At 71.3% G+C, this 447,563-nt stretch carries 402 protein-coding genes, 7 tRNA genes, 5 pseudogenes and 1 riboswitch; of the genes and pseudogenes, 217 read left to right on the top strand and 197 right to left on the bottom strand.

Annotated features, from left to right (window positions below; genetic code table 11):
• The 3 genes and pseudogenes from AB0N90_RS15480 to AB0N90_RS15470 all read right to left on the bottom strand — a co-directional run.
• A pseudogene (locus AB0N90_RS15480) lies at positions 1-582 on the bottom strand (hypothetical protein); the annotation flags it as partial.
• Positions 551-937 carry a hypothetical protein gene (locus AB0N90_RS15475; protein ID WP_365196582.1) on the bottom strand — a complete coding sequence of 129 codons (387 nt, stop codon included), beginning with the start codon at positions 935-937 and terminating at the stop codon, positions 551-553. The gene AB0N90_RS15475 and the pseudogene AB0N90_RS15480, both read right to left, overlap by 32 nt.
• A gap of 139 nt (positions 938-1,076) precedes the next feature.
• Positions 1,077-1,622 (bottom strand): response regulator transcription factor, encoded by a 546-nt coding sequence (locus tag AB0N90_RS15470; protein WP_365196580.1) that lies wholly within the window; start codon positions 1,620-1,622, stop codon positions 1,077-1,079.
• Between the two features lie 299 nt (positions 1,623-1,921).
• Between AB0N90_RS15470 and AB0N90_RS15465 the strand changes: the two genes are divergently transcribed.
• Complete coding sequence (locus AB0N90_RS15465; RefSeq protein WP_365196578.1) at positions 1,922-2,443, top strand: hypothetical protein; 522 nt, start codon at positions 1,922-1,924, stop codon at positions 2,441-2,443.
• 1,043 nt (positions 2,444-3,486) lie between these two features.
• Here the strand turns inward: AB0N90_RS15465 and AB0N90_RS15460 are convergent.
• Entirely contained in the window at positions 3,487-3,903 is a 417-nt protein-coding gene (locus tag AB0N90_RS15460) for an ATP-binding protein (protein ID WP_365196575.1), read from the bottom strand.
• A gap of 275 nt (positions 3,904-4,178) precedes the next feature.
• Between AB0N90_RS15460 and AB0N90_RS15455 the strand changes: the two genes are divergently transcribed.
• Complete coding sequence (locus tag AB0N90_RS15455) at positions 4,179-5,276, top strand: hypothetical protein (RefSeq protein ID WP_365196747.1); 1,098 nt, start codon at positions 4,179-4,181, stop codon at positions 5,274-5,276.
• Between the two features lie 13 nt (positions 5,277-5,289).
• A complete protein-coding gene (locus tag AB0N90_RS15450) occupies positions 5,290-5,958 on the top strand; it encodes a YdcF family protein (protein WP_365196573.1) in 669 nt (222 codons plus the stop codon).
• Between the two features lie 95 nt (positions 5,959-6,053).
• Here AB0N90_RS15450 and AB0N90_RS15445 read toward each other — a convergent pair.
• Positions 6,054-6,126, bottom strand: a tRNA-Arg gene (locus AB0N90_RS15445).
• A gap of 182 nt (positions 6,127-6,308) precedes the next feature.
• Positions 6,309-6,399 (bottom strand) — tRNA-Ser (locus tag AB0N90_RS15440).
• Between the two features lie 186 nt (positions 6,400-6,585).
• Between AB0N90_RS15440 and AB0N90_RS15435 the strand changes: the two genes are divergently transcribed.
• Positions 6,586-7,050: an SSI family serine proteinase inhibitor gene (locus AB0N90_RS15435; protein WP_365196570.1), complete on the top strand. Its 465-nt coding sequence runs from the start codon at positions 6,586-6,588 to the stop codon at positions 7,048-7,050.
• Positions 7,051-7,229: 179 nt separating this feature from the next.
• The gene (locus tag AB0N90_RS15430; protein WP_365196568.1) at positions 7,230-11,687 is read left to right on the top strand and encodes a PAS domain-containing protein; all 4,458 of its coding nucleotides are present in this window, start codon (positions 7,230-7,232) and stop codon (positions 11,685-11,687) included.
• A gap of 67 nt (positions 11,688-11,754) precedes the next feature.
• Here the strand turns inward: AB0N90_RS15430 and AB0N90_RS15425 are convergent, their stop codons facing one another.
• The 5 genes from AB0N90_RS15425 to AB0N90_RS15405 all read right to left on the bottom strand — a co-directional run bounded on the left by AB0N90_RS15425 (position 11,755) and on the right by AB0N90_RS15405 (position 17,773).
• Entirely contained in the window at positions 11,755-13,410 is a 1,656-nt protein-coding gene (locus tag AB0N90_RS15425) for a long-chain fatty acid--CoA ligase (protein ID WP_365196566.1), read from the bottom strand.
• 1,218 nt (positions 13,411-14,628) lie between these two features.
• The gene (locus tag AB0N90_RS15420; RefSeq protein ID WP_361671839.1) at positions 14,629-15,165 is read right to left on the bottom strand and encodes a SigE family RNA polymerase sigma factor; all 537 of its coding nucleotides are present in this window, start codon (positions 15,163-15,165) and stop codon (positions 14,629-14,631) included.
• Positions 15,166-15,312: 147 nt separating this feature from the next.
• Positions 15,313-16,479: a lipid-transfer protein gene (locus AB0N90_RS15415; RefSeq protein WP_365196564.1), complete on the bottom strand. Its 1,167-nt coding sequence runs from the start codon at positions 16,477-16,479 to the stop codon at positions 15,313-15,315.
• Positions 16,476-16,874, bottom strand: coding sequence for an acyl dehydratase (locus tag AB0N90_RS15410; protein ID WP_361671844.1), 399 nt, complete (start codon positions 16,872-16,874; stop codon positions 16,476-16,478). Before AB0N90_RS15410 ends, AB0N90_RS15415 begins: the two co-directional genes overlap by 4 nt.
• Entirely contained in the window at positions 16,871-17,773 is a 903-nt protein-coding gene (locus AB0N90_RS15405; RefSeq protein WP_365196562.1) for a bifunctional MaoC family dehydratase N-terminal/OB-fold nucleic acid binding domain-containing protein, read from the bottom strand. Before AB0N90_RS15405 ends, AB0N90_RS15410 begins: the two co-directional genes overlap by 4 nt.
• A gap of 431 nt (positions 17,774-18,204) precedes the next feature.
• Between AB0N90_RS15405 and AB0N90_RS15400 the strand changes: the two genes are divergently transcribed.
• Positions 18,205-19,065, top strand: a complete 861-nt coding sequence (locus AB0N90_RS15400) for a bifunctional DNA primase/polymerase (RefSeq protein WP_365196560.1) — start codon at positions 18,205-18,207, stop codon at positions 19,063-19,065.
• Positions 19,066-19,136: 71 nt separating this feature from the next.
• Here AB0N90_RS15400 and AB0N90_RS15395 read toward each other — a convergent pair whose 3' ends face one another.
• The 3 genes from AB0N90_RS15395 to AB0N90_RS15385 all read right to left on the bottom strand — a co-directional run bounded on the left by AB0N90_RS15395 (position 19,137) and on the right by AB0N90_RS15385 (position 21,828).
• A complete protein-coding gene (locus AB0N90_RS15395; RefSeq protein ID WP_365196557.1) occupies positions 19,137-19,913 on the bottom strand; it encodes a sensor domain-containing protein in 777 nt (258 codons plus the stop codon).
• 157 nt (positions 19,914-20,070) lie between these two features.
• A tRNA-Ser gene (locus AB0N90_RS15390) sits at positions 20,071-20,157 on the bottom strand.
• A gap of 96 nt (positions 20,158-20,253) precedes the next feature.
• Entirely contained in the window at positions 20,254-21,828 is a 1,575-nt protein-coding gene (locus tag AB0N90_RS15385) for a trypsin-like peptidase domain-containing protein (protein ID WP_365196555.1), read from the bottom strand.
• A 323-nt stretch (positions 21,829-22,151) separates the two neighbouring features.
• Here AB0N90_RS15385 and AB0N90_RS15380 point away from each other — a divergent pair, with 323 nt between their 5' ends.
• The 3 genes from AB0N90_RS15380 (at position 22,152) to AB0N90_RS15370 (ending at position 24,952) form a co-directional block, all read left to right on the top strand.
• Positions 22,152-22,982, top strand: coding sequence for a glycerophosphodiester phosphodiesterase (locus tag AB0N90_RS15380; RefSeq protein ID WP_361671856.1), 831 nt, complete (start codon positions 22,152-22,154; stop codon positions 22,980-22,982).
• 86 nt (positions 22,983-23,068) lie between these two features.
• Positions 23,069-23,725, top strand: coding sequence for an ATP-binding protein (locus AB0N90_RS15375; RefSeq protein WP_361671859.1), 657 nt, complete (start codon positions 23,069-23,071; stop codon positions 23,723-23,725).
• 252 nt (positions 23,726-23,977) lie between these two features.
• Positions 23,978-24,952, top strand: a complete 975-nt coding sequence (locus AB0N90_RS15370) for a DUF5926 family protein (protein ID WP_161254199.1) — start codon at positions 23,978-23,980, stop codon at positions 24,950-24,952.
• A 253-nt stretch (positions 24,953-25,205) separates the two neighbouring features.
• Here the strand turns inward: AB0N90_RS15370 and AB0N90_RS15365 are convergent, their stop codons facing one another.
• On the bottom strand, positions 25,206-25,736 hold the full coding sequence (locus AB0N90_RS15365; protein ID WP_365196551.1) for a hypothetical protein: 531 nt from the start codon (positions 25,734-25,736) through the stop codon (positions 25,206-25,208).
• Between the two features lie 391 nt (positions 25,737-26,127).
• Positions 26,128-26,796, bottom strand: coding sequence for a bifunctional DNA primase/polymerase (locus tag AB0N90_RS15360; protein WP_365196548.1), 669 nt, complete (start codon positions 26,794-26,796; stop codon positions 26,128-26,130).
• A 609-nt stretch (positions 26,797-27,405) separates the two neighbouring features.
• Between AB0N90_RS15360 and AB0N90_RS15355 the strand changes: the two genes are divergently transcribed.
• Positions 27,406-28,821 carry a PP2C family protein-serine/threonine phosphatase gene (locus tag AB0N90_RS15355; RefSeq protein ID WP_365196546.1) on the top strand — a complete coding sequence of 472 codons (1,416 nt, stop codon included), beginning with the start codon at positions 27,406-27,408 and terminating at the stop codon, positions 28,819-28,821.
• A 191-nt stretch (positions 28,822-29,012) separates the two neighbouring features.
• Positions 29,013-30,473 (top strand): aminopeptidase P family protein, encoded by a 1,461-nt coding sequence (locus AB0N90_RS15350; RefSeq protein ID WP_361671872.1) that lies wholly within the window; start codon positions 29,013-29,015, stop codon positions 30,471-30,473.
• Positions 30,474-30,531: 58 nt separating this feature from the next.
• On the opposite strand, the gene AB0N90_RS15345 is transcribed toward AB0N90_RS15350, so the two are convergent.
• Both AB0N90_RS15345 and AB0N90_RS15340 read right to left on the bottom strand, forming a co-directional pair.
• Positions 30,532-31,095, bottom strand: coding sequence for a GNAT family protein (locus AB0N90_RS15345; RefSeq protein ID WP_365196543.1), 564 nt, complete (start codon positions 31,093-31,095; stop codon positions 30,532-30,534).
• A gap of 7 nt (positions 31,096-31,102) precedes the next feature.
• On the bottom strand, positions 31,103-31,594 hold the full coding sequence (locus AB0N90_RS15340; RefSeq protein WP_361671877.1) for a DUF3515 family protein: 492 nt from the start codon (positions 31,592-31,594) through the stop codon (positions 31,103-31,105).
• A 112-nt stretch (positions 31,595-31,706) separates the two neighbouring features.
• On the opposite strand from AB0N90_RS15340, the gene AB0N90_RS15335 reads away from it, so the two are divergent.
• Positions 31,707-32,249: a TlpA disulfide reductase family protein gene (locus AB0N90_RS15335; protein ID WP_365196541.1), complete on the top strand. Its 543-nt coding sequence runs from the start codon at positions 31,707-31,709 to the stop codon at positions 32,247-32,249.
• An 18-nt stretch (positions 32,250-32,267) separates the two neighbouring features.
• On the opposite strand, the gene AB0N90_RS15330 is transcribed toward AB0N90_RS15335, so the two are convergent.
• Complete coding sequence (locus AB0N90_RS15330) at positions 32,268-32,705, bottom strand: ATP-binding protein (RefSeq protein WP_037650556.1); 438 nt, start codon at positions 32,703-32,705, stop codon at positions 32,268-32,270.
• 224 nt (positions 32,706-32,929) lie between these two features.
• Here AB0N90_RS15330 and AB0N90_RS15325 point away from each other — a divergent pair, with 224 nt between their 5' ends.
• The 9 genes from AB0N90_RS15325 (at position 32,930) to AB0N90_RS15285 (ending at position 42,869) form a co-directional block, all read left to right on the top strand.
• Positions 32,930-33,787: a hypothetical protein gene (locus tag AB0N90_RS15325; RefSeq protein WP_365196538.1), complete on the top strand. Its 858-nt coding sequence runs from the start codon at positions 32,930-32,932 to the stop codon at positions 33,785-33,787.
• Positions 33,788-33,915: 128 nt separating this feature from the next.
• Positions 33,916-34,704 carry a YcnI family protein gene (locus AB0N90_RS15320; RefSeq protein ID WP_365196535.1) on the top strand — a complete coding sequence of 263 codons (789 nt, stop codon included), beginning with the start codon at positions 33,916-33,918 and terminating at the stop codon, positions 34,702-34,704.
• Between the two features lie 96 nt (positions 34,705-34,800).
• Positions 34,801-35,457: an SCO family protein gene (locus AB0N90_RS15315; protein WP_361671889.1), complete on the top strand. Its 657-nt coding sequence runs from the start codon at positions 34,801-34,803 to the stop codon at positions 35,455-35,457.
• A complete protein-coding gene (locus tag AB0N90_RS15310; protein WP_365196533.1) occupies positions 35,454-35,918 on the top strand; it encodes a copper chaperone PCu(A)C in 465 nt (154 codons plus the stop codon). The genes AB0N90_RS15315 and AB0N90_RS15310 overlap by 4 nt, the downstream gene beginning before the upstream one ends.
• Before the next feature lie 14 nt (positions 35,919-35,932).
• Positions 35,933-37,927: a copper resistance protein CopC gene (locus AB0N90_RS15305; RefSeq protein WP_365196530.1), complete on the top strand. Its 1,995-nt coding sequence runs from the start codon at positions 35,933-35,935 to the stop codon at positions 37,925-37,927.
• A gap of 8 nt (positions 37,928-37,935) precedes the next feature.
• A complete protein-coding gene (efeB, locus tag AB0N90_RS15300) occupies positions 37,936-39,225 on the top strand; it encodes an iron uptake transporter deferrochelatase/peroxidase subunit (RefSeq protein ID WP_365196527.1) in 1,290 nt (429 codons plus the stop codon).
• 131 nt (positions 39,226-39,356) lie between these two features.
• A complete protein-coding gene (gene pheA / locus AB0N90_RS15295) occupies positions 39,357-40,289 on the top strand; it encodes a prephenate dehydratase (RefSeq protein WP_037650541.1) in 933 nt (310 codons plus the stop codon).
• 508 nt (positions 40,290-40,797) lie between these two features.
• Positions 40,798-42,075 (top strand): serine--tRNA ligase, encoded by a 1,278-nt coding sequence (serS, locus tag AB0N90_RS15290; RefSeq protein WP_361671897.1) that lies wholly within the window; start codon positions 40,798-40,800, stop codon positions 42,073-42,075.
• A complete protein-coding gene (locus AB0N90_RS15285; protein ID WP_365196523.1) occupies positions 42,072-42,869 on the top strand; it encodes an HAD family hydrolase in 798 nt (265 codons plus the stop codon). Before serS ends, AB0N90_RS15285 begins: the two co-directional genes overlap by 4 nt.
• Before the next feature lie 38 nt (positions 42,870-42,907).
• Here the strand turns inward: AB0N90_RS15285 and AB0N90_RS15280 are convergent, their stop codons facing one another.
• The 5 genes from AB0N90_RS15280 to AB0N90_RS15260 form a co-directional block, all read right to left on the bottom strand.
• The gene (locus tag AB0N90_RS15280; protein ID WP_365196520.1) at positions 42,908-43,147 is read right to left on the bottom strand and encodes a hypothetical protein; all 240 of its coding nucleotides are present in this window, start codon (positions 43,145-43,147) and stop codon (positions 42,908-42,910) included.
• A 103-nt stretch (positions 43,148-43,250) separates the two neighbouring features.
• Complete coding sequence (locus tag AB0N90_RS15275; protein ID WP_365196518.1) at positions 43,251-43,970, bottom strand: ABC transporter permease; 720 nt, start codon at positions 43,968-43,970, stop codon at positions 43,251-43,253.
• Between the two features lie 10 nt (positions 43,971-43,980).
• Positions 43,981-44,892, bottom strand: a complete 912-nt coding sequence (locus AB0N90_RS15270) for an ABC transporter ATP-binding protein (RefSeq protein WP_361671905.1) — start codon at positions 44,890-44,892, stop codon at positions 43,981-43,983.
• Positions 44,889-45,797, bottom strand: a complete 909-nt coding sequence (locus AB0N90_RS15265) for an ABC transporter permease (RefSeq protein WP_365196514.1) — start codon at positions 45,795-45,797, stop codon at positions 44,889-44,891. The genes AB0N90_RS15270 and AB0N90_RS15265 overlap by 4 nt, the downstream gene beginning before the upstream one ends.
• Positions 45,787-46,779, bottom strand: a complete 993-nt coding sequence (locus tag AB0N90_RS15260) for an ABC transporter ATP-binding protein (protein ID WP_365196745.1) — start codon at positions 46,777-46,779, stop codon at positions 45,787-45,789. The genes AB0N90_RS15265 and AB0N90_RS15260 overlap by 11 nt, the downstream gene beginning before the upstream one ends.
• A 245-nt stretch (positions 46,780-47,024) precedes the next feature.
• Here AB0N90_RS15260 and AB0N90_RS15255 point away from each other — a divergent pair, with 245 nt between their 5' ends.
• From AB0N90_RS15255 to AB0N90_RS15235, 5 genes are all read left to right on the top strand, one after another.
• A complete protein-coding gene (locus AB0N90_RS15255; protein WP_365196512.1) occupies positions 47,025-47,867 on the top strand; it encodes a M24 family metallopeptidase in 843 nt (280 codons plus the stop codon).
• A complete protein-coding gene (locus AB0N90_RS15250; RefSeq protein ID WP_365196509.1) occupies positions 47,864-49,621 on the top strand; it encodes an SDR family oxidoreductase in 1,758 nt (585 codons plus the stop codon). Before AB0N90_RS15255 ends, AB0N90_RS15250 begins: the two co-directional genes overlap by 4 nt.
• A gap of 188 nt (positions 49,622-49,809) precedes the next feature.
• Positions 49,810-50,358, top strand: a complete 549-nt coding sequence (locus AB0N90_RS15245) for an RNA 2'-phosphotransferase (protein ID WP_365196743.1) — start codon at positions 49,810-49,812, stop codon at positions 50,356-50,358.
• A gap of 42 nt (positions 50,359-50,400) precedes the next feature.
• The gene (locus AB0N90_RS15240; protein WP_365196507.1) at positions 50,401-51,303 is read left to right on the top strand and encodes an LLM class flavin-dependent oxidoreductase; all 903 of its coding nucleotides are present in this window, start codon (positions 50,401-50,403) and stop codon (positions 51,301-51,303) included.
• 131 nt (positions 51,304-51,434) lie between these two features.
• The gene (locus AB0N90_RS15235) at positions 51,435-52,304 is read left to right on the top strand and encodes an HAD-IIB family hydrolase (protein ID WP_361671917.1); all 870 of its coding nucleotides are present in this window, start codon (positions 51,435-51,437) and stop codon (positions 52,302-52,304) included.
• Between the two features lie 80 nt (positions 52,305-52,384).
• Here AB0N90_RS15235 and cydD read toward each other — a convergent pair whose 3' ends face one another.
• The 4 genes from cydD to hisC all read right to left on the bottom strand — a co-directional run bounded on the left by cydD (position 52,385) and on the right by hisC (position 59,938).
• Positions 52,385-55,942: a thiol reductant ABC exporter subunit CydD gene (gene cydD / locus AB0N90_RS15230; RefSeq protein WP_365196504.1), complete on the bottom strand. Its 3,558-nt coding sequence runs from the start codon at positions 55,940-55,942 to the stop codon at positions 52,385-52,387.
• A gap of 22 nt (positions 55,943-55,964) precedes the next feature.
• On the bottom strand, positions 55,965-56,969 hold the full coding sequence (cydB, locus tag AB0N90_RS15225; protein WP_365196501.1) for a cytochrome d ubiquinol oxidase subunit II: 1,005 nt from the start codon (positions 56,967-56,969) through the stop codon (positions 55,965-55,967).
• Positions 56,970-56,984: 15 nt separating this feature from the next.
• The gene (locus AB0N90_RS15220) at positions 56,985-58,493 is read right to left on the bottom strand and encodes a cytochrome ubiquinol oxidase subunit I (RefSeq protein ID WP_365196499.1); all 1,509 of its coding nucleotides are present in this window, start codon (positions 58,491-58,493) and stop codon (positions 56,985-56,987) included.
• Between the two features lie 365 nt (positions 58,494-58,858).
• Positions 58,859-59,938 carry a histidinol-phosphate transaminase gene (hisC, locus tag AB0N90_RS15215; protein WP_365196497.1) on the bottom strand — a complete coding sequence of 360 codons (1,080 nt, stop codon included), beginning with the start codon at positions 59,936-59,938 and terminating at the stop codon, positions 58,859-58,861.
• Between the two features lie 430 nt (positions 59,939-60,368).
• Between hisC and AB0N90_RS15210 the strand changes: the two genes are divergently transcribed.
• The 3 genes from AB0N90_RS15210 to AB0N90_RS15200 all read left to right on the top strand — a co-directional run bounded on the left by AB0N90_RS15210 (position 60,369) and on the right by AB0N90_RS15200 (position 63,760).
• Positions 60,369-61,481, top strand: a complete 1,113-nt coding sequence (locus AB0N90_RS15210; protein ID WP_078967094.1) for a LacI family DNA-binding transcriptional regulator — start codon at positions 60,369-60,371, stop codon at positions 61,479-61,481.
• A 309-nt stretch (positions 61,482-61,790) separates the two neighbouring features.
• A complete protein-coding gene (locus AB0N90_RS15205) occupies positions 61,791-62,870 on the top strand; it encodes a metallophosphoesterase (protein WP_365196495.1) in 1,080 nt (359 codons plus the stop codon).
• A gap of 182 nt (positions 62,871-63,052) precedes the next feature.
• Positions 63,053-63,760, top strand: coding sequence for a hypothetical protein (locus tag AB0N90_RS15200; RefSeq protein ID WP_365196492.1), 708 nt, complete (start codon positions 63,053-63,055; stop codon positions 63,758-63,760).
• Between the two features lie 82 nt (positions 63,761-63,842).
• Here the strand turns inward: AB0N90_RS15200 and thiC are convergent, their stop codons facing one another.
• Complete coding sequence (thiC, locus tag AB0N90_RS15195; protein WP_361671932.1) at positions 63,843-65,627, bottom strand: phosphomethylpyrimidine synthase ThiC; 1,785 nt, start codon at positions 65,625-65,627, stop codon at positions 63,843-63,845.
• Positions 65,620-65,797, bottom strand: a riboswitch (TPP riboswitch). Its footprint overlaps the gene before it by 8 nt.
• 72 nt (positions 65,798-65,869) lie before the next feature.
• Between thiC and AB0N90_RS15190 the strand changes: the two genes are divergently transcribed.
• Positions 65,870-67,366 carry a YibE/F family protein gene (locus AB0N90_RS15190; RefSeq protein ID WP_365196488.1) on the top strand — a complete coding sequence of 499 codons (1,497 nt, stop codon included), beginning with the start codon at positions 65,870-65,872 and terminating at the stop codon, positions 67,364-67,366.
• Positions 67,367-67,569: 203 nt separating this feature from the next.
• Here the strand turns inward: AB0N90_RS15190 and AB0N90_RS15185 are convergent, their stop codons facing one another.
• The 4 genes from AB0N90_RS15185 to AB0N90_RS15170 all read right to left on the bottom strand — a co-directional run bounded on the left by AB0N90_RS15185 (position 67,570) and on the right by AB0N90_RS15170 (position 69,849).
• A complete protein-coding gene (locus AB0N90_RS15185) occupies positions 67,570-68,007 on the bottom strand; it encodes an SsgA family sporulation/cell division regulator (protein ID WP_037650496.1) in 438 nt (145 codons plus the stop codon).
• 98 nt (positions 68,008-68,105) lie between these two features.
• Positions 68,106-68,966: an IclR family transcriptional regulator C-terminal domain-containing protein gene (locus tag AB0N90_RS15180; RefSeq protein WP_365196485.1), complete on the bottom strand. Its 861-nt coding sequence runs from the start codon at positions 68,964-68,966 to the stop codon at positions 68,106-68,108.
• A gap of 200 nt (positions 68,967-69,166) precedes the next feature.
• Entirely contained in the window at positions 69,167-69,379 is a 213-nt protein-coding gene (locus AB0N90_RS15175) for a DUF5326 family protein (protein ID WP_037650493.1), read from the bottom strand.
• A 152-nt stretch (positions 69,380-69,531) separates the two neighbouring features.
• On the bottom strand, positions 69,532-69,849 hold the full coding sequence (locus tag AB0N90_RS15170) for a cupin domain-containing protein (RefSeq protein ID WP_365196482.1): 318 nt from the start codon (positions 69,847-69,849) through the stop codon (positions 69,532-69,534).
• Positions 69,850-69,908: 59 nt separating this feature from the next.
• Between AB0N90_RS15170 and AB0N90_RS15165 the strand changes: the two genes are divergently transcribed.
• From AB0N90_RS15165 to AB0N90_RS15140, 6 genes are all read left to right on the top strand, one after another.
• Entirely contained in the window at positions 69,909-70,286 is a 378-nt protein-coding gene (locus AB0N90_RS15165) for a phage holin family protein (RefSeq protein ID WP_145488755.1), read from the top strand.
• Positions 70,287-70,292: 6 nt separating this feature from the next.
• Complete coding sequence (locus AB0N90_RS15160; RefSeq protein ID WP_365196479.1) at positions 70,293-70,814, top strand: low molecular weight protein-tyrosine-phosphatase; 522 nt, start codon at positions 70,293-70,295, stop codon at positions 70,812-70,814.
• Positions 70,811-71,959, top strand: a complete 1,149-nt coding sequence (locus tag AB0N90_RS15155; RefSeq protein WP_365196477.1) for a cystathionine gamma-lyase — start codon at positions 70,811-70,813, stop codon at positions 71,957-71,959. The genes AB0N90_RS15160 and AB0N90_RS15155 overlap by 4 nt, the downstream gene beginning before the upstream one ends.
• 240 nt (positions 71,960-72,199) lie before the next feature.
• Positions 72,200-73,105 carry a LysR family transcriptional regulator gene (locus AB0N90_RS15150; RefSeq protein WP_365196474.1) on the top strand — a complete coding sequence of 302 codons (906 nt, stop codon included), beginning with the start codon at positions 72,200-72,202 and terminating at the stop codon, positions 73,103-73,105.
• A gap of 80 nt (positions 73,106-73,185) precedes the next feature.
• Complete coding sequence (locus tag AB0N90_RS15145) at positions 73,186-73,668, top strand: NUDIX hydrolase (protein ID WP_037650478.1); 483 nt, start codon at positions 73,186-73,188, stop codon at positions 73,666-73,668.
• An 88-nt stretch (positions 73,669-73,756) separates the two neighbouring features.
• Positions 73,757-74,623, top strand: coding sequence for a GNAT family N-acetyltransferase (locus tag AB0N90_RS15140; protein ID WP_365196472.1), 867 nt, complete (start codon positions 73,757-73,759; stop codon positions 74,621-74,623).
• 124 nt (positions 74,624-74,747) lie between these two features.
• Here AB0N90_RS15140 and AB0N90_RS15135 read toward each other — a convergent pair whose 3' ends face one another.
• Positions 74,748-75,167 (bottom strand): heme-binding protein, encoded by a 420-nt coding sequence (locus tag AB0N90_RS15135; RefSeq protein ID WP_365196469.1) that lies wholly within the window; start codon positions 75,165-75,167, stop codon positions 74,748-74,750.
• Positions 75,168-75,288: 121 nt separating this feature from the next.
• On the bottom strand, positions 75,289-76,500 hold the full coding sequence (locus AB0N90_RS15130) for an MFS transporter (RefSeq protein ID WP_365196468.1): 1,212 nt from the start codon (positions 76,498-76,500) through the stop codon (positions 75,289-75,291).
• Between the two features lie 144 nt (positions 76,501-76,644).
• Between AB0N90_RS15130 and AB0N90_RS15125 the strand changes: the two genes are divergently transcribed.
• On the top strand, positions 76,645-77,103 hold the full coding sequence (locus tag AB0N90_RS15125; protein ID WP_365196467.1) for a MarR family transcriptional regulator: 459 nt from the start codon (positions 76,645-76,647) through the stop codon (positions 77,101-77,103).
• Positions 77,104-77,112: 9 nt separating this feature from the next.
• Positions 77,113-77,565 carry a GNAT family N-acetyltransferase gene (locus AB0N90_RS15120; RefSeq protein WP_365196465.1) on the top strand — a complete coding sequence of 151 codons (453 nt, stop codon included), beginning with the start codon at positions 77,113-77,115 and terminating at the stop codon, positions 77,563-77,565.
• 96 nt (positions 77,566-77,661) lie between these two features.
• Here the strand turns inward: AB0N90_RS15120 and AB0N90_RS15115 are convergent, their stop codons facing one another.
• The 3 genes from AB0N90_RS15115 to AB0N90_RS15105 all read right to left on the bottom strand — a co-directional run bounded on the left by AB0N90_RS15115 (position 77,662) and on the right by AB0N90_RS15105 (position 80,395).
• Positions 77,662-79,047, bottom strand: a complete 1,386-nt coding sequence (locus AB0N90_RS15115) for a serine hydrolase domain-containing protein (protein ID WP_361671965.1) — start codon at positions 79,045-79,047, stop codon at positions 77,662-77,664.
• A gap of 103 nt (positions 79,048-79,150) precedes the next feature.
• Positions 79,151-79,684: an AAA family ATPase gene (locus AB0N90_RS15110; protein WP_365196462.1), complete on the bottom strand. Its 534-nt coding sequence runs from the start codon at positions 79,682-79,684 to the stop codon at positions 79,151-79,153.
• A 30-nt stretch (positions 79,685-79,714) separates the two neighbouring features.
• Entirely contained in the window at positions 79,715-80,395 is a 681-nt protein-coding gene (locus AB0N90_RS15105; protein WP_361671969.1) for a TetR/AcrR family transcriptional regulator, read from the bottom strand.
• 79 nt (positions 80,396-80,474) lie between these two features.
• On the opposite strand from AB0N90_RS15105, the gene AB0N90_RS15100 reads away from it, so the two are divergent.
• Positions 80,475-81,590, top strand: a complete 1,116-nt coding sequence (locus AB0N90_RS15100) for an FAD-dependent monooxygenase (protein ID WP_365196459.1) — start codon at positions 80,475-80,477, stop codon at positions 81,588-81,590.
• A gap of 25 nt (positions 81,591-81,615) precedes the next feature.
• On the opposite strand, the gene dnaB is transcribed toward AB0N90_RS15100, so the two are convergent.
• Positions 81,616-83,094, bottom strand: coding sequence for a replicative DNA helicase (dnaB, locus tag AB0N90_RS15095; protein ID WP_365196457.1), 1,479 nt, complete (start codon positions 83,092-83,094; stop codon positions 81,616-81,618).
• A 482-nt stretch (positions 83,095-83,576) separates the two neighbouring features.
• Between dnaB and AB0N90_RS15090 the strand changes: the two genes are divergently transcribed.
• On the top strand, positions 83,577-84,914 hold the full coding sequence (locus tag AB0N90_RS15090; protein ID WP_365196455.1) for an MATE family efflux transporter: 1,338 nt from the start codon (positions 83,577-83,579) through the stop codon (positions 84,912-84,914).
• 124 nt (positions 84,915-85,038) lie between these two features.
• Here AB0N90_RS15090 and rplI read toward each other — a convergent pair whose 3' ends face one another.
• The 4 genes from rplI to rpsF all read right to left on the bottom strand — a co-directional run bounded on the left by rplI (position 85,039) and on the right by rpsF (position 86,742).
• Positions 85,039-85,485 (bottom strand): 50S ribosomal protein L9, encoded by a 447-nt coding sequence (gene rplI, locus AB0N90_RS15085; protein ID WP_037650447.1) that lies wholly within the window; start codon positions 85,483-85,485, stop codon positions 85,039-85,041.
• Positions 85,486-85,503: 18 nt separating this feature from the next.
• Positions 85,504-85,740 carry a 30S ribosomal protein S18 gene (gene rpsR / locus AB0N90_RS15080; RefSeq protein WP_003949403.1) on the bottom strand — a complete coding sequence of 79 codons (237 nt, stop codon included), beginning with the start codon at positions 85,738-85,740 and terminating at the stop codon, positions 85,504-85,506.
• A gap of 41 nt (positions 85,741-85,781) precedes the next feature.
• Positions 85,782-86,378 carry a single-stranded DNA-binding protein gene (locus AB0N90_RS15075; RefSeq protein ID WP_085565606.1) on the bottom strand — a complete coding sequence of 199 codons (597 nt, stop codon included), beginning with the start codon at positions 86,376-86,378 and terminating at the stop codon, positions 85,782-85,784.
• A gap of 73 nt (positions 86,379-86,451) precedes the next feature.
• A complete protein-coding gene (rpsF, locus tag AB0N90_RS15070; protein ID WP_037650441.1) occupies positions 86,452-86,742 on the bottom strand; it encodes a 30S ribosomal protein S6 in 291 nt (96 codons plus the stop codon).
• Between the two features lie 282 nt (positions 86,743-87,024).
• Here rpsF and AB0N90_RS15065 point away from each other — a divergent pair, with 282 nt between their 5' ends.
• The 3 genes from AB0N90_RS15065 (at position 87,025) to AB0N90_RS15055 (ending at position 89,750) form a co-directional block, all read left to right on the top strand.
• Complete coding sequence (locus AB0N90_RS15065) at positions 87,025-87,336, top strand: hypothetical protein (protein WP_037650437.1); 312 nt, start codon at positions 87,025-87,027, stop codon at positions 87,334-87,336.
• A gap of 177 nt (positions 87,337-87,513) precedes the next feature.
• A complete protein-coding gene (locus AB0N90_RS15060) occupies positions 87,514-88,635 on the top strand; it encodes a peptidoglycan bridge formation glycyltransferase FemA/FemB family protein (protein ID WP_037650435.1) in 1,122 nt (373 codons plus the stop codon).
• An 83-nt stretch (positions 88,636-88,718) separates the two neighbouring features.
• A complete protein-coding gene (locus AB0N90_RS15055) occupies positions 88,719-89,750 on the top strand; it encodes an alanine racemase (RefSeq protein ID WP_037650433.1) in 1,032 nt (343 codons plus the stop codon).
• Positions 89,751-89,875: 125 nt separating this feature from the next.
• Here the strand turns inward: AB0N90_RS15055 and AB0N90_RS15050 are convergent, their stop codons facing one another.
• Entirely contained in the window at positions 89,876-91,420 is a 1,545-nt protein-coding gene (locus AB0N90_RS15050; protein ID WP_365196450.1) for a glycosyltransferase 87 family protein, read from the bottom strand.
• A gap of 129 nt (positions 91,421-91,549) precedes the next feature.
• Positions 91,550-94,255 (bottom strand): transglycosylase domain-containing protein, encoded by a 2,706-nt coding sequence (locus AB0N90_RS15045; RefSeq protein WP_365196448.1) that lies wholly within the window; start codon positions 94,253-94,255, stop codon positions 91,550-91,552.
• A 395-nt stretch (positions 94,256-94,650) separates the two neighbouring features.
• Here AB0N90_RS15045 and AB0N90_RS15040 point away from each other — a divergent pair, with 395 nt between their 5' ends.
• The 3 genes from AB0N90_RS15040 (at position 94,651) to AB0N90_RS15030 (ending at position 97,877) form a co-directional block, all read left to right on the top strand.
• Positions 94,651-95,334, top strand: coding sequence for a PadR family transcriptional regulator (locus AB0N90_RS15040; RefSeq protein ID WP_327230775.1), 684 nt, complete (start codon positions 94,651-94,653; stop codon positions 95,332-95,334).
• Between the two features lie 43 nt (positions 95,335-95,377).
• On the top strand, positions 95,378-96,460 hold the full coding sequence (locus tag AB0N90_RS15035) for an inositol-3-phosphate synthase (protein ID WP_361672021.1): 1,083 nt from the start codon (positions 95,378-95,380) through the stop codon (positions 96,458-96,460).
• A gap of 112 nt (positions 96,461-96,572) precedes the next feature.
• Positions 96,573-97,877 carry an MFS transporter gene (locus AB0N90_RS15030; RefSeq protein WP_365196445.1) on the top strand — a complete coding sequence of 435 codons (1,305 nt, stop codon included), beginning with the start codon at positions 96,573-96,575 and terminating at the stop codon, positions 97,875-97,877.
• A 66-nt stretch (positions 97,878-97,943) separates the two neighbouring features.
• Here the strand turns inward: AB0N90_RS15030 and AB0N90_RS15025 are convergent, their stop codons facing one another.
• A complete protein-coding gene (locus tag AB0N90_RS15025; RefSeq protein ID WP_361672025.1) occupies positions 97,944-99,410 on the bottom strand; it encodes a CCA tRNA nucleotidyltransferase in 1,467 nt (488 codons plus the stop codon).
• A gap of 276 nt (positions 99,411-99,686) precedes the next feature.
• On the opposite strand from AB0N90_RS15025, the gene AB0N90_RS15020 reads away from it, so the two are divergent.
• From AB0N90_RS15020 to trxA, 7 genes are all read left to right on the top strand, one after another.
• A complete protein-coding gene (locus AB0N90_RS15020) occupies positions 99,687-102,059 on the top strand; it encodes a DUF6049 family protein (RefSeq protein ID WP_365196443.1) in 2,373 nt (790 codons plus the stop codon).
• A 46-nt stretch (positions 102,060-102,105) separates the two neighbouring features.
• Positions 102,106-104,490, top strand: coding sequence for a murein biosynthesis integral membrane protein MurJ (gene murJ, locus AB0N90_RS15015; protein ID WP_365196440.1), 2,385 nt, complete (start codon positions 102,106-102,108; stop codon positions 104,488-104,490).
• 118 nt (positions 104,491-104,608) lie between these two features.
• Complete coding sequence (locus AB0N90_RS15010; protein WP_361672034.1) at positions 104,609-106,324, top strand: protein kinase family protein; 1,716 nt, start codon at positions 104,609-104,611, stop codon at positions 106,322-106,324.
• Positions 106,325-106,350: 26 nt separating this feature from the next.
• Positions 106,351-107,073 (top strand): RNA polymerase sigma factor SigM, encoded by a 723-nt coding sequence (sigM, locus tag AB0N90_RS15005; protein WP_361672037.1) that lies wholly within the window; start codon positions 106,351-106,353, stop codon positions 107,071-107,073.
• Positions 107,070-107,990 carry a hypothetical protein gene (locus AB0N90_RS15000; RefSeq protein WP_365196439.1) on the top strand — a complete coding sequence of 307 codons (921 nt, stop codon included), beginning with the start codon at positions 107,070-107,072 and terminating at the stop codon, positions 107,988-107,990. The genes sigM and AB0N90_RS15000 overlap by 4 nt, the downstream gene beginning before the upstream one ends.
• A 147-nt stretch (positions 107,991-108,137) precedes the next feature.
• Positions 108,138-109,109, top strand: a complete 972-nt coding sequence (gene trxB, locus AB0N90_RS14995; protein ID WP_365196436.1) for a thioredoxin-disulfide reductase — start codon at positions 108,138-108,140, stop codon at positions 109,107-109,109.
• A 56-nt stretch (positions 109,110-109,165) separates the two neighbouring features.
• Positions 109,166-109,495, top strand: coding sequence for a thioredoxin (trxA, locus tag AB0N90_RS14990; RefSeq protein WP_037650402.1), 330 nt, complete (start codon positions 109,166-109,168; stop codon positions 109,493-109,495).
• Positions 109,496-109,556: 61 nt separating this feature from the next.
• Here trxA and AB0N90_RS14985 read toward each other — a convergent pair whose 3' ends face one another.
• The 9 genes from AB0N90_RS14985 to rpmH all read right to left on the bottom strand — a co-directional run bounded on the left by AB0N90_RS14985 (position 109,557) and on the right by rpmH (position 116,451).
• On the bottom strand, positions 109,557-110,174 hold the full coding sequence (locus AB0N90_RS14985) for a GNAT family N-acetyltransferase (RefSeq protein ID WP_361672044.1): 618 nt from the start codon (positions 110,172-110,174) through the stop codon (positions 109,557-109,559).
• Positions 110,175-110,371: 197 nt separating this feature from the next.
• Positions 110,372-111,472 (bottom strand): ParB/RepB/Spo0J family partition protein, encoded by a 1,101-nt coding sequence (locus AB0N90_RS14980; RefSeq protein WP_365196433.1) that lies wholly within the window; start codon positions 111,470-111,472, stop codon positions 110,372-110,374.
• Positions 111,469-112,542 (bottom strand): ParA family protein, encoded by a 1,074-nt coding sequence (locus tag AB0N90_RS14975; protein WP_085568637.1) that lies wholly within the window; start codon positions 112,540-112,542, stop codon positions 111,469-111,471. Before AB0N90_RS14975 ends, AB0N90_RS14980 begins: the two co-directional genes overlap by 4 nt.
• A gap of 312 nt (positions 112,543-112,854) precedes the next feature.
• The gene (rsmG, locus tag AB0N90_RS14970; protein WP_361672050.1) at positions 112,855-113,571 is read right to left on the bottom strand and encodes a 16S rRNA (guanine(527)-N(7))-methyltransferase RsmG; all 717 of its coding nucleotides are present in this window, start codon (positions 113,569-113,571) and stop codon (positions 112,855-112,857) included.
• Positions 113,572-113,689: 118 nt separating this feature from the next.
• Positions 113,690-114,202, bottom strand: a complete 513-nt coding sequence (locus AB0N90_RS14965) for a R3H domain-containing nucleic acid-binding protein (RefSeq protein ID WP_085565620.1) — start codon at positions 114,200-114,202, stop codon at positions 113,690-113,692.
• A 15-nt stretch (positions 114,203-114,217) separates the two neighbouring features.
• Complete coding sequence (gene yidC, locus AB0N90_RS14960; RefSeq protein ID WP_361672053.1) at positions 114,218-115,546, bottom strand: membrane protein insertase YidC; 1,329 nt, start codon at positions 115,544-115,546, stop codon at positions 114,218-114,220.
• Between the two features lie 3 nt (positions 115,547-115,549).
• Positions 115,550-115,924: a membrane protein insertion efficiency factor YidD gene (yidD, locus tag AB0N90_RS14955; RefSeq protein WP_037650386.1), complete on the bottom strand. Its 375-nt coding sequence runs from the start codon at positions 115,922-115,924 to the stop codon at positions 115,550-115,552.
• A complete protein-coding gene (rnpA, locus tag AB0N90_RS14950) occupies positions 115,921-116,292 on the bottom strand; it encodes a ribonuclease P protein component (protein WP_078967093.1) in 372 nt (123 codons plus the stop codon). Before rnpA ends, yidD begins: the two co-directional genes overlap by 4 nt.
• 21 nt (positions 116,293-116,313) lie before the next feature.
• A complete protein-coding gene (rpmH, locus tag AB0N90_RS14945; RefSeq protein ID WP_003975051.1) occupies positions 116,314-116,451 on the bottom strand; it encodes a 50S ribosomal protein L34 in 138 nt (45 codons plus the stop codon).
• Between the two features lie 362 nt (positions 116,452-116,813).
• Here rpmH and dnaA point away from each other — a divergent pair, with 362 nt between their 5' ends.
• The 10 genes from dnaA (at position 116,814) to AB0N90_RS14895 (ending at position 130,740) form a co-directional block, all read left to right on the top strand.
• Positions 116,814-118,808: a chromosomal replication initiator protein DnaA gene (gene dnaA, locus AB0N90_RS14940; protein WP_365196427.1), complete on the top strand. Its 1,995-nt coding sequence runs from the start codon at positions 116,814-116,816 to the stop codon at positions 118,806-118,808.
• Between the two features lie 1,035 nt (positions 118,809-119,843).
• Entirely contained in the window at positions 119,844-120,974 is a 1,131-nt protein-coding gene (gene dnaN / locus AB0N90_RS14935; protein ID WP_365196424.1) for a DNA polymerase III subunit beta, read from the top strand.
• Between the two features lie 183 nt (positions 120,975-121,157).
• On the top strand, positions 121,158-122,033 hold the full coding sequence (gnd, locus tag AB0N90_RS14930; protein WP_037650380.1) for a phosphogluconate dehydrogenase (NAD(+)-dependent, decarboxylating): 876 nt from the start codon (positions 121,158-121,160) through the stop codon (positions 122,031-122,033).
• 86 nt (positions 122,034-122,119) lie between these two features.
• Positions 122,120-123,241, top strand: coding sequence for a DNA replication/repair protein RecF (gene recF, locus AB0N90_RS14925; protein ID WP_361672066.1), 1,122 nt, complete (start codon positions 122,120-122,122; stop codon positions 123,239-123,241).
• Positions 123,238-123,774, top strand: coding sequence for a DciA family protein (locus AB0N90_RS14920; RefSeq protein ID WP_361672068.1), 537 nt, complete (start codon positions 123,238-123,240; stop codon positions 123,772-123,774). Before recF ends, AB0N90_RS14920 begins: the two co-directional genes overlap by 4 nt.
• A 422-nt stretch (positions 123,775-124,196) precedes the next feature.
• Positions 124,197-126,245, top strand: coding sequence for a DNA topoisomerase (ATP-hydrolyzing) subunit B (gene gyrB, locus AB0N90_RS14915; protein WP_037650806.1), 2,049 nt, complete (start codon positions 124,197-124,199; stop codon positions 126,243-126,245).
• 42 nt (positions 126,246-126,287) lie between these two features.
• Positions 126,288-128,882 (top strand): DNA gyrase subunit A, encoded by a 2,595-nt coding sequence (gene gyrA, locus AB0N90_RS14910; protein WP_365196420.1) that lies wholly within the window; start codon positions 126,288-126,290, stop codon positions 128,880-128,882.
• 18 nt (positions 128,883-128,900) lie between these two features.
• On the top strand, positions 128,901-129,626 hold the full coding sequence (locus tag AB0N90_RS14905) for a DUF3566 domain-containing protein (RefSeq protein WP_086806652.1): 726 nt from the start codon (positions 128,901-128,903) through the stop codon (positions 129,624-129,626).
• 99 nt (positions 129,627-129,725) lie between these two features.
• A tRNA-Ile gene (locus AB0N90_RS14900) sits at positions 129,726-129,802 on the top strand.
• A gap of 95 nt (positions 129,803-129,897) precedes the next feature.
• Positions 129,898-130,740 carry an acyl-CoA thioester hydrolase/BAAT C-terminal domain-containing protein gene (locus AB0N90_RS14895; protein WP_365196417.1) on the top strand — a complete coding sequence of 281 codons (843 nt, stop codon included), beginning with the start codon at positions 129,898-129,900 and terminating at the stop codon, positions 130,738-130,740.
• A 4-nt stretch (positions 130,741-130,744) separates the two neighbouring features.
• On the opposite strand, the gene AB0N90_RS14890 is transcribed toward AB0N90_RS14895, so the two are convergent.
• The 3 genes from AB0N90_RS14890 to AB0N90_RS14880 form a co-directional block, all read right to left on the bottom strand.
• Complete coding sequence (locus tag AB0N90_RS14890) at positions 130,745-131,557, bottom strand: hypothetical protein (RefSeq protein ID WP_365196415.1); 813 nt, start codon at positions 131,555-131,557, stop codon at positions 130,745-130,747.
• The gene (locus AB0N90_RS14885; protein WP_365196412.1) at positions 131,554-132,093 is read right to left on the bottom strand and encodes a SigE family RNA polymerase sigma factor; all 540 of its coding nucleotides are present in this window, start codon (positions 132,091-132,093) and stop codon (positions 131,554-131,556) included. The genes AB0N90_RS14890 and AB0N90_RS14885 overlap by 4 nt, the downstream gene beginning before the upstream one ends.
• 180 nt (positions 132,094-132,273) lie before the next feature.
• Positions 132,274-136,356, bottom strand: a complete 4,083-nt coding sequence (locus tag AB0N90_RS14880; RefSeq protein ID WP_365196409.1) for a WD40 repeat domain-containing protein — start codon at positions 136,354-136,356, stop codon at positions 132,274-132,276.
• A 553-nt stretch (positions 136,357-136,909) separates the two neighbouring features.
• Between AB0N90_RS14880 and AB0N90_RS14875 the strand changes: the two genes are divergently transcribed.
• Positions 136,910-137,419: a hypothetical protein gene (locus AB0N90_RS14875; RefSeq protein ID WP_365196406.1), complete on the top strand. Its 510-nt coding sequence runs from the start codon at positions 136,910-136,912 to the stop codon at positions 137,417-137,419.
• A 64-nt stretch (positions 137,420-137,483) separates the two neighbouring features.
• Complete coding sequence (locus tag AB0N90_RS14870; RefSeq protein WP_128790875.1) at positions 137,484-137,672, top strand: ferredoxin; 189 nt, start codon at positions 137,484-137,486, stop codon at positions 137,670-137,672.
• Between the two features lie 25 nt (positions 137,673-137,697).
• On the opposite strand, the gene AB0N90_RS14865 is transcribed toward AB0N90_RS14870, so the two are convergent.
• Together AB0N90_RS14865 and AB0N90_RS14860 are read right to left on the bottom strand one after the other, a co-directional pair.
• Positions 137,698-138,474, bottom strand: a complete 777-nt coding sequence (locus AB0N90_RS14865; protein WP_365196403.1) for a glycosyltransferase — start codon at positions 138,472-138,474, stop codon at positions 137,698-137,700.
• A gap of 187 nt (positions 138,475-138,661) precedes the next feature.
• Entirely contained in the window at positions 138,662-139,057 is a 396-nt protein-coding gene (locus tag AB0N90_RS14860) for a DUF6344 domain-containing protein (protein WP_361672091.1), read from the bottom strand.
• Positions 139,058-139,406: 349 nt separating this feature from the next.
• Here AB0N90_RS14860 and AB0N90_RS14855 point away from each other — a divergent pair, with 349 nt between their 5' ends.
• Positions 139,407-139,535, top strand: a complete 129-nt coding sequence (locus AB0N90_RS14855) for a DLW-39 family protein (protein WP_003999697.1) — start codon at positions 139,407-139,409, stop codon at positions 139,533-139,535.
• A 209-nt stretch (positions 139,536-139,744) separates the two neighbouring features.
• Positions 139,745-141,106, top strand: coding sequence for a hypothetical protein (locus tag AB0N90_RS14850; protein WP_365196400.1), 1,362 nt, complete (start codon positions 139,745-139,747; stop codon positions 141,104-141,106).
• On the opposite strand, the gene AB0N90_RS14845 is transcribed toward AB0N90_RS14850, so the two are convergent.
• Together AB0N90_RS14845 and AB0N90_RS14840 are read right to left on the bottom strand one after the other, a co-directional pair.
• Positions 141,070-142,413, bottom strand: coding sequence for a serine/threonine-protein kinase (locus AB0N90_RS14845; RefSeq protein WP_365196397.1), 1,344 nt, complete (start codon positions 142,411-142,413; stop codon positions 141,070-141,072). The genes AB0N90_RS14850 and AB0N90_RS14845 overlap by 37 nt on opposite strands.
• A 66-nt stretch (positions 142,414-142,479) precedes the next feature.
• Positions 142,480-143,028 (bottom strand): DNA-binding protein, encoded by a 549-nt coding sequence (locus AB0N90_RS14840; RefSeq protein ID WP_085565637.1) that lies wholly within the window; start codon positions 143,026-143,028, stop codon positions 142,480-142,482.
• Positions 143,029-143,209: 181 nt separating this feature from the next.
• Here AB0N90_RS14840 and AB0N90_RS14835 point away from each other — a divergent pair.
• Positions 143,210-143,282 (top strand) — tRNA-Ala (locus AB0N90_RS14835).
• Positions 143,283-143,731: 449 nt separating this feature from the next.
• On the opposite strand, the gene AB0N90_RS14830 is transcribed toward AB0N90_RS14835, so the two are convergent.
• Positions 143,732-144,223 carry a hypothetical protein gene (locus AB0N90_RS14830; RefSeq protein WP_365196394.1) on the bottom strand — a complete coding sequence of 164 codons (492 nt, stop codon included), beginning with the start codon at positions 144,221-144,223 and terminating at the stop codon, positions 143,732-143,734.
• Positions 144,224-144,739: 516 nt separating this feature from the next.
• Positions 144,740-145,549 (bottom strand): hypothetical protein, encoded by an 810-nt coding sequence (locus tag AB0N90_RS14825; protein WP_365196391.1) that lies wholly within the window; start codon positions 145,547-145,549, stop codon positions 144,740-144,742.
• A gap of 987 nt (positions 145,550-146,536) precedes the next feature.
• Between AB0N90_RS14825 and AB0N90_RS14820 the strand changes: the two genes are divergently transcribed.
• The 4 genes from AB0N90_RS14820 (at position 146,537) to AB0N90_RS14805 (ending at position 150,811) form a co-directional block, all read left to right on the top strand.
• Positions 146,537-147,481, top strand: a complete 945-nt coding sequence (locus AB0N90_RS14820; protein ID WP_365196388.1) for a LysR family transcriptional regulator — start codon at positions 146,537-146,539, stop codon at positions 147,479-147,481.
• Between the two features lie 201 nt (positions 147,482-147,682).
• The gene (locus tag AB0N90_RS14815) at positions 147,683-148,105 is read left to right on the top strand and encodes a MauE/DoxX family redox-associated membrane protein (RefSeq protein WP_365196740.1); all 423 of its coding nucleotides are present in this window, start codon (positions 147,683-147,685) and stop codon (positions 148,103-148,105) included.
• Between the two features lie 264 nt (positions 148,106-148,369).
• On the top strand, positions 148,370-149,002 hold the full coding sequence (locus AB0N90_RS14810) for a thioredoxin domain-containing protein (protein ID WP_365196385.1): 633 nt from the start codon (positions 148,370-148,372) through the stop codon (positions 149,000-149,002).
• A gap of 207 nt (positions 149,003-149,209) precedes the next feature.
• Positions 149,210-150,811 (top strand): FMN-binding glutamate synthase family protein, encoded by a 1,602-nt coding sequence (locus AB0N90_RS14805; RefSeq protein ID WP_365196383.1) that lies wholly within the window; start codon positions 149,210-149,212, stop codon positions 150,809-150,811.
• 29 nt (positions 150,812-150,840) lie between these two features.
• Here the strand turns inward: AB0N90_RS14805 and AB0N90_RS14800 are convergent.
• Positions 150,841-151,114, bottom strand: a pseudogene (locus AB0N90_RS14800) (transposase); the annotation flags it as partial.
• Between the two features lie 374 nt (positions 151,115-151,488).
• On the opposite strand from AB0N90_RS14800, the gene AB0N90_RS14795 reads away from it, so the two are divergent.
• Entirely contained in the window at positions 151,489-151,920 is a 432-nt protein-coding gene (locus AB0N90_RS14795) for a hypothetical protein (RefSeq protein ID WP_361672098.1), read from the top strand.
• A gap of 137 nt (positions 151,921-152,057) precedes the next feature.
• Positions 152,058-152,414, top strand: a complete 357-nt coding sequence (locus AB0N90_RS14790) for a beta/gamma crystallin domain-containing protein (protein WP_128790879.1) — start codon at positions 152,058-152,060, stop codon at positions 152,412-152,414.
• Positions 152,415-152,484: 70 nt separating this feature from the next.
• On the opposite strand, the gene AB0N90_RS14785 is transcribed toward AB0N90_RS14790, so the two are convergent.
• Entirely contained in the window at positions 152,485-153,132 is a 648-nt protein-coding gene (locus tag AB0N90_RS14785) for a DUF5324 family protein (RefSeq protein ID WP_085565640.1), read from the bottom strand.
• Positions 153,133-153,334: 202 nt separating this feature from the next.
• On the opposite strand from AB0N90_RS14785, the gene AB0N90_RS14780 reads away from it, so the two are divergent.
• Together AB0N90_RS14780 and AB0N90_RS14775 are read left to right on the top strand one after the other, a co-directional pair.
• The gene (locus AB0N90_RS14780) at positions 153,335-153,865 is read left to right on the top strand and encodes a peptidylprolyl isomerase (protein ID WP_365196378.1); all 531 of its coding nucleotides are present in this window, start codon (positions 153,335-153,337) and stop codon (positions 153,863-153,865) included.
• Positions 153,866-153,960: 95 nt separating this feature from the next.
• Positions 153,961-154,881, top strand: coding sequence for a rhomboid family intramembrane serine protease (locus AB0N90_RS14775; RefSeq protein ID WP_365196375.1), 921 nt, complete (start codon positions 153,961-153,963; stop codon positions 154,879-154,881).
• A 233-nt stretch (positions 154,882-155,114) separates the two neighbouring features.
• On the opposite strand, the gene crgA is transcribed toward AB0N90_RS14775, so the two are convergent.
• Positions 155,115-155,369 carry a cell division protein CrgA gene (gene crgA / locus AB0N90_RS14770; RefSeq protein ID WP_037650339.1) on the bottom strand — a complete coding sequence of 85 codons (255 nt, stop codon included), beginning with the start codon at positions 155,367-155,369 and terminating at the stop codon, positions 155,115-155,117.
• 151 nt (positions 155,370-155,520) lie between these two features.
• Here crgA and AB0N90_RS14765 point away from each other — a divergent pair, with 151 nt between their 5' ends.
• The 6 genes from AB0N90_RS14765 to AB0N90_RS14740 all read left to right on the top strand — a co-directional run bounded on the left by AB0N90_RS14765 (position 155,521) and on the right by AB0N90_RS14740 (position 159,716).
• Complete coding sequence (locus AB0N90_RS14765; RefSeq protein WP_365196372.1) at positions 155,521-156,309, top strand: DUF881 domain-containing protein; 789 nt, start codon at positions 155,521-155,523, stop codon at positions 156,307-156,309.
• A 21-nt stretch (positions 156,310-156,330) separates the two neighbouring features.
• Positions 156,331-157,029, top strand: coding sequence for a class E sortase (locus tag AB0N90_RS14760; RefSeq protein WP_361672110.1), 699 nt, complete (start codon positions 156,331-156,333; stop codon positions 157,027-157,029).
• 61 nt (positions 157,030-157,090) lie between these two features.
• Positions 157,091-157,252 carry a hypothetical protein gene (locus tag AB0N90_RS14755; RefSeq protein WP_037650331.1) on the top strand — a complete coding sequence of 54 codons (162 nt, stop codon included), beginning with the start codon at positions 157,091-157,093 and terminating at the stop codon, positions 157,250-157,252.
• On the top strand, positions 157,249-157,887 hold the full coding sequence (locus AB0N90_RS14750) for an aminodeoxychorismate/anthranilate synthase component II (RefSeq protein ID WP_086809121.1): 639 nt from the start codon (positions 157,249-157,251) through the stop codon (positions 157,885-157,887). The genes AB0N90_RS14755 and AB0N90_RS14750 overlap by 4 nt, the downstream gene beginning before the upstream one ends.
• Positions 157,884-158,948, top strand: coding sequence for a class E sortase (locus AB0N90_RS14745; RefSeq protein WP_365196368.1), 1,065 nt, complete (start codon positions 157,884-157,886; stop codon positions 158,946-158,948). The genes AB0N90_RS14750 and AB0N90_RS14745 overlap by 4 nt, the downstream gene beginning before the upstream one ends.
• Before the next feature lie 15 nt (positions 158,949-158,963).
• Entirely contained in the window at positions 158,964-159,716 is a 753-nt protein-coding gene (locus AB0N90_RS14740; protein ID WP_361672113.1) for a class E sortase, read from the top strand.
• Between the two features lie 80 nt (positions 159,717-159,796).
• Here AB0N90_RS14740 and pknB read toward each other — a convergent pair whose 3' ends face one another.
• The 6 genes from pknB to AB0N90_RS14710 all read right to left on the bottom strand — a co-directional run bounded on the left by pknB (position 159,797) and on the right by AB0N90_RS14710 (position 168,043).
• Complete coding sequence (gene pknB / locus AB0N90_RS14735) at positions 159,797-161,791, bottom strand: Stk1 family PASTA domain-containing Ser/Thr kinase (protein WP_365196365.1); 1,995 nt, start codon at positions 161,789-161,791, stop codon at positions 159,797-159,799.
• Positions 161,792-161,960: 169 nt separating this feature from the next.
• Positions 161,961-163,436 (bottom strand): penicillin-binding transpeptidase domain-containing protein, encoded by a 1,476-nt coding sequence (locus AB0N90_RS14730; protein WP_361672117.1) that lies wholly within the window; start codon positions 163,434-163,436, stop codon positions 161,961-161,963.
• On the bottom strand, positions 163,433-164,872 hold the full coding sequence (locus AB0N90_RS14725) for an FtsW/RodA/SpoVE family cell cycle protein (protein ID WP_361672120.1): 1,440 nt from the start codon (positions 164,870-164,872) through the stop codon (positions 163,433-163,435). The genes AB0N90_RS14730 and AB0N90_RS14725 overlap by 4 nt, the downstream gene beginning before the upstream one ends.
• 27 nt (positions 164,873-164,899) lie before the next feature.
• On the bottom strand, positions 164,900-166,462 hold the full coding sequence (locus AB0N90_RS14720; protein ID WP_361672122.1) for a Stp1/IreP family PP2C-type Ser/Thr phosphatase: 1,563 nt from the start codon (positions 166,460-166,462) through the stop codon (positions 164,900-164,902).
• A 140-nt stretch (positions 166,463-166,602) separates the two neighbouring features.
• Positions 166,603-167,142: an FHA domain-containing protein gene (locus AB0N90_RS14715; RefSeq protein ID WP_361672125.1), complete on the bottom strand. Its 540-nt coding sequence runs from the start codon at positions 167,140-167,142 to the stop codon at positions 166,603-166,605.
• A 10-nt stretch (positions 167,143-167,152) separates the two neighbouring features.
• Positions 167,153-168,043 (bottom strand): DUF3662 and FHA domain-containing protein, encoded by an 891-nt coding sequence (locus tag AB0N90_RS14710; RefSeq protein ID WP_365196359.1) that lies wholly within the window; start codon positions 168,041-168,043, stop codon positions 167,153-167,155.
• A 768-nt stretch (positions 168,044-168,811) separates the two neighbouring features.
• On the opposite strand from AB0N90_RS14710, the gene AB0N90_RS14705 reads away from it, so the two are divergent.
• A tRNA-Leu gene (locus tag AB0N90_RS14705) sits at positions 168,812-168,895 on the top strand.
• Between the two features lie 312 nt (positions 168,896-169,207).
• Positions 169,208-169,549 carry a helix-turn-helix transcriptional regulator gene (locus AB0N90_RS14700; protein WP_361672129.1) on the top strand — a complete coding sequence of 114 codons (342 nt, stop codon included), beginning with the start codon at positions 169,208-169,210 and terminating at the stop codon, positions 169,547-169,549.
• Here the strand turns inward: AB0N90_RS14700 and AB0N90_RS14695 are convergent.
• Positions 169,546-170,364 (bottom strand): hypothetical protein, encoded by an 819-nt coding sequence (locus tag AB0N90_RS14695; RefSeq protein ID WP_365196356.1) that lies wholly within the window; start codon positions 170,362-170,364, stop codon positions 169,546-169,548. The two genes, AB0N90_RS14700 and AB0N90_RS14695, sit on opposite strands and share 4 nt — an antisense overlap.
• Positions 170,365-170,786: 422 nt before the next feature.
• Positions 170,787-170,957, bottom strand: coding sequence for a hypothetical protein (locus AB0N90_RS14690; RefSeq protein WP_365196353.1), 171 nt, complete (start codon positions 170,955-170,957; stop codon positions 170,787-170,789).
• 273 nt (positions 170,958-171,230) lie between these two features.
• Here AB0N90_RS14690 and AB0N90_RS14685 point away from each other — a divergent pair, with 273 nt between their 5' ends.
• Positions 171,231-171,479 carry a helix-turn-helix transcriptional regulator gene (locus tag AB0N90_RS14685; protein WP_361672137.1) on the top strand — a complete coding sequence of 83 codons (249 nt, stop codon included), beginning with the start codon at positions 171,231-171,233 and terminating at the stop codon, positions 171,477-171,479.
• 14 nt (positions 171,480-171,493) lie between these two features.
• Here the strand turns inward: AB0N90_RS14685 and AB0N90_RS14680 are convergent, their stop codons facing one another.
• Positions 171,494-172,006, bottom strand: a complete 513-nt coding sequence (locus AB0N90_RS14680) for a hypothetical protein (RefSeq protein WP_365196350.1) — start codon at positions 172,004-172,006, stop codon at positions 171,494-171,496.
• A 111-nt stretch (positions 172,007-172,117) separates the two neighbouring features.
• Positions 172,118-173,110, bottom strand: a complete 993-nt coding sequence (locus AB0N90_RS14675) for a LuxR C-terminal-related transcriptional regulator (RefSeq protein WP_365196347.1) — start codon at positions 173,108-173,110, stop codon at positions 172,118-172,120.
• A gap of 507 nt (positions 173,111-173,617) precedes the next feature.
• On the opposite strand from AB0N90_RS14675, the gene AB0N90_RS14670 reads away from it, so the two are divergent.
• The 5 genes from AB0N90_RS14670 (at position 173,618) to AB0N90_RS14650 (ending at position 179,044) form a co-directional block, all read left to right on the top strand.
• Positions 173,618-175,138, top strand: a complete 1,521-nt coding sequence (locus AB0N90_RS14670) for an MFS transporter (protein ID WP_365196344.1) — start codon at positions 173,618-173,620, stop codon at positions 175,136-175,138.
• Positions 175,139-175,356: 218 nt separating this feature from the next.
• Positions 175,357-175,896 carry a MarR family winged helix-turn-helix transcriptional regulator gene (locus AB0N90_RS14665; protein ID WP_365196342.1) on the top strand — a complete coding sequence of 180 codons (540 nt, stop codon included), beginning with the start codon at positions 175,357-175,359 and terminating at the stop codon, positions 175,894-175,896.
• 249 nt (positions 175,897-176,145) lie between these two features.
• Positions 176,146-177,582, top strand: coding sequence for a DUF2252 domain-containing protein (locus tag AB0N90_RS14660; RefSeq protein WP_365196737.1), 1,437 nt, complete (start codon positions 176,146-176,148; stop codon positions 177,580-177,582).
• Positions 177,583-177,852: 270 nt separating this feature from the next.
• Entirely contained in the window at positions 177,853-178,665 is an 813-nt protein-coding gene (locus AB0N90_RS14655) for a hypothetical protein (protein WP_361672153.1), read from the top strand.
• Between the two features lie 49 nt (positions 178,666-178,714).
• A complete protein-coding gene (locus AB0N90_RS14650) occupies positions 178,715-179,044 on the top strand; it encodes a rhodanese-like domain-containing protein (RefSeq protein ID WP_365196735.1) in 330 nt (109 codons plus the stop codon).
• Between the two features lie 30 nt (positions 179,045-179,074).
• Here AB0N90_RS14650 and AB0N90_RS14645 read toward each other — a convergent pair whose 3' ends face one another.
• The 6 genes from AB0N90_RS14645 to paaA all read right to left on the bottom strand — a co-directional run bounded on the left by AB0N90_RS14645 (position 179,075) and on the right by paaA (position 183,976).
• A complete protein-coding gene (locus AB0N90_RS14645; RefSeq protein WP_365196733.1) occupies positions 179,075-180,217 on the bottom strand; it encodes an acyl-CoA dehydrogenase family protein in 1,143 nt (380 codons plus the stop codon).
• Between the two features lie 112 nt (positions 180,218-180,329).
• Positions 180,330-181,394, bottom strand: a complete 1,065-nt coding sequence (locus tag AB0N90_RS14640; protein ID WP_365196339.1) for a 2Fe-2S iron-sulfur cluster-binding protein — start codon at positions 181,392-181,394, stop codon at positions 180,330-180,332.
• Positions 181,394-181,939, bottom strand: coding sequence for a 1,2-phenylacetyl-CoA epoxidase subunit PaaD (gene paaD / locus AB0N90_RS14635; RefSeq protein WP_365196336.1), 546 nt, complete (start codon positions 181,937-181,939; stop codon positions 181,394-181,396). The genes AB0N90_RS14640 and paaD overlap by 1 nt, the downstream gene beginning before the upstream one ends.
• Positions 181,933-182,664 (bottom strand): 1,2-phenylacetyl-CoA epoxidase subunit PaaC, encoded by a 732-nt coding sequence (gene paaC / locus AB0N90_RS14630; RefSeq protein ID WP_365196333.1) that lies wholly within the window; start codon positions 182,662-182,664, stop codon positions 181,933-181,935. Before paaC ends, paaD begins: the two co-directional genes overlap by 7 nt.
• Entirely contained in the window at positions 182,661-182,948 is a 288-nt protein-coding gene (paaB, locus tag AB0N90_RS14625; protein WP_085565664.1) for a 1,2-phenylacetyl-CoA epoxidase subunit PaaB, read from the bottom strand. The genes paaC and paaB overlap by 4 nt, the downstream gene beginning before the upstream one ends.
• Complete coding sequence (gene paaA / locus AB0N90_RS14620) at positions 182,945-183,976, bottom strand: 1,2-phenylacetyl-CoA epoxidase subunit PaaA (protein ID WP_365196329.1); 1,032 nt, start codon at positions 183,974-183,976, stop codon at positions 182,945-182,947. Before paaA ends, paaB begins: the two co-directional genes overlap by 4 nt.
• An 809-nt stretch (positions 183,977-184,785) precedes the next feature.
• On the opposite strand from paaA, the gene AB0N90_RS14615 reads away from it, so the two are divergent.
• From AB0N90_RS14615 to AB0N90_RS14605, 3 genes are read left to right on the top strand one after another with little or no spacing between them, the layout of a single operon-like run.
• Positions 184,786-185,625, top strand: a complete 840-nt coding sequence (locus AB0N90_RS14615; protein ID WP_365196326.1) for a DUF5819 family protein — start codon at positions 184,786-184,788, stop codon at positions 185,623-185,625.
• Positions 185,622-186,845, top strand: coding sequence for an HTTM domain-containing protein (locus AB0N90_RS14610; protein WP_365196323.1), 1,224 nt, complete (start codon positions 185,622-185,624; stop codon positions 186,843-186,845). Before AB0N90_RS14615 ends, AB0N90_RS14610 begins: the two co-directional genes overlap by 4 nt.
• Positions 186,842-187,594: a TrmH family RNA methyltransferase gene (locus AB0N90_RS14605; protein WP_365196320.1), complete on the top strand. Its 753-nt coding sequence runs from the start codon at positions 186,842-186,844 to the stop codon at positions 187,592-187,594. Before AB0N90_RS14610 ends, AB0N90_RS14605 begins: the two co-directional genes overlap by 4 nt.
• Before the next feature lie 77 nt (positions 187,595-187,671).
• On the opposite strand, the gene paaN is transcribed toward AB0N90_RS14605, so the two are convergent.
• The gene (paaN, locus tag AB0N90_RS14600; RefSeq protein WP_365196317.1) at positions 187,672-189,363 is read right to left on the bottom strand and encodes a phenylacetic acid degradation protein PaaN; all 1,692 of its coding nucleotides are present in this window, start codon (positions 189,361-189,363) and stop codon (positions 187,672-187,674) included.
• A gap of 159 nt (positions 189,364-189,522) precedes the next feature.
• Here paaN and AB0N90_RS14595 point away from each other — a divergent pair, with 159 nt between their 5' ends.
• Both AB0N90_RS14595 and AB0N90_RS14590 read left to right on the top strand, forming a co-directional pair.
• On the top strand, positions 189,523-191,037 hold the full coding sequence (locus tag AB0N90_RS14595; protein WP_365196314.1) for a 3-hydroxyacyl-CoA dehydrogenase: 1,515 nt from the start codon (positions 189,523-189,525) through the stop codon (positions 191,035-191,037).
• The gene (locus AB0N90_RS14590) at positions 191,034-191,624 is read left to right on the top strand and encodes a TetR/AcrR family transcriptional regulator (protein ID WP_365196311.1); all 591 of its coding nucleotides are present in this window, start codon (positions 191,034-191,036) and stop codon (positions 191,622-191,624) included. Before AB0N90_RS14595 ends, AB0N90_RS14590 begins: the two co-directional genes overlap by 4 nt.
• A 94-nt stretch (positions 191,625-191,718) precedes the next feature.
• Here the strand turns inward: AB0N90_RS14590 and AB0N90_RS14585 are convergent, their stop codons facing one another.
• Positions 191,719-192,201: an Lrp/AsnC family transcriptional regulator gene (locus tag AB0N90_RS14585; RefSeq protein ID WP_085565670.1), complete on the bottom strand. Its 483-nt coding sequence runs from the start codon at positions 192,199-192,201 to the stop codon at positions 191,719-191,721.
• Positions 192,202-192,391: 190 nt separating this feature from the next.
• On the opposite strand from AB0N90_RS14585, the gene pdhA (AB0N90_RS14580) reads away from it, so the two are divergent.
• From pdhA (AB0N90_RS14580) to AB0N90_RS14550, 7 genes are all read left to right on the top strand, one after another.
• Entirely contained in the window at positions 192,392-193,546 is a 1,155-nt protein-coding gene (pdhA, locus tag AB0N90_RS14580; protein ID WP_365196308.1) for a pyruvate dehydrogenase (acetyl-transferring) E1 component subunit alpha, read from the top strand.
• Positions 193,543-194,547 carry an alpha-ketoacid dehydrogenase subunit beta gene (locus tag AB0N90_RS14575; protein WP_046418318.1) on the top strand — a complete coding sequence of 335 codons (1,005 nt, stop codon included), beginning with the start codon at positions 193,543-193,545 and terminating at the stop codon, positions 194,545-194,547. The genes pdhA (AB0N90_RS14580) and AB0N90_RS14575 overlap by 4 nt, the downstream gene beginning before the upstream one ends.
• Complete coding sequence (locus AB0N90_RS14570) at positions 194,547-195,962, top strand: dihydrolipoamide acetyltransferase family protein (RefSeq protein ID WP_365196305.1); 1,416 nt, start codon at positions 194,547-194,549, stop codon at positions 195,960-195,962. The genes AB0N90_RS14575 and AB0N90_RS14570 overlap by 1 nt, the downstream gene beginning before the upstream one ends.
• A 127-nt stretch (positions 195,963-196,089) precedes the next feature.
• Complete coding sequence (locus AB0N90_RS14565) at positions 196,090-196,959, top strand: NTP transferase domain-containing protein (protein ID WP_365196730.1); 870 nt, start codon at positions 196,090-196,092, stop codon at positions 196,957-196,959.
• Positions 196,956-198,359, top strand: a complete 1,404-nt coding sequence (locus AB0N90_RS14560; RefSeq protein ID WP_365196304.1) for a molybdopterin molybdotransferase MoeA — start codon at positions 196,956-196,958, stop codon at positions 198,357-198,359. Before AB0N90_RS14565 ends, AB0N90_RS14560 begins: the two co-directional genes overlap by 4 nt.
• A gap of 119 nt (positions 198,360-198,478) precedes the next feature.
• Positions 198,479-199,501 carry a potassium channel family protein gene (locus tag AB0N90_RS14555; RefSeq protein WP_365196727.1) on the top strand — a complete coding sequence of 341 codons (1,023 nt, stop codon included), beginning with the start codon at positions 198,479-198,481 and terminating at the stop codon, positions 199,499-199,501.
• A gap of 57 nt (positions 199,502-199,558) precedes the next feature.
• Positions 199,559-200,539 carry an NAD(P)H-quinone oxidoreductase gene (locus tag AB0N90_RS14550; protein WP_361672184.1) on the top strand — a complete coding sequence of 327 codons (981 nt, stop codon included), beginning with the start codon at positions 199,559-199,561 and terminating at the stop codon, positions 200,537-200,539.
• An 89-nt stretch (positions 200,540-200,628) separates the two neighbouring features.
• On the opposite strand, the gene AB0N90_RS14545 is transcribed toward AB0N90_RS14550, so the two are convergent.
• Complete coding sequence (locus AB0N90_RS14545) at positions 200,629-201,324, bottom strand: hypothetical protein (RefSeq protein WP_365196301.1); 696 nt, start codon at positions 201,322-201,324, stop codon at positions 200,629-200,631.
• Positions 201,325-201,505: 181 nt separating this feature from the next.
• Between AB0N90_RS14545 and AB0N90_RS14540 the strand changes: the two genes are divergently transcribed.
• The gene (locus AB0N90_RS14540) at positions 201,506-202,048 is read left to right on the top strand and encodes a bacterial proteasome activator family protein (protein ID WP_361672189.1); all 543 of its coding nucleotides are present in this window, start codon (positions 201,506-201,508) and stop codon (positions 202,046-202,048) included.
• A 119-nt stretch (positions 202,049-202,167) separates the two neighbouring features.
• Here AB0N90_RS14540 and AB0N90_RS14535 read toward each other — a convergent pair whose 3' ends face one another.
• A complete protein-coding gene (locus AB0N90_RS14535) occupies positions 202,168-203,805 on the bottom strand; it encodes a protein kinase (RefSeq protein ID WP_365196298.1) in 1,638 nt (545 codons plus the stop codon).
• 344 nt (positions 203,806-204,149) lie between these two features.
• Between AB0N90_RS14535 and AB0N90_RS14530 the strand changes: the two genes are divergently transcribed.
• Complete coding sequence (locus AB0N90_RS14530) at positions 204,150-205,784, top strand: protein kinase (RefSeq protein ID WP_365196295.1); 1,635 nt, start codon at positions 204,150-204,152, stop codon at positions 205,782-205,784.
• A 142-nt stretch (positions 205,785-205,926) separates the two neighbouring features.
• Here AB0N90_RS14530 and AB0N90_RS14525 read toward each other — a convergent pair whose 3' ends face one another.
• Positions 205,927-206,946 carry a phosphotransferase gene (locus AB0N90_RS14525; RefSeq protein ID WP_361672196.1) on the bottom strand — a complete coding sequence of 340 codons (1,020 nt, stop codon included), beginning with the start codon at positions 206,944-206,946 and terminating at the stop codon, positions 205,927-205,929.
• Positions 206,947-207,466: 520 nt separating this feature from the next.
• Here AB0N90_RS14525 and pdhA (AB0N90_RS14520) point away from each other — a divergent pair.
• Genes pdhA (AB0N90_RS14520) through AB0N90_RS14510 form a run of 3 tightly spaced genes read left to right on the top strand, consistent with a single transcriptional unit; the run spans position 207,467 to position 211,138 of the window.
• A complete protein-coding gene (gene pdhA / locus AB0N90_RS14520) occupies positions 207,467-208,720 on the top strand; it encodes a pyruvate dehydrogenase (acetyl-transferring) E1 component subunit alpha (protein WP_365196292.1) in 1,254 nt (417 codons plus the stop codon).
• A gap of 1 nt (position 208,721) precedes the next feature.
• Complete coding sequence (locus AB0N90_RS14515; RefSeq protein WP_085565680.1) at positions 208,722-209,699, top strand: alpha-ketoacid dehydrogenase subunit beta; 978 nt, start codon at positions 208,722-208,724, stop codon at positions 209,697-209,699.
• An 11-nt stretch (positions 209,700-209,710) separates the two neighbouring features.
• Complete coding sequence (locus AB0N90_RS14510; RefSeq protein WP_365196288.1) at positions 209,711-211,138, top strand: dihydrolipoamide acetyltransferase family protein; 1,428 nt, start codon at positions 209,711-209,713, stop codon at positions 211,136-211,138.
• 79 nt (positions 211,139-211,217) lie between these two features.
• Here AB0N90_RS14510 and AB0N90_RS14505 read toward each other — a convergent pair whose 3' ends face one another.
• On the bottom strand, positions 211,218-212,072 hold the full coding sequence (locus tag AB0N90_RS14505) for a calcium-binding protein (RefSeq protein WP_361672204.1): 855 nt from the start codon (positions 212,070-212,072) through the stop codon (positions 211,218-211,220).
• 373 nt (positions 212,073-212,445) lie between these two features.
• Between AB0N90_RS14505 and AB0N90_RS14500 the strand changes: the two genes are divergently transcribed.
• Positions 212,446-213,213: a hypothetical protein gene (locus AB0N90_RS14500; protein ID WP_365196286.1), complete on the top strand. Its 768-nt coding sequence runs from the start codon at positions 212,446-212,448 to the stop codon at positions 213,211-213,213.
• A 25-nt stretch (positions 213,214-213,238) separates the two neighbouring features.
• Here AB0N90_RS14500 and AB0N90_RS14495 read toward each other — a convergent pair whose 3' ends face one another.
• The 3 genes from AB0N90_RS14495 to AB0N90_RS14485 form a co-directional block, all read right to left on the bottom strand.
• Positions 213,239-214,237 carry a DUF1648 domain-containing protein gene (locus AB0N90_RS14495; RefSeq protein WP_365196283.1) on the bottom strand — a complete coding sequence of 333 codons (999 nt, stop codon included), beginning with the start codon at positions 214,235-214,237 and terminating at the stop codon, positions 213,239-213,241.
• Entirely contained in the window at positions 214,234-214,584 is a 351-nt protein-coding gene (locus AB0N90_RS14490; RefSeq protein ID WP_365196282.1) for a GntR family transcriptional regulator, read from the bottom strand. The genes AB0N90_RS14495 and AB0N90_RS14490 overlap by 4 nt, the downstream gene beginning before the upstream one ends.
• A gap of 157 nt (positions 214,585-214,741) precedes the next feature.
• Positions 214,742-215,644 carry a D-alanyl-D-alanine carboxypeptidase gene (locus AB0N90_RS14485; RefSeq protein ID WP_361672214.1) on the bottom strand — a complete coding sequence of 301 codons (903 nt, stop codon included), beginning with the start codon at positions 215,642-215,644 and terminating at the stop codon, positions 214,742-214,744.
• A gap of 188 nt (positions 215,645-215,832) precedes the next feature.
• Here AB0N90_RS14485 and AB0N90_RS14480 point away from each other — a divergent pair, with 188 nt between their 5' ends.
• Positions 215,833-216,504, top strand: coding sequence for a GntR family transcriptional regulator (locus AB0N90_RS14480; RefSeq protein WP_361672217.1), 672 nt, complete (start codon positions 215,833-215,835; stop codon positions 216,502-216,504).
• On the top strand, positions 216,501-217,796 hold the full coding sequence (locus AB0N90_RS14475; protein WP_361672220.1) for an MFS transporter: 1,296 nt from the start codon (positions 216,501-216,503) through the stop codon (positions 217,794-217,796). The genes AB0N90_RS14480 and AB0N90_RS14475 overlap by 4 nt, the downstream gene beginning before the upstream one ends.
• Positions 217,797-217,817: 21 nt before the next feature.
• On the opposite strand, the gene AB0N90_RS14470 is transcribed toward AB0N90_RS14475, so the two are convergent.
• Positions 217,818-218,570, bottom strand: coding sequence for a class I SAM-dependent methyltransferase (locus AB0N90_RS14470; RefSeq protein ID WP_365196278.1), 753 nt, complete (start codon positions 218,568-218,570; stop codon positions 217,818-217,820).
• 136 nt (positions 218,571-218,706) lie between these two features.
• Positions 218,707-219,531 carry a maleylpyruvate isomerase family mycothiol-dependent enzyme gene (locus tag AB0N90_RS14465; RefSeq protein ID WP_085565689.1) on the bottom strand — a complete coding sequence of 275 codons (825 nt, stop codon included), beginning with the start codon at positions 219,529-219,531 and terminating at the stop codon, positions 218,707-218,709.
• Between the two features lie 182 nt (positions 219,532-219,713).
• Here AB0N90_RS14465 and AB0N90_RS14460 point away from each other — a divergent pair, with 182 nt between their 5' ends.
• The gene (locus AB0N90_RS14460; protein WP_365196276.1) at positions 219,714-220,532 is read left to right on the top strand and encodes a carbon-nitrogen family hydrolase; all 819 of its coding nucleotides are present in this window, start codon (positions 219,714-219,716) and stop codon (positions 220,530-220,532) included.
• A gap of 169 nt (positions 220,533-220,701) precedes the next feature.
• Here the strand turns inward: AB0N90_RS14460 and AB0N90_RS14455 are convergent, their stop codons facing one another.
• Positions 220,702-221,196 (bottom strand): LURP-one-related family protein, encoded by a 495-nt coding sequence (locus AB0N90_RS14455; protein WP_037650219.1) that lies wholly within the window; start codon positions 221,194-221,196, stop codon positions 220,702-220,704.
• Positions 221,197-221,349: 153 nt separating this feature from the next.
• Here AB0N90_RS14455 and AB0N90_RS14450 point away from each other — a divergent pair, with 153 nt between their 5' ends.
• Positions 221,350-223,194: an NHL domain-containing thioredoxin family protein gene (locus AB0N90_RS14450; protein ID WP_365196273.1), complete on the top strand. Its 1,845-nt coding sequence runs from the start codon at positions 221,350-221,352 to the stop codon at positions 223,192-223,194.
• Here AB0N90_RS14450 and AB0N90_RS14445 read toward each other — a convergent pair.
• The 3 genes from AB0N90_RS14445 to AB0N90_RS14435 all read right to left on the bottom strand — a co-directional run bounded on the left by AB0N90_RS14445 (position 223,182) and on the right by AB0N90_RS14435 (position 226,889).
• Positions 223,182-223,442 (bottom strand): DUF6458 family protein, encoded by a 261-nt coding sequence (locus tag AB0N90_RS14445; RefSeq protein ID WP_128790923.1) that lies wholly within the window; start codon positions 223,440-223,442, stop codon positions 223,182-223,184. The genes AB0N90_RS14450 and AB0N90_RS14445 overlap by 13 nt on opposite strands.
• Before the next feature lie 147 nt (positions 223,443-223,589).
• The gene (locus tag AB0N90_RS14440) at positions 223,590-224,939 is read right to left on the bottom strand and encodes a M18 family aminopeptidase (RefSeq protein WP_085565693.1); all 1,350 of its coding nucleotides are present in this window, start codon (positions 224,937-224,939) and stop codon (positions 223,590-223,592) included.
• 123 nt (positions 224,940-225,062) lie between these two features.
• A complete protein-coding gene (locus tag AB0N90_RS14435) occupies positions 225,063-226,889 on the bottom strand; it encodes an acyl-CoA dehydrogenase (RefSeq protein WP_361672233.1) in 1,827 nt (608 codons plus the stop codon).
• A 195-nt stretch (positions 226,890-227,084) separates the two neighbouring features.
• On the opposite strand from AB0N90_RS14435, the gene AB0N90_RS14430 reads away from it, so the two are divergent.
• The 3 genes from AB0N90_RS14430 (at position 227,085) to AB0N90_RS14420 (ending at position 229,960) form a co-directional block, all read left to right on the top strand.
• Entirely contained in the window at positions 227,085-227,567 is a 483-nt protein-coding gene (locus AB0N90_RS14430) for an SseB family protein (protein ID WP_037650207.1), read from the top strand.
• A gap of 165 nt (positions 227,568-227,732) precedes the next feature.
• Positions 227,733-228,710 carry a pirin family protein gene (locus AB0N90_RS14425; protein WP_361672238.1) on the top strand — a complete coding sequence of 326 codons (978 nt, stop codon included), beginning with the start codon at positions 227,733-227,735 and terminating at the stop codon, positions 228,708-228,710.
• 161 nt (positions 228,711-228,871) lie between these two features.
• Entirely contained in the window at positions 228,872-229,960 is a 1,089-nt protein-coding gene (locus AB0N90_RS14420) for an AI-2E family transporter (RefSeq protein ID WP_365196268.1), read from the top strand.
• Here AB0N90_RS14420 and AB0N90_RS14415 read toward each other — a convergent pair.
• Positions 229,888-232,053 (bottom strand): SpoIIE family protein phosphatase, encoded by a 2,166-nt coding sequence (locus AB0N90_RS14415; protein ID WP_365196266.1) that lies wholly within the window; start codon positions 232,051-232,053, stop codon positions 229,888-229,890. The two genes, AB0N90_RS14420 and AB0N90_RS14415, sit on opposite strands and share 73 nt — an antisense overlap.
• Positions 232,054-232,218: 165 nt before the next feature.
• On the opposite strand from AB0N90_RS14415, the gene aspS reads away from it, so the two are divergent.
• Positions 232,219-233,982, top strand: a complete 1,764-nt coding sequence (gene aspS / locus AB0N90_RS14410; RefSeq protein WP_365196264.1) for an aspartate--tRNA ligase — start codon at positions 232,219-232,221, stop codon at positions 233,980-233,982.
• Positions 233,983-234,107: 125 nt separating this feature from the next.
• Here the strand turns inward: aspS and AB0N90_RS14405 are convergent.
• The 4 genes and pseudogenes from AB0N90_RS14405 to AB0N90_RS14390 form a co-directional block, all read right to left on the bottom strand.
• Positions 234,108-234,776: pseudogene (locus tag AB0N90_RS14405) on the bottom strand (nucleotidyl transferase AbiEii/AbiGii toxin family protein); the annotation flags it as partial.
• A gap of 100 nt (positions 234,777-234,876) precedes the next feature.
• Positions 234,877-236,493, bottom strand: coding sequence for a methionine--tRNA ligase (gene metG / locus AB0N90_RS14400; RefSeq protein ID WP_365196261.1), 1,617 nt, complete (start codon positions 236,491-236,493; stop codon positions 234,877-234,879).
• Positions 236,494-236,591: 98 nt separating this feature from the next.
• Entirely contained in the window at positions 236,592-239,120 is a 2,529-nt protein-coding gene (locus tag AB0N90_RS14395; RefSeq protein WP_365196259.1) for a VWA domain-containing protein, read from the bottom strand.
• A gap of 254 nt (positions 239,121-239,374) precedes the next feature.
• Positions 239,375-240,163: an alpha/beta hydrolase gene (locus AB0N90_RS14390; protein WP_365196256.1), complete on the bottom strand. Its 789-nt coding sequence runs from the start codon at positions 240,161-240,163 to the stop codon at positions 239,375-239,377.
• 99 nt (positions 240,164-240,262) lie between these two features.
• Here AB0N90_RS14390 and AB0N90_RS14385 point away from each other — a divergent pair, with 99 nt between their 5' ends.
• Positions 240,263-241,630, top strand: coding sequence for a PLP-dependent aminotransferase family protein (locus AB0N90_RS14385; RefSeq protein WP_365196253.1), 1,368 nt, complete (start codon positions 240,263-240,265; stop codon positions 241,628-241,630).
• On the opposite strand, the gene AB0N90_RS14380 is transcribed toward AB0N90_RS14385, so the two are convergent.
• Positions 241,518-242,453, bottom strand: coding sequence for a hypothetical protein (locus AB0N90_RS14380; protein ID WP_361672260.1), 936 nt, complete (start codon positions 242,451-242,453; stop codon positions 241,518-241,520). The genes AB0N90_RS14385 and AB0N90_RS14380 overlap by 113 nt on opposite strands.
• 94 nt (positions 242,454-242,547) lie before the next feature.
• Positions 242,548-243,030: a hypothetical protein gene (locus AB0N90_RS14375; protein WP_365196252.1), complete on the bottom strand. Its 483-nt coding sequence runs from the start codon at positions 243,028-243,030 to the stop codon at positions 242,548-242,550.
• Between the two features lie 143 nt (positions 243,031-243,173).
• On the opposite strand from AB0N90_RS14375, the gene AB0N90_RS14370 reads away from it, so the two are divergent.
• Together AB0N90_RS14370 and AB0N90_RS14365 are read left to right on the top strand one after the other, a co-directional pair.
• Entirely contained in the window at positions 243,174-244,370 is a 1,197-nt protein-coding gene (locus AB0N90_RS14370) for a SpoIIE family protein phosphatase (RefSeq protein WP_365196249.1), read from the top strand.
• Between the two features lie 152 nt (positions 244,371-244,522).
• Positions 244,523-245,773, top strand: a complete 1,251-nt coding sequence (locus AB0N90_RS14365) for a hypothetical protein (RefSeq protein ID WP_365196247.1) — start codon at positions 244,523-244,525, stop codon at positions 245,771-245,773.
• An 18-nt stretch (positions 245,774-245,791) separates the two neighbouring features.
• Here AB0N90_RS14365 and AB0N90_RS14360 read toward each other — a convergent pair whose 3' ends face one another.
• Together AB0N90_RS14360 and AB0N90_RS14355 are read right to left on the bottom strand one after the other, a co-directional pair.
• Entirely contained in the window at positions 245,792-247,750 is a 1,959-nt protein-coding gene (locus tag AB0N90_RS14360; RefSeq protein ID WP_365196245.1) for an Ig-like domain repeat protein, read from the bottom strand.
• A gap of 121 nt (positions 247,751-247,871) precedes the next feature.
• A complete protein-coding gene (locus tag AB0N90_RS14355; protein WP_365196242.1) occupies positions 247,872-249,134 on the bottom strand; it encodes an amidohydrolase in 1,263 nt (420 codons plus the stop codon).
• Positions 249,135-249,501: 367 nt separating this feature from the next.
• On the opposite strand from AB0N90_RS14355, the gene AB0N90_RS14350 reads away from it, so the two are divergent.
• Positions 249,502-250,845 carry a helix-turn-helix domain-containing protein gene (locus AB0N90_RS14350; RefSeq protein ID WP_361672276.1) on the top strand — a complete coding sequence of 448 codons (1,344 nt, stop codon included), beginning with the start codon at positions 249,502-249,504 and terminating at the stop codon, positions 250,843-250,845.
• A gap of 53 nt (positions 250,846-250,898) precedes the next feature.
• Here the strand turns inward: AB0N90_RS14350 and AB0N90_RS14345 are convergent, their stop codons facing one another.
• Positions 250,899-251,684 carry a hypothetical protein gene (locus tag AB0N90_RS14345; RefSeq protein WP_365196241.1) on the bottom strand — a complete coding sequence of 262 codons (786 nt, stop codon included), beginning with the start codon at positions 251,682-251,684 and terminating at the stop codon, positions 250,899-250,901.
• Between the two features lie 195 nt (positions 251,685-251,879).
• On the opposite strand from AB0N90_RS14345, the gene AB0N90_RS14340 reads away from it, so the two are divergent.
• From AB0N90_RS14340 to AB0N90_RS14320, 5 genes are all read left to right on the top strand, one after another.
• Positions 251,880-252,848 carry a nucleoside hydrolase gene (locus AB0N90_RS14340; protein ID WP_365196238.1) on the top strand — a complete coding sequence of 323 codons (969 nt, stop codon included), beginning with the start codon at positions 251,880-251,882 and terminating at the stop codon, positions 252,846-252,848.
• A gap of 94 nt (positions 252,849-252,942) precedes the next feature.
• A complete protein-coding gene (locus AB0N90_RS14335) occupies positions 252,943-254,589 on the top strand; it encodes a glycoside hydrolase family 13 protein (RefSeq protein ID WP_365196236.1) in 1,647 nt (548 codons plus the stop codon).
• 133 nt (positions 254,590-254,722) lie between these two features.
• Positions 254,723-255,424 carry a DUF6445 family protein gene (locus AB0N90_RS14330; RefSeq protein WP_361672287.1) on the top strand — a complete coding sequence of 234 codons (702 nt, stop codon included), beginning with the start codon at positions 254,723-254,725 and terminating at the stop codon, positions 255,422-255,424.
• Positions 255,425-255,470: 46 nt separating this feature from the next.
• Positions 255,471-256,139 (top strand): SDR family NAD(P)-dependent oxidoreductase, encoded by a 669-nt coding sequence (locus tag AB0N90_RS14325; RefSeq protein WP_365196233.1) that lies wholly within the window; start codon positions 255,471-255,473, stop codon positions 256,137-256,139.
• Positions 256,140-256,268: 129 nt separating this feature from the next.
• Positions 256,269-257,213, top strand: coding sequence for an MIP family channel protein (locus AB0N90_RS14320; protein ID WP_361672292.1), 945 nt, complete (start codon positions 256,269-256,271; stop codon positions 257,211-257,213).
• A gap of 28 nt (positions 257,214-257,241) precedes the next feature.
• Here AB0N90_RS14320 and AB0N90_RS14315 read toward each other — a convergent pair whose 3' ends face one another.
• The 3 genes from AB0N90_RS14315 to AB0N90_RS14305 are packed head-to-tail and all read right to left on the bottom strand — an operon-like array spanning position 257,242 to position 259,204.
• The gene (locus tag AB0N90_RS14315) at positions 257,242-257,652 is read right to left on the bottom strand and encodes a VOC family protein (protein ID WP_365196230.1); all 411 of its coding nucleotides are present in this window, start codon (positions 257,650-257,652) and stop codon (positions 257,242-257,244) included.
• Positions 257,653-257,700: 48 nt separating this feature from the next.
• Positions 257,701-258,090, bottom strand: a complete 390-nt coding sequence (locus AB0N90_RS14310) for an AraC family transcriptional regulator (RefSeq protein WP_365196227.1) — start codon at positions 258,088-258,090, stop codon at positions 257,701-257,703.
• Positions 258,091-258,136: 46 nt separating this feature from the next.
• Positions 258,137-259,204 (bottom strand): helix-turn-helix domain-containing protein, encoded by a 1,068-nt coding sequence (locus AB0N90_RS14305; RefSeq protein ID WP_365196225.1) that lies wholly within the window; start codon positions 259,202-259,204, stop codon positions 258,137-258,139.
• Between the two features lie 236 nt (positions 259,205-259,440).
• Between AB0N90_RS14305 and AB0N90_RS14300 the strand changes: the two genes are divergently transcribed.
• Together AB0N90_RS14300 and AB0N90_RS14295 are read left to right on the top strand one after the other, a co-directional pair.
• Positions 259,441-261,627, top strand: coding sequence for a flotillin family protein (locus AB0N90_RS14300; protein WP_365196223.1), 2,187 nt, complete (start codon positions 259,441-259,443; stop codon positions 261,625-261,627).
• Between the two features lie 162 nt (positions 261,628-261,789).
• The gene (locus AB0N90_RS14295; RefSeq protein WP_365196221.1) at positions 261,790-266,634 is read left to right on the top strand and encodes a DNA repair ATPase; all 4,845 of its coding nucleotides are present in this window, start codon (positions 261,790-261,792) and stop codon (positions 266,632-266,634) included.
• 116 nt (positions 266,635-266,750) lie between these two features.
• On the opposite strand, the gene AB0N90_RS14290 is transcribed toward AB0N90_RS14295, so the two are convergent.
• Together AB0N90_RS14290 and AB0N90_RS14285 are read right to left on the bottom strand one after the other, a co-directional pair.
• Complete coding sequence (locus AB0N90_RS14290; protein WP_365196218.1) at positions 266,751-267,620, bottom strand: GNAT family N-acetyltransferase; 870 nt, start codon at positions 267,618-267,620, stop codon at positions 266,751-266,753.
• Between the two features lie 82 nt (positions 267,621-267,702).
• Positions 267,703-268,347, bottom strand: coding sequence for a hypothetical protein (locus AB0N90_RS14285; RefSeq protein WP_365196216.1), 645 nt, complete (start codon positions 268,345-268,347; stop codon positions 267,703-267,705).
• Between the two features lie 229 nt (positions 268,348-268,576).
• Between AB0N90_RS14285 and AB0N90_RS14280 the strand changes: the two genes are divergently transcribed.
• Together AB0N90_RS14280 and AB0N90_RS14275 are read left to right on the top strand one after the other, a co-directional pair.
• A complete protein-coding gene (locus AB0N90_RS14280; RefSeq protein WP_365196214.1) occupies positions 268,577-269,590 on the top strand; it encodes a transcriptional regulator in 1,014 nt (337 codons plus the stop codon).
• A 12-nt stretch (positions 269,591-269,602) separates the two neighbouring features.
• Complete coding sequence (locus AB0N90_RS14275) at positions 269,603-270,184, top strand: HD domain-containing protein (protein WP_365196211.1); 582 nt, start codon at positions 269,603-269,605, stop codon at positions 270,182-270,184.
• Here AB0N90_RS14275 and AB0N90_RS14270 read toward each other — a convergent pair whose 3' ends face one another.
• Both AB0N90_RS14270 and AB0N90_RS14265 read right to left on the bottom strand, forming a co-directional pair.
• Complete coding sequence (locus AB0N90_RS14270; RefSeq protein WP_365196208.1) at positions 270,185-270,367, bottom strand: DUF397 domain-containing protein; 183 nt, start codon at positions 270,365-270,367, stop codon at positions 270,185-270,187.
• Between the two features lie 8 nt (positions 270,368-270,375).
• Positions 270,376-271,212: a helix-turn-helix transcriptional regulator gene (locus tag AB0N90_RS14265; RefSeq protein ID WP_365196206.1), complete on the bottom strand. Its 837-nt coding sequence runs from the start codon at positions 271,210-271,212 to the stop codon at positions 270,376-270,378.
• A 196-nt stretch (positions 271,213-271,408) separates the two neighbouring features.
• Between AB0N90_RS14265 and AB0N90_RS14260 the strand changes: the two genes are divergently transcribed.
• A complete protein-coding gene (locus AB0N90_RS14260) occupies positions 271,409-271,855 on the top strand; it encodes an ATP-binding protein (RefSeq protein WP_365196203.1) in 447 nt (148 codons plus the stop codon).
• Here AB0N90_RS14260 and AB0N90_RS14255 read toward each other — a convergent pair.
• The gene (locus tag AB0N90_RS14255) at positions 271,843-273,036 is read right to left on the bottom strand and encodes a permease (RefSeq protein ID WP_365196200.1); all 1,194 of its coding nucleotides are present in this window, start codon (positions 273,034-273,036) and stop codon (positions 271,843-271,845) included. The two genes, AB0N90_RS14260 and AB0N90_RS14255, sit on opposite strands and share 13 nt — an antisense overlap.
• Positions 273,037-273,147: 111 nt before the next feature.
• On the opposite strand from AB0N90_RS14255, the gene AB0N90_RS14250 reads away from it, so the two are divergent.
• Complete coding sequence (locus tag AB0N90_RS14250) at positions 273,148-273,579, top strand: GNAT family N-acetyltransferase (protein WP_256640749.1); 432 nt, start codon at positions 273,148-273,150, stop codon at positions 273,577-273,579.
• Positions 273,580-273,614: 35 nt separating this feature from the next.
• Here AB0N90_RS14250 and AB0N90_RS14245 read toward each other — a convergent pair whose 3' ends face one another.
• Together AB0N90_RS14245 and AB0N90_RS14240 are read right to left on the bottom strand one after the other, a co-directional pair.
• Complete coding sequence (locus AB0N90_RS14245; protein ID WP_365196196.1) at positions 273,615-274,622, bottom strand: aminoglycoside phosphotransferase family protein; 1,008 nt, start codon at positions 274,620-274,622, stop codon at positions 273,615-273,617.
• A gap of 63 nt (positions 274,623-274,685) precedes the next feature.
• Positions 274,686-275,315 (bottom strand): phosphatase PAP2 family protein, encoded by a 630-nt coding sequence (locus tag AB0N90_RS14240; protein WP_365196193.1) that lies wholly within the window; start codon positions 275,313-275,315, stop codon positions 274,686-274,688.
• Positions 275,316-275,612: 297 nt separating this feature from the next.
• Between AB0N90_RS14240 and AB0N90_RS14235 the strand changes: the two genes are divergently transcribed.
• From AB0N90_RS14235 to AB0N90_RS14205, 7 genes are all read left to right on the top strand, one after another.
• On the top strand, positions 275,613-277,166 hold the full coding sequence (locus tag AB0N90_RS14235) for a hypothetical protein (RefSeq protein WP_365196190.1): 1,554 nt from the start codon (positions 275,613-275,615) through the stop codon (positions 277,164-277,166).
• Between the two features lie 187 nt (positions 277,167-277,353).
• Entirely contained in the window at positions 277,354-278,133 is a 780-nt protein-coding gene (locus AB0N90_RS14230; RefSeq protein ID WP_365196188.1) for a GntR family transcriptional regulator, read from the top strand.
• Positions 278,134-278,139: 6 nt separating this feature from the next.
• Positions 278,140-279,402, top strand: coding sequence for an MFS transporter (locus tag AB0N90_RS14225; protein ID WP_365196185.1), 1,263 nt, complete (start codon positions 278,140-278,142; stop codon positions 279,400-279,402).
• 159 nt (positions 279,403-279,561) lie between these two features.
• Positions 279,562-280,599 carry a sphingomyelin phosphodiesterase gene (locus tag AB0N90_RS14220; protein ID WP_365196182.1) on the top strand — a complete coding sequence of 346 codons (1,038 nt, stop codon included), beginning with the start codon at positions 279,562-279,564 and terminating at the stop codon, positions 280,597-280,599.
• Positions 280,600-280,898: 299 nt separating this feature from the next.
• Positions 280,899-282,971 (top strand): cell wall-binding repeat-containing protein, encoded by a 2,073-nt coding sequence (locus AB0N90_RS14215; RefSeq protein WP_365196179.1) that lies wholly within the window; start codon positions 280,899-280,901, stop codon positions 282,969-282,971.
• A gap of 224 nt (positions 282,972-283,195) precedes the next feature.
• Positions 283,196-284,140 carry an RNA polymerase sigma factor SigJ gene (gene sigJ, locus AB0N90_RS14210; protein WP_365196176.1) on the top strand — a complete coding sequence of 315 codons (945 nt, stop codon included), beginning with the start codon at positions 283,196-283,198 and terminating at the stop codon, positions 284,138-284,140.
• Between the two features lie 119 nt (positions 284,141-284,259).
• Positions 284,260-285,459 carry an FAD-dependent oxidoreductase gene (locus tag AB0N90_RS14205; RefSeq protein ID WP_365196173.1) on the top strand — a complete coding sequence of 400 codons (1,200 nt, stop codon included), beginning with the start codon at positions 284,260-284,262 and terminating at the stop codon, positions 285,457-285,459.
• Positions 285,460-285,505: 46 nt separating this feature from the next.
• Here AB0N90_RS14205 and AB0N90_RS14200 read toward each other — a convergent pair whose 3' ends face one another.
• A complete protein-coding gene (locus AB0N90_RS14200) occupies positions 285,506-286,102 on the bottom strand; it encodes a TetR family transcriptional regulator (RefSeq protein WP_365196170.1) in 597 nt (198 codons plus the stop codon).
• Positions 286,103-286,233: 131 nt separating this feature from the next.
• Here AB0N90_RS14200 and AB0N90_RS14195 point away from each other — a divergent pair, with 131 nt between their 5' ends.
• The 3 genes from AB0N90_RS14195 to AB0N90_RS14185 all read left to right on the top strand — a co-directional run bounded on the left by AB0N90_RS14195 (position 286,234) and on the right by AB0N90_RS14185 (position 288,095).
• A complete protein-coding gene (locus AB0N90_RS14195) occupies positions 286,234-287,031 on the top strand; it encodes an SDR family oxidoreductase (protein ID WP_365196167.1) in 798 nt (265 codons plus the stop codon).
• 185 nt (positions 287,032-287,216) lie between these two features.
• Positions 287,217-287,945, top strand: coding sequence for a hypothetical protein (locus tag AB0N90_RS14190; RefSeq protein WP_365196164.1), 729 nt, complete (start codon positions 287,217-287,219; stop codon positions 287,943-287,945).
• Between the two features lie 24 nt (positions 287,946-287,969).
• Positions 287,970-288,095: a hypothetical protein gene (locus AB0N90_RS14185; protein WP_365196161.1), complete on the top strand. Its 126-nt coding sequence runs from the start codon at positions 287,970-287,972 to the stop codon at positions 288,093-288,095.
• A gap of 290 nt (positions 288,096-288,385) precedes the next feature.
• Here the strand turns inward: AB0N90_RS14185 and AB0N90_RS14180 are convergent, their stop codons facing one another.
• Positions 288,386-291,430: a tetratricopeptide repeat protein gene (locus tag AB0N90_RS14180; RefSeq protein ID WP_365196159.1), complete on the bottom strand. Its 3,045-nt coding sequence runs from the start codon at positions 291,428-291,430 to the stop codon at positions 288,386-288,388.
• Between the two features lie 317 nt (positions 291,431-291,747).
• On the opposite strand from AB0N90_RS14180, the gene AB0N90_RS14175 reads away from it, so the two are divergent.
• Positions 291,748-292,185 (top strand): PPOX class F420-dependent oxidoreductase, encoded by a 438-nt coding sequence (locus tag AB0N90_RS14175; RefSeq protein ID WP_365196157.1) that lies wholly within the window; start codon positions 291,748-291,750, stop codon positions 292,183-292,185.
• Positions 292,186-292,354: 169 nt separating this feature from the next.
• Here the strand turns inward: AB0N90_RS14175 and AB0N90_RS14170 are convergent, their stop codons facing one another.
• Positions 292,355-292,798 (bottom strand): VOC family protein, encoded by a 444-nt coding sequence (locus AB0N90_RS14170; protein WP_361672368.1) that lies wholly within the window; start codon positions 292,796-292,798, stop codon positions 292,355-292,357.
• A 94-nt stretch (positions 292,799-292,892) separates the two neighbouring features.
• Between AB0N90_RS14170 and AB0N90_RS14165 the strand changes: the two genes are divergently transcribed.
• Entirely contained in the window at positions 292,893-293,885 is a 993-nt protein-coding gene (locus AB0N90_RS14165; RefSeq protein WP_365196154.1) for a YafY family protein, read from the top strand.
• A gap of 144 nt (positions 293,886-294,029) precedes the next feature.
• Entirely contained in the window at positions 294,030-295,271 is a 1,242-nt protein-coding gene (locus AB0N90_RS14160) for a hypothetical protein (protein ID WP_365196152.1), read from the top strand.
• A 6-nt stretch (positions 295,272-295,277) separates the two neighbouring features.
• Here AB0N90_RS14160 and AB0N90_RS14155 read toward each other — a convergent pair whose 3' ends face one another.
• The 5 genes from AB0N90_RS14155 to AB0N90_RS14135 form a co-directional block, all read right to left on the bottom strand.
• Complete coding sequence (locus AB0N90_RS14155) at positions 295,278-299,225, bottom strand: CHAT domain-containing protein (RefSeq protein ID WP_365196150.1); 3,948 nt, start codon at positions 299,223-299,225, stop codon at positions 295,278-295,280.
• Positions 299,226-299,231: 6 nt separating this feature from the next.
• The gene (locus tag AB0N90_RS14150; RefSeq protein ID WP_365196147.1) at positions 299,232-299,696 is read right to left on the bottom strand and encodes a hypothetical protein; all 465 of its coding nucleotides are present in this window, start codon (positions 299,694-299,696) and stop codon (positions 299,232-299,234) included.
• Between the two features lie 134 nt (positions 299,697-299,830).
• On the bottom strand, positions 299,831-301,462 hold the full coding sequence (locus tag AB0N90_RS14145; RefSeq protein ID WP_365196145.1) for a DEAD/DEAH box helicase: 1,632 nt from the start codon (positions 301,460-301,462) through the stop codon (positions 299,831-299,833).
• 239 nt (positions 301,463-301,701) lie between these two features.
• Positions 301,702-301,905, bottom strand: coding sequence for a cold-shock protein (locus AB0N90_RS14140; RefSeq protein WP_003969786.1), 204 nt, complete (start codon positions 301,903-301,905; stop codon positions 301,702-301,704).
• 232 nt (positions 301,906-302,137) lie between these two features.
• The gene (locus tag AB0N90_RS14135; protein ID WP_361672382.1) at positions 302,138-302,476 is read right to left on the bottom strand and encodes a MerR family transcriptional regulator; all 339 of its coding nucleotides are present in this window, start codon (positions 302,474-302,476) and stop codon (positions 302,138-302,140) included.
• A 548-nt stretch (positions 302,477-303,024) separates the two neighbouring features.
• Between AB0N90_RS14135 and AB0N90_RS14130 the strand changes: the two genes are divergently transcribed.
• The 10 genes from AB0N90_RS14130 to AB0N90_RS14085 all read left to right on the top strand — a co-directional run bounded on the left by AB0N90_RS14130 (position 303,025) and on the right by AB0N90_RS14085 (position 313,915).
• A complete protein-coding gene (locus AB0N90_RS14130) occupies positions 303,025-303,231 on the top strand; it encodes an SDR family oxidoreductase (protein WP_365196143.1) in 207 nt (68 codons plus the stop codon).
• Positions 303,232-303,416: 185 nt separating this feature from the next.
• The gene (locus AB0N90_RS14125; protein ID WP_365196140.1) at positions 303,417-304,850 is read left to right on the top strand and encodes an MFS transporter; all 1,434 of its coding nucleotides are present in this window, start codon (positions 303,417-303,419) and stop codon (positions 304,848-304,850) included.
• 178 nt (positions 304,851-305,028) lie between these two features.
• Positions 305,029-305,691 carry a ScbR family autoregulator-binding transcription factor gene (locus AB0N90_RS14120; protein WP_365196138.1) on the top strand — a complete coding sequence of 221 codons (663 nt, stop codon included), beginning with the start codon at positions 305,029-305,031 and terminating at the stop codon, positions 305,689-305,691.
• 129 nt (positions 305,692-305,820) lie between these two features.
• On the top strand, positions 305,821-306,609 hold the full coding sequence (locus tag AB0N90_RS14115) for a DNA-formamidopyrimidine glycosylase family protein (RefSeq protein ID WP_365196136.1): 789 nt from the start codon (positions 305,821-305,823) through the stop codon (positions 306,607-306,609).
• A gap of 321 nt (positions 306,610-306,930) precedes the next feature.
• Positions 306,931-308,310 carry a hypothetical protein gene (locus AB0N90_RS14110; protein WP_365196134.1) on the top strand — a complete coding sequence of 460 codons (1,380 nt, stop codon included), beginning with the start codon at positions 306,931-306,933 and terminating at the stop codon, positions 308,308-308,310.
• A 208-nt stretch (positions 308,311-308,518) separates the two neighbouring features.
• The gene (locus AB0N90_RS14105; RefSeq protein WP_365196132.1) at positions 308,519-309,865 is read left to right on the top strand and encodes a MoxR family ATPase; all 1,347 of its coding nucleotides are present in this window, start codon (positions 308,519-308,521) and stop codon (positions 309,863-309,865) included.
• Positions 309,862-311,259 carry a VWA-like domain-containing protein gene (locus AB0N90_RS14100; RefSeq protein WP_365196130.1) on the top strand — a complete coding sequence of 466 codons (1,398 nt, stop codon included), beginning with the start codon at positions 309,862-309,864 and terminating at the stop codon, positions 311,257-311,259. Before AB0N90_RS14105 ends, AB0N90_RS14100 begins: the two co-directional genes overlap by 4 nt.
• A 225-nt stretch (positions 311,260-311,484) precedes the next feature.
• Entirely contained in the window at positions 311,485-311,838 is a 354-nt protein-coding gene (locus AB0N90_RS14095) for a hypothetical protein (protein WP_365196128.1), read from the top strand.
• Entirely contained in the window at positions 311,835-313,181 is a 1,347-nt protein-coding gene (locus tag AB0N90_RS14090; protein WP_365196125.1) for a hypothetical protein, read from the top strand. Before AB0N90_RS14095 ends, AB0N90_RS14090 begins: the two co-directional genes overlap by 4 nt.
• Positions 313,182-313,201: 20 nt before the next feature.
• The gene (locus AB0N90_RS14085) at positions 313,202-313,915 is read left to right on the top strand and encodes a hypothetical protein (protein ID WP_365196124.1); all 714 of its coding nucleotides are present in this window, start codon (positions 313,202-313,204) and stop codon (positions 313,913-313,915) included.
• Between the two features lie 216 nt (positions 313,916-314,131).
• Here the strand turns inward: AB0N90_RS14085 and AB0N90_RS14080 are convergent, their stop codons facing one another.
• Both AB0N90_RS14080 and AB0N90_RS14075 read right to left on the bottom strand, forming a co-directional pair.
• Positions 314,132-314,782, bottom strand: a complete 651-nt coding sequence (locus tag AB0N90_RS14080) for a hypothetical protein (protein WP_365196122.1) — start codon at positions 314,780-314,782, stop codon at positions 314,132-314,134.
• Positions 314,779-315,327, bottom strand: coding sequence for a hypothetical protein (locus tag AB0N90_RS14075; protein WP_365196119.1), 549 nt, complete (start codon positions 315,325-315,327; stop codon positions 314,779-314,781). The genes AB0N90_RS14080 and AB0N90_RS14075 overlap by 4 nt, the downstream gene beginning before the upstream one ends.
• A gap of 656 nt (positions 315,328-315,983) precedes the next feature.
• Here AB0N90_RS14075 and AB0N90_RS14070 point away from each other — a divergent pair.
• Positions 315,984-316,505, top strand: coding sequence for a hypothetical protein (locus tag AB0N90_RS14070; protein WP_365196118.1), 522 nt, complete (start codon positions 315,984-315,986; stop codon positions 316,503-316,505).
• Between the two features lie 219 nt (positions 316,506-316,724).
• Positions 316,725-318,980: a hypothetical protein gene (locus tag AB0N90_RS14065; protein WP_365196116.1), complete on the top strand. Its 2,256-nt coding sequence runs from the start codon at positions 316,725-316,727 to the stop codon at positions 318,978-318,980.
• A gap of 92 nt (positions 318,981-319,072) precedes the next feature.
• Here AB0N90_RS14065 and AB0N90_RS14060 read toward each other — a convergent pair whose 3' ends face one another.
• The 5 genes from AB0N90_RS14060 to AB0N90_RS14040 all read right to left on the bottom strand — a co-directional run bounded on the left by AB0N90_RS14060 (position 319,073) and on the right by AB0N90_RS14040 (position 323,271).
• Positions 319,073-320,287, bottom strand: coding sequence for a glycosyltransferase (locus AB0N90_RS14060; protein WP_365196113.1), 1,215 nt, complete (start codon positions 320,285-320,287; stop codon positions 319,073-319,075).
• On the bottom strand, positions 320,284-321,087 hold the full coding sequence (locus tag AB0N90_RS14055) for a MerR family transcriptional regulator (protein ID WP_365196111.1): 804 nt from the start codon (positions 321,085-321,087) through the stop codon (positions 320,284-320,286). The genes AB0N90_RS14060 and AB0N90_RS14055 overlap by 4 nt, the downstream gene beginning before the upstream one ends.
• 114 nt (positions 321,088-321,201) lie before the next feature.
• Positions 321,202-321,921, bottom strand: coding sequence for a hypothetical protein (locus AB0N90_RS14050; RefSeq protein ID WP_365196109.1), 720 nt, complete (start codon positions 321,919-321,921; stop codon positions 321,202-321,204).
• Positions 321,914-322,420 carry a SigE family RNA polymerase sigma factor gene (locus AB0N90_RS14045; protein ID WP_232986048.1) on the bottom strand — a complete coding sequence of 169 codons (507 nt, stop codon included), beginning with the start codon at positions 322,418-322,420 and terminating at the stop codon, positions 321,914-321,916. Before AB0N90_RS14045 ends, AB0N90_RS14050 begins: the two co-directional genes overlap by 8 nt.
• 62 nt (positions 322,421-322,482) lie before the next feature.
• The gene (locus AB0N90_RS14040; protein ID WP_361672425.1) at positions 322,483-323,271 is read right to left on the bottom strand and encodes a L,D-transpeptidase; all 789 of its coding nucleotides are present in this window, start codon (positions 323,269-323,271) and stop codon (positions 322,483-322,485) included.
• A gap of 603 nt (positions 323,272-323,874) precedes the next feature.
• Between AB0N90_RS14040 and AB0N90_RS14035 the strand changes: the two genes are divergently transcribed.
• From AB0N90_RS14035 to AB0N90_RS14025, 3 genes are all read left to right on the top strand, one after another.
• Positions 323,875-324,156 carry a hypothetical protein gene (locus AB0N90_RS14035; protein ID WP_086806886.1) on the top strand — a complete coding sequence of 94 codons (282 nt, stop codon included), beginning with the start codon at positions 323,875-323,877 and terminating at the stop codon, positions 324,154-324,156.
• Positions 324,153-324,551 carry a PIN domain-containing protein gene (locus AB0N90_RS14030; protein WP_365196106.1) on the top strand — a complete coding sequence of 133 codons (399 nt, stop codon included), beginning with the start codon at positions 324,153-324,155 and terminating at the stop codon, positions 324,549-324,551. The genes AB0N90_RS14035 and AB0N90_RS14030 overlap by 4 nt, the downstream gene beginning before the upstream one ends.
• Positions 324,552-325,230: 679 nt before the next feature.
• Positions 325,231-326,256: a bile acid:sodium symporter family protein gene (locus tag AB0N90_RS14025; protein WP_365196103.1), complete on the top strand. Its 1,026-nt coding sequence runs from the start codon at positions 325,231-325,233 to the stop codon at positions 326,254-326,256.
• A gap of 25 nt (positions 326,257-326,281) precedes the next feature.
• Here AB0N90_RS14025 and AB0N90_RS14020 read toward each other — a convergent pair whose 3' ends face one another.
• Genes AB0N90_RS14020 through AB0N90_RS14005 form a run of 4 tightly spaced genes read right to left on the bottom strand, consistent with a single transcriptional unit; the run spans position 326,282 to position 331,374 of the window.
• On the bottom strand, positions 326,282-328,084 hold the full coding sequence (locus tag AB0N90_RS14020; RefSeq protein ID WP_365196100.1) for an ABC transporter ATP-binding protein: 1,803 nt from the start codon (positions 328,082-328,084) through the stop codon (positions 326,282-326,284).
• Positions 328,081-328,896: an ABC transporter permease gene (locus AB0N90_RS14015; protein ID WP_365196098.1), complete on the bottom strand. Its 816-nt coding sequence runs from the start codon at positions 328,894-328,896 to the stop codon at positions 328,081-328,083. The genes AB0N90_RS14020 and AB0N90_RS14015 overlap by 4 nt, the downstream gene beginning before the upstream one ends.
• Complete coding sequence (locus AB0N90_RS14010; protein WP_365196096.1) at positions 328,896-329,837, bottom strand: ABC transporter permease; 942 nt, start codon at positions 329,835-329,837, stop codon at positions 328,896-328,898. Before AB0N90_RS14010 ends, AB0N90_RS14015 begins: the two co-directional genes overlap by 1 nt.
• Before the next feature lie 37 nt (positions 329,838-329,874).
• The gene (locus tag AB0N90_RS14005) at positions 329,875-331,374 is read right to left on the bottom strand and encodes an ABC transporter substrate-binding protein (protein ID WP_365196093.1); all 1,500 of its coding nucleotides are present in this window, start codon (positions 331,372-331,374) and stop codon (positions 329,875-329,877) included.
• Positions 331,375-331,737: 363 nt separating this feature from the next.
• Between AB0N90_RS14005 and AB0N90_RS14000 the strand changes: the two genes are divergently transcribed.
• Positions 331,738-332,754 (top strand): TauD/TfdA family dioxygenase, encoded by a 1,017-nt coding sequence (locus AB0N90_RS14000; protein WP_365196091.1) that lies wholly within the window; start codon positions 331,738-331,740, stop codon positions 332,752-332,754.
• 327 nt (positions 332,755-333,081) lie between these two features.
• Here the strand turns inward: AB0N90_RS14000 and AB0N90_RS13995 are convergent.
• Positions 333,082-333,155: transfer RNA gene (locus AB0N90_RS13995), tRNA-Gly, on the bottom strand.
• Positions 333,156-333,702: 547 nt separating this feature from the next.
• On the opposite strand from AB0N90_RS13995, the gene dcd reads away from it, so the two are divergent.
• The 3 genes and pseudogenes from dcd to AB0N90_RS13980 all read left to right on the top strand — a co-directional run bounded on the left by dcd (position 333,703) and on the right by AB0N90_RS13980 (position 335,227).
• Positions 333,703-334,278 (top strand): dCTP deaminase, encoded by a 576-nt coding sequence (gene dcd / locus AB0N90_RS13990; protein ID WP_085565772.1) that lies wholly within the window; start codon positions 333,703-333,705, stop codon positions 334,276-334,278.
• Positions 334,279-334,291: 13 nt separating this feature from the next.
• Positions 334,292-334,516, top strand: a pseudogene (locus AB0N90_RS13985) (phosphoribosyltransferase family protein); the annotation flags it as partial.
• Between the two features lie 213 nt (positions 334,517-334,729).
• On the top strand, positions 334,730-335,227 hold the full coding sequence (locus tag AB0N90_RS13980; protein WP_365196088.1) for a phosphoribosyltransferase: 498 nt from the start codon (positions 334,730-334,732) through the stop codon (positions 335,225-335,227).
• 65 nt (positions 335,228-335,292) lie between these two features.
• Here AB0N90_RS13980 and AB0N90_RS13975 read toward each other — a convergent pair whose 3' ends face one another.
• The 6 genes from AB0N90_RS13975 to AB0N90_RS13950 form a co-directional block, all read right to left on the bottom strand.
• Positions 335,293-335,736 carry a hypothetical protein gene (locus AB0N90_RS13975; protein ID WP_365196086.1) on the bottom strand — a complete coding sequence of 148 codons (444 nt, stop codon included), beginning with the start codon at positions 335,734-335,736 and terminating at the stop codon, positions 335,293-335,295.
• A 9-nt stretch (positions 335,737-335,745) separates the two neighbouring features.
• A complete protein-coding gene (locus AB0N90_RS13970) occupies positions 335,746-336,549 on the bottom strand; it encodes an aminoglycoside phosphotransferase (RefSeq protein WP_365196726.1) in 804 nt (267 codons plus the stop codon).
• Positions 336,550-336,637: 88 nt separating this feature from the next.
• On the bottom strand, positions 336,638-336,805 hold the full coding sequence (locus AB0N90_RS13965; RefSeq protein WP_365196084.1) for a hypothetical protein: 168 nt from the start codon (positions 336,803-336,805) through the stop codon (positions 336,638-336,640).
• 13 nt (positions 336,806-336,818) lie between these two features.
• Entirely contained in the window at positions 336,819-337,946 is a 1,128-nt protein-coding gene (locus AB0N90_RS13960; RefSeq protein ID WP_365196081.1) for a radical SAM protein, read from the bottom strand.
• 826 nt (positions 337,947-338,772) lie between these two features.
• Positions 338,773-338,976: a DUF397 domain-containing protein gene (locus tag AB0N90_RS13955; RefSeq protein WP_365196079.1), complete on the bottom strand. Its 204-nt coding sequence runs from the start codon at positions 338,974-338,976 to the stop codon at positions 338,773-338,775.
• A gap of 11 nt (positions 338,977-338,987) precedes the next feature.
• Positions 338,988-339,842 carry a helix-turn-helix transcriptional regulator gene (locus AB0N90_RS13950; RefSeq protein WP_365196076.1) on the bottom strand — a complete coding sequence of 285 codons (855 nt, stop codon included), beginning with the start codon at positions 339,840-339,842 and terminating at the stop codon, positions 338,988-338,990.
• Positions 339,843-340,027: 185 nt separating this feature from the next.
• Between AB0N90_RS13950 and AB0N90_RS13945 the strand changes: the two genes are divergently transcribed.
• Entirely contained in the window at positions 340,028-340,534 is a 507-nt protein-coding gene (locus AB0N90_RS13945) for an ATP-binding protein (protein ID WP_365196074.1), read from the top strand.
• Positions 340,531-340,728 carry a hypothetical protein gene (locus AB0N90_RS13940; protein ID WP_365196072.1) on the top strand — a complete coding sequence of 66 codons (198 nt, stop codon included), beginning with the start codon at positions 340,531-340,533 and terminating at the stop codon, positions 340,726-340,728. The genes AB0N90_RS13945 and AB0N90_RS13940 overlap by 4 nt, the downstream gene beginning before the upstream one ends.
• A 462-nt stretch (positions 340,729-341,190) precedes the next feature.
• Here the strand turns inward: AB0N90_RS13940 and AB0N90_RS13935 are convergent, their stop codons facing one another.
• From AB0N90_RS13935 to AB0N90_RS13880, 12 genes are all read right to left on the bottom strand, one after another.
• Entirely contained in the window at positions 341,191-341,529 is a 339-nt protein-coding gene (locus tag AB0N90_RS13935) for a hypothetical protein (RefSeq protein ID WP_365196069.1), read from the bottom strand.
• The gene (locus AB0N90_RS13930) at positions 341,526-341,789 is read right to left on the bottom strand and encodes a hypothetical protein (RefSeq protein WP_365196067.1); all 264 of its coding nucleotides are present in this window, start codon (positions 341,787-341,789) and stop codon (positions 341,526-341,528) included. The genes AB0N90_RS13935 and AB0N90_RS13930 overlap by 4 nt, the downstream gene beginning before the upstream one ends.
• Positions 341,790-341,856: 67 nt before the next feature.
• Entirely contained in the window at positions 341,857-342,738 is an 882-nt protein-coding gene (locus tag AB0N90_RS13925; RefSeq protein WP_365196065.1) for a peptidoglycan-binding protein, read from the bottom strand.
• Positions 342,739-342,803: 65 nt separating this feature from the next.
• The gene (locus AB0N90_RS13920) at positions 342,804-344,387 is read right to left on the bottom strand and encodes a phage tail protein (RefSeq protein WP_365196063.1); all 1,584 of its coding nucleotides are present in this window, start codon (positions 344,385-344,387) and stop codon (positions 342,804-342,806) included.
• Positions 344,388-344,402: 15 nt separating this feature from the next.
• Positions 344,403-345,395, bottom strand: coding sequence for a hypothetical protein (locus AB0N90_RS13915; RefSeq protein ID WP_365196061.1), 993 nt, complete (start codon positions 345,393-345,395; stop codon positions 344,403-344,405).
• Entirely contained in the window at positions 345,395-346,492 is a 1,098-nt protein-coding gene (locus AB0N90_RS13910) for a hypothetical protein (RefSeq protein WP_365196723.1), read from the bottom strand. The genes AB0N90_RS13915 and AB0N90_RS13910 overlap by 1 nt, the downstream gene beginning before the upstream one ends.
• A gap of 15 nt (positions 346,493-346,507) precedes the next feature.
• Positions 346,508-347,512, bottom strand: coding sequence for a hypothetical protein (locus tag AB0N90_RS13905; RefSeq protein WP_365196059.1), 1,005 nt, complete (start codon positions 347,510-347,512; stop codon positions 346,508-346,510).
• Positions 347,513-347,526: 14 nt separating this feature from the next.
• Positions 347,527-348,447: a hypothetical protein gene (locus AB0N90_RS13900; protein WP_365196057.1), complete on the bottom strand. Its 921-nt coding sequence runs from the start codon at positions 348,445-348,447 to the stop codon at positions 347,527-347,529.
• A 4-nt stretch (positions 348,448-348,451) separates the two neighbouring features.
• Complete coding sequence (locus AB0N90_RS13895; protein ID WP_365196054.1) at positions 348,452-350,872, bottom strand: phage tail tape measure protein; 2,421 nt, start codon at positions 350,870-350,872, stop codon at positions 348,452-348,454.
• A 251-nt stretch (positions 350,873-351,123) separates the two neighbouring features.
• Positions 351,124-351,585, bottom strand: a complete 462-nt coding sequence (locus AB0N90_RS13890; protein WP_365196052.1) for a hypothetical protein — start codon at positions 351,583-351,585, stop codon at positions 351,124-351,126.
• A complete protein-coding gene (locus tag AB0N90_RS13885; RefSeq protein WP_365196049.1) occupies positions 351,582-352,103 on the bottom strand; it encodes a hypothetical protein in 522 nt (173 codons plus the stop codon). Before AB0N90_RS13885 ends, AB0N90_RS13890 begins: the two co-directional genes overlap by 4 nt.
• Positions 352,104-352,114: 11 nt before the next feature.
• A complete protein-coding gene (locus AB0N90_RS13880) occupies positions 352,115-352,540 on the bottom strand; it encodes a minor capsid protein (RefSeq protein WP_365196047.1) in 426 nt (141 codons plus the stop codon).
• Positions 352,541-352,578: 38 nt separating this feature from the next.
• Here AB0N90_RS13880 and AB0N90_RS13875 point away from each other — a divergent pair, with 38 nt between their 5' ends.
• Positions 352,579-353,151, top strand: a complete 573-nt coding sequence (locus tag AB0N90_RS13875) for an HNH endonuclease signature motif containing protein (RefSeq protein WP_365196046.1) — start codon at positions 352,579-352,581, stop codon at positions 353,149-353,151.
• On the opposite strand, the gene AB0N90_RS13870 is transcribed toward AB0N90_RS13875, so the two are convergent.
• The 5 genes from AB0N90_RS13870 to AB0N90_RS13850 all read right to left on the bottom strand — a co-directional run bounded on the left by AB0N90_RS13870 (position 353,148) and on the right by AB0N90_RS13850 (position 355,957).
• A complete protein-coding gene (locus tag AB0N90_RS13870; protein WP_365196044.1) occupies positions 353,148-353,504 on the bottom strand; it encodes a hypothetical protein in 357 nt (118 codons plus the stop codon). The two genes, AB0N90_RS13875 and AB0N90_RS13870, sit on opposite strands and share 4 nt — an antisense overlap.
• On the bottom strand, positions 353,501-353,824 hold the full coding sequence (locus tag AB0N90_RS13865; RefSeq protein ID WP_365196041.1) for a hypothetical protein: 324 nt from the start codon (positions 353,822-353,824) through the stop codon (positions 353,501-353,503). Before AB0N90_RS13865 ends, AB0N90_RS13870 begins: the two co-directional genes overlap by 4 nt.
• Positions 353,818-354,216, bottom strand: coding sequence for a hypothetical protein (locus AB0N90_RS13860; RefSeq protein ID WP_365196039.1), 399 nt, complete (start codon positions 354,214-354,216; stop codon positions 353,818-353,820). The genes AB0N90_RS13865 and AB0N90_RS13860 overlap by 7 nt, the downstream gene beginning before the upstream one ends.
• A 142-nt stretch (positions 354,217-354,358) precedes the next feature.
• On the bottom strand, positions 354,359-355,219 hold the full coding sequence (locus tag AB0N90_RS13855; RefSeq protein ID WP_365196036.1) for a N4-gp56 family major capsid protein: 861 nt from the start codon (positions 355,217-355,219) through the stop codon (positions 354,359-354,361).
• Between the two features lie 12 nt (positions 355,220-355,231).
• Entirely contained in the window at positions 355,232-355,957 is a 726-nt protein-coding gene (locus tag AB0N90_RS13850) for a hypothetical protein (protein WP_365196034.1), read from the bottom strand.
• Positions 355,958-356,115: 158 nt separating this feature from the next.
• Between AB0N90_RS13850 and AB0N90_RS13845 the strand changes: the two genes are divergently transcribed.
• Entirely contained in the window at positions 356,116-356,877 is a 762-nt protein-coding gene (locus AB0N90_RS13845) for an endonuclease domain-containing protein (RefSeq protein ID WP_365196032.1), read from the top strand.
• Positions 356,878-356,889: 12 nt separating this feature from the next.
• Here the strand turns inward: AB0N90_RS13845 and AB0N90_RS13840 are convergent, their stop codons facing one another.
• A complete protein-coding gene (locus AB0N90_RS13840) occupies positions 356,890-357,021 on the bottom strand; it encodes an Rmf/CrpP fold protein (RefSeq protein ID WP_365196029.1) in 132 nt (43 codons plus the stop codon).
• 30 nt (positions 357,022-357,051) lie between these two features.
• Complete coding sequence (locus AB0N90_RS13835) at positions 357,052-359,295, bottom strand: phage minor capsid protein (protein WP_365196026.1); 2,244 nt, start codon at positions 359,293-359,295, stop codon at positions 357,052-357,054.
• A 63-nt stretch (positions 359,296-359,358) separates the two neighbouring features.
• On the opposite strand from AB0N90_RS13835, the gene AB0N90_RS13830 reads away from it, so the two are divergent.
• Entirely contained in the window at positions 359,359-360,372 is a 1,014-nt protein-coding gene (locus AB0N90_RS13830; RefSeq protein WP_365196024.1) for a hypothetical protein, read from the top strand.
• A gap of 535 nt (positions 360,373-360,907) precedes the next feature.
• On the opposite strand, the gene AB0N90_RS13825 is transcribed toward AB0N90_RS13830, so the two are convergent.
• The 4 genes from AB0N90_RS13825 to AB0N90_RS13810 form a co-directional block, all read right to left on the bottom strand.
• Positions 360,908-362,320: a phage portal protein gene (locus tag AB0N90_RS13825; RefSeq protein WP_365196022.1), complete on the bottom strand. Its 1,413-nt coding sequence runs from the start codon at positions 362,318-362,320 to the stop codon at positions 360,908-360,910.
• Positions 362,321-362,369: 49 nt separating this feature from the next.
• Positions 362,370-362,810 carry an HNH endonuclease signature motif containing protein gene (locus AB0N90_RS13820; protein WP_365196019.1) on the bottom strand — a complete coding sequence of 147 codons (441 nt, stop codon included), beginning with the start codon at positions 362,808-362,810 and terminating at the stop codon, positions 362,370-362,372.
• Positions 362,811-362,881: 71 nt separating this feature from the next.
• Positions 362,882-364,114, bottom strand: a complete 1,233-nt coding sequence (locus AB0N90_RS13815; protein WP_365196017.1) for a PBSX family phage terminase large subunit — start codon at positions 364,112-364,114, stop codon at positions 362,882-362,884.
• On the bottom strand, positions 364,114-364,560 hold the full coding sequence (locus AB0N90_RS13810; RefSeq protein WP_365196015.1) for a hypothetical protein: 447 nt from the start codon (positions 364,558-364,560) through the stop codon (positions 364,114-364,116). The genes AB0N90_RS13815 and AB0N90_RS13810 overlap by 1 nt, the downstream gene beginning before the upstream one ends.
• A 67-nt stretch (positions 364,561-364,627) precedes the next feature.
• On the opposite strand from AB0N90_RS13810, the gene AB0N90_RS13805 reads away from it, so the two are divergent.
• Positions 364,628-365,212 (top strand): hypothetical protein, encoded by a 585-nt coding sequence (locus AB0N90_RS13805; RefSeq protein ID WP_365196013.1) that lies wholly within the window; start codon positions 364,628-364,630, stop codon positions 365,210-365,212.
• A 135-nt stretch (positions 365,213-365,347) separates the two neighbouring features.
• Here the strand turns inward: AB0N90_RS13805 and AB0N90_RS13800 are convergent, their stop codons facing one another.
• The 11 genes from AB0N90_RS13800 to AB0N90_RS13750 form a co-directional block, all read right to left on the bottom strand.
• A complete protein-coding gene (locus tag AB0N90_RS13800) occupies positions 365,348-365,989 on the bottom strand; it encodes a DUF5710 domain-containing protein (protein WP_365196010.1) in 642 nt (213 codons plus the stop codon).
• Between the two features lie 408 nt (positions 365,990-366,397).
• A complete protein-coding gene (locus AB0N90_RS13795) occupies positions 366,398-367,183 on the bottom strand; it encodes a hypothetical protein (RefSeq protein WP_365196008.1) in 786 nt (261 codons plus the stop codon).
• Positions 367,180-367,524 (bottom strand): hypothetical protein, encoded by a 345-nt coding sequence (locus AB0N90_RS13790; protein WP_365196006.1) that lies wholly within the window; start codon positions 367,522-367,524, stop codon positions 367,180-367,182. Before AB0N90_RS13790 ends, AB0N90_RS13795 begins: the two co-directional genes overlap by 4 nt.
• Entirely contained in the window at positions 367,521-367,703 is a 183-nt protein-coding gene (locus AB0N90_RS13785; RefSeq protein ID WP_365196003.1) for a hypothetical protein, read from the bottom strand. Before AB0N90_RS13785 ends, AB0N90_RS13790 begins: the two co-directional genes overlap by 4 nt.
• Complete coding sequence (locus AB0N90_RS13780) at positions 367,700-367,945, bottom strand: hypothetical protein (protein ID WP_365195997.1); 246 nt, start codon at positions 367,943-367,945, stop codon at positions 367,700-367,702. Before AB0N90_RS13780 ends, AB0N90_RS13785 begins: the two co-directional genes overlap by 4 nt.
• Positions 367,942-368,763: a hypothetical protein gene (locus tag AB0N90_RS13775; protein ID WP_365195995.1), complete on the bottom strand. Its 822-nt coding sequence runs from the start codon at positions 368,761-368,763 to the stop codon at positions 367,942-367,944. The genes AB0N90_RS13780 and AB0N90_RS13775 overlap by 4 nt, the downstream gene beginning before the upstream one ends.
• A complete protein-coding gene (locus tag AB0N90_RS13770) occupies positions 368,760-369,560 on the bottom strand; it encodes a hypothetical protein (RefSeq protein ID WP_365195992.1) in 801 nt (266 codons plus the stop codon). The genes AB0N90_RS13775 and AB0N90_RS13770 overlap by 4 nt, the downstream gene beginning before the upstream one ends.
• Before the next feature lie 183 nt (positions 369,561-369,743).
• Positions 369,744-370,652: a recombinase RecT gene (locus AB0N90_RS13765; protein ID WP_365195989.1), complete on the bottom strand. Its 909-nt coding sequence runs from the start codon at positions 370,650-370,652 to the stop codon at positions 369,744-369,746.
• On the bottom strand, positions 370,649-371,659 hold the full coding sequence (locus tag AB0N90_RS13760) for a lambda-exonuclease family protein (protein ID WP_365195986.1): 1,011 nt from the start codon (positions 371,657-371,659) through the stop codon (positions 370,649-370,651). The genes AB0N90_RS13765 and AB0N90_RS13760 overlap by 4 nt, the downstream gene beginning before the upstream one ends.
• Positions 371,660-371,700: 41 nt before the next feature.
• Entirely contained in the window at positions 371,701-371,976 is a 276-nt protein-coding gene (locus AB0N90_RS13755) for a hypothetical protein (protein WP_365195984.1), read from the bottom strand.
• Positions 371,977-371,990: 14 nt separating this feature from the next.
• Positions 371,991-372,131, bottom strand: coding sequence for a hypothetical protein (locus tag AB0N90_RS13750; RefSeq protein WP_365195981.1), 141 nt, complete (start codon positions 372,129-372,131; stop codon positions 371,991-371,993).
• 207 nt (positions 372,132-372,338) lie between these two features.
• On the opposite strand from AB0N90_RS13750, the gene AB0N90_RS13745 reads away from it, so the two are divergent.
• Positions 372,339-372,782: a hypothetical protein gene (locus tag AB0N90_RS13745; RefSeq protein WP_365195979.1), complete on the top strand. Its 444-nt coding sequence runs from the start codon at positions 372,339-372,341 to the stop codon at positions 372,780-372,782.
• A gap of 388 nt (positions 372,783-373,170) precedes the next feature.
• On the opposite strand, the gene AB0N90_RS13740 is transcribed toward AB0N90_RS13745, so the two are convergent.
• Positions 373,171-374,916 carry a recombinase family protein gene (locus AB0N90_RS13740; RefSeq protein ID WP_365195978.1) on the bottom strand — a complete coding sequence of 582 codons (1,746 nt, stop codon included), beginning with the start codon at positions 374,914-374,916 and terminating at the stop codon, positions 373,171-373,173.
• 63 nt (positions 374,917-374,979) lie between these two features.
• On the opposite strand from AB0N90_RS13740, the pseudogene AB0N90_RS13735 reads away from it, so the two are divergent.
• Positions 374,980-375,276 (top strand): annotated as a pseudogene (locus tag AB0N90_RS13735) (phosphoribosyltransferase family protein); the annotation flags it as partial.
• Between the two features lie 81 nt (positions 375,277-375,357).
• Here the strand turns inward: AB0N90_RS13735 and AB0N90_RS13730 are convergent.
• The gene (locus AB0N90_RS13730; RefSeq protein ID WP_365195975.1) at positions 375,358-376,464 is read right to left on the bottom strand and encodes a YIP1 family protein; all 1,107 of its coding nucleotides are present in this window, start codon (positions 376,462-376,464) and stop codon (positions 375,358-375,360) included.
• 276 nt (positions 376,465-376,740) lie between these two features.
• On the opposite strand from AB0N90_RS13730, the gene AB0N90_RS13725 reads away from it, so the two are divergent.
• On the top strand, positions 376,741-377,067 hold the full coding sequence (locus tag AB0N90_RS13725; RefSeq protein WP_085565774.1) for an antibiotic biosynthesis monooxygenase: 327 nt from the start codon (positions 376,741-376,743) through the stop codon (positions 377,065-377,067).
• 584 nt (positions 377,068-377,651) lie between these two features.
• Here AB0N90_RS13725 and AB0N90_RS13720 read toward each other — a convergent pair.
• On the bottom strand, positions 377,652-379,934 hold the full coding sequence (locus AB0N90_RS13720; RefSeq protein WP_361672488.1) for a (Fe-S)-binding protein: 2,283 nt from the start codon (positions 379,932-379,934) through the stop codon (positions 377,652-377,654).
• Positions 379,935-380,154: 220 nt separating this feature from the next.
• Here AB0N90_RS13720 and AB0N90_RS13715 point away from each other — a divergent pair, with 220 nt between their 5' ends.
• From AB0N90_RS13715 to AB0N90_RS13685, 7 genes are all read left to right on the top strand, one after another.
• On the top strand, positions 380,155-381,186 hold the full coding sequence (locus AB0N90_RS13715) for an MraY family glycosyltransferase (protein WP_365195971.1): 1,032 nt from the start codon (positions 380,155-380,157) through the stop codon (positions 381,184-381,186).
• Positions 381,187-381,280: 94 nt separating this feature from the next.
• The gene (gene dnaK, locus AB0N90_RS13710; RefSeq protein ID WP_136100406.1) at positions 381,281-383,125 is read left to right on the top strand and encodes a molecular chaperone DnaK; all 1,845 of its coding nucleotides are present in this window, start codon (positions 381,281-381,283) and stop codon (positions 383,123-383,125) included.
• Positions 383,122-383,796: a nucleotide exchange factor GrpE gene (gene grpE, locus AB0N90_RS13705; protein WP_085565778.1), complete on the top strand. Its 675-nt coding sequence runs from the start codon at positions 383,122-383,124 to the stop codon at positions 383,794-383,796. Before dnaK ends, grpE begins: the two co-directional genes overlap by 4 nt.
• Before the next feature lie 36 nt (positions 383,797-383,832).
• Positions 383,833-385,008 carry a molecular chaperone DnaJ gene (gene dnaJ / locus AB0N90_RS13700; RefSeq protein WP_085565779.1) on the top strand — a complete coding sequence of 392 codons (1,176 nt, stop codon included), beginning with the start codon at positions 383,833-383,835 and terminating at the stop codon, positions 385,006-385,008.
• A gap of 5 nt (positions 385,009-385,013) precedes the next feature.
• Complete coding sequence (locus AB0N90_RS13695; RefSeq protein WP_128790994.1) at positions 385,014-385,469, top strand: helix-turn-helix domain-containing protein; 456 nt, start codon at positions 385,014-385,016, stop codon at positions 385,467-385,469.
• Positions 385,470-385,807: 338 nt separating this feature from the next.
• On the top strand, positions 385,808-386,914 hold the full coding sequence (locus AB0N90_RS13690; RefSeq protein ID WP_361672495.1) for a substrate-binding domain-containing protein: 1,107 nt from the start codon (positions 385,808-385,810) through the stop codon (positions 386,912-386,914).
• A 235-nt stretch (positions 386,915-387,149) separates the two neighbouring features.
• Entirely contained in the window at positions 387,150-388,166 is a 1,017-nt protein-coding gene (locus tag AB0N90_RS13685; RefSeq protein WP_361672498.1) for a LuxR C-terminal-related transcriptional regulator, read from the top strand.
• A gap of 53 nt (positions 388,167-388,219) precedes the next feature.
• Here the strand turns inward: AB0N90_RS13685 and AB0N90_RS13680 are convergent, their stop codons facing one another.
• Positions 388,220-389,224, bottom strand: coding sequence for a helix-turn-helix transcriptional regulator (locus tag AB0N90_RS13680; RefSeq protein WP_361672500.1), 1,005 nt, complete (start codon positions 389,222-389,224; stop codon positions 388,220-388,222).
• A gap of 87 nt (positions 389,225-389,311) precedes the next feature.
• On the opposite strand from AB0N90_RS13680, the gene AB0N90_RS13675 reads away from it, so the two are divergent.
• Both AB0N90_RS13675 and AB0N90_RS13670 read left to right on the top strand, forming a co-directional pair.
• The gene (locus AB0N90_RS13675) at positions 389,312-389,590 is read left to right on the top strand and encodes a hypothetical protein (RefSeq protein WP_361672502.1); all 279 of its coding nucleotides are present in this window, start codon (positions 389,312-389,314) and stop codon (positions 389,588-389,590) included.
• Position 389,591: 1 nt separating this feature from the next.
• Complete coding sequence (locus tag AB0N90_RS13670) at positions 389,592-389,927, top strand: hypothetical protein (RefSeq protein ID WP_085565785.1); 336 nt, start codon at positions 389,592-389,594, stop codon at positions 389,925-389,927.
• A gap of 181 nt (positions 389,928-390,108) precedes the next feature.
• On the opposite strand, the gene AB0N90_RS13665 is transcribed toward AB0N90_RS13670, so the two are convergent.
• Positions 390,109-390,522, bottom strand: a complete 414-nt coding sequence (locus AB0N90_RS13665) for a TIGR03618 family F420-dependent PPOX class oxidoreductase (protein ID WP_085565786.1) — start codon at positions 390,520-390,522, stop codon at positions 390,109-390,111.
• Between the two features lie 125 nt (positions 390,523-390,647).
• On the opposite strand from AB0N90_RS13665, the gene clpB reads away from it, so the two are divergent.
• Positions 390,648-393,245: an ATP-dependent chaperone ClpB gene (gene clpB, locus AB0N90_RS13660; RefSeq protein WP_365195964.1), complete on the top strand. Its 2,598-nt coding sequence runs from the start codon at positions 390,648-390,650 to the stop codon at positions 393,243-393,245.
• Between the two features lie 24 nt (positions 393,246-393,269).
• Here clpB and AB0N90_RS13655 read toward each other — a convergent pair whose 3' ends face one another.
• Positions 393,270-393,740 carry a hypothetical protein gene (locus tag AB0N90_RS13655; RefSeq protein ID WP_365195961.1) on the bottom strand — a complete coding sequence of 157 codons (471 nt, stop codon included), beginning with the start codon at positions 393,738-393,740 and terminating at the stop codon, positions 393,270-393,272.
• Between the two features lie 139 nt (positions 393,741-393,879).
• Between AB0N90_RS13655 and AB0N90_RS13650 the strand changes: the two genes are divergently transcribed.
• Complete coding sequence (locus AB0N90_RS13650) at positions 393,880-394,422, top strand: YbjN domain-containing protein (protein WP_365195959.1); 543 nt, start codon at positions 393,880-393,882, stop codon at positions 394,420-394,422.
• Between the two features lie 13 nt (positions 394,423-394,435).
• On the opposite strand, the gene AB0N90_RS13645 is transcribed toward AB0N90_RS13650, so the two are convergent.
• Positions 394,436-395,620, bottom strand: a complete 1,185-nt coding sequence (locus tag AB0N90_RS13645; protein ID WP_365195957.1) for a hypothetical protein — start codon at positions 395,618-395,620, stop codon at positions 394,436-394,438.
• Between the two features lie 70 nt (positions 395,621-395,690).
• Positions 395,691-396,875: a pyridoxal phosphate-dependent aminotransferase gene (locus AB0N90_RS13640; protein WP_365195954.1), complete on the bottom strand. Its 1,185-nt coding sequence runs from the start codon at positions 396,873-396,875 to the stop codon at positions 395,691-395,693.
• A gap of 140 nt (positions 396,876-397,015) precedes the next feature.
• Here AB0N90_RS13640 and AB0N90_RS13635 point away from each other — a divergent pair, with 140 nt between their 5' ends.
• The 20 genes from AB0N90_RS13635 (at position 397,016) to AB0N90_RS13540 (ending at position 417,413) form a co-directional block, all read left to right on the top strand.
• Positions 397,016-397,375, top strand: a complete 360-nt coding sequence (locus AB0N90_RS13635) for a hypothetical protein (RefSeq protein WP_365195953.1) — start codon at positions 397,016-397,018, stop codon at positions 397,373-397,375.
• Between the two features lie 256 nt (positions 397,376-397,631).
• A complete protein-coding gene (locus AB0N90_RS13630; RefSeq protein WP_365195950.1) occupies positions 397,632-398,174 on the top strand; it encodes a DUF2617 family protein in 543 nt (180 codons plus the stop codon).
• A 100-nt stretch (positions 398,175-398,274) separates the two neighbouring features.
• Entirely contained in the window at positions 398,275-399,912 is a 1,638-nt protein-coding gene (locus AB0N90_RS13625) for a polyamine aminopropyltransferase (RefSeq protein ID WP_365195948.1), read from the top strand.
• A gap of 58 nt (positions 399,913-399,970) precedes the next feature.
• Positions 399,971-400,777 carry an SRPBCC family protein gene (locus tag AB0N90_RS13620; RefSeq protein WP_365195945.1) on the top strand — a complete coding sequence of 269 codons (807 nt, stop codon included), beginning with the start codon at positions 399,971-399,973 and terminating at the stop codon, positions 400,775-400,777.
• Positions 400,778-400,898: 121 nt separating this feature from the next.
• Entirely contained in the window at positions 400,899-401,687 is a 789-nt protein-coding gene (locus AB0N90_RS13615) for an aldose 1-epimerase (RefSeq protein ID WP_365195943.1), read from the top strand.
• Positions 401,688-401,696: 9 nt separating this feature from the next.
• Positions 401,697-402,245 (top strand): orotate phosphoribosyltransferase, encoded by a 549-nt coding sequence (gene pyrE, locus AB0N90_RS13610; protein WP_037658405.1) that lies wholly within the window; start codon positions 401,697-401,699, stop codon positions 402,243-402,245.
• A 139-nt stretch (positions 402,246-402,384) separates the two neighbouring features.
• Positions 402,385-403,407, top strand: a complete 1,023-nt coding sequence (gene fbaA / locus AB0N90_RS13605; RefSeq protein ID WP_365195940.1) for a class II fructose-bisphosphate aldolase — start codon at positions 402,385-402,387, stop codon at positions 403,405-403,407.
• A gap of 96 nt (positions 403,408-403,503) precedes the next feature.
• Positions 403,504-404,964, top strand: a complete 1,461-nt coding sequence (locus tag AB0N90_RS13600) for an MFS transporter (RefSeq protein ID WP_365195938.1) — start codon at positions 403,504-403,506, stop codon at positions 404,962-404,964.
• A gap of 52 nt (positions 404,965-405,016) precedes the next feature.
• Positions 405,017-405,430, top strand: coding sequence for a DUF3151 domain-containing protein (locus AB0N90_RS13595; RefSeq protein WP_046417556.1), 414 nt, complete (start codon positions 405,017-405,019; stop codon positions 405,428-405,430).
• Between the two features lie 149 nt (positions 405,431-405,579).
• Positions 405,580-406,425, top strand: a complete 846-nt coding sequence (locus tag AB0N90_RS13590) for a tryptophan 2,3-dioxygenase family protein (protein ID WP_365195935.1) — start codon at positions 405,580-405,582, stop codon at positions 406,423-406,425.
• Complete coding sequence (kynU, locus tag AB0N90_RS13585; RefSeq protein ID WP_365195932.1) at positions 406,418-407,599, top strand: kynureninase; 1,182 nt, start codon at positions 406,418-406,420, stop codon at positions 407,597-407,599. Before AB0N90_RS13590 ends, kynU begins: the two co-directional genes overlap by 8 nt.
• A gap of 283 nt (positions 407,600-407,882) precedes the next feature.
• On the top strand, positions 407,883-408,758 hold the full coding sequence (locus tag AB0N90_RS13580) for an alpha/beta hydrolase (protein WP_365195930.1): 876 nt from the start codon (positions 407,883-407,885) through the stop codon (positions 408,756-408,758).
• 182 nt (positions 408,759-408,940) lie between these two features.
• Positions 408,941-409,897, top strand: coding sequence for an alpha/beta hydrolase (locus AB0N90_RS13575; protein WP_365195927.1), 957 nt, complete (start codon positions 408,941-408,943; stop codon positions 409,895-409,897).
• Between the two features lie 19 nt (positions 409,898-409,916).
• Positions 409,917-411,209, top strand: coding sequence for an acyltransferase (locus tag AB0N90_RS13570; protein WP_365196720.1), 1,293 nt, complete (start codon positions 409,917-409,919; stop codon positions 411,207-411,209).
• Between the two features lie 43 nt (positions 411,210-411,252).
• Positions 411,253-412,674 carry a sensor histidine kinase gene (locus AB0N90_RS13565; RefSeq protein WP_365196717.1) on the top strand — a complete coding sequence of 474 codons (1,422 nt, stop codon included), beginning with the start codon at positions 411,253-411,255 and terminating at the stop codon, positions 412,672-412,674.
• Entirely contained in the window at positions 412,671-413,351 is a 681-nt protein-coding gene (locus AB0N90_RS13560) for a response regulator transcription factor (RefSeq protein WP_365195924.1), read from the top strand. Before AB0N90_RS13565 ends, AB0N90_RS13560 begins: the two co-directional genes overlap by 4 nt.
• 7 nt (positions 413,352-413,358) lie before the next feature.
• The gene (locus tag AB0N90_RS13555; RefSeq protein WP_365195921.1) at positions 413,359-414,804 is read left to right on the top strand and encodes a histidine kinase; all 1,446 of its coding nucleotides are present in this window, start codon (positions 413,359-413,361) and stop codon (positions 414,802-414,804) included.
• Complete coding sequence (locus AB0N90_RS13550; protein ID WP_361672548.1) at positions 414,801-415,466, top strand: response regulator transcription factor; 666 nt, start codon at positions 414,801-414,803, stop codon at positions 415,464-415,466. The genes AB0N90_RS13555 and AB0N90_RS13550 overlap by 4 nt, the downstream gene beginning before the upstream one ends.
• 45 nt (positions 415,467-415,511) lie before the next feature.
• A complete protein-coding gene (locus AB0N90_RS13545) occupies positions 415,512-416,732 on the top strand; it encodes a cytochrome P450 (RefSeq protein ID WP_365195918.1) in 1,221 nt (406 codons plus the stop codon).
• Positions 416,733-416,819: 87 nt separating this feature from the next.
• Entirely contained in the window at positions 416,820-417,413 is a 594-nt protein-coding gene (locus AB0N90_RS13540) for a Uma2 family endonuclease (protein ID WP_365195916.1), read from the top strand.
• Between the two features lie 8 nt (positions 417,414-417,421).
• Here the strand turns inward: AB0N90_RS13540 and AB0N90_RS13535 are convergent, their stop codons facing one another.
• Positions 417,422-419,026, bottom strand: coding sequence for an ABC transporter permease (locus AB0N90_RS13535; protein ID WP_365195913.1), 1,605 nt, complete (start codon positions 419,024-419,026; stop codon positions 417,422-417,424).
• Positions 419,023-419,937, bottom strand: coding sequence for an ABC transporter ATP-binding protein (locus AB0N90_RS13530; RefSeq protein ID WP_365195910.1), 915 nt, complete (start codon positions 419,935-419,937; stop codon positions 419,023-419,025). The genes AB0N90_RS13535 and AB0N90_RS13530 overlap by 4 nt, the downstream gene beginning before the upstream one ends.
• Before the next feature lie 74 nt (positions 419,938-420,011).
• On the opposite strand from AB0N90_RS13530, the gene AB0N90_RS13525 reads away from it, so the two are divergent.
• Entirely contained in the window at positions 420,012-420,515 is a 504-nt protein-coding gene (locus AB0N90_RS13525) for a MarR family transcriptional regulator (RefSeq protein WP_361672558.1), read from the top strand.
• A 7-nt stretch (positions 420,516-420,522) separates the two neighbouring features.
• On the opposite strand, the gene AB0N90_RS13520 is transcribed toward AB0N90_RS13525, so the two are convergent.
• Together AB0N90_RS13520 and AB0N90_RS13515 are read right to left on the bottom strand one after the other, a co-directional pair.
• Positions 420,523-422,034, bottom strand: a complete 1,512-nt coding sequence (locus AB0N90_RS13520) for an APC family permease (protein ID WP_365195907.1) — start codon at positions 422,032-422,034, stop codon at positions 420,523-420,525.
• A gap of 128 nt (positions 422,035-422,162) precedes the next feature.
• A complete protein-coding gene (locus AB0N90_RS13515; RefSeq protein ID WP_365195905.1) occupies positions 422,163-422,987 on the bottom strand; it encodes a diacylglycerol kinase in 825 nt (274 codons plus the stop codon).
• Positions 422,988-423,199: 212 nt separating this feature from the next.
• Here AB0N90_RS13515 and AB0N90_RS13510 point away from each other — a divergent pair, with 212 nt between their 5' ends.
• Together AB0N90_RS13510 and AB0N90_RS13505 are read left to right on the top strand one after the other, a co-directional pair.
• Positions 423,200-424,483 carry an adenylosuccinate synthase gene (locus AB0N90_RS13510; protein WP_037658437.1) on the top strand — a complete coding sequence of 428 codons (1,284 nt, stop codon included), beginning with the start codon at positions 423,200-423,202 and terminating at the stop codon, positions 424,481-424,483.
• A 266-nt stretch (positions 424,484-424,749) separates the two neighbouring features.
• Positions 424,750-426,579 carry a 5'-nucleotidase C-terminal domain-containing protein gene (locus tag AB0N90_RS13505; RefSeq protein ID WP_365195902.1) on the top strand — a complete coding sequence of 610 codons (1,830 nt, stop codon included), beginning with the start codon at positions 424,750-424,752 and terminating at the stop codon, positions 426,577-426,579.
• A 91-nt stretch (positions 426,580-426,670) separates the two neighbouring features.
• Here the strand turns inward: AB0N90_RS13505 and AB0N90_RS13500 are convergent, their stop codons facing one another.
• From AB0N90_RS13500 to AB0N90_RS13490, 3 genes are all read right to left on the bottom strand, one after another.
• Positions 426,671-427,321, bottom strand: a complete 651-nt coding sequence (locus AB0N90_RS13500) for a hypothetical protein (RefSeq protein WP_361672569.1) — start codon at positions 427,319-427,321, stop codon at positions 426,671-426,673.
• A gap of 75 nt (positions 427,322-427,396) precedes the next feature.
• Positions 427,397-428,092, bottom strand: coding sequence for a GntR family transcriptional regulator (locus AB0N90_RS13495; RefSeq protein ID WP_365195900.1), 696 nt, complete (start codon positions 428,090-428,092; stop codon positions 427,397-427,399).
• Positions 428,093-428,208: 116 nt separating this feature from the next.
• Complete coding sequence (locus AB0N90_RS13490; RefSeq protein WP_365195897.1) at positions 428,209-429,564, bottom strand: aspartate aminotransferase family protein; 1,356 nt, start codon at positions 429,562-429,564, stop codon at positions 428,209-428,211.
• 211 nt (positions 429,565-429,775) lie between these two features.
• Between AB0N90_RS13490 and AB0N90_RS13485 the strand changes: the two genes are divergently transcribed.
• Entirely contained in the window at positions 429,776-431,662 is a 1,887-nt protein-coding gene (locus tag AB0N90_RS13485) for a serine/threonine-protein kinase (RefSeq protein WP_365195895.1), read from the top strand.
• Positions 431,663-431,737: 75 nt separating this feature from the next.
• Here the strand turns inward: AB0N90_RS13485 and AB0N90_RS13480 are convergent, their stop codons facing one another.
• Positions 431,738-432,484 (bottom strand): SLATT domain-containing protein, encoded by a 747-nt coding sequence (locus AB0N90_RS13480; RefSeq protein WP_125208293.1) that lies wholly within the window; start codon positions 432,482-432,484, stop codon positions 431,738-431,740.
• Between the two features lie 236 nt (positions 432,485-432,720).
• Here AB0N90_RS13480 and AB0N90_RS13475 point away from each other — a divergent pair, with 236 nt between their 5' ends.
• From AB0N90_RS13475 to AB0N90_RS13445, 7 genes are all read left to right on the top strand, one after another.
• Positions 432,721-433,065, top strand: a complete 345-nt coding sequence (locus AB0N90_RS13475) for a YbaB/EbfC family nucleoid-associated protein (RefSeq protein WP_128791031.1) — start codon at positions 432,721-432,723, stop codon at positions 433,063-433,065.
• A 51-nt stretch (positions 433,066-433,116) separates the two neighbouring features.
• Positions 433,117-433,716, top strand: a complete 600-nt coding sequence (gene recR / locus AB0N90_RS13470; RefSeq protein WP_361672581.1) for a recombination mediator RecR — start codon at positions 433,117-433,119, stop codon at positions 433,714-433,716.
• Positions 433,709-434,371: a DUF5063 domain-containing protein gene (locus AB0N90_RS13465; protein WP_365195890.1), complete on the top strand. Its 663-nt coding sequence runs from the start codon at positions 433,709-433,711 to the stop codon at positions 434,369-434,371. The genes recR and AB0N90_RS13465 overlap by 8 nt, the downstream gene beginning before the upstream one ends.
• Positions 434,372-434,575: 204 nt before the next feature.
• The gene (locus AB0N90_RS13460; protein WP_085565818.1) at positions 434,576-435,847 is read left to right on the top strand and encodes an aspartate kinase; all 1,272 of its coding nucleotides are present in this window, start codon (positions 434,576-434,578) and stop codon (positions 435,845-435,847) included.
• Positions 435,844-436,899, top strand: coding sequence for an aspartate-semialdehyde dehydrogenase (locus AB0N90_RS13455; RefSeq protein ID WP_365195888.1), 1,056 nt, complete (start codon positions 435,844-435,846; stop codon positions 436,897-436,899). Before AB0N90_RS13460 ends, AB0N90_RS13455 begins: the two co-directional genes overlap by 4 nt.
• Before the next feature lie 403 nt (positions 436,900-437,302).
• The gene (locus tag AB0N90_RS13450; RefSeq protein WP_037658456.1) at positions 437,303-437,890 is read left to right on the top strand and encodes a SigE family RNA polymerase sigma factor; all 588 of its coding nucleotides are present in this window, start codon (positions 437,303-437,305) and stop codon (positions 437,888-437,890) included.
• Between the two features lie 58 nt (positions 437,891-437,948).
• Positions 437,949-439,088 carry a hypothetical protein gene (locus tag AB0N90_RS13445; protein ID WP_365195885.1) on the top strand — a complete coding sequence of 380 codons (1,140 nt, stop codon included), beginning with the start codon at positions 437,949-437,951 and terminating at the stop codon, positions 439,086-439,088.
• 77 nt (positions 439,089-439,165) lie between these two features.
• On the opposite strand, the gene AB0N90_RS13440 is transcribed toward AB0N90_RS13445, so the two are convergent.
• The gene (locus AB0N90_RS13440; protein ID WP_365195883.1) at positions 439,166-439,957 is read right to left on the bottom strand and encodes an SURF1 family protein; all 792 of its coding nucleotides are present in this window, start codon (positions 439,955-439,957) and stop codon (positions 439,166-439,168) included.
• Positions 439,958-440,165: 208 nt separating this feature from the next.
• Here AB0N90_RS13440 and AB0N90_RS13435 point away from each other — a divergent pair, with 208 nt between their 5' ends.
• The gene (locus AB0N90_RS13435) at positions 440,166-441,938 is read left to right on the top strand and encodes a prolyl oligopeptidase family serine peptidase (protein WP_365196714.1); all 1,773 of its coding nucleotides are present in this window, start codon (positions 440,166-440,168) and stop codon (positions 441,936-441,938) included.
• 115 nt (positions 441,939-442,053) lie between these two features.
• Here the strand turns inward: AB0N90_RS13435 and AB0N90_RS13430 are convergent, their stop codons facing one another.
• Positions 442,054-443,829, bottom strand: coding sequence for an NAD-binding protein (locus AB0N90_RS13430; RefSeq protein ID WP_365196712.1), 1,776 nt, complete (start codon positions 443,827-443,829; stop codon positions 442,054-442,056).
• A 166-nt stretch (positions 443,830-443,995) separates the two neighbouring features.
• Complete coding sequence (locus tag AB0N90_RS13425; protein ID WP_365195880.1) at positions 443,996-446,071, bottom strand: NAD(+) synthase; 2,076 nt, start codon at positions 446,069-446,071, stop codon at positions 443,996-443,998.
• 103 nt (positions 446,072-446,174) lie between these two features.
• Between AB0N90_RS13425 and AB0N90_RS13420 the strand changes: the two genes are divergently transcribed.
• Both AB0N90_RS13420 and AB0N90_RS13415 read left to right on the top strand, forming a co-directional pair.
• Positions 446,175-446,462 (top strand): metal-sensitive transcriptional regulator, encoded by a 288-nt coding sequence (locus AB0N90_RS13420; RefSeq protein WP_037658465.1) that lies wholly within the window; start codon positions 446,175-446,177, stop codon positions 446,460-446,462.
• Positions 446,463-446,607: 145 nt separating this feature from the next.
• Entirely contained in the window at positions 446,608-447,267 is a 660-nt protein-coding gene (locus AB0N90_RS13415; RefSeq protein WP_365195877.1) for a vitamin K epoxide reductase family protein, read from the top strand.
• The last annotated feature ends 296 nt before the right edge of the window (positions 447,268-447,563 follow it).

Here is a 447,563-nt window from a genome sequence, read left to right as displayed (position 1 = left end):
GCCACCGCCCGGGGTGTTCGGAGTGTTGGGGGTATTGGGCGTGTTGGGCGTGTTCGGGTTGTGGCCACCGCCGCCCGGGGTGTTCGGGGTATTGGGCGTGTTCGGAGTGTTCGGGGTGTTCCCGCCACCGCCCGGGGTGTTCGGAGTGTTGGGGGTATTGGGCGTGTTGGGCGTGTTCGGGTTGTGGCCACCGCCGCCCGGGGTGTTCGGGGTATTGGGTGTGTTCGGAGTGTTCGGGGTGTTCCCGCCGCCACCCGGGGTGTTCGGAGTGTTGGGCGTGTTCGGTGTGTTCGGGGTGTTGTGCCGGTGGTGGGGGCGCGGTGGGGGCGGCTTGCTGACGGAGTGCACCACCGCGTCGTGGTGTGTCGCGGGCGCGGCCTCGGCGCCGGCGACGCCGACGGTTCCGGCGAGGAGCGCGGCGGCACAGGAAGCCCCTGCTATGCGGGCGACTCGATTTCGAGCGGTAAACATGGGAACCTCGCTATCAGTCGTTGAGGGGTCGAGATCTGCGGCGTTCGAAAGGCCGAGGATGAGATACCAGAGCGCGCCTTCAGTTTTCGACGGAATTCGCAGTCCGGTCACCACCCACATCGCTCGGATGAATAGCATCGAGACTGTCCACGACGATCACAGGCGGCGGGTCCGCCGGCACGGGCACCTGAATGAGAATGGGAACGAAGACGACGTCACCGTGCCTGAACTCGGCTTTTTTCGAGAACCGGTAGCAGACGACCGCACCGGGGTCTCTGCGCGTCTCATAACACCGGAGCGCCGACTTCGCATTCGCGTTCGCCTGTGCACCCTTCGACAGTGCGCTTGCCTCACTCGCATAGGGACCCAATACGCCTGCCGCCAAGAGTGAGAACACGGCTGTTGCGAGCCAGACGCCGCGCAACATCGCCTTCCGCATCCTCACCATCCTGGAAATCGCCAGCACAGGATCCACCTATCAGCGCACAGAGATACACCGGCATCCAGCGCACGACATGTTCCAAGACTCAGCGACCGGGGTTCGGCTGAACAAGAGGCAGAACTACCGACACCGTGGGCGGAAACGCCCACAGCCGCAGGGCGCGTCAGCCGGGAGGTTCGCCCGCTCCGTCGCGCAGCAGGGCCAGGCGTACCAGGTCGGCCCGGCGGTGGCAGCCGGTCTTGCCGCGCAGCCGGTCGAGGTGCGTGTGAACGGTGTGCTCACTAATATTCAACTTGGCGGCGATTTCCCGGTCGGTGGCACCACTCGCGATGAGTTGCAGGATCTGCCGCTCCCGATGCGTAATGCGAGTGTGCTGCTCGCGTAGGGACTGATCCCTCAATCTCGTGGAGAAATAAATATCCCCGGAGGCGACGGCACGGACCGCCGCCAGCAATTCGACTTCCCCGCTGCGCCGGCTCAAATACCCGCTGGCACCCGCTTCGATGAAGAAGAAAAGCTCGGTCTGCGTCTCGGAGGCCGACAGAATGATCGCGGCTTGGCCCTGCTGACGCAGTCGGGCGATAAGACGGGCCATTTCCTCGACAGGCGCCTGAAGGTTCACCAGGACGACGTCCGCGGCCCCCGTCTCGGTGTCCTCGCTCCCCTTGCCGGAGGCGACCCTCCGCATGTCCGGCGCGGTGTCGATCACCTGCTCAAGGCCTCGCCGTAGCAAGGGACAGTCGGAGACGACTGCTACGGCTACACGCACCGGATGTGGGCTCATCGAGGTTCCTGGTCGGCTGGGTGCCACGATCGCATCACTCTCAGAATCCCCGCTCCCCGCCTCCTCGGCATGCCGAGGAGGCCCATCGGGGTCGAGCGCCTCAGCTTTCCCTCAAATAAACAGCGTTCACCTGCCGGGCCGGACCGATCGGGGCGAGCGTTCTGGCACACGCCGTCTCTCAGGGGGAGAGAGGACGAAAGGACGATCCGGGGGCCGAACACTCGATGGCGATCACCAGACGATCCGTCCGCCTGGCCCTTTCCGCGTGTGCCGCCGCGCTGGCGACGACCAGTTGCGGCAGCCCCGGCCATCACGTCACAGCTCCGCCACCTCCGGCCCACCCCGCCCGGGTCACCGCGCCCCAGGTCCCTACCCCGTCGACCGACACGGCTCCCACCCCGTCCGTCCACCAGCTCCCGCTGACCGGCTCGGACGGCATCGAGGTCCTGGCCAGCGGCACCGCGGTCAAGGGCGACGCCACCTACCCGATCCCGGGCGGGATCAAGACGGGCAGAACCCTGGCGATCGCGATCAACTGCGAGGGCCCGGGCCGGCTCGCCGTCCAGGTACGGTCCGGCGGTGTCTCCTTCCCCTTGCGATGCGAGAAGGACAAGGTCCTGCCCTCGATGAACGAGATCCAGATGCCCCGGACCCACTCCACCGGCTCCCTGCGCTTCACCGCGGACCCGGGCGTGACATGGTCCTTCGCGCTCGGCTGGAACCCGAATCCACCCGAGCGGCGGTGACCGCTGCCGCCGTACATCTCCAAAAACGCCAGAGGCCCCGGATCTCTCCGGGGCCTCTGGTCTGATGTGCACTCGGCAGGATTCGAACCTGCAACCTTCTGATCCGTAGCTCTATGTGGATCGGTCGGTGACGGTCAAACCGGTCTGGTTACGGGCTTGAGGGGGTGCTGATGGGCAACGATTGGTTGCTGTGGTTGCTGTACTTCGCTGCTGTACTGCGTCGGCGCCGAGCAACCTTGGGCGTACGCCTGCACACCCACCCATGCAGTGATCGTCGCGGCGCGTCCCATGAGGAACGAGCCAGCTCCCACCATGGGCGCAGTGGCAGTCGTGGTTCCCCTCGCAGTTCTTTGAGTAGGCTCTTCCTGGACAGGGGTGAGTGGATCCATCTCATCCTTTCCGGGGCAGCTCGAACGAGTTGCGCTGGTCGGCCCCATCCGTCACGTCTCCCCAGACCCGGATGGGGCCTTCTTCAGGCCACGAAAGCTAGCAGGGCGCGCGCAGGCTTCCGCTCCTTTCGAGAAGCCCTCTGGCCTGGTGCCGACCACACTCAAGATGTGTACACCGTGTCCGCCTGTAGACCCGTCTACAGGCCCCTGATCTGCACGTATGCCTGGTTACGACCACCGCAGAAAATTGCACTCATCGCAACTGCCTTGCGATCCACGCAGATCGGTGCACATAAGCGTTGAAACCGACATCCAAGGTTGGCTGAATATGATCGGCCGCTGGCTCACCCACACCCACCCACCCCCAGCCCCCATCCCGGTACCGGCCGAATCCCCGCCGGAGGCATTGTTCTGACCGTAGGCGGCGCGCGGAGCGCAGCCGGGGCTTGATGAGGTAGAGAGATCTGTAACAACGGCCTCAGGTCTGCTCGTCGTCCCCCAGCTCATCGCCGTCAGGGGCGGCAGTCAGGGCCGAGCTGCCTGGGTCGGGAGTAGAAGTTGTGCTGAGCCGCAGGCACCCGTCCGTGCCGAACATGTCGATCAGTTGGGATAGGTGGGCTCGAGCCAGGCTGCGCGTGGGGGTTTCTCCGTCGGTCACCCGCGTGACTCCAGATCTGCCCACACGACCTTCCCCCACCGCCGCTCGTCCGCGCCCCAGTTCGCCGCCAACGCCACGACGAGGGCCAGGCCGCGGCCGCCCTCCTCGTCATTCTTCGGCGCGCAGGGCACAGGCAGCGCGTGGGAGAAGTCCGCGACGGCCACCCGTACCGTGCGCGGCGCGATGCGTTCCACCATCACGCGGATGGACCGCCGCCGGGCGTGCCGAACGACGTTGGTCACCAGCTCGGTGACGATCAGGACAGCGTCGTCGGTCAGCTCGTCCAGTCCCCAGGCGGAGAGGGCTACGCGTACCAGGCGGCGCGCGGTCGCGGCGCTTTCGGGGTCCCGTGGCAGCGTCTCGCTGTAGCCGGGGTGCCCGGTCGGACGGACCCGCGTTGTAGGTTGCGGCATGTCGGTCTGCTTTCTCAGATCGGCCGGGCCCTGGGGCAGTTCGCGCGGTCGCCAGAGCGTTGTGCGCTTCGGAGACCCGTATCACCGGTCTGCTGATCAGGCGGTGTTCAGTGAGAGGGCCGTGCGGGAACCACTCAATGGGTCGCCACGTGGTGACGGACACGAGCATGGGCGGCACCGAACTTCCGGCCAATCACCCGTCGTTCTACTTTTGTTCCACTTTCGTCCCGCGGCCCGCGCGCGTCTGCTTCGATGACGGTGGAAGGGAGCGGCGCGTGGCCACCGTGCACCAGTGGACCGGCCTGGAGACCAGGGCCCTGCGTCTTGCCTTGCGGTTGAGCGTGCGGGCCTTCGCCGAGCACCTCGGAGTTGCCGTCGCCACGGTCTCGAAGTGGGAGAGCAAACGCGCGGCAACCGAGCCACGACCCGACACGCAGGCCATCCTCGACACCGCCCTCGCCCGCGCGGACGCCTCCGCCCAGCTGCGCTTCGAGACGATCTTGTCCGGGGTGGCAGGCACCGCGCCGAATGTCTGCCGTGTCGTCGGCACCGGCCCTCGTGCTTGGGAGTACGAATCGTGGGCCGAGGATCTGGACCGCGTGGTGATCGCGCTCTCCCAGCAGAACTTCGCCTTCGCCGACAGCCTCCTCAGCCGCTGGCTGGCCCGGTACGACGCCCGGGAACTGGACGAGAAGGGCCTGTATCTTTTCGCCCGCTCGACCGCGCTGCTCGGTGATCTCAAACGCGACCAAGGCTGCGTACTCGGCCCCCTTTCCGCCCAGCACTCGTATGCGGCGGCACACGCGGTCTTCACTCAGCTCGGCATCCCGCGTCGGGTTGCCCAGCTCGACCTCTCCCTCGCGGTGGTCGCGGAGATGTCCGGCAAGTTGGAGATCGCAGCCCGCCAGTACGAAACCCTCGCCGCCGACGACCGGCTCTCCCCCCGGGACCGTGCCAGGGCCCGCCTGTGGGTCGGTACCGCGCTGAGCAAGAACGGCCGGCATGGCTACGCGACCCGCGTCATGCAGGCCGCGACCCGCGACTTCGAGGACCTGACCGAACCCGATGACTGGTCGGTGGCCCAACAGAAACTCGCCCTGGCCCGCCGTGGTGCCGGCGACCTCACCCAAGCCCTGCACTTCATCGGCATCGCCCGCAGCAGTGGAACCACCGACTCACCGATGCAACGCGTACGGCTGGACACCGCCTACGGCCACATCCTGCTCTCCGACCCGGCGACCCGGGATGATGGACTCCTCGTCCTCGATCAAGCCATTCGCACGGCCGCCCGGTACGGACTCGTGCATCAACTGCGCAGCATCGAGGGCATCAAGGCCACGAGAGAGAGCCGGATTGGCCCCCGGCGACGGTGACAGGGAGAGACGCGTGGGCGACAACCAGCAGGCCATCACCGAGGACCAGTGGCACCGGGCCGCGCTGATCTGGGAGTACCACCAGATGCGCCACGCGCCGCGGCCCGTCGACGTGGCGATCGGCCTGGGCAGTCACGACCTCGGCGTCGCCACCCGCTCCGCCGAGCTGTACCGCGCCGGGCTGTTCCCGACCCTGGTCTTCACCGGCGGCAACAGCCCCACCACCGCCAAGGTCTTCCCACGCGGCGAAGCCGTCCACTACCGCGAACACGCCATCGACCTCGGCGTCCCCTCCGAGGCGATCCTCCTCGAACCGTTCGCCGGCAACACCGGGCAGAACATCACCCTCTCCCGTGAGGTCCTCGCCGCCGCCGGCATCACCCCGGCCACTGTGCTGCTGGTCTCCAAGCCCTACATGGAACGGCGCTCCTACGCGACCGCCCGCAAGCTGTGGCCCGACGTCGAGATCCTCTGCGCGTCGGAGCCGTTGGAGCTCGACGACTACGTGAAGTCCATCGGAGACGAGAAGCTCGTCCTGGACATGCTCGTCGGTGATCTCCAGCGGGTGATCGAGTACCCGAAGCGCGGCTTCGCCATCGAACAGGAGGTCCCGGCTGACGTGCGGGGAGCGTACGAAACCCTCATCCGCGACGGCTTCACCAGCCGACTGATCGCTTCCTGACCTGCCGGAAGCCGGGCGCGCTGCGCGCATCGGCCCTGCCTCGTGCGAGATAAAAGCCAGAGGCCCCGGATCTCTCCGGGGCCTCTGGGCTGATGTGCACTCGGCAGGATTCGAACCTGCAACCTTCTGATCCGTAGTCAGATGCTCTATCCGTTAAGCTACGAGTGCTTGTTCTTTTGTTCTTGTCTCCGTTTCCGTTCCTTTCGGCCCGTTCCGGCGACAGGAAGAACATTACATGACTGCCGCCGTCATGTGAAATCCGTTCCGCACACCCCTTCTGACCTGCGGAAACGTCCAGGAAGAGGGGAACGACGAAGCCCCGGTCCAGTGGACCGGGGCTTCGGTTGGGGCGGAGGCGGAGGGATTTGAACCCTCGATGGGCTTTAAAACCCAAACCGCATTAGCAGTGCGGCGCCATAGACCGGACTAGGCGACGCCTCCAGCACAACCGCTCACGCGAGCGCGCGAGTGGTGCGTGCAGATGATGACACAGCCGCAGGGCCCGTCACCAATCGACCCCTACGGTACTAGGCAGTCCGGCCACAGAGCAAAGGGCTTCTTCGACGGGGTGGCGTTTTCCGGGGGAACGTGGAGCAACGTCCGTCGAGGTCGGGCGTTGAGAGGGGCATGGGTTCTCTTCTGCCGGGTCTCGCAGGGCGCGTCCGTCGCGGCGGCCTCGCCGTCCTCGCCACCGCCGCCGCCGTCACCGCCTCCGCCGTCGTACCGCTGATCGCTGTGCCCGCCGCCGCCCTCGGTCAGGGGCGCGGCGGGGATCACCTCACCGTCGTCGTACGGCATGCCGGGGCCGGGCGGGACGGGACGTACGAGCTGTTCTGTCATCCCGACGGCGGGCATCACCCGGATGTGCGGGGTGCCTGTCAGAAGCTTGACGAGCAGACGCAGTGGGGGCGGGACCTCTTCGCGCCGGTGCCGCCCGGCACCATCTGCTCCATGATCTCCGGCGGGCCGGCCACCGCGCGGGTCACCGGCACCTGGGCGGGACGGCCCGTCGACGCGTCGTACGACCGGAACAACGGGTGCGAGATCGACCGGTGGAACCGGATGGTGCCGCTGCTGCCGAAGATCGGATAGGACCGGTCCAAAGGTCCGGTCGTCACCGCATCGGCGTCACTTCCTCGTGGGACCTCCCTCTCATCCGGCACCCCCCGGACAACACGTGCGCATAGACTCCCTCGCGTGACACGTCGCGGGCCGGTTGGCAAGATGGCCCGAGCGGTCGGCAAGGTGCGGTAACAGGGAGGAAGCGTCTCGTGAGCAGCAGGCCATCCCGAGGCGCTGCTCGCCTCGCAGCCATACTCGACGCTCTGCCGGACGCGTTGGTCCTGGTCAACGCCAACGGAACCGTCGTCAACGCCAACACCATCGCGCTGGAAGCCTTCGAGGCGCCCGGCACCGCGCTCGTCGGGCGCGGGCTGCTCGATCTGCTGCCCGAGTTCGACTCGCGGCTCATCCCGGGCTCCATGCGGCGCCCGGGCCAGCGGGACCCGCAGGGCAGGACCAAGCCGGCCCGGATGGTCGCCCGGCGCACCGACGGGCACGAGTTCCCGGTCGAGGTCACCAGCGCGAACCTGGAGAACGGGCAGCAGGCGTACGACGGTTACGGCTACACGGGCGACGAGCTGCTGATGATCGTCGTCCGGGATCTGTCCGGGACGGTCGACACCGAGGCGGAGCTGGCCCGCTCGCAGCGGCAGACCGAGATGATCCTGCGGGCCGCGTCCGAGGGCGTCGTCGGCACCGACACCGACGGGCGGATCGTGCTCGTCAACCCGGCGGCCGCGCAGATCCTCGGCTACCGGGCGGGCGAGCTGGGCGGCAAGGAGCTGCACAACCTCGTCCTGCACTCGCGGGCCGACGGCTCCCCCTTCCCGTACGCCGAGTCGCCGCTCGCCGACACCCTGCGCTCCGGGCGCAAGCACCGGGTGCGCGGGCAGGTGCTGTGGTCCAAGGGCGACCACCAGGTGCCGGTCGATCTGACCACCGCGCCGGTGCGCGACGGGGACCAGTTGGTCGGCGCCGTGATGACCTTCACCGACCGGCGGCCCTTCGACTCCCTGGTGGACGAGAAGACCACGCTGGAGCAGGCGCACGCCGAGCAGCTGGAGAAGCTCTCCGAGGAACACGCCGCCGACCTCACCGCGCTGCGCCAGGAACATGCCACCGAGGTGGCGGAGCTGCGCGAGAAGTACGACACCGAGCTGGCCGAGCTGCGTGAGCAGCACGCGGAGGAGCTGGCGGCGGGCGAGGAGCGGTACGCCGCGCTCGGCGAGCGGGAGAAGGACCGGTACGAGGCGCTGGCCGGGCGGCACGAGCAGCTGCTCACCCTGGTCGCCCGGTCGCTGCGCGGCCCCCTGGACGAACTGCGGCGCGAACTGGCCGCCCTGGCCGCCGACGACGCCGGACAGCTGTGGCCCGAGGCCAACCAGGTGCTGCACCACCTCTCCGCCGGGTACTCGCGGATCACCACCCTCATCGACAACGTCCTCGCCTATCAGCGGATCGACACGGGCACCGAGGACATCACCCGTACGAAGGTGATGCTGGACGCCGTCGTCGCCGCCGGTGTCGACGGCGCGGTGGAGCTGATCGGCCCCGGCCGGGTGCAGTTCGCCGTGCACGCGCCGCCCATCGAGGCCGAGGTCGACCCGCAGCGGCTCGCCACCGCGCTCGCACACCTGGTGGCGGACGTCGCGGGCGTCGACGCCACCGGCAACGCGCCCGTCTCCACGGGCGGTTACCTCGACAACACCGTGGTCGTCGCGGCAGCGCAGCGCGGTTCGGTCGCCCGGATCGAGGTGCGCGGGCCGTACGCCGGCGGGGACCCGGTGCACGAGCCGATCGTGCGCGGGATCGTGCGCGCCCACGGCGGTGTGCTCCAGACGCACGAGGTGCCGGGCATGAGCGGCAACGCGTACGTCCTGGAGGTGCCGCTCGGGGGCGGCGCGGGCGCGGTCGTGGCACCGTCCGCGCAGCCGGAGCTCGCCGGGACGGCGCAGGAGCCGGCGCAGGAGACCTTCGACGGTGGTCGGCGGCGCGCACGGCGGGGCTCCACGGACGCCTTCCTCGACGCCGATCTGGCCGGTTCGGGCACGCCATCCGGTGAGGCGCCCACCGGACGCCGTCGCAGGCGCGCGGCCGGGGCCCCCGACGAGACGACCGAGGTTCCGGCCGAGGCCACGCAGGGCGCGTCCGGCGGTACCGGGCGGCGCCGCGGGCGGCCCGCCGAGCTCGATCCCGCGCGCGCCGACGCCGGTGCCGGTGCCGGTGCCGGTGCCGACGGGGTGAGCGAAGGAGCCGTGGTGACCGCGGCCGAGCATGCCGCGGGGGCCGCCGCCTCCGGTACGGGACTCGGGGCCGCCGTGCCGCCGGGTGGCGTGCCCGTGCCGGCCGGACATCCCGCCCGCACCGGCGCCGAGCCCGCACCGCAGGCCGCGCTGCCCGCCGCCCTGCCGCCCGCCGGGGGCGAGAGCGCGCCGGGAGCCGAAGGTGGGCCGAGTGCCGAGAGTGCCGCCGACGAGGGGCAGCCCACCGGACGACGGCGCCGTGCGCTGGCCGCCGCGGCCGAGCGGGCCGCCGCGCAGGAGACGGGGGCGCGTACGGTCTTCGCGCTGCCGCCCGCCGCCGCGGACCGCGCTCCGCAGGAGGAGCCGGAGGTTCGGGCACCGCAGACCGGGACCGTGCCGGTTCAGGCCCCGTCGGCCACCGCGCCCGTGCCCGGTGCGGAGGGGCGGCACGACGCGGTACCGCTGAGCCAGGCCGAGGACCACACTCCGCCGCAGCCGCATCCCACGACCGCGCCGACCGGCCGACGCCGCCGCGCGGTGGCACCTCCCGCACAGACCTCGCAGGCCCCGCAGGTCCCGCAGGCCCCGCAGACGGTGCCGACGGTGCAGGCCGCTCCGGCAGCTCAGACCGCCGACTCCGGTACGACGCCGGGGGCTCCGGCGCGACCCGCTCCGGCACAGGCCCCGGCTCAGGCCACGGACGGGCAGGGCATCGCCCTTCCCGCGCAGGCCCCCCGTGCGGTGGCCCCGGGACAGGCCATCCCCGGAACGGCCCTTCCGGCGCAGGCGCAGGCCCAGGGCGCGAACGGCCGGGGCATCGCCCTCCAGGCCGGACCCTCGGTCGCCGTGCCCGCGTCGGCTCCGATCACCCCGGGCGCACCGGCCACTCCGGCCGCCCCGGCTGCTCCGGCTGCTCCGGCTGCTCCGGCTGCTCCGGCTGCTCCGGCTGCTCCGGCTGCCACCGTGACGCCCGCGGCGCCCGCCGCTCCCGTCGCCCCGGCCGCGCCCCAGGCCGCCCCGGCCGCCGGTGCCCCCGCCGCGGGGCCCCTCCCGCTGCCCGCCGAGGCCCCCGCCGCGCGGCAGCCCGCGCCGGCCACCCCGGCCCACGGCACCCCCGTACCGCCGTCGCCGCAGGCACCGCAGCCGCCCCGGGCGGCGCAGGGCGCCCCGGCCGCCGGGGCCGCCGTACCTCCGGGGGCCGCGAGCCCGGCCGCCGGGGCGCCCGTACCGCCGTCGACCCCCGCGGCCGGCACTCCCCTTCCCGCCGCTCAGCCGCCGCGGGCCGCCCAGCCGTTGCCGCTGCCCGCCGAGGCCGCCGGGAGCGTGCCCGCGTACGACCCCGACTCCACCCAGGGCCGGGCCATCAGCGTGCGCACGCTCGGGCAGGGTGTGCCGTTCGCGCGGCAGGTCACGCAGGCCACGCCGCCGCCGCACGCGCCGGGCGGTTCCGGACGGCGCCGCAAGCTCGGGACGCCGCCCGATCCGGCCGCGCGCCAGGAGGCGTCCGGCGAGGCGGTGCCCGCGCAGGGTTCGTCGCTGCCCGGGTCGGCGCGGATCGCGCCCGGGACCGAGGGCGGCGGACGGTCGTACGCCATCGGCGCGCCGGACGCGAACGCGGCCGAGGGGCCGGAGCCGCTGGACGGTCCCGGCGGTGCCGTCGAGGTGTCGGACACCCCCCGGCCGCAGCCGATGGACGACGAGCTGCCCCCGGAGCCGCTGGACAACCCGCGCCGGCTGCTGGTGTGGCCCGCGCCGGACGTGACCACGCAGCAGGCCTTGAGCGAGCGCGGCTACCGGCCGGTGATCGTGCACTCCCGCGAGGAGGTCGACGCGCAGATCGCGGCCTTCCCCGCCGCGCTGTTCGTGGACCCGCTGACCGGCCCGATCACCCGTACCGCCCTCCAGTCGCTGCGCCAGGCCGCCGTCGCCGCCGAGGTGCCGGTCCTGGTCACGGCCGGGATCGGGCAGGCCACGCGGGAGGCGGCGTACGGCGCCGACCCCGCCGTCCTGCTGAAGGCGCTCGCCCCGCGCGACAGCGAGCAGCATCCGCCGCGGGTGCTGCTGATCGAGGAGCACGAGGAGATCGCGCTGGCCCTGACCGCGACGCTGGAGCGGCGCGGGATGCAGGTGGCGCGGGCCGCGAGCGACAGCGACGCGGTGGCGCTGGCGGGCCGGTTCCGGCCGAACCTCGTGGTGATGGACCTGATGCAGGTGCACCGGCGGCGGGCCGGGATCGTGGACTGGCTGCGCGCGAACGGCCAGCTCAACCGCACCCCGCTGGTCGTCTACACGGCCGCCGTCGAGTCCGCCGAGCTGCCCCGGCTGGCCTCGGGCGAGACGGTGCTGTTCCTCGCGGAGCGGTCCACCAGCACCGAGGTGCAGTCGCGGATCGTGGATCTGCTGTCCCGGATCGGCACCAACTAGCCGACGGCGAACGTCATGTGGGGAGGGGCCGGGCTGCTGCCCGGCCCCTCCCCACATGACGCGTGGCTCACAGCCGGGTGACGTCCAGGTCCCCGTCCGCGTAGTTCCTGCGCAGCAGCTTCTTGTCGAACTTGCCCACGCTCGTCTTCGGCACCGCCGCCACGATCGTCCAGCGCTCGGGCAGCTGCCAGCGGGCGATGTGGGCCTCCTCGGCGAGGAAGGCGCGCAGGGTCTCGAAGTCGGCGGTCGCGCCCTCCCGCAGCACGACCGTGGCCAGCGGGCGCTCGCCCCACTTGTCGTCGGGGACGGCGACCACCGCGGCCTCGACGACGTCCGGGTGGGACATCAGCGCGTTCTCCAGCTCCACGGAGGAGATCCACTCGCCGCCGGACTTGATGACGTCCTTGGCGCGGTCGGTGAGGGTGAGGAAACCGTCGGGGGAGATGACCCCGACGTCGCCGGTCTTCAGCCAGCCGTCGGCGCTGAACTTGTCGGCGGGGCGCAGGGGTTCGGCGTCGGGGCCGTTGTAGTAGGCGCCCGCGATCCAGGGGCCGCGCACCTCCAGCTCACCGGCCGACTCGCCGTCCCAGGGCAGGCGTTCGCCGTCGGGGCCGGTCAGGCGGGCCTCGACCCCGGCCGAGAAGCGGCCCTGGGTGAGGCGGTAGCCGAACTCGTCCTCCGTGCCGAGCGAACTGGCCGGCGGACGGGACACGGTGCCGAGCGGGGAGGTCTCCGTCATACCCCAGGCGTGCACGACCGGCATGCCCAGTTCGTCGAAGGCCCGCATCAGACCGGGCGGACAGGCCGCGCCGCCGATGGTGACATGGGTGAGGGTGGAGACGTCACGGGGGCGGGCGAGCAGTTCGCCGAGCAGGCCCTGCCAGATGGTGGGCACGGCGGCGGCGTGGGTCGGCCGCTCCCGCTCGATCATCTCGGCGAGCGGCGCGGGCTGGAGGAAGCGGTCCGGCATCAGCATGTTGACGCCGGTCAGGAAGGTGGCGTGCGGCAGCCCCCAGGCGTTGACGTGGAACTGGGGGACGACGACGAGCGTGGTGTCCTTGTCGGTCAGGCCCATCGACTGGGTCATCTGCACCTGCATGGAGTGCAGATAGACCGAACGGTGGCTGTAGACCACGCCCTTGGGGTCGCCGGTGGTGCCGGAGGTGTAGCACATGGCGGCGGCCTGGCGTTCGTCCAGCTCGGGCCAGTCGTAGTGGGTCGGCCGGTCCGCGATCAGGTCCTCGTACTCGTGCACCCGCGCGGTGGCGCCGGCCAGCGGGGCGCGGTCGCCGGGGCCGGTGACCACGATGTGCTCGACGGTCTTCAGCCGGGGCAGCAGCGGGGCGATCATCGGGATCAGGGAGCCGTTGACGATGATCACATGGTCGGCGGCGTGGTTGATGATCCACGCCAGCTGCTCGCCGGGCAGCCGCAGGTTGAGGGTGTGCAGCACCGCGCCCATGGAGGGGACCGCGAAGTACGCCTCGACGTGTTCGGCGTTGTTCCACATCAAGGTGGCCACCCGCTGGTCGCCGGTGACGCCGAGGGCGTCGCGCAGGGCGTGCGCCAGCTGGGCCGAGCGGGCACCGATCTCGGCGTAGGAGCGCCGCTGCGGCTCGAACTCGCCGGTCCAGGTGATCACCCGCGAGGCGCCGTGGACCGTCGACCCGTGGGTCAGGATCCTGGAGATCAGCAGCGGTACGTCCTGCATGGTGCTCAGCACGGAGTCCTCCCGGCGACGGTGCCTACGCGGTAGTAGGGGGTGCGCCGATTCTGCGCACATACCGAGTGGTATGTCACTAGGTGGAATGTCACTGCGTGCGGAACGGGACGGAAACGGGTCGGAATCGAGATCCGGCGCCCTTCCGCGCCGGTGAGCGGGCATCGCGGGAGCCCGGCACCCCCGTGCAGGGCAGCCGCGCCCCCGCCGACGGGCCACGGGGGGGCGGGTGCCCCGGGCTTGGTGAGTCGCGGGCCTGGGCTCGGTGCGTCGCGCGCCTGGGCCCGGTGAGTCGATGCCCCGGGCACGGTGAGCCGCTGCCCCCGGGCACGGTGAGCTGGTGCCCCCGGGCACGATGGGCCAGCCAGTACCCCGACCTGGTGAGCCGATGCCTCCGGGCGGCGGTGAGCGGGTGCCCCGGGTCCATTGGCCAGTGGCCCCGAGCCCGGTGAGCCAGTGCCCTTGGACCCGATGAGCCAGTGCCCCCGACCCGGTGAGCCGATACCTCCAAGCCCGGTGAACGGACGCCCCGGGCCGGTGGCCAGTGGCCCCCGAACCCGGTGAGCCAGTGCCCTTGGACCCGATGAGCCAGTGCCCCCAAGCCCGGTGAACGGGGCCCCGGGCCCGGTGAGTAGGTGCTCCGGGCCCGGTGAGTAGGTGCTCCGGGCCCGGTGAGTAAGTGCTCCGGGCTCGGTGAGTAAGTGCCCCGGACCCTGTGGGTCGGCGCCCGGCGCCCTGGTCCCGATGATCTGGTGTCCCCCGGCTAGCCGAGCCAACGCCCTCGGACTCGCCGAGCCCTCCCCTCGGAAACCTCTGAGCCGACCCCCGCAGGCTCCCATGAGCCACCGTCCCCAGACCCGCCGCCCTGGCACCCCCCGCCCCCGTGACCCCGCATCCCGAGCCCGTGACCCGGCATCCCCGACCCGTGACCCGGCATCCCCGGACCCTGTGAGTCGGCGCCCGGCGCCCTGACCCCGGTGATCTGGTGTCCCCCGGCCCGCCGAGCCGACACCCTCGGACTCGCCGAGCCCTCCCCCTCGGGAACCTCTGAGCCGACCCCCGCAGGCTCCCATGAGCCACCGTCCCCCGGACCCGCCGCCCTGGCACCCCCCGAGCCCGTGACCCGGCATCCCCGGACCCGTTGAACCGTGCCCCAGCCCCCTGGGCCGCCGCCCAAGCTCCCTGGGCCGCCGCCCCGGCCCCCCTCCGGCCGCCTCGGGGCTATCGGGCCAGTCCCAGTTCCGGGTCCTCCCGCAGTTTGCCGAGGGCCCGGGACACCGCCGACTTCACCGTGCCCACCGAGACCCCCAGCACCTCCGCGGTCTGGGCCTCGCTGAGATCCTCGTAGTACCGCAGGACGACCATCGCCCGCTGCCGCGTGGGCAGCTTCATGACGGCCCGCCACATCGCGTCGTGCAGCGCCTGCCGCTCGGCGGGGTCGTCGTCGGGCAGCGGGTCCGGCTCGGGCAGTTCGTCGCAGGCGAACTCGTCCACCCGGCGCTTGCGCCACTGCGAGGTCCGCGTGTTCAGCAGCGCGCGGCGCACATAGCCGTCGAGCGCCCGCTGGTTCTCGATCCGCTCCCAGGCGGTGTAGGTCTTGGCCAGCGCGGTCTGCAGCAGGTCCTCGGCGTCGCAGGGGTTCGCGGTCAGCGAGCGCGCGGCGCGCAGCAGGACGGGCCGGCGGGCCCGTACGTACGACGTGAACGACGGGTACGTGGGGGCCGCTGCCGAGGCGCTGGTGCAGACGGGTGTGGTCATGGCTCCACGCTATGAGCGGCCCGCGCGTCCCGGGATCGGCCGCAGGTGCCGAAGCGGGGTCCCCCTCAGGTTGTAGGGGTGGGGACGGCGCCACCTCCTGAAGGTGGAGCGAGGGTACGCCCGACCCCGGGTCCCACCCCGAGGAGTTCAGCCGTCCGCCGCCAGGACCAGGCCCGATGTCGGCACCCCGGTACCCGCGGTCACCAGGGTCCGGGCGGCCCCGGGGACCTGGTTCACCGCGGTGCCGCGCAGCTGGCGGACCGCCTCCGCGATGCCGTTCATGCCGTGCAGATACGCCTCCCCGAGCTGGCCCCCGTGGGTGTTGAGGGGCAGCCGCCGCCCGGCCGTGAAGTCCGCCGCCTCGCCCCGGGCGCAGAAGCCGAACTCCTCCAGCTGCATCAGCACGAACGGGGTGAAGTGGTCGTACAGGATCCCGACGTCGATGTCGGCCGGGGCGAGGCCCGAGGTGCGCCACAGCTGGCGGGCCACCGCGCCCATCTCCGGCAGCCCGGTCAGCTCGTCCCGGTAGAAGCTCGTCATCTGCTCCTGGGCCCGGCCCGCGCCCTGGGCGGCGGCCGCGATCACGGCGGGCGGCCGGGGCAGGTCGCGGGCCCGTTCCAGGGAGGTGACGACGAGTGCCTGGCCGCCGTCGGTCTCCTGGCAGCAGTCCAGCAGCCGCAGCGGCTCCACGATCCAGCGGGAGGCGGCGTGTTCGGCGAGGGTGATCGGGCGGCCGTGGAAGTAGGCGGCCGGGTTGGTCGCGGCGTGGGCGCGGCCGGTCACGGCGACATGGCCGAACGCGTCGGGGGTCAGCCCGTAGGTGTGCAGATAGCGCTGGGCCGCCATCGCCGCCCAGGAGGCCGGGGTGAGCAGCCCGAACGGCAGCACCCAGCCGAGCGCCGCGCCCTCCGCCGAGGGCTCGCGGTGCTGGACGCCGGCGCCGAATCTGCGCCCCGAGCGCTCGTTGAAGGCGCGGTAGCAGACCACCACCTCGGCGACCCCGGCCGCCACGGCCAGCGCCGCCTGCTGCACGGTCGCGCAGGCCGCGCCGCCGCCGTAGTGGACCCGGGAGAAGAAGGACAGCTCGCCCATCCCGCAGGCCTGGGCGACCGTGATCTCCGGGCTGGTGTCCATGGTGAAGGTGACCAGGCCGTCCACGTCGGCGGGGGTGAGCCCGGCGTCGTCGAGGGCGGCGCGCACCGCCTCCACCGCGAGCCGCAGTTCGCTGCGCCCGGAGTCCTTGGAGAACTCGGTGGCGCCGATCCCGACGACGGCCGCGCGCCCGCCGAGGGCGTCCTTCGCGCGCAGGCTCATGGGCGGGCCGCCGCGGGGACGGTGACGGTCACCGTGCCGGTCACATGGGTGCCGAGGCCGTTGGCGCCGACGACGCGCACGGTGGCGGTGTCGCCGTCGACCCGCTCGATCCGGCCGGTCAACACCATCGTGTCGCCGGGATGGTTGGGGGCGCCGAGCCGGATGGCGACCTTGCGGAGGATCGCGGTGGGGCCGAAATGGTCGGTGATGTACCGGCCCACCAGGCCGTTCGTGGTCAGGATGTTCATGAAGACGTCCGGGGAGCCCTTGGCCCGCGCCAGTTCCGGGTCGTGGTGCACGTCCTGGTAGTCCCGGGAGGCGATCGCGCCCGCCACGATCAGTGTGCGGGTCAACGGGATCTCCAGCGGCGGCAGTTCGCTGCCGACCGGCCTCACGCCGCCACCCCCCGGAACACCGGCAAGGTCAACTCGTCGTCGTACGCCGTGAATTCGAGCCGCACCGGCATCCCGATGCGCACCTTGTCGTACGGCACCCCGATCACATTGCTCACCATCCTCACTCCTTCCGCGAGTTGGACCAGGGCGACCGCGTAGGGCGGGTCGAAGGCGGGGAAGGGCGGGTGGTGCATCACGACGTACGAGTGCACGGTGCCCTCGCCGCTCGCCTCGACCGTGTCCCAGCCGGGGCCGCCGCAGGCGTTGCAGCCGGGCAGCCAGGGGTGGCGCAGGGTGCCGCAGCCGGTGCAGCGCTGGATGAGCAGCCGGTGCTCGGCGACGCCCCGCCAGAAGCCGGCGTTGTCGCGGTTGACGACGGGACGGGGGCGCTTGGCCTGGGGCGCCGGCGTGCGGGCGGGGGCGTACTTGAGGATGCGGAAGCGATGGGTGCCCGCGAGGACGCCGTCCGCGCGGATGTCGGTGCGGGTGGTGACGAAGTGGCCGGTGCCCAGCCTGGTCGTCTTGCGGCCCGACACCGATTCGATCACCGTGTCGAAGGTGATCGTGTCGCCCGGCCGCAGCGGTCGCAGGTACTCCTGCTCGCAGTCGGTGGCGACGACCGCGGTGCAGCCCAGGTCGTCCAGGAGGCGCAGCAGTTCGTCGTAGGGTCCTGAGCGGTCGCCGTGACCGGAGAGACCGGCCATCGTCCAGGCCTGGAGCATGGTGGGCGGGGCGATGGCGCCGGGACCGCGGTAGGCCGGACTGGTGTCGCCCATGGCCTCGCACCAGTGCCGGATCATCGGCAGGTTGACGGGGTCCCGGCCGGTCCCGGTGGCGGCGGCGGGGAGCCCCTCGTACGCCGCGAGCCGCGCCTGTGCGTCGTCCGCCCGTGTCTCCATGTCCGGCCTCCCGCCGTGGTGTTCGGCCTCCCGCCGCATTTCTGACTGTCCGTCAGCTGCGACGGCACTGTCAAGGAGACCGACCCGGCGGGCGTACGGCGGACCCGGGCCGGACACGCGTCGGCGCGGCGGTGCCGAAGCACCGCCGCGCCGCTGTCCCGCATCCCCGGAGCGCGCCCCCTCGGGCCGTCAGCCGGGGCTCACCGCGGCCGGCCGAAGCCGATGCCGGTGGCCGCGGGCGGTGCACATCCTCGCCATGCTGATCCTCTCGAAACCGGTCGCCGTCCCGACCGCCGCTGCTGCTGTCGCACAGCCAGACCTGCCCGGCGATCTCCGCCGCATCCCTCCGAAATCATCACTTCGCACGCAAGCGTGACCACCGGCCGATAAACCTCTTTCTTTTTTCGAACACACGTCCGAACATGGGGGTCATGGCCACCACCGACCGGCAGGCCACGACGCTGGCCCTCGCCCATGCCCTGTCCGCCGCCGAACGCGGCCTGGCCGTCCTCCCGCTGTCCCGGACCAAGCTCCCGGCCCTGCGCTCCCCCCACCGCGACGACCCCGGCCCCGCCTGCCACGGCGGGTGCGGCCGCTTCGGCCACGGGGTGTACGACGCCTCGACGGACCCGGCGCGCATCCGCGAGATGTTCGCCGCCGCGCCCTGGGCCACCGGCTACGGCATCGCCTGCGGGCTGCCCCCGTACCACCTGATCGGCGTCGACCTGGACACCAAGTCAGGCACGGACGCCCCGGCCGCCCTGCGCGAACTGGGCCTGCGCCATCTGTTCACCGTTCCGGACACGGTCGTCGTCCTCACCCCGAGCGGCGGCCGGCATCTGTGGCTGACCGGGCCCCCGGACGTCGTCGTGCCGAACTCGGCGAGCCGGCTCGCCCCCGGCATCGACATCCGCGGCGCCGGTGGCTACCTGGTGGGGCCCGGCTCCCGCACCGCCCACGGCGTCTACGGCACCCTGCCGGGCACCGCCCGGCTGCCCCCGGCCGCGTGCCCGCCGGGCCTGCTGCGCCTGCTCCTGCCACCCCCGCGCACCCCGCACCGCGCCCTCGCGGAACACGGCCACGGCCACGGCCTCGTCCACTTCGTGCTCACCGCGCACGAGGGCCAGCGCAACACCCGCCTCTTCTGGGCCGCTTGCCGCGCCTACGAGAACGGTCTCGGCCCCGCCCTGGCCGCCTCCCTCACCGAAGCCGCCCGGCACACCGGCCTGACCGAACAGGAGGCCCGCGCGACGATCGCCTCGGCGGCCAGGATGACGGGCCACCGGCCGTAGGACACATCAGGCACGTCGGGCACGTCGGGCACGTCGCCTCGGAGGCTGCGGGTGCGGCTTCCGCGGCGATGTCAGGAGGCTGCGGACGCGACCTGGGGGTCCACCTTCTTCAGCTTGCCCACCGACACCTTCGCCACCGTCTGGAGGTCTCCGTAGTCGTAGCCATCGCTGGACACCATGACGTTCAGCGAGACGGTGCCCACGCGCACCAGCCCCATGACCATGCAGAACCCTCGCTTGCCGATGATCACACCGGCGCGGGTGACGGTGGAGTCGTCCCCCATGACCGGCAGGGACAGGGGCGCCAGGTTCATGCGCGTCGACCCGCCGTTGTCGTAGGTGAGATGCGCGCACCCCTTCGCGGACTTACGGGCGTCGTCGATCACCCGCTGCGCCCCGGCGGCCGAGGTGTGGCTGACCAGGGAGACCAGGATGCTCACCGGGCCATTGGACCCCTGGACGGTGAAACCCCTCACCACCGCGGCCGAGGAACCGTACGTGCCGGCGTAGGCGCTCATGGCGTTCAGGAATTGCGTGCAGACCGGCCCTCCGGAGGTCGCCGTGATCCTCTGCGTCTCGGCTCCGGAGCCGTCCTCCGACGTGTCGGCCCGCAGACCGGGAACGTCCGCCGCGGTGATCACGGCGGCCTTGAGCCGACCCTCGGTCAGGGGCTTCGCATGCGCGGCCGACGCGGACGGCGAGGCGGACACGGAAGGCTCGGACGTCCGGGCCGTACCGGCACTGCTGCCGCTGCTGCTGCCGCCGCATGCCGAGAGCGCTCCTACGGACAGCACGAAGGCCGCCACGCACACCACTCGCCCGGCCCGACCGGCTCTGAGAAGATCCACCGTTCCCACCCCTACGTCCACCTGCTCTGTCAGCGCGGGCAGTGTAATGGGCATGATCAACATGCGACCGAGCCGCCCCGGCACACGGAAACCGGGCCGCTCCGGTACGCGCAAGGGGTGTCCCTTCCGGGACACCCCTTGTGACGCATGGCCTGTGCGGAGGCGGTGGGATTTGAACCCACGGTGACATCGCTGCCACGACGGTTTTCAAGACCGTTCCCTTAGGCCGCTCGGGCACGCCTCCCCGCGCCGCCCACCTGGGGCGGAGCGGGGTACAGCGTACCGGCCCGGGGGCGGTCGCGGGGGCGTTGGGGACAACGGCCCCGATGGGAGGGGGAGGTCAGCTGTCGCCGGCGCGGGCGCCGAGGGTCAGCTGGACCGTGTGCTCCTGGCCGCCGCGCTTGTAGGTGATCGTCACCTTGTCGCCGGGCTTGTGGGTCCAGATCTCGCCGATCAGGGTGGGACCGCTGTCGATCACCGAGTCGTCGAGCTTGGTGATCACATCGCCGGGCTTCAGGCCCGCCTGGGCCGCCGGACCGTTCGCCTCGACCGCGGCGGCGCCGTCCGAGCCCTGGTCGGTGATCTTCGCGCCGTCCGTGGAGTCCTCCAGCGAGACGGACGCGCCGATCTTGGCGTACACCGGCTTGCCGGTCTTGATCAGCTGCTGGGCGACGTACTTGGCCTGGTTGATCGGGATGGCGAAGCCGAGGCCGATCGAACCGGACTGCCCGCCGGAGCCGAAGCCGCCGCTGCTGCCCGAGGACTGGATCGCCGAGTTGATGCCGATCACCGCGCCGGAGGCGTCCAGCAGCGGGCCGCCGGAGTTGCCCGGGTTGATGGACGCGTCGGTCTGGAGCGCGCTCATGTACGACGCCTTGCTCGTGGAGCTGCCGTCGCTGGAGGCCACCGGGCGGTTCTTGGCACTGATGATGCCGGTCGTGACCGTGTTCGACAGGCCGAAGGGGGCGCCGATGGCGATCGTCTCGTCGCCGACGGCCACCTTGTCGGAGTCGCCGAGCGGCAGCGGGTTGAGGTCGGAGGGCGGGTTCTTGAGCTTGACGACCGCCACGTCATAGCCCTGCGCGTGGCCGACGACCTCGGCGTCGTACTTCCGGCCGTCGGGGAACGTCGCGGTCAGCTTGCCGCCGTCGAGGGCGTCCGCCACCACGTGGTTGTTGGTGATGATGTGGCCCTGCTTGTCGAAGACGAAGCCGGTGCCGGTGCCGCCGTCGCCGTTGGAGCCCTCGGCCTCGATGGTGACGGTGCTGGGCAGCGCCTTGGCGGCCACGTTGGCGATGGTGCCGGGGGCGCGCTTGACCTGCGCCGCGCCGTTGTCGGACGCGGAGACGGTGGTGGAGCTGCCGTTGTCGTTGTTCCTGGCCAGGGTGTAGCCGAGACCGCCGCCCAGACCGCCCGCGACCAGCGCGGCCACCAGGACCGCGGCGAGCAGGCCGCCGCGTCCCTTCGGCTTGGGGGCGGGCTGCTGGTACGACGCCCCCCAGGCGGCACCGCCACCCGCGCCGCCCGCGCCGTCGGCGTAGGTCGGCGCGCCGGGCGGCGGCGGGGGCGGCCAGGCGCCCTCGGGGCCGGCGACGGAAGGCTGCGGGGCGGTCCCGGGGACCGGCGGCAGCGGAGCGGTCGGCTCGGCGCCGGTGGCCGGAGCCGCGGGGTGGCCCTGGCCCGCGTGGGGTGCCTGGGGGACTTGGGGTGCTTGGTGTGGCTGCGGCGCCTGGTGCGTCTGGGGGGCCGGGGCGGGCTGCCCCGGCTGCTGGTCGGCTTGGTGCCCCGGGCCCGCCGGCCCGTCGGTCCCCTCCGGCGTGGCGGGTGCCTGCGGGGACGCGTCGGGAGAGGCCACCGGCACGGGAGGTGCGGACGGGGCCGGGGGTACCGCGTTGCCCTCGTTCTCGGTGCTCACAGCTCTACTCCTCGATCCACGGCTGTTTGTCCTCGGTCGCGCTCGATCACGTTCGTGCACGCTCGGCGGCGCGTGCGCGCTGGTCGTGACCTGTCACGATGCGGCTGCGCATGGTCCTGCGTTCACTGTTCCAGTTTGTATGCAGTCAGCTTTTCCCACGGGCCGTCAGAGCACCATAAGCCGTGGCTGTGGGTCCAGGGCCAGCCCTTACAAAGGGCATCTATGGAAAAAGCTACATAAACCAGTACAACGTGTGCCACCGTTCGCCGCCCGGACGCCCGAGCGCCGTCCCGCGTACCCCGCGGGGGTGGCACCATGACGCGGTGACCACCCACGCACCACAGCTCTCCGTCCAGGTCGTCGCCCACCGGGGTGCCTCCGAAGACGCACCGGAACACACCCTGGCCGCCTACCGCAAGGCGATCGAGGACGGCGCCGACGCCCTCGAATGCGATGTGCGGCTGACCGCCGACGGCCATCTGGTCTGCGTCCACGACCGACGGGTGAACCGCACCTCCAACGGCCGCGGCGCCGTCTCCGCCCTGGAGCTCGCCGATCTCGCCGCCCTGGACTTCGGCTCCTGGAAGACCGGCGAGCCGTATCGCGGCCGGGTCGAGGAGCCCGACTGGGAGCACCGCCCCGAGGACCGCGAGGAGACCTCCGTCCTCACCCTGGAACGGCTGCTCGAACTGGTCGCGGACTCCGGGCGGCGCATCGAGCTGGCCATCGAGACCAAGCACCCCACCCGCTGGGCGGGCCAGGTCGAGGAGAAGCTACTGGGCGTGCTGGGCCGGTTCGGCCTGGCCGCGCCCGCCACGGCCGCCGAGTCGCCGGTACGGATCATGAGCTTCTCGGCACGTTCGCTGCACCGGGTGCACGCGGCCGCGCCGACCCTGCCGACGGTCTACCTGGTGCAGTGGCTCTCGCCCCGGCTGCGCGACGGACGGCTGCCCGCGGGCGTGGGCATCGCGGGTCCCTCGGTACGGATCGTGCGCAACCACCCCGGATACGTGGAGCGGCTGAAGCGGGCCGGGCACCAGGTGCACGTGTGGACCGTGAACGAGCCCGAGGACGTCGACCTCTGCCTCGAACTCGGCATCGACGCCATCATCACCAACCGCCCGCGCGCGGTACTGGACCAGCTCGGCCGCTGACCTTCCCTATTGACACCCCGCCGCAGGCCGCCGGTGTCGTCACAGGGAGTGCTCCGGCGCGTTCGCCGCGTGTGCGCGCGTATCGAATGCGTCACCGGAAGGGGATTGGCCGGTTTCCGGCACAGATCACTGGGGCATCCACACGGTGGCGTGGGGCGAAGGAGGTCTCGGGGGTGGCGTTGGTGGTGGCACAGGAGGTGCCCACGTCGTCGTGCATGGCCGTACCCCATGGCCCTGCGGGCGTGGGGGACGCGAGGCGCCGGATGCGCGCGCAGTTGCGCGGCGGAGGCGTGGCGGAATCGGTGGTCGACGATGCCGTACTGATCCTTTCCGAACTGCTGAGCAATGCGTGCAAGCACGGCCGGCCCCTGGGCGCACCCCGGGCCGGGAGCGGGGACGGGTACGACGACGGTGACGTGCGGGCCGCATGGCGGGTGGACACGGGCGGCCGGCTCATCGTGGAGGTCACGGACGGCGGGGGCCCGACCCGCCCGGCGCCGGCCACCCCCTCGGTGACCGCGCACGGCGGCCGGGGGCTCGCCATCATCACCGCGCTCGCCGACGACTGGGGCGTGCGGGACGACGTCCGCGGCGAGGTGACGGTCTGGGTGGTGGTCCATGGGGACGTGCACGACCCGGATGCCCGCTGCCGCCGCGACCATGTCACCGCCGCGCTCACCGCGTCGGCACCGCCGGATCTGTCCGGCCTCGATCTCGCGGAGGCGTTCGAGGACCTGGCTTGAGACCGAGACCCGGGCGGGCACCGCGGGAAGAGGGCCGCCAAGCGGAAAGGGGGCCGCTAGAGGGGGTTGGTGAAGGAGGGCCGGCCAGCGGGGGGCACGTGCACGGGGGCGGGTCGCCGGTGGGCGGGGGCGGGCCGCCCGTGTCCGGGAGCCGCCCGCCGCACGGTCGTTGTCCACAGGTTCCCGTCGGCGATGGCGCGAACGGCTAGGCTCCCGCCGTACGAGAAGCGCCGTAACCGGGAGACATCCACGATGGCCAAGAAGCGACCCCAGACGAAGGCCAAGCGCCCGCAGCCGACGGGTGGGGCAGATGGTGCCATTCCGGTGGTCGGCGGCCGCGAGCCCTGCCCCTGCGGCAGCGGCCGGCGCTACAAGGCGTGCCATGGCCGGGACGCCGCGCACGCGGTGACCGAGCTGGTCCACCGCCCCTTCGAGGGGCTGCCCGGCGAGTGCGACTGGGTCGCGCTGCGCGAACTGGTCCCGGCCGCCACGGTCGAGCTGACCCTGAAGGACGGCCTGCCCGAGGGCGTCCCCTCCGTCACGCTCGCCACCGTGCTCCCGATGGCCTGGCCCGCGCTGCGCCGCGACGACGGCTCGGTCCTGATCGGCCTGCAGAACGACACGTCGTCCGGCGACATCAGCCGCGACCTCGCCGACACCCTCCAGCGCGCGCTGGAGGCGGAGCCCGGCACCCCCGTGCAGGGCAGGCGCGCCCCCGCCGACGGGCCCCGGCTCCAGGAACTGCTGGCCGCCGAGAGCCCGTTCGAGCCGGTCGTGCACAGCGGCTTCGAGTTCTGGGTGCCGGACGCGGAGAACGCCACCCCGGAGGTCACCGCCTCCCTGGAGCGGGCCAACGCGGCGGCGATCCCGACGGTCCGGCTGTCCGGCGTGGACGCGGCGTACTGGTGCGAGACCCCGGAGAAGAACCACCTGCGCTGGGTGATGCCGCATCCCGAGGAGCGGCTTCTGGACGCTCTCGCGCGACTGCACGCACAGGGCCGCTCCAGCCTCGGCGAGGGCACCCGGCTGGTGGGCTCCTTCCGTGCTCACGGGCTCACCGTGCCGGTCTGGGACCTGCCGAGCGAGGTCCGCGCGGAGGACGTGGAGAAGCCGGCCGCCGAGTTCGCCGAGCGGCTGGCCGCCGCCCTCGCCGTCGAGGAGCCGCTCACCGCGGAGGAGCGCCGGGCCCGCGGCGGACTGACCAACCGGCAGGTCACGCTCAGCTGACGGCACCCGCGTCGGTGTCATGACTGAATGGTCGGTCAGTCATGACACCGGGTTTCCGGCGGGTGACTCCGGTCACAACTCCCGGCTCCGACAGGGAAATCGGTGGGAAATCGATGGCCGAATGCCTGAGTCGGAATTTGCGAACGGCCGATCTCTTGTTACCGTTCCAGTAGCCCGGTTGCTGGTGCATCCCCCGTCGCCAGCAACCGGGTCTTTCCATGCCCGCGTCCGGTGCCCGACGCGTCGCGCGCTCTCAACCGCCGTCCGCATCCTCGGAGTTGCTCCCCGAGCGCAGCAGCAGCGCCCCCACGGGCCCGCGCTCCGCGAACTCCGCGACGGCTGTGTAGGCGTCCGCCCCGCCCCGGCTGCGCTCGCGGAGGGTCTCACAGGTGGCGGGCTCGTCGTCGGCTCCCGTGTCGCAGCGCGTACGGGTGGTACGGCCGCCGGGGCCCATGAGGCTCAGCCCGGCGTCCAGCGACTTGCCGGTGGCGTTGCGGTAGTAGGTCCGCGCCCAGGTGTCCGCGCCCTGGATCAGCACACAGGTCTGCGCCTCGATGCCCCCGGGGGAGCTGAGTTGGGGTCCGCAGCGCACGGCGGTGGCGAGGCCCAGGTCCAGCAGCGCGGGCGAGCGGCCGGGCGCGGCCGAGGGGTCCTTGCCCTCCGCGTGCCGCAGCGCGCCCGGCACCAGCACATCGCCCACGTCCCGGACCTGCCCGGCGGACGCCACGGTCAGCGGCAGCACGACGGCGGCCGTCACCACGCAGGCCAGCCCGACGAGATGCACCCGGCGCGGATCGGCCTTCCCGTACCGCGCCCGCCGGAACCCGCCCTTCGGCCGCGGCCCGGCTCCGTCGCCGGGTACGCCCCGGGATCCGGAGGAACCACCGGTGCCGGGCGACGAGTTGCCCCCGCCACCGACCGACGCCCGGGGGCCGGCCCCCTCGTCGGCCGACGCCTGGGGGTCGGCCCAGCCGTCCGCCGACGCACGGGAACCGTCCCCGCCCTCCGCCGACCGCACCCGATCCGACCCGCCGTCGTACCCCGGCCCCGTGCCGGTCGGGCGCCGGCGTCCCCCGTCGCGTGGCCGGCGCGTCCCATGGCCCCCAAGAATTCGCAGCATGGGCGGAACATAACGAGCACGGCACGCCCGTCCGCACCGTGCGCGCCGGACACCCCTACAACTCGGGCGCGCTCACACCCGTACGAGTGAGGGCGTCGACCACGGCGTCCACCACCGCCTCGACGTCCGGCACCCAGGGCGCGGCCGAACCCGGCAGCGGCGCCCGCTCCCAGCGCACCGTGCCGGTGCCGGTCTCGGACGGGGGCAGCGCGATATAGCCGCCCTCGCCGTGGAAGCGCAGCGAGCCGGGGACGAAGTCCTTGGCGTAGAGCAGCTCGCCCAACTGCTCCATCGAGTACGGCTCGACGAGCAGCGCCCAGCGGGTGGGCGAGGCGACGACCGGGCCGAGGCGCATGCCCCGGCGGTCGAGCAGGGCGAGGGCACGGGACGCGGCGAGCGCAGGCAGGCTCACCGCGCAGGGCGCCGTCCCGCCGGTCGCGAGGATGACGGGCGCGCTCGGCCGGTTGGTCCACCACCAGCGCACCATGCGCGCGTCGGTGGTGGCCGCGAGCAGCCCGGGGTCGAAGGGGTGGGCGCCGGGCACCGTGCACTCCGGGTCGGGGCAGCCGCAGCGGCCTCTGTCCTGCGGATCCGGGGCCACACCCGGGAGTACGGGCCACTGCCACTCCGTCGCGAAGGTCAGGGCCGCGCTGATCGGGTCAGGCGTCCCGTCGTTCCGTCGCTTGGACAGGAGCCTGCGTCGCCTTCCGAGGATCTCGCGCATGAGCGCTCGTTCCTTTCCGTTGCACCGCTGGCAACACCGTGGTCCACATCACAACATGAGTCGATCACTGCACTGTGCGTACCTGGTGGCGCATCACATCCCCGCACACGGCAGGGGATCCCCAGGGGTTCGAGCGTCGGCCGCGGCCGCGTCCACGGCACTCAAGGCAGGGCACGGTAGCGGCGTGGGGGTGGCGAAGCATGGCGTTTGCCGTCGCGCGTGGTTCTCTCCGCCTCCGCCACGGGAGGATGGGGCTCGGCCGTCGGTGGCTATGACGCCCGGGTCCGTCGCCAGGTTCCGGGTGGCCCCCAACCACCCCTGGCCTTCTCCGAGTACGTACCCATCACGACCGCTGTGACGCTCCGTGGAGCGAGCCCAGTCGACCGCAGTGGACCGTTCCCCCAGGCAGTTTTGAGCCAACTTGACGGTAAGGCAAGGGGTTCCGGGAAATCACCCACCAGCCCCGTGGACACCAGGAATCCCCGCAGGACAATGCTGGACATCCCCTCACGAGTGCGTGTACATGTGGAGACACTGCTAGCGGCGCAGAATCACCTGGGGGTTTGCGATGCTTTTGAGCACTGTGCACCAGTCTGAAGGCCGCGCGCCATGAGCGCCCCGCACCCACCGAAAGTGGCCGGAATCGATCCCACTGTTCCCACGCCCGCCCACACTGTCGCGCCCGCCCCTCCCGCCCCGGAGGCCCCCGCGGGCACACGCGCGGACACCATCCCCGCCGTCCCCGTCCCGCACCCCCCGGTCGCCGCCCCCGGCACCCTCCTCCAGGACCGCCTCGCCGGCTGGGTCTCCGACCTCACCACGCTGCACGAACTCACCGAACGGCTCACCCGCACCAGCGCGTTGGAGCCCGCCCTGGACGAACTGCTGCACGCAGGAGCCGCCCTCGTCGGCGCCCGCCGCGGCCTCGTCGTCCTGGAGCCCGGCGACGGACTCGGCCCCCGCACCAGCCGCGGCCTCGGCCTCGGCCGCGCCGACCTCGGCCATCTGGAGACCGTGCCGCGCGGCGCGCTGCCGTACGACACCGCGGGCACCGCCGAGATCGTCCGCCCCGATCTGTTCGCCGAGGACGACCTCGACCCCCGGCACCGCGAGGTCGCCGCCCGCCTCGGCTACGCCGCCAGCTACGCCCTGCCGCTCGCCACCGACGGTGCCGGCCGCCTCGGCGCCGCCGTCTGGTTCTACGACGAGCCCGCCGAACCCCATGACCGGCAGCGCCATCTCGCGGGCCTGTACATCCGGCACGCCACCGAACACCTCGCCAGGCTGCGGGAGGTGGAGAACACCCGGGCGTGCGTCGCGACCATCGCCGAGGAACTGCTGCCCTCCCGGCTGCCCCGGGTGCCCGGCGTCCAGCTCGCCGCCCGGCACCGCACCGGGCCGCGCGGCGGCGGCGACTGGTACGACGCGCTGCCGCTGCCCGACGCGGCGCTCGGTCTGTCGGTCGGCTCGGTCACCGGTTCGGGACCGAGCGCCGTGGCCGCCGCCGGCCGGCTGCGCGCCTCGCTGCGGGCGTACGCCGTGATGGAGGGCGAGGACCCGGTCGCCGTCCTGTCCGATCTGGAGCTGCTGCTGCGGCTGACCGAGCCCGCCCGCTCGGCCACCGCCCTGTTCGCCTACTGCGAGCCCGTGCTGCGCCGGGTCACCCTGGCGGGTGCCGGGCACAGCCCGCCGCTGGTGATCGGCGAGCGGCGCACCGAGTTCGCCGAGACCTCCGTCTCCGCGCCGCTCGGCATGCTCTCGTGCTGGGAGGCGCCCAGCGTGGAGATCCAGGCCGAAGCGGGAGAGACGGTTCTGCTCTACACCGACGGGCTGCTGCACCGTACCGGCGACCCCATGGACCGGGCCTTCGCCCGCCTGCACACGGCCGCCGCGAGCGTGCCGCGGGCGCTGCGGCAGGACCCCGGGGCCGTCGCCGACCATGTGCTGCGCACGGTGCTGCCGGACGGCCCGGACGCCGCCGACAGCACGGCGGACGTGGTGCTGCTCGCGGCCCGCTTCGACTGAGCCGGGGCCCCCGGTCGGCGACGCCGCTCAGTGACCACGCGGTGACCAGGCATAACGGGGCATCCGCCCCCGATCCCGTCCCGGTACGACCGTACGATGATGGAGGTCCCCGGCTCGGACACAGTGACCCACCGTGGCGAGCCGCACGGACCGCCCCGGGGGAGATCACACGCCGTACCGAGGAGGAACACGTGGCCGACGAACTCATTCCGGCGACCCCGGAAACCGAGTCCGAGGAGCCCATCAAGCAGCGGAAGAACGGCCTGTACCCGGGCGTCTCCGACGAGCTGGCCGAGAACATGCAGTCCGGCTGGGCCGACACCGAGCTGCGTGACCTGAAGCCGATCGAGCAGGCCGCCGAGACCGCGCGCCGCCGCGCCGCGCTCTCCGCGCGCTTCCCGGGCGAGCGCCTGGTGATCCCGGCGGGCAACCTGAAGACCCGCTCGAACGACACGGAGTACGCCTTCCGCTCCTCCGTCGAGTACGCGTACCTCACCGGCAACCAGACGGAGGACGGCGTCCTCGTGCTGGAGCCCGCGGGCGAGGGCCACCGGGCGACCATCTACCTGCTGCCCCGCTCCGACCGCGAGAACGGCGAGTTCTGGCTCGACGGCCAGGGCGAGCTGTGGGTCGGCCGCCGCCACTCCCTCACCGAGTCCGAGGCGCTGTACGGCATCCCCGCCGCCGATGTCCGCGAGCTGGCCGGGAAGCTGGCCGAGGCCACCGGCCCGGTGCGCGTCGTGCGCGGCTACGACGCCGGCATCGAGGCGGCCCTGACCGACAAGGTCACCGCCGAGCGCGACGAGGAGCTGCGCGTCTTCCTCTCCGAGCAGCGCCTGGTCAAGGACGCGTTCGAGATCGGCGAGCTGCAGAAGGCCGTCGACTCCACGGTGCGCGGCTTCGAGGACGTGGTGAAGGTCCTCGACAAGGCCGAGGCCACCAGCGAGCGCTACATCGAGGGCACCTTCTTCCTGCGCGCCCGCGTCGAGGGCAACGACATCGGCTACGGCTCGATCTGCGCCGCGGGCCCGCACGCCTGCACCCTGCACTGGGTCCGCAACGACGGCCCGGTCCGCTCCGGCGACCTGCTGCTGCTCGACGCCGGCGTGGAGACGCACACCCTCTACACCGCCGACGTCACGCGCACGCTGCCGATCAACGGCACGTACAGCGAGCTCCAGAAGAAGGTGTACGACGCGGTGTACGAGGCCCAGGAGGCCGGCATCGCGGCGGTCAAGCCGGGCGCCAAGTTCCGCGACTTCCATGACGCGGCCCAGCGGGTGCTGGCCGCGAAGCTGGTCGAGTGGGGCCTGGTCGAGGGCCCGGTCGAGCGCGTCCTGGAGCTGGGCCTGCAGCGCCGCTGGACCCTGCACGGCACCGGTCACATGCTCGGCATGGACGTCCACGACTGCGCGGTCGCGCGCACCGAGACGTACGTGGACGGCGTCCTGGAGCCGGGCATGGTCCTCACGGTCGAGCCGGGCCTGTACTTCCAGGCCGACGACCTCACCGTGCCCGAGGAGTACCGGGGCGTCGGCGTCCGGATCGAGGACGACATCCTGGTGACGGAGGACGGCAACCGGAACCTCTCGGCCGCCCTGCCGCGGCGCGCCGACGAGGTCGAGGCGTGGATGGCCGCGCTGAAGGGCTGACCCTCACCGAAGGACGGCCGGGCACCCTGGGGTGCCCGGCCGTCGTCGTCCAAGGGCTCTACCGCGCGGGGTCCTCGTCGTGCAGGATCCGCTGGAACAGCCGGCTGTCCCGCCAACGGCCGTTGACGTGCAGGTACTTGGGCGCCGTCCCGATCAGCTCGAAGCCGCACTTCTCCAGCACCCGCTGCGACCCGGCGTTCTCCACCCGCGTGGACGCCTCGATCCGGTGCAGGCCGACCACGTCCCGCGCGAGCCCGCACACCCGCGCCACGGCCGCGCTCGCCAGCCCCCGGCCCTGCCGGTCCGCGGCGACCCAGTAGCCGAGGTGCGCGCTGCAGAACGGCCCCCGGGCGATCCCCGTCAGGGTGATGGCCCCGACGATCCGCCCGTCCGCCTCCTCGAACACCCAGGGCACCGCGGCACCTTCGTCGCGCTGCCGCAGCAGCCCCTCGATCCGCTCCCGCTGCCCCTCCGGCGTGAAGAAGGAATCCGGCCGCACCGGCCCCCACGGCCCGAGGTGCCCCCGATTCACCTCATACGCCTCCGCCAACGCCTCCGCGTCCCCCGCCCCGAGCGGCCGCAACGCCACCCCGGCCGCCATCTCCCCGCTGTCGATATGCATGCCCCCACTATGCGGGGCCGGTATCCAGGCACCGGCCGGTCTTTCGGATTCCCGCCACCAGAGGCGACAGCTCCAGGATCGCCTCGTCCGTCCGCACTCCCTGGGCACGGATGGCGACTTGCGTCGCCGGTGTACGACCGAACGTCACGATGACCTTGCGATCCGGGGTGGACTGCCGCTCGTCGAGCACCCAGTCGATCCCGTTCGCCTCGAAACACGGGTCCGTTGTCGCCGTCGGGCTCTCGACACCGCAGCGCAGGATCACATCCTGATCGCCCCACACCACCACGCCGTCGAGGCCGACAGACCGGCGGTCCTTGCCCGCCAGCCGTCCGGGCGCCCTCCCGGTGAGTTCCCGGCAGTGCGCGTCCCCCGCATGCGCGGCAGCCGTCAGGCCCCGTGCCGGATCGTCCAGCAGACGTGCCGTCACCCCGCCCCCCACGGTCAGGACCACGATGCCGGCGACGGCACCGAGAGCAAGGCGGCGTGAGAGCTTCATGGATGGACGTCGACCCCCTGTGCGCACGGCGATACGAGGGCCACCGTAGGGCACCGCCCTCCCGCCCCGTACTCCCCCTGACAGTCCGCGGCAGGGTGACATCCTCATCGACATGAACATCGCAAAAGCCGCCGGGCTGGTCCTGGCCCTGCTGATGGCATCAGGGTGTGCGGGCCCCCGACTGGACGACGGCCAAGCGCCCTCCGCGCAGGAGACGTTCGCCCCGGCCGACCGCGAGAAGATGCCCGATCTGGCGGGGACCGCGATCGACGGCCGCCCGATCGCCGTGCACGACTACCGGGGCAACGTGCTCGTGGTGAACGCGTGGGCGTCCTGGTGCGGCCCCTGCCGGGCCGAAGCCCCTGACCTCTCCGCCGTGGACACCGCCCTGCACACCCGCGGTGTGTGCGTCATGGGCGTCGACACCGATGCCTCGGGAACAGCCGGTGCGGCCTTCGCCCGCGAGCACCACGTCACCTACCGCAGCCTCCACGACCCGAAGACCGCCCAGCTTCTGCGCATCCCCAAGGGCCTGGTCAGCCCGCAGGGCTACCCCTACACCTTCGTCGTGGACCGGCAGGGCCGGATCGCGGCGGCCCGGATGGGCCGGATCAGCCGCGCGGAACTGACCGCTCTGGTCGAACCGCTGCTCTGATCGCCGGATACGACCGGGCTACACCGCCAGCAGCGGAGCGTCGTCGCGCCATTTGAGGATCTTGTCGAAGCTGACCACCGTGCCGTGCCGGCCGGGCTTGGGGCCGATGTGGACGTGGTCGGCGAGTTCGCGGATCAGGCAGAGGCCGCGGCCGTGCTCGGCGTCCGGGCGGGCGGGGCGCAGTTCGCGGGTGTGCTGGAAGCCGGGGCCGGAGTCGGCCACTTCGATACGGCACTTCTCCCCGTCGAGGTACGCGGTCACCCGGTACACCGCCGAGGTGCTGTCGTCGCCGCCGTGCTCGACGGCGTTCGCGCATGCCTCGCTGAGGGCGACGGAGAGGTCGTAGGAGATCTCCGGGTCCACCCCGGCCGTCTCCATGGTGCCGATCAGGAGCCGCCGCGCGAGCGGCACACTCGCGGCCTCGCGGCGCAGATGGAGTGACCACCAGATGCTCATGCAACAGCCTCCAGGCCGCGGCTCGACATACCGATACCTATTGCCGCCCATAGGTGGCCGTAAGCACACCGTTGACGTGACTCCGCCCATACAGCCGATGCGTCCCGGGAGGAATCGGTGTATGCGGGACGTACCCCTTCGGTCGGCCGGGGGAGGTGCCGGGGGAGGTATTGCCCGGACCTGGCGTAGGACGGCGCGGGGCGCGGTGGGATGATGAGCCCGCCATGTCTGCCCCTCACGCGCGCACGGCGCGTCCCGGAGCCGGGCTCCGGATGCTGCGGGCCGCGGTCTTCGCCGCGGTCTGCGTCGTGCTGGCCGCGGCCGGGCACACCCTGGCCTCCTGCGCGAGCGTGCCGCTGTGGACGCTCGGCGTGGGCTTCCTCGGCTCCCTGCTGCTGGTGATCCCGCTCGCCGGGCGGGCCCGCTCGCTGCCGGGCATCGCCGCGCTCCTCACCCTCGGCCAGACCGCGCTGCACACGCTGTTCGGCCTGGGCCAGCACGGGGCGGGCATGGCCATGGGCGGGATGCCGATGGGGCAGAGCGCTCCGGGCGGAACCGCGCTCGGCGACACCGCCCTGGTCGAACAGGCCGCCCGGCTGCTGTGCGGGGCGAACGCCGCCGCGCTCACCCCCGGCCACGCCTTCCACATCCTGCTCGCCGCCCGCCTCATCGACCGCTCGGGCCGCCCCGTGGCCGGGGCCCCGCTGCCCGTGCCGCACGCGGCCGACGCCACCGGCGCCTCCGCGGCGCTGCTGCCCTCGCTGCCGATGCTGCTCGGCCACCTCCTCGCGGCGGTCGCCCTCGGCTGGCTGCTGCGCCGCGGCGACCTGGCCGTGCTGCGGCTGCTCGAACTGTCGGCGCACTCCGCCCACGAAGTCGCCGAGACCGCGCTCGTACGGTCCCTGCGCGCGGCGCTCGCCCTGGTGGGCGCCCTGTGCGCCGGACTGCTGTCCGCGGCCGAGCCCACCCCGCGCGCCCGTCGCGGCGACCGGGGCGAACCGCCCGCCCCCGCCACCCTCGCACTCCAGCACTCGGTGATCCGGCGCGGCCCGCCCGCCGCCGGACTGCGACTCGCCGCCTGACGCGACGCGCCCCGCCCCCCGCCCCGGGACAGCTCCGGGTTCCGAGGAGACGGCCGCCGTCGCGCGGCCCGCGCGCGCCCGCGCGCCTTCCTTCTTCACCGGAACTCTCACCACGGAGTGCTCCTGCCATGCAGGTTTCCCAGCTCGTCCCCAGCCTCACCGCCGGCCGTCCCGCCACCCGCCGTACGACCACCCGCCGTACGGCCGCCCGTGTCGCCGCCGGTGCCGCCGTCGCCGGCACCGCCGTACTCGCCCTGTCCGCCCCCGCCTTCGCGCATGTGACCGTGCAGCCCGAGGGCGCCGCGGCCAAGGGCAGCTACGCGGTCGTCGACTTCAAGGTCCCCAACGAGCGTGACAACGCCTCGACCACCAAGGTCGAGGTGAACCTCCCCACCGACCACCCGCTGGCCTCCGTCATGGCCCAGCCCATCCCGGGCTGGAGCGTGCAGCTCACCAAGACCAAGCTCGCCAAGCCGCTGACCGTGCACGGCGACAAGATCGACCAGGCCGTCACCAAGGTCACCTGGACCGCCGACGGCAAGGGCATCGAGCCCGGCTACTTCCAGAAGTTCCCGCTCTCCGTCGGCGCCCTGCCCGACAACACCGACCAGCTGGTGTTCAAGGCGCTGCAGACGTACTCCGACAAGGAGGTCGTGCGCTGGATCGAGGTGCCGCAGGCGGGCCAGGACGAGCCGCAGAACCCCGCCCCGGTGCTCCAGCTGACCGCGGCGGCCGACGAGCACGGCGCGGCGGCCGCCCAGGACGCGTCCGACGACAAGAAGGAGAACACGGCCGCCGCCTCGGACTCCGGCAGCAGCAGTGACACCACCGCCCGGGTGCTCGGCGTCGCCGGGATCGTCGTCGGTGCCGCGGGCGTGGCCTACGGCGTCCTCGCCGGCCGCCGCCGCACCGCCTAGCCCCATCGTTCCGCAGCGCGCGCCGGGGCCGTGCCAGGCTTGGCCCCCGTACGACCCCGGCGCGCGCCGGAGTTCTCACATCTGGGACATTTCTCTATGCGCAAGAAGACGTTCGCCGCGGCCGCGCTGCTCGCCGCCGCCACCCTGACCCTCTCCGCCTGCGGCGGCCAGAAAGCCGACTCGTCGGTGGTCTCCGCCGTCTCGCAGGAGTCCGGCGGCAGCGGTCCCGTCACCGTCCTCGACCAGCCCTGGGACAAGCCCGGCCTGGTCCTCACCGACACCCACGGCAAGAAGTACGACCTCCGCAAGGAGACCCAGGGCCACCCGACCCTGCTCTACTTCGGCTACACGCACTGCCCCGACATCTGCCCGACGACGATGAGCAACATCGCCGTCGCGGCCCAGAAGTCGCTGACCCCGGCCCAGCGCGCCGATCTGCGGGTCGTGTTCGTCACCACCGACCCCGGCCGCGACACCCCGGCCGCGCTCGGCAGCTGGCTCAAGGGCATCGACCCCCGGTTCATCGGTCTGACCGGCGACTTCAAGACCATCCAGGCCGCCGCCCGCTCCGTCGGCATCTCCGTCGAGCCCACGACGAAGAACAAGTCCGGCCAGCTCGTCTCCATGCACGGCACCCAGGTGGTCGCCTTCTCGCCGAAGAACGACGGTGGATACGCCTTCTTCGACGACCAGGCCACGGTCGACGACTACATCAAGGACCTGCCCAAGATCGCCCAGGGGGCCAAGCCGTGAACCGCCGACCCCTCGTCCCGGCCACGGCTCTCGCGGGCGCCCTCGCTCTCGCGGGCTGCTCGGGCTCGGGCTCCTCGGACACCTCCAAGGCCGAACTGTCGGTGAGCGGCACCTACATGCCGCAGCCCGTCTCCGCCGACATGGCCGCCGGCTTCCTGACGATCACCAACAAGGGCGGCACGAAGGACGAGCTGACCCAGGTGAGCAGCACCGCGGCCGGCCAGGTCACCATGCACAGCACCACGGGCGGCGAGATGCGGGAGCAGTCCTCCTTCGCCATACCCGCCCACGGCCGGCTCGTCTTCAGAAGCGGTGGCAACCACCTGATGTTCGAGCAGCTCCGGCAGCGGCCGAAGCAGGGCCAGACGGTCACCCTGAAGCTCACCTTCGCCAAGAGCGGGCCCGTCACCGTCGAGATGCCGGTGAAGTCCGCCACGTACCACCCGACGACCGGCAACTGAGGGAAGGGACCACCGTGACCCGGACCATCACCCCCCGCCCGCGGACCCTGGTGCTGCTGCTCCTCGCCGCCCTGGGCGCCCTGCTCGCGGGCGCCGCACCGGCCTCCGCGCACGCGGCGCTGACCGGCAGCGACCCCGCGCAGGGGGTGGTGGTCCAGCAGCCGCCCGCCCGGGTCTCGCTCACCTTCTCCGAGAAGGTCGCGATGAACGGCGACTCGCTGCGCGTCCTCGACCCCAAGGGCGAGCCCGTCCAGACCGGCGCCCCCGACAACGTGCGCGGGACGACGTACGCCGTGCGGCTCAAGGGCGGCCTGGGCAAGGGCACGTACACGGTGACCTACGAGGTCGTCTCCGCCGACAGCCACCCGGTGGCCGGTGCCTACACGTTCTCCATCGGGGCGCCCTCGCGGACCGTGGTCTCCGGCAGCGGTCCGACCGTGGGCGGCGGGGTCGTCGGCGGCCTCTACCAGGTCGGGCGGTACGTGTCGTACGGCGGTTACATCGTGCTCGTGGGCGGCGCGGCCTTCGTGCTGCTGTGCTGGCGGCGCGGCGCGGGCGTACGGGCGCTGCAACGGCTGGTCGTCGGCGGCTGGCTGGCGCTGACCGCGGCCACCCTGTGGCTGCTGCTCCTGCGCGGCTCGTACACCACCACCGGGAAGGTCGCCGACGTCTTCGACCTCGGACTGCTCGGCCAGGTGCTGGAGACCAAGCCGGGGGCCGCGCTGGTCTCCCGGCTGCTGCTGCTCGCCGCCGCCGCGCTGTTCATCGCCGTCCTCTTCGGCACGTACCAGCGGCGCGAGGAGGGCGCGGAGAAACGGGACCTGACCTTCGGGCTCGGGATCGGGGGCCTGGTCGTCGCGGCCGGGCTCGCGACCAGCTGGGCGATGTCCGAGCACGCCTCGGTGGGGCTCCAGCCGGGCATCGCCATGCCGGTGGACGTCGTCCATCTGCTCGCCGTCGCCGCCTGGCTGGGCGGGCTCACCGCGCTGCTGGTCGCCCTGTACCGGGCGCCCGCCGGGACACCGGTCGAGGCCGCCGCCGTACGCCGCTTCTCCCGGCTGGCCTTCGGCTCCGTGGTGGCCCTCGTCGCCACCGGGATCTACCAGTCCTGGCGCCAGCTCGGCTCCTGGTCCGCCTTCACCGACACCCGGTACGGGCAGCTGCTGCTGGCCAAGATCGCCCTGGTGGCGGTCATGGTGGGCCTCGCGTCCGTGTCACGGCGCTGGACGGGACGGCTCGCGGACCAGGGCGCGGAGGAGGAACGGGCCGCCGACGGAGCGGGGACCGAGAAGGAGTCGGTCACCGCGGCGAGGGCAGCCGCCGGGCAGGACGCGGGTACGGCGGACACAGCGTCCGCGGACATCGCCGGGCGGGACTCCGCCACGGCGGACGCGGACGCGTCCGAACCGGCCCCCGCCGCCGAGGACTCCGGCGACTCCCGCCGCGCCGCCCAGCTCGCCCGGCAGCGCGCCGCGGTGGACGCGGCCCGGCGCAAGCGGCTGCGGGACGGCGACGCGGGCCGCTTCGGGCTGCGCCGCTCGGTGCTCGCCGAGGCCGCCGTCGCGGTCGTGCTGCTCGCCGTCACCACCGCGCTGACACAGACCGAGCCCGGCCGCACCGAGCAGGAGGCCAAGGCCGCCACCGGCGCCGTCACGGCACCCGCGAACGGGGACCTGTCCCTGAGCCTGCCCTTCGACACGGGCGGCGCGAACGGCAAGGGCGTGGTCGCCCTCGACATCGATCCCGCCCACGCGGGCGCCAACTCGCTGCACCTCTTCGTCCGCAAGCCCGGCGGACAGCTCTTCGACGTCCCCGAGGTGAAGATCGCCCTCACCCTGGAGGCGAAGAAGATCGGCCCGCTCTCCGTGGCTCCCGAGCACATCACCACCGGCCACTGGTCGGCGGACGGGGTGCAGATCCCGATGGCCGGCGACTGGAAGGTCGAGGTCACCGTCCGCACCTCCGACATCGACGAAGTGACCGTCTCCAAGAACGCGCAGATCGGCTGACCCAGACCATGACCGACCAGTCCACCCAGCAGGCCCGCACCCCCAAGTCCCCGACGGCCGAGGCCACGGCCTCCGGGGCCGGTTCCGGGGGTGTCTCCCGGCGGGCCCTGCTCGGTACCGCGGGCGCCACCGGGCTGGTGCTCGGCGCGGCGGGCGGGGCCGTCGGCTATGCCGCCGCGCCCGCCCCGGCCACCCCGCTCACCTCGGTGGGATCCGACCGCGCGTTGTTTCACGTGAAACACCAGCCCGGCATCACCGAGGGTCTCCAGGCATGCGGTCATCTCATCGCCTTCGATCTGGCGGCGGGTGCGGGCCGCAAGGAGGCGGCGGCCCTGCTGCGCCGCTGGTCGGCGACGGCCGAGCGGCTGATGGCGGGCGAGCCGGCCCCGCACGACGACACCGATGTGTCCCGGGACGCGGGTCCCTCCTCGCTGACGGTCACCTTCGGCTTCGGAAACAGCTTCTTCACCCGCACCGGTCTGGAGAAGCAGCGGCCCGGCGCCCTCGATCCGCTGCCCGACTTCTCCTCCGACCGGCTGGACAAGGCGCGCAGCGACGGCGATCTATGGGTGCAGATCGGCGCGAACGACGCCCTGGTCGCCTTCCACGCCCTGCGCGCGATCCAGAAGGACGCCGGGGCGGCCGCGCGGGTGCGCTGGCAGATGAACGGCTTCAACCGCACCCCGGGCGCCACCGCCCGCCCGCTGACGGCCCGCAACCTCATGGGCCAGATCGACGGCACGGGCAATCCGAAGCCGACGGACGCCGCCTTCGACAAGCAGATCTTCGTGCCCGCCTCGGGCGAGCCCGCGTGGATGGCGAACGGCTCCTACGCCGTCGTACGGCGGATCCGCATGCTCCTGGACGACTGGGAGAAGCTGCCCGTCGCCGCCCAGGAGCAGGTCATAGGGCGCCGCAAGGCGGACGGGGCACCGCTGACCGGAGGGCACGAGACGTCCCCGATGGAGCTGGAGAAGACCGACGCCAAGGGCGACTACGTGATCGCGCTCGATGCGCACGCGCGGATCACCCGGCCGGACAAGAACGGCGGGGCGGCGATGCTGCGGCGCCCGTTCTCGTACCACGACGGCATCGACGCGGACGGGGTGCCGGACGCCGGGCTGCTGTTCGTGTGCTGGCAGGCGGACCCGCTGCTCGGCTTCGTGCCGGTGCAGCGCAAGCTCGACCGGGGCGACGCCCTGTCGCGGTTCATCCGGCACGAGTCGAGCGCGCTCTTCGCGGTGCCGGGCGGCGCGGCGAAGGGCGAGTACGTGGGACAGCGCCTGCTGGAGGACTGAGCAAGACCCCCGCCGATCCCCTTAGCCGATATTCCATCGGCTCTGCGGATTTCCCTTTCCAAACCACCCGGTCGAGTGGTCATCTTGAGACGCCTGAGCTACGACGGCCCGCGGCCATTAGGGTGAGGACCATGCCAGCGAGCTATGCGTATCTCGGTCCCGAGGGCACCTTCACCGAGGTGGCCCTGCGGACGCTGCCGGAGGCGGCCACCCGGGAGCTGACCCCGTACGTGTCGGTGCAGTCCGCGCTGGACGCGGTGCGGGCCGGCGAGGCCGAAGCCGCGTTCGTGCCGATCGAGAACTCCGTCGAGGGCGGCATCACCGCCACCCTGGACGGCCTGGTCGCGGGCGAGCCGCTGACGATCTACCGCGAGGTGCTGCTCTCCATCACCTTCGCGCTGCTGGTCCGGCCGGGCACCCGGCTCGCCGACATCAAGACGGTCTCCGCCCATCCCGCGGCCCAGCCGCAGGTGCGCAACTGGCTGAAGGCCAACCTCCCGGACGCCGTCTGGGAGTCGGCCGCCTCGAACGCGGACGCGGCCCGGCTGGTGCAGGAGGGCCGCTACGACGCCGCCTTCGCGGGCGAGTTCGCCGCCGCCCGGTACGGCCTGGAGGCCCTGGAGACCGGGATCCACGACGCGGAGAACGCGCAGACCCGGTTCGTGCTGGTCGGCCGCCCGGCCCGGCCCGCCGCGAAGACCGGCGCCGACAAGACCTCGGTGGTGCTCTGGCAGCGCACCGACCACCCCGGCGGACTGCGCGATCTGCTCGGCGAGTTCGCCTCGCGCGGGATCAACCTGATGCTGCTCCAGTCCCGCCCGACCGGCGAGGGCATCGGCAACTACTGCTTCTGCGTGGACGCCGAGGGCCATATCTCCGACCGGCGGATGGCGGCGGCGCTGATGGGCCTGAAGCGGCTCTGCCTCGAAGTGCGCTTCCTCGGCTCGTACCCGCGCGCCGACATCACGCCGGACGAGGCACGCGCCGTACGGCCGGGAACCTCGGACGAGGAGTTCATGCGGGCCGCTGACTGGGTGGCGCGCTGCCAGGACGGCCGCTTCTAGTTATCCACAGGAGTTATCCACAGGTGCGCTTCTCGACCTGGGGACAAGTCGACAGCGAAGCGCGACCCAGTCGACAAATCGCCCCACAGCGCACAGTCGGGGCGACCTTCACCTGACTCACCCTTCGTCCACCCGTTTCCTTTGGTTCATCTTTTGGGGCGACCGTTTTCCACCCGAAAGTGGGTGTCGATCCACTTTGGCCGGGGAATTCTGCACGTCGGTCAAGGGATCCGGAGTGATCAATTCCCGCATCCACAGAACTTCCCCACACCCTGTGGATAACTCTTCGGTGGGTGTGGATTTCTGTGGACAACCGGGCCGCCAAGTCCCGCTCTCCACAAGGAAATCGAGTCAACCCGGCGCCCGGGGCCTGCCCCGTCCCAGGGAGTGAGACACTTTCCCTTGACAACGCGCGGCAATTAGCGCATAACGCACCGTAAGCCGCAAATCCAAGCGCGCCGTAATAGTGATTCGTGAGCGGCATCCCCGCACCGGTAGCCTTGGGCCTGTGATTGACCTTCGCCTGCTCCGTGAGGACCCCGACCGTGTGCGCGCGTCCCAGCGTGCTCGTGGAGAGGATGTCGCGCTCGTCGACTCCCTCCTGTCCGCCGACGAGCGGCGCAGGTCTTCCGGCGTCCGCTTCGACGAACTGCGTGCCGAGCAGAAGCAGCTCGGCAAGCTGATCCCCAAGGCCACCGCCGACGAGAAGGCCGAACTGCTCAAGCGCGCCGAGCAGCTCAAGGCCGACGTCAAGGCCGCCGACGTCGAGCGCGACGCGGCCGACGCCGAGACCCATGAGCTGCTGGGCCGGCTCGGCAACCTCGTCCACCCCGACGTCCCCGTCGGCGGCGAGGAGGACTTCGTCACCCTGGAGACGCACGGCACCATCCGCGACTTCGGTGCCGAGGGCTTTGAACCCAAGGACCACCTGGAACTCGGGCAGCTGCTCGGCGCGATCGACGTCGAGCGCGGCGCCAAGGTCTCCGGCTCCCGCTTCTACTTCCTCACCGGTGTCGGCGCCCTGCTGGAGCTGGCCCTGGTGAACGCGGCGATGGCCCAGGCCACCGCGGCCGGCTTCACCCCGATGCTGACCCCGGCGCTGGTCCGCCCGCAGTCGATGGCCGGCACCGGCTTCCTCGGCCAGGCCGCGCAGGACGTCTACCACCTCGACAAGGACGACCTCTACCTGGTCGGCACCTCCGAGGTGGCGCTCGCGGCGTACCACATGGACGAGATCCTCGACGCCGACAAGCTGCCGCTGCGGTACGCGGGCTTCTCGCCCTGCTTCCGCCGCGAGGCCGGTTCGCACGGCAAGGACACCCGGGGCATCTTCCGCGTGCACCAGTTCGACAAGGTCGAGATGTTCTCGTACGTCGACCCCGAGGACTCCCAGGCCGAGCACCAGCGCCTGCTGGCGTGGGAGAAGCAGTGGCTGTCCTCGCTGGAGCTGCCGTTCCGCGTGATCGACGTCGCCTCCGGTGACCTCGGCTCCTCGGCCGCCCGCAAGTTCGACTGCGAGGCGTGGATCCCGACGCAGGGCAAGTACCGCGAGCTGACCTCGACCTCGGACTGCACCGAGTTCCAGTCCCGCCGGCTGTCCATCCGGGTCCGCGACGGCAAGCAGGTCAAGCCGCTGGCCACGCTCAACGGCACGCTGTGCGCCGTACCGCGCACCATCGTGGCGATCCTGGAGAACCACCAGCTGGCCGACGGCTCCGTCCGGGTCCCCGAAGTGCTGCGCCCCTACCTGGGCGGCCGGGAGGTCCTGGAGCCGGTGGCCAGGTGAGCTTCCCCTACGGGCTGGTCGCGACCGACCTGGACGGAACGCTGCTGCGCTCCGACGGGTCGGTCTCGCAGCGCACCCGCGACGCGCTCACCGCGGCCGCCGCGGCGGGCGCCGCGCACATCGTCGTCACCGGCCGGGCCGTCCCCTGGACCCGCCATGTCCTGGACGACCTCGGCTACGACGGCCTCGCGGTCTGCGGCCAGGGCGGCCAGGTGTACGACGCCGGGGCGCACCGCCTGCTGACGTCCGTCACCCTGGACCGTCAGCTGGCGGGGGTGGCGCTGGCCAAGATCGAGGCGGAGGTCGGTCCGCTGCATCTCGCCGCGAGCCGTGACGGGCTGGACGGCGAGGTGCTCGTGGGGCCCGGCTACGCCGTCGCGGGGCCGCTCCCCGCGGTCCCCCTCACCGACGCGTCCGATCTCTGGGCCGCGCCGCTGAACAAGATCTACATACAGCATCCGACGCTGGGCGACGACGAGCTGGCGGAGGCCGCCCGGCGGGCGGCCGGTGGCTTCGTCTCGGTCGCGATGGCCGGCGCGGGCATCGTGGAACTCCTGCCGCTCGGTCTCTCCAAGGCGACGGGGCTCTCTCTGGCCGCGCGCCGCCTCGGTCTGCGGGCCGCGGACTCGATCGCCTTCGGCGACATGCCGAACGACATCCCGATGTTCGGCTGGGCCTCCCGGGGCGTGGCCATGGCCAACGCCCACGAGGAGCTGAAGGCGGTGGCCGACGAGGTGACGTCCTCGAACGAGGAGGACGGGATCGCGGCGGTGCTGGAAGGCCTGCTGGCGTAACGCCGTTCACCGTGCCTGCCGTGGGGTCGGCCGCGGGCTCACCGCCGCCGGCGCCACCCCCGCCGTCGTACCTTGCTGAAGAACCACCCCGCCGGCGGCTCGTCGGAGCGCCAGGGCTGGGGTTCGGGGGCCTGCGTACGCCAGCGGGCGGCCAGCATCCGGGCCCGGGCGGACGGCTCGGAGGCATCGGCGGCCCGCACGAAGTCCTCGTCCAGGACCAGCCCCTCGAAGGCGTCCCCCGCGGGCTCCCCGCCACCCCCCGATATCTCCTCCGCCATCCCCGGCCTCCTCGCCTTACGTCACGTTTTGCCCAGTGTGCCCGGCCGGGGATGAAGTCTCCGTCAAAGATCCCCGGTCGGTGACCGGGGACCCCGGAGCCTCTTACTCCTCCCCCGCCAGCTTCAGCGAGCGCAGCTTCTGCCCCGCGTACCAGGTGGCCAGCACGGTCACCACGACCAGCAGCACCACCGCCGTCGTCAGCCCGACGTCGGAGGTGACCAGGTCGCCCCCGGCCACCTTGTGCGCGACCGCGAGCGCCCACTGCTGCACGCTCAGCGTGCGCGCGCCCGGCACCAGGGAGCCGAACAGCGCCTCCCAGACCAGCGCGTACACCAGGCCGAAGACGACCGCGTGCCGGGAGACCGTGCCGAGCAGCAGGAACAGCGCGGAGTAGGCGATGGAGGCCACCAGCGCGGCCACCGTGTAGGCGACGGCGATCTGCTGGCCGTTGCCGTTGAGGATCAGACCCGCGATCAGCGTGGGCACCGCGGAGAACACCATGGTCACCGCGATGGCCACGATCAGCTTGGTGAAGATGATCGTCGGCCGCTTCAGGGGTTTGGCGAGCAGATAGACGACAGAGCCCTCATCGATCTCCGGACCGATCGCGCCCGTGCCCGCGATGACGCCGATGATCGGCACCATGGTGGCGATCGCGAACCCGCCGAGCACATCGGCGGCCGTCTGGTCGTCCGCCCCGCTGAGGGCGCGTACGGCCACGGCGATCACGATGAGCAGCAGCGGCAGCGCGCCGAGGATGAGGGCCCGGCGACGGCCGAGCAGGGCCCGGTAGGTGAGCCGGGCGACTGTGGGGTCGTACATCTTCGGCCTCCTACGCCGCGACCAGGTACGAGAAGACGGACTCCAGCGACTCGTCCGACGGCGAGACCGTGAGCAGTCGGATGCCGTGGTCCCTGGCGACCTTCGGCAGCAGAGTGGTGAAGCGGCCGAAGTCGACGGCCTGGACGCGCAGCGCGCCCTCGGTGTGGTCGACCTCGATGCCGGCGGTGGACGGGTCGGCGATCAGTGCCGCCGCGAGGGCCCGGTCGTCGCTGGAGCGCACCAGATAGCGGTGCGGACGGTCGGTCATCAGGCGGCGGATCCTGCGGTAGTCGCCGCTGGCCGCATGCCGCCCGGCGACGACGACCTCGATGTGCCGGGCGAGCTGCTCGACCTCCTCCAGGATGTGCGAGGAGAACAGCACGGTGCGGCCCTCGTCGCCCATCCTCCGCAGCAGGTCCATCAGCTGCATGCGCTGGCGCGGGTCCATGCCGTTGAACGGCTCGTCCAGCAGGAGCAGCGAGGGGTCGTGCACCAGGGCGCTGGCCATCTTCACGCGCTGGCGCATGCCCTTGGAGTACGTGGCGATCCTGCGGTCCTGGGCGTACTCCATCTCGACGGTGGCCAGGGCCCGCTGGGCGGCCTTGTCGCCGAGGCCGTGCAGCTCCGCGTTGGCCACGACGAACTCGCGCCCGGTGAGGAAGTCGTACATCGCCTCCCGCTCGGGGACGATGCCGATGTGCCGGTAGATCCCCTCGTTGCGCCACACCGGCTGTCCGTCGAGGGTGACCGTGCCGGTGGAGGGGGCGAGGAAGCCGCCCATCATGTTGATCAGGGTGGACTTCCCGGCGCCGTTGGGGCCGAGCAGGCCGGTCACGCCGGGTCCGATGGTCATGGTGATGTCGTTGACGGCGACCACGTTGCCGAACCAGCGGGAGACATGGTCGATGCTGAGGGTCGTCACAGTCCCACCTTCTTGTAGCGGCGCACCAGGAGGCCGTAGCTGCCGGCGATCAGTGCGAGGGTGACGAGGACGTAGACGATGCCCTCTCCGGTCGAGGGAGCGACCCCGCCGGGGTTCTGGGCGGTGGCGCCGAGGAAGGCGGACTGCACGCCGTCGATCAGGGTGACCGGCGAGAACAGGCCGATCCACGCGATGGCGGCGGAGTGCCCCTGGACCTCCGCGATGCCCTGGAGGGTGGAGACCGCCCCGTAGGTGATGACCAGTACGGCGATCACGGCGGCGATGCCGAAGCCGCGGCGCGGGGTGACGGCGGCGATGACCAGGCCGATGCCGGCGAAGAGCAGGGAGAGCAGGGCCACGGAGACCAGTCCCTCGGCGAATTCCTTCGTCTGGTGGGCGAAGCCCAGCTTGGACAGCAGCGCCCCCACGTACATCACCAGCAGGGGGGCGGCGGTGAGGATGAAGATCGCCGAGGCGAGCGCGGCGAACTTGGCGCGCACGTAGTCGGCGGTCTCGATCGGCCGCGAGAAGTACAGCGGGACCGTCTTGAAGCGCAGATCGCGGGAGACGGCCTGGGGCGCCTGGGAGGCGACATACAGGCTGATGACGGCCTGGAGCATGATCGCGTACCGGGTGTAGGCGACCGGCAGTTCGTGCGCCTTGGTGGCGACGGCGACGGCGACCATGATGGCGGCGGGCACGCACATGACCGCGAACAGCAGCATGGGCAGCACCTTGGACTTCACCGAGCGGCCGAGGCCGTAGGCGCCGCGCAGGGACTGCGAGTACAGGGAGCGGCGGGCGTAGGCGCGGCCGAGGCGCGGGCCGTCGTAGCCGCGGTAGCCGATGTCGTGGATCCGGGTCGTCTCGCCCGGGGGCGAGGTCAGGGGCTGCTCAACCGCCATGGCCGACGGCCTCCTTCCGCTGCTCGTCGCCGCTGTGGGCGCTGCCTTCGGCGGTGTCGGTGGTGAAAACCTCGGAGATGTGGTGCCGGCGCTGCTCCATGCGGACCAGGCCGAGGCCGAGGTCGGCGACCACGTCGCGCACCAGGTCGTACGTCTCCTCGCCCGCGGCGGTCAGCAGCAGGATGTGGCCGGCGCCGGGCAGGCCCGTGCCCTCGTGGTGGGTCTCCACCCCGCGCCCGCGCAGCGCGTCGCGGACCGCGGCGGTGCCGTCGGGGTGGGTGTCGCTGTCGGTGACCTCGATCGCGAGGGTGGTCGTGGTCTGCGTGAAGTCGGTGGTGGAGCTGGAGCGCAGCAGCTTGCCGCCGTCGATGACGACCACGTGGTCGCAGGTCCGCTCCAGCTCGCCCAGCAGGTGCGAGGTGACCAGGACGGAGATGCCGAAGTCGGAGTGGACGCGGCGGATCAGGCCGAGCATCTCGTCGCGGCCGACCGGGTCGAGGCCGTTGGTCGGCTCGTCCAGGAAGACCAGCTTGGGGTCGTGCACCAGGGCCTGCGCGAGCTTCACGCGCTGCTTCATGCCGGTGGAGTAGCCGCCGATGGGGCGATAGCGCTCCTCGTACAGGCCGACATGGCGCAGGGTGTCCGCGGTGCGCCCGCGCGCGGCCGTGGGCGGCAGCCCCGACATGCGCGCCATGTGCACGACGAACTCGGTCGCCGAGACGTCCGGCGGCAGGCAGTCGTGCTCCGGCATGTAGCCGACCTGTTCGCGGATGGCGGCGCCCTCGGTGGCGATGTCCAGGCCCAGCACCCGGGCACTGCCCTCGGTGGCGGGGGACAGCCCCAGCAGGATTTTGATCAGGGTGGACTTGCCGGCGCCGTTGGCTCCGACGAGTCCGGTCACCCCGGGCCCGATGTCCACGGACAGCCGGTCGAGCGCGGTCACCCGGGGGAACCGCTTGCTCAGGCTTTCGGTCGCGATCACAGTCACCCACCGAACGGTAGTGATCCCGGCCACGCCGGTCGTCAGACCACAGAGCCGTCTTCGGGTCCGCCCCAGGTATTACGGGACCCTAGGGGCCGCCCCTCCCTAAGGGCCACCCGGACTTGTCCCGGGCCCGCACTCCCGCCTATTGACGCCGCCTCTAACAACTGCGAGATTCACCTCTGTCAAGTTACGGACGCGTACCGCAGCCGACGCGAATCGGCCGGATCACGGGACGAGGCGGCATGACGACGGCAGTGAGCAGTGAACTCCCCACGGAGCTGCGGGGATTCAAAAAGGTGCAGCGCCTCGCCTATGAGTGCGCGGAGGCGGTCGCGGCGCGCCTGGAGCCGGGTGTGACCGAGCGTGAGGCCGCGCGGATGCAGCGGGAGTGGCTGCGCGAGCGCGGGGTGCGGGACTGGTTCCATCTGCCCTTCGCCTGGTTCGGGGACCGTACGGCGTTCGTGAACTTCCGGATCCCGCTCCAGTTCTTCCCGACCGATCGCGAGCTCGGGCCCGGAATGCCGTTCATCCTGGACATGGCCCCGGTGTTCGAGGGATACACGGCGGACATCGGCTACTCGGGGTCCCTCGGGGTGAACCCCGTACAGGACCGGCTGATGGCCGACCTGGAGGCGCATCGGGAGCTGATCCTGCGCGAGGTGCGCGAGCGGCGTCCGCTGCGCGAGATCTACGAGGACGTGGAGCGGCTGATGGTCCGCCAGGGCTACGCGAACCGGCATCGGGCCTACCCCTTCGGCGTGATCGCGCACAAGGTGGACCGGGTGCGGGAGCGCCGCTTCGCGCCCCATGTCTTCGGTTTCGGCACCCAGTCCCTGAAGGGTCTCGCCTCGGACGCGCTGCACGGCCACCGCGAGGGCTGGTCGCCGCTGTGGTCGCCGTACCGCTTCTCGGACCATCCGCCGAAGCCGGGCCTGTGGGCGGTCGAACCGCATCTGGGCTTCCGGGGCACCGGGGCGAAGTTCGAGGAGCTCCTCGTGGTCACCGACTCGAAGGACCCCGAGCAGAGCGCGTTCTGGCTGGACGACGATCTGCCGCATGTGCGGCGCTGGGCGGAGGCGAAGTGACGACCCTGAAGGGTGCGCGCGAGCGCACGGTACGGACCGGCGGAATCGAACTGTGCGTGGCCGAACTGGGCGACGCACAGCAGCCGACGGTGGTCCTGGTGCACGGCTATCCGGACAGCAAGGAGGTGTGGTCCGAGATAGCCCCGCGCCTCGCGGAGCGCTTCCATGTGGTCCTGTACGACGTCCGGGGCCACGGCCGCTCCACGGCGCCGCGGCCGTTGCGCGGCGGCTTCACGCTGGCCAAGCTCACGGACGACTTCCTGGCCGTGGTGGACGCGGTGAGCCCGGACCGCCCGGTGCATCTCGTCGGCCATGACTGGGGCTCGGTGCAGTCCTGGGAGTTCGTCACGGTCGGCCGCACGGAGGGCCGGATCGCCTCCTTCACCACCGTCTCCGGGCCGTCCCTCGACCACTTCGGGCACTGGATCAACGACCGTCTGAAGCGTCCGACGCCCCGCCGGGTGGCCCAGCTCCTGGGCCAGGGCGCCAAGTCCTGGTACGTGGGCATGCTGCACACCCCGGCCCTGCCGGAGCTGGCCTGGCGCGGCCCGCTCGGCAAGCACTGGCCGAAGCTCCTGGAGCGGGCCGAGGGCATCCCGGCCGGCGACTACCCGACCTCCTCCCTGCCCCAGGACGCGGCCCACGGCGCCTGGCTGTACCGGGACAATGTGCGGCCGCGGCTGACCCACCCCCGCCCGGACGCGTTCGCGCACGCCCCGGTGCAGCTGATCACGCCCCAGGGCGACGCGTTCCTCTCCGAGCGGCTCTACGACGACCTGGACCGCTGGGTGCCCCAGCTGACCCGGCGCACGCTCCCGGCCAAGCACTGGGCGCCGCGCACCCGGCCGGACCAGCTGACCGCCTGGATCGAGGAGTTCGTCGTATCGGTGGAGGGCGGCCGCCCCGAGCCGAAGGCGACCGGGCCCCACGCGGCGCGGTTCGGCGGGCAGCTGGTGCTGATCACCGGCGCGGGCAGCGGGATCGGCCGGGCGACGGCGTTCGCGTTCGCGGAGGCGGGCGCGCGGCTGGTGGCCGTCGACCGGGACGCGGAGGCGGCGGCCCGCACCGCGGAACTGGCCCGGCTGATCGGCGCGCCCGAGGCATGGGCCGAGACGGCGGACGTCTCGGACGAACAGGCCATGGAGAAGCTGGCCGAGCGGGTCCACCGCGCGTACGGCGTGCTGGACGTGCTGGTCAACAACGCGGGCATCGGCCTGTCCGGGTCCTTCTTCGCCACGACCACCGAGGACTGGCGCAAAGTCCTCGACGTCAACCTCTGGGGCGTGATCCACGGCTGCCGGCTCTTCGGGGCGCGGATGGCCGAGCGAGGGCAGGGCGGTCATATCGTCAACATCGCGTCCGCCGCCGCGTTCCAGCCCTCCCGGGTGCTGCCCGCCTACAGCACCTCCAAGGCGGCGGTCCTCATGCTCTCCGAGTGCCTGCGCGCGGAGCTGGCGTCCCAGGCGATCGGCGTCACGGCGATCTGCCCCGGCATCGTCAACACCAACATCACGTCCACGGCGCGCTTCGCCGGGGCCGACGAGACCGAGGAGCGGCGCCTGCAGAAGAACTCCGCGCGCCTGTACGGACTGCGCAACTACCCGCCGGAGAAGGTGGCTTCGGCGATCCTGGACGCGGTGGTCCACAACCGTCCGGTGGTGCCGGTGACACCGGAGGCGCGGGGCGCGCACTTCCTGTCCCGGGTGCTGCCGGGGGCGCTGCGCCGACTGGCGCGGGTGGAGCCGAAGGTGTGATCCGGGTGGGGTGTTGGGGACGACTGACCTCAACACCCCTACTCGCGCAGTCCAGTTGTCCACAACTTCGTCAATTCCCCTGTGGATAACCGGGGTTGTCTGTGGATCAAACGTCCCCGCGAAAACAAGCTGCGTGATCCGCGTCTCTCGCCCACCCTGGTTCCATGGACGAAGAACCCATGGACCCCATGGACGAAAGACGCACGGTCAAGGTCTCGAAGTACCTCTCCCGGCACCTCCGCCACCAGCCGGCCCGCATCGGCCTCACCCTCGACCCCGCCGGCTGGGCGGACATCGACACCCTGATCAGCGCGGCTGCCGAGCACGGCTTCCGCTTCACCCGCGAGGAGCTCGACCGGGTCGTCGCCACCAACGACAAACGGCGCTTCACGATCGACGGCGCCCGGATCCGCGCCAACCAGGGCCACACCGTCGCCGTGGACCTGGGCCTGCCACCGGCCACCCCGCCGCCGTACCTCTACCACGGCACCCACCCCCGTGCCCTTAAGTCCATCCGGGCCACCGGTCTGGAGCCCATGGACAGACATGCCGTGCACCTCTCCGCCGACCGCGACACCGCCACCCGGGTCGGCGCCCGCCGGGGCCGCCCGGTCGTCCTCGTGGTCGACGCCGGCGCCATGCACCGTGACGGCCATGTCTTCCATGTCAGCGCCAACGGCGTCTGGCTGACCGCCGCCGTGCCCCCGCGCCATCTGCGCTTCCCGGGGCCCCGCTGACCTCGCCCGCACCGCCCCGGCCCACCGCTTACCCTCGAACGCATGAGTCTGCGTCTGAGCACCGTGATCCTGCCGTACCGCCGCTGGCACGAGGGCGGCCGCGCCGCCTGGGTGCGCGCCGAGCAGCTGGGTTTCCACACGGCGTACACCTACGACCACCTGTCCTGGCGCAGCTTCCGTGACGGCCCCTGGTTCGGTGCCGTCCCCACCCTGACCGCCGCCGCGGCCGCCACCGAGCGGCTCCGCCTCGGCACCCTGGTCACCTCCCCGAACTTCCGCCACCCGGTCACCCTCGCCAAGGAACTGATCTCCCTGGACGACGTCTCCGGCGGCCGGATCACCCTGGGCATCGGCGCCGGCGGCACCGGCTTCGACGCCACCGCCCTCGGCCAGGAGCCGTGGACCCCGCGCGAGCGCGCCGACCGCTTCGCCGAGTTCGTGCCGCTGCTCGACCGGCTGCTCAGCGAGGACGCGGTGACGTACGAGGGCCGCTACTACTCGGCGGACGAGGCGCGCAACATCCCGGGCTGCGTCCAGCGCCCCCGGCTGCCGTTCGCCGTCGCCGCCACCGGCCCGCGCGGGCTGCGGCTCGCCGCGCGCCACGGCCAGGCATGGGTGACCACGGGCGACCCGAAGCTGTACGAGACGGGCACCCCGGAGCAGTCGGTGGAGGCGCTGCGCGGGCAGCTGGCCCGGCTGTCCGACGCCTGCGCGGAGGCCGGCCGTGACGTCGCCGGCATGGACAAGATCCTGCTCACCGGCTTCACCCCGGACCGCGGCCGGCCGCTCACCTCGCTGGACGCGTTCGTGGACTTCGCCGGGCGCCACCGGGACCTCGGCTTCACCGAGATCGTCCTGCACTGGCCCATCCCGGACTCCGACTTCGCCGCGGACGAGAAGATCTTCGAGCGGATCGCCATGGAGGGCCTCGCCCAGCTGGGCTGACATGACCCGCGGCACGCTCAGGTGTGTCCCGGGACACCTTGTGAGGCGGGCGGGGCGCCCGGAGCGTCATCTGTGTCTCATCTGTGCACACTTCCGCACGCCCGTGCGGGCATATGCGCGAGAATGACCGGATGACCTCAGCGACCAGGCAACCCGGGACCCCTGCCGCCGCGATCCGCCCGCGGCTGATCGCCACCGACCTCGACGGCACCCTGCTGCACGACGACAAGTCGGTCTCCCCGCGGACCGTCGCCGCCCTGGCCGCCGCCGAGCAGGCGGGCATCGAGGTCTTCTTCGTCACCGGCCGCCCGGCCCGCTGGATGGACGTCGTCAGCGACCATGTCCACGGCCACGGCCTGGCCATCTGCGGCAATGGCGCCGCCGTGGTCGACCTGCATGGCGGCCCCGGCGCCCACCGGTTCACCAAGGTGCGCGAACTGGCCCGCGGCAACGCCCTGGAAGCCGTCCGGCTGCTGCGCCGGGCCGCGCCCGGCACGGTGTTCGCGGTCGAGCAGACCTACGGCTTCCACCAGGAGCCCGCCTATCCCCGGCTGCACATGGAGGTGCCGGGCCACCGGCTGCCCGCCGAGGAGCTGCTCGCGCCGGACGGCCCGACCGCCGCGCAGCCCGTGCTCAAGATCCTCGCCCACCACGCCACCCTCGACCCGGACGCCTTCCTCACCCTGGCCCGGCTGGCCGTCGGCGAGCGCGCCACGGTCACCCGCTCCAGCCCCAGCGCCCTGCTGGAACTCAGCGGCCCGGGCGTCTCCAAGGCCAGCACGCTCGCCCTGTGCTGTGCCGAGCGCGGCATCTCCCACGAGGAGGTCGTCGCCTTCGGGGACATGCCCAACGACATCGAGATGCTGACCTGGGCCGGACAGTCCTACGCCATGGGCAACGCCCACCCCGACGCCGTCGCCGCCGCCTCCGGCCGCACCGCCGCCAATACGGAGGACGGCGTGGCGATCGTGATCGAGCGCCTGCTCGACCAGCACGGCTAGACCGGGCCGGACGAGGGCCCCTGGGTCACCGTCCGCCGACACCTCGTCCGCGGGCGGCGCCCCGGGCTCTCACCGCGGTCTCACCGTGCTCCCACCAGCGACTCGGCCTCCGCCTCGCGGCGCACCATCTCACGCAGCGGACCGTCCACCGCGGCGAGTTCCGCGTAGGGGCCCCGCTGTACGACGCGGCCCGCGTCGAGCACCAGGATCTCGTCCACCTCGTCGAGACCGGCGAGCCGGTGGGTGATCAGCAGGGTCGTACGGCCCTCGGTGGCGGCCAGCAGATCGGCGGTGAGCGCGTCGGCCGTCGGCAGGTCCAGGTGCTCGGCCGGCTCGTCCAGGACCAGCACGGGGAAGTCGGCGAGCAGCGCGCGGGCCAGCGCGAGGCGCTGCCGCTGGCCGCCGGACAGCCGTGCCCCGTGCTCGCCGACCAGGGTGTCCAGGCCGTCGGGCAGCCCGTCCACCCAGTCGAGCAGCCGGGCCCGTGCCAGCGCCCCGCGCAGCTCGGCCTCGGTGGCGCCCTTCCTGGCCAGCAGCAGGTTCTCGCGCACCGAGCTGTCGAAGAGATGCGCGTCCTGGGCGCACAGGCCGACCAGCCGCCGCACCTCGTCGCCGGACAGCTCGGGGGCGTTCACCCCGGCGAGGGTGTAGGAGCCGGAGCGCGGGTCGAGGAAGCGCAGCAGCACCTGGGCAAGGGTCGTCTTGCCGGAGCCGGAGGCCCCCACCACGGCGATCCGGCGGCCCTGCTCCAGCGTCAGGTCGAGCCCGGCCAGCGCCTCCCCGTGCTGCCCCTCGTGCCGTGCGGCCAGCCCCTTGAGGACCAGCGGGAAGGGCGTCACGGGCGCCGGACGGGGCCGCTCGGGCTCGCGCACCGGCTCCGGCGCGTCCAGCACCTCCCGCACCCGCTCCGCGCTGCGCCGCACCCGCTGCCGGTGGCGGACGGCGAGCGGCATCCCGAGTACGGCCTCGAACGCGGCCAGCGGGGTGAGGACGACGACGGCCAGCGCGACGCCGCCGAGCCGTCCGGCCGCCACCGCCTGGACACCGATCAGCGCCATGGCCGTGACGGTCAGGCCGGAGACCAGTGCGGTGAGCCCGTCGCCGAGGGCGGTGACGGCGGCGGCGCGGGAGGCGATCCGGGTCAGGGTGCCGTCCGCCCGCTTGGCCGCGCCGGTACGGGCGGGCAGCGCGCCGGCCACGGTCAGCTCGGCGGTGCCGGTGAGCAGATCGGTGACGCGGGTCGCCAGTTCGCCGCGGGCGGGGGCCAGTCGGCGCTCGGTGTGCCGGGCCGCGGCCGCGGTCACCAGGGGCACCCCGGCCCCGGCCGCGAGCAGGCCCACCGCGAGGACGGCGCCCGCCTCGGGGAGCAGCCAGGCCGTGAAGCCGACGGTCGCGCCGGAGACGAGCAGGGCGACGGAGGCGGGCAGCAGCCAGCGCAGCCAGTAGTCCTGGAGCTCGTCGACGTCCGCGACCAGGCGGGTCAGCAGATCGCCGCGGCGGGCGTCGCGCAGCCCGGCGGGGGCCAGGCGTTCGAGCCGCCGGTAGACCGCGACCCGGGTGTCGGCCAGCATCCGCAGCACGGCGTCGTGCGAGACCAGCCGCTCGGCATAGCGGAACACGGCCCGCCCGATCCCGAACGCCCGCGTCGCCGTCACGGCCACCATCAGATAGAGCACCGGCGGCTGCTGCGACGCCCGTGAGATCAGCCATCCCGAGGTCGCCATCAACCCCACGGCGCTCCCGAGCGCGAGGCTCCCCAGCACCAACGCCAGCGCCAACCGCCCGCGCCGGGCCCCGGCCAGCCCACGGACCCAGCGGAGGGTGCTGCGGGGGTGGTCCGTTGTCCCGGGCAACCCGGATACCGGCAACGTCTCGAAGGACGCGGCGTCGAATCCTTCGGTCTCACCTTCCAGTGCCGGGTTTTGGGTGGCGGGTGGGCAAGGGCGGGGGTCCAGGGGGCGGAGCCCCTGGGTACGCCCGGTGTCCCCAGCCGCACCCGCCGACGCGGCGCCGGGCTCCAGTCGTACGACCCTGTCGGCCACCTCCAGCAGCGCGGGCCGATGCACGACCACCAGCACCGTGCGGCCCACCGCGAGCCGCCGCACCGCCGAGACGACCTCCGCCTCGGTCACCCCGTCCAACGCCGCCGTCGGCTCGTCCAGCACCAGTACCGGCCGGTCCGACAGGAACGCCCGCGCCAACGCCAACCGCTGCCGCTGTCCCGCCGAGAGCCCCGCCCCGTCCTCCCCGAGCACCGTGCCGGCCCCCTCCGGCAACGCGGCCACGAACTCCCACGCCCCCGCGTCCCGCAACGCCCGCCGCACCGCCTCGTCGTCCGCCGAGGGCCGCGCCAGCCGTACGTTCTCCGCGATCGTCCCGGCATATAGATGCGGCCGCTGCGGCACCCAGGCGATCCGCGACCGCCACTGCGCCGGATCCAGTTCGGCGAGGTCGACCCCGCCGACCCGCACCCGCCCCGCGGCGGGCCGTACGAACCCCAGCAGCACGTTCAGCAGCGTGGACTTGCCCACCCCGCTCGGCCCGACCAGTGCCACGGTCTCCCCGGGCTCGACGGTGAACGACACCTCGCTCACCGCGTCCACGGACCGCCCGGGATACCGCACGGTGACCGACTCGAAGGCCACCGCACCCGACGGCACCGCGGCGGTCCCAGGCACTGGCACCGGCGTCTCCAGCACCTCGAAGATCTCCTCCGCGGCGGCCAGTCCCTCCGCCGCCGCGTGGTACTGCGCCCCCACCTGGCGCAGCGGCAGATACGCCTCCGGCGCCAGCACCAGGATCACCAGCCCGATGTACAGATCCATGTCGCCGTGGACCAGCCGCATGCCGATCGTCACGGCCACCAGCGCCACCGACAGCGTGGCGAGCAGCTCCAGCGCGAAGGAGGAGATGAAGGCGATCCGCAGGGTCCGCATGGTCGCCTGGCGGTACTCACCGGTGATCCGCCGGATGGACTCGGCCTGTGCCTTGGCCCGGCCGAACACCTTCAGCGTGGGCAGTCCCTCGACCACGTCCAGGAAGTGACCGGACAGCCGGGACAGCAGCCGCCACTGCCGGTCCGTGCGCGCCTGTGTGGCCCAGCCGATCAGCATCATGAACAGCGGAATGAGCGGCAGGGTGCCGACGATGATCGCCGCCGACACCCAGTCCTCGGTGACGATCCGCGCCAGCACCGCCACCGGCACCACCACCGCGAGCCCCAACTGCGGCAGATAGCGCGAGAAGTAGTCGTCGAGGGCGTCGACCCCGCGCGTGGCCAGGTTGACCAGCGAGCCGGTGCGCTGCCCGCCGAGCCACTCGGGTCCGAGCTCCGCCGCCCGCTCCAGCAGCCGCCCCCGCAGCTCGGACTTCACCGCCGCGCTCGCCCGGTGGGCGGCACCTTCGGTGAGCCAGGCGACCAGGGCCCGCCCCACGGACACCGCCACCAGGAGCAGCAGGGGAGTGGTCAGTTCGGCGAGGGAACGCCCGTGCTGGAAGGCACCGACGACCACCTCGGCGAGGAGCATCGCCTGGCCGATGACCAGCCCGGCGCCGACGGCACCCAGGGCGACGACCGCCACCAGGAAGAAGCGGGTGGCGCGGGCGTACCGCAGCAGACGAGGATCGACTGGTTTCACGTGAAACACACCCTCGGCGGACTCAGTGTGCGGCTTCGGCGATGTGCTGCGTGCCGATCCGCTTGCGGAACACCCAGTAGGTCCAACCCTGGTAGAGCACCACCAGCGGGGTGGCGATCACCGCGAGCCAGGTCATGATCTTCAAGGTGTACGGGCTGGACGAGGCATTGCTGACCGTCAGGCTCCACGCGCCGTTGAGGGTGGACGGCATGACATTCGGGAAGAGCGACAGGAAGAGCATCGCCACGGCCGCCACGATGGTGAGGCCGGACAGGCTGAACGCCCAGCCCTCGCGCCCGAGTTGGTTGGCCAGCAGCGCGCCCACCAGGGCGAGGACCGCCACGACCAGGGCGATCAGGCTCTTGCCGTCGCCGCTGTCGGTCTGCGTCCACAGCAGGAAGCCCACCGCCAGCACGGCGGCGACGAGACCGGCCCACAGGGCCAGCTTCCGCGCCCGCCCCCGGATGTCGCCGACGGTCTTGAGCGCCGTGAACACCGCCCCGTGGAAGGTGAACAGCGTGAGCGTCACCAGTCCGCCGAGCAGGGCGTAGGGGTTGAGCAGGTCCCAGAAGGTGCCGACGTACTCGAAGTGCTGGTCGATCTTGACGCCCCGCACGATGTTCCCGAAGGCCACGCCCCACAGGAACGCCGGGAGCAGGGAGGTCCAGAAGATCGCCGTCTCCCAGTTGCGCTGCCAGTTCTCCTCGGGCCGCTTCGCCCGGTACTCGAAGGCCACGCCCCGCACGATCAGGCAGACCAGGATGGCCAGCAGGGGCAGATAGAAGCCGGAGAAGAGGGTGGCGTACCAGTCGGGGAAGGCGGCGAAGGTCGCGCCGCCCGCCGTGAGCAGCCACACCTCGTTGCCGTCCCAGACGGGGCCGATGGTGTTGATGAGCACCCGCCGCTCGGCCCGATCCCGGGCCAGCAGCTTGGTGAGGATCCCGACCCCGAAGTCGAAGCCCTCCAGGAAGAAGTAGCCGGTCCACAGGACGGCGATCAGCACGAACCAGACGTCGTGAAGTTCCATGACTGTTCCCTCGGCCTAGTACGAGAAGGCCATCGGCCGGTCGGCGTCACTGGTGTCGCCGCCGATCTTCGTGGGCGGGTTGAGGTCGTCCTCGGTCAGCTCGGGCGGACCGGCCTTGATGTACTTCGCGAGCAGCTTGACCTCGATCACCGCGAGGACCGCGTACAGCGAGGTGAAGACGATCATCGAGGTGAGGACCTCGCCCTGGGAGACTCCGGGGGAGACCGCGTCCCGGGTCTGGAGCACGCCGTAGACGACCCACGGCTGACGGCCCATCTCGGTGAAGATCCAGCCCCAGGAGTTGGCGATCAGCGGGAAGGCCATGGTCCAGGTCGCGATGCGCCAGTACCAGGGCGTCAGCCCGGGGCCGAGCGCCTTCTTGCGGAAGAGCACCAGATGCGGCACCTCGTCCTCGCCGACCCACAGATGCTCCGGCAGCATGAACTTCTTGCGGGTCAGCCAGAGCCCGGCCAGACCGATGGCGAAGGACGCCATGCCGAAGCCGATCATCCAGCGGAAGCCCCAGAAGGCGACGGGGATGTTGGGCCGGTAGTCGCCGGGCCCGAACCGCTGCTGCTCGGCCTTGTTGACATCGTTGATCCCGGGGACCTCCGACGTGAAGTTGTCGTCGGCGAGGAAGGAGAGCAGGCCGGGTATCTCGATCGCGACCGTGTTGTGGCCCTTCTCCACATCGCCGTAGGCGAAGATCGAGAACGGCGCCGGCTTCTGGCCGTCCCACAGCGCCTCGGCGGCGGCCATCTTCATCGGCTGCTGCTTGAACATGACCTTGCCGAGGGTGTCGCCGCTGACCGCGGTGAGCATGCCGGCGATGACCACGGTGATCAGACCGAGCCGCAGCGAGGTCTTCATCTCGCGGATGTGCTTCTTGCGGGCCAGGTGGTAGGCGGAGATGCCGACCATGAAGGCGCCACCGGTCAGGAACGCGGCGGCCAGCGTGTGGAAGGCCTGGCTCAGCGCGGTGTTCTGGGTGAGCACCGCCAGGAAGTCGGTGAGCTCGGCGCGCCCCCTGGCCTTGTCGATCTTGTAGCCGACCGGGTGCTGCATCCAGGAGTTGGCCGCGAGGATGAAGTACGCCGACAGGATCGTGCCGATCGAGACCATCCAGATGCAGGCCAGGTGGATCTTCTTCGGCAGCTTGTCCCAGCCGAAGATCCACAGCCCGATGAACGTGGACTCGAAGAAGAACGCGATCAGCGCCTCGAAGGCGAGCGGGGCGCCGAAGATGTCACCGACGAAGCGCGAGTAGGCGGACCAGTTCATGCCGAACTGGAACTCCTGCACGATGCCGGTGACCACACCCATCGCGATGTTGATCAGGAAGAGCTTCCCCCAGAACTTCGTCGCTCTGAGGTACTTCTCCTTCTCCGTGCGCACCCAGGCCGTCTGCAACCCGGCCGTGAGGGCGGCCAGGGAGATCGTCAGCGGGACGAACAGGAAGTGGTAGACGGTCGTGATGCCGAACTGCCAGCGCGCCAGTGTCTCCGGCGCCAATGCCAGGTCCACGTCGTCACTCTCCTTACTACGCCGTGGTACTGCGGCGATTCGCCCCGACTGTCACCTACATACGGGGCAAACGGGACGCGCTTGTGAACGCGTTCACATTCACAAGCCATTATGGCGCACCAGTTTTAGGCCAGGAAGTCCGGGGCCGTTCCCTTGCCTCGGAGTCAAGATTTCCGAAGTCCCCGACACGTCCCTTCGAAGGGGCCGTTACTCGGGCATGGATCTTCGGACCGCGGGTAACCCCCGCCGTGAGCAGCGAAGATGTCGCCGATGTCCCTGTTTCACGTGAAACGGGCGCCCGGCAGAGCCGGGCGCCCGTGGTGTCCTCCGGCGTGAGCCGGATTACAGCTGCGTCGTGAGCAGGATTACAGGTCCTTGTGGAAGGCCTCCGAGACCTTCAGGAAGATGTCGTTCGCCTCGGCCTCGCCGATCGTGACCCGGGCACCCTCGCCCGCGAACGGCCGGACCACGACACCGTGCTCCTCACAGGCCTGCGCGAACTCCGTCGTACGCTCCCCGAGCCTCATCCACACGAAGTTGGCCTGCGTCTCCGGCACCGTCCAGCCCTGCGCGCGCAGCGCGTCGACCACGCGGTTGCGCTCGCAGACCAGCGAGCCGACCCGGCCCAGCAGCTCGTCCTCGGCCCGCAAGGAGGCGATCGCCGCCTCCTGCGCCAGCTGGCTCACGCCGAACGGCACCGCTGTCTTGCGCAGCGCGGCGGCCACCGGCTCATGGGCGATCGCGAAACCGACCCGCAGCCCGGCGAGGCCGTACGCCTTGGAGAAGGTCCGCAGAACGCAGACATTGGGCCGCTCCCGGTACAGCTCGACGCCGTCGGGCACCTCGGGGTCGCGGATGAACTCCCGGTACGCCTCGTCCAGCACCACCAGGACGTCCTTCGGCACCCGGTCCAGGAAGCGCTCCAGCTCGGCCCGCCGTACCACCGTGCCGGTCGGGTTGTTCGGGTTGCAGACGAAGATCAGCCGCGTCCGGTCGGTGATCGCCTCCGCCATCGCGTCCAGGTCGTGCACATCGCCGGACGTGAGCGGCACCTGCACCGACCGGGCCCCGTTGATCTGCGTGATGATCGGGTACGCCTCGAAGGAGCGCCAGGCGTAGATCACCTCGTCGCCGGGACCGCTGGTCGCCTGGATCAGCTGCTGGGCCACGCCCACCGAGCCTGTGCCGGTGGCCACGTGGGAGGCAGGCACCCCGAAGCGCTCCGCCAGCTCCTCCGTCAGGGCGGCACACGCCATGTCGGGGTAGCGGTTGAAGGAGGCGGCGGCCGCGGTCACGCGCTCCAGCACGCCGGGCAGCGGCGGGTACGGGTTCTCGTTCGAGGACAGCTTGTAGGCGACCGGTCCGTCGGACGCGGCCGGCTTGCCCGGCTTGTAGGTGGGGATACCCTCCAGCTCGGCGCGCAGCTTGGGGCTCGTCTCGCTCACCGCAGTCCTCCTCGCGACCACCGGCGGACCGTCGACGCCGCCGGCTTCCAATACTGCTCACCATATGAGGATTCGGCTGCCCTGAGTACTGGCCGTGGGCAAAGCTCCTGGACTCACGCCCACAACAGGGGCATCACCGGGCATCGCCCTATGAAGGCGGATCTTTCGGGGGGCGCGCCGTACATATATCTATGCGCCGGTGGCTTGCGCCGTAGCGCGCATCACCCGTGCAGGTGAGTTGAGACCTCTTCGAAACATCGGACCATTGGCAGGCTCATGCGCGCCGTCACGCTATGTCTTGCCAAGAAAGCGCCCAACTGCCTTAGATTCGCAGGCAGTTAACACAGCATCACCATGCAGAAACGTGACTGTCAACGAGTGCATATGCGTCCGCACTACCCCACCGCATGAGCCCTACTATCGGCTCGCCATGACAGCAGCAGGGAAGCACCAGGTGAGCCGCGCGGAAACCTCACGTCGAGGCAGTCGGCCGGGCCGGGCGGGCATCAGGGACGTGGCCGCCGCCGCCGGCGTCTCCATCACGACCGTCTCCGACGCCCTCAACGGCAAGGGCCGGCTCCCGGACGCCACCCGTCGCCATGTCCGCGAGGTCGCCGACCGGCTGGGGTACCGCCCCTCGGCCGCCGCCCGCACCCTCCGTACCGGCAAGTCGGGTCTGATCGGCCTGACCGTGACCACGTACGGGGATGAACCTTTCACCTTCACGGAGTTCGCGTACTTCGCCGAGATGGCGCGGGCCGCCACCTCGGCGGCGCTGGCCCGGGGCTACGCCCTGGTCATCCTGCCCGCGACCTCCCGCCACGACGTGTGGTCCAACGTCGCCCTCGACGGCACCGTCGTCATCGACCCCTCCGACCAGGACCCGGTGGTCAGCGAACTCGTCCGCCAGGGCCTGCCCGTCGTCTCCGACGGCCGCCCGGCGGGCGCGCTCCCGGTCACCGCCTGGGTGGACAACGACCACGAGGCCGCCGTCCTCGGCATCCTCGACCATCTCGCCGCCGCCGGAGCCCGCCGTATCGGGCTGCTCACCGGCACCTCGACCGACACGTACACCCATCTGTCGACCACGGCCTATCTGCACTGGTGCGAGCGGGTCGGCCAGGACCCGGTCTACGAGTCCTATCCGGCGCACGACCCGTGCGCGGGCGCCGTCGCCGCCGACCGGCTGCTCGCCCGGCCCGACCGGCCCGACGCGGTCTACGGGCTGTTCGACCCCAACGGCACCGATCTCCTCGCCGCCGCCCGCCGCTACGGGCTGCGCGTCCCGGACGATCTGCTGCTGGTGTGCTGCAGCGAGTCCACCGTGTACGCCAGCACCGAGCCGCCCGTCACCACGCTCTCGCTCAAGCCGCGGCGCATCGGCACGGCCGTCGTCCAGCTGCTCATCGACGCGATCGAGGGCGTGGAGTCGGAGCAACCGGTCGAGCAGGTCATACCGACCGAACTGATCGTGCGCACGTCCTCCCAGCGGCGGCCCCCGCGCACGACGGTCAGCCCGCCGCGGTCCCCCGACGACACGTAGGACGGGCCTGCGGGGCGGTGGTGCGGAAGCCGTTCGGGGACGGCGCGGACGGTGTTCGGCGGCGGCCCCGGATGCCGTCGGACCGCGCCGCCGCGCCGACCGTACCGGGCCGGCGGTCCTCCGACCGCCGGCGAACACCTGCCCAAACGGGGCGAAAGCCGCGGCGAAGCGGAGTCTTGTTCCGATTCACCACCCCTGGGTCATCACATGGCGCGACGCGCATTCCTATGATGGGCCCACGACACCGCGGACCGCTGCGACCAGGCAGTCCGAAGCGGTGCAGATGCGGCGCGATGGTGGAGGGGTCTGATGACTCAGGGGGCCGGTCAGGGACCCGAGGTGGAGCGGACGGCGACGCTGCGCGACTTCCGGGTGCCCGCGTACGTCCACGAGTCCGGTCCGTACGTCCCCCACACCCAGCAGGGCGAGAGCGCGCCACCCGCCGAGGAGTCGTACCCCGAGGCGTACACGCCCACCCAGCGCGATCTGCCGGTCATCAACCGCGGCGACACGCTCCAGATGCCCGTCGACCCGGCGCCCGCCGCCCCGGCCGCGCAGCCCGCGGCGGGACCCGGCCCGCTCTTCGTCGTCGGCGATGTGCACGGCTATCTCGACGAACTGATGGCCGCCCTGCGCGAGCAGGGGCTGATCGACGACGCGGGCCAGTGGTGCGCCGGCACCACCCGGCTGTGGTTCCTCGGCGACTTCACCGACCGCGGACCGGACGGCATCGGCGTCATCGACCTGGTGATGCGGCTGTCCGCCGAGGCGGCCGCGGCCGGCGGCTACTGCAAGGCCCTCATGGGCAACCACGAGCTGCTGCTGCTCGGCGCCAAGCGGTTCGGCGACACGCCCGTCAACTCCGGTGCGGGCACCGCCACGTTCCAGGCGGCCTGGCTGCTCAACGGCGGTCAGAAGACCGACATGGACCGCCTCCAGGACCACCATCTCCAGTGGATGGCCCGCCTCGACGCGCTCGAAGAGGTCGACGGCTATCTGCTGGTGCATTCCGACACCACCGCCTATCTCGACTACGGCGACTCCATCGAGGCCGTCAACGACACCGTCCGCGAGCGCCTCACCCGCAATGACGCGGACGAGTGCTGGGACCTGTTCCGCAAGCTCACCAAGCGCTTCTCCTTCCGCGACGAGGGCGGCGCCGACGCCGTGCGCTCCCTGCTGGACACCTACGGCGGCACCCGGATCGTGCACGGCCACAGCCCCATCCCCTATCTGCTGGGCGAAGTGGGCTCCGAGGACGGCGAGGAGAGCAACGATCCGGTGGTCGAGGGTCCGCATGTCTATGCCGAGGGGCTCGCCATCGCCATGGACGGCGGAGTGACCATGGCCGGAAAGCTGCTGGTGAGGCAACTTCCGCTGGAGCACTGACCGTTCCCCGGGCGGCCCCCGCCGTACCGGAGTACGCGCAGGCCGGGACGCAATTTCCGGCAATCCCCTGTCACCACGCGCCGTCACGGCTCTACCATCGGCTTATCCGTAGCAGGCTCCCCTCCGTTTCTGCCCGACGGCTCGCCGCTGCGCGAGCCCCAAGCCCTACGGAGCATCGGGGGATGCACATGAACAGCCTTCCGCAGCACCTGCGGAGCGAGGACCGCCGGGAGTTCGAGCGGCTCCTCGACGAGGTTCTGCGCTCCGCGCCACACCGACCGGAACTGGCCGCCGTGGGACAGCGGCTCAACCCCGCGCAACTGCGCACCATGGCCATCGCCGCGTCCGCGCTCATCTCGGCGGCCGCGGCCGCCGAGTACCAGCGCTATGTGCGGATCCGCGACGAACTGCGCCACCCGGAACAGGCTCCGGGAGCGGCCGACGCCGCCCCCGCCGAGCCGGATCCGGCCGCGACGGATCTCGCCGCCGCGCACGGCGCGGGCGCGGTCGCGGTCGTCGCCGTCCTGGCGCCGCTGCTGTCCGCGACCGCGGCGGTGATATTCCTGCTCATCGGCTACATCCTGAGAACCCTGGACCCCGGACAGTCCTTCGCCGGCACCATGCTCACCGCCGGCTGGGTGTTCGGGGCCCTGACCGTGGCCGCGCTTCTCGTCGCCGCCGCCGGACTCCTCCTGACCGCCCTGCGCAACGGGTCCTCCCCCGAATCCCGGGCCCGCGACGCCGCCACCGAGGAGGTCGCCAGAGCCAGAACCGCCTGGGAGACCGCCCTCCTGGAACGCGGCATCCTCCCCTTCCTCCAGGAGGCCCTCGCCGACCACCCCGACCACACCGGCTCGGAACACGCCGACCCGGAACACCAGCCGGACTGACCCCACCGGGCGGGGGCCTTCGGCCCGACAAGGCGCCGCTCCGAAGCCGGTGACCCGGCCGGAGCGGCGCTCGGCGTCCGCGTCAGTCCGCGATCGGCAGGTACACCCGGTTCCCGGCCTCGGCGAACTCCTTGGACTTCTGGGCCATGCCCTCCTCGACCTCGGTCCGGTTGCCGCCGTGTTCGCGGCGGATGTCCTGCGAGATCTTCATGCTGCAGAACTTCGGGCCGCACATGGAGCAGAAGTGCGCCGTCTTGGCGGGCTCGGCCGGAAGGGTCTCGTCATGGAAGTCGCGGGCCGTGTCCGGGTCGAGGGCCAGATTGAACTGGTCCTCCCAGCGGAACTCGAAGCGCGCGTCCGAGAGGGCGTCGTCCCAGTCCTGCGCGCCCGGGTGCCCCTTGGCGAGGTCGGCCGCATGGGCGGCGATCTTGTAGGTGATGACACCGGTCTTGACATCGTCCCGGTTGGGCAGGCCCAGGTGTTCCTTCGGCGTGACGTAGCAGAGCATCGCCGTGCCCCACCAGGCGATCATCGCGGCGCCGATACCGGAGGTGATGTGGTCGTACGCCGGTGCGATGTCGGTGGTCAGCGGGCCGAGCGTATAGAACGGGGCCTCGTCGCAGATCTCCTGCTGGAGGTCGATGTTCTCCTTGATTTTGTGCATCGGGACATGCCCGGGGCCCTCGATCATCGTCTGTACGTTCAACCGCCGGGCGATCCGGCCGAGTTCCCCGAGCGTGCGCAGCTCCGCGAACTGGGCCTCGTCATTGGCGTCCGCGATGGACCCGGGCCGCAGTCCGTCGCCCAGCGAGTACGTGACGTCGTAGGCGGCGAGGATCTCGCACAGCTCCTCGAAGTTCTCGTACAGGAACGAGTCCTTGTGGTGCGCCAGGCACCACGCGGCCATGATGGAGCCGCCCCGCGAGACGATGCCGGTCTTGCGATTGGCCGTGAGCGGTACGAACGGCAGCCGTACGCCCGCGTGGACGGTCATGTAGTCCACGCCCTGCTCGGCCTGCTCGATGACGGTGTCCTTGTAGATCTCCCAGGTCAGCTCCTCCGCCCTGCCGTCGACCTTCTCCAGCGCCTGGTACAGCGGCACCGTGCCGATCGGGACGGGGGAGTTGCGCAGCACCCACTCGCGGGTGGTGTGGATGTTGCGGCCGGTGGAGAGGTCCATGACCGTGTCGGCGCCCCAGCGGGTCGCCCAGGTCATCTTCTCGACCTCCTCCTCGATGGACGACGTCACCGCGGAGTTGCCGATGTTGGCGTTCACCTTCACCAGGAACCGCTTGCCGATGATCATCGGCTCGATCTCCGGGTGGTTGACGTTGACCGGCAGCACCGCCCGGCCCGCCGCGATCTCCTCGCGGACCACCTCGGGGGAGACGTTCTCCCGGAGGGCCACGAACTCCATCTCGGGCGTGATCTCGCCCCGGCGCGCATACGCGAGCTGCGTCACCGCCTGCCCGCCCCGGCCCCGGCGCGGCTGGCGCGGACGGCCCGGGAAGACCGCGTCCAGGTTGCGCAGCCCGCCGCGCGGCGAGGTGTGCTTGATGCCGTCGTCCTCGGGACGGACGGGACGGCCCGCATACTCCTCGGTGTCACCGCGGGCGATGATCCAGTTCTCCCGCAGCGGCGCCAGCCCCCGGCGAACGTCCGTGTCGACGAGCTGATCGGTGTACGGGCCCGATGTGTCGTACAGCGTGACCGACTGCCCGTTGGTGAGGTGCACCTGACGGACCGGCACGCGCAGATCGGGGCGCGAGCCCTCGACGTACGCCTTGTGCCAGCCGATGGACTTCCCGGCCTCCGAGGACATGTCGTCCTGGACGGAGGCAGGCGTGCGTGCGTCCTTGTTGGTCATGAGACCTACTCCCTACGCCGGCATTACCCGGTAACAGGTTCGGCGGTCGACGCAGCGGCTTCCGTCGTCCGAGGTCTCCCGGGGAACATCGCATGTTCCACGTGAAACATCGCTTCTACGGAGGTCAGCGCCCTCTCAGCCCGGTGCTCCGAGCTCCCGCGTGTGCAAAGGTGTCTCCACGCTAGCGTCATCCGTGACGCGATGAACAGTGGGCCCTCCCCGGTTCTTGCGATGATCTGGCGATGACCCGGATGGACCAGCACCCGTACCAGCCGCCCGGCCCGCGCCGGCCCGACGGCTCGGCATCCCCGAGCCAGGCCCACCGTCACGACCACGGCCAAGCCCAGGCCCCGGCCCAGAGCCCTGCCCCGGCCCCGGATCACGGCCACGGGCGCGGGCACAGCGACGACACAAGCCACGGACACGGCTCGGGGCACGGGCATGGACACGGGCACAGCCACAGCCATGGCCCCGCCGCGCCCGTCTCCCGGCATCTGCGCAAGGTGATCGCGGCGATCCTCGTCCCGTTCGCCGCGGCGGTCGTGGTCGGTCTGGTGGTGCTCTGGCCCGGTGGCGCTCCCGCGCACAAGCACAGCGGTGTCGGCTTCGACCGGCAGACCCAACAGGCCACCGTGACCCGGGTGGCCGAGGTGAGCTGCGCCTCGGTGAACGCCGGCGGCGGGGCGCCGAGCGGTGATGCCTCCGGCGGAGCCTCGACGGGTCAGCAGTCCGGCGGCACCTGCAAGAAGGCGACCGTCCGGGTCGACACCGGCAAGGACAAGGGCCGTACGTTCACCGAGATCGTGCAGCCCGACCAGCCCCGGCAGCTGCACCAGGGCGAGCAGGTCATCGCCGCCTACGAGCCGACCGCTCCGAAGGACCTCCAGTACTCGGTCGCCGATGTGAACCGCAAGTTCCCGATGGCGCTGCTCGCGGGCATCTTCGCGCTCGCCGTCGTGGTGGTGGGCCGGCTGCGCGGGGTCATGGCCCTGGTGGCGCTGGCGGTGAGCTTCCTGGTGCTGAACCAGTTCATCCTGCCCGCGGTCCTCCAGGGCTCCAATCCCCTGCTGGTGGCGGTGATCGGGTCGAGCGCCATCATGCTGATCGCCCTGTACATGTGCCACGGCCTGTCGGCCCGTACGTCCGTCGCGGTGCTCGGCACGCTGATCTCGCTGTCCCTGATCGGTCTGCTCGGCTCCGTGTTCATCGGCTGGGCAGCCCTCACCGGCAACACCGACGACAGCACCGGTCTGATCCACGGGCTGTATCCGAAGATCGACATGAGCGGTCTGCTGCTGGCCGGCGTCATCATCGGCTCGCTCGGCGTCCTGGACGATGTGACGGTCACCCAGACCTCCGCCGTGTGGGAGCTGCACGAGGCCAACCCCACGATGGGCCCGCGCGGTCTGTACCGGGCGGCCATCCGGATCGGCCGCGACCACATCGCGTCCGTCGTCAACACCCTGGTGCTCGCCTACGCCGGTGCCGCGCTGCCGCTGCTGCTGCTGTTCTCCATCGCGCAGAGCAGCGTGGGGGCGGTGGCCAACAGCGAGCTGGTGGCCGAGGAGATCGTGCGCACCCTGGTGGGTTCCATCGGGCTGGTCGCCTCGGTGCCGGTCACCACCGCGCTCGCCGCCCTGGTGGTGGCGGCCGACCGGAGCGCCCCGGGCGCGGAGACTTCCACCGGCACCCAGCCCCTGCCGGCCCGTGGTGGCCGGGGGCGGCGCCGGAAGCGCTGACGCGGGGTGGGGCGGGCCGTCCGGCAGGGGACCGGACACCGCCCGCCGCCCTGCCCGCCACCGCGCGCGGCAGCCCGCGTGGAGACCTGCGTGGAAGCCTGCGTGGAAGCCCGTACGAGGCCCTGTGCGGGGCCTCCTGAAGAAGCGTTACTGCACGGTCCCATGGCACCGGGCGGAGCGTCCCTGCCCCGTCCCTCGGCGTCTCAGCCCGCGCTCTGCTCCTCGGCGAGAATCCGGTCCAGCGCCTCGTCCAGATGTGCGTCGAAGTCGGCGAGCGCTCCCTCCTGGCCGAGCGGCACCAGCTTGTCCGTGCGATCGAGGAAGGCCACGAGCGGCGCCGCCGACGAGCGGAACAGTGCCTGGTCGCCGCCGACCTGAAGTCTGATCAGCACCTCGCCCAGCACATCGGCCTCGACGGGGGAGATCCGCACATCCCCTTCCCCGCACGGCCGTCCGACGCCGTCGATCAGCAGTTCCCGACCGAATACCCAGGTCACCGGGGCATCGCCGGGCAGATGGAAGGTGAGCCGCACGGCGTAGGGATCGCCGGTCTCGTAGCGCAACTCCACCGGAATGCGGAAGGAGAGCTCCTCCGAGACGAGAAAGCTCATCATGACCTCTGCCTGTACGGACTCGCGCATCGCCTACCCCGTCATATGACATCGACTGGCCGGGTTTGATCCCTCTGACCGTGGTAAATCTTGCTGAAAGTACACAGTGGATCACAAGGAGTAAGTTTTCAGATACTGATAGAGAGGGTCAGAGAACCCAGATGCCGTCCGATCTCCGTCTGGAGCCGCTGCGCCGCGGGCAGCAGCCGGTCGGCCTGATGGGCCGGGAGGGAGATGGCCATGGTGGCCGCGGTGGCGCCGACCGTGATGGGGACCGCCGCGCAGACCGTGCCGAGCGCGTACTCCTGGCGCTCCGTCACCGGCTCCATGCGCCGCACCCGGGCCAGCCGCCTCAGCAGGGCGTCGCTGTCCCGCACGGTGTAGGGCGTGAGGGCCTGCACCGGGTAGCGGGCGAGGTACTCGCGCCGGGCGCCCTCGTCCAGCTGGGAGAGCAGGCACTGCCCGATGGCGTGCGCGTGCCCGGTCTCGCGGAAGTCGGCCCATTCCTCGGCCGCGGGGGACTCACGGGAGTCGGCGACGCAGAGAACCTCGATCTCGCCGTCCCGGTACATCGCGTAGTACATCGGGGCGCCGATGGAATCGCGCCAGTGCGCGAGCATGTCCGCCACCCTGCCGCGACGTTTCTCCCGCGCTCCGCTGCTGCTCAGCCGCTCGGCGGCGTCGCCGAGGAAGAAGAGCCCCTTGTCCCGGCGCAGATAGCCCTCGTGCACCAGGGTGCGCAGCAGGTGGTAGGCGGTGGGCAGGGCCAGGCCGGTCGCGCGGGCGAGCTGCTTGGCGGGGGCGCCGTACGGATGGGCCGCGACGGTCTCCAGCAGCCGCATGGCGCGCTGCACGGAGCCGATGAGCGTCGTGGGGGCCGGCTGCGGCGGGACGGCCATCCCGGACGGCCGCCGGGCCGGTGGGGTGCGGGTGCGTGGCTGGGCGGGGAGTGCGGGGGTTTTCGCCGGTGCGGTGTCGACCGTGGCCAAGGGTTACTCCGGAAGCGCGAGGGGGCAGCCCGTGCGTAGGTGGGGAGCACGGATGGGTTTCTGCGCCACCCACGGGGCCGCACCCCGTGGGGAGTTCCGGACTCTAACCGGCCGCCACCGCGTGCGGCCGGGCTCCCGGGGAAACTTCCCTCCCCCGAGGGAACCGGCACCCCCTTACCGGTCACCGGTTCCCGTGTGACTCACCAGTCGCCGTGCGAGGAGGAGTTGGACATGAACTTGCGCACGATGTAGATCAGCCCGCCGACCAGGGCGACGAAGATCAGCGCCTTGAACAGCAGCCCGATCACGAAACCGACGACGCTCGCTATCAGGCCGCCGAACACGACCAGGGCGATGACCGGCACCGCGACCCACTTCACCCACCACGGCAGTCCCGCGAAGATCCCTCGCATGGCCCTCGTCCTTCTCGTCTCGTGCGTACGTGTACGTCGCGTACGGTCCCGATGTCCTGCACCCGATGCTAGAGCCGAGGGAGGGTCCAGCGGGGGCCTCGCAGCCCTTGTCCTCCCCTGAGCCGTCCCCTAGGGAACCCGGAGACCGACCCTCACGCCTCGGGTGGAGAGAAGACGACCAGCACCCTCAGATCCTCGCTGATGTGGTGGAACTTGTGGGCGACACCGGCGGGCACGTACACCACGCTGCCCCGCGCCACCTCGGTCGTCTCCAGCCCGACGGTGATCGACGCCCGGCCGCTGACGACGAAGTACACCTCGTCCTGCCGGTGCGGCTGCTGCGGGTCGTGCGCGCCCGAGTCGAGGGCGTAGAGGCCGACCGACATGTTCCGCTCCCGCAGGAACTGAAGGTAGGCACCCTCGTTGGCGGCACGCTCCGCCTCCAGATCATCCAGCCGGAATGCCTTCATCCGCTTCGTCGCCCTCGCCTCACTGCTCGCTTCCGACCGGGTCTGCCACGATCGGACCCATGAAGAACTTCGTAGTCAAGACGATCGTGAACGCGGGCGCCCTTGCGGTGGCCGTCTGGCTTCTCGACAAGATCACCCTGACCGGTGCCGGCACGGCCAAGAAGGCCGGCACGCTGATCGTCGTAGCGCTGATCTTCGGCCTGGTGAACTCCCTGGTCAAGCCGATCCTGAAGGTGCTCACCTTCCCGCTGTTCATCCTGACCCTGGGTCTGATCACCCTGATCGTCAACGCGCTGATGCTGCTGCTGACGTCCTGGGTGTGCGGCAAGCTCCAGTTGAGCTTCCATGTGGAGGGGTTCTGGACGGCCGTGCTCGGCGGTCTGATCATCTCGGTCGTCTCCTGGGCCCTGCACATGATCCTGCCGGACGAGGACTGAACCCCCATGACCTACCGCGTCTGCTTCGTGTGCACCGGCAACATCTGCCGTTCCCCGATGGCCGAGTACGTCTTTCGCGCACGGGTGGCGGAGGCCGGGCTGGCGGACCGGGTGGAGATCGACAGCGCGGGCACCGGCGGCTGGCACGAGGGCGAGGCCGCCGACCCGCGCACCGTCACCGTCCTCCGCGACGGCGGCTACGACTGCGACCACATCGCACGCCGGTTCCAGCCGTCCTGGTTCGCCCGCCGCGACCTCGTGATCGCCCTCGACGCCGGTCATCTGCGGGACCTGCGCCGCCTGGCGCCCACCGAGGACGACGTGCACAAGGTCCGCCTGCTGCGCGCGTACGCCCGCCGCTCGCCCGGCGTCCTCGCGCCGGACGATCCCCTGGGCGGCGATCTCGACGTGCCGGACCCGTACTACGGCGGCCCGGACGGTTTCGCGGAATGCCTTGAGATGGTGGAGGAGGCGAGCACCGGACTGCTCGCCGCCGTACGGGAACACCTGGAAGGACGGGCCGCATGAGCGACGCAACCGTGGACGAGGGGCCCGTGGGCGACGGCACGCGTGCGGTCCGGGCCGGGCTGCCCGAGCCGGTCAAGCACGAGCCGACGCTGCCGGGCCCCGTCTTCGCCGCGCACTTCCATCTGCCGGGCGAGGTGACAGGGCCGTACTCCTACGGCCGTGACGACAACCCGACCTGGACGCTGCTGGAGAACGCCATCGGCGAGCTGGAGGCTCCCGGGCGGCCGGACGTCGAGACGCTGGTGTTCGCCTCCGGCATGGCCGCGATCTCCGCCGTGCTGTTCTCCCAGCTGCGCGCCGGGGACGCGGTGGTGCTGCCGTCCGACGGCTACCAGGCGCTGCCGCTGGTCCGCGCCCAGCTGGAGGCGTACGGCGTCGAGGTGCGCACCGCCCCCACCGGCGGGGACGCCCAGCTGGAGGCCCTGGAGGGCGCCCGGCTGCTGTGGATCGAGTCCCCGTCGAACCCGGGGCTCGATGTGTGCGACATCCGGCGTCTTGCGGTCGCGGCACACGCCCAGGGCACCCTGGTGGCCGTCGACAACACCCTCGCCACCCCGCTCGGCCAGCGCCCGCTGGCCCTGGGCGCCGATTTCGCCGTGGCCAGCGGCACCAAGCAGCTCACCGGGCACGGCGACGTCCTGCTCGGGTACGTGGCCGGCCGCGCCGCCGAGGCGATGGCGGCCGTACGCCGCTGGCGCAAGATCGTCGGGGCGATCCCGGGGCCGATGGAGGCATGGCTCGCGCATCGTTCCATCGCCACGATCCAGCTGCGCGTCGACCGGCAGAACGCCACCGCGCTCACCGTCGCCGAGGCCCTGCGGCAGCGGCCGGAGGTCACCGGTCTGCGCTATCCGGGGCTGCCGGACGACCCCGCGCACAAGATCGCTTCGCGGCAGATGCGCCGCTACGGCTGCGTCGTGTCGTTCACGCTGCCCACGCGTGTGCGTGCCGAACGCTTTCTCGCCGCCCTGCGGCTGGTGGAGGACGCCACGAGCTTCGGCGGGGTGCGCTCCACGGCCGAGCGCCGCGGCCGCTGGGGCGGGGACGCCGTCCCGGAGGGCTTCGTCCGGATGTCCGTCGGCGCCGAGGATCCCGAGGACCTGGTGGCGGACATCCTGCGCGCCCTGGACGAGTCGGCGCAGTGACCCCGGCGCTTCGAGCGGGCCGGATCGCGAAGGCGCCGTCCCGCCCCATCGCGTACGACGGTCCGAGCCTCCCCCCTCGTGGCTCGGACCGTCTCCGGTTCCGCTTGCGAAGAACCGTGCAACCAAGGCTAGTTGACTCTCTGTCAGTGTCCAATCACGCTAGCGACAGGGGCCTATCGACATATTTATAGTTGACGCCTGCCGGGGCCGGACAAGGGCGAGGGCAGGGGAGGGCATGCCATGGACCTGGCCTTGCTGCGCACCTTCGTCACCGTGCACCGAGCCGGCTCCTTCACCCGTGCCGCGGCCCTGCTCGGCCTCTCCCAGCCCGCCGTCACCTCGCAGATCCGCACCCTGGAACGCCAGCTGGGAAAGCCCCTCTTCCTGCGCCAGGCGCGCGGGGTCACCCCGACCACCATCGGCGACGAGCTCGCCCACAAGGCCGCGCCCCATCTCGACGCGCTGGTGGAGATAGCCGAGTGCCGCCCGGACGACGAGTCCTCGCCGACGACCCTGCACCTGGCCGGACCCCCGGAGTTCACCGCCGAACGCGCCCTGCCCGCCCTCGCGGAACTGACCGGGAAGAGCCGCCGGGGCTTCGCGCTGCGCGCCTCCTTCGGGCCCCCGGAGGAGGTCCTGGAGGGACTCGCGGCCGGTCACCACGATCTGGCGATCAGCACCGTCAGGCCACGCGGCGCCCTGTTCAGCGCGACGGCGCTCTGCGACGAGGTGCATGTGCTGATCGCCGCTCCCCGCTGGGCGGAGCACCTCGACCCGGACGCGCTACGGCTGAAGGGGGCGCCCGCCCTCCAGCACCTGCCCGTGATCGATGTCCATGAGTCGCTGCCCTTCGTCTCCCGCTACTGGGCCTCCGTCTTCGACGCCCGCCCCACCGCCCCCGGCACGATCGTCGCCCCGGATCTGCGGGCCGTCCTCGCCTGTGCGAGCGCGGGCGCGGGTCTGGCCGTACTGCCCCGCTATCTCTGCGCACCGGCCCTCGACCGGGGCGCGGTCGTGGCCCTGCACGACCCGGTGGTGCCGCCGCTGCGCACCTATTTCCTGGTGGTCCGCACGGGCACGCTCGCCCTGCCGACCGTGGCCCGCGCCCATGAGACGCTACTGCGGGCGGCCACGAGCTGGGGCTGACGGCCCGAGGCCACTCAGCGCGGTCAGCCGGTTCCGCTTTGCGATGTTTCACGTGGAACCAGCCGGGCCACATTTCTCCCATGACCGTCCGACCCGTGGTCAAGCGCACCGCCCGTGCCGTTCTGCTGGACGGCGACGACCTGATCCTGATCAAGCGCACCAAGCCCGGCGTCGATCCCTACTGGGTGACCCCCGGAGGCGGGGTCGATCCCGAGGACTCGACCGTCGTCGATGCCCTGCACCGGGAGGTGTACGAGGAACTGGGCGCCAAGATCAGCGATGTGGTGCCGTGTTTCGTGGACACCGTGGAACACATCGGTGAGGACGGCGGCGCGACCGGCGTGAAGGTGCAGCACTTCTTCGTCTGCCGACTGGCGTCCATGGACCCGTCCCTGCGCCATGGCCCGGAGGTGGAGGAGCCCGCCGGGGAGTACGAGATCGTCCGCGTCCCGTTCACCCGCGTCGGCATCGCGTCCGTCCATCTCGTCCCGCTGTCGCTGCGGCACTATCTGGACGGCAACATCGAGGGCGTACGCGCCATGCACGCCCCCGACCTGGGATAGCGGGCGTGTCCTGTCGGGTGGCCGACGAAGCGATGTTTCACGTGAAACGGGTGGACGCCGGGGGTCCCCTTCGGACAGCCTGACGTGCGTGCCAACTCCTTCCCTCGACGCACTGCCCATCCGTCGTCTGACGCTGCGCGATCTCACCGCCTGCGCCGATCTGTCCGAGGACCGGGGGTGGCCACGCGAGGAACACAAGTGGGGCTTCCTCCTCACCGCCGGGCGCGGCTTCGGCATCGACGACCCTCAGGGTGGTCTCGTCGCCGCATGCGTCATCACCGAGTACGGCTCCTGGGGGCAACCGGAACTCGGTGCCATCGGCATGGTGCTGGTCGCCGAACGCCACGCCCGCCGGGGTGTCGGCCGCCGCTTGATGCGGCATGTGGTGTCCGCCATGGACGGCACCCCGCTGACCCTGTACGCCACGGAGAACGGCCGCCCCCTGTACGAGGAGCTGGGCTTCAAGGTGACGGGCCGGGCGGAGATGCTCAGGGGTCGCTTCGCCCCCGGCGGCCCGGACCTCGGGGTCACGACGCGGGCCGCCACCGCGGAGGACCTTCCCCGGATCCTGCGCGTGGACGAGGAGGTGTTCGGCGCCGACCGGACACCGCTCCTCGCACGGCTCCCGGCCTTCGCGGACCAGCTGCGGGTGGCCGAGGAGGACGGCCGGGTCATCGGCTACGCGGCCGCGTGGCCCAACATGGACACCCATGTCGTCGGCCCGCTGATCGCCCGGGACACGGAGACCGCCCAGGCCTTGATCGCCTCACTGGCGGCCGGCACGGACCGCCCGCTGCGCACCGATATCGACGTCCGTCACGAGGAGCTGCTGGCCTGGGCCAAGGCCCGGGGGCTGGCCTCGGTGGCACACAACTCGGTGATGACGTACGGCATCACCGAGCTTCCGGGCGACTGGACGCGCCGGTTCGCCCCGCTGACGGTGGCCGCCGGCTGAGACGTCGTACGACGCGGTGTGCCGTCGTACGACCGTGTCCTCCGTACGACCGCGCCGCTGTACGACGCCCGCAGGCCCCGGCGCTCGAAGCGGCGGGGCCTGCGGGCGTAGCGGGCCGGGGTGATCAGGCGAGGGCCTGGACGGCAGCGGTGGCGAAGCGGTGGTCCTGCTCCGGGGCGCCGCCGCCGACGCCGACCGCGCCGATCAGCCGGCCGTCGCGGTGGACGGGGATGCCGCCCGCGATGAACAGCAGCGGCCGGTCGAGGGCCGTGGGCAGCGTGTGGAAGAGGCCGCCCGGCTGGACGGCGTCGACCAGGTCGGCGGTGGGGGCGTTCAGCTGGAGCGCGGTGTAGGCCTTGCGGGTGCTGGTCTCGCCGGAGATCAGCACCGCCCGGTCGTCCCGGCGGAAGGCGAGCAGATGGCCGCCGGCGTCGAGCACGGTGACGCTGACGGTGACTCCCGCCTCCTCGGCCGCCCGGCGGGCCGTGGCGACGAGCAGCTCGGCGTCCTCGGTGGTGAGCGGGGCGACGGCGGTGGTGCTCATGGAAGGTTCTCCTCGGGTGTTGCGGTGGGGGCATCGCTGTGTCGGGACTTGCCGGGTGGGGGCCGTACCGCGGTTCGGTGCGGGTGACCGTGGGCCGCGGACGGCCGCGGACCGCGGTGGCTCAGTGGTGGACGGCGGTGGGCCGGTCGGCGGGCGCGGCGGAAGCGGCCGCGGTGGCACCGTGCGGGGCCTCGCGGCGCTCCAGGGCGGCCGAGAGGACGGCGAGGACCAGGGCGGCCGCGGCGAGCGCGGCACCGACCCAGTTGGGGGCCGTGTAGCCGAGGCCGGCCGAGATCACCAGGCCGCCGAGCCAGGCGGAGAGGGCGTTGCCCAGGTTGAAGGCGCCGATGTTCACGGCCGAGGCGAGCGTCGGCGCGCCATGGGCGTGGTCGAGGACGCGCTTCTGCAGCGGCGGGACGGTGGCGAAGCCGAGGGCGCCGATCAGGGCGATGGTCACGGCCGCCGCGATCTTGTTGTGGGCGGTCAGCGTGAACAGGGCGAGGACGACGGCCAGGGCGCCGAGCGAGATGTAGAGCATCGGCATCAGGGCGCGGTCGGCGAACCTGCCGCCGACGAGGTTGCCGCCGACCATGCCGAGGCCGAACAGGACCAGCAGCCAGGTGACCGAGCCGTCGGCGAAACCGGCGACGTGGGTCATCATCGGCGCGATGTAGGTGACGGCCGCGAAGACGCCGCCGAAGCCGAGGACGGTCATCGCCATGGCCAGCAGGACCTGGGCGTTCTTGAAGGCGGCCAGCTCATGGCGCAGGTGCACGCCCTCGGCCCGTGGCAGCTCGGGCACCAGCTTGGCGATACCGGCGAGACCGATGACGCCGAGCCCGGCGACGACCGCGAAGGTGACGCGCCAGCCGACGTGCTGGCCGATCAGCGTGCCCAGCGGGACGCCGATGACATTGGCGACCGTCAGACCGGTGAACATCATGGCGATGGCGCCGGCCTTCTTCTGGGGCGCGACCAGTTCGGCCGCGACGACCGAACCTATGCCGAAGAAGGCGCCGTGGGCGAGCGAGGCGATCACTCGTCCGATCACCATGATCGCGAAGGCGGGGGCGAGGGCGGACAGCAGGTTCCCGGCGATGAAGAGACCCATCAGCAGCATCAGCATCCGCTTGCGCGGGATCCTGGTGCCGAGCACGGTCATCAGCGGGGCGCCGATGACCACGCCGAGTGCGTAGCCGGTCACGAGCAGGCCGGCCGTGGGGATGGAGACGCCGAAGTCGCCCGCGACCTCGGGCAGCAAGCCCATGATCACGAACTCGGTGGTGCCGATTCCGAAGGCCCCGATCGCGAGGGCCAGAAGCGCGAGAGGCATGTGGGGGTACACCTTCCCAGAAGATTGCATGAGCGCTTTGCGTGTTTCGACAATACTTGCAGGCGCGGTTTAAATGCAAGAGCTGGCTATTGCGGGCAGTGGTCTACCCTGGGGGCAACCACTCCGAGACGGAGGAGAACGCCCATGACAGCGACGGACCCCGCGCTCACCGCCCTCGCCCAGGGCTGGTGCGCCCTCTCTGCGCTGCACGGCCGGATCGAGGCGCACATCGAACGCGCCCTCCAGGCCGAGCACGACCTCAGCGTGCGCGAGTACTCGCTGCTCGACGTGCTGAGCCGACAGCACGACGACGAGGGCGGGCATCTGCAGATGAAGCAGGTCGCCGAGGCCGTCGTACTCAGTCAGAGCGCCACCACGCGCCTGGTGACCCGCCTGGAGGACCGCGGTCTGCTGGAGCGCTATCTGTGCCCCACCGACCGGCGCGGTATCTACACCAACGTCACCGAGGCGGGCCTGCGGCTTCTCGAGGAGGCGCGCCCGACCAATGACGGCGCCCTGCGCGAGGCCCTGGACGAGGCTTCCAGAAACCCCGAACTGGCACCGCTGGTACGCGTGGTGGAGTCGCTGAACGCCCCCGCATAGGGTGCGGGCATGGGAGATCTTGAGATACGGGCCGCGGCCGAGGACGACCTTCCGGCGATCGTCGCGATGCTCGCCGACGATCCACTGGGCGCGCAGCGGGAGTCTCCCGATGACCTGACCCCGTACCGGGCGGCGCTGAAGCGGCTGGCAGCGGACCCGAACCAGCACCTCGTCGTCGCCGTACGCGACGGCCGGGTGATCGGCACCCTTCAGCTCACGATCATCCCCGGGCTGTCCCACCGGGGCGCGACCCGTGCGCTGATCGAGGCCGTTCGCATCCACGCGGACGAGCGGGGCAGCGGACTGGGCACCGAGCTGATCCAGTGGGCCGTCGACACGGCCCGGCGGCTCGACTGCGTGATGGTGCAGCTGACGTCCGACAAGAAGCGTCCCGACGCCCACCGGTTCTACGAGCGGCTCGGGTTCACCGCGTCGCACGAGGGCTTCAAACTGCGCCTCTGACCGTCTTCGCTCCGACGGCGGGGAGCAGAGTACGACAAAGGGGTTGCATCGCCTGTTTCACGTGAAACAAGCGATGCAACCCCTCTTGCCCTCCGCCTACTTGATGCCGCGCCAGCCCTGCGGGTCCACGCCGCCCGGCACCGGGGCCTCGGGGTCGTACGGCTGCCGGGTGAACACGAACGAGCCGAGGTCGAGGTGGCTCAGGGACCCGTCCGGCCGCCGTACGGGCCGCAGCAGCTCCCCGGCGTAGTAGTCCTCCAGACCCGTCCAGGTGCCGTCGCCGTTCGACCGGAAGCGGGACCCGCGACCGCCGCCGGTCAGCGGGTCGAGCGAGATATGGCCGTCGGCCGTCACCCGCAGGCCGAAGGCGCCGGTCCCCCAGTACCACTGCCCGGCCAGCTCCAGCACCGCCGGATCGACCTCACGGAGCGGGCGCCAGGGCTCGGGGATGCGGGGCTCCGCCTCAGCGACGATCCGTACGAGGTCGTCGCCCAGCGCGCCCAGGGACGGTCCGCTGGTGCAGTTGGTGAGCACCACCGAGGCCACGTCGTCCTCCAGGCTGATGGTGAGGTTCGCCAGGAAGCCGGGCAGCGAGCCGGAGTGGCCGAACATCAGGTGTCCGCCGCGGGCATGGAGCTGCATGCCGAGGCCGTAGGTGACCCCGTCCACCACATCGGGGGCCTCGGCCGGCGCCGCCGGAGTCCGCATCTCGCGCACCGACTCCGCGCCGAGCACCCGCTCGTCACCGTGGGCCAGGAACACCGCGAACTTCGCCAGGTCCCCCGTGGTCGACCACAGCTGACCGGCGGAGGCCATCCGGCCGAGGTCCTCCATCGGCTCCGGCAGCAGGGCGTCGGCCCAGGGATGCACCGCCCAGCCGCCCGCGTGCGGGGCTTCCGGCTGGGGGGTGGTGCGGTGCAGGCCGAGCGGTTCGAGGATCTCCCGGCGCAGCACCTCCGCCCAGGGGGCGCCGCGTAGTTCCTCCACCAGCGCGCCGAGCAGCGTATAGCCGGTGTTGGAGTAGTGGTGCAGGCGGCCCGCGGGGTGCAGCAGGGGCTGTTCGCCGAGCACATCGGCGAGTTCGGGCCGCAGGGAGCCGGGCGTCCGCTCCCACCAGGGTCCGGGCGACTCGGCCGCCACCCCGGAGGTGTGCGCGAGCAGTTCGGCGATCGTGGCCTCCCCCACACCGGTGCCCGGCAGATGCTTGTCCAGCGGATCGCCGAGGTCGAGCACGCCCTCGTCGCGCAGCCGCATCACCAGCACGGCCGTGAAGGTCTTGGTGATCGAGCCGATCCGGTACTGCACGTTCTCGTCCGGCGCGTGCCCGTCCACCGAGCTCCGCGCTCCGTGCCACACGGCCTGCCCGCCGCGCACCACGGCGGCGACCAACGACGGCGCCCGCCCCTCGCTCTGCGCGACGGCGATCCTGTGCAGCAGCGCGCGCTGGGTCCCCGGGAGCAGCGCATCCTGTGAAGTCGTCATTCCCCCAGTCCACCTGCTGGAACGCCGTGCGTCGAATCCATTTCCAGTAGGAAATCCCACGAGAAGTGGGGTGTTGGCCGCAATGAGGGCCAAGCGCTCCACTTCAGGGTCGTGTCGCTTGCCCGTCGAACGCCTCGCGGACCCGGCCCGCGATGTCGGCCGGATCGTTGGGGCGGGTCGTGTCCATCGTGATGACGGTGCCGTAGCCGACCGGCCGGTCGTACTGGGCGAGGACCTCGGGCCGGAGTTCATGGACGACGTGGACCGCGTGGGCCCCGGCCGCGCGCTCGGCGTAGCGGCGAGCGGCCTCGGCCGGTGGGCACCGGCAATGGACCTCGACCACGGTCGCGGCCAAGGACTCCAGATGAGGGCGGGTGTCGGGGTGGCGCGGCAGGAAGTTGGCCTCCAGGACGGCCTCCGGACAGCGCGCGGCCAGGGCCCAGAGCAACCGCATGGCCGCGGCGCCCAGTCGGCGGGAGGACGCCAGATCCACCGGCGCGTCCAGCGCGTCGTGCAGGGTCTCCTTGATGTGGTCCTTGGACAGCAACGGGAAACGGAGCTCTGCCGACAGCGGCAGCGCCAGGGTGGTCTTGCCGGCTCCGGGCGCCCCGGTGACGAGCACGATGCGACGGGTCACCCCACCGATGATGCAGGGGCAGCCGCCGCGTCACCGCGAAACGCGGGCCTCGATGCCGTCGAGCAGGAAATCGAGGCCCAATCGGAAGGTGGCGTCGGCGTCCAGATGGGCGGCGTCACGCACCACCGTGGCCAGCGCGGGGAATCGGCCGGTGGCGAAGGTCCGCTCCAGATAGGGCCCGAGTGCGGCCTGCCAGCGCCTCTCGTCCATCCCACTGGCCCGCTCGGCTCGCCGCTCGGCGATCTCCCGGCGCACCGCGCCGATCACATACGCGTTGACCGCAGCGACCATCGGCATGGCGTCGTCCAGAGCGATGCCGTCGAGCCGGGCCACCACGGTCTCGCCGTTGGCCAGCGCGTGCGGGCCGAGCTGCGGTCGGCCACCGAGCAGATCGGCGAGCCATTCGTGCTCATGGGCGGCCTGCCGGGTGGATTCGGCGAGAGAGCGCAGCACCTGCCGCCAGCCGTCGCCGACGGGCCGGATCTCGGCATAGGCCGCGTCGACCATCAGGTCGAGCAGCTCCTCCTTGCTCGCGATGTAGCTGTACAGCCGCATCGGCCCGACGCCCAGCGCGGTGGCGACCTTGCGCAGCGACACCGCCTCCAGGCCGTCCGCGTCGGCCAGCCGGATCGCCGTTCGCACGATGGCCTCGCGGTTCAACGGGGCCGGCACCGGTCGCTCCGGCGGCTCCGGCCTCTCCCACACCAACATGCCGCAAACGATACATCGTATGGAGCGATACAGTGTATCGACACGTGCGGCGTATCGAAGAGAGGCAAGAGGGACAGCCATGACCATCGCCATCGTCGGAGCCGGCCTCGGCGGCCTGGCTCTCGCCCGTGTGCTGCACGTCAACGGCCTGGATTCCGTCGTGTACGAACGTGAGTCGTCGCGCGGTGCGCGCGGCCAGGGCGGCATGCTCGACATCCACTCCGGCCGGCGGGCGCTGCGCGAGGCCGGTCTCCTCGACGGGTTCCACGCGATCGCCCGTGGCGAGGGCCAGGACATGCGTCTCCTCGAACCGGACGGCACCCTCCTGCTCCAGGAGGACACCCCCGACGACGCCCCGCTCGACCGGCCCGAGGTCGACCGCGCCGACCTGCGCGACCTGCTGCTGGACTCCCTCCCCGAGGACACGGTGCGCTGGGGCCACGAGTTCACCTCCGCGGGCAACGGCCGGCTGGACTTCGCCGACGGCGGCGGCGCGTCGTACGACCTGCTGGTCGGCGCGGACGGCGCGCACTCCCGGGTCCGCGCGCTGCTCACCGACGCCCGCCCGGCACACATCGGCCAGAACGTCGTCGAGGTCGGCATCCCCGATATCGACCGCACCCACCCCGGCCTCGCGGCGATGGTCGGGCGCGGCAACTACTGGGTGCTCGGCGACGGGATGTCCCTGGCGGCGCAGCGCAACGGCGACGGCCGTGTGCGCATCGGCCTCAGCTTCTACAACACCGGCGAGGACTGGTTCGCCACCAGCGGGATCCCGTTCGACGACCCGGCCACCGCCCGGGCACGGCTGATCGACCTGCTCTCCGGCTGGGACCCGCGGTTCACCGCGCTGATAGCGGCCTGCGACGACACGATCGAGCCGCGCTCGATCACCGCCCTCCCGGTCGGCCTGACCTGGCCTTCGACACCGGGCGTCACCCTGCTCGGCGATGCCGCGCATCTGATGCCGCCGGTGGGCCAGGGCGCCAACATGGCGTTGCTCGACGGCGCCCTGCTCGGTCTCGCGCTGGCCGCGCACCCGGACGACTTCCCCGCCGCCGTCGCGGAATACGAACACGAGATGTTCGAACGCACCGGCGCCGCCGCCCGGATGTCCGCGAAGATGAAAGACATGCTGATGTCCCCGGGCGCGGCCCGGAAGATGCTCGCGTTCTTCCAGCCCGACGGCGCCTGAAACCCGGCGGGTTCCCTCGCGTCGATCAGGTCTGCGCCATGTCCACGAAGCGCGAGTAGTGGCCCTGGAAGGCGACCGTGATGGTGGCCGTGGGGCCGTTACGGTGCTTGGCGACGATCAGGTCGGCCTCGCCGGCGCGGGGGGACTCCTTCTCGTAGGCGTCCTCGCGGTGCAGCAGGATGACCATGTCGGCGTCCTGCTCGATCGAGCCGGACTCACGCAGGTCGGAGACCATCGGCTTCTTGTCGGTGCGCTGTTCGGGGCCACGGTTCAGCTGGGACAGCGCGATGACCGGGATCTCCAGCTCCTTGGCGAGGAGCTTGAGGTTACGGGACATGTCCGAGACCTCCTGCTGGCGGCTCTCGGCGCGCTTGGAACCGCCGGACTGCATCAGCTGGAGATAGTCGATGACGACGAGCTTCAGGTCGTTGCGCTGCTTGAGGCGGCGGCACTTGGCCCGGATCTCCATCATCGACAGGTTCGGGGAGTCGTCGATGTAGAGCGGGGCGGCCGAGACGTCCGGCATCCGGCGGGCGAGCCGGGTCCAGTCCTCGTCGGTCATCGTGCCGGAGCGCATGTGGTGCAGGGCGACGCGGGCCTCGGCGGACAGCAGACGCATCGCGATCTCATTGCGGCCCATTTCGAGCGAGAAGATGACGCTCGGCAGGTTGTTCTTGATCGACGCGGCCCGCGCGAAGTCCAGTGCCAGCGTCGACTTACCCATGGCGGGACGGGCCGCGATGACGATCATCTGACCGGGGTGCAGTCCGTTGGTGAGCGAGTCGAAGTCCGTGAACCCGGTGGGCACACCGGTCATCTCGCCGCTGCGGGAGCCGATCGCCTCGATCTCGTCGAGCGCGCCCTCCATGATGTCGCCCAGCGGCAGGTAGTCCTCGCTGGTGCGCTGCTCGGTGACGGCGTAGATCTCGGCCTGGGCGCTGTTGACGATCTCGTCCACGTCGCCGTCGGCCGCGTATCCCATCTGCGTGATCCGGGTGCCGGCCTCGACCAGGCGGCGCAGTACGGCGCGCTCATGGACGATCTCCGCGTAGTACTCGGCGTTGGCCGCCGTCGGCACGGTCTGGACCAGGCTGTGGAGGTACGCCGCGCCGCCGACCTTGTTGATCTCGCCGCGCTTGGTGAGTTCCGCGGCGATGGTGATCGGGTCGGCCGGCTCACCCTTGGCGTAGATGTCCAGGATCGCCTGGTAGATCGTCTCGTGCGCGGGCTTGTAGAAGTCGTGGCCCTTGAGGATCTCCACGACGTCGGCGATGGCGTCCTTGGACAGCAGCATGCCGCCGAGCACCGACTGCTCGGCGTCGAGGTCCTGCGGGGGCACCCGCTCGAAGGAGGAACCGCCGCCTTCCCAGCCGGCGTTGTCCCGGCCCCGGTCGTGCTGCTCGTCACGGCCCCGGCCGCCCTCGGGTCGCCGACGGGAGGCCGGCAGACGATCACTGGGCCCGCTGTCGGCCCACGGATCGTCCAAGGGCTCGGAAACGCTCACCGAGCCACCTCCTCCCGTCACACGGCGGACCTCGCCGTGTCCTCTTTTGTACGGCACGACACTGACAAATCGAGAGGCCCAACTCCGCTCAGGGCGCGTCGGTTTTGTGCCGTTTCCCGAGCCTCGGAGGCATCGCCTGCCGGGGCCCGGAGAAGGAGCGGGCGCCGGACAACGGTAGGCCCGTCGGCACCGTCAGCCAATCTGGTTATCCACAGGCCATGTGGACGACGGCCCCGATGCTGTGGAGAACTCGCCGAAACCTGTGCACGACCCGGTGGACAGCCCTGTGAACAAGCCCTCGATCCTCTGCGGGCCACGCCTCTGACCTGCGGCTTCGACATCCACCGGCTGTGCAGAAGAAAAACTTTCCCGGTCGGACCAAGATCAGTTCGAACGGTGCGCGAGCGGACGGCATTCAGGAGCATAAGTAAGGGTCACAATGCAATTGCATCTCTTACCTGTGGACGATTACATTAGCGCCCATGACCCAGGCTCCCGAGATCCCCGAGGCCACCCGTCGGCGGCACGACCGAGAGATCGTCGCGCTGGCCGTCCCGGCCTTCGGCGCGCTCGTCGCCGAGCCTCTCTTCGTCATGGCGGACAGTGCCATTGTCGGCCACCTCGGCACCGCCCAGCTCGCCGGTCTCGGCGTCGCCTCCGCCCTCCTGACCACCGCCGTGAGCGTGTTCGTCTTTCTCGCGTACGCCACCACGGCCGCCGTGGCCCGCCGGGTGGGCGCGGGCGATCGCCCGGGCGCCATCCGCCAGGGCATGGACGGCATCTGGCTGGCGCTGCTGCTCGGGGTCGTGGTCATCGCCGTCGTCCTCCCCCTGGCACCCGGCATCGTGGACCTCTTCGGCGCCTCCACCACGGCGGCGCCGTACGCCACGACCTATCTGCGCATCTCCTCCTTGGGCATCCCGGCCATGCTCATGGTGCTCGCCGCCACCGGAGTGCTCCGCGGTCTCCAGGACACCAGGACACCGCTCTATGTCGCCGTCGGCGGATTCATCGCCAACGCCGTTCTCAATGTCGGCCTGGTCTACGGCGCCGGGCTGGGCATCGCCGGCTCGGCCTGGGGCACGGTCATCGCGCAGTGCGCCATGGCGACCGTCTATCTGACCGTGGTCGTACGCGGCGCCCGTCGGCACGGTGCGTCCCTGCGCCCGGACGCGGCCGGGATCCGGGCCTCGGCCCAGGCCGGTGTCCCGTTGCTGGTCCGCACCCTGTCGCTGCGCGCGATCCTCATGATCGCAACCGCCGTCGCGGCCCGCCTCGGTGACGCCGACATCGCCGCCCACCAGATCATTCTGTCCCTGTGGAGCCTGCTGGCCTTCGCGCTCGACGCCATCGCGATCGCGGGGCAGGCCATCATCGGCCGCTACCTCGGAGCGGCCGACACCGAGGGCGCTCGCGCGGCCTGCCGGCGGATGGTCCAGTGGGGCATCGCCACCGGTGTCGTACTCGGACTGCTGGTCGTCGCGGCCCGGCCGCTCTTCCTGCCGCTGTTCACCAGCGACCCGGTGGTCAAGGACGCCGCACTGCCCGCGCTGCTGATGGTGGCCCTGTCACAGCCCGTCTGCGGGATCGTCTTTGTCCTGGACGGCGTGCTGATGGGTGCGGGCGACGGGCCGTATCTGGCCTGGGCGATGCTGGTGACCCTGGCGGTGTTCGTCCCGGCGGCCCTGCTCGTCCCGGCATTCGGCGGCGGTCTGACCGCGCTCTGGGCCGCGATGACGCTGATGATGACCGTCCGTATGGCCACCCTCTGGTGGCGCAGCCGCTCGGGCCGCTGGCTGGTGACGGGGGCGACCCGCTGACCGTTTCACGTGAAACATCCGCCGAGGCGCCCCCGGGACGCGCCGGCGACAGCCGCAACGGAAGAGGGGCCGTACCCGCGATGGGTACGGCCCCTCTTCTCAGCTGCTCAGACCGAGCGCTGGGTCACGCAGAGACGACCTCGATGGCGACCTTGGCGGCCACCTCGGGGTGCAGACGCACGGACGTCTCGTGGGAGCCCAGGGTCTTGATCGGGGCGCCCAGCTCGATGCGGCGCTTGTCGACCTCGGGGCCACCGGAAGCCTTGATCGCGGACGCGACGTCGGCCGGGGTGACGGAACCGAAGAGACGACCGGCGTCGCCGGAGCGAACGGCCAGACGGACCTTCACGCCCTCGAGCTGGGCCTTGACCTGGTTGGCCTGCTCGATGGTCTGGATCTCGTGGATCTTGCGCGCACGACGGATCTGCGCGACGTCCTTCTCGCCACCCTTGGTCCAGCGGATAGCGAACTTCCGCGGGATCAGGTAGTTGCGAGCGTAGCCGTCCTTGACGTCGACAACATCGCCGGCGGCACCGAGGCCGGAGACCTCGTGGGTGAGGATGATCTTCATGAGTCGGTCACCCTTCCCTTATCGCGCGGTGGACGTGTAGGGCAGCAGCGCCATCTCACGGCTGTTCTTCACGGCCGTGGCGACGTCACGCTGGTGCTGCGTGCAGTTGCCGGTCACGCGGCGGGCACGGATCTTGCCGCGGTCGGAAATGAACTTCCGCAGCATGTTCGTGTCCTTGTAGTCCACGTACGTGACCTTGTCCTTGCAGAAAGCGCAGACCTTCTTCTTAGGCTTGCGCACAGGCGGCTTCGCCATGGTGTTTCTCCTGTGTGATCAAGAAGTGTGGGATACGAGCCCTAGAAAGGAGGCTCGTCCGAGTAGCCGCCGCCCTGGTTGCCACCGGAGCCACCGCCCCAGCCGCCGCCACCCTGGTTGCCACCGGCGGGAGCGCCGGTCGCCCACGGGTCGTCGGCCGGAGCGCCGCCACCCTGCTGGCCGCCACCGGAGCCACCGCCCCAGCCGCCGCCGGCCTGGCCGCCGCCCTGCTGACCGCCGCCGTAACCGCCCTGGCCACCGCGACCGCCACCACCGGAGGTCTTGGTGACCTTGGCCGTGGCGTTGCGCAGGCTGGGGCCGACCTCGTCGACGTCCAGTTCGTAGACCGTGCGCTTGACGCCCTCACGGTCCTCGTAGGACCGCTGCTTCAGCCGGCCCTGCACGAGCACGCGCATGCCTCGCTGGAGCGACTCGGCGACGTTCTCCGCCGCCTGACGCCAGACCGAGCAGGTCAGGAACAGGCTCTCGCCGTCCTTCCACTCGTTGGTCTGACGGTCGAAGGTGCGGGGGGTGGACGCGATACGGAACTTCGCGACCGCCGCACCGGACGGGGTGAAGCGCAGCTCGGGGTCGTCGACAAGATTGCCGATGACCGTGATGACGGTCTCGCCTGCCATGGGGGAACCTCTCGGCGGGTTTGCTGCTGGCTGCTTGCTGCTACTCGAATCCCGGGATCAACTGAGCCGAGGCTCAGTGCATCTCGGGACGGAGGACCTTGGTCCGGAGGACCGACTCGTTCAGGTTCATCTGGCGGTCGAGCTCCTTGACGACCGCAGGCTCGGCCTGCAGGTCGATGACCGAGTAGATGCCCTCGGGCTTCTTCTTGATCTCGTAGGCGAGACGACGACGGCCCCAGGTGTCGACCTTCTCCACCTTGCCGCCGCCATCACGGACGACGGACATGAAGTTCTCGATCAGCGGGGAGACAGCACGCTCCTCGAGATCGGGGTCGAGGATGACCATCACCTCGTAGTGACGCATGTGGAACCCACCTCCTTTGGACTCAGCGGCCACGGTCGTTCCGTGGCAGGAGGGTCTAATGCGTTCGCAACGGTATCGGCCGGCACTGACAATCAGGGGTTTCCACTGACGATCAGGGCTCCGCGAGGATTCCCCGCCGCAGATCCGGGCAGACACCGGTGCAGACGGTACAGACTACCCGCACACCCGCTTCCGGTTGAAATCCGGCCGTGAGGGCCGACAATCTGTACACGTCGGGTGTGTACGGCGCTACGATGCGCCGCCTTCCGCAGGAGGTGCCCCATGGCACAGGCTTTGCAGCCCAACACCGCCGGATCCCTCTTCGCCAGCGACGGCAAGACCCATCCGCTCCCGGACATCCTGATGGCCGTGACGCTGGTCCTGGGCCTGCTGTCCTTCATCACCGCGTTCTTCCCCGGCCTGCACCTGCTCACGTCCTGGGCCGGTCTGGTCGGCATCGTCACCGGCGCGTACGGGCAGTGGGTCTCGGTGACCACGCGCGAGCGCTTCGGGCTGATCCTCGGCCTCGGCGCCTCCGGGGTCGGCCTGCTGATCGGCATGTCGAACGGCGGGCTGTTCGGCGGCCTGTTCTGAGGCGGTCCCTCCCGAGGCGGCCCCCGCGAAGACGATCTCCGCGGGGGCGGTCTCGCGCGGGCGGGCCCTTCTGAGCCGTCCGCCCCATCGGGGTGCTCAGCGGGCGCAGTAGGCTTCGGCGCGAGAGCCGGAGCCCCTGAACCCATGGGGACACACCAGCCCGAGGAGCGCCCCGACATGAGCCTGACCCTGAGGACCATCAGCCGAGAGCAGCATCTGGCATTCATCCAGAGCCTGCCGTCGGCGAGCCACATGCAGGTCCCGGCCTGGGCCGACGTGAAGGCGGAGTGGCGCTCGGAGAGCCTCGGCTGGTTCGACGAGCGCAGCGGTCAGCTGGTCGGCGTGGGCCTGGTCCTCTACCGCCAGCTGCCCAAGATCAAGCGCTACCTCGCCTATCTGCCCGAGGGCCCGGTCATCAACTGGTACGCGCCGAACCTGGACGACTGGATCCAGCCGATGCTCGCGCACCTGAAGCAGCAGGGCGCCTTCTCCGTGAAGATGGGCCCGCCGGTGATCATCCGGCGCTGGAACGCCGAGACGATCAAGAAGGGCATCCAGGACCAGGACGTCAAGCGCCTGCGCGACCTGGAGGCCGACTACATCGAGCCGCGCGCCTTCGAGGTCGCCGACAAGCTGCGCCGCATGGGCTGGCAGCAGGGCGAGGACGGCGGCGCGGGCTTCGGCGACGTCCAGCCGCGCTACGTCTACCAGGTGCCGCTGGCGAACCGCTCCCTGGAAGAGGTCCACAAGAACTTCAACCAGCTGTGGCGCCGCAACATCAAGAAGGCCGAGAAGGCCGGCGTCGAGGTCGTCCAGGGCGGCTACCAGGACCTCGCCGAGTGGCAGCGGCTGTACGAGATCACGGCCGTGCGCGACCACTTCCGGCCGCGCCCGCTGTCGTACTTCCAGCGCATGTGGACGGCCCTCAACACCGAGGACCCCAACCGCATGCGGCTGTACTTCGCCCGGCACAACGGCGTGAACCTGTCCGCGGCCACCATGCTGATCGTCGGCGGCCACGTCTGGTACTCCTACGGCGCCTCCGACAACATCGGCCGCGAGGTCCGGCCCTCGAACGCGATGCAGTGGCGCATGCTGCGCGACGCCTACGCGCTCGGGGCGACCGTCTACGACCTGCGCGGCATCTCCGACTCGCTGGACGAGTCGGACCACCTGTTCGGCCTGATCCAGTTCAAGGTCGGCACCGGCGGACAGGCCGCCGAGTACCTCGGCGAATGGGACTTCCCGCTGAACAAGCTGCTCCACAAGGCGCTCGACATCTACATGTCGCGCCGCTGAGCAGCCGGCGTTTGATTCCATAGGGTTCACAGCACTCTCACCCCCGATACACCTCAGCCACGAGAAAGGGTCCGGGTCCGGCCATGGCGCTCACGCTCTACGTCGACACCGCGCGCTGGCGGGCGCACCACAAGCACGTGCAGGAGCAGTTCCCGGGCCTGGTCCCGGTCTGCAAGGGCAACGGCTACGGCTTTGGGCACGAACGGCTTTCGGAGGAGGCCACCCGGCTCGGCTCGGACCTGCTCGCCGTCGGCACCACCTACGAGGCCGCACGCATCAAGGACTACTTCGGCGGCGACCTGCTGGTGCTGACGCCCTACCGGCGCGGCGAGGAGCCGGTGCCGCTGCCCGACCGGGTGGTCCGCTCGGTCTCCTCGATCGACGGTGTGTACGGCCTGGTGGGCGCGCGTGTCGTCATCGAGGTGATGTCCTCGATGAAGCGGCACGGCATCAGCGAGCAGGATCTGCCGCAGCTGCACCAGGCCATAGAGAACGTCCGCCTGGAGGGCTTCGCCATCCATCTGCCGCTGGACCGCACCGACGGCTCGGACGCCGTCGAGGAGGTCATCGGCTGGATGGACCGGCTGCGCGCGGCCCGGCTGCCGCTGCACACGATGTTCGTCAGCCACCTCAAGGCCGACGAACTCGTCCGGCTCCAGCAGCAGTTCCCGCAGACCCGGTTCCGCGCCCGCATCGGCACCCGGCTGTGGCTGGGGGACCACGAGGCGACCCAGTACCGCGGTGCCGTCCTGGACGTCACCCGGGTGACCAAGGGCGACCGGTTCGGCTACCGGCAGCAGAAGGCGGCCTCCGACGGCTTCCTGGTGGTCGTGGCGGGCGGTACGTCGCACGGAGTGGGCCTGGAGGCGCCGAAGGCCCTGCACGGCGTCATGCCGCGCGCCAAGGGCGTCGCCCGTGCCGGTCTCGCCACGGTCAACCGGAACCTCTCCCCGTTCGTCTGGGACGGCAAGCAGCGCTGGTTCGCCGAACCGCCGCACATGCAGGTGTCGATCCTGTTCGTGCCCTCGGACGCCGCGGAGCCCAAGGTCGGCGACGAGCTGGTGGCCCATCTGCGGCACACCACCACGCAGTTCGACCGCATCGTGGACTGCTGAGACCGGCCGAGCCCGCCGGTACCGGACAACGGGAAGGCCGTACACGGAACTCCGTGTACGGCCTTCTTCGTGTCCTCGTCCCGCACTCGGGCCGAAGCGGCGGGCCGTTCAGCCGAGCCGTTCGCTCACAGCGAACGGCTCTGGGGAGGCGCCGCTTCCGGCCTGCCCCACTCCACCTGCGGCGCCTCGTACGGGGCCGCGTGCCGGGGCGGACGGGCCACCGCGGCGAACGCGAAGACGTCCTCCGCCCCGTCGAGCACCCCGCCCGAGGGATCGTCGTCCCCGGACCGGCGCACCACGTCCCGCTCCGGCATCAGGATGTCGCGTACGACGACGGCGCACAGGTACAGCGTGCCCAGCAGGTGCAGGGCGATCGCCCACTGGTAGCCGTGCGTCGGCAGGCCCTTGTGGGCGTCTCCGCTGGTCGTGTAGGCGAGGTACATCCAGATGCCGAGGAAGTACGCCACCTCGCACGCCTGCCAGATCAGAAAGTCCCGCCACTTGGGCCGGGCGAGGGCCGCCAGCGGCACCAGCCAGAGGACGTACTGCGGCGAGTAGACCTTGTTGGTGAGGATGAAGACCGCCACGATCAGGAAGGCCAGCTGGGCGAAGCGCGGCCGGCGCGGGGCGGTGAACGTGAGCACGGCGATGCCGAGGGAGCACAGCACCACCAGCACCATGGCGGCGGTGTTCACGAAGTCGGTGCTGGGCGGGTGGTTCGAGTTCTGGGACCAGATCAGCCAGAACGAGCCGAAGTCGACGCCCCGGTCATGACTGAACGAGTAGAACTTCGACCAGCCCGGGAAGGCGAACAGCATCACCGGCAGGTTCACCACCAGCCAGGCGGCCGCCGTTCCCACCGCCGCCTGCCCGAACTCCCGCCATCTGCCCGCGCGCCAGCACAGCACGAGCAGGGGGCCGAGCAGGAGCACGGGGTAGAGCTTGGCGGCCGTGGCGAGTCCCAGGAGGATGCCGAAGGCGACCGGGCGGCTGCGGGCCCACATCAGCATCGCGGCGGCCGTCAGCGCCACCGCCAGCAGGTCCCAGTTGATGGTGGCGGTCAGCGCCGCCGCGGGCGCCAGAGCGACCAGCAGGCCGTCCCAGGGGCGCCGGCGGTGGGTACGGGCCACACAGACGGCGAGTACGGCCGTACAGACCATCAGCATCGCGGCGTTCACGAACCAGTACCACTGCTCCTGGTGCTGGATGCCGCCGCTGTGCGGGGTCAGCCAGGAGGCCACCTGCATGAACACTCCGGTCAGCACCGGGTACTCGAGATAGCCCATGCCGCCGGACAGGTCGTCCGGGAGCTTGTCGAAGTAGGGCACGAGGTGATCGGCGAATCCGCGGCCCTGGTAGAGGTGCGGAATATCCGAATAGCAGGCCTTCGTGTACTGGGAGCTGGCGCCGAAGAACCAGGCGCTGTGGTAGCACGGCACCTTCTGGACCAGGCCCAGGGCGAACATGCCGATCGCCACGAGCGCCACGATCCGCACGGGCGTCCACCAGGAGGTTCCGAGCAGGGCGTACCGCCCGATGGGGCCGCCGACCAGCTCACTGCCGGCCGCCGCGACCTCGTCCTCCCTGGTCGGCCGCACCGGCTCCGGCGGGGCGGACCGCTCCGGCTCGGGCTCGTACACGCCCGGGGGTGTCATCTCTGCACTGGGCATGGGCCACATCCTGCCGTACCTCCCCATGAAAACGCGGAGGGCCGCCGCACCTGGTGGGTGCGGCGGCCCATGTTTCACGTGAAACAGGCACGGCGGGCGATATGACCGCCAACCGGTCGGACCGAGGGGCTAGCCCGTCGGTCCCCAGATGGTTCCTCCGTTGCCATTGCCGTTGCCATTGCCCCGAGTGCCGCCGTCGGCGTTGGGATCGGTGGCCGTGGTCGAGGGCGTCGGCCCCCCGTCCATGCCGCCGGTGCCGTTCCCGCCGGCACCGTTGCCGTTGTCACCGCCGTTGCCGTTGCCTCCGTCGGTGCAGCCGAAGAAGCCGCAGGTCTGGCTGTTCGTCGGGCTCGGGGAGACGCTGTTGCTCGGCGACGGGCTGGTGGACGGGCTCGTGGACGGGCTCGGCGAGGTCGACAGGGAAGGCGTCGGGCTCGGCTCGGGGTTCAGCGCGACGCCGATGGGCTCGGGCGCCGGGAAGGTCAGCGCCGGCTGACCCTGAAGTGCCTGGGTCATGTAGTCGTGGAAGATCTCCGACGGGAACGAGGCGCCGTGGATCTGCTTCTGGCCACCCGTTCCGTACATCTCCAGGAACGTGCGGTTCTTGTTATTCGCGTTGTCGTCCAGGCGGAACATGCTGATCGCGGTGGACAGCTGCGGGGTGTAGCCGACGAACCAGGCCGACTTGTTGCCGTCGGTGGTACCGGTCTTGCCGGCCACCTCACGTCCGGGCAGCCGGGCGTTGGTACCCGTGCCCTTGTCGACCACGGTCCGCAGGACGTCGGTGACGTTGTTCGCCACGTTCGCCGAGTAGGCCTCCTTCGACTTCACCTCGTGCGTGTAGACGACCCCGTCCTTGCTCTCGACCTTGTCGACCGAGTACGGGTCGGTCTGCTGACCGCTGTTGGCGAAGGTGCCGTAGGCCCCGGCCATACGGATGGCGCTCGGGTCGGAGGTGCCGATCGAGAAGGACGGGTAGTTGGAGCTGGCCAGGCTGCCCTTCAGCAGACCCGCGTCCAGCGCGGACTGCTCGACCTTGTCCAGGCCCACGTCCATGCCGAGCTGCACATAGGCGGAGTTCACCGAGAACTGCATCGCCTCACGGAGGTCGATCTTGTAGTCCGGCGCGTCACCGACGGACTCATCGCCGTCGTTGGTCTGGAGCCACTCCTTGCCGTCCTTGTCCGTCCAGACGGTGTGGTCGTAGTTCTCGATCTTGAGCTTGTTCTTGCCGCTGTACAGGCTCTTGGGAGAGGCGATCGTGCGCTCGTCCGAGCCCTGGTCCGCCGGACCGTGCGGGTCGCGCACGCCCCACTTCATCGAGGCCGCCAGCACGAAGGGCTTGAACGTCGAGCCCACCTGGGCGCCGGTCGAGTCGGCGTTGTCGGTGAAGTGCTTGGTCGCGTCCTCACCGCCGTAGATGGCCCGGATGGCGCCCGTCTTCGGCTCGACCGAGGCCCCGCCGAACTGGACATACTTGTCGTACTTCGGACGCACATCGGGCTTGATGTTCGCCTTCTGGACCTTCTTGACGGCGGCTTCCAGCGCGTTGACCTTCTTCTTGTCGAAGGTCGTGTGGATCCGGTAGCCGCCCTTCTGCAGATCGTCCGCGGTGACATGGGTCTTGTCACTGTTGTTGATCAGATAGGACTTGGCGAGGTCGACCAGGTAACCGACCTGGCCGCTGAGCCGGCTGTTCGACCGCGGGTTCTGCGAGTGGGGGAGCGTCGTGTACTTGGCACGCTCAGCGGCGCTCAGATGGCCGTACTTGACCATCTTGTCGAGGGTGTCCTGCATCTGCCCCAGAGCGCGCTTCTTGTTCGCCTCGGCCGTGGCGTTGGGGTCGAGGGAAGTGGCGCCGGCCGGGTCGTAGTAGGTGGCGCCCTTCAGCATCGCCGCGAGGAAGGCGCACTGGCCGGGGTTGAGGTCCTTGGCGTCGATGTTGAAGTACGCGCGCGAGGCCGCCTGGATGCCGTAGGCGCCGCGGCCGAAGTACGCCGAGTTCAGGTAACCGGCCATGATCTTCGGCTTGGGCACCTCGGTGCCCACCTTGATCGCGACGAAGATCTCCTTGAACTTGCGGGAGAGGGTCTGCGACTGGTCGTCGAGCATGGCGTTCTTGACGTACTGCTGGGTGATCGTCGAACCACCCTGGGTCTGGCCGCCCCGGGCCATGTTGAAGACCGCTCGTGCGATACCCGACGGGTCCACGCCGCTGTCGGTCTCGAAGGTCTTGTTCTCCTGGGAGATGACGGCGTACCGCATCTCCTTGGGGATGTCCTCGTAGTTGATGATCTGCCGGTTGGTCTCGCCACCGGTCGCGACCATCACCGATCCGTCGGACCAGTAATAGACGTTGTTCTGCGCCTGCGCGGTCTTGGCCACATCTGGGACGCCCACCATCGCGTACCCGATGCCGGCGACGGCCACGAGGCAGCCGACGAAGCCGATGAACATGCCCGACACGAGCCTCCAGGAAGGCACCCACCGGTGCCACCCGTACTTGTCCGCGCGGGGATAGTCGATGATCCGCTTCTTGCCGGGCGGGGCCGTACGCCCCCGGCCGCGGCCGGGTCCGGACGGGCCGCCGGGACCACTGCGGCGGCCACCTGCGGGCTCGGCCCTGCGGCGTCCGCTGCTGCTTCTCTGCGCCGCGCGCCGGGCCTCGGCGCGGCCGCCGAGCGACCGCCCCTCGTCTCCCGGAGAGTCGGCAGGCGATCCGCTGGCGCCTCGCGGTGCCGCGCGGCGACCGGGGGACGAACCGGGCTGGCCGCGTCGGGCCGCGGCACGTCCGCCTCCCTGCGGCTGCGGCGGTTTGCGACGGTGCTCGCTCATCGAACGATTACTCCTCGGGCAGGCGCACCCTTGCGCGCCTGGACTGGCGGCTGGTTTCCGGTCCCCCCGACGTACGGATGTGGTCGGTCGCGCATTCACCCGTACTGCACCGGGGACGACGACGCTCCCCAGGCGTCGCATGGTTCCCGGTGGTCTGCATGCCGCACAGACTACGCACCGCCAAAACCTGCCGAGCCCCGAAGTTCACCCCAAACCAGGCAAGTTGCCTCCTACGAATCGGTTATGTGATCCCGTTCACCACCGCCCCTCTTGTCGCATGCGTGACGCCGTTCTATCGTCGTGATGTATCGAGTCGATACATCAGCGCGAGATAAAGTCGCTGAGAAGGCACTGGGAGACCTGCGGTGGGAGCCGCGGGCCGGGAGGAGGCGACGATGAGCCGGCGCTCCGGCATCCTTGAGTTCGCCGTGCTCGGCCTGCTGCGCGAGTCCCCTATGCACGGTTACGAGCTGCGTAAACGACTCAACACGTCCCTGGGTGTGTTCCGCGCTTTCAGCTACGGGACCCTGTATCCCTGCCTCAAGACGCTGGTCGCGAGCGGCTGGTTGACCGAGGAGCCGGGCAACACCCACGAGGACGCCCTCGCCGCTCCCCTCACCGGACGCCGCGCCAAGATCGTCTACCGGTTGACGGCGGAAGGTAAGGAGCACTTCGAGGAACTGCTCTCGCAGACCGGTCCCGACGCGTACGAGGACGAGCACTTCGCCGCACGGTTCGCCTTCTTCGGGCAGACCTCGCGCGATGTGCGCATGCGCGTGCTGGAGGGCCGGCGCAGCCGGCTGGAGGAGCGCCTGGAGAAGATGCGCGCCTCTCTGACCCGGACGCGAGAGCGCCTGGACGACTACACACTCGAGCTCCAGCGCCACGGGATGGAATCCGTGGAGCGCGAAGTGCGCTGGCTGAACGAGCTCATCGAGAGCGAGCGAGCCGGACGGGACCTGAGAAGTCCCTCGTCCGGGGGGCCCGCTCAACAGGACACCACCACTGGATCGACGGGCGGCCTGCCCCGTCCCGGGAGCACCTCCCGGACGGATCCGCCCGGCGACACCGCCACGTGAGTCCCAGTCAGGGCCTCACTCGTACACACAGGGAGCAACCGGAATGGGTTCGGTTCGCGTAGCCGTCGTCGGCGTGGGCAACTGCGCCGCGTCGCTGGTGCAGGGAGTCGAGTACTACAAGGACGCCGACGCGGCGGCCAAGGTCCCCGGCCTGATGCACGTGCAGTTCGGTGAGTACCACGTGCGCGACATCGAGTTCGTGGCCGCGTTCGACGTGGACGCCAAGAAGGTCGGCCTCGACCTCGTGGACGCGATCGGCGCCTCCGAGAACAACACCATCAAGATCTGCGACGTCCCGAGCAGCGGCGTCACCGTGCAGCGTGGCCACACCCTCGACGGCCTGGGCAAGTACTACCGCCTGACCATCGAGGAGTCGGAGGCCGAGCCGGTCGACGTCGTCCAGATCCTGAAGGACAAGCAGGTCGACGTTCTGGTCTGCTACCTGCCGGTCGGCTCCGAGGACGCGGCGAAGTTCTACGCCCAGTGCGCCATCGACGCCAAGGTCGCCTTCGTCAACGCCCTTCCGGTCTTCATCGCCGGTACCAAGGAGTGGGCGGACAAGTTCACCGAGGCCGGCGTGCCGATCGTCGGTGACGACATCAAGTCCCAGGTCGGCGCCACCATCACGCACCGCGTCATGGCGAAGCTGTTCGAGGACCGCGGTGTCATCCTGGACCGCACGATGCAGCTGAACGTCGGCGGCAACATGGACTTCAAGAACATGCTCGAGCGCGAGCGCCTGGAGTCCAAGAAGATCTCCAAGACGCAGGCCGTCACCTCCCAGATCCCCGACCGGGACCTCGGCGAGAAGAACGTCCACATCGGCCCGTCCGACTACGTGGCCTGGCTGGACGACCGCAAGTGGGCCTACGTCCGCCTTGAGGGCCGCGCCTTCGGTGATGTCCCGCTGAACCTGGAGTACAAGCTCGAGGTCTGGGACTCCCCGAACTCCGCCGGTGTCATCATCGACGCCCTGCGCGCCGCGAAGATCGCCAAGGACCGCGGCATCGGTGGCCCGATCCTCTCCGCGTCCTCGTACTTCATGAAGTCCCCGCCGGTGCAGTACTTCGACGACGAGGCCCGCGAGAACGTCGAGAAGTTCATCCGCGGCGACGTCGAGCGCTAGAGCTCGGCACCGCCCCACGGGGAGCCGCTCGTACAAAAATCGCTCCTGCCAGGGCTGTGAAGGTCCCCGGGTCCTGACCCGGGGACCTTCCGCATATGTGAGGCTGTGCCCCATGCCCGTCGTCCGTGACCTGCGCGTCCTGTTGCGCCTGCGGTACTTCCGGCGCCTGCTGTACGTTCGTCTGCTGTCCCAGGGCGCCGACGGCGTCTACCAGGTCGCGCTCGCCGCCTATGTCGTCTTCTCCCCGGAGAAGCAGACCTCGGCCGCCGCGATCGCCTCCGCGATGGCGGTGCTGCTGCTCCCCTATTCACTGGTCGGCCCCTTCGCGGGCGTCCTGCTGGACCGCTGGCGGCGCCGTCAGGTGTTCGTCTACGGCAATCTGCTGCGCGCCCTGCTGGCCGTCGGCACCGCCGTGCTGATGGCCGGCGACGTCCCGGCCTGGCTCTTCTACGTCTCCGCGCTGTGTGTCACGGCCGTCAACCGCTTCATCCTCGCCGGGCTCTCCGCGGCCCTGCCCCGGGTGGTCGACACCGAGCGCCTGGTGATCGCCAACTCCCTGTCGCCGACGGCCGGCACGCTCGCCGCGACCGCCGGGGGCGGACTCGCTTTCGGGGTACGGCTGCTGTCCTCGGGCTCCGATGCCGCGGTGGTGCTGCTGGGCGCCCTGCTCTATCTGTGCGCCGGCCTGGTCTCCCTGAGCATGGCGCCCGCCCTCCTCGGTCCCGACCGGCAGCAGCTGCAACCGCATCTGCTGACCGCGCTCGCCGACACGGCCCGTGATCTGCTCGCCGCCATCCGGCATCTGGCCGCGCCCCGGCGCAGGGAGGCGGCCTGGGCGCTGGCCTCGATGACGCTGATGCGCTTCTGCTACGGCGCGCTGCTCGTCCTGCTGCTCATGCTGTGCCGCTACACCCTCGCGTCCGGCCCGGAGCAGGGGCTGCGGCTGCTCGGTCTGGCGCTGGGTCTGTCCGGTGCCGGGTTCTTCGCGGCGGCCGCGGTGACTCCCTGGGCGGCGGGACGACTGGGTCCCCTGCGCTGGATCGTGGTGTGCTCGGCGGCGGCCGCGGTGCTGGAACCCGCGCTCGGTCTGCCGTTCGCCACCGGCCCCCTGCTCATCGCCGCCTTCGTGCTGGGGCTGATCACCCAGGGCGCCAAGATCGCGACCGACACCATCGTCCAGTCCTGTGTGGACGACGGCTTCCGCGGCCGGATCTTCTCCGTCTACGACGTGCTCTTCAATGTGGCCTTCGTCGGCGCGGCCGGGGTGGCGGCCCTGATGCTCCCGCCGGACGGCAGATCACCGCTGCTGGTCGCCCTGGTCGCCGTGATCTACGCATTCGTCGCCGCACTGCTGGCGTACTTCGAACGGCTGCTGCGAGGCACGAGTAGACGGAAAGAGGGTCGATGTTTCACGTGAAACATCGACCCTCGATGCGGCCGGCCCGGCGCATGTTTCACGTGAAACAACGGCCGGGCCGAACCCTCACTCCTGTCCGGCCCACCACTCCTTGAGCGCGGCCACCGCGGCCTCGTGCTCCATCGGGCCGTTCTCCAGCCGCAGCTCCAGCAGGTGCTTGTACGCCTTGCCGATCACCGGGCCGGGAGTGACGCCCAGGATCTCCATGATCTGGTTGCCGTCGAGGTCCGGGCGGATCGAGTCCAGCTCCTCCTGCTCCTGAAGCTGGCCGATGCGCTCCTCCAGACCGTCATAGGCCCGGGACAGCGCGGCCGCCTTCCGCTTGTTGCGGGTGGTGCAGTCGGAGCGGGTCAGCTTGTGCAGGCGGTCCAGCAGCGGTCCCGCGTCACGGACGTAGCGGCGGACCGCCGAGTCCGTCCATTCCCCGGTGCCATAGCCGTGGAAGCGCAGATGAAGTTCGACCAGTCGTGAGACGTCCTTCACCAGCTCGTTGGAGTACTTCAGCGCGGTCATGCGCTTCTTGGTCATCTTGGCGCCGACCACCTCATGGTGGTGGAAGGAGACCCGGCCGTCCTTCTCGAAGCGGCGCGTGCGCGGCTTGCCGATGTCATGCAGCAGCGCGGACAGCCGCAGCGCGAGGTCGGGGCCGTTCTCCTCCAGCGCGATCGCCTGCTCCAGCACGATCAGCGTGTGCTCGTAGACGTCCTTGTGCCGGTGGTGCTCGTCGCTCTCCAGGCGCAGCGCCGGCAGCTCGGGCAGCACATGGGCGGCCAGCCCGGTGTCGACGAGCAGGGTCAGGCCCTTGCGCGGGTGGTCGGAGAGGATCAGCTTGTTCAGCTCGTCCCGCACCCGCTCCGCCGAGACGATCTCGATGCGCCCGGCCATGTCCGTCATGGCGGCGACGACCTCGGGAGCGACCTCGAAGTCCAGCTGGGCGGCGAACCGGGCGGCCCGCATCATCCGCAGCGGATCGTCCGAGAAGGACTCCTCCGGCGTGCCCGGCGTCCGCAGCACACGGGCCGCGAGGTCCACCAGGCCGCCGTACGGATCGATGAACTCCTTCTCCGGCAGGGCTACGGCCATCGCGTTGACCGTGAAGTCCCGGCGGACCAGGTCCTGCTCGATGGAGTCGCCGTAGGAGACCTCGGGCTTGCGCGAGGTGCGGTCGTACGCCTCCGACCGATAGGTCGTGATCTCGATCTGGAAGGTCATGTCGGTGTCCCCGACCCGGGCGCCCTTGTGCGCGCCGACGGTGCCGAAGGCGATCCCCACCTCCCAGACCGCGTCGGCCCAGGGCCGGACGATCTTCAGCACGTCCTCGGGACGGGCATCGGTGGTGAAGTCCAGATCATTGCCGAGCCGGCCGAGCAGTGCGTCGCGCACCGACCCGCCGACCAGCGCGAGGGAGAACCCTGCCTCCTGGAATCGGCGGGCGAGATCGTCGGCGACCGGCGCCACCCGCAGCAGCTCGGTGACCGCGCGCTGCTGGGCCTGGCTCAGGGCGGAGGGAGTGTCTTCGTTGGGGTTCGGCACAACAGAAGAGGGTACGTGCCCCGGGCGCTCCGGGGCGCCCCTATTCGGCCCGGGACCCGGGCCGGAGCGGGCCGCGGGCGGCTTCCGGCATACCTGTGCAAGCGCAGCTCTTGCGGCGTACGACCCCTCTCCCCTCGATACTGGATATAGAGGACGGGTCGTCTCCGTCCAGCGATCTTGTGACCTAGACCGCGGCACTTCCGCTCGGCGCACATCGTTACCATGCGAGGACGCACATTCCGACGACCACTGAGACGACGAGGGACGGGCGAGCGCGTGGCCGAGGCGGCTGACTTCCAGGGGACCAGTGCCTCACCCGCGCGCCGATGGCTGCGGCGCACCGGAGCCCTGCTCGCCGGGGCGCCCCTGCTGGCCGGACTGCTCCAGCTGCCCGCCGCCGCGCCGGCCGCCGCCGCGTCCGGGGACCCGGTGTCCGTCGCTCTGGACTCGATGAGCCCCAACGCCCCCACGGACGGCGATACCCTCACCGTCTCCGGCACGGTGACCAACAACGGCAAGCAGGCCGTCACCGGAGCCCATGTGGGCCTGCGGGTCGGCCCGATATTGAACACCCGCTCCGGGATCAACGACGTGGCCCAGCACCCGGACGAGCTCCAGGGCCTCAGCGGCTCCGAGGTCGGTGACAAGTACGCGCAGAAGTTCGCCAAGCTGGCGCCGGGCGTCGCCGAGCACTTCAGCATCTCCGTGCCGGTGGACAAGCTCGACCTGGGCGCGAACGGTGTCTACGAGTTCGGGGTCGCCCTGTCCGGGCAGACCTCCGCCCAGCCCTGGCAGCAGGTGCTCGGCGTCCAGCGGACGTTCCTGCCGTGGCAGCCGTCCGACGCCGACACCAAGACCAGGACGACGGTCCTGTGGCCGCTGCTGTCCACCGTCCATATGACGGCCAAGACGGGCGCCGGCGAGCTCCAGACGCCGGTGTTCGTCAACGACGACCTGGCCAAGGAGCTCGCGCCGGGCGGCCGGCTCGATCAGCTGGTCAGCCTCGGCAAGGACCTGGACGTCACCTGGGTGATCGACCCGGACCTGCTGGCCTCCGTGGACGCCATGGCGTCGGGCAACTACCGGCTCCAGGGAGACGGCGACACCACCGTCGCGGGACCCAAGGAGCACCAGGCGCTCGCCAAGCAGTGGCTGGCGAACCTCCAGAAGGCGGTCGTGGGCAAGGAGGTCGTGGCCCTGCCCTTCGCCGACCCCGACCTGGCCTCGCTCGCGCACCGCGGCACCAGCGTCACCGGCTCCCTCAGCCATCTCAAGGACGCCACCGACGTCGCCGCCACCACCGTGAAGACTGTGCTCCACGTCACACCGAGCACCGATTACGCGTGGCCGGTGAACGGCGCCGTGGACCCGTCGATCATGAGGGTCGCGACCTCCGCCGGCGCGGACCGGGTGATCGCCCGCAGCGACAGCCTCCAGGAGACGGCCGGGCTGTCGTACACGCCCTCCGCCGCCCGCCCGGTCGGCGGCGGCACCACGGCGGTCGTGGCCGACGCCAAGCTGTCCACGGCCTTCGAGGGCGATCTGACGAAGGCGGCCGACTCCACGCTCGCCGTGCAGGAGTTCCTGGCCCAGAGCCTTGAGATCAACGCGCAGACGGACCAGCAGCGCAGCATCGTCGTCGCCCCGCAGCGCCTGCCCACCGCGGCCCAGGCGCAGGCGATGGCCGCGGCCGTGCGAGCACTCCAGGGCGGCACCTGGTCGCAGGCACAGGACCTGACGGCGGCGGCGAAGGCCAAGCCCGACCCGAGCGCCACCACGCGCATCCCGTCGACCTCCGCCTACCCGACGTACCTGCGTCGGCAGGAGCTGCCGGCCTCGGCCTTCCAGCAGATCGCCCGGACCCAGGACAAGCTCGACGACTTCCAGGTGATCCTCTCCGACCAGTCCCGTGTGGTCACCCCGTTCGGGCGGGCCATAAACCGCGGGATGTCCACGTCATGGCGGGGCCAGAGCGATGACGGGGACGGCTTCCGCAACGGCGTCGAGGGATGGCTGGACGATCTGGCCGGGCAGGTCAGGCTGATCGACAAGTCCGAGACCAAGCTCTCCGGACGCAGCGCGACCATCCCGGTGACCGTCCAGAACAACCTCGTCCAGCCGGTCGGCCATCTGGTGCTGCGCCTCACCTCGACCCAGCCGACCCGACTGAAGATCGGCGGCAAGGCGTACTACGAGCAGCCCGTCGACATCGCCGGCGGCCACGCCCAGTCGGTGAAGTTCACCACGTCGGCCAACGCCAACGGCCGGGCCACGGTGATCGCCCAGCTGTACACCGAGGACGGCCAGGAGTACGGCTCCGCCGTCACCTTCGATGTGAAGGTCACCGAGGTCACCCCCACGGTGATGCTGGTCATCGGCGGCGGTGTGCTGCTCCTCGTCCTCGCCGGCTTCCGGATGTACACCCAGCGCAAGCGCGCGGCCGCCCGCCAGGCCGGGGAGGGCGGCGCGGGCGCGGCGGGGGAGCACTCCGACGGGCCGGGGAACCCCGACGCGCCCGCGGGTCGTCTCCCGGAGGAGTCCGACTCCACCACCGGGGCAGACGACCCGGAGCAGCCGAGTGACCCTGCGCCGGACACCGCACCGGAAAGCACCGACCCGTCCGGGACGGGTGAGAGAGTGGACCGTTGAGCGATGTCGTGGCCGGTGGGCCCGGGACGATGAGGTGGGGTAAGGCATGAACGCGCCGTACGACGGTGATCGCGGCCAGGGCGCGGCCGGCTCGGGCTACCCCGAGACGCCGCCCGAGCCCGGCCAGGTGCCGCCGCAGCAAGCGGCGGACATGTACCTCCAGGACGCCTACGACCAGGATCCCTACCGGGCACACGATCTGACCGCCCAGGACCCGGTCGCCGAGGCGCTCTACGACCGCGCCGCGCATCCCCCGCCGCCTCCGGGCACCTATGAGCAGCCGCTGTACGCGCAGCCCGCCCAGTCGCCGTACGCGCCCGACCCTCGGGTGTGGGCGCAGACCCCGGCGCCCGAGCCGGACGGCGCGGCGCCCTACCTGCCCTACGGCGACGATCCGCGCACCACCCAGTTCGTGGGCGTGGACGACCTGGTCTCGAACTCCGGCGAGGAGTACCACGAGCCGGACGCCTTCGCGCATCTCTTCAAGGACCAGCAGCAGAGCGGCGGACACACGCCGATGGACTCCCCGGGCGTCCCGGGACCGGCCGCCGCGCCGGGCATGGGCACCGCGTCCGGCGGTCAGTACCCACCGGCCTACGGCCAGCAGCAGAATCCGTACGCCGGGCAGGGATATCCGGCCGCGCCCGCCGCGCCCTACGCCTCCGCCCAGAACCCGATGCAGCCCCCGGCGCCCGCACCGGTCGGGGCACCGGTTCCCGGCGTCCCCGCCGGGTCGGGCCCGGCCGAGACGGTCATGGCGCCCGTGGCCTCCGTGGCGACCGCCGCGCCCGCCAAGAAGGGCGGCAAGGTCGGCGGGCTGATGAAGTCCAGCGCCGTCATGGCGGCCGGCACCCTGGTCTCCCGGCTCACCGGCTTCGTCCGCTCCGCGCTGATCGTCTCCGCGCTCGGCCTCGGCTTCCTCGGCGACTCCTTCCAGGTCGCCTACCAGCTGCCGACCATGATCTACATCCTCACCGTCGGCGGCGGCCTCAACTCGGTGTTCGTGCCGCAGCTGGTCCGCTCCATGAAGGAGGACGAGGACGGCGGCGAGGCCTTCGCCAACCGCCTGCTGACCCTCGTCATGGTGGCACTGGCCGCGCTGACCGCTCTCGCGATGTTCGCGGCGCCGCTGCTGGTGCGCATGCTGTCCAACCCGGTCGCCAGCAACCCGGCGGCCAACGAGGTCGCGGTCACCTTCACCCGCTACTTCCTGCCCTCGATCTTCTTCATGGGCATCCATGTGGTGATGGGCCAGGTCCTCAACGCGCGCGGCAAGTTCGGCGCGATGATGTGGACCCCGGTCCTGAACAACATCGTCATCATCGTGTCGCTGGGCATGTTCATCTGGGTCTACGGCACCGCCGCGCACTCCCATATGACGGTCACGAACATCCCGCCGCAGGGCCAGCGTCTGCTCGGCGTCGGCGTGCTGCTCGGCCTGGTCGTGCAGGCGCTGGCGATGATCCCCTATCTGCGCGAGACCGGGTTCCGGATCCGGCCGCGGTTCGACTGGCGCGGCCACGGCCTCGGCAAGGCGGCGGCGCTCGCCAAGTGGACGGTCCTGTTCGTGCTCGCCAACCAGGCCGGCGCCATGATCGTCACCCAGCTGTCCACCGCGGCCGGCAAGGACTCCGGTGTCTCCGGCACCGGCTTCGCCGCCTACGCCAACGCCCAGCTGATCTGGGGCCTGCCGCAGGCCATCATCACGGTCTCCCTGATGGCCGCCCTGCTGCCGCGTATCTCCCGTTCGGCCTCCGAGGGCGACGGCGGCGCCGTACGCGACGACATCTCGCAGGGCCTGCGGACCACCGCGGTCGCCATCGTGCCGGTCGCCTTCGGCTTCGTGGCGCTGGGCATCCCGATGTGCACCCTGATCTTCGGCAGCTCGGGCACCAGCTCGGCCACCAACATGGGCTACATGCTGATGGCCTTCGGCCTCGGCCTGATCCCGTTCTCGGTGCAGTACGTCGTCCTGCGCGCCTTCTACGCCTACGAGGACACCCGCACCCCCTTCTACAACACGGTCATCGTCGCCGCGGTCAACGCGGGCGCCTCAGCCCTGTGCTTCTTCCTGCTGCCGGCCCGCTGGGCGGTCTCCGGCATGGCGGCCGCGTACGGCATCGCCTACGCGATCGGCGTCATCGTCGCCTGGCGACGGCTGCGCAAGCGCCTCGGCGGCGACCTGGACGGCGCCCGGGTGCTGCGGACGTACGCCCGGCTGTGCATCGCCTCGGTACCGGCGGCCCTGCTCAGCGGCGCGGCCTGCTACGGCATCGGGCACACTCTCGGCCAGGGCGCCATCGGCTCCTTCGCGGCGCTGATCGTCGGCGGAGCCGTACTGCTCGGTGTCTTCTTCGTCGCCGCCCGCCGGATGCGGATCGACGAACTCAACTCGCTCGTGGGAATGGTGCGCGGGCGTCTGGGCCGCTGAGGCGGGGGTAAGCGCACAACCATCGTCCGCCGCCGTGTGTCGTGCATAGCGGCGGACTGTGGGCACAATTGGGTTTGGCGTCGGACAGCGTGCAACGGATGGGGAGGCAGGGACGACGGTGGCGGAACGGAGCACGGCTGCCGTCGACGTGGCAGACAACAGCGGCGAGCAGCCGCTGACCGCGAAGGCGGACCAGTCCACGGCCGACGGGGTGGCCAAGAACCCGGAGCGGGACACGGACGGCAGCGAGGGGCAGGGGAACGACGCGGAGGGTTCTCTCAAGCAGGCCTCACCGCCCGAACTGCACAGCGGTCACAAACTCGCCAGACGCTACCGGCTGGAGGAGTGCGTCACCCGACTGGACGGATTCAGCAGCTGGCGTGCGGTCGACGAGAAACTGCGCCGCGCGGTCGGCGTCCATGTACTGCCGGCCGACCACGCACGGGCCCGCTCGGTCCTCGCCGCGGCCCGGTCCTCCGCGCTGCTCGGCGACCCGCGCTTCGTCCAGGTCCTCGACGCCGTCGAGGAGAACGACCTCGTCTACGTCGTCCACGAATGGCTGCCCGACGCCACCGAGCTGACCACCCTGCTCACGGCCGGTCCGCTGGAGCCGCACGACGCGTACCAGATGGTCAGTCAGGTGGCCTCCGCCATGGCCGCCGCGCACCGTGAGGGCCTCGCCCATCTGCGGCTGAACCCCAACGCGGTGCTGCGCACCTCGACCGGCCAGTGGCGTATCCGCGGCCTCGCGGTGAACGCCGCGCTGCGCGGCATCAGCTCCGAAACCCCGCAGCGCACCGACACCGAGGCGATCGGCGCCCTGCTGTACGCGGCACTGACCCAGCGCTGGCCCTACGAGGACGACGCCTACGGTCTGTCGGGCCTCCCCAAGGACGTCGGGCTCGTCGCACCGGACCAGGTGCGGGCCGGCATCCACCGCGGCCTGTCCGAGCTGGCCATGCGGGCGCTCGCGAACGACGGGGCGACCGCGTCCCGGCACGAGGCGCCGTGCACCACGCCGGAGGAGCTGGTGAAGGCGATCGGCGAGATGCCCCGCATCCGCCCGCCGGAGCCGGCGTTCACCGCACCGCCCGAGTACCAGCGCACGACCTATCAGCAGGGCACCTACGGCCGTCCGGCGCCGCACCCCGGCGCCGCCCAGCCGATCGCGGCCCCGCCGCCCCCGTTGCAGAGCCGCACCGGCAAGGCGCTGAAGTGGGCGGTCTCCGCCCTGCTCATCGCCGCCCTCGGCCTGGGCAGCTGGCAGTTGGCGGACGCCCTGATGGACCAGGGCGGCACGTCGCACGACACCAACAAGAGCGGCACCACGGACGGCGGCGACAAGACCTCCAAGCAGTCGGCGGCACCGATAAAGATCCAGGGCAGCCAGGAGTTCGTCGCGGAGGGCGATCCCCAGAGCGCCGCCAACGTCGCCAAGACGTACGACGGCAATCCGTCGACCTACTGGAAGACCAAGTCCTTCAACGACGGTCCGCCCATCGCGCCGCTGAAGCCGGGCGTCGGCATCGTCTACGACCTCGGCTCGGCCACCCAGCTCGACAAGGCCACGCTCAGCCTGCGCTACGGCGGCGACCACACCACGGTCGAGCTGTACGCCGCCGACTCGCTGACCCCGCCGTCGCTGGACTCGATGACCCGGATCGGCACGGTCACCACCACCAACACCACCGCTACCGTGAAGGTCACCAAGCAGCTGAAGACGCGGTACGTCCTCGTCTGGCTGACCGCGCTGCCGAACTCCGGCTATGACTCCACGCTGTACTCCAGAGCGGGCTACAAGCAGGCCATCGGCGAAGTGCAGTTCACGGGCTGACGTCGCTACCCGGACCGGAGGGGCAGATGGCGGAGGACGCCGGATACGACGGGGTGAGCGACCAGGAGCTGCTCACCCGCCATGTGCAGGGCGACCCCGATGCCTTCGGAGAGATCGTACGGCGGCATCGGGACCGGCTCTGGGCGGTCGCGCTGCGCACGCTGGGGGACCGCGAGGAAGCCGCCGACGCGGTGCAGGACGCCCTGGTGTCGGCCTACCGGGCCGCGGGCACCTTCCGGGGCCAGTCGGCGGTGACGACCTGGCTGCACCGGATCACGGTGAACGCCTGCCTGGACCGCGCCCGCAAGGCGGCCACGCGCAAGACCGCCCCGGTGGACGACACCGAGCGGCTGGAGCAGCTGCTGGAGCCGCACGAGTCCGCGTCCGCGCCGGCCGAGCGCAATGATCTGCACCGCCAGCTCATCGAGGCGATGGGCACCCTGGCGCCGGAGCAGCGGGCCGCGCTGGTCCTCGTGGACATGCAGGGCTACCCGGTCGCCGAGGCGGCCCGGATCCTCGATGTGCCGACGGGCACGGTGAAGAGCCGGTGCGCCCGGGGCAGAGCCCGGCTGCTGCCGTTGCTCAGCCATCTGCGCCCCGGACGCGGCAGCACAGAAGAAAACAGTTCTGGCCGGAACCGGGTGGAAGGGACATCCGTCCCATCGACAACGGGGGCTTCCGACACGAGCCTCCCGCATGCGGGACCGACCGATTCAGCCGTAGCGAAGGGCGGAGGTGGGCGAGCGTGACATCGACGACGGACACGGCCGGGCACCCGGACGTCACCGAGATCTCCGACCTCGCCGAGGGACTTCTCCCGCCCGAGCGCGGCACGGACGTACGACGCCATCTGGGCGCCTGCGAGCTGTGCGGGGACGTCTACGCCTCCCTGGAGGAGATCCGGGGGCTGCTGGGATCCTCACAGGCGCCAGAACCCATGCCCGTCGACGTGGCCCAGCGCATCGATGCCGCCCTGGCCGCCGAGGCGCTGCTCAACACTTCCGGGCAGGACTCCACGGGTCATGTTTCACGTGAAACATCGGCCCCCACCGAACACCCAGCACCCGCGCCGATCGATCGCCCCGCCGACCGTCCCGTCGATCGCCCGGCCGGCCGGGCGGGGGCCCCGACCGGGCCGGGCCGGAAGAAGAACGGCCCCGGCCGCCGCCGCAGGGCCTTCGTGCTGGGCGGTGTGCTGACCGCCGCCGTCCTGGGCGCCGGTGCGCTGGTGCTCCAGTCACTCGGCGGCGGCACCTCCTCCACGACGGCCACGGGCAAGCCCAGCGCGTCCGCCGAAGCGTTCTCCGGGAGCAGCGTCCAGAACCAGGTGCGGGATCTGCTGGCCACGAAGAAGAGCCCTCAGCAGGAGGACGGCCAGCGGCCGCGTTCCGGACAGAACACCCCGCAGACGGGCGAGAGCGCGAACACGCTCCTCCAGCCCCAGGTCGCCGTCCCCGAGTGCGTCCGACGGGCGGTCCCCCGGGGCGGGCAGGCGCTGGCCGCGAAGACCGGTACCTACGCCGGGAAGAGCGCCTATCTCGTCGTCCTCCCCGATCCCCAGGACAGCGCGCGCGTCACGGCCTATGTGGTCGACGCCACCTGTGTCGGACAGCAGCCCGTCTCCGCCGGCAAGGTTCTGCTGAAGCAGCCCGTCGCCCGTCCCTGAACCCCGGTGCCGGTCAGTCGTCCCCTGCACGCGTGTGCCCGGACACAGCGGGAATGCGCGCCCCGTAGGATCCGTTGGGTGGGGTGAGAGACCCGAAAGGGGCTCTCCCCGGTCGACTGACGCAGACCAGAGACGAGGAATCTAGCCGTGAGCGATGTCCGTAACGTGATCATCATCGGCTCCGGGCCCGCAGGCTATACGTCGGCGCTGTACACCGCCCGCGCATCGCTGAAGCCCCTGGTGTTCGAGGGCGCCGTCACCGCCGGTGGCGCGCTGATGAACACCACCGAGGTGGAGAACTTCCCGGGCTTCCGTGACGGCATCATGGGCCCCGACCTCATGGACAACATGCGGGCGCAGGCCGAGCGCTTCGGTGCCGAGCTGATCCCGGACGACATCGTCTCGGTCGACCTCACCGGGGAGATCAAGACCGTCACCGACACCGCGGGCACGGTCCACAAGGCCAAGGCCGTCATCGTCACCACCGGCTCCCAGCACCGCAAGCTCGGCCTCCCGAACGAGGACGCACTGTCCGGCCGCGGTGTCTCCTGGTGCGCCACCTGTGACGGGTTCTTCTTCAAGGACCAGGACATCGCCGTGATCGGCGGCGGCGACACCGCGATGGAGGAGGCCACCTTCCTCTCGCGCTTCGCCAAGTCCGTGACGATCGTCCACCGCCGGGACACGCTGCGCGCCTCCAAGGCGATGCAGGAGCGCGCCTTCGGCGACCCGAAGATCAAGTTCGTGTGGGACAGCGAGGTCGCCGAGATCCAGGGCGAGCAGAAGCTCTCCGGCCTGAAGCTGCGCAACCTCAAGTCCGGCGAGCTGTCCGAGCTGCCGGTGACGGGTCTGTTCATCGCGATCGGCCACGACCCGCGCACCGAGCTGTTCAAGGGCCAGCTGGACCTCGACGAGGAGGGCTACCTGAAGGTCGCCTCCCCCTCCACCCGCACCAATGTGACCGGTGTCTTCGCCGCCGGTGACGTGGTCGACCACACCTACCGTCAGGCGATCACCGCGGCCGGCACCGGCTGCTCCGCCGCCCTGGACGCCGAGCGCTTCCTCGCCGCCCTCGCGGACGAGGACCAGGCCGAGCCCGAGAAGACCGCCACGGTCTGACGCTCCTCTCAGCTTCCTCCCCCCTCCCGCCCCACGATCAAGTTAAGGAGCCCAGCGTGGCCGCCCTGAAGAACGTGACCGACGCCTCCTTCGACGAGGACGTCCTCAAGAACGACAAGCCCGTCCTGGTGGACTTCTGGGCCGCCTGGTGCGGTCCGTGCCGCCAGATCGCCCCCTCCCTGGAGGCGATCGCGGCCGAGCACGGCGACAAGATCGAGATCGTCAAGCTCAACATCGACGAGAACCCGGCCACGGCCGCCAAGTACGGCGTCATGTCCATCCCGACCCTGAACGTCTACCAGGGTGGCGAGGTCGCCAAGACCATCGTCGGCGCCAAGCCCAAGGCCGCGATCGTCCGCGACCTCGAGGACTTCATCGCCGAGTGATGTTTCACGTGAAACATTGAAGGGGCCGACCTCCACGGGTCGGCCCCTTCCTTTGTTCCCGCTACAGCGGCCGCAGCGCCGGCTCCTTCTGCACCGCGCCCAGAAGCCGGTCGATCGCCATCTCGACGTCTTCCTTCCAGGAGAGCGTCGACCGCAGCTCCAGCCGCAGCCGGGGATGCACGGGATGCTGCCGTACCGTCTTGAAGCCCACGGCCAGAAGATGGTCCGCCGGCAGCAGACAGGCGGGCTCCTTCCAGCGGGCGTCCCCGAATGCCTCTATGGCCTTGAAGCCCCGGCGCAGCAGATCCTTGGCCACCGTCTGCACCAACACCCGGCCGAGCCCCTGCCCTTGATAGCCGGGCTTGATGAAGGCCGTGATCAGCTGGACGGCGTCCGGTGACACCGGGCTCGTGGGAAAGGCGGCCGAGCGCGGGACATAGGCGGGTGGGGCGTAGAGCACATAGCCCACCGGGGCGTCATCGACGTAGACCACGCGGCCGCAGGAGCCCCAGTCCAACAGGACGGCGGAGATCCAGGACTCCTTCTCCACGGCGGCCGTGCCGCCCTTGATCGCCGCCTCACCACTGACGGGGTCCAGCTCCCAGAAGACACATGAGCGACAGCGTTGGGGGAGGTCCTGAAGGTTGTCCAGCGTGAGCGGCACCAGCCGACGCCCCATGAAGGCCCTTCCTCGCTTCCCTCACCGGCCGCCGCGGCGCGAGCGGCCGTTCGAGCACTGCGCTCCCTGAGCACTGGCATCGTATCCACCATGCGATTCACTCGATACCGCCGCAAAGCAAAGAGCGGGCCGTGTTCCGGTACACACCGGACACGCCCGCTCTTCGCATGATCCCAGGGGACCGAAGCGTCCAGGGATCAGTCGTCCTGGTCCTCTTCGGCGCCCTCCTGAAGGTCGCTCGGCAGGACCCGGCCCTCGCCCGGGGCGAGGGTGCCCAGGATCCGCTGAAGGTCATCCATGGAGGCGAACTCCACGGTGATCTTGCCCTTCTTCTGCCCGAGGTCGACCTTCACCCGGGTCTCGAAGCGGTCCGACAGCCGGGTCGCCAGCTCGTTCAGCGCCGGGGAGAGCCGGGAGCCGGCCCGCGGTCCCTTGGGACGCTGCGGCTTCTGCGGCCGGGAGCCCATGAGGGTCACGATCTCCTCGACCGCCCGCACCGACAGCCCCTCGGCCACGATGCGGTGGGCCAGCCGGTCCTGCTCCTCCGAGTCCGCCACGGACAGCAGTGCCCGGGCGTGCCCGGCGGAGAGCACCCCGGCGGCGACCCTCTTCTGCACCGTCGGCGAGAGCTTCAGCAGCCGCAGGGTGTTGGAAACCTGCGGGCGGGAGCGTCCGATCCGGTCGGCCAGCTGGTCATGCGTGCAGTTGAAGTCCTTCAGCAACTGGTCGTAGGCGGCGGCCTCTTCCAGCGGGTTCAGCTGCGCGCGGTGCAGGTTCTCCAGCAGCGCGTCCAGAAGGAGCTTCTCGTCGTCCGTGGCCCGGACGATCGCCGGGATGGCCTCCAGACCGGCCTCACGACAGGCGCGCCAGCGGCGCTCACCCATGATCAGCTCATAGCGGCCGGGGCCCAGCTGCCGCACGACGACCGGCTGGAGCAGACCGACCTCCTGGATGGAGGTGATCAGCTCGTGCAGGGCGTCCTCGTCGAAGACCTCGCGCGGCTGGCGCGGGTTCGGCGTGATCGCGTCCAAGGGGATCTCGGCGAAGTGGGCGCCCAACGGAGGCGCGGGCGTCTCCGCGGCCGGGGCCGCCGATCGCTCCTCGGCTTCCTGCGCGGGCGAGGGCAGCGTGGCCACCTTCGCCGCCGCCACTCCGCGCTCGGCGGTCAGGACCGGAACGCCCGCGGGAGAGGCGGACGCACCGCCGCCCAACGCGGCCGGCACCGGGTTCTTCTCGACCGGGGCAGGAGGGATCAACGCGCCCAGTCCTCGGCCCAACCCCCTCCGTCGCTCACTCACTGGATCCCCTCCACCATGCTCGGGTCGCTCTGGGCGCCGATGTGGGCCTGGCTCGCGTCATAGCTGATGCCAACGCCCCTCAGCGCGATTTCTCGGGCCGCCTCAAGATACGAGAGGGCGCCGCTCGATCCAGGATCGTAAGTCAGCACCGTCTGCCCGTAGCTCGGCGCCTCGGAGATACGGACCGAGCGGGGAATGCTCGTCCGCAGCACCTCTTCGCCGAAGTGGCTGCGCACCTCTTCCGCGACCTGGGAGGCGAGACGCGTCCGGCCGTCGTACATGGTGAGCAGGATGGTCGATACATGCAGGGCGGGGTTGAGGTGCCCCCGCACCAGATCGACATTGCGCAGCAGCTGGCCCAGGCCCTCCAGCGCGTAGTACTCGCACTGGATCGGGATGAGGACCTCTTGGCCCGCCACCAGCGCATTGACCGTCAGCAGGCCGAGCGAGGGCGGGCAGTCGATGAGGATGTAGTCCAGCGGCTGCTCATACGCCTGGATCGCACGGTCCAGGCGGCTTTCGCGGGCCACCAGGGACACCAGCTCGATCTCCGCACCGGCGAGATCGATGGTGGCCGGGGCGCAGAAGAGTCCTTCGACGTCCGGTACGGGCTGGACGACCTCGGCGAGCGGCTTGCTCTCCACCAACACGTCGTAGATCGACGGAACTTCGGCGTGGTGGTCGATCCCGAGGGCCGTGGACGCGTTGCCCTGTGGGTCCAGGTCGATCACCAGCACCCGGGCACCGTGCAGAGCCAGCGAGGCGGCAAGATTGACGGTCGTCGTCGTCTTGCCCACGCCACCCTTCTGGTTGGCGACCACCATGACGCGCGTCTGCTCCGGTCGCGGCAGACCTTCGCCGGCACGACCGAGAGCCTCCACGGCCAGTTGGGCCGCACGACCGATGGGGGTGTCGTCCATCGGAGGCGGTGTTTCACGTGAAACATCCGCCCCCATCGACTCGGTTCGGGGACCGGGGACCGGATCGGTCATCGGTCCCGCGATGTTGGCGTCGGACCGCAAGGATTCACTCTCCTCGACTTCAGGCTCGCAATGAACAGAGCCTCCCATGCCTTCGGGGTCGTGAACCAGTGAGGCCGGGTCTTCTGTGGAGAAATCCACCTCTGTGGACAACTCCGTGCCCCCTGCGGGGGACGGAGCCGACCTGGCAGAAGGGCCCGAGTCTCCTCTTCCGAGAGAACCGAGGGGCTTCCGGTCGCGGGGTTCGGCCGCGCGGCCGCGACTGATGATGCCGTGCAACAGTGAGCGACGTTTCACGTGAAACAACGATGCAGGGCCCCGGCGACCGGGTCCTTGCGACACTCCGTCGTGCGTGGGCGGGCAGCTTGTGGGAGTACGGCCAGTCGGCTCAGCGGCGCCGGCTCAGCGGCGTCGCCGGACCCGGCCCGTGCGTGCGGCCTTTGCCCGCTTGGCGGCGAAGCGCACACCCCCGGGGCTCTCCCCGACCTCGACCCGGACCACGGTCGACAGCGGGTCCACGATGCCCTCGCCCACCTGGAGGATCGAGGTCTCCACCGCGCCGAGCTTGCTCAGCGCGGTGGCGGATGCCTTCAGCTCCTCCTCGGCGGTGTCGCCCTTGAGGGCCAGCATCTCGCCGTACGGGCGCAGCAGCGGGATCCCCCAGGCGGCCAGGCGGTCCAGCGGGGCCACGGCACGGGCGGTCACCACATGGACCGGTGCCAGCTTGCCCAGGACCTCCTCGGCGCGTCCCCGCACGACGGTGACATGGTCCAGGCCGAGCAGCTCCACCACCTCGGTGAGGAAGGTGGTGCGCCGCAGCAGCGGCTCCAGCAGGGTGATGTTGAGGTCCTCACGGACCAGGGCCAGCGGGATGCCCGGCAACCCGGCGCCGGAGCCCACGTCGCAGACCGTCACCCCCTCGGGAACGGCCTCGGAGAGCACCGCGCAGTTCAGGATGTGCCGCTCCCACAGGCGGGGGACTTCCCGCGGGCCGATCAGACCACGCTGCACGCCCGCCTCCGCGAGCAGCTCCGCGTAGCGCACCGCATCGGCGAAGCGATCACCGAATACTTCGCGCGCCTGCTCGGGCGCGGGGGGAAGCTCCGCTGCCTCCGTCACGGGGACCGTCCTTCCGTACAGCGCCGGTGCTTCGCGCACCGGCCACCAGAACTACCAGGCTGACAAAGTTCGGCCCCGCCTGCTCAACAGACGGGGCCGGTGTAACAAGGGGGGCCGATCAGGCGGGCAGCACGACGACGAACCGCTGCGGTTCCTCGCCCTCGGACTCGCTGCGCAGCCCGGCGGCCTTGACCGCGTCGTGCACGACCTTGCGCTCGAAGGGGGTCATCGGCCGCAGCTTCACGGGCTCACCGGAGCTCTTCACATCGGCGGCGGCCTTGGCGCCCAGCTCGGACAGCTCGGCCCGCTTCTTGGCCCGGTAGCCGGCGATGTCGAGCATCAGTCGGCTGCGGTCACCGGTCTCCCGGTGCACGGCCAGACGCGTCAGCTCCTGAAGCGCCTCCAGCACCTCGCCGTCACGGCCGACCAGCTTCTGCAGATCCCGGCCGCCGCTGTCGCTGATGATCGACACGGCGGCCCGATCGGCCTCGACATCCATGTCGATGTCGCCGTCGAGGTCGGCGATGTCCAGCAGACCCTCCAGGTAGTCCGCCGCGATCTCGCCCTCCTGCTCCAGGCGGGAGAGGGTGTCTGCACCCTCGGCAGCGGCGGAGGTGGTGCCTTCCGTCACGGGCTGGGCTCCTTCTTACTTCTTGGACGGGGACTTGGGCCGCTGCGAGCCGCCCTTGCGCTGGCCGCTCTGGGCCTTGCTACGGGCGCCCGTGCCGGGCTTCGAGCCCTGCTGGGCAGCGGTGGGCTTGCTGTCCTGCGGCTGCTCGGTCTCCTCCGACGAGTCGGGCTGCTCGGAGGAGTCGGACGTCTCAGCGGAGTCGGACTTCTCCAGGGACGGAGAGTCGCCCGTCTGCTTGGTCCCGCCGGACTGCCGCTGGGACTTGCTCTGGCGCTTGGGCTGCTGGCGCCGCGGGGCGGCACCGGCGGTGGCGGTGGTCACGCCGTCCTCGGTCCCCGCCTCGGTCTCGGTCGCCACGCTCTTCACCACGGTGCCGTCCGCCTGGGCGGCGAGGCCGGCCTTGTTCAGGGAGTTGATGAACTTGCGCTCGAACTCGTTGCGCTCGCGGCCCTTGGCGACGATCGCCTTGATGATCGCCTTCTCGCTGCGGCGGCCGACCTTGCCGTGGTGGGTGACGTGCTTGGTCAGGCGCTCCAGGTACGCGGCCTGGGCCTTGGAACCCGGGGTCGGGTTGTTGCGGATGACGTACATCTGCTGGCCCATGGTCCACACGTTGGTGGTCAGCCAGTAGACGAGGACACCGACGGGGAAGCGGATGCCGAAGAAGGCGAACATGATCGGGAAGACGTACATCAGCATCTTCTGCTGCTGCATGAACGGCGTCTTCACCGTGGTGTCGACGTTCTTCGTCATCAGCTGGCGCTGCGTGTAGAACTGCGACGCCGACATCAGGACGATCATGATCGCGGTGACGACGCGGACGTCGGTCAGCGAGGCGCCGAGCTTCTGCACCGTGTCGGCGCCGTCCAGGAACTTCGCGGCCAGCGGGGCCCCGAAGATGTGCGCCTGGCGGGCGCTGGCGAGCTGCTCGGCGTTGATGTAGCCGATCTTGGTGCCCGACGCGATGCCGTTGAGCACGTGGTACAGGGCGAAGAAGAACGGGGACTGCGCCAGGATGGGAAGGCACGAGGAGAGCGGGTTGGTGCCCGCCTCCTTGTACAGCTTCATCATCTCTTCGGACTGACGCTGCTTGTCGTTCTTGTAGCGCTCCTGGATCTTCTTCATCTCAGGCTGGAGCGTCTGCATCGCACGCGTCGCCTTGATCTGCTTCACGAAGAGCGGGATCAGGCAGATGCGGATCAGGATCACCAGGGACACGATGGACAGGCCCCAGGCCCATCCGGTGTTGGGGCCGAAGATGGCGCCGTACACCGCGTGGAACTGGACGATGACCCAGGAGACGGGCCAGGTGATGAAACTGAAGAGGCTGGCAATCGTGTCCACTAATCATGCTCCTTGGGCATGGGACGAGGTCTCTGCGGCCGGGCTCGGAGGAAGCTCGGAGACAAAGTCCTCGGGCTTCGCTTCGGTGGCCGGTTCGGCGGCGGAGGACCCGCCCCGGCGTGCGCGCCAGGCGTCGCGCAGCATTTCGTGCCACCGCGGACGCTTGCGCGGCGGAACATGGTCCACGCCACCCAGCGACCACGGATTGCACCGGAGGATGCGCCAGGCGGTGAGTGCCGTGCCCTTGATCGCACCATGCCGGTCGATGGCCGTGTAGCCGTAATGGGAGCACGACGGGTAGTACTTGCACACCGGCCCGAGCAGTGGACTGATCGTCCACTGGTACAGCTTGATCAGAGCCAGTAGCGGGTACTTCATCGCGTGCCCCCTCCCAGCAGCCGCCGTAGGGCGGCATCCAGGTCTTGGGCCAGCTGTGCATGGTCGGCGTCGCCCGCCCCGGGCAGCGCTCGTACCACTACCAGGCTACCGGGGGGAAAAAGTGCGACTCGGTCACGCATCAGATGACGCAGTCTGCGCTTCACTTTGTTGCGCACGACCGCGCCACCCACGGCCTTGCTGACGACGAAACCCGCACGCGTCGGAGGAGCGCTCTCCCCAGGCGCGTGCGGGTCCGTGGCACCGCTACGAAGGTGGACGACGAGAGTCGGGCGACCGGCCCGGCGGCCTCGTCGTACAGCGGTCGCGAAGTCCTCGCGCCGCCTCAGCCGGTTCTCGGTGGGCAGCACGATGTCATGACCTGACCGGGATCAGGCGGACAGACGGGCGCGACCCTTGCTACGGCGGGTCGCCAGAATCGCGCGGCCGGCACGGGTCCGCATACGCAGCCGGAAGCCGTGGGTCTTCGCGCGACGACGGTTGTTCGGCTGGAAGGTGCGCTTGCTCACTCGGGGGCTCCAGAAAGATTCGGTAGTGGCGGGGTGCCGTCCTGGCTGTCACCGTGCGCCCACGAGTAGCTCGCGTCACGCCCGATTGCACCGCTTCCCGATCACCTGACGCGATCTGTGCCCATCGGAGGCAGGCGGCAGCAGCCATCGACAACTCGACCTGGTTACGGTACGCGGGGCTACGCCATCCGGTCAAACCGAGTGTCGCTGGGAGACACTGTCCACAGGCTGGGGACAACAACTTGAACCCTACCGGCCCCGCTGACTACCGTGGCTGGACTCCGATTCGTTCTTTTGTCCCCCGCCCCGGCGGGTTTGCCCCGCCGACCACCCGAAATTCACCCCGTGAGAGAGCGTGCCCTGTGGCTGACGTACCTGCCGATCTTGCCGCAGTGTGGCCACGCGTACTGGAGCAGCTCCTCGGGGAGGGCCGCGGACAGGGTGTCGAGGTCAAGGACGAACACTGGATCCGCCGCTGCCAGCCGCTCGCGCTGGTCGCGGACACCGCTCTGCTCGCCGTACCGAACGAATTCGCGAAGAACGTACTGGAGGGCCGTCTCGCGCCGATCGTCAGCGAGACGCTGAGCCGCGAGTGCGGCCGCCCCATCCGCATCGCGATCACCGTCGACGACTCCGCGGGCGAGCCCCCGGCCCCGAGCGCGCCGGGTCCGGCCCCCTCGCGCTACGAGGAGCCGGAGCTGCCCTCCGGCCCGTCGTACGAGGGCTACGGCCGGCACCGCGCGGACCAGCACCCGGGCGGTGAACCGTCCTCGCGCGGCGACCAGTTGCCGACAGCGCGCCCGGCCTACCCCGCCGAGTACCAGCGTCCGGAGCCCGGCGCCTGGCCGCGCGGCGGACAGGACGACTACGGCTGGCAGCAGCAGCGGCTCGGCTTCCCCGAGCGCGACCCGTACGCCTCGCCGTCCTCCCACCCGCACCCCCAGGACCCTTACGGGTCGCCGGTCCACGACTACCGCCAACAGGGCATGGACCGGTCGTCGTACGAGCAGCAGCGCGGCGAGTACGACGGCCCGCGCGACCGGGACCGCGGGGAGCGGGGTGAGCGCGGGGAGTACGAGCCCTCGCGCCCCGACTACGACAAGCCGCGCTCCGAGTACGAGCGGTCCGACTACGACCGGTCCGAGTACGAGCCCTCGCGCACCGAGTACGACCAGCGCGACCCGGTCCGCCGTGAGCTGCCCGAGCAGCCGATGGGCGGCGGGCCCGCGCACCGCGGCGGGACCGGGCGGCCGGACAACTCCCCCGCGGGGACGTCCGGGTCGCCGGCCGCCAAGCCCGGGCCCCCGAGCGGTCCCGGTGAGCCGACGGCGCGGCTGAACCCGAAGTACCTCTTCGACACGTTCGTCATCGGCGCGTCCAACCGGTTCGCGCACGCGGCCGCGGTGGCGGTCGCGGAGGCGCCGGCGAAGGCGTACAACCCCCTGTTCATCTACGGGGAGTCGGGGCTCGGCAAGACCCATCTGCTGCACGCCATCGGGCACTACGCGCGCAGCCTCTACCCGGGCACCCGGGTGCGGTACGTGAGCTCGGAGGAGTTCACCAACGAGTTCATCAACTCCATCCGCGACGGCAAGGGCGACAGCTTCCGCAAGCGGTACCGCGAGATGGACATCCTGCTCGTGGACGACATCCAGTTCCTCGCGGACAAGGAGTCGACGCAGGAGGAGTTCTTCCACACCTTCAATACGCTCCACAACGCCAACAAGCAGATCGTGCTCTCCAGCGACCGGCCGCCCAAGCAGCTGGTCACCCTGGAGGACCGGCTGCGCAACCGCTTCGAGTGGGGCCTGATCACCGACGTACAGCCGCCCGAGCTGGAGACGCGGATCGCGATCCTGCGCAAGAAGGCGGTCCAGGAGCAGCTCAACGCGCCGCCGGAGGTGCTGGAGTTCATCGCGTCCCGGATCTCGCGGAACATCCGTGAGCTGGAGGGTGCGCTGATCCGGGTGACGGCGTTCGCCTCGCTCAACCGACAGCCGGTGGACCTGGGGCTCACCGAGATCGTGCTCAAGGACCTGATCCCGGGCGGCGAGGACTCCGCCCCGGAGATCACGGCCACGGCGATCATGGCGGCGACCGCGGACTACTTCGGGCTCACCGTCGAGGACCTGTGCGGGACCTCGCGGGGGCGGGCGCTGGTGACGGCCCGGCAGATCGCGATGTATCTGTGCCGGGAGCTGACGGATCTGTCGCTGCCGAAGATCGGGGCGCAGTTCGGCGGGCGGGACCATACGACGGTCATGCACGCCGACCGGAAGATCCGGGCGCTGATGGCGGAACGGCGGTCGATCTACAACCAGGTGACGGAGCTGACGAACCGGATCAAGAACGGCTGAGCGCCGGTCTCGGCCGGCTTGTCGTCGAGGGCGTCTTCGGGACTGGGGTCCCGGGGGCGCCTTTCCGTATGTCCGGGCTTCTGAGGGGGTGCCTCCCGGGAGGCGGCGCCGACGTCACCGGAATGCGCTCGGGCCCCCTCGGCAGAGGTTCCAGCCGTCCGTTTCCCGGCCGCCCCGGCGGCGGACGCGGCCGTCTGCACGGCCGGAGCGACCCGGTCACGGCCGCCGCGGTGGTCCGCTCGGCACCGCGGTCGCCGCCCCGGTCGTCATCGGCTGTTCGATTTCTCGTCGGGTTACGGCCGCCCTCCACAGATTTGGGGACTTTCTTTCTTCCACATGGTGGGGATGGTGAAGTTGTCCCGAGCTGTGTCCACAGGGAGGGCGGGGAGATCACGTCGGCGCAGCTCAGGTGGCTGTGGAATCGTGGATGACGGTGATCCACAGGCTGTGGACGACGAGATGATCCACAGGGTGTGCAGAAAGTTGTCCACCGACAACCCACAGGCTGGGGGCGGTTGTCCCCAGTGTGGCGCGGCTTCTCCACATGGCTGTCCACTGTTCGGCAACGCGACGCACTCTCTCACCGCGTCGAGTGAAAGGCGTCACACAAAGGTGCCGGGTTGGGGTGTGGGAAACCTGGGTATTCCTGGGGACACAGCTGGGGAGAACTGCCCTCGTCCTGTGGGCGAGGTGTGCAGAACTTTCTGTTCTCCACAGATACCCCGGGTTGTCCACCGGCTCCATACACAGGCCCGGTGGACAAAAAACAGGCGCTGAGCTGGGCAAACGTGGTTATCCACGGTATCCACAGGCCCTACTACTACTCCCAACTAGAGAGAGCTCGGCAATCGCTTTGAAGCGGGGGCTGTGCACAACTCGCTGTTTCGAGCCCGACTGCCGCTCGGTCCGACTTGACCCCGACGGGCACCTACTGTCAGTGCGGTGCGTCAGACTGGTCCCCGGTGTCCTGCCCTTCGCAGTGGGCGGTGACACCGAGTCGGAGGACTCAGAAGCAACAGCAGGAGGCGGCTTACGGTGAAGATCCGGGTGGAACGCGACGTACTGGCGGAGGCAGTGGCCTGGGCGGCACGCAGCCTGCCTGCCCGTCCGCCGGCGCCTGTGCTCGCCGGCCTGCTGCTGAAGGCCGAGGAAGGCCAGCTGAGCCTGTCGAGCTTCGACTACGAGGTGTCCGCTCGGGTGAGCGTCGACGCCGAGGTCGAGGAGGAGGGCACCGTCCTGGTCTCCGGCCGGCTGCTCGCCGACATCTCGCGTGCGCTGCCCAACCGGCCGGTGGAGATTTCCACAGACGGTGTACGGGCGACCGTGGTCTGTGGATCGTCCCGGTTCACGCTGCACACCCTCCCGGTGGAGGAGTACCCGGCGCTGCCGCAGATGCCGAACGCGACCGGCACCGTGCCCGGCGAGGTCTTCGCCGCCGCCGTGTCCCAGGTGGCCATCGCCGCGGGCCGCGACGACACGCTGCCCGTGCTCACCGGTGTGCGCATCGAGATCGAGGGCGACACGGTGACGCTGGCGTCCACCGACCGCTACCGGTTCGCGGTCCGCGAGTTCCTGTGGAAGCCGGAGAACCCGGAGGCGTCCGCGGTCGCCCTGGTGCCCGCCAAGACGCTGCTGGACACCGCGAAGTCGCTCGGTGCCGGGGACAGCGTGACGCTGGCCCTGTCGGGCTCCGGCGCGGGCGAGGGCCTCATCGGTTTCGAGGGCGCGGGCCGGCGTACGACCACGCGACTGCTTGAGGGCGATCTGCCCAAGTACCGGACGCTGTTCCCGACGGAGTTCAACTCGATCGCGGTGATCGAGACGGCGCCGTTCGTGGAGGCCGTCAAGCGTGTCGCGCTGGTGGCCGAGCGCAACACCCCGGTGCGGCTGAGCTTCGAGCAGGGCGTGCTGATCCTGGAGGCCGGTTCCAGCGACGACGCACAGGCTGTGGAGCGGGTCGACGCGCGGCTTGAGGGCGACGACATCTCGATCGCCTTCAACCCGACGTTCCTGCTGGACGGCCTGAGCGCGATCGACTCGCCGGTGGCGCAGCTGTCGTTCACGACGTCCACGAAGCCCGCGCTGCTCAGCGGCAAGTCGGCGCTGGACGCGGAGGCCGACGAGGCCTACAAGTACCTGATCATGCCGGTGCGGCTCAGCGGCTGACCGCGGCCGACCGTCGTCCACAGGTGTGCACGGTGCCGGGCGTCCGCGAGGGCGCCCGGCACCGCCGCCTGGAGGCGCCGGATGAGCGCCGGAGCCCACAACTGTGCGTGAGCGGGGCCGTTTAGGCTCGGGGCGGCACTCTCGTGCCCCAGACGCCAGCAGCGACCCTAAGGAACACAACTGATGGAGCTCGGTCTCGTCGGCCTCGGCAAAATGGGTGGCAACATGCGCGAGCGGATCCGCCGCGCGGGCCACACCGTCGTCGGATACGACCGCAACCCCGATGTCGCGGATGTCCACAGCCTGGAAGAGCTGGTGGGCAAGCTCAGCGCCCCGCGCGTGGTGTGGGTGATGGTCCCGGCCGGCGAGCCCACCCAGTCGACCGTCGATCAGCTCGCCGAGCTGCTGGAGCCGGGCGACGTGGTCGTGGACGGCGGCAACTCCCGCTGGACGGACGACGAGAAGCACGCCGGGGAACTGGCCGCCAAGGGCATAGGTTTCGTGGACTGCGGCGTCTCCGGCGGCGTCTGGGGCCTGGAGAACGGGTACGCGCTGATGTACGGCGGCGACGCCGAGCACGTCGCCCGGGTGCAGCCGGTCTTCGACGCGCTCAAGCCGGAGGGCGACTTCGGCTCGGTGCACGCGGGCAAGGTCGGCGCGGGCCATTTCGCGAAGATGGTCCACAACGGCATCGAGTACGCCATGATGCAGGCCTACGCCGAGGGCTGGGAGCTGCTGGAGAAGGTCGACTCCGTCACGGACGTCCGTGAGGTCTTCCGCTCCTGGCAGGAGGGCACCGTCATCCGCTCCTGGCTGCTCGACCTCGCGGTGAACGCCCTGGACGAGGACGAGCACCTGGACGACCTGCGCGGTTACGCCCAGGACTCCGGTGAGGGACGCTGGACAGTGGAGGCCGCGATCGACAACGCGGTGCCGCTGCCCGCGATCACCGCATCGCTGTTCGCGCGGTTCGCCTCCCGCCAGGAGGACTCGCCGCAGATGAAGATGATCGCCGCGCTGCGCAATCAGTTCGGCGGCCACGCCGTAGAGAAGAAGTAGTCCAGGGGGTCGCCCCGCGGCCCACAGCCCGTTCGACCCACAGCCCGTTCGTCGCGCGGAAGCGGAAGGAGGCCGGCGCACCGCCCATGCACGTCACGCATCTCTCGCTGGCCGACTTCCGCTCGTACACGCGGGCCGAGGTCCCGCTCGACCCGGGCGTCACGGCCTTCGTCGGGCCCAACGGCCAGGGCAAGACCAACCTGGTGGAGGCGGTCGGCTACCTGGCGACGCTGGGCAGCCACCGCGTCGCCTCCGACGCGCCCCTGGTGCGCATGGGCGCCGAGCGCGCCGTCATCAGGGCGCAGGTCCGCCAGGGCGACCGGCAGCAGCTGGTCGAGCTGGAGCTGAACCCCGGCCGCGCCAACCGCGCCCGCATCAACCGGTCCTCGCAGGCCAGACCCCGGGACGTGCTGGGCATCGTACGGACCGTGCTGTTCGCGCCCGAGGACCTCGCCCTGGTGAAGGGCGACCCCGGGGAGCGGCGCAGGTTCCTGGACGAGCTGATCACCGCGCGCTCCCCGCGGATGGCCGGGGTGCGCTCCGACTACGAGCGGGTGCTCAAGCAGCGCAACACCCTCCTGAAGTCCGCGGCGCTCGCGCGCAGGCACGGCGGCAGGACCATGGACCTGTCCACGCTCGACGTATGGGACCAGCACCTCGCGCACGCCGGTGCCGAGCTGCTCGCCCGCCGGCTCGATCTGATCGCCGCGCTGCGGCCGCTGGCCGACAAGGCGTACGAGCAGCTGGCCCCCGGCGGCGGCCCGCTCGCGCTGGAGTACAAGCCGTCCGCGCCCGGCGAGGCCCACACCCGCGAGGACCTGTACACGCAGCTGCTGGCCGCCCTGGCCGAGGCGCGCAAGCAGGAGATCGAGCGGGGCGTCACCCTTGTCGGCCCCCATCGGGACGATCTGGTCCTGAAACTCGGCCAGTTGCCCGCCAAGGGCTACGCCTCGCACGGCGAGTCCTGGTCGTACGCCCTCGCCCTGCGCCTCGCCTCGTACGAGCTGCTGCGCGCCGAGGGCAACGAGCCCGTCCTGGTCCTGGACGACGTCTTCGCCGAGCTGGACGCGCGCCGCCGCGAACGGCTCGCCGAGCTGGTCGCGCCCGGCGAGCAGGTGCTGGTCACCGCGGCCGTGGACGACGACGTCCCGCATGTGCTGGCCGGGGCGCGGTACGCCGTCTCGGGTGGGACGGTGGAACGCGTATGAGCGGCGAGAAGGACAGCTCCAAGAAGAGCGGCGAGCCCTCCGGCGTGGACCTCGCGCGCGTGGCGTTGCGCGCGGCGAAGGAGCAGGCCCGGGCGCGCGGTGACGCGGCCCGGCAGAAGAAGCAGGCCCGGCGCGGCGGCGGCCTGCGGTCCGGGGCGCGCGCCGACGGCCGCGACCCGATGGCGCTCGGTTCGGCGATCAACCGGCTGATCACCGAGCGCGGCTGGGAGACTCCGGCGGCCGTGGGCGGAGTGATGGGCCGCTGGCCGCAGATCGTCGGCGAGGACCTGGCCAAGCACTGTGTGCCGCAGCGCTACGACGAGGACGAGCGGGTGCTCGTGGTGGCCTGCGACTCCACGGCCTGGGCGACCCAGCTGCGGCTGCTCGCCCCTGCCCTGGTCGCCCGGCTCAACGAGGATCTCGGCCATGGCACGGTCCGGCTGATCAAGGTGCACGGCCCCGGTGGCCCGGCCCGCCGCTACGGCCCGCTGCGGGCCCCGGGAAGCATGGGTCCGGGCGACACCTACGGGTGACGTACCTCACGTCGCGGCGCCTCGTCACCCCCCTCTGTCCTGCGGGTTCGCCCCGCGCGCGGCCTGGTGCGCACGGGTGCGGGACGCGTACTGACCCTGGAGTAGCCAAGGGTTGACGGCTCGAAGCTCTGAGTGCCGCTGTGAGGCTCTTGGAGCCCCCTTCCGTATATCGGTACTCGGCGGAGACCGGTTCAGGGCGGCACATGGGGACTCAGGTACCGGCAAACCCCCATCGATGTCGGCGCTACCGGTAGACTGGAAGCCAATCCCGCCCCAACGTGGGGACCGCCCGGGAAAAGCTGAGCAACGCTGATTCAAGGCTTACCAACGCAACATGCCGCAGCCGCTCCGGCAGCCTTCCCCCACCGGGGGTGCCCCCAGGAGCCCGGCTCGTGCTGTGCCAGTGCCAGAAAGGGCGCTTCGTGGCCGATTCCGGCAACCCCAACGAGAACATCCCGTCCACCGACGCCGGCGTGAACGCCGAGGCCCCGGCCTCGACGGCCTCCTACGACGCCAGCGCCATCACCGTGCTCGAAGGGCTGGACGCGGTCCGCAAGCGGCCCGGCATGTACATCGGCTCCACGGGCGAGCGCGGACTGCACCACCTGGTGTACGAGGTCGTCGACAACTCGGTCGACGAGGCGCTGGCGGGCTACGCGGACCTCATCGACGTGACGATCCTCCCCGACGGCGGTGTCCGCGTCGTCGACAACGGCCGCGGCATCCCGGTCGGCATCGTGCCGTCCGAGGGCAAGCCGGCCCTGGAGGTCGTGCTGACCGTGCTGCACGCGGGCGGCAAGTTCGGCGGTGGCGGCTACGCCGTCTCCGGCGGTCTGCACGGTGTCGGTGTGTCCGTCGTGAACGCCCTGTCCGGCAAGGTCTCCGTCGAGGTCAAGACCGACGGGTACCGGTGGACGCAGGACTACAAGATGGGCGTGCCCACCGCCCCGCTCGCCCAGCACGAGGCCACCGAGGAGACCGGCACGTCGGTCACCTTCTGGGCCGACCCGGAGATCTTCGAGACCACCGAGTACTCCTTCGAGACGCTGTCCCGGCGCTTCCAGGAGATGGCCTTCCTCAACAAGGGCCTGAACATCAGGCTCACCGACGAGCGCGAGTCGGCGAAGGCCACCAGCGGCGCGGACGAGGCGGGCGCGGACGAGAAGGCCGAGGTCAAGTCGGTCACGTACCACTACGAGGGCGGCATCGTCGACTTCGTGAAGTACCTCAACTCCCGCAAGGGAGAGGTGGTGCACCCGACCATCATCGACCTGGAGGCCGAGGACAAGGACAAGAGCCTGTCCCTTGAGGTCGCCATGCAGTGGAACAGTGGCTACAGCGAGGGCGTGTACTCGTTCGCCAACATCATCCACACGCATGAGGGCGGTACCCACGAAGAGGGCTTCCGGGCCGCGCTGACGTCGCTGATCAACAAGTACGCGCGCGACAAGAAGCTGCTCCGGGAGAAGGACGACAACCTCACCGGCGACGACATCCGCGAGGGTCTGACCGCGATCATCTCGGTCAAGCTCAGCGAGCCGCAGTTCGAGGGCCAGACCAAGACCAAGCTGGGCAACACGGAGGCCAAGACCTTCGTGCAGAAGGCGGTCTACGAGCACCTGAACGACTGGCTGGACCGCAACCCGAACGAGGCCGCGGACATCATCCGCAAGGGCATCCAGGCCGCCACCGCGCGTGTCGCCGCCCGCAAGGCCCGTGACCTCACGCGCCGCAAGGGCCTGCTGGAGTCGGCGTCCCTGCCGGGCAAGCTGTCCGACTGCCAGTCGAACGACCCCACCAAGTGCGAGATCTTCATCGTCGAGGGTGACTCCGCCGGCGGCTCGGCCAAGTCCGGCCGCAACCCGCAGTACCAGGCGATCCTCCCGATCCGCGGCAAGATCCTGAACGTGGAGAAGGCCAGGATCGACAAGATCCTGCAGAACCAGGAGATCCAGGCGCTGATCTCCGCCTTCGGCACGGGTGTGCACGAGGACTTCGACATCGAGAAGCTCCGCTATCACAAGATCATCCTGATGGCGGACGCCGACGTCGACGGCCAGCACATCAGCACCCTGCTGCTGACCTTCCTGTTCCGCTTCATGCGGCCGCTGGTCGAGGCCGGGCACGTGTACCTCTCCCGGCCGCCGCTCTACAAGCTCAAGTGGGGCCGGGACGACATCGAGTACGCCTACTCGGACCGCGAGCGCGACGCGCTGATCGAGATGGGCCGCCAGCGCGGCAAGCGGGTCCGCGAGGACTCGATCCAGCGCTTCAAGGGCCTCGGCGAGATGAACGCCGAGGAACTGCGCGTGACCACGATGGACCAGGAGCACCGCGTGCTCGGCCAGGTCACCCTGGACGACGCCGCCCAGGCCGACGACCTGTTCTCGGTGCTGATGGGCGAGGACGTCGAGGCGCGCCGCCAGTTCATCCAGCGCAACGCCAAGGACGTCCGCTTCCTCGACATCTGAGTCGGTCTCAGCTGACCGCACAGGGAAGGATCTTCACCAGCAATGGCCGACGAGAACACTCCAGTCACCCCCGAAGAGGGCGGCGAACTCGCCATGCGTGTCGAGCCCGTCGGGCTCGAGACCGAGATGCAGCGCTCGTACCTGGACTACGCGATGTCCGTCATCGTGTCCCGTGCGCTGCCCGACGTCCGGGACGGCCTCAAGCCCGTCCACCGGCGCGTGCTGTACGCGATGTACGACGGCGGCTACCGCCCCGAGCGCGGCTTCTACAAGTGCGCCCGTGTCGTCGGTGACGTCATGGGCAACTACCACCCGCACGGCGACTCCTCCATCTACGACGCCCTGGTGCGCCTCGCCCAGCCGTGGTCGATGCGGATGCCGCTGGTGGACTCCAACGGCAACTTCGGCTCTCCGGGCAACGACCCGGCCGCGGCGATGCGCTACACCGAGTGCAAGCTGGCGCCGCTGTCGATGGAGATGGTCCGCGACATCGACGAGGAGACCGTCGACTTCACGGACAACTACGACGGCCGCTCCCAGGAGCCGACCGTCCTGCCGTCCCGCTTCCCGAACCTGCTGATCAACGGCTCTGCCGGTATCGCGGTCGGCATGGCGACCAACATCCCGCCGCACAACCTGCGCGAGGTCGCGGCCGGCGCCCAGTGGTACCTGGAGAACCCCGAGGCCTCGCACGAGGAGCTGCTCGACGCGCTCATGGAGCGCATCAAGGGCCCCGACTTCCCGACCGGCGCCCTGGTGGTGGGCCGCAAGGGCATCGAGGAGGCGTACCGCACCGGGCGTGGCTCGATCACGATGCGCGCGGTGGTCGAGGTCGAGGAGATCCAGGGCCGGCAGTGCCTGGTGGTGACCGAGCTGCCGTACCAGGTGAACCCGGACAATCTGGCGCAGAAGATCGCCGACCTGGTGAAGGACGGCAAGATCGGCGGCATCGCGGACGTCCGCGACGAGACGTCCTCGCGCACCGGCCAGCGGCTGGTGATCGTCCTCAAGCGGGACGCCGTCGCCAAGGTCGTGCTGAACAACCTGTACAAGCACACCGACCTCCAGACGAACTTCGGCGCCAACATGCTGGCGCTGGTCGACGGCGTGCCGCGCACGCTGTCCCTGGACGCGTTCATCCGGCACTGGGTGACGCACCAGATCGAGGTCATCGTGCGCCGGACCCGCTTCCGGCTGCGCAAGGCCGAGGAGCGCGCGCACATCCTGCGCGGTCTGCTGAAGGCCCTGGACGCCATCGACGAGGTCATCGCGCTGATCCGGCGCAGCGACACCGTCGACATCGCGCGCACCGGCCTGATGGGCCTCCTGGAGATCGACGAGATCCAGGCCAACGCGATCCTGGAGATGCAGCTGCGGCGCCTGGCGGCCCTGGAGCGGCAGAAGATCGTCCAGGAGCACGACGAGCTCCAGGCAAAGATCAACGAGTACAACCAGATCCTGGCCTCCCCGGTGCGCCAGCGCGGCATCGTCAGCGAGGAGCTGGCCGCGATCGTCGAGAAGTACGGCGACGACCGCAAGACCAAGCTGATCCCGTACGAGGGCGACATGTCCATCGAGGACCTGATCGCCGAGGAGGACATCGTCGTCACCGTCTCGCGCGGCGGTTACGTCAAGCGGACCAAGACGGACGACTACCGGGCGCAGAAGCGCGGCGGCAAGGGGGTGCGGGGCACGAAGCTGAAGGAGGACGACATCGTCGACCACTTCTTCGTCTCCACCACGCACCACTGGCTGCTGTTCTTCACCAACAAGGGCCGGGTGTACCGGGCCAAGGCGTACGAGCTGCCCGAGGCGGGCCGGGAGGCGCGCGGTCAGCACGTGGCGAACCTGCTCGCCTTCCAGCCGGACGAGGCGATCGCCGAGATCCTCGCCATCCGGGACTACGAGGCGGCGCCGTACCTGGTGCTGGCCACCAAGTCCGGCCTGGTCAAGAAGACGCCTCTGAAGGATTACGATTCGCCCCGCTCCGGCGGTGTGATCGCGATCAATCTGCGCGAGCGCGAGGACGGCGGCGACGACGAGCTGATCGGCGCCGAGCTGGTCTCGGCCGACGACGACCTGCTGCTGATCAGCAAGAAGGCGCAGTCGATCCGGTTCACCGCCACGGACGAGTCCCTTCGCCCGATGGGCCGCGCCACCTCCGGCGTCAAGGGGATGAGTTTCCGCGAGGGCGACGAGCTGCTCTCGATGAATGTGGTGCGACCCGGTACGTTCGTGTTCACTGCCACCGACGGCGGGTACGCGAAGCGGACCAACGTCGACGAGTACCGCGTCCAGGGCCGCGGCGGCCTCGGCATCAAGGCCGCCAAGATCGTGGAGGACCGCGGTTCGCTCGTCGGGGCGCTGGTCGTGGAGGAGACCGACGAGATCCTCGCGATCACCTTGTCCGGTGGTGTGATTCGCACGCGAGTCAACGAGGTCAGGGAGACGGGCCGTGACACCATGGGCGTCCAACTGATCAACCTGGGCAAGCGCGATGCCGTGGTAGGTATCGCACGTAACGCCGAGGCGGGGCGCGAGGCGGAGGAGGTCGACGGCGAGGACGCCGACGACATCACCGCCGAGGAGGCCCAGACCACCGGCACGGACGAGGGTGAGGCGCCCTCGGCCGAGTAGCACGAGGAGTGAGTCATCGTGAGCGGAGCCACGGGCGCCGGATCGGCCGGTACCTCCACGGGTACGGAGACGGACGGCGGCGGCCGTGGCTCCGCCGCGCATGCGGGGACGGCCACCGACCCGCATACGACCAACCTGAAGCCGGTGCGGGCGTCCGCGGCGGACGCCTCCGGCACGTCTGCACCCCAGGGGGGAACTGTGACGGACACCCGAGGCCCGGCCGCGGCCGGCGAGGCGCAGTCGTCGTCTCCGCTCCCCGGGGAGCGGCGCCCGGAGCAGCCCGGCGGGCCGTACCACCCGCCGCAGGCCTACCCGGCGCAGCCGGCGGCCGGCGGGGTACGGCGCCCCCGTACCGGGGTGCGGACCGCGCCGCGCACCCGTAAGGCGCGGCTGCGGGTGGCCAAGGCCGACCCGTGGTCGGTGATGAAGGTCAGCTTCCTGCTCTCCATCGCGCTCGGCATCTGCACCATCGTCGCCTCGGCGGTGCTGTGGATGGTCATGGACGCGATGGGCGTGTTCTCCACGGTCGGCGGCACGATCTCGGAGGCGACCGGCTCGAACGAGGCGAACGGCTTCGATCTCCAGTCCTTCCTCTCGCTGCCGCACGTCCTGATGTTCACGACGATCATCGCGGCCATCGACGTCGTCCTGGCCACCGCGCTGGCCACGCTCGCCGCCTTCATCTACAACCTCTCCGCGGGCTTCGTCGGCGGCGTCGAACTGACCCTCGCCGAGGACGAGTGACGGCCGAGTGACGGCCGCCGGTAACCGATTTTGGGACTGACGTGGTCGTGCGCTAATCTTCAGGAGTCAGCGCGCGGGACACACACCGCAGAGCGCGGCGGGGCTATAGCTCAGTTGGTTAGAGCGCATCCCTGATAAGGATGAGGCCACAGGTTCAAATCCTGTTAGCCCCACCAGCATGAAAACCCTCGACCGGCCACGGTCGGGGGTTTTCTGCATTTCGCTGACGGTTCATCGGATCGGTGCGCATGCCGGGGGGCCCGTGGAGATCGTGGAGCGTGAGCTGACCGAGCCCTGGGAGGGGCTGCTGGCCGCTCCCGTGGGCGGTAGCGCGGCCGGGGTGCTGGTGCTGGCCGGGTCCAGTGGGCGGGTCATGCGGGAGCGGGCGCGGCTGCTCGCCCGGCAGGGGATCACCGCGCTCACGATCCGCTGGTTCGGGGGGTCCGGGCAGCCGCCGGGGATCTGCGAGGTCCCGCTGGAGACCTTCACCGCCGCCGTCGATCTGCTGCGCGGCACGGGGGCGCGCCGGATCGGTGTGCTCGGGCTGTCCAAGGGGGCCGAGGCGGCCCTGCTCACGGCCGTCCGTGACGACCGGGTGGACGTGGTGGTCGCCCTGTCGCCCAGCCCGCTCGTCTGGTGCAATGTCGGGCCCGGCCGGGACGGCGCCGACCGCCCGTACCGCTCCTGCTGGACCTGGCGGGGCCGGCCGCTGCCCTTCGTGCCGATGGACGACTCCTGGTCGCCGGCCGAGCCGGAGGACGGGCCGGTCGCCATCCGGGGCTGGTACGAGCGCAGCGAGCGGACCTTCGCCGAGCTGCTCCCGGCGGCGGAGATCCCCGTCGAGGCGGCGCGGGCCGAGCTGATCCTGGTCGCGGGCGGCGACGACGCGATGTGGCCCTCGGATGTCTACGCCGAACGGCTGGCCGAGCGCCGGCGCTCGGCCGGGGCAGGCGTCCGCCTGATCACCCGCGCCGACGCCGGCCACCGCCCCCTCTTCCCCGGCGAACTCCCCTCGCCGCCGTCCCCGGTCTTCCGGTACGGCGGCACGCCGGAGGCCGACGCGCTGCTCGGCGCGGCCGCCTGGCCGTATGTCCTGGACGCGCTGCGGGGCTGAGGGGCTACTTGGTCACCTCCGCGGACTTGTAGGCGGTCTTGCCGGGGGCCGCGCAGTAGAACCAGTTGGCGGTGGGGAACCCCTCGATGGACCGGATGGCGGCGTTCGAAGGGCGGATCGGGGTGTCGGCGGGTGCGAGATCGGCCGTGGTCGCGCTGCCGTCCTTCCAGTGGCAGGTGACCTGGCGTGCCGTCCTCGCCACCATGCCGACGACCAGGTTCTGGGTGCTGTCGTCGGGCGCGAGGGGCTTGAGGAAGACATGGATCTCGGTGCCCTTCGGGCGGGGCAGACCGGCCACGGTGTCGGAGGTCACCATCCGCAGAGTGGGTTTGCCGTCGCCCTTCTGGAAGGCGCGGTAGACGAAATAGCTCGTCCTGCCGATCAGATCGGAGGGGCTGCCCGAGGTCACCGGGGTGAGGCCCCAGTCCGCCATGGCCTTCATCTGCCGGACGGCCTCGCTCCGGTCGCGGGGCGCCGGCCACACCTGGGTGTTCACGCTCCAGTTCGCGCCGTCGCGGGTACCCGAACCCACCGCCGCCATCACCGGCTCGTCCACCAGCTGCCCGCCGATCCCCCTCTCCGCCGGTGAGGCCGACTCGCGGTCGGGCAGGGCGGTCACCGCCCCCACCGTGCCCCCCGCCACCACCGCGGCCGCGACCGCCGTCGCCGCCCACCGCCGTGCCCGGCGCCGCCGGCCGCTCCGTACGACCGCCGCGACGGGCGCCGGACCGGTCTCGATCTCCTGCGCCGCGTCCGCGAGGAGGAGGGCGATCCTGTCGTGTGCCATGCCGTGCTCCATCCCGTCCGTGTTCGTCATGCCCGCCCTCCCTGCGGGACCGCGTCGGCCAGCGCCGGGACGAGGCGCAGCTTCGCTATCCCCTTGGCCGTATTGCTCTTGACCGTGCCGATGGAGCAGCCCATCGCGTGCGCGGTCTGGGTCTCCGTCAGGTCCTCCCAGTAGCGCAGGACCACCGCCTGGCGCTGCCGCGCGGGCAGCTGGGCGAGCGCCCGGAGCAGCACCTCGCGGTCGACGGCCTGGGTGATCCGGTCGCCGCGGTCGGCCTCCTCGCGCACCAGGCCGGAATCGTCCTTGGGCGCCAGGAACTCCTTGAGCTTGCGCCGGTGCCGACGGGCGTGCAGGTTGATCATCACGCGCCGGACATAGGCGTCCGGGTCGTCCGCCGTACCGACTCTGCGCCAGGCCGTGTAGGCCCGCTCCAGCGTGGACTGGGCGAGATCCTCGGCGGAGTGCGGTTCCCCGGTGAGGAGAAACGCCGTCCGCAGCAGCCGTGACCAGCGGGCGGTCATGAATCTGCCGAACTCTTCGTCCCGGTCCTGTTTTCCGTCCTCCATGGACACCTCCTGAACACCTAAGGGAGTCCATGGGCCGCGCGGGTCGTTGCCCCGGGCCGGGCATGAAAAGACCCGATCGCTGGCGACGGGGGATGCACCAGCGATCGGGCTATGGCCAAGGGTAACAAGGTTGTCGGTCGTGTGGAGCCAAGTCGGAGGGAAAAAACGGAAGTTGGCCGATCAGTGGCCACACGGAGGGTCGTAGGACAGACGCGGAAGGTACTCCTGCCACTTGGCGGGGGTCAGGACGCCCCGGGTGACCGAGCAGATGTGGTCGATGGCCGTGTCGGCGTCCAGATCCCACAGGCGGACCGTGTCGGGGCCGCTGGAGACGCCGAGGACGCGGCTGCCGGGGCTGAAGGACAGGAAGGTGCCGGTCTTGGCGTTGGGCGTCATGGACTGGCCGATCGGCCGGGCCGCGGTGGGCTCGGTGACGTTCCACAGCCGGACCGTGTTGTCGTCACCGCCGCTGGCCAGCGTGTTGCCGTCCGCGTCGAAGGTCAGCGAGGTGACCGCCTCGGTGTGGCCGGCGAGCGGTGCGCCCAGCGGCTGGGCCGCGGCCGGGTCGCGCACGTTCCACAGCCGGACCGTGTCGTCGTCGCTGCCGCTGGCCAGTGCCGAGCCGTCGGGGGTGAAGGCCAGCGCGTTGACCGGGCCGGTGTGCCGGGTGAGCGGGGCGCCGAGCGGTGTCGCCGCGGCGGGGTCGGTGACGTTCCACAGCCGGATGGTGCTGTCCGCGCTGCCGCTGGCCAGGGTGTGCCCGTCGGGGCTGAAGACGAGCGCGTTGATGTAGCCGTGGTGGCCGGCGAGCGGCGCGCCCAGCGGGGCCGGGCGGGCCGGGTCGGACACGTTCCACAGCCTTATGGTCCGGTCGTCGTTGGCCGTGGCCAGGGTGTGCCCGTCGGGGCTGAAGGCGAGGGCGTTGGGCCCCATGAAGCGGGTCCGCAGCGGCAGCGGCGGGCCGGGCAGGAAGGGGTGGGCGGGGTCGGAGACGTTCCACAGGTACACCTTCTGCTCGCCCGTGAGGACGGCCAGGGTGCGGCCGTTCGGCGAGAAGGCGAGGGTGTCGGCGCCGTTGCCGCTCATGAACGGCGGGCCGAGCCGCACCGGCCGCCCCGGGTGCGCCACGTTCCACAGCCGCAGCCGCCCGTCGCGCGCGGTGGTGGCCAGGATCCGCCCGTTGGGGCTGAACGCGCCGCTGCGGCCGATCATGTCCGAGGTCGGGATCGACCACAGGCGCACCTTGGCGTCCCCGCTGCCGGTGGCGAGCGTGCGTCCGTCGGGGCTGAAGCCCAGCGCGTACATCTCGCCGCTGCTGCCCGCGAGCGGCTCGCCGATCTGCGAGGGGGAGTCCGGGTCGCTGACGTTCCACAGGCTGGCCGTGCTGTCCGCGCTCGCGGCGGCGAGCCGCCCGCCGTCGGGGCTGAACGCCACCGACCACACCGGCCCGGTGTGCCCGGTCAGCGGCGCGCCGAGCGGTTTCGCCGCGGCGGGGTCGGTGATGTCCCACAGCCGTACGGTGTCGTCCGCGCTGCCGCTGGCCAGGGTGTGCCCGTCCGGGCTGAACGCGACCGAGTGCACGATGTCGGTGTGGCCGCGCAGCACGCCCAGCGGGGCCGGCCGGCGCGGGTCTGTCACCTTCCACAGCCGGATCGTGTGGTCGTCGCCGCCTGCCGCGAGGGTGTGGCCGTCGGGGCTGAAGGCGACGCTGCGCACGGCCGCGGTGTGCCCGCGCAGCACGGCGAGCGCGGTGGGGTGCGCGGGGTCGGTGACGTTCCACAGCCGCACCGTGCCGTCCTCGCCCGCGGAGGCGAGGGTGTGCCCGTCGGGGCTGAAGGCGACCAGGTAGATGGTGCCCGAGTGGCCGGCCAGCGGTGCGCCGAGCGTGGTCGGGTGGGCCGGGTCGGCGACGTTCCACAGCCGGATCGTGCCGTCGTCGCCCGCGCTGGCCAGCACCCGCCCGTCGGGGCGGAACACCGCGCTGCTCACCCAGCTGGAGTGCCCGGTCAGGGGCCCGCCGAGGGGGCGGGGCCGGGTCGGGTCGGACACGTTCCACAGCCGTACGGTCCGGTCGTAGCTGGCGGTGGCCAGGGTGTGGCCGTCGGGGCTGAAGGAGGTCAGGTAGACGGCGCCGGTGTGGCCGGACAGCGGGGTGGCCAGCGGCGCGTTCACGATGGAGATCAGCCTGCTGTACGTGCCCTTGTCGCCGGGGCGCAGATGGTGGGCGACCAGGTCCAGCTGGGCGGCGAGCGAGGGATCGGTGCGCTGCACCCGGTCCGCCTCGGCGAGCACCTGTTCGAACACGGCGTCGTCGCGCTGCTGCCAGGCGATCACCGCGGAGCCGCCCGCGACCAGCGCGAGCACCACCAGGGCGGCCACCGCCGCCCGGCTCAGCCACACCGTGCGCTTGCGCAGCCGTACCGAGGCGGCCAGGAACTCCACCGCGCTGCGGGTCAGATAGGTGTCCCCCGCCGAGCGCGCCCAGGCGCGGGCCTGTTCGAGCCGGGAGCCCCGGTACAGCAGCGAGCTGTCCCGCTCCGAGTCCTCCCAGGACCGGCCGTCCTCCTCCAGGCGCTGGCGCAGCAGATGGTCGTTGCGGTTGTCGTCGATCCAGTGCCGCAGCCGGGGCCAGGCGTGCAGCAGCGCCTCGTGGGTGATCTCCACGGTCTCCGCGTCCAGCGTCACCAGCCGGGCCCGGACCAGCGCCTCCAGGGACTCCTCGGTCTTGCCGGGGTCCGCCGACTCCTGGGCCAGCTGCCGCCGGGTGCCGCGCCGCCGGGTGGCCACGGTGTCCTCGCCGAGCCGCACCAGGCGCAGCAGGAGCAGCCGGGCGGCCGTACGGGCGGCGGGATCGAGCCCCGACCAGGCGCGTTCGGCGGTCGCGGCGACGGCGCCCTGGATGCCGCCCGCCGCGCGATAGCCGGCCAGCGTCAGCCTCCCCGCCTTGCGGCGCTGCCAGGTGGCCAGCAGGGCGTGCGAGAGCAGCGGGAGCACGCCCGCGTCGTGCGCCCCGCGCGGGCCGTCGGCGCTCACCTCGCGCACGATCAGCTCGGCGAGGCCCGGCTCCAGCTCCAGGCCGACCGCCTTGGCCGGGCCGGTCACCGCGTCGCGCAGCTCGCCGCTGGTCAGCGGGGAGAGCACCATGTGCCGGTGCTGGAGCGCGTCGGCCAGTTCCGGGTAGCCGAGGCACTGCTCGTAGAAGTCGGCGCGTATGCCGAGCACGACCAGGACGGGGGCGGGTCCGGACGCGCCGAAGGGCGGGGTGCAGGAGGCGTGCAGCAGCTGGATGAAGGTACGGCGGTCCGCCTCGTCCGGGCAGAGGGTGAACGCCTCCTCGAACTGGTCCACGATGATCACCGGCCGGACTCCCGGCGGTGCCTCGCGGCGCGCCCACTCCGTGACCGCGGCGCGGGCGCCGCGCATGATCCGGGGCGTCTCGGCCCCCGCGCTCACGGTGCCCTCGGCGGCCTGCTGCCGGGCCGTGGCCGCCCGCTCGGCCGCGCGCGCCTCGGCGGCCACGGGGGCGAGATCGGGGATACGGCGGATCAGCTCGGCGAGCGGATCGGCGCCGGGCACCAGCTGGACGACGGGGGTGCGCTGTCCGGGCTCGCCGTCCGGCTGCGGGGCCGGCCCCGCGTCGGCCAGGGCGCCGCCCGCGATCGCCGGGACCAGGCCGGCGTTCAGCAGCGAGGACTTGCCCGCGCCCGAGGCGCCGACGAGCATCGCCAGTCCGCCGGTACGGCCCGCCGTGCGCAGCTGGGCGATGATCGCGTCGGTGCTGCGCTCCCGGCCGAAGAACCAGCGCGCGTCCTCCTGCCGGTACGGCGCGAGACCCCGGTAGGGGCACACGCCGCCGGTGATGGGCGGGGCCTGGGCGGGCGGCCGGCCGTTCTCCTCGGCGGGCGAGGTGGGCGGCGCGGCACGATCGCCGACCGGGTCGGCCAGCGCGCGCTCCCACTGACGCTGCCAGTGGGCGAGGTCGTACAGGCCCGTGGAGACCGGGTGCGGGCGGGCGCGGCGCGCCTCCGGGATCAGGATCTGGAGCACCGCCGCGAGGGCGGTGAACTGGGCCGGCACGTTCTTGGCCCGCCGCCAGTCGCTGATCCGCTGCGCGGACACGCGCACCGGACGGCCGCGTTCGTCGACCCGCTGCAGCCGGCCGACCGCCTCGGCGACGCTTTTCAGGGGAGGGTTTCCGGCCTCCTTGTAGAGCAGCGCGAGGCGCTCGGCGAAAGCTGTGCGTGCCCCTGAGTCGGAACCCAAGGCCCCACCCCTCACTTCCCCCCGCCTGTGTACGTCCGGACCGGAAAACTCACCTTATACGGCTGACCTGCGGATAAGCCTCGCTCCGGAGACCAGGATCTCCTCCCCGGTGGCGACAAATGGCAGGATCGCAACCCCGGTAGCGGAACCGTCACACACCGTCCGGACAGGCCAACGGCCCGGCGCTCGGAGAGACACCTCATGGCGTTGCACATTTTCGGTCGACTTCCATCGAAAGCCGCGAGCGGTCGGCGATCCGACATCTGATCCGCCCCACACCCGGCCGACCTACCCCCACCCCCCACCTCCACACCCCCCACGACCTTCCTCGCTCTTCGCCACTCCTCGTCTCTTCATCGCCTTTCATGCTTCGATCCGCGCCATCACGCCGACGAGGCGCGGATCGACGTCCCGCACCGCCCGGCACCGGTCCCCACGAGGGGAGGGACCGGTGCCGGCGGGCAGGGGACTTTTCCGTCGCGACACACCTGGATATCTGACGGGCCGTCAGTTACGGTCGCGGGCACCGGCTCTTCCCGAAGGGGTGCGTGCCATGCCCGAGCCTTCCCCGTGCCCGCCTCCGTCCGGCGCCCCGCGCTGGGTCGCGATGGTCCACGACGCCACCCGGGACTCCTGGGCCCCGGCCGCGCAATCCCCGTACCGGACGCCCGTGCTGTACGCCGTCGGCGAGATGACCCGGACCGTGCGGGCCCGCGGCGCCGAGCTGACGCTCGCGCTGTGGGGGCCGGAGGGCGGCGGCTGGCGGTTGTACGACGCCCCGGAGGAGCGGGCCGCCGCCGAGCCGGGTGAATCGGCTGGGCCGCGCGAACCGTCTGAAACATCCGAAACGTCTGAGACATCCGAACCGGACAAGCTGTCCGAGCGCATGGCGAACCGTCGCCACCAGGTGCTCACCGCCGCCCTGAGCAGGGCGGGGCTGTACGACCTCGCCCCCGAGGACGGCGCGGCCGTGCGGGCGCTGGCGGGCCGGCTGGACGAGCCCACGGTCCGCCGGGTCGCCCACTGGCTCGCGGCCGCGGCCGGTGTGCCGGCCGCCGGTTGAGCACCCGCCCGGCCGGGCAGTGACGTCCTGGAACTCGAAGTGCCCAGGGAGGGCTGGAGGACGTATGAAGGTCACCGTCGACCGCGCCGCGTGTTACGGCTCCGCGGAGTGCGCGTTCCGGGCCCCGGCCGTGTTCGCCTTCGAGGACGGCTACGGCGTGGTGCTCCCCGGCAAGGAGGACGCCGCCGACGAGCCGGGGGTCCGGGAGGCGGCGGAACGGTGCCCCTCGCAGGCGATCGTGCTCGGGGAGTAGCTGTGCTTCCGCGGGTGTACGGCGTTCACGGCGCCGGATAGGTCCAGCCGAGGCCGGCCAGTGCGCGCGCCCTGGCCTCCGCGACCGCCGCGCGGGCCGTGCGCTCGGCGGGGTCGGTGTGCGAGGACCGGCCGGTGGCCTGGCCCTCCCACTTGCGGTAGAGCAGCCCGGCCTCGGCCGAGAACCAGCCGCGGCTCACCGCGTCCAGCGCCAGCAGCAGCCCGGTGTCCTCGGAGGCGGGCAGCGCCATCCAGCCGCCGAGCGCGGACAGCAGCTCCCGGCGCACACACAGGGTCGCCGGATGGACCGGGGGCCGGAAGTCGTTCGCCCGCCAGTGCCGCAGCACGGTGCCGCGTTCCAGCGGACCCTCGTCCGGGTCTCCGGGAAATCCGGCCGTGGAACCGTCGGGCAGCAGGTCCAGGACCCGGCAGGTCGTCCAGCCGAGGCCGGGACGCGCCTCCAGCACAGCGAGATCACGGGCGAGCGCGCCCGGGGTGAGCCGGTCGTCGGTGTCCAGGACCTTCACATACGCGCCCCGCGCGTGCGCCAGCGCGATCGTGCGGGCGACCCCCGGGCCACCGGGTCTGCCCTGGTGGAAGACGACGCGCGGATCCTCGGGGACGTACGGGCGGACCTCGTCCGTCGTGCCGTCCTCCTGGATCACCCACTCCCAGCGCGCGCCGCCGGGCAGCTCCTGCTCGCACAAAGACGCCCAGGCCTCCGGCAGGAACCGGGCCGCGGGGGCGTGGACGGCGGTGATGACGGTGACAACGGTGGCGCGCCGGGTCACGGCAGCACTCACCACCTCTCAAAGACCTCTCCGGGATGTCGTGGCCATCGTCTCAGGCCCCGCCCGGGGTGGTTCGGGCCCCTGGAAGAACGCGCGCGTGACCCCCGGCCGTGGCCGGGGGTCCTTCCGTGTCGACCGTGCGTACGCAAGTCGCCGAGTTGTCGAGACGTCGCGGTACCGAGGGGAGAGGAGGGTCGGTTCAGCAGTCGAGCGATGCGGAGGGCTCTCTGGCCGCTGTCTCCCGCGTCTGTTCCGTCTCTTGCGCCTCGCGGGCCTTCTGTGTCTCGTGGCCGTCCGATGTCAGCTCGCTGTCGTCGAGGGCTCGGTGCCGGCAGCTGGGGGATTTCCCGTGGGCCTCGGCCCTGATCCGCTGTTTCATCGTGGGGGGCAGGGCCTTGGTGGAGGACCAGGACCAATGCCGTGGTGCCGGGATCGCCGGGACCGTGCGCTGCGCGGTCTCGGTGCGGGGGCTCTCGGTGCGCGGCGCGGCGGCCGCGGGGGCGGTGGCGGCGCTCACGAGTCCGAGCGTCGTGCACAGCGCGAGAAAGGCGGTGACGATGGCAGTCCACAGCTTCATGACCTTGTTCCGGTCCATGGCCCCTCACTTTCGGGTTGGGCGATTTGCGTACTTTCCTCATGATGTGTATGTGGACCGCGAAGTGGTGGACCGACGCCCGTGGCGCGGCGATGTTCAGATGAACACCACCCGGATGGCCCTGAGAAGGTCGGAAAACCCCTAAATCCCGGTCAGCATGCGCGAAGGGGGAGCAAAGTGACCGTCCGTGGAGGTGTGATCACCCTCCGATCGGAATGGTGTCCGACCTGGGCTATTGCGCTGGCGGGGGCCGGAGTTGGGGCCGGACGTAGGTCACCGATCGATATCGGCCGGTGTGTATAGTCGGGCGCCAGAGGTCCCCTACGTCAAGGAAAGACGAGGTCGCGCGGTGAAGAAGCTGCTCCTGGTCGCACTGGCCGCCATCGGCGGGCTCCTCGTGTACCGCCAGATTCAGGCGGATCGCGCCGAGCAGGACCTGTGGACGGAGGCGACTGACTCCGTGCCCACGGGTTCGTGAGTCCGATTCCAGAATTTCAGCAGGCCCCGGTCGCACCAAGCGGCCGGGGTCTCTGCTTGGGGTTGCAGGGTCCCGCGGGGCGCGGTACGCGTGGCCGCGGCGGGCGTCCGGGGGCGGGTTCTTTCGGACGGTCCCGCGCATTGCCCTGATGGCGCAGCGGCCGCCGGGGCAGGATGGGCCGCGAGGACGTGACGTCATAGGGAGTGCACGTGCGGCGCAGGCGCGGGGTGTGGGGACACGGACGTACGGCACGGATACGGGGCGGCGGGCGCCCGGCCGCCGCGCTCCTGGCACTGGGGCTGTGCGGTACGGGACTGCTCCCGGCCGCCGCCGCGTCGGCCGCCACCGGTCCCGGGGCCTACGCCTTCGCCCCCGGCGCCCGCCCCGTCGAGGGCACGGCCTCCGCCGCGGGCGCCCCGCGCCTGGACCCCGGCCGTACATACCGCGGCTCCCTGCCCGCGCACGGCCGGCTCACCTACCGCCTCGACCTCGCCGACGCCACGACCACGGCATACGTCCCCGTCACCGCCGTACCGCCCGCACACACCGACGTCACCTCCACCGACGGCATCAGGGTCACCGTCCGGGACCCGCACGGCACGGCCTGCTCCTTCGCCACCGCCCGCTTCGGCGCCGGGCTCAGCCCGCGCCCGGTCACCGCTCTCGGCAAGCGCGAGGCGGGCAGGGCGCTGTGCCGGGGCGCGGGGACGTACTCCGTGCTGGTCGAACGCCTCGACACCGGGGGCACGTCCGCGCCCTGGGACCTGGAGCTGGCGCCCGCGACGGAACCCCGGCTCACCTCCCCCGGCCCCACCGACGCGCCCCGGGCCTGGGACTCCGCCTCGCCCGAGCCGATCACCGGCGAGGCCCGCGAGCGCGCCGGCGGGGCGGGGTTCACGGCGGCCCGGGTGCTGGGCCCCGGAGTCTGGCGGACCACCCTCGTGCCCGGCCGGACCGTGTTCTACAAGGTGCCGCTCGACTGGGGCCGCCGGCTCCAGGCCTCCGCCGAACTCGGCGGCGCGGCGGGGCACGGGTATGTGGGGGGCGCCCTCGACCTCTCCCTGTACGACCCCGTCCGGGGCCTCGCCGACGATGTCTCCCTCGGCTACACCGGCGTGCGCAAGCCCGTCGCCCTCGCACCGCTGCCGCCCGTCGAGTACGCCAACCGCTACGCCGCCCCCGCCGCCGTCAGCGCCCTGCGCTTCGCCGGGGACTACTACCTGGTGCTGCACCTCAGCGACCGGCTGACCGAGACGTTCGGGCAGGGGCCGTACGAGGTGACACTGCGGGTCCGGGTGGACGGCCGGGCGCACGCCGGGCCGGGGTACGCCGGGCGTCCGGAGCCGGACGGCGTCTTCACACCGACGGACCAGGACGAGGCGGTGCTGCCGATCGGGGACGGCGGCGGTGCCGGGGGCGTTGGGAGCGCCGCGGGCGGTTCGCCGGTGATGAAGGCCGTCGCGGCCGGCGGGATCGGGCTGGGGACCGCGCTGCTGCTGGTGCTCGGCGGCTGGACGCTGGCGGCCCGGCGGGCTCAGACGCGGGTCAGCGCCCAGAAGCCCACGGCGTAGCAGGCCAGCGCCAGCAGCAGGATCGGCACGACGGCCTTGGCCGGGGGCCCGGGGCGGCGCCGGGCACGGCGGCCGTGCGTGGCCGGGGCGCGGGAGGCGACGGGCGGGGAAGCCGGGGGAGCTTGAGGGGTTTGGGGGGCCGGGGTCGTGTAAGCGGCGGTGACGCTGTCGCCGGGATGCGGGGGCGCGGGGTGCGCCTGGTGTCCGGTGTGCGCGGGCGGTGGGGGCCAGGAGCCGTAGGACGGCGTGGGAGTGGGGGGCTCGGAGGGGGGAGGCGGTACGGCCGGTGGGGGCGGCGGTGTGGGGTCGGCGGCCGGGGGCGGGAGCCGGAAGCTGCCGGTGTCCGACAGGGAGCCGGTGCCTGTGTCCGACGAGGAGCCGGTGCCGACGGCCGGCAGCGGAGCGGCGGGGGGCCTCGGTGAGCGCTTCAGCGGACCGTTCGGCCCGAAACCCGGCGGCAGGGGCGGAAGTTGGTCGAAGATCTCGATCGGCTCGTCGTCCAGGGTCGGCTCCGGCAGGAGTTCGATGACCGGAGCGAGCGACTTGCGGGCCCCCGTGGCGGAGCGGTACCGCGCCCCCGGATCGGGCTGGAGCAGGGTGGCGACAACCTCCCACAACGGCCCGGGAATGCCCTTGGGCGCGCCCGGGGTGCCGTGTTCGGTGAAGTACCGCACGAGTTCCTTGGCGTCGGGTTTGGCGCCTTCGAGCAGATATACGGCGACGAGACCCACCGCGAACAGATCGGCGGTGAAGTCCGGGTCGGCGCCCGCCAGTTGTTCCGGGGCGAGGTAACCGGGCGTGCCCACCACGAGGTTGGTCTCGGTCAGGCGCGGCTCACCGAACCGCATGGCGATGCCGAAGTCCCCGAGCCGCAGCCGGGGCCTGCCCGTACCGGTCGCCTCCAGAAGGATGTTGGCGGGCTTGATGTCCCGGTGCACGACCCCCTCCGCGTGCACCGCGGCGAGCCCGGACAGCAGCTGGTCGAGCAGGACGCAGACGAACGCCGGCGGCAGGGGGCCGTAGTCGTTGACCAGGCGGACGAGGGAGCCGCCCGCGACCAGGTCCATGGTGAACAGCACCTGGTCGTCGTCGGCGGCCCAGCTGGCCGGGGCGAGCACATGGGGATGGTCGATGCGCAGGGCCTGTTCGCGCACGAAGCGCAGGAGGGAGTGGGCGTCGCGCTGCTGGAGCACCTTGGCGGCCACATAGCGCCCCCGCCGGTGGTCCCAGACGCGCCAGACGTCGCCCGCGCCGCCGCGCCCGATCGGGTCGGCCAGTTCGTACCGGCCGTTGAACATCTCACCCATGACTGCCGCAGCTCCTCCCCCTCGGGCCCCCGCCCCTCCCGGCTTCCCCCTGCGCCGGGCGGGCGCTCAGTTCTGGTGCGACTGGTAGTGCGCGACCGCGTCGGAGGTGCGGCCGGCACCGTAGACCCGCAGGAACTCGGCGAGTTCGGGCTGGGTCGGGGCGAGCGCGTCCGCCGCCTCGATGATGTCGCTCGCGGCGGCCACCGAACGCAGCAGCGACTGGATCTCGCGGACGACCCGCTTGACGGTGGGCGCGCCCGAACCGTTCGTCGTGTGCGTGGTGTTGCTCAGCACCGAGCCCCCCTGGGACTTCTTGATCTCGTCCATCCGCTCGGTCGCCTCGGCCGCGCTGACGCTGCCGTCCGCCACCTGTGCCGCCAGATCCTGGAGCAGCTGCACTCGCTGGACCACCGCGGGATTGCCGATCTTGGCGCGCTGGCCGCTCATCAGCTGCGAGAGCATCGGAGCGGACAGCCCCAGAACCGCCGCGAGACGGGCCTGGTTGAGCCCGAGATCGTCGATCAGCTTACGGAAGAGCGCCCCCAGCGGCTCCCCGTACCAGTTCCGCTGAAGTTCTCTCGCTCTTGCGGTGGCTTCCTGCTGTGCGGCGTCCATTGCGTCTCCCCATCGCTTCCCCTGAAAACCGCGGTTCGCTGTAGCGAACCACGGTTGAGCATCTTACGGAGCGTGGTCATCTGCGGGGACCCCCAATCTTTTTGCGGGATACGGGGGGTGACCCGGTACTCTGGTCCCCGGCACCGGCCGGGAAACCCCCTCCGGTCGCCACTCCCTTCCCGGGGCCTTAGCTCAGTTGGTAGAGCGCCGTCTTTGCATGGCGGATGTCAGGGGTTCGACTCCCCTAGGCTCCACAATCAGACACCCCTCTGACCTGCGGAAACGCGAGTCAGAGGGGCTCTCTGTGTTGATAACGTCAGCACCGTGTCAGCATGCATCTGATCTGCGGCGCAGATCACGGCCTATGTGAAAGACCGCCCAAACAGGGACGGAACGACCGCCTGCTGCGTCATGCGCCGCAAGGGCGGCAAGGCGAGTGGCAGGCAGGAGAGCGGAAACCTCGACGACCCGAAGGCCGAGAGCCGCTTGAAGGAGCTGCTGGACGGGCATGGCCAAGAGCGGCCGCCAGGCTGGATACGCGGCCGCAGGTTCATCGCGGCCCCTCGGAGCCCGGAGGAGATGTTCGAGCCCTTCGCCATGGAGCAGATTGACCTTCTGGCCGGGTCCAGGGCGACACCAGGGCCACGTACCGGCGGCTCGTCAAGCAGAACATGGCGCCGTGGTTCAGGAGATCCTCCGTCCGTCACGGAGAGGGCGGGATTAACCGCGAGACGGTCCAGATGTGGATCAGCGACCTGGAGAAGGGCGCCGCAGCCCCGCACGACGCGGCGGACCACAAGCCGCGGACAAGGAATGAGGCGACCTCGGCGCGGTCGAGCTGGATGAGGGAACGGTGGGTGTGGCCTCCGTCCAGGGAGAACAGCAGGGCGAAGCCGAGAGGCTGGACGGTGACGCCTTCACTGGCGACGGGCTTGGTCAGGCCGTCGAACAGCGTGCCACGGGAGGAGCCCCAGGTGGTGATCTGGCAGGCCTTGTCGTTGACGCAGCACAGCCTGATGAGCCAGGGCTCCTCGAGGGTGCAGGAGGCGGTCACCAGAACTTCGACGGGGCGCAGTCCAGGCAGCGTGCTGTATCCAAGGAAGATGGCGTGCGCGCTGCGGGTCGTCCATGCTTCAGGGGGGAATGCTGGTCGGGTGAGCAGACGGTCGCCTGCCCGCTGGACGCAGATCACCATGTCGGAGACTCCCCGACCCGGGTTCGCCGAGGTTCACGTAGAGCAGTTCGGAGAACGGTTCGCGAACCTCGGAGCGGTCGACGGTCCACTGTTCGAACTCAAAGGGGACTCGGCCCACCAACGCGATGCCGTCCGCGTAGATCTGAGGGCCTTTCGGGGCATCGACCGACATGCCCCGAAGACGCTCTTCCAGGCCGTAGCAGAACGTCAGCCCCAGCCCCCAGCACTCTCCCTTGACCGTGCTGTACCGGTCCTGTGGCAGAGCTGCACGTGTGTGGTGCCGGGGATTCCGCGCGATGCCGCCGAACGCTGTGGTGACATCGATGGGCCGCATCCCGAAACGCACCGGGCCCACACTCTCGAATGGTTCCAGTGACCACCGCCGTCGCTTGCTGTCGGGCAGTACGTCGCCACACACCTCATCTATCGAACATTCATTCAATCCTTCATGGATGATCCCTGCCCTGCGGCCCGAGCACCCCATGCGGACTGGCCGCAGGGCAGGAGTCAGGTCCCTTACGAGCGCTCAGGGGCCTGACGGCGGCGATGGCGCCCCGTGCCGGCAACCAATGCCGCCCCCAGAACAAGCGCGGTACCGCTGACGCCCAGCGCCCAACGGGCCGCGGCGTCTGAACCGGTCTGCGCCAGTGCCCCCTCCGGCCCGGAATCATGCTTTCTGACGGCTGCGAGGCCGGAGTCTGTCACGGTTCGGTCGTCACCGTCCGCTCGGGCGGCCCCTGCACCAGGCGCAGGATTCGAGCCACCGTTCCCGCCGTGGCTCGCCGCTTCACCGGCTTCATTGCCGCTGGCCCCGGGAGCATCTCGATCCTCGCCGTTGCCGGGCTGCTCGCCGTTGCCGGGTTCCTCGCCGTTGCCGGGCTCCTCACCGCTAGGGAGCGAAAATGTCGTCCGGAAGGTCCGGCTGGCGGTGGAGAATGGTTTGCCCGTTTCGCGCACGTAATAGATGACTGAGGCAGAGATGTGTGCATCAGTCAGGGAGGTGCTCTTGCTGACGCGGAAGCGGAATTTCCAGGTGACCAATTCCGCCGGAAGGCTGTTGTCCGCGAAGGTCACTCGCAGCACGCCGCGGCCGTCCGGCTGGTAACTGAGCTCGATGTCATGCCACGCGCCATCACGGAAGTACTGCATCTCGAAGTCCCCGTCGTGCAACTCGCCTTCTGATGCGGCCCCGGGGGAGATGGTCAGGGAGAGGTCGTAGGCGCTTTCGTCTCCTACCACACTTTTGGAGTTGTCCATGGCGGTGGTGAACTCTGCCCACTGACCGAGTTCGGATTCGAAGGGCGGGTCAATGATGTCGATCGGCACGCCATGGCGACGAGATGAGCCCTGCAACTTCGGAGTCTGGGGAACAGGAGAAGCCGGCGATGTCTCTGCGTCCTGCTTTGGCGCTGGCTGCCTCTGCTCAGCTGACGGCTGAGCCTGCGCGGCTTCATGGTCACCCTGGCCCTGGGAAGGCTCGGAGGGCCCACGCTCCGGCGCCTCAATAGGGGATGCCGGATCTTCCGCGGGTCCAGCAGTGGCACGAGGTTCCCCGTCCTCAGCGGGTGCCTTGCCCGGAGCCGCTGTCGACTCCGCGGTCTTGAATACGGGGGTGTTCTTCTCGGTGGTAGCAGGTGTTACGCGTTTGGCGGCCTTGCCGGCCGGAAGTCCAGATCTTTCCGACGCAGCCCCGGACGAATCCATCGTGTCCTCCGCCGGGCTTCGGTCGGGCACGGTCACGGCCGCGTCAGGGGCTTCGCCCGCCACCGCTGGCGTGGCTCCGAGGATTGCCGGAGCCATCGCGGTGGCAGTGGCGATCGCGGCCATGTACTTCAGTCTCACTACGTCCTCCCTTGTGTGGTGTGGTGTGGTGTGGTGCGACGGTGCTGGACCCAGCCTCGAAGCCGGTGACACAACGGAGTAGACGTGTCCGGTCGATACGCTCATAAGCGGCATCTATGGCCCGGGTGGTGAGTGGCTGACCAATGCGGCCGGCCGCTGCGGGATGAGCCTTGCTTGAGCCGTCGTTCGGAAGGGAGCCCAGGGCAGAGACCCCTCGGCCAGAGGGGCGGCGCGAGAAAAGGTATTGGTCCCGGAACCTGGCAGCTTTCTGACGCATTCTGGTGCTGATGTATCTGCGGCTGAATCGGGCCTTGCTGCGGAAGGAATGAGAAAAGTGACAGCGCGTGCTGCTGTCCCGGTATTCGTTCCGGGTACTCGTAGTGGGAGGTCGCGCTCTTGGTCTTGGCGTGCGCGATATCTTCACGCAGGCCCGCAACATGTGTGTTAGGGCGACGCCCGTAGAGTGGATCTGTGCCTCTTTCTTCTCATGTTCCCGACCTGCCCGCCCTTGACCTATTCCTCAGTGTTGTCGAGCTGGGCAGCCTGGGACGGGCCGCCGAGGCGCACGGCATCAGCCAGCCTGCGGCCAGCTCCCGGATCCGCAATCTGGAACGGCTGGTCGGTATGCCAGTGCTGGAGCGCACGACCCGTGGATCTCGGCCCACCCCAGCGGGAACGCTGATCGCAGAGTGGGTGCGTCCGATCATCGATGCGGCTCACAGGTTCGACAACGGGATCAACACGCTTCGGGGGCGACGGGAATCGCAGCTGCACGTGGCGGCGAGCCAGACCGTGGCGGAGTACCTGTTCCCGCAGTGGCTGCTGGCTCTGCGATTGCGGGCGCCGGATACCACGGTGGCGATGGAGGCAGGCAACTCAGTGCAGGTCGGTGAGTCCGTGCTCACCGGCCGCGCGGAGATCGGTTTCGTGGAGAGTCCGCGGGCTCCGAAGGGGCTGGACAGTAAGACGGTGGCGCGGGACCGGCTGATCGTGGTGGTTTCGCCACAGCATGCCTGGTCCCGGCGCAGTGCGATCACTGTGGACGAGCTGGCGGGAACAGCACTGATCCAGCGCGAGACCGGCTCGGGCACCCGTACGTCCTTCGAGCGTGCCCTTACGGCGCTGGTTCCTGGTTGGAAGCCGACGGCCCTCCTTGAGCTGTCCTCGACCACGGCACTCAAGAAGGCGACCGCGAACGGTGTGGGGCCGGCAGTGCTGAGCTCTCTGGCCATAGAGGGTGAACTGGCCGCGGGAACACTGAAGCCGGTGACTGTGACCGGCTTCGAAGTGAGGCGTTCCCTGCGGGCCGTCTGGCCAATGGGGCAGCACCCTACAGGTCCCAGCCGTGAGCTGTTCGCCGTCGCCCACCAGGCCGGAGTCGCGCCTCGAGCCCTGATGCCGCTTACCCGCCCATAGGGCGCCCCTATGAGGGCATCGAAGCGAGACTGCTACCGGTATGCGCCAGCCTGGTTGAGGTTGAGAGGGGCTAACAGAAGGTGTCGGCCCTGAAGTCTCAAGAACGGGAAACCGCAGGTGACGACGCGCCCTCCGCTTTGTGTCTCCTCGGCCGAGCCCTCGGCCCGGGCCCGGCGAACGCTATCAGGCACCACCCCGCTCATACGGGTTGTCCTTGCGGTCGTCTGGTGCTGGGCCGGGTGGGCGAAAATGCTGGCCCCAGCGGCCTCCGCCCAGGCGGTGCGTGCCTACCGAATCCTGCCTGAAGCTCTGGTGGCTCCTGTCGGCTACGGAATCCCCGCGCTGGAACTCGCCCTCGCAGGGCTGCTGTTGACGGGACTGCGGATCCGCCTCACCTCCGTGCTGTCCGCGCTACTCCTCACTGCCTTTCTGGCGGGGATCGTTCAGGCATGGGCTCGCGGCCTGAGCATCGACTGCGGCTGCTTCGGCGGCGGCGGTGAGGTCGACTCTGCGGACACTCGCTACCTCCAGGAGGTCCTCGGAGACGTTGGCCTGCTCTCTCTGAACGGCTGGCTGATCCGGTGGCCCCCGAGCCGCTTCTCGATCGACGCCGCGCTTCGCTGACCCGGAACCCCGTATGCGTACCCCGCCATGTCCTGGCGCCTACTTCGCGTCGCGTTCCCATTTGTGTCGCGACAGCTCTCAACCGCCCAGTTCCGACCCCTCCCGAATAGGTCTCACATGAGCAAGTCCGCCGCCCGTACGAAGTCCCACCAGGCACGAGGGCGCCTGCGGGCTGAACGTGAACAAGCTGTCAAGCGCGCCCGCCGCAGGCGGCAAACCGCCCTGAGCACAGCGGTCGTGGCAACCGTGGTCACGGTTGTCGCAATGGCCATCGTGGTCCAGTCCGGCCGGGCCGAGGACGACCGGCCGATCATTCCGCCCGCAGGGACCACGGGCAACCAGAACCTGATCATCCCCAGCGGCCAGGCGAATGCCCCCGCCACCCTGACGGTGTATGAAGACCCACGCTGCCCAGGATGCGCGCAGCTTGAGCATGTGCTGCACGCGACGATCAACAAGCTCCAGGACGAGGGAAAGCTCCGTGTCGAATACCGCATCCTGTCCTTCGTCGACCGCATCGCCTCCGGCAGAGGATCGAAGTACGCGGCCAACGCCTTGGCCGCAGCACAGGACGCCGGGAAGTTCCGCGACTTTCATGACGCGCTCTTCGCCTCCCCGCCGCCCTCCGAGCGCGAGGACACCTTCGGAGACAAAGAGGTTCTACTGGCTCTCGGAAGGAAGGTAAGAGGCATGGATATGTCGAAGTTCACCGCCGCGGTCAGGAAGGGGACTCACGACACGTGGGTGAACAAGGTGCAGCAGGCCTTCGACCGTCAGACCGCGATCCAGGCCACACCGGCCGTGTTCTTCAAGGGAAAAGACCTCGTCAAAGACAGGGAACACCCGCTCACTCCCGAGCGGTTGACCGCACTTGTGGAAGCGGAAGCAGACCGCTGAACGCCACCGTCCTCGGGAACCCTCAGCCGCAGTGCGCACTGCCGTGCCTCTCCGGCCCCGAATGGTGCGACCGGGACCGCGCCGGACGCGTCACGTTGCCCTGCGGAAGAGCCACAGAGGTACGTCCGTCGCCACGGCAGAACCCCACCGGGCTCGACCCCGCACCAGCATCCCCGTCCTAGTCGCTATGGAAATACGAAGCCCCTCATGAAGAAACTCCTCGCTCTCTCCCGCTACACCGTCATCGCCGCGTGCACCGCGAGCGCGGCATGCACCACGGCGCTGGCGTGTGTCCGGTCCGCTTGGTGGTGGCTGGCGGCCGTGCCGGCGCTCGGGCTCGCCGCGCTCGGGATGTGGGACGTTCTGCAACGGCGGCACGCGATCCTGCGCAACTACCCTCTGCTCGGGCACGCCCGATTCTTGCTGGAGAGCATCAGACCGGAGCTCCAGCAGTACTTCGTCGAGCGCAACTTCGACGGTCGCCCCTACGATCGCGACGTACGGGACGCGGTCTACCAGCGCGCCAAGGGTATCGACGCGAAGACAGCCTTCGGCACCGAGCGGGACGTCTACGCCGAGGGCCACGAATTTCTGACCCCGTCCATGGCTCCGAAGGCGGTCTGCAAGGAGCCGCCCACCGTGCTTGTCGGCGGACCCGACTGTACCCAGCCGTATGCCATGTCGCTGCTGAACATCTCCGCGATGAGTTTCGGCGCCCTGTCGGCCAATGCTGTCCTCGCACTCAACAAGGGCGCCCAGGAGAGGTTCGCCCATGACACCGGAGAAGGCGGGATCTCCGAGTACCACCTCCGCCACGGAGGCGACCTGATCTGGCAGATCGGTACGGGCTACTTCGGCTGTCGCACCCCGGATGGAGACTTCGACGCCAACGCCTTCGCGGTCAAGGCCCGCCACCAGAAAGTCAAATGCGTACTCCTGAAACTCTCTCAGGGAGCCAAACCTGGTCTGGGAGGGCTGCTTCCGGGCTCCAAGGTCGACGCCGAGATCGCTGGAATCCGCGGCGTCCCGGTAGGCCGTACGGTAGCTTCCCCACCCCACCACCGTGTCTTCTCAACACCGCGAGAGCTGATCCACTTCATTGCCTGCATGAGAGATCTGGCCGGCGGGAAACCCGTCGGTATCAAGCTGTGCGTGGGCGACCGTGTCCAGGTACTGGCTCTGTGTAAGGCCATGCTCGAAGAGGGCGTGAGCCCGGACTTCATCGTCGTGGACGGCGCCGAAGGAGGCACAGGAGCCGCGCCATTGGAGTTCGCCGACGAGGTGGGTATGCCCCTCACCGAGGGCCTCATGATGGTGCACAACGCACTCGTCGGCACCGGACTGCGCGATCAGATACGCATCGGCGCCAGCGGGAAGATCGCCACCGGAGGCGACATCGTCAAACGCCTCGCCCAAGGAGCCGACTTCACCAATGCAGCCCGTTCGATGATGTTCGCCCTCGGCTGCATACAGGCTCGCGCCTGTCACACCAACGCCTGCCCCGTCGGTGTCGCCACCCAGGACGCATACCGAGCCCGAGCCCTGGACGTCACCGAGAAGGCCGACCGCGTACGCCGCTACCAGATGGCCACCGTCCGCAGCGCCCAGCACATCATCGCCGCCATGGGCCTTGACACCCCTGAGGAACTGCACCCCCGGATGCTACGACGCCGACTCGGCACCGGAGGAGAGATCCGCTCCTACGCCGACCTGTACCAGTGGCTGGAGGACAAGCAACTGCTGAACAACCCTCCGGAACCGTGGCAAGCGGACTGGCACATCGCCGATCCCGACCAGTTCAGGTTGTGACACGACGCAAGTCCCTGCGCGGCCGGCCGGTCCAGCAGGCCCAAGGCCAGGAATGCCTTGGAGACGTGTCCGGTCTCATCAGGCACCCCCGCCCGGCCGTCGCCAGGGGGCGGTCGTCCATTCCTCCGGTAGGAAGGGTTCCCACCCCAGCGGGCAGGAGGCAGTGTCGGTTGCCGCGTGCACGCTGACCGCGACCTGGCAGTTCGCCCGCTTGCCCAACGCCCCGCAGTACTGGCGGGCCATTCCCACCGATGCGCTGCCGCACTCGGGGAACGACACATCGTCGACGACCCACACCTCAGGGCGGCAACGACCCGAACACATCGGCAACGAACTCCGCCAACTCACCCCGGACCCGTTCCACATCCCCCAACCTCGTAAGGGAAAGGCTGCCCACCACCAGGCGAGATCACCCGACGTGACGAAGCACTACTAGCCGGGTCTATGTCGATCACCGGGCAGGAGCTGGCCTCGCTGGACCCGCGCATCCCTGGCAAAAGGGCCCCTCTGATCTGCGAAGACGCAGGTCAGAGGGGCTCTTTTCGGTTTGTGGCGGGTGGTGGGGGCGGCTGCGGTCGCAGGTGCGGGGGATTGCGGTGATCCTGTCAGGAAGAGCGTGGCTGGCTTCGCACGGCCGCTGTGTGTCGTCGGCCGTGCCGCACAGGAAGGCGACGCCCATGACAGTGGCATCCGACAAGACGCAGCACGGGCGCAGGGAACCCGGTGGCGGTCATACGGTCGACAGCGCTTCCCTGGCAGCCGGGATCATGCTGATGCTCAGCGGGCCGCTCAGCATCCTCATGGGCGCGGCGGGCATCGCGAACGACGGGCTGTTCGCCACGTCGACCGGGTACGCCTACAACTTCGGCCTGACGTCCTGGGGCATCATCCACCTCGTCATCGGCATCGTGCTCGTCGTCGCGGGCTTCGGCCTGCTCGCGGGCATGAGCTGGGGGCGCGGGCTCGGCGTGGTGGCGGCGGGCGTCAGCCTGATCACCCAGTTCATGTTCGTGCCGTACTACCCGGCGTGGGCGATCCCCGTCATGGCCCTGGATCTGCTGATCCTGTTCGCCCTGACCCGGTCGCACATCGAGCGCGCCCGCTCGTAAGGCCCGGTAAGCCCCTGCCTCACGCCCCTGCCTCACTCCCCTGCATCGGGGGACTTCGGTTGATTTCTCCATAAGAGCGCGTGGTGTCCGTTCGGTCACCTATCGTGAGCGGTGCGCTCTTATGGGAGGAACCGCATATGAGGAAGTGGCGAGGGGCTTTCGTCGCCGTGGCGTCGACGGCCGCACTGCTGGCCGGGGTCGTGCCGGCGCACGCGACGAACGAGGTCAATGTCTTCGACTGCCAGGCCGACTTCGGCAGCCAGTACTTTCACCTGGGCATCCGCAATCCCAACGGCACCGGCACCACCCGGTGCTTCGCCAACGCGGGCGACCTGGACATCGGACAGGGCGGGGTCGAGCAGTTCAGCAGCGGGAACAACGCGGGCTGGTTCGACTACGAGCCGGGCGACGGCTACATCTACCGGCACTCGTTCGGCAAGGGCGAGTCCAAGTACCAGGAGTACGGCTACGTGACCCATCTGCACATCAACTGACCCGCCCCGGCGGACGTTTCACGTGAAACGGGCTCCTCCCGACGGAAGGAGCCCGTTTCCGGGTGAATGCTCAGGGCTGCTCCTCGCCGCCGCTGCCGTCCACCGAGCCGAGACCGCCCGACTCGGGGACCTCGGTCGCGGCCGGCGGCTCGACCAGCCACTCGGGATTGGCCTGCCGCTCCCACCACTTCCATGCCGCGAAGGCGCCGCCCGCCACCAGGGCCGCCAGCGCCACCATCTTCGCGGCACGGCCGGCCCGGCACCTGCGCGCGTTGCGCCGGGCGAGCTTCTGGATGTCCCGCGCGGAGACCTGGCCGCGCAGCGCGACCAGCGCGGCGGCACCCCGGGCCGCGGCCTCGTCCGCCACGGGTCCGGCGGCGGCCACCGCCTGCTCGATCCGGGGGCGTGAGTACTCGGCCGCCTGCCGGGCGGCCTTGCGGGTGCGGCAGGCCGCCTCCTGGGCGGCGAGGTCCACCTTCGGTGGGACATAGGTGCGCCGGGCCTGTTCCAGACGCGGGGCGAGCTGGGCGTTGTACTGCGTGCGGGCCTGCTCTGCGGCCCCTGACACCACGGGCGCGAGCCGTACGCGTGCCTCCTGCGCGTAGAACGCGGCACGCTCCTTGGCCGTGTCGGCGTAGGGCGCCACCACTTCCGCGGCGTGCAGCACGCTGTCCTTCGCCGAGCCGGTCGCGGCGCGCACGCTGTCAATGCGGGTCACGGGTTTCCTCCTCCTCGGTGGCGTACGGAATTCGACTTTCCACCCTTTTACGGATCATGCCTGCCAACGGTCCTCGCGGCATGCGCGGACGGGCATTTGGGTGCCGCAGGCTCCTTCGGTCGGCCGACTGGCGCCCCGTGCCCCCACACATGCGAGGATCGGAGGTCGCAGGAAGACGACAGAAGACGACGGAAGGCAGATCGTGGCCGAGCAGCTTTACGCCACCCTGAAGACCAACCACGGCGACATCGAGGTCCGGCTGTTCCCGAACCACGCGCCGAAGACGGTCAAGAACTTTGTCGAGCTGGCCAAGGGCGAGCGCGAGTGGACCCACCCGGAGTCCGGCAAGAAGAGCAACGACCCGCTGTACGACGGCACGGTCTTCCACCGTGTCATCAGCGGCTTCATGATCCAGGGCGGTGACCCGCTGGGCACCGGCATCGGCGGTCCGGGCTACAAGTTCGGGGACGAGTTCCACCCCGACCTGTCCTTCAACAAGCCCTACCTGCTGGCCATGGCCAACGCCGGTCCGGGCACCAACGGCTCGCAGTTCTTCATCACCGTCGCGCCGACCACCTGGCTGACCGGCAAGCACACCATCTTCGGCGAGGTCACCAACCCCGCCGGCCAGAAGGTCGTGGACGAGATCGCGGCCGTGAAGACCGGTCATAACGACCGTCCGGCCCAGGACGTCGTGATCGAGTCGGTCGTCGTCGAGACCCGCGAGGGCTGACGGAACGCCCCACCGGGAACCAAACGCCCCGCTCGTCCGTAAGGATGGGCGGGGCGGGGTATGTGCCGGGGGAGTGCCAGAGGAGCGAGGGGATCATGGACCACGTCGCAAGCAGCGCGCCGGGCGCCCGGAGCGTGCCCGTGTGCTACCGGCATCCGGACCGTGAGACCGGGGTGCGCTGCACCCGCTGTGAGCGCCCCATCTGCCCCGAGTGCATGGTCAGCGCCTCCGTCGGTTTCCAGTGCCCCGAGTGCGTCCATGGCGGCGGTCCCGCCCACCCGCACGCACCGGGCGGCGGTGGCGCCGGGCGCACCATGGCCGCGGCCCGTCCGCGCACCGTGGCCGGCGGCACCATCACGGCGGATCCCCGGCTGCTCACCAAGGTGCTGATCGGGATCAACATCGCCCTGTTCCTGGTGCAGCTGGCCGTCGGCGAGGGCTTCACCCAGCGCTTCGAGATGATCGGGCAGGCGTACACGCCCCTGATCCCGGGGGTGCAGGGCGTCGCCCAGGGGCAGTACTACCGCCTGCTGACCGCGATGTTCCTGCATGCCGGGTTCACGCATCTGCTGTTCAACATGCTCAGCCTGTGGTGGATCGGCGGCCCCCTGGAGGCGGCGCTCGGGCGCGCCCGCTATCTCGCCCTGTACGCCGTCTCGGGCCTCGCGGGCAGCGCGCTCACCTATCTGCTGGCCGCCCCGGAGGCGCCCTCGCTCGGCGCCTCCGGAGCGATCTTCGGCCTCTTCGGCGCGACCGGTGTGCTGATGCGGCGGCTCAACTACGACATGCGGCCGCTGTTCGCCCTGCTGGTGATCAACCTGATCATCACCTTCACCCCGGGCTTCGACATCGCCTGGCAGGCACACGTCGGCGGCCTGGTGGCGGGTGTCGTCACCGGCTATGCGATGGTGCACGCCCCGCGCCGCAACCGGGCGCTCGTCCAGTACGGCACCTGTGCGCTGGTGCTCGTGGTCGTGGCCGTTCTCACCCTGGTCAGGACGGGCCAGCTCACCTGATACCGAACCGTTGTCCACAGCGGGTGCCGGATCTTGTGCACACCGTGCGGTCTCAGGTGCGCCTGCTACCGCTCGGATGTGTTTTCGCAGGTCGCCCCGGGTGCGAACGGGTGTATGACTACTGGTACGGCAGTCGTACCGGCGTCAACGCCCGATGGGTTATCCACAGATCGTAGTCTTTTCCCCAGGGAGCTGTGGAAATCCACGATCCTGTGGATAACTCGGCGGAGCCGCTACTTCCACTGCGTGGAGACACCGAAACCGGCGGCGATGAAGCCGAAGCCGACCACGATGTTCCAGTTGTCCAGCGCATCGATGGGCAGCGAGCCGTCGGTCACATAGAAGACGACGATCCAGGCCAGACCGATGACGAACATGGCCAGCATGACAGGGGCGACCCAGCCGTGGTTGTTCAGCTTGATCGCCGCGGCCTGCTTCGCCGGCGGCGGCGTGAAGTCGGCCTTCTTGCGGATACGTGACTTCGGCACGAGGGTCTCTCCTGTCGATGCGCTGCGTGGCCGCGCAGTTAACTGGTCGGGCTCGGGCAGCTACAAGTGGCCAACATGACGACTTCTGTGTGCTCCCCCGGGCGTCCGTTAGCGTAGTGCTTCCGTGGCGCCGAAGGAGAGCAAGGGTACGTTGAGCAATTCTGCCGACTCCCCCGGTACGGGAGCAATGGGTTCCGGCCCTCGTCGCGGGCCGCGGGTGCGCCCCGTGCGGATGCTCACCGCGGCGGTCTTCGCGCTCGCGGGCCTGATCTTCTTCACCAGCTTCGACACGGCCAAGGGCACCGACATCCGCCAGGACGGCTCCCTGCTGAAGCTGTCCGATCTGATCCAGCAGCGCAGCCGCAAGAACAAGGACCTGGACGAGTCCAACGCCTCCCTGCGCGACGGCGTGGAGTCCCTGGCGAAGAGCGACGGCGGCAGCACCAAGGCGCAGGACCGGCGGCTGACCGGCCTGGAGAAGAGCGCGGGCACCCAGCAGCTCACCGGCAAGGCCGTCACCGTCACCCTGAACGACGCCCCGCCCAACGCCACCGCCAAGCTCCCCGGCTACCCCCCGCCGCAGCCCGACTACCTGGTCATCCACCAGCAGGACCTCCAGGCCGTGGTGAACGCCCTGTGGCAGGGCGGCGCCAAGGGCATCAAGGTCATGGACCAGCGGCTGATCTCCACCAGCGCGGTCCGCTGCGTCGGCAACACGCTGATCCTCCAGGGCCGCGTCTACTCACCGCCGTACAAGATCACGGCGATCGGGGACCCCGGGCGGCTCCAGCAGTCGCTCGCGGACAGCAAGGCGATCCAGACCTACATGGTGTACGTCAACGTCTACGGCCTCGGCTGGAAAGTCACCGACGACGGCACGGTGACTCTTCCGGGTTACTCCGGCACAGTGGACCTGCACTACGCGAAGCCCGTGCAGTAGCCGCCCGCCCAGGAGCCGCCGGTGCGCCTGATCGTGAGGACCCTCAGCGAGCTGTGCATCACCGTGGGCACCCTGATCGTGCTCTTCGTCGCCTACGTGCTCTTCTGGACCGGCGTACGGGCCGACGGCGCCATGAACGACCAGATCGACCAGCTGCACAGGCAGTGGTCCACGGGCAGCGTGCCGGCCGCGACGACCACCACGGCCCCGGCGGACCCCGCCGCCGCGCCCCCGCCCCCGGCGCCGTACCACTACGGCGAGCCCTTCGCGATCATGTACATCCCCCGGCTCGGTTTCACGTGGAACAAGCCCGTCCTCGAAGGCACCGGCCGGGACGTGCTCGCGAAGGGACTCGCGCACTACAGCGGCACCGCCCGGCTCGGCCAGGTGGGCAATTTCGCGGTGGCCGGGCACCGGCGCACCTACGGCGATCCGCTCAAGGACTTCCCCAGGCTGCGGCCCGGCGACGCGGTGGTGCTCACCGACGGAACCACCTGGTTCACGTATCGGATCGACAAAGGGCCCTACAAAACCGTCCCGACCGACATCGGCGTCATCGACCCTGTGCCACAGAAGTCCGGATACTCGCGTCCGGGCCGCTATCTGACGCTGACCACGTGCGATCCCGAATGGGGCCACAGCCACCGGCTGATCGTCTGGGCGCATCTGGACTCCACCAGGCCTGTGGAGTCAGGCGAACCGGACGCGCTGCGCCGCTAGTCTGGTGACGTACGGCGTGTGTCTGGTGCCGTAGGGACACGGAAGGGACGGCAAGGACGGCATGTACGGCTGGTTCTGGCGGCATCTGCCGGGAAACGTATGGGTGAAGTTGCTGGTCTCCGTCGTGCTGGCCCTGGCGGTGGTCTACGTCCTGTTCCAGTACGTCTTCCCGTGGGCCGAGCCACTGCTGCCCTTCAACGATGTGACGGTGGACAACCAGTGAGCGCGCGCATTCTCGTCGTGGACAACTACGACAGCTTCGTCTTCAACCTCGTCCAGTACCTGTATCAGCTGGGTGCCGAGTGCGAGGTGCTGCGCAACGACGAGGTGTCGACCGCGCACGCCCAGGACGGCTTCGACGGCGTCCTGCTCTCGCCCGGCCCCGGCACCCCCGAGCAGGCCGGCGTCTGCGTGGAGATGGTCCGCCACTGCGCGGCCACCGGGGTGCCGGTCTTCGGCGTGTGCCTGGGCATGCAGTCGATGCAGGTGGCGTACGGCGGCGTGGTGGACCGGGCGCCCGAGCTGCTGCACGGCAAGACCTCCCCGGTCGAGCACGAGGGCAAGGGCGTCTTCGCCGGGCTGCCCTCCCCCTTCATCGCGACCCGCTACCACTCCCTGGCCGCGGAGCCCGCGACGGTCCCGGCCGAGCTGGAGGTCACGGCCCGTACGCACGACGGCATCATCATGGGCCTGCGCCACCGCGAACTGCCCGTCGAAGGCGTGCAGTTCCACCCGGAGTCGGTGCTGACCGAGCACGGCCACCGGATGCTGGCCAACTGGCTGGCGGAGTGCGGCGACCAGGGTGCCGTGGCGAGGTCGGCGGGGCTCGCCCCGGTGGTGGGCAGGGCCACGGCGTGACCGCCCTGCGCCCCGAGCGCGAGGACTTGTACGACGGCGGGGAACCGTACGAGTCCCACGGCGGTGCGCCCTACGAAGCTCCCTTCGACGCGGAGACGATGGCCCTGCGGGTCGCCGATCCCGCGGCCGCGGGGTCCACAGGGGCCCCTGGGGCCCCAACGACCCCCTCCGGGTCCGGACCCGCCCCTGGTGGCCGTGCGGGCCGCAGAAAGGCGGCCAAGCGGCGCGGCGGGCGCCGTGGCGGGCAGGGGGACCCGGCGGTCTCCGGCGCGGCCTCCGGTGGGTCCGCCGACGCGCCCGCGGCGAAGGCCTCTCCCACCTGGGCGGAGGACGATCCGGACCGTCCGCTGACCCGGGTCGAGGCCCGGCGACGGGCGCGGCTGGCCAAGCCGGGACCCGGGGTGATCGCGAGCCGCGCGATCGGCGAGGTGTTCATCACCACCGGCGTGCTGATGCTGCTGTTCGTCACCTACCAGCTGTGGTGGACCAACGTCCGCGCGCACGCGCAGGCCGGCAGCGAGGCCCATCAGCTCCAGGACGACTGGGCGAACGGCAAGCGCAACCCGGGGGTCTTCGCGCCCGGACAGGGCTTCGCCATCCTGCACATCCCCAAGCTGGACGTGGTGGCGCCGATCGCGGAGGGCGTCAGCACCACCAGGGTCCTCGACAAGGGCATGGTCGGGCACTACGGCGAGGCGCCGCTGAAGACCGCGATGCCGGACGCCAAGACCGGTAACTTCGGGCTCGCGGCGCACCGCAACACCCACGGCGAGCCGTTCCGCTACATCAACAAGCTCACCCCCGGCGACCCCGTGGTGGTCGAGACGCAGGACACGTACTACGTCTACAAGGTGACGTCGACACTCCCGGTCACCTCGCCGTCCAACACCAGCGTGCTGGACCCGATCCCGCGGGGCTCGGGCTTCACCAAGCCCGGCCGCTACATCACCCTGACCACCTGTACACCGGAGTTCACCAGCAAGTACCGGCTGATCGTCTGGGGCAAGATGGTCGAGGTACGCCCCCGCAGCAAGGGCAAGCCGGACGCGCTCATCGAGTAAGGGCTAGGAACCACTGTGGCAGCGACCGCCGACGAGACCGAAGAACACACGGACGCGCCCGAGCCGGAGCCCGCCGAGCGGCGCCGGCGTCCGGGCCGGATCGCACAGGCCGTCAGCGTCTTCGGTGAACTGCTCATCACCGTGGGCGTGTTGCTCGGCCTCTTCGTCGTCTACTCGCTCTGGTGGACGAACGTGCTGGCGGACCGCAAGGCCGACAAGCAGGCCGACAAGGTGCGCGAGCACTGGGCACAGAGCACGGACCCCGGGCCCGGCGCGCTGGACACCAAGGACGGCATCGGCTTCCTGCACGTGCCCGCGATGAAGAACGGCTCAGTCCTGGTCGAGAAGGGCACCAGCACCGACGTCCTCAACAACGGTGTCGCCGGCTACTACACCGACCCGGTCAAGGCGATGCTTCCGATGACCGGCGACAAGGGGAACTTCACCCTGGCCGCCCACCGCGACGGCCACGGCGCGAAGTTCCACAACATCGACAAGCTCCAGAAGGGCGACCCGATCGTCTTCGAGACCCGGGACGACTGGTACGTCTACAAGGTCTCCTCGATCCTCCCGGAGACCTCGAAGTACGACGTCGGTGTCGTGGACGCGGTCCCCAAGGAGTCGGGCTGGAAGAAGCCCGGCCACTACATCACGCTGACCACCTGCACCCCCGTCTACACCTCGCGCTACCGCTACATCGTGTGGGGCGAACTGGTCCGGGTGCAGAAGGTCGACAGCAAGCGGACGCTCCCGCCGGAACTGCGCTGAGCGTTCCCCGGGAGAGCGGGAAAGCGAATGGGCCCCCGCCGGGAGATTCCGGCGGGGGCCCACTCGCTCGTACGACCGTGTCAGCCGTCCATGCCTCCGAATAGGTTGCCGCCGCCGTTGTCACCGTTGTTGCCGGGGTTCGCCCCGCCGATGGTGGTCACGTCGATGGCCTGGCCCTGGTTGACCTGGGTGCCGGGGGCCGGGTTCGAGTTGATGACCAGCGCGTTGTCGTCGTTGGCGCCCGTGACGTTGCCCAGCGACAGGCCCGCCTGGGCGAGCATCTGCTTCACCTGGCCGAGCTTCTTGCCCTGGATGCCCGGGACCTGGACCTGGCCGCTCTGCGCCTTGCCCACGTTGACCGCGATCGGCGTGTTCTTGGCGACCTGCTGGCCGGCCGGCGGGTTGATCGCCAGGACCTTGCCGTCGTCGTCCGGGTTGTCGGTCGGCTGGTCGTTGCAGGTCGGCACCAGGCCCATGCCCTGGAGCTCCGCCTTGGCGTCGTCACAGGACTTGCCGATGACATCGCCCGGGATGGTCACCTTCTCCTCCGCCTTGGCGACGGTGAGGGTGATCGTGGTGCCCTTCTGCCGGCTGCTGCCGCCCGGCGGGTCCTGCGCGGTGACCACGCCCGGAGGCTGGGTCGACACCACGTCCTTGCGCTCGACGTCGGTGAAGCCCTTCTCCTTGAGCTGGGTCTGCGCCTGGTCGAACTGGATGCCGCGGACGTCCGGCACGGTCACCTTGGGGGCGCCCGTGGAGATCACCAGGCCGACGGTGGTGTTCTTGTCGACCTTCGTGCCCTTCGCCGGATCCTGCGAGCACACCAAGCCCTTGGGCTGGTCCTCGCAGGCCTTGCGGCCGGAGACGCTGACCTTCAGATCGACGTTCGAGGCGGTCTCGCGGGCGTCCTTCTCGGACAGGCCGACGAAGTTGGGCACCGAGGGCTTGTCGTTCACGCCGTGCCCGCTGAACGCGTACTTGCCGATCAGGATGGCGCCGATCAGCACCAGGACACCGGCGACGATCAGCAGGATCGTGGAGGTGTTCGACTTCTTCGGCTGCTGGCGGCGCCGGTCGGGGCGGTCGTCGTAGCCGAAGCCGCCGTCGTCCCCGTTCATCGGCGGGAGCATGGCCGTGGCGGCCGCGGGCGACTCCGGGCGCAGTGCGGTGGTCGCCTGGTCGTCGCCGTAGCCGGCGTAACCGACCGCGCCCATCGCGGCGGTGGCGCCGACCGGCTGGCCGTCCAGGCACGCCTCGATGTCGGCCCGCATCTCGTCGGCCGACTGATAGCGGTAGTTCGGGTCCTTGACCAGCGCCTTGAGGACGATCGCGTCCATCTCGGGGGTGATCTCGGGGTCGAAGACCGAGGGTGCCTGCGGTTCCTCGCGGACGTGCTGGTAGGCCACGGCCACCGGGGAGTCGCCGACGAAGGGCGGCCGTACGGTCAGCAGCTCGTAGAGGAGGCAGCCCGTGGAGTACAGGTCGGAGCGGGCGTCGACCTGCTCGCCCTTGGCCTGCTCGGGGGAGAGGTACTGGGCCGTGCCGATGACCGCCGCGGTCTGCGTCATCGTCATGCCGGAGTCGCCCATCGCACGGGCGATGCCGAAGTCCATGACCTTGACCTGACCGCCCCGGGTCAGCATGACGTTGGCCGGCTTGATGTCGCGGTGGACGATGCCGTTGCGATGGGCGTACTCAAGGCCCTGGAGGATGCCGATGGTCATCTCCATGGCGCGCTCCGGCAGCAGCTTGCGGCCGGAGTGCAGCAGCTCACGCAGGGTGGAACCGTCGACGTACTCCATCACGATGTACGGGATGGAGACCCCGTCGATGTAGTCCTCACCCGTGTCGTAGACCGCGACGATCGCGGGATGGTTGAGCGAGGCGGCCGACTGGGCCTCCCGGCGGAACCGGGCCTGGAAGGACGGGTCGCGCGCGAGGTCGACGCGCAGCGTCTTCACCGCCACCGTGCGGCCGAGCCGGGTGTCATGCGCGAGGTGGACCTCCGCCATGCCACCACGGCCGAGCACGTGGCCCAGCTCGTACCGGCCGCCGAGGCGACGCGGCTCTTCCATAGCTACCTACCAGCCCTCTCCGTCGGTCCCGGCCGTCACATCGCTGTGCGCCGGGGCTGCCGTCCGGGCCTACGGTACCCGGCTCCCTTTGTATGACCTGGCCAAGCCCGGATCCCGATATCGGACCGGTATCGCAACGTGCGTCCTTGTGAAGCTGATGTGATGGTCGTCACTTCTTGGAGTTGATGACCGCCTCCATCACGCTCTTCGCGATCGGCGCGGCCAGGCCGCCGCCGGAGATGTCGTCACGGTTGGCGTGCTCGTCCTCGACGACCACGGCCACGGCCACCGGGGAGCTGCCGTCGGGGAGCTTGGCGTAGGAGATGAACCAGGCGTACGGGTTGGCGCTGTTGGCCACACCGTGCTGCGCGGTACCGGTCTTGCCGCCGACCTTGACGCCGGAGATCCGGGCGTTGGTACCGGTGCCCTTCTCGACCACGGTCTCCATCATCGACTGGAGGACCTGCGCGTTCTGCGGGGACAGCGGCCGGCTCATCTCCTCCGGCTTGGTCTTCTCCACCGGGTCGAGGTTGGAAGCCTCCAACTCGTCCACCATGTACGGCTTCATCAGCTTGCCGTCATTGGCGACCGCCGAGGCGACCATGGCCATCTGGAGCGGGGTCGCGGCGGTGTTGTACTGGCCGATGGAGGACAGCGCGGTCTGCGAGGCGTTCATGTTGTCCGAGAACACCGAGGCGTTGGAGCGGACCGGGGTGAACTGCTGCGCGTCGAAGCCGAACTTCTTCGCCTCCGCCAGCATCTTGGCGTTGCCGAGGTCGGCGCCGATCTTGCCGAAGACGGTGTTGCAGGAGTACTGGAGCGCGACCCGCATGGTGGCGTTCTTGCAGGGCAGGTTGCCCTCGTTGGGCAGCGGGGTCGTGGTGCCCGGCATGATGTACGGCAGCGGCGAGTCGGTCGGCTGGTCGGCCGAGGTGTACTTGCCGTTCTCCAGCGCCGCCGCCGCGGTGACCACCTTGAAGGTGGAGCCCGGCGGGTAGGTCTCGCGCAGCGCCCGGTTGAGCGTCGGGTCGGCCGGGTTGTTCTCCTTCAGGAGCTTGTTCCTGGCCTTGGCGTCGTCGTCGGTGTTGCCCGCGAAGGACGAGGGGTCGTACGACGGGTACGAGGCCAGCGCCAGGATCTTGCCGGTGGCCGGGTCGAGCGCGGCGACCGCGCCCTTGCCGCCGACGGCCTTCAGACCGTTGTACGCGGCCTTCTGCGCGGCGCCGTTGAGCGTGGTGACGACATTGCCGCCCTGCTTCGGCTTGCCCGTGATCATGTCCAGGGTGTTGCGGAAGAAGAGCCGGTCGTCATTGCCGGTCAGGATGCCGTCGTCCAGGTTCTCCAGCTGGGTGCCGCCGAAGGCCTGGGAGGAGAAGCCGGTCACCGGGGCCCACATGGGCCCGTTCTTGTAGGTGCGCTTGTACTTGAAGTCGCCGTGCTTGACCTCGGTCGAGCCGGTGATCGGGTTGCCGTCCACGATGATGTCGCCGCGCGGCGCGGAGTAGCGCTCGATGGCGACCCGCCGGTTGAGCGGGTCGGTGCGCAGGCTGTCGGCCTTGACGTACTGGAGGTAGTTGTCGCGGACGAGCAGGGCCAGCACGAGCAGGCCGCAGAAGATCGCGATCCGGCGCAGGGGCTTGTTCATGACGGGCGGACCACCTGGGTCATCTCGGCGTCGGGGTTGGCTGCGGGGGCGGGTGCCGGGCGGCGGGCGGTGTCGCTGATGCGGATCAGGACGCCGATGAGCGCCCAGTTGGCGATCACGGACGAACCGCCGTACGCGAGGAACGGCATGGTCATACCGGTCAGCGGGATGAGGCCCATCACACCGCCGGCCACGACGAAGACCTGGAGCGCGAAGGCACCCGAGAGGCCGATGGCGAGCAGCTTGCCGAACGGGTCGCGGGCGGCGAGGGCGGTGCGCACACCGCGCTCCGCGATCAGGCCGTAGATCAGCAGGATCGCCATGAGGCCGGCCAGACCCAGCTCCTCGCCGAAGGTGGCGAGGATGAAGTCCGAGTTGGCGGCGAACTTGATCAGCTCGGAGTGGCCCTGGCCCCAGCCGGTGCCGAGGGTGCCGCCGGAGCCGAACGCCCACAGGGCCTGCATGGCCTGCTCGGAGTGGCCGCCGACGCCCTGCTGGGAGAGCTTGTACTCCTTCAGCGGGTCGAGCCAGGCCTGCACACGCATCTTCACGTGCGGCTCGAAGCTCGCCACGCCGACGGCGCCGACCGCGGACATCAGCAGACCGAAGACGATCCAGCTGGTCCGCTCGGTGGCGACGTACAGCATGATCACGAACATGCCGAAGAACAGCAGCGACGTACCGAGGTCGGTCTCGAAGACCAGGATCAGGATGGACATCGCCCAGACCACGAGGATCGGACCGAGGTCGCGGCCGCGTGGCAGGTAGAGGCCCATGACACGGCGGCTGGCGAGGGCCAGCGCGTCGCGCTTCACCATCAGATAGCCGGCGAAGAAGATGGCCAGCACGATCTTGGCGAACTCACCGGGCTGGATGGTGAAACCGCCGACGGAGATCCAGATCTTGGCGCCGTAGACGTTCAGACCGAGACCCGGGACCAGCGGGAGCAGCAGCAGGAGCAGCGCGCACATCATGGAGATGTAGGTGTAGCGCTGGAACGTGCGGTGGTCCTTCAGGAAGTACAGCACCGCCACGAACAGGGCGATGCCCATCGCCGTGTACATGAGCTGGTTGGTCGCCTTGCCGCCCGCGACATGGATCTGCTGGAGCGCCTTGGACTGGTCCAGGCGCCAGATGCAGACCAGGCCGAGCCCGTTGAGCAGGGTGGCCAGCGGCAGCAGCAGCGGGTCGGCGTACGGGGCGAACTTCCGTACGACGAGATGGGCCACGCCGGCCAGCAGGCCGAGGCCCAGGCCGTAGCTCAGCAGCCCCGCCGGGACCTGGTTGTCGATGGCCAGGCCCACGTTGGCGTAGGCGAACACCGGGATCAGCACCGCGAAGACCAGCAGGGCCAGCTCGGTGTTGCGGCGGCTCGGCGCACCGATCGCGCCGATGGTGGACGTGTGGTGCGTCGGCGAGTTAGTCGTACTGCTCATCGTGTGACAGGGCCTCTCACGGCTTGCCTACTGCTTACCGCACAGCGAGACGACCTTCTGCTCATCCTCCGAGAGGGTGGGGCCGGGGCTGGGGGTCGCGGACGGGGTCGTGGACGGAGACTTCGAAGATCCCGGCGTGCCCGTGGACGGGGACGTCTTCGGGTTCGTGGTCGCGGTGGTCTGGGTGAAGGCGGCGGTGCTCATGGTGCCGGTGGCGCCCGTGTCGGACTTGGTGCCGCTGGTCTTGCCCGTGTGCGGCTTGCCCGGCTGGGTGCGCTCGGCGTCCTGGCGCTCCGTCTCCTTCTTGCAGGCGGAGGCCTGCACGGCCAGTTCCTGGATCTTCGACTGGGCGTCCTTGAGGCCGCCCTCGGCGATCGTGGCCTTGACCTGCTTCTGCTGGTACGACGGCAGGTACTTGAGTTCGATCTCCGGGTGGTCCTGCTGCATCTTCGACAGCGACACCCAGGCCAGGTCCTGGCTGATCCCGCGGTACAGCGCGACGTGCTCCTCGCTGGTGCCGACGTAGTACTGCGTCTGCGTCCAGCGGTAGCCGCCGTAGAGACCGCCGCCGATGACCGCGAGGGCGAGGGCGCTGTACAGCGACGCCTTCAGCCATCTGCGGCCCTTGCGCTTGGTGAAGTCGCCGTCGGCGTAGTCGTCGAAGCTGCCCGCCGGGACGTAGCCGGTGCTGTCGCCGGAGCCGGGCGGACCGAACTCGCCGCCGCCGTGGCCCTGGCGGCCCAGGTGGGAGGCGCGGCCGGCCGGGGTCTGCATGATCCCGTTGTCGTGCAGATGGCTCTGGTTCTCGGCGACCGCGCCGACCACGACCGGCTGGTCGGACAGCTGGCCCGCGAGCGTGTCGCCGGTGTCCAGATCGAGGACGTCGGCCACGATGACGGTGATGTTGTCCGGGCCGCCGCCGCGCAGCGCGAGCTGGATCAGCTCCTGCACGGTCTCCTGCGGGCCCTGGTAGCTGGCGAGGGTCTCCTCCATCGTCTGGTGGGAGACGACGCCGGACAGGCCGTCGGAGCAGATCAGGTACCGGTCGCCGGCGCGGACCTCGCGGATGGACAGGTCGGGCTCGACGTTGTCACCGCTGCCGAGGGCACGCATCAGCAGCGAGCGCTGCGGATGGGTGGTGGCCTCCTCCTCGGTGATCCGGCCCTCGTCCACGAGCCGCTGCACCCAGGTGTGGTCCTGGGTGATCTGGGTGAGCACCCCGTCGCGCAGCAGATAGGCGCGCGAGTCGCCGACGTGCACCATGCCGAGCCGCTGCCCGGTCCACAGCAGCGCGGTCAGCGTGGTGCCCATGCCTTCGAGCTGGGGGTCCTCCTCGACCATGGAGCGCAGCTGGTCGTTGGCGCGCCGCACGGCCACGCCGAGGGAGGTGAGGATGTCGGAGCCGGGCACGTCGTCGTCGAGCGTGACCAGGGTGGAGATCACCTCGGAGGAGGCGACCTCGCCGGCCGCCTGGCCGCCCATGCCGTCGGCGATCGCGAGCAGGCGGGGGCCGGCGTAACCGGAGTCCTCGTTGCCCTCGCGGATCATGCCCTTGTGCGAACCGGCGGCAAAGCGCAGTGACAGACTCATGCGCACCTCGCCCGTCGGCTCCGAATGCAGCCGGTCGTGTCGAGCCACACTGCCCACCCTCCGGTCGGGAGCGCGCCGGGGACCGGAAGGCGGTCCGCCGCCGCGTGCTCGCTCCGTTCGCGCTCACTCATGATGTAGCACTACTTCCGCAGCTCGATGACGGTCTTGCCGATGCGGATCGGCGCGCCCAGCGAGATCGGCGTGGGGGTCGTCAGCCGGGACCGGTCCAGGTAGGTGCCGTTGGTCGACCCCAGGTCCTCGACGATCCACTGGCCGTCGCGGTCGGGGTAGATCCTGGCATGACGGCTGGAGGCGTAGTCGTCGTCCAGCACGATCGTGGAGTCGTGCGCCCGGCCCAGGGTGATGGTCTGGCCCTGGAGCGCGACGGTGGTGCCGGTCAGTGTGCCTTCGGTCACGACCAGCTTGCTGGGGGCGTTGCGCCCGCGCCGGCCGCCGCCACCGCTCTGCTGGCCGCGCTGCTGCGGGGGCGCGGCCTGCTGCTGCCTGGCGGCCTGGCGGCCGCTCGGGGGCTGGGCCCGCCCGGCCTCCCTACGCGATCCGCGCTGGGTGACGCGCGTACCGAACAGGTCGCTGCGGATGACCTGCACGGCCACGATCACGAACAGCCACAGTACGGCCAGGAAACCCAGCCGCATGACCGTGAGGGTCAGCTCTGACATTGCCCCCGCTTCACCCTTCGGCTTGCCTATAGATAACGGTGGTGCTGCCCACGACGATCCGCGAGCCGTCGCGGAGCGTAGCGCGGGTGGTGTGCTGCCCGTCCACCACGATGCCGTTGGTGGAGCCGAGATCCTGGATCGTCGAGGGCGTTCCGGTCCGGATCTCGCAGTGCCGGCGGGAGACGCCGGGATCGTCGATCCGCACATCGGCCTCGGTGCTGCGGCCCAGCACCAGGGTCGCGCGGGAGATCTGGTGGCGGGTGCCGTTGATCTCGATCCAGTAGCGGGTGCGTCCGCCGCTCATCGGGGCGGCCGCGGGGCGCTGGGTGGCGGGCTGCGGGTAGCCGTAGCCGCCGGGGCGGGCGCCGGGCGGCGGGGCGGCGGGCATGGGGGGCGCGCCGGCGGGCATGGCGGGCGGATAGCCGTACCCGCCCTGGCCCTGTGCGCCCTGTCCCGGGCGGCCCGGGGCCGCCGCGGGGCCCTGTCCCTGCGATCCCTGCGCGGCGGGGCCCGCCTGCTGGTCGCTGGAGGAGGCGAGGGTGCGTGAACGCACCCGGTAGAGGCCGGTGTCCAGGTCCTCGGCCTTCTCCAGGTTCACCTTGATCGGGCCCATGAAGGTGTAGCGCTGCTGCTTCGCGTAGTCACGCACCATGCCGGCCAGCTCGTCGCCGAGCTGCCCGGAGTAGGGGCTGAGGCGCTCGTGGTCCGGCGCGCTGAGCTCCACGATGAAGTCGTTGGGCACGACGGTGCGGTCGCGGTTCCAGATGGTCGCGTTGTTGTCGCACTCCCGCTGGAGCGCGCCCGCGATCTCCACGGGCTGGACCTCGGACTTGAAGACCTTGGCGAAGGTGCCGTTCACCAGACCTTCGAGACGCTGCTCGAACTTCTTCAGGACTCCCATGGGGCACCTCCTCCGTCCCTTGTCGGTTCCTTGTCCTGCGCTGTGTGGTGCGTGTGGTGCTCTGTGCGTTGCGTTGCCCGGTACCGCCGGTACTGCTTACTGATCGTATCCACGCCCCCGGCAAACAGCCGGTTCCCCCAGCCGCTCCGCTCGGAACTCCTCCCTGGCATGGATCGTAGAGCCGGGCGAAGACCAGTGTCCCGCACCGGGCCCCGCCCCCGCCCCTCTCCTGGGGAGATGGCCGGGACCGGTACGAGGTTGATACGTGAACCGGGACTCCTTGATACGCGGTGAAACGGCCGGGCGCTGTGCGGATGGTCACGGGTGTGGGGACGGTCACGGTGTGGGTGAGGGGCGGTGCGGGGGCGGTGCGGGGGCGGTGCGGGGGTGGTGCGGCGGCCGGGACGGGGGTTCGCGGCGGGAGTTCGCAGCGCGGGGGTTCGCGGCTGGGGTTCGGAGCGGGGCGAGGTGAGGGAAGGGGGGTGAGCGCGGCGCCGGGGGCGGGCGGAGGCGGGAGGGGTGGCGTGGGGTCGGCCGGAGCGGGGACGGCGTGCGGACGGCGTGCGAGGGGGGCGTGCGGACGGCGCCCGGTCGGCGGCGCCCTGCCCGACGGGGCGAGCCGGGGCCGATCGGTGCGGGGCCCGGCCGTGGACGGGCTGGTCAGGGGCCCTGGGAAAGGGATGTGAATCCACCCCGTACGACGTGCTAATGTTCTGCATGTCGGAAGGGGCCAGCCCGAAAGGGCAGAAGCCGGAAGACACACCCAATGCGCGGGTGGCGGAATAGGCAGACGCGCTGGATTCAGGTTCCAGTGCCCGAAAGGGCGTGGGGGTTCAACTCCCCCCTCGCGCACAGAAGGAATGGGCGGCATCGCGATGGCGATGCCGCCCTTCTTCTTTTTCCCGCGAGCCCCGGACGTGTGAGGAAGGTCTCAGGAGCCGACGGCGGCGACGAGGACCTGGAACGTCGGTGTCCCCTCGCCCGGTGTCGCCCGGTGATGTCCATGTGTCGTAGCCCGACCGAAGTCACCTTGTAGCCCATTGGAGTTGTGCCGAAACGGTCGTGGCAACTTCCGCTGGAAGTGAGTGTTTAGCTAGACCTAAAGGTGGCATCCTGGAGACAGCCGCAACAACCGTTGTGGTGAGGTCAGTTGGGGGTCGTTCCATGAGCTTCTTCGGTCGGAGCGAGGGCGGTGCCGAGTTAACCGGTGCCCAGTTGGCGCGGCAGGCGACCGCGTCGCTCGCGGGGTTGCTGGCGGGGCTGGGGAAGTCCCGGTCGGACCTTGCCAAGGCGATGGGGGTGAGCCCCGGCCGGGTCAGTCAGATCATGTCGGGCGACGCCAACCTGACCGTGCGGACGTTGGCGGCACTGGCGGAGGCGCTGGATGCCGATGTGGAGATCAGATTTTCTCCCCGTGGCGCGCAAGCCGCGGAGGGAGTGTCCGTGCACAGCGGTGAGCCCGTGCCGCTGCGTGGGAGAGGTGTGGCCGCCCGCCGCGTCGGCTAGACGCGGTTGCGGCGGAAGCCGAGCCGTCGCCGTGGTCGAGGCACGGGCGAACTGTGGAAGGCGTCGTCGGACAGTGCCTTGGTCCGCAGGGCCTCGAGTTCGGGCTGTTCCGTCCGGCGGCCGTGCACGTAGGCGTGCAGCAACAGGTCTCCGCAGCGGTTGCGGGCCTCGCCGAGAGCGCTGCGGCAGCGATAGGTCTCGTCGTCGGTCGGCTCGCGCAGCCAGGGTGAGCGGCCGTCACGGCGGGCCTCGTCGGTCTTCGTCTGCACGTCGAGGGCGTGGACCATGGCGTCGTCCGCCGCGTCGAAGAGGTTGTTGACCGTCTTGGTGAGCGTGGGATGCCGGTCCAGCAGGTAGTTCCTGAGGTCGTAGACGAAGACCCGGAGCTGCGTCGACCTCTCGAAGCCGTCCAGGAAGCGGTCGCACCAGCGGCAGGCGTCGAGATGCATCCGGTATTCGAGCCGCTCCCGGAACCAGGCGATGCCGAGGGTCATGAACCTGACGTAGGGCTGGGTCGTGTCGTCCTGCTTCTTGCGCGGCATGGCCGTGGCGCCGGTGGCCAGGCCCGCGGTGAGCGGCGGCAGCTTCGCCAGGTGGGGGAGCGCCATTCCGGCGGCGATCCCGACCGCGCCGGTCAGGGCGAGGATCACCAGGGTCAGGCCGGCGGACCGGCCGCTGCCCAGCAGCCGGCCCTTGTTCACCGCGTTGCGGGCCAAGCCGATCCATGCGAGGCCGGCACTGAAGGCGGCCGGTAACGCGTACTCGGCGAGCCAGCCGTGGTGGTACCAGGTCATGAACAGCCCCAAGTCATGCATGGACAGGGAGGGCCGTCCTCTGCCTGCCTCGGGGTGAGCCGGGCTCCCCCTCGGCGTTCGCGCCCAGCCCTTCCACCGCGCGCGTGCGGCGGGCGGGCCGGCCGCGGTGAGTACCGCAGATGATGTCACCCGCCACGGACACGTGGCACGGCTTTGGCGGCAAGTGCCCACCGGCTGTGCGGATCCAGCCATCCTGGGGAGGGAAATGGCCGAGGTGGTGGCTATGGCGCGATGGGGTGGCTACGACGCGATGGCCACGGGGACATGGGGTCGCGGGGGTCGCGGGGGCACGGGGGCACGGGGGCATGGGGTCGCGGGGGCACGGGGGTGTGCGCCGACGCGGCCGGCCCCGCCGGTGAGGCAGTTCACCGTTGGGGCCGGGCGGGTCGATGCCGGGGTGTCGGGGACCCGGGCGGGTTCGGTTACTTCTCTTCGGGCATGCAGTGGCCGAGGTCGCACATGCCGGCCGGGGTGACGGTGTGGGAGACGGTGCTCGCGGGCTGGGCGGCGGCCCAGCCGGTGGCGGGGAGGGCCAGGGCGGAGAGGGCGGCGGTGAGGACGGTGGTGGCGGCGATGCGGCCGACGAGGGACATGAGATCTGCTCCGGAATTCGGGGGCGGACGTGACTGCCGCGGGGCTGTCCCGACGGGGGGCGGGGGCCCTTGGCGGCGGTCCAGATCCTGGCGTCCCGGAGGCCGCGGCAGTAGTCACGTGAACGCGCTCCCGGAGTCGCGGGTCTGTCCCTCCCTTTGGTGCCGCGCACTTTGCTGAGGGGTCGGGGATGTGGTGGTGCGGGGCGGGGGTTCGCATGCTGGAAAGGCGATCCCCGTGCGTTTCCAGCGCGTTCGACGAATGAGAGGGACCCCATGTCTTCGCCTGCCGGCACGATGCCGTCTCCCGACTTCTCCCCCCGCGAGCGGGAGGTGCTCGCCTCCCTGTGCGACGGGGAGACGTACCCGTCCATCGCCCGCCGGCTCGGCATCAGCCGGCACACGGTGGACACCTATGTGCGCCGGTTGCGCAGCAAGACGGGCGCGGTGAGCCGTTCGCAGCTCGTCGTCGCCGCGGTCAGGTGCGGGGTGTTCGATGTGCACACCCAGACGGACCGGAGCTGAACGGACCCGGGGGCTCAGTGGGGGCGTCGGGCCGTCCGGAACGGTTCGCGGTCCAGCCCCCGCCCGTGGGCCGAGGCGGCCAGGGAGAGGGAGATGAGCCGGCTGCCGGCGGCCGCGGTGACGGTCGTACGGGAGCCACGCGGGAGGTAGAGGACCTCGCTGGTCAACAGCGGCAGGACGAGGGGCCGTTCGGGCTCCTCCGCCGTGGCGACGGACCAGTGGGTGCGGCCCGCGGTCTGCACCACCAGGGTGTGCGCCGTCGCCGGGCCGTCGAGCGACGTGCCGGAGGTTTCGTGCACGGGCACGCCCAGAGCGGACGTCAGGCTGCGCGCGAGGTACGCGGACAGCCGGCGGTCGGACGCCGGGGAGGTCCGGTCCGTCGTGTCGTACACGGCGGGTTCGTGCTCGGGCCACAGCAGGGCGGGCGAACGGTCCGTGCAGGCGCGGAGGAAGAGTACGACCTCCTCCACGTACGCCTCCTGGGACTCCGGAACGTCCGTGCCGTCGTACGCACTTCCCCAGACCATGCAGGCTTCACCATCGTCGTCGTGACTCGCGGCCGTCCCGCGCTCCTCGCCAAAGGGGCGGAAGCGGAGACCCTTTCGTGCAGCATGCCGTATCTACACGCGCACCGTCAGTCACGGGTTCGCGTGACCGCCCCCCTCCTCCAGCAGCCCGGAACGGGCCGCGGCGACGCCCGCCTGGAAGCGGCTCGACACGTTCAACTCGGAGAGGATGTCGGCGACATGGCGGCGTGTCGTGCGCAGCGACATGCCGAGCCGCCGGGCGATCGCCTCGTCCTTGAGGCCGTCGGCGAGCAGGCGCAGGATCGTGCGATGCAGTTCCCTGGAGACCGCCTCCATGGCGCGCCCGGTGGCGTCGACGAACGGCCTGGCGTGGGTCCAGGCCAGTTCGAAGATGTCGTACAGGTAGGCCACCACCGGCGGTTCGCTGATGAGGATCGCGCCCTGGCCGTCGTGTCCGGGCGCGGGGATGAACGCGGTCTCCCGGTCCACGATGATCAGCCGGCCGAACAGTTCGTGCAGCGTGCGGTACTCCGCGCCGCGCGCGGAGAGCTCCGCCACGTAGGCCTGGCTCGGGCCGTTGAAACGCGCCGTGTGGTGGTAGAGGGTGCGGATGCGGACGCCCCGGTCGAGCATCGCCCGGTCGCGCCCCATGGCCTCGGCCATCGCCGAGGGGACCCGGGAGCCGCCGCCGGGCTGGCAGGAGACCAGTTCGGTACGGCAGCCGTCGCTGAGCCGGTTGAGCCGGTCGCGGACCTCGGCCACCGTGGAGATCTCCTGGAAACCGCCGCCCCAGGAGCGCGATTCTCGCTGGAAGACCAGGCTGAAGGGGTCGACACTGCTCCTGATGTGCGCGATCGCCTCCTGGCGCTCACGGATCTGCGCCTCCAGGGGCGCGGTACGACGGCTCGCCGCGTCCTCCGCGGGTACGACGGTCAGCCGGGATCCCGGCAGCGGCTCCTCGGCCAGCAGCCCGGTCTCGAGGAGGCGGGAGAGGGCGCGCCGGACGTCGGCGAGGTCGGCGGGCAGCTCGCGGGCGATGGTCTCCGGGTCGTGCGCGCCCGCTCTCTGGTTGCGGACGAGCCAGGCGTAGACCCGTAATTCCATTGACTCCGACTTGAGTTCATCGGGGGTCGATCGTGGGCAATGAGGAGCTATGTCCATGTTCGCTCCGTCCTCCCCTTGCTGCCTTGCCGTTTGATGAGGCATCGGAAACCTGGCGGACGAGATTGAGTTTTCCGAGACTGAGATCACCGTAACGTCCTTGTATAGGGAACGGAGTTCGCGTCATGAGGCGCTTCCTCATCGCTGTGACCGGCCTGTTGGCGGTCTTCGCACTCGGCACGGCCTCCTCGCACCACGGGGCCCCGGAACGGGGCACGCAGGTCCAGGCCTCCTGCCATGCCGCACCGCCCGGGATGCGTGGCACGTGTGGTGACAGCTCCTGGGGTGGGTGAGTGCGTTTTTCGGGGTTTGGTTGCTCGGGTGCCACTTAGGGGGCGGCGCGCGCTGCTCTCCGGGTATCCGCCCGAGAGGGGCCGGGTGCCGCCCCCGGAGTGATGATCGAGATAGGACGCTAGCCAAGTATTTCGGTGACCGTTGTAATCTGGAGGCATGGTCACCGACACGCGACCGCACCCGTCCGTACGGCGCGGGCTCGCGCTGCTGACCTCGGAGCGGCCCCGCCCCGAGGCGATCCGCGCGCGGCCGAATGGCTGGTGGCTGGCCGTGGCCGCGGTGTGCTTCGGCGCGTTCATGGGCCAGCTGGACGCCAGCATCGTCACGCTCACCTACGGCGGGCTGCGCACCGAATTCCACGCCTCGCTCGCGGCCGTCGAATGGGTCTCGCTGGCCTATCTGCTCGCCCTGGTGGCGCTGCTGGTGCCCGCGGGGCGCCTTGCCGACGCCCACGGCCGCAAACTGCTCTATCTGTACGGCTTCGCGGTCTTCACCCTCGCCTCCGCGGCCTGCGGCTTCGCGCCCTCGCTCTGGGCTCTTGTGGCGTTCCGCGTGGTCCAGGCGGCCGGCGCGGCCATGATGCAGGCCAACAGCGTGGCACTGGTGACCACCAGCGCGCCGCGCGAGCGGATGCGCAGCGCGCTCGGCGTGCAGGCCGCCGCGCAGGCCCTGGGGCTGGCCCTGGGACCGACGGTCGGGGGTGCCCTGGTGTCCACCCTGGACTGGCGCTGGGTGTTCTGGGTGAACGTGCCCGTAGGCGTCGTCGCGCTCGTCGGCGGCCACTACCTGCTGCCCCGCACCCGGGCCCGTACCCGGGTCACCCGCTTCGACTGGCCGGGTCTCCTGCTGCTGGCCGCGGCCACCACCGGTGCCCTGATGGGCGTCTCCGCGGCCTCCGGGCTGCCGGTGCCCGGCTGGGGCGTGGCCGCGCTGTTCCTGATCGCGGCCGGGGCGGGACGGGCCTTCGTACGACGCCAGCGGCGGGCGGCCGCGCCCCTGCTGGACCTCGCCCTGCTGCGGGTACGGGCGGTGGCGTACGGCCTGGTGGGCGCCCTGAGCGGCTACCTGGTGCTGTTCGGGCCGCTGGTGCTGGTGCCCGTCGTGCTCACCGCGCGGGGCGTGTCCGAGCTGACGGCGGGGCTGGTGCTCACCGCGCTGCCGGCCGGGTTCGCGCTGGCCGCGACCGGGTGCGACCGGGTGCTGCCGCGCCGCCTCTCGGACCGGGGGCGGTGCCTGGCCGGTGCGGGGATCTTCACGGCGGCACTGACCGCGCTGCTGGTGGTGCCGCCGGGGATCGGTGAGCTGGTGCCGGTGCTCGCGGTGACCGGGCTGGGGCTGGGGGTGTTCACCCCGGCCAACAACGCGCTGATCATGGGCGCGATACCCGCGCGGTCGTCCGGGACGGGCGGCGGGCTCGTGAACATGACCCGGGGGCTGGGGACGGCGCTCGGGGTCGCGCTGGTCACGCTCGCCTTGCAGGCGGGGGGTGGCGGGGACGGTGGCGGGAACGGTGGCGTGGGCGCCTGGCTGAGCGGGAGCAGGGCGGCCGCGGTGGTGCTGGTGGCGGCGTCGGTGGTCGCGGTGGGGGCGGCTTGGTTCGGGCCGGGGGCGGGGGCGGGGGCGGGGGCGGGAGTGGGGGCGCGGGAGCGGATGAAGGAGGGGATGCGGGAGGGGTGAGAGGGCGGTGCGGGGGCTGAGAGGGCGTGCGGAGGGGGCTCGCGGGGGCTCGCCGAGGTGGGGCATGTGGCTCGCTCGTGGGAGGAGTTCGGGGAGGGGGCGGTGGGGAGGGGCCGGTTTCGGGAGGGGTGTCTCGGGGGCGACGGGGTCGGGGCCGGGGGCCGTCCGAGCCCTGGACGCCCGGCCGTCTCCGGATGTCGCCCGGCTACGCTTTCCGCATGTCCGCGCAGCCACGCCCCGACGTCTCCGCTCCCGGCTCTGCCAATCAGGCGGGGTCGGACCGGGCGGGGTCAGCCCAGGCGCCCGAGGCCCGTCTGCTCACCGAGGCCGTGACCCGGCTGCGCCGCGCGCTGCGCTCCTCGATCCGTACCGACTACCCGTGGGAGACGCTTCCCATGGCGCAGGTCGAGCTGCTCCAGGTGCTCGGCGAGCACTCTCCCGCCCGGATCAGCGACCTCGCCGCGCGTCGCCGCCTGGCGCCGAGCACGGTCAGCGGGCTGATCGGTCAGATGATCAGCGCGGGACTGGTCGCGCGGGACGTCGACGCCGCGGACCGCAGGGCCTCCGTCGTCACCCTCACCGACGCGGGCCGCGAGAAGCTCGCGGCCTGGACCACGGCGCACGAACGCCGCATCGACGCCGCGCTCGGCGCCCTGGACGACGACGCCCGCGAGGCCATCGGCAACGCCCTGCCCGCGTTGTTCCAGCTGGCCGAGAACTTGGGCGGAGAGGCGGGAGAGAGCACGCCGGAGCGGTGAACCGGCCGGTGGGGTACCGGCGTTGTCCGTGACGGGCGGGTCGACAGACGAGCGGGACGGGTGGGTCGGCGAGCGGAGCGGGTGGGTCGGCGAGCGGAGCGGGTGGGTCGGCGAGCGGGTTTTCCACAGCCGCCGGGTTGTCCACAGGGCTGACACGGATTCCGGCGGCGGCGGTACGGTCGTGCCGAGTTGATGTTCGTCTCGATGTGTACGGGGGAGGCGGTCGCTGTGGCCGGGAGCGGTGCGGGCATGGTGAGCGGGCTGCGGCAGGGAGAGCAGGGGGAGCGGCTTGAGGGTGGGGCGCGCAGGCTGCCCCGGGTGCGCGGGTTCGCCGAGTGGCCCCGGCAGGGTTCGCCCAAGGAGGAGGGCAAGGCGCTGCGCACGAGCGTGCCGCGCCGCGACCACGCCGTCCTCGAACCGGACGCCGCCCGCCCGGACGCGGTGAGCGCCGTCGTCGAGTCCAACGCCGGCCGGATACCGGAGCTGACCCCGATCCGCGTGGGCCGGATGGCGGCCACCCCCTTCGCCTTCCTGCGGGGTTCCGCCGGACTCATGGCGTACGACCTGGCGCGCACCCCCGTCACCGGGGTGGGCGCGCAGCTCTGCGGCGACGCGCACGCCGCCAACTTCGGGCTGTACGGCGATGCCCGCGGCGGCCTCGTCATCGATCTGAACGACTTCGACGAGACCGTGTACGGCCCCTGGGAGTGGGACCTGAAGCGGCTCGCCACCTCGCTGGTGCTGGCCGGGCGCGAGGCCGGTGCCGACGAGGACACCTGCCGTGCCGCGGCGCGGGACGCGGCCGGTGCCTACCGCCACACCATGCGGCTGCTGGCGAAGCTCCCGGCGCTGGACGCGTGGAACGCCATCGCGGACGAGGAGCTGGTCTCCCACGCCGACGCCCATGACCTGCTCGGCACCCTGCAACGGGTCTCGGAGAAGGCGCGGGCCAACACCAGCGGCCGTTTCGCGGCGAAGTCGACCGAGCCGCACCCGGACGGCGGGCGGCGCTTCGTCGACGCCTCGCCGGTGCTGCGCCGGATACCGGACGGCGAGGCCGCCGCGGTCGCCGCGTCGCTGGAGGAGTACCTGACGACCCTGTCCGAGGACCGCCGCCCCCTGCTCGCCCGGCACACGGTGCACGACGTGGCCTTCCGCGTGGTCGGCACCGGCAGCGTCGGCACCCGCTCGTATGTGGTCCTGCTCCTCGACCACCGCGAGCACCCGCTGGTCCTCCAGGTGAAGGAGGCCCGCCCCTCCGCGCTGCTCCCGCACCTGGCCGCCGCCGGCTTCGAGAATCCACCGGTCGCGCACGAGGGGCGCCGGGTCGTGCTCGGGCAGCAGCGGATGCAGGTGGTCAGCGACACCCTGCTGGGCTGGACCACGGTCGACGGACGGCCTTTCCAGGTGCGGCAGTTCCGCAACCGCAAGGGCAGCGTCGACCCCGCCGCCCTCGCCGCCGACCAGGTCGACGACTACGCCCGCATGACCGGCGCCCTCCTGGCCCGCGCCCACTCCCACAGCGCCGACCCCCGCCTGATCGCCGGCTACTGCGGCAAGAACGAGGAGCTGGACGACGCCATCGCCGCCTTCGCCCTGGCCTACGCCGACCTCACGGAGTCCGACCACGCCGCCCTGCTCACAGCGATACGCACGGGCCGCATGGCAGCCGAGCCGGGTGTGTGAGCGGGAAGGTTTCTCGACCCTCCCGGCCTGCTCGATCTTCTTGGGCTTGTTGCCTTTCTAGGGCTTCTAGGGCTTCTCTGCCTTCTCGGGGTGGGGCCACTGCAACCCCCTAAGGGGCGCGGGGAACTGCGCGACCAGCCACGACGCACCCGCACCCGCCGACGAATCCGCACGCTTCACGACGAGCCGCCACCACCGTCACCGGCACGGATCCGGCCCCGCCCCCTCCGCCCCGGCCCCAAGCCGAGCGCAGCGACTACGCTGGGGCGGGTGACCACCCCGGAAGCCGAACAACCCCACGCCCCCCGCCCCGAGGCGCGGCTCGAACAGGCCGTACGGGCCGCCGAGCAGGCGTTGATCGAGTACGAGATCGCCGTGGAGACCTTCCGCGTCGAGGTCGAGAACTTCTCCCGGCTGCACGAACAGCGACTCGGCCCGCTCTATCTGCGCCTGGAGGAACTGGACGCCGAGATCGCCGAGGCGACGGCCGCCCGCACCGGCGACCCGGAGGATGTGCGCCGCGCCGCGGAGGCCCGTGCCAACGTCCTGCCGATCCCCGGCGTCGAGGAGCTGATGCACGGCTGGATGGACGGCCACGGCCTCTACCCCGAGGCCGCCGCCATGCTCACCGGCCAGGCGGTACGCCCCCCGGAGCGGGTACGGCCCAGCGAGGAGGCCCGCAAGCTCTACCGCGACCTCGCCCGCAAGGCCCACCCCGACCTGGCGCAGGAGGAGGACGAGCGCACCCGCCGCGAGGAGTTCCTCACCCGCGTCAACGCCGCCTACGCCCGCGGTGACGAGGCCCTGCTGAAGGAACTCGCCGAGGAGTGGGCCGCGGGTCCGGTACCGCCCGAGCGGCGCCCGAGCCCCGCCGAGGAGCTGTACGCCCGCCTCGAATGGCTCTCCCAGCGCAAGGAGCTGCTCAACCTGGTCGCCCGCGAACTGGAGGACGGCGCCATCGCCGGCATGCTTCGCCTCGCCCCCGACGACCCGGACGCGCTGCTGGAGGAGATCGCCGACAAGCTCCGCGCCGACATCACCCGGCGTGAGGAGGAGCTGGCGGCCCTGCTGGCGCAGGACTGAACCAGGCCCGCCGTCGGGTAGCGTCGGAGTCATGAATTTCGGAGCTGGTGTGCCCACCGTCGGTGTCACGGACCTCAAGGACGACGACTTCCTGCTGGACGTCCGCGAGGACGACGAGTGGCAGGCGGGCCACGCCGAGGGAGCGCTGCACATCCCGACCAGTGAGTTCGTGGCCCGTTACGGCGAGCTGACCGAGGCCGTCCCGCAGGACGGCCGCGTCCATGTGATCTGCCGCTCCGGTGGCCGGTCCGCCCAGGTCACCATGTATCTGGTACAGCAGGGCATCGACGCGGTGAACATCGACGGCGGCATGCAGTCCTGGGCCGCCGCGGGCCGCCCGGTGACCACCGACGACGGCCGCCCGGGCCACGTGCTCTAACCCCACCCGACGGCCATCGGCCATCGGCGGTCAGCTGAGCGGGTGCGCCGCCAGCAGGTCGCCGAGCCGCTCCTCGTACGCCGCCGCCGGGCCGAGCGCCAGTTCCAGGTGCTTGGCCCAGGCGTGATAGCGGTGCAGGGGGTAGTCGGTGTCCGCGCCGAAGCCGCCGTGCAGATGCTGCGCCGTCTGCACCACCCGGCGGACGCCGTCCGCCGCCCAGATCTTCGCCACCGCGACATCCCCGGCGGCGGGCAGCGCGCCCGGCGCCCCGGAGGCGATCCGCCACGCGGCCTGCCACAGGGTGGCCGCCATGGCCCGCAGATCGATGTACCGGTCGGCGGCCTGCACGGCCACCGCCTGGAAGGTCGCGATCGGATGCCCGAACTGCTCGCGCCTGCCGGTGTATTCAGCGGTCATCTCCAGCACCCGCTCACCCAGCCCGAGCGCCAGCGCGCAGGTGCCGGTGGCGAGCAGCGCGTGCAGCCACTCCCAGGCGCCCTCGGCCTCGATGACCTCACCCGCCTCCAGTCGCGCCCCGGTCAGCCGCAGTTCGGCCAGCCGCTCCCCGCTGGTGGACACCTGCTCGACGAGCGTCACCCCGTCAAGCCCCCGGGGCAGCAGCGCGAGCACACTCCCCCCGGCCGCCGCGCCCTCGATGTGCGCCGGTACGACGACGAGATCCGCGTCGTACGCCCACGGCACCGCCGTCTGCCCCCCGTCCAGCACCCAACTCGGGCCCTCTCGCCGCGCGGTGACGGCGAGTTCGGCGGATTCATGGCCGCTGCGACCGCTCGCGGCGACGGTCAGCACCAGCTCCCCGCGCCCCGCCCGCTCCAGCAGACGCTCCCCCGACTCCTTGCTCCCATAGGCCGCTACGACCACCGCCGCCGCGCTGTGCTCCAGCAGCGGCACCCGTGCGAGGACCTTCGCCGCCTCCCGCAGCACCAGGCACAGGGCGATCGCGTCCAGGCCCGCGCCGCCGTACGCCTCGTCGAGCAGCAGGCTCAGCAGATCCGCGCCGGCCAGCCGGGACCACAGCTCCCGGTCGAGGCCCTCGGCCACGGCGCCCGGGGTCAGCGCCGGGCTGGGCACCGCGTCCGGCGCGACACCGGCGAACACCCCCCGCGCCGCCTCGGCCGCCGCCTGCTGCTCCTCGGTGAAGGTGAAGTCCACGGCCTGTCCCTCCGACGGTGCGGTCGTCAACTGACGGGCCGTCAAGATAGAACAGGTTCTAGGAGAAGGGAACCTCGGCGGCCCCCTCCGTGGAGCGCTCCGTGGAGTTTCCTCAGCGGTCGAAGTCCAGCTCCACCTGTTCGGTCAGCGGATGGGACTGGCAGGCCAGTACGTACCCGGCGTCCGTCTCCTCCTCTTCCAGTGCGAAATTGTGGTCCATGCGGACCTCGCCGGAGACCAGGAAGGCCCGGCAGGTGCCGCACACCCCACCCTTGCAGGCGTAGGGCGCGTCGGGGCGGTTGCGCAGCACGGTCTCCAGCAGGGACTCGCCCTCCTGCACCGGCCAGGTGCCGCCGCGGCCGTCGAGCCGGGCGGTGACCGTGCTGTGCGCGGCGCCCGGCATGGTGCCCGCCGCGGTCGGACCCGAGTCCACATGGAAGATCTCCTGGTGGATCCGGGCGCGGTCCACGCCCAGCTCGCGCAGCGCTCCCTCGGCGCCCTGCACCAGCCCGTAGGGCCCGCACAAGAACCATCCCGCCACTCGCTCGGTCGGCAGCAGCGCGGGCAGCAGTTCGGTGAGCCGCCCCTGGTCGAGCCGGCCGGACGGCAGACCCGCCTGCTGCTCCTCCCGGGAGAGCACGGTCACCAGCTGAAGCCGCTCGGGGTAGCGGTCCTTCAGGTCGGCGACCTCCTCCAGGAACATCGTGGAAGCGGCCGTACGGTCGCCTCGTATCAGGCAGAACCGGGCCTCCGGCTCCCGCGCCAGCAGGGTGGAGACGATGGACAGCACCGGGGTGATGCCGCTGCCGCCGACGATCGCCGCGTACAGCCCCGGTGCCGGTTCCAGGGTGAAGCGGCCGGCCGGGGTCATGACCTCCAGCTCGTCCCCGATGTTGATCTCTTTCAGCGCGTAGGTGGAGAAGGCGCCGCCCTCCACCAGCCGCACTCCTACGCGCAGGCTGCCGGGGCCCTCGCCGTCCGGGGTGGGTGCGGGGGAGCAGATCGAGTAGGTCCGCCGCACCTCCGTGCCGTCCACCCGGCGGCGCAGCGCGAGGTGCTGGCCGGGCGCGTGCCGGTACTCCGCGCGCAGCTCGGCCGGGACGGTGAGGGTCAGGGCGACGGAGTCGTCGGTGAGCCGGTCGACCGCGGCCACCTGGAGCGGGTGGAAGCGCGCCATCACAACTCCTTGAAATGGTCGAACGGTTCGCGGCAGGACAGACAGCGGCGCAGCGCCTTGCACGCGGTGGAGGAGAACCTGCTGAGCAGTTCGGTGTCGGCCGAGCCGCAGTGCGGGCAGTGCACCGGCTCCGCCTCGACGGTGCCGACGGCCCCGGTGGCACCGGTGCGGGTCGGGCCGAGGGTCAGCGGTATCGGACCGGAGGCCTCGCGCGTCCTCGGGGGAGCTATGCCGAACTCCCGCAGTTTGCGGCGGCCTTCGGGGGTGATGTCGTCGGTCGACCAGGCGGGCGTGAGCACCGTGCGCACCGAGACCTCGCGCAGGCCGTGCTCCCGCAGGACCCGTTCGATGTCGAGGGACATCGCCTCGATGGCCGGGCAGCCGGTGTACGTGGGGGTCAGATCGACCTCGGCGGCATCGCTGCCGTGCAGGCGCAGCGCGCGCACCACGCCCAGCTCATGGAGCGTGAGCACCGGGAGCTCGGGGTCGGGGACCGAACCGGCCAGCTCCAGCAGCTCCGCCTCCAGGGCGGTGGCGGTCACCATGACGCACCCGGATGACTGCGGTGCAGATGCTGCATCTCGGCGAGCATCCGGCCGAAGGACTCGGTGTGGACGCCCTGGCGGCCGGCGCCCGCCGACCAGGCCCCGGTGCGGGGCCCCTCCGGTACGGTCAGGGTGGCCCGGTCGAGCACCCGCGTGACCGACTCCAGCCAACGGGACTCCAGGTTCGCCCAGTCGACGTCCAGTCCCTCCACGGGCTGGAACATCTCCCCGGTGAACCGCCACAGCGCGTCACAGGCACGCCGCATCCGCTCATGGCTGGTCTCGGTGCCGTCGCCGAGCCGCAGGGTCCACTGCTCGGCGTGGTCGCGATGGTAGGCGACCTCCTTGACGGCCTTCCCGGCCAGCGGGGCGAACGGGCCGTCACCGGCCGCGAGTTCGGCGTGCAGCAGGTGTTGGTAGGTGGAGAAGTACAGCTGGCGGGCGATGGTGTGGGCGAAGTCGCCGTTCGGCTGCTCGACCAGCTGGAGGTTGCGGAAGGACCGCTCCTCGCGCAGGAAGGCCAGTTCGTCCTCGTCGCCCGCCAGGGACAGCAGCACCCGGGCCTGGCCGAGCAGGTCGAGGGCGATGTTGGCGAGGGCGACCTCCTCCTCCAGGGCGGGGGCGTGCCCGGCCCACTCCCCCAGACGGTGGGAGAGCACCAGGGCGTCGTCGCCGAGCGCGAGCGCGGCGGTCACCGGGACGGTGGCGGGGCCGGTGGCGGTCACAGGTGCTTCACCCCTTCCGGGATCTCGTAGAAGGTCGGGTGCCGGTACGGCTTGTCGGCGGCCGGCTCGAAGAAGGGGTCCTTCTCGTCCGGCGAGGAGGCGGTGATCGAGGCGGCCGGGACGACCCAGATGGAGACGCCCTCGCCGCGGCGGGTGTACAGATCGCGGGCATTGCGCAGCGCCAGCTCGGCGTCGGGCGCGTGCAGGCTGCCGGCGTGGGTGTGGGACAGCCCGCGGCGCGAGCGCACGAAGACCTCCCACAGGGGCCAGTCGGTGGTGCTCATGCTCGCTCCGCTCCCGTCGTCCGGTGTCCGGCGGCCTCGGTGCCGCCGCTGTGCCTGGCCGCGTGGGCGGCGGCCGCTTCCCGTACCCACGCGCCCTCGTCATGGGCGCGTTTGCGCTGGGTCAGGCGTTGTTCGTTGCACGGCCCGTTGCCCTTGAGGACCTCCCAGAACTCCGTCCAGTCGATGGTGCCGAAGTCGTACTTCCCCCGCTCCTCGTTCCACTTGAGGTCCGGGTCGGGGAGGGTGAGGCCCAGGGACTCGGCCTGGGGGACGCAGATGTCGACGAAGCGCTGGCGCAGCTCGTCGTTCGAATGGCGCTTGATCTTCCAGGCCATCGACTGGGCGGAGTGCTGGGACTCGTCGTCGGGCGGGCCGAACATCATCAGCGAGGGCCACCACCAGCGGTCCACCGCGTCCTGCGCCATCGCGTGCTGCTCCGGGGTGCCCCGGCTCAGGGCCAGCAGCAGCTCGTAGCCCTGGCGCTGGTGGAAGGACTCCTCCTTGCAGACCCGCACCATGGCGCGCGCGTACGGGCCGTAGGAGCAGCGGCACAGCGGTACCTGGTTGGTGATCGCGGCGCCGTCCACCAGCCAGCCGATCGCGCCGACGTCGGCCCAGGTCAGCGTGGGGTAGTTGAAGATCGAGGAGTACTTCTGGCGGCCGCTGTGCAGCTTGTCGAGCAGTTCGTCCCGGCTGGTGCCGAGGGTTTCCGCCGCGCTGTACAGATACAGGCCGTGCCCCGCCTCGTCCTGGACCTTGGCCATCAGGATCGCCTTGCGGCGCAGGGAGGGCGCGCGGGTGATCCAGTTGGCCTCCGGCTGCATTCCGATGATCTCGGAGTGCGCGTGCTGGGCGATCTGGCGGACCAGCGTCGCGCGGTAGGCGTCGGGCATCCAGTCGCGCGGTTCGATGCGCTCGTCGGCGGCCACCGCCGCGTCGAAGACGTGCTGGTACGCCTCGTCCCCGGTGGTGTTCCGGGCGCCGTCCGCCTCCGGGCGGGCCGTGCCCTGCGCGGCTGCTGTGGCCATGCGATCCCCCTGACCTCGGGCTCTGCGGTGGGATTCTCCCGACCGATCGTTCGGTCCGTGCGCATCAATGGTGTGCCGGGCCGCAGGACAGTGTCAACCGCTGTGGAAAACTCCGCGCGGAACCTGTGGACGAGCGGAATCCGCGGACGTGGGATCCGGGCGGGCGGTGTCTGTGGACGAAGCGTGCGGGGACGGCGGGGTCCGGCCCCCGGGGCTGCGCTCGGTGGCCGGGGCTGAGTACCGTTCCGTGCAGGTGCCGCGATGGGGCGCTCGCGCATCGCGCGGCGTCCGGGCCGGGCGGCCGTATCGAAGGGGTCGGCTCTTGGGGCCGGTCCGGTGGGCCGATCCACGACTGAGCCGGAATTGGGGAACGGGGCGAAATGGACGCGTACGACGAGGACCCGAGGGCCGCGCGCGGCCCGGCCGGGCCGGCCGGGGCGCGTCCCCCGGAGAAACCAGGAGCCCCGGAAGACCGGGGCGGCCCTGAGAACTCCGGGACACCCGAGATCTCGGGGGCACCTGGGGTCTCGGGGACACCTGAGGTCTCGCGGACACCTGAGAGTTCGGGCACTCCGGAGAGTTCGGAGGTCCCCGAGAGTTCGGAGGCCCCCGGGAATTCGGAGATCCCCGAGAATTCGGCGCGTCCCGAGACCCCGAGGAACCTCGAAGACGTTCCGGGACGCCTTCCGGAGGGCGAGCGCGCCGACGGATCTGCCGAGCGGGAGCCGGACCGAACGCTGCCCGACCGAACGCCGCCCGACCGGACGGCGCCGGGCCTGGCGCCGCTGGACGAGGAGCCGGACCAAGGGATGACGGACCACGAGCCGACCGGCCACGAGCCGACCGGCCACGAGCCGACCGGCCACGAGCCGACCGGCCACGAGCCGACCGGCCACGAGCCGACTGGCCACGAGCCGACCGGCCAGGAGCTGGCGGCCCAGGAGCCGGCGGGCCATGAGCCCCCGACCCACCAGCTCCCGGCGCCGGCCCCCGAGCCCGCCCGCCGCGGTCTCGCCGCGCTCTCCCCCCGCTACCAGGCCGTCGCCGCGCTGGCGGTCGCCGTCATCGGCGTCGGCGTCGGCGTGCACCTGCTGATGGTGTTCCTCAGCATCGCGCCGCAGAACACGGTGTCGAAGCAGCACGGCAAGGCCGTCGAGGCATGGGTCTACCCGGAGTTCGAACAGAACTGGAAGCTGTTCGCCCCCAATCCGCTCCAGCAGAACATCGCCGTGCAGGTACGTGCCGACGTGCGAATGAAGGACGGCAGCGTGCGCACCACCGGCTGGACAGACCTCTCCGCCCAGGACGGCGCCGCCATCAAGGGCAACCCGGCGCCTAGCCACACCCAGCAGAACGAGCTGCGCCGCGCCTGGGACTTCGTCACCGCGACACACACCGCGGACAACCGACCCGTCGGCATGCGCGGCGCGCTGTCCGAGGAGTACCTGCGCCGGATCGCGGTGATGCGCCTGTACCGCACCGACCCGACCAGCCGGAGCGGCGTCATCCAGCGGCTGCAGGTCCGCTCCTGCACCATCAATGTGCAGCCCCCCTCCTGGAGCGGTGAACAGGTGCCCGACAAGCCCGTCTACCGGATGCTGCCCTGGTGGACGGTGAGCGCCGTCGAGGCCGCCGGAGGCGTGCGGTGAACCAGCCTTCTCAGGTCCCCTCGCGCGGGCCCTCCCAGGTCCTCTCGCGCGGGCTCGCCCGTGTCACCGAGGCGGCGCTCGGGCCGTACCAGAGCGCCGTGATCCGGATCGGCTTCGCCGGTACCTGGCTGTTCTTCCTGCTGCGCGAGTTCTCCCACCGCCAGGAGCTGTACGGCCCCGACGGTCCCTGGGACTGGAACATGGGCCGGCGGCTGACCCTGGACAACCACGCCTTCACGGCCCTCATGTGGTCGAGCGGGCAGCTGTGGTTCGAGTGCTTCTACGTGCTCGCGATCTTCGCCAGTGCCGCGCTGCTGCTCGGCTGGCACACCCGTACGGCGTCCGTGCTGTTCATGGTGGGCGTCCTGTCGCTCCAGAACCGCAGCGTCTTCGTCGGCGACGGCGGCGACAACGTGCTGCATCTGATGGCCATCTACCTCGTGTTCACGCGCTGCGGGCAGGTGTGGTCCCTCGACGCGCGGCGCAGGGCGCGCGAACAGCGGCTCCCCACCGACTGGACCGGCCTCGCCCTGTGGACGGTTTTCGGGCTCGTCCTGGTCACGGTGACCGCGTCGGGCTGGCTCTTCGGCAGCGCCTGGCTGATCCCCGTCCTGCTGTGGACGGTGTGGGTGGGTCTCGCCCTGTGGTGGCTGGTCCAGCGGTTCGCGCGCTCCGCCGAGCCGCGGATCCTGCTGGACGTGATCGCCAACGTCCTGCACAACGGGGCACTGGTGGTGATCATGGCCGAGGCGTGCCTGATCTACGCCACGGCCGGCTGGTACAAGATCCAGGGCTCGCGCTGGCAGGACGGCACCGCCGTCTACTACCCGCTGCACCTGGACTACTTCTCGCCCTGGCCCGGTCTCGCCGATCTGATGTCCACCAGCGGCACCATCCTGATGGTCGTGGCGTACGGCACCGTCATCGTGCAGGTCGCCTTTCCGTTCACCCTGCTCAACCGGCGGGTGAAGAACGTGCTGCTGGGGCTGCTGATGCTGGAGCACTTCGTGATCGCGATCGTGCTCGGCCTGCCGTTCTTCTCGCTGGCGATGATCACCGCGGACGCGGTCTTCCTGCCGACGTCCTTCCTGCGCCGGGTCGGCGCCTTCGCCGCCCGCGCCCGGGGACGGTCCGTCAAGGAGGGCGACGAGGACGGTACGGTGCCCGCGCCCCGCACCCCGGAGGACAGCACCCCCGGCCGCGTAGGGTTCACGGCATGACCGACCCGTTGATCCGCTGGCGCGAGCACGCCGCCGGTGCCGTGCTGCTCGACGGCTTCCACGCCCTCAAGCACGCGCTGCGTTTCGGGGCCGAGGTGCCGGTGGCGGTCACCACCGACCGGCGGGCCGCGCTCGCCCTGGCCGAGGAACTCGCCGGGGACGTACGGGGGGCCCTGGACGGCCTGCTCATCGAGGTGCCCGAGCAGACGTACGCCGCGCTCGTGGCCCGCCCGCATCCGACGGGGGTCGCCGCGCTCGCCGTACGACCCGCGCGGGCGGCCCATCTGGAGGCGCTCGCCCGGATGCCGCGCGCCGCACCCGTGGTGGTCCTCGACAACCCCCGCAACCTCGGCAACGCGGGCGCCGTGATCCGGCTGGCCGCCGGTTTCGGGGCGACCGGCGTGGTCACCACCGGCACGCTCGACCCCTGGCACCCCACGGTGGTACGGGGCGGCGCGGGCCTGCACTTCGCGACCGCCGTGGAGCGCCTCGGCGTCGACGAGCTGCCGCCCGGTCCGCTGTTCGCCCTCGATCCCGAGGGCGAGGACATCCGGGGCACCGAGCTGCCCGACGACGCCGTCCTCGCGTTCGGTTCGGAGCGCACCGGTCTGTCGGCGGAGGTACGCGCGCGTGCCGACCATCTGCTGCGGCTGCCGATGCGCCCCCAGGTCTCCAGCTACAACCTCGCCACCAGCGTGGCGATGACGCTGTACCACTGGAGCGCCACCGCGGGCGCACCCGCCGCATAGCCTTCGCGGCCGTCGGAAGAAGAAACCCGAAGAAACCCGCTTCTCACCCGCTTCTCCCGACGGCCCTTTCCGCTCCGCTAGCCCTGGTGGCGCACCTCGACCACCCGGAAGCGGTTCGCCACGAAGGCGCCGTCGCACAGGGCCGCGTTCGCCGCCGGGTTGCCGCCCGAGCCGTGGAAGTCGGAGAAGGCGGCCGTCTGGTTCACGAACACCCCGCCCGTGAGGTTGAAGGACAGCTGGGCGGCCTCCTCCAGGCACACCTCCTCGATGGCCCGCTCCACCTCGCTGTCCGTGGTGTACGCGCCGACCGTCATCGCGCCCTTCTCACGGACCGTGCGCCGCAGCAGCTCCACGGCGTCGGTCACCGAGTCGAGGGCGACGGCGAAGGAGACCGGGCCGAAGCACTCGCTCATGTAGGCGGCCTCTGCGTCCGGCTTGGCGCCGTCCAGCTTGACGATCACCGGGGTGCGCACCACCGCGCCCGGGAACTCCGGGTTGCTGATCTCCCGCGAGGCGAGGGCGACCTCGCCGAGGCCGGCCGCGGCCTCCAGCCGGGCCTTGACGTCGGGGTTGACGATCGCGCCCAGCAGCGCGTTGGCCCGCGCGTCGTCGCCGAGCAGGCCGTCGACCGCGCGGGCGAGGTCGGCGGTGACCTCGTCGAAGGTCTTCGGGCCCTGGTCGGTGAGGATGCCCTCGCGCGGGATCAGCAGGTTCTGCGGGGTGGTGCACATCTGGCCGCTGTACAGGGACAGCGAGAACGCCAGGTTGGACAGCATCCCCTTGTAGTCGTCCGTGGAGTGCACGATCACCGTGTTGACGCCGGCCTTCTCCGTGTAGACCTGCGCCTGGCGGGCGTTGGCCTCCAGCCAGTCGCCGAAGGACGTCGAACCGGTGTAGTCGATGATCCGGATCTCCGGGCGGGTGGCGAGGGCCTTGGCGATGCCCTCGCCGGGACGCTCGGCGGCCAGCGCGACCAGGTCGGCGGCGAAACCGGCCTCGGTGAGCACCTCACGGGCGATCCGCACGGTCAGCGCGAGCGGGAGCACCGCGCGCGGGTGCGGCTTGACCAGGACCGCGTTGCCGGTCGCCAGGGAGGCGAACAGGCCCGGGTAGCCGTTCCACGTCGGGAAGGTGTTGCAGCCGATGACCAGGCCGATGCCGCGCGGCGCCGGCGTGAAGTTCTTGGTGAGCACCAGCGGGTCGCGCTTGCCCTGCGGCTTGGACCACTCGGCGCTCTCGGGGGTGCGGACCTGCTCCGCGTACGCGTACGCCACCGCCTCCAGGCCGCGGTCCTGGGCGTGCGGGCCGCCCGCCTGGAAGGCCATCAGGAAGGCCTGGCCGCTGGTGTGCATGACGGCGTGCGCGAACTCGTGCGTCCGGTCGCTGATGCGCTTGAGGATCTCCAGGCAGACCACGGCGCGCACCTCGGCGCCCGCGTCCCGCCAGGCCGGCTGCCCGGCCTTCATCGCGGGCAGCAGCACATCCAGGTCGGCGTGCGGGTAGCTCACGCCCAGCTCGATGCCGTACGGCGAGATCTCACCGCCCACCCAGTCGTCCGTGCCCGCCTGGCCGAGGTCGAGGCGGGTGCCGAGCAGGGCGTCGAAGGCGGCCTTGCCCGCGGCCGCGTCCAGGCTGCCGTGTTCGCCGTACGCCTTGGGGTGCTCGGGGTGCGGGGACCAGTACGCGCGCGTGCGGATCGCTTCCAGGGCCTGGTCGAGAGTGGGCCGGTGCTTCGCGATCAGCTCGGGGGCGGTCAGTTCGGCGGCCATGCGGGACCAACTCCTCGTCTGGAGAACTCGTCTTCGAGTTCCGGACCTGGCGGAAAGAGCAGCGGGATGGGACGGTCAGGGCTAGAGTAACCGAACGATCGGTCGGTTCAAGGGGGTCCGCCGCATCTGTGGAAAACCCCGTGCGGGAGGATCGCGCACATGACAGCACTCGACCTCAGCAGCCCCGTGGCCGTCGTCGGCACCGGCACCATGGGCCAGGGCATCGCCCAGGTCGCACTGGTCGCCGGCCACCCCGTGCGGCTCTACGACACCGCACCCGGGCGGGCCCGGGACGCGGCCGCGGCGATCGGCGCGCGCCTGGACCGGCTGGTGGAGAAGGGCCGGCTCGACGCCACCGCCCGGGACGCGGCCCGCGCCCGTCTCGAGCCCGCGGAGGCGCTCGCGGAGCTGGCCGACTGCGGCCTCGTCGTGGAGGCCGTGGTGGAGCGGCTGGACGCCAAGCAGCGGCTCTTCGGCGAGCTGGAGGACGTCGTCGGCGAGGACTGCCTGCTCGCCACCAACACCTCCTCGCTGTCGGTGACGGCGATCGGCGGCGCCCTGCGCCGTCCGGGCCGCTTCCTCGGCCTGCACTTCTTCAACCCCGCGCCGCTGCTGCCGCTGGTCGAGGTCGTCTCCGGATTCGCCACCGACGTCACCTCGGCCACCCGCGCGTACGAGACCGCCCGTGCCTGGGGCAAGACCCCGGTGGCCTGCGCGGACACCCCCGGCTTCATCGTGAACCGGATCGCCCGGCCCTTCTACGCCGAGGCGTTCGCCGTCTACGAGGCCCAGGCCGCCGACCCGGCCACCATCGACGCGGTCCTGCGCGAGTCGGGCGGCTTCCGCATGGGCGCGTTCGAACTCACCGACCTGATCGGCCAGGACGTCAACGAGGCGGTGACGCACTCGGTGTGGCGGTCCTTCTTCCAGGACGTGCGGTTCACCCCCTCGCTGGCCCAGCGCCGCCTGGTGGAGTCCGGCCGCCTGGGCCGCAAGGCCGGCCACGGCTGGTTCGACCACGCAGAGGGCGCCGAGAAGCCCGAGCCGCACACCGCCGACAAGGAGCAGCCGCCCGCCTATGTCCTCGCCGAGGGCGATCTCGGGCCCGCCGCCGAACTGCTCGCGCTGATCCGCGAGGCGGGCATCCAGGTCCGCACGGAGGACGGCGACGAGGACGGCCATCTGGAGCTGCCCGGCGGCGGCCAGCTGGTCCTCGCCGACGGCCAGACCTCGGTGGAGTTCCGCGACGTCGTCTACTTCGACCTCGCCCTCGACTACCGCAAGGCCACCCGTATCGCCCTGTCCGCCTCCCAGGACACCTCGCAGACGACCCTCGCCGAGGCCGTCGGCCTGTTCCAGGCGCTCGGCAAGGACGTCAGCGTCATCGGCGACGTCCCCGGCATGATCGTGGCGCGCACGGTGGCCCGGATCATCGACCTCGCCCATGACGCGGTCGCCAAGGGCGTCGCCACCGAGGAGGACGTCGACACCGCGATGCGCCTCGGCGTCAACTACCCGCTCGGCCCCTTCGCATGGGACCGCAGGCTGGGTGACGAGTTCGCCTACGACGTCCTGGACGCGATGCACGAACGCGACCCCTCCGGACGCTACGCGCCCTCCCTCGCGCTCTACCGCCACGCCTACGCCGACGACAAGCGGGAGGGCACCTCATGACCACGCCCCGGCGCGACACCTACACCCCCGAGACGCTGCTCTCCGTCGCCGTCCAGGTCTTCAACCAGCGCGGTTACGACGGCACCTCCATGGAGCACCTGTCCAAGGCGGCCGGCATCTCCAAGTCGTCGATCTACCACCATGTCAGCGGCAAGGAGGAACTGCTGAAGCGGGCCGTCAGCCGCGCCCTGGACGGCCTCTTCGCCATCCTGGAGGAGCCGGCGGCGGGCGAGGGGCGGGCCGTGGAGCGCCTGGAGCACGTCGTGCGGCGCATGGTCGAGGTGCTCATATCCGAGCTGCCGTATGTGACCCTGCTGCTGCGGGTGCGCGGCAACACCGCCACCGAGCGCTGGGCGCTGGAGCGCCGCCGGGACTTCGACCACCGGGTCGCCGAGCTGCTCAAGGCGGCCGCCGCCGACGGGGACGTACGCCCCGACGTGGAGGTGCGGCTGGCCACCCGGCTGGTCTTCGGCATGATCAACTCGATCGTGGAGTGGTACCGGCCGGAGGCCCGCGGCGCCTCGGGCCGCGAGGTGGCCGACGCGGTCGTCCAACTGGTCTTCTCCGGACTGCGCAGGGCTGTCTGACCTTCTGGCGATCTGAGACCCTCTGACGATCCGAGAAAAGCAGCTCACTGATCACAGCTCACTGATCACAGCCTGCTGATCCGGAAAAGGCGGCCTAGGCGTCCGGTTCCAGGTCCTCCTCCTCGAACACCAGCAGCGTGCGGGTGCTCAGCACCTCCGGGATGGCCTGGAGCCGGGTGAGCACCAGCTCGCGCAGTGTCCGGTTGTCGGGTGTGTGCACCAGTAGCAGGACGTCGAAGTCGCCGCCCACCAGCGCGATGTGCGAGGCGCCGGGCAGCTGGCGCAGCTGTTCGCGGACCGTGCGCCAGGTGTTCTGGACGATCTTCAGCGTGATGTACGCCGAGGTGCTGTGCCCGGCCCGCTCATGGTCCACCCGGGCGCCGAAGCCCCGGATCACCCCGTCCTCGACCAGCCGGTTGATACGCGCGTAGGCGTTGGCCCGCGAGACATGGACGCGTTCGGCGACCGACCGTATCGAGGCGCGGCCGTCCGCCTGGAGGATGCGCAGGATGTCCTGATCGATGGCGTCCAGCGGTCGCGCCGGCGGCGGCAGCGCGTCCTGCGCTGTCTCGGCCATTTGTTCAGGTGCCATGTCCCCCCGCTTCATCGCCGTGGACGTCCTGCGTTCATTGCAGGCTGTGGAGAACCGTTTGTCCACAGCCTGGAGGTGCCTGTAGCCAAAATGTGCCGACGACCGAACAATCGGTAGGTGAGACGGGTCACAGCCGACACGTCTCCCGTAGCCGCTCCCACGAGGAGGTGCCGTCATGACGGTTCTGGAGCAGCGGGGCGCGTACCGGCCATCGCCGCCGCCCGCCTGGCAGCCCCGTATGGACCCCGCGCCGCTGCTGCCCGACGCCGAGCCGTATCGCGTCCTCGGCACCGAGGCGGCCGCCAAGTCCGATCCCGATCTGCTCCGCAGGCTGCACGCCCAGCTGGTGCGCGGCCGCCGTTACAACACGCAGGCCACCGCGCTCACCAAGCAGGGCCGCCTCGCCGTCTACCCCTCCAGCACCGGCCAGGAGGCCTGCGAGGTCGCCGCCGCCCTGGCCCTCGAAGAGCGCGACTGGCTCTTCCCCAGCTACCGCGACACCCTGGCCGTCGTCGCCCGCGGGGTGGACCCGGTCGAGGCCCTCACCCTGCTGCGCGGCGACTGGCACACCGGCTACGACCCGTACGCACACCGGGTCGCCCCCCTCTCCACCCCGCTGGCCACCCAGCTGCCGCACGCCGTCGGCCTCGCCCACGCCGCCCGCCTCAAGGGTGACGACGTGGTCGCGCTCGCCATGATCGGCGACGGCGGCACCAGCGAGGGCGACTTCCACGAGGCGCTGAACTTCGCCGCCGTCTGGCAGGCACCCGTCGTCTTCCTGGTGCAGAACAACGGCTTCGCCATCTCCGTCCCGCTCGCCAAGCAGACCGCCGCGCCCTCCCTGGCCCACAAGGCCGTCGGCTACGGCATGCCGGGCCGCCTGGTCGACGGCAATGACGCGGCCGCGGTGCACGAGGTGCTCACCGACGCCGTACGGCACGCCCGCGCGGGCGGCGGACCGACGCTGATCGAGGCGGTCACCTACCGCATCGACGCCCACACCAACGCCGACGACGCCACCCGCTACCGGGGCGACGCCGAGGTCGAGGCCTGGCGCGCGCACGACCCGGTGCGCCTGTTGGAGACGGAGCTGACCGAGCGCGGCCTGATCGACGCGGCCGGCCTGGAGGCCGTACGGGAGGACGCCGAGGCGATGGCCGCCGACCTGCGCGAACGCATGAACCAGGACCCCGAGCTCGACCCGATGGACCTCTTCGACCACGTCTACGCCGAGACCACCGCCCAACTGCGCGAACAGCGGGACCTGTTGCGGGCCGAGCTGGCGGCCGAGCAGGACGGGCCCGACCCGCAGGAAGGCGACCGCCGATGACCACCGTGGCCGTCAAGCCCGCCACCATGGCCCAGGCCCTCACCCGCGCGATGCGCGACGCGATGGCCGCCGACCCCACCGTGCATGTGCTCGGCGAGGACGTCGGCACCCTCGGCGGTGTCTTCCGCGTCACCGACGGACTCGCCAAGGAGTTCGGCGAGGACCGCTGCACCGACACCCCGCTCGCGGAGGCCGGCATCCTCGGCGCCGCCGTCGGCATGGCCATGTACGGCCTGCGCCCGGTGGTGGAGATGCAGTTCGACGCCTTCGCCTACCCGGCGTTCGAGCAACTGGTCAGCCATGTCTCCCGGATGCGCAACCGCACCCGCGGCCGGATGCCCCTGCCGATCACCGTCCGCATCCCCTACGGCGGCGGCATCGGCGGCGTCGAGCACCACAGCGACTCCTCCGAGGCGTACTACATGGCCACCCCCGGCCTGCATGTGGTCACGCCCGCGACCGTCGCCGACGCCTACGGTCTGCTGCGCCAGGCCATCGCCTCCGACGACCCGGTCGTCTTCCTGGAGCCCAAGCGGCTCTACTGGTCCAAGGACACCTGGAACCCCGAGGAGCCGACCGAGGTCGAGCCGATCGGGCGCGCGGTGGTCCGGCGCACCGGCCGCAGCGCCACGCTGATCACCTACGGCCCCTCCGTGCCCGTCTGCCTGGAGGCCGCCGAGGCCGCGCGGGCCGAGGGCTGGGACCTGGAGGTGGTCGATCTGCGCTCCCTGGTGCCGTTCGACGACGAGACGGTCTGCGCCTCCGTGCGGCGCACCGGACGCGCGGTCGTGGTGCACGAGTCCACCGGGTTCGGCGGGCCGGGCGGCGAGATCGCGGCCCGGGTCACCGAGCGCTGCTTCCACCACCTGGAGGCCCCCGTGCTGCGCGTGGCCGGGTTCGACCTCCCCTACCCGCCGCCCATGCTGGAGCGGCACCATCTGCCCGGCGTGGACCGCGTCCTGGACGCCGTGGCCAGGCTCCAGTGGGAGGCCGAGGGCTGATGGCACAGGTGCTGGAGTTCAAGCTGCCCGACCTCGGCGAGGGACTGACCGAGGCGGAGATCGTGCGCTGGCTGGTCCAGGTCGGTGACGTGGTCGCCGTCGACCAGCCGGTGGTCGAGGTCGAGACGGCCAAGGCCTCGGTCGAGGTCCCCTGCCCCTACGGCGGCGTGGTCACCGCCCGCTATGGCGAGGAGGGCGCCGAACTCCCGGTCGGCGCCCCGCTCCTGACGGTCGCGGTCGGCGAACCGGACGGGAAGTCCGCGGCCGGCTCGGGCAATGTCCTGGTCGGATACGGCACGTCCGAGGCGCCGGGCCGGCGCCGCAGGGTGCGCCCGGTGGCCCTGACCGGTGGCGGCGCGAGCGGAAACGGTGCCGCGGGCGCGCATGCCGCGGTGAACGGCACCAAGGCGGCGAGTCCCGGTGTGAACGGCACTGCCGCCGCGCCGGTTTCGAGCCTGCCCGCCACCGCCCTGCCGTCCGACGGCCCGGTGCCCGTGATCTCCCCGCTGGTCCGCAGGCTCGCCCGCGAGGGCGGACTGGATCTGCGGCGACTGGCGGGCTCCGGCCCGGACGGGCTGATCCTGCGCGCCGACGTGGAGCGCGCCCTGCGGGCCGGAGCGGGTCAGGGCGGCGGTCGTACGGCCGAGGCCCCCGTCGCGGCCGTGTCCGTCGCGGCCATGCCCGTCCAAGCCGTGGCGTCGGCCTCGACGCCCGCCTCGGTCCCCGGCGAGGTGCGTGTTCCGCTCAAGGGCATCCGCGGTGCCGTCGCCGACAAGCTGTCCCGCAGCCGCCGGGAGATCCCGGACGCCACCTGCTGGGTGGACGCCGACGCGACGGAACTGATGCGCGCCCGCGCCGCGATGAACGCGGCGGGAGGCACGAAGATCTCCCTCGTCGCGCTGCTCGCCCGTATCTGCGCCGCGGCCCTCGCGCGGTTCCCGGAGCTGAACTCCTCGGTCGACACCGAGGCCCGCGAGATCGTCCAGCACCCGTATGTGCACCTCGGGTTCGCGGCGCAGACCGAGCGCGGACTGGTCGTGCCGGTCGTCCGGGACGCCCACACCCGCGACGCGGAGTCGCTGACCGGCGAGTTCGCCCGGCTCACCGAGGCGGCCCGCGCCGGGACGCTGACCCCGGGCGAACTGACCGGCGGCACCTTCACGTTGAACAACTACGGGGTCTTCGGCGTGGACGGCTCCACACCGATCGTCAACCACCCCGAGGCCGCCATGCTGGGTGTCGGCCGGATCGTCCCCAAGCCGTGGGTGCACGAGGGCGAACTGGCCGTGCGCCAGGTCGTCCAGCTCTCGCTCACCTTCGACCACCGGGTCTGCGACGGCGGCACGGCGGGCGGCTTCCTGCGGTACGTGGCGGACTGCGTGGAGCAGCCGGCGGTGCTGCTGCGCACCCTGTGACCCGCCGGGTCTCGGTCATCCCTCGGTTCCCTGTGATCGGCCCGGCCCGCATACTCGGGGAGTGACCGACAACGCCACCGCCGGGCCGGCGGCCACCGCGGCCGCCCTCGGAGCCGCCGCGGCACCCCTGCCGTACGACGCCGTCGTGCTCGCCGGAGGCGCCGCGCGGCGGCTCGGCGGGGCCGACAAACCCGGCGTCCGGGTCGGCGGCCGGGCGCTGCTGGACCGGGTGCTCACGGCCTGCGCGGACGCTCGTACGACCGTCGTCGTGGCCGCGCCCCGGAGCACCGCCCGCCCGGTGCGCTGGGCCCGCGAGGAGCCGCCCGGCGCGGGACCGGTCGCCGCGCTGGCGGCCGGGCTGCGGCACATCACGGCCGAACACGCCGTCGTCCTCTCCGCCGACCTGCCCTTCCTCCGAGCGGACACGCTGCGGCGGCTGCTGACCGCCCTCGGCGAGAGCGGCGCCGACGGCGCGCTGCTCACCGACGCCGACGGCCGCGACCAGCCCCTGGTCGCCGCGTACCGCACCGCCGCGCTGCGCCGTGAACTGGACGCCCTCGCCGCCGCGCACGACGGCCTCACCGGGCTGCCGCTGCGCCGGCTCACCGGCGCCCTCCGCCTCACCCGTGTCCCGGACCCGCACGCGTCCTTCGACTGCGACACCTGGGACGACATCGTCAACGCCAGGGCACGCATCAGGGAGCATGGGCACGTGTTGGATGAATGGATCTCCGCAGTCAAGGACGAGCTGGGCATCGACCTGGACGTCGACACGAACGTCCTGCTCGACCTGGCCCGGGACGCCGCGCACGGGGTCGCCCGGCCCGCCGCCCCGCTGACCACCTTCCTCGTCGGCTACGCCGCGGCCCGGGGCGAGGGCGGTCCCGAGGCCGTCGCCGAGGCCGCCCGCAAGGCCGCCGCGCTGGCCCTGCGCTGGGAGGAAGAGGCGGCGGGGGCCGGCGAGAGCGGGGGCCCGAGCGCCCCGGACGCCGGATGACCGCGCCCGGCCTCCGCGACGGGGCACCCGTGGAGGACAGCGACGACCTCGATGTCGAGGAGGCCCTGGCCCTCGTGAGGGAAGCCAAGGACGACGGCACCGGCCCGGCCCGGGACCCGCGGTCCGCCGAGCCGCACCGCCATGCCCCGGCCGAACGGCACCGCGCCACCCCCTGGCCCCAGGCCCGCGAGATCGCCGCCCGCGCCGCCCGGGCCACCCGCGCGCCCCGGCCCGCCACCCCGTCATCTTCATCGGCCCCCCGCCGCACCCCCCTCTCCGTCCCCCTCGGCGACGCCCTCGGCCTCGTCCTGGCCGCGCCCCTCGACGCGCTCAGCGACCTGCCCTCCTTCGACACCTCCGCGATGGACGGCTTCGCGGTCGCCGGACCCGGGCCCTGGACGGTGCGCGAGGAGGGCGTGCTCGCCGGGCACGCCCAGCCCGCGCCGCTCACCGACGGCGAGGCGGTCCGCATCGCGACCGGTGCCCGGATCCCCGCCGACACCACCGCCGTCCTGCGCACCGAGCACGGCCGCACCGATGCCCAGGGCCGGCTGCACGCCGCCCGGGACATGGTCCACGGCCAGGACATCCGCCCGCGCGGCCAGGAGTGCCGCAACGGCGACCAGTTGCTGCCCGTCGGCACCCAGATCACCCCGGCCGTCCTCGGCCTGGCCGCGGCCGCGGGATACGACACCGTCACCGTCGTCCCCCGGCCCCGGGCCGAAGTCCTCGTCCTCGGAGACGAGTTGCTGGCCGAGGGGCTGCCGCGCGAGGGACTGATCCGGGACGCGCTCGGCCCCATGCTGCCGCCCTGGCTGCGGGCGCTCGGCGCCGAGGTCGTCGCGGTGCGCCGGATCCGCGACGACGCCAAGGCCCTGCACAAGGCGATCACCGCCTCGACGGCCGACCTGGTCGTCACCACCGGGGGCACCGCCGCCGGACCCCACGACCACGTCCACCCCACCCTGGAACGCCTCGGCGCCGAACTCCTCGTCGACGGCGTGAAGGTGCGCCCCGGCCATCCCATGCTGCTGGCCCGTACCAAGGACGACCAGCACCTCGTCGGCCTGCCCGGCAATCCCCTCGCGGCCGTCTCCGGCCTCGTCACGCTCGCCGAGCCGCTGCTGCGCACCCTCGCCGCCCGCCCCGCCCCCGAGCCGTACACACTGCCGCTGACGGAGCCGGTGCACGGGCACCCGTACGACACCCGGCTCGTCCCCGTGGTGCTGCGCGGCGACCGCGCCGTACCGCTGCACTACAACGGCCCGGCCATGCTGCGCGGCATCGCCGCCGCCGACGCGCTGGCCGTCGTACCCCCGGGCGGGACCCGGCAGGGTGCGGAGACGGAGCTGCTGGACCTGCCCTGGACGACCGCGGGGATCGGGGTATGTTTCACGTGAAACGTGCGGACAGCGACACACCCGGCACCCTCGACGGCACCCCCGACGCCACCGGGATTCCGCAGGACGACACCCTCACGGCGGACGAACGCCCGGTCGACAACCGGGTGAAGCTGCCGATGAAGGTGGTGGAACGGCCGCTCCGTCAGGTCGCCAAACGGCTGCTCATGGCACTGCTGGTGCTGGTCCTCACCGCGCTGGTCGTCTACGCCGACCGCGCGGGCTACCGCGACAGCGCCGACAGCTCCGTGGACCTGCTCGACTCGTTCTACTACGCCACCGTCACCCTCTCCACCACGGGATACGGCGACATCACCCCGGTCAGCGACAGCGCCCGGCTGACCAACATCTTCGTCATCACGCCCCTGCGTGTGCTGTTCCTGATCATCCTGGTCGGCACCACGCTGGAGGTCCTCACCGAGCGCACCCGGGAGGAATGGCGCCTGAAACGCTGGAGGTCCGCCTTGCGCGAGCACACCGTCGTCGTCGGCTTCGGCACGAAGGGGCGCTCGGCCGTGCAGACCGTCTGCGCGACCGGGCTGAAGAAGGAGCAGGTGGTCGTGGTCGACCCCAGCGCCAAGGTGATCGACGCGGCGACCGCCGACGGCTACGCGGGGGTCATGGGTGACGCCACCCGCAGCGATGTGCTCAGGCGGGCCGAGGTGCACAAGGCCCGGCAGATCATCGTGGCCCCGCAGCGCGACGACACCGCCGTACTGGTCACCTTGACCGCCCGTCAGCTCAACCGCAGCGCGAAGATCGTGGCCGCGGTGCGCGAGGAGGAGAACGCCCCGCTGCTGCGGCAGTCCGGCGCCGACGCGGTCATCACCAGCGCCAGCGCGGCCGGCCGGCTGCTCGGCCTGTCCGTCCTCAGCCCCGCAGCCGGCATGGTCATAGAGGACCTCATCCAGCAGGGCAGCGGCCTGGACCTCGTGGAGCGGCCGGTGGTGCGCGCCGAGGCGGGCAAGGGGCCGCGCGAGATCGACGACCTGGTGGTGAGCGTCGTACGCGGGCATCGGGTGCTCGGTTACGACGACCGGTCCATCGGTACCCTCCAGCTGACCGACCGGCTCATCACCATCGTGCGCGCCAGCCCCGGCACCCAGATCACCCCGCACCCGCGCCCCCTGCCCAGGGACTGAGGCGAGGCGTCGAGCGCCGCGGCCGCCCGGCACATCGAGGGGAGTAGCGTCGCGGACATGCATGCGATCACGATTCCCGAACCTGGTGGTCCCGAGGCGCTGGTGTGGGACGAGGTCCCCGATCCGGTGGCCGGCGAGGGCGAGGTGCTGGTCGAGGTGGTGGCCAGCGCCGTCAACCGCGCCGATGTCCTGCAACGGCAGGGTTTCTACAACCCGCCGCCCGGCGCGTCCCCCTACCCCGGCCTGGAGTGCTCCGGCCGGATCGCCGCGATCGGACCCGGGGTGTCCGGCTGGACCGTCGGCGACGAGGTGTGCGCGCTGCTCGCGGGCGGCGGCTACGCCCAGAAGGTCGTCGTACCGGCCGGGCAGCTGCTGCCGGTGCCGGAGGGCGTCGACCTGGTGCAGGCCGCCGCGCTGCCCGAGGTGGCCTGCACGGTCTGGTCCAACGTGTTCATGATCTCCCATCTGCGGCCGGGCGAGACCCTGCTGGTGCACGGCGGCTCCAGCGGCATCGGCACCATGGCGATCCAGCTGGCCAAGGCGGTCGGCGCCAAGGTCGCGGTGACCGCCGGGACCAAGGAGAAGCTGGAGCGCTGCGCCGAGCTGGGCGCGGACATCCTGATCAACTACCGGGAGCAGGACTTCGTCGCCGAGGTCGAGGAGGCCACCGGCGGCGCGGGTGCCGACGTCATCCTCGACAACATGGGCGCCAAGTACCTCGACCGCAATGTGCGGACCCTGGCGGTCAACGGGCGCCTGGCGATCATCGGGCTCCAGGGCGGCGCCAAGGGCGAGCTGAACATCGGCGCGCTGCTGCACAAGCGGGCCGCCGTCACCGCCACCTCGCTGCGGGCGCGGCCGGTGGAGGAGAAGACGGCCATCGTCGCCGCGGTGCGCGAACACGTCTGGCCGCTGCTCGCCGGAGGGCGGGTACGTCCGGTGGTGGACCGTGAGCTGCCGATGGCGCAGGCCGCCGAGGCGCACCGGGTGGTGGAGGAGAGCGGCCACATCGGCAAGGTGCTGCTCGTGGCGCCGTAGCGCGCCGTCCGGGCCCGGGGCTCGGGTTCCGTAGCGCGCCGTCCGGGCCCAAGGCTCAGGTTCTGTAGCGCGCCGTCCAGATCCGGGGCTCAGGTCCGGCGCAGTCTCAGTCCCAGGAAGGCCAGGCCGAGGCCCAGTCCGATGAGGACGAGTCCGCTGCCGAGCGGCAGGATCCGCAGGGTCGGCTCGCTCGCGTTCTCGCTCTGCCGGGCCGCGTTCTGATCGGCCGGCTGCCCCAGTGTGGGATCGAGGCCCGCCTCCTCGGTGGGCCGGGAGGCCGTCGGGGTCTCCGCGGTCTCCGGCTCCGCCGGCTGTGCGGCGGCGGAGCCGGGGACGGCGTCGTCGTCGCCCTCCACCTGGGCCCAGGGCCCGTCCTGCCGCCCCGGGTGCAGCTTCCCCTCGCCGGCCCCGCTCCCCGCCCGGGACGGCTCGCCGGACGGCGCGTTGTCCGAGGCGGAGGCCGAGCCGGACGGCAGGGCCGGGTGCTGGGGGCCGGCTCCGTCGGGGCCCGGACGGTCCTGGTGGTCGTGCTCGGGGTGCCCGGAGTGACCGGAACCGGCGGTGCTCCCGGCCGCCGAGGGCCCCCCGGCACCGCCCGAGCCGCCCGCGTGACCGGAGGGCGAGGACGAGGCCGAGGGCGTACCGGCGGGGTGGCGCGCGGTGGGGGAGTGCGGCGGGCCGGCCTCGGCGGCGTACGCGGCGGCGGTGCCGTAGGCGGGCAGGGCCGCCGTGAGGACGAGCAGCAGCCGCAGACAGGGGTGGGTGAGTCGCAGCCATGGAGTCACGTCGGTGACCTCCCGGAGCCCAGCTGGCGTGAGCGCGTGATCGATGATGAACCGACGGGAACAGCCTCACATCGCCGGACTCTCCGGGCATTCCGGATTGGGCCGACGGGTCTAAACGGCGGATTCGCCGTACCGGGGGGCGCCACGGTGGTGAGGTGGGCGGGTGCGAGAGAATGACGGCATGGAGATGCCGAGGAACGAACGGTCGCCGGAGAACCCCCAGATCCTCGTCGTGGGCCAGGACGGGATGGCGCTCGGCGGAGGCGGCGGGGACGACGATTCCCGCGAGATTCCGGTCACCGAGCAGGTCGAGCAGCCCGCCAAGGTCATGCGGATCGGCAGCATGATCAAGCAGCTCCTGGAGGAGGTGCGTGCCGCTCCCCTCGACGAGGCCAGCCGGGTGCGGCTGCGGGAGATCCACGCCAGCTCGGTGAAGGAGCTGGAGGACGGCCTGGCGCCGGAGCTGGTCGAGGAACTGGAGCGCCTGTCGCTGCCGTTCACCGACGACGTCACCCCGAGCGATGCCGAGCTGCGCATCGCGCAGGCCCAGCTGGTGGGCTGGCTGGAGGGCCTCTTCCACGGGATCCAGACCACGCTGTTCGCCCAGCAGATGGCCGCGCGGGCCCAGCTGGAGCAGATGCGCCGGGCGCTCCCGCCGGGTGTGTCGGGTCCCGAGGGCGACGACCAGCACACGGGCGGGCACTCGGGCGGCCCGTACCTGTAGGTCCCACGAGTCCCAGCGAGTCCCACGAGGGTTCCCGTCCCGCATACGAGGTTTCGCGCGCCGAACACGCGAAAGGGGCCCGGCGCACGAGCGCCGGGCCCCTCCTCGTACATGCGTCCCTACTGCGGCGGATTCCCCGTCGACACGCTCAGCTCGATGGTGCCCGGGTCCTTGGCGTTCACGTCCGTGCCCTCGGACGGGAACTGGTCCATGACGGTGCCGTCGCCCCAGGTGTTGTCGTCCACCTTCTTGACGTGCAGCGTCCAGCCCGCGGCCTGGAAGCAGGCCTTCACCGAGTTGATGTCCTTGTAGCGGAAGTCGGGCAGCTGGATCTTGTTGGGGTCGTCGTAGGACTCGTCCGGCTCCGTGCACTTGGTCTTGTCGATCACCCGGGTGGTGTCCGGGCCCCGGTAGCCCGCCTGGTGGGTGGGGGACGCGGAGGTGCTGGAGCCGCCACGGCCGCCCGTGTCGTCACCGCCGCCGCCACCGCTGTTCATGGTCAGCGCGACGACCAGGCCGACGACCGCGACGAGCGACACCCCGACCGCGCCGATGATCACGGCCTTGCCGCTCTTGCCGCCGCCCGAGCCGGACCCCTGCGTGGTCGTCTGCGGAGTCCCCGCGTACGGCGGCGGGGTGCCGGGCCCGTACCCCACCGGAGGCGTCTGGTAGCCCGCCTGCTGCGGATAGCCGTAGGACGGCGCGGGTGTGGCCGGCGCCGGGGTCTGGGGGCCGTACGGGCCCGGCTGGTACGGCGTCTGCACCGGTCCGGGCGGCGTCTGCCGGCTCTGGTCGACCGGCGGGAACACCGCGGAGCCGACGCCCGAGCCGCTCTGCTGCGGACCGGCGTTCGGCACGATGCTCGGCGCGGCCGCCTGGAGGGAGGCGGCGACCCGCAGGCACTCCTCGCGCATGGTGTCGGCGGTCGGGAAGCGTTCGTTCGGGTTCTTGCGCAGCGCGCGGGCGACCAGCGCGTCCACCGCCGGGGGCAGCGAGCGGTTGATGGAGGACGGGGCGACCGGCTCCTCCTGCACATGCGCGTACGCGATCGCCAGCGGGGAGTCCGCGTCGAACGGCAGCCGCCCGGTCACCAGCTGGAAGAGCATGATGCCGACCGAGTAGAGGTCGGAGCGGGCGTCCACACCGCGGCCGAGGGCCTGCTCGGGCGAGAGGTACTGCGGGGTGCCGACGACCATGCCGGTCTGCGTCATCGAGGTCACGCCGGACTGCATGGCGCGCGCGATGCCGAAGTCCATGACCTTGACCACACCGCGCTTGGTCACCATCACGTTGCCGGGCTTGATGTCGCGGTGGACCAGCCCCATCTCATGGCTGATGTCCAGCGCCGCGAGCACGTCCGCGGTGACCTTCAGCGCCTGGTCGGCGGGCATGGCGCCGTACCGCCGTATGTCCTCCTCAAGGACCGAGCCCAGCGGGCGGCCCTCGACGTACTCCATGACGATGTACGGAGTCGCCAGGCCGCCCAGGTCGTCCTCGCCCGTGTCGAAGACGGAGACGATGTTGGTGTGCGTGAGCTTCGCCACGGCCTGGGCCTCGCGGCGGAAGCGCTCGCGGAAGGCCTGCTCCCGGCCCAGCTCGGTGTGCAGTGTCTTGATCGCGACCTGGCGGTCCAGTACGGCGTCGTAGGCGAGGTGCACCGAGGCCATGCCGCCCTCGCCGAGCAAGTCGCGCAGCTGGTATCGGCCACCGGCCAGACCCTGCCCCGAGTACCGGCCGTGTGTGCCGTCCTGGCTCATCTCTCCGCGTCCCCCATCGGCCGTCCGGCACCTTGGCTCGTCGCACAGGCCTTGATCGAATGTGTCATTCCCGGCCAAGTCTGCCCCAGGCCACTGACACGTCAAGCTCGGTGCCCGTTCCGTGACCGTACGGGCAAGAAGCGTCGCGCAAGCGTTACAGGGGGCGTGCGAGCAGCACACAGAATTTGCACGACGGCCCGTGCTGAGGGTTTCATGGCCGGTCCGTCGCAGAGTCGGTCCCGGTTCCGGTTCCGAACCGGTGGCCCCCACGGAGGCTGTAGCGTGGCCGACGGAGACCGTGACAACACCGCGCGCACCGCGGGCAGAAACGACGGCGAGGACTGATGGCACAGACGCACAGCGCCCAGGGCCCGTCCGACCCGGAGGCGTCTGGCGGCGGCGTGTCCGACGGGCCGGAGAACTGGGGCAACGCGGGGTTGGTCGGCGACGGCCGGTACCGGCTCACGCACCGCCTGGGCCGTGGCGGTATGGCCGAGGTCTTCGCGGCCGAGGACGTCCGTCTTGGCCGTACGGTCGCGGTCAAACTGCTCCGCGCCGACCTGGCCGAGGACCCCGTCTCCAAGGCGCGATTCACGCGTGAGGCACAGTCGGTCGCCGGGCTCAACCACCACGCGATCGTCGCCGTGTACGACTCCGGCGAGGACGTCGTGGGCGGGCAGTCGGTGCCGTACATCGTGATGGAGCTGGTCGAGGGCCGCACCATCCGCGATCTGCTGATCAACGCGGAGGCGCCCGGGCCCGAGCAGGCGCTGATCATCGTCTCCGGTGTCCTGGAGGCGCTCGCCTACTCGCATCAGCACGGCATCGTGCACCGCGACATCAAGCCGGCGAACGTGATCATCACCGACAGCGGTGCCGTCAAGGTGATGGACTTCGGCATCGCCCGCGCCCTGCACGGCGCGCAGTCCACGATGACCCAGACCGGCATGGTCATGGGCACCCCTCAGTACCTCTCCCCCGAGCAGGCACTCGGCAAGGCCGTCGACCACCGCTCCGACCTGTACGCGACCGGCTGCCTGCTGTACGAACTGCTCGCGCTGCGGCCCCCGTTCACCGGCGAGACCCCGCTGTCCGTGGTCTACCAGCACGTCCAGGACACGCCCGTCGCGCCGTCGCAGGTCCTCCAGGCCTGCCCGCCGGAGCTGGACGGCCTGGTCATGCGCTCGCTCGCCAAGGAGCCGGACGACCGGTTCCAGACGGCGGAGGAGATGCGCGGCCTGGTCCAGTACGGCCTCCAGATGCTGTACGACCAGGGCGGCCACACCGGCACCTGGAACACCGGCCCGGTGGCGGCGCACGACGGCCGGCACACCCCGGCGGGCGGCTTCGCGGGGACGACCGCCATGTCGCACCCGATGGCCGGCGCCGGCACCACGCAGATCCCGCAGCCGCTGCTGCCGCAGGGCTACGGCCACGGCGACGACGGTGGTTTCGAGGGCCACGGCAACAAGGGCAGCGGTCGCGGCAAGCTGTGGATCCTCGCCGTGCTCGCGGTCATCGCCATCGCCGCGGGCGTGGCGCTGGCGCTCAAGGGCGCGGGCGGCGGTGGCGGCGCCGGTACGGACACCAAGCCGCCGGCCACGCACACCAAGAGCACCGACGACGACTCCGCCTCGGAGAGTCCGAGCGACGACAGCACCGGGCAGCCCACGGACACCTCGACCGACGACGGGTCGGGCATCGGTTCCGGGTCGGGCTGGTCGCCGTCGTACACGCCGTCGTACACCCCGACCGACCCGGAGACCACCGGCCCCACCGACCAGCCGACGAAGACCCCGCCCACGTCGACGCAGCCCACGGACCCGACGACCGGCGGCAACACGGGCGGCGGCACCGACACCGGTGGCACGGACACCGGCGGCGCCACGGGCGGCGGCACGGACGCGGGCACCACGGGCGGCAACACCACCGACGGCAACGCGGCGGCCGGCGGGGCGGCGGGACTGCCCACCGGCTGAACACCGGCGGGACTGCCCGTCGGCCGAGTACGGCGGCGTTGGCCGCCAAGAGGACATCCGCGGGGCCCGGGAAACCGGGCCCCGGTCGTTTGCCGGCCGGGGGAAGACGGCCCCTTGGCCGACGGGGCGGACGTAAACCCGCTCACCCGGTGAACGCGTCGCACACCGCGTCGTACTCCCGGGTCCACCACACCACGAGCGCCGAGGCGGCCGGGAACTGGCAGTCGGCGCGGGTGTCGCCGCGCTCGTAGTGCCAGCGCAGCATCCAGAAGTCGTTCAGGCGCTCCCACCACACCCGGCGTACGGCCGCCGCCAGCTCCGCGGGCGTGGCATCGGCCGCGCGCCGGTACGCGCGGGCGTACGCCCGTACCTTCCGCAGGTCCAGGGCGCCCGCGGGGCGTACGAAGAAGATCGCGGCGGCGCGTACGGCCTCCTCGGCGCGGGGCTGCACCCCGAGCCGGTCCCAGTCCACGATGGCCGCCGGGGCGCCGTCCTTGTAGAGCAGGTTGAACGGGTGGAAGTCGCCGTGCACCCAGCCCACCGGACCGCCGGGCGGCGGGCGCCGGTCCGCGTGCCGCTCCAGCAGCACCCGCCGCTCCCGCAGCCGGTGCCGGGCCAGCGTGTCGAATGCGTCCGACGGGCGGTGCCGGCGCACCCGGACGAGTAACTCGTCGATGAGCGTGAACGTGTCGGCCGGGTCGGCGCTCTCCACCGGATGGGGGCTGGTGGCCGGGCGGGTGCGCCCCTTGGGCGGCATCACGCGCTCCAGGCAGGCGTGCACGGCTCCCAGCAGCGCTCCCAGGCGCGCGCTCTCCGAGCGGGTGAGCTGGCCGCCGTGGCGGTGTCCGCCGTCGATCCAGGGGTGCAGGGCGTAGGCATGGCCGGCGACGACGGCGACGGTACGGCCCTCACGGTGCGCGAGCGCCACGGCGACCGGCACGCCGAGGGCGGCCAGACGCTGGGTGGCCCGGTGCCGGCGTTCGATGGCGGCCGGGTCGGCGGTGTCGGGGTCGAAGTGGTGCTTGAGGAAATACCGGCCGCGCGTGGTGCACAGCCGGTAGCCGCGGTTGAGCAGCCCCTGGTCGACCGGTTCGCAGGCCAGGGGCGTCCCGGCGGCGTCGTACAGGCGGAGCAGGGCGCCCAGAGGGGGCGCGTGGGGCATGGAGGGTGGTACACAAAGGCGCGGCACGCCGCAGATGCTAGGGCACGAAAAATACCCTGTGAGCTGGGGGTTTCACAGTCAGTCGTCGGTGGTCGCAATCGGTCACAGGGTGGTCCGTGACGAACGGTGAATGTCCGCCGTGTTCGAGCAGGTCTTGAGGCTTTCGAGGTTTTGGAGTTTTCCTCCCACAAAGCACTGGCCGGGTCTCCCGCCGGGAACTCTTCCCGTCACCTGGGTGACCGGGATAACGTTCGCTTGCTCCGGCCTTGCCGCAAGGCTGTGACCAGCGCGCTTCCGCATCTCCTCGATTTACTTGGAAATCCAAGCAAAATCGCAGGTCAAGTGGGGTTTCACAGAAATGTGGAGCACTGGGTAACGTAATGGTCGCAGGGCGCTCGCCGGGGCACCTGTCACGCCTGTTCCCGGCCGAGTGGCACCCACCCCGTGCCCGGTGGTCGAAACAGGTGAGCCGCACTGGCCTACCGGCAACCCCGGGGGCCGGAACGACGGAGGAGCACACGTGACCGTGGACAGCAGTGCCGCGCGCAAGCGCAGCGCCGCAGGCAAGGCCGGCACCACCGGCAGCAAGGCCGACTCGGCCGGGACCAAGTCCGGAGCCACCGGCGCCAAGCGCACCACCAGCACGACCCGAGCCCCGCGCGCCGCGCGCGCCGGCGCGAAGAAGAGCACCGAGCCCGAGCTCGTGCAGCTTCTGACGCCGGAGGGCAAGCGGGTCAAGAACGCCGTGTACGACTCCTACGTCGCCGGCATCACCCCCGAAGACCTGCGCGGCCTCTACCGCGACATGGTGCTCACCCGTCGTTTCGACGCCGAGGCCACCGCACTCCAGCGCCAGGGCGAGCTGGGCCTGTGGGCCTCCCTGCTGGGCCAGGAGGCCGCCCAGATCGGCTCCGGCCGGGCCACCCGGGAGGACGACTACGTCTTCCCGACCTACCGCGAGCACGGCGTCGCCTGGTGCCGCGGTGTGGACCCGACCAACCTGCTGGGCATGTTCCGCGGCGTGAACAACGGCGGCTGGGACCCCAACAGCAACAACTTCCACCTGTACACGATCGTCATCGGCTCGCAGGCGCTGCACGCCACCGGCTACGCGATGGGCGTGGCCAAGGACGGCGCGGACTCGGCGGTCATCGCCTACTTCGGCGACGGCGCCTCCAGCCAGGGCGACGTGGCCGAGTCGTTCACCTTCTCCGCGGTCTACAACGCGCCCGTGGTGTTCTTCTGCCAGAACAACCAGTGGGCGATCTCCGAGCCGACCGAGAAGCAGACCCGGGTGCCGCTCTACCAGCGCGCCCAGGGCTACGGCTTCCCGGGAGTACGCGTGGACGGCAACGACGTGCTGGCCTGTCTCGCGGTCACCAAGTGGGCCCTGGAGCGCGCCCGCAACGGTGAGGGCCCGACCCTGGTCGAGGCGTTCACCTACCGCATGGGCGCCCACACCACCTCCGACGACCCCAGCCGCTACCGTGGCGACGAGGAGCGGCAGGCCTGGGAGGCCAAGGACCCGATCCTGCGCCTGCGCCGCCATCTGGAGGCGTCGAACCACGCGGACGAGGGATTCTTCGAGGAACTCGAAACGGAGTCCGAGGCGTTGGGCAAGCGAGTGCGCGAAGCGGTCCGCGCCATGCCCGACCCGGACCACTTCGCCATCTTCGAGAACGTGTACGCGGACGGGCACGCGCTCGTCGACGAGGAGCGGGCCCAGTTCGCCGCCTACCAGGCGTCGTTCGCGGACGCAGAAGGGGGTCACTGAGATGGCCGAGAAGATGGCGATGGCCAAGGCCATCAACGAGTCGCTGCGCCGCGCCCTGGAGGCCGACCCCAAGGTCCTGGTCATGGGCGAGGACGTCGGCAAGCTCGGTGGCGTCTTCCGGGTCACGGACGGCCTCCAGAAGGACTTCGGCGACAGCCGGGTCATCGACACCCCGCTCGCCGAGTCCGGCATCGTCGGCACCGCGATCGGCCTGGCCCTGCGCGGCTACCGGCCGGTGGTGGAGATCCAGTTCGACGGTTTCGTCTTCCCGGCGTACGACCAGATCGTCACCCAGCTCGCCAAGATGCACGCGCGCTCGCTCGGCAAGGTCAAGATGCCGGTCGTCGTGCGCATCCCCTACGGCGGCGGCATCGGCGCGGTCGAGCACCACTCCGAGTCCCCCGAGGCGCTGTTCGCGCACGTCGCCGGCCTGAAGGTCGTCAGCCCGTCGAACGCGTCGGACGCCTACTGGATGATGCAGCAGGCCATCCAGAGCGACGACCCGGTGATCTACTTCGAGCCCAAGCGCCGCTACTGGGACAAGGCCGAGGTGGACGTCGAGGCGATCCCCGCCCCGCTGCACAAGGCCCAGGTGGTCCGCGAGGGCACCGACCTGACCCTCGCGGCCTACGGCCCGATGGTGAAGCTCTGCCAGGAGGTCGCCGCCGCGGCCGCCGAGGAGGGCAAGAGCCTGGAGGTCCTGGACCTGCGCTCGGTCTCCCCCCTCGACTTCGACGCCATCCAGGCCTCGGTCGAGAAGACCCGCCGCCTGGTCGTGGTCCATGAGGCGCCGGTGTTCTTCGGCTCCGGTGGCGAGATCGCCGCCCGGATCACCGAGCGCTGCTTCTACCACCTGGAGGCCCCGGTGCTCCGGGTCGGCGGCTATCACGCCCCGTACCCGCCGGCCCGCCTGGAGGAGGAGTACCTGCCGGACCTGGACCGCGTGCTCGACGCCGTCGACCGCTCGCTGGCGTACTGAGGGAGAAGGTCGTGACGACGATGACGGACGCGTCCGTACGCGAGTTCAAGATGCCCGACGTGGGCGAGGGTCTGACCGAGGCCGAGATCCTCAAGTGGTACGTCCAGCCGGGCGACACGGTCACCGACGGCCAGGTGGTGTGCGAGGTCGAGACCGCCAAGGCGGCCGTCGAACTGCCCATCCCCTACGACGGCGTGGTCAGCGAGCTGCGGTTCCCCGAGGGGACCACGGTCGACGTGGGTACGGCGATCATCGCGGTGCGGGTGGCGGGCGGGGCCCCGGCCCCGGTCCCGGCACAGGCCGAGGCGGCGGCGCCCGCGGCTCCGGAGGCTCCGGCGGCACCCGAGGCTCCGGCCGCGGCGGCTTCGGCTCCGGCTTCGGCCGAGGAAGCCAAGCCCGCGGCTCGCCAGCCGGTCCTGGTGGGCTACGGCGTGTCGACCTCCGCGACCAAGCGCCGCCCGCGCAAGGGCCCCGAGGTCACCGTCCCGGCGCCCGCCCAGCCCGAGCTGAACGGCCATGCGCCGACGGCGGACAGCCCCCGCCCGCTGGCCAAGCCCCCGGTGCGCAAGCTGGCCAAGGACCTGGGCGTCGATCTGACCGCGGTCACCCCGTCCGGCCCGGACGGGATCATCACGCGCGAGGACGTGCACGCGGCGGCCACCCCCGTGGCCGTGACCGCGCCCGCGCCGGTGGCGGCGGCTCCGGCCGCGCCCGCCCCCGCGGCCTCGTACGACGGTGTCCGCGAGACCCGTGTCCCCGTCAAGGGCGTGCGCAAGGCGACCGCGGCGGCGATGGTCGGCTCGGCGTTCACGGCCCCGCATGTCACGGAGTTCGTGACGGTGGACGTGACCCGCACCATGAAGCTGGTCGAGGAGCTGAAGCAGGACAAGGAGATGCAGGGCAGGCGGGTCAACCCGCTGCTGCTGATCGCCAAGGCCCTGCTGGTCGCGATCAAGCGCAACCCGGACATCAACGCGTCCTGGGACGAGGCCAACCAGGAGATCGTGGTCAAGCACTACGTGAACCTGGGCATCGCGGCGGCCACCCCGCGCGGTCTGATCGTGCCGAACATCAAGGACGCGCAGGACAAGACGCTGCCCCAGCTGGCCGACTCCCTCGGCGAGCTGGTGGCCACGGCGCGCGAGGGCAAGACCTCCCCGTCCGCCATGCAGGGCGGCACGGTGACGATCACCAATGTCGGCGTCTTCGGCGTCGACACCGGCACCCCGATCATCAACCCGGGCGAGTCGGCGATCCTCGCCATCGGTGCGATCAAGCTCCAGCCGTGGGTCCACAAGGGCAAGGTCAAGCCGCGCCAGGTGACCACCCTCGCCCTGAGCTTCGACCACCGCCTGGTCGACGGCGAGCTGGGCTCCAAGGTCCTGGCCGACGTGGCCGCGATCCTGGAGCAGCCGAAGCGGCTGATCACCTGGGCGTGACCGGCCCTTCCGCATAAGACCGAAGGCCCTGTGGATCGTTCCACAGGGCCTTCGTCATGCCGCCGTCAGCGGCGAAGGGTCAGCGCACGTCGACGTAGTCGTAGGCGTCCGCGACGGAGGAGTTGGCGTTACCGGCGTAGTGGAAGCGCCAGGTGCCGTCCACCGAGGCGGTGACGGTGGTCTTCAGGTAGCCGGTGGACGAGCTCTTGATCGTCTTCACCGTGCTGTAGGTGCTGCTGTTCGCGGGCTTGAACTGCAGCTGCACGGACTGGCTGCCGTAGCCGTAGTACTTCATGTACGACCAGCTGGCACGGTTCAGGGTGCCGGTGACCGTGATGGTCTTGCCCTTGGTGACGGGCTCCGGAGCGGCGTTGAAACCGCTGAAGCTGGCGGCACGCTTGACCCAGCGGTTCTTGTAGACGTCCGTCTCGACGTAGTCGCCGTTGTTGGCGACCGCGTAGACCGACACGTTCCACTTGCCGTTCAGGGCGCTGTCGTACAGGTCGGTGCCCGGTACGGCGGTGATCGTGATCTTGCAGGTGGCGCTCGTGGCGCTCCAGTTGTCGCAGGTGGCGTTGGTGTCGCCGGTGTCCGTGTAGAGCACGCCGTCCACGTCGCTGTCCAGGCTGGTGCCGTGCCACAGCATGGCGTCGGCGGTGTAGATCCCGGACGGGGCGGTGGCCGTGACGTAGATGTTGAACGTCTTCTTGCCGAGGCCGACGACGACGTCCTTGTTGGCGTTGTCGGTGACCTTGGTGATCTGGATGTCACCCTGCTTCTCGTCGGCCGGCGCGTTGCGTCCGACGGACGGCTTCGAGGTGAAGCCGTGCGGAATCTTCGGGCTGTCCGCCGCCTGCGCGGCAGGAGCGAGAAGCGCGGTGAGCGCCACGGCACCGGACATCGTCACGGCGGCCAGGCTGGCACGAATACGCATCTGTGTTCCCCACGTGGAGAGAGCCTCGCGCACGATGCATGGGGGGTATGCGGGCTCTGAACGATGTAGTGAGCCTGTTGGCTCGCAAGAAAGACACGTGACACCTACGAACGGTTGTACGTCTCACCGACTTTTTCTGAACCGAATATGGCCGGCGTCCGACAAGGGGCCGGGACAGGACGGGAGTTCGTCGGCGGAGTGGCTGGAAAGGGTGCGCTTGCCGCAATTCGGCCCGTGAATTGCGGGAGGGGAACGGAGCCGGTCCCTGAGCCTTTTCCCGGTCATTCCCTGACGGTGCATCAGGGGCGGCTCAGGGTTCCGCCAGGGGTGTCACGGATGGTGAGGGTGTGGCGGTCGGCGGCACGCTGGTGGCATGACGAAATCCACTGCCGCCGGGGCCGGTTCGGGCCCCGTTCGCCGCTTCGCCCTCGTGCGGCGCGGGTCCGCCCGTCGCGCCGCCGCCGTCACGGGTGCGGCCGCCCTCGCCGCCGTGGCGGCCGTGTCCGCACCCGGCGTCGCGGTCGCCGCGCCCCGGGCCGCCGCGTCCGCCGCGCCCACGACCGATTTCCGTGACTGCCCGCCCCTGCCCGCCGGAGCCGACCCATCCCGCTGGCGATGCGAAGTGCACACCGCGGCACCGGTGTTGACCATCGGGAAGGTGACGGTGCGGCTCGCCCCGATCACCATGACGCACGCCGAGGGCCCCCTGCCGGCCGGTAGCGACGGGCAGGTGTGGGGCGCGATGCACAGCACGCCGACGCGCGTGCCGGGCGTCCGGGGTCTCGCGATACAGCCCGAGTACGGCGGCCGGTCCGACTTCTACACCGGCACGTTCAGTCTCCGCTTCCGGCTCCTCGGCCGCCTGCCGGCTCCCGGCTGCACCATCGGCGCCACCGCCCCCGTCGACTTCCGGTTGCAGCGCTCGGGTCCCTCCACCTGGGTCTCCCAGGACCCGCCGCTGATCGAGTTCTCGGCCTACGACGACACCTTCGCCGTCCCCGCCGCCGAGCACTGCGGACCGCTCGCCCCGCTCGTCGACCACAGCCTCGGCCTGCCGGCGGCCGAAGGAAACCTGATGACGTACGACGCGTCGTACACCTTCAGGACCTACGACCGACTTCCTCGAATACCGGCGCGTTAGCAGGGACAAGGCGCCGGGCCACGATTCACCGGCCGGGTTCGGGCCGACGCGCGCGGAGGGCGTTCAGCAGGGCCGCGCCGCGTTCCGCGTCGTCCACACTCACCGCGAAGTCGGAACGGCGCCCCCGGGGGCGTACGACGAGGCAGTCGCCGGCGCGCAGCATGACCGTGGTGCCGAGGCCGCTGAGCCGGTAGCCCCAGCCGCCGACCTGGGAGGGCAGGCGCCGCTCGGCGCGGGCGGATTCCAGGGCGTCCGGTGTCCAGCGGCGGACGGGCCAGCCGAGGGGACCGAAGGAGATCTCCAGGCCCGCCTGCGAGACCTTCGCCCGGACCGAGGAGGAGACACCGCCCGCGAGAGCGAGGACGGCACAGGCGGCGCACACCGGCCAGAGCGTCGCGGCGGGTGCCAGGCCCAGCGCCAGCCCCAGCGCCGAGCCGACGGCGACCAGGCCGGCCACCGCCGACAGCGACTGGAGCCAGGGGTTGGCCGTGCGGGAGAACCAGACCAGGCGCTCGTCCCGCGCCAGGTCCAGCTCGGGGGTCCCGGCCAGGGGCGCGGTCGCGGTGGCCCGGACGGTCAGCCGCCAGGCGAGCACCCCGGCCGCGGCGGCGAGGGCCAGGGTGACGGCGATCCACCAGCCCGGCTGGCGGGCCTGGTGCCAGTCGGCGCGATCGAGATTCGCCCGCACGATCGAGACCTGGGCGCCGACGAGGACGACACCGGTGGGGGCGAGGGCGATCGGCAGCCAGGAGCGGGGGCCGGCCCAGGAGCGGCGCCATCGCACGCTCAGGGCGAGGGCGAGCACCAGCCAGACCGCAGCCGGTACCAGGGAGGCCGACCACAGCGGCATCGAGCCGTCGGGTGCCGGGCCGCCGCTCCAGTGGGTGGCCAGCCGGTCGGGGAGCCGGCCTCGCTGGAGCCAGGGAAGCCCGGCGACCAGCGCTGCGACGGCCGCCGTACCGCCCACCAGCGCCCAGCGCCCGGCACGGCGCCGGCCGTGTTCCCCGTCGTGCCCGTCCGTCATGACGACTCCCGGATCATGTCGATGAGATCGGTCCGGCTGTACCCCAGCCGGGAAGCCTCCGCCACCAGCTCCCGCACCTTGATCCGGAGCCCCGAGCTGGGGGCCGCGGCGCCCTCGGCGACGGTGATGCCCCGGCCCCGGCGGAACTCCAGCAGGCCCTCGTCGCGCAGTTCGCGCAAGGCCCGCAGGACGGTGTTGACGTTGAGGTCCAGGCCCGTGGAGAGATCGCGGGCGGAGGGCAGGCGCTCGCCCGCGCGGCATTCGCCCTCGGCGATGGCCCGTCGGAGCGCCGCCGCGACCTGCTCGTGCAGGGGGCGGGCGTCGGTGGTGTCCAGACGCAGCAACATGGTGCTAATGAAGCTAGCACCATTCGCTTCATCGCGGCACCCCGCCCGGCTCTCGGGCTCCGATGGCCGATCGGTCCCGGACAGCACGACGGGCCCGCCGCTGGGTGCGACGGGCCCGGGCTGTGCGGTGGAGGGGCCGGTGGACCGGCGTCCGTGGTCAGCCGAGCTTGGCGAAGCCGTAGTTGAGCAGCTTCGTGGCGTCCGACTCGCGCTGGGTGATGGAGGTGGAGGACAGGACGGTGCCGATGACGGTCTTGCCGTGGCGGGTGGCGGCGAAGACCAGGCAGTAGCCGGCCTCGGGGCCGGAGCCGGTCTTCACACCGATGGTGCCGCTGTAGCTCTTGAGGAGACCGTTGGTGTTGACCCAGGCGCCCATCGTGCGGGTGCCGCCGGACTTGGTCTTCGTCTTGGCCGTGTACGACTTGGTCTTGACGATGGTGCGGAACGTGGAGTTCTTCATCGCACTGCTGGCGATCTTCGTCAGGTCGCGCGGCGTCGAGTAGTTCTTGCCGTTGCCGATGCCGTCGAAGGAATCGAAGTGCGTGTTCTTCAGACCGAGGCTCTTGGCGGCGCTGTTCATCTTGCCGATGAAGTTCGACACGCGAGCGGCGCGGGAGGAGCCGGAGCCGTACTTGTCCGCGAGGGCGTAGGCGGCGTCGCAGCCGGAGGGCAGCATCAGCCCGTACAGCAGCTGGCGGACGGTCACCTTGTCGCCGACGATCAGGTGGGCCTGAGAGGCGTTGTTCTTGACGACGTAGTCGCTGTACGCCTTCTGGATCGTCACCGTGGCGTTGAGATTCAGGTTCTTCTGCGCCAGTACGACCTTGGCCGTCATGATCTTGGTCGTGGACCCGGTGGACCGCTTGGTGTCCGCGGCCTTGGTGAAGAGGGTCGAACCGCTCCCGTTGTTCATCACATAGCCGCCCTTGGCCCCGATCGAGGGCGCGGTGACGGCCTGTGCGGGCGCCGCGGTCAGGGCGCCGGTGGCGATCAGCGCACCGGAGGTGATCGCGACGGCGGTGGCTCGGCGGAGGCGGATGCCCTTGATGCCGGTAATCAAAGTGAATACCCCGATTGTCTGGAATGCCCCTGGATGCGGCCGAGTTGAGGTGCTCAGAGAAAAGGGCCGCATCTGTCTGACACGTAGGTAGCACAGAAGGTTGTGCGGCAATCGGGGGGAGACGGGCATCACGTCCGCATCGTGGACCCCGGCGGGTGTTGCGTACCTGTTGTATCTATCCTGTAGGCATGAAGACGGCCGTCCCGCACTCCGCACCTCCCGCCAAGCAGCCACCCGCCGCCGACCGCGTCTACGCGCACGTCAAACAGAGCGTCCTCGACCGGAGCTACGAGGGCGGCACCCTGCTCACCGAAGGCGAGCTGGCCGAGGCCGTGGGTGTGTCGCGCACCCCCGTGCGGGAGGCGCTGCTGCGGCTGGAGGTCGAGGGACTGATCCGGCTTTACCCCAAGAAGGGCGCCCTGGTCCTGCCCGTCTCCGCGCAGGAGATCTCCGATGTGGTGGAGACCCGGCTGCTGGTCGAGGAGCACGCCGCGCGCAAGGCCGTACCCGCCCCGCCGGGCCTGGTGGAGCGGCTGGCCGAGCTGCTGGAGCGGCAGAAGGCGCAGGTCGAAGCCGGGGAGCTGGCCGAGGCCGCGGTGACCGACCGCTGCTTCCACGCCGAGATCGTCCGCAGCGGGGGCAACGAGATCCTGGCCCGCCTCTACGACCAGCTGCGCGACCGCCAGCTGCGGATGGGCGTCGCCGTCATGTACTCCCACCCCGACCGGGTGGCCACCACGCTCGCCGAGCACGAGGAGATCCTCCAGGCGCTGCGTGCCGGGGACGCGGAGGCGGCCGTCGGGGTCGTGCACCGGCACGTGAGCCGGGTTTCGCTGCTCGCGCGGGGTGAGGTCCGATGAACAAGCTCACCCTTCCGGGTGACCCGCCGGGCGGCGCCCGCGCCGTCGGCGTGTGGTCCATAGGCGTCGCGGTCTACTTCGTCGCCGTCATCTTCCGCACCTCGCTGGGCGTGGCGGGCCTCGACGCGGCCGACCGCTTCCATGTGAACGCCTCGGCGCTGTCCACCTTCTCCATACTCCAGCTGCTGGTCTACGCCGGCATGCAGATACCCGTCGGCCTGATGGTCGACCGCCTCGGCACCAAGAAGGTGCTGGCCCTGGGCGCCGTCCTGTTCACGATCGGGCAGCTGGGCTTCGCCTTCTCCCCGTCGTACGGCACCGCGCTCGCCTCCCGGGCGCTGCTGGGCTGCGGCGACGCGATGACGTTCATCAGCGTGCTGCGCCTGGGCACCCGCTGGTTCCCGGCCCGCCGCGGCCCGATGGTCGCGCAGCTCGCGGCCCTGGTCGGCATGGCGGGCAACCTCATCTCCACTCTCGTCCTGGCCCGGCTGCTGCACAGCATCGGCTGGACGCAGGCGTTCGCCGGCAGCGCGCTGGCCGGCGTGGTCGTCCTCGTACTGACCCTGCTGTTCCTGAAGGACCACCCCGAGGGGCACGAGCCCGCGCCGTCCCCGCACCAGGGCTCCGCCTACGTCCGCCGGCAGATCGCCGAGGCCTGGCGGGAGCCGGGCACCCGGCTCGGGATGTGGGTGCACTTCACCACCCAGTTCCCGGCGATGGTCTTCCTGCTGCTGTGGGGCCTGCCGTTCCTGGTCGAGGCGGAGGGGCTCAGCCGGGCCACGGCCGGGGAGCTGCTGACCCTCGTCGTGCTCTCGAACATGGTGGTGGGACTGGTCTACGGCCAGGTCATCGCCCGGCACCACACCGCCCGGCTGCCGCTCGCGCTGTGCACGGTCGCGGCGACCGCGCTGCTGTGGGCGGCGACGCTGGCCTACCCCGCGCCGCACGCCCCGATGTGGCTGCTGATCGTCCTGTGCACGGTGCTCGGCGCCTGCGGGCCCGCCTCGATGATCGGATTCGACTTCGCCCGCCCGGCCAACCCGCCCGAGCGTCAGGGCACCGCCTCCGGCATCACCAACATGGGCGGTTTCATCGCCTCGATGACCACACTGCTCGCGATCGGCGTGCTGCTGGACGCGACGGGGGACGACTACCAGGTGGCGTTCAGCGCGGTGTTCGTCCTCCAGGTGATCGGCCTCAGCCAGATCCTGCGACTGCGGTCCCGGGCGGCCCGCCGTGAGCGCGAGCGGCTGGTGGCCAGCCGGGTGGAGACGGTGCACGTACCGGCGTGAGCCGGTCGTCCGGGCTCCGGGTCAGCGCAGGTCCGGTACGAGGGTGAGGTACGCGATGCCGAGAACGCCCCGGTAGCTCATCCACTGGCCGCGGTGCCGGTCGAGGCGGGCGCGGGTCTCGGGCGCGAGGGGATGGTCGGGATGCTGGGCGAGCCATACCTCCAGGCCCGCCTGGTAGCCCGACTCGAACTCCTCCCACTCCTGGGGGCTCGCCGTCTCGGTCCACTCCGGGCGGAAACCGGCCTCGACCGCGAGGTCGAGCAGGCCGCCGAGTTCGCAATGGTCGTCCGGGGCGGCACCCGGCCACATGCCGGACAACTCGGCCTCGGTGGGCGGCCGCTGCCAGAAGCCCTCGCCGACCAGCACCCGGCCCCGGTCGGTCACCAGGCGCCGCAGTGCGCGCAGGGCCTCGGCGGTCGGCGGCTCGGCCTCGCTGAGGGCCTGGGTCGCGCCGAGACAGAGCACCAGGTCGGCCGGGCCCCGCTCGGTGCCCACGGCGGACTCCTCGGCGAACCGCACCCGGTCGCCGAGCCCGCGTATCTCGGCGTTCTTCCGGGCGCGGGCGAGATCCTCGGCGTTCAGGTCGACACCGGTTCCGGTGGCGCCCGGTACGGCGTCCAGCACCCGGAGCAGCAACTCGGCCCAGCCGCAGCCGATGTCCAGCACGGTGCGCGGGCGGTTGGCCGCGAGCCGCTGGACCATGGCGGTCGCGCGAGCCTCCGAGAGGGGGCCGTGGAAGGTGAGCCGAGCGAGCCGAGGCAGGTCGATGGTCATACCGGGCAACGCTAGAAGGTCGCCCCGACCCCCACCACCGAATTGCGGGCGCCCTCAATTGCCGCCCGGGGAAGGGCCGCTCGCGGCATCACCGGGTCATGACGTCACAGGGTCACGGCGCCGCAGGGCCGTGCCGTCACGGCGTCACCGCGAAGTTCCGCAGGATGGCCTCCGCCAGCTCCTGGTCGCCCTCCGTCTTGACGCGGTCCGCCACCGCCTCGGGGGTCACCCGGCCGCAGGCCAGCCGGACATACGTCTCCCAGTCGAGGGTGAGGGAGGCCACCGGGCCGAGCGCCGGGGCGGTCTCCAGGGTGCCGCGGCCCTGGATGTCGACGCGGATGGTGCGCAGGAACTCCACGGGGCCGTGCACATCGAAGACGACGGCCGAACTGCGCGGCGCGTCCGCGTCCTTCGCCACGATCTTCGGCAGCGCGTCCAGCAGGAAGTCGCGGGTGACGTACGCGCCGGGCGAGTCGAGGTTGCCGGGGCGGCCGAGGGCCGTCCGCAGATCCTGTTCGTGCACCCAGACGTCGAAGGCGCGCGTCCGGTAGGCGTGTTCGAGGGTGATCTCCGTGCCCATCGGGCCGCGCACGGTGGCACCGGGCTCGCGGTTCTCGTTGCGCATCTGGCGGTTGCGGCGGATGACCGTGTACTCCAGTTCGGCCGTCATCTCCGGCGCCGTGTGGTGGCGGCGGACGTCGACCTGCATCTCCATGTAGCGCTGGTGCTCGTTGGCGACGTGGAAGAGGTCGCGCGGCAGGGAGTGGATGGGGCGCGGGTCGCCGAGCAGTTCGCAGTCCAGGCCGATGACGTGCGAGACGACATCGCGTACCGACCATCCCGGGCACGGCGTCCGCCGGTTCCACTCGGCCTCGGGCAGTGGCTGCACCATCTCTGATATCGCGTCGACGGAGTGCGTCCAGGCGTCGGCGTAGGGCTGGAGGGTGGGATGCAGACTCACGGAACGGGACCCCTCGGCGGTCGGTACACGGGCAGGTTGCGGCGGCGGTGCCAGCGGGCGGCGGCTGCACGTCGGCGGGTGTCTGGGAAGCTAAGTTACGCTGCTGGCAGGCACCCCGGCAGTGCTTTCGCGTGACGATCGTAGGCCCGTATGGACGACTCGAATGCCAGGACGGTGGTAGTGTGCGCGCCTCTCTGATCCAGATCGCCGTCGACGAGGGCGAATCGCCCGCCTCGCGCAGACAGCGCGCGGCCGCGCTGGTCCGGGCCCAGGCCGGGGCCGATCTGGTGGTGCTGCCCGAGCTGTGGACCACCGGCGCCTTCGCCTACGAGGACTTCGGCCGCGAGGCCGAGCCGCTGCACGGACCGACCTACGAGACGATGGCCGCGGCCGCGGCCGACGCGGGCGTGTGGCTGCACGCCGGTTCGATCCCCGAGCGCGCGGCGTCCGCCGACGGCTCCGCGCCGGACGACGGGACCCTCTACAACACCTCCCTCGTCTTCTCCCCCTCCGGTGAACTGGCCGCCGCCTACCGCAAGATCCACCGCTTCGGCTTCGACCAGGGCGAGGCCGTACTGATGGGCGCGGGGCGGGAGCCGGTGACGGTCCCGCTGCCCGGCACCACGCTCGGCCTCGGCACCTGCTACGACCTGCGCTTTCCCGAGCTGTTCCGCGCGCTGGTCGACGCCGGCGCCGAGGTGCTGGTGCTCCCGGCGGGCTGGCCCGAGCGGCGCCGCGCGCACTGGACGCTGCTGGCCCGGGCGCGTGCGGTGGAGAACCAGGCGTTCGTGCTCGCCTGTGGAACGGCCGGGACGCACGCGGGAGTTCCGCAGGCTGGTCACTCGATCGTGGTGGATCCCTGGGGCGAGGTGCTGGCCGAGGCCGGCGCCGGCGAGGAGGTCATCACGGTCGGCCTCGACCCGGCAAAGGTGGCGGCGACGCGCGAGCAGTTCCCCGCGCTGAAGGACCGCGTGCTGGGGCTGGCGACGCCCCGGCGATAACGGGGGCCGCCCGCGCACCGGCGGCCCCGCCGAAGGCGCGTCAGCCGTCCGGCCCGTCAGCTGTCAGGCGCGTCAGCCGTCCGGTTGCATCAGCCGTCCGGCCCGTCGGCTGTCAGACGCGTCAGCCGTCCTGCCCGTCGGCTGTCAGGTATGCCCGTCGCCCGCCACGTCAGTCGTCCTCCCGCTCCTTCTCCGCGAGGTGGATCACGCACACCGCGACCGCGATGAGCAGCGCCGGGTCCGCGTCCTCGCGTACGACGTCCACGCCGTAGGTCTCCCGCAGGTGCAGCCAGCGCCGGGAGATCACGGCCAGCACCTGGTCGTCGTACTCGACGACGAACTCGCGGTCGAGGATCTTGCCGCTGACGTCCAGTTCGGATCCGTCGGCCAGCGCGACGCGGTAGTGGTTGCGCAGCAGCGACAGCCGCTTGCGCTTGATGGTGGCCAGGCCCTCGCCGTCCCGTTCGATCACCATCGTGTCGCGCAGGGCGAACATCTTCTGGTGGATGTCGATCAGGACCCGGCCCTGGGCGTCCTTCAGCTCGAAGGTGTCCCGCAGCCGCATGGCCTTGCCGTCGACGAGGAAGACCTTGCGGCCGTGCTCGTCCTCGATCCAATAGTCTTCGCCGATGCCGAGGAGCCGGTCGCGTACCAGGAATCTCATGACCTGAGCCTTTCCCAGGTTCGGCGGATTCATCACGGCGGGCGCGGGGCGATTCGCCGGGCGCGGACCGCTTTTCCACAGGCGGTGCGGGCGAGTTGTCCGGGTTATCCACAGGCCGAGCGGGATGTCGGAGGCCGGTGGCACTCTTGAGCCATGACCGATTCCGCACCACCCCGCCGCCCCCGCGTCCGTGCCCCCGAGCTGATCGGCAAGGGCGGCTGGCTGAACACGGGTGACCGCGAGTACACCCTGTCCGACCTGCGCGGCCGCATCGTCGTCCTGGACTTCTGGACCTTCTGCTGCATCAACTGCCTGCACGTCCTGGACGAGCTGCGCGAGCTGGAGCACCGGCATCCGGAGACGGTGGTGGTCATCGGCGTGCACTCCCCCAAGTTCGCGCACGAGGCGGAGCACGGCGCGGTCGTGGACGCGGTGGAGCGGTACGGCGTGGCGCACCCGGTGCTGGACGACCCCGAGCTGGCCACCTGGAAGCAGTACGCGGTGCGCGCGTGGCCGACGCTCGTGGTGATCGACCCGGAGGGGTATGTCGTCGCCCAGCACGCGGGCGAGGGCCATGTGCACGCGATCGAGCGACTGGTGACGGAGCTGGAGGCCGAGCACGGGGCGAAGGGCACGCTGCGCCGCGGCGACGGCCCGTACGTCCCGCCGGAGCCGGAGCCGACGGTGCTGCGCTTCCCGGGCAAGGCCCTGCCGCTCCCCTCCGGGAATCTGCTGGTCAGCGACACCACCCGGCACCAGCTGGTGGAGCTGGCGGCGGACGGGGAGACGGTCGTACGGCGGATCGGCCAGGGCGGCCGTGGGCTGACCGACGGCCCGGCGGACCGCGCCCGGTTCCAGGAGCCGCAGGGGCTCGCCCTGCTGCCCGACGGCACCGTGGTGGTGGCGGACACCGTCAATCACGCCCTGCGCCGCTTCGACCCGGGGACGGGCCGCACCACGACCCTCGCGGGCACCGGGCACCAGTGGATGCAGGGGGCCGCCACCTCCGGGCCGGCCCGCGAGGTCGACCTCTCCTCGCCCTGGGACGTCGCCTGGTGGCAGGGCCGGGTGTGGATCGCCATGGCGGGCGTCCACCAGCTGTGGACGTACGACCCCGAGGACGGCACGGTCGCCGTCGCGGCCGGCACCACCAACGAGGGACTGGTCGACGGCCCCGCCGCCGAGGCGTGGTTCGCCCAGCCCTCCGGGCTCGCGGCCACCGCCGACCGGCTCTGGCTCGCCGACTCCGAGACCAGCGCCCTGCGCTGGGTGGACCCCGACGGGGCGGTGCACACCGCGGTCGGCACCGGCCTGTTCGACTTCGGGCACCGGGATGGCGCGGCCGGACAGGCGCTGTTCCAGCACCCGTTGGGCGTCACCGCGCTGCCGGACGGCTCGGTCGCGGTCGCCGACACCTACAACCACGCCCTGCGCCGGTTCGACCCGGCGACCGGCGAGGTGACCACGCTCGCCACGGATCTGCGCGAGCCCAGCGACGCGGTGCTCGTCGGCGAGGACATCGTGGTGGTGGAGTCGGCCCGGCACCGGCTGACCCGGCTGCGGCTGCCGGAGGAGGCGGTGCGCGTGGAGTCGGTGGCCCATCGCACCCGGCGCGCGGCCACCGAGGTCGCTCCCGGCCGGCTGCGGCTGGACGTCGTCTTCCAGGCCCCGCGGGGCCAGAAGCTGGACACCCGGTACGGCCCCTCCACCCGACTCCTGGTCTCCTCCACCCCGCCCGAGCTGCTGCTCAAGGGCGAGGGAGCGGGCACCGATCTGAGCCGCGAGCTGGAGCTCGACGCGGCTGTCCGGGAAGGGGTGCTGCACATATCCGCGATGGCCGCGTCCTGCGACGACGATGCTGCCAACGAGTACCCCGCGTGCCATGTGCACCAGCAGGACTGGGGCGTCCCGGTCCGCCTCACCGAGGGTGCGACGGACCGTCTGCCGCTCGTCCTGGCGGGCCTGGACGAGCAGGAGAGCGGGTCTCAGATGCCGTAGCCGTCGGTGTAGCCGTCACCGGTGTGGTGGTGACGGTGGTGGGGTTCCTCCTCCACGATCGGCGTCGTGGGCGGTACGACGACCCGCCGGCGCCGGGCGATACCGCTGAACGTGGCGACGCCGATCAGTCCTACGGCCATCAGGATCAGGCCGACGACGGTGAGATTGACGCCGTGCATGTGCCAGTCGGTCGCGAACGTGAGTATGGCCCCCACGGCGATGAGGATGATGCATCCGCCGAGCCCCATGAGGCTTCGCCTCCCCTTTCGGTTCCGGAATCTCCGGTCCCGTCCGGGTACCCGGCGCGGCCCCGAGTAGCCCTGCGTACGACGGCCGTTCGACAACCGCCCCTCCGTAAGACCGTTCCCGCCCGGCCTTACGGAGGACCGCGTTGGCTAGCCCTCCAGGAAGGCCGTCAGGGCGTTGGCGAGGAGGAACGGGTCGTCGGCGCCGCACAGTTCGCGGGCGCTGTGCATGGAGAGGATGGCCACGCCGATGTCGACGGTGCGGATGCCGTGCCGGGCCGCGGTGATCGGGCCGATGGTGGTGCCGCAGGGCATGGAGTTGTTGGAGACGAACGACTGGAAGGGGACACCGGCCTTCTCGCAGGCGGCGGCGAACACCGCGCGGCCGGAACCGTCCGTGGCGTAGCGGTTGTTGACGTTCACCTTGAGGATCGGGCCGCCGTTGACGCGCGGGTGGTGCGTCGGGTCGTGCCGCTCGGCGTAGTTGGGGTGCACGGCGTGACCGGTGTCGGAGGAGAGGCACACGGTGCCGGCGAGGGCGCGGGCGCGGTCCTCGTAGGTGCCGCCGCGGGCGAACACCGAGCGTTCCAGGACGGAGCCGAGCAGCGGGCCGTCCGCGCCGGTGTCGGACTGCGAGCCGTTCTCCTCGTGGTCGAAGGCGGCCAGCACCGGGATGCGGGTGAGCGGGGCGCCGGAGGTCGCGGCGGCGGCCAGCGCGGCGGCGCCCGCGTGCACGGACAGCAGGTTGTCCATGCGCGGACCGGCGACCAGTTCGCGGTCCCGGCCGAGGTAGGCCGGTGCCTCCACCGGGTACGTCATCAGGTCCCAGCCGGCCACCGAGTGCGCCTCCAGGCCGGCCTCCTGCTCCAGGAAGGAGATCAGGTCGCCGTCGAGCACCTCGTCGCCGAGTCCCCACACCGGCTGGAGGTGGCGCTGCTTGTCCAGCTTGAGGCCCTCGTTGCTGACCGAGCGGTCCAGGTGGATGGCGAGCTGCGGCACCCGCAGCAGCGGCCGGTCCACGTCGACCAGGACGGTGGAGCCGTCGCGCAGGGTCAGCCGGCCGGCCAGGCCCAGGTCGCGGTCCAGCCAGGAGTTCATCAGCGGGCCGCCGTAGATCTCCACGGCGACCTGCCGCCAGCCGTGCGCGCCGGTGTCCGGGCGCGGCTTGATCCGCAGATTGGGGGAGTCGGTGTGCGCGCCGATGATGTGGAACGGGGTGTGCGGCGCGACGCCCTCGGGGACGTACCAGGCGATGATCGCGCCGCCGCGCAGCACGTACCGGCCGCCGCTGGTGCCGTCCCAGGCGTCCGTCTCGGCGACCTGCCTGAAGCCGGCCTTCTCCAGCCGCTCGGCGACGTTCGCCACGGCGTGGTACGGCGACGGGCCGGCCGCCAGGAAGGACATCAGGTCGTCGGTGTGGCCGCGGTCGAAGGTGAGAGGTGCGCGCGCAGCGCTCGCTGGAGGGGTGGCGGCGGGCGACGGGCGGGATGGTGCGCTCATGGGATTCACCTTAACGACGGGCACGGGCCCGCTCCCGGTAAGGGGAGCGGGCCCGTGCGCGGAAAGGACGGGGACGTCCGGAACGTCCGGAACCGGCGCCGTGGAACGACGCCCCTGTGTGTTCTAGAACGCGGCCTCGTCCAGCTCCATCAGGTCCAGCTCGATGCCCGTGGACAGCTTGCGGGCCAGGGTGACGCCCGGCAGGACGTTCGCGGCGAAGAACTTCGCGGCGGCGATCTTGCCGGTGTAGAACGCCTTGTCCTTCGCGGAGGCCGTGGCGAGCTTCTCGGCGGCGACGGCGGCACCCTTGAGCAGCAGGTAGCCGACGATGACATCGCCGGAGGCGAGCAGCAGGCGGGTGGTGTTCAGACCGACCTTGTAGATGTTCTTGGCGTCGTCCTGGGTGGCGGCGAGGTCGGTCAGCATCAGGCCGACGATCGCCTCCAGCTCCACCGCGGCCTTGGCCAGCTGCTCGCGGGCGCCGGACAGCTCCTCGCCGCCGGTGCCGAGCGCCAGGAACTTCTTGATGTCCTCGGCGAGCGAGTTCAGCGCGGCGCCCTGGTTGCGGACGATCTTCCGGAAGAAGAAGTCCTGGCCCTGGATCGCGGTGGTGCCCTCGTAGAGGGTGTCGATCTTGGCGTCCCGGATGTACTGCTCGATCGGGTACTCCTGCAGGAAGCCGGAGCCGCCGAAGGTCTGCAGCGACTGGGCCAGCTGCTCGTAGGCCTTCTCGGAGCCGTAGCCCTTGACGACCGGCAGCAGCAGGTCGTTGAGGGCGTGGTCGGCGGCGGCGTCCTCGCCGTTCGCCTCCTTGACCTGGATGGCGTCCTGGACGGAGGCGGTGTACATCACCAGGGCGCGCATGCCCTCGGCGTACGCCTTCTGCGTCATCAGCGAGCGGCGCACATCGGGGTGGTGGGTGATGGTGACCTTGGGCGCGGCCTTGTCCATGAAGTTGGCCAGGTCCGGACCCTGGACGCGCTCCTTGGCGTACTCCAGGGCGTTCAGGTAGCCGGTGGACAGCGTGGAGATCGCCTTCGTGCCGACCATCATGCGGGCGAACTCGATGATGCGGAACATCTGGCGGATGCCGTCGTGCTTGTCGCCGATCAGCCAGCCCTTGGCGGGGTGGCGGTCGCCGAAGGTCATCTCGCACGTGTTGGAGGCCTTCAGGCCCATCTTGTGCTCGACGTTGGTGGCGTAGACGCCGTTGCGCTCGCCCAGCTCGCCGGTCTCGAAGTCGAACTCGTACTTCGGCACCAGGAAGAGGGACAGGCCCTTGGTGCCGGGGCCGGCGCCCTCGGGGCGCGCGAGCACGTAGTGGAGGATGTTCTCCGACATGTCGTGCTCACCCGAGGTGATGAAGCGCTTCACGCCCTCGATGTGCCAGGAGCCGTCCTCCTGCTGGACCGCCTTGGTGCGGCCGGCGCCCACGTCGGAGCCCGCGTCGGGCTCGGTGAGCACCATCGTGGAGCCCCACTGCTTGTCCACGGCGATCGAGGCGATGTGCTTCTGGACCTCGTTGCCCTCCTCGAAGAGGATGCCGGCGAACGCGGGGCCCGAGGAGTACATCCACACGGCCGGGTTGGCGCCCAGGATCAGCTCGGCGTAGGCCCAGATCAGGGAGCGCGGCGAGGTGGTGCCGCCGATCTCCTCGGGCAGGCCGAGGCGCCAGTACTCGGAGTCCATGAAGGCCTGGTAGCTCTTCTTGAAGGACGCCGGGACCGGCGCGGTGTTGGTCTCCGGGTCGAAGACCGGCGGGTTGCGGTCGGCGTCGGCGAAGGACTCGGCCAGCTCGTTCTCCGAGAGGCGGGTCAGCTCCTCCAGGACGCTCTTGGCGGTCTCGACGTCCATCTCCTCGAACGGGCCGGTGCCGTACACCTTGTCGCGCCCGAGTACTTCGAAGAGGTTGAACTCGATGTCGCGGAGATTCGACTTGTAGTGCCCCATGGCGACGGCTCCGTTGAGGGATCGGCGAGGCACTGACTCCTCGCATCTGTTTCACGTACCAATAAGTAGCTACGATGATGCTACCCGCCGGTAATAAGACGCAACCCCAGTCCGGCCAAGTGTGAGAAGGGTCTACTCCTGTGGGCCTTTCGGGTCCATCCCTGCCCCGGCCCGGATCTCGGTACGCTTGCGCCCATGTACGGATACGGCCAGCCCATGGACGGCGGCGCCGCGCAGCAGCAGTACACGTCGGGGCAGCAGCAGATGGCGGGCGGGGCCGGCGGGTACGGCCAGCAGCCGCCGCTCTATCCGGAGCCGTCCCCGCCCTCGCTCGCGGACGCGGTGCGCGCGTTCACCACCGGGCAGATGTCCCCCGAGGACTTCCAGCAGATCTTCGCGTCGTCGAAGGTGTACTGCCCGCGCGGTGACACTCCCGGCTTCCTCGCCCTGCACAACACCCAGCAGCCGGTGATCCCGATGTTCACCTCGCTCAAGGAGTTGCGGCGGTACGCGGGCAAGGAGTCCAAGTACTTCGTGATCACCGGCGCCGAGGTGATCGACCTGCTGCCGACCGGCTACGGCTTCGTCCTGGACATGGAGGGCGAGCACCGGATGGTGTTCGACGCGAAGGCCGTCGAGCAGATGGTCGATTTCGCGATGCGCCGGATGTACGGCTGACCGGTTGTACGGCCGGCTGGATGTGCGGTCGGCCGGATGTGCGGCCGAACGGCTGAGACTCGTCGTTGCACGGGCCCGGAGGGAATTCCCTCCGGGCCCGTCCTGTTGTGGGTGGCAAGAAGTTCAACGCTCAACTAAAGTGAGCGTACGAAGGAGGTAGCCACCATGCCTGCAGTGACCGTCGAGAACCCGTTGACGCTGCCCCGTGTGACCGCTCCCGCCGATGCCGTGGCGCGCAAGGTGCTCACCGTCACCACCGCGCCGAGCGGGTACGAGGGCGAGGGCTTTCCCGTGCGCCGGGCGTTCGCGGGGATCAATTACCGCCATCTCGACCCGTTCATCATGATGGACCAGATGGGTGAGGTGGAGTACGCGCCGGGCGAGCCCAAGGGCACCCCCTGGCACCCCCACCGCGGCTTCGAGACCGTCACCTACATCATCGACGGGATCTTCGACCACCAGGACTCCAACGGCGGTGGCGGCACCATCACCGACGGCGACACCCAGTGGATGACGGCGGGCGCCGGGCTGCTGCACATCGAGGCACCGCCGGAGCACCTCGTCGTCTCGGGCGGGCTCTTCCACGGGCTCCAGCTGTGGGTGAACCTCCCGGCCGAGGACAAGATGATGGCCCCGCGCTACCAGGACATCCGGGCCGGCAGCGTCCAGCTGCTGACCTCGCCGGACGGCGGCGCGCTGCTCCGGGTGATCGCCGGTGAGCTGGACGGCCACGAGGGTCCCGGCATCACGCACACCCCGATCACCATGGTCCACGCGACGCTCGCGCCCGGTGCGGAGATCACGCTGCCCTGGCGGGAGGACTTCAACGGCCTGGCGTACGTGCTGGCGGGCCGCGGCAGCGTCGGCGAAGAGCGCCGTCCCGTCCACACGGGCCAGACGGCCGTCTTCGGCGCCGGGTCCTCGCTGACCGTGCGCGCGGACGAGCGGCAGGACGGCAACACGCCGGACCTGGAGGTCGTGCTCCTCGGCGGCCGCCCGATCCGTGAGCCGATGGCCCACTACGGCCCGTTCGTCATGAACACCAAGGACGAACTGATGCAGGCCTTCGAGGACTTCCAGAAGGGCCGCCTCGGCACCGTCCCGGCCGTGCACGGCATGACGGACGAGGGTCCGGACGCCTGACCCTCCCCCGGGACAGGGCGCCGCTCCAGCCGACGAAGCCTGGAGCGGCGCCCTTCCGGCTTCGGCCGACCGGATGTCGCGGCACCCCGGCCGAGACCCGTGCTCACCCGCCCGGCCCGCAGCGCGAGACACCCGGCGGCCGCCGTGATCCGCTGGGGGACGTGCATCTGTTGCCCGAGCCCGTTCGGCGGCTTGCCGCGTGGTGCGCCGTGCTGCTGCTGGTCGCCGGGGTCGGATGGGTCGGGGTGCGGCTGTGCGGGGAGCTGCGTACGGCCGTCACCGCCGTCCTGCTCGCACTCCTCGGCACCGCCCTGCTCCGCCCCCTGCACCGGCGGCTGGTGCGGGCCGGCGTACAGCGCTCGGTGTCGGCCGGGCTGACCTGCGTCGCGGTCGTGGCCGTCGTCGGCGGCGCCGTCTACATCGTCGTCGCCGCCCTCGTCGACAGCGGCGACGAGATCATGACCTCGCTGCGCAACGCCGCCAAGAGCGTCTCCCGGCACTTCGGGGCCGCCGGCACCGGCCTGGAGGACCTCACCACCAACTCCGGGGAACTGCTGCGCCGTTTCGGCGGCACGGCCGCGTCCAACGTCATCAGCGGGGTGAGCGTCGTCGGCGAGAGCATCGCGCTGGCCGTCCTCGCCCTCGTCCTGGTCTTCTTCTTCCTGCGCGACTCCCACCTGGTGGCGGGCACCCTGCGCTCCATCGCGCCCCGCGGCACCGGCGACACCCTCGAAGCGGTCGCGCGGCGCGCCTACCGGGCCGTCGAGGGGTTCATGCGCGGCACCACCCTGATCGCCCTGATCGACGCCGTCTGCATCACCGTCGGCCTGCTGATCCTCCGGGTGCCCGGCGCCCTCGGGCTCGGCGCGCTGGTCTTCGTCGGGGCCTTCATCCCCTACCTCGGCGCGTTCATCTCCGGCGCGGTCGCGGTGCTCGTCGCCCTCGCGGACCGGGGCTTCGTCATCGCGCTGTGGACGCTCGGAGTGGTGCTCGCCGTGCAGGTGCTTGAGGGGCATGTGCTCCAGCCGATGATCCAGAGCCGTACGGTGCAGATGCACCCCGCGGTGGTCATGGTCACCATCACGGCCGGCGCCTCCGTGGCGGGCATCCTCGGCATGCTCCTGGCCGTCCCGCTGACCGCGGCCGCCTTCGGCGTCGTACAGGAACTGCGCGACCGCTACGGCCCCTCGGCCACGGACGACGCCCCGTCCCCCGGCGCTCCGCCGCCCGGTTCCCCCGGACCTTCGTAGAGCTCGAACCAGATGCTCTTGCCCTCGCCCCGCGGGTCCACCCCCCACGCGTGCGCCAGGAGCCCGATCAGCAGCAGTCCCCGCCCGGAGGAGGCCAGTTCGCCGGGCCTGCGCTTGTGCGGGAGGTCGTCGCCGCTGTCGAAGACCTCGACCCGCAGCCGGCGCCGCCCGCCCTCCTCGACGATCTCGACCAGCAGCAGCGCGTCCGCGTCGGTGTGCACCAGGACATTGGTGACCATCTCGGAGACCAGCAGCTCCGCCGAGTCGACCTGGTCCGGGGCGGCCCAGTCGTGCAGCAGGTCGCGCACGTTCCGGCGCGCCACGGCGATCCGCTCGGGCTCGTCCTGGCCCACGGAATGCAGCATGCGCCGCACCCGGGGCCGTACCGCCACCGTGTCGTCGCACCCGCAGCCCGGCCCGGGGCGGCACAGCAGCAACAGCGCGATGTCGTCCTCGCGGCGGTCGGCCAGCGGTCCCGTCGTGTGGTGCGAGGACGGCCCGTGCACGCCCTGCACCAGCGCGTCGGCCAGCGCCTCCAGATCGCCCTCGTGGCGCTCCAGGATCGAGCGCAGCCGCAGCCAGCCGCTGTCCAGGTCGTGCCCGCCGGTCTCGATCAGCCCGTCGGTGCACAGCATCAGCGTCTCCCCGGGCTGGAGCGTGAACCGGGTCGTCGGATAGTCCGCGTCCGGGTCGATGCCCAGCGGCAGCCCGCCCGCCGTCGGCCGCAGCATCACCGTGCCGTCGGCCATCCGGATCACCGGGTCCGGATGGCCCGCGCGGGCGATCTCCAGCCGCCCGCTCACCGGATCGACCGCCACGTACAGACAGGTCGCGAACCGCGGGTCGGACATCTCCTCGTCGTGTGTCATCCCGTGCAGGAAGCGGGAGGCGCGCGAGAGCACGGCGTCCGGGCGGTGCCCCTCGGAGGCGTAGGCGCGCAGCGCGATCCGCAGCTGGCCCATCAGCCCGGCCGCCCGCACATCGTGTCCCTGCACATCCCCGATGACCAGCGCGAACCGTCCGGCGGGCAGCGGGATCATGTCGTACCAGTCGCCGCCGACCTGGAGCCCGCCGCCGGTCGGGATGTAGCGGGCGGCGATCCGCACCCCCGGGACCTCCGGGCCCAGCGAGGGCAGCATGGAGCGCTGGAGACCCTCCGTCAGCTCCCGCTCCGACTCGGCGGTCTCCGCCCGGGACAGGGCCCCCGCCAGCATCCGGGCCACCGTCGTCAGCACCGCCCGCTCGTCCGGGGTGAAGCCCACCGGATAGGCGAAGCCCGCCATCCAGGCGCCCATCGTGCGCCCGCCCACGGTCAGCGGCAGGAACGCCCAGGAGCTGCGCCCGAAGGGCCGGGCCAGTGGCCAGGTCACCGGATAGCGGTCCCGGTACTCCTCCGGCGAGGAGAGGTACACCGCCCGCCCGGTGCGCACCACCTCGGCCGCCGGGTACTCCAGCCCCAGCGGCATGCTGGTGAACGGGCCCATCTCGTCGGACTGGTGGCCGTGGTGGCCGATCATCGTCAGCCGGTCGCCCTCCACCCCGAACACCACCAGGCCGTTCGGCGAGAACCCCGGCATCGACAGGCCCGCCGCGACCCGCAGCACCTCCGCCGTGGACCGTGCCTCGGCCAGCGCCCGGCCCGCGTCCAGCAGGAACGCCTCCCGCGAGCGCCGCCAGGGCCCGGTGACCGTGGTGCGGCCGCCCGCCGGGTCCGGGCCCGGCTCGGCGACCTCCTGGAGGGTGCCGGTCAGCACATAGGCGCGCCGCTCGGCGTCGTACGACGGCTTCGAACGGCTGCGTACGACGCGCAGGACCGTGCCCTCCTCGTCCATGATCCGCACCCGCACCTCGGCGAGCGTGCCCTCGGCGACCGCGAGCTGCACCACCGCGGTGATCTCGTTCCAGTCGGCCGGATGCAGCCGGGCCCGGGTCTGGGCCTCGGTGAGGGTGGCCGGCGCCGCGGGCAGCCCGAGCAGCCGCGCCGCCTCCGCGTCCACGGTGACCAGCTTGTCCGCGGTGTCCCAGTGCCACAGCCCGGTCGCGAGGGCGGCGAGGACGTCCCCGACGGCCGGGAGCGGCTCACCTGTACGCATTGCCCCCATTTAAGGAGATGCGCTCGATGCGTGCCACCGTAGGACCGCGGGCGGTAAATCGCGGGGAGCCGATCTTGGGGTGGCCGGTACCCTTGGATCAGCCAGGGCGGCAACCCGGGCGATCACCAACTCGAAGCTCGCACCCACGAAGGACGATGAACGACGATGCATCGGTACAGGTCCCACACCTGCGGCCAGCTCCGCGCCTCTGACGTCGGCACCGACGTCCGGCTCAGTGGCTGGCTGCACAATCGGCGCGACCTGGGCGGCATCCTCTTCATCGATCTGCGCGACCACTACGGCATCACGCAGCTGGTCGCCCGCCCCGGCACCCCCGCCTACGAGGCCCTGGACAAGCTCTCCAAGGAGTCCACGGTCCGCGTCGACGGCTCCGTTGTTTCACGTGGAACCGAGAACGTGAACCCGGACCTGCCGACCGGCGAGATCGAGGTCGAGGTGACCGAGGTCGAGCTGCTCGGCGCGGCTCAGCCCCTCCCCTTCACCATCAACGCCGAGGACGGGGTCAACGAGGAGCGGCGCCTGGAGTACCGCTTCCTCGACCTGCGCCGCGAGCGCATGCACCGCAACATCCTGCTGCGTACGGCGGTCATCTCGGCGATCCGCCACAAGATGACCGCGCTCGGCTTCAACGAGATGGCGACGCCGATCCTGTCCGCGACCTCCCCCGAGGGCGCCCGTGACTTCGTCGTCCCCTCCCGGCTGAACCCCGGCAAGTTCTACGCCCTGCCGCAGGCCCCGCAGCAGTTCAAGCAGCTGCTGATGATCTCCGGCTTCGACCGCTACTTCCAGATCGCGCCCTGCTTCCGCGACGAGGACGCCCGCGCCGACCGTTCGCCGGGCGAGTTCTACCAGCTCGACGTCGAGATGAGCTTCGTCGAGCAGGAGGACGTCTTCCAGCCGATCGAGAAGCTCATGACCGAGCTGTTCGAGGAGTTCGGCGGCGGCCGCCATGTCACCTCCCCCTTCCCGCGGATCCCGTTCCGCGAGGCGATGCTGAAGTACGGCTCCGACAAGCCGGACCTGCGCGCCAAGCTGGAGCTGGTGGACATCACCGATGTCTTCGAGGGCTCGGAGTTCAAGGCGTTCGCGGGCAAGCACGTGCGCGCGCTGCCGGTGCCGGCGGTCCAGGACCAGCCGCGCAAGTTCTTCGACCAGCTCGGTGACTTCGCGGTGACGCTGGGCGCGAAGGGCCTGGCCTGGGTCCGCGTCGGCGAGGACGGCACGCTGACCGGCCCGATCGCGAAGTTCCTCACCGAGGAGAACGTCGCCGAGCTGACCAAGCGCCTCTCGCTCGCCCCCGGCCACGCGATCTTCTTCGGCGCGGGCGAGTACGACGAGGTCTCCAAGATCATGGGCGCGGTCCGCGTCGAGGCCGCCAAGCGCGCCGGCCAGTTCGAGGAGGACGTCTTCCGGTTCTGCTGGATCGTCGACTTCCCGATGTACGAGAAGGACGAGGAGACCGGCTCGATCGACTTCTCGCACAACCCCTTCTCGATGCCGCAGGGCGGTCTTGAGGCCCTGGAGACCCAGGACCCGCTGGACATCCTGGGCTGGCAGTACGACATCGTCTGCAACGGCGTCGAGCTGTCCTCCGGCGCGATCCGGAACCACGAGCCGGACATCATGCTGAAGGCGTTCGAGATCGCGGGCTACGACCGGGAGACCGTCGAGGAGAAGTTCGCGGGCATGCTGCGCGCGTTCCGCTTCGGCGCCCCGCCGCACGGCGGTATCGCCCCCGGCGTGGACCGCATCGTGATGCTCCTCGCGGACGAGCCCAGCATCCGCGAGACGATCGCCTTCCCGCTCAACGGCAACGCCCAGGACCTGATGATGGGCGCGCCGACCGAGCTGGACGAGTCCCGCCTGCGCGAGCTACACCTGAACGTCAGGAAGCCGCAGCCGAAGTAGTCCGGCAGGCGGCTGCCGCTGTTGCTGCCGCCGCCGCTGTCGTGAAGACGCCCGGAGCCCTTTGGGGTTCCGGGCGTCGTCGTGTCCCCGTCCCCCTCCGGCCCGTCCTCCTCAGGCCCGTCCTCCTCGTCCGGTGAGGCTCCGTCCTCCAGCAGCCGCTCGGCGATGTCGTCCGACCAGTGCTGGGCCCAGGCCCGCAGCCCGGCGATCTCCGCCTCGTCCAGGCCGTACCGGGTGAACTGGCCGTCGGGGTAGAAGTCGGTGCCGGTCAGCCGGGACTGGAGGGTGGGCAGGTCGAAGACGTCAAGGGCGTGCCGGCGGCCCAGTTCCTCCAGGTCGGGCAGTGAGAAGCGGGCCGCCGCGGCCCGCGCGTCGATCAGGTCGACGGCCGCGCCCCGGTCGTAGAGCGCGCGGATCTTCGTACCGACGGCGTCCTCCAGGCACAGGGCGGGCCCGTACGGGGTGAGGTCCGGCGGCCCCCACAGGCTCTCCTTGTGCAGTGCGAGGACGCAGGACTCCCCGGTCGGCGGGTCGGTGACGGTCAGCCGCGCGGTGCGCGCGGTCGCGTCCTCGGCCCGGACGGTACGACCCCTCGCCTCCAGGGCGGCCGCGACGGCGGCGGCGATGCGCGCCATGTCCTCGGCGCTCTCCGTCGCGAGGTCGACATCCGCGTGCGGCCGCCGGACGAGTCCGTGCGCGTCGAGCGCGTATCCGCCGGCGAGGACCAGGCCATGCGGGCCGCCCGCCGTGACGGCGTCCGCGATCAGCCGCCGGTGGGGTTCGGGAAGGTTCACGGGGATCCGCACTCTGCCGGGGGGACGGGGGTGGTGGAGACGGGCAGGGCCCGGAAGCCATGATGGCGTTCCGGGCCCTGGTGTGTCGTACGAGCGCGACTCAGGCGGTCGGCTTCTCCTCCAGGCGGGGGAAGAGCACCGCGCCCTTGGTGACGGTGGAGCCGGCCGGGAGCCTGCCCCAGTCGCCCGCGTCCTGGACCCGCTGCTCGGCGAGCGCGCCCAGGCCGGCCTCGGCGCCCAGGGAGTCCCACAGCTTCTGCGAGGTCTCCGGCATCACCGGGTTGAGCAGGACGGCGACCGCGCGCAGCGACTCGGCGGCGGTGTAGAGGATGGTCGCGAGGCGGGCCCGGCCCTCCTCGGACTCGTCCTTGGCCACCTTCCACGGCTCCTGCTCCGTGATGTAGCCGTTGACCTGCTTGACGAAGTCGAAGACGGCCAGGATGCCGCCCTGGAAGTCCAGCTCCTCGCCGATCTTCCGGTCGGCCTCGGCGACCGCCTCGGCCAGACCCTCGTGGACCGCCGTCTCCGCCGGGCCGTCGGCCGCGGCGGCGGGCAGGGCGCCGCCGAAGTACTTGCCGACCATGGCGGCCACGCGGGAGGCGAGGTTGCCGTAGTCGTTGGCCAGCTCGCTGGTGTAGCGGGCGGAGAAGTCCTCCCAGGAGAAGGAGCCGTCCTGGCCGAAGGCGATGGCGCGCAGGAAGTACCAGCGGTAGGCGTCGACGCCGAAGTGCTCGGTGAGGTCCTGCGGCTTGATGCCGGTCAGGTTGGACTTCGACATCTTCTCGCCGCCGACCATCAGCCAGCCGTTCGCGGCGATCTTGCTGGGCAGGGGCAGGCCCTGGGCCATCAGCATGGCCGGCCAGATCACCGCGTGGAAGCGGAGGATGTCCTTGCCGACGAGGTGCACGTCGGCCGGGAAGGTCTCCTCGAACTTCTCCTGGTTCTCGTTGTAGCCGACCGCCGTGGCGTAGTTCAGCAGGGCGTCGACCCACACGTAGATCACGTGCTTGTCGTCCCAGGGGATCGGGATGCCCCAGTCGAACGTCGAGCGGGAGATGGAGAGGTCCTGGAGGCCCTGGCGGACGAAGTTCACGACCTCGTTGCGCGCGGACTCGGGCTGGATGAAGCCAGGGTTCGCCTCGTAGAGGGCGAGGAGCTTGTCGCCGTACTCGCTCAGACGGAAGAAGTAGTTCTCCTCGCTGAGGATCTCCACGGGCCGCTTGTGGATGGGGCACAGCTTCTGGCCGGCGTACTCGCCCTCGCCGTCGAGGAGCTCGCCGGGGAGCTTGTACTCCTCGCAGCCGACGCAGTACGGGCCCTCGTAGCCGCCCTTGTAGATCTCGCCCTTGTCGTACAGGTCCTGCACGAATTCCTGGACGCGGTCCGTGTGCCGCTGCTGGGTGGTGCGGATGAAGTCGTCGTTCGCGATCTCCAGGTGCTCCCACAGCGGCTGCCAGGCCTCGGTGACGAGCTTGTCCGCCCACTGCTGGGGCGTCACCCCGTTCGCCTCGGCCGTGCGCATGATCTTCTGACCGTGCTCGTCCGTGCCGGTGAGGTACCACACCTTCTCGCCGCGCTGGCGGTGCCAGCGGGTGAGCACGTCGCCTGCGACGGTCGTGTAGGCGTGGCCCAGGTGAGGAGCGTCGTTGACGTAGTAGATGGGCGTGGAGACGTAGTACGCCTTCCCCGCCTGCTTCTCGGATCCAGTGGCCGCCATAAGGCGAAATCCTACTGGTCCCGGGGAGATGGCCTCACACGCGTTTCGGGGGGTGGACGCGGTCGTCCACCCCCCGGGCGCTTCGGTGCCGTGACGGGTTACGGGCGCCAGGTGGCGAGGACGCCCTCGTAGAGCTCCGTGTCCGTCAGCTCGCGGGGGGTGGGGCCCGCGTGGAAGAAGGCGGTGTTGGGGGTCTTCAGCTTGCGGAGGTAGTCGAAGGCCTTGTTGTCGAGTTCACCGAACGCGACGAAGGAGAAGAAGACCGTGGGGTGGGACTTCGCGGCGGCGGTCAGGGCCTGGGTCGCGGGGGTCTTGGCGTCCGGGGCGCCGTCGGTCTGGAAGACGACGAGGACGGGGGTGCCGGGGGCGATGTTCGCGTCGTAGTGGGCGAGTACGGCCTCCACGGCGGCGTGGTAGCTGGTACGGCCCATACGGCCCAGGTCCGCGTGGGTGTCGTCGATCCGTGTGGCGTGGTCCGGGGTGAGGGTCAGGTCGGTGGTGCCGTCGACCTCGGTGGAGAAGAAGACGGTGTGGACCGTGGCCTCGGTGTCCAGGTGCGCGGCGAGGGCGAGGGTCTGGTCGGCGAGGGCCTGGGCGGAGCCGTCCTTGTAGTACGGGCGCATGCTCGCGGAGCGGTCCAGCACGAGGTAGAGCTTCGCTCGGGTGCCGGTGAGGTCGGTGTTGGCGAGCGGGGCGGTGGCGGCGGCGTAGGCGGTGGCGAGGGCGGGGGCGGATGCCGTGAGGGTGGGGAGGGGGGTGGCGGGGGTGCGGGGGGTGTCTTCGCCGATACCTCTCCCACCCGCACCGCCCGTGCGGGGGGTTTCGGAGGCGGGGGCCGCCTGTGGGGCGGGCTCGCCGTCGGCGGGCTGCGGGTCGTGGGGGGAGTCGTTCCCACCCGCACCACCCGCGCCGGTTGCGTTGTCGGGTGCGGGTGCGGGTGCGGCCTGTGGGGCGGGCTCGCCGTCGGCGGCTTGCGGGTGGTGGGCGGCTTCGAGAGCGTCTGCCGTCGCCTCCGGCTCGGCCTCGATCGGCTCCGGTTCGGGGGTGGCTTCCGCCTCCTCGGCGGGGGCCTCGTCGGTCGTGGCTTCCGCGGACGCGTCCGTGGCGGGTGCCGAGGGGGTCGAGGGCTCCTCGTCCGTGGGTGCGGTGAGTGCGACGGCGACCTCGTGCGTCTCGTCGGCGACCGGCTCCGGAGCCGCTTCGGCCTCCGCCGCCGACTCCACCTCGGAAGCCCGCTCGGGGGTCGCTTCCGTCTGCTCCGCAGTCTCGGGCTGCGCCTCGGCCACAACCTCAGGCTGGAGGCCCGCCGCGATCGCGGCCTGCGCCTCGATGTCCGCCCCGGGCTCGGCCTGCGCGTCGACGTCGGCCTCGGGCTGCTCTTCAGCTTCTACCGGAACCTCGGCCTCGGGCGTGGCAATCGGCTCGGCCTCCGCCTTCTCCTCGGTCTCGACCGGCGCCTCGACGGCAGCGTCCGCTGCCGCTGCCTCGGTGTCCGCCTCCGGTGTGGCCTGCGGTTCGATGTCCGTCTCGGTCACGGCCGTCGGCTCGGGGTCGGCCTCGGCGTCCGCCCGCGGCTCGACGTCTGCCTCGGCTTCGGCCTCCACCGTCGCCTCGGTCTCGGCCGTCGGTTCGATGGTGGCGTCGGGCTGCTCCTCGGCTTCTATCGCAACCTCGGCCTCGGCCTCGGCCTCAGGTGCGGCGGTCGGCTCGGCTTCGGCCGGGACGTCGAGGGCAGCGTCGGTGGCTGTCTCCGTGTCCGCCTGCGGTTCGATGACCGGCTCGGAGTCCGCCTCGCGCTCGGCTTCGGCCTCGATCGCGGGCTCAGCCTCGACCGTGGCCTGCGGCTCGATGTCCGTCTCGGCCTCGACCGGCACGTCGAGGGCAGCCTCGGTCGCTGCTGCCTCGGCGTCCGCCTGAGGCTCGATGTTCGGCTCGGCGGCCTCAACGGGCGTGTCGGACTCGGCCTGTTCCTCGGTCGAGGTGGCGGTCTCTGCCGCGACCTCGGACTCCGGCTCGTCCTCGGCGTCCGCTTGCGGCTCCACGGCCGTCTCGGCTTCGGTGTCGACCGTCGCGGTGGGTTCGGTCCGCTTCTCAGCCCGGGTGCCGGCCTCTGCCGCGACCTCGGCCTCCGGCTGGTCCTCGGCGTCCGCGTGCGGCTCTACGGCCGTCTCGGTTTCGGCCTCCACCGTCGCCTCGGGCTCGGCCGTCGCGGTGGGCTCGGTCTGCTTCTCAGCGTCGGCTTCCGACTCGGCCTCGGCCGAAACCGTCGTCTCAGGCTCGGCCTCGGCTTCCACGGCAGGCTCAGCATCGGCCTCCCGCCCAGCCTCGGCCTCAACCGTCGTCTCAGGCTCGGTCTCGGCCTCAACCGTGCCCTCGGGCTCGGTCTTCGACTCGGTCCCGGGCCCCTTCTCGGCCGCGGCGTCGGTCGTTACGGCAGTCTCCGGCTCGGTCTCCGCCGTTGCCTCGGGCTCGGCCGCTGCCCCCGCCCCGGTGTCCTCGGCCGCCTCTCCGTCGACCCCGGCCTCGGTCGCACCCTCGGCCCCGGGCTCTCCCGTCTGCCTCGGTACCCGGACCTTGTTGAACGCGGCCGCCACCAGGTCATGTTCCTCGGTGGTCGGGGTGTCCATGTCCTGTTCGAGGGACGGGGACTCGCGGGGTTCCGGGATCGGCGGGGTCGCCTTCGGGGTGGTCGGTTCCGGTTGGGTCGTCGCACCCTCTGCCTCGGCGGCCCGGGGCTTGCGTGAGCGGCCGAATGCGTTTCGCAGGAGAGTGAGAATGCCCATGTGTGCAACCCTTCGCTGAGGTGACACCGTCAATCGCTGGCCAGGACGGACACGTAAGGTTAGCGGCCCTGGATGCGGTGCCCGGTCCGCGTCCGTGCCTACGCGGTGCCGTCCACCCGCAGCAGGAAGGCGTGCAGCGCGCGGTTGAACTCCTCGGGACGTTCCAGATTCGGCAGATGCGCCGCGCCCTCGATCACCTCGACGACGGAGTCCGGCACCGCGGCGCCCAGGGACTCGGCGTCCGAGACGGGCGTGTAGGTGTCGTCGGCGCCGACCACGATCAGCGCCGGGACCGATACGCGGGTCAACACGGGCCGGTAGTCCGGGCGTTCGGCACGGCCGCGCAGCGACGCCGCGGCACCCTCCGGCGGTGTGGCCGTCATCATGCCGTGGACGTGGGCCTTCACCCGGGCGTCGGCGTACGGCGCGACCATCCGTTCCAGCACCTCGTCGGCGTACCCCCGCATGCCCTCGGCGAGCAGCCGGTCCGCCATCGCGCGCCGCCCCCGCTTCCCCTCGGGCGTCTCCGGGGTGGCGAAGGTGTCCGCGAGGACCAGGCCCCGGATCCGGTCGCCGAAGCGGTCGTAGCACTCCATCGCGAGCTGGCCGCCCATCGAGAGCCCGGCGAGCACACATGTGTCCACGCCCAGGAAGTCCAGGAGTTCGGCCAGATCGTCGGCATGGCGGGCGAACGGGACGGTACCCGGGGTCACCGGCGAGTCGCCGTAGCCGCGCAGATCCGGGGCGATCACCCGGCGCTCGGCGGAGAACCGCGCCACCTGCGGGTCCCACATCGTGCGGTCGAAGGGGTGGCCGTGCAGAAGGAGGAGAGGGGCCCGGTGGGAGGTTTCGGGGCCTTTGTCGGTGTAGGAGAGGTAAGGGGGCATGTGGGTGACCCTAGGGGGCTCAACTCCTCGGTGCAATAAGATCTTTGCCCTCGGTGCAATCCATGACCGCGCCGAGGGAGCAAGGCATCAGGGGGAACTGTGAACGACTACCGGCGTATCGCCGACCGGATAGCCGCCGACATCGCGAGCGGACGACTGCGGGCGGGGCAACAACTGCCCCCGCAAAGGGCGTTCGCCCGGCGGCACGGCCTGGCGCCCTCCACCGCGGGGCGCGTGTACGCCGAACTCGTGCGCCGGGGACTGGTGGTGGGGGAGGTCGGGCGCGGGACGTTCGTACGGGCCGCCGCGCCGGACGGGCAGCCGGGGCGCGCCCTGACCGAGGCGGTGGGCGACGAGCCGGTGAACCTTGAGCTCAACTACCCGTATCTGCCGGGCCAGTCGGAGATGCTCAGCCCGGCCCTCGCCTCGCTCGCGCGCTCGGACGCGCTCGGCGGCGCGCTGCGCCCGGCTTCGGTCACGGGCACCCCCGCCGCGCGGGAGGCGGTCGCCGGGCTGCTCGCCCAGGGGGGTGTGCACGCCGACCCGGAGCGGATCCTGTTCACCGGCAACGCCCGGCAGGCCATCGCCGCCACGCTTGTCTCCCTGGTCCGGCCCGGCGGCCGGGTCGGCGTCGAACCGCTGACGTATCCGCTGGTCAAGGAGATCGGCGCCCGGCTCGGGCGGACTTTGGTGCCGCTCGCCATGGACGAGGAGGGCCCCCGGCCGGACGCCCTCGCCGCCGCGCACCGCGCCGCGCCCCTGTCCGCCCTCTACCTCCAGCCGACCCTGCACAACCCGACCACGCTGACCACGAGCGCGAGCCGCCGGGCCGAGCTGGCGAACGTCGTCCACAGGCTGGGGATACCGGTGGTCGAGGACCGGATCTGGTCCTTCCTGCGCCCGTCGGCCGAGGCGGGCGCGCCCCCGCTCGCGGCCCTCGCCCCCGATCTCGTCCACCTCGTCGACGGCCTGTCCAAACGCGTCGCCCCCGGGCTCACCGTCGGCTTCGTCGTCGTACCCGGGGACCGGACCGAGGCCGTGGCGCGGGCGATCCGGTCCGGGGGCTGGAGCGCGGGCGCGTTCGCGCTGGAGGCGGCGGTGCGCTGGATCGGCGACGGGACCGTGGATCGGCTGGTGGCGGCCAAGCGGCGGGATGCCGCCCGGCGCCGGCGGCTGGTGGCCGAGGAGCTGGGCGGCTTCGCCGTACGGTCGGACCCGTCCTCCTATTTCGCCTGGTGGGAGCTGCCGGCGCCATGGCGGGCCGACACCTTCGCGGCGGCGGCGCGGGAACGCGGGATCGCGGTCACGCCGGGGACGGCGTTCGCGGTGGGGCCCGGCGGGGCGCCGGGCGCGGTCAGGCTTGGACTCGGGTCGGCTCCTGAGCCGGAGCTGGCGCGGGCTCTTTCGGTCCTCGCAGCCGTCGCACGAGGCGGGCGGGCCGCAGGTTCCGGGTCAGCCAGGTGGTGAGGGCCACCGTGAGGCCGAGGCCGAGCAGCAGCCAGGAGACGGTGCGCAGGGTCCCGGTCAGGGCGTCGTAGACGGCGCCGGCGGCCGGGTGGGGTACGTCGGAGGGCAGACCGGCGAGGGTCAGGGAGCGGCCGACGGCGACCGCGAGACCGAGCAGCGCGCCCGCGAGGGCGGTGCCGAGGGCGGTCGCGGCGATGGCCCGGCGGCGGCGCACGGCCAGGGCGATTCCCGCGGCGGCGAACGCCACGGCCGCGAGCGGAAGCCAGAAACCGGCGACTTCGAGCACGTGGAACCCCTTTCGTAGCGAGGTCAGTTCGTCGGCCGGGAGCACGGCGACCGCGGTGTGCTGCACCGGGATACGGGCGGCGAGCGGTATGTGCTCGTCGCTGAGCTGCTGTTTGACCTGGGCGGTGACGGGGGCGAAGTCCACGGTGACCGGCTCGGCGGCCGCTTCGTCGCGGTCGTCGCGCAGGGCCCGCAGCACCGCGTCGTGGGTGACCCGGTTACCGGCGTCCCAGGCGAGCCGGAAGGCCTGGGTCTGGGTGAAGGAGCGCACGGCGTCGTGCACGAAGGGGCGTACGGAGCTGCGCAGCGGGCCGGTCTCCAGCCGTCCGCCGGCCTCGCGGAGCAGGCTGTCGCCGACGGCGTCCGCGACGGCCTCCCGCACGTCCGGGTCGGTGGCCAGCGGGGCCATCGTGGTGACGTACCGGCCCGTGTCGGTGAGTCCGTACGTCGCCCACAGTGCCAGCGCGCCGAACGGCACGAGCAGGCAGGACAGGGTGATCAGTACGGCCGACAGGGCGCTCCTCAGGCGTGGCGGCACCCTCTCAGGCAACGGCCCGCGGGCCCGGCACGCGACCGGAGTGCGTCCGCTCGGGCGATCCGGGCGGATCCGATCCGGGTGGATCGCGCCCGCCTCAGCGGATCCGCCGCCCGAAGGCGTCCTCGCGGGTGTAGTACCGGTAGAAGAAGACGACGAAGGTGGCCCCGGCGATCAGCAGGGACATCAGGATGGAGCGCAGGACCGAGTGGCCGCTCTGGCTGTAGAGCCAGCCGAAGGCGATGCCGGTGAACGCCGTCCACAGCAGCGCGTGCACCTCCCGGATCATCCGGGGGGCCAGCGCCAGCAGCGCGATGCAGACCACGGCGAAGACGAGGGCGCTGACGAACCCGAGCAGCAGGTTCCAGCCGGTGATGGGGCCGCCGGCGCGGTTGTCGGCCGCGACCCAGTAGCCGTAGACGAGGGCCAGGACGACGGGGACCGCGATCCGGGCGATGCGATGGGTGCGGGCGCCGAGGACATCGGGTGTCCGGCGCTGGTCGGGGGAGGTGCCGGCCTGCACCTCGGGCGCCGGGGCGCGCCGGGGGATTCCGCCGGGTGCGGGTGCCGCATGAGCCATGAGAGCACTCCTCTCTCCTCGCCCCCGTTTCGCTATCCAATGCACACCTGGGGGCGGGCTCTGGCAAGTCGGCCGGGGGGACGCGGGCCCGATGCGGCGCCCTTTCCCCGTGTTTCTCCGGGGAACCTGGAGACTCGGACGCCGTGACCGGGACGGGATACAAGCGGTGGCAGCCGCCGCGCATCTGCGGGCGGGGTCCCGGCTGGCTGCTGCCGTCGCTGCTGCTCGTCGGCATCGCCCTGCTGGACCTGGAGAGCGGCGCGGAGTTCCGCATCGTCTCCTGGATCGTCCTGGTGCCCGGGCTCGCCGCCGCGGTCTGCGGGGTGGGGACGACGGCCGCCTTCGGGCTGGTGTCCCTGGTGACGTACGTCCTCGTGGACAACGCCTGGCCCGACCAGTACCAGGCGGGCCTGCCCGACTTCGTGCTGGTCGCTCTCGGTGGCGTGCTGGCCACGCTGACGGCGGCGCTGCGGATGCGGCAGGAGCGGCGCATGCTGCGCATGCAGGACGTCGCCGAGACCACGGTACGGGCCGTGCTGCGCCCGCTGCCCCCGCGCTGGGCCGGTCTCGAACAGGCCGGGGTGTATCTCGCCGCGGATGTGGAGGCGCAGGTCGGAGGCGATTTCTACGACATACAGCCCGGCCCGTACGGCACCCGGGTGCTGCTCGGCGATGTGCAGGGCAAGGGCCTGGGCGCGGTGGACGCGGCGGCCGCGCTGCTCGGCACCTTCCGGGAGGCCGGGTACCACGAGAAGGATCTCGGGACCGTCGGCGAGCGCCTGGAGAGCCGGATGATCCGGCACCGCGTCCACACCACCGCGATCGGCCGCCGGGACGGGGACCGGTTCGCCACGGCCGTGCTGGTCGACTTCGCCTGGGGCGAGAGCGGAATGGTCGACGTCCTCAACTTCGGGCACGAGGCGCCGCTCGCGGTCGGGCCGCACGGGGTGCGCGAACTGCCCAGCGGGGACGGGGCACCGCTCGGCCTGTGCGACCTGGTCGGCGGGCTGCCGCCGGTCCACCGGGTGCCGCTCGCCGAGGAGGAGACGCTGCTGGTGGTCACCGACGGGGTGACCGAGGCCCGCGACGGCAGGGGCGAGTTCTACGACCTGATCGGCGATGTCGCCCGCGCGCTCACCGCCGATCCCGGCTGCGCGGAACCCGGCCGGCTGGTCCGGCGGGTCCGCGACGGGGTGCTGCGGCACAGCGGGGGCCGGCTGGCCGACGACACCACGGTCTTCGCGGTCCGCCGCCTCCCGGAGACGGAGGAGTGCCCGGGGACGCAGCCGCTGCCGGAGATCGGGGCGGCGCCGCGGCCGCCGGGGGGCCAGCTCCCCTGAGGGGGCAACCCCGAGGGGACCGGGGGGCAGGCGGGAGCGCCCGAAGGGGGATGTTCCCCGGGCTGGGGCGCGTCGCGGGGGTCGCAGCGGTTACGGTGCTGACGGGAGAGAGCGGATCCGCAGGGACCGCAGGGCCTACAGGGGGAGGGACCATGCCCGGAACCGTGCTGCTGCTCGCGGCCGCGCCGCTGGGCCGGGGACGCCTGGTGGACGCGGCCGCCGTGCTGCCGGTGCTGGCCGCCGTCGCCCCCACCGTGCTGTCCGGCACCGACACCGCCAACGTCGTGGAGCTCGCGGACCCGGTGGAGCCCCAGGGCGTCCTCACCCGGCTGCGCGCCGCCGCGGCCGCGCCGGGACCGCTCACCGTGTTCCTCACCGGCCAGCTGCATCTGGACCGCAGGCAGCGGCTGCCGCATCTGGCGCTGGCCCGCACCACCCCGGCCACGGTCCGCTACACCGCGGTGCCCTGGCACTGGATCCGCGAGGAGCTGCGGCTGCGCGCCCCCGGGCAGACGGCCCTGGTGGTCGATCTGCACGCGGACCCGGAGGTCTGGCGGCAGCTGCACGAACAGCCGCTGGACTGCGGCCGCACCACCGCGGTCTACGGCCGGATCGCCCCGCCGCACGGGCGCCGGGGGCCGGCCGAGCCGTCGTACATGAAGACGGTCGCCACCCTGCTGCGCAGCGGCCATCGCCCCCCGCTGGACGAACTCCACCAGCAGGCCCTCGCCCGCATCCCGGAGGAGACCTCGGCCGACATCCTGCTGGCCCCGCTCGCGGCCCCGGCCCCGGCCCCGCAGCCGTATGCGGCGATTCCGCACCCGACGTCCGGCGGGACCCTCGGGTCCGGCCCGTTCGTGGGCGCGCGGCAGACGTACGGCGGTCCCGTCGGCGCGGTTGCGGACACGGTCGTGGACGCGGTCGTGGAACCGGGCGCCCCTCTCGACGTACCCCCGCCGCCCGCGGACCCCGTCCCCGAGGCCCCGGATCCGCACGCCGCCATCAGCACCGCCGTACAGGCCGGGCGGCACGAGGAGGCGGAGGCGATCGCCGCCCGGCATCAGGAAGCCGCGGCGGACGAGCACGGCCCTGCCTCCGAGGACGCCCTGCACTGGGCCGAGGTGCGCGCCGATCTCGCGATGTTCGCCGGGGACGCGGCGCGCAGCTGCCAGGGGTGGATGGCGGTCGCCGAGCGGCGGCTCGCGGCCGGGCAGGAGGCGGACGCGCCCGCCGTGGAGGCCGCGGTGGACCGGGCGCACCACCAGTGGGGCCGGATCGACGACGCGGCGCGGGCCCGTGAACTGGGGCCCGCGCTCGCCGAGTTGCGCGCGCGGGTGCCGGGACGCCGGCGGGGCGCGCTCGAAGACGTGCGGCGGCAGCTCAGGGAGCTTCAGCAGATCTGAACCGCCGCCGTAAGACGGCTACTTGGTGAAAGTGAAGTACTTCCAGGCGCCGTGCGTCGTGGAGTTCACGATGTCGCCCGAGGTGCCGTTGATGTACGAGGAGCGGACCCGGAAGCGCCAGCCGACGTCCTGCCCGTGGTCACCGGTGATCTTGACCGAGGAGGTGCCGTTGGCGGCCAGCCCGAAGTACTCGGGGTCGCCCGGGTACCACTTGCCCTGGTAGTACACCTCGAACTCGAACTTCTGCGCCCGGCCCGGGTAGTACGTCATCTTGGTGTTGATGACCGGGTTCTTGGACTTGTGGAAGAAGTAGTAGGTGTGGCTCCAGGTGGACTTGGACTTGTAGGAGCCCGACACCGAGGTGGAGACGCTCACCCGGTCGTACGCCGTGCTCGTCGCCGTGGCCGACCGGTAGCGGGCGTCGCCGGTGAACTTGGCGGTGACCTTGGTGTCCCGGTACAGGTTCATCCAGACCGAGAGATTGCCGTGCGCGTCCACCTTGCCGGACTTCATCAGCTTGTTGGGCCGGTCGGTGCCGTAGGGGTCGGCCCAGATCTCCACCGAGCGGTTCTTGTACGTCGAACCGAGGTGCGCGGTGAACTTCACGGACTTGCCGTAGTCGTACGTCTTGCCGTTGTTGTTGATGCTGATCGACGGCTTGGCGCGGGAGACGTCGACCGTGCCGGAGCCGGAGCCCGCGGTGTGCTGGGCGTCGCCCGCGTAGGCCACCGTGTACTTCACCTTGCCGCCGGCCGGCGGGGTGTCGGTGAAGGAGAAGGTGCCGTCGGCCTTGACCGTGACCGCCTTCAGGGCCTTGCCCTTGGGGGAGTCCAGGTCGGTGCGGGTGACGGACAGCGCGGTGCCCGCGGGCAGCGCGACCGTGGCGGTGACCTTGCCCTTGACGGTGAGCTGCTTGGCGCGGGTGGCGGTGGCCGGGGCGCTCACGGTGACGGTGGTGACCGCCTTCGCGGGCGCGTTCAGGACGCGCAGCGTATAGGCGCCCAGGCTGTTGTACGACACCGCGAACAGCCGGGAGGCGTCCGGCGCCCAGGCGAGCGCGGAATCGGCGAGCTCGTCCGAGCCGGACGAGTTGCCGGTGTTCGGGAAGTCGTAGGTGCGCACCGGGGTCCTGGCGCCCGGCTTGTAGATGTAGATGTCCGGCTCGTAGCTGCCGTCGATGCCCGCGGCGACCGTGCCGTCCGGGGCGACGGCCACCGCGTTCGGGTAGGCGTCGCTGGCGTAGACGCCGTCCGGGGTGAGGTCGGCCGTCTTGAACACCGGGTGTCGGTTCGGGGACGCGCTCGCGGTGATGACGTCCTTGCCGTCGGGTGTGACGGCGAGGTCTCGCAGGTTGCCGCCGGCGTCGGCGGAGGCGAGCCGGGCGGGCGTGCCCGAGGAGACGTCGTAGGAGACGAGCGTGGGACTGCCCTCGGGCACTGCGGCGACGAGCGTGTCCGAGCCGGGCGCCGCGTCCAGGAACGGGCCGGTGTACCAGCCGCTGCCCTGGCCGAGGGTGACCTCGTGCTGCTCGGAGGCGAGATCGACGGAGCCGATGTCGCCGCTGCCGCCCTGGCCGTAGCCGAACCAGAGCCGGCCGCCCGCGACCGCGACACTGACCGGCTGACCGCCCACGGCGTAGGGCGCGCCGGGTGTGTCCGTCGCGGTGTCGACGACCGCGATCCGGTCGGCGCCCTTGACGGCGGCGTACAACGTGCCGGAGTCCGCGGACAGTTCGAGGCCGGTGACGCCGGGCAGCGAGGTCAGCTGCTTGAGCACCTTGCCGCTGTAGTCGGTGACGACGATCTTGCCGTTGCCCGGGTCGCTGATGAAGACCTGCTGGTGGAGCCCGTCGACCACGAGATCGCCGACCTGCTTGACGGGCAGGGCGGTGGCGGTGTCGGCGGACGCCGGGGTGGCCGCGAGGGCCGCCGAGCTGAAGAGAACCGCCAGGGTGGTGGCGGCGGTGAGAGTGCGCATACGCACGCTGATTCGAACCCCCCGGAACGAATGAAGACATGAGCGCCTTCGGGCACGGCCCCGCGAGCCCCCAAATGTGCGAGCCCTGTGTGCCCTCTGTGGCGAGTATGCGAAGACTAGGTCATGCCTCTGACAACAGCGCCAGCGCCCCCGAGACCAGGGTGCGCACGCCCGGCGCGACGGTGGCCGGGTCGGGGGCGAAGTGCGGGCTGTGGTTGCTGGGGACGGCGGCGAGCTTCTCCGGGAGGGTGTCGCCGGGCGCCTCGTTCCAGATGTCGTGGGGCGTGGTGGTGACGAACCAGTACGCGTAGGGAATGGCGCCGTCCAGGGCGAGTTCGGGGAAGTCCTCGCTGCCCATCGCCGGACCGGGGTCGAACACCGTTGCCGCGCCGAAGAGTTCGCGGTGCGCGGCGGCGACGGTGGTGTCGGTGGCCGCGTCGTTCACGGTCACCGGGAAGGTGGCGCCGAGGGTCACCTCCGGCTCCCGGGGGCAGCCGGCGGCCAGGCACTCGCCCTGGGCGATCCGGCGGATCGCGGCCAGCATCCGCTGCCGTACCGCCTCGGACTGGGTGCGCAGGTTCAGGGCGATGCGCGCCTCGTCGGGGATGATGTTGTGCCGGGTGCCCGCCTCGATACGGCCCACCGTGAGGACCGCGGACTCGCCCGCGGCGACCTCGCGCGAGACCACGGTCTGCAGCCGGGTGACGAGGTAGGCGGCGGTCACCACCGGGTCCACGGTCGCCTCCGGGCGCGAGCCGTGGCCGCCCCGGCCGTGCACCACGATGTCCACGTCCGTCGCCGCCGACATGATCAGCCCCGGCACGTGCGGGTACAGGCCCGCGGGGCCGGGCGCGGCATGCTGACCGAGCAGTACGTCGGGCCGCCCGAAGCGCTCGTACAGGCCGTCCGCGAGCATCCGCCGGGCGCCCTGCCCGGACTCCTCGGCGGGCTGCCCCACCACCAGCAGGGTGCCGCGCCAGGTGTCCCGGCCCGCGGCGAGCGCGGCGGCGGCCCCGGCCAGCCAGGTGACATGCAGATCGTGCCCGCAGGCGTGCATCACCCCGTCGGTGGCGGAGGCGTACGGCAGCCCGGTCGCCTCGGTGACGGGCAGTGCGTCCATGTCGGCGCGCAGCAGCACGGTGGGGCCGTCGCCGTTGGCCAGCCGCCCGACGACGCCGGTGCCGCCGACGCCCTCCGCCGTCTCGAACCCGGCGTCCGCCAGCCGCCCGGCCAGCTTCCCGGCGGTGCGGTGTTCGCGCAGGGACAGCTCGGGATGCCGGTGCAGGTCCCGGTAGAGGTCCTCCAGAGCGGGAAGCGGCAGGTCGGCGGTGAGGTCCCGGGCGGTGCGGGCGGCGGTGGCGGCGCTGGCGGCGGCAGAGGTCATGCGGGCAGGTTAGGCGGGCGGTGGGGATTGCGACACCGGTGGCTCCCGTGGTTCCTGCGGTTCTTGTGGTTCTGGTCAGCGGTCGGCCGCCGCCGGGGCCGAGGCGGTGACCTGGTCCTCGGGGGCCGCCGGCGCCGTGGCACGCGCCGGGCCCGCGTTGGCCGCGAGTATCAGGGACGCCGCGGCTATCACGGCGGCGGCGACGGCCCTCCGCGCGGTGGAGTATCCGTAAGGAGCGGATGGACGTCCGTACACGGCGACCTCGCAACACGACAGCGGCGTATTAAGCAGGTTTAATCCGCCGTTTAACCTAGAGGCATTCCGAGCCGAACGGCAAGGTCCGGCGGGCCAGTTGGGGGTTGCGGCGGTGCGTGAGCGGGACGATCCGGAGACGGTGGGGCGACGGGTGCAGCGGCTGCGCGGCGAGCGCGGGCTGACCCAGCGGCAGCTGGCCGAACCGGCCTACACACCGGCGTACATCTCCACCCTGGAGGCGGGCCGGGTGCGCGCCTCCGACGAGGCGCTGCGGCACATCGCGCGGCGGCTCGGCGTGAGCTTCGAGGAACTGGCCCTGGGCCGTCCCGCCCATCTCGCGACGGAGCTGCGGCTGCGGCTCACCGAGGCCCGGCGGACGCTCGCGGACGGGCGGGCCGAGGAGGCGGCGGGGCGGTACACCGAGCTGCTGGCCGAGGCGGAGTCGCACGGCCTGCCGGGCGAACAGGCGGCCGCGCTGCTGGGGCTCGGCGAATGCGCCCTGGAGACGGGTGAGCTGGCGAGCGCCCACACGCACTTCGAGCGTGCCGAGGAACGCCTCGCGGACGCCTCCCCGGCGGCCCGCGCCCCCGCCGTGCGCGGCCGGGCGGTCGCCCACTATCTGGCGGGCGAACTCCGGTACGCCGTCTACCTCCTGGAAACCACCCTCGACGAACTCAACCGGGGCGGCCTGCACGACCCGGACGCGCTGCTGCTCCTGTACGCCAGCGTCATCGGCCCCTACCTGGACATGGGCGCCCACGCGCGCGCCGCCCAGGCCGCCGAGTTCGCGCTCGCGCTCGCCCCGCGGGCCGGGGACCCGGCGCTGATCGCCCGGATGCACCGCTCGGTGGCCCGCACCCTGCTCGCCGAGGGCCGCCCCGCCGAGGCCGACGCCTCCCTCGCCAAGGCCGCCGAGCTGTACCGCCAGCTCCAGCTGCGCACCGAGCTGGCCAACTGCCACTGGATGCGCGGCTATGTGCACGCGCAGAACGGCCAACTGAACGCGGCGGAAGCCGAGTTGCGGCAGGCGCTCGCCATGCTCTCGGAGACCAGCGCCGCCCTCTACCGCAGCCAGGCCGCGGTGGAACTCGCCGATGTGCTGCACCGCCTGGGCCGCTCCGCGGAGGCCGGGGCCCTCCTGGAGGGGGTGCTGGGCGACTTCTCCTCCGAGCGCGGCGCGATGCACGCCGCCGCCGCGCACCGGCTGCTCGGCATCATCGCCGAGGACGCCCGCGAGACCGAGTCCGCCGAGGAGCACTACGTCCGCGCCCTCAGCCTCCTGGAACGCGCGGGCGCCGCGGGCGATCTGGCCGACCTCTGCCGCCTCCTGGGCGACCTGCTGCGCCGCACCGGCCGTACGGAGGCCGCCCTGGACGCCTACCGCACGGGCCTCGGCCACCGGACCACCCCCGGCACCACCACCCTGGGCCCGGCCCCGGCCCAGCCACCCCTCTGACCCCTCTGCCCCCTCGGCTCCTCGGCCCCTCGGCCCCTCGGCCCCTCGCCTCCCTACACGTCCGCCCGCCCCTGTCTGCGCACCTCCGCCAGCCGCAGCGCGCCCACCTGCACGGCCGCCTGGGTGGCGTCGCCCGGGACATCGCCCAGACCGCCATTGGTGAAGGCGAAGGCGTCGTCGCCGACGCGGACGGTGGCGACGTCCAGGGTGAGCCGGACGTCCTGGTCGTCCTCGGTGGTGGCGGAGACGGTGATGTGCAGGCCCTGCCGGGCGTCGCCGACCTCGGGGAGGGCGAGTTCGGAGACCTGGACGTCCTCCTGGAGGTTCTGGGGGGTGACGGCGTCGAAGCGGGCGCAGTTCACCGGCATCGTGCGCAGCCAGTTCAGCGCGGCGTCCACGTCGGAGGGGCGGCGCGCGCCGATCTGGTAGCGGAGCTGGGCATCGGTGTCGGCGTCGTCCAGGCCGACGGCGACCCGGGCCGGGCCGCCGAGGAGCTGATCGCTGTAGAGGGCGTCGAGGAGCTTCTGGCACTCACCGGCCGAGGTGCTCGCCTTCAGCATCCCGTCCCGCCAGGTCGCCGCCCCGCGCGTCGCGGTCCAGGGGGCGCCGAGATCGCTCTGGCCGAGGAGCGCGGCCTGCGCCTGCGCGTCGGTGAGCGAGGAGCCGTCGGGCCGGGCGGGGGCCTTGGAGCCCTGGGCCGGCCGGTCGATCGTCGGCAGCGGCTGCGGCGCCGTCTCCGGCTGCTTCAGCGTCAGCGCCGCACAGCCCCCGATGCCGAGCAGCCCGAGCCCGGTCAGGAACATCGGCAGCCGGCCGCGCGGACGTATCCCCTCGAACATCACGCTGCCTCCCGGTCCTGGTGCCTCCTCCCACGGCACCACCACCCCGGCCGCCCCACCAGCGCGGAAGGCCGGACGGGTGAGCCGTACGAAAAGCCCCGACGGCGCGCCCCGCTCCGTCCGTCTGAACTAGTGTTTGACCCCCTCGCGCCCCCGTCGGGCCGAGCCGTGACCCTCCGCCGTGAAGGAGACCCCATGCCCGGCCGTCCCGTGCCCGTGATCATGGACTGTGACACCGGGGTCGACGACGCCCTCGCGCTGCTGTTCGCCGTGCGGCATCCCGGGATCGAGCTGCGGGCGGTGACCTGCGTGGCCGGGAACACCGATGTGGACGGGGTGGTGCGGAACACGCTGACCGTGCTGGAGCAGGCCGGGGCGCCGGAGATTCCCGTGGCGCGCGGGGCCGAGCGGCCGCTGCTGGAGCCGGCCCGGCCCGCCACCCATGTGCACGGGACGGACGGCATGGGGGACCTGGGGCTGCCCGCCCCGGCCCGGCGGCCCGCCGAGGTGGACGCGGTCACCCTGCTGCGCCGCGAGATCCTCGCCGCGCCCCGCCCGGTCACCCTGATCCCCACCGCGCCGCTGACCAACATCGCGCTGCTGCTGCGCACCCACCCCGAGGTGACCCGCAACATCGAGCGGATCGTCTTCATGGGCGGCGCGGTCGAGGTCGGCAACGCCACGCCCGTCGCCGAGTTCAACGTCTGGCACGACCCGGAGGCGGCCGCCGTACTGCTCACCGCCGGGGTGCCGATCACGATGTACGGCCTGGACGTGTTCCGGCAGGTGGTCGTCGAGGCCGAGGAGGTGCGGCGGCTGCGGGCGAGCGGGGACCGCGGGGCGCGGCTGGCCGGGGAGCTGCTCGCGCACCGTCCGGCCACCCAGGGCGAGCCGCCCGAGGCGGAAGAGGCGGGCGGGCTCGGGGACGCGGGCGCGGTGTGCGCGGTCGCCGATCCGGGCGGGCTCACCACCCGGCTGCTGCCGGTCGAGGTCAGCCTCGCGCCCGGACCGGGCCGCGGGCAGACGCTCGTGGACCGGCGGCCCCGCCCCGGCGAGGCCGAGATCCATCACGGGGAGCGCGAACGGCCGCTGATCGACGTGGCGTTGGCGGTCGACGCGGACCGGTACACCCGGCTGTACCTGGAGACGGTCGGACGGTCCTGACGCCGGGCCCGGTTTCCAAGGTTCGCTTTCCGGGCAATGTGGACAGATTCTCTACGTCGCGTCCGCTTCGTCCGTCGTACCGAAGGGAACCCGTATGGCAGACCTCTCCTCCAGGAACCCCGACTGGTGGCGGCAGGCCGTCATCTACCAGGTGTATCCGCGCAGCTTCGCCGACGCCGACGGGGACGGGCTCGGGGACCTCAAGGGCATCACCCAGCGCCTGGACCATCTCGGCGCGCTCGGCGTGGACGCCCTGTGGCTGAGCCCGTTCTATCCGTCCGAACTCGCCGACGGGGGGTACGACGTCGCCGACCACCGGGACGTCGACCCGCGCCTGGGCAGCCTGGACGACTTCGACGCGCTGGTCGCCGAGGCGCACCGGCTCGGTCTGAAGGTCGTGGTGGACCTGGTGCCCAACCACACCTCGCACCAGCACCCGTGGTTCCAGGAGGCGTTGCGGGCCGGACCCGGATCCGCCGCCCGGGAGCGGTACGTCTTCCGGCCCGGCCGGGGCGCCCGGGGCGAACTCCCGCCCTCCGACTGGCAGTCCGTCTTCGGCGGCAGCGCCTGGCACCGGGTGGCCGACGGCGAGTGGTACCTGCATCTGTTCGCCGCCCAGCAGCCCGACCTCAACTGGGACAACGAGGAGGTGCGCGCCGACTTCCGCACCACCCTGCGGTTCTGGTCCGACCGGGGCGTGGACGGCTTCCGCGTGGACGTGGCGCACGGACTGGCCAAGGAGCTGACCGAGCCGCTGCGCGACATCGGCGGCATCGGCGCCGCCGGGGAGACCGCCCTGCTCCGCGTCCCGCCCGGCGACCACCCCTACTGGGACCGCGACGAGGTGCACGAGATCTACCGCGACTGGCGCAAGGTCTTCGACGCCTACCGGCCACCGCGCAGCGCCGTCGCCGAGGCCTGGGTCCCGGGCCCCCGCCGCGCCCTGTACGCCCGGCCCGACGAACTCGGCCAGGCGTTCAACTTCGAGTATCTGGAGGCCGGTTGGAGCGCGGCGGAGCTGCGCCGCGTCATCACCGAGGAACTGGCCACCGCGCGGGCCGCGGGCGCCGCCGCCACCTGGGTGCTGTCCAACCACGACGTCGTACGGCACCACTCCCGGCTGATGCTCCCGCCCGGCACCGACCCCGGGGCCTGGCTGCTGTCCGGCGGTCACGCGCCCGCGGTCGACCGGGAGGCGGGCCTGCGCCGGGGCCGGGCCGCCACCCTGCTGATGCTGGCGCTGCCCGGGGCGTCGTACCTCTACCAGGGGGAGGAACTCGGTCTGCCCGAGGTCGCCGACCTGCCCACCGAGGTGCTCCAGGACCCGATCTGGGAGCAGACCGGGCATGTCCGCAAGGGGCGCGACGGCTGCCGGGTGCCGCTGCCGTGGTCGGCGGACGGGGCGTCGTACGGCTTTGGACCCGGCGGTGCCTGGCTGCCGCAGCCGAGCGGTTTCGCGGCGTACGCCGTCGAGGCGCAGAGCGGGGTGGAGGGTTCGACGCTGGAGCTGTACCGCACCGCGCTGCGCCTGCGCCGCAAGCTGCTCGACGGGGAGTCGCTCATCTGGTCGACCGACTCCCCTGAAGAAGTACTGGACTTCGGCCGCTGCGAGGGGTGGCGGTGTGTCGCCAACCTGGGCTCGGCGGCGGTGCCGATGCCGGCCGGGGAAGTGCTGCTGAGCAGCGGGCCGTTGCCCGGGGACGGGGGGCTGCCCCCGGACACGACGGTCTGGCTCGGCTGACCTGCGGGGCGAGGGGGCCGGTCACCCCGTGACCGGTCTCATTGCCGCGCTTTGGTGTACATGACACATGGTTGGGGAAACGTTGACCAGTCCTCGGGAGAAGGCGGGGAGAACGCGGGCCTAGATTCGCCGCATGCCCCCACAGCCACCTCCCAGGATGCCCGCGGCCCGCGCCCCGGGCGCGCTGCCCGTGCTGCCCTACCGCAAGCCCACCAAGGGCCGCGACTACTGGGTCCTGGACGACGTCCTGCCCGACGTGGACGCGGTGCGCGCGCGCTGTCTGGCCAAGGACGACTGGGTCGAGGGCTACCCGTACACCTCCGAGACCTGGCCGGGCCTGCGCGCCATGCCGGGGCTCGAACCCGCCGAACTCGCCGTCATCGAGCGGCTGGTGAGGAAGGCGACCGGCGCCAAGGAGCTGTGGGTGCAGAAGGCGCCCGGCGGCGGCACGCTCAACCACAACTGCGTCCAGGTCGTCGGCGCGGGCGAGAGCGAGCCGCGCCCGCACACCGACTCGCGCGCGCTGTGCCGGTACGCGGCGGTGCTGTACCTCAACCCGGGCGTCCCCAAGGACTGCGGCACCAGCTTCTACCGCCAGCACCTGCCGGGCGGCCGGCTCGGCGGCAATGTCGTCCAGGCCCCGCACACCAACCTGGTCGAGGCCCTCGGTACCCGCTTCGTCGCCCCGGACGCCTTCGAGGAGGACGTCCGCGTCCCGCACAAGTACAACCGCCTGCTGCTCTACAACGCCAACCTCGTGCACAGCGCGACCGGTTACACCGGCGCCACGCTGGAGGAGAAGCGCATGACGGCCGTCTTCTTCTGGATGGCCTGACGGCCCGGGGTGCGGCCGGGCCCGGCGTGCGGTACGGATGGTGGGCGTGAGCGTTGTCGCCATCGTGGGCGCCGGTCCCGGACTCGGCGCCGCCGTCGCCCGGCGGTTCGGGCGCGAAGGGTACGACATCGCCCTCGTCGCCCGCGACCGCGACCGGCTGGAGGCGCTGGTGCGGGAGCTGGCCGAGGACGGTGTCACCGCCCGCGCCTTCCCCGCCGACGTCCGCGAACCGGAGCGGCTGGCCCGCGCCCTCGCCGACGCCGCGCGGGAGCTGGGCACCATCGAGGTGCTCCAGTACAGCCCGGTGCCGCACAAGGACTTCATGCGGCCCGTCCTGGAGACCGGCCACCGGCAGCTGACCGGGCCCATCGAGTTCTCGGTGTACGGACCCGTCGCCGCCGTACAGCAGGTGCTGCCCGGGATGCGGGCCCTGGGGCGCGGAACCATACTGTTCGTGAACGGGGGCACGGCCGCCGTGCCTCACGTCGAGCGCACCGGTACGTCCGTCGCGTTCGCCGCGCAGAGCGCGTACGGGCATCTGCTGCACGAACGCCTCGCCGCCGAGGGCATCCATGTCGCCCAACTCGTCGTCCCCGGCGCCATCACCCCGGGCCACGCCCGCAAGGACCCCGCCGTGCTCGCCGAGATGCTGTGGGGCATGCACCGGGAGCGGCACGGGTTCCGGCACTTCGCGGACGACCTCGACAGCCGATGACGGGCCGATGACGGGCCGATGACGGGTCACGCGATGGGGTGACAGCCCCTCGGCCCGCCCTGCGCGAAGAGCATTTGTGGGCGAATATGGTGACGTTGGCCGTATTGCTCCTCTCCAAGGGGGCCCCTCATGGCTGTCGAGATCCCGTCACTCATCAAGCCCTCCAAACTGCGGGCCAGGGGCGGCCTGCTGGGCGAGTGCCTGGCGGAGTTCCTCGGGACGTTCGTGCTCATCGCCTTCGGCTGCGGAGTGGTCGCGATGGCCGTCGCCGCGCTGCCCGGCTCGGGCCGCGCCGCCACGCCCACCACGATCTTCCTCGCCGCCGGCGACTGGCTGCTGATCACCTGGGGCTGGGCGATGGCCGTCGTCTTCGGCGTCTATGTGGCCGGTGGCGTCAGCGGCGCCCACCTCAACCCCGCGGTGACCCTGGCGATGGCGGTGCGCCGCGGCTTCCCCTGGGCCAAGGTGCTGCCGTACTGGTTCGCGCAGCTGGTCGGCGCCTTCACCGGCGCGGCGCTGGTGTACCTGGTCTACCACCAGGCGATCGGCGCCTACGACGCCGCCGCCTCCGGGCCCAAGGTGAACGGGCACACGAACGCCACGTTCTCCATCTTCGCCACGTTCCCCGCGGGTTACTTCCACGGCGGGATCTGGGGCCCGCTGATCGACCAGATCGTCGGCACGGCCTTCCTGATCATGTTCATCGTCGCCGTCATCGACCTGCGCAACACCGCGGTGCAGGCCAACCTGGGCCCGCTGATCATCGGCTTCATCGTGGCCGCGATCGGCATGTCCTACGGCGCCAACGCGGGGTACGCCATCAACCCGGCCCGTGACTTCGGGCCCCGCCTGTTCACCTGGTCGGCCGGATGGGGAAGCCTCGCCTTCCCCGGCAGTGTGTCCGGCGTGTACCGCGACTACTGGTGGATCCCCATCGTCGGACCGCTGATCGGCGCGGTCATCGGCATCCTGATCTACGACCTGTTCATCGGGGACGTGCTGGTGCTGCGGGCCAAGGACGAGGAACTGCCCGAGGCGGGCGTCGTCCGGCAGGTGGAGACGACCGAGGAGTAGCCCTGCCGGGACGCGCCGGTGCGGGGCCTCAGGCCTTGGGCTGGGTGAAGCGGATGCGGTTGCCGAAGGGGTCGCGCAGCCCGCAGTCGATCCCGTACGGACGCTCGGTGGGCTCCTCGGTGAACTCCACGCCCTTGTCCAGCAGCGTCTTGTAGGTGCCCCGGCAGTCGTCCGTGGTGAAGATGAGCCAGCCGCCCATGACGCCCTTGGTGATCAGCTCGCGCACCTGCTCCGCGGTCTGTTCGGACATCGCGGGGGCGCCCGGCTTCTCCAGCAGGATCTGCCGCTCGGGGTGCCCGGGGACGCCGACGGTCAGCCAGCGCATGAAGCCGAGGGGGACGTCGGCGGTGACCTCCAGACCGAGCTTGCCGACATAGAAGTCGAGGGCCTCGTCCTGGTCGAGGACGTATATCTGGGACTGTGTGATCGCGTTGAACATGACGTCCACGCTAGCGAGCGGACGGCGCCAGAACTTATCCAGAACTGCTCAACTCGGCCGGGTCCAGGCCATCGTGAAACACGTCGGGACGGCCGCGGCCACCGCCCCCTTGCGGTACGCGCGCGGTGAGCTGCCGACGATGTCGCGGAACGTGCGGCTGAAGGTGCCCGGACTGCCGAAGCCGACCTCGAAGGCGATGTCCGTGACGCTCCGGCCGGACTCGCGCAGCAGGTACATCGCCCGTTCCACCCGGCGGCGTTGCAGATAGCGGTGCGGTGTCTCGCCGAAGGTGGCCCGGAAGGTGCGCGCGAAGTGGGCCGGTGACACATGCGCGACGCGGGCCAGCGCGGGGACGTCCAGCGGCCGCGCGTAGTCGCGGTCCATGGTGTCCCGGGCGCGGAGCATCCGCCGGTTGGCCCCCTCGGTGGCGCGGCTCATCGCACCCTCCCCTCATGTCCCGTGCGTACGACGGGAGTTGTGCCCCTCACAGCGGCTGGGCGGGCCAGTCCAGCAGCCGGGCGCCGATCACCGCGGTCTGGAGCATGTAGCGGTGCGCGGGGTCGGCCGGGTCGGCGCCGGTGAGCTGGTGGATGCGCTCCAGGCGGTAGGTGAGCGCGCGCACGCTCAGCGAGAGCCGGCGGGCGGCCTCGGCGGCCACACAGCCGGAATCGAAGTAGGCGACCAGGGTGTCCAGCAGCGGCACCGCGCCGCCCCGGGCCGCGGTCAGCGGGCCCAGCGTGTGCTGCACCAGATCGGCCATCGCCTGCCGGTCGCGCGCCAGCACCGGATAGACCAGCAGGTCGGCGGCGTGCAGCACCGGCCCTGGCAGCCCGAGCCGCTCGGCCATCTCCAGCGCGGCGAGTGCCTCCTCGTACGACTGCACGACCCCGCCAGGGCCGGTCTGCGGGCGCCCGACGGCCACCCGGCCGCCGCCGGTGGCGGCGGACGCCTGCCGGGCGAAGTGGTCGAGGACCTCACCGGTGTCACCGGGCGCGATGCACAGCAGCCGGCCGTTCTTGGTGGTGAGCAGGATGCTGTGGGAGTCGAAGCGGGCGAGCACCTCGGCCTCCACCCGCCGGGCGACGGCGCCGCCCTCCCCGTAGGACTGGACGCCCTCGGCGACCGCGACGGCGTGCGCGCGCGAGAGCCGCAGCCCGAACCGTTCGGCGCGCTCGGCGAGCCGGCCCAGGTCGCTGCGGCCGTAGAGCAGATCGTCGATGAACTCCCGGCGGGCCGCCTCCTCCCGGCGCACCGTCAGCCGCAGGGCACGCTCATAGCCCTCCGCGAACACATCGACGGCCTGCTCCACGGCGGCCAGTGCCGCAAGGGTGCTTTCGGTCGAACCGGGTCCCACCGGCCAGGCGGCGCGGGCCGCGGCCAGATGCGCGACGACCAGGGCACGCAGCCCGAGTCCCGCCTCGGCGGCCTGTTCGCCCAGCGCCCGACGGGTCTTCAGCTCCTCGCGGGTCAGCCGCCTGCCGGTGCTCGCGACCTCCGCCAGCACCCCCGCGAAACCGTCCAGATAGCGCTCGGATATCCCCTGCTCGCTCACCCTGCCCCGTTCCCCCGTGATCTTGACGCGCCGGTGACGCTTCCTTAGCGCGATTCCGGCATGCAGACAGTAGTGAAGACTGCCGGAAACCGGCAATGCGGAAACGGTCCTCCGGGCCGCACCATCCTCTGCGGGGAGCACTACGGAGGGTTCCGGTGCGGGGCATCGCGGGGGGATGCCCCGCACCGGCGCCTCGGGGGAGCTCCGACCCACCGTCTGACGCAAGGACGTATGCCATGGAAGCCCTCGGCGTGCTCGTCGCCGCCTGTGTGATCATCGCCGTGCTGTTGCTGTTCGGGTTCTCCCGGCTGTACCGCAAGGTCGACCAGAGCCAGGCCCTGATCGTCTCCAAGACGCGGCGCGTGGATGTGTCCTTCACCGGACAGGTCGTGCTGCCGATCCTGCACAAGGCCGAGGTCATGGACATCTCGGTGAAGACCATCGAGATCAGCCGCTCCGGCCGGGACGGGCTGATCTGCCGGGACAACATCCGTGCCGACATCCGGATCCTGTTCTTCGTCAAGGTCAACAAGACCGTCCAGGACGTCATCAAGGTCGCCCAGTCCGTGGGCACCGAGCGGGCCAGCCACCAGGACACGCTCCAGGAGCTGTTCCACGCCAAGTTCTCCGAGGCGCTGAAGACCGTCGGCAAGCAGATGGACTTCACCGACCTGTACACCAAGCGCGAGGAACTGCGCTACCACATCATCGAGTTGATCGGTGTCGACCTCAACGGCTACCACCTTGAGGACGCCGCGATCGACTATCTGGAGCAGACGCCGCTGACCCAGCTGGACCCGGCCAACGTCCTCGACGCGCAGGGCATCCGCAAGATCACCGAGCTGACCGCCGTCGAGCATGTGCGCACCAACGAGGCGAAGCGTACGGAGCAGAAGGAGATCACCCGGCAGGACGTCGACGCCCGCGAGGCCATCCTGGAGCTGGAGCGCCGGCAGGCGGACGCCGAGATCAAGCAGCGGCGGGAGATCGAGACGTCCCGCGCCCGCGAGGAGGCCGAGACCGCCCGGGTGATGGAGGAGGAGCGGCTGCGCGCGCAGACCGCGTTCCTGCGCACCGAGGAGCAGCTGGGTGTGCAGCGGGAGAACCAGGCGCGGGAGATCGCGGTCGCCGCGAAGAACCGCGAGCGGGTCATCGCCGTGGAGAACGAGCGCATCGAGAAGGACCGCCTGCTGGAGGTCATCGCCCGGGAGCGGGAGACGCAGCTGACCCAGATCTCCGCCGAGAAGGAGGTCGAGGCGGAGAAGCGGGAGATCGCCGAGGTCATCCGGGAGCGGGTCGCGGTGGACCGTACGGTCGCCGAGCAGGAGGAGTCCATCAAGAAGCTGCGCGTGGTCGAGGAGGCCGAGCGCGACCGGCAGGCCCTGGTCATCGCCGCCGAGGCGGAGGCGCAGGAGAAGCTGGTCAAGGACATCAAGGCCGCCGAGGCGGCCGAGCAGGCCGCGACGCACCGGGCCGCCGAGGAACTCACGCTGGCCGAGGCCCGGTTGAAGACCGCCGACCTCGACGCGCGGGCCAAGCTGCGGCTCGCCGAGGGCGTGCAGGCCGAGTCGGCGGCCGAGGGGCTCGCCGCGGTGCAGGTCCGGGACAAGGAGGCCGAGGTCACGGTCAAGGCCGGGCGCGCGGAGGCGGAGGCCACCGAGGCGCGGCTGCGGGCGGAGGCCGAGGGCACCCAGGCGAAGGCGCTCGCGGAGGCCGAGGGCGCGCGGGCCAGGGGTCTCGCCGAGGCCGAGGGCGCGCAGGCGGCGGCCGCGGCGACGGAGGCGCGGCTGCGGGCCGAGGCGGAGGGCGCGCGGGCGAAGGCGCTCGCGGAGGCCGAGGGCACGAAGGCGGCGGCGCTCGCGGAGGCCACCGGTATCGGCGAGAAGCTGAAGGCCGAGGCGGCGGGGCTCACCGAGAAGGCGGCGGCGATGGCCGCGCTGGACGAGGCCTCGCGCGGGCACGAGGAGTACCGGCTGCGGCTCCAGGCGGAGAAGGAGATCCGGCTGGCCGGTCTGGAGACGCAGCGGCAGGTGGCCGAGGCGCAGGCGACGGTGCTGGCCACCGGCCTGGAGAACGCCGACATCGACATCGTCGGCGGCGAGTCCGTCTTCTTCGACCGGCTCGTCTCGGCGGTGTCCTTCGGCAAGGGCGTCGACGGCTTCGTGGCCAACTCCCGCACCGCCCAGACCCTGGCGAAGCCGTGGCTGGACGGGTCGGGGAGCTTCACGGAGGACCTGAGCCGGGTGCTCGGCTCGGTGGGCACGGCGGACGTGCAGAACCTGACGGTGTCGGCCCTGCTGATGAAACTGATGAACGGCGGCGGCGCGGAGGCGTCCCAGTTCCGCCAGCTGCTGGAGAAGGCGGGGGAGCTGGGGTTGGCGGAGGTGCCGGTCGCGTCACTGAACGGCGCTGCCCGCAACTGAGGCGAAGCCCCCGTAGGGGCGCGGGGCCGCATCGATATGCGGCTCCGCCGCGTGGGCGCGAGCGGCCGCGACGCACGCGCACTCCGCGACGCACCCGCACTCCGCGACGAACCCCGCACCCCTACGGCGAATCCGAACCCCGCTGAATGACGAAGGGCGACCATGGCCACCGAGACCGTCGACGCCGGAACCTACGACGTCCTCCGCGACCGGCTGGCCGCCCACGCCGCCGAACTGGCACGGCGGGCCGAGCAACTGAACGCCCGCCGTGCGCAGGAGTTCGGCTCGACCCGCCTCGAACTCGCCTCCACCACCCATCTCAAGACCCCGCACGCCAGCCTCCGGCAGGACATCGTGGCGGTCGGCGACCGCCTCCTCCTCGGCAGCCGGGCCCGCGGCAGCGAACCCGTCCTCGCCCTCTACGACCGCGCCGGAAACCGCCTCCCCGAGGACGACGGCTTCCTCGACGACCCCTCGTTCGTCCGCGAGTTCACCGCCCTGACCCGCTACTACCGCGACGCCCACCTGCTGCGCCTGCGCCGCACCGACGGCCGTCTCCTCGCGGTGTTCCGCACCGGCGAGAAGGCCGACGACATCCGCGCGCTGCGCTGGACCCTGACCGAGGACGGCCGCGCCGAGTTCCTGGACGCGCGCGGCGAACGCGACGACGTCGTACCGCCGGCCCAGGACGTCACCTGGACCGGCACCGGCCGCGCCGACCATGTGCTGGGCCGGGAGCCGTACGTCGCCGTACCCGGCGGGCTCGGCGTCGCGGCCCTCGGCGGCACTCTCACCGTCCGCGCCGAGGACGGCACCCTGCTGTACGCCGAGCCCGTCGCGGAACCCCTCCAGTCCCTCGCCGACGCCGCCGTGGCGTATGCGAGCGTCGGCCCCCTGACGCTGCTGCGCGTGCGGCCGTACAAGGAGGACACCGACCGCTATCTGGTCTTCAACGCCCTGACCCGGACGGTCGTCCGCCTCGACGGCATCGGCCAGGCGTGCCGGCGGCTGCCCGAGGAGCAGGGCGTCGTCTTCCCAGGCGGCTACTGCCTGGCCGGTGGACAGCACAAGGCGTACGAACTCGACGTGCGCGGACTGGAGTTCGAGCAGGAGATCCGCGCGCCCAACGGCGAGGACGTGCTGTACGCGTTCCGGGACCGTTCCGGTGGCGGCACGCTCCTGCTGTCGTACAACACCCTGCGCAAGGAGGTCGCGACCCCGCTGCCCTGCCAGGGCTGGGCGCTGTTCGAGGACGGCGCGCTCGCCGTGCTGCGCGCCGCGGGCGACGAACCCGCGCACACGCACCCCCTCCAGTGGTGGACCTCGCCCTACGTCTCCGACACCCATGCCGCCGCCCTGCGCACCGGCACCGGCCCGCTCGCCCGCGTCGGCAACGCCGACCTCGTACGCGGCCTCGCCGACTGCCTGTCCGTGGCCCGGCTGGTGGCCGACGGCATCACCACCGGCGCGGGCTACCGCGCGCTGACCGCCGCGTGCGTCCGCGCGGCCGACACCCACCACTGGCTCGCCGACCCCGAACTCGGCTCCGTCCAGGAGCCGTTGGCGGCCGTACGCGAGACCGCGGAACAGGTGCTGGCCGAGTTCGAGACGGTGCGCGAGCTGACCCGGGGAGCCGCCGAGGCGCTGGAGGAGGCCGCGGAGCGGATCGCGGCCGTGGTGCGCCGGCTGCGCGGCGAGGCCCCGCGCGAGGCCGCCGCCTGGGTGCGCGGACTGACCGAACTCCGCCACGCCCACGGTCACTTGCTCACCCTGCGCGAACTCCGGTACGTGGACACCGAGCGGGTGGCCGCGCTGGCCGCCGAGGCGGAGTCCGACCTTGCCGCGTTCGGCAGGCGGGCGGTGGCCTTCCTGTCCCGCGAGGACGCCTTCACCGCCCAGCGCGCCGAGGTGGAACAGCTGGTGGCCGACGCGGACGCGATCCGCACGGTCGCGGACGCCGGGCCCGTCACCGAGCGCCTGGACGAGCTGGCGGACGGGCTGCGCACCGTCACCGAGGTGGTCACCGGCCTCGACATCGCCGACGCCACCGTGCGCACCGCCGTACTGGAGCGGATCGCCGACGTCCTGGGCGGCGTCAACCGGGCGCGCGCCACCCTCGACGCCCGCCGCCGCTCCCTCCAGGACCAGGAGGGCCGCGCCGAGTTCGCCGCCGAGACCGCCCTGCTCGCCCAGGCCGTCACCGCCGCGCTCGCCGGCGCCACCACCCCCGAGGCCTGCGACGACCAACTCGCCTCCGTGTTGGCCCGGTTGGAGGACCTGGACGGCCGGTTCGCCGAGTTCGACGACTTCCTGACCGAACTCGCGGGCAGACGCACCGAGATCTACGAGGCGTTCGCCGCCCGCAAGCAGTCCCTCGCCGATGTCCGGGCCCGCCGCGCCGAGCAACTGGCCGTATCGGCCGGGCGGATGCTGGAGACGATCGCCCGGCGCGCCGCGGGACTCACCGACGCCGACGCGGTCACCGCGTACTTCGCCTCCGACCCGCTGGTCGCCAAGATCGTCCGCACCGCCGGTGAGCTGCGCGACCTCGGCGACAGCGTCCGCGCCGAGGAACTCGACGGCCGTCTCAAGGCGGCCCGGCAGGAGGCCGCCCGCGCCCTGCGCGACCGCGGCGACCTGTACGCCGACGACGGCCGCACCCTGCTGCTCGGCGGCCACCGCTTCGCCGTCAACACCCAGCCGCTGGACCTCGCCCTCGTCCCGGCCGCCGACGGCCTCGCCCTCGCGGTCACCGGCACCGACTACCGCGCCCCGGTCACCGACCCCGGCCTCGTCCAGGTGCGCCCCTACTGGGACCGGCACCTGCCCTCCGAGTCACCCGAGGTCTACCGCGCCGAACACCTCGCCGCCCGCCTCCTCACGGAGCACGGCCCGGCCGCCCTCGCCGCCGCCGACGACCTGCCGGGCCTGGTCCGCCGGGTGGCGCAGGAGTCGTACGACGAGGGCTACGAGCGCGGTGTCCACGACCATGACGCGACCCTGATCCTGACCGCGCTGCTGCCCCTGTACGACGCCGCCGGTCCCTTGCGCCACGAGCCCGCGGCCCGCGCCCGTGCCCAGCTCTTCTGGACCCACGGCACCACGGAGGCGGCCCGTGCCGACTGGAGCCGCCGCGCCGTGTCCCTGGCCCGCGCCCGGGACGCCTTCGGGCCGACGGCGGCGCTGGGGGAGCTGGTGGCGGAGCTGGCGGCGGCCCTCGGGGAGTGGGAGCCGTCCGACACCCGCGAGGGAGCGGGCGCGGGCCCCGACCGGTGGTCCGCGGAGGCGGCCGCCGCCTACCTCTTCGACGAACTGACCGGCGGCACCGGCCCGGAGGACTTCGTGCTCGGCGGGACAGCCCGCGCGCTGCTCGACAAGTTCCGGCAGGCGCTGGCCGGTTCGGACTACGGCCGCGACCTGGAGGGACTGACCGAGCTGCGGGCCCGCCGCCAGGTGGTCGAGGCCTGGCTGACCGCGTACGCCGGCGCGAGCGGCAGCGCCGCCGCCCCCGGCGAGCTGGCGGAGGCGGTCGCCGCCGAACTCTGCCCGGCGCTGCCGCGCTACGACGGCGACGCCCGGCTCAGCACCACCGTCGAGGGCCTCCTCGGCGCCCACCCCCGGGTGGCGGGCGGGCGGCTTGAGCTGCGCCTGGACGAGTTCCTGGCCCGCACCGCCCGGCACACCGCGCACGACGTGCCCGGCTTCCGCGCCTACCAGCGCCGCCGCGCCGCCCTGCTCGCCACCGAACGCGAACGGCTGCGGCTGGCCGATCACCGCCCCCGGGTGATGCCGTCGTTCGTCCGCAACCGCCTCGTGGACGAGGTCTACCTCCCGCTGATCGGCGACAGCCTCGCCCGCCAGCTGGGCACCACCGGCGCCGGCAAGCGCACCGACACCGGCGGCCTGCTCCTGCTGGTCTCGCCGCCCGGCTACGGCAAGACGACACTCATGGAGTACGTCGCCGACCGGCTCGGCCTGATGCTGGTCAAGATCAGCGGCCCGGCGCTCGGCCACCTTGTCACCTCGCTGGACCCGGCCGACGCCCCGAACGCCACCGCGCGCCGCGAGATCGAGAAGATCAACTTTGCGCTCGCGGCGGGCAACAACACCCTGCTCTACCTGGACGACATCCAGCACACCTCGCCCGAACTCCTCCAGAAATTCATCCCGCTCTGCGACGCCACCCGGCGCGTGGACGGCGTGTGGAACGGTGAGCCCCGCACCTACGACCTGCGCGGCAAGCGGTTCGCGGTGTGCATGGCGGGCAACCCGTACACGGAGTCGGGGGAGCGGTTCCGCATCCCCGACATGCTCGCCAACCGCGCCGACGTATGGAACCTGGGCGACGTCCTGACCGGCAAGGAGGACGTCTTCGCGCTGAGCTTCGTGGAGAACGCCCTGACCGCCAACCCGGTCCTCGCCCCCCTCGCCGCACGCGAGCGCGCCGACCTGGAGCTGCTGGTCCGGCTGGCCGCGGGCGACCCGACGGCCCGCCCCGACCGGCTGTCCGCCGCACTTCCCCCCACCGAACTCGACACCGGACTGGCCCTGTTGCGCCACGTCCTCGCCGTCCGCGACACGATCCTCACGGTCAACGCCGCCTACATCGCCTCCGCCGCCCAGTCCGCCGACGCCCGCACCGAGCCGCCGTTCCGCCTCCAGGGCTCGTACCGCGACATGAACAAGATCGCCCAGCGGCTGCGCCCGGTCATGAACACCGCCGAACGCGAGGCCGTCGTCCAGGACCACTACACGGCCGAGGCCCAGACCCTGACCACGGGCGCCGAGTCCAACCTCCTCAAACTCGCCGAACTGCGGCACGCGTTGGACCCCGTCCAGGCCTCCCGCTGGTCGGACATCAAAGCCGCCCACATCCGCACCCGCACCCTCGGCGGCCCCGACCAGGACCCCCTGACTCGCGCGGTCGCGGCGCTGACGGTGCTGGCGGACAGGGTGGCGGCGGTGGAATCGGCGATCATCCGGGCCGCCGACCGCCCCTCCGACTGAGCCGGCTCAGCACGGGGGGCCTGAGGCGGTCGCCGAACTGCTTGAGGCGGTGCCGGGAGCGGGGCTCTTCATGCCGGGCGCCCGCCAGGGGCGCCGGATCGGTGTACGGGATCCGGCTACGCCCGTGTGGTGTGGGTGAAGCCGAGTGAGGTCAGTCCTTCCGACCGGCACAGTCTGTCGGAGGGGCCGCCGACTTCTGTCTGGAGGAGCTGGTAGGCGGCGCCGTGGGACTGGCCCCAGTGCATCGCGGCCCGCCACAGAACGCGGCCCAGTCCCTGACCTCGGGCCTCGGGCAGGACGGCGAAGTACTGGGGGAGGAGCTGGGGGCACCCGATCGCGTCGGGGCGTACCTCCATGGGGCCGATCGCGCCTACGACGCGGTCCTCGATGACGGCGGCCAGCACCGGGCCGCACCGGCCGGCACGCATCCGGGCGTGGAGGAAGGCCAGGCCGTCGGCGGCCATGGCTGCGGCGAAGAAGGCGAAGGTCTCCCGCACGACGTCCGGCCGGTCGGTGACGGGGCGGACCGGGCCGCCGGGGTCCGGGCAGGGGCGGGCGGCGAAGTCCTGGAGCTGGATGCGGGTGCCGCGCGGGCGGCCGGTCTCCGGGCCGAGGGGACGTACGACGCTCGCGCTCGCCGCACCATGCACCGCGGCGAGTTTCGCGCCCAGTTCGGCGGCCTCCTCCACGAGGCCGCGATGGCGCCCGTAGGCGAAGACCTTGACGGCGCCGCGTCCGCGTCGTGTCAGGGTGGGGACGAGGGTGTGGTCCGGTTGGTGGACCACGTCCTCGCGCAGCACCGTCTCGCTCTTCTCGCCGCTCCAGCGCCGGTCCTTGTCGTAATGCAGGAACGGCCGCTCGGGGACCGCCGCCCGCAGGGTGTCCTCGAAGAGGTCGACGGTGAGGGCGTGAGGGTGGACGGGACCGAGAGTCGGCACGACAGGAGCGGTCAGTACGGGCCGGAGCCACTCCCAGCGGAAGAACATGAGCGGCTCCTTGATTCGAAGGGCAGCCGGCGAACGGCTCGCGCTGCCGCAGATGGGTCGACAGAGCCCACTGCTGTCGCTCCTACCAGCGTGACAGCGCCGACCGGTGACGGGGGTCAAGGGCGGCCACGGCAGCGGCAGCGGCGTCGATCTTGGCGTTCTCGGCGAGCAGGTGGGTACCGGCGGCGATGAACCGGGCGATGCGGAGCGGGGCGCACAGGGTCCCGGGCGAGCCCACGGGGACGGCCCAGTACGCGTCGGCGCCCTCGTGCGCTTCGGTGGCGTCCGTTTCTGGTACCCCCACGTAGGCCTGACGGCCGAATACGACAACGCCGTCACGATGCCAGTCGCGCGCGGCCTCACGCCAAGCCCTGGGCACACCGGCAGGGACGAGGGCGTAGTAGTAGCACTCGCGTCGTCGGTCACAGATCACGGGACCGCCTTGCAGGGCCTCGTCCAGAACGGCTTCGACGTCGGCCCGCTTTGTGCTCATCGCCACGGCGTGGACGAGCGCGCCGGGCAGCCGGACGGCGGCGAACAGAGCCCCGCAGGGCAGCAGGGTGACACCGGCCGTTCGCCACTCCACCCGGGCGCGCTCGCGGTCGGTCTCTGGGAGGACGGACAGCAGCCAGTGCTCGGCGGCCAGGCGCCGGTCGGCGACGGTGGTGTGCACGCGGACGACGTCAGTGCTCGCCTTCACCGGCGGCTTCTCGCTATGGGCGGCCATGGCGGTATCACTCCACTACGCTGTGTTGCCCGGTTGTCGCTCATGACAGTAGGTAGGCGGGACGACCGCTTGTAGTGACCGTGAGTACGGGTAAGGGTCCGTTGTTGGCGTGCGAGGGGACACTGTGGGGCAGCAGGCGAGTGAAACCCTGACTGGGGGTCAGGGGGTGCCCGGGCGGGGGCGGTCGGGCATCATCTCGGGCTACGTCTTCAGGCTCGTACGGGAGTAGTTGGGGCACACACAGGACGGCCTCGCCGAGCTGTTCGGGGTGGCACCGGACACGGTCGCAGGCTGGGAGACGGGGCGCCGCCCGCTGACCTCCCTGCCGGTGGGGCAGGTGCTGGCGCACCGCAACCGGCTCATGCGGCTGGGCACGGCCCCCGCCCTGCTCGCCACCCTCGAACGAGCGATGGAAGCCGACGTACTGCTGGCCGGAGCCCTGGAGGACGAGACGCCCACCAGGACCAACTCGCTCGGCGCCTGGGTCATGCGGCGCGACCTTGTCGAGATCCTGACCTGGCCCCTCAACGGCACCCCGCCCGGTCCCATGCGCGCCCTCCCAACGCCCTCTCGTGCCCGCCGTGGCCCGGTGCCGACAGCGCCGGAACTGTCCACGGCCGCCCGGCTCCGTTTCTTCAGCCGCATGCGGGAGACAGCAGAACAGGCCCGAGGAGGCGAGGACTTCCTGCTGCGTCGCCAGGCCCTCTACCTCGCTGGGTTCGACCAGAGTGCCGACACCTCCGCCTGGCTCGCGCACCAGCAGCGGACCGAGCGGCCGGACGACTGGCTGACGCGGTGGCTGAACTCCCGTTCCGTCGCCGCCGTGGCGGCGCGTCAGGGCGACCGGGACCGCATGGCCCACTTCATCGGCCGCACTCTGGGCGACAGTGACCGGGCCGAGGCGGCGAATCTGAACTACTGGGCGTACTGGGTCGGGGAGACCCCGCACGTCCAGCTGTCGGATGCCTTCATCGGCGAGACGACACCCGGGACCTGGAACGGCGACCGCCTGATGGCCCACCTCGTCCGCGGCCTCGTGCCGCAGCACGGCTTCTTCGACCTCAACGTCCACACCCTGTGGGCGCTGCTCGCCGTCCGCCCGGACCTGCTGCGCGGCCGGTCGGAGGCCGGGGAGATGCTGCGTGGACGTCTTCCGGTGATGTTGGATGACTCCGGGCTTTCGCCGCAGGCGCGGCGGGAGCTGGAGGGCATCCGGTACGCGATCCGCCTCGCCGAGGCGTGAAAGGGGACACCAGTGGGTGAGCAGGACCTGGCGGACGTGGCCCACTTCCTGTGGGAGGCGGGCACGCTGAAGGCGGCCCGGCGAACGGGCTGGTGGATGGCGGGCGTTCGGGACCCCGAGAGCGTCGCCGAGCACGCGTGGCGTACGTCCGTCATCGCCTCGGTCATCGCCACGCTGGAGGGCGCCGACGCCGCGCGTGCCGCGCATCTGGCGGTGTGGCACGACTCGCAGGAGACGCGTACGGGTGACGTGAACCACCTGGGCAAGAAGTACGCGGCCCCGGGGGCCCCGGCCGCGGTGACGGCGGACCAGACGGCGGGCATGCCCGAGGTCCTTCGCTCCGCGATCCGTGCCGTCGTCGCCGAGTACGAGGCGCGCGAGACACCGGAGGCCATCTGCGCGCGCGACGCGGACAAGCTGGAGTGCATGTTGCAGGGCCTGGAGTACAAGGGGCAGGGGTACGAGGCGGCCCAGCGGTGGGTCGACAACAGCCGGGCCCGGATCGTCACCGAGTCCGGCCGGCTGCTCGCCGACCAACTGCTGGCTCAGGCCCCGCTCGACTGGCTGCGCACGGCCATGGGAGAGCGCGGCTGATCAGGAGCGCGCGTTCTTCAGGGTCTCGATGAAGGGGGTGAAGACGGGGTGGGGGAAGGTGAGGGTGGCTCGGGTGGGGGTCTTGGAGTCGCGGACGGATACGTGGGTGGGGGTGTCGGCGATCTCCACGCACTCGTTGCCGTCGGCCGGGCCCGAGTAGGACGACTTCCGCCAGTTCTCCATGGGAGGCCTCACAGCTCCTTCGTCAGCCGGTTGATGAGGTCACGTGACCGTGAGGGGTCGAGGGACGCGGTTTCCAGTTTACGGAAACTCGTTCGGTAGACGTTGAGTTGGGCTTCGGAATCGACGAAGGCCGAGCCGTGCAATGCCTCGCGGAGCACTGTGTCCAGCTTCGGCAAGGGGCCGCACACGTATGTCATCGCGCTGGAGGCTCTGGCGAAGCCGTCCAGGTCGAAGGGGATGACCCGCACGGTGACCCGGCCCGCTTCGGACAGTTCGAGCAGGCGAATGAGTTGGTCTCTTGACGTGGCCCGGTCGCTCACTCTGATCCGTAGCGCCGCCTCATGGATCAGCGCTTCATAGGGGACAGGGACCTGCTGGCGTGCTTTTCGATGCTGGATGCGCAGCTCAAGCTCTTCGCCGGTCAGCTCCGGAAGCCTGGCCGAAAAGACGGCGCGGGAGTAGGCCTCTGTCTGCAACAGCCCTGGTACGTACAGGATCGCCACGTGTCGGAGGAGCCGGGCGTGGTGCTCCAGCTCGGACAGGTCGAGGAACGAAGTGGGCAGCCGCCCCCGGTATTCCTCCCACCAGCCGTGCGTCCGTTCGGTGGCCATCGCCACCAGCGCGTCGATGAACTCGTGATCGGTGCAGGCATAGTGCGAGGCCAGGCGCCGGAGACGCTGTTCCCCCACGCCTGCGACACCGGACTCGATCTGGCTGATGGCCGGACCGGAGACCCCGAGCAGGGCGGCCGCCTCCCGGACGGCGAGCCCCGCGGCCTCGCGAAGCCTGCGCAGCTCCAGCCCCAGGCGTAGCTGGCGTGCGGTCGGCTCGCGCCTCAGAACCATCGGGTTCTCCTTGCTTCAACGCATCTGCTGATGCCGCTCGTTCGGGGGCAGATTACGCGATTCGCTTGCTTGGGATTACACGTTAGCCCTACCGTCGGTGACGTACCGCACACGCAGCGGAAGTGCACCGCACCCCGCGGCAACGCCACCCTGCGCGCGTTTCAACCCCCCACTCACTCCCCGGAGTTGATCACCCATGCCCGAAAGCGAGTCCTGGGACTACACCCTCTGCATCCCCAACGACCCGAGGGCGGTCACGGTTTCCCGCCGTACCCTCCGTCTTATCCTCACCCTCCACGGTCTGATCGGCCTGGTGGACACCGCGGAGCTGCTTGCGGCGGAGCTGGTTTCGAACGCCGTGCGGCATACGAAAGGTCCGGCGGCGCTGCGGGTGCGCCGCACCCCGGAGGGGGTGGTGTGGATCGGGGCGTGGGACACCGATCCGCAGTCGCCGCCCGTGGCGCAATCGCTCGCCGAAGCGGGTGAGTTGGAAGGTGGCCGGGGGCTCGGACTCGTCATGGCATGCGCCGACCACTGGGGGTGGCAGCCGTCGGCGCGGTTCGGGGAGCGGGGCAAGTTCGTCTGGTGTGAACTCGGTTTCAGGGCGTCCGCCACGCTGAGTCCGTGGCCTCAGGCGTGGTGATGGTCGTGCTCCCCGCGCCCACCGCCCCCGCGCCCACCGTCCCCACCCTCCTGCGGCCCCCCGTCCATCGTCCGCAGCATCGCCGCCCCGCCCGTGCGCAGGAAGCGGATGACGAGGGAGGCGGCGAGGAGGAGGAAGGTGATGTTCAGCCAGGTGGTGTAGTTCCAGCGGATGCCCTCCTCGGGGAGCCGGGCGGTGGCCTGGTCGGGGATGAGGCCGAGGCCGCCGAAGAGGAACTCCACCGTGTAGCCGGCCACCGCGATGGCGGCGAAGAAGGTGGCGAGCAGGAAGCCGGCCATGCGGGGGCCGTAGTACTTCCGGTAGATGTTGAGGATCGGCAGGATCAGCAGGTCGGCGTAGATGAAGGCGATCACCCCGCCGAAGCTGATGCCGCCCTTCCACAGGACCACCGCCAGCGGCACATTGCCGATGGAGCAGACGAACGTGGCGACGGCGACGACCGGGCCGATCAGCGGGCCGATCAGCTTGGCCGCGAGGGGATGGCCGGCCAGGAAGAAGGTGTGCCAGAAGTCGTCCGGCACCCAGGCGGCGATGGCACCGGCGATCAGCAGCCCCGCCACCAGGTCGCGCAGGATCGCGGCCCACTCCATGACGAAGATGTGCGACACGGAGGTGAGCCCGGCGCGCGAGAGCAGCCGGCGCAGGAAACCGCCCTCGCCCCGGACCGACATGTCCATCGCCGCGTGGCCCTCCATCGACCCGGCGACCCCGCGCTCGGCCTGCTCCCGGGCGCCGCGCAGCAGACGTGCGCGCAGGAAGAGGCGGAACAGCACCGCGAGTACGACGATCATGATCGGGCCGCCGACGAACTCCGCCGCGGTGAACTGCCAGCCCATCAACAGGGCGAGGATCACGCCGAGTTCGATGACGAGGTTGGTCGAGGCGATCTCGAAGGCCATCGCCGCGGTGAAGTTCGCGCCCTTGCGGAACAGGGAGCGGGCGAGGGCGACGGCGGCGTAGGAGCAGGAGGACGAGGCGGCGCCGAGGCCCGCGGACAGGGCGAGCGTGCGCGGGCGGTCGTCGCCGAGCAGTCGTACGACCGTCTCACGGCGCACCACCGCCTGGACGACGGCCGAGAGGGTGAAGCCGAGGATCAGTGCCCAGGTGATCTCCCAGGTCATCGATCCGGTGATGGCCAACGCGTGCCCGATCGCGTGCATGCAGCGCACTCCCTTCACGGTGGTGCGGTTCCGCCACTCGGCCGAGAGTACCCCGGTGGGGTATGGAGAAACGCGGGAAAGGTCTCGTTCGGCGATCGGTATCCTCCCCGCATGGATATCCGTGTGGAGGCCGTACGGGAACCGTCCCAGGAGCTGGTCGACGCCTACGGGAGGCTGCTGCCGCAGCTGTCCTCGGCCGCCGTGCCCCTGGACCGCGCCGCGATCGACCGGCTGGTGGCCTGTGACACCAACACGGTGCTGGTCGCCCGCACCCCCGAGGCGATCGTCGGCACCCTGGTCCTGGTGCTGCTGCCCCTGCCGTCCGGGCTGCGCGGCCGGATCGAGGACGTGGTGGTCGACGGCGCGGCGCGCGGCCGGGGTGTCGCGGGGCTGCTGATCGAGGAGGCGGTACGGCTCGCCCGTAAGGCGGGCGCGCGCACGCTCGACCTCACCTCCCGCCCGGACCGCGCCTCCGCGAACCGGCTCTACGAGCGGATCGGCTTCCGGGCGCGGGAGTCCACGGTGTTCCGGCTGAGCGAGTAGGCGTCCGCCGCTTCGGTACGAACATCCCTGCTGCTTCAGGCAGTCGGCACGATCCGGCGCAGCGCCGAGCGGGCCGGCGGAGCCCAGCTGGGCTTGCCACCGGGGCGGCCGCGGTGACCCGCCTCTCCGATGAGGAGGCAGCCGAGGGCGCGGAAGAGCGCCCATCCCCGGGCGCGGCGCAGGGTCGCGTCGTCCACGGCGGGGTACTGCGGGGGACCCGGTACGGGGTGATCGTTTACGGGGTCCTGCGCGGGCCGGTGTGCGGGCTGGTACTCGGTCCGGTACGTGGGCCGGTACGCGGTGTGGAAGTGGTCGAGGGCGCTGTCCGGCAGGAGGGTCCAGGCGGCGGCGAGATCGCAGGCCGGGTCGCCCGCGCAGAGGTCTCCGAAGTCGATCACGCCGCAGAAGGTGCCGTCCGCGGTGAGCACGTTGGCCGGGTGGAGGTCGCCGTGCAGCCATACCGCCGGGCCGGACCACACGGGCGCGGCGACGGCGTCCGCCCAGATCGCGCGCATCGCCCGGACCGTCTCCGGCTCGGGCAGCAGACCCAGTTCGACCGCCGAGGCCAGTCCCCGCTCGAACTGCCCGGCCAGCGGTGCCAGCGGCCCCCCGCGCTCCCGGCCGGGAGGCGCGTCGTCGGGGGCGGCCCGGTGCAGGGCGGTCAGAAAACCGGCCAGAGCGTCGGCCGCCTCCTGAACGCGCGTCGCGGGTGCCAGATCACCGGGCACGCCCGGCACCCAGGTGGTGACGATCCAAGGCCGCGGAAACCCTGCCGACGGCGCGCCGAGACGCTGCGGGACGGGAACCGGCAGGGGCAGGCGCGGGGCGAGGACGGGGAGCCAGGTGTGCTCCTTGAGCAGCAGCGCGTCCGCCGTCGCGGTCGCCCAGGGCAGCCGCACCGCGAGGTCGTCGCCGAGCCGCCACAGCTGGTTGTCCCAGCCGCGCGCGCCCAGCCGCAGGGGACGTTCGGCGAGGTCCGGGTGCTGGGCGCGCAGGAGGTCGCGGATCAGGTCCGCGGTGAGTTCGGTGCCGTCGGGAGCCATGCGGGGCAACCGTAGCCGCCCCGCACGGTACGCCGGGGATCGGATCAGGGTTTGATCAGGGTTTCAGGAGGGCTGCGAGGTCAGCAGTGGACGCAGGGCGCCCGTGCGCAGCCGTTCCACCAGCGGTGGGGCGATCCGGCGCAGCACCAGGACGATGACGAGCGAGACGACGCTGCCGACCAGGGCGCCCACGGCGACGTCGTGCGGATAGTGCGCGCCGACGTACACCCGGGAGGCGCCCATCGCGATCGCGGTGACCAGGGCGAGGGTGCCGAGGCGGCGGCTGATCAGCAGGAGGGCCACCGTGAAGGCGAAGGCGACGGTGGTGTGGTTGCTGGGGAAGGCGTAGTCGTCCGGCGCGGGGCACGCCTCCAGGAGGAAGTCGTGGGGGAGCGCGCGGCACGGCCGGGGCTCGTCGAAGACGTCCTTGATCCCGCTGTTGACCACGTAGGCGAGGACGACGGCGACCGGCGTCGCCAGCACGGCGGCCATCGCGGTGCTGCCCTGTCCTCTGGCCCGCCACCACGCCACCAGCAGATACACCGCGAACAGGCCGATGCCGAAGGCGCTGAACACCGACACCGGTTCGTTCAGCCAGTGCGTGTGCCGGGCGAAGTCGGTGACGTCGGTGTACAGACCGCCGTCTATCGCCGCGCCGTCGAGCGCCTGGGTGGTCGGGGAGGAAGTCGTCATCAGATGGGTCTCCGGGGCCGTGCTGCGTGTGCCGCGGACTCCGGGAAACGGGCGCGGGCACCGATCGGACGTACGGATGAAGCGCGGACGTCTCAGAGGTAAACGTCTACAAGTGTGTAGACGATATCAGGTTACGGCGCGGGGTGCCGACCCGCCCGCGACGCGGGATGCCGACCCACCCGTGCCGCCCCGGCTGACCCGAACGGCCCCGCCCTGCTCGCGCCCGCGTGCACGGGGCGGTGCGCTGGTGATCTGCAGGGCGATCCGCAGGGCGATCCGCACGGCGAGGAGGTGCCAGTGACGAACGGTGCGACCCCCGACCACCCCGGCGACCCGGACCGCTCCGACCGCCCTGGCGATCCGGACCCCTCCGACCACCCTGGCGAACCCGACCGGCCCGGTGGCCCCGAGCGGCCCGGCGAACCAGGTCGGCCACGCGACCCCGACCGGCCGGAGCGCGCGGATCACCCGGAGCCCACGGATCACCCGGAACAACACGACCGGCCCGACCGCCCGGAACGACACGACCGGCCCGACCACCCCGACCACCCCGACCACTCCGAGCTCGACGACCTCCGCTCCCGCCTCGCCGCCCTCGAAGCGGAGCGGCACGCGCGGCACGGCGCGGCGGGGCGGCCCCGGCGGCGGCCCGCCTCCGCGCTCGCCGCCGTGCTCCTCGTCATCGGCTGCCTCCTCGCCCCGCTCGCCGTCGTCGCCACCTGGGCCGCCGACCTGGTCGGCGACACCGACCGCTATGTCGCGACCGTCGCCCCGCTCGCCGGGAACCCCGCCGTGCAGGACGCCGCCGCGAACCGGGCCACGGACGCGCTGATGGACCGGATCAACCTGCCCACGCTGCTCTCCGACGTGGCGCCCAAGGACCGGCCGCTGCTGGAGAGGGCGCTGGGCGGGCTCGGCGGGGGCCTGGAGAACGCCGTACGGGGGTTCGTGCACGACCAGGCCCGCAAGGCCGTCGCCTCCTCGGCCTTCGCCACGGTCTGGACCGACGCCAACCGCCGGATCCACGCCTCCCTCGACAAGGCGCTGACCGGCACCGGTGGCGGCGCGGTGCAGCTGAAGGACGACACCGTCACCCTCGATCTCGCCCCGCTGATCGAGGACGTGAAGAAGCGCATGGTCGACGCGGGGATGACCTTCGCGAGCCATATCCCGGCCATCCACGCCCAGTTCACGCTTCTGGAGTCCCAGCAGGTCGGCAAGGTGAAGACGTACGTACGGCTGCTGCGGATCGCCGGCAACTGGCTGCCGGTGCTCGCCGTCCTGCTGATCGCCGCCGGTGTCCTGCTGTCGCTGCGCCGCCGCCGCGCCCTCGTCGCGGGCTGTCTCGGCGCGGCCGTCGCCACCGCCGTGCTCGGCATCGGGCTGCGCGTCTTCCGCGTGTTCTACCTGGACCGGCTGCCCGCCGATGTCTCCCCGGGCGCGGCCGGCGCGGTCTACGACACCCTGACCCGCTTCCTGGAGACCGCGGTACGGATGGTGCTCGTGCTCGGCGTGGTGATCGCGCTGGGCGCCTGGCTCAGCGGGCCCGGGCGGCGGGCCGGACTGGTGCGGGGCCTGTGGACCGACGGCATCGGCGCGGCCCGCGGCACCGCCGACCACGCGGGCCTGCGCACCGGCCCGGTCGGCCTCTTCGTACGCCGGTACCGCGCCTGGTTCACCTGGATCCTGGTCGCCGTCGCGGTGCTGGTCTGCCTGCTGTGGCCGTACCCCACCGGCTGGGTGGTCCTCGGGATCGCCCTGTGCCTGCTGTTCGTCCTGGCGGTGGTGGAGTTCCTGGCGGCGCAGCCCCCGCCGCGGCCCCTGCGCGAAGGCCACGCATCGCGTTCCTGATCTGTCCGCCGGTCACGCATCGCGCTTCTGATCCGCCCGCCGGTCACGCACCGCGTTCCTGATCCATCAGTTTTCCGCCCGCGCGGTAGCTTTCCGACTCCGTCCGGACCCCGTCCCCGTGCGACGGGACTCCCGCCCCACGAGATCCGGAGAGCCGCCCATGCCGCCCGTGCCGCCCGTGCCACCCGTGTCGCCCAAGCCGCCCAAGCCGTCCACGCCCCGAGAGGCGCCCTACCTCGCCGTCGCCGACGCGCTGCGGGCGCGGATCCTCGCGGGCGAGTGGCAGCTCGGCGGGCGGCTGCCGTCCCGGGCGCGGCTCGCGGAGGAGTACGGGGTCGGGCGCAATGTGGCCCAGCGGGCGGTGGACCGGCTGATCGCCGAGGGGCTGATCGAAGGGCGCGCGGGGTCGGGGACGTACGTACGGGCGCCGCGCGAGCGGCTGCCGATGATCCGGGCGCGCCGCCACGGGGGCCTCGGGCATCCGGCCACCGGCGTGGCCGAGCGCGGCCGGGCGGGCGCGTGGGACTTCCACACCCGGGTGCGCTTCCCCGCGCCCGCGGCGATCGCCGAGCGGCTCGCCATCGCGCCCGGCGACCCTTGCGTCAGCACGCACTACGAGTTCCTCGCCGACGGACGGCCCGTCCAACTCTCGCATTCCTGGGAGCCGTTGGCGATCACCGACGGCACCCCGGTCGTGCTGCCGGAGCAGGGGCCGCTCGCGGGCAAGGGGGTGGTCGAGCGGATGCGCTCCATCGGGGTGCTCGTCGAGACCGTGGCCGAACTGCCCCGCCCGGCCCGCGCCACCCGAGAGCAGGCCCATCTGCTCGGCATCGGCCTCGGCGACCTGGTGCTGCGGATCGAGCGGACCCTGTACGACTCCGGGGGCCGCCCGGTGGAGACCGCCGACATCGTCGTCCCGGACGCCCGCCGGGAGGTCCTCTACGAGTTCGCCGTCGAGCGGGGATAGCCGCCGATGCCCCCGCGCCCCGCCACCCGGTCCGCCCTCCTGTGCGACCGGGACTTCCGCCTGCTGGCCGCCGCCACCGCGCTCGGCCAACTCGGCGACCGCGTCGTCTTCCTGGCGCTGCCCCTGGTCGCCATCACCCTGCTGCGCGCCGACGCCCTCCAGGTCGGCCTGCTGACCGCGGCCACCACCGCGGGCTCCCTCCTCGTCGGGCTCCCGGCGGGCGCCTGGGTGGACCGGGTGCGCAGACGACCGGTGCTGATCGCCGCCGATCTCGCCCGGGCGCTGGTCCTGCTCTCCGTCCCGGCGGCCCACCGGTGCGGCCTGCTGAGCGTCGAGTGGCTGTACGGCGTCGCCCTCGTCCACGGTCTGCTCACCGTCTTCTTCGAGGTCTCCTACGCCAGTTACCTGCCCCACCTGGTCGGCCGCGCCCGCATCCTGGAGGCCAACTCCACGCTCTCCGCGATCCGTTCGGCGACCAGCATCGGCGGCCCGGCACTGGCGGGCCCACTGGTGGGCGGCTTCGGACCGGCCACCACGCTCCTGGCGAGCGCGACCGGGACGGCCTTGTCGGCACTGCTCGCGCTCGCCATCCGTGACCACGAGAAGAGGCCCGAACGACCCGGCACCCGGGCTCGGTTGCGCCGCGAGGTGCGGGAGGGGCTGCACTTCGTGCTCGCCCATCAGGTGCTGCGCGCGACGATCCTCGGCGACGCCCTCTTCAATCTCTTCCTGGCCATGTACCAGGCCATGCTTCTGCTCTTCCTGGAACGGGAGTTGGGCCTCGACGCGGCCGGGGTCGGCCTGATCCTCTCCGGGATGGGGTGCGGTGCCCTGCTGGGCGCGCTGTCGGCGACCAGGATCGTGCGGCGGCTCGGACAGGGCACGGCCGTCTGGCTCGCCCCGCTGGTCACCTGCCCGCCGACCGCGCTGATCACCCTGGCCCGCCCCGGTGCGAGCCTCTGCCTGGCGGCGGCCGGTCCGGCGGCGCTGAGCTTCGGCGGTGTCGTACGCGTCGTCGCCCAGGCCGGTTTCCAGCAGTCCCTCACCCCGGACCGGCTGCTCGGCCGGATGAACGCGACCGCCCGGTTCGTCTCCTGGGGCGGCCTCCCGCTCGGCGGACTGCTGGGCGGCGCCGCGGGCACCGCGTTCGGGGCACCGGCCACCCTGCTGATCGCCGCGGCCGGCATGACGCTGGGCTTCCTCCCCGCCTTCCTCTCCCCGCTGCGCACAGCCGACCGAGGAAGATCACAGCTCCACAAGCCGAATTGACGGCTCCGGACGCCGACTTGTCCAGACATCTTCTCTCTGCTGTCTGTCCATGGGACGCTTCGTCGACGTTCTTCCGGGCGTACCCGCGCACCCCTAGTGTCCCGCTGTCATGTACGCGCCCCGGTTCCGGTCAGGGGCTCACTTCCAGCAGGAGAGCGCATGGTCTCGCGTCGTACCGCTACCGCCCTCACCGCCACCGCGGCCGCCACGCTCCTCGGGGTCGCCGGTTACACGGCCCCCGCGGCCGGCGCGGCGGGCACCGGAACCAGCCTGTCGGTGTTCGCCTGGAACGTCGACCTCGGCACCGCGATCGTGGACACCACCCAGAACGAGAAGGCGGCCCAGCGCACGCCGGTCATCGAGTCGATCGTGCGCAAGCACAGCGCGGACGTGGTGGTGCTGAACGAGGGCTTCAACAACACCTCGACCGCCGATATCGTCGGCAAGCTGTCGGACCTGTACCCGTACCACACCCCGGTGGTCGGCCAGAGCTGCTCCGGCGGCGGCTGGACCGGCATCAGCGGTGACTGCTCCAACTCGCCGTTCGTCATCAACGGCGGCACGATGATCCTCTCCAAGTACCCGATCACCGCCCAGTACGCGCACGTCTTCAGCAACTCCGCGTCCGGCACCTGGGACTACCACGCCAACAAGGGCGCGGCGCTGGTCCGGATCGCCAAGGGCGGCACGCAGAGCTGGGTGATCGGCACCCACCTCCAGGCCGACGAGTCCGGCACCGCCACCGACACCACCCGGTCCACCCGGCTCGCCCAGCTCCGCGAGATCCGCGCCTGGGCGGACGGCATCGCAGGCACCAGCGCTCCGGTGCTGATCGGCGGCGACCTGAACGTGGAGTACTACGGCGGCCGGGCCCGCGGCGACTACGCCGACGCCCAGACCGCGGTGAACGGCGTCCTCGGCACCCCCGCCACCGACCCGGGCCAGACCCTGCGCACCATGGACTGCCCGGTCTCCGCGTGGTGCCAGTACATGTCCGGCGTGCAGTCCTTCCCCAAGGACTACCGCGACGACATCGACTACCTCGGCTACCTCAACGCCCCCGGCCGCCCGGTCCCCTCGGCCGTCTCCCCGGTGAAGGTCGACTTCGACCCCCAGTCCGGCTGGACCACCGGCCAGACCGACACCGCCGCGCCCAGCGACCACTACCCGATCGAGACCACGTTCCAGCTCAACTGAACTTGAAAGGCAGGGGAGTTCGGTCTTCCGGTGTGTGGTCGTCGCGCACCGGGGGCCGGGCCCCGACGGAGTTCCCCCGGTCCGCGTTCCGTCGTACCGCGCGAGTTCACCCATTGTTCGGACGGCTTCACCGGTGTCCGGCGAGCCCTTCACATACCGTCCTGCTGCCGATGGGCGATCACCGGCCGCCGGAGCTGCCGCGCGCGCCCACGCGTGCGCCGGAACACCGGCCGTCACGACACGGCCGGGCACCGGGCCGGGACGCCCGCGGCGAGGAACACTCACTCCTGGGGGGCTCGTTGAACTCTCGTACGCGTCGCCACCTCGCGACGCTCACCTCGGCCGCCTCGCTGGCGGCCGGACTGCTCGGTGCCGCGGCACCGGGCGCGCAGGCCACGCCGACCGCGCCGGACACCTCGACCGGTCTGCTCAGCCTGTACGGCGGTACCACCGGTGCGCAGACCGTCAACTCCGATGGCACGGCCCTGCGTTCGGTGCCGGGCATCACCAGCGCGAACCACGCCCTGAACTGGGCGCCGGACGGCAGCAAGGTGGTGGCCGCCGCCGCCAAGGTCACCACCGGCCGGGTCACCGGCGCCACCTCGCTCGTCACCCTGCCCGCGGCCACCGGCACCCGCTCCGGCGCGGCCGACGAGGACCCGGTCTACTGGCAGGACGGCAGCGCCGTCGTCTACAGCACCGGCGGCCAGCTCGTCTACGGCCCCTCGGACGGCTCCTGGGCCCCCGAGCCGCTGCTCACGAGCGGCCAGGAACCGGCGTCGGCGTACGACGTCCACCCGACGGCGAGCCCGGCGGGCACCCTCGCCTTCGAACGGCAAACCACCGGCGGCACCAACCAGGGCATCTGGCTGTACGACCCGGGCAACGGCACCGTGACCCGGATCGTCGACGAGGGCTCCTCGCCGGTGTTCTCGGCCGACGGCAGCCAACTGGCCTTCACCCGCCAAGTGGACGGCTGGTCCCAGGTGTTCGTGTCCGGCGCCGACGGCGGCGACGCCAAGCAGCTCACCACCGACGCCTCCGACCACCTCTTCCCCACCTGGGACCCGGCCGGCCACCGGCTCGCCTACGAGGCGCACAGCTCCCACGCCGGCGCCTCCGGCGACGTCCAGACGGTACGGCTGCTGGACCTCAGGGACGGTACGACGAAGCAGATCACCGGCGCGGGCCAGGGCGCCAAGCCCGCCTGGCAGCCGCTGCGCCAGAACTACCTCACCCGCGTCTACGGCACCGGCCCCGTCACCATCGACGCGGCCGCCTCCCGCTGGACCTACGACAAGACCGGCGCCGCGCATGTGCCCGGCCTGGTCACCGCGCACTCCGCGGTGCTGGTCGACAAGTCCAACGCCACCTACTCGGCGCCCGGCATCACGCTCGCCGCCGAGAAGCAGGGCCCGCTGCTGATGACCTCGGGCAGCGGACTGGACTCCGCGGCCGCCGCCGAGCTGAAGCGCACCCTGCCCAAGGGCAGCACCGTCTACCTCAACGGCCCTACAAAGCTGCTGAGTTCGAAGGTGGCCGATCAGGTCACCGCGCTCGGCTACAAGGCGCTGCGGATGGACGCGAGCGATCTGTCCGGGCTGTCCGCGCGGGTCGCCAAGCAGATCACCGCGACCCCGTCCTGGATCTTCCTGGCGGACGGCGGCGAGTACCACGACCCGATCGCCGCGGCCACGGCCGCCGGTGCCCTCGGCTACCGCGGCACCGGTGTGGTCCTGCTGACCAACGGCAAGACCGTCCCGTCCTCGGTGAAGAGCTACATCAACGCGCTGAATCCGAAGACCACCAGCCTGGTGACCGTCGGCTACAACGCCGACCAGGCGGTGCGGCACACCGCGTTCACCAAGTCCTGGAGCTACTGGGCCATCGGGGGCAAGGCCCATGAGGACGTGGCCGCCAACCTGGCCCGCTTCTGGTGGACGGCGCCGAACTCGGCGGTCGTCGAGGACACCTGGACCTGGCAGAACGCCGCCGCGGGCAGCGCCGCCACCGCGACGTACGGCCCGATGCTCTGGTCCACCGAGGGCACGCTGTCCGCGCAGGCGTCGACCTATCTGAGCCAGGAGGCGGCGAGCGTCTCCGTCGTGCAGACGTTCGGTGGCAACTCCTCCTATCTGCCGGCCAACCGCACCGCCATCGGCGACGCGATCGCCGCGAGCAGCGCCTGGACGTCCACGATCTGGGCGGCGGGCGGTGACGCCCCGGCGGCGACGGCCCGCGGCGTCAGGGCCCCGGCCCTGGCCGCCGGGGACGGCCGGGCGCCCACCGGCCGCCCGGTGCCCGGCACCGGTATCGGCACCGGTCCCGACCGCACCCACCTGCCCGCTCCGGACGGCCACACCGCCCGCTGACCGAGCAGCGGGGAGTCCGGTGACCCACCCGCACGCCGGTGGCCCACCCGCACGCCAGTGGCCCACTCGCCCGCCGGTGGGCCACCGGACTCCCGTCGGTGGGCCACCGGACTCCCGTCGGTGGGCTACCGGGCTCGCGCCGGTGGCCCACCGGCAGCTCATGACCGGGCCATCGGCCCTGATATCCGGAGCAGTTGACCGGTTCCGCGGGCTAGGATCCGGTCATGGCTCCGACCGTGCACGACGTGGACCGGTTCGAGGCGTCCAGGCACCGTCTGGAGGCCATCGCCTATCGCCTGCTCGGCTCGGCGAGCGAGGCGGAGGACGCCGTACAGGAGACGTATCTGCGCTGGCAGGCCGCCGACACCGGGCGCATCGAGGTCCCCGAGGCGTGGCTGACCAAGGTGCTCACCAATCTCTGCCTCAACCAGCTCGCCTCCGCCCGCGCCCGCCGCGAGACCTACGTCGGCGCCTGGCTGCCCGAGCCACTGCTCGCCGGGGACCCGATGCTGGGCCCCGCCGACACCGCCGAACAGCGCGAGTCGGTGTCGTACGCCGTCCTCACCCTGCTGGAGCGGCTCACCCCGAACGAGCGCGCGGTGTACGTGCTGCGCGAGGCGTTCGACTACCCGCACCGGGAGATCGCGGCGATCCTCGACCTCACCGAGACCGCCAGCCAGCAGATCTTCCACCGCGCGAAGAAGCATGTCGCGACCGGCCGGGCGCGCGCCGAGATCGACGAGGCGGCCGCGCGCCGGATCGTGGACGAGTTCCTCGCCGCCGCCACCAGCGGCCACACCGAACCGCTGGTACGACTGCTCACCGAGAACGCCATCGCGGTCGGCGACGGCGGCGGCAAGGCGCCGGCCCGCGCCCGCGCGTTCGAGGGCGCCCGCGCGGTCGCGACCTTCATGCGGGGCCTGTTCAAGCCCGGCAAGGCCAAGCGCAACCTGGTCGGCGGCTCGCCCGACCTCCATGTCTGCCTGGTCAACGGCGCCCCCGCGCTCGTCGTGGTGTTCGACGGGCGGGTCATCGGCATCACCTGCCTGGAGATCACCCGGCAGGGCATCGCCGCCTTCCGCAGCCAGGTCAACCCCGACAAGCTGGTGCGCGCGACCCGGCGCTGGGCGGCCGCCGAGCACGGCGACCCCGTGCTCAAGGTCTTCTGACGCCCGCGCGATGAACATGTGACGCGGGTCACGGACTGCTCCTGTCAGGAAACGGCGGGCCGCCCGGTTCAAGGGGCGAACCGCTTGGGACACCGTCCCATGAGCGACAGGAGCAGGCCATGCAGCACCGCGTCATCGTCCTCGGCGCCGGATACACCGGAGCCATCGCCGCCGGCCGTCTCGCCCGCCGACTGCGCCGCGAGGACGTCGCCATCACCCTCGTCAACGCCGAGGCCGACTTCGTCGAGCGCGTCCGGATGCACCAGCTCGCCGCCGGCCAGGAACTCCCGCCCCGGCCCCTCACCGCCCTGTTCACGGGCACCGGCGTCACCCTGCGGCTCGCCCGGGTCACCGCCGTGGACGCCGACCGGCGCGCCGTCACCGTCACCGGGGAGCAGGGCACGGCGGAGGAACTGCCGTACGACACCCTCGTCTACGCCCTCGGCAGCGGATGGCACGACCAGGGCGTTCCCGGTGTCGCCGAGCACGCCCACGACCTCGCGAACCGCCCCGGCGCGCTGCGGCTGCGGGCCCGCCTGGCCGAGCTGGCGGCCGGTGCCCCCGTGGTCGTGGTCGGCGGCGGACTCACCGGGGTGGAGGCCGCGACCGAACTCGCCGAGACCCGCCCGGACCTGGACGTCGCCCTCGCCGTGCGCGGTGAGCTGGGCGAACGGTTCTCCTCCAAGGGCCGCCGCCATCTGCGCGCGGTCTGCGACCGGCTCGGCATCACCGTGCACGAGCACACCGCCGTGACCGCGGTGGCCGCCGACCATGTCACCACCGCCGACGGCGGCACGCTCCCGGCCGCGGCCACCGTGTGGACCGCAGGTTTCGCCGTGCACCCGATCGCGCGGGCCACCACCCTGGACACCGGGGAGAACGGGCAGATCGTCGTCGACCGGTCGATGCGCTCCGTCTCGCATCCGCAGGTGTACGCCATCGGCGACGCGGCCCTCGCCATGGGCCCCGGCGACAAGCCGCTGCGCATGTCCTGCGCCTCGGGAGTGCCCGGCGCCTGGCAGGCGGCCGACGCGATCGCGGCACGGCTCAGCGGCGGGAAGGTGCCGGTGACGCCGGTGCGGTACTACCAGCAGTGCGTCTCCCTGGGCCGCAGGGACGGCCTGATCCAGTTCGTCACCGCCGACGACCGCGCCGTCGAGCACGCCCTGACCGGCCGCCTCGCCGCCCGCTACAAGGAGGCCATCTGCAAGGCCGCGACCTGGGGCGTCGCCCATCCGCTGCTGGTGCCGAGCCGGGCGCGCAGGGTGGCGCCGGGGGAGGGCGCGGCCGACACGAGGTTCGCCGGGACGGCGGTCTGAGCGTCCCCTTCCCCCGAACCGATCCCGCGCGCAAGGGGAGTCGGCGCTATCTCCCGGCCGTACGGAGATGCTCGATCCCGGTGTCGATCGCCGCTCTGAGGTGGGTCGAGTCGCCGGTGGACATCATGAGGGCGACGCCGCCCTGGATCCCGGCGATCAGGGCGGCGGAGGCCCGGTCCACATCGAGGGCCGGGGAGGCCAGACCGCCCGCCTGGAGGGCGCGCATGCCCTCGGCGAGCTGGTGCTGCCACTGCCGCATCAGCTCGGTGACGATCGCACGGGCGCCGGGGCGCTGCCGCCCGACCTGGAGGAAGAGCGAGCCCAACGGGCAGGTGTCGCCCTGGCGTTCGTACCGCTCCACGACCACATCGCGCCAGCGCCGCCAGTTCTCCCAGGAGTCGAGGCAGCTCAACTGCGGCTGCTGGTCGGAGAGGACGCGGTCGGCCTCGAACCGGGCCACGGCGAGCAGCAGTTCGTCCTTCCCCTCGGGGAAGTAGTGGAAGAGCTGGCTCTTGCTGGTGCCGGTGCGGGCGCGGATGTCGTCCAGGGTGGCGGCGGGCCCCTGCACGCGCAGCAGCTCGGCGGCGCCCTCGATGATGCGGGCGCGGGTGGCGCGGCCCTTGGCGGTCAGTGTCTCCGGCACCTTCGGCTCCTTCCGGTGGATCCACCGTAGCCTCACCCATTCTGGACTTGCCGGTCCATTCCTGTCGGCGCACAGTGGGCGCACACGGCGGGACATGGAAGACCGCGTCAGGCGAGACGGGAGACCGCGTCATGAACGACACCACGCATGGCGACACCACACACGGCCGACTGCAGGGCAGGACCGCGCTGGTCACGGGCTCGACCAGCAATATCGGGCGGGCGATCGCGGAGGCGTTCGCGGCGCAGGGCGCGCGGGTGATCGTCTCCGGCCGGGACCCGGTCCGGGGCGCGGAGGTGGTCGAGGGCATCCGCGCCGCGGGCGGCCGGGCCGACTTCCTGGCGGCGGACCTGGACGGCGGCGCGGCGGCCTCCCGCGACCTGGCCGAGCGGGCCCGCGCGACGCTGGGCGGCCGGATCGACATCCTGGTGAACAACGCGGGCATCTACCCGGGCCAGGACACCGCGGGCACCGACGAGAAGACGTTCGACCAGGTCTACGGCGTGAACGTCAAGGCACCCTTCTTCCTCACCGCCGCCGTCGCCCCGTGGATGGCGGAGTCCGGCGGCGGGGCGATCGTCAACCTCGGCTCCTGGATCGCTCGTCTCGGTGTCCCGGTCGGCGCGCTCTACAGCTCGACCAAGGGCGCGATGGAGACGCTGACGCGGGCATGGGCTGCGGAGTTCGGACCGCGGGGCGTACGGGTGAACGCGGTGTCGCCGGGGGTGATCCTGCCCCCGTCCCCGGCGGGCGCCGAGCCGCATCCGGGCGAGGTGATGATGCGGGGGACCCCGGCGGGCACGGTCGGCACGCCGGACGCGATCGCGAACGCCGTGGTGTGGCTGGCGAGCGATGAGGCGGCCTTCGTGCACGGGACGGTGGTGGACGTCGACGGGGGCCGCACCGGAGTGGCGGTCGTCGCGGCGTAAGTCGTACCGGGGGCGCCCGGAAAGTCTCTCGACACACGGGAGTCGGACCGGGTTCACCCGCGCTTGGCGCAGCTTCACACCGGCCGCACTCTCGCACTACGTTAGAGATTGAACGACCGGTGCCGCCGTGGGCCGAGCCGTGCAGACGGCCGCGTGCGTTCCGTCCCGAGCGCGCAAGGAGCCGCATGCCGCCCTCGTCCTCGCCACCGACCGCTCACCACATCACGGGCGTCGACCGACTGCTGACCGCTGCCGTACGACTGTCCGGCACCCTTCCGGCGACCCGCTCCACCCTCGGGGTGGTCCGGGGCCGTCACCAGTCCGAACGCGAACGCACGGCCGCGCTGCGCGCCCGGCTCGCCGAACGGGGCGTCCCCGGCGTGGAGTTGAACCCGGTACCGGAGCCGGGTGAGCGCGCCGGCGCCCAGCACGGCCTGCCACCGCGATCGGTGGGGCTGCTGGTGCACACGCCGGGGGTACGGCCGGAGCAGGCGATGCGGGCGGCGGCGTTATGGCGCCTGCCGCTGCTGATCGACCGGCCGGACGGGATGGCGGGCGCGGGGGCCTGCCACAGGGACGTCATCGGCATCCACCTCGCGGGCCGCGGCTATGAACTCGCCCTGCGCCAGGCCGACTTGGTGTCTTTGAACACCGCCCCTGGACCCATCCGCCTCATCCTCGACAACGAGAAGATCACCATGCCGGACGGCCGCCGCCTCGCCGTCACGACGACTGGTTCGGGACTGCTGGAGGTGCGGGGCGAGCCCTTCGGAACGCGCCGGGTACGCCGCCTGCGCTTCGAACGTGCCTGGGGCGCCCACCGGTTGGACGTGGACGGCATCCCGGTGGGCGAGGTACGCGCCCCACTGCGCATGGAGGTGGACCCGGGGCGGCTGCACATGGTGCGGCCCTGAGATTTTGCCCGGTACCCCGGAGCGGTGTCCGGGAGCCTCGGTGCCTCCTCGGCGGCCGAACTGGACGCGATCGAGACGAAGTACGTCCGGCGCGGTAGGCAGGTCAGCGTCATGTGGCTGAACGAACCCAGTGCGGTGATGCGTGAGTGAGGGCTGAGGGGGCAGGAGGGCCGCCCCTCGCACCACGAGTGGGAAGGGCGGCCACACCATCACAGATTCGGGTGTATTCCCGACAGGAACTGGTGAGCGACCATAAAGGCCATACATGTCATGGCCACGTAAAATGCTGACTTGGTCAAGTCTGTGTCCTCGGGGCTTGAGCAGGGTGAATCGCGCGGGGAAGTCTCGGTTTCGAGGCGCCCTTGTTCGCACGTTCGACATTAATACATGCACACGAGGCCCTGCGTCTAATTGGCGTCGCGCAACCAATGAATGGTCTGTTACCGCGCCGCTGTCCGTCGGGTGGCGCGCAGGGTGGAAAGGGTGCGTGAAGCGCGGGCCGCTTCGGCGTGAGCGCCAATCTGCATACTCAAGGTGCAACTCTCTTTGGCATATGCCAATGCCTGGGTCGCGCGGCCGGTGTCCATGTGGGCAAGAGCGGCGTCGTGGGCGGCGTCGACCACCTCGCCCGCGGCGTTGATGCGCCGTGCCAGCACGAGCGCGGCGACATGCAGCGGTATGGCCTGCTCGCTACGGCCCGCCGCGCGATGTGCCCGGCCGATCCGATTGAGGGCGATGGCCTCCCTGCGCCGGTCCCCCACGGCTCGGAAGAACTCCAGAGAGCGGTGCGAGAGGGTCAGCGCCTCCGCTGTCTCCCCCAGGCCGATCAAGGCGTTGGCCAGGTTCATGCGAAGGGTTTCCAGCTCTCTTCTATCGGCTCTTCGCGACGCCAAGGAAAGGGCTTCTCGATAGGCTCGTTCGGCGGACTTGAAATCGCCCGTTCTCGTCGAGACTTCCCCAAGGTTGTTGAGTGAACTGAATATCCCCCGCTCGTGACGAATTTCTGTAAATTCGGACAGGGAGGAGTTGAAGCAGTCTCGCGCGGAGTCGACCTCCGCCAGGTGCAGATGGGTAATCCCGAGGAGGTTGTAGCTGCGCGCTATCTGGAGCTTGTTATTTGTTCGCAAGAGGGAATCTAACGTCTGCTTCTGCAGGGACTGCGCCAGCCCGTACTGCCCCGTCTGCCACAGCGGGATGCACATCTGGTTGACACACTCGCTCTCCAGCTCCGAATCCCGCAGCGTGCGTGCAAGCTCCCGCGCCCGGTGGGCGCCCGAGATCGCCTCCTCGTAGCGGGAGTGATGGCTGTGCGCGACGCTGAGGTCGAGCAGGGCCCGCGCCTGCGCCGTGCCGTCCTCGGCGCCGGCCCAGTAGTCGACCGCCCGGTGCAGCAGCGGCTCCATACCGGCCAGGTGCCCACGCATATCGAGCAGTCCTGCCAATACGTGCACGGATATGGCGAGTTGACGTTCGGATCCGTGTCTGGTGATCCAGGCCAGAGTGTTCGAGAGATTGCCGCTTTCGGTGGCCAGCCACCGTTCGGCTGCGGGCACGTCATCGATCTTGGGATGGGTAATGAGATCGTCGGTGTCCAGGCTGGTGCGAGATCGGTAGGGGTGCACTAGACGGTCCGCGTGATCCGCCGCGCGGATATAGAACCTCGCCAACCGTTCCTTCGCTGTCCGCGACTCCGTTCCCTCTGCGTCGTTCAAGGACCGCGCGTACGTGCGCAGAAGATCATGCAGGGTGAACCGGTGCGCTCTGGGCTCGGCGAGCAGATTCTGGGTGAGCAGCTGCTCCAGCGCCCGTTCCGTCGCGGCGAGGGACAGACCGGTCAGCGCCGCCACCGCATGCGGCCCGAACTCCATTCCGGTGTGCAGGCTTGTCCGCCGGAAGACCAGCTGTTGTTCGGCGTTCAGCGCTCGATAGGACAGGGCGAACACATGCTCCAACGTCCTTTCACCGTCACGGAGTTCATCGAGCCCGCCCGCTCCCGCGGTCAGCTGCCGCAGCAGATCCGCCGCGGTCCACGACGACCTGGCCAGCAGCCGGCTCGCCGCGATCTCGACGGCCAGCGGCAGATGGCCGCAGATCCGCACGATGTCCGCGATCTCCGCCGCCCGGGACCGCCCGCCCGCACCGAGGCGCCGTTCGAAGAGGGCGATCGCGTCGTCGCTCGGCAGCACGTCGAGCGAGATCGAGCGCGCGCCCGGCAGGCCGGTGAGGCGGCGGCGGCTGGTCACCACGACCGACGTCGGCGAGGCGCCGGGGAGCAGTTGCCGTACCTGCTCCGAGCAGACGGCGTCGTCCAGGATCACCAGCATCCGCCGGTCCCGCGCCAACGACCGCCACATCGCGGTGAGTTCCTCGGTGTCCTGCGGCAACTCCCTGCCCTCCGGGCCGAGCACCCGCAGCAGCGTGGTGAGCGCGCGGTCCGGGGCGCCGGCCGTCCGGTCCGCCGCGTGCCCGCCGAGCCGTACGAAGCAGCGGCCGTCGGGATAGCGGTCCGCCACCTCGTACCCGCAGTGCACGGCCAGCGCGGACTTGCCGACGCCCCCCATCCCCTCCACGGTCACCACGGCCCCCGACTCGCCCCCGCCCTCGCACAGGGCCGAGGTGAGCCGCCGTAACTCCTCGCGGCGGCCGATCCAGGGAACGTCCCGCGGCAGGTTGTCCGGCACGGGGCGGCCGGGCCGTGCGGTGGGCCGGCGGCGGGGGTCCTGGCCGTACAGCGCGCCTGCCGGGGCGCCGGCCAGGATGCCCTCCTGGATGCGATGGAGGCGCCGGCCCCCGTCCAGACCGATGTCCCGGATGACGCGCTGCCGGGTGCGTTGCAGCAGCTTGGTCGCCTCCGCCGTACGGCCGCCGCCGTGCAACGCTACGGCCAGCAGCCCCACCAGGGCCTCGTCGACGGGGTGTTCGGGCGCCAGCGGGGCGAGGACCGGCACCGCCTCGGTGAACCTGCCCGCGTTCATGAGGAGTTCGGCGCGGGTCATGGCGGCGATCAGGGCCGTCTCGCCCACTGTGGCGCGCAAGTGGTCCGGCCAGGAACCGGAGATCCCGGCGAGCGGCTCGCCGTACCGGTGGGCGTCCGCCCGTTCCAGCAGCTGGAGCGCCGCGTCGTCGTCGCTGCCCTTGAGCGCGCGGGCCTGTTCGACGCAGCTGGTGTAGGCGCGCAGGTCGACACGGTCGGGGTCGACGTGCAGGACGTACGAGTTCGTGCGGCTGGTGATGGTCGGCGCGTCAGGGTCGGCCGTCCGCAGGGCGCGGCGCACCCGGGAGATATGGGTGTGCAGCGTCTCGCGGGCGGTGGCCGGCGGATGGTCGTCCCAGATGCGGTGGACCAGGCTGTCCACGCTCACGGACCGCCCCGCATCCCAGGCCAGCGCGGCCAGGGCCGCCCGCGACTTCGTGGGCCCCAACGGCCCGGCCCGCCCACCGACGCGCACCTCGACCGAACCTGAGAGCCGGATCTCGAACTCCACCAGAGTCCTCCCGCCGGTAGGACCTGTACTGGCCGGGCATACGAGGGTGTCATGACCCCGCTAACGCTGGCTATGCGCGCGCCGCACGATCCCGAATTTGACCGATAAACAAGATATTTTCCGGGGCCCGGTGCCCGGGGCTGGGGGTTCTGAGCGGGCGGAGCCCGAAGAGCGGCCCCGGGGTGGTGCCGGGTGGCGGGAATCGGCCCGTGCGCCTGCGGCCGGTCTTCACATGATCTTTCCGGAATCACCGGTTTCGCCGACGGTCGCCCGTGTCACGGTGGACGGACCAATGATGATCAAGGAAAGGGGCCACCGTGGCGGTGGAACTGACGGAGCGGGTGCGGGAGCGGCTGGAAGGGGCGAACTTCTGGTCCGTGGCCACGGTGACGCCGGACGGGGCGCCGCACGCGACGCCGATGTGGGTGGGGCTGGAGGACGGGCTGATCGTCTTCAACACCTCGGTCGGGCGGATCAAGGAGGAGAACCTGCGCCATGACCCCCGGGTCCACCTCTCCCACGCCGACGCCGAGAACCCCTACGACCGGGTCCTGATCTCCGGCCGCGCGGTGCGCCTCGTGACCGGCGAGGAGGCCGAGCGGGGGATGGACCGGCTGGCGCGGAAGTACCTGGGACAGGACAGCTACCCGTGGCTGATGGAGGGGGAGCGGCGGGTGCATGTGCTGGTCGAACCGGAGAAGGTGCGGCACGTGGTCGGGGTGGAGCCCTTCCGGGCCGGGGTGCTTCCTTCCTGAGCCCGCCGGTCGTGCTTCCTGAGCCCGCCAGCCGCGCTTCTTGAGCCCGCTGGCCGTGCTTCCTGAGCCCGCCGGTCGTGATCGCGTACGACGGTGTCGAGTACGACCGCGCGGCCGGTCCGCGCGTTCCGCAGGCCGTCCGTGTCCCGCTGGAGCGGCCTGCCGGAGGCTATCGCGAGCGGTCGCCGACGGGCGTGACCGGCTGTGCGGGTCGGCGGGCCGCGAACTTCTCGACGGCGGCCGGGGTGACGGGCGTGAAGAAGTTGACGAGGTTGCCGTCGGGGTCGCGCAGCAGCAGCGAACGATTGCCCCAGGGCATCGTGGTCGGCTCGGTGACGAACTCGGCGACGAAGCCGGACAGGTCCCGGTGGACGCGGTCCACGTCGTCGACCAGGAACTCCGTGATCACGCTGTGGTTGTCCGCCGGGCGGGCGGAACCGGGCGCGAACAGCGGGACCGTGCGGGTGCCGGCGATCGCGAGCGTGGCGCCCGCGGGCCGGAGTTCGGCGAAGTCCTCGGTGGCCCACTCGGCCCGCACCCCCAGGGCGCGCTCGTAGAAGGCGACGAGGCGTGCCACGTCGCCGGTGATGACGCGGATCGAGACGAAGTCCATGGGGGTCTCCTGTGGTGCCGGATTCGGGTTGCGTCCCGCACGTTAGGAGAAATAGGGGACAGAATCGGTCCACTATCGGCGTTAGATTGTGCGCATGTCCCGACCCACCGGCCGCGTCCTGACCCTCCTCGAACTGCTCCAGTCGGGCGGCACCCGGACCGTGGCCGAGCTGGCCGACCGCCTCGGCGTCGAGGGGCGGACCGTGCGCCGGTACGTGGATCAGCTGATCGACCTGGACGTGCCCGTGGAGTCGGTGCGCGGCCGCTACGGCGGCTACCGGCTCGCCCCCGGATACCGGCTGCCGCCGCTCATGCTCGGCGACGACGAGGCGCTGGCCGTCCTGCTCGGCCTGATCGCCGGGCGCCGGGCGGGGCTGACGACGGCGCAGCGCACGGCGAACGAGACGGCCTCGGCGAAGATCCGGCGCGTCCTGCCCCGGCACATCGCCGGCCGTCTGGAGACCCTCCTGGACGCCCTGGCCTTCACGGACGAGCCCGGCACGTCCGACGCCGCGGACGCCCCGGACAGCGCGGTCCTCCTGACCCTCGCCGACGCGGTACGCCACCGCCGCCCGGTCTCGATCCGCTACACCGACCGCGCGGACCGGCGCAGCGAACGCACCCTGCACCCGTACGGGATCGTCGCCCACGCGGGGCGCTGGTACGTCACCGGCGAGGACGCCTCCCGCGCCGCGGACCGCACCTTGCGCCTGGACCGCATCACCGCCGCGCGCACCCTGCCCGGCACGTTCGAACCGCCCTCCGGCCCCGACCCGGCCGAGCGCGTCCTGTCCGCCTTCGCCACCGCCGAGTACCGCCACCAGGTCACCCTGCGGATCCACGGCACCCCGGCCCGGATCCGCACCCGCCTCCCCGCCACCGTCGCCACCCTGGACGACCCCGAGGGGGACCGGGACCCGACCGCCGAACGCTGGCTCCGCGTCCGCCTCCACGCGGAACGCCTCGACTGGCTCCCCCCTCTTCTCGCCTCCCTCGACCGCCCCTTCGTGATCGAGGGCCCCGACGAACTGCGCGCCCTGATGGCGGAGTTCGCCGAGCGGCTGACGTCGTACGCCCGCCGGGTGTGACGACGAGGATCCGTGCCGGTGTGGTGAAGGACCGGGACCCCGGTGTCCAAGTCCTTGTAGCGGCAGCCGGATTTGGCCAGACTCGTCCTGAAACTTCTTCTGGTCATGGGGGACGGGATGAGGCGTTCGGCGGACAGTGATCCCTTGGGCGGCGGGTCGGGGCAGAGGGCACGGGCCGGTGGGGTGCCGGTGCGCAAGGACGGCGGCGCTGCCGGGCCCGCGCCCTCGCTCGCGGAGGTCGTCGGGGCCGCCGGCGGGCTGCCGGAGGACGCGGTGCTGTGGATCGCGGCGGGCCTGGCCGGGGCCCTGGCCGTGCTGCACCGGGCCGGGCGGGCACACGGGAATGTGCGGGCCGGGAACGTGCTGCTGACCAGGGGCGGGCCCCGGCTGACCGGTGACACGCCGGGGCCGGGCGGCGGGGCACGGCCGGGCGGCGGGACGCCCATGCCCGCGGCCGACATGGTCGCGCTGGGGATGCTGCTGGTCGCCGCTTACACCGGCGTCAGCAACCGGCGGCCCGACCTCGACAACCTTCCGGTGCGGCTGCGGCAGGTCGTCGCCCTGTGCCTGGCCGAGGATCCGCGGGAGCGGGCGACCCCCGCCCAACTGCTCGCCGTCATCAAGGCGTTGGAGCCGTCCGAGGCACCGGTGTGGACGGTCGAGGTCGACGACCTGATCGACCCCGCCGGGGGCCCGGTCCGCGGCCCCGCCGGCACCGCCCCTCCCACGGAGACCCCGGTCGAGGCGCCGCCGCGCCCGGGGCCACGCGGTCTGTCCGGGGCCCGGCTCGCCCTCGTGGTCATGGCCGCGGTCCTCGTCGGCGTGCTCGTCACGGCGCTGCTGCTCCTGGTGCCGGGCCGCGACGGCGGCACCCGTGTCGCCGACGCCCCGGTGACCAGCCGGCCCACCCGGCTCCAGCCGACCGAGGACGACACTCCGTCGCAGAAACCGAGCGAGGAGCAGACCCCTTCCACGGACCCCGCTACGGACCCCGCCACCCGGCCCGCCACGCCCACCAGCCAGGCGCCGCCCGCCCCGACCCCCCGGCGGACCCGGCAGGGCGGGACGATCGACGACTGCTCGGGCAAGCCCCTGAGCGAGCCCGTCTCGCTCCTGCTGTTCTGCGGAGACGGGTCGGCCATGCTGCACGACCTGATCTGGACCGACTGGGGCAGCGCCACGGCCACCGCGCAGGGCGTCGTCTCCGAGGTGGTCTGCCGGCCGAGCTGCGCCGAGGGCGGGGAGGTCACCTCGGCCGCCACGGTCGTCGTCACCGGGCTGGCCGGCGGCCGCTACACCCTCATGGAGATCCGGGCCCCGCGGTCGCCCACCGACCCCGATGCCCACTACACGCTCGACCGGCTCGGCCCGACCTACCGGGGCTGACCCGGCTCACACCCCCCACGCCGTGAACGCCGCCCAGTGCACGGGAGAGGCGAAGGGGCACTCGTCGGCGTCCCGCCCCGGCCGGGCGTACCGTCCGGCCAGGGCCGCGAGGTGGGGACGGCCGTCGGTGTACCGCGCGAGGCCGGACCAGGTCAGTCGCCGCAGCCAGGTCCGCGCCGCGCGCAGCGCGGCCACCGGGGGCTCGCCCCGCGCATCACCGACGGGCGCGAGCAGCTCGTACAGCCGCGTCATCAGCAGCGCCGTCGCCAGATCGTTCACCTGCCACAGGCTGGTGATCACACAGGCGGCCCCGGCCTGGAGGAAGCCGCCCGGCAGCCCGGTGAACTCGTCGGGCGCGTCGATCACCTCGTACCGCCCGGACTGACACGCCCCGGCCACCACCAGTCGGCAGCGCGGGAGCCGGTGTCGTACGAGCGAGTCCAGATCCAGGACGCCGTCCGCGAGCGTCAACGTGCCGCCCCGCCCGATGAGTTCCGCGCTTCCGTGGCAGCTCAGATGCAGATACGACGCCTGGGCGAGATGCCCGAGCAGCCACTCGACCGTGGCATCCTCGCCCACGGCGCACACGGACTCCCCGCCTGCCTCGAACAGCTCCCGGATCCCGGCCAGTTCACCGCGGGCCCCCGGCAGCGAGCCGTCGGGATCCGACACCGCGACCAGCCGGGGCACGGGCGACGGCGGCCGAGCGGCGGCCACTCGGGAGGCGGCGTACACCCCGGCCGACGGCGCGAGCGTCAACGTCCCCAGTTCGTCCAGCAGTTCACCGTCTCCCCCCACCGGCACGGCCTGCAACGGCGCCTGTCCCAGCAGTCCGGTCGGTACGACGACCGCCTCGTGCCGGGGGTCCTCCGCCAGCAGCGCGGCGAGGGGGCGCAGCAGCGGGGCGAGGTCCCGCAACCGGCCCACCGCGCGCGGCAGTTCACGCCGCCGCGCGAGCGCACCGGCCTGCTGGGCCAGGAGCAGCCCCGCCTCGGGGGTCTCCGGGTCCAGCGCCAGGAGCCGGACGACCGAGGAACTGGTCACCTCGGGGACGAACACGGCGCGCACCCCGGCCCGCGCGTCCCGCGGCACCACGAGCACGCAGCTGCCCCAGAGCGCGTTCACCAGATAGACGAGCGGCATCCCGCCCGCCGCCCGGACGACATCCGCCACCTCGCTCGCCCGCAGAAACCCCTCGAACCCGGGGATCGCCCGGATCTCATCCACCACGGCACGCATCCCACGCTCAGCCGCAGCCTGCGCACCTGTGGAGGGGCCGATCTCCGCGGCGGGGCCGATCCCTGTGGCGGGGGTGGTCCTTGTGGGTGGGGTGGTGATCCCTCCGGCCGGGGGGCCGATCCCTGTGGCGGGGGCGATCCCTGAGGATGGGGCGATCCCTCCGGGTGGGGCGGTGATCTCTCCGGTCGGGGGGACGACCGCTCCGGCCGTGGCGGTGAACTCTCCGGTCGGGGGGACGACCGCTTCGGCCGCGGTCCCGAACTCCTCGCCTGCGTCGGCGACTCTCTCGCGCGAGGTGGCGATTCTCTCGCCTGAGGTGGCGGCTCTCTCGCCTGAGGTGGCGAACCCCTCGTCCGAGCCGACGGAACCTCCTTCCGAGGCCGTGAACTCCCCGGCCGCCGCGGCGAACTCCCCGGTCGGCTCGGCCCTCCTCTCCTCGGCCCCGGTGCTCGTCTCCTCGACTCCGGTGCTCGTCTCCTCGGCTCCGGCGCCCACCTCCTTGACTCCGGTGCTCGTCTCCTCGACCCTGGCGCCCGTCTCCTCGACTCCGGCGCTCGTCTCCTCGACCCTGGCGCCCGCCCCCTCCGCCCCGGTGCCCGTCTCCTCGGCCCCGGTGCCCGCCCCCTCCGCCCAGGTAGCCGCCGTATCCGCCCCCTCCACCCCGGCGGCCACCAGCCGGTACCGTTCCCGTGCCGCCCGGTATCGGTGGGCCAGTAGGGGGTCGGTCCGCTCCAGTGCCGCCAGGTCCACCGAGTCCCGCCCGGTCACCACCGACAGCTCGCGGGCGAGCCCCCGTTCGATGGCCTCCACCGCGCGCTCCGGGCGGCCCGCGCGGGCCAGCAGGAACGCGGCCTGGCGGGCGGTGCCGCGCGTCAGCAGCAGCACGCTCCGGCGGCCCGCGGCGGTGACCTGGGCGTCGTAGAGCGCGTGGACGGCGGTCAGCATGCCCGACGCCACATCGGCCGCCCCGCCCCAGTCCTCGGCGGCGGCGAGCGCGCAGGCCGCCTCCCGGGCGATGGCCAGATGCAGGAACGGAAAGACACGCGGCGGTACGGCGGTCAGCGCCGCGCGCCGCAGCCGTAGGCCCTCGGCGCTCCCCGGACCGTCGAACAGATCGGCGGTCCGGGCCAGCAGCCAGGTGGCGCGGCTGGTGTCGAGGAGCCCCGGGCGCACGGCGTCGAAGGCGACGACGGCGGTCGCGGCGGCGTGGGCGCCGCGTGGGTCGGCGCTCTCCCGCTCGGGGGCGAGCAACAGGTCGGCCAGGTTGCACTGGAGCTGCGACCACAGCACGGGGTCGTCGTCCGGACGCAGCCGCCCGAGGGCGTCCCGGTAGCACCTCTCGGCCCGCTCCAGATCACCCGGTCCGCCGCGCCGGAACAGGAGCAGCCCGAGGTTGATCAGGGAGTAGGCCCGGTCGACGCGGTCGCGTGCGCGGGCGGGTTCGCCCAGCCCGGCCCGCAGGTGCTCGATGCCGAGGGTGAGATCGTCGGCGCCGCCGCCCGGCCGCTGACCCAGCAACAGCCCGTAGTTGGTCTGCACCCGGGCCCAGAACTCACCGTGGGTGCGGCGGTCCACCGCGGCGGCGGCGCGGGCGAGCAGAGCACGGGCGGACTCCCAGCGCTCGATGCGGTCGCCGTCGTCACGGAAGTACTGGGCCGAAGCGAGATGGGTGGCCACCTCGGCCCACCGCAGGGTGCCCTCCGGCAGCCGCGCCAGGGCGAGTTGGAGCACGCGCACCGCCTCGGCGGGATCGCCGGGGTGGGCCGTATAAAGGGACGACACCAGCAAGCCGCCCAGCCGCGCGGCGAGTTCGGTCTCGATCTCCGACTCGCCGGTCTGTCCCGCCAGTTCGAGTGCCTCGCGCGCGAGCGGGATGCTCTCCGGCCCTGCCGCGTCCCGGACCTGGTCGTACATCTCGTACAGCCGGGTCCGCAGCCCCTGGCCGAAGGCGGCCAGTGCCGCCGCGTGGCGCTCGACGGCCCTGTCCACGGGCACACGGCCGCCGCACAGCTCCTCCAGCAGCCGCTGCCGCAGCCGCAGCGGAGCCTCCAGCGGGGTGCCGGCGACTTCGCGCAGCTCCCGTGCCCCGGCGTCGCGCACCAGGGTGCCCTCGGTGAGCCGGGGGTGCGTGCGGACCAGTTCGGCGAGCCGGTCCGGCATGGTCACGGTGACGGCGTACAACAGCTCCCGGACATCGGGTTCCGCCGACTCCGCCGCCACGTTGTCCAGGAAGATCCGGTAGTTGTCCACCGTCGGGGCCCCGTACGGCGCCAACTGCGCGCACGCCGCCTCGGGATCCGCGAGGTCCCGCTCGGTGTCCCGGCTCAGTGCGAACGGCAGCAGTCTGCGCGGCAGCACGACCACGTTCCCGCCGAACCGCCCGCCGGTGAAGGCCCCGGCGACCCGCGCCTCCTCCACCAGCGCGGCCGCGCTCGCGGTGGCATCCCGCCGGAGCTCCGCGACGGAGGTGGCGAACAGCGACGGTACGAACGCCCCGGCCCGCAGCACCAGCACCGGCGCCTCGACCTGTGTCCGGGCCCCGCAGCCGGGGCAGCCCGCCCAGTGCAGCCCGGGCCCGAACCCGTCCGGCCCATCGGGGCTTTCGAGGACATCGGCGCGCTCACGGCTGTCGACGACGCGCCACACCGGGGCCCGGCACCGCCGAGCGCACCGCTCACAACTCCACTCGTACGACGTCCTCGTGGAGACCGTCACCGCGGCCTACTTGCCGTCGGTGAGATGGGAGAGCAACGCCGTCAGCACGCGTGCGAGCGCCGCGTCCTTCAGGGCCCGCTTGCGCACGGTCACACTCCACCGCCCCCGGGTGTCCCGCTTGGCCACGATCTCGGTCTGCAGCAGCGTGACGGCCAGCACCCCCACGGACACGGACACCGGGTCGAACCGCTCCATCGGCGACCGCACATACTCCACGGCCTCAGCGACGACACCGTCCCCGCTCAGGGCGGCGTACTCCAACACGGCCCGTGCGACGTCGCCTTCCCCCGCCGCGCCGCCCGGCTCGACCCCCGCCGCTGTGAGCGCGTCCCCCAACTCGCCATCGGGCAAGGCAAGTTGCTCGGCCGAGGACAGCAAGCCCCGGTCCTCCACCAACACCGTCAACGCCCGCACGGCCTCCGCGTCGGAGAGCGCACGAATCCCGTGTACCAGCTCATCTCGCTGCGACATGAGCCAAGTCTGCCCCCGTGCGCGGACGGACGGGGGCAGGTGCGGGGACTCTTCACAACGGGTACCGGCGTGCACGCGTCCCCGGGCCGGAAACGGCCCGGGATCGCCTCGCCTGACCCGTCGGGGTGTTCGGACTACGGGTTGGTCCTGCGAGGCCGACGCGTCTGCGCGCCGCCCCTGCTGTTCCCGCCACGGCCACCGGCACCCTGGCCGCTCTGGCCGCCGCCCTCGCCACGCACGGCGGCACCCTGGCCGCTCCTGCTCCGGCCGGAGTTCTGGCCGCTCGCGCCGCCGCGGCCGGTGCCCTGGCCGGTGGTGCGGCCGGCGCCGCCCTGGCCGCCCGCGCCGCGGCCGCGGCCACGGCCCCGGCGGCGGCTGGTGGAGCCTTCGCCGTTCTCGCGGCGGTCGTCGGCCGGTGCGGCGAGGACGACCGGTATGCCGGAGGGCGTCCGGGCGCCGGTGATGCGCTGGAGCTCGTCCTCGCCGGGGCGCACCCGCGCGGTGCTCGGGGTGATGTCGGCGTCGGCCATCAGCCGGTCCATCGCGCGCCGCTGGTGCGGCAGCACCAGGGTGACGACGGTGCCGGACTCGCCCGCGCGGGCGGTGCGGCCGCCGCGGTGCAGGTAGTCCTTGTGGTCGGCCGGAGGATCGACGTTCACGACGAGGTCGAGGCCCTCGACATGGATGCCCCGGGCCGCGACGTTGGTCGCGACCAGGGCCGTGACCTGGCCGTTCTTGAACTGCGCCAGCGTACGGTCGCGCTGCGGCTGGGACTTGCCGCCGTGCAGGGCCGCGGCGCGCACCCCGACGGACAGCAGGTGCTTGGCCAGCCGGTCCGCCGCGTGCTTGGTGTCCAGGAACATGATCACGCGTCCGTCGCGGGCGGCGATCTCGGTCACGGCGTCGTGCTTCTCGGTGTCCCGCACCTGGAGCAGGTGGTGCTCCATCGTGGTGACCGCGCCGGCCGACGGGTCGACCGAGTGCACGACCGGGTCGTGCAGGTAACGCCGCACCAGGAGGTCGATGTTGCGGTCCAGGGTGGCCGAGAACAGCAGCCGCTGCCCACGGGCCGGGACCTGGTCGAGCAGCGCGGTCACCTGCGGCATGAAGCCCATGTCGGCCATCTGGTCCGCCTCGTCGAGGACGGTGACGGCGACATGGTCGAGGCGGCAGGCGCCGCGGTCGATCAGGTCCTTGAGGCGGCCGGGCGTGGCGACCACGACCTCCGCGCCGGCGCGCAGCGCGCTGGTCTGGCGGCCGATGGACACACCGCCGACCACGGTGGCGAAGCGCACATGCAGGGCGCGGGCGTACGGGGCGAGCGAGTCGGTGACCTGCGTGGCCAGTTCCCGGGTCGGTACGAGGACCAGGGCGAGGGGCTGCTTGGGCTGGGCCCGCTGCCCCTCCAGCCGGGCCAGTACCGGCAGGCCGAAGGCGAGCGTCTTGCCGGAGCCGGTACGGCCCCGGCCCAGGACGTCCCGGCCCGCGAGCGCGTTCGGCAGGGTGGCCGCCTGGATCGGGAAGGGCACGGTCATGCCCTCGTTGACCAGCGCGGTCAGCAGCCGCTCGGACATGTCGAGCTCGGCGAACGCCTCGACCGCGGGCAGCGGCTCGGTGACCGTGGTGGGCAGGGCGAACTCCTGCCGGCGCGCGGCGGGCCGGGCGCTCTGACCGGTCTTGCGGCTGGTGCCGGGACGGGGGCGCGCGGACCTGCGGGGGGCGCGGAGGTCACCGGTGGTGCCGTTGGTGCGACGGGTGCGGTTCATGGGGGAACCCTCCTCGATGCGGCGTATCGAGGAATTCCGTCCGGCGGTGCCGACCGCGTGAGGATTCGCAAGAATGAGCCGAAGAAATGGTGAAGAACCGGGCAGCTCTCGGCGCTGGAGTCGTCCAGGGAAAGGCGAGGGCCCGGAAAAAGACAATGAGCTGGGGCCCGCACCCCGAGAGCGCGGGCCCCAGCCTCATGATGTGCGAGCCGCTCGGCTCGCGACGACGCGTGTCAGCGTCAGGCAGGAACGATGTTCTCGGCCTGCGGGCCCTTCTGGCCCTGCGTGACGTCGAAGCTGACCTTCTGGCCTTCCTGAAGCTCACGGAAGCCGGAGGTGGCGATGTTCGAGTAGTGGGCGAACACGTCAGCGCCGCCGCCGTCCTGCTCGATGAAGCCGAAGCCCTTTTCCGAGTTGAACCACTTCACGGTGCCAGTTGCCATGTGAATCTCCCTTAGGGGGCAGTGCCGGACTTCGCACCTTGCGAAGCCGAGTCGCCGCTGTGATCACCCCTCCGGAAAGATCCGGAAAGCTCTGCAAAGAAAAAAATTCTCTGGCAACCAAAACTGCAACGCCTATCACGCTAACACACGTCGCTTGGCGGCGCCCGGGGGGTTTTCCGGCCGTCCGGCCAATTCTGCCGCCACCGTGCTCAGCGATTCTGTATCGGCGGGACTAGATATGGATACCGTGTGCGTCCAGCTTCCGGCGCATGTCCTGGTTCAGCCGGTGGGCGTCCTGGAGCTGGTCCTCCAGGGACACGATCCGGCACGCGGCCTCCACGGGAGTGCCCTGGTCGACCAGCTCCCGGGCGCGGGCGGCGATGCGCAGCTGCCGGCGGGAGTACCGGCGGTGGCCGCCCTCCGAACGCAGCGGGGTGATCAGTCCGGCCCTGCCCACGGCCCGTAGGAAAGCGGGGGTGATGCCCAGAACGGCGGCGGCCCGCCCCATGGTGTAGGCGGGATAGTCGTCGTCGTCGAGGTTGCCGACGCCGGGGGCGTTCTCAGCGGGCATGACACCTTCGTTCCGGGGACTGCGGCGAGGCGTCCGACGCCTGCCCTGCACGGATCCGGCGCCGTCCTCCTCGAAGGACCACATTAATGCCGTCGGGCGAGGACATGTGTCTCGGCCGTGACAAATTTTCGCGCGTGCCGGACCGGGCCGCCGTACGGCTCGGGCGCCGGAACCGGGCTCTGTGAAACACCCTTCTGGCGCGCGTGTCCAAGTAATACCTTCGCAAAGGAATTTTTGTCTGTGCCCGGCACCGCGCCGGGCCCCGAGGGGGAGGTTCCGACGATGACGGTGCTGGCGGGAAGGGGGAACGAGGCGCTGGCCGGGGACCTGGGGCGGCCCGCCCATCTGGTCTTCTGCGACGTCGACGAGACGCTGATCGTCCGCAGGAGCATGTTCGACTTTCTGCGCTTTCGGCTGGTGCGGGGGCACGGGGACGCGGGGGAGGGGCGGTACGAGCGGATCGCCGGGGAGCTGGGGGAGCTGGGGGAGCGGGCCGCGCGGGGTGCCGGGGTCGACGTGCTCGACCCCGGCGCCGTACCCACCCCGCTGTGGGACGAGATCGCGAAGGCGATCGGCGAGCGCACCGGGGCCACCGCCGAGGAGGTCGGCGCCCAGGTCGCCGCCGGTACCCCCCCGGCACCCTCGCGGAGCCGGCCGACGTCGCCCGGCTCGCGGCCTTCCTGCTGTCCCCCGCCGCCCGGCACCTCACCGGTGCCGCGATCACCCTCGACGGCGGGGCGTCGGCCGGCCTGTAGCCGCCCGCCCCGCCCCTCAAGACTTCCCGCCGGAGATCCCGCAGAACCGCTGGGGCGAGGGCGGGGTCCTCGGCACGAACCCCGGGTTCGCCGAGCTCAGCCGCCGCCGCGCCGCGCCTGCCGACGCCTGACCGGCCCCGCCTCCGCCCCCATCCCAACCAGGCCTTCAGTCGAGGAGAGTTCCCATGGCCATCCTGACCCGGTCCGCGCGGACCGACCGGGGCCCGGTGGAACCGGCCGGTGCGCCGGCGGCGCCGCGCTCCAGCTCCCCCACCACCGTCCTCGTGGCGGCCCTGCTCGCCTTCTTCGTCATCTCCCTCGACGGCTCGGTCGTCAACGTGGCCCTGCCGGCCATCTCCCACAGCCTCGGCGGCACCATGGCCGACCTCCGGTGGATCGTCGACGGCTACACCTTGATGTTCGCGGCGTTCATGCTCACCGCCGGCACCTTCTCGGACCGCATCGGCGCCAGCCGCGCCTACGCCTGGGGCCTCGCCGCCTTCACCGTGGCCTCCCTGGCCTGCGGCGTCGCGCCCAACCTCGGCACGCTGATCGGCGCCCGCATGGTGCAGGGCGGTGCCGCGGCCCTCATGGTCCCGGCCTCGCTCGCCCTGATCCGGCAGACCTGCAGCGACCCCGGCAAGCGGGCGCGGGCCATCGCCAGCTGGACCGCCGCCGGTTCCGTCGCGGTCGCCGTCGGCCCGGTCGTCGGCGGCATGCTCACCAGCGGCCTGAGCCGGCGCGCGGTGTTCTACCTGAACCTTCCGGTGGGCGCGATCGGGCTCGCCCTGCTGACCCGCATCACTCCGTCGGCCCGCCGTGCGGCGCCGGTCGACCTGGTCGGCCAGCTGTCGATCGTGGCCTCCCTGGCCGGTCTGACGTACGCGGTGATCGAGGGCGGGCGCGCGGGCTGGACCGGCCCGGACGTGCTGGGCACGCTCGCGCTGGCCGCGCTGGCGGTCGTGGTGTTCGTACGGACGCAGTCGCGGCGGGAGCACCCGATGGTGCCGCTGAGCATCTTCACGTCCCGCACGGTGCTGGTCTGCCTGCTGGCCGGCTTCACCATCAACGCGGTCTTCTACGGCGCCATCTTCCTGCTCGGCATGTACTTCCAGCAGGTGCGCGGCGCCTCCCCGGTCAGCACCGGCGCGATGTTCATCCCGATGTGCACGCTGATCTCCATCGTCAACATGGCGGGCGTCAAGCTGGCCGCCCGCCGGGGCGCCTGGCTGCCGATGGCCATCGGGCAGCTGGTCATGACGGGCGGCTCGCTGCTGATGCTGACGGTCAGCTCCCACACGTCGTACGTGATCCCGGTGCTGCTGCTGGTGCCGATCGGCCTGGACGGCGGATTCGCGGTGCCCTCGCTGACGGCGGCCATCCTGGAGAACATCGACGCCGAGCGGGCCGGCACGGCGGCCGCGGTGCTCAACACCTCGCGCCAGGTCGGCAGTTGCATCGCGGTCGCGGCGTTCGGCGCGCTGATCGCGGACGCCTCCCACTTCAAGCAGGGCATGGACACCGGCTTCGTGATCAGCGTCGTGATGCTGCTGACGACGGCCGCGGCGACGGTCCTGCTGCTCCGCAAGCGGGTCGAACGGCCCGCCGAGAAGTCCTAGGCGCCTCCCGTTCAGATCATGCCGGGCTCGCCTGCCGCTCGCCACGCGCGGAGAACGACCCCCAGCGGATGTATTCACGCAGACGAGCAACACCGGCACGACTCTTCCGGGCATCGGACCGCCGCTTACAATACGTTCTCGAAGGTATCTTTCAAGGAGCGCCCGGAGGACGGACACCATGGCCGTGGAACCCAGTGCCCCCAGGTCCCTGCACGACCGGGGCACCGCCCCCCGGCACCGGGACACGGGCCTCAAGCAGCAGCGTGCCGTGCGCACCCGGGGGCAGGTGCTCGACGCCGCCGCGGAGGCCTTCGCCACCCGGGGCTTCCCCACCGTGACCGTGCAGGACGTGGCCGAGCTGGCGGGGGTGACCAAGGGCGCGGTCTATTTCCATTTCGCCAACAAGGAGGCGCTCGCCCAGGCGGTCGCCGAGGAGTTCTACCACCTGCTCGGGGTCATCGGGCAGGAGGTGAAGGAGGCCGACCTGGCGCCGCTGGAGGCGGTGGCGGAGCTGCTGATGCGTACCGCGGTCGCCTTCCGCGACGAGACGATGGTGCAGGCGGGCGCGCGTCTGCAGATCGAGCGCTCGCTGATCGGCGCCGAGCTGCCGATGCCCTACCTCGGCTACACACAGGCCGTCACCGGCTGGCTCGGCCAGGCCCATGCGGCAGGGCAGCTCCCCGCGTCCGTGGACCCCGAGGCCACCGCCCGTGTCCTCGTCTCCGCCTTCTTCGGCGCCCAGCACATGTCCTGGGTCCTCAACGACCGCGCCGACATCGCCGAACGGGTGGCGGAGATCCTCACGGCGGTGGTGCCGGCGGCATCGGCGGGGAAGGCGTAGAGGCAGAGAGCGGAGAGGGGGGCGGGGCCGGCCCGTTCGAGGGGGCCGACCCGGATCGAGGGGGCCGGCCCGGATCGAGGGAGGTTTCCATGCACCCCGGCAGCCCCGGCCCGCCGACCCGCCCGCGCCATGCCTGAGCTGCCGGACGTCGAGGGATTCCGCCGCCTGCTGGACTCCTGCGCCCGTGGCCGCGTCGTACGCCGTGTCGATGTCCGCGACACCGGTGTCCTGCACGGCGTCGGCGCGCGCGGGTTGCGGGACGCGCTGGAGGGGCGGCGGTTCGCGGAGCCGGAGCGGCGCGGGAAGTGGCTGCTGGCCCGCACCGACGGACCCACCCTGCTGCTGCACTTCGGCATGACCGGCCTGCTGCTGTGCGCCGGTGCGGACGACCCGGTCGAGGCCCATGACCGGGTCCTGTTCACGCTGTCCGACGGCCGTCGGCTGCACTACCGCGACCAGCGCAAACTCCGGGGCCTGTGGCTGGCCCACGACGACTCCGAGATCGACCGGCTGCTCGCGCGCCAGGGCCCCGACGCGCTGACGGTCACCCGCGCCGACCTCGCGGCCGCCCTCGCCACCCGCCGCGGCCGCCTCAAGACCACCCTCACCGACCAGTCCGTCCTCGCCGGCCTCGGCAATCTGCTCGCCGACGAGATCCTGTGGCGGGCCCGGCTGCGCCCCGACCGCCGGGCCCGCGATCTCACCCCGGCCGAACTCCGCTGCCTGCACACCCAGCTGCGCCGCACCCTGCGCGCCGCGCTCCCCACCGGCCGCGTCCCACCCCGCGCCTCCTGGCTCACCGGCCACCGCGACGACCCGGACCCGGTGTGCCCGCGCTGCGGAACCCCGCTGCGCCGGACACGGCTGGGAGGCCGGGGGACGGTGTGGTGCCCCCGCTGTCAGAGGGACGGCGACTGATCCGCCCCCGGAGGTCGGCCGGGGAGATCGGCCGGGGAGACCGCCGTACGGCCGTCGGGGGCGGCCGGATGCCCGCCGCAGCTCAGCCCTCTTCCGGAAAGCGGGCCGGCTGTGGCGGTCCGGCGAAGAACGTCTCGGCCCGTACGACCGCCCGGTCGTCGTCGAGCACCTGCCCAGGCCGGGCGCCGTCAAGGAGTTTCCCCCGCGGCTCTTCCACAGATATCGCGACTGACAGACCGCCGAAGCGGTGCTTATGATGCTCGCGATGAAGAACTTCTCCTCGTACGGATTGGGGGAATCGTTCGCTCAGGGTGAGTGCTGATGGCATTTCACTTCGCGAACGACCTTCCGCCCCACCTGCTGATGTGGCAGCGCGTGCGCGAGTACGCCGTGCCACCGTCCATGATCGAGACCGCGACCGCACGCCGTGCGGCCGGCGACTGGGCGGGGGCCTGTGCCGCCGCCCGGGTCGACACCGATCTCGATCTGCGCGCCGTGCGCGACCGCCACGGCACCGAACTCACCACCCGTCTGCGCGCGGACCTGCGCCGGCTGGCCCCCGATCTGCTGCGCTGGCACATGCCCCGGGTCGCCCCCGACGGCCGTCTCCGCCCCGGCCTCACCCTCTCCCTCGCGCGGTACGGCGGTCACGGCGCCGCCCCGTCCGTCCAGCTGGTGGTGCGGACGCCGCCGGCCCGCGCGGACGCCGGACAGCGGATGTCCCTGACCCTGTGGGAGGGGCCCGGCGACGACGCCTGGGGACACCATCCCCACCCGCACCCCGACCGGCGCTTCCGGCTCGATCTGCACCGGCACCTCTGGGACCGGACGCGCAGCGGCGAACTGGCCCGGCGGTGCGGCCCGCCCGAGCCGGACTCGCCCTGGGCGAGGGGCAGTTGGGCCGCAGAGGCGGAGCTGCTCCTGCGGGCCGAGGGGCGTCCGCGCGGCGCCTTCACCGTACGACTCGGTGCGCGCGCTCGCGCCGTACTCGAACTCGTCGCCCCCGACGACAGCCACGCCCCGACGTTCCGGCCGCTGCCGCATGACCTTCCACCGCAGGAGATCGCCGCGCTCCCGGTGCTCCCGGAGGCCGCGGCCCGGGTCCCCCCGGATCTGGAGCTGCTGCGCTCCGGACTTGTCGGTCCCGGGCGACTGCATCCGCTCGTGGCCGAGGCGCTGACGGCCGTCGGCTCGCCCGCGCACGGTCCGGCACCCGCCGGTCCCGCTCCCGAACCCCATGATCCGCACCGCGTGGAGTGCCGGGGCGAGACCCATCGGATCGCGCTGCGGGACGGGGTGCTCACGGCGGTCGACCACCACCCCGCCGAACTGCGCCGCGAGGAACTGCTCGTGGCGCTCGGCGGCCCCGCGCTGCCGTGCCTGCGGGCGATCGACGCGGTGCACCGCACCCCGCAGGCGCTGCCCGCCGTACGGGAGCGGCTCGGCCACGGTGATGTCGCCGGTGCGCTGGCCGTCGTCGAGGGGCTGCTCGGTCCCGCCGCGATGCTGCGCGACGGGCCCCTCAGGCAGGAACTGGAGTCGGCGGCGGCCCGCCGTGTCGACCACGGGCTCTTCCGCGCGGGGCTGGTCGCCGTACACCCCGCGGCGGCGGCCCGGCGCCCTCGGCTCGACCGCCGTACGCCCGCCGCATGGCGTCGCAAACGAGACAGCGGGCCCCGTCCGCGCACCGGCCTGCACTGATCCGTCCCGTCCCGCGCCAACCTTCCGTCCCGCGCCAACCTTCCGTCCCGCGCCAACCTTCCGGCCAGCTCCGCCCGCCGACCTGCGCCGACCTTCCGTCCCACTCCGCCCGCCGACCCTCGGCGGGGCCGACGGCGCACCCGCGCCCCACGACTTCCCGACACCCGGGACGGCCGCCGCCGTCCCCCTCCCCCCCCAGGTGATGCCCATGACCTCCGCCACCCTCCTCCCCGAGTCGGTATCCATCCCCACCGACCCCCAACTCGCCGTGGCCGACGACCTCTTGACGCTTCTGCGTACGACCGTCACGGAGCCCCGCCCCGACGAGCAGCTCGAAGCGCTCACCCTGGCCGTCGCGGCCGATCTGCCCGTGCTGCTCTGGGGCGAGCCGGGCATCGGCAAGACCGCGGCGCTGACCCAGCTCGCCGCCACCCTCGACCTGCCGCTGACCACCGTCATCGCGAGCGTCCACGAGCCGTCCGACTTCTCCGGGCTGCCCATCGTCGGCGAGGACCCGGAGGTGCGGGGCGTGCCGATGGCGCCGCCGCAGTGGGCCGTGGAGCTGGTACGGGCCGGGCGGGGGCTGCTCTTCCTGGACGAGCTCTCCACCGCCACCCCGGCGGTCCAGGCCGCGTTGCTCCGGGTCGTCCTGGAGCGCAGGGTCGGCGCGCTCCAACTGCCGTCCGGCGTGCGGATCGTGGCCGCGGCCAACCCGCGTGCTTCGGCGGCGGACGGATGGGAGCTGAGCCCGCCGCTGGCCAACCGGTTCGTGCATCTGTACTGGGTGCACGACCGGGAGGTGGTGGTGCGCGGCCTCGGCGGGGTCTGGCCCCGGGCGGAGCTGCCCCGCCTGCTGCCGGAGCGGCTGCCGGAGGCGGTGGCGTACGCCCGGCGCGCGGTGTGCGGCTTCCTGGAGGCCAGGCCGACGCTGATCCACCGGCTGCCGAGCACCGAGACCCGGCGCGGCGGCGCCTGGCCCTCGCCGCGCAGCTGGGAGGCCGCGCTGACGTTGCTGGCCTTCGGCACGGCGGCCGGCGTCTCCAAGGAGGTGCTGGCCCTGCTGGTACGGGGCGCGGTCGGGGACGGCCCGGGGTTCGAACTCCTCGCCCATATCGACCGGATGGACCTCCCCGACCCGGAGGCGCTGCTCGCGGATCCGGCGTCCGCCGAGCTGCCGGAGCGGGGCGATCTGCGGCAGGCGGCGCTGGAGGCGGTGGTGGCCGCCGTCGGCGCGCGACCGCGGCGGGATCGGTGGGAGGCGGGCTGGGCGGTGCTCGTCCGCGCCCTGGAGACCGGCGCCCCGGACCTGCTGGTCGCCCCGGCGACGGCGCTGGCCGCGCTGCGCCGGGACGAGTGGGAGGTACCGGAGACGGTGGAACGCCTGGCCGGGGTGATCGGCCTCGCCCAACGCGCCGCTCGGTCAGTGGATTTGGCCACCGGTTCCGCCAAGTCGGCTGTTCCCGCGCCGACGGCGTTCACGTCGAACCCGCCGATACCGACGCCCCCTCCGGCCCCGCGCGCCGACTCCCCTCGTACGACGGGCTCCTGCCGATGACGACGACACCCACCGGCCACCCTCTGATGGCGACGACCGCCGGCCACCCGGGCTCGAACCCGGTGCCGCGCCCGGTGCCCCCACCCCGCCCGGTACGCACCACCACCCCCGGCGCACCGGACAGCGGCACTCCCCGTCCCGGACTCCCCCTGGACCTCGGCAAGTTGCTCGCCGCCCGCCTCCACGCGGTGCAGGTCCGCCCCTACCTCGCCGCCGCCCTCTTCGCGCTGCACGTGGTCGAGGACCGCTCGGTGCCGACGATGGCGGTGGACGCGCACTGGCGCTGCTACGTCTCACCCGGCTTCGTGGCCCGCACCCCGCTGGAGGAACTGGCCGGCGTCTGGGTGCACGAGGTCTCTCACCTGCTCCGGGACCACCACGGACGCGGCGAGCGGTACGCCCGCGAGCACGAGGACCCCGGCCCGGGTGGGCGCGGCGCGACGGCCGAGGGGCGGGCGTGGCTGCGGCTGCGGCAGAACATCGCCGCCGACTTCGAGATCAACGACGACATCTACGGCGCCGGCCTGCCCGAGCCGGCCGGCGCGGTCCTGCCGTCCCTGCTGGGGCTGCCCGACGGGCTGCTGATGGAGGAGTACCTGCGGACGGCGTCGATGTCCGGACTCCCCGGGGACCTGGCCTGGCTGGACTGCGGCAGCGGCGCGGACGGGTGGCGGCGGCCGTGGGAGCTGGGGCCCGACGGGGCGCACGGGCTGAGCAGGCAGCAGCGGGACGCGGTCCGCTTCCGGGTCGCGGAGGGCATCAAGGGCAGGCCGGGCGACGCACCCGAGGGATGGCGCAGATGGGCGGACGAGGTGTTCCATCCGCCGCAGCCGTGGCGGCACTTGCTCGGCGCGGCGGTCCGGGCGGCGGCCGGTGCGCCGGGGGTGGGCGAGAACCACAGCTACCGGCGCCCCTCCCGCCGCTCGGCCGGTGTCCCCGGGGTGCTGCTGCCGAGCCTGCGCCGCACACCGCCCCGGGTGTGCGTGGTGATCGACACCTCCGGTTCGGTGAGCGACGCCGAGCTGGGCAGCGCGCTGCTGGAGGTGACGGCGATCTCCCGGGCGGTGGGCGGCCGGCGGGACCTGGTCTCGGTGATCTCCTGCGACGCGGCGGCCGGGATCGCCGTACCGCTGTGCCGCGCGGAGAACGTCCCGCTGATCGGCGGCGGGGGCACGGATCTGCGCTCCGGCTTCACCCGGGCGCTGCGCTCCCGCCCCCGCCCCGATGTGATCGTCGCCCTCACCGACGGCCAGACCCCCTGGCCCTCCACACCCCCGCCCTGCCGCACCGTCGTCGGCCTCTTCCCCCGCCCGCCCCGCCCCACCGACGAGCAGAACCCCGACTACCTCCCGGACACCCCACCGCCCTGGGCCCGGGTGGTCACCATCGGCTGAGGGGTGCGCTCGGAGTACGTGCACAGCGCGCAGGACAACACGGCCGGTGGCCGAGTCGTGGACGGCGATGGTCCACTCGCCGACGTCGGCTCGTCGCCGGTGATGTACCGGAAGTCGGCAGATGCGCAGAGTTGACGCGAACTTCCTATGTATGGACAAAGCCCCTATACACTCCAAGGCCGGCCCGTCGGTTGTCAGTTGAGTTGAGGGGAGCAGCGCCACGTCATGACTGACCGCGGTGAAGTGCTCGACATCAAGATTGCCGACATCAAGGCGACAGCACCCCGGTTCCACCATCAGAGCATCGCCCTCGCGCACGCCTTGACGAAGCTGACGCAAGGCCTGGAGACGGCCGGTTCGCCGTGGGGCGGTGATGAGCAGGGCGAGAGCTTCCACCGGGCGTACGGCCCGCACGTCCGGCAGATCGAGCAGGCGGCGCGGATCCTGACCGATGGGCTGGCAAGCGTGCACGCGGCGATGGCCGACATGGCCGACGGTCATATCGACAACGAAGAGCTGATCCGTGCCATGTTCAGCAGGGTCCACGTCGGTTACGGCGGCCAGGGTGAAGGCGAGTGAGTGTCGCGGACAAGGCCCGTGAGGTCGTACAGGACCTGACGGGCATGTGGTGGCCCGCCGCCGATGAGGGCGGACTGCGGGACGCCGCGAAGGCGTGGCGCGGCTTCGCCGACGACGTCGACGACGTCACCGTGGCCGCCGACAACGCCGCTAGGTCGCTCATCGAGCACAACAAGGGCGCAGCCATCTCCGCCTTCGCCGACCCGTTCTGGCGCCGCTACCACCGGGACGGGACCGGCTGGCTGAAGGACCTCGCCGATGCCGCCCGCGACATGGCCGAGGCGCTGGATTCCTACGCCGACGCCGTGCACGGTGCGCGGAAGAAGCTCGAACACGAGCTGGAGATCGTCGGGGCGACCCTCGTAGCCGGCACCGCCCTGGCCATGTTCACCGCAGGCATCTCGGAGGGTGCGGCAGTCGCCGCCGCGGCCACCGTCGCGGACGTGACCGCCGGACTCGGCGTCGCCCTGACCGAGGAGATCGCCACCATCGCGGGCACCACGTTGGCCACCGCGGCCTTCGCCGGCGTCGAATCCGTCACCGTGGACCTGGCCGTCACCCAGCCCGTCTCCATCACACTGGGTGAGAGCAAGGGCTTCAGCCTCGACGAGGCCGGCGACGCCGGTCTCTACGGCATGGCCTTCGGCGGGCTGTTCGGCGCCGGAGCGGGGGCGATCAGGGCGGCGGCGGAAGCCGGTGACCTGACCACCTTCTTCGCCGGCCTGACCAGGTCTTCCCGGGCGGGGGCCGCGCTGCCCGGCGAACTCGACACGCTCGGCCCGGACGAGCTGCGCCTGATCCGCCAGGACGACGACTTCATGGGCACCCACAGCGCCGTGGGACTGCGGAAGTCACGTTTCGATCCGGACATCGGGATCGTCCCGGCGGACCCCGACGGCGAGATCACCCCACTTCAGCATGTGCTCGGCGGCAGGAACAGGGCCGCCAAGGAGTCCAGCCAGTACACCTCCTTCGCACCGAGGGACGGCACCGGCAAGGTGTACGGGAGCCAGGAGATCGACATCGATCACCAGCGGCTCCAGAAAGACATCGACGCGGGACATGTGCACGGCGTCGAGGTCCTTCCTCCACAACGTGTCCAGCGATCCATCGGCGAGGAGATCGACCGGGTCGCCGGACACCCTGTCGAGGTGCCGCCCGGGCTCAAGCCGCACGCAGTCCCCGACTTCGTCGACGGACTCGGCTTGAGCAAGGGCAAGGCACGTAAGGTGACCGACAGGGTGATGGCCCTGCTCAACACCCGTCGGGACGGCGAGTGGCTGATCAGCGGGGTCGTACCCAAGGAGTACGTCACCGGCCCCTACCCCACCTCACGATCCTGACCCCGGAACGGAGTGCCCCCGTGCCCGACGAGACCCGCTGGGAGCCGGACCCCGTGCTGAGGGAGCTCCTGTTCACGGACTTCGACGGTGAGCCCGCCGACCCGGACGACGTCATCGCGGACGCCCTCGACGGCGGCTACCGGGAGCGCACGGACGGCTTGGTGGCGATCCTGCGCGACGAGAACGCCGACCCCGCCGCACGCTTCCTTTCCTGCTGCGCGCTCACCTCGTGGGCCGACCCGATCGGCTACGCGACGGTCGTGGAGGCGGCCGGAGCGCCTGACGAACTGGCGTGGCGCGGGCAGTCGTACGACCGTTTCCACGGCCAGGACGACACGTTCGCGCACCTGGCCGAGGCGGTGGGCCGCAGCCGTGACATGGTCGACGAACGGGGCACCGCGGCCGAGCGCATCGAGGCCGCGCGGGCGCTGATCCGGATCGCGGACCGTGTCCAACTCGATCGCAGGGCAAGCGATCTGCTCCACCCGGAGATCGTCTCGGCGTGCGGTGACGACCTCGTCGCGGCGGTCGACCGAGGCATCGACCGCCTCGCGGCAGGAGACCGCCTCAACTGGGACCTCGGCCTGCAACTCGCCCTGTTCGTCAGCGCACTTGTCGAGCCCCGGCCGTCCTGGGCCGCCGCCGCCCGCGACCGTCTGGCGGCCGCCCACCCCGGCGACCGCGCCCTGCGCGAACTCACCGACGCCGGCGGCAGCTCGCTCTGGCTGCTGTAGGCAGGCCCAGGGCCGGACCCGCCCCCATCCACCACCGGCTGTCGTCCGACGTGCTTGTTCTCCCCGAACAGGTCCGGCCAGTGCGAGAGGTTCCAGGCCCAGCAGTACCGCGCCGGCGCCTGGCACAGCGCGAAGGACGACACGAACCTGATGACGTGGAGCGGGTGGCTCTACTTCGCGGTCAGGACATGAGCCGGAACCGGCCGATCCGCGGTCTCAGTTCACGGTGAAGCAGTAGTCGTAGAGCGCCAGTTGGATGCCGGATCCGGTCGTCGCACTGACCATGAGGTCGGCGCCGCCGACCGAGTCCGGGGTCCGGTCGACGCTCGCGGTACCGTCGGCACCCGCGACGACCGTGGCCTCCGGGCCCCCGTTGAAGGAATACGTGTAGCTCACGACGTCCTTCACCTTCGAGGCGAACGTGAAGGTACCCGGGACGCCGACCCCGCCGCTCGACCCGTACTCGGGATAGGCGTCCGAGGCGACGGTCGGCGTGGTGTCGTAGCTGCTGCTCCACGACGCCGCGTCGCTGACCCAGCCGTTCGCGCTCTTGCTGGTCACCTGGACGAACTCGCCGTAGACGCCGTCCAGCGTGAGCTGCACCGCCGCCGTGCCGTCCGCGGCCGCCGGGACGTCGATGGTCCTGTCGGGGGCGGGTCCCCCACTGGTGTGCACGGAATAGCCGACCACCGGGCTCTTCGCCTGGAGCGTCGGATCGGGCCGGAGCGTGAACGTGGTCGGCACGCCGAACTCGGGCGACGGGACGGCCGAGGTGAAGGTGGGCGCCGTCGAGCTGACGTAGAAGCGGTAACTGCTGGTCTCCGAGGGGTTGTAGGCCCGGTCGAGGCTTCGCACCCACAGGGTCATCGGCCCGGCACCGGTCGGCGGGACCAGGATGATGGTGGCCGAACCATCGGGTGCGTCGGCGCGCGTGAAATGTCTTGTGTCCGCATACGGGTCGAGGGCTGCGGAATGCCGTGGTCGCCGGTCATCGTGCCGATGACCGGGAGATCCTGCTGCCAGGAGTACTCGTACCCGGTGATGTCGTCGACGCCGTTCGGGCTCAGCGTGAACTCGACCGGCTCGCCGCCCTGGTCCCACCCGGTCGGGGAGCAGTTCGGCGAGGAAATGGTGGGCGCGTTCGCCGGGCGGGTGCTGTCGATCGTGATGGAGCAGGGGGACGTCCAGTCCGAGGCCGCGTCCCCGATCACCGTCTGCGCCTGCCACGCGTAGGTCTGGCCGTCGGTGAGCGCGTCGGCGGGCAGGATGCCGGGGGCCTCGTACCCGACGGCCGTGCGGTCGCGGGTGACCGTGGCGGTCCGGGTCGGATCGCTGACCGGGAAGACCTGGTACCGGATGCTGGCCGAAGGGCTGCCGGTGGTGTCGGCAGTTCCAGGAATGCCCTCGACCACCGGATGCTGGCCGAAGGGCTGCCGGTGGTGTCGGCAGTTCCAGGAATGCCCTCGACGACAAGATTGCCGAACGCGGAGAGGTACGTGGGCCGGTCCGCGTCGGTCGAACAGGTCCGGTCGCCGTTGAACTGCTGAGTGGGCGTGGTCGGCTTCCCGTCGGCCGCACTCGCCGGCGACACACCGGCGATCAGCGCCAGGCCGAGGGTTCCCAAGGAAGCGAGGGCGGCACGCGATCGTGCGCCGAAGGACATGGACAAGTGGTCCCTCCCGTTTGAATGCCCGCATACCGCGCCCCGATGGGCACAGGTGTGCGGACGGCGACGAGATCGCATGGGCCGACACGGTCTCGCGCATGGGATTTCCGGGACTCCGGCGACACCAAGTGGCAATGGAGAGTACGGACTTGCTGATGCCGCGCCCGTTGTCAGTGCCCGCGGCTATGGTCTCAAGCGCGCGGCCGGCTTCCGGGGGTTCCAGCTCTGTAGGCAATGGTTGCATCCCCGATCTGTCCGGGGGCGGCTCGGAGAATCCGTCCGGGACCCAACCGACGTTCGGGCTTCGTCGATGACCAGGAGAGACCTGTCAGCGCCGGCCGCGCACCGCCCCCTCGCCGCACCCCTGGTGCCGCCACCGCACGATGCCCCAAGCTGGCCCGCATGGACGCGCTGCCCCTGCTCTCCACCCTGGCCGGTGCCGCGATCGGCATCGTCGCCACCGTCGTCGCCGACCGGAACCGGTGGAAGCACGACGACGCCAAAGAGGCCCTTCGGCTGCGGCTCGACATCTACACGCAGTACACCACCACCGTGAAGGTCCTCGGCGAGACCCTGCGCGCCCTGGCCCAGCGAGAGCACCCGTCCGACGACGAGCGGGCCCTCGCGCTGCGCGACGCCTTCCGCGACTCCGGCATAAGCATCGCCTCGGAACGGATGTGGCTCATCGCCCCCCAGCCCGTGGTCAAGGCGTCCAACGGCGTCTTCCACTGCCTGCGCCGCATCTGCGACGGCTACGCCACCGGCACCGCGGTCGGCAGCCCGCAGGACCGCGCCCGCTGGGAGGCCCGCGGCCAGGCGGCCGCCAGGATGCGCAAACTCATGCGCGAAGACCTCGGCGTCGGCCCGCTGACGGAACGCCACAGCCCTCTTCTCGACGACTACGACGAGCCTGCCGGGCGGTGAGCGCCAGCCTGCCGGGCAGTGAGCGGGAGTTCGCCAGAGTGCGGCGCGCCCGCCCCCCTTCCGCTCCGGGGACGACCGGGCGGAACCGGGAGTCGTCCCGCCCGCCGCCGTGGCCCGCCCCGCCCCGTGCTAGGTTGCGCCCCTTGATCGTGAAGGTTATGTGGGGGGCCTTTCGTGAATCCGGCACGACTTCTACCGTCAGCCGCCGCAGTGCTGCTGATGGGACTGACGACCGTCATCGGCCCCGGCGCGACCGGCTCGTACGCGGAGTCGGACATCCCGCTGCCGATCGCGCACTTCGCGCACCTGGTCGTGGACGCGCCCCACGGACACCTGTTCTTCAGCGGCGGCCCCGGCACGGACGGCATTCTCGCCACCGACCTCGACGGCGGGAACCCGACGATGCTCGGTGGCGAGCCGGGTGCCACCGGTCTCGCCCTCTCCGACGACGGATCCGTGCTGTACGCGGCCCTCCCGGACCAGGACACGATCGCCGCGATCGACACGAAGAACCTGACCGAGTCGGCCCGTTACGACACCGGCGCGGGCACTCGTCCGGACTCACTGGCCGTCGCCGGGGGCACCCTCTGGTTCGGCTACGGCACGGCTGGTGCCGGCGGCATCGGCTCCGTCGACGGAGCCGGTACGGTCACCTTGCGGCAGGACCAAGGCAGTTGGGCGGCGGCGCCCATGCTGGCGACGACCCCGACGCCCTCCGGCGTACTCGCCGCCGCCGCGCAGACCGGTGCCACCTCCGCCTTCGTCACCTACCGGGCCGAGGACGGTGCGCTGACCCGGCAGGCCGCGAAGGCGCTGCCCGTCCCCGACCTGAGCGACCTCGCGGTCACGGCGGACGGGCTGCATCTCGCGGTCCCGTCGTACCAGGGCGCGCGCGCCGACCGGTACCGCACCTCGGATCTGGCGGCCGACGGGCAGTTCGCCACGGGGGTGTACGGCAAGGCGGTCGCCGTGGCCCCGGACGGGACGTTGGCCGCCGGCGACCGCGGACTCGTGACGTTCCCGGAAACGGGCGACGGCAACTACACCGAGTACTCCTACGACAGGAATCTGGGCATCGCCGCGCACGGTGTCGCCTGGGCACCGGACGAGAGCCGGGTCTACGGCGTCGCCGTCGACGCCTCCGGGGGAGCACCGACGCTCCACATCTCCCATGACCCGGAGATCGCGCCGGTCACGCTCTCCGCAAGCCTGCCCACTCCGCTCGCCCCCGGCGAGGCGTACTCGTTCCTGGTGTCGCCCGGCTCGTCTCTCGGCCTCGGCGCGGGGCAATCCATGATCCCCGGCACCGTACGCATCACGCGCTACGACGACGCCCATCCGGACGGCGTGCTCGTCCCGGACCCGACCGCCGTCCCGGTGCGGATCCCGGCCAACTTCTTCGGCGCCTACCGCGTCGACGGCACAGCTCCCCCCACCGGCCGACTGGGCTTCCGCGTCGACTACTCCGGAAGCGGCCACTACGGCCCGGCCGGCCGGCTCTTCGACCTCCCGGTCGCCAAGTACGCGCCCACCATGGCCCTGACCGCGCCCTCCTCAGCCGGCCGTGCCGCACCGCTCACCGTCACCGGTCACCTCACCTGGCCGCACGCGCATGTGACGACCGGCACGGTCCACGTCGTCAAGACCGACCCGGCACACCCCTCCGGCTACTCCGCGGGCACCGTGCCCGTCGCCGCCGACGGCGGTTTCGCCTTCCACGACACCCCGCAGGCCGGTGGCACGGACACGTACGCCTTCACCTACGACGGCGGCACCTCCTACCTCCCGGTCACGGCGTCGGCGAAGGTGCAGGTGTCCCGAGCCACCCCGGCCCTGAACGTGGCGACCGACGCGAAGTCGTACCACTCCGACGCCACCGTCAAGGTCACCGCGCATCTGGGGACCACCTACAACTCCCGCTCCGTGACGCTGTACGCCCAGCCCGCGGGCAAGTCGCGCACCCAGCTCAAGAGCGGCAAGGTCGACGCGCACGGGAACCTCGTCGCGTCCTACAAGATCACCCGCAACACCGTCTTCGAGGCGGTCTTCGCGGGGGACTACCGCTACGCGCCGCGCACGGTGAGCACCGGCACGACCCTGACGCCGACGGTCCGCACGAAGACCCAGTGGCCGCTCTCGACCACCCGCGTCGGAACCACCACCTACCAGGTCTTCTACAAGTCCGAGTCCGACATGGGCTTCGACGCGCAGGTCACCCCCCGCCAGTCCGGTGGCTGCATGTCGGTGTACGTCGAGCACTACTACTCGGGTGCCTGGCACCGGACCGCCTCGCAGAGCTGCGTGCCCTTGTACTCCGACGGCCGGTACGGCTACGGCCGGGCGCTGAAACTCTTCACGAACAACGACCACTACCGCATCCGCGGCCACTACACCCCACCGGCCGAGGGCGCACAGACCGGCAGCGTATGGAGCCAGTGGACCTACCTCACGGTCCGCCCCGGCAGCCCGTCATGACGGACGGCCTGCGCCCGGGTGGTCGTGCGGGCCGGACCCCTCCGCCGTCGGCCGGAGTCGTCCGCTCCCACGGGTGAGCGGACGGGCCTGCCTCATCCCTCGGTCAGCTGCCGAACGGCCTTGAGGGCCTGCCCCGCACCGTCCTCGGTCGCCATGTGGTGCGCGGCTCTCATGGCGGCTCGTGCGTAGGCCTGTTGTGTCACGACACGGTGGAGTGCGTCGGCGAGCCGTTCGGCGGTGAGGGAGCGGAAGGGGATCGGGGCGGTGGCGGCGCCCAGGGCGGCGAGACGGGCCGCCCAGAACGGCTGGTCGGCGGCCACCGGCACGGTGACCGCGGGCACTCCGGCACGCAACGCGGCGGCCGAGGTGCCGGCACCGGCGTGATGGACCACCGCGGCCAGCCGCGGGAACAGCAGGGCGTGCGGTACCTCCCCGATGGTGAGGATGTCGTCGCCGTCGGCCGCGAGCCCGGCACTGCCGGCCTGGAGGATGCCCCGCAGCCCGGCGCCCCGCAGGGCGCGCACGGCGATCTCGCTCAGCCGTGCGCCGTCTTCGGACGCCATGCTCCCGAAGCCGATGAGGACGGGCCGGGAACCGGCGCGGAGGAAGTCCTCCAGATCCGCGGGCAGTTGTGCGCCAGCGTCGTGGTGGGGCCACCAGTTGCCCACGACCCGCATGCCGGAACGCCAGTCGGAAGGGCGTGGCACCAGTGCCGTACTGAAGCCGTGCAGGACGGGCCGGTTCGCCCGGGCCTGCCGTCGACGGATCTCCGAAGGGGAGGCCGGGGGCAGCTGGAGGCGGTGGCGCAGCTTCGCCACGGCCTCCTCGTAGACGCGGTCGGCCATGCGCAGGGCGAAGCGCCCGGCCGCGCGGTTGCCGAACCGGCCCAGGGAACGGGAGCCCATGACGACGGGCGGGAAGTCGCCGGTCGGTTCGGTGGGCTGGAGGTACACGCCGAGGCTCGGGGTGCCCGTGGCCTCCGTGAGATGCCAGCCGAGCGGGGCGGTGGTGGCCGACAGCAGCAGCAGGTCCGTGCCCTCGTCCACCGCCTCGGCGAACCCCTGGCCCAGCTCCATGACGAACGCGGCCGCGGCACGCATGAGGTCCCGTCCGGCAGTGACACCGCCGGGTGCCCGCGGATCGGCGGGGAGCCTGCGGAATTCCAGCCCGGCGTCCCGCACGAGGGGTGCGAAGGCGTCCGCGGCGGCCAGGGCGACATCGTGTCCGGCCCGGCGCAGTTCCGCGCCCAGGCCGGTATAGGGCGCGACGTCGCCGCGCGATCCGGCCGTGGCCATCAGAATCCTCAACGGTCCTCCTCCTGGCGTTCGGTACGGCTGCCCGCGTGCCGGGACGCGTTGGCGCGGACCGCCCTGCGGAGGTAGGCGGCCAGCCCTGGCCGCTGCCGCGACGGCGGGACGACCAGGGCGAAGGCGCGCGGGTCGGCGACGAAGTCGTCCGCGATGCGCAGATGCATCTCGGGCGGGCAGGAGGTGAACCAGCGGGAGATGTGCAGGCGGTGCTCCTCGGCGAGGTCCATGGCTCGCCCGCCGTCACTGGGCTCCCCTTCGTCGAAGGCCGCGAGCAGCTCCGCACGCCAGGCGGACGCCTCGCCCATGAGCCGGCGCCAGTCCTCCTTGGTGTGGGCGGCCGCACGCGCCATCGACTCGCGCTGTCCCTCCGAGCCCGCCCACTTCATCTCGGCCTCGGTGGCGTAGCTCAGGTCGGAGGTGATCTCGCCGAAGACCTCGAAACGTTCCTGAGGGGTCAGGGACACCCCGGTCCGCTGCACCTCGATGGCTCGTTCCGCCACCTCGGCCAGGCGCTGGAGCCCGGCGATCTCCGCACGCAGCTGCCGCTGCCGTGTCCGCAGCAGCTCCACGGCGTTCGCCTGCGGATCCTTGAGGATCGCGGCGATCTCGTCGAGGGAGAAGCCGAGCTCACGGTAGAAGAGGATCTGCTGGAGCCGGGCCAGGTCGGCGTCGCCGTAGAGCCGGTAACCGGCGGGGCTGCGCTCGCTGGGCGAGAGCAGCCCCGACTTGTCGTAGTGATGCAGCGTGCGCACCGTCACCCCGGCGAAGGCCGAGACCTGTCCCACGGAGTAGCTCATCCACCAGCCCTTTCGTCGGCGTACAGCTTCATGCCTGACGTAAGGGGAGGGTCAACCCGCCTCCGGGTGCGGCCGGTTCCTTCTTCCCGGGCGAGGCTCCAGGGTGGTCCGGCGTCAGCGGGGGCCGCTGACCGGCCGGCGGTCGGGGCACACGGAACCCGGCTGCGCGTTCGCGGCCTGCCAGCCCTTGATGTCCACCTGGGTGCCGGGCCCGACGGCGTCGTACACCTCCTTGCCGGTCTCGTACGGCAGGACGATGGCGCCGGAGGTGTTGCGGTCGACGCTGACGAACGTGTCGGCGCGGTCCAGGGCCCAGAACAGCAGCCGCTCGTGGTGATCGCGGTCGGTGAAGGTGACCGCCCACCGCTTGAGCGGCGATGCCATGCCGCTGCCGGCCGGGCCGGGCATGGTCAGCGTCGGGTACTTGGCGGTGACCGTCACCCTCGTCTCGCCGATCGGGCAGACGGCAAGGGGTACGGCGATGCCGTACCCCTTGCCCCTGATGTCCAGGAGCTCGGAGTTCAGGTCGACCGTCACCCGCTGGACGGGCGCAGGGGACGGAGCGGGCAGAGGGACGCGGGACGCGGACGTCGCGGGAGGCGCGGTCGGCTCGGTGGGGGAGCCGAGGACACCGGTGGTGACGACGGTGAGGGCCGCCGCCGCGAGGGCGGCGGTGGCGAGCGCGGCGCGTCGGTTGCGGCGCCGGCGTACCGCCTGGCCTCTGACCTGCGCGCCCGAGGTCGGGACCGGTGCCATGCCCGCTTCGGCGAGGCGGTGGAAGCGGTCGGACAGCTCCGACTCGCTCAGTTGCTCCGGGAGTTGCTGCTCAGGCACAGGCTTCCTCCGTCGGGTGCGGTGCTTCGCTCATGAGGTGAGCGGCGAGCGCGGTACGGCCGCGGGACAGGCGTGCCTTGATGGTGCCGGGAGCCGCGCCGGTCTCGGCGGCGATCTGCTCCACGCTCAGATCGCACAGGTGATGCAGTACGACCGCGGTCCGCTGGGCTTCCGGCAGGCGCCGCAGAGCGGCGACCAACGCCACGTGGTCCGGGCCCGGTTCGGACACCGGCCGCGGGGCGTGCTCGCCCCGGACCAGCTGCCACCAGTGGCGCGCTCGCCGCCAACGGCTCATCGCCAGCCGGTGTGCCACCGTGCGCAGCCACGCCTCGGGGTCCCGGTCGCCGTTCAGGACGGACGAACGCCTGGCCCAGGCACGGATGAACGCCTCCTGGACCACGTCCTGGGCCTCGGCCTGATCGCCTGTCAGGGCGTACAGCTGGCCGACCAGACGCGGGTAGGCCGCCGTGTAGAAGAGGTCGAACTCGTCTTCCGTCACCTGGTGGTGCTTTCTTCCTACGGCGCGGGGCGCGTGGGGCACCGCCGCCGTCGCGGCGGGGGTCATGCGGTCGTGGCGGCGCCCGCGGCGCTGTGGTCGAGCCACTGCTTCCAGGTCAGGTTCCAGTCGCCGTAGCCGTTCCCGGGGGCGACCGTGTCCTTGTTCGCTCCGGTGACCTTGATGACGTCGCCGACCATGACCTGGTTGTAGAAGCCCCTGGCAGTGGTGGTGGCGAGACCGACACAGCCGTGTGTGACGTTGCTGTGCCCGGCCGCGGTGTCGGCGTGCGGGTTCTGGTGCACGTAGGTACCGGACGTCGTCAGGTGCAGGGCCCAGTAGTAGTAGCCGCGGTACGTGTCGTTCGGGCCCATGCCCACGGTGCGGGAGTCCATGAACACCTTGGGCTGCTTGTCCATCACGACCATCGTCCCCTTCCAGGTGTCCAGCCCCGGCTTCCCGGCGGTGATCGGGATGCGGCTCGTCCTCCCATCGGTGTCGACGGTCATCATGTCCGTCTTGGTGTCGACGGTGGCGACCAGCGACCGGCCGATGGTGAAGTGGCTCACGCCGTGCGAGCCCCGGCGGAGTGTGATCTTGGTGCCCGGCTTCCAGTACGTGCTGCTGGGACGGAAGTCCACGCGCTGCCCGTCCAGGAGGTTCCTGTCCCGCACCCAACTCCAGGCACCGGTCGTGCCGGACGAGGTGCCTACGCGCAACCAGCTCTCCACGGCCTTGCGTTCGGCGGCGGGGACCGGCCGGGGGAAGGTGACGGAGATCGGCATGCCGACACCGACCGTGTCCCCGTCGGATATGCGCACCTGCGCCCGCGCGAGCACGGCGGGCTCCGGCACGGACGGAGCCGGGCGGGCGCCGGACGCGTCCCTCCCACCGTCCTTGTCGCCGCCCCCGCCCCTCGCGGCCACCGCGGCGGACGCCTCGGCATCCGGTCTGTCATCCGTCCGAACGCCGGTACCCGCGTTCGCCGAGCAGCCGACGGCCGAGAGCAGAGCGACACAGGCCGCGACAGCGGCCCCAAGCCGGCCGGCGGTCCGCCCGGTCGAACGGTTCACATACATGAGGGCTCCTGTGAGATGTGGCTGTCGACTCCTTTACGCACGGGCTCGGCACCGGGTTGCATCGCATCGAAACTTTTTCCACAGGAACAGCAAGCAGACCCGGGTCTGCTGACCTGGGCCTCTTTCGTGGAGGGGGTGCCGCCGCGGGTTTCCGTCCTCATGGGCATGCGGAGGGCACGGGACCTCGGAAGACGGTAGGCCGGCGTCACTGAGGAGTCGGCTGAGCACGGTCCGCCCGTTGCGGGGATCAGTTGTTGAACGGGGCGTTGCGGCCGCACTGCATCCACGAGCGCCTGGCGCCGGGTCCTCTGCCATTCGATCAGAGCCACGCGGTCCACTCGCCGCCCGCTGTGCTATTTCGAATGGCATACTTGGAGGATGACTGACGACGACGTTGACTTCCCGCCCGGCGACGGCCCCACCAGCGGTATCTCCGTCACCATGACCGCCGGAACCCTGCGGGCCATCCGTGAGCGGGTTGGCAAGCGAGGTGTCTCGGCCTACCTGGAGAAGGCGGCCCAGCGGCAGATCGAGCGCGACAATCTGGACGAGCTGATCGCGGACTTCGACAAGGTGCACGGTCCGGCCGACCCCGAGGCCGTGGCGGTCAAGCGTGCCCGGCTGACTGGAGGCGCCGCGAACGCGGGGGCGGCCGCGTGAGCGGTGTCCTGGTTCTGGACAGCGAGGGCCTGGCAAAGGCCGTACAGCGGGATCGGGAGATCCATGAGTGGCTGACGGCGGCTCGCGACGCGGACCTGCCCGTGATCACCTCGGCGGCCGTGTTGGTCGAGGTGATCCATCCGAAGATCAACGACGCCGCACTGAAGTGGACCCTGTCCCGTCTGAGTGTCGAGCCTGTGACCCACGCCGTCGCGCAATCCGCTGCCGCCTTGCTGCGGGCAGCGGGGCTGCACGGCCACAAGTACGCCATCGACGCCATGCTGTGCGCGACCGCCTTGCAGCACCCTGGCCGGGTGACGATTCTGACTTCGGACGTGGAAGACATCGGGCTGCTCACCGCCGAGCATCCGCGTCTGAGTGCCGAGAAGGTCTGAGCCGCGACGCCTTGTTGAAGCGGTGCTCGCCGTTCTCCTCGCTGACCTGACCTGACCTGACCTGACCTGACCTGACCTGACCGGCTCCGGCGAGACCACCGTTGCCGGCGGGAGCGCCCCGTCGTCGAGGCGGTCCGCCAGAGGCTCGTCAATCAGGTGCGTGCCGAAATGGCCCTGCAACTCGTCGGTGGTCAACTCGACACATCGGCGGCTGACGACGGAGAAGACACCCCCTCCGAATCAGCGCCTGCGGACGAGGCGCTTCCCGGTACTTGACGCGGGGCCGTGGAGCTGTGGTTCGCAGCCGTTCGGGTCGCGCGATCGGCTATGGACGCGTTGGTATCACTGACGACGAAGAAGGCCCAGGTCGATGACCTGGGCCTTCTTCACAGAGCGGGTGACGAGGATCGAACTCGCGCTCTCAGCCCGGGAAGCGAAGACGCTTGGGGGAGCCGGATAGCTTCTGGCGCGCTCATATGTGCTCTGACACGGCGCCCGTGAGTACGGCATCGCGCCGCCGTTGCCCGTGGCTGACCGGTGCGAGCCGCGTCCTCACGGTCCGCATCTCGGTCGGCGCCCGCCTGCCCGCTGCCGCGACCCTGCTTGGCCGGGTCCTGCCGGTCCCCCTCGACCGGCAAATGTCTCGGTGTCCACTCGGCCACGGGCTAGGGTGCCGGTCATGCCTAGCGAGCAGCAGAGCGTCTCCGGTGATGAGCAGTCTTCGTTACCCGGGACGCCGGCCACCCCGGACGCCCCCTCCCCTCCCGCTGACGTTCCGTCCGCCGACCGGGCGGCACGACGTGCCGTCGTCCTCTTCCCCCTTCTGGTGGTCGCGGCCGGTGTGATCGGGCTGTTCCGGCCGGCGCACTTCACGGGCTGGGCGCCCGCCGTGCCGTGGATGCTGGGCGTGGTGATGTTCCTCATGGGCCTGACCCTGACGCCGCCGGACTTCACCGCGATCGCCAGACGCCCCTGGCCGGTGGGGCTGGGCCTGGTCGCCCACTACGTCATCATGCCCGGCCTGGGCTGGCTGATCGCGACGCTGCTGGAGCTGCCCCCTCAGCTGGCGGCAGGTGTCATCCTCGTCGGTTGCGCCCCGAGCGGTACGGCGTCGAACGTGATCACCTACCTGGCCCGGGGAGACGTCGCGCTGTCCGTCTCGGTGGCGACGGTCTCCACGGTGGTCGCACCGCTGGTGACGCCGCCCCTCACGCTCCTGCTCGCCGGGAAGTTCCTCTCGGTCGACGCCGGTTCCATGGTGGTGGACATCCTCAAGACGGTGCTGGTCCCGGTCCTCGCCGGGCTGGCCGTACGGCTGGCCGTCGGCCGTTACGTGGACCGGGTCCTGTGGCTGCTTCCCTGGCTCTCCGCCGCCGCCGTCGCCGTCATCGTGCTCGTCGTCATCTCGGGCAGCGCCGCCCGCATCAAGGACGCGGCCGCCCTGGTGTTCCTCGCAGTGGTGCTGCACAACGGCGCCGGCCTGCTGCTCGGTTACGCCGCCGGGAAGCTGGCGCGCCTCACCCGGCCGGCGAGCCGGGCCATGGCGTTCGAGGTCGGCATGCAGAACTCCGGCCTCGCGGCCTCGCTCGCCACCGCCCACTTCAGTCCGGCGGCGGCTCTGCCCGCAGCCGTCTTCTCCGTGTGGCACAACGTCTCGGGCGCGGCGGTCGCGGCCTGGATGTCCCGCGCGGCACGCCGCAGTTGAGCGGCCGGGGCCGGGCCGCCGGCCTTCAGTACCTCATCCTCGGTACGGCGCCGAGGAGCTGCTTCGTGTACGGGTGCCGTGGTGCCTCCCACACCGACTCCACCGTGCCGCTCTCGACCAGCCTGCCGTCCCGCAGTACCAGCACCGTGTCGCACAGATAGCGGATGACACCGAGGTCGTGCGAGATGACACACAGTGCCATGTCCCGCTCGGTCGTGGCCGTGCGCAGCACGTCGAGGACTTCGGCGCGTACCGAGACGTCCAGCGCGCTGACGGGTTCGTCGGCGAGCAGGACGGCGGGCTTTGGAGCCAGCGCCCGCGCGATGGCGATGCGCTGGCGCTGGCCGCCGGAGAGCTGATGCGGATAGCGCTCGCCGGCCTCTTCGGGAAGTCCGACGGCCATCAGCAGTTCGGACACCCGCTGCCGCGCGGCCGCGGAGCGGCGGGCGGGCAGGGGCTCGGCGATGATCTCCCGTACCCGCAGCCGGGGATCGAGCGAGCCCATGGGGTCCTGGAAGACCACCTGCAGTCTGGAACCGGCCCCGTCGCTGGGCCCGTCGGCGCGCCCGAAGTAGCGCACGCCGCCGTCGCTCGGGCGGTCCAGACCGGCCAGCAGCCGCAGCAGGGTCGACTTTCCGGCCCCCGACTCACCGACCACCCCGACCCGTTGCCCCGCGCGCAGGTCGAGATCGATCGGTTCGAGGGCCCTGAAGGTCGGGCGCTTGCCGAAGAGGCCCGTGCGGCGCCCCTGGTAGTGCCGGGTGAGGCCCTGCGTGGACAGCAGCAGTTCGCTGTCCACGGCCTTCCCGCAGTTCGCGGGCTCCGTACGGTCCCGGTCCGGGGACTCGGCGGCGGACGGCCAGGAGGGCAGCGCGTCGTGGTGCCAGCAGGCGACCGTGTCGTCCGGTTTCTCGCCGGTCGGCTCGGGCGGGGCGGCACACTGCTCATCGGCGTACGCGCAGCGGTTGCTGAAACCGCAGCCGGCCGGCAGGTCCTTCGGCGCGGGGACGACGCCCGGGATGGCGCGGGCGCGGGAACCGGGCGTCAGATCACAGGCGGCGAGCAGGGCCCGGGTGTACGGGTGCTTCGGTGCCGACAGCACCCGCTCGGCAGGCCCGCTCTCCACGATCCGGCCGCCGTACATGACCAGGACGCGGTGGCACACGGACGACACGAGTGCGAGGTCGTGGCTGATGTACAGCACCGCGGTGCCCCGCTCCTCGCAATCGCCGACGATCAGGTCGGTGATCTCCTTCTGCACGGTCACATCGAGGGCGGTGGTCGGCTCGTCGCAGATCAGCAGGTCGGGGTCGTTGGAGAGGGCTATGCCGAGGACGCCGCGCTGGCGCTGGCCGCCGGAGAGCTGGTGCGGGAAGGAGCGGGCCGCCTGCCGGGGGGCGGGCAGCCGCAGCCGGTCGAGGAGTTCCACGGCCGCTTCGTCGGCGGCCCGGCGGGTGGGCCGGGTGCCGTGCAGGCGCATCCCCTCGGTGATCTGTGCGCCGACCTTCTGCACGGGGTTGAGGGCGGTCATCGGCTCCTGGAAGACCATGCCGATGCGCTTGCCGCGGATCGCGGACAGCTGCCGGTCGGAGGCGCCCAGCAGGTCGAACTCCACGCCCGCGAGGCGCACGCTCCCGCCCGGCCGCAACCCGTCGTCGAGCAACCCCAGGCAGGCCAGTGCGGTGAGGGACTTGCCCGAACCGGATTCGCCGATGACACCGACCCGTTCGCCGCGCGCCACAGTGAAGCCGATACCGCGCACCAACCGCGCCGAACCCGAGTCGACCGTCAGGTCCCTCACTTCGAGCAGGGGCTCGCCGGGGCTCATCGCACTCCTTCGAGAGCAGGGTCCACGCGGTCACGCAGACCGTCGCCGAGGAGGTTGAGCCCCAGCACGGTGGCCGCGACAGCGAGCCCGGGCCACAGGGAGAGCTGGGGCGTGGAGAAGAGCAGATCCTGTGACTCCTGGAGCATCCGTCCCCAGGAGGGGGTCGGAGGCGTCGTGCCGAGCCCGAGGTAGGACAGGGCCGCCTCGGCCAGGATCGCGGTGGAGAACGACACGGACGCCTGCACGATGACGATGTCCGCGATGTTCGGCAGCACGTGCCGCAGGGCGATCGCGACGCGGCCGCGCTTGGCCAGCCGTGCCGCGTCGATGTACTCCGCGGTCATGACGCGCAGCGTCGCGGCCCTGCTGACCCGGGCGAAACCCGGGGCCGAGGCGATCCCGATCGCCACCATCGCGGTCAGCGTGCCGGAGCCGTAGACGGCCGCCAGCATGATGGCCAGCAGCAGGGCGGGGAAGGCCAGGAGGAAGTCGCTCACGCGCATGATGACGGTGCTGAGCCAGCCGCCCGTCATCCCGGCGACCACGCCCATGGGTACCCCGGCCAGCAGCGCGATGCCCACGGCGACGACACCGGCGAAGACGGTGATGCGGGCACCCACCATCAGGCGGCTGGCCACGTCACGGCCGAACTGGTCGGTCCCCAGCAGGTGTTCACCGCCCGCGCCGGCGAGTTGCCGGGCGGCGTCCACGTGGTTGGGGTCGTACGGAGTCCACACCAGGGAGACGGCGGCCACCGCGAGCACGAGAGCGACGATCAGGCAGCCGGTCACCAGAGTTGCCCGGGATCTCATCAGCGGCTCCGCAGACGGGGGTCGAGCACGCGATAGAGCAGGTCGGTCACCAGATTCACCACGAGCACCGCGACAACGAGAACGACCACCACGCCCTGCACGAGCAGCAGGTCGCGGTCCTGCACACCGCGCAGCAGCAGATCGCCGAGGCCGGGGATGACGAAGACACGCTCGACGACGATCGCCCCGACCAGGAGATTCGACAGCTGCAGGCCCAGGACGGTGACCACGGGGATGGCGGCGTTGGGCAGCCCGTGCCGGCACAGCGCGGCCCACCGGCGCACCCCCTTGGCGCGTGCGGTGCGCATGAAGTCCTGACGCCGCACGGACAGCAGGGCGGAGCGTACGTAGCGCGTGAGCACCGCGCCCTGGACCAAGCCGAGCGACAACCAGGGCAGCACCAGATGCCGGGCCCAGTCCTGGGGATCCTCGGCGAGCGGTGTGTATCCCCCGGCCGGCAGGGCGCCGGCGCGTACCGCGACCGCGTAGACGAGCAGGATGCCCGCGAGGAAGGCGGGGACGGCGATACCGACCTGGCTGAGGCCGGACAGCAGGGCCCCGCGTCCGGTGCGGTGCCAGGCGGCCGCGAGCACCCCCGCGGGCAGCGCGAGCAGCAGGGCCACCAGCATGCCGCCCGCCACGAGCCAGACCGTCACCGCGAAGCGATCCGCGATCCGCGGGCCGATCGCCTCGTGCGTCACGTACGAGGTGCCGAAGTCACCGTGCAGGAGGCCCTGGGCCCAGTCGGCGTACTGCACCAGCAACGGCCGGTCCGTGCCGAACTCCCGGCTCAGCCTGGCCACGGCCGCGGGAGTGGCGTTGGTGCCCAGCGCGACCTCCGCCGCGTTGCCCGGCAGTACGGCGAGGAAGGCGAACACCACGAAGCTGGCCACCACCACGCTGACGAGCAGGGTCGCGGTCCTGCGCACGACGTGGCTCATACGGCACCGCGATCGTCGGTGCCGCGGACGCGATGGCTCACTTCCCGGACCACCGCACGTCCGCGAACTCCAGTCCCTCGCCGACCTGGTTGACCGGCAGGCCGTGCAGGTTCTTGTCCGCCACCATCAGGTTCGGCATGAGGTAGAGCCAGTCGGCGGCCGCGTCCTGGGACAGCAGCTTCAGCGCCTGACGGTAGTCCGCGGAGGCCTCCTGCGGCGAGCCGGCATCGGCCTTCTGGAGCAGCCGGGCGTAGGCGGGGTTGTCGTAGCGGAAGTAGTAGTGCGGGTCGGCGAAGATCCACTGGTCGCGGGGTTCGGCCTGGGCGATGATCGACATGTCGTAGTCGGCCTTGTCGAAGACCTCCGACAGCCAGCGGGCCGGGAACTCCAGGGGTTCGATCCGCACCTTGAGACCTACCTGGGCCAGCTGGTCCTGGACGACCTGGGCCGCGCTGACGGCGTAGGGCAGGTTGGGAATCCGCATCCGGATGCTGGTGCCCTGCGCCCCGGCCTCCTTCAGCAGCCGCTTGGCCTTCGCCGGGTCGTACGGGTAACGGTTGGACGCGCCCGCGTACCAGGGGTCGCTCGGGGACTCCTGGGAGCCGATCAGCGTGCCGCGGCCGGCGCGGGTGGTCTTCAGCAGCGCCTCGTGGTCGATGGCGTACCGCACGGCCTGGCGGACCCGCTTGTCCTGGAAGGGCTTGCGTGAGTTGTTCATCGACAGTACGACTTCCGCGGTCGAGGATCCGTCGATGACCTGGAACCGGCTCTTGTCCTTGAACATCGACAGCGTCTCGGGGGCCTGCACGGCGCCCAGGACGTTGATGTCCCCGGCGAGCATCGCGTTGTTCAGGGCTCCGGAGTCCTTGAAGTACTTCAGGGTCACCGTGTCCAGCGCGGGCCTGGCGCCCCAGTAACCGGTGTTGCGCTTGAGGACCAGGTTGTCGCCGCGCTGCCAGCTCGCCACCTCGAAGGGCCCGGTACCCACCGGGTGTTCCTTCAGGTCCGACACCCCGTCTCGGCTGTACATCGCGCCGATGCGCGTGGTCATCGAGTACAGCCAGTTGTTGCTGGGGCGCTTCAGCGTGACCTTGACGGTGTCGGCGTCCACCTTCGTCGCGCTGCGTACGTCGTCCATCTGCTGGGCGATCTTCAGCTTCCAGACCGTCCGGACGCGATTGATGGAGAAGACGGCGTCGTCCGCCGTGAAGGCCTTCCCGTTGGTGAACTTCACGTTGTCGCGCAGGTGGAAGGTGTAGGTGCGGCCGTCGGCGCTGCGGTCGTAGCTCTTCGCCAGCCCAGGCTGTATTCGGCCCTGCTGATCGATCCGGACCAGGCCCTCGTACACGTTGCCCAGCAGCGCCTGCGGGATCGCCGCGCCATCCGTGGTGGAGAAGTCCAGCGTCGCGGGCTCGGCCACCAGCCCGACGGTGAGGGCGTCGGTGGAGTGCCGGTCGGCCCCCGATCCGCAGCCGGCCAGCGTGACCGTGACCAGGGCAGCGCTGAGGGTGAGGGCGGGAATCCGTCGGGGGAGCATGATCACTGTCTCTCCGTGATGGGCCGGTGCCGACCCGCGGCAGGGCCAGGGGGAGTTCAACGCATCGGGTGAGGCCGGGCCATGGGTGCCCGGAGCTGGCACGGACTGTCTTCGTGGTGAAACCAGGATTGCGAGACAACGTCGCCACAGCTCGGGAATTAATGGTCGGGCGGGCCGGACCACACACGCCTGAGGCAGGACATCGGCACCCTACCCGCTGCCCTGATGGAGCATCAACACCCTTCTGTGGCTTTGACGTTCAGGCCGCTTACCACGATGATCGACCTGCGTTCAAACCGTACGGTCGCGCGGGAAGTTGCGCAGTCGGCGTGAACCGCCGCATTACGAGATCGGAGAGATCTTTTGCCCCCGCATTCCCACCACTTCATACGCACCGAACCGGTCACCGGACCTGGAGTCTGGCAGGCGAGCGACTTCACCGATTCGAGCTCCTGGACGGAGGTCCTCGACGAGCGGGAAATCGCCGAACTGGAAAGCGCCTTGGATACCGCGAAGGAGCGCGGCGAGCCGCTCGCGAAACTCTCCGTGGACGACTTTCCCCTGCCCACTCTCGGCAGGCGGCTCGAAGCGATCGTGGACGAACTGGAGTTCGGCCGCGGATTCAGTGTGCTGCGCGGTCTTCCGGTCGACAGGTGGTCGGTGGAGGATGCCAAGGTGATCTACTGGGGCATCGGGCTCCACCTCGGCGTACCGGTGTCACAGAACGCGGCCGGCGATCTGATGGCCCATGTCAAGGACCACGCGGAGGGCGACCTCGACGACCCGGACACCGTGACCCGCGCCTACCGCACCCGTTCCGCGCTGCCTTTCCACACCGACAGCGCCGACATCGTGGGCCTGCTGTGCCTGCGCAACGCGGGACACGGCGGGGTCAGCACGCTGGCCAGCTCCATGACGATCTACAACTACCTGCTCGCCCACCATCGTGAGCTCCTCGGCATCTACTACCGCGGCTTCGTCTACGACCGACGGGCCGAAGAGGCGACCGACGAGGTGCCGTACTACCGCAACGCCGTGTACGGCTACTTCAACGACCAGCTCAGCTGCCGCTTCTACATGGTGCAGTACATCGAGTCGGCCACCGCGCGGTCCGGGATTCCGCTCAGTGACATCGAGCGGTACGCCCTCCGGATCTTCCAGGAGATCGGTGCCATGGACGAGCACCAGATCACGATGAAGCTCCAGCCGGGCGACATCCAGTTGCTGAACAACAACCTTGTGGTGCACGGCCGTACGGCGTTCGAGGACCAGCCGGGCCGCCGCCGTGATCTGTTGCGCCTGTGGCTCAACACCCGCAAGGCGCGCGAGTACCCGGACGACTTCGCGGCATTCCGCTTCGGCATGCCGAAGACGCACTGACGTGAATGAGCCTCCTGATACAGGACGGGGGCGGCCCTGCGCGCCCTCGCCCTGTATCGGACCCCGGCCACGGCGAGGCGGGGCCAGGTGCTGTATTCCGCGTAAGAAAGTGCCATGGCGGAGAGGACCGGTTCCACTGGGCCATCTCCGATGGGATCCCGTTCACGGCGGAGAATTCCTTCTGGCCCTCGCCCGTGAAGGCTTGTGCGGCTGCCTCGCCGGAACCGGCGGGCAAATTGACCACGGACGCCCCCGCGGAGGGCGCGCCCGCTCCGCATTGGTCTAGACAACAAACAAACCCCAGGCCCTCGGCCTGGGGTTTCTCTCTGGAGCGGGTGACGAGAATCGAACTCGCGCTCTCAGCTTGGGAAGCTGATGTTCTACCATTAAACTACACCCGCGTAAGTACGGACAAAGTCCCGAGAACGGTCCCTGTCCGACGCTCGCTCACTGTACCTCATCGCAGGCTCCCGGTGCTCAGGGCCCGGGGGCCTGAGTGGGTTTCAGGGTGGGGATGCGGCTGCGGGGGGCGGGAGTTGGGGCGTACGGTGGGGGCGCCGGGAGAGGGTCCGGGTGGGGCCGGAGTGCCGCCTGGAGAGTCGTCTCTTTGATCCCGTAATGTGGCTTTTGTCGTCGGGTTGGTCAGCCCGGCGAGGCTCTTGGGGAAGGGACTTAAGGGACTTGATGGAACGCACCGTCGTCCGCTGTGCCGATGGGCACGTCTTCAGCACCGCTTCGTTCCCGATGCAGCAGGCCGAGCGGCTCGGCCCCGGTCGGCTCATGCGGTGCCCTCGATGCGCGCGGCTGCGCAGCGTCGTGCCGGTCGCCCTCCAGAAGCAGGGGTAGGCGGCGAAGTCAGTACGCACGCGGGGTAGCCGCGTCGTCACCACCGGCGCGCGGAGTCGTCACGATTGTCATGGCTCCGCGCGCCTTGCGTATCCTCGCTACGTGCTTCTCTCAGACAAGGACATCCGGGCCGAGATCGACGCCGGGCGAGTACGGATCGATCCCTTTGACGAATCCATGGTTCAGCCGTCGAGCGTCGATGTTCGGCTGGACCGCTACTTCCGGGTGTTCGAGAACCACCGGTACCCGCACATCGACCCCTCCGTCGAGCAGACCGATCTGACGCGGCTGGTGGAGCCGGACGGCGACGAGCCGTTCATCCTGCACCCCGGCGAGTTCGTGCTCGCGTCGACGTACGAGGTCATCTCGCTGCCCGACGACCTCGCCTCGCGCCTTGAGGGCAAGAGCTCGCTCGGCCGGCTCGGTCTGGTCACCCACTCCACCGCCGGGTTCATCGACCCGGGCTTCAGCGGTCACGTCACCCTTGAGCTGTCGAACCTCGCCACCTTGCCGATCAAGCTCTGGCCGGGGATGAAGATCGGCCAGCTGTGCCTGTTCCGGCTGTCCTCGCCCGCGGAGTTCCCGTACGGCAGTGAGCGCTACGGCTCGCGGTACCAGGGCCAGCGCGGGCCGACCGCCTCGCGGTCCTATGTCAATTTCCATCGGACCCAGGTGTGAGGGCATCCAGAACATGAGTGACGTGCGGGAGAACCTGACCTACGACGCGTTCGGCGGCGCCATCCGCGAGCTGGCCCAGACCATCGCGGACGACGGGTACGAGCCGGACATCGTGCTCAGCATCGCCCGGGGCGGTGTCTTCGTGGCCGGCGGCCTCGCCTACGCCCTCGACTGCAAGAACATCCACCTGGTGAACGTCGAGTTCTACACCGGCGTGGGCACGACCCTGGTAGTCCCGCGCAAGAGGCGGTATAGCCATCACCGGCACTCGCTCGGGATGACGTTGGTGGTGCCGAGTAAATCACACTGTGAGGCGCGTCGCCCTCGGTCTCGTGCAATCACTCGTTCGGGGGTTCGGTGCCATGCGGCGGCACCCGTCCGGGGCGGCGCCCACGGGCGTTCCTGCGGCCGTATCTGACTCCCACCGACTGAGACCTGCGAGGGGCACCCCATGAGCGATGTACGCGAGAACCTGACGTACGAGAAGTTCGGCACTGCGGTGCGCGAGCTCGCCCAGACCGTCGCTGACGACGGATACGAGCCCGACATTATCCTGAGCATCGCGCGCGGCGGCGTTTTCGTGGCCGGCGGTCTCGCGTATGCACTCGACTGCAAGAATATTAATCTCGTAAATGTCGAATTTTACACGGGAGTCGGCCAGACTCTCGAAATGCCGGTTATGTTGGCCCCGGTGCCGAACATAATTGATTTCTCGAATAAGAAAGTCCTGATTGCGGACGACGTCGCCGACACTGGCAAGACGCTCAAGCTAGTGCACGACTTTTGCCTCGATGCGGTAGCCGAGGTTCGGTCGGCAGTGATTTACGAGAAGTCGCACAGCCTTGTTAAGTGCGAGTACGTGTGGAAGCGCACGGATGAGTGGATTAACTTTCCGTGGTCAGTTGAACCGCCCGTCGTGCGGCGCGACGGACAGGTGCTCGACGCCTGAGACGCAGATGCGCCCGTCGGCCCACGGGTTCGTAGGGCTGGCGGGCGCCGTCTGCCGGGGCGGTTCTACTGCTTACGCAGGACCTCGGCGACCTCGGGAATCTGCTGTTTCGGGAAATGCAGCAGGGCGGAGTCGGCGAGCCCGTCCGGTTCGAGAGGGACGTTCATCCGCCATGAGCCGGGGCGCCATGGGTGGCGGACTCGTTCGCCGAATTGCGGGGTCTCGGCGAGCATGGCCACGAAACGCATCGCATCCGGGATCGGGAGTTTTAGCAGCGCCCATCCGCGGTGATACTCGATGAACGGATCTCCCCCGTACCCGAGAGGGCTCGTGCGCTTGTCTCGGACGCCGGCGGTGGCCTCGCCTACATCTTGGCAGCAGGTGCTCGTCGCGTATCCGAGACGCCAGAGATCACGAACGATCGGCGACATTTCCTCGTCGATCTGTACGCGCTCGCCGGCGGGGGTGGTGAGTATCTCGTACGGGTGAATGGTCGGGTCGGTCGGCATCGTGCCCCCTTATGAGGCTTGGCGGTAGGTGAGCCACTGCTGCGCGGCATCGGCGAGCGACTGTTTCCAGGCGGTCTCAGGGTTGTCTGCGGCGATGCCGGCCCATAGCCGGTGCTGCGCGGCGGCGAACACGTCCAGGGCGTGCGGCGCCGCGGTGGACCATGCCGGGGTCTTGGCGGCCCAGAGCTCGGCGTTCTTTGGGGTGTGTCCGGCGGAGATGAGCCAGATCACCCAACAGGCGGCGTCGATCCATGCGGCGCCGCGGGTCGGCCATGCCCAATCGACCACGCGGGCGGCGTTGTCAACGATCAGGACATTGTCGGGGGTCCAGTCGGTGTGTAGCACCGTGTCGCCGCGCAGCAGCTCGGCGTCGTCGGGACGGTCGACGTAGTCCGCGAGTCGCTGCTCGATCTGTTTCAGCTCCACCTCGGCCGGCGCATGTACCCGGGAAAGCACGATGATCGCCTCGGCGACGAGAGGCAGGTCGTCGCTCCCCGGGCGGTAGTCGGCCGGTCGTCCGTCGAGGTGTTCGAACCCGAGCAGGTTCCACTCGCCATCGTTGAGTGTCCACAGAAGACGCGGCGCCAGGGGGGCAACGTAGGCGTTGATGCTTGCCTCGCGCTGCTGCGTCCACACTCGGGGGTGGTCGCAGCGCAGCCCCTTGACGAAGACGCGCCCCGCGCGGGTGTCGAGCGTGGCGGCGATCTCACTGTTCATTCCCTTGGCGGCGGTTTCCGCTGCGTACACGGGCCCGGTGCGGGCAGCGACTGCGTCGCGGGTGGTGGTCGGTAGGTCGGTCCATTGCATTCTCATGGTCACCACGGCGGGAGTGTAAGGCGCCGAAGAGGCGAGGCCGCCCGCGCGCGGCGGGCGACCTCATTGCCTCGGTGCGTGGTTCGGTTTAGTACGGGTTGTCGTTGCCGCAGCCGCGCATCACCTCGTTGCCGGCGAGGGTGTCGAGGTCGTCGACGAGCTCCACCTCGTCGACGGCCTCGGGCCGGCTGTTGATCTGCACGGGGATGGACTTGGTCGCGATAGCGACGGGCGCAGTTGCTACGGGCGGTGCCATGGTGATCTCCTTTTCAGGCGTGCTGGCAGTACCGGTCCAGGGACGAACCGGCCTTGCGGTACAAGGTCACGAGCGGCATGCAGGTGGTGCACGTCTTCTGGAGGGCGCATCCACTGCACCCGCTGTGACGCTGTAGCGCTCGGTCGGAGATGTCCCCGAGCCGGGCGAGACCCGCGACCCCCTCTTTCAGGAGTGGAATCGGATGGTCGCGGGAGACTTTGCAGACGGTCGCCATGCCGAAGGGGCTCACGTTCAAGGACGTGTGGCCGGCGTCGCATCCGGTGAAGGGCGTTCGGTTGTGCAGGTACTCGGGCGCCTGCTGTGCGAGCGGGTCGTCGTCGCCGGCGAACGTAGGCGACATGTGCCGGTACTCACGGACGCGCGGCGCGAACTCCTCGGCGAGGGCACGCATTGCGCTGGCCTCGTGAGCGTTCTTGCGCGTGATAACGACGCTCAGAGAGAGGGGCAACCCGATCTCGCGTGCGGTGTGCAGCCCGCGCATGAACGCCCGGAACGCGCCGCGGCGGTTGGTGAAGGCGTCGAACGTACCTTCCGTGGCCCCGTAGACGCTCATGGTGATGCGGTAAGGGCGACGCGTCGTTAAGAGATTGCGCATGCCCGGACGGTGCAGTGTCGAGCCGTTCGTGAGGATCTCCACCATCATCCCGAGGTCGTAGGCGAGCGCGTACGTCTCGGGGAAATGGGGGTCGATGGTGCACTCGCCGCCCCCGAGCTCGATCCAGAGAACGCCAGCGTCTCTCAGGGTGTGCAGCAGCCGCTCGCGCGGTTCCCAGGCGAGGCCCTCGTGCTTCTTGTCGCCGTAGACACAGTGGTCGCAGCCCCAGTTGCACCCGTTGTTCACCTCATACGAGGCGCGTCCGTGACCGTAGGGCGAGGGAGCCCGTATCAGCACGGCCTCGTCGGTCGCCCGGTCGTCGAGGTTGAGTCCCCAGCGGCGGCGGGCGGCGCTGCGCAGCCACTCGGGCAACGGGGCACCCGCGGCAGCGGCTTGGGACAATTCCAAGTAGTGGTGCCCCTTGATCTTGATGCCGCTCGCGCTCCCCGGGCGTAGCACGAGATGCTCGTTCAGAAACGGGCTGGCGATCAGGTCATGCGTGGCGCGCGAGGTGTCCGTGAGCATTGGCCCCCCAAGTGAGCGTGAGCTGAGTCAGGGTGTGCAGGGCAAAGCGATCGGGTGTTTCGTGATGAGCGTGGTACTCAAGCGCTCAATTCCGGTAGGGAAGGACGTAGCGATGCGCTGTCCTCAGAACTGGCAACAATGTGAAGCAAGTTGACAGGGCGAATATGCCATTCGAGGCGGTCACCCGATGTCGTGATCAGTGAAAGGCTGCACGGTTCGCCACGGTCGAGGGCCGCGACAGCCTGTACGCACCCGTTGTTGGTCCAGTTGAGTGCGCGAGCAATCTCGCAGGGGTTGAGACCTGCCATGTGGAAGGTGCGTACCTGAATCCGCATTGCGCGAATAGCTTCCCGGGCACTCTTGTACGTGCGCAGCGCCCGCGGGTTGGCCAGGGCGCCCGGAAGGGGCGGGAAGGTCAGGCACTCGAACCGGTAGCCGGTATGTGCGGCGGCGGAAGACGGTCGGCACTTTCGGTACAAGGTTTCACTATGGGCGCTGTGCAGGGAACGCAGGGCGCACATGTGGACCCTCCCGTAAGAGTTCCATGGTTTTCCCCTGCCGCCCCTGTCGGGGGATGCTCGGCAGAGGGGAAACCCCGGGTCCTCCCTGCTGATCCAGCAGAGGCAGGGAGGGGTGTCGCCGCAACGCGCCCGGTCTTGCCGTAGATTCGGCCTCGCTGCGACGACGGAGTGCGACCGTAGCGTCACGCGGTGAGGGACTGCAAGTGTGTACCGGTACAAGGATGCAGACTGGCATATGCAAAAAACCCCCGCCCAGGTCAGGCGGGGGGAACACTTGCAGCGCGCGGGGGCGCTTGGTGGGGCGGCTAGTTGACGAAGTGGTCGAACTCGCCGTTCTTCACGCCGGCGATGAAGGCGGCCATCTTCTCGCGGCTGGTCTTGATCGTGCTGCCGGGCTCGTCACTCTCGCGCATCATGATCTCACCCTCATGCAGTGCGACCTCGACGCAGTTCTCTCCTCCGCCCCCCGAGAAAGAAGACTTCTGCCAGTTGATCGGGTCGGTGCTCATGACCTTGTTTCTCACATTTCTCGTGCGATGTGGTGGATAAGCTGCCGCGACTCTGCTTCGTCCATAGAGGCGCGTTCGGCGATGTTGATAAGGGCGCTGTACTTCTTCAGCTCTGCCTCTGCGTCCAGGAATCTCCCGCCGAACGCCGCGTCGATCTGCACCGTGTCGAGTTGCGGCACGATCCCGGATGCGTACATGACGGGCTGGGTTACCTCGATGAACTTCTCGTTCGTGAAGGGGATCACGCGGACGCTCACAGATGGCATATGTGACACCTCGATGAGGTATTCGAGCTGTTCGCGGGCGACTTTCCTCCCGCCGAACCGCATCCGCAGGGCGGCCTCGTGCAGGATCGCCTCGTACGGCGGCGGCGACGGGCGGTCGAAGATGCCCCGGCGCTTGAGCCGGTGCTCGACGCGGGCCTCGATCTCGTCCGGCGGAAGGGGCGGGATCACTCCTTCGAAGAGGGCGCGCGAGTAGTTCTCGGTCTGGAACGGCCCGGGCATTGTCGTGGACTGCATCGACCGGAGGGCGGTTGCGTGCATCTCCAGTTCGGCGATGTCCAGCCACCCGGGAGCGAGGATTCCTCGGTAGTCGTCGAACCAGTGCGTTCCCCTGCGCTCTGCGGCTATGGCGCATAGGGCAGCGATCAGAGGTTCGTCGTCACATTGGTAGAACGTGGCCAACCTTCGGATGCGCTCTTCGCTGATCCCGAGGCGACCGGCCTCGATGTTGCTGATCCTGGCCGCATCGGTCGAGAGTAGGCCGCCGGCGTCGCGTGCAGTCTTGCCGGCGCGTTCACGCAGCTTCCGCAGCTCAGCGCCCAAGCGGATCTGTCGGGCGGTCGGATTATCCCTCGGCGGCATGTGTCCCTTCCCTCGTCACCCATGAGTTTGCCGGTAACGGCGTCATGGGTCCACTCGCTAGGCGATCATGGGTACAGGGTTGTACCGGTACAGCCTTTTACCCTATGGTCCTGGCAGCACCGCGTAGCACGCCAGGAAGAACCGAAGTGCAGCCATCTGCGCGCCCGTTGAGGGTGCCCCGGGGGATGGCCACCGCCACGGATGGCAGCGCAGCCGGAGCTCACGTCACGTTGGGAGACATCGACATGAGCAGGTCAGCACCACCACTCAGAAACTCGGCGGTCCGATTCGTAGTGCCGAACTCGGCCCTCGCCCCCAAGATCATGCGGGACCTTGTTGCGACGTTGCTTGTCGCAACCGGGCGCCCGAAGCTCGTTGACGCCGCGCGGGTCTGCGTCAGCGAGGTAGTCACGAACGTACGCCTTCACACACGCACGACTCTGGTGTACCTCGACATCGCTGTGTGCCCGGGACGGGTCTCGGTCACCGTCTGGGATGACGAGTGGAGCAAACGGCCGTCGGCAACGGCCGTGTACGACTTCCACAGCGACGAGGAGAGAGGGCGCGGCCTCCTGCTCGTGCAACTGCTGTCCGCCGGCTGGGGCGTTACGTGGCCGGCGGACGGTGATCAGTCCCGTAAACGGGTCTGGTTCGTCCTCGACGAACCGGCGGCCGAGGCGGTCGCCGCATGACGAACGAGACCAACCCCGATGAGGAACCCGTCTACGTGGGGCGCGCGTACGGGCCGGTGGTGCGACTGCACTTCCGCAAGGCGGGCGGGTTCGAGGAACTGTCCGAGGAACGCGCCCGACGCCTCGTGTTCGATCTCGCCGATGCCCTCGGCCTGGAAATCAATCGACCGCGCGCTGCGCGGGGAGGTGGGTGAACGATGGAAGGTACGGAACGGGCCGCCCTTGGATTCGTGATCATCTGCGTCTGTGTGGTCCTGCTTGCTCTGCTCATCGTCTGGGCGTTGATCCCGGGGCCGCACCGCGCCGAAACCGCCCTTCCCTCCGATAAAGAGGGGTTCTCGTACCGCTGTTACTGCTGGCGTGACCCGGTGACGGTGACGATCCGCACCGAGCAGGGCTCGCAGGCACGGCGCCGACACGCGCGCGACGAACGACGCGCGCCCTTACGCCACCGCATCCGCCTCTTGTCGTCTCCCAACGTGGGGGCGGAGTGCGGACCGGGGGGAACTCCCGAATCGGTGGCCGCGTAGGCGTCCGGTCCGGTGAACCCCAGAGGGGGCCCTCGATGATTCCTCGTCGAGGGCCCCCTCGTGTTGCAACGCAAAGAGCGCCCCCTGCTTCCGGCACAAGGCCGGGAGCAGGGGGCGCAGTGCGGTCTACGAGTCGTCGCTGATGATCTGCCGGGTGCGTTCGTCGACGCGGTCGACGGCGTCGCGCAGGCTGCTGCCGCTGTTGGGGTGCAGCTCGTGCTCGACACGGGCGAGGCGGTCCTCGATGGCGCCGAGCCGGCTCATGACGCCGGGGCGGCCGGGCACGCCGGGGCGTGGTTCGGTGCCCTGCCAGTCGTCGACGAAGTCCTCGACCTTTCCGCCGATCCGGCGGAACGAGCGGGTCGCGCGCCAGACGAGGGCCAGAGCGCCGGAGATTGCGACGACGGCGCCGGACCAGAGCACAAGGGCGTCGATCGGGTCGACGCCGGTCGTCGCTGTGGTCACTCGGTGGTGTCGTCCTTCCGGTACAGGGCGAGCAGCTTGGTGGGGCTGTTCGGCTCGGCTCGCAGCCACGCGGGCAGCAGGTTCTCGACGACGGGGAGCGCCATCACGCGCGTGAGTCCGCCGGCGACGGCGAGGGCGACACCTACGCCGGCGGCGGTCTGCGGGATGCCTGCGGCGTCGATGATCAGGGGGAGCCCGGCGGCGAGGCCGAGCACGGTCTGTACAACGGTGCGGATCGTGCGGCGGGCGGCGTCGGTCATAGGGCGGTACCTCTTTCTACAGGGTGGGGCAGGGGTGCGCCTGCTCGCGGGCGGGCGCGGGGGTGGGTCAGGTGGTCTTGGGGACCTTCAGTGCGTCCCAGGACTTTCGGCCGGGCCATCCGTCGGCGTCCTTGCCGGTGTAGCCCTGCTTGCGCTGCCACTTGGCGTAGGAGGTGATGTCGGCCGCGGTGAACTGCGGGCTCGGGCCGGACTTGTAGGCCGAGCAGCCTTCGGCGACCAGCCGCGTACCCATGGCCGTGACGATGGGGTCTCGCGGGTACCGCTTGAAGAAGTCGACGCCCGGGAACGGCTCGAACTTCGGCGGCGGGGTCTTGCCCGGCTTGGTGGCGAGGCGCCGGACGATGCGCGAGCGCATCGTCGTCATGGAGAAGCCGCGCGGGTCCGACTTCCAGTCGGACCACTCCTTGTGGCCGATGACGCTTTCCGCGCTCCAGCCGTACGCCCGGCAGATGGCGGCCGAGACGCGCTCGATTGCGTCGAGCTGGGCGTCGGGCCACGGGTCGGCGCCGTTGCCCAAGTTGATGCACTCGAAGCCGTAGAAGCGCGCGTTACCGTCGACGGCGCCGGCGCTGCCCTCGTGGGCGTTGGTCGAGGGCAACGACCGCTCACTGATGACGGCGTTGAGCACCTGGCCGTCGCCGCCGCCGGCGTGGTTGGCGCGGCCCGCGGAGATCAGGTAGACGGTGCCGTCCTTGGCGATCACGCCGTGGCACAGGGGACCGGGGAGGTCGGCGTATCCGTCGTAGCACAGGCGCACGGACGCGTCGGTGCCGCTGCTCACGGTGTGGTGGATCATGACGCCGTTGATCGGGTCCCACGCGCCGTGGCCGGCGCGGTTGTGGGTCCGCCATGATCCGTACTCGACGCACTTCACGCCCTCGGCGCGTAGAGCGGCGAGCAGGGCGGAGGCGGTCAGGGGAGTTGCCATAGGTGGGGCTCCAGACATGAAAAAACGCCCGCGGCGACTGCCGGGGCGTACGGATGGGGTGGTGGTCAGGCTGCGAGTGCCACGATCGGGATGTCGTGGTCGGCGAGCGCTGTCGCGGCCGTCGGGCTGACCGTGGTGGGCAGCGTGGACTGCGCGGCGATGTACCAGGCGCGCGGAAAGAAACTCGTGGGCATGGCGAAGTTGGCCGTGGCGACGGGGGCCTCGTTCTGCACGTGGAAGAACGAGAAGTCGCTCGCGCCGCCCACGGTCATCAGCCATGCCACCCAGTACCGGCCGGGCGTGAGGGTGGTCGACGTGAAGCTGAGCGGCACGGCTCCGATGTGGTTGGTGGTCATGGCGGGGAGCGTTCCGGGTTCCTGGCCGGCCATGGTGAGCGCGACCGCGGAGGATGCGACGACGCGCGTCCCGTCCTCGCGATAGATACCAGCCATGTACCTATTCGCGGTCACGCCTCCGTATCCGCGGGCGAAAAGAACGGCCTTGGTTACGGTCGTGGGTTCCGTGATGTTGATGCCGGTCAAGTAGAGCCGCTGTGGCGCGAGGTACTTCGCAACCGGGTTGGCCACGCCCCCCGGGTCGAGCGACCAGGCGGCGAATCCGAGGGCCTGCGGGGTCCATGAGTTCTTGGCGACCGCGGTCGGTAGCTGCGCGGTGGGGAGTCGCGTCGAGCCGTCGAGGCTCGCGACACCGTTCGCCGCGCCGAGGGCCGCGGCGGCGAGCGCGCCGACGTCGCCGGCGGCGAGCGTGACGGCGCCGGTCTTCCCGGCCACGGATCGCACGGGGATGTCGGACGGCTGGACGTACCGCGCGTCGGCGGCGCCCTGGTCGAGCGCGCCGACGTCCGACGCGGTGAGCACGACGGCGCCCGTCTTGCCGTTGACCGAGGCGACGGCACCCCCGCCCGAGCTCGTCGGGAGCTGCGCGGCGGGCACCTTCCCGTCGGCGTCGAGGGTGGCGACGCCGTTCGCCGCGCCGGCCGCGGTGGCGGCGAGCGCGCCGACGTCCGCAGGCGTGAGGGTGATCGAGGCGGCGCTCTTGCCGTTGACGGACTGGACGAGGCCCGGGGCGCCGGGCGCCCCGGGGGCGCCGTCCTTCCCGTCTTTGCCGGGCACTCCCTGTATGCCCTGCGCGCCGGTCGAGCCGGTTGCGCCGCGGGGGCCGACGAGGCTCGCGAGCCAGTCGGCGGGGGTGCCGCTGAATCCGCCGGCGACGGCGACCTCGTACGCGCTCGCGCCGGCGGGGCCGCGCGGTCCCTCGGGGCCGACAACGGGGATGTAGTTGGGCTTGCTCGGGTCGGTGGGTGCGATGTCGGCGAGGTCGACGAGCGGCTGCTCGGCCGGTAGCAGGACGTTGTACGAGCGGCCGGTCGGGATGCCGACGAGCTGCTCGGCGACCGCGTACGACCAACCCGCCGGGTCCATGCCCGGGGCGTCCGTTGCCGGCAGGGTCGCGCTGATCTGTCCCTGCGCGTCGAGCTGCGCGACGACGGGGCCGCCGAGGATGACGTCGGCGTCGGGAAAGGTGATCTGCGTCGGTGCGCGGAAGGTGACGGTTCCGGACAGGGGCCGGCCGTCGGGGGAGAGGAAGCGGCCGGTGATGGTCACGGTGGGGATGGACTCGGGCAGCACGTGCTCGGTGTCTCCTTACTCGTCGAGGGGGCGCAGGCCCGGCTCGGGCGTCGGCGCCGGCGGCGCGGTCTGCTCGGCTTCGGTGAACGGGGCCGGCGCGGGGAACGGCGGGGGGACGTGCGGCGGGGCGATGCCCTCGCCGGGGCCGGCCACGTCAGCGGCGGCGCGCAGCGTGCGCGCGGCGGCGAGCGCCGAGGGCGGCGGGGCGGGAATCTCCGAGGCCCCGTACGTGCGGCGGGTGTATCCGCCGAGGCAGTTGCACAGCGCGCCGCCGCTGCCGGACTTCTGGCGGGCCTGGATGCGCACGAACACGGCTTGCTCGAACTCGGCCCGGTCTAGTGGCCACGTGAACCACGTCGTCTTGTAGACCGGAGAGGATGCGGACGCCGCGGCGCTGACGGTGTCGGTGCCGACGTTCGTCCAGTTCGCTTCGCTGCCGAGCCGGTACTGCACCTGTACCTCGGCCGTGGCGCCCGGGGCGGCGGCGAACTCCAACTGAACGACGGCGACGGGGTTGTGCGCCTGGATGGTGGCGAACCAGCAGTTTTGAAAGGTGCTGGTCGTGATGGTCTCGCCGCCCGGGGGCAGCTTCTGAAACGGCATGGGCAGTGCGGGCGAGCCGACGCCGCGGCCCGAGGTGGTGTCGTCGCTCACGACGATGTGGCCGGAGCGGTCCCAGATGCCGACTGCCTGCGTGAGGGCGCCGCCGGCGGACGTGGTCGGACTGGCTCGGATGGTGAAGGCGGTCGTTCCGTCCTCGCGCTGCATCATGAGCCCCTGCTGCGGGGAGCCGTCGGGGTGATTCCAGAACGGGCCGAGTTGCCCGACGCCGAACAGGCCGGTCCCGTCGGGTGCGAGGACTTCAAGCGAGCCGCCCTCGGCGATGGTCACCCGACCGTGGTTGATGCGGTTCAGGGCCGGCCGGATCTGCGCGCGGCCGGCGAGCTCGCGCACCTGCCGTTCGAGCGCGCGCACGCGGTCGAGCAGGTCCTGCGGTACAGCAGCCACTAGGCGGCCTCCAAGTACAGGCGGGCAGTCTCCGACCGGCCGCGCTCGGGTGGGGATATGGCCAGACCGACCGCGCGATAGCGGGCGTTGAGGGTCTCGGGGTGCCACAGGTCGCGGATGCGCAGGCGCACGGTCGCGCCGAGCAGCGCCGGCGAGATGGGCGTGCGGGTCATGTCGACGGTGATCTCGGGGATCACCGTTCCGGCGCGGGCGGCGGCGAGGTCTGCCGCGGCGTGGGCGTCGAGGGTGGGCTGCTGGTTGACGGTCGAGTAGTCGCTGCTGCCGTCGAGGCGCGGCCATCCGTCCTCGATGTCCTGCTCGGCGAGCTGTAGCGCGCTCATCATGGGGACGCTGTCAGCTGCTTGGTTCGAGTTGTCGCTCGCGCCGCGGGACTGCCATGCGTTGGCGCGCACGGTCGCGTCGACGGGCCACGTGTACGAGAGGATCGGCCCGGGGTGGTCGAGGACGATCTCGCTGTGCCCGGTCCGGATCTGCGGGGAGCCGAGTTGCAGCCGCTTGATACGGCGCCCGTTGGTGTCGCGGTACGAGGCGATCCGCCACTCGAACCCGCCCTCTACGGCGCCGAGTTGATCGATCAGGTCGCGCACGCCGGGCAGGTCGTAGCGGCTGTACACGCGGTCGCGCAGCACGCCCGAAACGGCGGTGTCGTACTCGATGCCGATGTCGCCGCCGCGGGTGTTCTGTACGTAGTCGATCAGCCCTCGGGCGATATCGAACTGATCGGTCCCCGCGGCGGTGAGCGTGTCGTACAGCAGCCGGTGCGACAGGTACGTATCCCACGTGCCGGCCTGCACCTGTACGCCGAGGAACCCTCGGGAGTCCGAGACACGCGAGGCAGTCCACAGCACGCCGCCCCACCAGATTTCGCGCCCGCGTTCAAGCCATACCGCGGTGCGCCCCGGGACGATCGCAGCACGGGCGCGAGCGGCGATCGACGCGTTCGGTACCGGGATGGTGCCGGACATGGCGCCGGCCTTGCCGATGTAGTCGTCGAGGCTGAGCTGCTGTATGGGCAGCGCGTCGAGGACCTGGTCGGACCGCAGGTCGCACAGCAGCAGCCGGTACGGGGGAGAGATCACCTACACCCCCCGTCAGTCGGTGGCGTAGGTGACGCCGTCGAGGCTGATCCACGAGGGCAGGTCAAACCCCTCGTAAATACGCAGCAGGCCCGACGAGGTGATCTCGACTCGGGTCACGGCCGGCCCCTTGCTGCTCTGATCTCGCGGCGCCGCCCAAGCGAATTCCTTGCCCCCGGCGGGCCGTATCGCCTGCGGGAGCGTGGCGAGGGTGACGGCGTTGGCGATCGTGGTGTTCGCCTTGGTCGGGCCGAGGCGCCCGCGCAGCAGCACGAGCGAGCCGAGCTTGCGCCACCCTGGGGTAGTGCCGTGCCCGGGGTTGGCGTAGCCGCTCGCGAGAGTGAGCGCCGTCCAACCGCTATCGGGCGGGTACTGCTCCCATCGGGCCGTACCGGCGTTCCAGCGCTGCAACACGCCGTCGACATCACGGTATTGCCCGTCATAGGTGCCGTTGAACGAGCTTCCCCACCCGCGCGGGATGATCCCGCCGTACGAGCTCGTGAAGCGCCGGCGGTCGGCGAGCGCACTCGGCCAGTTGATACCGCCCGTACCGGCCGAGGCGCCGGCGGGAACGGTGATGGACCACAATCGCAGGGACGCCGAGGGCAGAGTCGGCTCGACGGGCGACGGTGCCGGCGTACCGACGAGCAGCTCGGCCGAGACGGTCGTCTGCCCCTGCGCGTTCGGGTCGAACAGCCCGTCGCGCACGCGCAAGATGACGCTGTCGACGCGGGGGTTCTGCGGGTCGCCGTCGGTGACGGTGAGCGTTTCGGGAACGGTCACGGCGACGGGATAGGCGCCCTGCACGGTGGTGCCCTGCACCAGGGCGCGGCCGACGCCGAGCTGTACCTGCATGGGGCCGGCGCCGCTCGCCATGAGCGGGGCGCCGCCGGCGATCACGCCGTCGCGGGTGGTCAGCTCGCCCTCGGGCGCCATGGTGCCGAGAGGGGCGAGGCGGGTGTCGGTGCGGGTCTGCCCGTTCGGGGGTCCGGTGAGCAGCCACGCGGCGCGCACGGTCAAGTCGGCGCCCCTCCTTACCAGTAGGCCGAGCGCCACCGGACGGTGACGGACGCGGCGGGGTCGGAAGATCCGGGCGCAGCCCGGTACGCCAGATCCGCAGTTCCGGGCCAGAGCACGAAACTTTGCTCGGGCACGCTGCGGGCGGTGGCGGTGTAGAGGCGGGACGTCGTCGCGTTGAGCGTCACCGTGCCCTCGCCGGTGTCGACGGTGAGCACGTCGCCCTCGGCGAGGTCGATGTCGTATTCGAGGACGTCGCCGCTTGTGACGTTCGTCAGGCTCGGCATGGAGACCGGACCGCGGACCTCGACGAGGGGGTGCGCGGGTGCATTGCCCTCGTTGTGGGCGGTCAGGGTGCCGGTACTGCCGGGGGGCCCGAAGTCGAGGCCGGTCTCGTTGTGGAAGTCGAGGCCGGCGTCGGGACCATCCTCGGTGCTGTTCCAGTCGAGGCCCGGCTCGGCGATGGGAAGGGACGCCCGCGCACTGCGTTCGAGCAGCTCATACCGGCGCGGGTCGGTGGCGGTGAACTGGAGGGCGGCGCCGGTGATAGTGCCGACCCGGTACCCGAGCTCGACGGGTACGGCGCGGTTGGTCACGCGCACCCATGCGAGCAGCGGTCCGCGCTCGTCGATCTGGACGACGAGGGGCTGCTCGCCGTCCATGACGCCCGTGGCCGTGCCGAGCTGCTGCACGACGCCGCCGATTTCGTCCGGGCGGGCACGAATCACGATGCCGTCAACCGTGATGACGCGCGGCTGCGCGAGCAGCCGGCCGAGTATCGCGCCGTGCCCGTCCGCCCGGTTGACGCTGCCCGAGTCGAGGGCGGGAAGGTCCTCCCACCCGGACAGGGAACGCCACCGGTAGGGGGTGCCGCGCCCGAGCAGCAGCTCGCCGAGCTGCACGTGCCCGGGCGCGGTGACGCGGTCGCCCATCGCCACGGCGTCACCCCCTTGCCTTCATGCGCCACTGCAAGGCGGCGGCGTTCTCTTCGGGGGTTTGGTCGCCGCCGTACCAGTGCTCGGTGTGCACGGACGGGCCGGCGCCGGCGGCCGAGCCGAACGGGCCGGCCGCGCCGTATCCGCCGGTGGCGGGGAGTGCGCCGGCGGTGGGCAGGCTCGGGGCGGGCACGAGCGTGCGCATGGTGCGCACGACGGCGCCCTGCCCTGCCCGGATGCCCTTGACGACGCCGGCCGGAATCCAGCGGCCAATGTCGCGTGCCATAACGCGACTTGGGCTGTGAATGCCCAACGCCTTCGCGATCGGTCCCGGAATGAGATCCTTCGCCCACGAGATCAGCGTCGAGCGCAGCCAACTGCCCATGGACTTGATGCCGTTCCACAAGCCGCGGACAACGTCGGTTCCCTTGTCGTACAGGAGCCGTCCGAGATTCCCGACCGCGGAAGCGATCCGGCCCGGGAGCCCGCGCACCCAACTGACGAGCTCGGTCGCCTTACGAACCGAGCCGTCTTTGATGGACTGCCAATGCTTGATAATCAGGCCGGGCAAAGTCCAGTTCAGGAAGAAGCTGATCAGCTTCTGCGGGAGTCCCTTGACCCAATCGACGATGGCGTTCCAGACGCGTACCGTTCCGGATCGGATGGAATCCCAGTGCTTGATTATGAGGCCAACCAAGGTGAAGTTGAGAAAAAACTCAACGAGCTTGTTCTCAACCCACTTGATCTTTTCCCAAATCCAGTTCCAGACGGCGAGCGTCGCGTTCTTGATCGTGTCCCAGTTGGCGACGATCAACGCGACGAGGCCGATTACCGCAGCGATGATCAGCGCCACGGGGCCTATGGCGATCAGCCACGCCGCGGCCATACGCGCCGCCTGTAGCAGCGACTGCGTGCCCATCAGGACCCACGCGCCGACCACGCGCAGCGCGGTTCCGGCCGCGGCGGCGCCCTGCGCGATCCAGCCGGCGACGATCAGAGCGTTCGTGGCGACGAACCTCGCCGCTGCGGTGACGCCGGCCGCGCCTTGGGTGATCCAGCCGGCGACAACCTGCCCCGTAGTGATGGTGGCGCGGGTGCCGAGCTGGATCAGCGCGGGCAGCATGACCAGCGTGATAAGGCCGGCGACCACGCTAAAGGCCGTGCCGTGCTGCTCGACGAAACCGGCGGCCGTCGCAATGCCTGCGCCGAAGTCGACGAGGTACCCGCCCGCTGTGGTGAGGGCGGGCAGGACCTGATTCCCGAGGACCTCGACGAACCCCTGTTGCAGGGAACGCGTGAACTGCGTGACCTTGGTCGAGGCGTTGTCGCGCATCGTGTCGCCGGCGCGCTTGGCGGCGCCGTCGACCTTGCCGAGCGAGGCAACAGCCTTGCTCGGGTCAATCGCCATGAGGGCCTTGGACAGGTCCTCGCTCTGCGTGCCGAGCAGTTGCTGCGAGAGGCGAAACCGCTCGGTCGGGTCCTTTACCGCGCGCAGCCGGTCGGTAATGGTGTCGAGTGCAGCCTGCGCTTTCGGTCCACCCGAGGCGAACGCGCTTGCCATCTCATCGGCATTCAGGCCAAGAGCCTTCAACCCGTCGGCGGCTGAGCCGTCCTTGACACGGATATTCAGCTCTTTCATTGCGTCCGCGACGATGTCCGCATCGCGGGCGCCGGCCTGCAAGCCTTGGTGCATGATGCCCAAGGCTTCCTTGCCGTTTATGCCGAGGTCTCGGAACTGAGTTCCGTACTCGTTGTAGGTGTCGAGTAGGTCCTCGGCTTTGTTGATTCCGAGCTGTGTTCCGCGGGTGAGAATGTCGAATGCCTCGTCGGCATTCTTGGCCATTCCCGTTTTGAGCATCTGGCCGACCGCGACGCTTGTCGGGCCGACTTCCTCGCCCATGATCTGTGCGACCTGCGAAAGGCGCCCGCCGACCTTTTCGAGCTCTTTCTGCGTGGCGTCCGCGGGTACGAGACCCTGCTGCCAAAGGGACTTGAGGGCCTCGTTCGCGTCGGCGACCGAGTCTGTGTACCCCTGGCTGTAGAGGGAGCCGGCGGCCTTGCCGAGGCGCTTCGCCTGCGCGGGGTCGGCGCCGAGCTGCGCGGCAAGCAGCGAGTTGTCTTTCTGCTGCTGCATCGCCTCGCCGACGCCGGCGAGGACCGCGGCGCCGACGCTCGCGCCGACCGCGGCCCACCCGAACGCGCCGAGCTTGTCGCGCAGCCGCCCGCCGGCTTCCTGCGCGCCGTCCTCGGCGCCGTCGGCGACTCCTTCGCCGAGCCGTTGTCCGGCGGCGTCGCCGGCGCGGGCGGCCTCGGCGGTGATGCTCTCGGCCGCGGCGACGACGCGCTGCTCGGCCCGGGTGAGGCCGGAGGCGGCGGGGGCGTCGTCGACGTCGATCGTCGCGAGCAACTCGGCAACGGTGAGCGCCACCGGATCACCTCCTATCGGGGGTCATCCGGCGTGGTCGCCGGTCGTTCAGCCGGCGGGCAGGCCGGTGATTGCTGCGATCTCCGCGGGGTCGTCGACCTCGCGCGGGGTGCGCGACCATGCGCGGGCGAATCGCGCCTCGCCGGACAGTCCCGCAACCAGGGTGAGGAATCGGCGAGTTGAGAGGGCGGCGACCTGCTCGGCGCCGAGGTGGTACTCGCGGGCGAGGTCAGCCTCGACCGCTCCCCAGTGGGTCAGGACCGCGCGCCAGAACGCGCCTTGCCCTTCCCCTTCTTCTTCGTGCCTGCCCGACGCTGTGCCCGGTTCGCCGGCGATGCTTTTCCCGCCTTGGCGGCGTCCTGCTCGTCGTGCAGCTCGGCCGCGCGCTGCATGGACAGTGAGCCGGGGGTGCGGATGTTGGCGGCCGAGTAGATAAGGACGATGGCGAGCTGCCGGTCGGTCATGCCGCGCTCGGCCCACGTGTCGAGGGCGCCCTCGCCGAACAGCGTCGCGAGCATCCGGCGCACGTCGTCGGGGTCAGAGCTGCCCTGTACGCGCTCCATCTGGAGCGTGAACAGCAGCGGCAGGGAGTCGGGCAGTACGTACTCGCGCTCGTAGAGGGTGAGCGCGGCCCGGGGCCGGCCGGGGGTCTGTTCGGCGAAGAACGCGTCAAAGTCGGCGGTCTCGACGAGCGGCTGCTCGGGGGCCTTGCTCACGCGTCACCCCCCGACTTGCCCGCGGTCTTGGCGGCGAGCGTCTGTCCGCCGGCAACGGGCGCGGTGGTCGGCTTGCCCGAGCGGGTGATCGTGGCGGACCACGACGTTTTGTCGTTGGTCTCGCCGCCCTGCTCGCCGGGGGTCATCGTGGAATCCCAAACGACCCAATCCGTCTGCGACTTGTGGCGCCACCGGACCTTGTTGTTCGACTCGATGCCGAGCCGGTAGGCCCATACGTTGTCGACGTACGCCTGTCCGGCATCCTGCGCCTTGGTGGTCGGGTCGATGCGGTACAGACCCTCGATTTCGAGGGTGGCGCCGCGCTGCATCACGTCCTGCTCGTAATAGCCCTCGCTGTCGAACGCGGTCGTCTCGGCGGTTTCTTCGTTCTCGCCCGGATTATGGGTGAACGAGGTCAGGCCGGCGATGGGCAGCCATGTCTCGGTGCCGGTCACGGTGGCGTCGAGGACCTCGAACAGCCAACCGCGGGCGTCAATGGGCCGACTGTTCGCGGCCATAGGTGCACCTCCTAGTCGGGGCGGTGTGGGGTGGGGTTGGCCACGTCGAGGCGGACGTTCACCGTGTGCTCGTGCCGGCCCGAGGCGTCAGTGCCGAGCGGGGCGGGGGTCTGCTGCGCGACGGCGAGCACGAGCCATGTGCCGTCGGGCAGTTCGAGGCCGGCGAGCCCGTGCAGGGCGCCGTACAGGGCCTCGGCGCGGCGGCGGGAAACCCGCGGGTCGGCCGTGCCGCGCACGCGCACCTGTAGCGAGCGGACGTCGTAGCCGTTGCGCGAGTCCTGCTCGGCGGCGCCGTACAGCCACAGCCCTACGGCCTCGGCCGGCTCGTGCGGCAGGGTCTCGATGAACGTGTCGCCGGCGGTGCCGGTCGGGTCGTAGACGAGCAGGTGCTGCTCGTCGAGGTATCGGGCGATGCCGTCGAGCAGATCAAAGGGCATGCGGGCGCCGGTTCCTACGGGTGTTTATCCTCTGGTGCATGGGCCAAGACAGACCGAGCGTTCCAACAGCTCTGAAACGGGCGGTACTTGTAGAAGCGGGTCATCGATGCGCCATACCAACGTGCCGGCAAACGCCAGTTGAGCTTGCCCATATAACGCCGTGGGCGAAGGTAAAAGAGCACACGTTCGACAATCTGATCGCCTTGTGTCCCACCTGTCACACGCGATTCGATAATGGTGAGATGGATCGCAAAGCGATGTTGCAATATAAGCAGAATCTCGAAGTGCTGAACGGTCGGTATACCGGCGTCGAGCGGCAGATGTTGAAGTTCTACGCCAAGTCGCTTGGCTGGATTGATAGTTCGATTCCCGGTCATCTTTCAATCATGGCTACCCTTCGTACCTTGGGCGCAGGCAGTACGTTTGGATTCTGCGACGTATCGATCCCAGAAGGTATGCATTGGATGATTTCCAACCTCGTGGAGGATGGGATCGTTGTGGCGATTAAATCTCCACATCCAGAGGATCGAGACCAGGGGCTTCGCGTCGTGCAGTTGACGCAGAAGGGGATCGAAATGGTCGAGCGCATGATCTCTCCGGAGCCGATTTAGCGGAGTGCTCGCCTAACCTGCGCGGCGATCAGTTCGCCGATCGCATCGGCCTCGCGGTTGGCGGGGTCTTCAAGGAACTTGGCCTTACGCCCGGGGCTGTGCCGGGCGGACATGTCCTCGTGCACGCGCGCGGCGTACGGGGTGTCGTAGGTGACGCCGGCGACGAGGTTCGCCTCGTCAACCGAGGTGGCGCCGCTCCGTTCGAGGGTGCCCTCGGCGATCGGCACCTCTTTGCGGGACTCGGCGAGCAGGTGCTCGGCGCCGAGCAGCAGTCCGCGCAGCGCGCCTTGCCGGGCGCGGCCGAGGACCTGCTCGCCATTCCAGCGGACGTGGGCCCGGGCGGAGCGGCTCATTCGATCGTCACCTCCGTACAGGCGGGGACCGGTAGGCCCGGGGCTGTGTGGCGGGCGACGGTGGTTGCGGTCGCGGTGCGTCCGTCGGGCAGGGTGATGCGCGAGCCGAGCGGGCAGTCGAGATCCGCGGCGGCGATGAACGTCGCCGCCGCGGTGAACTCCCGTCCGTCCGGCGCCCGGGCCATGCGCGGCGACGGGTCGACGAGCGCGGGTACGGCGTTGTTGGCTGGGCCGTAGGTGGGGCCGTACGCGGTGTCGGCGAGGTACGGCTCGATACGGATGCGGTGGCGCAGCAGGACCTCGGGGACGCGGGTCACCATGCGATCACCCGTCCCGGGGTGAGTCCTGCTCGGCGCAGTGCACGGTCTGCTCGCGGGGCGAGGTCGACGCCGGTCGTCGCCGCGGTGGCCGAGCTGCGCCCGGACAGGGAAACGGGGCCGATGCTGACTGAGTCCCACTGTCCGGCGGCGCCCGTTCCGTCGTCGCCGGCGGCGAGTTGGTACTCGACCTGTGCGCACGTGGCGTCGCTGAGTGCGGCGCGCACGTCCGGGTCGGTCGGGTCGCCGTCCTCGTCAACTGCGTACACAGCGGTGAGCAATGCCGAGTCGATGTCCTCGCCGGCCCGGGCGAGCAGCCTCTCGGCGTCCGCGGGGGCCGGTTGCCCGGTCCATGCGGTGAGGGCCTCGGGGGTCGCGTAGGGCTGGCGGGCCACGATCACCCCCTCTTGCTGCGGGCAGCAGGACGGGCCGTCGGCTTCTTCGCCGGCGGCCCGCTGCTCTGCTCGTCTTCCGTTGTCTGCTCGTCGTCCTCGCCCGGGGAATCGTTCCCTCTCGGGTGGTAGCGGCGGAGCATCATCACGCCGCCCCTCGGGTGGTCAGCACGACGATCCCCTCGTCGTCCAGGCGGTGCGTCGCGTAGTGCACGTTCGTGGTGACCACGGTCGTACGGGCGAGAATGTCGCGGTCGGTCTCGACGATCGGCCGGCGCTTGTAGAGCAGGCCCAGGGAACCGCGCCGCACTATGAGCGCGTTGTATGTCGCCGGCGTGCCTTCGGCGCCCGGGGTGGTGGTGACGCGGTCGGAGACGTACACGTTCACGCCGCCGATCTGGCCGATCACGCCGCGCGGGATCACCGCGCCGGCGCCGACCTTGTCCGCGCTGAGAAAGTTCGGGTCCTTGTAGATGCTCGCGCGCTGGAGCGAGTGAATGACGAGGCCGGCCATGTTGTCCGGCTCCCACTCGTCCCCGAATCGTGCGATGCCGTCGACCATCACATCCCACGACAGGGCCTTGTCGGCGGCGTTCACGGTGATGGCGCCGGCGGCCTCGGCCGCGGCCGTCAGGTCCTTGTCGATCTTCCGGGCGATCAGTACGCCGAGCTGCCGCTGAGTCTCCGCGTACGGGTCGCCGAACGCGACTAGTCGCGCCTTGTCCGTGATCTCGACCGCCTTACCGGCTTCCTTGATCGTGGCGCTGTTGCCCGGGTCGGTGCCGAGCTGCTCGGGTGTCATCGGCGTGCCCTCGGTCAGGTCCTCGGCTTCCGTGAGGGCCTTCCACTTGGGGAAGTTCACGGTGTCGCCGGGCTTGCCTTCGAGGGTGGTGTCGTTGAGCGCCATCGTGCCGAGCACGAGTGCGCCCTTGAACTTCGCCTGCACCATGTCGGCCCAGACGTCCGGCACGATCATTTGTGCCGCGGTGGTCTTTCCGGTCGCCATGCGGCGGCCTCCTTACTCGGATGCGGCAGAGAGCTGCCGGTACAGGTCGGGGTCGGACTGGTGGAGGTCGACGCGCTCGGCGTAGGTCAGACGCGCGAACTGCTCGGGCGTGACGGTGGCCGGGGCGCCGGGGGTGAAGTCGGCTCCGCCCTTGGCCGGGCCTGGCGTGCTGCCTTCGGCACGCAGCAGCGGGTTTGCCTCGACCGCGGTGGCGATGACGGAGTCGAGGCGTTCGGCGAACTTCGCGTCGCTCGGGTCGAGGGATTCGAGCTGTGAGGCGACCGAGCGGGAGTCGAGCAGCCGCGCGGGGTCGGCGCCGCCCTTGTGCGCGGCCTGGTGGGCGGCGAGCTCGACGCGCAGCCGACGCGCTTCGGCGAGGGCAGCGTCGCGTTCGGTGGCGGCGTGCTCGGCGAGCTTGGCCGGGTCCTGCTCGCCGGCCGCGCCGGACGGGTCGAGCACGCGCCGCAGTCCGGCAAGCAGCTCGTCGCGTTCGGTGGTTGCCTGCTCGGCGCGCTTCGTGGCGTCGGCAAGTTGCTGCTCGGCGACAGGGGCGGCGGCCGGCAGAGTGCCCGGGGCGATGTCCGACGAGGGGGCAGGATTGGTGGCGGGCGGGGTGTTCGAATCGCCGACCGGGGTCGGGTCGCAGCCCTCGCCCGAGCCGCCCTTGATGGGCCAGATCGGGCGTCCGTTGCGGCGGAAGCCGAGGGCGAGCTCGCCGGTTTGCGGGTGTGCTGGCATAGATTGAGCGTCGAGTTTAATATTCACTTTGTCTCCCTCGTATTCGCTGAGGTTCGGCCGAGGTATCTGCGCTTCGTGCGAGTAATGAAAGATTCCTGGGGTGACAACTCGGTTATTGGCTTGCATGCTCGAATGAATTGAATGTTCCGGGGTGGGGAATGCCTGAAGTTCGCGGGTCGCGTTTTCTTAAGTGTGTTGCGAAGGGGGAAGGGTGGGAGTGCGATCGCGACGTCAAGTACTACGCCAAAATGTTTTGCGGGGCGCATTATCAGCAAGCTAATTCCGGGAAGCCGCTCGTCGCCGCCAGACCGCAGTTTTATGCGAGCTCCATATGTGCGGCGCGGAGCTCTCACGAGCTCGCCGGCGATGGGTACGGGGATTGGGAGTGTCCGCGCCCCAGGGAGGCGCGGGAGTGGTGTTCGGCTCACTATGGGCAGTTGAGGGGGACGAATCGAATCGGATATCTGCGCCCGATTAGAAAGTACAAGGACTATCGATCTGACGGTTCCCAGAAAAGGTGTGTTACTTGCGAGCTAGTTAGGCCGAACTCTGAATTCTATAAGAGTGAACGAGCCGCTGATCGCCTCAAGCGGGAGTGTATTCACTGCAATTGGATTTACAACTTGAAGCGAAGGTTCAATATATCGGAACAGCGTTACGTGGAGATTCTTGAATTGCAGAACGGTGGATGTGCGATCTGCGAGCGAGGCTCCAGTGCGGATGGGAAACGCCTAGCGATTGATCACTTTCATGGGTGTTGTCAGATGGTTGGTGGAAGCTGCGGGAAATGTATTCGGGGGCTCCTGTGTACTAGCTGCAACACCATGCTTGGTAAATACGAGACGTTGCCTTCTAGATTTCAAGATTCATCGCACCTGAACTCGTATATATCTAATCCACCCGCACGCCAACTCAGCTAGGTACGCAGTCCGTTAGGGAAGTGCTCGGGCCTTGGCGTAGCCGCGCACCCATGCCGAGCGGCGCAGATCGCCGCGGGGGTACGGGCACGCGCTCACGGGGGATGCGGCGAGGCCGGCGTCGATACCGGCGCGCAATGCGCGCACGAGGTCGCCTCGATGTCCCACAGCCACCCCCTAGAGCCGGTTGTTCTGGGTGTTGCGGGAGGCGCGGGCAGTCTCGGCGGCGGCGCTGCGCTGCCCGGTGACCATCTCCTCGTACTCCACGAACGTCATGCGCGGGTTGTCGGCCCAATACCGCTTGAGCTCCTCCGAGGCGCGGGCGTAGGCGACGTGCGCGGGGCCGCTGAACAGCGTTCCCGGGTCTACGCCGGCGGCCCGGGCCTCGCGGGAGAGTAGATAGCCGTTGGTTGCGTCCTCGGCGTCCATGTACTGCGCCCATGTGTGTTCGCGGTACATGTCGCGGAGCTGCTCACGCGTGTAGGCGGTGCGCTGCTGCATGTCGGCGTACTCGCGCTCGGCGATCCATCGCTCGGTGCTGGACATGCCGGCGTACCAGTCGACGGAAAGGCCGTTCCACGCGTCCGGCGGGGCGGCCGGTTCGAGGGCCTCGTCGACGGCGGCCCGGTCGGCGAGTTGCCCCTCGACGGTGCGCGCGCCGGCCGCTTCGGGAAGCGGGGCGGGCGGGTACCGGGCGTCGAGCTCGTCGGCGATGCGCGCCGCATCCTTGGGCGAGGCGTAGCGCACAGCCCACCCGAGCACGTCGTCGCCGACGTCGGACAGATCAGCGGCGAGGCCACCGTCGGGGAACACCTCGGCGAGCAGTCGCCGGCGGTGGATCTCGGCGCCGATCGCCGGCCGGTCGCCCTCGACGTGCCGGGCGCGGGCGGCGAGGTCCTGCTCGGACATGCCGACGAGGTCGCGTCGGGCCCCGGGCAGCGCGGCGTCGAGGTCGCGCCGGTCGGCCTCGGCCATGACGCGCAGCATGTCGTCGTCCCCGAGGTGAGTAGAGACGCGGGCGAGCTCGTCGTCGCTGAACTCGGCGAGGTTGTCGACGAGTCGGCCGTTCGGTCGGATGCGGTCGAGCAGGGCCTGCTCGTCGCGCCGGTCGCTCTCGCCACGGATGCGGTCGAGGTCGCGTTCGTCGAGCACTCCGGGCCGGATCGCGGCGCCGAGCTGCTCGTCGGTCATCTCGGGCAGCGTGCGCTCGTCGCCCGAGCGGACGCGCGCGGCCTCGAACGGGTCGGACCCCGGGCCGCTCGGCGTACCGGGGCGGCCCGGGGTACCGCTCGTCGGGGGCAGGTTGCTTGCGCCAGGCTGCTCGCGCTCGCGGCGGCGGATGAGCTCGGGGTGTTGGCGCAGGTGCTCGCGCTGCTTGGCCTGCCACAGGCGCACCTTCGCCTCGGCGGACCGTTTGGCCTCGGGCGTCACGGCCGAGGCGGCGCGGTTCTTCCACTTGCGTATGCCGCGCTCGATGGCGCGCTGCTTCTGTGTGGCCTCGTATCCGTCGGGGTCCTCGGACGCCTCGACGGGTGCGCGGGTCACCCCGGGCAGGTACGCCGAGAGGCTGTGCCGGCAATTGGGGTGCTGGAATCCGTGCTGCCGCGCCTCGTCGACGCTGCCGGCGATGTGCACGCGCACGGTGCGGTCGTCCTCGGTGGCGTGCTCGGTCTCGATGGTGCGGGCGCCGCCCGGGCCGTCGAGCGAGAGCACCTTGCCCTCATAGGGGGCGCAGATGGGGCACTCGTGCGGGGCGTTGGAGACGATGACGAGGTCGAGGCCGGCTGCGCGCAACTTGTCGCCGTGCGCCTCGACCGCGGCGCGGCCGGTCGCGGTCCGCACTGCCATCTCGACATAGCTCGTCATCTGCCACGCGCGCCCGCCCCGGTCGACGAACGTGCGCAGTCCACGGTCGGCGAACCGTTCCATTGCCCGCTGTGTCGCCTGCCGGCGGGTGTCAATGCCGAGCAGCGGCGTTGCCGCTACCTCGGCGACCACCTGCCGGTACCCGTCCTCGACGCCGCGGAGAATGCCGCGGTGCGTGGCCGTGACGAGGTCGACGGTTTCCTGTGCAAGCCGGTCAACGGCACGGGTGTTGGGCGTGGTCTCCTCGATGCGGCGTAGATCGTTGTCGTGCAGCGCGCCGAGCTCGGCTAGTCCTGCCCGGGCCCCGGTGTTGTACGCCTCGGCGACGACGTCGAACACGTCGAGTTGCATCGCCGAGCCGAGGGTGTCGACGACTCCCTGCGCACCGCGGCGCAGGGCCTGTATGTCGCGCAGCTTGTTGGTTGCCCACCCTGGGGCCTCGAATCCGTCTGCCAACTGCCGGGCCACGATGCCGAGTAGCCGCTGCTCGGCGTCCGCGTACAGGTCGCGGACGCCGGCCGAGAGGTCCTCGACCATGCCGGGGTGGATGGGCACAGGACGGCACCCCCCACCCTGGACCGGGACTGATTGTCAGTGGTGGTCGGTACGGTCGTGAACATGACCTCTGTGCAGCTCAAGCTCGGCGACGTTGTTACGCGCGCGGACATGCAGGCGATGTTCGGCGGCGGCCCCCAGGGCGGCATCATCCCGTCCAACACGACCCCCAACGTCTTGATCTATGCGGATCACGACAGCGGCAAGGACTACGGCTATCAGGATGGGTGGATTGCCGAAGAGGACGAGAAGGGGCCTGTCTTTGAGTACACCGGTCAGGGGGTCGAGGGTGACCAGACCCTGACCGACCGGAACAAGGCCGTTGCGCTGCATGTCGAACAGGGCCGCACGCTGCGGGTGTTCGTCTGCGTCGGGTACGTCAAGGGCAACAGCGGAACCAAGAAGCACCGGTACCTCGGCGAGTTCACGCTCGACGACGACGAGCCGTTCGTACGGCGCCGCGCTCTCGACCAGAACAAGGACAAGCTGCGGTGGGTCTACGTCTTCCGCCTGCGTCCGGCGGCCGAGGTCGAGCAGGTCGCCGAAGACTTTGTATCCGCGGCGCCCGAGGACGACATCGAGACCGTGCCGGCCGTTCCGATCAGCGACCCCACGCTGCTCGAACTCAAGCCGGCCGAGGCGACCACGGGACAGGTCACCAAGCCGGAGAAGAACAGTAAGAAGAAGGTCACCCGCAAGGCGAGCGACGCCGTCGAGATCACGTGGCGCGAGGCGGAGCTGAGCGACCGGCTCCTCGCCTTTCTCCAGAGCCAGGGCCACGAGGTCAAGCGCGTCAAGATCCGGATTAAGGGCCTGACCGCCACGTTCTGGACGGACCTGTATGACGTGACCGACAACGTGCTCTACGAGCTCAAGGGCAGCAGCGGCCGTAACGCGGTGAGGATGGCCATCGGGCAGTTGCACGACTACAGCCGCCACATCCCCAAGGAGGACGCGCGGCTCGTCGTGATGCTTCCCGAGAGGCCGGTCGATGACTTGGCCGAGCTCGTCGTACACGCCGGTATGGAGTTGGCCTACGAGGACGGCGACAAGTTCATCGGCTGGACGGCGGGTTAGGCGTTCGCGGTAGTTGCCCGGTCAACGGAGGCCGGGCAAGCACCGCGTCGTGCTGCCGTAAAGCCGACAGGCGCTCAACTCTCGGCGTCGTCCGTGCTCTCGGGCGTCTCACTCCGGAGGCAGCGCCGTACCTCTCGGAACGCGTGGATGAGGTCCGGAAGTTGGCGCAGCGTTGAGGCAGTGAGAGTGATCAAGAGTCCGAGAATTCCGAAGGCGGCGATGATCGCGCCGGTAGTGACGTCCATGGGGCAGAGCATGGATCTGGCCTCTGACCAGCGCAAACGGCCGCCGAAAAGGAATTCGTATCGAATTTTGGCATGGGTGTAGCAGTACAATTCCGGACCATTTCTCGGTCTCGTGGAACTGCCGTGCGGCCTGACCTGCGCCGCCCCCATGCCTTGTTAGTTGCGGTCAATTTAATTAAGCAATATGCGGCGTGCTTGGAATTCTGGAAAACTCGTCGCGCTTTTGGCTGGAATCATTCGGTAGCGGCTGAAACTTGTGGGTGTGGGGTGCGTCAGGCCGGACCAACTGACTAGACAAGCGACCCTGACTGCATGGGGTCGGGAACGGCCTGTCCGGTCTCGACGAGGATGCGGTCGACCTCGATCTGCACGCGTTCGTCGTCCCAATCCGGGTGCAGGATGCGCACGCGGGTATCGACGCTTGCCGCCTGCGCCTGGGTGAGCAGGGAGAGGGTTTGCGCGACGCTCGTCGGATCGTCGCTCACCGCTGCCCCGAAGGTGACGCGGGGCCGCTCCGGCACGATGCCGCGGGAGAACAGGACGCGGTCGAGCATGAGCTGCACGTGCAGGATGTCGGCGAGTGCCGGCGCCCAGTAGCCCGTCTTCTGCTTGCGGGTGGTCATGCTCTTGCGCTGCCGCGCCTTGACCTCGGTGGCCGTGATCGCGGCGGCGTCCTCCATGCCGAACGTGGCGACGGAGTAGCCGGCGGACTGCACGGCTTGCCGCACGATCCGGTCGGCGGTGGCGTCGTGCTCGGCGACCCTGATCGCGAACTGCGACAAGGTGATGCCGGCACTTTCGGTGGGCGGGATCGCGAGGCCCTGCCAAATTTCCCGGTCGTCGTCGAACGAGGCGCCGCGGCCGGGCCCGTGATCGCGTAGGTAAGAGTCCGGCACGATCAGCCGGGCCCGGGCGAGGCGGATGTCGCGCATCCAGCTCGACCACGTCTCATCGAGTGAGTCCATGAGGTCATGAATCGGGGCGTCGTAGTCGCTGCGCCCGAACATCGAGCCGCGGTACATCCGGCTCGGCAGGTTGGGCACGTAGACCGCGGTCAGCGCGTCGATACCGGTCGCGATGGCGTCGCCGTCGGCGCCGAGCGAGCCGGCGAGGCCGGCCGTGCCGGGGTGCTCGGTGAGTGGCACGCGCCGCCCGAGCGAGTCGGGGGTGCCGTTGTAGAGAGCGTGCAGGATCTGCCCACGCTCGTGCCGCTCCAAGTGACGCCATACGGTCGAGGTGTCGCTGCCGTGCAGCTCGCGCCAGAACGTCACGGCCCGCAGCACCCCGTAAGAGAACTCGGGCGCGGCCCGGTCGGGCTGCATCACGGTGAGCAGCGGCCGGTCGACGAGCTCGGTATCCCACGTGCACCGCAGGTACGCCCCGCCTAGAGCCGCGCAGACCTCGGCGGCCTCCAACAGGGTGTTGGTCAATCCGCCGGATTCGGCGAGCTCGTCGAGGCGGTCCTGCGTGCTCGTGTCGGTCACGGCCAGGGCGAGCGGCTCGGAGAACAGCAGCGCGGCCGAGGCGCTCGCGATATCGCCGGCGAGGGGGACGTGCAGCCGGCGGTCGGGCTTGCCCGGGTGCGGCTGGCGGTGGCGCCCCCACAGGCGACGCCGGCCGTCCTCGCGGCGCTGCGATCCGTGCCGGTAGACATTGGTCAGCCGCTTGTGACTCCCGCTGTACCAAGCGTCGTTGGTCTTCATCTCTCGGTACGGCACGGCGAGGTGCGGCGGGGGCCACGGGGCGCCGTTCTCAGGCAGCGGCACAGTGCACCCCCCGTCGGCGAAGTCGTGAACGCTCGCGCGCGGCGGCGCGGCATCGTCGGCACTTGCGGGTGCCGTTGCCTGCTACATAGGTGTTGGCGGCGTCGAACCGGTGACCGCGGATGCACGCGACCTGTCGGGCCCGGGCGGCGGCGTGCGATTTGCCGCGCAGCACGTTGACGCGCTGCGTCACGGCGTCGAGGTGCGAGGGATTCACGCACCCCCGGTTGCGGCACAGGTGGTCGATCACGAGTCCGTCGGGGATGGTGGCGACGAACGCCTCGTACGAGACGCGGTGCGCGTACTGCCGCTCGCCGTCGACGCTGATGCGGGCGTACCCGTTGGGCATGAGGTAGCCGGTCCACTGCCAGCAACCGCCCGGGGCGTCGGTGACGGTGGCGAGGAATCGGTCGGACCAGTCAGCGCGCACGGTGCACCGCCCCCCCTTCATGACGAGGCCCCGGGCGCCAACAAGGGCGGCCGGGGCGGAGGTGAGAGGGGCTAAGCGGCTTGGGCGAGGAGTCCTCGCCACTCGTGCGCGGTGCTGTGGATGACGTAGCGCAACGCGTCGACGCTGTGATCGTCCTTCTTTACGGGCTTGTCCTCGCCGCGGGCGGCAGCCTCTTCTGACCACACGTAGTTGGGGAGTTCGGCGAGCAGACCGGCGCACGAGCGATGGATACGCAGCAGGCCGGAGTCGAGAGCGACCGATACTGACCGGATGCCGTCGAGGACGTCGTTCACGGCCCGGGTGACGCCCGGGTGCCCGTCCGCCCAAAGCTGTGTGGAGTACGAGGCGGCCGAGGGATCGATGAACGTCCACTCGGGCTCGACGCCCTGCTCGGCGAGCCAGTGACGCACGGCGCGGCTGTATGCGGCGTCGGTCATCTGACGGTGTGCGGCCCGGGCATCGTGGCGCCATTCGCTGACGACATACAGCCGCTCGTCGTCACCGGCGCCGAGCAGCAGCGCCGAGAACGGATTGCTCGTGCCGTAGTCGATGCCGACCCAATGCCGGCGCATCGGGGGCAGCTCGTCGACGACGTGCCGCTGCTCGTCGTACGCGTCGTAGATCGCGCCCTCGGCGACGACCCACTCGCCCAGGATCATGCGCCGGCGCCACAGGCCGGTGAACTCCTTTGCGAGCGAGGCGACGTACGCCTCGGAAAGGCTCGGATTGTCTGCGAGCTGAAAGTGAAACTCGGCGAGGTCGAGCTCGCCGGCCCGGTCGAGGTAGTCGGTCCGCAGCCAGTGCCGCGGACTGTCCGGGTTGGTCGTACCGATCAGCTTCGCGCCCGCCACAGACAGGCGGGCAAGCAACTGCCGGAAGAACGCCGCGGGCAGCAGCGTTACCTCGTCGGCGTAGGCGAGGGCGGCGGTCATGCCGCGCAGCCGGCCCTCGGCCCGGGCGTCTGCCGCGCCGACGAGGTGCACAACGCGCCCGAGGATCACGGCGGTTGTGGCGCCGCGGGTATGGCGGACCTCGGCGGCGAGCTCGCCGAACAGCGTCGGATCTTGCAGCACATCGAGGCAGTTGCGTTCGATCGTCTGCAAGCTGCGCCCAACGATGACGATCAGTCCCGAGGCCGGCGCCCTGCGGACCATGAGCAGGAAGCAGACAAGGCTCGCGATCGTCTTCCCCGACCGCACGCTGCCGTGCCAGATGTTGATACGGGCCGTGGCGCCCCGGATCGATGCGAGCTGCTTGTCGGACAGAGGGAGAGGCGTAGCCATCACACCCCCTGTCCGTCACCCCCACCCGATCCGAGCAGGACGTCGGCGAGGCGGTCGAGCATCGAGCCGCCGCTGCTCCCGGTGCCGGTCTGGCGGGCGAGCTCAGCAACGCGGGCGTGCACCTCGGTCAGTGCGCGGGCGGCGGTGGCGTGGTCGCGAGCATCGCGTGCGGACTCGGCGCCGGCGGTCTTGGTGACCTGCCCGAGGGCGCCGTCGAGGGCCTCGTCGGCGAGCAGTTCGCGCCGAGCGGCAGAGTCGGCTCGTCGCGCCTCGGTGGCGGCGGCAACGCGGGCGCCGCCGTTGAAGGTGAGTCCAAGTTCGCGTGCGATCTTCGAGACACTCGCTGCGCTTCGCCCGATGCTGTGGGCGATCTGGTTACGGCTCTCGCCCTGAGAGTGCAGTCGTCGGACCCGCTCGCGGTCGCGGTCGTCGATGGGGCGGCCCATGTCTCACCTCGATCACAGATCCGCTCTGGAACACCTGGTAGGGCGCGGTGGCCGTCAGCATGGCGGGGTGGAAGTTGCAGAGCTGGTCTTGAAGTACATGCAGGCGCTGGCGTGGCCCACCGTGACGGTTGGCGTCGTTTGGGCTCTCCGCAATCACATTCAGCAAGCCTTCGCGCGCATGACCCGGCTCGAAACCCCCGCTGGGTCGATCGAGTTTGCGACAGATGCCCGTGAGATGCGGCGAGAGGCAGAGGGGCTAGCGGAACCACAGGGCGCGCAACAGGAAGACTCTGCTACCGACGGCAATGCACGGCTCGGAGTCTTCCAAGAGGCGTGGGACGTCGCGGATGCCTCGCCCATCGGGGCGGTCATCTCGGCTTGGCTCGTGCTCGAAGAGATAGCCAGGACAACTCTTCAGCTGAAGGACGCCATGCCCCAGAGCAGATACAGGCGCGAGGCTCCTCCCCTCATGACTGAGCTGATTCCGGCGCTGGAGGGGATCGGCCTCTCCTCGCGTGGGGTTTCGATCTTCAACGATCTGCGACGGCTGAGGAATCAGGCAGTGCATGGAGAGGCAGTGACTCCGGCGGCGGCGCGCGACTTTGTCGAGACCTGTAGGTACGTGGCTCGCGAGGTCTATGGACTGCGCTAGGGCGAGTGAAAGCCTCGCCCGCTATGGGGGAGAGCGGCAGCGCGTTCAGCTGGATCGGCGTCCCGTTTTCGAGCACGCCGGAAGCGCCTCCAACTTTAGGTCACGAACAGGTAACGAGGCAAGAGGGTTCGGGGCTCAGCCTGTGTTGATCTCCCCTAGCTGGATGTCGGGCGGGTGAGGGCCGGGCACCTGATATTCCATGAGCTCGGGTACCGGCTCCTCGATGAACCAGAGTTTGTAGTCGGCATCCCAACGCGCTCCGAACTCCTTGGCTAGGTCCTTGAGCTCGTACGGCACATGCAGCCAGATTCGCCCCTCGTATCGCCGGTTGAAGATCGCGCCGACTTGCTCTCTCATTCGGGACCACGCCTCGGTCCCTATGGACGACACAATTGCGGAGGCACCTGCGCTTGCGAGTATGTCGATGCTGCTCGGCTTCAGGGCTGTCGACGTACCGTCCGGTAGGCGGATAGTGAGGCGGTCCCCGGTGTCGTGCTGAGGCTCCTCGGGCGCACTGCGGGGGGCGTGGTCTGCGTCGTCTTCCTCGTCAACTGCCAGTAGCCACAGGGCATGGAAGGACTCGACTTCGTGCTCGGGCGCAGTTCGGGGATGCCGAGTAGCTAGGACTTCCACCAGGGCATCAACGACGTGCCAGTTCGGAAGTCGCGTGCTGGAGAAGGCATCGTAGATCGTGCTGCGCGAGATCCCAGCGCCTTTCAGCTCCGTCGCCACCGTCGCCAGCGACGGCAACCCTGCCCCCTTGTGTAGCTCGTGCAAGGCCCTGTTGAGCTCCTTGTGGTTCCCGTGCAACTCCGGCTTGCGAAGACGACCCGCTCGCCCCACCCGTGCCCCCACCGTTTGAAACCGTTTGAAACCGTCCGGGCATCATCGCAACCGTCCGGAGTCGTCGCGAGACGTTTGATGACATTGGCGTCCGTTGCTTGACGTCCGATCCAACACCTCTGCTGACCAAAGTGGTTGAAGCCGCCCAACAGGGGTGGCCCGGACGACGCGATGGAGGAGAGCAATGGGGAACAGCGGACGACGTGGCGCACGCCGGTTCATGCGGGCAGCCGCTTTCGCGGCAGTCAGGGGCGCTGCCGCAGCGGCAGGCAGCGCCCTCGTGACGGCCGTCGTCTACTGGGTGGCGCACTGACCGTTAGGGCAGTGCAGTCTGGGCGACACCTACGAAGTGGGCACGGGGTCGGCTTTGGCGAGTGCGACGACGAGACCGACGAGATCGGCCCACCCCCATACGCGCCGCCCGTGCTCGTCGAGGGGTATGGGTGCGGTGCAGTCCTCGCCGGTCGAGCAGGTCACCCTCGGCGCCTCGTCCGAATTGGTGTGCAGAGTGAGCTCGCCGCCGCACCACGGGCACGGCCGGTCGGGCACGGGCGTGGTGCGCTGGTCGAGGCCGAGAGTCCGCAGTAGCCGGCCCTCGGCGAGGCGCGCGGTACGCCGTGCCTCGTGCAGCAGATGCGGGGGCAGAGGAGCGAACGGCGGCGCAGCGAGGGCGCCGTCGAGCTGCTGCTCGGGCTCGGTGTCCTCGTCAAGCACCCGCCCCTCGACCCACACGCACGCGAAGTGCAGGCCGTGCGCGCGCGAGCCGGCCGCGCCCCGTGCGTCTGCTGCGCCCGGGTGTTGGTAGTCCCATCGGCGCGGGTCGCCGTGGCTCGCGTGCTGGACGGCGGCGGCGAGGGTGTCGGCGAGGTCGAACACCTGCCGCTCGATGGCGAGGCCGGCGTCGAGCGCGTCGAGGTTGGCTGGTGCGGGGTGCTCGCGAAGCACGAGGGGCGCCCGGTCCTCGACGACGAGCTGTTCGTCGTCGACCGCGCGCAGGGTGTGCGCGAGCTGCCGCGGTGGCCAGACGTCCGCGGGCGGGGTCTCGATGGCGAGCAGCAGCTCGGCCCACTGCTCGCGGATAGAGCGCAGGGCGGCGACGGTCTCGTGTACGGCGGTGGCGTAGTTCATCGGCGCCTCTCCTCGGCGGCGTGCGGGCGCAGGGCCTCGACCTCGGCGGCGTACTGGTCGCGCTCGGCCTCGGTCTCGGCGATGCACTGCTCGGCGGCCTCGATCCGGCGGTGCAGGCGCATCGCTGCTGCCTGCTGTCCGCCGGCGCTACGGCGGTGCGTGTCGCACTCGGTGATCTCGGCCTCGACGTCGCCGCGCAGTAGTGCGGATTCCTCGGGGGTGAGCACGCCCCGGTCGGCACGGGCGAGCAGCACGCGCAGACGAGAGCGGCGGGCGTCGCGCTCGACCTCGCGCTGCTCGCGGCGGCCTCGACGGGAATCGGTGCGGGTACGGGTGTTCATCGTGCTTCCCCCTCGTCCAGTGCGGTGCAGGTGGTGCAGTGCGGCGGGCAGGCGCCGCGGGTATCGGCCGGGTGTCGTCGCAACGGCCCGGGGTCTCGTCGACAGGCGAGCCGGCCGAGCGGTACGCCCGAGGCGACGACGAGCAGCACGACGAGCGCGGCGACGAGTTGGGCGTTCACGGGGTCGGTTCTCCGTTCGTACGGGTACGGCGAGTCAGGCGAGCGACGAGGCGCCGAGCGCCGCGGGTCTCCCGCGCGCGAGGCGCGACCGGTCGCGCGTGCCGGGTGGTGTTGATCTCCCATCCCTCGATGGCGAGGCGGTCGAGCAGCTCGGCCGCGGTGAGTGTGGCGAGGTGGGGGTGCACGTCGAGGGCGTCGGTCAAGTGGGCGGCGATTACGGCGCGCGCGGCTGCGGGAGTCATCGGCGGTGTCCTCCCGAGGTGTGGCGGGCGCGACTCTCGCGTGGGGCGGGTGGCTGGCACATGAGGCGGGCGAGGCGGACCTGCTCGGCCTCGGCCTGCTCGTCGTCGGTGGGGTCGAGTTGGGCGATCAGGGCCTCGATGCGGGAGGGGTGAACGCCGGACAGGGCGCGGCGGCCCTTGCCGTTGCGCCGGTATCCGCTCTGGCACGGCTGGTCGGGCTGCGCGTGGCAGTGCGGGCAGCGGACGCCGAGCGGGTCGGGGATGCCCTCGGCGACGATCGCCTCGCGGTGGGCCCGGGCCGGCCGGTAGGGGGCGAGGTCGCGGGCGACGTGGTCGGGCATGTAGCGGCGCGGCCCGTTGCCGACTCCCGACATGAGGGCGGCGAGACGTTTCTGCCCCGTCGGGTTGATCTCGGCGCGGTACTGCGCCGGCGGGGTGTGGCCATGGGCGACCGCGGCTCGGGTGCCGAGCAGTTCCTCGCGCCATGCCTGCGGGTCGTCGGGGTCCGCGGCCGGTACGGGGTCGGTGTGCCGGTTCATGAGCTCGCCGCGGTGCGGTGCCCATGCGGCGAGCACGTCGTGCGGCTCGACGGCGCGGAACTGCGCGGACCGGTCGCCGGCGCGCTGCTCGTAGTAGCGGCGAACGGCCTGCGAGGCGTCCCAACCGGTGTCGGGCAGGGTGGCGGGGACCTCGGCGAGGGTGGCCGTCCAATCGGCGATGGTGCGGGCTGACTGTTGCGGGTCGGCGAGGGCGCGGCACACGCGGGAGTCGAGCCGGCCGGCGTAGGCGAGTAGGGCGGCGATGTGTTCGTCGATCACGGGGTGCCCTCCTTTTGGGCTTTCAGCAGGGCGAGGCCGGCGGCGAGGTTGTCGGTGTAGGCGGCGGGCGCCGGCGAGCGCAGCGGCACGACGTTGGGGCCGGGGCGGGCGGACGGTGCGCGGTCGAGGTCGCCCCACACGCGCAGCCAGTAGCGGGCCGGTTTCGGCTCGGTGCCCGGTTGTGTGCGGCGGGCGGCGAGCTCGACGAGGGCCTCGACGCCGTGCTGCTGCACGAGGCGCCAGACGTCGCGCTGCTCACCAAGGCCGAGCGTCCAGCGGACGGCGACGCCGGCGGCGGCGAGGGCGTCGCCGAGCGGATGCAGTTCGGGAATCAGCGGGGACCGAGCGGGGGTGTTCGCGCGCGGCGGCTGCTGTGCTTCCTGTTCTCTCTTGTTCTTCTTGTTCTGGGGGCCGGTTTCCGCTCCCCCTCGGGCCGGATTCCGGCCCCCCTCCGTACCGGATTCCGGCCCCCGGGGGGCCGATCCTCGGCCCGGGTCGGAATCCGGCCCGGGCCGATTTCCGGCCCCCTCCGCGTCGACGAGCGGCAGACGGTAGACGGTCTCTCCGCGGGGCCCGGTGACGTCCTCGACGACGGCGAGCTCGCCCGAGTCGAGCAGTGCGTCGACGGCGTCCCGCACGGTCGAACGGGCGGCGCGGGTGCGCTGCACGAGCATCGCCGTACCGGCGTAGGCGATGGCGTCGGCGTTCGCCCTGTCAGCGATAGCGAGCAGCACTGTTCGAGCGGTACCTCGGGCGGTGGCGTGGCCCCATACCCAATCCGTCGCGTCGCGGCTCAACTGTCTTTCTCCTTACGGGTGTTGTCGAGCCGGGGGCCTCGGGGCGGCCGGCGAGGGCGGCGGGGGTATGGGTGGGGCAGCGGTGGCCGGTGAGGTAGTGGCGCACGCCGTCGAGGGCGCGGCAGTGGCGGCCGGCGGCGCCGTCCCAATGCCCGCAACGGGTCGGGACGGCGGGCCCGTGGCTCACTGCGCGGCGTCGGCCGCGGCTGGTTCGGCGGCCTCGGGCCATCCGGAGAACTGCGAGGGCACGTCCTCGACCGTGGCCTGCTCGGCGCCCTGCGGGGGCTGCTGCGGCACGGTCTCGCCCTCGATGTAGTCCTCGGGCACGTCGAGCCCCTCGGGCGACGCGTCGCGCCGCACGGTCTCGTCGTGCGCGACCGCCCGGGCGAGCTCGGCACTCTTCGGAATGATCTTGAAGAGTTGGCGGATGCACGTCTTGCGTGCCATGGCGTCGTAGTCCGTCGCCCACGGCCCAAAGTCCTTGGCCTTGCTGCGCTTTCGGATCGTCTCGACGTCGTCGACGTCGAGCACGACGAACGCGCTACCGCCGTTCGACAGGCGCGCAACGGCGTAGTAGTCCGTCGGCCGGCCCTTGGCCGAGCCGCGCGCCGGCCGGTGCGTCAGCTTCGGTTCGAGCCCGTACTCGTACTCGAACTCGTCGCCCTCGTACACGGTGTGCGTGTCGAGGCCGGCGGCGAGCGGATGCTGCCAGAACAGCTTGATCATGCCCTGATAGCCGATGACGAGCTGTACCTCGTACGCCCGAACCTTCTTGTTCCAGAACGGGAGCAGGTACGCCTCGCCGGACACGCCGCCCGGTTCGAGGCCGAGCGCCGAGCAGGTCATCAGCGCGCCGGCGAACGACTCTTGCGTGCACTCGGCGAGGTGCTCGACGCGCCGCAGCTCGGTAAGCGCGATACGGGCGATGCGGTCGGCGCCGCCGAGGTGCGCGGGCAGGGCGCGCTCGATCTCCGGGCGCATCTGCTGCACGAACTGCACGAGCGTCGGCTGCGCCTGGCGGTTGCCCTGGACGGCGGGGGAGTGCGACCGGGTGCGCTTGTTGGCGACGCGCTCGGCAAGGTTGGTGCTCACGCTGCGGACTCCTTCGGGACGACGAGGCGTCGGGCGCGGTGCGCCCGGAACTCGTCGGGGTGCTCGGCGGCGAGGCGCTTGGTATCGAGCGCGTCGACGCGGTGCGTGTACTGCTGCGCGAGGTCCGGGTGCGCGGCGGCGAACCGCTTCGTCACGAGCGGGCCGTTCTGCTTCCACGTGAAAGCGACGATGCCCTGCGTCTTGACGACCTCGGCCTCGCTGGCGACCGCCTTCAAGCGGTTGTCGACCTCGCGCAGCTCGTCGGCGGTCCTCGCTTCGCGGGCCTTGAGCTCGCGCCGGCGCTCCAGCAGCGGCCCGACCTCGGCGGGGTCGGCGACGGTCACGGCCTCGGCCTGGACCTTGTAGAGGTGGCCGAGCAGGTCCTCGGTCGCCTCGGACCCGTCGACCGGCGGCGGGGTGCCGTCGAGCACTCCCTGCCAGAACTCGCCGACGAGGGCGACGAGGTGCTCGACGAGGGCCTCGTCGCGCTCGACGCGGTGAATCAGCAGCCGGTTACCGCCGAGCAGCGCGGCGACGTGCGCGTGCGAGTAGCCGGTGACGGCGAGGTACCAGTGCGTTTGCAGGGCCGGCCCGTCCGGCACGCCGTCGAGCCACTCGTCGAGCTGAAAGGCCGAGCGCGTTTTGATCTCCAACAGGCTGGACGGCTGCGCGTCCTCGTCGAGCACGTACCGGTCGACGTTGGCGAGCATCCACCGGCGCTTGACGTGCGCGAGCGTGCCCGGGCCCTCGACGACGGCGAGGCCGGACCGCTCGGAGAACACACGGGCGATCGTCGGTTCATGCGCGAGTCCCCAGAACGCGGCCTCGGCGAGGTCCGGGTGCTGGGGGCGGTCGAGCGGCAGCTCACCCCGCTTGTCGAGGTAGACCTCGTGCGCCGAGGTGTACTTGCTCATGCCGAGCACCGCGGCGACTTCCGAGCCGCCAACTCCCGTACGCCGCGCGGTGAGCCACTGCTTGCGATCGAGGTTCGGTGGGGCGACAACCACGCCGGTAGGTGTCACGGTGGCCGGCTGCGCCGTCGCGCTGGTCACTTGCTGGCCCCGATGTATCGGGCGTAGACGCGGTACTCGACGACGCCGCCCTCGGTGACCGTGCGGGCGACTGCCTCGAACGACCCTGCGGGGGCGTAGGCATTGAGGCGGGCGTTACGAATGGACTGTGCTGCGGACGCCGCGCGGGTGATGCTTTTGGGCTTGCGCACGACGCCCCAGACGTTGGGATGGGCGCGCAGTTCGCCGGCGATGCGCGCGTGCTTCGTGTTGCGCTGCTTGGGCGGCGGGCCGACAAACTCGACGTTGCTCACGTGCTGCACTCTCCTCACGCTGCGGACTGGTGCTCGGTGCGCTCTGCACGCGCCCGGTGGATGTGAGGGGCGAGGACTCGCCGGATCAAGTCGATCTGCTCGACGCTCGGCTCGCTGTCCTCGCGCGGCTCGGTCTGTACCTCGTGTTTGGTCACGGATCCCCCTCCGTTCTGTTCCACAAATCGAACAACCAAGGGTGCAAAGCAAGGCATAGCGCCCGACCGGCTGTTGCAGATATCGAACACGGCAACCGTACGAGGGTGTGTAAGCGCACGTCAATGCGGTTGGCGGCGTGGCCGCACGAGGTGATGTGCGATTAGATGAGAGTGTTCGAGTTTTGCAACAAGAACAGGAGTGACAGCGTGTCGGAGACCGGCACCCCCTACGGCACCCCCTTTGGGGATCTCCTACGTGCCGCAAACAAGACAGGGGTTTCGTATCGCAAGCTCGCCGAGCGTGCGGTCGACCCGGAGACGGGGGTAGTGGTTGGGTACACGACCCTGCACCGGATCGCGCAAGACAAACTGATCATGCTTGAGCCGGGAGTCGTCGGCGCAGTCGCCGCGGCGATCATGTCCGCACTCGACGTCACGGAGCGAGACGTGCGCACGGCCGCCTCGCAGCAGTACTGCGGTCTCGTCGCCGACGATCCGTTCGGAGCAAGTGGCGACGAGGCGACGGTCGTTGTCGTGCACGCGCCGGGCATGAAGCGCAAGGACATGCCGAAGGTCGAGGAGCTGCTCAGGCGGTACGCCGCCGGCGACCTGCCGGCGGAACTTTCAGAGGGTGGTGAGTCGTCTCACTAGAGGATCACTCGCTGTCTAAGGGGCGTGACCTGCGGTGTTTACCGGAGTATGGTGATCCGGGCCTTTGTCTCGCGCATATGTTCGAGTCAAGGTCCCGTCATGGCCACAAGGGGGCAACACTTGATCCGCGTCACTCGCACCCACCTCGACACAGGAGCAATTGCAGTCGTCCGCGCGACCGAGGACGGACTGACCATCGACATGGACCGGCGTCACATATCCCCCACAGGGGCGGCCGGCCTGCAACGAGCCCTGAACGGCCTTGCCCCCCACTCCGGCCGTGACGACGATGCGAGGGACTCACGCCACACCGAAGACGAGAACTGCCGTTAGGAAGACGACGAGGGCCGCACAGCACATGCTGTGCGGCCCTTTGGCTTTCGCGGCCTCACGCCGCCTTGGCGAGCTGCTTCTGATCGGTCACGGTCGGCCGCAACGACTTACGGACCACCGTGACGTACGACGAGATCGGCACTCCCGCACGACTGTGCCGGCCCTTGCCAACGGGGTGCAGCGTGACCTCTAGCAGCGACTCGACGATCACGCGCCTCTGCGCGACCTGGAGCTGCGCCCACGCCTTCTCGATCTCCTCGCGTGACGCACCCGCAAGATCGGAAACGATCTCCGGAGCGCGCAGCGCCTTTGCGTCCTCCTGCGCCTTCTTGATCTTCGGCAGCAACCGGGCCTCCATCGCGGCCAAACCGTCCGCCGACAGCTCACCCTCGGCCGCCTTGTCGCGGAACTCCTCCAACCGCGACGACAGCAGCTCGGCCTCGGCCTGAGCGTTCGCGATCTGGTCCTGCAACTCCTTGTCGCCCTTGGTGTACGCCTCCACGAACGCCGGCGAGGCGAGCCAGTTGAACAGTTCCGCGAGCACGTACTCGTCGATCGGCGCCTGCTTGCCGCTCACGTGGTACCCCGTAGCCCCGTTCTTTCCGGGCGTCTTGCACTGGTAGTTCAATCCGTACTCGGTCGGATCGGAAACAACCGGGTGCCTGCACTCCGAGCAGCACATGATCGACGACAACAGGTACTTCGCCACCCCCGGGCGCGAATTGCTCGGCTTCCTGTTCTTGGCCTTGTCGAGCGCGACGCACTTCGCGTGGATGTGCGGCGGCACAATCTGCGGCCATGCGGCCTCGTTGGTGACCTCGCCATGATGCGTACGCGCACCCGTATACCGCACGTCCATGGCGATGTCCTTGATCGTGGCCCCGTGCCACACAGCGGCGATCAACGGCTCGTCGCGCTCGTTGAAGTCACGAGCGATCGTCAGCGGTTCATCACCCTGCGCCAAACGCTCGACCACCTCGCTCCACAGTGCCTCGTGCGCCGAATTCGAGGGCTTCTCGCGCGACAGTCGAGTAACCATGCCCTTGGTCCAACGCAGCGCCGGCGGCGTTATCTCCCGAGCCTGCAAGCTCCGGGCGATGGCCTTGTACGGCTCGGCGTTCGCGACGCGCTTGCAGATTTCAAGAACGACCGGTGCCTGCGCTGTGTCCTTTTCCTCTCGCACGAAAGCACCGGTTCGCGGGTCGTACACCCGCCGATATCCGTACGCCGAGATTCCGTGCGGCCGGCCGATAACCGCATTCGACCGCAACGTGCGCTTGACGTTGTCGCGCAGCTCGTCGACCTCGCGCTCGCCGAGCAGGGCGTCGAGGCCCGTGCGGAAACGGTCGTCCTTGTTCGACAGGTCGTAGACCTTGCCGCCGTAGCACCACAGAACGCCGTACTTCGCACACGTGTTGCGCAGTCGGGTATAGACGTCCAAGTCGCGTTGCAGCCGGGACGAGCCCCACGCGAGGACGATGTCGAGTTTGCCAGTCTCGATCCACTCAATCATTCGCTCGAACTCTTCGCGCTCGCGGTCGCGGTAGCGAGAAGCCGAACGGTCATCGTCGACGAAGTCCTCGACGATGTTCACGCCGAGGCGGTCGGCGTCACCCTGCGAGGCGTGGAGCTGCTCGCGCACCGAGTAACCTCGGCGCGCGCTCTTACCGCGGTACGCGCTCTTGCGTGCGTACCTTCCACCGCGCAAACCGGCGGTCGGGCGAGGACCCTCGACCCGACCCCCGGTAAGGACATGAGAACGAGGAACCTCGCTCTGAGCTGCGACAACGCTGGTCGTCATGTAGCCCCCTCGTAGCCAGACTAGGTCTTGCGGGGGATCACGCCCAGCGATTACCGGTACGTACTCGGCACAACGCTCGACATGCCGGTCATGCTCGCCCCGGTCCCGAACGTGATCGACTTCTCCGACAAGAAGGTCCTGATCACCGACGACGTCGCCGACACCGGCAAGACGCTCAAGCTGGTCCGCGACTTCTGCCTCGACACCGTCGCCGAGGTGCGCTCCGCGGTGGTCTATGAGAAGTCCCACTCCCTCGTGAAGTGCGAGTACGTCTGGAAGCGCACCGACGACTGGATCAACTTCCCGTGGAGCGTGCAGCCGCCCGTCGTGAAGCGGGACGACCAGGTGCTCGACGCCTGAGGAACACGGACAGGCCGAACATGTGAGAGGGCCCCGGTGGCATACCACCGGGGCCCTCTCACATGTCTGGCGGACCGGGGACTAGAACGTGCCCAGCTTCACGATCGACAGCAGCGCGATCAGCTGGATCGCCGACGCGCCCAGCGCCTTCGGCCACGGCAGGTCGTGGGAGCGGGACACCATCATGGTGAGCAGCGCGCCCGCGGCGAGCCAGGTGGCCCAGCCGAGTATCTGGACGAAGCCCGCGTCACCGCCGAAGAACATGGCGAAGACCAGTCGGGGCGCGTCCGTGAGGGCCGTGATCAGCATGGACAGGCCCACCGTGGGCTGCCAGGCGCCGTCGCCGCCGAGCTGGCGGGCCAGGGTGTGGGTGACCACGCCGAGGATGAACAGGCCGAGCACCATCACGACCGCGGTGATCAGCACGATCGGCACCGCGTTGGACAGCGTGGCGCCGATGGCCTCCTTGCGGGCGTCGTCGAAGCCGAAGACGGCGAGCAGGCCGTAGAGGAAGGTCACGATCAGGGCCGGGCCCCACATCGTGTAGTCCCGCATGCGCAGGAACGTCGGGTCGGGGGAGAGGACGATCCCCCGCAGCAGTTCCTTCCAGTGCAGCGGCGGTCCCACCGGCGGGGCGGGCGCGGCGGCGGAGCCGGCCTGGTAGGTCGAGCCCTGGGTGTAGCCGGCGGCCTCGTCGATCGAGAAGGCCTGGGTGTGGCCCGGCGTGTTCGCCGCGTACGGGTCCGGCGTGCCGCCCCCGTAGCCGTCGTCGAAGTACTCCGGGCCGTCGTCCGCCGGGCCCTGGTGCCCGTAGGGGCGACCCTGCCGGGGGTACGACTGCTGCCCGTACGACTGCGGCGCGTGCGGCGGCCGGCCGTACGGCTGCTGCCCGTACGAGGGCTGCGGCGGCTGCGGCGACGGGTAGCCGTACGACGGCCGTCCCGCGTCCTGTCCGGGCGCCTGGGGCCCCTGCTGCCCGTACGACGACGGGCCGCGTCGCCCGCCCGACGGGCCGGAGCGGCCGTACGACGGTCCCTGCTGCGCCTGCTGCTGTCCCTGGGGGGTGCGGTCGTCCCGGCCCCCGCGTCCGATCCTGAATCCAGCCACGTCATCGAACGTACCTGGTCCCGGAGGGTGACGTGCCGGGCCCGGCGGTCCGGGCCCGGCATTGCGGCCGACCTGTGACATCCCCTAAGGGGCCGTCAGCCGTTTCACCAGGGATGGTTCCGGGTTTGAACCGTCCCGGCCCGGTGAGGCGCGGCTCGGTCCGCTGACGCGCGCCTCGGTCCGCGAAGACGGAGCCGAACTGCGGCACCCCGGTCGTGGACACCCCGGCGTCGGCGGGCGACACCGCGCGGGAGCCGATCGCGGGAGTCCGCCGGGTGCCGTTAAGTGTGTGATGTCCGTGGCGAGTTACCGGGTGCCCCTGCGGCGGGAGCGGGGCGGGTGGCGCAGGATGGACCCATGAGCGTAGTGAAGATCAATGTGCTGACCGTGCCCGCCGAGCAGCGGGAGGTCCTGGAGAAGCGGTTCGCCTCGCGGGCGCACGCGGTGGAGAACTCCGACGGCTTCGAGTGGTTCGAGCTCCTGCGCCCGGTCGAGGGCACCGACCAGTACCTCGTCTACACCCGCTGGCGTGACGAGGCGTCCTTCCAGGCGTGGATGGAGGGCCCGATGAAGGCCGCGCACCAGGGCGGCGCCACCGAGGGCGACCGCCCCAAGCCGGCCGCCTCCGGCTCCACCCTGTGGTCCTTCGACGTGGTCCAGCAGGCGGCCCCGAAGAACGCGTGACACCCGGCGCCGGGCCTCGACGGATGGACGAGACCCGGCGCCATGCCCTTCCGCCACGGCCTCGCCCCTGGCGCGTGGCCCCTCGCGGTGTTCGCTGTGTGAGTGGGTCGGCCGGGCTGGGCACACGCCTCGGTCCGGCCGCACAGGGCCGACCGCGTGCGGCGGCTGCGGCCACGGCGCGGGTTCCCTCCGGCGGCTGACCTGGTCGGATCGGCCGGTGCGCGCGTGGACGCCCGGCGCGTCGGCTGACGAGGACACGGGCGCGCCCGGGTGGAACCCCCGCCTCGGCCTCATGCCTGCGGCTCGCTCACCGGCCCGCGTTCCCTTTCCGGCCGCCCGCCGCTTCTGGTCTTCTGTCCCGACCACCGGTCGGCTTCCGGTCCGCGTCCGTTTCCGGCCTGCGGCTCGCTCTCGATCCTCTGCCGGCTCCTGGTCGCCCCGCCCTGGCCGTAGGTTTGCGGCCCGATGCCCGCCAAGTGCGCACGGCGGCTACGCGGAGGCACCCCCCGCCCCCGGACACGACAACGCCCCCTGCCTGTGCGAAGCAGGGGGCGTTGTCGGGTTTCCGGGGGGCCTGGAGGCCGTTACTTGACCGGCTCGGGCTCCGGGGTGGGCTCGGACTCGGACTCGCCCGCCGGGTCCACCGGGGTCCGCACCGAGTCCAGCAGGAGCTGGGCGACGTCGACGACCTGGATGGATTCCTTGGCCTTGCCGTCGTTCTTCTTGCCGTTGACCGAGTCGGTCAGCATGACGAGGCAGAAGGGGCAGGCCGTGGAGACGATGTCCGGGTTGAGGGAGAGGGCCTCGTCCACGCGCTCGTTGTTGATGCGCTTGCCGATGCGCTCCTCCATCCACATCCGCGCGCCGCCCGCGCCGCAGCAGAAGCCCCGCTCCTTGTGGCGGTGCATCTCCTCGTTGCGCAGACCCGGGACCTTGCCGATGATCTCGCGCGGGGGCGTGTAGATCTTGTTGTGGCGGCCCAGGTAGCACGGGTCGTGGTAGGTGATGATGCCCTCGACCGGCGTGACCGGGATCAGCTTGCCCTCGTCCACCAGGTGCTGGAGCAGCTGGGTGTGGTGGATGACCTCGTAGTCGCCGCCGAGCTGCGGGTACTCGTTGCCGAGCGTGTTGAGGCAGTGCGGGCAGGTGGCGACGATCTTCTTCGCCGACTTCGGCTTCCTGGACTCCGCGGTGGCCTTGCCGTCGTCGTCCAGCTCCTCGCCGAACGCCGTGTTCAGGGCCATCACGTTCTCCATGCCGAGCTCCTGGAACAGAGGCTCGTTGCCCAGCCGGCGGGCGGAGTCACCGGTGCACTTCTCGTCGCCGCCCATGATCGCGAACTTGACGCCCGCGATGTGGAGGAGTTCGGCGAAGGCCTTCGTGGTCTTCTTGGCGCGGTCTTCCAGCGCGCCCGCGCAGCCGACCCAGTAGAGGTACTCGACCTCGGTGAGGTCCTCGATGTCCTTGCCGACGACCGGGACCTCGAAGTCGACCTCCTTGGTCCACTCCAGGCGCTGCTTCTTGGCCAGACCCCAGGGGTTGCCCTTCTTCTCCAGGTTCTTGAGCATCGTGCCCGCCTCGGAGGGGAAGGCCGACTCGATCATGACCTGGTAGCGGCGCATGTCCACGATGTGGTCGACGTGCTCGATGTCCACCGGGCACTGCTCGACACAGGCGCCGCAGGTGGTGCAGGACCACAGCACGTCCGGGTCGATGACGCCGTTCTCCTCGGCGGTGCCGATCAGCGGGCGCTCGGCCTCGGCCAGGGCCGCGGCCGGGACGTCCTTGAGGGCCTCCTCGGACGCCTTCTCCTCGCCCTCCACCGTCTTGCCGCCACCGGCCAGCAGGTACGGCGCCTTGGCGTGCGCGTTGTCCCGCAGCGACATGATCAGCAGCTTCGGGGACAGCGGCTTGCCGGTGTTCCAGGCGGGGCACTGCGACTGGCAGCGGCCGCACTCGGTGCAGGTGGAGAAGTCCAGCAGGCCCTTCCAGGAGAACTGCTCGACCTGGGAGACGCCGAAGACGTCGTCCTCGCCGGGGTCGGTGAAGTCGATCGCCTTGCCGCCCGAGGTCATCGGCAGCAGCGCGCCGAGCGAGGTGCCGCCGTCGGCGTTGCGCTTGAACCAGATGTTCGGGAAGGCGAGGAAGCGGTGCCAGGCCACGCCCATGTCGGTCTTCAGGGCGACCGTGATCATCCAGATGAAGGAGGTCGCGATCTTCAGGGCGGCGAAGAAATAGGTGAGGTTCTGGAGCGTGCCGACGCTCATGCCCTTGAACCAGGCGACGACCGGATACGAGATGAAGAACGACGCCTCGTAGCCGTCGACATGGTGCTGGGCGCCCTCCAGGGCGTGCAGCGTGAAGATGCAGATGCCGACGATCAGGATGACGGCCTCGACGAAGTACGCCTGGCCGAAGTTCGAGCCGGCGAAGCGGGACTTGCGGCCCGGCTTGTCCGGCTTGCTCAGCTGGCGGATCGCGATCAGCACCAGGATGCCGAGCGTGGTCATGGTGCCGAGGAACTCGACGAAGACGTTGTACGGCGCCCAGTCGCCGATGATCGGCAGGATCCAGTCCGCCTTGAAGAGCTGGCCGATCGCGTTGACGATCGTCAGCAGCAGCGAGAAGAAGCCCACCGCCACGAACCAGTGCGCCACCCCGACGATGCCCCAGCGGTTCATCCGGGTGTGGCCGAGGAACTCCTTGGCCACCGTGACGGTGCGCTGTGTGGGGTCATTGGTCCTGGTCCCGGCCGGTACCGGCTGGCCGAGACGCATGAAGTTGAAGATCTGGAGGAGGGCGCGGCCGAACAGTGCCACGCCGACCACGATCAGGACCAGCGACACGATGATCGCGGCGAGTTGCATTGGGGCTCCTGAGGGCGGCCTCGAATTGACCGAGCGGACATTACTAAGCGGTAACTTATGTAGTTCTCTGAGACTACCCCTATCTTCCGTCGCGCCGCAGGGGAGCGCGGGGTGATATGGGTCGCTGAGGGGTCGCCCATCGTGGCGTGCTGATCACCCCAAGGGCAATCTGATCGTGTTATTCATCCCGAATTGCTACTTTCACCCCTACCTTAGGTCTGTGCTCTACGGGATCGCCGCGGCCTCCGCCGCCCTGCTGCTCACCGCCGTCCTCGCGGCACTGCTCCGGCTGCCCGCCCTGCGGGCGGGGGTCGTCGACCGGCGCCGGAGCCGTCCGCTGCCCCTGCTCGGCGGCCTCGCCGTCGTCACCGTCACCTCGCTGGTCGCCTGGACGGGTGAATGGACCCGGGTCGCCCCGCTGGGTGACGGGGTCGGCGGGCTGCTCCTGGCCGCCGTGGCGGTCGGACTGCTCGGCCTGGTCGCCGACGTCTGGCGGCTGCGCGGCCGGGTGATCGCCGCCGGTACGGCGGTGGCGGCGGCCTGTGTGGTGCCCTACGACGAGACGGGGGTGGCCGGGGGCGCGCTCGCCGTGGCCGGGATCGTCCTCGTCACGCTCGTCTTCCGGGGGCTCGACCACGCGGACGGCCTCGCCGGGACCGTGGGCGTGGTCACCGCCTTCGGGGCCGGTGTCTGCGCCGCCATCGAGGTGATGGACGGGCTCGCCGTCCTGCTCAGCGTGTTCGCCGCCGCCCTCACCGGCTTCCTGATGCACAACTGGCATCCCGCCCGGGTCGGACTCGGCGCCTGCGGCTCGCTGTTCACCGGGTTCCTGCTGTCCTCCGGGGTCGTCTTCACCCGCGCCGGGTACGCGATCGGACCGAGCGCGGCCGTGCTGTTCTGCCTCGGCGCCGTCGCCCTCGCGGACGCCGGCCTGGTGGTCCTCGTACGGCTGCTCGGGCGCCGGCCGCTGCTGCGGCGCGGCCCGGACCACCTGGTGCACCGGCTGCGGCGGTTCGGGCTCACCCAGCCGGGGGCCGTGGTGGTGCTCGGGGTGTGCGCCTTCGCCGCGGTGCTCGCGGGAGTGCTCGTGCATGGCGGGTGGGCGGGGGAGGAACCCGTGCTCTGGGTGGCGGGAGGAGTGGCCGTTCTGGTGCTCGTCCTCCTGCGGGCGCCTGTTCGGATCCCGGTCCAGCGGCCCCGTCGTATGGCATCGACGCAGGTCAACGGGCGGTTGCGTGTAAGGAACGGATAAGACTTGAGTCTGGACGACTCAGGTCTGTTGACCTCGGCTGCCCGCTCGTGCACACTTGAGTCCGTTGCACTCAAGTCAGCTGGAGGAATCAACCATGGCACGTGCGGTCGGCATCGACCTGGGCACGACTAACTCCGTCGTCAGCGTTCTGGAGGGCGGCGAGCCCACCGTCATCACCAACGCCGAGGGTGCCAGGACCACGCCGTCCGTCGTCGCCTTCGCGAAGAACGGTGAGGTGCTGGTCGGCGAGGTCGCCAAGCGCCAGGCGGTCACGAACGTGGACCGGACCATCCGCTCCGTGAAGCGCCACATGGGCACGGACTGGAAGATCGAGCTCGACGGGAAGCAGTTCAACCCGCAGCAGATGAGCGCCTTCATCCTGCAGAAGCTCAAGCGGGACGCCGAGGCCTACCTGGGCGAGAAGGTGACCGACGCGGTCATCACCGTCCCGGCGTACTTCAACGACTCCGAGCGTCAGGCGACGAAGGAGGCCGGCGAGATCGCGGGCCTGAACGTCCTGCGCATCGTCAACGAGCCGACGGCCGCCGCGCTGGCCTACGGCCTCGACAAGGACGACCAGACGATCCTCGTCTTCGACCTCGGCGGCGGCACCTTCGACGTGTCCCTGCTGGAGATCGGCGACGGCGTCGTCGAGGTGAAGGCCACCAACGGTGACAACCACCTCGGTGGTGACGACTGGGACCAGCGCGTCGTCGACTACCTGGTCAAGCAGTTCCAGTCCGGTCACGGCGTGGACCTCTCCAAGGACAAGATGGCCCTCCAGCGCCTCCGCGAGGCCGCCGAGAAGGCCAAGATCGAGCTGTCCTCGTCCACCGAGACCTCGATCAACCTGCCTTACATCACGGCGTCCGCCGAGGGCCCGCTGCACCTGGACGAGAAGCTCACCCGCGCCCAGTTCCAGCAGCTGACGGCCGACCTGCTGGAGCGCTGCAAGACGCCGTTCCACAACGTCATCAAGGACGCCGGCATCTCCATCAACGAGATCGACCACGTCGTCCTCGTCGGTGGCTCCACCCGTATGCCCGCCGTGGCCGAGCTCGTCAAGGAGCTGACCGGCGGCAAGGAGGCCAACAAGGGCGTCAACCCGGACGAGGTCGTCGCCATCGGCGCCTCGCTCCAGGCCGGTGTCCTCAAGGGCGAGGTCAAGGACGTCCTGCTGCTCGACGTCACCCCGCTGTCCCTCGGTATCGAGACCAAGGGCGGCATCATGACCAAGCTGATCGAGCGCAACACCACGATCCCGACGAAGCGCTCCGAGATCTTCACCACGGCCGAGGACAACCAGCCGTCCGTGCAGATCCAGGTCTACCAGGGCGAGCGCGAGATCGCGGCGTACAACAAGAAGCTCGGCATGTTCGAGCTGACCGGTCTGCCGCCGGCGCCCCGCGGCGTCCCGCAGATCGAGGTCTCCTTCGACATCGACGCCAACGGCATCATGCACGTCACGGCGAAGGACCTCGGCACCGGCAAGGAGCAGAAGATGACCGTCACCGGCGGCTCCTCGCTGCCGAAGGACGAGGTCGACCGCATGCGCGAGGAGGCCGAGCGCTACGCGGAGGAGGACCACAAGCGCCGCGAGGCCGCCGAGACCCGCAACCAGGGCGAGCAGCTCGTCTACCAGACCGAGAAGTTCCTCAAGGACAACGAGGACAAGGTCCCGGGCGAGGTCAAGACCGAGGTGGAGTCCGCCATCGCCGAGCTGAAGGAGAAGCTCAAGGGCGAGGACACCGCCGAGATCCGCACCGCCACCGAGAAGGTCGCGGCCGTCTCGCAGAAGCTCGGCCAGGCGATGTACGCCGACGCCCAGGGCGCGCAGGCCGCGGGCGACGGTGACGCCGGTGCCGGCCAGGCCAAGGCCGACGACGACGTCGTGGACGCCGAGATCGTGGACGACGAGCGCAAGGACGGTGCCGCGTGACGGAGGAGACCCCGGGCTTCGAGGAGAAGCCCGACGTCCCCTCCGGCGCCACCCCTGACGACGCCGAGTCGAAGGCCGCCCCCAAGGAGGGGGCGGCCCCGGCCGGGGACGCGAACGCAGACGCAGGTCTGGTCGCCCAGCTGGACCAGGTACGCACCGCGCTGAACGAGCGCACCGCGGACCTCCAGCGGCTCCAGGCCGAGTACCAGAACTACCGCCGCCGGGTCGAGCGGGACCGGGTCACGGTCAAGGAGATCGCCGTCGCGAACCTCCTGACCGAGCTGCTGCCCGTGCTCGACGACATCGGCCGCGCACGGGAACACGGCGAACTGGTCGGCGGCTTCAAGTCGGTGGCCGAGTCGACGGAGGCCACCGCGGCCAAGCTGGGCCTCCAGCAGTTCGGCAAGGAGGGCGAGCCCTTCGACCCGACCATCCACGAGGCCCTGATGCACAGCTACGCGCCGGACGTCACTGAGACGACCTGCGTGGCGATCCTGCAGCCCGGGTATCGCATCGGCGAGCGCACCATCCGCCCCGCGCGGGTGGCCGTGGCCGAGCCGCAGCCGGGCGCGCAGGCCGGGAAGCCGGAGAAGGCGGGCAAGGCCGAGGGCGCCGAGGAGAAGTCCGAGGCGGCCGACGACAAGGAGAACGGTGGCCCGGAGGAGGGCTGACGTAATCACAGCGGACGGGAAGGAGGGACGTCGGGGATGAGCACCAAGGACTTCATCGAGAAGGACTTCTACAAGGTCCTCGGCGTCCCCAAGGACGCCACCGAGGCCGAGATCAAGAAGGCGTACCGGAAGCTCGCGCGCGAGTTCCACCCGGACGCCAACAAGGGCAACGCCAAGGCCGAGGAGCGCTTCAAGGAGATCTCCGAGGCGAACGACATCCTCGGCGACCCCAAGAAGCGCAAGGAGTACGACGAGGCGCGCGCCCTGTTCGGCAACGGTGGCTTCGGCCCCGGGCCGGGCGCCGGCGGCGGCAACTTCAACTTCGACCTGGGCGACCTCTTCGGAGGCGGCGGCACCGCCCAGAGCGGCGGCTTCGGCGGCGGGCTCGGCGATGTCTTCGGGGGCCTGTTCAACCGGGGCGGCGCGGGCGGGGCGACCCGTACGCAGCCGCGCCGCGGCCAGGACGTGGACACCGAGGTCACCCTCAGCTTCACCGAGGCGATCGAGGGGGCCACGGTGCCGCTGCGGATGACCTCCCAGCAGCCCTGCAAGGCCTGTTCCGGCACCGGCGACAAGAACGGCACGCCCCGGGTGTGCCCGACCTGTGTCGGCACCGGCCAGATCGCCCGGGGCTCGGGCGGCGGCTTCTCGCTGACCGACCCCTGCCCCGACTGCAAGGGCCGCGGTCTGATCGCCGAGAACCCCTGCCCGGACTGCAAGGGCAGCGGTCGCGCCAAGTCCTCGCGCACCATGCAGGTCCGCATCCCGGCGGGTGTCACCGACGGGCAGCGGATCCGGCTGCGCGGCAAGGGCGCCCCCGGTGAGCGGGGCGGCCCGGCCGGCGATCTGTATGTGACCGTGCACGTGGGCGAACACCCGGTGTTCGGCCGCAAGGGCGACAACCTGACGGTGACCGTCCCGGTCACCTTCGCGGAGGCCGCGCTCGGCGGCGAGGTGCGGGTGCCGACCCTCGGCGGCCCGCCGGTCACCCTGAAGCTGCCCCCGGGCACTCCGAACGGCAGGACCATGCGGGCCCGCGGCAAGGGCGCGGTCCGCAAGGACGGCACCCGCGGCGACCTCCTGGTCACCGTCGAGGTGAGTGTCCCGGAGGACCTGTCGGGGAAGGCTCGTGACGCACTGGAGGCGTATCGCGAGGCGACCGCGGGCGAGGACCCGCGGGCGGAGCTGTTCGAGGCCGCGAAGGGAGCTTGAGCGTGATGGAAGGCCGCCGGCGCAATCCGTACGAACTGACCGAGGAGACCCCGGTCTACGTCATCTCGGTGGCGGCCCAGCTCTCCGGACTCCATCCGCAGACGCTGCGCCAGTACGACCGCCTGGGCCTGGTCTCCCCGGACCGCACCGCGGGCCGGGGCCGGCGCTACTCGGCCCGTGACATCGAACTGCTCCGCCAGGTACAGCAGTTGTCGCAGGACGAGGGCATCAACCTGGCCGGCATCAAGCGCATCATCGAACTGGAGAACCAGGTCGCCGCGCTCCAGTCCCGTGTCGCGGAGCTGGAGTCGGCCCTGGACGGCGCGGCGGCCACCATGCGCCAGCGCGAGGCCGCCGTGCACGCCTCCTACCGGCGGGACCTGGTCCCGTACCAGGAGGTCCAGCAGACCAGCGCGCTGGTCGTGTGGCGGCCCAAGCGGTCCCCGCAGCAGGGCGACTGAGTGCCCGGATCACCACGCACGGCCAAGGGCCCGCGGACGCATCCCGTCCGCGGGCCCTTCGGCGTCACCGGACCCGGCGGCTCCGGTGACGGACCCGACGGGCGCGGCGCGGTCACAACCCACTCTTTGCCACCTCGTGAACTCCCCTTGGATGGACGGTCCGTAAAGGGTGTTTGGAGAGGTTTCCCCATTGCTTTCACATGTTGGACGGCGCGTAGTGTTGCCCACTCGTTAAGCAAGGCTTCTTGACGCCGGCTGTCGGCTCCGCGTTGTCTTTTCAGACACCTGGGTCCTATAGCAGCACCCACGTCCGAAACACACGTGAAGTGAGCCCTCGTATGCGCCGTATCGCCCTGTCCGTGGCCGCCTGTGCGGCGACCCTCTCGCTGGCCGGCTGCGGCGTCCTGAACGCGACGGGGGACAGCACGAGCGCGAGCCCGGCCAAGGGCAACGACCTCACCGTGGGTCTGCTGCTGCCGGAGAAGACCAACACGCGCTACGACAAGTTCGACTACCCCATCATCAAGAGCAAGGTCTCCGACCTGACCGCCAAGCAGGGCAAGGTCGAGTACGAGAACGCGAACGCGGACGCGGCGAAGCAGTCCGGCCAGATGCAGAAGATGATCGACGACAAGGTCGATGTGATCCTGCTGGACGCCGTCGACTCGCACGCCATCGCGGGCGAGGTGAAGAAGGCCAAGGACGCGGGCATCCCGGTCATCGCCTACGACCGCCTGGCCGAGGGCCCGATCAGCGCGTACGTCTCCTTCGACAACGAGCTCGTCGGCGAGGTGCAGGGCCGCTCGCTGCTGGACGCGCTGGGCTCGAACGCGAGCACCGCCACGAAGATCGTGATGATGAACGGCTCGCCCACCGACCCGAACGCCAAGCAGTTCAAGGAGGGCGCGCTCTCCGAGCTGAACGGCAAGGTGACCATCGCGGCCAGCTACGACACCACGGACTGGAAGCCGGAGAACGCCCAGGCCAACATGGCGAAGGCGATCAGCCAGATCGGCGCGGGCAACATCGCGGGCGTCTACTCCGCCAACGACGGCATGGCGGGCGGTGTCATCAAGGCCCTGAAGGCCGCGGGCGTCACCAGCCTGCCGCCGGTCACCGGCCAGGACGCCGAGCTGGACGCCGTACAGCGGGTGGTGGCGGGCGAGCAGTACATGAGCGTCTACAAGTCCTACCCGGACGAGGCCGAGGCCGCCGCGCAGATGGCCGTCTCCAAGGTCCAGGGCAAGGACATCCAGTTCGACGCGCTCACCGAGGACAAGGTGGACAGCCCCACCACCAAGAACATCCCGTCCAAGCTGGTCCAGGTGAGCGCCCTGACGCGCAAGACCATCAAGGACACGGTCATCGCGGACGGCATCTACACCGTGGACGACATCTGCACCGCCAAGTTCAAGGCGCAGTGCACCGCGATCGGCCTGAAGTAGCGGGTCGCCGCACCGCGCCTTTCGGCGGGTGCGGTGCGGCGCGATCGACGACGCCCCTGTCATGCGGGCGTCGCCACCGTCATCTTGTGGCAATGCGAGGGGCGGGGCCTGGGGGATACCCGGACGCAGTGGTCGTTAACGACCGCCGTGCACTGGGGAGCCGTGTTGCGGACCCGGTCGGCGCCACGCATAGTTGCGCTGCGGAAGTGGCAGCACACCGGGGGTGGAATGCGCGATGGCCGGGCGGAGGGCGGAGCAGCATCCCCACGGTGCCGACCGGCTGTGCGAGGCCGGGGACCGCGTGTACGCACGGGCGGTGCGCCGGGGCCGGGTGCCGCGCGTCGAGGCCGAGGCGGTGCCCTGCCTGCTGGAACTGGCCCTGCTGCACCCGGACCCCGACGACATGGACTGGCTGGTCCCCACCTCCCCGCAGGAGGTCATGACCCGGCTGCTGCGCGGGGTCTACGACGAGGTCAGTGAGAGCCAGCGCCGGGTGGGCTCGGCGGTGGCCGCCTTCGAGCGGTACGCCGGGCTCGGCCAGTTGCAGGCGCTCGCGGCGCCGGGCGGGGGCAGCGCGGTACGGGTGCTGGACGGGCTGTCCCGGATCCAGGCCGCGATGGACGAGGCGACGCAGGCGTGCACCACCGAGGTGCTCACCGTGCAGCCGGGCGGCATCCGCCGGGAGGCCGAGCTGACCGAGGGCCTGCACCGGGCGCTGGCCCTGCGCGGGCGGGGCGTGCGCATGCGGGACCTGTACACGCATGTGGCCCGGCACGGGCAGGGGCTGCTCAACTACCTGGAGCTGATGGGCGACACGGTGGAGGCCCGCACCCTGGACGAGGTCATCGACCGGCTCATCCTCTTCGACCGCACCGTGGCCTTCATCCCGGCGAACGCCGACCGCACCATGGCCCTGGAGCTGCGCCACCCGGCGCTGGTGGAGTACCTGGTGACCGTCTTCGAGCGGCTGTGGCGGCTCGCCATCCCGCTCACCGCGCCGCTGCCGGACACCGGTATCGAGGGCATCTCGCACCGCGAGCAGTCCATCGCGGCGCTGCTCGCCGAGGGCCACCAGGACGCGGTGATCGCCGAGCGGCTCGGCATCAGCGTGCGCACCTGCCGGGCGCACATCGCCCGCCTCTCGGAGACCCTGGGCGCGGCGAGCCGTACCCAGCTGGGAGTGCGCATCGCGCAGGCCGGCCTGGACGGCAGCGGCAGGGGCCTGCCGGCCGCCCGGAACGCCTCGCGGTGACACTCCCTCAGGAGAGGCCCCCTACCGGCCCGCAGGGGGCCGGTAGGGGCGGCTCACTTGTCCAGGATGCCGGACTGGGCGATGAGATAGCCGAGCTGGGCGCGGCTGCCGCTGCCGAGCGCCTGGGCGAGCCGGGCGATATGGGCGCGGCAGGTGCGCACGTTCATCCCGAGCCGGCGCGCGATGGCCTCGTCCACATGACCCTCCACCAGGAGCTTGGCGATGGAGTGCTGGATCTCGGTGATGCCGTCGGGCGCGGTCTCGTACGGGGCGCCCGCGGTCAGCGGTACCGCGCGGTTCCACATGAACTCGAAGACCTTGATGAGGTAGCGGATGAGCCCGGGGTTGCGCAGTTCCAGGGCCACCTGCTGGTCGTCGCGGGTGGGGATGAAGGCGACCGACTCGTCGCAGATGATGAGCCGTTCGACCAGTTCGTCGATGGTGCGGTACTCCACCTTGCCGCTGGTGAGCTGGGCGACGTAGCCGAGATGGCCGAGGTTGTAGCGTGCCGTGTGCTGGTACAGCGTGCGGATGTGCACGCCCCGCTCCACCAGGGCGGTGTCCCGCTCCAGGCCCTGGGTGATGGTGTGTTCGGTGAAGCGGTTGCTCGGCTGGACGGTGAGCACGGCGGACTGGCACTGGGCGGTGGCCAGGTCGAGGGCGGCGTTGATGCGGTCGCTGCCCTCCAGGACCGTGATCGAGTCGGTCTCGGACCCGGTCTGGGCGCTCATCGCGAGGAACGGCTCGAATACATCGGAGAGTTGCACCGCCCAGCGCCGGCGATCGGCTATCTCCCGTTCCACGGGGGACAATCGCTGGGCCAGCGCCACCGCGGGTGGCACCGGGCGCAGCCAGTCGGGATCGTCCGGGTCCGGGTGGAGCAGGGCGAACTCCATCAGGCAGGGAGCCGATGCCACGTCAGCACGGGAGACACGTCCGGTACGCAGGGCCTTGGCGTAAAGTCGGCCCCCCTCCTCGCACAATTCGGTGACCGCATGGGGATGTACCGTGTTGTGCCGATTTGAAGTCAAATCTCCACCCCCCAGGGTCCTGAACATGCAGGAACATGATGCACTGATTGTGTGGTCATGATGTGCCTGAATGAGCCATCGTCTTATCCGACGGGGGAAGAAGGGGACCTTCAAGTGAGGACGAAGTCGACCATGGGCAAGAAGATGATTCGCTCGGTGCTGGTCGCCACCTTCTCCGCCGTTGTGGCCCTTGGAGTGCTGAGTGGCCCCTTCGGTGCGAAGAGCGACGCTCGCGCGGACACCAGGTGGCCCGCGGTGGCCACGTTCGACGCGAAGACCGATGTGCGCGCCGACACCCGGTGGCCCTCGGACACCCGGTGGCCCTCGGCGCCCGCACCCGCGACTGCGGTGACCACGACGACGGTGGACACGGCAGACGGTTCAGGGAGCTGATGTGACCACGCCACCCGACGACCGCTCCTTCCGCCGTGAGATGGCCACCGCCTACCGCTCCGGCTGGCACTTCATCGATCTGGTGACCGCGATTCCCCACCCGGGGGACTCGCTGATGGTGACCGTCTTCGGTGAGCCGGTCGTCGTCACGCGCGACGACGAGGAGGACGTCCGGGCCTACCGGTGCCTGCGCAAGCCGCGTGGGGCGCCTCAGCCGGTGCGGTGTGCCATACGGTACGGAATGATCTTTGTGAACCTGGACCAGCGGGATCACCGGCTCACCGAGCCGGTGGAGTCCGACCTGAGAACAATCTCGGCCACCCCCCGCAGTGCCTGACGCGATTCCCCCGTCGTAAAAGATCGCTCAGGCGCTTCCCCCCGCAGCGGCGTCACCGTGACCTGAACACGGTGACGCCGCTGTTGTTCGTGGCGACATTTCGGGGTATGCCCCGACTCCCGCGGTGGCCGAAACGAATCGAACATGGCCGCCGTGGCATCACTCGACCTCCACATTCCGTTCACCCCCGCCCCAGCGCCCTCTCCAGCGAGATCTCGATCACCACGCGGGCCGGGTTCGGCGCGGGCTCGCGGGTGTAGCGCTCGGCGTAGCGGCGCTCCGCCTCCCTGATCCGGTCCGGGTCCGTGGACAGGCGCGCCCGCCCCTCCAGGGTGGCCCAGCGGCGCCCGTCGACCTGGCAGACGGCGGCGAGGGCGCCCTCGGGCCCGGCGGCGCGGACATGGGCCGCCTTCGCGCTGGCCCCGTTGCAGATCACCCGGGCGAGGCGCGCCTCGGGGTCGTACGTCACCCCGACCGGCACTACATGCGGACTGCCGTCCGGGCGGATGGTCGTCAGGGTGCACAGATGCCGCTCGCGCCAGAAGCCGAGATACGCCTCGTCCGGGGAACCCGGATCCACGGAATGGTTCGCCATGCCCGGAAACCTAGCCGCAGACCGGTGCGCGAGCAGCCTTGAGTGGAATAGACTCAACTTTATGTACGCTGGTTAAGTCAGCAGAGGGATGCAGGCTGAGGTACGCCTAGGAGGAGAACGCACACGTGGACGCCGAGCTGACCAACAAGAGCCGGGACGCGATCAACACGGCCAGCAACCGGGCCGTGACCGAGGGGCACCCGGACCTGACCCCCGCGCATCTGCTGCTGGCGCTGCTCGCGGGGCAGGAGAACGAGAACATCACCGACCTGCTCGCCGCCGTCGACGCCGACCGGGCCGCCGTCCGCGCGGGCGCGGAGAAGCTCCTCGCCACGCTGCCCAGCGTGGCCGGCTCCACCGTCGCGCCCCCGCAGCCGAGCCGCGACCTGCTGGCCGTGATCGCGGACGCGGGCGAGCGGGCCAAGGACCTCGGCGACGAGTACCTGTCGACCGAACACCTGCTGATCGGCATCGCCGCCAAGGGCGGAGCCGCCGGTGAGCTGCTGCGGCGCGAGGGCGCCGAGGCGAAGAAGTTGCTGGAGGCCTTCAAGAAGGCCAGGGGAGGACGCCGCGTGACCACCGCCGACCCGGAGGGCCAGTACAAGGCCCTGGAGAAGTTCGGCACCGACTTCACCGCCGCCGCCCGCGAGGGCCGGCTCGACCCGGTCATCGGGCGGGACCAGGAGATCCGGCGGGTCGTGCAGGTGCTGAGCCGTCGTACGAAGAACAACCCGGTCCTGATCGGCGAGCCGGGCGTCGGCAAGACCGCCGTCGTGGAGGGGCTCGCGCAGCGGATCGTCAAGGGCGATGTGCCCGAGTCGCTGAAGGACAAGCGCCTGGTCTCGCTGGACCTCGGCGCGATGGTGGCCGGCGCCAAGTACCGCGGCGAGTTCGAGGAGCGCCTCAAGGCCGTCCTCGCCGAGATCAAGGACTCCGACGGGCAGATCATCACCTTCATCGACGAGCTGCACACGGTCGTCGGCGCGGGCGCGGGCGGCGACTCCGCCATGGACGCGGGCAACATGCTCAAGCCCATGCTCGCCCGCGGTGAGCTGCGCATGGTCGGCGCCACCACGCTGGACGAGTACCGGGAGCGGATCGAGAAGGACCCCGCCCTGGAGCGCCGCTTCCAGCAGGTGCTGGTCGCCGAGCCGACCGTCGAGGACACCATCGCGATCCTGCGCGGTCTCAAGGGCCGCTACGAGGCGCACCACAAGGTGCAGATCGCGGACAGCGCCCTGGTCGCCGCCGCCACCCTCTCCGACCGCTACATCACCTCCCGCTTCCTGCCGGACAAGGCCATCGACCTGGTGGACGAGGCGGCCTCCCGGCTGCGCATGGAGATCGACTCCTCGCCGGTGGAGATCGACGAACTCCAGCGCTCCGTCGACCGGTTGAAGATGGAGGAGCTGGCGATCGGCAAGGAGACCGACCCCGCCTCGCTGGCCCGGCTGGAGAAGCTGCGCCGCGATCTCGCCGACCGGGAGGAGGAGTTGCGGGGCCTGACCGCCCGCTGGGAGAAGGAGAAGCAGTCCCTCAACCGGGTCGGTGAGCTCAAGGAGCGGCTGGACGACCTGCGCGGCCAGGCCGAACGCGCCCAGCGCGACGGCGACTTCGACAAGGCCGCCAAGCTGCTCTACGGCGAGATCCCGCAGCTGGAGAAGGAGCTGGAGGCCGCCTCCGAGGCCGAGGAGGAGGCCGCGCAGGACACCATGGTCAAGGAGGAGGTCGGCGCCGACGACATCGCCGACGTCGTCGGGGCCTGGACCGGCATCCCGGCCGGCCGGCTGCTGGAGGGGGAGACCCAGAAGCTGCTGCGCATGGAGGACGAGCTGGGCAGGCGGCTCATCGGCCAGGGCGAGGCCGTGCGCGCGGTCAGCGACGCGGTACGGCGCTCCCGGGCCGGCATCGCCGACCCCGACCGGCCCACCGGATCGTTCCTCTTCCTCGGCCCGACCGGCGTCGGCAAGACCGAACTCGCCAAGGCGCTCGCGGACTTCCTCTTCGACGACGAGCGGGCCATGGTCCGCATCGACATGTCGGAGTACGGCGAGAAGCACAGCGTGGCCCGGCTGGTCGGCGCGCCCCCCGGGTACGTCGGCTACGAGGAGGGCGGCCAGCTGACCGAGGCGGTGCGCAGGCGCCCGTACACCGTGGTCCTCCTGGACGAGGTGGAGAAGGCCCACCCGGAGGTCTTCGACATCCTGCTCCAGGTGCTGGACGACGGCCGCCTGACCGACGGCCAGGGCCGCACCGTCGACTTCCGCAACACCATCCTGGTGCTCACCTCCAACCTGGGCAGCCAGTTCCTGATCGACCCGCTGCGGACCGAGGAGGAGAAGAAGGAGCAGGTGCTGGAGGTCGTACGGGCGTCCTTCAAGCCGGAATTCCTCAACCGCCTGGACGACCTGGTGGTGTTCTCCGCGCTGACCAAGCCCGAGCTGGAGCGGATCGCGGGGCTGCAGATCGAGCGGCTGGGCCGGCGGCTCGCCGAGCGCCGGCTCACCCTGGACGTCACGCCCGAGGCGCTGGCCTGGCTCGCGGAGGAGGGGATGGACCCGGCGTACGGCGCCCGGCCGCTGCGCCGCCTGGTGCAGACCGCCATCGGCGACCGGCTCGCCCGGGAGATCCTGTCCGGCGAGATCAAGGACGGCGACACGGTCCGCGTGGACCGCTTCGGCGAGGGCCTGCTGGTCGGCCCGCCGACGGGGAAGACGCTCTGACGCTCACAGGTGACCGCCTGACGCTCACACGGTGAACGCGCTGAACCGTACGAGGGCCCGGTCCGGGCCCTCGTACGTCACGTTCACCGTCACCGCGTCGGCGCCCGCGCCCGCCGGTGGCCCCGCCGCCTCGGAGTCCAGGTTCAGACAGAGGTCGGCGCCGTCGTCGCACAGCTCGGTGCCGGGCGCGGGCCCGGACGGATAGGTCTTCGCCAGCCACGCGCCCACGTCCTGGCGGGGCATCCGGAACTCGGCCGCGTACGACGTGTCCAGCCAGCTCTGCACGGTGCACCGGGTGTCGTACGCGCCCTGCGGCAGCTTCCCGCCGCCGAACTCCAGCGCCTCGGCGCACGGCACCTGCTCCGGGCCGCCGCCCAGCGGATAGTCCGAGGTCGCCAGCCGCACCACCGCGAGGACCACCCAGGCCAGCAGCAGCGCCGGGAGCGTCAGCACCACCCCCAGCAGCACCCGTCTGCCGCGTCCCCGCCCCGCCATATCGGCCCCTGTGTGTTCACCGGGCCGCCGCCCGGGCACTGGATCATGTCAGCCAAAGGCTGACAGGCCCCGTCAGGGCTTGCCACCCCCCTCCCCGCATGGGGGAGGATGGCGGGATCCGTACGAAGGGAAAAACACGGTGAGCATCGACCCGTCCTCGATTCCGAACTTCGGGGGCCAGCCCGAGCCGCAGCCCCAGGGACCGGGCGGCCCCGTCCTCCCGGACCAGGACCTCGTCAAACAGCTTCTGGAGCAGATGGAGCTGAAGTACGTCCTCGACGAGGAGGGCGACCTCGCGGCGCCCTGGGAGCAGTTCCGCACCTACTTCATGTTCCGCGGGGAGGACGAGCACGCGGTCTTCTCGGTGCGGACCTTCTACGACCGCCCGCACCAGATCGAGGACAAGGCCCAGCTCCTCGAGTCGGTCGACGACTGGAACCGCCGCACCCTGTGGCCCAAGGTCTACACCCACACGCACGACGACGGCACGGTCCGCCTCATCGGCGAGGCCCAGATGCTGATCGGCACCGGCGTCGACCTCAACCACTTCGTCTCCTCCACGGTCAGCTGGGTGCGTGCCGCGATCGAGTTCGACAAGTGGCTGGTCGAGCAGCTGGGCCTGGAGGAGGACGTCGACGGCACGGACAAGCCCGAGGACGGCGAGGCCGACTCCGGCGAGTGACCTGCCGTACCGGCTACAGCGGCGCGTTGCCCAGCACCAGCAGGTACGCGCCGTAGAGGTACGACAGCCCGGCCAGGGACGCGACCAGTACGGCCGCGTGCCAGGGCCGGGCTCTCGCCGCGCGGACCAGTGCGCGGGCCGGCGGCAGCAGCAGCGGGAAGGCCGGCAGCAGGAAGCGCGGCTTGGACTCGAAGATGCCCGAACCGCCGAGCACCACCAGCAGCAGCACCCCGCTGTAGACCAGCAGCGGCAGCGGCGGCCGGTCCAGGGCCAGCAGCACGAACAGCACCACGCCCGCGGCCACCAGCAGCAGCGCCATGGGGAACACCACCCGGCCGCCGTGCAGCAGCAGGGTGCGCACGAAGCGCAGCGAGCCGCGCCCGAGGTCGAAGCGCGAGCCCCAGCGGGCCTGCACGTCGAAATAGCCGCCCAGCAGATCGCCCCGGCGCAGGCCCACCCACAGCAGGAACGCGGTCCAGCCCAGCGGGGCGAGCGCCGCGCCCGTCCACAGCCTGTGGGAAACCCGGCCGCGCCGCCGCCACACCTCGCGGCCGGCCGCGGCGAGCACGGCGGCGGCCACCGCGAAGCCGTTCGGGCGGGCCAGTCCCGCGAGCGCCGCCAGGGAGCCCGCCCACAGCCAGCGCCCGGTCAGCACCGCGTACAGCGACCAGGCCGCGCACGCGGTGAGCACCGGCTCGGTGTACGCCATCGACAGCACCACCGAGTGCGGCAGCAGCCCCCACAGCAGCACCAGCGCGATCCCCACCGGCCGCCCGTACAGCAGCGTCCCGACCGCGTACAGGCCCGCCGCGGCCACCAGCGCCGCCGACCAGGACACCAGCAGCCCGGCCGCGCCCCCGCCGAGCGTGCTCACCTCGCTCACCGCCCGCACCAGCGCCGGATACAGCGGGAAGAACGCCAGATCGCTGTAGCCGTGCCGGCCCAGGGCGTGGCCGTACCCGTGCGCCGCGATGCCCAGGTACCAGACCGAGTCCCAGGAGCGGCCCAGCAGGGCCAGCACCGGCCGGCCCGCGGCCTCGGCGAGCAGGGCGAGGACGGCGGCACCGGCGAGCCGCGCGCCGAGGAACAGTCCTACGGCGACGCCGCTCGCCCTGAGCAGGGAGACGCGGGCGCGTTCCCCGGGCGCGGGTTCGGGTGCGGTGACGGGCGGGGCGAGGACGGTGCTGACGTGGGTCACACCTCCGCACCTTGCAAGGGCCCGGCCCCGGATGCGAGCAGGGCGCGGCCAACCGGCGGCGAACCGTCCCTCACATGGCCCGCAGCCGCTCCGCCGCCTCGCGCAGCACGTCCTCGCGCTTGCAGAACGCGAACCGCACGAAGGGGGCGCCCGCCTCGCGGTCGTCGTAGAAGACCGCGTTGGGGATGGCCACGACACCGGCGCGTTCGGGCAGGGCGCGGCAGAAGGCGAAGCCGTCCTTCTCGCCGAGGGGGCGGATGTCGGTGGTGACGAAGTAGGTGCCCGCGGGCTTGAACACCTCGAAGCCCGCGGCCGTGAGCCCCGCCGACAGGATGTCCCGGCGCTCCCGCATCGAGCGCCGGAAGTCGTCGTAGTAGGACTCGGGCAGGGCGAGGGCCTCGGCCACCGCGTACTGGAAGGGGCCCGAGGAGACGTAGGTGAGGAACTGCTTGGCCGCGCGCACCGCGCTGACCAGGGCGGGCGCGGCCGTCACCCAGCCGACCTTCCAGCCGGTGAACGAGAACGTCTTGCCGGCCGAGCCGATGGTCACCGTGCGCTCGCGCATGCCGGGGAAGGAAGCGAGGGGGAGGTGCTCGGCGTCGTCGAACACCAGGTGCTCGTACACCTCGTCCGTCACCACCAGCAGGTCCCGCTCCACCGCGAGCTCGGCGATCGCGGCCAGCTCGGCGCGGGTGAGGACGGTACCGGTGGGGTTGTGCGGGGTGTTGATCAGCAGCAGCCGGGTCCGGTCGGTGACGGCGGCGCGCAGCTCGTCCAGGTCGAGCCGGAAGCGGCCCTCGTGCGGGCGCAGGGTCACCGGCACCCGGCGGCCGCCCGCAAGGGCGATGCTCGCCGCGTAGGAGTCGTAGTACGGCTCCAGGGCCACCACCTCGTCGCCCGGCTCCAGCAGCGCGAGCAGCGCGGCCGCGATGGCCTCGGTGGCGCCCGCCGTCACCAGCACCTCGGTGTCGGGGTCGTACGGCAGCCCGTACCGGCGCCGCTGGTGCGCGGCGATCGCGGTGCGCAGCTCGGGGACGCCGGGGCCCGGCGGGTACTGGTTGCCGCGCCCGTCGCGCAGCGCCCGTACGGCGGCCTCCCTGACCTCCTCGGGGCCGTCGGTGTCGGGGAAGCCCTGGCCCAGGTTGATCGACCCGGTGGCGACGGCGAGGGCGGACATCTCCGCGAAGATCGTCGTGCCGAACTCGGCGAGCCTGCGGTTGAGGAGGGGGCGCGCGGTGGAGGTCATGGCGGCCATCCTGCGCCCAAGCTCTGGAGTTCCTCAACTCCGCTTTGACCCGTGCCCCGGGCGGGCATCTCCGGGGCACCGCGCACTGCGCGGGAAGGAACGAGGCGCCCACGGGGGGCGGCTTCGGGGGACCGGAAGAGGGTGGCGCCATGGATCCGTTCGTCATCGGGCTGGTGGGAGTGTTCGTCCTGTTCGTCGTCGTCGCGCGGGTGTCCGGCAGACGCGGCAAGGGCGGGGCGGGGCGGCGGGGCGGGCGCGCGGCGGGCTCGTCGGCGATGCTCGGCGGGGGCGGCGGCGACTCGGGCAACAGCTGGTGGGCCGGGGACAGCGGGTCGTCGTCGGGCGGACACCACGGGAGCCACGGCGGCCACCACGGCGGCCATTCCTCCTGCGGCGGCGGGGGTCACTCGGGGCACTCCTGCGGCGGCGGCCATTCCTCGTGCGGCGGGGGTTCCTCGTGCGGCGGCGGGTCGTCCTGCGGGGGAGGCGGTGGCTGCGGGAGCAGCTGAGAAGGGTGGTGCGTGGCTTTGTGGTCGCGCCCGGCGTGCGCCGTGGTGGAACAGTTGAACTGTGAGCCCCCCGACGGATGGAATGCCCCCGAAGTTGGGTAAAAACGCTGTGGCGGCCCCTCTGTTCATGATTCCCTCTAAAACGCCAATGCAGCCAACGCAGCCCCCAGGACGTCTCGCAGACGCCTCGTACCGGCCGGGCCGGCCGGGCTGACACGGCCATCTCCCCTCATTTGCGTGTTAGCGGAGCCGATCCATGCTCACGACCCTGAACACCAGTTACAGCGATACGCGCGCTGCCGACCTCGCCTGGGCCCTGGGGCGCGAACCGCTTCCCGCCCTGGCCACCCTCGACCTCGAACTGACCGGCGCCAAGCTCCAGTTGAGACTGCTCGGCGCCTCCCACCAGGTCCTCCTTGAGGAGGAGCGCGGCCTGTGCTCCGAGACCGTGGCCTGCATCCCCGGCTCCAGCACCCCGCTGCCGCTCGGCGTCGCCAAGCGCGTCGGCGACTGGGAGTACGAGTTCGCGGCGCGCGTCGAGATGCTCACCCCGGGCTCCTTCGCGGGCCGCGCCCAGGAGTTGCTCGCCCTCGTCTCCGAGCACCCGCACGGACTCGCGGGCGTCTTCCCGGGCAGCCCGCACGCGTTCACCGCGATGCTGGCCCAGCGGCACCAGGACCATGTGCACTGGCGCACCTGGCACGCCTACCCGCAGGACGGCCAACTCGTCGCCACCCGTACCCGGGTGGGGGCGCGGGCGCGCGGCGGGCGGACCGGCCAGGAAGCCGACGCCGCGTAGTCCGGGACGTCCGCCGCATAAACCCGGATGGGGTCAACTGCCCCCAGATCCACACCTGTGGGTGACGAAGCGTGCCCGGCATGTGACGTAACGTCGCAGCGTGATCGAACCGCAGGCCCCCGCGCCCCCGGGCGCCCCGCCCTCCCGGACCGGCCCCGCCGGACTGTCCGTCCGGCCCGGCACCGCGCGGTTCCTGGTCCTTGTGTGCGTCTTCGTCTGCGCGGCCTGCGGACTCGTGTACGAGCTCGAACTCGTCGCGTTCGCCTCGTACTTGATCGGCGACTCGGTCACCCAGGCGTCCGTCGTGCTGTCCGTGATGGTGTTCGCGATGGGCATCGGCTCGCTCGGCGCCAAGCGGCTGCGCCGGCACACCGCCGTCGGCTTCGGCGCGGTCGAGACGCTGCTCGCCCTGGTCGGCGGGTGCAGCGCGATGGCCCTGTACGCGGTGTTCGCCTGGACCGGCGGCTGGGGCGGGCCCTGGGCCGAGGGCCCGCGCTGCCTGCTGGTCGCCTTCTCGCTCGCCATCGGCCTGCTCATCGGCGCCGAGGTCCCGCTGCTGATGGAGCTGATCCAGCGCATCCGCCGCCAGGACGCGCCCGCCGCCGTGGCCGACCTGTTCGCCGCGGACTACGTCGGCGCCCTCGTCGGCGGCCTCGCCTTTCCCTTCGTACTCCTGCCGTTCTGCGGCCAGTTGACCGGCGTGCTGCTCACCGGCACGGTCAACCTCGTCGCGGGCGGCGCCCTCGTCCTCGGCCTCTTCCGGCACGATCTGACCCGCCGCGCCCGCTGGACCCTGCTCCTCGCCGGCCTCACCGTCCTCGGCGTCCTCGCCTCGGCCGCCGCCCTCTCCGCCGATTTCGAACGCGCCGCGCGCCGCGCGGTGTACGGCACGGACGTCCGGGTCGCCGTGCAGACCGGGGTGCAGGAGGTCGTCCTCGCGGGCGGCACCGACGGCCGCCCCCTCGACCTCTACCTCGACGGCCGGCTGCGCATCGGCGGCCAGGACGCCCGCCGTTACCACGAGGCCCTGGTCCACCCCGCCCTCGCCGGACCGCACGCCCGCGTCCTGATCCTCGGCGGCGGCGACGGCCTGGCCGCGCGCGAGGTGCTGCGCCATCTTGGAGTGCGCCGCGTCGACATCGTCGAACTCGACGCGGAACTCGCCCGGTTGGCCCGCACCGACCCCGGCCTCGCCGCCGCCAACGGCCGTGTCTACGCCGACCCCCGCGTCCACCTCACCACCGCCGACGCCCTCGGCTGGCTGCGCACCGCGCCCGGCGCCTCGTACGACGTGGTGATCGCCGACCTCCCCGACCCCGGCATCACCGCCAGCACCAAGCTGTACTCCGAGGAGTTCTACGGCCTCACCCGCCGGGTGCTCGCCCCCGGCGGCCGCCTCGTCGTGCACGCCGGGTCCGTCACCAACCGCCCCCGCGTCTTCTGGACGGTCGCCGCGACCCTGCGCGCGGCCGGACTCGCCGCCACCCCCTACCGCGTCCTCGGCCACGACCCCGGCTTCCCGGCCGGCCCCGACCGCTCCGCGGGCGCGCCCGAGGCCCCGCACGACTGGGGCTTCCTGCTCGCCGCCCCCGGCCGCGCCGCCCCGCGGCCGCGCCTGGATCCGGCGGTCCCCGCCGCCACCCTCACCCCGGCCGCCCTCGCGGCGGACCGGCGGGCGGCCGAGCGGGCCCGGATCGGGGGGCTGCCCGCCTCCACCCTGATCCATCCGCGGTACTGAGCAGGTGCCTCCTTCGGCGAGGGTACGATCCGCCCGCTCCTGGGTAGGCTCAGCCGACATGGAGCACCAGGTCTTCGTCCCGGTCCCGGCCGACCGTCTCGCCACGGCACTCGCCGACCCCGCGCGCGTCGCCCGGGCCGTCCCCGGGCTCCAGCAGGACGCCGGCGCCCCGCCCGTCGCCGGACGCCTCAAACTGCGCGTCGGCGGACACTCCGTCACCTATCGCGGCACCGCGCGGGTGCTCGCCCGGGAGGACGGCACGTACACCGTCGAGGGCGACGCCACCGAGGCCCGCGGCAGCGGCGCGGTCAAACTCGCCCTCACCCTGCGCCTCGCGGACGCCGAGGGCGGTACGACGGTCACGGCAGAGGGCGGCGCGGACGCCTCGGGACGGATCACGGAGCTTCCCGCGGACACGGTCGCCGCGGCGGCGGCCCGGCTGCTGACCCGGTTCCTGGAGGCGCTGGGGGAGCGGGCGGAGGAGCCCGGGAAGGAGGCGGCGGCGCCGGAGGCCGGGCGCACGTCCGTTTTCGACACCGAGATTCCGCCATCCTCGCTCGACCCCGGGGCGGACGGCGAGGACGGCGAGGAGGGCGCGCGGGAGCCGGCCGAGGGCGTGGAGAGCCCCGCGGACGACTTCACCGACACCGGCGTACCGCCCGCCGAGGCGGCCCACGCCCGCCGCACGATGATCGGCCGCAGCGCGGAGGAGGTCGACCACGCCCCGCCGCGCGGCCGCTATGCCCCGGTACCCGCCCCGGGGACCGTTTCGGCGAACCAGGCACTCAAGTGGGCGGCCCCGGCGGCGGCGTTGGCGGTGGCGTCGGCGATCGTGGTGGGACGGGCACTGCGCAGACGCCGTTGACCGGACGCCCCGGGAAGGGGACCGGAGCGGTGTCCGATGTGCGCCGCGCCGCGTGGGCGCGATCAGCCACCGGCGACCCGAAGCCGTACATCCGGCAGCACCACCCCAGTACTGTCGTCCCGTGAGTAACGAAGACATCACGCTGACCGCGGGCGACGCGGAGGTGATCGTGCGGCCCGGGAACGGCGGCCGCATCGGTGGACTGAGGATCGGCGGCACGCAACTGCTGCGGCAGGGCGACCGCTTCGGCTGCTTCCCGATGGTCCCCTGGGCCGGCCGCATCCGCGACGGCCGGTTCCTGGACGGCGGCATCGTCCGCCAGCTGCCCCTGAACTCCCCGCCGCACGCCATCCACGGCACGGCCCGCGACGGCGCCTGGCGCACCGCGCGCGTCACCGGACACGAGGCGGTGATCACGCACGAGCTGACCGACCCCTGGCCGCACTCCGGCCGCGTCACCCAGATCGTCGCGCTCGCCGAGGACAGCCTGACGCTGACGATGGCCGTGGAGACGTACGACGACTCGTTCCCGGCGCAGATCGGCTGGCACCCCTGGTTCCACCGCACCCTCGACGGCGTGGACGTGGCCCTGGACTTCACGCCCGGCTGGCAGGAGGAGCGCGGCGCCGACCATCTGCCCACCGGCAACCGGATCGACCCGAAGCCGGGCCCCTGGGACGACTGCTTCGGGATGCCCGAGGGCGTCGACGTCACGCTCACCTGGCCGGGTCTGCTGGAGCTGAAGGTGGCGAGCCGCGAGGAGTGGGTGGTGGTCTACGACGAGCAGGACGACGCCGTCTGCGTGGAGCCCCAGACCGGCCCGCCCAACGGGCTGAACACCTGCCCGCGCCTGGTCACACCCCTGGAGCCGCTGGAGGCGACCACCACCTGGAGCTGGCGGCGCCTTTAAGCTGGCCGCATGAGCGACGTACGCGCTGAGCTGCTTCAGCAGATCAAGGACAAGGCCGTGGTGCACGGCAAGGTGACCCTCTCCTCGGGTCTGGAGGCCGACTACTACGTCGATCTGCGCCGCGTGACCCTGGACGGCGAGGCCGCCCCGCTGGTCGGCCAGGTGCTGCTGGACCTCACCGAGGACCTGGAGTTCGACGCGGTGGGCGGGCTCACCATGGGCGCCGACCCGGTCGCGGCCGCCATGCTGCACGCGGCCGCCGCGCGCGGGCGCCGGCTGGACGCCTTCGTGGTCCGCAAGGCCGCCAAGGCGCACGGGATGCAGCGCAGGGTCGAGGGCCCGGAGATCAGGGGCCGCCGGGTCGTGGTGGTCGAGGACACCTCCACCACCGGCGGTTCCCCGCTGACCGCCGTGGAAGCGGTGCGCGAGGCCGGTGCCGAGGTCGTCGCCGTCGCGACCATCGTGGACCGGGCGACCGGCGCCGCCGAGAAGATCGAGGCCGGCGCGGGGGTGCCGTACCGTTTCGCCTTCTCGAAGGATGAACTGGGTCTGGACTGACACGCCCCTTTGACCTGGACTTGGGGGGCGACGTGCGTCACTCCCCGTCTGGAAGGATGGGGGGCCGACGACGACGTCACCCACCAGGTCTAGGTCAGGGCCGTACGCAGAACCCACCCGCAACACAAGGAGCGGACAGATGCCCATCGCAACCCCCGAGGTCTACGCCGAGATGCTCGACCGGGCGAAGGCAGGCAAGTTCGCCTACCCGGCCATCAACGTCACCTCCAGCCAGACCCTGCACGCCGCGCTGCGCGGCTTCGCGGAGGCGGAGAGCGACGGCATCGTCCAGATCTCGACCGGTGGCGCCGAGTTCCTCGGCGGCCAGTACAGCAAGGACATGGTGACCGGCGCGGTCGCGCTCGCCGAGTTCGCGCACATCGTCGCGGAGAAGTACCCGGTCAACATCGCGCTGCACACCGACCACTGCCCGAAGGACAAGCTCGACGGGTACGTCCGTCCGCTGATCGCCCTGTCCAAGAAGCGCGTCGACGCCGGTCTCACCCCGCTGTTCCAGTCGCACATGTGGGACGGCTCCGCCGAGACCCTCGCCGACAACCTGGAGATCGCGCAGGAGCTGCTGGAGCAGGCCCGCGCCGCCCGGATCATCCTGGAGGTGGAGATCACCCCGACCGGCGGCGAGGAGGACGGCGTCTCGCACGAGATCAACGACTCCCTGTACACCACGGTCGACGACGCGATCCGCACCGCGGAGGCGCTCGGCCTCGGCGAGAAGGGCCGCTATCTGCTGGCCGCGTCCTTCGGCAATGTGCACGGCGTGTACAAGCCGGGCAACGTCGTGCTCCGCCCCGAGCTGCTGAAGGAGCTCAACGAGGGTGTGGCCGCGCGGTTCGGCAAGGAGTCCCCGTTCGACTTCGTCTTCCACGGCGGCTCCGGCTCCAGCGAGGAGGAGATCCGCACCGCCCTTGAGAACGGCGTGGTGAAGATGAACCTGGACACCGACACCCAGTACGCCTTCACCCGTCCCGTCGCCGGGCACATGTTCGCGAACTACGACGGAGTCCTGAAGGTCGACGGCGAGGTCGGCGACAAGAAGTCCTACGACCCGCGCACCTGGGGCAAGCTGGCCGAGGCGGGCATGGCCGCGCGCGTCGTGGAGGCCACGCGGAACCTGCGCTCCGCGGGCAACAAGATCAAGTAGGCGCTCGGACGCCGTTCACGGCGTCCCAGGCGTCCACGGCGGACTTGGCGGCTTTTCGAGCCGCCGGGTCCGCCGTATCGCTGTATATGTGGGGGCATGCCCGAAGTCCGGATCGGCTCGTCCCGGGGTACATGGATCCTGCTCACCACGGTGCTCGGCTCCAGCATGGCCATGCTGGACTCGACCGTCGTCAATGTGGCGCTGCCCCGCATCGGCCGCGATCTGAACGCGAGCCTCGGCGCCCTGCAGTGGACCGTGAACGCGTACATGGTCACGCTGGCCGGGCTGATCCTCCTCGGCGGCTCCCTCGGCGACCGCTACGGCCGCCGGCGGATCTTCGTGCTCGGGGTGGTCTGGTTCGCCACCGCCTCCCTGCTGTGCGGCATCGCGCCGAACTCCGTGCTGCTGATCGCGGCGCGCGCCCTCCAGGGCGTCGGCGGGGCGCTGCTCACCCCCGGCTCGCTCGCGCTGATCCAGGCGTCCTTCCATCCCGACGACCGCAGCCGGGCCGTCGGCCTGTGGTCCGGGTTCGGCGGGATCGGGGCCGCGGTCGGCCCCTTCCTGGGCGGCTGGCTGGTCTCCGGGCCCGGCTGGCGCTGGGTGTTCCTGCTCAATGTGCCGCTCGCCCTGCTGTGCGTGCCGGTGGCCCTGCGCCATGTCCCGGAGTCGGCCGACGAGAACGCGCACGGCCGTTTCGACGTCCTCGGCGCGGTCCTTGGCGCGCTGTCGCTGGCGCTGCTGACGTACGCGCTCATCGAGGCGCAGGGAGGTACGGCGGCGGTGGCGGTGAGCGCGGTGCTGGGCCTCGCCGCGGCGGCCGCGTTCGTGTACGTGGAGCGGCACCGGCCCGACCCCATGCTGCCGCCGGACGTCTTCGCCTCACGGCAGTTCACCGCGGTCAACCTGGTCACGCTGTGTGTGTACGCGGCCTTCGGCGGCTTCTTCTTCCTCACCGCGCTCCAGTTGCAGGTGGCGGTCGGCTGGTCGCCGCTGGTCGCGGGGACGGCACTGCTGCCGACCACCATCTTGATGCTGCTGTTCTCCTCCGCCTCGGGCGCGCTGTCCGACCGCACGGGCCCACGGCTGCCGCTCACCGTCGGGCCGCTGCTGTGCGCGGTCGCGATGCTGCTGATGCTGCGCGTCGGGCCGGGGGCGGGCTATCTGACCGATGTGCTCCCCGCGCTGCTGGTCATGGGCGCCGGCATGGTCACCCTCGTCGCCCCCCTCACCGCCACCGTCCTCGCCTCCGTCGACACCGCCCGCGCGGGCGTCGCCAGCGGCATCAACAACGCGGCGGCCCGGGCGGCGGGCCTGGTGGCGGTGGCGGCGCTGCCGCTGCTGGCCGGGATGGGGGCGGACGCGTACCGCTCCGCGTCGGCCTTCGACGCCTCCTTCAACCGGGCGATGCCGATCTGCGCGGGCGTCCTGGTACTGGGTTCGGTCCTCGCGTTCTTCCTGGTCACCGGGCGTCCGACAGCGGGATGCCGGCATCCGGAGCGGCATACGCACTGCTCGCTGACGGCGCCGCCGCTGGAGGGGGAGCGGGCCGGCTCGTAGCCGTCCCCCAGGGGTTCTCCGGACACGGACACCGGTAGGCGAGACTGAACCCATGACCATTCACGAGAACCTGCTCGGCGGGCCGCCCCCGACCCACCTCCCCGATGACCCGGAACCCCGTGAGCAGCTGGCCCGGGGCACCGCGCCGGCGGACGTCGCCGCGCAGCACCCCACCTCCTCCCTCGCATGGGCCCAGCTCGCCGACGACGCCTTCGAGCGCGGCTCCGTCGTGGAGTCGTACGCCTACGCCCGTACGGGCTACCACCGCGGCCTCGACTCCCTGCGCCGCAGCGGCTGGAAGGGCCACGGCCCGGTCCCCTGGGAGCACGAGCCCAACCGCGGCTTCCTGCGCGCCCTGCACGCCCTCGCCCGCGCCGCCCAGGCCATCGGCGAGCAGGAGGAGTACGAGCGCTGCAGCCAGTTCCTGAAGGACTCCTCGCCCACCGCGGCCTCGACCCTCGGCTGAGACACGGCGCGTCACCTGTGTGGCCCGTCTGGCAACAGGCGGGCCTTGCCGTACCCGGGGTGATTGCGGAGGATGCGAGTGGGGACCGGGGCCCCCGTGCCGGCATCGGCAGGGGCGGACCGCTACCCGTAGCAACACAGGAGACAGCGATGTCCCAACAGGCTCACCCCCACGAGGCCGCTGAGCCCGAGACCCCGCATCTCGACTTCGCCGGCACGACGCCGTACGAGGACTACGTCCGCGCGGACCTGCTCACCCACCTCCAGCACACCCTCTCCGACGACCCCGGCGAGATGGTCTTCCTGGTCACCACCCAGGTGATGGAGCTGTGGTTCACGGTGCTCGTGCACGAGTGGGAGACCGCCGCGAAGGCGCTGCGCTCGGACGACGTCCCCACGGCGATCGCCGCGCTGAAGCGTTCCGTGCGCGAGCTGGAGGCCCTGAACGCCTCCTGGACCCCGCTCGCCGGTCTCACCCCCGCCCAGTTCAACTCCTACCGCGCCGCCCTCGGCGAGGGCTCCGGCTTCCAGTCGGCGATGTACCGGCGGCTGGAGTTCCTGCTCGGCGAGAAGTCCGCGTCCATGCTCGTCCCGCACCGCGGCGCCCACCGCGCGCACGCGGAACTGGAGAAGGCGCTGCACGAGCCCAGCCTCTACGACGAGGTGCTGCGGCTGCTGGCCCGCCGGGGCCACGCGGTCCCGGCCGAGGTCCTGGACCGTGACGTCGCCCAGCGCCATGAGCCCGTCGCCGCTGTCGAACAGGTCTGGACGGAGATCTACTCCGGCGACCAGGACGGCGAACTCGTCCGCCTCGGCGAGGCGTTGACCGACGTGGCCGAGCTGGTGTGGCGCTGGCGCAACGACCATCTGGTCGCCACCCGCCGCGCGATGGGCTCCAAGACCGGCACCGGCGGCTCCGCCGGGGTGGCCTGGCTGGAGAAGCGCGCCCGCAAGAACGTGTTCCCCGAGCTGTGGACGGCCCGGTCCTATGTCTGAACTCACCTTGCGGGCGAAGGAGTTGGACGCGGCGGACGCGCTGGCGCCGGTGCGCTCCCGCTTCCTCCTCGATGACGTCGTCTACCTCGACGGCAACTCGCTGGGCGCGCTGCCCGCGCATGTCCCGGACCGGATCGCGGACGTCGTGCGCCGCGAGTGGGGCGCGCTGCGGATCCGCTCCTGGGAGGAGAGCGGCTGGTGGACCGCGCCCGAGCGGATCGGCGACCGGATCGCTCCGCTGGTCGGGGCGGCGCCGGGGCAGGTCGTGGTCGGCGACTCCACCAGCGTCAATGTGTTCAAGGCGGTGGTGGCCGCGGCACGGATGGCGGGCGAGGACCGCACCGAGATCCTGGTCGACGCCACCACGTTCCCCACCGACGGCTATATCGCCGAGTCGGCGGCCCGCCTGACCGGCCGCACCCTGCGCGCGGTGCCGCCCGCCGAGGTGCCGGACGCGCTCGGGCCCCGTACGGCGGCGGTACTGCTCAACCATGTCGACTACCGCACCGGGCGGCTGCACGACCTGCCCTCGCTCACCGCCGCGATCCATGCCGCGGGCGCGCTCGCGGTGTGGGACCTGTGCCACAGCGCGGGCGCGCTGCCGGTGGGACTCGACGCGCACGGGGTCGATCTCGCGGTCGGCTGCACCTACAAGTACCTGAACGGCGGCCCCGGTTCACCGGCGTTCCTGTACGTCCGCCACGCGCTCCAGCCCCGCTTCGACTCCCCGCTGCCCGGCTGGAACTCCCATGTCGAGCCCTTCGGGATGCGGCCGTCGTACGATCCGGCGCCGGGCGCGGTGCGCGGCCGTGTCGGTACGCCGGACATCCTCTCCATGCTGTCGCTGGAGGCGGCCCTGGACGTCTGGGAGGGCGTGGGCATCGAGGCGGTCCGCGCGAAGTCGCTCGCGCTGACGGACTTCTTCCTGACGTGCGTGGCCCACTACGCCGGGGACCGGGTCGAGTCCGTGACCCCGACCGCCCACGGCGAGCGCGGCAGCCAGGTGTCCCTGCGCTGCGAGAACGCCGGTGATGTCATGAAGCGGCTGATCGAAGCGGGCGTCGTGGGCGACTTCCGCCCGCCGGACGTCCTCCGCTTCGGCTTCACCCCGCTGTACACCAGCTTCGCGGAGGCGGAGCGGGCGGCGCGGGTGCTGGGAGCGGTGCTCGGCTGATTCCGCCGGTCCCGCATCCGCCCGCCGCCGTCGGCCGCGGGCGGGTGCGGACCGGTCGCGTCCTGCGGGGCGCCCGGCCGGCGCGAGCGAGCGATCCGGCCCGGCCCCCACCCCGCGTACCGGCCCGGCCCCCACCTCGCGTACCGGCCCCCGCCCCGCGTACCGGCCCCCGCCCCACGTACCGGCACGTCACCCGCCTGATACCGTTCCCCGCCAACGGCCGACGACGCCCCCCACCTGGTCCGCCGCCCCCCAAAACGTTCCGTCGCTGAGAGGTTGGAGCATGCCGGACGACGCCGCCGCAGCCCGCGCCGCCGCCGAAGAGGAGTCGGCCTTCTCGCACGACCCGGTCGACCCCGATGCCACCGCCGCCTACGGCGCCCACCCCGACCAGGTGATCGACTTCTACGCCCCCCGCACGAGCGGGGACACCCCGGCCCCGCTGGTCGTCGTCCTGCACGGCGGTGCCTGGCGTGCCCGCTACGACCGCCGGCATGTCACCCCCTTCGCCGACTTCCTGGCCCGCAGGGGCTTCGCGGTGGCCAACGTCGAGTACCGCCGGGGCGGCGACACCGAGCCGGTGGGCGACACCCCGCCCGCGGGCCGCTGGCCCGACACCTTCGAGGATGTCGCCGCCGCCCTGGACGCCCTCCCCGACCTGGCCCGTACGGCGCTCCCGGGGGCCGATGTCCGCCGTACCGTCCTCACCGGGCACTCCGCAGGCGGCCACCTCGCGCTGTGGGCCGCCGCCCGGCACGTCCTGCCCGCCGACTCCCCCTGGCGGCTGCCCGAGGCCGCCTCCCTGCGCGGCGTCGTCGCCCTCGCCCCGATCGCCGACTTCACGGTCGCCGAGCACCTGGCCGTCTGCGAGCACGCCTCCCTCCAACTCCTGGGCGGAACCGAGCACTTCGAGCAGCGCCTGCCCTACGCCGACCCCAGCCTCCTCCTCCCGACGGGCATCGCCACCACCCTCGTACAGGGCCGCGCCGACCTCGTCGTACCGGAAGCGGTCAGCGAGTCCTACGCGGACGCCGCGGCGAACGCGGGTGAACCGGTGGGCCTGACCCTGCTGGCGGACGTGGGCCACTTCCCGCTGATCGACCCGGCGGCGGACGCGTGTGTCACGGTCGCGGAGGAGATCGCGCAACTGGCCTGGTGACGCGGATCGCACAGGCCGGACGGCGGCACCCGAGCGGGCGTGCCGGGGTCCCGGGTCATACCCGTAGTACCTGAGAACTACCCCCCAGGACAGCTCCCCGGCGGGACGCCGACGACGGCTTCCGCTTCCTAACTTCCTTGGCAGCCAAGCCCGATGGCCGGGACGGCTGGAAGGAAGCCGTCATGGGGCGCCTCGCGCACCGTATCCGTCGTACCGTCGTCGCCGCCCTGCTCGCCGCGGCGCTCACCGTTCCCCTGTCCGCGGCCGCCCGGCCGAATGTTCCGGCTCCGGCTCCCGCGGCCCTGCCGCCGCTCACCCCGGCCGGCCTCGCCACCGCGTACGCCGCCAACCGTGCCGACGCCGCCCGTGCCGCGCGGATGGCGGCCGCCCACGGGGACTCCCGCCGTGCCGCCGCCGACCGGGCCATCGGCTCAACTCGGCGTCAGCTGCTGGCCTTCGACGGGCGGGGCGCGGGCCTGGTCACCGAGGTGTTCGGGGATCTCGTGCACGCCGGGCACATCGCGGTACTGGTCCCCGGCTCGGACACCTCCCTGGACACCTACCCCCGCTTCCGCCGCGCGGCCGAGGCCCTGTACCGGGCGGCGAACCGCGGCCCCGGCCCCCGTACCGCCGTCGTCGCCTGGCTCGGCTACCGCACGCCCGCCACGGTCAGCACCACGGTCGCCACCACCACCCGGGCCGACGAGGCCGCACCGCAACTCCGGTTGTTCGCAAGGACGTTGCGCGAGCTGGCCCCCGGCGCGCACCTCTCCGTCGTCTGCCACTCCTACGGCTCCGTCGTCTGCGGGCGGGCCGCGCGCGGTCTCGACGTGGCCGACATCGCCCTGGTCGGCAGCCCCGGCACCGGCGCGGGCGACGTGGCCGCCCTCGGCACCCGCGCCCGGGTCTGGGCGGCGCGCGGCGGCGACGACTGGGTGGCGGATGTGCCGCACGTCCGCGTCGACCTGCTCCTCGCCACCGTCGGACTCGGCGCCGACCCCGTCTCCAGGGCCTTCGGCGCCCGGGTCTTCGACGCGGGCCCCGCCGACCACAGCGGCTACTTCACCCCGGGCTCGGCCTCCCTCGCCAACCTGGCCCGGATCGCCCGCGGCGAGACCTCGGAGGTCACCCGTGGCTGACAGCCCTACGAAGAAGGGGATGTGGCAGGCCGTACGGCAGGGCGCGCGGCGCGTCGACGAGGCCACGCCAGACTCCCGCGACCGTGCCGTCGACGCCCTGCGGGCCTGCGCGATCCTCGGGATCGTGCTCGGCCACTGGCTGGTCACCGCGCTGGTCGCGCACGACGGCGGGCTGCACACCGCCAGCCCCCTGGGCCGCATGCCCTGGCTGGCCCCGATCTCCTGGATCTTCCAGACCCTCGCGGTGTTCTTCCTGGTGGGCGGGCACGTGGCCACCAAGAGCCTCGCCTCCGCACGCGCCCGCGGCCTGACATACGGGCAGTGGCTGCGCGCCCGGCTCGGCCGCCTCGCCCGCCCGGTCCTCGCCCTACTCTGCCTGTGGGCCGTGGTCACCGCGGGCCTGCTGCTCACCGGCGCCCCGGCGGACACCGTCCACACCCTCGTCAAACTCGCCCTGTCCCCGCTGTGGTTCCTGCTGGTGTTCGCCGCGCTGACCGCCGCGACCCCGCTCGTCGCCCGCCTGCACCCCCTGTGGCCGCTCGCCGTCGTCCTGCATGTGGACGTGCTGCGCTTCGGCCTGCATCTCGGTCCCTCCTGGCTCGGCTGGGCGAACCTGCCCGCCGGCTGGCTGGTCCCCTACACCCTGGGCGCCGCCTGGACCCGCGGTGAACTGGACACCCGCCGCGCGGGCCGGGTCCTGCTGGTCTTCGGTACGACGGCCACGGTGGGCCTCGTCTGCTGGGCGGGTTACCCGGCCGGCATGGTCGGCGTCCCCGGCGCGGCGGTCTCCAACCTGGACCCGCCGACCCTCGCCGCCGTCACCTTCGGCCTCGCCCAGTGCGGCCTCGCGCTGCTGCTGCGCGACCGGCTGCGCCGCGCGATGCGCCGCCCGCTGCCGTGGGCGGCCGTGGCCGCGGTCAACCTCTCCGCGATGACGATCTTCCTGTGGCACCAGACCGCCCTGATGGCCACCACCGCCGCGACCCTTCCGGCCGGCCGCCTGCCCGGCCTGCACACCTCCCCCGACGGCCCGGCCTGGATCGCCGCCCGGCTCGGCTGGCTCCCGGTGTTCGCGCTGGTCCTCGCGGTGTGCTGGGGAGCGTTCCGGTCGTACGAGCAGGGCGGCGGCGGCCGTCGGCACGTGCGGGGGCGGGGGCGGCGCGGCAGGGTGGTCCGGGTGCACCGGGGTGCCGGGCGGGCCGGGCGGCCAGGGCGGCTCGGTCGCGTCGCGGGCGTCGGGCACGCCAACGGCGCGGCGGGCGGGGAGGATACGGGGGCTGGCCCCCGTGTTCCGCGAGGTCACCGTGTCTAAGGTGGACGACGTGACGGAATCGGGGGATCGTCAAGGGTTCGCGCTGCTCGCGGACCACGGACGACGGGGACTGTGGGTACTTCGGGCGCTGCGGGTGCTGCGCGACGATCTGTGGACGGCGCGCCGCGATCCGCTGCCCGTGTTCGTCTGGCTGCGCTGGCTGCCGCACGGACTGGTCTGCCTGGCCGCGTTCGGGGTCGGGCTCGGCGGTGTGGCGCAGCTGGGGAACAACGGCGGGCTGAACCCGGGCGCCGCCTTCGCGATCGGCTTCGCACCGGCGGGCGCGGTCCTGCTCGCGCTGCGCCGGCCCGTCGCGGCCTGGTGGCTGTCCATGGCGGCGGCCGTGGTGTGCGCCGTCGCGGTGCGCGGACACCTGGGGGAGATACCGGGGGTGGTGTTCTCCTGGCCCTGGACGGCCGCCGGGATCATCGGCCATCTGCTGGTCCTGCTGCTGCTCGCGCTGCGGGTGCGCGCCCGGGTGGCGGTCGAGGCGCTGGTCCTGACCGCGCTGCTGACCTGGGCCCTGGAGGGCGGCTGGGGCGGGGCCGACTACCAGCCGACCGGAGTCGCCGCGGTGGTCCTGTCCGCGGTGGTCACGGTGCTCGGCATCGCCCTGCACGGCCGTCGCCAGGCCCGCGCCGAACTCGTCGAGCAGACCAGCCTCACCGCCGAGGAGCGGGCCCGGCGCACCCTCCTGGAGGAGCGCAGCCGCATCGCCCGGGAGCTGCACGACGTGGTCGCGCACCATATGTCGGTCATCTCCATCCAGGCCCAGGTGGCCCCCCACCTGGTGGAACGGCCCTCGCCCGAACTGGTCGAGAACCTCACGGGCATCCGGCAGAACGCCCTGGAGGCCCTGACCGAACTGCGCCGGGTCCTCGGAGTGCTGCGCTCCGAGCACCCGGAGGACCCCGAGGGCCCCTACGGGCTCGGCGCGCCCGGCACCGGCGCCGCCCCCGACGCCCCCCAGCCGACCCTGGCCCGGCTCGGCACCCTGATCGAGAACACCCGGGCCGCGGGTCTGGACGTGAGCGCGGAGGTCCTGGGCGCGGTACGGCCGTACACCCCGGGCGTGGAGCTGTCGGCGTACCGGATCGTGCAGGAGGCGCTGAGCAACGCGCTGCGGCACGCACCGGGCTCCCGGGTGCGTGTCGAGGTCGTCCATGGCCCGGACGGGCTCCGGCTGGAGATAGCCAACTCCCGCCCCCGGCAGAAGGTTCCGCCCTCCCCGGGCGCCGGGCACGGACTGCTCGGCATGCGCGAGCGCGCGGCGATGCTCGGCGGCCGGGTCACCGCTGCCGCCACCGCCCAGGGCGGCTTCACGGTCACGGCCTACCTCCCCGGCGACGGCACCCCGCCCGACGGCCCACCCGGCACCCCGCCCGGCACCTCGCCCGACGTTCCGTCCGCGGCCCCCTCGCTCTCGCTCCCGCCCATGTCCACCCCAGGAGAACAGACCCCATGACGAGCGGCGCCCGCCCCATCCGCGTACTCATCGCCGACGACCAGGAGATGGTCCGGCAGGGCTTCACCGTGCTGCTCGACGCCCAGCCCGGCATCGAGGTCGTCGGCCAGGCGGTGGACGGCCGTGACGCGATCACGAAGTCCGCCGAACTCTCTCCGGACGTCGTCCTGATGGACATCCGCATGCCCGAACTGGGCGGCATCCAGGCCACGGAGCACATCGCCATCGCCCAACCCGCCGTCAAAGTCCTGGTGCTGACCACCTTCGACCTGGACGAGTACGTGTACGACGCGTTGCGCGCGGGCGCCTCCGGATTCCTGCTCAAGGACGCCTCCGCCGACAAACTCGCCGAGGCGGTACGGGTGGTGGCCGGCGGCGACGCGCTGCTCGCCCCCGGTGTCACCCGGCGCCTCATCGCCGAGTTCTCCCGGCTGCACGGCGGCCGCCGCGCCCCGGGGCACCGGCGCGTCGGGGACCTCACCGAACGGGAGACGGAGGTACTGGCGCTGATCGCGCAGGGGCTGAGCAACGCGGAGATAGCGGGCCGGCTGGTGGTGGCCGAGCAGACGGTGAAGACCCATGTGGGCCGGATCCTGGTGAAGCTGGGACTGCGGGACCGCACCCAGGCCGCGATCTTCGCGTACGAGTCGGGGCTGATCCGGCCGGGGGCGCGGTGAGGGCCGTATGCCCCGCGTAGTACCTGAGACGGAGGCCGGGGAACCCGACTCCAAGCTGACGACCGGACACCGTCCGCCGCCTACCGTTTCCCCTGTGACCGAGACGACGCCCCCGCACCCGAAAGTACCGTTCGGGTCCGGCCGCCCGCGCAGCCCGGAGTTCCGGCTGGCCGCGGATGCCCTCGCCGGGCTGCGGCAGGACCTGTTCCATGACGCCTTCGCCTACCGGCCGCTGCCCCCGCTGGGCCCCGACAGCCGCTGGGTGCGCCGCCGTTCGGGCCGGCTGCGGGAGTACGGGGCCTGGACCCCGCACGCCGTGGTGGTGCTCTTCGGCGTGCTGGCGATGTGGATCACCCTGTTCCGCTCCGGCACCTCCACCGCGGCGGTTCTGATCTGCGGACTGCTGGCCCTGGCACCGGTCCTGCTGACCCTGGTCCGCCCGGCCGGGGCGTTCTGGCTGTCCCTCGCGGCCTGCACGGTCACCGGGATGGTCACCGGGGGCGACTGGGTGAGCGGCATCTGGACGCCGGGTGGTTTCTTCTCCCACCTGGTGGTGCTCACCGTCGTGGCGCTCCGCACCCGGCCGCGCACGGCGGCCTGGATGTGGGCGCTGACCGGCGCGTACGGCGTCTTCGACGCGAGCCTGTTCGGCCAGGTGTACGACCAGGACGACATAGCCCAGATGATGTTCCTGTCCGCGCTGATCCTGCTGGTGGTCGCCGTGCGGCACGTCCGCAAGGAGGCCGCCCTGGAAATGACCGCGCAGCAGACGGTGACCGAGCACGAGCGCTCGCGGCGCACCCTGCTGGAGGAGCGCACCACCATCGCGCGGGAGCTGCACGACGTGGTCGCCCACCATATGTCGGTGGTCGCCATCCAGGCGGAGGCGGCGCCCTACCGGGTGGAGAACCCGCCGCCGGAGCTGGAGAAGGCGTTCGTCACCATCCGGGAGAACGCGGTGGCGGCCCTGACCGAGCTGCGCCGGGTCCTCGGGGTCGTCCGCGCGGAGGACTACGAGGCACCGGACGCCCCGCAGCCCACACTCGCCGATCTGGACCGGCTGCTCGCCAATGTCCGCGAGGCCGGACTCACCGTGGACAAGGCGGTGACCGGCGCGGTGCGCGAACTGCCGCAGGGGGTGGAGCTGTCCGCCTACCGGATCGTCCAGGAGGCGCTGAGCAACACCCTGCGGCACGCGCCGGGGGCGAGCGCCCGGGTGGAGGTCTCCTACGTCCTCGGCGGTCTCGGCCTGCGCGTGGTCAACGGGCCGCCGCCCGCGCCGAGCCTGCTGAAGCCGTCACCGGGCGCGGGGCACGGCATCACGGGCATGCGGGAGCGTGTCACCATGCTGGACGGCGAGATGACGGCGGCCCGCACCACCGAGGGAGGCTACGAGGTGGCGGTGTTCCTCCCCGTGGCGGCCCCGGCGGCCGAACCCGAGGGCGGCGCATGACGATCCGTGTCCTGATCGCGGACGACCAGATGATGGTCCGCGAGGGCTTCTCCGTCCTGCTGAACGCGATGCCGGACATCGAGGTCGTCGGCGAGGCCGTCAACGGCCGCGAGGCGGTGGAGCGGGTACGGCAACTCGCCCCGGACGTCGTCCTGATGGACATCCGCATGCCCGAGCTGAACGGCATCGAGGCGACCCGCGAGATCGTGGCGGCCGACGCCGCGGCGAAGGTCCTGGTGCTGACCACCTTCGACCTGGACGAGTACGTCTACCAGGCGCTGCGCGCGGGCGCCTCCGGCTTCCTCCTCAAGGACGCCTCGGCCCGCCAACTCGCCGACGGCGTCCGGGTGGTGGCCGCCGGTGAGGCGCTGCTCGCGCCCTCCGTCACCAAGCGCCTGATCTCCGAGTTCTCCCGCCTGGCGGAGGTCCGCCGCCCGCTGCCCGCCGCCCAGGGCGCCTACGGCGACCTCACCGACCGCGAGACCGAGGTCCTGGTCCTGATCGCCCAGGGCCTGTCCAACGCGGAGATCGCCGAGCGCCTGGTGGTGGCCGAGTCCACCACCAAGACCCATGTCAGCCGCATCCTGGTCAAACTGGGCCTGCGTGACCGCACCCAGGCGGCGGTGTTCGCGTACGAGGCGCGGCTGGTGACGCCGGGCTGAGCCCGTGGCCTGGTCAGATCCGGTCCGGCGGGCTAGCGTCGGCGCATGTCAGGACCTGTAGACCTCGCCTTCGATCCCTGGGACCCGGCGTTCGTGGCCGATCCGTACCCGGCGTACGCCGAGTTGCGGGCGCGCGGGCGGGTGGTCCGGTACGAGCCCACGGACCAGTGGCTGGTGCCGCACCACGCGGATGTCTCGGCGCTGCTGCGGGACCGGCGGCTCGGGCGGACGTACCAGCACCGCTTCTCGCACGAGGAGTTCGGGAAGAGCGCGCCCCCGGCCGCGCATGAGCCGTTCCGGACGCTCAACGATCACGGGATGCTGGACCTGGAGCCGCCGGACCACACCCGGATCCGGCGGCTGGTGTCGAAGGCGTTCACCCCGCGCACGGTGGAGCGGCTGAAGCCGTATGTGCGCGGTCTGGCCGACGAGCTGGTGGCGGGACTCGTCCAAGACGGCGGCGGCGATCTGCTGACGGACGTCGCCGAGCCGCTGCCGGTGGCGGTGATCGCCGAGATGCTGGGGATCCCGGAGGCGGACCGGGGGCAGCTGCGGCCCTGGTCGGCGGCGATCTGCGGGATGTACGAGCTGAACCCGGCCGAGGACACGGCGGCGCGGGCGGTCCGCGCGTCGGTCGAGTTCTCGGAGTATCTGCGGGAGTTGATCGCCGAGCGGCGCACGCGCCCCGGGGACGACCTGATCTCCGGGCTGATCGCCGCGCACGACGAGGACGACCGGCTGACCGAGCAGGAGATGATCTCCACCGCGGTCCTGCTGCTCAACGCGGGCCACGAGGCGACCGTCAACGCCACGGTCAACGGCTGGTGGGCGCTCTTCCGCAACCCCGCCCAGCTGGCCTCCCTGCGCGCCGACCACTCCTTGATCCCGACCGCGATCGAGGAGCTGATGCGCTACGACACCCCGCTCCAGCTCTTCGAGCGCTGGGTCCTGGACGACATCGAGATCGACGGCGCGGTGATCCCGCGCGGCGCCGAGATCGCCATGCTCTTCGGCTCCGCCAACCACGACCCGGCCGTCTTCCCCGACCCCACCCGCCTCGACCTCGCCCGCGCCGACAACCCCCATATCTCCTTCAGCGCCGGCATCCACTACTGCATCGGCGCCCCCCTGGCCCGCCTCGAACTGACCGCCTCCATGACCGCCCTCCTGAACCGGGCCCCCACCCTCGCCCTGGCGAAGGACCCGACCCGCAAACCGAACTTCGTGATCCGGGGCCTGGAGGGGCTGAGCGTGGAGGTGCGGTGATCACCCGTTCGGCTGATCGGGCGGACGTTTTGGCATATGCCCGACGGCAGCACGGCACGCTGGTGCTCGCCTTACAAGGAGGGCACCATGACGGTTATGACGCACGCATCCCCGTTGACCGTGGAGGAATTCGAGAAGCTCGCGGCGCTCGCGGCGCGGGAGTTCGAGACCGTCAGGTTGGAGTTCATCAACGGACGGATCGGCATCAAGGGCATGACGGACGGCAACCACGCCGAGATCATCAGGTGGCTGCAGGAGCGCTGCATGATGTCCGGCACCGATCTGTGGCTGTACGGGGGCGGGGAGGTGGGGCTGAAGGTGGAGAGCTATCGCAAGGGCAGGGCGCTCCCGGACGCCGTGCTCGCGCCGCGGGGGACATTCGTCGGCAAGGAGAACTGGGCCGACACGGCGGACGTCGTGATGACGGTCGAGGTCACCTCGTACGACGCGGACACGCACCGTCGTGACCGGGAGGAGAAGCCCCTCGGATACGCGGACGCCGGTATCCCCTACTACCTGCTGATCGACCGGGACGACTGCTCGGTCACCCTCTACGGCGATCCGGTCCGGGGCATCGGATACCGCAGCGCCGAGAAGAAGCCCTTCGGTGCCAAGCTCTCCCTCCCGGAACCGCTGGGGATCGAGATCGACACCGAGGACCTCAAGCAGTACGTCGACTGAGCGGGGCCTCACCCCGCCACATCTCTCCTCCGCAACCCCGCCAGCCCCACCCCCACCAGCACCACCGCGATCCCCGTGAGCGCCAGCATCGGCGGCCAGTGCACCGGGCCGCCCGGCAGCTTCGGGAGGTGGGTGAAGGGGGAGAGGTCCAGCAGGGACCGGGGGGCCTTCAGGGCGGGACCGATCCAGCCGAGGAGGAGGACGGCACCGGCGACGCCCCAGGCCGCGGACGCGCCGCGGGGCAGGACGCCGTAGAGCAGGACGGCGATGCCGCCGATGACCCAGATCGCCGGGAGCTGGACGAGGCACGCGGCCAGCAGCGGGCCGACGTCCTTGCCGTAGCCCGCCGCGAAGCCCAGGCCGGTGAGCAGCATCAGCAGGGCCGCGCCGCCGAAGGCGATCACCAGATGCCCGGCGGCCCAGCGCAGCCTGCCGACCGCGCCCGCGAGCACGGGTTCGGCCCGGCCGGAGGACTCCTCGCCGCTCAGCCGGAGCACCGACTGCACGATGTACAGCGCCGCCACCAGCCCCAGCATCCCGGTCAGCGCCGCGAGCAGCGCGTTCGTCAGCCCCTGCTGCCCGCCCATCCGCTGGAGGATCTCCCGCGCCTGATCGTTGTCGCGCACCAGGTCCGCCGCGCCGGTCGCGACCCCGCCGTACACCAGCCCCGCGACGAAGAACCCCAGCCCCCAGCCCAGCACGCTGCCCCGCTGCAACCGCCAGGCCAGCGCGCCCGCCGTGCCGAGCCGTCCCCTCGCCGGTCCCGGCCGGGCCGGCAGGAAGCTCATCCCGAGGTCCCGGCGCCCGGCCAGCTCATAGGCGACCGCGCCCGGTACCAGTGCCGCCGCCGCGAACAGCGCGAGCACCCACCAGCGTTCGCCCGCGAAGGCCCGCAGCTCCTCCAGCCAGCCGAGCGGCGACAGCCAGGTCAGGGCCGAGGAACCGTCCGACGACGCCGAGTCGCCCGCCGCGCGCAGCACGAACGCCGCGCCCAGCACCCCCGACGTCAGCCCCCGCGCGAGCCGCGCGCTCTCCGTCAGCTGGGCGACGATCGCCGCCATGGCCGCGAAGACCAGCCCGGTCCCGCCGACCCCGAGCCCGAACGCCACCGCCCCCGCGCCGCCCTGTGCGGCAAGGCCCGCCGCGATCAGCGCCGCGAGGACCGCGTTCGCGGCCGCCGCCGTCACCAGCGCGGCCGTCAGCGGGGCCCGCCGCCCGACCGCTCCGGACGACACCATCTCCTGGCGCCCGCTCTCCTCCTCGTCCCGGGTGTGGCGCACGACGACCAGCAGGCTCAGCACCGCGGCCAGCGCACCGGCGTACACCCCGACCCGCCAGGCCGTGAGCGCGCCCAGCGAGTCGGCGAAGACCGGTCCGACCATGGCGCGCAGCGAGGTGTTCGCCGCCATCTGGTGCAGCAGGTCGGCGCGGGCGGCGGGAGTGCCGTAGAGCGACCGGAGGCTCGCGGGCATGGACAGCACCATCAGCGCGATCACCGCGATCCACACCGGGATCAGCACCCGGTCCCGGCGCAGCGCGAGGCGCACCAGGGCGCCGGTACCGGCGAACGACCGCTCACCGCCCGCCCGCAGGGACACGACGGCCGCGCTCACACCGCCACCCCGTCCGGCTCCGCGTCGGCGTCCTGCGCGTAGTGCCGCAGGAACAGCTCCTCCAGCGTCGGCGGTGTCGACGTCAGCGTCCGCACCCCGGATTCCACCAACGCCCGCAGCAGTCCGTCGAGTTGCTCGGTGTCCACCTGGAGCCGCACCCGCCGGCCCTGTACGTCGAGGTCGTGCACGCCCGGCAGCTCCGCCAACCCGCGCGGCTCACCCAGGAGTTCGGCGCTCACGCTGGTCCGGGTCAGATGCCGCAGCTCGGCCAGCGAACCGCTCTCCACCGTCCGCCCCGCGCGGATGATGCTGACCCGGTCGCACAGCTGCTCCACCTCGCCGAGGATGTGGGAGGAGAGCAGGACCGTACGGCCGCGCGCCCGCTCCTCCTCCACGCAGCGCCGGAAGACCTCCTCCATCAGGGGGTCGAGGCCCGAGGTCGGCTCGTCCAGGATCAGCAGGTCCACGTCCGAGGCGAAGGCGGCGACCAGGGCGACCTTCTGCCGGTTGCCCTTGGAGTAGGTGCGGCCCTTCTTCGTCGGGTCCAGCTCGAAGCGTTCGACCAGTTCGGCGCGCCGCCGGGGATCGAGCCCTCCGCGCAGCCGGCCGAACAGGTCGATGACCTCGCCCCCGGACAGATTGCGCCACAGGGTCACATCGCCGGGCACATAGGCGATCCGCCGGTGCACCTCCACCGCGTCCCGGAAGGGGTCGCGCCCCAGCACCCGCACGGCACCCGCGTCCGCGCGCAGCAGCCCGAGCAGCACCCGGACGGCGGTCGACTTGCCCGCGCCGTTCGGCCCGAGGAAGCCGTGCACCTCGCCGGCCCCGACCTCCAGATCGAGGCCGTCCAGCGCGTGGGTACGGCCGAAGGACTTGTGCAGCCCGGCGACCGTGATTGCCTTCGTCATGGGCCCGAACGTACGCTTCTTTCACAAATTTGTGAAGTTACCGAAGGTCCCTAAATTTGGGTACGGTGAGCACCATGACGGATGCGGTGGGCGCGGCAGGGGCGGGTCGGGATCCCGAGGCGGTCTCGGCCTTCGTGGAGCACTTCGCGGCCCAGCTCGTGGAGGCCGGGATGAACCGGATGCCCTCCCGGGTGTTCGCCGCCCTGCTCGCCTCCGACACCGGCACCCTGACCTCGGCCGAGCTGGGCGAGCGGCTGAGGATCAGCCCGGCCGCCGTCTCCGGCGCGGTGCGCTACCTCTCCCAGGTCCACATGGTCTCCCGCGAACGCGAACCCGGCTCCCGCCGTGAGCGCTACCGGGTGCACAGCGACCAGTGGTACGAGGCCCTCACCAGCCGCAACGCCATCATCAAACGCTGGGAGGACGCCCTGCGCGAGGGCGTCACCAGCCTCGGCGCCGACACCCCCGCGGGCCGCCGGCTGTCCGAGACGCTGGCCTTCTTCGAGTTCATCGAGCGGGACGTGGCGGGGATGATGGAGCGGTGGCGGGCCTACCGGGACGAGAAGTACGCCCGCTGAAGGCGTTCTACCGCTCCTTCGTCTCCTCCAGGACGGTCCGGCCCACCAGCGCGTACCGCTCCGGCGCCCGCCGCTTGAGGTACTGCGCGTACCCCACCCCCAGCACCGCGACCGCCCCCACCAGCCACGGCGTGGCCCGCAGCACCAGCGATCCCGACTCGCTCCCCGCCGCCGCCCCTATGTTGGACACCAGCAGCACCACGACCCCGAGCATCGCCACCCCGCCCACCAGCGGAGCGGCGAACGTGCGGAACCAGTGCCGGCTCTCGGGGTGGTGCGAGCGGAAGTACGCCAGCACGGCGAACGAGCAGACGGCCTGGACGACCAGGATCGCCATCGTCCCGAGGATCGCGAGCAGCACGTACGTCCCGGTGTACGGATCCTTCCCCGCGAGCCAGAACGCGCCGATCAGCACCGCCGCCACCCCCGTCTGCACCAGCCCGGCGATGTGCGGCGAGCCGTGCCGGGCGTGGGTGCGGCCGACGGTGCGCTGCAGCGAGGGCAGCACGCCCTCGCGGCCCAGGGCGTAGAGATACCGCGCGGCGCAGTTGTGGAAGGCCATCCCGCAGGCCAGCGACCCGGTGATCATCAGCCACTGCATGACGTCGACGGCCCAGTGGCCGACGTACCGCTCGGTGGGGTCGAAGAACATCGAGAGGGGGTTCGCGGAGGACGCCGCCTGCACGGCCGCCGCCTCGCCGTTGCCGCAGATGGCCATCCAGGAGACGAGGACGTAGAAGACCCCGACGCCCAGGACGCTGACCATCGTCGCCTTGGGGATGATCCGCTTGGGGTCGCGGGACTCCTCGCCGTACATCGCGGTGGACTCGAAGCCGACCCAGGACCAGAAGGCGAAGAAGAGGCCGAGCCCGGCGGACGTGCCCTTGAACGCGTTGACCGGGTTGACCGGCGCGAGGCTGAACCCGTGCGGGCCGCCGCCGTGCAGGGCGACGGACACGGCCATCGCGGCGAGCACCGTGACCTCGGTCGCCAGCAGCACCACCAGCAGTTTCTCGGCGACGCTGACCCCGAACCAGGTGCCGGTGGCGTTGATCGCCAGCATCAGGATCGCGAAGGACCACCAGGGCAGCTGCAGTCCGGTCTGGTCCCGCAGGGTGGTCGTGGCGAAGGTGGAGAAGATCCCGATGAGCGCGGGCTCGAAGACGACATAGGCGAAGGTGGCGAGCAGTCCGGAGGCGAGCCCGATCGTGCGGCCGAGGCCGTAGGAGATGAATCCGTAGAAGGCGCCCGTCGACGTGATGTGCTTCGCCATCGAGGTGAATCCGACGGAAAAGATTGCCAGTACGACCATTGCGACGAGATAACTCGCGGGCGCCCCGATGTCATTGCCCGAGGACACCATGAACGGCACGTTCCCGGTCATCGCGGTGATCGGCGCGGCCGTCGCCACGGCCATGAACACCACGCCGAGCAGTCCGACGGCATTGGGTTTCAGCCGATGAATCGTTTCACCTCCAGCGGTCCCCGCCGCCGGTACGACACCCTCGTCCACTGCCATGAAATGACCCCCTCCGGGTCCGGTCCCTGGGTCCTGATGGAGCAGGATGCTGGACGAGAAGGGGGCACGGGAAGGGGTCGGAGCGGTTAAATATTTGTCACTAGACCATTGGGGCGAGGCGCTCGGGGTCACGGACGGGCGGGCAGCACCAGTCCCCACGCCCCCTCGGCCACCCGCCAGGTCCGGCGCCGTACCGGGCCCGTCACCAACGCGTCGGCCCGGTAGTGGAAGTCGGGGCCGGTGACCGTGACCGTACGGCCGCAGGCCCGCAGCGGCCCGGCCTCGGCGCCCACGGAGAGGGGATGGACCTCCAGTTCGGCGAGGCCGCCGGTGGCCGGGGTCAGGGAGAGGGACTCCACCGGCTGGTCGAGGTCCACCAGCGCCTCGCCGTCGACCTCCACCCGCAACCGGGTGGGGCCGGGGGCGGGTATCGCGGACAGCCGGGTCGGGCGCGGGGTCAGGGTGCGCACCAGGGACCGGTACCAGGGGCGGGCGGCGGCCGCCATCGGCGCGGGCGCGGGCACCCGCACCGGGGCCGGGGGGATGGCGAGCCCGCTGAGCACCAGGCCGCCGCTGTCGTCGGCCAGCAGGTCCAGGCGCCGCTCCGCGCCGTCGAGGACCGCCCGCGCCGCCGCCACCGCCCCGGTCGGCACCCCCAGGGACGCCGCCAGGGAGAGCGTCTCGCCCACCGGCACCACCGACAGCACACATCCGGCCAGTTCCCGCTCCCGGTGCAGCAGGGTCACCGCGCGCATCAGGGCGGTGTCGTCGCCCACCACCACCGGCCGGCGGGAACCCCTACGGCCCAGTGCCCGGGCGAATTCCTCCGGGCCCTCCGGGAGACACACCTTGGCCGCCGCACCCGCGCTGAGCACGTCTTTCGCGATCCGTACGGACTCCCCGTCCGTCTGCCGTGCCCCCGGATCGATGATCACCAGCAGCTGATCGGACATCGCGAAAGTCGCCACCTCGGTCCTGCCTCGCTTCCTCGGGTAGCATCTTTGTGCAAGAGCCCCTTGCGCTATTGCGCCAGGGGCTTCGTCTATTCCGGGGCATCCGGTCCGACGGTTGTGCGGCCAACGACGGTCGCGGTGGCACGCGGCGGTGAACCTTACGCCCGCGCCCCTGACCTTGGACATGCCCCGCCCGGAAGGGGTGTACGCGCGTGCCCGCACTTGTGCTGCTCGGTGCTCAGTGGGGTGACGAGGGCAAGGGGAAGGCCACCGACCTGCTCGGTGGATCGGTGGATTATGTGGTGCGATACCAGGGCGGCAACAACGCCGGCCACACGGTCGTCGTCGGCGACCAGAAGTACGCCCTCCACCTCCTGCCCTCCGGCATCCTCTCTCCCGGATGCACGCCGGTCATCGGCAATGGTGTCGTCGTCGACCCCTCGGTCCTGCTCTCCGAGCTGAGCGGTCTGAACGAGCGAGGCGTCGACACCTCCAAGTTGCTCATCAGCGGCAACGCGCACGTCATCACGCCGTACAACGTGACGGTCGACAAGGTGACGGAACGCTTCCTCGGCAAGCGGAAGATCGGCACCACCGGTCGCGGTATCGGCCCCACCTACGCGGACAAGATCAACCGTGTGGGCATCCGGGTCCAGGACCTGTACGACGAGTCGATCCTCCAGCAGAAGGTGGAGGCCGCGCTCGACGTCAAGAACCAGGTCCTCACCAAGCTCTACAACCGCCGTGCCATCACCGCCGACCAGGTGGTCGAGGAGCTGCTGGGCTACGCCGAGCAGATCAAGCCGTACGTCGCCGACACCGTGCTGATCCTCAACCAGGCCCTGGAGCAGGACAAGGTCGTGCTGTTCGAGGGCGGCCAGGGCACGCTGCTCGACATCGACCACGGCACGTACCCCTTCGTCACCTCCTCCAACCCGACCGCCGGCGGCGCCTGCACCGGCGCGGGCGTGGGTCCGACGAAGATCAGCCGGGTCATCGGCATCCTCAAGGCGTACACCACCCGGGTCGGCGCCGGTCCGTTCCCGACCGAGCTGTTCGACGAGGACGGCGAGGCGCTGCGCCGGATCGGCGGCGAGCGCGGTGTGACCACCGGCCGCGACCGCCGCTGCGGCTGGTTCGACGCGGTGATCGCGCGCTACGCGACCCGGGTGAACGGCCTGACCGACTTCTTCCTCACCAAGCTGGACGTGCTCACCGGCTGGGAGCAGATCCCGGTCTGCGTGGCGTACGAGATCGACGGCAAGCGCGTCGAGGAACTGCCCTACTCCCAGACCGACTTCCACCACGCGAAGCCGATCTACGAGAACCTGCCGGGCTGGTCCGAGGACATCACCAAGGCGAAGACCTTCGCCGACCTGCCGAAGAACGCGCAGAGCTACGTCAAGGCGCTGGAGGAGATGTCCGGCGCCCCGATCTCCGCGATCGGCGTGGGCCCGGGCCGGGACGAGACGATCGAGGTCAACTCGTTCCTCTAGGCCCCTGCGGCTCCCTGCGGCCCTCCGGTAATTCCTTCCGGTAAGCCGGAGTTCGACCCGCCTTCACCGTGCGGCAGCGCCCGCCGGATCCGCCTTCGGGCGGGACCGGCGGGCGCTCTCGTATTTCGCCCCACCTGACTCATCCTTGACCTGGACATGGTCATTTCCTGGTTTGCGGCGCTGAAGGGCACGAGCACGATCTACGCGGGTAGCCTCCGCACGGAACGACCCTCTGCACGCGCCAACTCCAGTCTCAGGAGCCTTGAATGACCCACAGTCCCATGAACCGCCGGGAGTTCGTGAAGAAGTCGGCCGTCACCGGCGCCACCGTCGCCGCGGCGGGCGCGGTGGGCAGCGGCACCGCCGAGGCGGCCGAGCAGGGCCACGGCCACGGCCACGAAAAGGCGCCGCGCACCTGGTCGTTCTCCATCCTGGGCACCACCGACCTGCACGGCCATGTCTTCGACTGGGACTACTACGCCGACGCGCCCTACACCGACAAGGCCGGCAACTCGGTCGGCGTGGCCCGCGTCGCCACCCTCATCAAGCAGCAGCGCGAGGCCAAGGGCGAGCACCGGGTGCTGCTCGTGGACGCCGGCGACATCATCCAGGGCACCTCGCTCGCCTACTACTTCGCCCGGGTCGACCCGATCACCGGCACCGACGGCAAGCGCGGCCCCAAGCACCCCATGGCCACCGCCATGAACCACATGCGCTACGACGCCGCCGCCCTCGGCAACCACGAGTTCAACTACGGCATCGACACGCTGCGCAAGTTCGAGGACCAGTGCGACTTCCCGCTGCTCGGCGCGAACGCCCTGCACGCCAAGACGCTGCGCCCGGCCTTCGAGCCGTACACCGTCAAGCACATCAAGGTCCCCGGCGCCCCCGACATCAAGGTCGGCATCCTCGGTCTGACCAACCCCGGCATCGCGATCTGGGACAAGGACAACGTCGGCGGCAAGCTGGTCTTCCCCGGCCTGGTCGAGCAGGCGAAGAAGTACGTGCCGCGGCTGCGCGCCCTCGGCTGCGACGTCGTCTTCCTGACCGACCACTCCGGCCTGGACGGCTCCTCCTCGTGGGGTGACGAACTCCCCTACATCGAGAACGCGTCCAACCTGGTCGCCGAGCAGGTCCCGGGCATCGACGCGATCCTGGTGGGCCACACCCATGTCGAGGTGCCGTCGTACACCGTCAAGAACGACAAGACCGGCGAGGACGTCCTGCTGTCCGAGCCGTACTGCTGGGGCTACCGGCTCAGCGTCTTCGACTTCGAGCTCGAACTGCACCACGGCCAGTGGAAGGTGACCAGCAAGAAGGCCCAGACCCTCAACCCCAACGGGGTGGCCGAGGACCCGCAGATCAAGAAGCTCCTGGAGGCCGACCACGAGCTGGTGGTGAAGTACGTCAACACCCCGGTCGGCACCTGCACGGCGGACCTCTCGGCGGCGGAGTCCTGCTGGAAGGACGTGCCGATCATGGACTTCATCCACAAGGTCCAGATCGAGACGGTCAAAACCGGCCTGTCCGCGGCGGACGCCGCCCTCCCGCTGATCTCGGTCGCGGCGCCCTTCAGCCGCACCGCCGACATCCCGCAGGGCAACGTCACCATCAAGGACATCGCCGGGCTCTACATCTACGACAACACGCTCTACGCCAAGAAGCTCACGGGCGCCCAGCTCAAGGACTACCTGGAGTACGCGGCCAAGTACTACATCCAGGTCCCGGCGGGCACCAAGGTCGACACCGCGACCCTCACCAACGCCAACAGCTTCTGGGACTACATGTACGACACCGCCGCCGGTGTCGACTACGACATCGACATCGCCCAGCCCGAGGGCTCCCGCATCAAGAACCTGAGCTACAACGGCACCGCCGTCGCCGCCGACCAGGTCTTCGTGGTCGCCGTCAACAACTACCGCGCCAACGGCGGTTCGGGCTACCCGCACATCGCCTCGGCGGAGATCGCGTACAGCTCCACCAACGAGATCCGCGACATGATGATCGACTACGTCACCGCGACGAAGACCCTCGACCCGGCCGACTTCGCGGTCACCAACTGGAAGCTGACCCAGGCGGGCACGCCGGTCTTCTAGGCAGACCCGGCAGACACCGGGCACCCGTCCACCCGCGCCATGGGTGGGCGGGTGCCGTACGTCGGGGACGCCCGCGCGCCACCCGCCCCGGTCAGCTGAAGACGATCATCGAGCCCTGGGCCAGCGACCGGGTCGCGGCGGCGTGCAGGCCCAGCCAGACATGGCGTTCGCGGGAGAAGGGGTTCGGGTCGTAGGGGGTGGGGGCGGCCGGTTCCTCCAGTTCGGTGGGGGCCGCGGGCGGCACGGGGGGCGCCGGGGGGTTGGCCGGATCGATGCCGATCACCGGGGCGACGTACTGGAGTTCGCGCAGCAGCGCCTGCGCGGAGCCCAAGGGGCCGCCGCCCGCCAGGAGTTGCTCGTCGGCCAGCGGATGCGGGAAGTCGACCGGGACGTAGGCGCCCGCGTGGTCGTAGTGCCAGACCAGATGCGACTGCTGGGCCGTGGACTCGAACATCTCCAGCAACTGCTCGTAGTCCCCGCCGAGTTCGTCCACCGGCGTCACCGGCAGTCCGCAGACCTGGAGCAGATAGGCGCGGCGCAGGAAGTGCAGGGCGTCGTAGTCGAACCCGGCGACCGGCGCGACCTCGCCGGACAGCCCCGGCATGTACTGGTACACCGGCACCGGCGGCAGCCCCGCCGCGGCCAGCGCGTGGTTGTAGTGCGCGAGTTCCTCGGCGAACGGATTGTCCGGCGTGTGGCACAACACGTCCACGAGCGGGACCAGCCACAGGTCACAGGCCAAAGAGAGCTCCTCACACAAAGAGGTGGTCCGGGAAGCGTAATCGGTGCTCCGGTGGTCCCATACCCCCACGTCCGATCAGCTATCGGACAGATCTTCCAGCAGGGCCAGCGAGTGGGCGTTGGCCGCGGCGACCAGGGCGCGGGCGGCCTCGGTGTCCCGCCGGGCCAGGGCCTCGACCAGGTCCGTGTGACCGGCCCACAGCCGGCCGCGCAGCTCCGGAAGGCGGCGCAGCCGCTGGACCGCGCAGACCCAGGACTGCACGCGCAGCCGGTGCAGGAAGTCACCGAGGTAGGGGTTGCCGAACAGCACGCTCAACTCGCGCCAGAAGCGCAGGTCGTAGCCGATCAGCACGGTGAGATCGCCCGCGGCGGCGGCGCGCTGGGCCTCCTCGCCGCGGCGGCGCACGGTGGCCAGCAGGGCGCGCGTGCGCGGGTCCTCGGACGGGGTGCGGAAGACGGGGTGCCCGGCGGCGAGGGCCTGGAACATGCCGTCGGTGACCAGGCTGCGGGCCTCGATCATGTGCCGGTAGTCGGCGAGCGAGTACTCGGGCACCCGGAAGCCGCGATGCTGGTCGGCCTCCAGGATGCCCTGCGCGGACAGGTCGACCAGCGCCTCGCGCACCGGGGTGGCGGAGACGCCGTACTGATCGGCGATCTCCTTCACGGTGAACGCCCGGCCCGGCCGCAGCCGCCCCGCCAGCACCTCGTCACGGAGCGCGTCCGCGATCTGCTGGCGCAGGGTGCTGCGGGTGACGATGCCGTTGCCGGACATGGCCGGTCTCTCCTCACGCGTATGGGTGACGTACTCGCACGTATGGCCAACTCCTCAGAGTCTTACGAGCACGTCACCTTACGCGTTCGGCCTTGGCCGGCGGCAGCGCCGACCGGTTACGCCGTGTACTCGTCCGCCACGGACAGCGCGGCGTCGAGGGCGGCCAGGCCCTCCTTCAGCTCCGCCTCGCTCGTGTTGCACGGCGGCACCACATGCGTGCGGTTCATGTTCACGAACGGCCACAGGCCCTGCTTCTTGGCCGCCGCGGCGAAGGCGGCCATCGGCGCGTTCGCCGGACCGGCCGCGTTGTACGGCACCAGGGGCTCCCGCGTCTCCTGGTCCTTGACCAGCTCCAACGCCCAGAACATGCCCACGCCGCGGACCTCGCCGACGCTCGGGTGGCGCGCGGCCAGCTCGGCCAGACCCGGCGCCAGCACGCTCTCGCCGAGCCGCTTGGCGTTGGCCACCACGCCCTCCTCCGCCATCACGTTGATCGTGGCGACGGCGGCGGCACAGGCCAGCGGGTGCCCGGAGTAGGTCAGACCGCCCGGGTAGGGACGCTTGCCGAAGGTCTCCGCGATCTCCCCCGAGACGGCCACGCCGCCGAGCGGCACATAGCCGGAGTTCACGCCCTTGGCGAAGGTCATCAGGTCCGGTACGACATCGAACAGATCGGCGGCGAACCACTCACCGGTACGGCCGAATCCGGCCATGACCTCGTCCAGGATGAAGACGATCCCGTACTTGTCGCACAGCTCGCGCACCCCGGCGAGGTATCCCGGCGGGGGCAGCATGATCCCGGCGGTGCCGGGGATCGTCTCCAGGATGATCGCGGCGATGGTGCCGGGACCCTCGAAGGCGATCGTGGTCTCCAGGTGCTCCAGCGCCCGCGCGGTCTCCTGCTCCTGCGTCTCGGCGTAGAAGCGGGAGCGGTACAGGAACGGCGCCCAGAAGTGCACGACACCGCCGGTGCCGCTGTCGGAGGGCCAGCGGCGGGGGTCGCCGGTGAGGTTCACGGCCTGCTGGGTGCCGCCGTGGTACGAGCGGTACGCCGAGAGCACCTTCGGACGGCCGGTGTGCAGCCGGGCCATCCGCACCGCGTGCTCCACCGCGTCGGCGCCGCCGTTGGTGAAGAAGATCTTGTCCAGGTCGCCGGGGGTCCGCTCGGCGATCAGCCGGGCCGCCTCCGAGCGGGCCTCGATCGCGAAGGCCGGGGCGAACGTGGTCATCGTCGCCGCCTGCTCCTGGATGGCCGCGACGACCTTGGGGTGCTGGTAGCCGATGTTGGTGTAGACGAGCCCGCTGGTGAAGTCCAGGTAGCGCGTGCCGTCGTAGTCCCAGAAGTACGACCCCTCGGCGCCGGCGACGGCGAGCGGGTCGATGAGGTCCTGGGCGGACCAGGAGTGGAAGACGTGCGCACGGTCCGCGGCCTTCACTGCGGCACCGGCTGCGGGATCGGTCTGAGGGGTCATGCGGGCGAGCGTAAATGTCCGGGATGCGGACGCGGTATCGGCGTCCTGTGCCGTGGGCGGGCCCAATCCGCGACAGGTTGTCGACATCGAGCCGGGCGGGGGCGTGCGGCCTGTTACGGAACCGTGGACGACTGGCCCTCCGGCACCTTGTACGACCGGATTATTCTCGGGCCGTTGCCACAGCTGACGGGGCGGGAAGGGCGGGGCGGTCATGGAGGAACTCGGTCCTGGGGACCCCCAGAGGATCGGGGGGTACCGGCTGCTGGCGCGGCTGGGCGCGGGCGGCATGGGCGTGGTGTACCTGGCCCGCTCGGACCGGGGCCGTACGGCCGCCGTGAAGCTGGTGCGCGAGGAGCTGGCCGCGCGGGAGGAGTTCCGGGCCCGGTTCCGGCGCGAGGTGGGCGCGGCGCGGCGGGTCGGCGGGTACTGGACCGCGCCGGTGCTGGACGCGGACACCGAGGCGGCGGTGCCCTGGGTGGCCACGGGATATGTGGCCGGGCCCAGCCTCCAGCAGGTCGTGGGGCACGATCACGGGGCGCTGCCGGAGCGGTCGGTACGGATCCTCGCGGCGGGGCTCGCGCACGCGCTGAGGGACATCCACGCGGCCGGGATCGTGCACCGGGATCTGAAGCCGTCCAATGTGCTGGTGACCATCGACGGGCCGCGCGTGATCGACTTCGGCATCGCCCGCGCCCTGGAGACGGGCACGGCGGGCGGCGAGGGGCTCACCATGACGGGGTCGCTGGTCGGCTCGCCGGGGTTCATGGCACCGGAGCAGGTGCGCGGCGACAAGGTCACCCCGGCGTGCGACGTCTTCTCGCTCGGCTCGGTGCTGACGTACGCGGCGACCGGGCGGATGCCGTTCGGGAACGCCGGCAGCGGGGTGCACGCGCTGATGTTCCGGATCGCCCAGGAGGAGCCGGATCTGGCGGGGGTGCCGGAGGGCATCGCCGATCTGGTGCGCCGGTGCCTGCGCAAGGACCCGGCGGCCCGGCCGTCCCTGGACGCGCTGCTGGAGCGCACGGGGGCGCAGGACACGGTGTCCGACGGCCGCTCCCGCGACCCCTGGCTGCCGGGCGCGCTGGTGGCCCAACTCGGGCGGCACGCGGTGGGGTTGCTGGAGGTGGAGGAGCCGGCGGCGGACGGTCTCGCCGCGGCGGCAGCGGGTGCGGGAGCCGCCGGGGACGCCGGACCGGAGGGCGGCGGCTCGCCCGAGCACTCCGCCGTCTCGGACGGCGGCGGGGCGGCCGGGGCGAACGGGAGCGGGGCCGGTGCCGGGCGGCCGCCGTCGGCGGGGGAGGGCGCGCCGCTGCCGGTGACGGTCCCCGGAGCGTACGGGGACCCCCGGCGGGAGGCCCAGCCGCACCCTCGACAGGGCGCCCGGCAGCCGTACTTCGCGCAGGGCACCGCGGCCGGGCCGCCGCCGCAGGAGCCCCGGTCCTTCGGGTACGGCTACCCCCAGCAGTCGTATCCGCCGTACCCGCCCTACGGCGCGGAGCCCGAGCCCGAGCCGGAGCGGCGCAGCGGGCGGTCCACGGCGCTGCTGGTCGTGATCGCGGTGATCGTGGCGGTGGGCGCGGGCGGGTCGGTGTACGCGCTGCTGAACAGCGGGGTCGAGAGCGGGGGCGGTGGCACGGCCGGTCCCGCGCCGGCCTCGCGGTCCGCGTCGCCCACCGGTTCCGGGGAGCGCGGTCCGGACCCGGCCTCGCCCTCGCCCTCCTCCTCGGGTTCCCCGGGCGCGGGTGCCGTCCCGGACGCCTACCTCGGGACCTGGGCGGCGACCATCGACGGCGTGAGCGGCATCAACACCCGCCGGCTCACCATCCGTCAGGGAGAGGTGGGGGAGGACGTGCTGACGCTGGAGGCGCAGGGCCCGGCGGACGGCGGCGGGATGTACCACTGCGTCTTCGCGGCCGAACTCGGCCAGGCTCCCGGCGCCGGGGGGCCGTTGGAGATCGGGCCGTCCGTCGTGACCAGCGGCGAGCCCGCCTCCTCGTGCACACCGGGCGGCCCCACGGAGGTCAGCCTGCTGCCGGACGGGCGGTTGCAGCGGGCGCAGCAGGGGGGCGGGGAGAGCCTGACGTACACCCGGCAGTGACGGATCTGCCGTCGGCCGACACCGGAGGGGCTGAAGGCGTGCGCCCGGCGGCCGGTGGGCGACCGACCCCTGCGGTCACCGCGGCTCCGGTGGCCGCTGCCTCGGCATGTTCGGCCGCGCGCCCCCCGCCGGGGGCAGGACGAATCTGGCCGCCTGTCCCACCACCTCCTGCCGCGGTACATACGCCACCGACTGCGCACCCACCGGTGCCGCGCCCGCCCGGAACGCCACCATCCAGTCCGCCGTCTCCGCCCGGACCAGCTCCGTCATGTCCTCCGAGAAGCGGCGCAGCAGGACCACACAGCGCTCCGCCGCCTCGCTCGCCGTGCCCTCCGTGGGGCCCAGCACCTCCCGCACCCCCTCCACCGCCCAGTCGAACTGGAGCGCCTGCAGGCGCCGCTGCACCGCCTGTGCCGTCGCCACGTCCCGCATCCAGCCGGACGTCACCCCGAAGTACCGGTCCGCACCGGCGCACGCGGCCGCGAGGAGCAGCGCCAGGCACCCCCAGGGCGCCACGCCCCCCGCCACCTTCGTCAGATCCAGCAGCGGCAGCGCCGCCCCGGTCACCGCGCCCACCGCCGCCCCGGCCCGCAGCACCCGCGCCCCGCGCCGCTTCCACACCCGGTCCCGCAGATACCAGTCCGCCGTCCGCAGCGCGCCGTGCTCCACCCACCGGTACAGCTCGTCCAGCCGCTCGCCGGGCTCGCCCCAGTCGCCGGGCGGCAGCGCCCGCCCGGTCAGATCACCCGGCCGGGGTCCGGCCGAGCCCTCGCCCCGCCCGTCCTGGGGCGGCCCCTCGGGCTGCATCTCCGGCTGACCCACCCGGCACTCCCTACTGATCACGACCGGTCACGTAGCGTGACATTCCCTGCCGACGTGCGCCACCCTTCCTACCGCCCAACGGGTGGCCCGGTCGTGACTTTCCCGGCTTTTCCGCCCGTAAGAAGGCCTTGATCAGCTATAGATCCGCCATCTCTCTCACTCGAAAGAGTGGCGGTGTGATGGTCGCCTGGACCACGTAGGCTCGTGCCAAGGAGAAAGACACAGAGGAGCTGATCGTGATCCCCGGTGGTGGCCAGCCCAACATGCAGCAGTTGCTCCAGCAGGCCCAGCAGATGCAGCAGGATCTGCAGCGGGCCCAGGAGGAACTGGCGAACACGGAGGTCGACGGGCAGGCGGGCGGCGGCCTGGTCAGGGCCACCGTGACCGGCGCCGGCGAGCTGCGCGGCCTGAAGATCGACCCCAAGGCGGTGGACCCGGAGGACACCGAGACCCTCGCCGACCTGATCGTGGCCGCCGTACAGGCGGCGAACGAGAACGCGCAGGCGCTCCAGCAGCAGAAGCTCGGCCCGCTGGCCCAGGGCCTGGGCGGCGGCACCGGCATCCCCGGTCTGCCGTTCTGACTCCGGTCCAACTAGCGTACGTACCGAAAGGTCTCCAGGAAGGGCAGTCCGTTGTACGAAGGCGTGGTCCAGGACCTCATCGACGAGCTGGGGCGGCTGCCCGGCGTCGGTCCCAAGAGCGCGCAGCGGATCGCCTTTCACATCCTCCAGGCCGAGCCGACGGACGTGAAGCGTCTCGCGCAGGCCCTCCTGGAGGTCAAGGCGAAGGTCCGCTTCTGCGCGACCTGCGGCAATGTCGCGCAGGAGGAGCTGTGCAACATCTGCCGTGACCCGCGCCGTGACCCCTCGGTGATCGCGGTCGTGGAGGAGCCGAAGGACGTCGTCGCGATCGAGCGCACCCGCGAGTTCCGCGGCCGCTACCACGTACTCGGCGGGGCGATCAGCCCCATCGAGGGTGTCGGCCCCGACGACCTGCGTATACGGGAACTTCTCACGCGGTTGGCCGACGGGACGGTCACGGAGCTGATCCTGGCCACCGATCCGAATCTCGAGGGCGAGGCGACGGCCACGTACCTCGCGCGCATGATCAAGCCCATGGGCCTGAAGGTCACCCGCCTGGCCAGCGGCCTCCCGGTGGGTGGCGACCTGGAATACGCGGACGAGGTCACCCTCGGCCGCGCCTTCGAGGGGAGAAGACTCCTAGATGTCTGACGCCACGCTGCACGCCACGTCGCAGAACCCCGACGACTTCGCCGTACAGGTCGCGGACCAGGTCGAGAGCTTCCTGGTGGCCGTCACCGAGGTGGCGCGGGGCGACGAGCCCGGCTCCACCGTGCCCTTCCTGCTCCTGGAGATCTCCCAGCTGCTGCTGGCCGGCGGCCGGCTGGGCGCCCACGAGGACATCGTCCCGGACGAGCGCTACGAGCCCGACCCGGGCCCGGAGCCGGACGTGGACGAGGTGCGGGAGAACTTCGCCCGGCTGCTGGAGCCCGTCGACGTCTACTCCGAGGTCTTCGACCCCTACGAGCCCCGCAAGGCCCCGGTGCCGGCCCGGATCTCCGACGACCTCGCCGACATCATCACGGACCTGCGCCACGGCATGGTCCACTACCGCGCGGGCCGCACCACCGAGGCCCTGTGGTGGTGGCAGTTCTCCTACTTCTCCAACTGGGGCCCGACGGCCTCCGCCGTGCTGCGCGCCCTCCAGTCGGTGCTCATCCACGTCCGCCTCAACCAGCCCCTGGAGGAGCTGGACGGCCTGGACACCGACCAGAGCCCGATGGGCGACGAGACCCTGGAGTTCGAGGCGGGCCGGGTGATGGCCGAGGAGATCGGCGGACCGCTGGGGATGCGGCCCGGTTCGTGACGCCGTAGCCACGCCGCGCGGGTACGGCCCCGGGTGTGACCCGGGGCACGTTCCGCGTGGGTCGGTCCCGGGCGGGCAGAAGGCCGTCCGGAAGCGGGCGTCCGGGGTCCCATGGGCCGATGTCTCACCATGCGGGAGCAGGGTGGTGGATGTTGGACGCTCGTTAAACTGAGCCGACACAAACGAACCGAGCGAGGAGCGCACGTGGGCCTTGTCGTGCAGAAGTACGGAGGCTCCTCCGTAGCCGATGCCGAGGGCATCAAGCGCGTCGCCAAGCGGATCGTGGAAGCGAAGAAGAACGGCAACCAGGTTGTCGTCGTCGTTTCCGCGATGGGCGACACGACGGACGAGTTGATCGATCTCGCCGCGCAGGTCTCTCCGATGCCTGCCGGGCGCGAATTCGACATGCTGCTGACCGCCGGAGAGCGGATCTCCATGGCGCTGCTGGCCATGGCGATCAAAAACCTGGGCCATGAGGCCCAGTCCTTCACCGGCAGCCAGGCCGGCGTCATCACCGACTCGGTCCACAACAAGGCCCGGATCATCGATGTCACGCCGGGCCGCATCCGGACCGCGCTGGACGAGGGCAACATCGCGATCGTCGCCGGTTTCCAGGGCGTCAGCGCCGACAAGAAGGACATCACCACGCTCGGCCGCGGCGGCTCGGACACCACCGCTGTGGCCCTCGCCGCCGCCCTCGACGCCGAGGTCTGCGAGATCTACACCGACGTCGACGGTGTGTTCACCGCCGATCCGCGGGTGGTCAAGAAGGCGAAGAAGATCGACTGGATCTCCTTCGAGGACATGCTGGAGCTCGCGGCCTCCGGTTCCAAGGTCCTGCTCCACCGCTGTGTGGAGTACGCCCGCCGCTACAACATCCCGATCCACGTACGCTCCAGCTTCAGCGGGTTGCAGGGCACATGGGTCAGCAGTGAGCCGATTGGGGACAAGAAGGTGGAGCAGGCCATCATCTCCGGTGTCGCGCACGACACCTCCGAGGCCAAGATCACGGTCGTCGGTGTGCCGGACAAGCCGGGTGAGGCCGCCGCGATCTTCCGGGCCATCGCCGACGCGCAGATCAACATCGACATGGTCGTGCAGAACGTGTCCGCCGCCGCCACCGGCCTGACGGACATCTCCTTCACGCTGCCGAAGACCGAGGGCCGCAAGGCCATCGGCGCCCTGGAGCGCAACCGCCCGGGCATCGGCTTCGACTCGCTGCGCTACGACGACCAGATCGGCAAGATCTCCCTGGTCGGCGCGGGTATGAAGACCAACCCCGGCGTCACCGCGGCCTTCTTCGAGGCGCTGTCCGACGCGGGGGTGAACATCGAGCTGATCTCGACCTCCGAGATCCGTATCTCGGTCGTCACCCGCAAGGACGATGTGGCGGAGGCCGTGCGCGCCGTGCACACCGCCTTCGGGCTGGACTCCGACACCGACGAGGCCGTCGTCTACGGAGGCACCGGCCGATGAACGCCAAGCCGACGCTCGCGGTCGTGGGAGCGACCGGAGTGGTCGGCCGGGTCATGCTCCAGATCCTTTCCCAGCGCAAGGACATCTGGGGCGAGATCCGTCTGTTCGCCTCCCCCCGCCCGGTGGGCCGCAAGCTGGCCGTGCGCGGGGCGGAGGCCGAGGTCGCGGCCCTGACCGAGGACTGCTTCGACGGGGTCGACATCGCCCTGTTCGACGTGCCGGAGCGGGTCGCCGCCGAGTGGGCGCCGATCGCCGCCGCGGCCGGGGCGGTGGTCGTGGACAACTCCGGCGCCTTCCGCGCCGATCCGGACGTGCCCCTGGTGGTGCCCGAGGTCAACGCCCACCGGGTGCGCAACCGCCCGCGCGGCATCATCGCCAACCCCGGCGCCACCACCCTCACGATGATCGTGGCGCTCGGCGCCCTGCACGCCGAGTACGGGCTGCGCGAGCTGGTGGTCTCCTCCTACCAGGCGGTGAGCGACGCCGGCCGGGCCGGTGTGGAGGCGCTGCGCGCCCAGCTGTCCCAGGTCGCCGGCACCGAACTGGGCACCGCGCCGGGAGACGTACGACGCCTCGTGGGCGACGCCACCGGACCGTTCCCGGAGCCGGTCGCGCTGAACGTCGTACCGTGGGCCGGCACCGCGGCCGAGGACGGCTGGTCCTCGGCCGAGCTGCGGGTGCGCGAGGAGACCCGCCGGATCCTCTCGCTGCCCGGCCTGCCCGTCGCCGTCACCTGTGTCCGGGTGCCGGTGGTCACCACCCACTCCCTCACGGTCCACGCCCGCTTCCAGGGAGTGGCCGGGGTGGACGGCGCCCGCGAGATCCTCGCCACCGCGCCCGGTGTGGTGCTGTGCGACGACCCCGCGGCCGGTGAGTTCCCCACCCCCGCCGACGTGGTGGGCACCGACCCCGCCTGGGTGGGGCGGCTGCGGCAGTCGCTGGACGACCCGACCGCGCTCGAACTCTTCGTCTGCGGCGACAATTTGCGCAAAGGCGCCGCATTGAACCTCGTACAGATCGCGGAGCTGGTCGCCCAGGAGTCCGCCGGGTGAACGGTGTGGCCGCTTTGTAGGATCTGTGTGCGAAGCGTGTCCGGCGGCATGGTCCAAACCGCTTGAGCCGGCCCTCTCGGCGACAGAAGATGTGGCTCCCCGCCCTCCGCAACCACGCGGAGGGCGGGGAGCGTCTTTGCGGTCACTCTTCGGGGCGTGGGGGCGCCGTGAGCGGACCGGGCGCGGGGATGCCCGTCCACATCGGACATAGGGGAAGAGCGGGACGCATGACGGCACTTGAGGCACCGCCGGCTGTCGCACATGTGACGCCCGGCGCGTACAACCCTGGCGGGGGCAGACGTGTCCAACAGGCGTGGCAGAGGTACTGGAACTCACAGGGGGACGCGGCACCGCGGCCCTTCGGCCGCCGCGTGCGGCGTTGCGCCCCCGCACGCCCGGCGGCATGCCGGTGATCGCGCCCATGCCAGCCGCGCGGCCCGCCCGCATACCCGGTCAGCGTGACGGCGCCGACGACACCGCGGCCACGGAGGCCGTCACCGGCACCACCGTGGACCATCTCACCGAGACCTACCGGGCGCACTACCGCTCGCTGCTGGGTCTCGCCGCCCTCCTCCTCGACGACACCGCCTCCTGCGAGGACGTCGTCCAGGAGGCCTTCATCCGGGTCCACTCGGCGCGCAAACGCGTCCGCGACCCGCAGAAGACCCTCGCCTACCTCAGGCAGACGGTCGTCAATCTCTCCCGCTCCACGCTGCGCCGCCGCATCCTCGGCCTCAAGCTGCTCGCCAAGCCGATGCCGGACATGGCGAGCGCGGAGGAGGGCGCGTACGACCAGCTGGAGCGCCGCGACCTCATCAAGGCGATGAAGGGGCTGCAGCGCCGCCAGCGGGAGGTCCTGGTCCTGCGCTACTTCGCGGACATGACCGAGGCCCAGGTCGCCGAGACGCTCGGCATCTCCCTGGGCTCGGTGAAGGCGTACGGTTCGCGGGGCATCGCCGCGCTGCGGGTGGCCATGGAGGCACTCGCATGACCGGGCGCCCGCACCGCAACGCCACGACCACACCTCACCGCACGCTGGGAACGAAACTGTGAACCACGGCCCCGACGACCGGAGCACCGAGGGGCTCGAACCCGAACGCGACCGGGAGAGCGCCGACCTCTTCGGCTCCGCCCGCGAAGGCACCGGCCCGGGCGCCGAGGGCGAGTGGCTCACCCGGACGCTCGGCGGCCTCGGCTCGGACGAGGCGGCGGTACGGCGGCTGCTGCACTCCGCGGTCGACGGCGTCGAGCCGGGCGCGGGCACCCTGGAGCGGCTGCGCCGGGCGGTCCCCGCGCGCCGGGCCCGCAAGCGGCAGGCGGCCGTGGGCATGGCGGCGGCGGCCCTGTTCCTCGGTACGGCGATCCCGGCCCTGGTGCATGTCTCCGACTCCGGCGGCTCCGACCCGGACACCGCGATGGCCGGCCAGTCCTCGCAGGCGCGGTCCGGCTCCGGGCACGACCAGGACAAGGGCAGCGGCACGGACGGCGGCAGGGGCACGGACGGCAGCCCGGTCCAGCCGGGCAAGGGGCCCGGGAAGCCGGGGGACAAGGACAGCGGGGAGGCGGGCGGCGCCGGTGCCGCCGCAGGAGCGAACCCCTCCGCCACCCTGGCCGCGGGCGTCCCGGTGTGTACGCCGGCCCAGCTGGGCTCGGTCACGGGCAGCGCGGCCGCGCCGGACTCCACGGGGATCGTGTACGGCACGTTCCGCGTCAGCAATGTCTCCTCCGGGCCCTGTGCGGTGAGCGGCGCGGGCACGGTGGGCGCGAGCGCGCTGGGCGCGGCGGATCCCGCGAAGATCGCCGTCGTACGGCATGCGGCGGGCGACGCGGCGACGGGTCTGCCCGACCCCTCCCAGGAGGCCGCGGGCCTGGTCCTCCAGCCCGGCGCCGCCTACCAGGAGAAGTTCGCCTTCGTCCCCTCCGAGACCTGCCCCACCACGGGCGGCCCGACCGGCGGCACGGACGGCGGCGCGACCCCGGACCCGTCCCCCACCCCGAGCGACGGCCCGGCTGCCGACACCGGCAGCGCCTCCGGCACCACCCCCCAACTGGGCACGGGCGACACCACGGCCGACGGCAGCGTCCTGATCACCCACACCCCCGCCTCCGGCGGCCCGACGGGGTCCGCGAAGGTGCCGGGGGAGTGCGCGGGGACGGTGTATTACACGGGGGTACTGGCGGATTCCTGAGGCCCGGGGCGCCAGTGGGACGGCTGCGGCCGCGTCGTGGCTGATCGCGCAGTTCCCCGCGCCCCTTACGGGGCTGCTCAGCTACTGGGAACAGTCACCGGTGATGTCTCCTCCGGCGCCAAGCCCAGCGCAGCGTCCCGCGCGGCCTCGACCTCCCGCCGCAGCAGCCGGAACCACATGAACACCGTGAACCCGGCGAAGACGAACCACTCCCCGGTGTACCCGAGGTTCTGGAACGCCTTCAGATCCAGCCCCGTACCGTCCGGCGCCGACGCCGGCACCGCCTTCATCCCGGCGTCCGCCTTGTCCAGCGTCACCCACGCGTCGTACAACCGGTCCGGCACCAGGTTGACCAACGCCGCCGAACTGATCGCCGCCGTCTGCCCTGCGGGCAACCCGCCCTGCGCGCTGACCCCGTTGTCCCCCGGAGTCTCGGACGCCTGCAACGCGCCGACGACGGTCACCTCACCGCGCGGCGCGGCGGGCGCCTTTGCCGCGGACGCCGTCCCGGGCAGCCATCCGCGCACCACGGGAAGCGACTTCCCCTGGTCGGTGCGCAGCAGCGTCAGGACGTAGAACCCGTTCTTGTCGTCCAGCTGCCGGCCGGGCACGAGCAGCTGCGCCCCGTACCGTCCGTGCGCGGACACCCGCCGCCCGGACGTGGCCTTGTTCACCGGCAGCATCGAGTCCAGCGGGCGGGCCGCCTGGGTGGCGTCGGACGCGGCCTGCCGGTTCGCGGCGTGTTCCTCGTGCACCCGCCCCTCGAACCGGCTCAGCTGCCAGGACCCCATGAAGATGCAGAAGGGGATGGCGAGCAGCACGAAGACGTTGATGCCCCACCAGCGCGGAGTCAGCAGAAACCGGTACACGCCCCCACGGTACGGCGCCCGCCCCGCCGCCCTGCCCGCGGGTCGGCCCTCACACGTACGCGTGCGGTGCCCATGGCGGGAAAGTTATCCACAGGCTGCGCTCACCCGCCGCACAATTGTCGCGGCGGCCAGGCAGTATGGGCGCATGACTGGGGCCAAGACTGAGAGCACGACGCCGAGCGCACCGCAGGCGCCGGGCAGCGCGGACATGCCGGACTGGGAGAAGCGGTTCCGGGCGCCGCGGGTGTCCCTGCCCGACTGGGCCGAGGACGCACCGGACCGCTCGCTGTTCGTGTCGAACGCGACGGGGACGTACGAGCTGTACGCGTGGAACCGCACCACGGGCGAGCAGCGCCAGGCCACCGACCGGCCGAACGGCACGACGGACGGCACCCTCTCCCCGGACGGCGCCTGGATCTGGTGGTTCGACGACAAGGACGGCGACGAGTTCGGCGTCTGGCGCCGCCAGCCCTTCACCGGCGGCGCCGACGAGCCGGCCGTCCCGGGCCTCGCCGCCTCCTACCCGGCCGGCCTCGCCCTGGCCCGCGACGGGCACACCGCGGTCGTCGGCCGCTCCACGGACGAGGACGGCACCACGATCCATCTGGCCCGCGCCGGCGCGGACCCGGTGGAGATCTACCGGCACCGCGAGTCCGCGGGCGTCGGCGACCTCTCCCACGACGGCTCCCTGATCGCCATCGAGCACACCGAGCACGGCGACGCCATGCACGCCGCGCTGCGCGTACTGCGCCCGGACGGCTCGACGGTCGCCGACCTGGACGACACCAAGGGCGGCGCCGAGGAGCTGGGCCTGGAGGTGCTGGGCTTCGCCCCGGTCGACGGCGACACCCGGCTGCTCATCGGACACCAGCGCCGGGGCCGCTGGGAGCCGCTGGTGTGGGACGTGGCCACGGGCGAGGAGACGGACCTCGCCCTTGAGCTGCCCGGCGACGTCAGCGCCGAGTGGTACCCGGACGGCTCCGGCCTGCTGATCGCGCACAGCTTCGAGGCCCGCAGCGAACTGTTCCGGTACGACCTGGCGAGCCGCGAGCTGACCGGCGTCCCCACCCCGCCCGGCACCGTCTCCGGGGCCACCGCGCGCCCGGACGGCAGCGTGGAGTACCTGTGGTCCTCCTCCGCCGAGCCGTCGGTGGTGCGGTCCACCTCCGGCGGTGTGGTGCTGGACCCGCCCGGCATGAAGTGCCCGCCGTCGGTGCCGGTGGAGGACGTATGGGTGGAGGGCCCCGGCGGCCGGATCCACGCCCTGATCCAGAAGCCCGCGGGCGCGACCGGCCCCCTGCCCACCGTCTTCGACCTGCACGGCGGCCCGACCTGGCACGACAGCGACTCCTTCGCCTCGGGCCCGGCCGCCTGGGTCGACCACGGGTACGCGGTGGTCCGCGTCAACTACCGCGGCTCCACCGGGTACGGCCGCGCCTGGACCGACGCCCTCAAGCACCGGGTCGGCCTGATCGAGCTGGAGGACGTGGCGGCGGTCCGCGACTGGGCGGTCTCCTCCGGCCTCGCCGACCCCGACCGGCTGGTCCTCACCGGCGGCTCCTGGGGCGGCTACCTCACCCTCCTCGGCATCGGCACCCAGCCACAGGCGTGGACGGTCGGCATCGCGGTCGTCCCGGTCGCGGACTACGTCACGGCGTACCACGACGAGATGGAGGCGCTGAAGGCCATGGACCGCACCCTCCTCGGCGGCACCCCCGAGGAGGTCCCGGAGCGCTTCGAGGCGTCCTCCCCGCTCACCTACGTCGACCAGGTCAAGGCCCCGGTCTACATCTCGGCCGGGGTCAACGACCCCCGCTGCCCCATCCGCCAGATCGACAACTACATCCACCGCCTCCAGGCCCTCGGCGCCACCCATGAGGTCTACCGCTACGACGCGGGCCATGGCTCCCTGGTCGTCGACGAGCGCATCAAGCAGGTGGCCCTGGAGCTGGACTTCGCCAAGCGGCACCTCCCGGCGTAACCGTCCCGCCTGCCCGCCCGCTCCCCGTCCGTTCCCCGCCCCGCTCCCCGACCGTCCCTCTCCGGCATCCCGCCGGAGGGGCCGGCGCGGGGTCGGCGCGGGGCGGCGCAGGGGGTCAGCGCAGTGCGGCCAGGCCCCTGCGGGTGACGGCGACCACCACGCGGTCCCCCTTCGCCAGTACATGGTCGGCGGGGGTGTCGCTGCGGCCCGCGAGCGCCAGCACCCGCCAGGAGCCGGGGCGGAACGCCTGGTCCACGGTGCGGCCCTCCAGCATCGGATGGCCGTCCACGTCGACCGCGGCGAACAGCAGCACCTGCCGCTCCACCGCCACCGCGCCGAGCACCTGCCGGCCGAGCATCGCCCCCGCGAAGGCGGGCGCCGCCAGATGCGTCACGCTCCGGCTCCGGGTCAGGGCGCCCGGATACGCGGCACGCAGGGTCCGGTAGACCGCCGTGGCGAAGTCGTCGTCGTACAGCCGCAGCACCACCCGCAGATCCGGCCGTACCGTCCGCGCGTACAGCGCCGCCTCCAGGTTCGTGGTGTCCGCGCTGGTCACCGCGAGCAGTGCCTGCGCCCGGTGGATCTTCGCGGACTCCAGCACCCCCTCCTGGGTGACGTCCCCGAGCACCACCGGCACCCGCAGCCGCCGCGCCGTGGCGAGCCCCCGTGCCTCGGGGTCGGACTCGACGCAGACGACGGGCACGTTCAGCTCCCGCAGCCGGGTCAGCACCCGGGTGCCGATCTTGCCGAGCCCCAGCAGCACCACATGCCCGCCGAGTCCGCGCGGCGGCCTGCGCAGCGAGGTGGCGGTGCGGAAGGTGCCCAGCGCCTCCAGGACCGCGGCCAGCAGCACCGGCAGCAGCAGCAACCCCACCAGCGCGGACAGGAGTTGGAGCAGCTGGCGGCCGAGCGGCGCGCCGACCGCCGGGTCGTCGATGGCGAACATGTCGAGCAGGGTGAGGTAGAAGGCCCGCACCGGATGGATCCCGGTCACCGCCCACAGGGCGATCGCCAGCGCCAGCACACAGCCGACCAGACCGGCCAGCGACCACCGCAGCCGCCGCGAGAACAGCGAGTTGAGCCAGGGGATGACGCCCGCCCCGCGCGCCGCCGACTCGGGACCGCCGGCCGTGGACACCTGCTCCAGCACGATCGCGGTCCGCCCGGCGGCGCCCCGCACCTCCTCGTCGGCCGGCAGCAGCCGCGGCTCCTGGTCCCCGCCGGTGGGATCGCTCACCGACAGCAGAGCGAGGGTGTGCAGGCCCGAGTCGGCGGGCAGCGGCCGTTCCACCGCCCGCAGCAGCAGGCCCTCGGTCTGTACGACCTTGCTGGTGCCCGCGAGCGCGGTCGCGGCCAGCGCGGGCGCCGCGGTGTCGGCGTCGGACAGCACGGTCGTCGACGCCTCCACGTCCGCGTCGCCCCCGCCGTCGTACGCCAACGCGGCGGCCTGGTCGAGGAGTTCCTCGATGTGCTGACCCAACCGCCGGTTGTAGAGCCGCAGTACGAGCCGCAGCCGGGGGTTGAGCCGGCGGGCGGTGAGCGCGGCACGGATGTTGGTCTCGTCGTCGTCGTGCACCAGCGCGAGCGCGGTGGCCCGCTCCACCCCGGCCGCGGCGAGCACCGCCTCGGTCAACTCCACGGCTTCGAGCACCGGTTCGCCGACCGCCCCGGCAGCCGTGGTCGCGGCACCCGGCGCGGCGGGCCGACCGCCGACCGCCGCGTTGACCACCCGGTCGAGCAGCGCCGCCGAGGCGGCCCGCGCCCGGCCGACCACCGGCCCTCTCGCCGCGCGTTCGGCCGGCGGCACCACGAGGGTCACCTGCTCGCCGTACACCCCGCGCAACTCGGCCGCCAGCCGGTGCGCAAGCCCGTCGTCCCCGCACACCACCATGTGGGGTGCGCCGGGTCCCCCTTGATACGGAACGCTCGCCACGAAGGGAAAGACTGCCTCAGGAAGAAGACTGGTTCCAGGACGGACCGAACGCCCGTGTCGCACACCGGCGTTCGGCCCCCGCGGTGGCCCCCGTGGCGGCCTTTATGACGGCCGGCGGTGTCCGTCAGCGCTCGGCCGCCGCCCTCTCGACCTCGGCCGCCGCCTTCTCGAAGTCGAAGCGCGCCAGATCCGCGAGCCACACCCGGGCGTTGCCGTCCGAGGGAGCCCGCCAGTCGCCGCGCGGGGAGAGCGAGCCGCCGGCCGAGACCTTGGGCCCGTTCGGCATGGCCGAGCGCTTGAACTGGGCGAACGCGAAGAAGCGGCGGCAGAAGACCTCCAGCCAGCGCACGATCTCCCCGAGGTCGTACGCCACCCGCTTGGCCTCGGGGAAGCCGGGCGGCCAGGCACCCGACGCCGCGTCGTGCCAGGCGTGCCAGGCCAGGAAGGCGATCTTGGAGGGCCGGAAGCCGTGGCGCAGCACCTGGAAGAGGGTGAAGTCGTGCAGCGCGTACGGGCCGATCTTCGACTCGGTGGACTGCATCTCCTCGCCCGGCACCAGCTCCGGGCTGATCTCGGTGTCCAGGATCGCGGCGAGGATCTCGCCGGTCTCCGCGTCGAACTGCTCGCTGCTGATCACCCAGCGGATCAGATGCTGGATCAGCGTCTTGGGCACACCGGAGTTGACGTTGTAGTGGCTCATCTGGTCGCCGACGCCGTACGTCGACCAGCCGAGCGCCAGCTCGGAGAGGTCGCCGGTGCCGAGCACGATGCCGCCGCGCTGGTTGGCCAGCCGGAACAGATAGTCGGTGCGCAGCCCGGCCTGGACGTTCTCGAACGTCACGTCGTACACCGGCTCGCCGGCGGCGAAGGGGTGGCCCATCTCCTTGAGCATCAGCCGCGCGGTCGGCGTGATGTCCAGCTCGGCCGCGGTGATGCCGAGCGCCCGCATCAGCCGGTGCGCGTTGTCCTTGGTGTGGTCGCTGGTGGCGAAGCCGGGCAGGGTGAAGCCCAGGATGTCGCTGCGCGGACGCCCGGCGCGGTCCATCGCGCGGGCGGCGACGATCAGCGCGTGCGTGGAGTCCAGACCGCCGGAGACGCCGATGACCACCTTCGGCCCGCCGATCGCGCCGAGCCGCTGCTGGAGCCCCTCGACCTGGATGTTGTACGCCTCGTAGCAGTCCAGGGCGAGCCGGTCCGGGTCGGCCGGCACGAACGGGAAGCGCTCCACGCGGCGCCGCAGCCCCAGATCGGCGGCGACCGGCGGGTCCAGCAGGAAGGACACCGTGCGGAAGTCGCCGGTGCGGGCGGCATGGGTACGGCGGTTGTCGTCGAAGCTGCCCATCCGGCTGCGCTCCTGCCGCAGCAGGTCGAGATCGATGTCGGCCACCGCGAACTGCTCGCCGAGCGGGAAGCGCTCGGACTCGGCCAGCAGCACCCCGTTCTCGTAGATCATCGTCTGGCCGTCCCAGGACAGATCGGTGGTCGACTCGCCGAGACCGGCTGCCGCGTAGACGTACGCGGACAGGCACCGGGCGGAGGCCGAGCGGCACAGCAGCCTGCGGTCCTCGGCGCGGCCGACGGTGATCGGGCTGCCGGAGAGGTTCGCCAGCACGGTCGCCCCGGCGAGCGCCGCCTCCGCGCTCGGCGGCACCGGCACCCACATGTCCTCGCAGATCTCCGCGTGCAGCACCAGGCCCGGCACGTCGTCCGCGGCGAACAGCAGGTCCACGCCGAACGGCACGTCCGCGCCGCCGATCCGGATGGTGCCGCCGCGCTCGTCGTCGCCCCCGGCGATCTGGCGGCGCTCGTAGAACTCCCGGTAGTTCGGCGGGTACGACTTCGGGGCCACGCCGAGGACCCTGCCGCGGTGCACGACGACCGCGCAGTTGTAGATCCGGTTGCGGTGCCGCAGCGGGGCGCCGACGACCAGCACCGGCAGCAGATCCGCGGAACCGGCGACCACCTCCGCCAGGGCCGTCTCGACCGCGTCGAGCAGCGGGTCCTGGAGCAGCAGGTCCTCGATCGAGTAGCCGCACAGCACCATCTCCGGGAAGACGGCGACGGCGACGCCCTCCTCGGCGCACCGGCGCGCCTGGCGCAGGACCGATTCGGCGTTGGCGCCCGGGTCGGCGATGACGGTGTGGCCCGTGCACGCGGCGACGCGCGCGAAGCCATGCTGATAGATCGACCAGAAGTTCACAGAGGGAAGCCTAGAACTTCTGCTCTACGGCGGTCACAGGCGCTCGCCTTTGCCCCGAACCCGGACGTACAGTACCCCTAGGGGTATTTTTCGAGGAGTGAGCGTGGAACTGGAGCTTGAGGGCGCGTCCCTGAAGGCGGTCCTGAACCGGCTGCGGCGCGCGCAGGGCCAGATCTCCGGGGTGATCCGGATGATCGAGGAAGGCCGGGACTGCGAGGACGTCGTCACCCAGCTGGCCGCCGCCTCGCGGGCGCTGGACCGCGCCGGTTTCGCGATCATCGCCACGGGACTTCAGCAGTGCGTGGCCGACATCGAGTCGGGCCGCAAGAACGGGGAGGACGCGGAGGCGATGAAGGCGCGGATGGAGCGGCTGTTCCTGTCACTGGCGTGACCCGCTGAACGACCCCTGGGGTCCCTAGGGCCTCTCGGGGTCTCGAACACCCGCACGCGGGCCGTTCGGCCCTTGTCCGCCCCTGTCCGCCCTGACTTCACTGGTCCGTCGGCCCCCGACCACCACCGGCAAGGCGGAACGCCCGATGACCAGTGACACGACCACCGGCGCCACTCCCCGGCAGCGGGACCCGCGGAGCGGTCCGCCGAGCCCGCCCGAGGCCACGGCCACCGCCTCCCGCGCCTACGCCTGGCTGCTGATCGTGACCGGCGCGCTCGGCATCCTGGCCTCCTTCGTGATCACGATCGACAAGATCCAGCTGATCCAGGACCCGCACTTCACCCCGTCCTGCAACCTCAGCCCGGTGCTGTCCTGCTCCGACGTGATGCGCAGCGCCCAGGCGTCCGTCTTCGGCTTCCCCAACCCCCTGCTGGGCCTCGCCACCTACCCGGTCGCGGTCGCCGTCGGCTTCGCCCTGCTGTCCGGCGCCCGCTTCCGGCGCTGGTTCTGGCTCGGCCTGAACGCGGGCACGTTGTTCGGCGCGGGCTTCTGCATGTGGCTGATGAGCCAGGCCCTGTACGACATCGGCGCGCTGTGCCTGTGGTGCTGCCTGGCCTGGGCCGCCACCATCGCGATGTTCTGGTACACCACCGCGCACAACCTGATGCACGGCGTCATCCGCGCGCCCCGCGCCGTGGTGGCGGGCGTGCTGGAGTTCCACTGGGTGGTGCCGTTCACCTGGTACCTGGGCATCGTGATGCTGATCGCCACGCGGTGGTGGGACTACTGGGTGTCGCTGTTCTGACCCGGCCTTTGGGACCCGGCCTCTGGGACCCGGCCTCTGGGACCCGGTCTCCGGGGGCCCGGTCTCCGGGGGCCCCGGATTTCGGTACCCGCTTTCGGGGACTCTGGCTTTCCGGGAGTGGGTTTTCCGGGACCTCTCTTTCCGGGGCCCCGCTCCTCGGGACCCTGGCTTCCGGGAGTGGGCCTTCTGGGACCTGGCCTTCGGGGGCCCCGGATTTCGGTACCCGCTTTCGGGGACTCTGGCTTTCCGGGAGTGGGTTTTCCGGGACCTCTCTTTCCGGGGCCCCGCTCCTCGGG

Origin of the sequence: Streptomyces sp. NPDC093018 (assembly GCF_040684035.1) — a bacterium.
GTDB lineage: Bacteria > Actinomycetota > Actinomycetes > Streptomycetales > Streptomycetaceae > Streptomyces > Streptomyces murinus.
Note: the sequence above shows the minus strand (reverse complement) of the source record. Positions and strands in the feature narration are given on the sequence as shown.

Excerpts from the sequence above, each read along its gene's own strand:
- AB0N90_RS15055 (WP_037650433.1), top strand. The coding sequence starts at position 88,719 with ATGGCGCTCACGCTCTACGTCGACACCGCGCGCTGGCGGGCGCACCAC.
- AB0N90_RS14390 (WP_365196256.1), bottom strand. The coding sequence starts at position 240,163 with ATGCCCCCTTACCTCTCCTACACCGACAAAGGCCCCGAAACCTCCCAC.
- AB0N90_RS13830 (WP_365196024.1), top strand. The coding sequence starts at position 359,359 with ATGACCTCTGTGCAGCTCAAGCTCGGCGACGTTGTTACGCGCGCGGAC.
- dnaJ (WP_085565779.1), top strand. The coding sequence starts at position 383,833 with ATGAGCACCAAGGACTTCATCGAGAAGGACTTCTACAAGGTCCTCGGC.
- AB0N90_RS15190 (WP_365196488.1), top strand. The coding sequence starts at position 65,870 with ATGACCCGGATGGACCAGCACCCGTACCAGCCGCCCGGCCCGCGCCGG.
- AB0N90_RS13855 (WP_365196036.1), bottom strand. The coding sequence starts at position 355,219 with ATGGCGACCGGAAAGACCACCGCGGCACAAATGATCGTGCCGGACGTC.
- AB0N90_RS15125 (WP_365196467.1), top strand. The coding sequence starts at position 76,645 with ATGACAGCGACGGACCCCGCGCTCACCGCCCTCGCCCAGGGCTGGTGC.
- AB0N90_RS15465 (WP_365196578.1), top strand. The coding sequence starts at position 1,922 with ATGGCGATCACCAGACGATCCGTCCGCCTGGCCCTTTCCGCGTGTGCC.
- pheA (WP_037650541.1), top strand. The coding sequence starts at position 39,357 with ATGCCAGCGAGCTATGCGTATCTCGGTCCCGAGGGCACCTTCACCGAG.
- AB0N90_RS13870 (WP_365196044.1), bottom strand. The coding sequence starts at position 353,504 with ATGAGCCGCTCCGCCCGGGCCCACGTCCGCTGGAATGGCGAGCAGGTC.
- AB0N90_RS13515 (WP_365195905.1), bottom strand. The coding sequence starts at position 422,987 with ATGTCCGATCAGCTGCTGGTGATCATCGATCCGGGGGCACGGCAGACG.
- AB0N90_RS14395 (WP_365196259.1), bottom strand. The coding sequence starts at position 239,120 with ATGGACACCCCGACCACCGAGGAACATGACCTGGTGGCGGCCGCGTTC.
- AB0N90_RS15175 (WP_037650493.1), bottom strand. The coding sequence starts at position 69,379 with ATGCGAGGGATCTTCGCGGGACTGCCGTGGTGGGTGAAGTGGGTCGCG.
- AB0N90_RS13450 (WP_037658456.1), top strand. The coding sequence starts at position 437,303 with ATGCCGGTGATCGCGCCCATGCCAGCCGCGCGGCCCGCCCGCATACCC.
- AB0N90_RS14025 (WP_365196103.1), top strand. The coding sequence starts at position 325,231 with ATGCCTAGCGAGCAGCAGAGCGTCTCCGGTGATGAGCAGTCTTCGTTA.
- AB0N90_RS15370 (WP_161254199.1), top strand. The coding sequence starts at position 23,978 with ATGGCCAAGAAGCGACCCCAGACGAAGGCCAAGCGCCCGCAGCCGACG.
- paaA (WP_365196329.1), bottom strand. The coding sequence starts at position 183,976 with ATGGCCACAGCAGCCGCGCAGGGCACGGCCCGCCCGGAGGCGGACGGC.
- AB0N90_RS14505 (WP_361672204.1), bottom strand. The coding sequence starts at position 212,072 with ATGCGTATTCGTGCCAGCCTGGCCGCCGTGACGATGTCCGGTGCCGTG.
- AB0N90_RS13730 (WP_365195975.1), bottom strand. The coding sequence starts at position 376,464 with ATGTCACAGGTCGGCCGCAATGCCGGGCCCGGACCGCCGGGCCCGGCA.
- sigM (WP_361672037.1), top strand. The coding sequence starts at position 106,351 with ATGGCGGAGGACGCCGGATACGACGGGGTGAGCGACCAGGAGCTGCTC.
- AB0N90_RS14070 (WP_365196118.1), top strand. The coding sequence starts at position 315,984 with ATGGACGCGCTGCCCCTGCTCTCCACCCTGGCCGGTGCCGCGATCGGC.
- AB0N90_RS15200 (WP_365196492.1), top strand. The coding sequence starts at position 63,053 with ATGCACATGAACAGCCTTCCGCAGCACCTGCGGAGCGAGGACCGCCGG.
- AB0N90_RS13810 (WP_365196015.1), bottom strand. The coding sequence starts at position 364,560 with ATGGGCCGCCCCATCGACGACCGCGACCGCGAGCGGGTCCGACGACTG.
- AB0N90_RS15135 (WP_365196469.1), bottom strand. The coding sequence starts at position 75,167 with ATGAGCACCACCGCCGTCGCCCCGCTCACCACCGAGGACGCCGAGCTG.
- yidD (WP_037650386.1), bottom strand. The coding sequence starts at position 115,924 with ATGAAGTACCCGCTACTGGCTCTGATCAAGCTGTACCAGTGGACGATC.
- AB0N90_RS14475 (WP_361672220.1), top strand. The coding sequence starts at position 216,501 with ATGAACAAGCTCACCCTTCCGGGTGACCCGCCGGGCGGCGCCCGCGCC.
- AB0N90_RS13465 (WP_365195890.1), top strand. The coding sequence starts at position 433,709 with ATGTCTGACGCCACGCTGCACGCCACGTCGCAGAACCCCGACGACTTC.
- AB0N90_RS13430 (WP_365196712.1), bottom strand. The coding sequence starts at position 443,829 with ATGGTGGTGTGCGGGGACGACGGGCTTGCGCACCGGCTGGCGGCCGAG.
- AB0N90_RS14035 (WP_086806886.1), top strand. The coding sequence starts at position 323,875 with ATGACTGACGACGACGTTGACTTCCCGCCCGGCGACGGCCCCACCAGC.
- AB0N90_RS13640 (WP_365195954.1), bottom strand. The coding sequence starts at position 396,875 with ATGGCCGCCATGACCTCCACCGCGCGCCCCCTCCTCAACCGCAGGCTC.
- AB0N90_RS15170 (WP_365196482.1), bottom strand. The coding sequence starts at position 69,849 with ATGAAGGCATTCCGGCTGGATGATCTGGAGGCGGAGCGTGCCGCCAAC.
- AB0N90_RS14315 (WP_365196230.1), bottom strand. The coding sequence starts at position 257,652 with ATGTTCAACGCGATCACACAGTCCCAGATATACGTCCTCGACCAGGAC.
- paaD (WP_365196336.1), bottom strand. The coding sequence starts at position 181,939 with ATGGTGACCGCCACCGCCCTGGAGGCGGAGCTGCTGGAGCTGGCCGGT.
- AB0N90_RS13950 (WP_365196076.1), bottom strand. The coding sequence starts at position 339,842 with ATGCCGCCGAGGGATAATCCGACCGCCCGACAGATCCGCTTGGGCGCT.
- AB0N90_RS15120 (WP_365196465.1), top strand. The coding sequence starts at position 77,113 with ATGGGAGATCTTGAGATACGGGCCGCGGCCGAGGACGACCTTCCGGCG.
- AB0N90_RS14065 (WP_365196116.1), top strand. The coding sequence starts at position 316,725 with ATGGGACTGACGACCGTCATCGGCCCCGGCGCGACCGGCTCGTACGCG.
- AB0N90_RS15275 (WP_365196518.1), bottom strand. The coding sequence starts at position 43,970 with ATGTACGACCCCACAGTCGCCCGGCTCACCTACCGGGCCCTGCTCGGC.
- AB0N90_RS14455 (WP_037650219.1), bottom strand. The coding sequence starts at position 221,196 with ATGAGATTCCTGGTACGCGACCGGCTCCTCGGCATCGGCGAAGACTAT.
- AB0N90_RS14355 (WP_365196242.1), bottom strand. The coding sequence starts at position 249,134 with ATGACCTCTGCCGCCGCCAGCGCCGCCACCGCCGCCCGCACCGCCCGG.
- AB0N90_RS13560 (WP_365195924.1), top strand. The coding sequence starts at position 412,671 with ATGACGAGCGGCGCCCGCCCCATCCGCGTACTCATCGCCGACGACCAG.
- AB0N90_RS13505 (WP_365195902.1), top strand. The coding sequence starts at position 424,750 with ATGACCCACAGTCCCATGAACCGCCGGGAGTTCGTGAAGAAGTCGGCC.
- AB0N90_RS14120 (WP_365196138.1), top strand. The coding sequence starts at position 305,029 with ATGGCCGTGGAACCCAGTGCCCCCAGGTCCCTGCACGACCGGGGCACC.
- AB0N90_RS14445 (WP_128790923.1), bottom strand. The coding sequence starts at position 223,442 with ATGGGGCTCGGCGGATGCATCATCCTCATCGCCGTGGGGGCCATACTC.
- AB0N90_RS15030 (WP_365196445.1), top strand. The coding sequence starts at position 96,573 with ATGCCCGTCGTCCGTGACCTGCGCGTCCTGTTGCGCCTGCGGTACTTC.
- AB0N90_RS14340 (WP_365196238.1), top strand. The coding sequence starts at position 251,880 with ATGCCCGGCCGTCCCGTGCCCGTGATCATGGACTGTGACACCGGGGTC.
- AB0N90_RS15245 (WP_365196743.1), top strand. The coding sequence starts at position 49,810 with ATGGACGAAAGACGCACGGTCAAGGTCTCGAAGTACCTCTCCCGGCAC.
- AB0N90_RS13725 (WP_085565774.1), top strand. The coding sequence starts at position 376,741 with ATGAGCGTAGTGAAGATCAATGTGCTGACCGTGCCCGCCGAGCAGCGG.
- AB0N90_RS13630 (WP_365195950.1), top strand. The coding sequence starts at position 397,632 with ATGCTCACGACCCTGAACACCAGTTACAGCGATACGCGCGCTGCCGAC.
- AB0N90_RS15360 (WP_365196548.1), bottom strand. The coding sequence starts at position 26,796 with ATGCGCGAGATCCTCGGAAGGCGACGCAGGCTCCTGTCCAAGCGACGG.
- AB0N90_RS14430 (WP_037650207.1), top strand. The coding sequence starts at position 227,085 with ATGTACGGATACGGCCAGCCCATGGACGGCGGCGCCGCGCAGCAGCAG.
- AB0N90_RS13945 (WP_365196074.1), top strand. The coding sequence starts at position 340,028 with ATGGCCACCGCCACGGATGGCAGCGCAGCCGGAGCTCACGTCACGTTG.
- AB0N90_RS14205 (WP_365196173.1), top strand. The coding sequence starts at position 284,260 with ATGCAGCACCGCGTCATCGTCCTCGGCGCCGGATACACCGGAGCCATC.
- AB0N90_RS15210 (WP_078967094.1), top strand. The coding sequence starts at position 60,369 with ATGACAGCAGCAGGGAAGCACCAGGTGAGCCGCGCGGAAACCTCACGT.
- AB0N90_RS15420 (WP_361671839.1), bottom strand. The coding sequence starts at position 15,165 with ATGACCACACCCGTCTGCACCAGCGCCTCGGCAGCGGCCCCCACGTAC.
- AB0N90_RS14670 (WP_365196344.1), top strand. The coding sequence starts at position 173,618 with ATGGTCACCGACACGCGACCGCACCCGTCCGTACGGCGCGGGCTCGCG.
- AB0N90_RS15355 (WP_365196546.1), top strand. The coding sequence starts at position 27,406 with ATGAGCGCCCCGCACCCACCGAAAGTGGCCGGAATCGATCCCACTGTT.
- AB0N90_RS15075 (WP_085565606.1), bottom strand. The coding sequence starts at position 86,378 with ATGGCAGGCGAGACCGTCATCACGGTCATCGGCAATCTTGTCGACGAC.
- AB0N90_RS14125 (WP_365196140.1), top strand. The coding sequence starts at position 303,417 with ATGGCCATCCTGACCCGGTCCGCGCGGACCGACCGGGGCCCGGTGGAA.
- AB0N90_RS15205 (WP_365196495.1), top strand. The coding sequence starts at position 61,791 with ATGACTCAGGGGGCCGGTCAGGGACCCGAGGTGGAGCGGACGGCGACG.
- AB0N90_RS14875 (WP_365196406.1), top strand. The coding sequence starts at position 136,910 with ATGCCCGAGCCTTCCCCGTGCCCGCCTCCGTCCGGCGCCCCGCGCTGG.
- AB0N90_RS14720 (WP_361672122.1), bottom strand. The coding sequence starts at position 166,462 with ATGAGTCTGTCACTGCGCTTTGCCGCCGGTTCGCACAAGGGCATGATC.
- AB0N90_RS14755 (WP_037650331.1), top strand. The coding sequence starts at position 157,091 with ATGTACGGCTGGTTCTGGCGGCATCTGCCGGGAAACGTATGGGTGAAG.
- AB0N90_RS15315 (WP_361671889.1), top strand. The coding sequence starts at position 34,801 with ATGCGCAAGAAGACGTTCGCCGCGGCCGCGCTGCTCGCCGCCGCCACC.
- rpsF (WP_037650441.1), bottom strand. The coding sequence starts at position 86,742 with ATGCGTCACTACGAGGTGATGGTCATCCTCGACCCCGATCTCGAGGAG.
- gnd (WP_037650380.1), top strand. The coding sequence starts at position 121,158 with ATGGAGCTCGGTCTCGTCGGCCTCGGCAAAATGGGTGGCAACATGCGC.
- AB0N90_RS13965 (WP_365196084.1), bottom strand. The coding sequence starts at position 336,805 with ATGGCACCGCCCGTAGCAACTGCGCCCGTCGCTATCGCGACCAAGTCC.
- AB0N90_RS13545 (WP_365195918.1), top strand. The coding sequence starts at position 415,512 with ATGTCAGGACCTGTAGACCTCGCCTTCGATCCCTGGGACCCGGCGTTC.
- AB0N90_RS13925 (WP_365196065.1), bottom strand. The coding sequence starts at position 342,738 with ATGGCAACTCCCCTGACCGCCTCCGCCCTGCTCGCCGCTCTACGCGCC.
- AB0N90_RS14145 (WP_365196145.1), bottom strand. The coding sequence starts at position 301,462 with ATGAACCGCACCCGTCGCACCAACGGCACCACCGGTGACCTCCGCGCC.
- AB0N90_RS15255 (WP_365196512.1), top strand. The coding sequence starts at position 47,025 with ATGACGACGGCAGTGAGCAGTGAACTCCCCACGGAGCTGCGGGGATTC.
- AB0N90_RS13690 (WP_361672495.1), top strand. The coding sequence starts at position 385,808 with ATGCGCCGTATCGCCCTGTCCGTGGCCGCCTGTGCGGCGACCCTCTCG.
- AB0N90_RS13970 (WP_365196726.1), bottom strand. The coding sequence starts at position 336,549 with ATGAGAATGCAATGGACCGACCTACCGACCACCACCCGCGACGCAGTC.
- AB0N90_RS14680 (WP_365196350.1), bottom strand. The coding sequence starts at position 172,006 with ATGGTCTGGGGAAGTGCGTACGACGGCACGGACGTTCCGGAGTCCCAG.
- AB0N90_RS13680 (WP_361672500.1), bottom strand. The coding sequence starts at position 389,224 with ATGTTCAGGACCCTGGGGGGTGGAGATTTGACTTCAAATCGGCACAAC.
- AB0N90_RS15160 (WP_365196479.1), top strand. The coding sequence starts at position 70,293 with ATGACCTACCGCGTCTGCTTCGTGTGCACCGGCAACATCTGCCGTTCC.
- AB0N90_RS14195 (WP_365196167.1), top strand. The coding sequence starts at position 286,234 with ATGAACGACACCACGCATGGCGACACCACACACGGCCGACTGCAGGGC.
- kynU (WP_365195932.1), top strand. The coding sequence starts at position 406,418 with ATGTCTGAACTCACCTTGCGGGCGAAGGAGTTGGACGCGGCGGACGCG.
- AB0N90_RS13570 (WP_365196720.1), top strand. The coding sequence starts at position 409,917 with ATGTGGCAGGCCGTACGGCAGGGCGCGCGGCGCGTCGACGAGGCCACG.
- paaB (WP_085565664.1), bottom strand. The coding sequence starts at position 182,948 with ATGAGCACCACCGACTGGCCCCTGTGGGAGGTCTTCGTGCGCTCGCGC.
- AB0N90_RS14590 (WP_365196311.1), top strand. The coding sequence starts at position 191,034 with ATGACCACGCCCCGGCGCGACACCTACACCCCCGAGACGCTGCTCTCC.
- AB0N90_RS14695 (WP_365196356.1), bottom strand. The coding sequence starts at position 170,364 with ATGCATGACTTGGGGCTGTTCATGACCTGGTACCACCACGGCTGGCTC.
- AB0N90_RS13975 (WP_365196086.1), bottom strand. The coding sequence starts at position 335,736 with ATGCCGACCGACCCGACCATTCACCCGTACGAGATACTCACCACCCCC.
- AB0N90_RS15415 (WP_365196564.1), bottom strand. The coding sequence starts at position 16,479 with ATGAGCCTGCGCGCGAAGGACGCCCTCGGCGGGCGCGCGGCCGTCGTC.
- AB0N90_RS14975 (WP_085568637.1), bottom strand. The coding sequence starts at position 112,542 with ATGGGAGGCTCTGTTCATTGCGAGCCTGAAGTCGAGGAGAGTGAATCC.
- AB0N90_RS15040 (WP_327230775.1), top strand. The coding sequence starts at position 94,651 with ATGAGCCGGCGCTCCGGCATCCTTGAGTTCGCCGTGCTCGGCCTGCTG.
- AB0N90_RS14555 (WP_365196727.1), top strand. The coding sequence starts at position 198,479 with ATGAAGGTGGTGGAACGGCCGCTCCGTCAGGTCGCCAAACGGCTGCTC.
- AB0N90_RS13795 (WP_365196008.1), bottom strand. The coding sequence starts at position 367,183 with ATGAACTACGCCACCGCCGTACACGAGACCGTCGCCGCCCTGCGCTCT.
- AB0N90_RS13845 (WP_365196032.1), top strand. The coding sequence starts at position 356,116 with ATGCCTGAAGTTCGCGGGTCGCGTTTTCTTAAGTGTGTTGCGAAGGGG.
- AB0N90_RS14255 (WP_365196200.1), bottom strand. The coding sequence starts at position 273,036 with ATGCACGCGATCGGGCACGCGTTGGCCATCACCGGATCGATGACCTGG.
- metG (WP_365196261.1), bottom strand. The coding sequence starts at position 236,493 with ATGGCGGCCACTGGATCCGAGAAGCAGGCGGGGAAGGCGTACTACGTC.
- AB0N90_RS13575 (WP_365195927.1), top strand. The coding sequence starts at position 408,941 with ATGGGGCGCCTCGCGCACCGTATCCGTCGTACCGTCGTCGCCGCCCTG.
- AB0N90_RS14170 (WP_361672368.1), bottom strand. The coding sequence starts at position 292,798 with ATGGACTTCGTCTCGATCCGCGTCATCACCGGCGACGTGGCACGCCTC.
- AB0N90_RS14105 (WP_365196132.1), top strand. The coding sequence starts at position 308,519 with ATGACCTCCGCCACCCTCCTCCCCGAGTCGGTATCCATCCCCACCGAC.
- AB0N90_RS13825 (WP_365196022.1), bottom strand. The coding sequence starts at position 362,320 with ATGAAGACCAACGACGCTTGGTACAGCGGGAGTCACAAGCGGCTGACC.
- AB0N90_RS14490 (WP_365196282.1), bottom strand. The coding sequence starts at position 214,584 with ATGTTGCTGCGTCTGGACACCACCGACGCCCGCCCCCTGCACGAGCAG.
- AB0N90_RS14500 (WP_365196286.1), top strand. The coding sequence starts at position 212,446 with ATGACGAAATCCACTGCCGCCGGGGCCGGTTCGGGCCCCGTTCGCCGC.
- AB0N90_RS13865 (WP_365196041.1), bottom strand. The coding sequence starts at position 353,824 with ATGGTGACCCGCGTCCCCGAGGTCCTGCTGCGCCACCGCATCCGTATC.
- AB0N90_RS14585 (WP_085565670.1), bottom strand. The coding sequence starts at position 192,201 with ATGGCCGAGACAGCGCAGGACGCGCTGCCGCCGCCGGCGCGACCGCTG.
- AB0N90_RS14330 (WP_361672287.1), top strand. The coding sequence starts at position 254,723 with ATGCCCCCACAGCCACCTCCCAGGATGCCCGCGGCCCGCGCCCCGGGC.
- AB0N90_RS15335 (WP_365196541.1), top strand. The coding sequence starts at position 31,707 with ATGAACATCGCAAAAGCCGCCGGGCTGGTCCTGGCCCTGCTGATGGCA.
- AB0N90_RS14690 (WP_365196353.1), bottom strand. The coding sequence starts at position 170,957 with ATGTCCCTCGTCGGCCGCATCGCCGCCACCACCGTCCTCACCGCCGCC.
- AB0N90_RS14115 (WP_365196136.1), top strand. The coding sequence starts at position 305,821 with ATGCCTGAGCTGCCGGACGTCGAGGGATTCCGCCGCCTGCTGGACTCC.
- AB0N90_RS14715 (WP_361672125.1), bottom strand. The coding sequence starts at position 167,142 with ATGTCAGAGCTGACCCTCACGGTCATGCGGCTGGGTTTCCTGGCCGTA.
- AB0N90_RS14985 (WP_361672044.1), bottom strand. The coding sequence starts at position 110,174 with ATGGGGCGTCGGCTGGTGCCGCTCACGCTGGACAACCTTCAGGACCTC.
- AB0N90_RS13635 (WP_365195953.1), top strand. The coding sequence starts at position 397,016 with ATGGATCCGTTCGTCATCGGGCTGGTGGGAGTGTTCGTCCTGTTCGTC.
- AB0N90_RS13580 (WP_365195930.1), top strand. The coding sequence starts at position 407,883 with ATGCCGGACGACGCCGCCGCAGCCCGCGCCGCCGCCGAAGAGGAGTCG.
- AB0N90_RS14920 (WP_361672068.1), top strand. The coding sequence starts at position 123,238 with ATGAGCGGCGAGAAGGACAGCTCCAAGAAGAGCGGCGAGCCCTCCGGC.
- AB0N90_RS15100 (WP_365196459.1), top strand. The coding sequence starts at position 80,475 with ATGACCATCGCCATCGTCGGAGCCGGCCTCGGCGGCCTGGCTCTCGCC.
- AB0N90_RS13600 (WP_365195938.1), top strand. The coding sequence starts at position 403,504 with ATGCCCGAAGTCCGGATCGGCTCGTCCCGGGGTACATGGATCCTGCTC.
- murJ (WP_365196440.1), top strand. The coding sequence starts at position 102,106 with ATGAACGCGCCGTACGACGGTGATCGCGGCCAGGGCGCGGCCGGCTCG.
- AB0N90_RS14285 (WP_365196216.1), bottom strand. The coding sequence starts at position 268,347 with ATGGCCGCCCATAGCGAGAAGCCGCCGGTGAAGGCGAGCACTGACGTC.
- AB0N90_RS14615 (WP_365196326.1), top strand. The coding sequence starts at position 184,786 with ATGACGGACCACGAGCCGACCGGCCACGAGCCGACCGGCCACGAGCCG.
- AB0N90_RS14480 (WP_361672217.1), top strand. The coding sequence starts at position 215,833 with ATGAAGACGGCCGTCCCGCACTCCGCACCTCCCGCCAAGCAGCCACCC.
- AB0N90_RS15185 (WP_037650496.1), bottom strand. The coding sequence starts at position 68,007 with ATGCGCGAGTCCGTACAGGCAGAGGTCATGATGAGCTTTCTCGTCTCG.
- AB0N90_RS14730 (WP_361672117.1), bottom strand. The coding sequence starts at position 163,436 with ATGAACAAGCCCCTGCGCCGGATCGCGATCTTCTGCGGCCTGCTCGTG.
- AB0N90_RS15320 (WP_365196535.1), top strand. The coding sequence starts at position 33,916 with ATGCAGGTTTCCCAGCTCGTCCCCAGCCTCACCGCCGGCCGTCCCGCC.
- AB0N90_RS14440 (WP_085565693.1), bottom strand. The coding sequence starts at position 224,939 with ATGAGCGCACCATCCCGCCCGTCGCCCGCCGCCACCCCTCCAGCGAGC.
- AB0N90_RS14860 (WP_361672091.1), bottom strand. The coding sequence starts at position 139,057 with ATGGACCGGAACAAGGTCATGAAGCTGTGGACTGCCATCGTCACCGCC.
- fbaA (WP_365195940.1), top strand. The coding sequence starts at position 402,385 with ATGCCCATCGCAACCCCCGAGGTCTACGCCGAGATGCTCGACCGGGCG.
- AB0N90_RS14595 (WP_365196314.1), top strand. The coding sequence starts at position 189,523 with ATGACAGCACTCGACCTCAGCAGCCCCGTGGCCGTCGTCGGCACCGGC.
- AB0N90_RS14425 (WP_361672238.1), top strand. The coding sequence starts at position 227,733 with ATGCCTGCAGTGACCGTCGAGAACCCGTTGACGCTGCCCCGTGTGACC.
- efeB (WP_365196527.1), top strand. The coding sequence starts at position 37,936 with ATGACCGACCAGTCCACCCAGCAGGCCCGCACCCCCAAGTCCCCGACG.
- AB0N90_RS14265 (WP_365196206.1), bottom strand. The coding sequence starts at position 271,212 with ATGGTTCTGAGGCGCGAGCCGACCGCACGCCAGCTACGCCTGGGGCTG.
- AB0N90_RS15435 (WP_365196570.1), top strand. The coding sequence starts at position 6,586 with ATGGGTTCTCTTCTGCCGGGTCTCGCAGGGCGCGTCCGTCGCGGCGGC.
- AB0N90_RS14830 (WP_365196394.1), bottom strand. The coding sequence starts at position 144,223 with ATGGTGATCTGCGTCCAGCGGGCAGGCGACCGTCTGCTCACCCGACCA.
- AB0N90_RS15325 (WP_365196538.1), top strand. The coding sequence starts at position 32,930 with ATGTCTGCCCCTCACGCGCGCACGGCGCGTCCCGGAGCCGGGCTCCGG.
- thiC (WP_361671932.1), bottom strand. The coding sequence starts at position 65,627 with ATGACCAACAAGGACGCACGCACGCCTGCCTCCGTCCAGGACGACATG.
- rpsR (WP_003949403.1), bottom strand. The coding sequence starts at position 85,740 with ATGGCGAAGCCGCCTGTGCGCAAGCCTAAGAAGAAGGTCTGCGCTTTC.
- AB0N90_RS14660 (WP_365196737.1), top strand. The coding sequence starts at position 176,146 with ATGGTGAGCGGGCTGCGGCAGGGAGAGCAGGGGGAGCGGCTTGAGGGT.
- AB0N90_RS14805 (WP_365196383.1), top strand. The coding sequence starts at position 149,210 with ATGAAGAAACTCCTCGCTCTCTCCCGCTACACCGTCATCGCCGCGTGC.
- AB0N90_RS14295 (WP_365196221.1), top strand. The coding sequence starts at position 261,790 with ATGGCCACCGAGACCGTCGACGCCGGAACCTACGACGTCCTCCGCGAC.
- AB0N90_RS14890 (WP_365196415.1), bottom strand. The coding sequence starts at position 131,557 with ATGACGAACACGGACGGGATGGAGCACGGCATGGCACACGACAGGATC.
- rplI (WP_037650447.1), bottom strand. The coding sequence starts at position 85,485 with ATGAAGATCATCCTCACCCACGAGGTCTCCGGCCTCGGTGCCGCCGGC.
- AB0N90_RS14245 (WP_365196196.1), bottom strand. The coding sequence starts at position 274,622 with ATGGCTCCCGACGGCACCGAACTCACCGCGGACCTGATCCGCGACCTC.
- AB0N90_RS14260 (WP_365196203.1), top strand. The coding sequence starts at position 271,409 with ATGCCCGAAAGCGAGTCCTGGGACTACACCCTCTGCATCCCCAACGAC.
- AB0N90_RS14270 (WP_365196208.1), bottom strand. The coding sequence starts at position 270,367 with ATGGAGAACTGGCGGAAGTCGTCCTACTCGGGCCCGGCCGACGGCAAC.
- AB0N90_RS15240 (WP_365196507.1), top strand. The coding sequence starts at position 50,401 with ATGAGTCTGCGTCTGAGCACCGTGATCCTGCCGTACCGCCGCTGGCAC.
- AB0N90_RS13885 (WP_365196049.1), bottom strand. The coding sequence starts at position 352,103 with ATGGCCGCGAACAGTCGGCCCATTGACGCCCGCGGTTGGCTGTTCGAG.
- AB0N90_RS14250 (WP_256640749.1), top strand. The coding sequence starts at position 273,148 with ATGGATATCCGTGTGGAGGCCGTACGGGAACCGTCCCAGGAGCTGGTC.
- AB0N90_RS14005 (WP_365196093.1), bottom strand. The coding sequence starts at position 331,374 with ATGCTCCCCCGACGGATTCCCGCCCTCACCCTCAGCGCTGCCCTGGTC.
- AB0N90_RS13780 (WP_365195997.1), bottom strand. The coding sequence starts at position 367,945 with ATGACTCCCGCAGCCGCGCGCGCCGTAATCGCCGCCCACTTGACCGAC.
- AB0N90_RS14055 (WP_365196111.1), bottom strand. The coding sequence starts at position 321,087 with ATGAGCTACTCCGTGGGACAGGTCTCGGCCTTCGCCGGGGTGACGGTG.
- AB0N90_RS14525 (WP_361672196.1), bottom strand. The coding sequence starts at position 206,946 with ATGCCCCACGCGCCCCCTCTGGGCGCCCTGCTCCGCCTGTACGACGCC.
- AB0N90_RS14790 (WP_128790879.1), top strand. The coding sequence starts at position 152,058 with ATGAGGAAGTGGCGAGGGGCTTTCGTCGCCGTGGCGTCGACGGCCGCA.
- AB0N90_RS14375 (WP_365196252.1), bottom strand. The coding sequence starts at position 243,030 with ATGGCTCATGCGGCACCCGCACCCGGCGGAATCCCCCGGCGCGCCCCG.
- AB0N90_RS13495 (WP_365195900.1), bottom strand. The coding sequence starts at position 428,092 with ATGTCCGGCAACGGCATCGTCACCCGCAGCACCCTGCGCCAGCAGATC.
- AB0N90_RS15105 (WP_361671969.1), bottom strand. The coding sequence starts at position 80,395 with ATGTTGGTGTGGGAGAGGCCGGAGCCGCCGGAGCGACCGGTGCCGGCC.
- AB0N90_RS15375 (WP_361671859.1), top strand. The coding sequence starts at position 23,069 with ATGCGTCACCGGAAGGGGATTGGCCGGTTTCCGGCACAGATCACTGGG.
- AB0N90_RS13940 (WP_365196072.1), top strand. The coding sequence starts at position 340,531 with ATGACGAACGAGACCAACCCCGATGAGGAACCCGTCTACGTGGGGCGC.
- AB0N90_RS13415 (WP_365195877.1), top strand. The coding sequence starts at position 446,608 with ATGACCAGTGACACGACCACCGGCGCCACTCCCCGGCAGCGGGACCCG.
- AB0N90_RS14550 (WP_361672184.1), top strand. The coding sequence starts at position 199,559 with ATGCATGCGATCACGATTCCCGAACCTGGTGGTCCCGAGGCGCTGGTG.
- AB0N90_RS13815 (WP_365196017.1), bottom strand. The coding sequence starts at position 364,114 with ATGGCTACGCCTCTCCCTCTGTCCGACAAGCAGCTCGCATCGATCCGG.
- AB0N90_RS13455 (WP_365195888.1), top strand. The coding sequence starts at position 435,844 with ATGAACGCCAAGCCGACGCTCGCGGTCGTGGGAGCGACCGGAGTGGTC.
- AB0N90_RS14665 (WP_365196342.1), top strand. The coding sequence starts at position 175,357 with ATGTCCGCGCAGCCACGCCCCGACGTCTCCGCTCCCGGCTCTGCCAAT.
- AB0N90_RS13850 (WP_365196034.1), bottom strand. The coding sequence starts at position 355,957 with ATGCCAGCACACCCGCAAACCGGCGAGCTCGCCCTCGGCTTCCGCCGC.
- AB0N90_RS14560 (WP_365196304.1), top strand. The coding sequence starts at position 196,956 with ATGACCGCGCCCGGCCTCCGCGACGGGGCACCCGTGGAGGACAGCGAC.
- AB0N90_RS13620 (WP_365195945.1), top strand. The coding sequence starts at position 399,971 with ATGGAGCACCAGGTCTTCGTCCCGGTCCCGGCCGACCGTCTCGCCACG.
- AB0N90_RS13540 (WP_365195916.1), top strand. The coding sequence starts at position 416,820 with ATGACGGTTATGACGCACGCATCCCCGTTGACCGTGGAGGAATTCGAG.
- AB0N90_RS14100 (WP_365196130.1), top strand. The coding sequence starts at position 309,862 with ATGACGACGACACCCACCGGCCACCCTCTGATGGCGACGACCGCCGGC.
- AB0N90_RS15265 (WP_365196514.1), bottom strand. The coding sequence starts at position 45,797 with ATGGCGGTTGAGCAGCCCCTGACCTCGCCCCCGGGCGAGACGACCCGG.
- AB0N90_RS13875 (WP_365196046.1), top strand. The coding sequence starts at position 352,579 with ATGGGCCAAGACAGACCGAGCGTTCCAACAGCTCTGAAACGGGCGGTA.
- AB0N90_RS15340 (WP_361671877.1), bottom strand. The coding sequence starts at position 31,594 with ATGAAGCTCTCACGCCGCCTTGCTCTCGGTGCCGTCGCCGGCATCGTG.
- AB0N90_RS14725 (WP_361672120.1), bottom strand. The coding sequence starts at position 164,872 with ATGAGCAGTACGACTAACTCGCCGACGCACCACACGTCCACCATCGGC.
- AB0N90_RS15330 (WP_037650556.1), bottom strand. The coding sequence starts at position 32,705 with ATGAGCATCTGGTGGTCACTCCATCTGCGCCGCGAGGCCGCGAGTGTG.
- AB0N90_RS13530 (WP_365195910.1), bottom strand. The coding sequence starts at position 419,937 with ATGACGAAGGCAATCACGGTCGCCGGGCTGCACAAGTCCTTCGGCCGT.
- AB0N90_RS15235 (WP_361671917.1), top strand. The coding sequence starts at position 51,435 with ATGACCTCAGCGACCAGGCAACCCGGGACCCCTGCCGCCGCGATCCGC.
- AB0N90_RS14365 (WP_365196247.1), top strand. The coding sequence starts at position 244,523 with ATGCCCGGAACCGTGCTGCTGCTCGCGGCCGCGCCGCTGGGCCGGGGA.
- AB0N90_RS14570 (WP_365196305.1), top strand. The coding sequence starts at position 194,547 with ATGGCACAGGTGCTGGAGTTCAAGCTGCCCGACCTCGGCGAGGGACTG.
- sigJ (WP_365196176.1), top strand. The coding sequence starts at position 283,196 with ATGGCTCCGACCGTGCACGACGTGGACCGGTTCGAGGCGTCCAGGCAC.
- AB0N90_RS14495 (WP_365196283.1), bottom strand. The coding sequence starts at position 214,237 with ATGACGGACGGGCACGACGGGGAACACGGCCGGCGCCGTGCCGGGCGC.
- AB0N90_RS15155 (WP_365196477.1), top strand. The coding sequence starts at position 70,811 with ATGAGCGACGCAACCGTGGACGAGGGGCCCGTGGGCGACGGCACGCGT.
- paaN (WP_365196317.1), bottom strand. The coding sequence starts at position 189,363 with ATGGCCGCCGAACTGACCGCCCCCGAGCTGATCGCGAAGCACCGGCCC.
- AB0N90_RS15060 (WP_037650435.1), top strand. The coding sequence starts at position 87,514 with ATGAGCCTGACCCTGAGGACCATCAGCCGAGAGCAGCATCTGGCATTC.
- AB0N90_RS14810 (WP_365196385.1), top strand. The coding sequence starts at position 148,370 with ATGGCCATCGTGGTCCAGTCCGGCCGGGCCGAGGACGACCGGCCGATC.
- AB0N90_RS14135 (WP_361672382.1), bottom strand. The coding sequence starts at position 302,476 with ATGCCCGCTGAGAACGCCCCCGGCGTCGGCAACCTCGACGACGACGAC.
- AB0N90_RS13485 (WP_365195895.1), top strand. The coding sequence starts at position 429,776 with ATGGAGGAACTCGGTCCTGGGGACCCCCAGAGGATCGGGGGGTACCGG.
- AB0N90_RS13525 (WP_361672558.1), top strand. The coding sequence starts at position 420,012 with ATGACGGATGCGGTGGGCGCGGCAGGGGCGGGTCGGGATCCCGAGGCG.
- AB0N90_RS13880 (WP_365196047.1), bottom strand. The coding sequence starts at position 352,540 with ATGCCCTTTGATCTGCTCGACGGCATCGCCCGATACCTCGACGAGCAG.
- AB0N90_RS14080 (WP_365196122.1), bottom strand. The coding sequence starts at position 314,782 with ATGACCCTGTGGGTGCGAAGCCTCGACCGGGCCTACAACCCCTCGGAG.
- AB0N90_RS15400 (WP_365196560.1), top strand. The coding sequence starts at position 18,205 with ATGGCCACCACCGACCGGCAGGCCACGACGCTGGCCCTCGCCCATGCC.
- AB0N90_RS14540 (WP_361672189.1), top strand. The coding sequence starts at position 201,506 with ATGGAGATGCCGAGGAACGAACGGTCGCCGGAGAACCCCCAGATCCTC.
- AB0N90_RS14345 (WP_365196241.1), bottom strand. The coding sequence starts at position 251,684 with ATGTTCGAGGGGATACGTCCGCGCGGCCGGCTGCCGATGTTCCTGACC.
- pknB (WP_365196365.1), bottom strand. The coding sequence starts at position 161,791 with ATGGAAGAGCCGCGTCGCCTCGGCGGCCGGTACGAGCTGGGCCACGTG.
- AB0N90_RS13435 (WP_365196714.1), top strand. The coding sequence starts at position 440,166 with ATGCCGGACTGGGAGAAGCGGTTCCGGGCGCCGCGGGTGTCCCTGCCC.
- AB0N90_RS15065 (WP_037650437.1), top strand. The coding sequence starts at position 87,025 with ATGGCACAGGCTTTGCAGCCCAACACCGCCGGATCCCTCTTCGCCAGC.
- AB0N90_RS14435 (WP_361672233.1), bottom strand. The coding sequence starts at position 226,889 with ATGGGGCACTACAAGTCGAATCTCCGCGACATCGAGTTCAACCTCTTC.
- AB0N90_RS14140 (WP_003969786.1), bottom strand. The coding sequence starts at position 301,905 with ATGGCAACTGGCACCGTGAAGTGGTTCAACTCGGAAAAGGGCTTCGGC.
- AB0N90_RS13980 (WP_365196088.1), top strand. The coding sequence starts at position 334,730 with ATGAGCGATGTACGCGAGAACCTGACGTACGAGAAGTTCGGCACTGCG.
- AB0N90_RS15345 (WP_365196543.1), bottom strand. The coding sequence starts at position 31,095 with ATGCATATCGACAGCGGGGAGATGGCGGCCGGGGTGGCGTTGCGGCCG.
- AB0N90_RS14010 (WP_365196096.1), bottom strand. The coding sequence starts at position 329,837 with ATGAGCCACGTCGTGCGCAGGACCGCGACCCTGCTCGTCAGCGTGGTG.
- AB0N90_RS14700 (WP_361672129.1), top strand. The coding sequence starts at position 169,208 with ATGAGCTTCTTCGGTCGGAGCGAGGGCGGTGCCGAGTTAACCGGTGCC.
- AB0N90_RS15115 (WP_361671965.1), bottom strand. The coding sequence starts at position 79,047 with ATGACGACTTCACAGGATGCGCTGCTCCCGGGGACCCAGCGCGCGCTG.
- AB0N90_RS14575 (WP_046418318.1), top strand. The coding sequence starts at position 193,543 with ATGACCACCGTGGCCGTCAAGCCCGCCACCATGGCCCAGGCCCTCACC.
- AB0N90_RS13655 (WP_365195961.1), bottom strand. The coding sequence starts at position 393,740 with ATGGCGGGGCGGGGACGCGGCAGACGGGTGCTGCTGGGGGTGGTGCTG.
- AB0N90_RS13955 (WP_365196079.1), bottom strand. The coding sequence starts at position 338,976 with ATGAGCACCGACCCGATCAACTGGCAGAAGTCTTCTTTCTCGGGGGGC.
- AB0N90_RS13665 (WP_085565786.1), bottom strand. The coding sequence starts at position 390,522 with ATGGCGAACCATTCCGTGGATCCGGGTTCCCCGGACGAGGCGTATCTC.
- AB0N90_RS13685 (WP_361672498.1), top strand. The coding sequence starts at position 387,150 with ATGGCCGGGCGGAGGGCGGAGCAGCATCCCCACGGTGCCGACCGGCTG.
- AB0N90_RS15035 (WP_361672021.1), top strand. The coding sequence starts at position 95,378 with ATGGGTTCGGTTCGCGTAGCCGTCGTCGGCGTGGGCAACTGCGCCGCG.
- AB0N90_RS14845 (WP_365196397.1), bottom strand. The coding sequence starts at position 142,413 with ATGGGTGAGATGTTCAACGGCCGGTACGAACTGGCCGACCCGATCGGG.
- AB0N90_RS14885 (WP_365196412.1), bottom strand. The coding sequence starts at position 132,093 with ATGGAGGACGGAAAACAGGACCGGGACGAAGAGTTCGGCAGATTCATG.
- AB0N90_RS13960 (WP_365196081.1), bottom strand. The coding sequence starts at position 337,946 with ATGCTCACGGACACCTCGCGCGCCACGCATGACCTGATCGCCAGCCCG.
- AB0N90_RS13720 (WP_361672488.1), bottom strand. The coding sequence starts at position 379,934 with ATGCAACTCGCCGCGATCATCGTGTCGCTGGTCCTGATCGTGGTCGGC.
- aspS (WP_365196264.1), top strand. The coding sequence starts at position 232,219 with ATGCATCGGTACAGGTCCCACACCTGCGGCCAGCTCCGCGCCTCTGAC.
- AB0N90_RS13590 (WP_365195935.1), top strand. The coding sequence starts at position 405,580 with ATGTCCCAACAGGCTCACCCCCACGAGGCCGCTGAGCCCGAGACCCCG.
- cydB (WP_365196501.1), bottom strand. The coding sequence starts at position 56,969 with ATGGAACTTCACGACGTCTGGTTCGTGCTGATCGCCGTCCTGTGGACC.
- AB0N90_RS14320 (WP_361672292.1), top strand. The coding sequence starts at position 256,269 with ATGGCTGTCGAGATCCCGTCACTCATCAAGCCCTCCAAACTGCGGGCC.
- AB0N90_RS14360 (WP_365196245.1), bottom strand. The coding sequence starts at position 247,750 with ATGCGCACTCTCACCGCCGCCACCACCCTGGCGGTTCTCTTCAGCTCG.
- AB0N90_RS14225 (WP_365196185.1), top strand. The coding sequence starts at position 278,140 with ATGCCCCCGCGCCCCGCCACCCGGTCCGCCCTCCTGTGCGACCGGGAC.
- AB0N90_RS14640 (WP_365196339.1), bottom strand. The coding sequence starts at position 181,394 with ATGGCGCGCTTCCACCCGCTCCAGGTGGCCGCGGTCGACCGGCTCACC.
- AB0N90_RS14840 (WP_085565637.1), bottom strand. The coding sequence starts at position 143,028 with ATGGACGCCGCACAGCAGGAAGCCACCGCAAGAGCGAGAGAACTTCAG.
- pyrE (WP_037658405.1), top strand. The coding sequence starts at position 401,697 with ATGAGCGACGTACGCGCTGAGCTGCTTCAGCAGATCAAGGACAAGGCC.
- AB0N90_RS14300 (WP_365196223.1), top strand. The coding sequence starts at position 259,441 with ATGGAAGCCCTCGGCGTGCTCGTCGCCGCCTGTGTGATCATCGCCGTG.
- AB0N90_RS15045 (WP_365196448.1), bottom strand. The coding sequence starts at position 94,255 with ATGAGCGAGCACCGTCGCAAACCGCCGCAGCCGCAGGGAGGCGGACGT.
- AB0N90_RS14675 (WP_365196347.1), bottom strand. The coding sequence starts at position 173,110 with ATGGAATTACGGGTCTACGCCTGGCTCGTCCGCAACCAGAGAGCGGGC.
- AB0N90_RS14515 (WP_085565680.1), top strand. The coding sequence starts at position 208,722 with ATGGCCGAGAAGATGGCGATGGCCAAGGCCATCAACGAGTCGCTGCGC.
- dnaK (WP_136100406.1), top strand. The coding sequence starts at position 381,281 with ATGGCACGTGCGGTCGGCATCGACCTGGGCACGACTAACTCCGTCGTC.
- recF (WP_361672066.1), top strand. The coding sequence starts at position 122,120 with ATGCACGTCACGCATCTCTCGCTGGCCGACTTCCGCTCGTACACGCGG.
- AB0N90_RS14795 (WP_361672098.1), top strand. The coding sequence starts at position 151,489 with ATGACAGTGGCATCCGACAAGACGCAGCACGGGCGCAGGGAACCCGGT.
- AB0N90_RS14020 (WP_365196100.1), bottom strand. The coding sequence starts at position 328,084 with ATGAGCCCCGGCGAGCCCCTGCTCGAAGTGAGGGACCTGACGGTCGAC.
- AB0N90_RS14095 (WP_365196128.1), top strand. The coding sequence starts at position 311,485 with ATGACTGACCGCGGTGAAGTGCTCGACATCAAGATTGCCGACATCAAG.
- AB0N90_RS13555 (WP_365195921.1), top strand. The coding sequence starts at position 413,359 with ATGCCCCGCGTAGTACCTGAGACGGAGGCCGGGGAACCCGACTCCAAG.
- AB0N90_RS14220 (WP_365196182.1), top strand. The coding sequence starts at position 279,562 with ATGGTCTCGCGTCGTACCGCTACCGCCCTCACCGCCACCGCGGCCGCC.
- AB0N90_RS15145 (WP_037650478.1), top strand. The coding sequence starts at position 73,186 with ATGACCGTCCGACCCGTGGTCAAGCGCACCGCCCGTGCCGTTCTGCTG.
- AB0N90_RS14165 (WP_365196154.1), top strand. The coding sequence starts at position 292,893 with ATGTCCCGACCCACCGGCCGCGTCCTGACCCTCCTCGAACTGCTCCAG.
- AB0N90_RS15405 (WP_365196562.1), bottom strand. The coding sequence starts at position 17,773 with ATGGAGACACGGGCGGACGACGCACAGGCGCGGCTCGCGGCGTACGAG.
- AB0N90_RS14710 (WP_365196359.1), bottom strand. The coding sequence starts at position 168,043 with ATGGGAGTCCTGAAGAAGTTCGAGCAGCGTCTCGAAGGTCTGGTGAAC.
- AB0N90_RS14535 (WP_365196298.1), bottom strand. The coding sequence starts at position 203,805 with ATGAGCCAGGACGGCACACACGGCCGGTACTCGGGGCAGGGTCTGGCC.
- AB0N90_RS14605 (WP_365196320.1), top strand. The coding sequence starts at position 186,842 with ATGACCGACCCGTTGATCCGCTGGCGCGAGCACGCCGCCGGTGCCGTG.
- AB0N90_RS14015 (WP_365196098.1), bottom strand. The coding sequence starts at position 328,896 with ATGAGATCCCGGGCAACTCTGGTGACCGGCTGCCTGATCGTCGCTCTC.
- AB0N90_RS14530 (WP_365196295.1), top strand. The coding sequence starts at position 204,150 with ATGGCACAGACGCACAGCGCCCAGGGCCCGTCCGACCCGGAGGCGTCT.
- AB0N90_RS13930 (WP_365196067.1), bottom strand. The coding sequence starts at position 341,789 with ATGACCGACGCCGCCCGCCGCACGATCCGCACCGTTGTACAGACCGTG.
- gyrA (WP_365196420.1), top strand. The coding sequence starts at position 126,288 with ATGGCCGACGAGAACACTCCAGTCACCCCCGAAGAGGGCGGCGAACTC.
- AB0N90_RS14290 (WP_365196218.1), bottom strand. The coding sequence starts at position 267,620 with ATGTTCTTCCGCTGGGAGTGGCTCCGGCCCGTACTGACCGCTCCTGTC.
- AB0N90_RS13550 (WP_361672548.1), top strand. The coding sequence starts at position 414,801 with ATGACGATCCGTGTCCTGATCGCGGACGACCAGATGATGGTCCGCGAG.
- AB0N90_RS13595 (WP_046417556.1), top strand. The coding sequence starts at position 405,017 with ATGACCATTCACGAGAACCTGCTCGGCGGGCCGCCCCCGACCCACCTC.
- AB0N90_RS14470 (WP_365196278.1), bottom strand. The coding sequence starts at position 218,570 with ATGACCATCGACCTGCCTCGGCTCGCTCGGCTCACCTTCCACGGCCCC.
- AB0N90_RS15150 (WP_365196474.1), top strand. The coding sequence starts at position 72,200 with ATGGACCTGGCCTTGCTGCGCACCTTCGTCACCGTGCACCGAGCCGGC.
- AB0N90_RS13490 (WP_365195897.1), bottom strand. The coding sequence starts at position 429,564 with ATGACCCCTCAGACCGATCCCGCAGCCGGTGCCGCAGTGAAGGCCGCG.
- AB0N90_RS14335 (WP_365196236.1), top strand. The coding sequence starts at position 252,943 with ATGGCAGACCTCTCCTCCAGGAACCCCGACTGGTGGCGGCAGGCCGTC.
- AB0N90_RS14110 (WP_365196134.1), top strand. The coding sequence starts at position 306,931 with ATGGCATTTCACTTCGCGAACGACCTTCCGCCCCACCTGCTGATGTGG.
- AB0N90_RS15165 (WP_145488755.1), top strand. The coding sequence starts at position 69,909 with ATGAAGAACTTCGTAGTCAAGACGATCGTGAACGCGGGCGCCCTTGCG.
- AB0N90_RS14685 (WP_361672137.1), top strand. The coding sequence starts at position 171,231 with ATGTCTTCGCCTGCCGGCACGATGCCGTCTCCCGACTTCTCCCCCCGC.
- AB0N90_RS13695 (WP_128790994.1), top strand. The coding sequence starts at position 385,014 with ATGGAAGGCCGCCGGCGCAATCCGTACGAACTGACCGAGGAGACCCCG.
- AB0N90_RS14870 (WP_128790875.1), top strand. The coding sequence starts at position 137,484 with ATGAAGGTCACCGTCGACCGCGCCGCGTGTTACGGCTCCGCGGAGTGC.
- AB0N90_RS15090 (WP_365196455.1), top strand. The coding sequence starts at position 83,577 with ATGACCCAGGCTCCCGAGATCCCCGAGGCCACCCGTCGGCGGCACGAC.
- AB0N90_RS13520 (WP_365195907.1), bottom strand. The coding sequence starts at position 422,034 with ATGGCAGTGGACGAGGGTGTCGTACCGGCGGCGGGGACCGCTGGAGGT.
- AB0N90_RS14150 (WP_365196147.1), bottom strand. The coding sequence starts at position 299,696 with ATGTCGCAGCGAGATGAGCTGGTACACGGGATTCGTGCGCTCTCCGAC.
- AB0N90_RS14310 (WP_365196227.1), bottom strand. The coding sequence starts at position 258,090 with ATGAGCCGCGCCACCGAGGGGGCCAACCGGCGGATGCTCCGCGCCCGG.
- AB0N90_RS14240 (WP_365196193.1), bottom strand. The coding sequence starts at position 275,315 with ATGACGACTTCCTCCCCGACCACCCAGGCGCTCGACGGCGCGGCGATA.
- AB0N90_RS15130 (WP_365196468.1), bottom strand. The coding sequence starts at position 76,500 with ATGCCTCTCGCGCTTCTGGCCCTCGCGATCGGGGCCTTCGGAATCGGC.
- pdhA (WP_365196308.1), top strand. The coding sequence starts at position 192,392 with ATGACGGTTCTGGAGCAGCGGGGCGCGTACCGGCCATCGCCGCCGCCC.
- AB0N90_RS14450 (WP_365196273.1), top strand. The coding sequence starts at position 221,350 with ATGACCGATTCCGCACCACCCCGCCGCCCCCGCGTCCGTGCCCCCGAG.
- AB0N90_RS14775 (WP_365196375.1), top strand. The coding sequence starts at position 153,961 with ATGGACCACGTCGCAAGCAGCGCGCCGGGCGCCCGGAGCGTGCCCGTG.
- AB0N90_RS14415 (WP_365196266.1), bottom strand. The coding sequence starts at position 232,053 with ATGCGTACAGGTGAGCCGCTCCCGGCCGTCGGGGACGTCCTCGCCGCC.
- AB0N90_RS15280 (WP_365196520.1), bottom strand. The coding sequence starts at position 43,147 with ATGGCGGAGGAGATATCGGGGGGTGGCGGGGAGCCCGCGGGGGACGCC.
- AB0N90_RS13740 (WP_365195978.1), bottom strand. The coding sequence starts at position 374,916 with ATGACGACCAGCGTTGTCGCAGCTCAGAGCGAGGTTCCTCGTTCTCAT.
- AB0N90_RS13790 (WP_365196006.1), bottom strand. The coding sequence starts at position 367,524 with ATGAACACCCGTACCCGCACCGATTCCCGTCGAGGCCGCCGCGAGCAG.
- AB0N90_RS15460 (WP_365196575.1), bottom strand. The coding sequence starts at position 3,903 with ATGCCGCAACCTACAACGCGGGTCCGTCCGACCGGGCACCCCGGCTAC.
- AB0N90_RS15050 (WP_365196450.1), bottom strand. The coding sequence starts at position 91,420 with ATGCCCAGTGCAGAGATGACACCCCCGGGCGTGTACGAGCCCGAGCCG.
- AB0N90_RS14190 (WP_365196164.1), top strand. The coding sequence starts at position 287,217 with ATGCCGCCCTCGTCCTCGCCACCGACCGCTCACCACATCACGGGCGTC.